This window comes from Hallerella succinigenes (assembly GCF_002797675.1).
Classification (GTDB): Bacteria; Fibrobacterota; Fibrobacteria; order Fibrobacterales; family Fibrobacteraceae; genus Hallerella; species Hallerella succinigenes.
Genome location: NZ_PGEX01000001.1, coordinates 2,128,532 through 2,588,843 on the forward strand (window position 1 = coordinate 2,128,532; position 460,312 = coordinate 2,588,843).

Here is a 460,312-nt window from a genome sequence, read left to right on the forward strand (position 1 = left end):
ATGATCGGACGCATTCTTGGATTGGGTTTGGCGGTATGCGCTCTTGCGTGGGCTAGCGATATGACGGCGACGACTTCGAACGGTTCTGTGGTGATTCTCCACGATAACGGCCGTTGGGAGTATTACAACAACAATTCCAGGGTTCGGGACATTCGCGAATCGGCGATCCCGAAGGATATGCAGACGACGGTCTCCATTGAATATGAATCCGCAGACAAACTGCGAAAAGATATGCGGATGAGAATGGAGGCGGATTTTGCAACGGAAGAAAACATCAAGGATAGTCTGAGAACGCTTCCGGCAGGAGGCATTGTGCATTTCTGTGTTCCGGAAGCCCAGGTGCATTATGGAAATCCGCGGACCTTTACGTACACGGTTTGGGTAGGTAAGAAACAGGTTTATAAGGCCCCGGTTTCGGAAGCGAAGGCGGTGCCTTCGGAAACGGCCGGTGTCACGTATTTGCTTTCTGTGCCGCTGTATATGAAGCTCAATGGCAAGCCTATCAAGGCGCGTGTGGAAGATTCCCACAGTTCGATCGATTTTGATGTGCGCTGATGAATTCCGCTCCTCATTTTGCTGTTGTTGACGTCGAAACGACCGGTGGAAAGCCGGAGTACGCCCGAATTATCGAAATCGGAATGGTTCTCGTCGACGATTGGAAAATCACCCAGAAGTTTGATTCGCTGGTGAAGGTCCCTGTGGAGCTTTCTCCGTTTATTCAGAACCTGACAGGCATTACACCGAAAATGCTGTGCAATGCTCCGGAGTTCGATGAAATCGCCCCCCAGATCGATGCGATGCTCGAAGGTCGCATTTTTGTAGCGCACAATGTGGCGTCGGACTATGGAGCGGTCAGGGCGGAAATGAAACGTTCCGGTTTGGATTTTTCACCGGAAAAGCTTTGTACGGTGAAGCTTTCCCGCCGCGTATTTCCTGGACTTCCCAAGTACAGTTTACATGAACTGACGATGGAACTTGGACTTCCGGATTTTGGACAGCATCGAGCGTTGAACGATGCCGTAGCGGCGGCGAACCTTTTGATTTTTGCGAAGGAAAGGGGTGGGCTTTCGCAAATTGAAGAACTTTTGCGTGGCGGAAAGCGTCCGGTCTTTTATCCGAAGGGCTGGAACGATGCGATGATCATGAAACTTCCGCGGACGCCGGGCATCGTTTATTTCGTCGGCAAGGACGGTATTTTGTATGCGACGGCGGCGAGAAATGCGCGCACGCGTGTTTTGGAACTCCTTTCCAATACACGCCGCAGTCCGCTTAAAGGCTTGACGGACGGCATTTATGATATTCGCGTAAAAGAGCTCGGTTCGGAGCTTTTGGCAAAGCTCTGCTTAGAATCGGAACTTGCGAAGAAACGTTTTCCGTGTAACGCCGTGGTGCAGAAAAAATCCGATGTCGGAGCGCCTTTACCCGATATGGCTGCTTTTTTGCCGGGGCGTTTTATGGGGGACCGTGGCGTCGTGATTGTGCAGAATGCCAAGGTGCAGGGCTATGCCTTTTTGCAAGAAGATAACGGCTATCGGCTTTCGGATATTTTGGAAAGGATGGTCCCGTTTACGCAGACGGACAATTTGGTGCCGATATTAAGGCCCGCGCTACAGCGAAGCGGTATCCGTGTGCAATTTTTGCCCAAGCGTGCTGAACTCTAAAAGAAAACGCTCCTGCTGAACGGGAGCGCTTTTCGATTTACTCTTCCGCTTTCTTTTTGGCGAACCGGTGACCCTTGCCCGGAATGCGCGGCGGGAATTCGAACTTGATCTTTCCCGTTTTGGCGTCGAGCAAAAGGTACGCATCAAAGAGGCGGTGCGTCTTTGTAGAGCGGAACCCTTGGATGAGGTCCGTCTTTTCGCCTGCAAGCATTTTCTTTATGTTGTCGATGGAAATTTCCTTGCCGAGGATTATCTTGTTCAGACGGAGACCTGTTTTGGCCTTGTCCACAAAGCTCTGCGAAACATAAGCGGTGAGCGTATCAAAGACCGGGCTTCCATCAATCGGAGATTTGCCGAGCTCTTCGCCGAGTTCGATTTCTTCGGAGTCCGCGTTGTCAAAGGCGAATTTGATTTTTCCGTTTTCGAGAATAAGCCCTGCGGAAAATTCCATGCCGCGCTTGGAGCGGAATCCGGTCAGAGGACCGATCTTTTTATTTGTCAAAAGTTCGACGATTTCTTCGTTCGCCATTTTACGGCCACCGAGAATCTTGCGAATCTGAATGCCGTCTTCGGTTTCAAAACGGGAGACGCTTTCGTAAACCTTGCAACCGTTGACCGGGCTGAAGGAGGCTTCTTTCTTTGTGTCTTCTTCTTTGAAACCGCGGATGTTCGCGACCATTTTGGTGGTGAGGTCTTCGATGCCCTTCATGAATTCGACGCGGGTTTCTTTGCCCTTTTCAATCTGGGAAAGCTGATATTCCCATTCACCGGTGAGTTCCGGAGAAGTTAAGTTTTCAATTTTCATTGCGCGGGCGACTTGGATGAGGCCAAAGGCTTTGCTCGTCGGAATGAGTTCTTTTCCGTCGCGGACCATGTACTTGTCGGAGATGAGTTTTTCGATGATCGCTGCGCGGGTTGCCGGAGTGCCCATGCCGCGGTCCTTCATCGCATCGGCGAGTTCGTCATCCTTGACGAGCTTCCCCGCATTTTCCATCATGGAAAGAAGCGTGCTTTCGGTGTAGCGCGGCGGCGGATTCGTCTTTTCATCGGAGATGATGAATTCGATCGCTTTTGCCTTACCGCTCCTGTCGATCGGGGCAACGTTGGATTCGTCGTCCGAGGTCTTGCCGTAGACTTCCTTGAAGCCCGGCGTTTTCAAAATCTTGCCTTCGGTCAGGAACTTTTCGCCTTCGATTTCCGTGATGCGGGTCGTGTTCAAATATTCCGCTGCCGGGTAGAAGACCGCGATGAAGCGCTGGCAGATCATCGTATAGACTTTGAGTTCCGCTTCGGAAAGCGACTTCATCTTGTTGCCGGTCGGGATGATGGCGAAGTGGTCCGAGATTTTTGCGTTGTTAAAGATGCGCGGATCCTTTTTGACCCAGTTGTTTTCAAGAGCCTTTTCGGCGAACTTCGCAAGGTTTCCTTCCATGGTGCCGAGCGTCTTTTTGACGGTGCCGACGTAATCTTCGGGGAGGGCGCGGCTATCGGTACGCGGGTAGGAGGTTAATTTGTGCTTTTCGTAGAGTGCCTGGGCAATCGAGAGTGTCGTTTTTGCGCTGAAGCCAAAGCGGTTGTTCGCTTCTCGCTGCAGGGTCGTCAGGTCGTAAAGCGGTCCGCATTTTTGTGTGCTCGGCTTGGTCGTTTCGGTGACGGTACCGGTTTTGCCTTTGCACTTTTTGACAATTTCTTCTGCCTGGCCTTCTTCCCAGATGTGATCCTTGTCGGTCTTGAGGTCCGGGTTGAACCACTTGCCTTCGTATTCGGATTTTCCCGAACCGAAGTTGCCTTGGATTGTCCAGTAAGGCTTGGAAACAAAGGCGTTGCGTTCTTCTTCGCGGTTCACGATTATGGCGAGCGTCGGCGTTTGAACGCGTCCGCATGGGGTGAGTTGAAATCCGCCGAAGCGGCTGTTGTAGGCGGTTAGGCCTCTCGAACCGTTGATGCCCACGAGCCAGTCCGCTTCGGAACGGGACAGTGCGGCGTCAAGAAGGTTCTGCATTTCTTCATGGGTACGCAGATTTTCGAAGGCTTCGCGAATGGAAGCCAAGGTCATGCTCTGCATCCAGAGACGTTTTAAGGTTTTTCCCTTGAGACCGGTCTTGCCTTTTTCAAATTCAAGAATGTAATGGAAAATCAGTTCGCCTTCGCGACCGGCATCGCACGCGTTCACAATCGTGCCAACGTCTTTTCGACGGATGAGTTTACCGAGGGCGGTGAGCTGAGCCTTGGACGTCGGAATCGCCTTCAGCTGAAATTCTTTCGGGAGAATCGGAAGCGTTTCCATTTCCCAACTTTTGTACTTGTCGCTGATTTCTTTGGGATCGCAGAGCGTTACCAAGTGGCCGAGAGCCCAAGAAACGATGTACGCTCCGTTTTCGTAATAGGTCTTTTCTTTTTTGAACTTTCCTCCGGTCGTGATAGCGCGGGTAAGGTCCGCGGCGACGCTCGGTTTTTCGGCGATGACGAGAGTTAATTTTTCTGCAGCGGTATCAGTTTTTTTGACCATTTGAAATTAACCTTTCCACTTAAAATGACCGGCTATTCCGAAGAGCACGGCAAATACGGTAAACGGGGCATGAATGATTTCTACGGGGAGGAACCATTTGAAAAGTTGCTTTTGCTGGAAAATGCGAAGACCGCGAAGTTCCACCAATGAATCGCCGACGAGTTTGACGAGAACACCAAAGAGCGTCGCGAGGAAAATGTTGAAGCTGAAGAAGGATAGCACGTAGCCGAGTGAGATGAGGCAGAAGAAGATGAAGACCGCGACGAGGAGCGCAACGATTTTCGGAGCGTAGTAGGTGGTCTTCGATGCCCAGCGTTTACGCTGTTCCCAAAGTTCGGGCAGGGTCTCTTTGCCTTGAGTGGTGACGAAAGCTTCCGGATCAATCGAATAATGAGCCTTCCAAGGCGCTTCCCGGGCGAGCTTTTGCAAAAGCAGATCGTCGTCACCGCTTTGGATTTTAGAGACGCCTTCAAAGCCGTGGACTTCTTCGAAGAAGCTGCGGCGGTAGGCGAGGTTGTTCCCGGTGCTTGTAATCGGCGTTCCCATGGCGAGAGCCCCGGTGCCTGCGATGCGGTAAGCCATGGTTTCCACGGCTTGCATGTTCAAAAGCCAGTTGGTGCGGTCTGTGGGAAGTTCGATGTAGGAATGTCCTGCGACAAAGTCGATGCCCGGTTCGAATTCGCGGATCATGGCGCGGATCCAGGTCGGTTGCACGATGCAGTCGGCGTCGGTGAGAAGGAGGATTTCCCCTTCGGAGGCGGCGACGAGTTTTGCGATGGCGTTCTTTTTGGCGCTTTCACCCGGAGCGAGTTCCGAGATCGTGACTACGTGAATGCGGTCTGGATACTTTTCGGCGTATTCGGCAAGAATCTGCGGGGTGCGGTCGGTGGAACGGTCGTCTGCAATCCAGATGTCCCAACGGCCTTTGTAAAGCTGCTTCATCAGGGAGTCCAAGGTCTTGGAAATTCCCGCTTCTTCGTTCCTTGCGGATACGAGAATACTGACCGATGGCAGCGGATTTCGAATGGAATTGCCCAAGTGGACTTTTCCGAGTGCACAGAAAAGACGCATTTCAAATACCGCATAGAAAAGGGCGGTGATAACCATCAAAATGGCAAAGGCGTATTCAAGAACAATCCAAAACATGCATGCTAAATGTAATTCAAGAAAGTTTTCGGGGTTGGATGTCCCGACTTAAAAGCCACTCCATTTGGCCCCCAAAAAAATCGTGGAGAATCTTCCCGGTTTGATTTCGTCGGGAATTTTCTCCCCGCAAAGCAAGAATTGAAAATTCGCTTTTACATGGTTTTTGAAAAAGGGGTGTCTACTTTTAGGAAAAAGGAATAGCCTATGAAATACTTTTCTAAGAAATTATCTCTCGCTGCGTCTACCGCATTTGGCTGTGTAGCCCTTTTTGGTTGTAGCAGTTCGGATTCGAATAACGCAGCTTCTACAACGGGTATGACTTCGGTAGAATCCGCTGTCGACGTCTGTGGCGACTATACCGCTTATGAAGACGGCCTCGGCAATACGTACTGCATAGATAAGACGACGGGCGCCGTGATCTATTCTGTACTTGTGGATGGTTCGATCGTTTATACAACGTTGGAGGAATCTTCAGCGGCTTCATCTGACGCATCTTCGACGGATGTCGGCACAAGTTCTGCATCGACGGCTTCGAATGCCGTTTGCGGTGAAACGACGAATCCGACTTCGATCGTGGGCGATCTCTACTTCTACAGCGATGCTTCTGGTTCTTACTATTACAACATTACCGATGCGAGCTGCACCAAGGTCTATTTGACGGTCGCTTCTTCTTCGAGCGCTGCTGAAGTGACTTCGAGTGAAACGCTGGCCACATCTTCGGCAACCGCAACTTCGAGCACAACAGGGGTGACAACTTCTTCGTCTTCGATCGCTTCAACGGGTTCGACCCCGGTGGTGACCTTCTCCACTTCGGGCGTAAGTGTTGAAAATAACAACAACTGCGTGGAAATCGATGGCTCTGTGGTGAAGATTCTTTGCGCGGGCATCTATTACTTCTCTGGAACTTCGAATGACGGCCAGATTATGGTGACGGCTTCAACAGAAGATAAGGTGTATCTCTACTTAAACGGCCTTACTCTTACGAGTAGCGATGCCCCGATTTATTCTCAGTCTTCGGACAAGACGTTCATTGTGGCGGTGAGCGGAACGATCAACACCTTGAAAGATGGCAACTCTCGCACGAATGTCTATAGCTACACGAAGGACGGAGAAACGAAAACAGATACGACCGGCGCTGTGATCTACGCCAAGGATGACTTGACCATCAAAGGTTCCGGTACGTTGAACGTGACGGGTAACTATAACAACGGTATTCATACAACGAAGGATTTGAAGATCAAGTATGACGACGAATTCGGCGGTGCTCCGACGATTACTGTGACGACCAAGAATCACGCTCTCAAGGGCAAAAACTCGGTCGCAATCGACGGTGGTACTTTGACTTTGACGACTTCGGAAGGTGACGGCATCAAGTCCGATGAAGACGATGCAACGGAACTTGCGGAAGGCAAGGGCTACATCGAAATCACGGGCGGTAAGATTACAGTGAATTCTGGGGACAAAGGCATCAAGGCTTCGAACTACATCCTGATTGATGACAGCGTCAGTGTTCCGACTTTGACGGTGGTTGCCTCGGGAGACTCGGCAAAGGCTTTGAAGGCAGATAGCTCGATCTATATCTACGCAGGTACTTTGAATCTGACTTCGAAGAAGGATGACGGTATTCATGCGAATGCGAACGTCTACCTCGAAGGCGGTACGGTGACGGTTAGCGCTCTCGATGACGGCGTTCATGCGGACAACAATCTTTACTTGAACGGCGCGACTGTCAATGTGACAACTTCCACGGAAGCTTTCGAAGGCGTGTACATTTATGCGAATGCGGGTATTACGGCTGTTTACGGCACGGATGACGGTTGGAATGCTGCAGGTGGTTCAAAGAATGAAGGCGCAAGCGCTTCGACTGGCAACAGTTGGGGCGGTAATATGGGCGGTGGCGCAATCTCTACGAGCGTGGGTTACATCGTGATCACCGGCGGTTATCACTATATCAGTGTTTCGGGCAATGATGTGGACGTCTTGGATGCAAACGGTACGGCTACACAGACCGGTGGAGTGTTGATTCTTGAAATACTGTCTCGCTCTGGAAGTTCTAGCGGCAATTTGGGCGGTAGCGGTTGGGGCGGTGGCACGGGTTCGGGTTCCTGCTCGACAAATCAGGCTGGTGGACTCATCGATACGGATAACGGCTACACCATTACGGGTGGCGTGCTGCTCGGATTCGGTAGCCAGACAGAAGAATATCCGTCTTGCACGGCAACGTCCTATACGAATTCGAACTACTACGGTTCTAGCAGCGCAGCTTTTAAGCCGCAGGGATCTGGAAGCATGATCATCTACGGTGGAAGTGTGACTTCTGTCTCCGTGGTGGACGTCTCTTCGATGACCGCAGTAAACTTCCCGAATGGCCTGACTTACTACTACAAGTAGTTTTGCATCATACCCATAACCACAAAAAGATCCTTTGTATGAGGGTCTTTTTGTTTTCATCGGGGAAGGAAATCGTCCGAAAATTCTCTCGGAATGAAATGCTTTTGTGGGGTAAAGTTACACCCATCTGCGTAAAAAATACGACATACTCTTGTTTTGGGGAAATATTTTCCCACTTTGCGGATATATTAAGAGAGCGAGGTTTTTATGAATCAAAAAATGTCATCTCTCAAATGGATTTGCGCCGCATCGGCTTTTGCCTTCCTCGCGGCTTGTTCCTCTTCTGACTCGGGTTCAAATGCGAATTCGGAAGAGTCTTCCAGCAGTACAGAATCCTCTGTAGATGTGTCCTCTGCGGATAATGCGGCGGAATCTTCTTCTGCAGACGGTGCGACATCAAGCGCGGCGCTCACTTCTTCGACCTCTTCGGCTTCAGATTCCGATGCATCCACTGCGACGGATACAGATACGCTCAGCACGAGCACCTGGCTCGCCTGGGATACTCCGACTTCTCCGACGGCGGCTTCTTATTCTGCACCGGATTCCGCTGTGATTGTGACACTTGCAGAAAGCGGCTTTACGGTAACGAATGCGGGAACGAAATCCGTTTCGGTGGTAGATAATAAGCTGGTCGTTGGAAGCGCTGGTCTTTATGTGTTCAGCGGCACGATGAGCGATGGCCAGATCTTGGTGACCGTCGATGAAAATTCCACAGTGGAATTTGTTTTCAACGGAGTGATGCTCGGCAACTCCGAAAATGCTCCGGTCTTCCTTGTCAGCGGAGACAAGTTGAAAATTGAACTGGCCGAAGGTTCGACGAATATCCTGTCTGATGCTCGTAACTATCGTTACATGGCGGTCGGCACTTATACGGAAGCCGATTCGGTTCCGAAGGCTTGTCTCTATGGTCGTGAAGACTTGACCCTCAAGGGAAACGGTACTTTGTATGTGACCGGTAATTACAACAACGGTATTCATACGAAGGCGGACTTGATTATTAACGACAGCCCGACGATTTATGTGAATACGGTAAACAACGCAATCAAGGGTAATCGCTCTGTCCGCATCAACGAAGGCGGTTCCTACTACTTGCGCACCGGTGATGGTTCGGGCATTTCTTCGGACAAGGAAACGGATTCGACAAAGGGTCGCGTCTGCATCAAGGCGGGAACCTATACGATGGACGTGGGAAATAACGGTATCAAGGCGTTCTACATGGACTCGATTGCTGGCGGCTCTTACACGATCCACTCCGCAGATGATGCTGTCCAGGGTTCTACGGTGATGATTTTTGACGGCACTTTTCATGTGGAATCGGGCGACGAAGGCTTTAATGCCAAGTCTGCGATGTACCTGCGTGGCGGTTCTGCAACGGTCACCAAGAGTTCAAAACCGTTTATTTCGACTTCTGAGATGGTTGTCTCTGGCGGTAGCTGGTTCGGCCTCGGTGGCGGTTACATGAAAACGATGATTCCGTCAGAAGCGACTGCCTATACGGTGGCAGCCCAGCTTCCGGCGGACATCACAAGCGGAGCAACGGTGACAATCGAAAACGCTTCCGGTACGACGGTTTACTCCGCAACGGCTGGCAAGAATATTTCCTCGATTTACGCTTCTTCCGCAGACTTTGCCGCAGGAACGTATACCGTCTATGCGGATGGTGCAGCGGTCTGCTCCTTCACCTTCACAGCGGATTCTTACGTCGCATCGACCTGCACGGCTGACTAAAAATTGAATTCACAAGGATGGCTTCGGCTGTGCCTTGCAATGACAGCGGATGACTACGGATTATTCGTTTTCTTCGTCTTCCTTTTCCTTGAGAATTTCGGAAGGGAAGATGCGGAAGTATTCGCGTTTTTTATCTTCAAAGAGCTGCAACATACGTTCCTGCTCGAACTGTTCGCGGTCGATGTTCTGCATAAAGTATTCGTTATTGCGGAACTCGTGCTTTGTCAAAAGCTTTTTGACTTCTTCGGAAAGGTCCACGTTATCCCAAAGAACGTACATGGAGCCAATAGCGCCTTCGCCAAAGATGCTCACGTCAAATCGGATGGAGTTCGACTGAGTGGAATCCACGTTGGAAATTTGAGAAGCTTTCTTCGGCTGAAAGATCACCGGATCGTCCGCCGCCAAAGCAACGGAACCGGTTAGAGCCATAGTCAAAAGAACACTTCTCCATCCCATAGGCGAATCCTTATATGGCGAGCGGAAGCCACGGCTTGACTTCCGTCGAAGTTTCAGGGAGCATTCCTGCTCGGGCACGGCGAATCGCGGCTGCGGCGATCATCGCGCCGTTATCGGTGCTGTTGTAAAGAGTTGGGAAGGCGAGGCGAATGCCGTGGCTTTCACAGTATTTGCCAAGGCGTTCACGGAGAAGTCCGTTTGCAGAAACGCCTCCGCCCACGATCAAAGTCTTGAAACCGGTCTTTTTCAAAGCCCAGATTGTCTTTGCCACGAGGCTGTCGATAATCGCATCTTCGAGGGAAGCGGCGATGTCGCCCAAGTTCTCCTGGATAAATTCCGGCGAATTCGATTCCACGTAACGGCGGACAGCGGTCTTGAGTCCGCTGAAGGAAAATTCTCCGTTGTCCTCGTTTTTGAGGGCGCGGGGAAAGTTGTGGAACTTGCGGTTTTTGCCCTTGGCGAGCTTACTGATGGTGGAACCTGCCGGGTATTGAAGACCGATGAGTATGCCGCTCTTGTCAAAGGCTTCGCCTGCGGCGTCGTCGCGGGTTCTGCCGAGAAGCGTGTACTTAAAGCCCGGTTCTTCCACGACGAGTTCTGTGTGACCACCAGAAACGGTGAGCGTCAAATAAGGAGGCTCCAAATCCTGTTCCGTGAGCCATGCCGCAGAAAGGTGGCCTTCCAAATGGTTAATGCCGTAAGCTGGAATGTTCAGATCGCGGGCGAGTCCGCGGGCAAAGCTTGCCCCGACAAGCAGCGGCCCCATCAGGCCCGGACCACGGGTAAAGGCAATCGCGTCGATATCCTTCAAAGAAATTTTGGCTTCGTCGATCGCTTTTTGGCAAATCGTCGTAATCTTTTCCAAGTGGGCGCGGGCTGCGACTTCAGGAACGACTCCGCCGTATTTTGCATGTTCTTGAATCTGGCTGTAAAGCGGATTCGATAAAATTTCAAGCGGATCGTCACGCAGAATTGCGCAGGCGGTTTCGTCGCAGCTGGATTCAATTCCGAGCCAAATCATTTTGCATTCTCCGTCAGCACCGTTTTTTGCGAATCAGCCGGTGCACTTGGGCTTGCCTTTGTCGAATCGTTTGCCGGATCGGCTTCTGGAACGACAGGGACCTTCTTTTTGAGATAGAATTTTTCCGGGCGAACCTGGAAGCTCTTCACGTCGCTGCTGATGCGGACGGTTGGTTCGAGACTGTCGGCATCTTCGATTGCGAAGCGGTTGAATTCGATGAAGAGCAGAATGTCTTTCTTTTTGATGTCGGAAAGAACGCCTTGTCCGCCGGAAACTTCGACGGTGGCGATCGACGGTTCAAGTAAATATTGGCTGCGGTCGTAAAGACCGATCAGCTGTACCGGAACGCTTGTAAAGGATTTGCGGACCAAAGGTTGTACGGAAACCGGAACCTTGGCAAAGCTGTCGCTTGGGAAAACATAGGGCGGAAGCTTGGAGAAGTCAAGAGGAACATTAAAGGTCTCATCCGCTTCAAGATTCTGCTTTTTGATTTCTTCCGTCTGGATTTCAAAGATGCGGGTCAATGCTTCACGGGCGCCAGAAATGCTGATCGTGTCTGGATCCGGTGTTGGAACGCCGATGATCGTGTAACCGTCCTTCGCGTCGAAGGCGCCTTTTAGGTGGACCGGAATCGTCCTCGAAATGCGGGTATCGATTTCGACTTCCAAGGCGGCGATCTGGTTTGCGCTCTGGTAATGGATGTTTGGAAAGTCCGGAGCGATAAAGTTGTCTTCGGAAAGGATAATCCGTTCAAGGCCGAGTTCTGCATCGTGCAAGTCGACGAGAATTTTTGCGGCAGATTCGCTAGATCTTTTGAGACGGATCAGGTCGATCGCTGTTCCCTTGACGGTAATCGTGATTTTTTGAGCCGGGCGGGAGGCAATGGCGAGGGTTTCAGGTAAACGGGTGAAAACCAGCGGAACCTGGATGTCGATTTCCGTGACTCTCGCGGAGACAACATAAAACCACAGGGCAATGCCGAAAATACAAGCGATGATTTTAAGACCGATGTGTTTCATCTCATTTCAAAAATAGATATAAAAAGTTATATTCGTCTGCGTGTTCAGTCAGATCCGTTATCTAATTTCCGAATCGTTTCGTGGTTGGAAAGAACATCATACGGTTGTCTTTCCGTCCTTGGTTACGATTTTCCTTTGCGCCGTGCTTTTGGGGCTCTCGGGCGCGTTTTTGCTGGGAGCCTATCGCCTTTCAAGCGTAGAGGAGCGTCTTTACCGCGTCGAGGCTTTTTTGAAGAATCCGGTTTCGATGGATTCCGTTCAAAAATTGCAAAATGAGTTGCTCCAGATCAAACAATTGGACTCGGTTATTTACAAGAGCCCGGATTCGGCGATGCAGGATTTTAAGAAGCGCTTTTCGGGCGAGATGCTCGCCCTTGTAAACGGCAATCCTCTCCCGGCTTCTTTTGTGATGAATTTAGCCCCGCGTTACCGCCAACCGTCGCTTTTGCACGAAGTGGTTTTGCTTGTGAAAAAGAATCCCGCATTTGATGCCGTGGAATCGCCGACTTCTTTTGTGGACAGGATTACGGAATGGAAGTTTTCGATGATCTTTTGGCCCATTGCGACGACCGTGCTGATTTTTGTGACGCTCTTTTTGATCATTGGCAATGCGGTGCGTCTATCTCTCTTTTCGAGAAAGCTCTTGGTGGAAAACATCCAGTATGCGGGAGGTTCTGCGTTCTTCATCGAATTCCCGTTTTTGATGGAAGGCATTATGCAGGGCGTTTTTGCAAGCGGCATTGCCGCCTTGCTGCTCGGCTTTGCGGAGCGCTCCTTGATACAAGAAATCCCGGTTTTGGAATATTACCTTTCGGGGTATAGCGTACTGCTCGTTTTGGTAGTCGTTGCGGTAACTCTCGTTTCTGTCTATTCGAGCTATCGCAGCGTGCGCAGATTCTTGAAACGGGATGTTTCTGAAAATTAGGCGAAGATCTGGATGTTGATGCGTCGCCTGTTTGTTCTGTTCGTTTTGCTTTCGCTTGTTGCGGCTCCGTCGTTTGCAACAAGAAAATCTACCAGTTCGCAACTGGCCAAGCAACGTGCGGAATTAAAAAAGCTCGAATCGAACCTCGCCAAACAGCGTCAAAAGGTCAAACTTCTCGAATCCGAAGAAAAGGGTGTGCTCAACACGATTGCGATTCTCGACGAAAACTTAAACCGCACCAAGGAATATGTCCAACTGCTCGCCAAAAACGAGTCTACCGTTAAAACGTCCCTCTCGGAAATCAACCGCACCCTGGATTCTCTCGACCGTGAAATCGCTCTTCGCAACGAAGCGATGCGCTTGCGCATCCGCGAACTTTACATCCACGGCGACATGGGAACTGTAGAAGAAATTCTCGCCGCCCTTCGAGGCGAAACTTCTCCAGACGGCCAAATCTATTATGTGAACCGTCTGCTTTCGGAAGACAGGGAAAAGGTGGAAAAGCTCTCCTGGCTGTTGCGGGAACGCTCCTTGAAAAAGCGCGAAGCTTCGAACCGCCTTTCGGAACTGCATACCCTGCAGAGCAAAAAGGCGGCGGAAGAAGAAGGTTTGAAAACACAGATTCAGACGCAGGGAAGCGTCCTTGCGACTGTGCAAAAAAGCAAGAATTTGCAACGCCGGGCCATTCAGGAAATCGAACGCAACCAGAAGACCATACTCTCGCTCATTCGACAGCTCGAAAAGAAGCGAGCTAGCGAAATTGCCCAGGCAAAAAAAGCGAAACAGAAAAAGAAAAAACTCGACAAGTCTTCGAAACCGCTCGTCAAGCTTCCGAAGGAACCGGTGAAACCGATCGGTCCCAAGTGCATGCCTTTGGACGGTTCTGTGATTAGCGAATACGGAATGCATGAACATCCGGTGCTGCATATCATGACGCGCAATTTGGGCGTTGAAATCCGTGGCAAGAAGGGGGCTAAGATCAAATCGGCAGCCGCCGGAACGGTGGCGATGGTGACGGAAATCGATGGCCGAGGACCTTCTGTTATCGTGGAACATGAAGGCGGTGTTTACTCTGTATATGGTCACATGAGCGCCATTCGTGTGAAAGAAGGCGACAAAGTCAAAAATTGCCAAGATCTTGGAACGGTCGGCGATATCGGTTCGCTAAATGGAATTAAATTGTACTTCCAAGTGAGCGAGGGCACCGAAACGGTGGATCCTTTGCGATGGTTGAGAACAAAATGACGAAGTATTGCTTGCAAGGTCCGGAATCCCAAAAAGGCGCTCGACAGCTCCTTGTGAATGCGCTTGTGGAAAATCGATTCCCGCAGGCAGTCCTTATCGAAGGCGAACGCGGAATCGGTAAAAAGGCGCTCGCGATTGAACTCGCCAAAACGCTTTGCTGCACCGAAGAGAATGCTCCCTGCGGGCATTGCTTCGGCTGTAAGCTTGCCATGGATCCGGGAAACGTTCAAAGCTGGGTCTTGCCGTTAGAAACCTCCGAAGCGAATGCGAAGTCTGCAAGCTCTGTCAGCGAAAATTCCAAAGCGAAGACCGTGGAAGATTTTAAAGCAGGCTACGTCTCCGAAATTTTTAAGAATCCTTATTCGACGACTATCGTTTCGAACGTCGCCCAGATCTCGGTCGATCAGATCCGCAATATGACGTCGCAGTTTTCCCGTGCAAGCGATGGCGTGCGCGTGGTGATCATTGCCGAAGCGGACCGCATGAACGATGCCGCGGCGAATGCGCTTTTGAAAACGCTTGAAGAAGTCCCGACGAATACGTACTTCATTCTCACGTCTTCGCTTGCAGGACGCCTGTTGCAGACGATTCGCAGTCGTTGCCTGAGCCTGCGTCTTCCTCCGCTTTCGACTACGGAAGTGAAAGAAATAGTGAAGAATACGACCGGAGAAACAATTTCTCCAGATGCGCTTGGCATGGCTCTGGGTTCTCCGGGCATGGCGATGTATTATAATGAGAATATTGCCGAAAATGAAACGATCGCGTTTGACTTTTTAAAGGATAGCGTCGAAGGGAATTATTCCGATCTGTTTTTTGAACTGGATAAGACTTTTCCACGGGGTGCGGAAGGCGTTGATGCCGCCGTGATGATGCTTGATGTTTTGAATTTTATGCTGAGCGATGCGCTTCGCCTGTATGCGGGTGAACCGGTCCGTTTAGCGGATCGCCGGGAAAGTTTGGAACAGCTGAATCTGGGCCGCTTGGGTACTGAAGCTTTAGAAAAGGCGATCCTCGACGTCAATGAGACGTCAGCTAAAATCGCCGGACGAAAAAATTCTGTGACGGTCGCTTTGCAGACGCTCGCCATCGGTTTGTTCGAAGGGTATAAACGATGAATGCGGAATTGCTAGCCACATCCATTGCGCACCAGTTGGACGTTCCGCATTTGCTCGCTCGAATTCTTGTGGCACGTGGCTGCATGTCGGTTGCGCAGGCTTACGAACGTTTGCACAGTTCTCCTTCCCATGTGTTGAATCCGCTGTCGGAAGAATTCCCGATGCACGGAATGAAGGAAGCTTTGGAATGGATCGACCAGGCTAAAAAGTCCGGGGAAAAGCTTTGCATTTTTGGCGACTATGACATGGACGGTCTTACGGGCACAGCGCTTTTAAAGCGTGGACTTTCCGAAATCGGAATCGATGCTTCTTGGCATTTGCCGTGCCGCTTTGGCACAGGTTCGGGCTACGGACTTTCCAAGGATATCGTGGACCAGATGCTTTCGGAAGGCGTCAAGTACCTTTTGACTGTCGATACGGGCATCACTGCGAATGCAGAAATTGAATATGCCAAGTCTCAAGGCATGCTTGTGATGGTCATCGACCACCACGAACCTTCGGGCGACGGCCTTCCTCCGAGCGATGTGCTATTGGACCCGTGCCAGGAAGAATGCCGCTATCCGAATAAGTCGCTTTGCGGTGCGGGAGTTTCGTACAAATTCATCGATGCCTTGCTGAAAAAAGAAGGCAAGGGCTCTGCGGAAAAATATCTAGACTTGGTCGCCTTGGGAACGCTTGCGGACCTCGTCGAAATGACGCCTGAAAATCGCTATTTGACGCGCCGCGGTCTTTCGATGCTTTTGAACAGCAAGTGGCCGGGCGTCAGGGAACTTTGCCGTCGTCAGTTGGAAAGTTCTCCCTGTGTCGGCGGTCAGGATGTGCTTTTCCGCATCGCTCCGATCATGAACGCTCCGGGCCGAATGGATAAACCGGATGCGGCGCTTGAACTTCTTTTGTGCGATAAGGTTTCGGATGCTTCGGCAATCCTTTCCCGTCTTTCGAAGTACAACGATCTGCGTAAAAAAACGGAAGCGGAAATTTCGATGGCAGCCATCGCTTGGGTCAAGGAACGTTATGGGGAAGAGATTCCTCGAGTCTTGGTCGTCGATGGAAAGTCCTGGCATCCGGGTGTCATCGGAATTGTTTCGGCTAAGGTTGCCCAAACCTTTAATCGACCTGCCGCCGTTCTCACGGTGGAAAATGGAATCGCCCAAGCTTCGGCTCGTGCGGTTCCGGGATTCAACTGGCATAAGGCTCTCTTTGAAGTGCGCGATCTTTTCTTGCGCTGGGGTGGACACGCCAACGCGGCGGGTTTCAGCTTGAAGGAAGACGACATTCCGGAACTGCGGGAACGTTTGCAAAAGCTCGCCGACGATCAGAATTACCAGGCAGATGGTGAAGCAAAGGAAGAAGAATCGGAACGCATTCCTGCGGCGCTGAATGAAATCACCCCGAATTTTATGGCGGCTGTGCAAGAACTGGAACCGTTCGGCGGAAAGAATCCTTACCCGATTCTCTTTGCCGAAAATGTGCAGGTGGAAAAGCTTCGCGAACTCCGCGGCGGCCATCTGCAGCTAAAGCTGTCCCAGAGTGGAAGTCCGGTGTTCCCGGCGATCGCCTTTGGAATGGCCGATGCGAAAAAGCTGATCGATCGCGAGCGCAAAAAAGTCTCGGTTGCCTTCGAACCGATCTGGAACGTTTACAACGGCAGCAAGAGCATTCAGCTTTTAATCAAGGCCATTTGCGAAAATCCGGCGCACTGATATTTGAATCGTTTGCCAAAGAAAAAGGTTCCTCCGAGAGGAACCTTTTCATATTCAAACGGCAAGCCTTAGTCTTCGGACTTCGGAGCTGGAGAACGGAGAATCTTGACGAGCTTGTCCTTGCACTTGTCGATCAAAACGAAGGATTCGAACATGCGGGCCTGACGCCACTTCTTTTCGAACTTTTCTTCCCAGTTGATTGCAACTTCCTGCGGGTTTTCCCTGCCCTTCTGTTCTTCGTTGCGGTACCAGACTTCCTTGTTGATCTCCTGGATCAGGTCGGCCATGTCGGCTGCCGGCTGCAGAGAGCCTCGGACGAGCAGATACGCACGAAGATTGTCGAGGAGGACTTCATCGCTCGGCGTAGCGCTGTCTTCTTTGGAGATTGCCCAGACACGGTTTTTATGACGTTCCGCAAAACCGAGCAGACGCTGTTCGATCTTGTCCAGTTCGCCTTTTGCGTACTTGGCTTCAACCGCTTCACGCGGGTAGTAGATAGAGTCTGGATAGTATTCAATCATAGGCTTTTTTCTTTTAATGCCCGGGGCGGGACTTGAACCCGCACGACCTGAACGGCCAAGGGATTTTAAGTCCCCAGTGTCTACCATTCCACCACCTGGGCAGGAGTGAACAATCCAAATATAAATAAAACTTGAAAGAATACGGCTAAACAAGCTTAAACACGGCCCGCAAGTTCGCGTCCTTGCGCGATTCGCTTTGCCATGCCGATGCCATCGATCCCGTTCCCGCCCATCAAAATGCCCGGATACGCCTTTTCGATGCCCTTGTAAGCTTCTTCGCGAACAGGGGTCTTCAAGTCGTATTGCGGAATCGCTTCTTCATGGTGGGTGACTTCAAAGAGGTCCGGTTTCATGTTTGGAATCTTCATGATGTCTGCGACTTCCTTGCAAACCATTTCCTTGAACTTGTCTTCGGGGAGGTCGATAAAGTCCGGGTGACGGAGTCCGCCGACAAAGACAGAGAGAAGGACGCCACCCTTGGGTGCGCGATTCTTGAAAAGTGTCGACATGTAGAGGATGCCGAGAATGTTGCGTTTTTCCTTGGACGGCATGAGTGCGCCGAAACCGTTCAGCGGCACGCCTTCCCACTTGTTGAAGCCGATGGCGACTTCCGAAACCTTGGCGTAGAGCACCTGGTTTGCACCGGGGAATTTTTCCTGTGCAAAGGGAAGCGCTTCAAAGATGTGGCTTGCGCCTGCGGTATAGATTACGTTGTCGAAGGGGCCAAAGGAATTTTCGCCGGCGACGATTTTAAACTTTCCATTTTCCTGAACGACGACGGGAGAAAGCCCGAGTACGAAGTTTTCTTTTCCGATGGCTTTTTCCAAATGTTCGGCGAGGACCGAAAGACCGCCTTGAGTGGAGAAGACCTTTTTGGTCGCCTTCTTGTTGCGTTCTGGCTTCGGTTCTTTCATTTTGGCGATAGTGCCACGGATAAAGCTGCCGTGATTGTGTTCTAGATTGTAAAGTTTCGGCAGGGCGTATTTGGGTATCATCACGTCCGGATTGCCTGCATAGACACCCGAAACAAACGGGTCTACGGCATAGTCGAGAATCGACTGTCCCAGGCGTCGGCGGACCATTTCCGAAAGGCTTTCATTCGGATCGGTTCCGCGCTTGCGGAACGGTTCAAACGGCATTCCGAACTTGTCCTTCCAAGAGAAGAGCGGAGTCGTGAGACCGCTGATAAGTCCCGATGGCAGTGCGCAAAGCTTGCCTTTTTTCAAAATAAAGCGATTCCCGGCAATGCTTGAAGCCTGTTCGAGAAGGTCCTGAATTCCCAAGTCTTCGTAAAGTTCGACGACCTCCGGGAGGCTGACGGAACCTGTGCTCGGACCGGTTTCGTAAGTAAAGCCGTTCTTTTGGAGGGTGTGCATGACACCGCCGACACGGCTCATTTTTTCAAAGACTTTAACGGAATTTCCGGCTTTTTTCGCGTAAAAAGCAGCAGAGAGGCCGGTGATGCCGGCGCCGATAATCGCAATGTTTTTCATAGCGTTTCAATAATACAAAAATGGAGGGCTGTTGTCCTCGGACAACGGAATGTTTTTCCAATGCTCCGTTTGGCGGGTGCCTGTTTTAGTTTAAAACGAAAAAGGAGATAGGATGAAAGGGTTTGGTGTTGCGGTTGTTTCTGCGTTTTTACTCGTGGGTGGAGCAAATGCGTCTCGTCAAATGGAAAATTTGGATCGAGGACTGGTTGCGGTAAAGGTAAGCGGGGGAGTTTACTTAAGCTGGCGCTTGTTTGGCACGGACTTGTCTTCGACCGTAGCGTTCAACCTTTATCGGGATGGAAAATTGGTGAACGCGAGCCCGATTACCGGGGCGACGAATTACACGGATGCGGCGGGAACGTCGAGTTCAAAGTATGAAGTTCGACCCGTGATCGCTGGCGTGGAAAAGAGCGCAGACAAAACCGTTTCCGTCTGGTCTTCTCAAAAGCTTGTCATCAACTTGGACCGTCCGGCAGGCGGTTCGAATTCAAGTGGTAGTTACACCTATTCTCCAAATGATATCGCTGTCGGCGATTTGGACGGAGACGGTGAATATGAATTGGTTCTCAAATGGGACCCGAGCAATTCCCAGGATAATTCCAAGGCGGGCTATACGGGAAATGTCTTTATCGACGCGTACAAGTTGAACGGCAAAAAACTCTGGCGAATTGACTTGGGCATGAACATTCGCGCCGGTGCGCATTACACGCAAATGCTCGTCGGCGACTATGACTCCGACGGGTATGCGGAAGTCGCCTTGAAAACGGCGCCTGGAACTAAAGATGGTCTTGGAAAATATATCAGCAAGGGCGCTGCCGCAGGCGAAACCGGACACAAGACCGATTACCGCAATTCCAAAGGATATGTTTTAAGCGGAAATGAATACCTGACGATTTTCAACGGACAGACCGGTGCCGAAATGGCGACTGTCGCCTACAATCCGAGCCGTGGAAAGGTGAGCGACTGGGGAGACTCTTACGGCAATCGTGTGGATCGTTTCCTCGCCACGAACGCTTATCTTGATGGCGTAAAACCGAGCATGGTCTTTCAGCGCGGCTATTATACGCGCATGGCTTTGTCCGCTTACGACTGGGACGGAACGAATCTGACTCAACGCTGGTATTACAATGCCGCCAGTAAGGGCCAAGAATGCTACGGTCAGGGAAACCACAACCTTTCGGCTGGCGACGTGGACGGCGATGGCTTTGATGAAATCATCGAAGGCAACTGCGCCATCGATCACAATGGAAAGTTTATGTACCGCGTCGGCTACGGTCACGGGGATGCCATTCATTTCGGTGATCTCGTTCCGGATCGCCCGGGGCTTGAAGTTTGGGAAGTCCATGAAGAAAAGCCTTATGGCTACAACCTGCATGACGCTAAAACGGGTAAAGTCATTTTCTACGAAACCAGTTCAAGTGACAACGGCCGTGGTCTTTCTGCAGATGTGGATAATACGAGCCGCGGACATGAATTCTGGTCCGCGGCGAACTGGAACACCTACAATTCAAACGGAACGGCGATTGCTTCTTCCCGACCGGCTTACAACTTCCGCATCTACTGGGACGGAGATCCTTATGACGAACTTCTCGACAATACCACGATCAGCAAGTGGAACAGCTCTACGAAAAAGAGCTCGAACCTGATTACGTTCGAAGGTAATTCTTGCAATTCTACCAAGGCGACTCCGAATATTTCCGCAGACATCCTTGGCGACTGGCGTGAAGAAGTGATTCTGCACAACGGTTCGAATCAGCTTTACCTTTACACGACGACGATTCCGACGGAAAAGCGCATGTACACGCTGATGCACGACCCGATTTACCGTTTGGGAATTTCTTGGCAGAATACCGCTTACAACCAGCCTCCGCATTTGGGCTTCTGGCTAGCAAACGACAAGGATTCAATTCCAGTACCGGACATTGAACTCGTCGGCAGCGTCACGGTCCCGACTTTGATCAAGCAGGGCGCAGGATCTTCGAATCAGCTGGTTCTTTGGACAGAGGCGATAGAAGCTTTCTCTTATGCATACAAGGGTTGCTCTGGAGCCAAGGTGGAAGGTTTGCCGGAAGGCATTACCGCAAAGATTGCGGACGGAACCGTGGCGATTTCCGGAACTCCGACGGAAACAGGAACATTCCCATTTACAGTGACGACTTACGGTGGGGAAGGTGATGCGGCTGTCAAAACGGGCTCCATTACCGTGATTCCCAAGGCGATGACTTCGACGACGGGCGAAATTCTCTCTTGGGTGAATGCCGCTTATCCGACGGATGGCTATGGAGGTTATGAAGAATCGAATGCGGGATGGATCGACAGCGGCTATTACAACTTCGTCAATGACCTTACGGGATTTGGGGAATGGAAGCTCCTTTCTGAGAAAACCGCTGGCAATGCGAATTTGACGATCCGTTTTGCAAATGGCGGTTCGGCAGATCGCATGATGAATCTCGTCTTTAACGATTCGACGATTGGCGCGGTTTCGTTCCCGTCCACAGGAAACTGGACCACCTACGATTCTGTTGTGATTCCGGTGGTTTTGCAAAAGGGTCTGAATACGATTGCGTTGTATTCGATGATGTCGGATGGCGGTCCGAACGTCGATGAATTTGAATTTGATGCAGAAGGGGTACGCCAGTGGACGATCGAAGATACCTCCTGGGTGAATCAGAACCTCAAAGGCGAGGAAGAATCCGAAGAGGAAAAGAAAGAGGATTCGGAAGGCGAAGCTTTGATGATTCAGGGGATGAGTTCTGTGCAGGCTGCCGCTCTCAGCGCCTCTCGAAACGGTATCTCTTACCGCATCCCGGTCGCTCGTGCCTCGCTCGCTGTCTTTGACGCAAACGGAAATGTGGTGCTCAAACAGATCGTTGGGCGTCAGGGCGTTATCGTTCAGGAATGGGACGCTCTCCCGGCTGGAAACTACATAATCGGAATTCGTGCGAACGGAAAGTTCTTAACGAAAATTTCGACGACGAAGAAATAAGCATCACACATCCATCAGCCGCACCCAAAAACGTGTCCGGTTTTCTCGGGTGCGTTTTTTTGTTTTTCTGCCTGTTTAATTTTGAATTTTGGAAGCGGCCTTATCCGCCGCTTTTTTAGCGGTTTCCTTGGCGGATTCCGCGGCTTGATTCACCGCTTCTTCTGCCGCTTCTTCGACTTTGCTTTCGAGCGTTTTGCGAATCGTATTTTGCGTATCGATGATTTTCTGTTCAGCACCCGACTGACGAAGCACATAAGAGTAAACGCCATAAGCAAAGGAAGTGTCCCTTTGCGTTTTCAAAGTTCCGGACAGCGGTAAAAGATACAGCGTCGAAAGGAGAATGACACAGGGAATGACACCCTTGATGAATCCTAAAAAACCTCCGCCTAGCGCATTCACCAATGAAAAATGCCGCTTCATGAACTTGTTCACAAAGTGTCCTAGAATGCGGAGCAAAATAAATGGCAAAAGGAATCCGAGGACGCGCGTCAAAATGATGAGCGTTGTTTCCGAAAAGCTAAAGTTTTCGGAGAGGAAGGGGCCTAACAATTCCGGTGCATAAATCACGCCGATTGCACCGCCGATCCAAGCGATCAAATGGACAATCGTCTTGGCGAGGCCGCAAAAAATGCCAATGCCGACGAGGATCAAAAGAATCGATCCGCAGAAGATATCTATCCAGTTTGCTTCCATTTTGAACGGGCTTTAGCTGCAGATGAGGGCGGTGATAAAGGTCGCAAGAAGGGCGCCTGCGGCAGCTCCTGCAATCAGCCCGAACTTGAACATCTGCATTTTAGAGTTTTTGGGCAGTTCCGGCAAAGGCTCGTTGCGCATAGTCGCTTTGAGCCATTCGCGACAAGGAATGTCGAGCTGTCGCGGGTAACCGTCCATGATGCTTGCCAAGGCGTCCGCCGCTTCCTTTGTCGAATGGAAACGGTCCTGAGGCTTCTTTTCCAAACATTTTAAGATCCAACGGCGAAGATTGTACGGGACTTCCGGTGGAAAGTTCTTGATTTTCAAATGCAGATTCAGAATGTACTGGGACGTCAGTTCCATGGACTCGCCGCGGAACGGATTTTTACCCATCACCATTTCGCAGGCGATAATTCCGAGGCTAAAAATGTCCGAAGCATAGGTAACCGTAAAGCCTTTGACCTGTTCCGGACTCATATAGGCTGCGGTGCCGAGAACGCTTCCCGGAAGGGTCATGTCCTGGCCCGGATTTGCATCGCGGGCAATGCCGAAGTCGAGCAGGCGCACGCGACCGTTCTTTTCGACCATCATGTTCGACGGTTTCAAGTCGCGGTGAATAATCTGGTTTGCGTGTACGCAGATGAGCGTCTGCAAAATTTCGTGAATCAGATAGAGCGTGACCCAAATCGGCGGACGGCTGTTTACGTCCAAAATCTGGCGGAAAGTCGCTCCGTCCACGTATTCCATCGCGAGGGCGAGCTTGCCTGTGCGTTCTTGCCAAAGAGCAAAGGGATGCACAATGTTTGGGTGGTGCAAGGCGGCGAGAATCACGCATTCCCGCTTAAAACGGGCGATCAGGTCTTCGTAGCCGCGTAAACTCGGGAGCATCTGCTTGACGACCACGCGACGGCATAGCGAAGGATCTTCGCAAAGCCAAATATCGCCCATGGCACCCTGCCCAATTTTTTTGACTGCGGTGTAACCGCCGATTTTTGTCGGCGCTCTACGCTTGCGGGGCGTTTTTGTCCCATCTTTTGTTCCATCTTGTGAGTGAGTGATGTCGTCGATGATAGATGCCATAGTCGGTTCGAAATATAGAAAATCACCTTTGCTAATCTTTGTCATTTTGGGTGTTTAACCCATTCTGTGCAGTGCTTTTTTGTAAAACAATTTTTCAATTTTAAATATAGGGAACTCTTTATATACATTTGGGGCGGAAGTGTGTGGTAAGTTAAAAGGAGATCCGCGGAATGCGCAGATACGGATGTTTTTTCATAGCCCTTTGCTTGTCCATTTTATGGGGATGCTCAACTTCTTCTACAGTTGCAGAAGAGTCTTCGCCCGACGTTCAGCTCGATTCTTCGGCAAGCATGGAAACCTCATCCGCATCGGTTGAATCCTCTTCTTCTGTTTACGTCTATGTTCCGGGATTTAACCCATGCCGTTTTAACTTCGGTGCGGGCTGGCAATCCTCGCATGAGGATTCCGCTTTTTACGCCGGGCTCGATTACATCTCGGTATGGCTCGGCGATAACGATTTCTTCAACAGCTTTGAAAGCCGCATGTTGGATGTAGCGGTGCAGGTCCAGGCGACACCGATGATTTACGCCTACGTGATTGCGGAATTCGGTAAAGATCACGGACTCGAAGATTGCGATATCATCGGCGAAGACGGTAATTTTGTCACTCCGAACCTTTGCACGGATGGCGCAAACATTATCCGAACCTACTTCCAGGATTCCATCCTTTACCGCTATCGGCAATATGCGCAGGGGTTCCGCGAATATTTGGAATTCCATTACCCGGTGGGGACGGGAAACGCATCCATTCACGCGATCGATCCGGATACGCTCAAGTTTATTTGGCTGATCGAACCGGACTTTTACCAGTACTCGGAATCCGGCTCGAATCAAAAGGCGCTTTACGACAATACGGCTCAAAACGGCGGCGGCATTCCGGATGCAACGATGGCCGCCCTGTTCAACATGATTGTCGATACGATCCAGGCTTACCTCCCGGCATCCCAAATCGCAATCGACATTTCGCCTTGGGCAGATGACCAGGCGGCTTGGTACGCAAACTTTGACCTGAGCCGTGTGACTTATGCCAGTACATCTGGCGGTAGAACAGCCGCCACTTTGGAAAAAATCCGTGCCGGAAACAAGGTCACTTGGTCCGAAATCGCGACGCTTCTCGAAAAGCCGATTCTCGCGGATGCAGGCTATGACGCCGGCGGTGCCGGAACCGGTTACAGTGCCATTTGGGGCGTCCCCGAAAATCTGAATGCTCGAATTGCAAATGGGGTCATCGGCGTCACGCAGATGGATGCGGATGACTTCTATGCTGCACGTGTGGACTCGATCCGTCCGTATCTGAATTCGACGATCTGGTGTAACGAATAAAAGAAAGGAAGTTAGGTTTCGCCGAGTGTGATGATGTACTGCGAAATCGTACGGTCCCACTCGTAGCGGAACTGGTAAGCGTTGCGCACCAGGTAATTCCAGCTTTCCATATTGGTGCTGTACAGCTGGACCGCATTCTTCAACTTGCGAATCATCTGGTCTGGGGCTGCCGAATCATCGACGAGCATCGCGTTTGCCGTTGCAAAGTCTCCGACGTAATTGGAAAGCAGGTTTGCACAGCCCACATCGTGCCCGGTCAGCGGAATGGTTCCGCAGGCTAGGGATTTTAAGATCATGCTTGCGGAAGGTTCCGTCGGGTTCGCAGCAAAGAGAATGTCCGAACCGGCGAGAGCCATGCGCACAATCGAATTGCTGCCTTGGACTGTATTCAAGATCGCCATGTGGGAATGTTCCTGGCTTGCGACAGGCGTGTAGAAATCCCAGTCAGCGGTTCCTGGAGTTGTACCGACGACGACAAAAATATTCAACTTGTTGATGTCGCCAAGGAGGGTGGCGAGGGTTTCCGACGTGCGACCGGATTCCTGCCCCAAAGGGCAGAACATCACCATGCGGTGTTCAAAATCTTTTCCGAGGGCTTGCGAAAGGTCCGAACGGGCCGCTTTTTTTGCCTGTTCAATCGGTTGGTTCGCCTTGGCGTTAAAGTCCCAGAACGGGTAATTGACGCCAAATTGGATGCCTTTGAGCTTGTCCTGATTGCGGAGTAAGAAGCCCGAAAGTCCACCGCCGAGGTGGTTGTTGATAATGCCGTCGCAATATCCCGGGGAGGGGAGCAGTACCTTTTTGGCGTAGAAAATGCCCGCTTTGAGAAGGCTGACCTTACCCCAGAATTCATAGCCGTTCATGTTGAAATCTTTTCGCGGAAGTCCAATGCGTTCGATTTCGCTTTCGGTCACATGGAAATCGTAGGTGATGTTATGAACGGTAAAGAAAAAGGCTATATTGTCGAAAATGCCTGCGTAAGCCGTTTGGGCAATCGGAGCGAGCAGGGCTCCACCCCAGTCATGGCCGCAGAACATCGTCGGCTGAAAATGGATTGCGTCTGCATAGGCGAGTGCTGCCGAAGCGAGGAACGAAAACCGTAGGTGGTTGTCGCTGTAAGGGATTCCGTTTTCGCCGTAAATCGCTTCACGGTCGAAGTAGCTGTCGTAGCGGATATAGGCGTGGAGGGGATTTTCTCCGGTCCAGACTTCAAAAGGCATGTTTCGGAGTTTTTCAAAACCTTTGAAAACGCACTTAAATTGGACAGAATCGTCGAGAAGTCGGGAATAAAAGGGGGAAATCGCTAAAGATTCGGTTCCGGTCCGGATACACGCTTGGGTAAGCTGATTGACAGCTCCAGCCAGCTGGCTCGGCTTTTTCCATTCCCCGGCTTCGGGGCTTACGGCCAAAAACTTCAACGCGTACTCCAAAAAAATTATTTACGAACGCTAAGTATCAGTATACAAAATATTTAATTAAATTACAGAGGGTATTACTTCAAACTTATTTTTTTCCGGATAAAGGGTTAAAAATGAAAACTAAGCAACTGATCGTTCTTATGGCAGCTTCTGCACTTCTTTTGGCTGGCTGCAAGGGCGCTAACGAAAAACGCGGTGATTCCTACCTCGAAGAAGGTCGTTATCAGAACGCCATCAATTCTTACCTGACCGCCAAGGAAAAGGGCAAGATGTCCGATGAATTCTACGACAACTTCACCCTCGCCCTCGCCAAGCGCGCTGAAATGGAAAGTAAGAAGGATCCGCAGAGCGACCTCATTCACGGTCTCTTTGAACAGGCTCTTCAGAACATCGGTAAGGTGCAGAACGTGGAAACGGCTGCCCAGATCGGTGAAGCCCTTTCCGCTGTCGGTTTGAACCAGGCTTCTGCGGAAGGTGCTGATTTGGGCACTATTATCGACGGTTTTGCCAAGATCGACTCCTCCATTTCCCTTTTGACTCGCCTCGGCGGCGACGTTTCGAAGGTCAAGGCTTTCCGTACTCAGGCTGAAAACGTCTACGTTTCCAAGGCTCTCCCGGAAGCTCTCGAAGAGGATGATCCGGTCGTGAAGGAATATAACCTCCTCGCTATCGAACTTATCGCCCCGAACAATGCGGATTTGAAGGCTGCTCATAACAAGAGCCGTATCGTTACCCGTCCGTACTTCCTCATCTTCGGTGAAAACATTCCGAACAAGTCCCCGCTCGTCGACAAGTGGGGCTATATCATGGCTTTCCCGTCCATCAGCATTTCTGCAACGTCCCTTACGGGCGAACTCCAGTTCTGGGCTTCGACCGGCAACAACACCGAACTCGATCCGTCTAAGATCAAGCTCGTCTCTACCACGGGTGAAGAAGTCTTCGCTAAGATGGTGGGCAAGGGTTGGTGCGAAGCGGAAGTCATCGTCGGCAAGAAGGGCCAGGAAAAAATCGAAAAGAAGCAGAAGCCTTTCACCGGCAAGGGCAAGCTCATGAACGAATTCCAGTGCTCTGTGAATGTCATGTTCAATTATGCGAATGGCTTTGTTCCGGATTACGTTGAATATAAGGATGAATTCGGCGTTGGCCGTAAGTATCTCGGTCAGTAATCCTTATTCAAGGCGGATTCTAAAAACGCTCGCTTTCCGCGAGCGTTTTTTTGTATTTTTGGGAACGATTTTACCCCTATTTAAAAAGGTGCCACCCTCTTGTTCTTTCGTGTTCTTACCTTTCTTTTCGTTTTGACCGCTTTCTCGATGGCGCAGCTGTTGGATGTGCCAGAAGAATATACGACGCCGACGACTGTGCGTCATGTGCGAGCGGAAGGCCTTATTAATATGGATGAGCGCTCGGTGCTCAGCCGTGTGAGCGTCCGTGATGGCCAAGTGCTTCCTCCTTCTGCTTTTACAGAAAAGGTGCAGAAGAGCGTTTCGGATTTGTTTGAAACCGGATATTTCGACGATGTAACCGCTTGGGTGGACTATCAGCCGGGTAACGAAAATAAGGTGGACCTCGTCTTCCGCGTTGTGGAACTTCCGGCTTTGGATACCATTTTCATCGAAGGTTGCGACGAAATCTCCGAAGAAGACGTCCGTTTGAAGATCAACCTTTTGCAGGGCCGCGTTTACAGCAAGAGCGGTCTTGAACGCGATCGCCAGAACATTTTGAACTATTACCGTGGAGAAGGCTATCTGCTTGCGGAAGTCGGCTTCCGTGAAACGCCGGTTTCCGACCATGAAAACGATGTGACTTTTATTATCCGTGAAGGTCCTAAGGTTCAGGTGGATTCCATTGTGATTACGGGTAACGATCATGTTCCGGCGACAGACATTACCGATCACATGGTCACCAAGCGCACCCACTGGTGGGGCGATGGGGAATTCAAGGAAGCGATTTTTGAAGCGGACCGCGATTCGGTTTTGAATGCAATCCGTCACTTCGGTTATTTGGATGCGGAACTCAAGGAATACCGTGCGGAATATCTGCCGGATTCGAGCTGTAACTTCTACTTAGGGCGAGCGGTTCCGAAGGGGCGAAAGCTCACGCTCCTCTATGGCCAGTTGAACCAGGCGATTGCGGATACAGCGAATATCATGAACCGTCTTGCAGGCCGAGTTCAGGAAAAGTCCGCGCACTACTACCGCGAACACCGTTCGAACTTCCACCCGTACTCCCAGGCAGTGCCGGTGTACAATGTGCAAGATGAAGAAACCGCTGTTAAGATTTTGAACGGCATCATTACATACGAAGAACTCCGCAAGGAATGGATCAAGAACCTTCCGAAGGACCACAACTGGAAGAACCGGAAAATCGATTCGTTGATGAAAAAGCACAAGCGTAACCGTTACGACGAAAAGCTTTTGACCCGCTATACGATGGAAGAAACCTTTGGCGCTCTCACTCCGTATGACAGCGTGATCACTTCCAAGTATGTGCGCATTTACATCGACATTAACGAAGGCCGTCGTTATTACACGGGTGCAGTGCACTTCACCGGAAATGAAATCTTGACCGATAAGATGCTTTCCCACTATGTTTACCTCGACAGCGGCGAAGTCTTTGACTATTACGCTTATGAAGCGACTCGCAGCGGTATTATTTCGGCTTACCGCGAAGAGGGTTACCTTTTTGCACAGTACGACGAAACGCGTGAATTTGTGAACGACAGCATTGTGAACCTGGAATACAAGGTGCGCGAAGGTTTGCCGGCTCAGATCCACCGCGTGAACATTATTGGAAATACGAAGACCCGTGATAAGGTGATTCGCCGTGAAGTGCGCCTGTTCCCGGGCGACACGTACCGCCAGTCTTCGATGGAACGTAGCTTCCGTGAAATCATGCAGCTGAACTACTTTGACATGGTCTATCCGGATATCCAGGTCGTCGGCGATCAGGATGTGGACTTGATCTTTAAGGTTGCAGAAAAGGAGGCGGGTACGGGTCAGTTCAGTGCGGGCCTTGCCTACAGCCAGAGTGATGGTCTTACCGCAACTCTCGGCGTTTCGATTCCGAACTGCTGTATGGGTGATGGCCAGAGCGCGTCTTTCAACGTGGAATACGGTGAAGACAAGAAGAGTGCCTCGATTAGCTTTATGGAACCTTGGTTCCTCGATTATCCGATTACTCTTGGTACAAGCTTGAGCTATGCCTGGTGGAATCAGGATGACGATCCGGATATTACGCGTTACGGTGGTACGATCTATGTCGGTAAACGTTTGAAGTGGCCGGACGACTACTTCTACGGTCAGATTGGTTACAGCTGGATGATGAATAAGCAGGGCGATAACGTGGACGGCAGCCTTATCCGCTACTCCGGTATCGAATCCGCTTTGAATTTCAAGTTGATCCGCGACGACAAGAATTTGCCACAGTTCCCGACGGACGGTTCCCGCTATGTGCTGTCTGTGCAGTGGGCTGACGAAGTGATTGGCAGTCATTTCAACTTTGTGAAGACGGACTTGACGGTGAAGTGGTGGTTCCCGCTCATCGGCGATCGCGTGGCTCTCGCTTTGACAAACGAATACGGTATTATGGTGGGCGATCCGCTGCAGTACAGAACCTTGTACCAGATGGGTGGTGTCCTCGGTTACGATGGTATGATGCGCGGTTATAGTTCGGGCTCGATTGGCTATCGTCGCTTGGGACGTAGCTACCAGTACATCGGTGCAGAAATCCAGTGGGGTATTGTCCCGAATACGTTCTACCTGCTTCCGCTCTTCTTCGATGCGGGTAACGTTTTCGGTAAGCGCTATGACCCGGACACGAAGGTTTCCAAGAATCAGCCGAATCCGCTGACGGAATGGGATCCTTCGAGCCTCAAGCGAGACTTCGGCTTCGGCTTCCGAGTGGTGGTTCCGATGCTCGGTATTATCGGCTTCGACTTCGCATGGCCGCTGGATCCTGGTGAAACTTACTCCGGTTTGCAGCGTACAAGCGTCGGCGATATGGAATTCAATTTCGTTATCGGTCAGGGATTCTAATGCACGTCAAGAAACTTTTCCTCATTCTTTTTGCCGCGCTTCTTGTGTGCGGCACCGCTTCCGCGGAAGACGGCCTGCGCGTGGCGCACGTCGATTCCAAGCTGATTTTTGAAGGGTACAAGGGCACGAAAAAGGCTCAGGAAGAATACGATCGCCAAGTGGCAAAATGGGAACAGCAAGCGAACCTTTTGCAAAAGGAACTCGCTGCGATCAAGGAAAAGCTCGATAAGCAGGCTTTGATGCTTTCGGACGAAAAACGCAATGAACTCGAAGCCGATTATGCCAAAAAGAACACGGAATTGAAGGAATTCATCGACCGCGTTTACGGCAGAACGGGCGAACTCATCACCGAAAATGAAAAGGTGAGCGCTCCGATTATCGCGCTCATTAAAAAGGCAGTGACTGAAATCGCCCTTCAAGAAGGTTACGATATGGTGGTGGATCGTGCCACGGGAGCGGTGCTTTTCTGGAAGGATGAGAACGATTTGACGAAAAAGGTCTTGGATTACCTGAACGCCCGATAAAAGTGTGCAAGTGAAAATTCAGTAGGGATTCCCAAACGGGAATCCCTATTTTCATTTATATTTATTGATGTGAAAAAGATTGATGGACGTACTCAATTGCTCGCCATCTTCGGAAACCCTGTCGGTCATAGCAAGTCCCCTTGTATGCACAATGCGGTTTTTGAAAAGCTGGGCATGAATGCGGCGTATGTGCCGCTATCCCCAGAGCCTGCCGATTTAGGCAAGGCGATTCAAGGCTTCCGCGCGATGAAATTTGTCGGCGCGAATGTTACCATTCCCTTCAAAGAAAAAGTCGGCGAATTCCTGGACGGCCTCTCGGACATTTCGAAGTTTACCGGTAGCGTGAACACGCTTTACTGGGAAAACGGCGAAGTGGGCGGTAAGCTGCTCGGAACGACGACGGATCCGTATGGAGCTCTTTGTGACTTGGAAGAACACGGTGTAACGGTGAAAGGTTCTCGCGTGGCGATCCTTGGCAACGGAGGTGCCGCTCGCGCGATTGCGTATGCGATGCTTGTCGAAGGCGCTTCCAAACTGACGATCGTTTCGCGGAATGCGGAACGTGGAGTGGAACTTGCGGATGCACTTTCGAAGGCTTTTCCGGACAAACCTGCGGTTGGCTGTGTGCTGTTTGCAGAATTTGCAAAGATCCGCGATAATCTCGACTTGGTGCTGAACGCGACGAGCGTAGGTATGACTCCGAATGTGGACGCGTCTCCGCTTTCGAAAGAAATGCTTTCGTCGAAGTTTGCCGTTTGCGACATCGTTTACAACCCGAAAGAAACGAAGCTTTTGCGCGAAGCGAAAGAAGCGGGTTGCAAGGTGGTCAGCGGTAGCGCTATGCTCGTGCATCAGGGTGCAAAAAGTTTTGAATTTTGGTTCCCCGGTAAAAAGTCCGATGTGAACGAAATGAAGACCGCGATGGGCCTTTCGGAGGGAGAGTGATGACGACGTTGAAGAAAACGGTTTACTTTACCGGATTTATGGCAAGCGGCAAAAGCCGTATTGGCCGTGCGATTGCGGAACGCTTGCATGCGCCGCTGATCGATACGGACGCTTTGATTGTAGAACGTCAAGGCAAGAGTATTTCCGAAATTTTTGAAACTCAAGGCGAAGTCGCTTTCCGTAAAATGGAACTCGACGTAATCCGGGAAATCGCAGCGGATCCAAAGCCGAAGGTCGTCGCCCTGGGCGGTGGAACTTTGACCCAGGCTTCGGTCGTTTCGTTAATCCGTAAAACGGGCTTGATCGTTCGCTTGTGGGCGACTCCGGAAGTTCTTTCGGAACGCATCGGCCGCAAGGATACGCGTCCGCTGATGGCGGGCCTTTCTCCGGAAGAACGCTTGGCGAAGATCAAGACGATGCTCGCCGAACGCGAACCGCGCTATGCGCTGGCAGACTTTAGCGTCGAAAGCACGAACGATTCCGAAGAAAAGGTGATTTCTGCAGTGCTCCGCGGACTTCAGTTCTGGGAAAATCGTGCAGTCTATGTGGAACCGTCCGGCGGTTCGCATTATCCGATTTTTATCGGCCATAAGCTTATCCCGCATTTTTCGACGCTTTTGAACGGTCTCCGTTTGATGCCAAAGGATTCCTTCCTTGTGGTGACGGATACGACGATTGCGAAGGCGCAGTCCCGTAGCTTGGGAATGCTCAAGCATGAAGCGGGAGATTGCCCTGCTTTTAAGTTCCGCGCCGGTGAAATCTTTAAGAACTTGAACAGCTTGAATCAGCTGTTCACGTTTATGCTGCGCCGCCGCTATAGCCGCAAGTCCTGCTTACTTCAGCTTTCGGGCGGTGTCGTCGGTGATATGGCGGGTTTTGCCGCTGCGACGTATCAGCGTGGTATTGATTTTATTCAGATACCGACAACGCTTCTTTCGATGGTCGACAGCTCGGTCGGCGGAAAGGTGGCGGTGAACCATCCGGAAGGCAAGAATATGATCGGCGCCTTCTATCAGCCGAAGGCGGTCGTTTGCGATTTGGATACGCTTTCGACCCTTCCCGATACGGAATACTTGGCAGGCCTTGCCGAAGTCATCAAGTACGGCGTAATCTATGATGCCGAATTTTTCAAGTACTTGGAAGAAAACGTGCAGAAGATTCTCGCCCGCGATTCCGAAGCGATGAAGCACATTGTGCGTCGCAGCTGCGAAATCAAGGCGGAAGTCGTCGGTATCGATGAAAAGGAAATGGGCTTGCGTGCGATTTTGAATTACGGTCACACGTTCGGTCATGCGATTGAAAACCTGCATCATTACGAATTCTCGCATGGAATCGGTGTGAGCCTCGGTATGCGTGTGGCTGGTCGTCTCGCCTGCATGCTCGGCATGATTTCGAAGGAAGAAGAAAACCGCCAGACGGCGCTTCTCGATGCTTATGGATTCCCGAAAACGGTGGATGGCGTGAATGTGAATGCCGCCTGGGATTCGATGGGCGTCGATAAGAAGGTCGAAAAGAACAAGCGCGTTTACATTCTCCCGACAAAGATCGGTGAAGTCAAGAAAGTCGCAAATGTGGAAGAAGCTTTGGTGAAGGAAGCTTGGAAAGCGATCCTTCCGGAGGTGAATGCATGAGTATCTTGGTAACGGGCGGAACGGGAGCGCTTGGCTTCCATATCCTTGCAACAGTCACGCGAAACGGCGAAAAACTTTACAGTTTTAGCGATGAACAGCCGCAACCTTGGCAAAAGGTTGCCGACGTCACCTACTGTACGGGCGACTTGTTGAACTTTAAGGACGTTCTAGCCGTTATGAAGGAAGTGCAGCCACGTGCAATCTTCCATTTGGCAAGCCAGTCGAGCGTGGGACTCTCGTACAAGAAGCCCTATGAAACGCTCTCTACGAATTTGCTCGGAACGCAGACGCTTCTCGAAGCAGCGCGCCAGGTTGTACCAGAAGCGAAAATATTGCTTTTAAGCTCCAGTGAAGTTTATGGCCGTACCATGGGCACGCTTTTGACGACTCTTCGCAAGGAATCGGATCTGCCGAATCCGCTGACTCCGTATGCGACTTCCAAGGCTTGCATGGAGCTTCTCGGGAACCAGTTTACGAATGCTTATGGCATGCACATTGTGACGATTCGCCCGTTCTACTTTACAGGTCCGCACCACAGCCGTCGCTTCCTGATTCCGGCGATCGCAAGCCAGCTTGTCAAAATTCAAAAGTACGGTGCAGAACCGATCATTTATTCGGGAAGCCTGGACGTGAGCCGCGACGTTTTGGACGTGCGCGATGTGGCGCGTGGCTTGATTCAGGTGCTGCAGGCGGGGAACCCGGGCGATGTTTACAATATATGCTCCGGTAAATCTTATACCTTCCGCGAACTCACGGAAATGCTCGTCGATATTTCGGGTGCGGATGTGGAATTCCGCTTCGATCCTTCGAAAGAACGTACTTTGGACATACCTCTTTTGATCGGCGATCCGGAAAAGATCATGGAACTCGGATGGAAACCGATGATCACGATTGAAGATTGCCTGGTAGATCTTTACAACGAAATGATCGTTCGCTTGAAGATGGAGAAAGATTTGAAGATGGGTTAATTCGCCCGTAAAATTTAGTTGCTATATTTCCATCCACTATGATGTTTTCGCAACTGACCGAATCTCTTGAATCGACTCTTAAAAACCTGCGTGGACAGGGGACGCTGACGGAAGAAAACGTCGCGGATTCCCTCCGTGAAGTACGCCGCGCATTCCTCGAAGCGGACGTAAGCTTCAATGTGACCCGCGACTTTGTGAAGGCCGTGAAGGAAAAGGCGATGGGATCCGAAGTTTTGACTTCGGTGACGCCGGGCCAACAGATCGTGAAAATCATCCACGACGAACTGGTGCAGGTGATGGGCGGTGAGACCAAGGAAATCGCTCTGTCGGGCAAGCCTCCTGTCGGCATCATGATGGTAGGTCTTCAGGGTTCTGGCAAGACGACTTTTGCCGCGAAGATTTCTCTCTATTTAAGAAGCAAACGCAAGAAGAAGCCTCTTCTCGTCGCTGCAGACGTTTATCGCCCGGCCGCTATCAAGCAGTTGCAGGTCCTCGGTAAGTCTATCGGTATTCCGGTGTATGACGAAGGCGAAGGCAACCCGGTTGAAATCATCCAGCACGGTTACGAATATGCGGAAAAGAACGGCTTTGATGTCGTGATCTACGATACCGCAGGCCGTTTGCAAATCGATGAAAAGTTGATGCAGGAATTGGAGCAGGCGCGTGAAGCGGTGCATCCGGAAGAAATCCTTTTTGTTGCCGATGCGATGATCGGTCAGGAAGCGGTGAACGTTGCGCAGACGTTCTTTGAACGCTTGAACTTTACGGGCGTCTGCCTTTCCAAAATGGACGGCGATGCGCGTGGCGGTGCCGCTCTTTCGATCAAGAAGATCACGGGCGTGCCAATCTGCTTTATCGGTGTCGGTGAAAAACCGAACGAAATCGACCTGTTCCATCCGGACCGTATGGCAAGCCGTATCCTCGGTATGGGTGACGTCGTTTCTCTCGTGGAAAAGGCGCAGTCCGTGATCGATGAACGTGACGCCAAGGATCTAAAGAAAAAAATTCTGAACAATACGTTCGACCTGGATGACTTCCTCCGTCAGCTTCGCACAATCAAGAAGCTCGGCCGTTTGAAGGATATCCTCGGTCTTATTCCGGGCTTGAACAAGCTTCCGCTCGACCAGATCAACGAAAAGGAAATGGTCTACGTTGAAGCGATTTTGAGTTCGATGACCGAAAAGGAACGCAAACATCCGGAAATCATCAACGGTAGCCGCAAGAACCGTATCGCCAAGGGTTCTGGCACGGAAATCAACCGTGTGAATCAGGTGCTTCGCCAGTTCGAAGATATGAAAGCGATGTTCAAGAAAATCGGTTCGTTTGCCAAAAAGCAGAATGGCGGTGCCCCGATCGGTTCGAACTACACCCCTCCGAAAAAGAAAAAAAAGAAACGTTAGGATTTAGCCGAAGGGCAAAAAATTGCAAGGGGACGAAAGCCACAGAAGTTGAAATGCGTCACACTGCAAAAAACAGTGGCTTTACGGTTTGTTCGTAAGAAATTAATTTTGAGGATACTATGAAAAAAATCAAACTCTTGGCTGCAGCCATCACTCTCTGTGCCTCTGCTTCTTTTGCTGCAGACGGCATGTTCTCCGACGCTCTTCCGAAGAACTGGAATGCAGACGTTCTCGCTTCTGCTCAGTTCACGCGTCATCACTACAGCAACTGGAAGAATGGAGCTGATGGTGTCAACACGAACGTTTGGATTCTGAAGTACGACGCTGATGTGATCGGTCACTTCTCCCACTTTGACTGGCGTACCCTTGTCAATCTCGAATGGGGCCAGACCTATATGAAGGGCACGGGTACCCGTAAGACGAACGATAAGATTTTCATTGAAACGACCGTTGCTGAAAACGATCTTAAGCCGTTTGAACCGTATGCAGGCCTCCGCTTCGAATCCCAGTTCACCAAGAGCTATACCTATGATGACGACGATGTGAAAACGGCTGTGTCTTGCTTCATGGACCCGGCTTACTTCACCCAGATGCTCGGTGTCGCTTACGTCCCGAACGACAACTTTAGACAGAGCCTCGCCTTTGCAAACCGCTTGACCATTTCTGAAGGTTACGGCTATGCAGATGACAAGGACACGAAAAAGTTCGAAAAGTACAAGGACGAACCGGGTCTTGAAAGCGTGACCGAATACAAGGCTGCACTTTCTTCCCTCGCTTCCTTCAGAACCCGTCTCTGGGCCTTCGTGAACTTCCACGGAGTGGATGAAATCGACGGCAAGTGGGAAAACTACCTCGATGTGACGATTGCTCCGCTGATCGTCTTGAGCGTTGGTGTCGAAGTCGCTTACGACAAGGATATCGATGAAGATTCCCAGTACCATGATTCCGTGAATCTCGGCATCACTTGGCGCTGGTTCTAATATATTTATAACATTTCCTGAACAAAGAAAAAGCTATCTTTTGCGAGGTCACAAACCTTTAGCACAAGGTAGCTTTTATGATTATTCTTCGCGGTTCGCCTGCGCTCTCTTCTTTCAGAGTTCAAAAACTGCTCTCTGATTTTCAACAGGAATCCCTTCCGGTGAAGGGAATTTATGCGGAGTTCGTTCACGTCGTTGATCTTGAATCCGACCTCACTTCTGAAAAAAAGTCCACTCTCGAAAAACTTTTGACCTACGGTCCGTCGCTTGAAGCGAAGGATCCGGAAGGTTCTCTTTTTGTTGTCGCTCCGCGTCCGGGAACCATCAGCCCGTGGAGCTCCAAGGCTACGGATATCGCTCACATCTGCGGTCTCTCTGAAATCAAGCGCATTGAACGCGCTGTCGCTTATTACGTGGACTTCAACGGCGGCGTCACCGAAGAAGTTTCGAAAAAGGTCAAGGCTAAGATCCACGATCGCATGACCCAGAAGGTTTTCCAGGCTTTCCATCAGCTCGACGTACTCTTCCTCCATGAAGAACCGAAGAAGCTCGTGGAAGTTCCAATCCTCACGGAAGGCCATCTCGCTCTTGAACGTGCCGACAAGGAAATGGGCCTCGCTCTTGCTTCGGCAGAAATCGATTATCTCGTGGAAAGCTTTACCGCTCTCAAGCGCAATCCGACGGACGTGGAACTCTATATGTTCGCAGAAATGAACTCCGAACATTGCCGTCACAAGGTCTTCGGTGCCGCTTGGACGATCGACGGGGAACAGAAGGATCTTTCCCTGTTCCAGATGATCAAGAATACTTACAAGATGCATTCGACGAATATCCTTTCCGCTTATAAGGATAATGCTGCTGTGATGAACGGTGCCGCCAAGGCGGGCCGCTACTACGCCGATCCGAAGACGAACAAGTACGGTTGGCACGAAGAACCGATTCCGATTTTGATGAAGGTTGAAACGCACAACCACCCGACGGCAATTTCTCCGTTCCCGGGTGCCGCTACCGGTAGTGGTGGTGAAATCCGCGATGAAGGTGCTACGGGTCGCGGATCAAAGCCGAAGGCCGGTCTCACGGGTTACAGCGTCTCGAACTTGAAAATTCCGGGATATGAACAGCCGTGGGAAAAGGATTTTGGAAATCCAGCCCGTCTCGCTTCTCCGCTGGATATTATGATTGAAGGCCCGCTCGGCGGCGCTGCTTTCAACAATGAATTCGGACGCCCGAACATTCTCGGTTACTTCCGTACTTTCGAAGAAGAAGTTCCTTCGACGAAGGGCAAGGAAGTCCGCGGTTACCACAAGCCGATTATGCTCGCTGGCGGTCTTGGTAACATCAAGGAAGAATTTATTTCCAAGGGTCACATCAATCCGGGGGACGCTTTGATCGCTCTTGGCGGCCCGGCAATGCTGATCGGTCTCGGTGGCGGTGCTGCAAGCTCGGTGACGAGCGGTAGCGGTAACGAAGACCTCGACTTTGCAAGCGTGCAGCGCGGGAACCCGGAAATGCAACGTCGTTGTCAGGAAGTGATCGACCGTTGCTGGGCTCTCGAAAAGGAAAATCCGATTTCCTTCATTCACGACGTGGGTGCTGGTGGGCTTTCGAATGCTTTCCCGGAACTCGTGAACGATGGCGGTCTCGGCGGTAAATTCGAACTCCGCAAGGTGCCGAACGATGAACCGGGAATGAGCCCGTACGAAATCTGGAGTAACGAATCCCAGGAACGTTATGTGATTGCTGTCCCGCAGGACAAGCTTCAGGTGTTCGACGCAATCTGTAAGCGCGAACGTTGCCCGTATTCCGTTGTCGGTACGGCTGTGGAACAGAAGCAACTCACCCTCACGGACTCCCACTTTAACAATACGCCGGTGGATATGCCGTTGAACGTGCTTCTCGGCAAGCCGCCTCGCATGATCCGCGACAATCATTCCGCCAAGCGTCCGCTTTCTGCAACGCCGACTCTCGACAAGCAGACCGTGGGGGACGTTGCAAAGCGTGTCCTCGCAAACCCGAGCGTTGCCGATAAGACGTTCCTCATTACAATCGGTGACCGTTCTGTGACGGGTATGATCGCTCGCGATCAGATGGTTGGTCCGTGGCAGGTTCCGGTGGCTGATGTCGCCGTGACGACTGCAACTCTCGATTCGAATGAAGGTGAAGCGATGAGTATTGGTGAACGTGCTCCGGTCGCTTTGATTTCTCCGGCTGCAAGCGCTCGTATGGCTGTGGCAGAAGCTTTGACGAACATGGCTGCGGCAAGCATCGACGACATGGGTCGAATCAATCTTTCCGCAAACTGGATGGCTTCGCCGAATTACGAAGGCGACGGCGCCGATCTTTACGAAGCAGTGCAGTCCATCGGTATGGAACTTTGTCCGGAACTCGGCATTACGATTCCGGTCGGTAAAGACTCCATGAGCATGAGCACTGTCTGGGAAGACGAAAAGGGCAAGCACAATGTGACGGCTCCGATTTCTGTCGTCATTAGTGCATTCGCTCCGGTTGCCGATGCTCGCATCACTCTTACTCCGGTGCTTCAGAAGAAGGCTTCCCGCCTGCTTCTCGTTGACCTCGCTCGCGGCAAGAACCGTATGGGTGCATCGATTGCGGCACAGGTCTTCTGCGAACTCGGCAATACCGCTCCGGACGTTGACAATGCGAAGGAACTCCGCACATTCTTCGAAACGGTGCAGAAACTCAACAAGGCTCAGAAGATTCTCGCTTACCACGACAAGTCCGATGGAGGTCTCTTCGTCACGGCCCTTGAAATGGCCTTCGCCGGTCACACGGGCGTGACCCTCGACGTTTCCGCTTTGAAGGGCTCTCTGATTGAAATTCTCTTCAACGAAGAACTCGGCGCGGTCCTCCAGGTCGCAGACGAAAATGTTTCTGCGGTGAAGGATGCCTTTGCTGCAGCAGGTCTCGGCGACTGCGTCACGGACGTCGGTACGCTGAACGATTCTTATGAATTTATCGTCGGCGATTACAAGGCCGGTATTTCGGAACTCCGCTCCATTTGGAGCGACACGACCCGCCGTATCGCTGCTCTCCGCGATAATCCGGAATGCGCAGAAAGCGAATATCAGTTGAAGCTCGAACAGGACGATCCCGGTATTTCTCCGAAGGTCACGTTCGATGTGTCTGTAAAGAAGGATTACGAAAGCCGTCCGAAGATGGCGATCCTCCGTGAACAGGGCGTGAATGGTGAAGTCGAAATGGCCGCCGCTTTTGACCGCGCGGGCTTTGAATCCATTGACGTTCACATGACGGACATTCTTTCGGGCAAGATTTCCCTGAAGGACTTCCAGGGTCTTGTCGCTTGTGGCGGCTTCAGCTACGGAGACGTGCTGGGTGCAGGTGAAGGCTGGGCTAAGAGCATTCTCTTCCATGCAAAAGCCCGTCAGGAATTCGAAGAATTCTTCCGCCGTGAAAATACGTTCACGCTCGGCGTCTGCAACGGTTGCCAGATGGTTTCGAACCTCAAGGATTTGATCCCGGGAGCAGAACACTGGCCGCGCTTTGTGCAGAACCTCTCTGAACGCTTTGAAGCTCGCTTCAGCAGTTTGAAGATCGAAGAAACGCCGTCTGTGCTCTTGAAGGGCATGGCGGGTTCCGTTCTCCCGATCGCTGTGGCGCACGGAGAAGGTCGCGCGGAGTTCGCTAGCCGTGAAGCTGCCGAAGCCTGTCTCAAGACGGGTCTCGTGAGCCTCCGTTACGTGGATGGCAAGCATCAGTACACCGAACGTTATCCGCTGAACCCGAACGGCTCTCCGTTCGGTATCACGGGCCTCACAAGCAAGGATGGCCGAGCGCTCATCATGATGCCGCATCCGGAACGTGTGTTCCGCACCGTTCAGAACAGCTGGCATCCGGCAGACTGGGGCGAATACGCTCCGTGGATGAAGCTCTTCCTGAATGCACGTGCGTTCGTCGGTTAATCTGCGTTTTACGCCTAAAAAGGTCCGCCCACTCGGCGGGCCTTTTTATATTTTGAACTTGTATGGATAAGACTCAGATACCGCAGATTCTTTCGCTTCCCAAGATCCTCGACGATCGGGGAAATTTGAGTTTTATCGAATCGGAAAATCATATTCCGTTCAAGATTCGCCGTTGCTACTGGATTTACGATGTCCCCGGTGGACAGCGCCGCGGTAGCCACGCCTTTAAGAAACAGCAAGAGCTGATCATTGCGCTTTCGGGTAGCTTTGACGTGGTGCTGCACAACGGTAAAGAAGAAGTGCGCCACTCCTTGCGACGCTCTTACTACGGACTTTATATTCCGCCGATGCATTACCGCACCTTGGATAATTTTTCGACGAATTCCGTGGCGCTCGTGCTCAGTTCGGAACCTTATGATCCCGATGATTACATCTGGGAATTTGAAGATTTTAATAAGGCGGCGCAATGAAAGAACTTTTAGGCGGATGCCGCTACATCGAATTTCCGCGGACCACGGAACGCTCCGGGTCTTTGACGCCTGTGGAAAGTTTTAAGGATGTCCCGTTTGAAATCAACCGGGTCTTTTACCTGTACGATATTCCGGGCGGAGAAAACCGCGGCGGTCATGCGCATCAGGAATGTCACCAGTTGCTGATTGCCGCTTCGGGCGCTTTTGATGCCAAAATCGATGACGGTCAAAATTCACAGATCATCCATTTGGACAGACCTTACTATGGCGTGTATGTGCCACCTGGAGTCTGGGCGGAAGAATTGAATTTCTCTTCGGGATCAATCTGCCTTGTTTTAGCTTCGCATCCGTATGAGGAAGCGGATTACATCCGTGATTACAAACGCTTCCTTTCTTATGCAGAAAATCTTCGGGAGGGAAAATGATTCCCTATCTGGATTTGAAACGGGTGACGGATTCTTTTGAACCGGGACTTTCCAAGGCTTTGGAAAATGCGGTCAAGAGCGGTTGGTATATTCGTGGCAAGGAATGCGAACGATTTGAAAAGGCGTTTGCCAAATACTGCGGAACGGAATACTGCATTGGCGTTGCAAACGGTCTTGAAGCTTTAACTCTGATTTTCAAAGCGTATATTCAAATGGGCCGTTTAAATCGCGGGGACTTTGTGGTTGTCCCGGCGAATACTTATATCGCATCGGTCCTTTCGATTAGTGAAGCGGGCCTTGTTCCTCTGCTTACCGATCCGGATACGCAAACGCTCAATCTTTCAGTTGAAGGCGTCAAGCGTGTATGGAATCCGCAGGTGAAAGCGATTCTTGCGGTCGATTTATACGGAAGAGCGATTCCGGGCAAGGAACTTTCGGAATTTGCAAAGATCCACGATTTGATTTTAGTAGAAGATGCCGCTCAAGGGCACGGTGCTGTAGAAAATCACAAGCGTGCAGGATCTTTTGGCGATGCGGCCGGTTTTAGTTTTTACCCGGGTAAAAATTTGGGAGCGCTTGGCGATGCCGGTGCTGTCACGACTTCGGATGCGGAACTTGCGAAGACGATCCGCGCTCTTGCCAATTACGGTAGCGAACAAAAGTATGTGAATTTGTTCAAAGGAATGAATTCCCGCTTGGATGAATTGCAGGCGGCAATCCTTTCTTTGAAGCTTCCTCGCTTGGATTCGGATAACGCGAAACGCTCGCAGATCGCTAAACGTTACATGAAGTACATTTCGAATCCGCTGGTGACGCTTCCAAGTCCAGGAAAACCCGGCGAACATGTTTGGCATATCTTCGCCATTCGGACTTCTTACCGCAAGGCGCTCCAAGAGTATTTGACGCATTCGGGCGTGGGTACGCTCATCCATTATCCGATTCCGCCGCATCGCCAAAGTGCTTACGGGGAACTCGGGGAACTCTACTTTCCGATCGCGGAAGAAATCGCGGATACGGAACTCAGTCTTCCGCTGTATCCGCAAATGACCGAAGACGAAATTTCGAAAGTCATCGAGGCTGTGAATGCGTTTCATCTGTAGAATTGTCCGCAAAGCGGCTGCGCTTTCGCGCAAGGCTTTTTACCGCGTCCTTTCCGATGCAAAAGTGGAAGGTTCTCCTCGGCTTGCGTCTCCGCTGCTCGCTCAAGGTGCGGGAACGGTTCGCTTTGAAAAGAATGTTCACGTGGGACTCGCTTTCGATACGGACTTCTGGACTTCGTATGTCTTTGTGAATCCGCGGACAAAAGAAGCTCTCATTCAAATCGGGGAAGATTCCTGGGTGGGCAATCATTTTGTAGCGATTGCCGAAGGTCCGGGCATTTCGATTGGGAAGAAGGTCTTAATCGGTACGCGAGTTGAAATCTACGATTCGGATTTTCATACAGTCTTGCCGAATGTGCGCCTATCGGCGACTCCAAAACGGGCTGCGGTCAAAATCGCCGATGATGTTTGGATCGGTAACAATGTGACGATTCTCAAGGGAACTGAAATCGGGGAACATTCCGTGGTTGCGGCAGGAGCCGTTGTCTCGGGAAAATTCCCATCGAATGTCGTTCTCGGAGGCGTTCCGGCAAAAGTGATTCGCAAGATAGATCCGTTAGAAATTTTGGACGAGGTCGCTTCCCATGGCTGAGATTACCGTCCGACGTTACACAGCCGCTGATGCTAAAAAGTGGAACGATTTCATTGCGAAAAAATCCCGCAATGGCAACTTCCTTTTTGACCGGAACTACATGGATTACCATGCGGACCGTTTTCCGGACTGTTCGTTTCTCTTTTATAAAAAAAATGACATCTGTGCCGTGATTCCGGGCACTCTCGATGCAGATGGCGTTTTCAGTTCCCATGCAGGGCTTACTTTTGGCGGATTCGTTGTAGGCGCTTCGGTAAAGACAATGGATGTCAAATGCCTTTTTGATTTGCTCGATGCGGAGCTTCAAAAGCTCGGGGCGAAGAAGGTGATTTACAAAGCGCTCCCGTGGATTTATGCGGAACGCCCTTCGCAAGAAGATCTGTACTGGCTCTTTCGCAAAAATGCGAGGATCCGCGCCCGTTTGATTTCAAGCACGATCGAGCCGAAGGTTACACAGCCTTCCTCTAAAAAGAAGTATTACCTGAACAAGGGAAATCGCTTAGGACTCCTATTCGCGGAATCGAAGGATTTTAGCGGATTCTGGGACCTGCTCGACAGCTGCCTGCAAGAAGGGCACGGAGCGCATCCGGTCCATTCCAAGGCGGAACTCGAACTTCTTTCGAGCCGTTTTCCAAAGAATATCAAGCTTTACACGGTGACGCTCAACGGTGAACTTCTTTCGGGAAGCGTCGTGTACATTTCAAGCCAGGTTGCCCATGCGCAGTATTTGGCGAGTTCTGCAAAAGGACGCTCTTTGAATGCGATGGATTTTTTGATGATGAACGAAACGAATGCCTTTCCCGAAGTCCGCTGGCTTGACTGGGGAACTTCGAATGAAGAACAGGGTCGCGTTTTGAACGAAGGCTTGGTGCATCAAAAAGAAATCTGTGCGGCCCGTGGTGTCGCTTACGATATTTACGAGTACGATCTATGAAATCTTCGGGATTCTGGAAACAGTCTGCGGGTTCTGCGGTTGCGACGGCGATTCGCATTCTTTGCGCTTTTATCACGAATAAGTTTTTGGCTTCGATCATGGGGCCAGTCGGTTTTGCGGCTGTGGGGCAGTTGCAGAACCTGATCACCTTTGGACAAGGAACTTCTTCCCTTGCGCTGCAGAACGGTTGGGTGAGCCTCACCGCCCGTTACAAGGATAAGGAAAAGGAACTGGGCCCGATTTGGCGTGGCGGATTTCGAATTAGCGTGTACGCGTCGATTGCGACGGCGATTTTCTTTGCGTTGTTCGCTTTTTTTTCTCCGTTGCAGACCCTTTTCCCAGGCGTGCCGAAGCGTCTTTTGCAGGCGGCGATTCTCTTTGCGATTCCGGGGATGATCGCCCTTTCGATAACGACGATTTGCCAGGCGGTGATGAATGGCCTTTCGGATTATAAGCGCTGGGCTTCGATCACGATTATTTCTTCGGTCTTGAATTGTGTTTGGGTGATTGTCATGGTGCAGACGCGATCCTTGTCGGTGTTGAGCGCCGTGGCGACGCAGTCGTTGCTTTCTTGCGCTTTTGCGATTTGGAACGCCAAAAAAGGCGGTTTCCGTTACAAGCGTTTTAGTGCGATGCTCCAGAGCAATACCCAGATTTGGCGAGGTTATGCGTGGATGGGCCTTGTGCCGATGGTGCTGACTCCTGTGCTCTATATGTTTGTGCGTTCCTATTTGGCAAAGCAGTTTGGTTGGGATGCGGCGGGTCTTTGGCAGGGCGCAGTGCGTATTTCGGATTTTTTCAATGTCGGTTTTTCTTCGATTTTAGGGGTTGTATTGCTTCCGCGTCTTTCGGCGGCGATTTCTTCTGAAGAATTCTACAGAACGCTTCGCGGACTTTTGTTGCGCGTCATGGCGCTTGCCGGTTTGGTTGTGGGCATTCTCTTTTGGTTCCGTGAATATGTGGTGGTGATTGCGCTATCGCAAACCTTCCTTCCGTTAAAGGAACTGATCCCGTTGCAGTTTGTGGGAGACTTCTTTAAGGCGGGCTGCTGGTGCCTTGGCCTTGCGCTCGTTGCGCGGAAAGAAACGGTGGCATTCCTTTCTGTGGAAGTGGCTGCCGATGTTTTGTTCGCCGTTTTGACGGTTTTGGGTTCGGCTTCTTTGGGCTACCATGCGCCTTTTGCTGCTTACGCCGTTGAAAATGGGATTTGCTTTGTAGCCCTGTTGATTCTGTTGCGGAGACTTTCATGGAAGAACCTTTAGTTTCCGTGCTGCTTTCAAGCTACAATCACGCGCCGTACGTCGAAGCGTCCGTGCGTTCCGTGATGGCGCAAAAAGGCGTTCCATTCGAACTCATCGTCATTGATGACGGAAGCACAGACGAAAGTCCGCAAATTTTGGAAAGGCTCTCTAAAGAATTCGGATTCTTTTACAAGCACCGCGAAAACAAAGGTCTCGTCAAAACCCTGAACGAACTGATTTCCTTTTCGCACGGAAAGTACTTTTGCACATTCGCCTCGGACGACATCATGGCTCCGGGGCGCTTAGAAGCAGAGAGCCGCTTCTTGGAATCGCACCCTCAAGTGCCTGCCTGCGCCGGGCAAATTGTGAATATGCTTCCCGATGGAACGCTCGAAGGTTCACCCGATTCCCGTTTTGACCGTGCCACGGAAGCTTCTTTTGAAGACATTCTGCTTGGACGCGTCGAATTGAACGGCTCCACAGAAATGATTGTCAAAAGCAAGTTCGCCGAAGTCGGCTTCTACGATGAAAGTTTTCGCTTTGAAGATTTTCCGGCGTGGCTTGCCCTTTCGAACCGCTTTGGAAACATTCCCATTTTGAAAACGGTCTGCAGTCATTACCGAGTTCTTCCGAATTCGATGCACAAGAATCTAAACTTTATCTATGCACAGATTCTTGCGGTGGTTGAAAAGTACAAGACCCATGCCGCTTACCGCAAAGCGGTGAACCTTTGGAAAACCCGCTGGTTCTCATCGCTCGCTTACGATCAAAAGGGAGAAGCTCTGCGCATGCTTCCGAAGCTTTCGAACGCATCGCTCGCTTTCTGGATCCACCTTCCCAAACTTTTGATTCCTCGAAAGTTCTTGAAGTATTAGGCGGAAAATATGATTTCAGTCTGCATGGCGACATACAACGGGGAAGCCTTTATTCGGGAACAGCTTTTGAGCATTCTTTCGCAGCTCTCGCTCAAAGATGAAGTGCTGATAGCCGATGACGGCTCTTCCGATGCGACGCTTGAAATCATCCAGGGTTTGAACGATTCCCGCATCAAGGTTCTTGCGCCTGAACAAAAAAACTTGGGCCCGACCTATAACCTGGAAAGGGCTCTTGCTTCGGCAAGGGGAGAATTCATTTTTCTTGCGGACCAGGACGATTTATGGCTCGAAAATAAAGTTTCCAAGGTTCTTGCGGAATTTGAAAATTTAACGGTTAGCTGCGTTTTGCATGATGCCTACTTTTATGCGCAGAATGCAACGGGAAAGTGGGAACAGGGAAAGCGCCTCTTTGAAGTGCGCCCACCGTGGCATGGAATCTGGGCAAATGTGCTCAAAAACAGCTTTACAGGCTGCTGCATGGCGTTTCGCAGGGAACTCCTCGATTTAGCACTTCCATTCCCTCAGGGTCTTCCGATGCACGATCAGTGGATTGGAATTTGTGCGGAAAAAACAAAAAAGGCACGTTTCTTGAACGAGCCTCTCTTGGAATATCGCCAACATGCGCACAATTCGACCGCCCTTTTAGAACAGAACAAGGCGAGCCTTGCGCAAAAGATTTTATGGCGTCTGAGTCTTCTCCGAATTCTGCTTGGTCGCCATTAAGGATCCCCAGGCGACTTGCACAAAGGCGCCTGCACGCACAAGGTCCGATTGGGCATTCTGGTAATCCGTCAAAAGCTTGTTGAAACCGAAAACGTCGCGTCTTTGCGTTTTTTCAAGGATATTCTGCTTAAAACGGGCAATGACGGCGAGCTTATCGCAAGAAACCGCCAAGGCGTCGATATATGCGGGAACTGCATTCAAAAAGTCTTTTTCGTTGGGGAAGGCTTGCCCTAAATTGTTTTCGATGAACTTCTTTTGGGCAAGGGCCTGATCCTTGACTTCGCCCATAAAGCGTTCGATACGGATAAAGTCTACCTGCGGAAAGATCAGGCTGAACGGCCAGAGTTTTTTCCAATGGAATTTGAACATGGACTCGTGGGCGGCGTTTTTCGCCTTGATCAGCTCTTTTAAGTTTTCGAAAACGGCTTCGGAAAGACTTTTTTGCATTTTTTTCCCTTTTCTTCTTTAGGCGAAAATATACATTATACTTATCAATTCTATTTGAGGAGAATTATAGCGTATGGATTCGAAAAAGATGAAACTCATCTTGGCGGTCTCTGTTGCGGTTAACGTGGCATTGCTCGTCATCATGTTCGCTCTCAAGAGCGGTTATGCAGAACAGGCCCAGGCATCTTACAAGGTGGCTACTAAGGCTTACACGGATCAGGTTGCGAAGACGGTGAAAGCCCAGAACGATTTCATCCAGAAGGGAAATCTGATCTGGCAGCTCACTTTCGAAACGACTGCGCAGAATCTTTCCAAGTCGGCTTTTGACGCTCGCGTCGCAGCTCTCGACGAAGGCAAGCTTTTAAATCCGCAGACATCTGGTGAAGTGACGACCCTTTCTTGTGGTGAAAACTGCAAGGTTTCGTTCACGTTCAAGGGTGGCAAGTTTGTTTCTGTCGACAACCAGGAACTCGTCGCCCTCTCTCCGTCTGCAACATTCAAGGTCGAAGCTCCGGCTCCGTTCTCTTTTAAGGAAAAGTAGGAGGAATTATGGCGTCTAAAGTGAAAGTGTTTACGATTGCATCCTTGGCCTTGAACGTCGCAGTGGCAGGCCTTCTCGTGATGCAGAAGGGTAACTACGTTTCCCAGGCTGAAGAAGCTTACCAGAAAAAGACCAATGCTTATTACAAGCAGGCGACGAACATTGTCGAAGGCCAGAACTCGGTCATTGAAAACAATGCGGTCCTTTGGAATCTTGCTTGCTCAGCCAATATGCAGGTGAAAAACTCCAAGGAATTTGCCATTCTCGAAAAGCGCCTCGCAAACCCGTCGATTTTCTCGAGCAAGGTTCAGGGATCTCCGGACGGTAAGGGCAAACTCCGCACGGTTTCCTGGAACAGCGATTATTACATCGTCGCAAGCTTCGACAAGTCGAACAAGCTCATCGGTGTGAATGTGGATGCTCTTCTCGGCAACGCAGACGCTCCGGCTCTTTCCGATGAACCGGAAGAAGTCGTTGAAACCGATTCCGAACCGGCAGAAGCTGCGGAATAGTTCTTCTTCAAATTTCAAAGCAAAAGGCGGTGCATTGCACCGCCTTTTCTTTGCTTGTGAAATTTTACGCGTCTTTTTCTTTGCTCGAAGAATCCTGCTCGCCTGTGGGAGGCGACTGATTTTCGCTGTTGAACTGACCCTTGGCGTATTTCAATTCGTCTTTGGCTGCCTTCAAATCGTCTTCGCTGATGTCTTCCGGGTTGAAGAGGACGATCTTGTTTCGACCGGTTTGCTTGCCTTCGTAGAGGGCGCGGTCCGCGAGGTTGATACTGTAATCCATGCCCAAGCGTTCGTCGTATTCGGCGACGCCCACGGTAACGGTCACGTGCAAGCTTTGATTGGCAAAGCTGATTTTGGTTTCTTCAATCTTTTTGCGCAGGCGTTCTGCGACAAGTTTTGCACCGCCGAGAGGTGTTTCCGGTAAGAGCGTGAGGAATTCTTCACCGCCCCAGCGAGATACGATGTCTTGCTTGCGCAGGCTTTTCTTCATCGTTTCGGCAACGGTTTTCAGCACCAAGTCGCCGCAGATGTGCCCGTAGTGGTCGTTGATGTCCTTGAACTTGTCAATGTCCACAAAGAGGAACGAGAACTTGCGCTTGGATCTGTCGAAACGGGAAATTTCATAGCTGATCTTTTCGCGGATGTCTCGGCGGTTCGGGAGCTGTGTCAGTTCATCCGTGCGGGAAATCATTTTTAGAAGTTCATTTGCCTTGGCGAGTTCTTCTGTGCGCTTGTAAACTTCCTGTTCCAAGTTAGCCTGGTGCTCGGCGAGTGCGGACATTTTTTCGCGGATAGTCAAGCGCATTTTGTCGAACACGCAAGCGAGTACGTGAATTTCATTGTTCTTGGTGCTCGTGATACCGCTCGATTCTTCGTAATTTCCGTCTGCGATTACAAGCATCTTGTTGATGAGCGCTTGTATCGGGGTTTCGATGCGGTAAAAGATCCAAACTGTTATGATGAGAATTGCGATCAAGGAAATAATGCCGATGTACAAGAAAATCTTGCTGAAGGTTTTTGCGGAGGCTTCCACTTCGATCATCGGCTGAATGGCGAGAACGCCGAGCTTGATTCGCGGATTGTATTCGTAATTGACCAGGTATTCCTCGCCGTCTATCAAAGTGAAGTTCGGTTGGGATGGGGTAAAGTTCTTCGCGTTGAACGATTCCAGTCCCAGATCCTGAGCTCTGGCCTGTCCGTTTACCCATTGGCGAATGTTCGGGTGGTAAACGATCACATCGCTTTCATCGACGATGACAAAGAAACCTTTATTGCCCAACTTATAAGATTCAAAGATTTCCCATAGGCGGCGGAACGAGAACGAGGCCGCGAGAAAGCCGTTGGCTTTTGCTCGGTTTTCGACGAGAACAGCGACAATCTTTTTCGGAGTGTGCTGTTCCCAGAAGAGTGGAGAAATGTAAGGATGCTGCGGTTCTACGGCGTTGAAGTCCTTGAGTTCATGATAAGCGGTATTGACGCGCGCAATTCCGACCATGGAGTTGTCGCTGACCTTTTCATGCTTGGAATTGTAAAGAACAACGTGTTCGCCTGGAATAAAGAGCGGAGCCACATTGTAACCTTTTAAGAATCCGCCGGATTCTGTTGGGTCCTGGTTTTCAATATAGGGAGTTGTTGCCAAAAGGGTAAGGCGTCCCAAGAACAAGTCGTATTGCCCTTCGATGACGGTCATCACCTGATGCAGAGAAAGCTTATTCTGTTCCTGGGCTTCTTTTTTAACAAGATTCAATTGATTGGAAATCATAAAGATAGCGCCGCCGAAAAGTACGACAAAGAACGCAAGCGCAAACGCCATCAAGCTTCGGAAAGCGATGGTGTTTACTAGTGGGATATTACTCTTTATGTTGCCTGTACCTTTTGACATTAGACTAAACCTTTATTTTTTCCGTTTACGTATGATCGTTACAATGAAGCCGGAGAATACGGCGAGAAGGAAAATGATAGCGGTAAAGCCGATTTGCTTATTGGAACCATCTTTTGCTTCTGCTGAATCTATAGTTTTACTCACAGAATCTACAGCGTTGACTTGATGTGTGGTGACTTTTTTCCAAAGCGCGAGGAACTCGTCTAACCGCATGGGAGGAGTCGTATTGGCCGGAGCGTGCAAGATATCGTTGATCTTTTGGTTGTGAGTTAAAAGCGTGCTGTACATTGCTTCTTCGGAATAGAGACCTCCGATGTCGAGATAGCCCCAAATGTCGCTAAAGAGATTGATCAATGCGCCTTCCACAAGCGTCCATTCCGGAATGTTCGGGTAGTTGCGACCGTCTTCTAAGTGATCGATCAAAACCTTATAAGAAGAATCCTTTGCCCACGTATTCAAAACGTCGGTAACAGGCGGAAGGAATCCGATTTGCTTTGTATAAGCGTGCAGGTTGTCGTCGCGAATGAGGAATTTCAAAAGCTTGACTGCATTGGCGTTCTTCGCTTTGGAAGCCGGGATGGCAAGGTTACTTCCACCGATGAAGCAGACGCTGCCCGCCTTGCCAGCCGGAACCGGCATGATGTCGATGCCATCGGCACTGATTGTCGAAGCGGCAAGACCGCCGATGGCGGCTTCATAACGGATTTGCATCACGAGTTCGGCCGTGTTCAGAATGAAACCGAGTTCGCCATTGTTAAAAAGTTGAACGATTTGTGCGGTATTGTGTCGCAAATTCGCCTTATCCACCAGGGAATCCATCACGAAGTTAAGGTAAGCGGCGATGCCTTCAATCGTGTTCGGGTCCAGGAGGTTAGAATGCCAAGCTCCATGATCATCTTTTTTGACAAAGGATCCGCCTGCGGACCAAACCCACGGAGCGAAGTTATGCGGAATGTTCCAGTCGCTCTTGCCCGGGAATGCGAAGGCTCGAATCTTGAATCCGTCTTTGCTCTGCAGGTTAAGATTATTGATCTTCTTTAAGGATTGGTAGAAACCTTCATAGGTTGCCACATCTTTGGCGGTTATGCCGGCTTTTGCCAAAATGGACTTATTCACCATGAGAGCGCGGGCGTCAATGAACCAAGGAATCGAATAGGTCGCAGAATCACCATCCGTACCGGTGGTCTTCCAGCTGACTTTCATAAAACGCTCTGGTTTGATTTCGGGGAGATAGGCATCGAGTTTTGCCAGCTGGCCGCGAGAGGCGAAATAGGAAATCCAGGTAGTGCCGAGCTGCAAAACATCCGGCGCGTTTTGCTTGCCTTCCAAGACGGAGGTGATCAAACTCCAGGCTTCGCCCCAGTCAAGAACTTTCACCTTGGTTTTTAAGCCAGTCTCTTGTTCAAAAAGCGCAAGACGCTGTTCGAGCATTCCCTGCGGGTTTGCTCCGTTTGGCATAATCCAAACTTCAAGTGGTTGGGCTGCAACCAATCCTGCGATAAGCAGTAGCACAGCTAAAAAACGCAAAAAAACTCTTTGAGGCATAGCCATCTCCTGATAATACAAAACGCAAGCAATGTATGATACAAATCTATATGTAATTGCTTGCGTGCGATGCACAAATTCTTGAAATTTAATAAAAAACGGCAACTTCGTCACAAAAAAGTAAGCTTCCAATGTGATGAAACTCTCTTGCGCAATGGGCAAAAAATTATAAAGAATTCTTTGGAAAAGGTGCGAAAAACGATTCCTGCAGCGTTTGAATTTCTCAAAAATCTTTCTACATTGCTCGACAAAAACAACGCGCTGTTTGTAACGAACGTAAGTCCAGTTGCAAAAGGAAATCGTTGTTTTTTTTGTTTTAAAGAGGTAAAAATGACAGCCACACAAAAGAAATATCCGAACGGTTACGTCTATTTGTCGATTATGCTTGGCATGTTGACCGCGTTTACACCGTTCGTTACGGACTTCTACTTGCCGGCGCTTCCGTCTCTTACGGATTACTTTAGCGCGAGCGCTTCGTCGGTCCAGATGAGCCTTACCATGAGCATGCTCGGCCTTGCTTGTGGACAGCTTTTGGTGGGGCCGATCAGCGATAAGTTTGGGCGGAAAAAACTGCTGATCGCTTCGCTTGTCGTTTTTTTGGTGACGACTCTTCTTTGCCTTTTTGCACCGAATATCTGGAGCTTTAATCTGTACCGTCTGTTTCAAGGTATGGCGGGTTCTGGCGGTCTTGTGATTTCTCGTTCGGTGACGACGGACTCTTTTCGCGGAAAACTGCTTTCAAAATTCCTTGCACTTGTGAGTGCGATTAACGGGATTGCCCCTGTGACGGCGCCTGTATTTGGCGGAATCCTTTTGAAGTTTACGAGCTGGAAGGGAACTTTTGTCGCCCTACTTGTGATTGGTGTTGTGCTTCTTGGACTTGCTCTTCGCTTTACAGAAACGCTTGCGGAGCGCCGCCGCTCTCAAAAGTCCTTGCTCTCGACTTTTGCACTTTATGGTAAGGTTTTGAAAAATGGGGAATACGTGCGGAACTTGATGATCTTTGTGACGTCGAGCTTTGTTTTGTTCGCCTATATTTCGGCATCGCCTTTTATTTTTCAGGTAGGATATGGCTTTTCGCCGATGATGTTCAGCTTTGTTTTTGCGCTGAATGCGGTCGGGATTGGTGTTGGCTGTGCGCTTTCGAGTCAGTTTAGCGAGGATTTGAAGGCTCTTCGTTTTGGTGCTGTTTTGCTGGTCATCGCTTCGATTGTTGCGTTCTCGCTCTTGTTTGTCAAGGCGGGACCGATTTGGGTTGAGGCTTCGTTCTTTGTGCTGCTCTTTTCTTTTGGCCTTTTGCAGCCTCCGGCGACGGCGCAGACCTTGCGCACGGAACGCGCGAATGGTGGAACGGCGAGTGCTTTGATGGGAGCGCTTGGCTTTATGATGGGAAGCATCGCGTCGCCGCTTGTGGGCGTTGGGGATACGTTCCAAACGCTTGGAATCGCTTTGCTTGTGGGGAGCGTCGCCGTGCTTTTTTCGACTCTTGTGGCGACTTCTTCGCGGTATAAAAAAGTGACAGCCCCGGTCGTTGCTTAAATCGGTGTTTTTTTGGATACAATCCATTCCTTTCGAATAAAAAAAGTACATTGTAAGGTATGGAAAAAATGCATATCAAATGCCCACATTGTGGAAACGAGATGGATGTTTCGCTTCATGGGAAAAAGAGTTCTCTGGTCGTCTGTGTCTGCGGTCGTTGCAAATCGCCGTTGATTACGATGGAAGGGGAAGTTTTTGAACTCGATCGTGAAGAATTTCACACGCTTCGCAAAAAGTTGACGCGCGTCGTCGATGCATTGCGTGAAAGCGCCGAGATGCATCATGACATTTTCCCGCTGCTGAATAAGGTGCGTGAAGCGGCAGCAGCAAGCGAGCTGGAAGCGCTTCAATCCGCTCCGCATCCCGAACCGCCTTCCGCAGAAAAGAATACGAAAACGGACAAGATTTCGCAGGAAGATTTGGACAATCTCCGCATCGACCTCGAAACCTGTAAAGACGTTTCTGACTTTATCGATCGCCTGTGACCGCGGATTATGCACAGCTGAAAATCGAATATCCGGATCTTCCCGTTGTCAAAAAACGGGCAGAGTTTTTGGAGCTTTTAAAAAAACATCAGGTCGTAATCGTCAAGGCGGACACGGGTTCCGGTAAGTCGACTCAGGTTCCCAAGTTTTTGCTCGAAAGCGGTCTTGCGGCTGGTGGCAGAATCGGTGTGACGGAACCCCGCAGACTTGCGGCGATGTCTATCGCAGACCGTTTGCGTGAAGAATTGAAAGATGAAAATCTTGTTTCGACGCGAATCCGTTTTTTGGAAGAAGGTCCTAAAGACGCTCCGATTAAAGTGATGACGGACGGTATCCTTTTGCAGGAATTCCGCCAGGATCGCCTGTTCAAAATGTATTCCGCAATCATGGTCGACGAAGCGCATGAACGCTCGCTCAACATCGATATTTTGCTCGGCATTTTTAAGGGCGTATTAAAAGAACGCCCGGAGTTTCGATTGGTGATTGCGAGTGCGACCCTTGACGCCAAACTTTTTGAAAAGTTTTATGAAAATTCGGCGGTTCTCGAAGCGGAAGGGCGCATGTACCCGGTCCAAATCATCTTTGCCGATCCGCAAGAGAATTCCTCTAAGAGCAAAGGCGATTCGGGCCTTGTCGAAGAAGCTCGTGATGCGATTCTTGCTTTGGAAGAAGAAGGGAAAGATCACCTGCTCTGTTTTCTTCCCACAGAACGCGACATTCAGGATTTGAGCGCCGAACTGATTCAAAAGCTCGACGATAAAAAGTTTGACGTGCTTTCGCTCTTTGGACGCATGAGTCCTCGGGAACAGAAAAAGGTCTTTCAAAATTCCGGAAAGACGCGCATTGTGCTCGCGACGAATATCGCGGAAACATCTTTGACGATTCCGGGAATTGCGTATGTGGTCGATACGGGAATGGCGCGTGTTTCGCGATACAATCCGCAGACGCGTATCCAAGGACTTCCGGTGGAAAAAATTTCACAGGCGAGCGCCCGTCAACGTACAGGACGTGCGGGTCGCGTCAAACCGGGCGTTTGCGTTCGCCTGTACACAGAAGAAGATTTTAACGACCGCGAAGAATTTACCGAACCGGAAATTCGCCGTTCAAACCTTTCGAATGTGGTGCTGCAACTCCGCAGCCTGAACCTTTCCGTGGAAGATTTCCCGTTCATTCAGCCGCCTCCGAGATCCGCTTTCCGTGGCGCGTACAAGTCGCTGTTTGAACTCGGTGCACTCTCGAGCGTGGAACGCGGTGCGCGAGTGACGCCTTTTGGCGCAGAAATGGCGCACCTGCCGATGGATGTCGCACTTTCTGCCGTCTTGTTAAGGGCGCGGAACGCGGGCGTTTTGCAACCGGCGATTATCGTCTGCTCGGCGCTTTCCATTCAGGATCCAAGGCTTTTCCCGTCGGAAGAACCGATGAAGGAAAAAGCCCGTCGAATGCACAAGGGCATGGGCGGTCACAAGAGCGACTTTTTGACCTTCCTTGCGGAATGGAACGGTTTTTGTAGGGAATGGAACGGTACCACTTGGAATGCGCTTCGCAAGTACTGCGAAAAGCATTTTATGCATTTTTTGCGCTGTCGCGAATGGATCGATCTTTATGAACAATTCTCTCGCATTCTCAAGGTCAAGTTCGGCTCTTATGTTTGTCCGTTTGATTCCTTTCACCGCGATAATTTGCACATTGCCCTTTTGACGGGATTCCTCGGTGGTGTTGCACGCAGGGATCGCGATAATGGTTGCTACCGTCTTGTCGGCGGTCGTGATGCTTACCTTTTCCCGGGAAGCGATCTCGCTGGAAAGTTCCCGGAGTTTGTGCTTTCGGCAGAAGTCCGTGAAACGAGCCGCGTCTTTTTGACGAAAGCTTCGGAGATCATGCCGGAGTGGATCATCAAGGTCGCCAAGGACTTTTGTACTTACCGCTGGTTTGAACCGCGCTGGAATCCGGAACGTGGCTTTGTGGAAGCGGTCGAAGAGGTTTCTTTCCGCGGCATGGTCCTTTCCCGTTCGCACCGCGTTGATTATGGACGCGTGAATCCAGAAGAAGCGGCGCGGATTTTCTTTCTCGAAGCGATCGTCGAAGGGGATATGCCAAGGCCTTTTCCCTTTATGCAGCACAATGAACGCGTTTTGGAAGCGCTGCGTGCGAGCGAAGTGCGTTTGCGACGTTGGGGAATTTGTCCGTCGGATGATCTGCAGGTGGATTATTTGATGGAACGCGCTCCGGGCGTGTTCTCCCTGCAGACGTTAAAAGAATTTATGGCGAAGAATACGGACAAGGCGCTCCGTTATACAGAAGAGGATTGGTTCCACGCTTCGGAAACGGGGATGGAACATTTTGAATCCTTCAAGAACAATCCGGTCATTGCGGCGGCGTACCGTCAAAAGCTTGCCAAGGCGCAAGAAGAGCGCAAGGCGGCGCAACATGGCGGCGTTGTCGAATTTCAGAAAATTCTCGACCGTCAAATTCGATCGGAACTCGTCTTTGATTCAAGTAAAACCTGGGACGGTCTTTCTCTTGAAATCCCGGCGGACTTTTTGCCAAAACTTTCCCCAGCGATTCTTGCCCATGAGCTTTCGAAATGGCGAGCCTGGATGGTGGAAGCGTTCATTCGTGAACTGCCCAAGGGTGACCGTAAAAAGCTCGAACAGAAGAAGGATGACCTGGACGACCGCTTCGTGGATTTTCTCGAAAGGAATCCGCAAAAGTCTCCGCTCATTTCGTTGTACGAAGCCTTTGAAAGCTTTGGAAGTTCCGAAGCTGCGCTTCCGGTTTTGAATCCGCAAAACGAGCATCATCTGATGCTTCATTTGTCTATCACCTCTTCGGAATTTTCCGAAAAATTCCCGTTAGAACTTTCTCCGGAATGGGGCGCCTGCATTTTCTTTGATGCGGTTCGTCCGCTGGTGCAGAAAGCGGCTTTGGCGATGCCTGTGCTTGGCGTTTCTTACGGTTGGAAGCCGCAAGGCGCATTGGCGATGCAGACGGAAGAAGCGGATTTTTGGCAAAGGTTCTATCGCAGAACGCGCTTGGTGAGTCTAGAAGATTCGGCTCTCAAGTCTTTGTTTGAAGCCCGCTTTGCGTTCCTCAATCGCAGGGATGAATCGGGCTGGGCTTTGCGTTCTTTGCTTGCGATGACGGATGCGGAAAAGGAAAAGTTTACCGTCGATTACTTGGACGAAGTGCTTGCGCGGTTCTCCGGAATTGAATTTGCGCGATCACGCAAGGTGCGCTCTTTTGCCGATATTTCGTCCCGGGAAACGACCGCGGAAACGAATTCCCGCGAAGGGCTTTTCCGCTTGGTCTTTGACGCTTCGTATCTCGGCGTGACCGCTTTTGTTCGGGCGTGGGACGCTTTCCGCGAAGCGTTCGTCGGGTTCCGTCGAGGAACAAAGGTCTCGGAAAAACTTCTCCAGTTGGCGTCTCGCCTAGCTGCAGAAGAAAACCTTTACGCTCGTCTGCGGCTAATTTCCGCTTTTGTCTTGCCCGAAAAGGCTTCGGAATGGGGCGAATGGAAAGAGGGGCTTTCGCTTCCGACCGTCAAGAATCTGCGCGAAAAATTTTCCTCGTATTTTGCTGGCCGCTTTTTGAAGGATCATGAGTTGAAAAATGCTCGGGACACGCTCTCGCTCGCCGAAAAGGTGCGCTCGGATGCGGATTCCTTTGATGCGATCGTTTCGCTCCAGATTCTGCTTGAAAACTTTGAACTTTTGCGTTATAAACGCTCCTTCCTTGCCCAGGCTCCCGAAGAAAAGGTCGAAAGGGACGATCTCTTGAAACTTCGGGCACGATTCAAGAGTCGCTGAGATCCAAATTTTCTAATTTGGAAACGATGCGCTTTTTACTCTTACCGACCCTTTTGTTGACGATGGGCCTTGTCGCGTGCAAGGTTTCAGGTTCGGCTTCGGACCCGACTCTTGCCCGTGTGGAAAATTCGGAATTGAAATTGTCCGAAATGCAGGCAGAAGGAGTCTGGGACTCCCTTTCGATCGAAGAGCGGACTAGCCGAGTGGATCATTGGATTTCCCGTGAATCGGTTTATGAACGTGCTTTGGAAGACCGGGTGGACGAACGTCCTGAAATCAAGCGCCTGATTGAAGATGCCAAGAAGAAGATCATTCTGGGAGCTTACTTTGCTCAGGTGACGGATACGATTTCGGTTTCGGAAATGGAAGTCGCCGCTTATTACGATGCGCATCCTGAAAATTTTGCTTTGGAATCGGATGTTTACGACCTTGCCGTGGTGACGTACATGAGCGGAACGACGGCCTGGCAGTACTACGGTCCGGCGACGCGCAAGGTGATTACGCAAGCACCTTCCAAGAGCTGGCTTGTGCGCGAAGTGGAAACCTTTGATTCGGTGACGGTTGCACCGTTTGACTGCCCGAGTGTAGAACTCGGAACGCTTGCGGTCGGGAAAATTTCTCCGCCGAAGACCTGTGGAAAGCATTTGAAGAGCGTGATCGTGCTTGCTAAGCAGGATTCCGGCTCAGTGCGACCTTTTACGGATGTGGCGGAGCTTGCACAGGTTCTTGCCGCAAACAGCAAGCGCAAGGAATTTATCGCGAACTTTAAGGATGATATCAAGAAGCGTCAGGCGATTTTCGTCTACCCGGAAGAAATTGCCAAATCCGCGACCCATTGAGAATGCTTATGAAGAAATCAAATTTAATCGCTCTCGTTTTGTGGACTGCAAGTTCTCTCTTCGCAGCTCCGGAACTTTTTGAATCCATCGCCGCGATTGTCGATGGCAAGCCGATCATGCGTTCCGAAGTGATGGAAAACCTCTATCAGTTCCAGAATACGGCAGAAGCCTCGGAAAAATCGGAAAAGGAACAGATTGCGTTTGTGCTCGACCGCCTGATTGACGACAAGGTTCTGCTTTCGCGCGTGGACCGCGACTCGATTCGGATTACCGACGACGAAGTCGATCTGCGTGTGACGCAACATTTGCAGAATCTCGCGGCGCGTCAGAATATTAGCATGGAAATCCTCGAACGCGCGATCCGTGCACAGCTCGGCATGAGCATGGTGCAGTACCGGGAAAACCTCGCAAAACAGGTTCGGGAACAGATGACGATTGGCCGTATCCGCCAGCGTTACGTCGGTGGAATCAAACCGACCCGCAAGGAAGTCGCTGAATTCTACGAACATTACAAGGATTCCATTCCTCGTCAGTACAACTGCATGCGCCTTGCGCATATCGCTTTGAAAATCGAACCGAGCCCGATGATTGTGGACTCGGTCAAGAAGATCGCTGAATCGCTAATCGATTCCTTGGATCACGGCATGAGCTGGGAAATTCTCGCCAAGAATCATTCGCAGGATTCTACAGCGGCCAAGGGCGGTGATATCGGCTACTTCCAAAAAGGTCTTTTGGATCCGGTTTACGAACGTGCCATCAAGACGGTTGATAACGGTGCCTATACGCCGAAGCCTGTAAAGACAGAGGGCGGTTGGACGATTATCCGCGTCATCGGTCGCAAGGAAGATGGCGTTCGCACGGCGAAGATTTTTTTGCAGACCATTCCTACGGCAGAAGATACCGCTCGCGTGATGAAGCTTGCGGACTCTCTACGTACCTCTTTGACGACGGATACGCTCTTTGCGGAAGCGGCGAAAAAGTTCAGTTCCGATAAGGAAACGAACTTTAACGGAGGTCGCCTCGGTTGGCTTGAAAAGACGGACGTGGACTCGACGTTCGCTCCGATCGTTTCGAATCTTTCGGTCGGTGAAATTTCGGAACCGTTCCCGGCTGGGGATGCTTTGCACCTGATCCGTATGGATGATATGAAGCAGGTCCGCGATTACAATCTCGACGAAGATTACATGAAAGTGGAAATGTTTGCGATTAACTACATGGAAGATCAAAAACTGCGCGAATTCGTCAAGAAGTGGCGTGAAGAAGTGCATATCGAAATTCGCATGAAGGAATAATTCCGCATGATCCAATTCTTGCATGTGACGAAGACTTACGAGGACAACTGGAAAGCCCTTTGCGATGTCACGCTTCGCATCAACCAAGGTGAATTCGTCTTTTTGACGGGTCACAGCGGTGCAGGAAAATCGACGCTTCTCAAGTTAATTTATATGGACGAACGCCCTGATGAATTCCATGGTGGCGAAGTCATGGTGCAGTTCAATAAAGACCTTGTTTTCGATACGAAAACCGCTACGGAAAAACAGGTCCAGGAACTTCGCCGTCACATGGGAATCGTCTTTCAAGACTTTAAGCTTTTGCCGGACCGCAACGTTTTTGAAAATGTAGCGCTTGCTCTCCGCATTACGGGAACTCCTGAAAAACAGTTGAATTCAAGAGTCTTTGACGCGCTCGCTCTCGTGGGAATTTCCCAAAAGAGGCTCGCTATGCCGTACACGCTTTCGGGCGGTGAACAGCAACGCGTGGCAATCGCTCGCGCCATGGTGCACAATCCGTACCTGATTCTTGCGGACGAACCGACGGGTAATCTCGATCCGGAAAATGCAAATGAAGTCTTCAGGATTTTCAAGGAAATCAACGCTCGCGGTACAACGGTTTTGATGGCGACGCACAACCCGGACTTTTACATGAACAGTCCGTTTCGGCGCTTGACGCTTTCGCATGGCGTTCTTCAGAATCGAGACATCCTTTAATGCTTTCATGAATCTAGCTGGTATAGAATATCTGCATTCCCTAGCGCCTCTTGGAATGACAGGTGATTTAAAAAACATGGAGCGCCTGCTCGAGTTTTTGGAACATCCCGAAAAAAAGTTCCGCACGATTCATGTGGTGGGAACGGATGGAAAAGGCTCGACCTCTTTTTACTTGGCAAATATTTTGACAGCCCACGGCGTTTCTGCGGGGCTTTATACAAGTCCGCATTTGGTGAACGTTCGGGAACGTATCCGCATGGATAATCTTCCGATTGCGGAAGAGGATTTTGACCGTTTGCTGTTGCAGGTAAAGTCTGCGGCAGAAAAAAACGATACGCATGTGTCTTTTTTTGAAGCGGTGACGCTTGTCTGTTTTCTGTATTTTGCAGAAAAGCGTGTCGGCGCGGCGGTTGTGGAAGCGGGTCTCGGCGGTCGCTTGGATTCGACGCGAACGGCTTGCGGTGAACTGGCCGTGCTGACGAGCATCGGTTTAGAGCATACGGAATGGCTCGGCTGTACGGAATCTGCGATTCTCCATGAAAAGCTCGGTGTACTTTCTCCTCGGGCGAAAATGTTTATCGGAGGCATCAGCGATGTATTGGTGCAGGATGCGGAAGAATTTGTGAAGGGCATACCGGCAACGGTCGAAAAGCCGAGCGTACTTAAAGATTTGCAGGTGCCGAATCCAGGTCGCCATTACATAGAAAACGCATCTCTTTCCCTCGCTGCAGCCAGAAGTTTTTTGGGCGAAAAGTTTTCAGAGAAAACGGCTCGGGAAGCGCTCCAAAAGTCCCTATGGATCGGGCGTATGCATAAGCTTTTGGATGCGAACGGAAAGTTCTGTTGGCTACTCGATGGCGCTCACAATCCGCATGCGGTCAAACGCCTTGCAGAAGCCTTGGATGCCTATTACCCAAATCAAAAGTTTCCCTGCATTTTCGGCGCTTTAAAGGATAAGGCGATTGACGAAATGATTCCGATGCTGGTTCCCCATGTTTCGACGTGGCACGTGACGCGGACCCCTTACGAACGCTTCCGCGAAATCGAGGATGTGGCTCTGGAACTCAAGTCCTTGGGCTGCTCCGTAGGAACTTCTGCACCAATGTCCAAGGCTTTTTTGGAAAAGGTCCAGGCAGAATCGAATGCGCCTGTGCTTGTGACCGGTTCCTTGTATATGATCGGCGAAACGATCGATCTTTTGAAAAACGATTTTGAAGATTTGAAGTTCTTTCGTGGCTTCTCGAAGTCCGAAAGTGAAAAACATTAAGGAAATGCTGTATGTATTTGATCGTCGGACTTGGAAATCCCGGAAACCAGTATGAAAATACGCATCACAATGCGGGCTTTATGGCTGTAGAAATGCTTGCCGATCCGGGCAAAAGCTGGAAGTCGGAATACAAGGCTTTGACGCAAAAAGTGACGGTTGGCGGGGAAGAAGTTCTGCTTGCGAAACCGCAGACGTATATGAACCTCTCCGGCGAAGCGGTTCAGGCCTTGATGACCTGGTACAAGGTAAAGCCGTCTCAGCTGCTTGTGTTTTCGGACGATATCAATTTGGATGTGGGCCGTATCCGTGTACGTGCAAACGGGAGCCACGGCGGTCAGAACGGGCTTCGTAATATTATTGAGCATGTGGGCGACCAGTTCGCACGTGTGCGCTTTGGCGTAGGAAAATGCCCTCCCAAGTGGGATCTTTCGAACTGGGTGCTTGCCAAGTTCCCGCCGGAAGACCGTCCTGTCTTTGACGAGGCGATTGGAAAAGTTCCTGCTTTGGTGGAATGTTATTTCAAGAACGGAATCGCCAAGTGCATGGAACGTTATAACGGCAAATAAGGCCTGATATTCCAACTTAAAACAACATTTTTTTTCTCGGTCGAGGTCCTTTTCCGGTAAAAGGATGTATCTCTTTATATAGAGGGAATCATACAATCTTTTGAGGAGGTTCTTCGATGGAAATTTACAAGTTGATCGACGATGTAAACGGTTATTTCGTCTTTGAAAAAGGACAGAACATGGTCCTTGTCGATACAGGTTCGCCGTTCTCTTTTCACTGTGGCTCGGAACCTCTTTCGATCTGTTACACAACCTGTGTGACGGGAAACGATGGCGATATTTCCGAAATGTCGCAGCGTTTGCACAACGTGATTGAAAAGGATGCGAAACTCGCGCCGCTTCGCACGCTCATCGAAGGCTTTAGCTTGGAAAATTTGAACGGACTTTTCCGCTCGCGTCACGGTCAGGCCTTGGCAAAAACGCTCGGGCTGAATATTGAAGCGCTTAAGGCGGCGCATGACGGTGATGCGAAAATGACCGCCAAGGTTTTGGGCATCGATTTCGATGCGATTTCAAAACACGTCGGCGTTCCGATTACCACGATTCTCGGCACGGATTGCCTTTCTAAATTCAAAATCGTGATTGACAAAATCCGGAACCAGATTATGTTCGACACGGAAGAAATTCCGTTTGAAGGATCTTCGATTGCAACAGTAAAGCTTGGCGACTGTATGGGCATTGAAGTCAAGTTGAACGGGGTGCCGCGCAAAGTTTTGCTCGATACGGGCATCACATCCTCTTATGCGGATAAGGTTTGGCTTGATGGCTGTGCGGATAAGGGACGCCGTATCGATTATCATCCTTTGGCGGATTATTACACGGTTCCTGTGTTCCGCGCGTTGACAGAATTCGGTGGACGGAATTACCAGGTGAAATACGGGGTGATGCCCGATATTTTGAAGACGAAGATCATGGAAGTGACGGGGCTTCCCAAAGAGGCTGTGCTGGGTGTACTCGGAGCGTCGATTTTAGAAGATCGCCGTTTTTACATCGATTTCAGCACGGATACCTTCTGCGTGGGACCTTTCTAAAATAGCGTCTTTTTCTATATTTGGGGTGCTGAACCGGCGGACAGTTCGAAAACCTCCTGTCATAAAACAAAACTAGGTACCCTATGTATAGAATTTCTAAGCGCTTTGAAATTTCCGGCGCGCACCGACTACAGCTTTCATACGAAAGCAAGTGCCAAGAGCTCCACGGTCATAATTGGATTATCACCGTTTTTTGCCAATCAAAAACGTTGAATGCCGAAGGCATGGTCGTGGATTTTTCGCATGTGAAAAATGCGATCCAGGAAAAGCTCGATCACAAGTATTTGAATGAAGTGGTGGATTTTAATCCGACCGCGGAAAATATGGCCAAATGGATCTGTGATCAGATTCCGAAATGCTATAAGGTTTCCGTTCAGGAAAGCGAAGGCAATGTGGCAGAATACGCTGTCGACGGTTAGCGATGAAAGTCTCTGAAATTTTCTTGAGCATCGAAGGCGAGGGCATTCGAACGGGTGCGCCTGCCGTTTTTGTACGCCTTTTCGGTTGCAATCTCCATTGTGCCTATTGTGATTCCCTGTATGCGATAGAAGGCTCGGATTTTGTGGAAATGTCGCCTGTCGAAATCTTTGAAAAGGTGCAGTCATTTCGTACAAAGTATGTAACGCTCACCGGTGGGGAACCGCTGATCCATGCGGATGTTCAAACGCTTTTGAAACTGTTGGACGACGCCGGTTTTGAAGTCAATATTGAAACGAACGGAACGCGCCCAAGTCCTGTCGGATACAAGAACGCTTTTTGCACCATGGATTGGAAAATTTCAAGCAGCGGCATGCGGAATGAAAAAAATTTGCAAAACCTTTTGACTCTTGAGGCTCGGGATGTGCTCAAGTTTGTCGTCGGAACGCCTGAGGATTTAGAGGATGCAGTGCATATTGTGGAAATTTTGGAAAAGGAATTCGCTAAGGAAAAACGCCCGCTTCCGGTGCTTTACGTTTCCCCGATTTTTGGATCGATGCCGTACGAGGAAATGGTGAACTGGATTCTTGCAAACGAGGTCTTGCGGCGAAATTCTACCCGCTTTCAGGTCCAGTTGCATAAAATCATCTGGGATCCCCTGGCCCGAGGCGTTTGAAATATGAAAAAAGCCTTTAGGAAGTAAAAATCCCAGTTGGCTGAACACACAAAATTTTCTATCTTTTTTACGCAAAAAGAGGTACTTATGAAACTTTTGCCTGAAGCTCTGACGTTTGATGACGTTCTGCTTGTCCCTGCTGAATCCTCCGTTTTGCCGGCTGAGACCGACGTGAGCACCCAGCTTGCTCCGAATATTAAACTTAATATTCCTATTATCAGCGCCGCCATGGACACGGTGACTACCGCGCCGCTCGCGATTTCTCTTGCATTGCAGGGCGGTCTTGGTATCATTCACAAGAACATGTCCGTTGAAGCCCAGGCCGAAGAAGTCCGCAAGGTCAAGCGGTGGCAGTCCGGTATTGTGACGAACCCGGTGACCCTCGATGCAGACCAGCCTGTTTCCGCAGCTTTTGAACTCCGCGCCCGTAACAAGGTGAGCGGATTCCCGATCCTTTCCAAGGGTAAGCTCGTGGGTATGCTCACCAGCCGTGACCTCCGCACGGTGAGCGACATGAATGTGAAGATTCGTACGATCATGACCAAGAATCCGGTGACGGCAAGCCCCAAGGTGAGCCTTGCCAAAGCGAAGGAAATCCTCGCTGAAAAGCGTATCGAAAAGCTCCCACTGGTGGATGCTTCCGGTGCCTTGAAGGGCTTGATTACCATGACGGACATCTTGAAGCGCGAAAACAACCCGAATGCGAGCCTCGACAAAAACGGCCAGTTGCTGGTGGGTGCCGCTGTCAGTACTTCTGCAAATACCCTTGAACGCGTGGCAGCCCTTGTTGAAGCGGGCGTCGACTTGTTAATTATTGATACGGCTCACGGCCACCACATCGGAGTGCGCAACATGGTGAAGACCGTTCGCAAGAAGTACCCGAAGCTCACCATTTGCGCCGGTAACGTCTGCACGCCTGAAGCGGTTGCGGAACTTGCCAAGTGCGGTGCCAATATCGTCAAAGTGGGTATCGGTCCTGGCTCTATCTGCACCACCCGTATCGTGGCCGGTGTGGGTTATCCGCAGTTCTCCGCTGTGATGGAATGCGGCAAGATGGCTCGCAAGGTGGGCGTGAAGATTATCGCCGACGGTGGCCTCAAGTTCTCTGGCGACATTGTGAAGGCTCTCGCTGCCGGTGGTCACGCCGTGATGGTGGGCTCGCTTTTTGCTGGTACCGAAGAAGCTCCGGGTGAAGTAATCTTGGCTGATGGCCGTAGTTACAAGAGCTATCGCGGTATGGGTTCTCTCGCTGCCATGAAGGCCGGCTCTGCAGACCGTTACTTCCAGGGTGGTGTTCAGGAACCGCGCAAGTTCGTTCCGGAAGGCATCGAAGGCCGTGTTCCGTATAAGGGACCTCTCCGCGACACCGTTTACCAGCTTATCGGAGGTATTCACTCCGCAATGGGTTATGCGGGTGCTGCAAACCTCGAAGAACTTTACAAAAAGGCAACGTTTGTGCGCATTACGGGCGCAGGCCTTCGCGAATCGCATCCGCATGATGTAACGATTACGAAGGAAGCTCCGAACTACCGCACGGGCGACTAATCTTTCTTAAAAAAACTGAAAACGGCAAGCGATCTGCTTGCTGTTTTTATATGCATTCAAAATTGTCGGCTAAGTCGGTGGGAGTCTTTCGTAATTTCCGGTTTGGATTGAATGATCTACATTGTTGATAGACATTTTTTAAGCTTTGGCTCTTGTTCTCCGCTCTGAAATATGACCAAAATTTTCAATCGGGAGAATGAAACAGACGCTCACGCAGATATGCTTTGGTGCGCTATACCCTGTCTTAAATCACTTTGCCCATGAACCAATATTTTAGAAGTGCAATGTTTACAAAGAGTCTTTCACGCTCGTGGATGCGTCTTCTTGAACGCTTCCTTTAAGCGTTCCGCCGAGACGTGCGTATAGACCTGTGTTGTCGCAAGGCTTGAATGCCCAAGCATTTCTTTGACGCTCATCAGGTCTGCACCGTTTTCGAGCAGGTGCGTGGCAAAGCTATGGCGCAGAACGTGCGGACTTGCCTTGCCTTCCCAGCCGATGCTTCGAAGTAAATCGTGGATGTCCCGGCGGAGTGTTCGCACGTCGTAAGCTTGACCGTGTTCGTTCAAAAAGACAGGCGCATGTGGCGACACGAATCTGCCTTCATCGGCGAGTTTTAATTTGTATGTATTCAGCCAACGGATCAAGTCTTGCGTCAGCGGAACAATGCGTTCCTTGGAGCCCTTACCCAAGGCGCGCACGGATTTGGCAGAAAGATCAATGCGGGACCAGGTCAGGCTCTGGCATTCGGAAATGCGCAGTCCCGAGCCGTAAATGAGTTCAAGCAATACACGGGCGCGGACCATGGGAAGCGTCGGATTTTCGATTTCCGGAAAATTTTCTTCGCCGAGATCCTTTTGGGAAAGAAACGAGACGAGCCTTCTGGGACGCTTGGGCATGGGCACAGCTTCTGCAGGATTGCTGTCGAGCAGATGGCTGCGCACAAGGTAGCTGCCAAAACTTTTGAGGCAAGCGATATGCAAATCGATACTCGCAATCGCCAGGTCTTCTTTTTGGCGCATCTGCCAGACGTAGGTTCGGATGTTTTCGATCGTAAAATCTTTCAGCTCGGCTTCGGGGCGCAAGGTCTGCAAAAATTTGGCGAGCGATTTTTGGTATGTGCTCACCGTTTGCATGGAAAATCGGCGTTCCAAGGCGATGTATTTGCAAAAGTTTTCTGTGTGTTCCGAAAGAAGAGCCATTATCCTTAAATCTACAAGTTTTTGTGGGCTCTGTTCTTTGGAAAATTTTATCTTGTGGAAAATGTTCCGCCGAATTTATACAGCAGCGACTTTGTTCCTTTTCGCGTTTGCCTCGCAAACGTGGGCTCTGGAACGTGTCGTGGGCGCAAACGCTTCTCTTGACATTCATGCCGGCGCGCGTTCCTCTGCTTTAGGCGGTGCATCGATTGCGGTCGATCACGATCTTTTGGAACTTACTTCGAATCCGCAACAGCTTTCGAGTGCGGAAAATTCTTGGGTCGCCTTTAGCCACGTTGTTTATTATGAAGACACCCAGTACGATTATGGTGCAGTGCAGTTCCCGCTTGGCGATATGGGAGGCTTGGGCTTTGCTTTTTCGCGCTTTGGCGCTAATGACATTCCTTGGATTGCGGAAGGGGATCCTTTGCCGGAAGGCGATGATTACAAGACACTTTCGATTGCGGATTACGTCTTTACGCTTGCATGGGGTCGTCGCTTCTTAAACGATCGCTTGGACTTGGGCATTTCGTTCCATGGTCTTTACCGTGAACTGGACCAGAGCGGTTGGGGGTTCCGTGGAGACATCGGTGCAAATTACCATGTGCATGAACAGGTGACGGTGTCTTCGTTCCTCAAAGGCTGGACTTCGTCTGCAACGACGTGGGAAGAAGGAACCTTTGAATACAGCTCCCCGGAATGGTACTTGGGCTTGAACGTGCACCAGCCGATTTCTTACTTCTACGGAACGGCGAGTGCCTATTGGCAGAGCGCAGGAATTTTTCACCGTGAAAACCGTGACCTGGACTGGGACGGTGAAGAACGCGGTGGCCGTTTTTGGGAACATCCACTGGATTGGCTGGGCGGTGGTCGTGCGGGTGTAGAATTCGCTTTTGATTTTGGGCTGTCTTTGCGTGCTGGTTTGGCGAGCCTTTCGGAACTCGAAAGCTGGACCGCTGGCGCTGGATTTGCTCTTTCGAATTGGTTAAGGGTTGATTACGCCTTTGAATCGCATCCGACACTTTCTGCTGTGCACCGTGTAAGCCTCGAAGTCAGCCCGGGTCTCTTCCTTTTCCCGAAGAAGAAATCGGCGTCTTCGCCTGCCTACGTGGTGGAAGCGAAGAAGGCGGAAGAAGTCAAAAAGGCTGCTATTTCTGAAATGGAGCCTGTAGAAACAGAAGAACTTGTGGAAGAAGAATCCGCAGGTGGTACTTATTGGGAAGAATGAGAGGTATATTAAACCTATGAGCGAATTAAGTAATTGTCGTGCAGTCGGTTTATTTGATTTGGTTTCTGCCCCCGTCACTCCGATCGGGTCTTTTGATGCGGAACAGTTTAAGCAAGACGTGAAGCCTTTGCTTGAAAAGGGTTCTTCTTTTATCGGTGTCGATACGACGGGTCTTGATTTTCTTTATAGCGATGCCTGCAGTGCATTTTGCCAGGTGCAGCAACAGCTTTCTGAAAAGCACGGCGCTTTTGCCGTCTTGACCGATCACGATGATGTTGTCACGTGCCTGAAAAAGGCGAATCTCGACAAGAGCATTCACATCTTCCGCAAGGAAGCGGATATGGTCGCTTTCTCGATGAAGGAAGACGAGGCGATGCATAGTCCGAAGTCAGACGCAGAAGAAGTTGTCGAAGTCCCGACCGCAAAGAGCAATAATCGCCGTGAAACGGCTTCGATGAATTCTCTTCGCCGCCGTGTGACAGGTCGCTTTACCCAGAGTTTTAATGCGATTCGCAAAGATACCCAGAAGATGGAAGGCAGCCTCGAAAATCCGTTCAAGGAAGAAAAGAGCAGCGGCGCAAAGTGGCTGTGGCTCGGACTTGGATTGGTGGCTGTTGCCGCTGTGGCTGTTGTCTTTGTGATGAATTTGCATTCATGAGCTCCTTTCGCGAATTCAAAGATTTTAAGTCAGACTGGAAACCGAAAAAGCGGATTCCGGTTGTGCGGACATTGATCGTTCTCGCGTTGATCTATGCGGTCTATGCGAGCGGTGCCGCTCAGAAGGCTTACCGGTTTATCGAAGACCAAAGAAAGATTACTGTCGAAGAACCGGCGTATGCGGATTTGCCGTGGCGGGAAGGTTGTGCGAAAACTCAAGGGACGAGTTTCGATTCAAAGAAAGGTTCCCTGGGACAGTGCGGCTGGATTGTGAAATCCGAAAAAGAGGTCTCCGAACTTCCGGACATTCCGTTTTTGCATTATGCGGCTTCTGTTCCGGGAATGCAGTATCCGTTGCAAGTGCATTGGATTGCGGACTCGTCGGATTTTTGGAATCCAAAGGTTTTGATTTTACGCTCCAAGAAGACGACGACTTCTTTTTACCATTTGATGCTTGCGGATTCTTCGTTTGCTTGGGTGCGTGCGGATGGTTGCCGTTATCCGGGGGCCTGTCCGAGAAATCCGTTGCAGGGCGGCGCGCTTCCGATTGAAGCGGACTTTGACTTTGGCGGTCGCGAAGAATTGCTTTTGAAGGATTTGTTCATGGGCATCGGCGAAGCTCCGGTTTATCCGATTTTGCCCGGCTACGTGATTTCTGTTTCGAAGGATTCTCTCGGTTACAAGCTTTATCTGGATCACGGAGGAAATCTCTTTTCCCGCGTTTCGGGTCTTTCGCAGATCGCTGCTGATATCGAAGCGGGGAAGCGTTTGGAACAGGACGATGCCTTGGGACGTCTTGCGCCGAACGATAGCGCTGTCCTTTTTTTGGAAGTGCTCCGCAATGGACGTTTTGTCCGCTGGGATGATTTCTACAAGAAGACCCATGTTGCCGATGCGGCGGATGTGAAGCTCTTCCTTTCGGAGATTGAATTCTAAGATGAATCGTTGGATTCTTGCACTGCTCGCTTCGCTTTTGATTCTTGCCTGTGCGGAATCGGATGATGGTCCAATCCGCATTTATCCGAATGATTTTGCCGTGGGCGGTTACGGCTATATGCTTTATGCGGAACTCGATTCCGGTTATCGCTTCCACATTCAGGGCGATACGCTTGCCCTTGCGATGGACAGCATGTGGACTTTCGGCAACTGCTTTTTGAAAGACATCGAACTGTACGGCTCTTATTCTAACGACACCATCCTGACGATTACGGTAAAGCTCTTGCTCGGTAACACCGGAACGACGGATTGCCCGCAGCCGATTTTTAGACCGGATACGGTTCTGTACTTGGCGTTTAACGAAGAATGGAAACAGAAGGGCGTGCGTGAAATTCGTGTGGAAGGCAACGCCCACAATGAATTCTATCCCGAAGATATCGATACGGCGGCCACCGCGTATGCGACTTTCAAGGATTCGATTTTGGTTAGACAGGGAAGCTTCCGCGCGGAAAGCATTTCCGTTTATCTCGATTCCTCTTTTGCAGATCCTTACACGTATCCGCGTCGCACGTCGAGCGATACGGCGGGTGTTCTCTTTATAACGGATTCTTTGGATATCGATACGTTCCTTTACCGCTTCATGGAATCGAACTGTGTCGAAATTCACGATTCCTGCGAAACGGTGCCGGATACAGCTTGGCGTTCTTCCTGGAGCGCACAGGATACGAATCTTGTCCCGATCCGTGCGGTCTGTGCCGAAGATACCACAGCCGATTCCTTGGTCTACTGCTTGACGGCCAACTGGAAAAACGATTCGACGTCGCTCAGCGATTCCGTTTACGAATATCTGGATACGACGTGGTACTATTCCAAATTTTTTATGGAACAGATTCCGAAATGTGCCAGTGTGGATCATGGAGACTTTACGGGAAGTGCTTTGCATGGACGTTATTTTACGACGCAGCACATTCTCTTTATTCCGTCTTTCGAAGAATCGAGCTGCGGTCCTGCCGCCCTTTCGAATTGGGCCATTTACAACCTGAGCGCTCAAAAAGAAGTTTTGGATTCGGCGTTGGCGGATACGTTGCTATCGGCGTGGAAAAAAGCTTCGGTAGGCGCAAGCGAGGAAGAAGATGTCGAATAAACCGGTGGAATACACCTTTTCGGATGAAGTCCTAGTCGAAGACCGCGATGCGGTTTTGAACAGCTTCTTGTTTCAGAATTGGCTTGCACATGCGCAAAAAAATTTCATCATTTCGAAGATCCACTTTTCTTCGGTCGATTACCGCTTTAAGAATCATTCTCCGCTGTTCATCAAGCTGACTGCGACTGCAACGCTTCCGGATGGAAAGCCTGTGCACGGGATTGTGCTTGTGCGCGGCAATGCGGTCGGCGTTCTCGTGGTGCTGCGCTGTGAAGGCAAGCCGTATTTGCTGCTTGTGCGTCAGCCGCGCTTTGCCATTTCGGAACCGGAATCTTTGGAAATGCCGGCGGGAATTCTCGACTGGTCCAAGGACTATCGCAAGGTCGCCCTTTCGGAATTGAAAGAAGAGGCGATGATCGATGCGACGGATGATGAACTGATTGACCTCACCGGGTTTTACACCGATGGAAAGCTCGACGGCCACGCCGGAAGTTGCGGACTTTTAGACGAACGCATTCGCCTGTATGCGATCGAAAGAGATGTAACGCCGGAAGAGCTCAAACGTTTGGATGGAAGAAATCAGGAATATACGGATGAAAATGAATGGATCAAGACCGTCGTTTTGCCGTATGAAGAAGCGGGCAAGCAGTTCATCGATCACAAGAATCTGCTCGCGATGTTTATGTACGAGCGCTATCTTTCAGCGCAGGGCAGGCACTTGTAAGCGCAAAGCGCTTGAAGTCGGTTTCCGCTTCGGCGCGGACATAGTTCTTGCCTGAAAGAGAAACCTTTGCTACAGCTTCAAAATCGGAAATCTTTTCAAGAGGTGCTGCAATCGGCGCCTCTTTTTTTGTACCCAAAGTTTCTTGCGCAAAAACAGTCAGGGTTTGCAGGGCGCCGAAGTCTTCGGTGCTTTGGAAATGGAATGTAACGGTTTCTCCTTCGACTGTCCACCAAAGGGCTGGTCCGTCGGTGATGTAAAGGTTCGTGCCGCGGAAAGCGGAAATCGGGTCAGAACCTTGGACGACCGTTCTCACGTATCCAAAAACGTGGGCGTGGGACTGCTTGAGTTTGAAAAGCGGAATCTTCACGCCGGTATATTCGTTCAAATCGCCATGGGCATCGTTTCCGCCGAGCGGCAAAATGAAATTCCCTTTTTCGAGCTCTGAAATCCAGAATTCACGGCCGAGTTCAAAGCCTTTGTCTCGGGAACCGTTCCAAAATTCGAGCGCGGCAATCGGATTTTGGGATCCTTTCAAAAGATCTTCTGCGTGCCAGTCTCCACGGCGAAAAATAAAACGTTCGAGCTTTCCCATCTGTTCTTTGGGATGTGCGGCAAAACAGGGAAGTTTTGTCTGCGAAACGATTTGCGCAATGGGAAGGGTCGGTTTGTTGTCGAGCCATCTGCGTCCGCAGTCGCCTTCGCCGGGAACGTAGAAGGGGTTTCCTGGGAAGAGCAAATGGACGTTTTGACCTTGGGAGTTCCCGGCCGAAACCTCTTCGCCGGCGATCATCTTCGGAAAAGCGGGGAGCGCGGCGATTTCTTTTCGCAGCTCGTTGTAGCGAACGCTTGCGTCGGTACGGATCATGTAATTATCGTCGCGGAAGGCGAAGTCGTAAGAATGGTCCGTGCAAAAGACAAAGTCCAACCCGACGGATTGGGCCGCTTGCTGTAAAACGGCGGGCGAAGCTCCGAATTCCACGGGGTCCGCGGAAATATACGTATGCGAGTGGGTTTCGCCTGCGATATAACCTTCTGGCTTTGGAATCGGATTTCGAAGGACCGCAATCTGGAGCGGGTTTTGCTTTAATCCGGTCAAATTAAAACGACGAATGCGCTTGCGCTTTCCGTTGAGGAGAACTGTAAGCGACGTTTCGACGGTGTAGTTTCCGGAAGGGAGTTTTCCGCAAGAAATGGGAATAAAGCGGAACGGCGTGCGAACTTCTTCTCGAATCGGCTGCGCCTTGGTGATACGGGTCGTGCCGCAGGTGAAGACCGCTTCGAAGGTTTCCAGGGTGACGGGAAAACGGTTCGCTTCACGGACGACGATAAAAAGCCTGGTATCTTCGCCGGGAACGACTTGGAAGGGGGCGTCGATCAAAATTTCGGGTTCATTTTTGTACAGCAAGGACCAAGGGAGCTTGAACTTGTAATGCATCTCCGCATAGTCAGGATCGAACCACATTACTTTTCCCGGTTCAGTACCCCGAAGCTGAACCTAAATTGCAGCATCAAGCCGCCTAAGTCCCACTTCGCCTTGTCTGTATCTTTGTCTGGAACGACACTCGAAAACGGTTCGTCCGATTCCACGATGATTCTCGAATATCCGATGTCACCGTAAATGTAAATGTTCTTCCACGTCGTCACGAGGTAGCCAAGGCTCACCCCGAAGCCGTTACCGAGGAGGGGCGTTTCGGCAGAAATATGGCCCCAGCTTGAATAGATTTCGGTACCCGGAAGCATCCAGTACCAGCGTAAAGAAACGCTAAAGAGACTTGCGTTTGAAAGGGAAATCAAATGGGTCGGGATAGCGACGCGGTATTCGAGATACAGCGGAAAACCTTGGAGCGTATAGCTGTAATTATGAATCTTGTCTTTGCGGTCGGTGACGACCACGGATTCGTTATCGTAAATATATCCGAAGCCCGCACTGACGAAATGCCCTTCTCGCCATTGGAATTGCAGACCTGCTGTAATCGGAAAACAGAAGTTCACCTTTTGGAAGTCTTGCTTGGCGACGTAGCTGCTTTCCGCTTTCGTCAAGGCTTGGGCTTTGTAATGGTTGTAAACCGTATCGACTTGAGCCTGGAATTTATCACGGTTGTCAAATCCGATAAAAGAGATAGAAGGCTGGATAAAGAACGAAAGAATGCTTCTGTCGTCTGTCGATTCGCTCACACCTAGGCGATTCTCTTCACTCGGTAAAGCCCAAAGCGCGGAGCAGAGGCTCGTGCAAAAAACGGCGATGGAGACAAAGGGGAATCTCAATATTCGTCCTCTTCATCTTCTTCGTCAACATCGCGCTGCGCTTCGGCTTCTTCCTTCGCTTCCTGCTTTTCGATCAGCTTCTGCTTTTTTTCTTTTTCGATGCGTTGCAGGAACTTCTTTTCGAGCTTTGCGATGTAGGCTTCTGTGGCTTCGACGGTTTCGATGCGCTTTTGGATGCTATCGGGAACGGTCAAACGGTAGTTTTCCAGGTAGTAGCGGGCCGTTTCGAACTGGTCGAGTTCCGCGTAGCTTTCGATGAGAAGGTTCAAGGCTTCCGGGCGGCGCTTGCTTTTCGGATAGAGGTCTAGGAATTCCTTCATGTAAATGACCGTCGACTGCGGATGGTCGAGTTTGTGGTAAAGACGGGCGGTGCGGTAATCGCGCTCTGCGCGGCGTTCGATCAAAAGGTTTATGTAGTAGTTCACGGAGTCCATCAGCGGAGATTCCGGGTAATTGGACTGGAACTTTTCAAAGTCACGCATGGCGAGGGTCGTATTGGTTTCGTCGCGGTCGATATCGTATTCGATATTGAAGGCGGCAACGGCCTTGCGGTATTCTGCGGTTTCGATAAACGGGGAACTCGGGAAGTTGTTGATAAAGCTGCCGTATTCGCCACGGGCTTCGAGCCATTCTTCCAGATTGAAGTAGCTTTCGGCGATCAGGAACTGGGCCTGTTCCATATAGCCTGTGCCGATACAGATATTCAGGATTTCTTCTAATGGCTCCTTGGCTCGGCCGTAATTGCCTTCCTTAAAGTCTTTATCTGCCGCATCAAAGCGGTTCTTGCACATGAGTGTGCGGTCACCACCGCCGTCACGCGGGACGCAAGCAATCAGAGAGTAGGCTGTTGCAGCAAGAAGAACAAAAATCGAGAAGTGTTTGTTTATGCGCATTGGTCCGTCTAAAAAAGGATGGAACGGTTTTTCAAGTTGCTAAATTAGCAAAAACGAGTTGAAAAAACGCCTATGATTCTTGTTCGGTATGTGTTGAAGGAACATCTAGCGCCCTTTTTGCTGGCGTTGTTTGTCATCACATTCCTATTTGTCGTGGATTTTTTGGTGACGATCCTCGATAATGTGCTTTCCAAAGGCTTGCCGCTTTCGACCGTTCTTGAAATTTTTGCCCTCAATATTGTCTGGATGCTCTCGCTTTCGATTCCGATGGCGGTGCTTGTCGCCTGTCTGATGGCTTTTGGCCGCCTTTCGGGAGACCAGGAAATCACGGCGATGAAGGCGGCTGGAATTTCGCCGCTGGCGATGATGCGACCGGTTTTGCTGGTCGGCATTTTGGTCTCGGAATTGTTGATTCTTTTTAATAACTGGCTTTTGCCCGAAGCGAACCACCGTTCCGTGGAGCTGATGAGTGCCGTTTCGCGTAAAAAACCGCACGCTTTTATCGATGCAGGAAAGCTCACGACGCAGTTCCCCGGGGTGCAGCTTTGGGTTGATCGCATTGATCCTTCGACGGGTATGCTCTACGGCATCCAGATTTTTGAAACAGAGGGCAAAGGTCCTCCCCGAGTCGTTTTGGCGGACAGCGCCTCGATGGATTACGCCGATCATGGGGCAACGCTCATGCTGCGCCTCAAAAGCGGTGAAAATCACATGGCGGACAAGGACGATCCTTCGGGATATTTCCGGATCCGTTTCTCATCGGAAGATTTCGCCATTAAGAATGTAAACGACCGCTTGGAGCGTCGAGACCGCAAACATCGCAGCGACCGCGAAATGCCTGTAGACATGATGCTTGACGTTATCGAAGAGGCGAAAAAAAACGAAGCGCGAATCGTCAAGGAATCGCATCAAACGCTCTTCCCAGATCTAGTCCATCTGCGGGAGTTCGCCTTGGGAGATTCGATTGTGCCGAAAAACGGCAAATGGGATATTCAGGCGGATTCTCTCCGCCATATCCGCGCCTTGCGCGACGTCGCCATTGCCGAACGCACTCGTTTACGCCTTGTGCATCGCACATCGGAACGCGTCACTTCTGAAAGGAAGCGCCAGGCTCAGTACTGGGTGGAAGTCCATAAAAAGTTTAGCACGAGCGTCGCTTGCCTCATTTTCGTTCTGATCGGTGCGCCGCTCGGCATTATGGCTCGCAAGGGCGGTATCGGCACGGGCGTCATCTACAGCATCGCGTTCTTCGTCTTGTACTGGGTCTGCTTGATCGGGGGCGAAAACCTCGCCGACCGCTTAATCGTATCGCCGACCCTCGCCATGTGGATTTCGAATGCGATTATCGGAACGATCGGCATCCTTCTCACGTGGAAGATGGTCCGCGACCGCTATTCGGGCACGACTCCGCTTGGACATGTGAAAAATTTCTTCGGAAATATTTGGAAAAAGATTCACCGTAAAAAGACATCTTTGCCGGAGGAAAATAGCTGATGAAGTTTTCCCGGTATCTCGTCTGGAATTTTGTGAAGATGTTCCTGCTCGTGCTCTTGGGCTCGGTCTTCATGTTTATCGTGATAGACTTCGTGGGCAACATCAAAACATGGCTTGCTCGGGATCTTTCCGATGCGAAGGATTATTATATCGCCTACATGCCGTACATCGTTTACCTGGTGTCGCCTGTAGCGCTGTTTATCGGGATTGTCGCCTCGGTAGGAAACATGTCTCGTCACCTTGAATTTACGGCGATTCAGCAGTCGGGAAGAAGCCCGTTTCGCGCCTTGGTTCCGATCCTTTTTGTCGGTGCGGCCGTGACGGCGATTTCGTTCTATCTCGATGCCAAGATCCTTCCGGATGCAAACCATCGCCGTTATAAAATCATGGAACCGATGGCGCAACAGCGCAGGGATCCGCGAGTCAAGGACAAACGCGACTTTGTGTACATTTCGGGCGATAAAACGAGCTGGTTCATGCGCATGTACGGCGGCGCAAACAAGATTGGTCGCGACGTCGTTCTGTTGATCCATCGGGACGGAGATCTCGCTGAACGTTACGACGCAAAGCGTCTGCGATGGATGATGCCGGATACGGTGCGTGTGGCGCATGCTGTGGAAGAGCCTGCTAAAACCGTTGCTCCGCGGAAAAAGGCCGAAAAAAAAGAGAAGGTTTCCCAAGATTCCGTGGTGAAAAGCATTCGGCAGAAGATGGATTCCATTCGAATGGAAAAGTCTTCGGCATCGGCGGAAAAGGTGAAGGATTCCATTTTGGAAATCAAACCAGGCTATTGGCGTTTGGAAGAAGGTTACCAACGCGTCTTCCTCAAGGATGGCTCGGTGCAAATTCGCCATTTTATCCGTGAGAGCTTAAAAGGGAAAACGAGCCTTCTCCCAGAAGATTTTTTGGACGAACGCCAACGTGGCGACGAAATGGATGCTCAGACGATTCTTCGCAAGATCGAAGTGCAGAAGCGTTCTGGCGAAAATACGAACAAGCTCGAAACCGCCTACTTCTTTAAATATTCGGGATCCATGATGAATTTCATCGTGCTTTTGATTGGGGCTGCTCTTGCGCATCGTTTTAACCGAAATGGAGGCCTTTCTCAAAAGTTTGGCATCGGCATCCTGCTCGTTTTTAGTTATTATGTCATTATACGAATCGGTCTCAAGATGGGGGAAAATGGTGCGCTCTCTCCGATGCTCGGCGCTTGGATAGGACACATTGTTTTTGCGGTCGTGGCTGTTTGGATGCTTCGTCGGTCTTTCCGCTTGTGATCTTTTGAAATTGATGGTTGGTGGTTAGAATGTCTGATATTTTATATGTCGCTTCCGGTTTGCTTATCGGCCTTGCTTTCAAAGGCGGACTGTTTCTTTTTGCGATTCCTGGTGCGCTGATCGCGCTGGTGCTTGCTTGGTTGAATCGTCCGAGCTTGCCGACGTCCAAGGCGCATACGGCGACCGTGCCTGTGCTGCGTGCAACGCGTACAACGGATGCAACAGCCATCGGTCGTATTCTGCGCCCGGCGGTGACCCAGACGAGTCAGACTCTTTCTGCCCGCGACACCTTTACCGCTTTTCCGGGTGACGGGGAATCTTCGCTCGACAAGCTCAAAGGCAATGAAATTTGGAATAAGCTTGAACGCGATCTGGATCCGATTTACCGCTCTGTCTTGCGTTCCATTCAAACCTTGATTCCGAAGACACACTCGGTTCTTTTGTTGCTGAAGACGTTGGACGGAAAATCTTTTGCCATTCGTCAATTCTCGTCGACTGCGGAAAATGAAATCAACATGAATGCCCGCATTTTGGATGGCGTGGGCATTGTGGGGCAGCTGGCTAGTCGCGACGTGAACCGTATTCTCGAAGGGGATTTGTTAAACGGAAAGAGTTTAGGCTATTATTTGACGATTCCCGCCATTCATTCGGTGGCAGGCGTTCCGATGTTCAATAACAAGAATCAGCGAGTGGGCGCTCTCGTCATTGACTCTCTGGAACAGAACGCATTCAATGCGAACTTGATTCCGATTCTCGACAGTTTCGCTTCGATGTTCCACATGCTCACGTATAAGAGCTTCACTTCGGCTTCGAACTACCGGGAAAAGAAGAAGTTCTACGAACTTTCCGCGTATCAGCAGAAGTTCTTCAAAACGACGCTTTTGAAGGATACCTACAAGGAAATCTTTGAATACGTCAGCCAGAACTTTAGCGCCGACCGTATTATGATTCTTGTCTTTGACAACATGGATCAGGAACAGGGTACGGTGGCATTTTGCCGTGGTGAAGACGAACGTCTTTTTGAAGGTCGTCACTTCTCGCTTTCGGACAAGGGCATTTTGCCACTTGCCATGATGCAGCATACAGCAACGGAACGCGTTTTCACGGGCCGTGATTACGTGCTGCGTTTAAACGATGCGGAACCGCGCAATAATTCGCTCCGCTATCTCTTTGTGCAGCCGAGCTCCATGACCATGCGCAATGCATCGTTAAACCGCCCTTCGGAAATCGCCATCTGTATTGAACGTCGCCAGGCGCTTAAGTTCGAACAGTTCGAAAAGGATTTGCTCCGCTTTATGGTGAACATCGCCTACTTTGCTTATCAGCGCGGTATGCAGTTTGAACATGAACAGTTCGAAATTTACCACGATGCTCTGACCGGCCTTTTGAACCGTCGAACGATTGATTCGAAGCTAGCTGAACTCAACCGAGTTCATCAGGAAAAGGACGTCGGTGTCATGATGATGGATATCGACCACTTTAAGCATATCAACGACACCTACGGTCACCAGGCAGGCGATACGATTCTCAAGGGAATTGCGGCTCGTATTTCGTCGGTGGCAAACAAGGGCGAAAATCTGCTTGCTCGCTACGGGGGTGAAGAATTCTTTGTCGCCATTCCGGGGGCGACTCAAGAAATTCTGAAGGATACAGCAGAAGCGATTCGCGTTGCCGTCAATTCTTCTCCATTTGACATTCAGCAGGGATCTCCGATTCCAGTGACGGTCAGCATTGGATGTTACCTTGCGACAAGAAGTTTCCAGGGAGAAATGACCCGCGCTGTGCATTACGCTGATGACGCTCTTTACAGCGCCAAGGAAGGCGGAAGAAACCGTGTGGTTGAATATCAGGAACGTGATTTTGAACCGGAAGATGCGCAGACGGAGAACGCATAAATGTTCACCGTCCTCGATTGGATCGTTCTTGTTGCCTATATTCTTTTGACTGTTGGTATTGGTCTTTGGGCTTCGCGTGGAAGCAACAAAGGCTTTAGCGAATACATGCGCGGCGGCGGTGCGATGCCGTGGTTTGCGGTGGGCATTAGCTTAATAGCCACTTCGGTGAGCGCAACTACATTCCTCGGAAATCCGGCAGAAGCTTATGCGGCGGACATGAGCTATCTCATGAATAACATCGGCGCTTTGATTGCGATTGTTGTGGTGGGACTTGTGTTTATCCCGCGCATTCGCCGTTCCAAGATTTCGAGCGCATACGAACTTTTTGAAGTGAAGTTTTCTCCGTCTGTCCGTCGTTTGGCGGCTTTTTTTTACAGCCTGCATTTGCTGTTGCGCATGGGTATTTTGCTATATGCGCCGTCTCTTGTGCTCGCTCCGATTTTGGAAATTGACATCCATTGGGCAATTCTCGTGACGGCCATAGTGGCTACGCTTTATACGTGGTACGGAGGATTCAAAGCGGTTATTTGGACAGATGTTTTGCAGTTCATGGTGCTTTTTGGCGGTGGAATTATTACCATTTGCATCTTGGCGAAGGGCATAGGTGGTTTTCAGGAAATGTTCGACTTGGCTTCGGCGGCGGGTAAAACGAAGTTCTTTGATGCAATCAACTGGGATCCGTCCAATTCGCGGAATCTGCTTTCGGCGGGCCTCGCCTATGCGGTTATTGAAATTTCGATTCGCGGTTGCGACCAGCAGTTCGTGCAGCGTTATTTGAGTTGCGATTCGATCAAGTCGGCGAATGCTTCGAGTATTTTGAGCATGGTGCTCGGCGTATTTGTTTCGGTCGTGTTCTTTTGGGTGGGAGCGGGCTTGTTCGTTTATTACCAGGTGAAGGGGGTTGCGATCCTTCCGGAAGCGGTCAAGCTGAATGAAGTTTTTCCGTATTTTATTGTGAATGTGCTTCCGCCGGGGGCGACTGGCCTTGTGATTGCTGCAATTTATGCGGCTGCGATGAGCAGTCTTTCGAGTGCAATCAATTCTTTAGGCAACACGTCGGTCAAGGATATTTTGCTCATCCGTTCCGAAAATGTGGCGGCGCTTTCCAAAGCGAAAAAGTGGACAATCCTTTGGGCGATTCTCAGCACGCTTTGCGCCTTTATTGCGGCGGATATGCAGAGTTCCTTGCTCTCGAATGCGCTCTTCTTTACAGGTCTTTTTACAGGACCTCTCCTGGCTCTGTTCCTGTTGGCGTTCTTTACAGATAAATTAAGTGCGCGTGCCGTTGTGCTGGGCGTGATTTGCGGCATGGCGTCTATTTTGCTCTTTAACAAGATACCGGTGTTTCCGTCTTATGTTCCGCCGTTTGGTGGAGTCTTTAACTTCTTCTGGAACCCGTTGATTTCTTGCGTTGCAACGCTTGTAATGGCGAACTTGCTTCGCTTTGTATTCCCCCAACGTGCAGAAGTTTCTGCGGAGGAAAAAGTTTGACCGATCAAGAAGATATCCGTTGGATGGAAGCGGCTCTCCGTGAAGCCGAACGTGCTTATGACCTGGGCGAAGTGCCTATAGGATGCGTAATTGTGAAAGACGGACGTTGCATTGCTCGAGGTTACAATCAGGTGGAAACCTTAAAAGATGCGACGGCGCATGCGGAAGTTTTGGCAATCGGAGCCGCTTCTTCGGCTCTTGAAAACTGGCGTCTTTCCGGTGCGACTCTTTATGTGACGCTTGAACCTTGCCCCATGTGCGCGGGCGCAATTTTGAACAGCCGAATTTCCCGAATCGTGTACGGTTCTCCCGATACGCGCTTCGGTGGCTGCGGCACGACCATTGACGTTATCACGAACAATGCGCTTGGCCAAAAAGTCCAGGTGACAGGTGGCGTGAAGGCGGAAGAATGTTTGGGCATCCTCAAGGCGTTTTTTATGGAAATGCGCTTAAAGAAGGGTGATTCCGGCGCAAAGCCTCCAAAAGAATCCATTTCTTAATTTATTTTTGAGACATGAACCGTATTGCGCTCCTGTCTCTTTTGTTTTCGCTCTTGACCGTGTTTGTCGCTTGCGAAGATAAGTCTATTTCTCTCGGTTTCAATACCCAGAATCCGACGCCAGAAAATTATGAACTGAAAAGTTCATTGCACGTGCTGTTGGATGTGCCGAAAAACGTGCCGGTCGAAATGCAACAGTCGATGTCAGCAAAAGTCGAGGTTCTGGTGCATTCGGAACTGCTCGCCGCTTATGATGATGGCACAGGTCGCTTTATGCTGCGAGTGGATTCTGCGAACTATTCGTCGGACAATCGCTCGGTGGAAGAAACGGATCACATTCAGCGTTATTTGAAGACTCAGCTGGTGCAATACAAGATGGGAAGCGACGGGGAAATGAGCTCGGTCCGTTTCGACGAAATGGTCGCGCTGCCGGATGTCGGCGATATCGATATCCGTCGCATCTTTCTCAAGGTTCAACCTGTTTTGCCGTCCAGTCCGCTTGCGGTGGGCGATACCTGGGAACGCCAGCAGATGCTGACGGACGACAACAACAAGCAGAGCGTGGTTTACAAATGGTTCAAGCTGGAAGAGGTTTTTGACCGGGACGGCGTAAAAATTGCAAAGCTTCGCATGAATGTGCGTTACAAGCAGAACAGTGAAGACGACGCGCAGATCATGGAAAGCCCGGACTTTGTCTTGGGCTCGGGCACGATTCTCTTTGATATTGCCGCAGGTAAGGTTGTAGAAGGGGAACTCGATATTGAAGGAAAGGTCCGCGTCATCGAAAAGAAGGATGGTGATACCATTCCGGATCTGCGTGTGCGTCAAAAGATCACGCTGAGGAGCGTTCGCGAATGAAACGATTCCTTCTTGCATTCCTTTGCCTTTTCGGTGCAACGTTCGCGGTGACTCCGTTCCCGGCGATCAAGCATCACAAGGTGGTTTTGACCGAGGTTTCGTCTCCGTATGTGTTGGAAACGAGCTTTGTGCTTGGTATGGATGATACACTTCAGATTGAGCCGGGCGTGGAAGTTTTTTTTAGCGGTTACGCCAAGCTTTATTTGCGCGGAACGGTGCGTATAGAAGGAACGGTGCAAAAGCCGGTCGCCTTTATGAATGCGGATTCCTCGGAATCGTGGAACGGCTTGTATTTTTCGACGGGTGAAAATTATTTCTATGTCAAAAATCTGCGGGTGGAAAATTCCTTCCGCAACACGGTCATCCGTTCGCAGGGTCTTTTTGAAAACGTGAAGTTTGTGAATAACTATTACGGACTTTGGGTGGAAAATTCCCCGAATTTCGATTTGGTCGGCTGTGAATTCAAACGCAACCGTTTCGCTCTTTCGGTGGGCGTCGGCTCGGTGCGTTTTAGAAATACGAAAATACACGAAAACGTTTTTGGACTTTATCTTTACAAGGGAACCTCGTTCGACGGTGAAGCAAAGTCCATATCGAACAACCTGGAAGCGGACGTCCGCAAGGAATCCGACGATCTTGCTGGCAAGGGTCGCAAGGTTTCCAGAAGCGTTTGGCAGAGAATCGAATCGGGATTTTAAGGGGATAACGACTCGTGGAAGAAAAATTTCGTAGAGCGATTCGAAAGATGACAGGGACGAGTTTGCTCGGTCTAGGCTTCCGCTTGGACCGTGCATCGGAACTGGCAAACCTTTCTCAGGCGATGGATATCCGCTGGTCCATTGCGCTTTACGAACATTTGGACGCTGCCGAAGCGAATCCGGAAGAAATGATGTCGGGCAGCGAAATGATTTCAAACGGCAAGATCGCTTGGAAAATCGCAGCCGAAGACTTTCCGATCATTCTCGACGAATATCGCCAAAAATTTGAAGAATTCCGTGCCAAGTGGATCCAGCGCTTTGCAACGGAAGAAATCACCCGTATGCTTTCGCAGAACCAGTACATTCTGCGCGACGACAATGGCTGGTACTATACGGCGACGGCGGAAAAACTTCGCAACCTGTATTTCTCAACGATTCACTTGATGGTGGGGGATGCAGAAAAATTGCTCGTGAACCTTTCGGGCCGTGTAGAACATATGCAGGATAAGCTTTCTCGCTTGTGGTACAAGGAAAGCGCGGTAGATGCGTCTTCCAAGATTTTGCCCGCTCTGGAAGCGGCTCTGCGTTCAAGTGAATACGCTTTGACATCTCGCTTGCGTGCGTCTTTGGCGGGCGTTTCCCGTAACCGATTTATGGTGGAATTCAAACCGCCCCGTGACAAACGTCACTTTCACACGGCTCGTTCCTGTGCAAAGAATGTGGGCGCAAACAATGCGAACATCGCATACGAAAATGCGTTCCTCGCTTTTACCGATGACTTCTGTGATTACGCCCAGGGCTTAACGCTCTTTATCGGTAAGTGGTACCTTGAAAAATGGCTTTTATATCTGCGCGGATTCTCGCGTGGTCAGTTGGATCTTTTTACTCATAAAACCGTGGGATAACAATGACAAAATCTTCTCGGACTCTCATCATTTCCCTGATCGGTGCAGTCGTTCTTGCGATTGGCGCTGTCTATTTTGGAGCCCCGCTTTTTGGCTGGCTCATCATGATTGCGATTTTTGCAATTTACCTTCTGACGTCGTGGAATATTTTCCGCGAAATCCGTGCGACAGATGTAGAACGGGGACAGGTGAAAAAACTTGTTGAAGTTTATAACGCAGGCAATGTTCCTGCGGATTCCGATGTGGAAGGCGAAGGCATTTTGAATTCTCGTGTGCGCTTCTTCAAGACCCTTTCGCAGAAACAGGTCGTGGTGACGGTGCAGGACCTTCCGTTTCTCAAGTCGACGTGGGCTTCGAAGGAAGAAGAAACCGTGCACAGCCATAGCGGCGTCGTGGTGCTTCTCGGTTTGATGGGTACATTCTTCGGCTTGATGCTTTCGATCAATGCGGCGGGTTCTGCAATCGATACGAATGCGACTTCCGAAACGACGCTCGGAATTATTCAGAACATCTTTGCGAGTATGAAGGGCATCTTCGGATCTTCCCTTTGCGGTCTGTTTGCTTCCTTGATCTTGAGCTCTATCCACTCTTCCTATGAATCGGATCATGAAAAGCTGATTGCGGAACTCGATGAATTTACGCTCTTCTATTTGATCCCGAAGACCGCTTCGGCTGAAAATGTGGCGGCAAACGAAATCCGTCGTTTGATCGATACGGTAAAGTCTTCGGATACGGCCCGTGCAGCGGATTTCCAGAGCATGGTCGAAGCTTCGAAGGCTGCGGAAGCGTCTCGTTCCGAGTCTTTGTCGGCAAGTCTCGCTTCGATGGAACAGGCTCAGAAACAGAATCTTGCCGAGCTGCAGCAGTCCTTTACGGATAGCGTTTCGAAGTTCGGTGAAAAGGCGATGCAGGATCTGGCGATTGCTCAGAAGGCGGCTCTCGAAGGCATGCAGGCTGCGGTCCAAAAGCTTTCGGAAGAATTCTCTGCGGTGCAGAAGGCCGCTGCGGAAGGCATTGTCGCTTCGGGCAAGTCGGCGTCGGCAGAACTCCGCGATTCCCTTTCTCAGGTGACTTCGGGCCTTTCCGAAGAAATGCAGAAACTTTCGACGAGCGTCAAGTCAATTGAATCGGGCGTTGTCGATGGTCTTGAAAAAGAAATTTCGAATCTCTCTTCGAGCGTTGCCAATTCCATTTCCACGCATCTCGATTCGCAGATGGCAAATTCCGGCGAACAGTGGAACGCCTTCATGGATTCTCTCAAGGCTTCGACCGAAAAAGTCGCGGAAGCCGAACAGAAGGGTCTCGAAGTGCTCCGCTCTGTGGCAGAAGAGGTGGCTTCCAAGGCGAACGATTCCACGGTGGGACTTTCGAATACGGTCACTTCCGAAATCGAAAACCTTTCGCAGAAGGTGCAGACCTCTTTCGCAGAGCTCGCCAAGTCTTCTGCATCTCTTGTCGCTTCTCAGCAGGCACTTATCACCGGTATCGACAACCGCGTGGTGAAGGAAAACGAATCGACGGAAGCGCTCGGTTCGAACATTGCGGAAGCGGCAACGCTCATGCGTGTGAATCAGTCCGAATTTGCGGCAAACCTCGAAATGTTCGGCAAGGGCATCGAAGCGGTGCTTTCGAAGCTTTCGGGCGACGTGCCGGAACGCGAAAACGAACAGAACTTTATCGAACAGCTGAACACCGCGTTACAGTCCTTCCAGGAACGCTCTGGCGAAGTGCTGCTTGAAAACGCGTTGAAGACCCAGGAAATTCTCCTGGAAATCTTGGATCAGGTTCAGAAGGCTCCTAAGAAGGTGGACTAATCTATGGCGAAGCGTCGCGAAGATAGCCACTGGCTGATTTTTACGGACTTGACGGCAGGCCTTCTCGCCCTCTTCATTCTTGCCTTTGTCGCCATGACGACGATGAAAGAAAAGAAGGCGGAAGCTCTGACACGTACCGAACAAGAAGTCGTGAGCTGTCAAGAAGAAATGCGCCGTGTTGCCAAGGAACGCAACGCGCTGCTTTCTCAGAGCTTGAAGGCTCCTCTCGAAAAGGGAATTATCGCACTCGAAAATGGAAACATCCAGATTCAGGCGTCCTTCCTTTTTCCGCGTAACGGAGCTGATTTGACTGCCGAAGGCGTGGGTATCATTAAATCGATTGGCCAAGGTTTGCTAGACGTACTCGATACCGGTGACGCCATCATGGTCTCCGGCTTTACCGACGACACGCCGACGAATTCTCCGACTTACACGAACTGGAACCTTTCCACAGAACGCGCTGTGAATGTGGTCAAGACTTTGATCAACCAAGGCTTTCCGGGTGAACGTATTTTTGCCGCGGGCTTTGGACCTTTCCATCCGCGCGTGCCGAATACGAGTGAAGAAAATCGCCGTTTGAACCGCCGCGTGGAAATCGGCATTACGCCGATCCGTAAGGCAGAAGCGGCTGAGGTTGTGCAGAAATGAGCGAAGCGTTAGACGCTGAATATATTGCCTTAAAAGGCAAAGTAGACGAGCTCCGTAAAAAGGATCGCTTGCCGTATTGGCGTCTGGCTTATGCGGAGTTTTCGCTGTCACGCATTGGCGATTACATTGCAGTCGGTGGAAAGGATGAAGCGCATGAAATGATTGTGCGTTTGAACCGTTGGGTCGATGAGCACGAAAAGGAACTCTCCCGAACGGCAAAGCCCGCGCCGGCAAAGGTTTCGCTTTGGAATGTTTCTGCCATCGAAAAGGAAATTTCTCGTTTGCAGGCTTCTCTTGCGGCTAAGAATTACCTGATTCCGGTGGCGGAACGCATTTCGTTTTCGCACAACATGGAACGTGCCAAGGAACTTCTTTCGCAAGGTAAGTTTGACAAGGCGTATTCGGAACTCTTTTCGCTTCGTTCGCAGTTGGTTTCCCGTTTGCATCGTTCTTACCGTGCGCGCGCCGCGATGATTCTTTACAGCCAACATGCTTCGGGTTTTGGACATTCTCCGACGGGTGCTGTGGTGGGACTGTATAATGCAGAACACACGCTTGAAAATGCGCTGTCCTTAGTCGGCGAACGCGATGCCATTTGGGTGGAAGACTTCCTTGAACTCTACGACAGCCTTGCCAAGATCACGGAACGCCTCGCTCCGCAGGATCGTAAACGCCGTTAAATTCCGTTTCGAGCTTAAAGACTTCGATTGGACGAGAATCGCTCCCGCATTCGGGAGTTTTTTTGTGCCCCTTGCAATATACCCCTTGGGGGTATTATATTGTAGGTATGAAAAAGACAAAACATCGAGATCCTGAAGAAGTCAAGCAGCTGATGGCCCGCTTGAACCGAATCGAAGGTCAGGTTAAGGGCATCAAGGGCATGATCGAAAAGGACGCCTATTGTACACACGTTTTGACCCAGGTCGCTGCGGTCAATGCTGCTCTCAATTCGTTTAATAAGGTGTTGCTTTCAAATCATCTTCGCACTTGTGTTGCAAAACATGTGCGTGAAGGCGACGACACCGTTATCGATGAGCTTTTAAAAACACTTCAAAAAATGATGAAATAATTTTCCAAGGAAATCACCATGATCAACATTATCATTATCACCATCATTGTACTTGCCATCTTCTTTGCCGTACGCACCTCCATTCGCCATTTTATGGGCCAAGGCTCTTGCTGCGGCGGTAACAGCGGGGGATCCTGCGCCCTCGAAAAGAAGCTCGACGGTACGGTCGTTTTCAAAAAGAACATCAAAATTCAGGGCATGATTTGCGAAAAATGCGAGGCTCGGGTGCAGAACGCTTTGAATGAAATCAACGGGGCATCTGCCAAGGTAAATCTGAAAAAGGCCGAGGCGAAGCTCGACGCGATCCGTGAAGTTTCGGAAGAAGAAATCCGTTCCGCTGTTCAAAATGCGGGCAATTTTAACGTCGTTTCGATCGAAGATCGCTAACCTTGAACGCTAGAGGTTAGAATGGGCAAGTACTCTGTGACAGGAATGAGCTGCGCTGCGTGCGTCGCTCGTGTGGAAAAAGCAGTCAAGGCGCTCCCCGGCGTAGATTCCTGCGCGGTGAGCCTTTTGACGCACTCCATGCAGGTAGACGGATCCGTTTCTTCATCGGATGTGATTTCTGCGGTGGAAAAGGTGGGTTACGGCGCAACGCCTGCAGGGGATTTTGTCCAGGGGAAGGGAACGACTCCCGTGCTTTCTGCGGCATCGCTTGAAAATAAAGAGATTCCCCTTCTCAAAAGGCGCGTGATCGCCTCTCTTATCTTCCTTGTTCCGCTGTTGTATTTTAGCATGGGACACATGATGTTCGACCTTCCGCTGCCGCGCTGGTTTATGGAGCCTTTGCCGAATACCGTCGCGATTGCGCTTGTGCAGATGACGCTTGCGGGTATTATTCTGGTGATTCACCAGAAGTTCTTTGTGAACGGTTTTAAGGGTATTTTGCACCGGGCTCCGAATATGGATTCGCTGGTCGCTCTTGGCGCGGGCGTTTCTTATTTGTACAGCCTGGCTGTTTTGTTCCAGATGACACGTGGCGGGGAAGGCGCATACTTTTTTGAAGGTGCGGCAACGATCGTCACTTTAATTGCGGTGGGCAAACTTTTAGAGGCCATTTCCAAAGGCCGCACGACAAATGCGCTCAAAGGTTTGATGGATCTTGCTCCGAAGACGGCACGCCTCGTGGTGACGCAAAACGGTCGGGAAGTGGAAAGGATTGTCGCTGTGGAACAGCTGAAGGTGGGCGACGTTTTCGCGGTCCGTCCGGGGGACAGCATTCCAGTGGACGGTTTTGTGCTGGAAGGCTGTTCTGCGGTCAATGAATCCGCTTTGACGGGCGAAAGCATTCCGGTCGATAAAACGGTCGATGACCGCGTTTCGGCGGCGACGATCAACCGCTCCGGTTTTTTGAAGTGCAAGGCGACCCGTGTGGGTGAAGACACGACCCTTTCGAAAATCATTCAGATGGTTTCGGCGTCGGCGGCGACCAAGGCCCCGATTTCAAAGATTGCGGATCAGGTCGCAGGATTTTTTGTGCCGGTCGTGATTTTAATTGCGGTTGTGACGATTGGCGTTTGGATTTTGGTGGGTGCCGATGTCGGTTTTGCACTTGCTCGCGGTATTGCGGTGCTTGTCATCAGTTGCCCATGTGCGCTTGGTCTTGCAACGCCTGTGGCGATTATGGTCGGTAACGGCGTCGGAGCAAAGCATGGAATCCTTTTTAAAACTTCCGCTGCGTTAGAAACAGCAGGCCGCTCCGAAATCGTGGTGCTCGACAAGACGGGAACGATTACCCGTGGCGAACCGGAAGTTACAAAGATTCTTCCGGCGGAAGGTGTATTGGAAGAAGAACTTTTGAAGCTTGCGGCGAGTCTTGAATCGAGAAGCGAACATCCCTTGGCGAAGGCGATTATGGCGAAGGCCGTAAACGTGGATCTTTGCGAAGTTTCCGAATTTACGGCGCTTCCGGGGAACGGCCTTTCGGCAAAGATTTCTGTGGATGGGAAAAAAGAACTTTTGATCGGCGGATCCCACAAGTTTATAGGATCGCAGGTTGCACTTTCAAAGGATGTGGACTTGCAGGTGGAATCTCTTTCGAACGCTGGAGCGACGCCGCTTTTGTTTGTGCAGGGAAAACGTTTTTTGGGAATCATTGCGGTGGCGGATCAGGTGAAGCCGGATTCTGCTACGGCGGTTTCGGAGCTTCGGCAGATGGGCCTTCGTGTGGTGATGCTCACCGGCGATAATCTGCGGACGGCGCAGACGATTGCGAAGACAGCGGGCATTGACGAGGTGATTGCCGATGTTCTTTCGAATGAAAAGGAGGCGGTCATTCAGCGGCTCCAGGCAGAACTTGCGGAAAGCGGTAAAAAGAATGCGAAGGTCGCGATGGTGGGCGACGGTATCAATGATGCGCCTGCGCTGACCCGTGCTGATGTGGGAATTGCGATTGGAGCGGGGACGGACGTGGCGATGGACGCAGCGGATGTGGTGCTTGTAAAGAGCTCTCTTTGTGACGTGGTGACCGCGATTCGTTTGAGCCGTAAAACGATTCGGAACATCCACGAAAACCTTTTCTGGGCGTTTATTTACAACGTGATCGGCATTCCGCTTGCGGCGGGCTGCTACTACCATTTTTTCGGTTGGACTTTGAATGCGACTTTTGCCGCTCTCGCGATGAGCCTTTCGAGTTTCTGCGTGGTGACGAATGCGCTACGCTTGAATTTTTTCAAGAATCCGGAAGCGAAAAGGGCGAATTTTCGAACCTTCAAAGTCGAAGGCATGATGTGCTCGCATTGCGAAGCCCATGTCAAACAGGCTCTAGAAACTTTGCCCGGAATCCTGTTGGCGACGGCGAATCACAAAAAGAAATCCGTCGAAATCGAATTTTCGGAAATGCCTTCGGACGCAGATATCGAAGCCGCTATCACAAAGGCGGGCTACGTATTCAAAGGCTAAACTAAATCTGCAAAACAAAAGCCCGGCAGCTATTCTGTGACGGGCTTTTTGTTGAATCTGAAAAATTACTTCTTCAATTCTTTCTTGAGAATGGCTTCGGCCTTTTTGAACTGGTTTTTTACAGAGTTCGCACCGGTACCGCCTTCGATGTTACGACGGGAGACGGAATAGGCAAAGGTCAAACGTTTTTTCACGTCCTTTGGATTCGGCACGCCCTTGGCAGCCCACGCTTCATCGGAAAGGTCCGTGAACTGTTCACCGAGCTTCGCGGCTTCGCCGACAAGGCTTCCCACGATACGGTGTGCATCGCGGAACGGAACGCCGTCTTCCACCAAGATGTCTGCAAGGTCCGTGGCGAGAAGGGCCGGGAGCATGCGATCTTCCATCCTGTCGAAATTCCAGCGGGCGCTTGCGATCGCTTCGCTCATAACGCGGAGAAGAACCTTGGCGGTGTGCGTGCTGTCAAAGACCGGCTGCTTGTCTTCCTGGAGGTCGCGGCTGTAAGAAAGCGGTGCGCCCTTCACCAGAGTGAACATCGCCGTGTAATTGCCGAGCATACGACCGGACTTACCGCGGATTAATTCCATCGAATCCGGATTCTTCTTCTGCGGCATCATGGAAGAACCGCTCGAGAAAGCGTCGGAAAGGGTGAGGTAACCGAATTCAGAAGAGCTCCAAATCACAAAGTCTTCTGCATAGCGGCTGAGCGTATTCGCGATGATTGCGAGATCGTTCAAAAATTCGAGAGCCATATCGCGGTGCGAAACAGCATCGATGCTGTTTGCGCTCGGACGTTCAAAGCCGAGTTCTTCTGCGACGAGCTGACGGTGGTATGGGAATGCAGAACCTGCAATCGCACCGCTTCCGAGCGGAAGTTCCACGTGCAAATCGAGGAAGTTGTCAAGGCGCTTCACGTCGCGGGAAAGCGCAAAGAAGAGACTCATCATGTAATGGCTGAAGAGAATCGGCTGGGCCTGTTGCAAGTGTGTGTAGCCCGGCATAATCTTGCCGAAGTTCTTCTTGGCAACGTCCAAAACGTTCTTCTGCAGTTCAACTACGAGAGCGCGGATTTCAACAGCGCGGTGACGCATGTAAAGTTTGAAGTCCGTGGAAACCTGGTCGTTGCGGCTTCTGCCTGTGTGAATTTTTTTGCCGAGATCGCCGATGCGGTCCGTCAAAACGCGTTCCACGGCCATGTGGACGTCTTCGTCCGTCGGGAGCCAAAGATTTTTGCCCGCATGAACATCGTCGAGAATTCCCAAAAGGCCTTTGCGAATCTTGGCATAATCTGTTTTGGTGAGAACGCCGGATTCCACAAGGCCCTTTCCATGGCCGAGAGAACCCTGAATGTCTTCTTCCAAAAGCTCCTTGTCAAAATCCAAGCTGAAGCTGAGATCGATCATGCTTTGGGCCATTCCGCAGTCAAAGCGGCCGTCCCACATCATTTTTTTGCCTTTCTTTTCGGCCATTTGGAACCTCTTCACAAGTGAATTTTTTGATTCGCCTTAAAGATAAAAAATCGGCCTCCCTCTGTGGTTCTTGAGGGAGGCCGATTTCTTACGAGAAGGGAGTTTTCTAGCAGTAAAAATTAAAGGGCGACGATTTGCGGAGCTTCATAAAGGGGGTCTTCCACCATGAACGTTTCTTCGTTATCCGTTTCCGTGATATCCGAGAGCTTTTGGAAGGTATTTTGGTAAACTGTCTTTCCGTTCAATTCGGAGGCTTCGCGGGAAATGCTCGCGAGGAAGCTGCGTCCTTTGCGGTTCTTGAGGCGCACAATGAAGTGCGACGCCTTTGTCGTCGCGTTCTGGATGAACGAAGTCCAATCTTGGTCGTAGCGGAAAACATCGCGGATATAGTGCCATTCGACCTGTTCTTCCTTGTATCCGAACAGACGGCAGAAACGCTTGTTTGCCGTCAGCAGGCGACCGTGATCATTGATTTCGCAGTATGCGGATTCGTTGTTCTTCATACGGTACCTCCTATTCTTGATAGCGATAAAGAGCGTCAATTTCTTCAATTGCGGTTGTAGAAAGTCGAACTTCGTCAATTAAAAGGTTTAAGTTTTCCTTGCCGAAGTAAAGCGGAATGCCGTTTTCTCCGACGAGAACTTCAAAATCCGTCGCCACGGTAGCTTCGAACTTGCCGTTCACGTAAAGCTTTGCCGAGTCGCCGCTCCACGAGGCCGCGAGATAAGTCCAGGAGCCGATTTCAACGGCGGCCCTGCTAATCGCTGCGCTTTCGCAACGGAGAGAATCTCCGGAACCTTGGGCGATAAAGAATCCAAAAGCGGAACCTTCGATGCCGCAGGTATCCTTTAGAACGGAAAGGCTAAAGACCGCGCTATCACTAAATCCGAGCTTTCCGACGATATTCTTCACAAAGGCGGAATCGCTTTGCAGATTTTGAATGTTCACCCACGCTTCGACGGTAAAAGCCTTCGCGCTGTCAAGAACGCCCTTGTCGTTTTCGACGACTGCAAAATCGCTAGCGCTTTCAAAATGGAGCGCCTTGCCCGCATCACGACCCGCTTCCAAAGAGGCTTCGCCGTAAAGCACTGCATTCCCCGAAACGCCACGGACATCGGCCGCAGTATTACCGTTGAAAGATTCAAACGTCCAGTATCCTGCCATCGCGTAATCCGTCGACAGCGGCAAAATCCAGTGAGCCGGAACGGTTGCTACCGAGTAAGTTTGATTCAGTACGTAATTCGACTGTGGCGAAAGAACCTGAATCGAATGTTGTCCCTGCGGCACGTTCACGAGCGTAAAGGAACCTTCTTCATCGGTAATCGCTTTCCACGGAGAGCCGGCGAGAGAAACGACTGCACCGACTGCGGCTTCGTTGGTGCGCAAGTAAACGTTTCCAGAAAGGGTTTCGGTCTTTGTCAGTTCGGCATCGCGGGAAACCGTTTTGCCGTAGACAGAAATCGTGTCGTAGTAGGCGAAATCTTCAGAGATGGCGCTTAAACCGTAAACGCCTTTTGCCTTAGGCGAAATCGAAAATTCGCCCTGGGAGTTCGTCGTGTCGTTGTAGACTGTCGAATCCGAACCGCTGACTGCCTGAGCTTGCACAACGACGCGGGCTGCGGCTTCTCCGCTTGGAAGCGTTAGCGTACCGGCAATCGTATTCGTCTCTTCGGAACTTCCGCCGGCCACATGTGTGGAACAGGCGAAGAAAATACCTGCGCCTAAAATCGGAAGGGCTGCAAAAAGAGCTTTCATCGGCTTCATGCGGCACCTCCTTCGACAGAGGAAGAAATTTTTTTCGTCAGCGGAAAGAACTGCACATTCAAACGGTAAACGCGATCGGTTTCCGGGGATTCTGTGACGATATTTGAAATGCGACGGCGGAATTCCGCGATCTCGGCGCGGATTCTCGGTAGAATATTTTCAGGGACGCCGAGCGTTAAACCGGAAATGTCGCGCTCTTCTACGGGAACCGTGGCCAAAGCTTGAACGGCGAGCTCTCCCATTTGACGGTGCATGTCGCGCACGGCGAGCGAGGGCATTTCCAGATTGCCCGTCGAAATTTTTTGATTCGTTTGCGTTAAGGTTCCGTCCGCATTTTTAGAGAGAAGACCTGCGTTCAAAAGAACCTGGATTGATTTGCGAATCTCTGCCGCGGAACTTTTGAATATCAGCTTATCGGCGACTTCGGAAACCTTGGATTTTGCCATGTGAGGCAAAGCTTCGCGTAGCACCGGGGAAACCCAGGATTCGTAATAATCGTACTGGTCTTCGCCGACAATTTTCACTTTGTTCGATTTTGCAATCGATCGGAGTTCTTTGAACAAAAGTTTCTTTTCTTCCGCATTTTTGCTCTGGTTCATTGCCACGAGAATGCGGAAATATTCCACATCGGCGCCGACAAGGCCCGTTGCGTTTGCCACGCGTTCTGTTCCTCGTTCGGAAAGGTTCGCCTTGCCTTCGATCACGAGCTTCAAAAAAACGGGGGAGCTGTAACCGGCGAGCTTTGAAAATTCTCGGAACGAGAATCCATAGGGCTTTCTTTCTTGATAGAAGTCCCTGAGAAATTCTCGGAAGTCCGAATATTGCATCACCGGTTTCATACCTTTAGAATATATACTCTCAAAAACGAAAATGCAATAAAATAATGATACAAAATTAACGAAAAATCATTAAAAATACCAAAAATAGAACAAAATATGAAAATTCTTTAAAAATCTATGATACGAAAAGGCGCGCTGTCCATTTTTTTTAATTTTAGGTAAACCTTCCACGGAGATTTTATGATTGAAGAACGTTCTTCCCTCGTCTATGTAACGGGAAAAGGCAAAATTGAACAGCCGAAGCCTGTGACGGAACGCCCCAAAACGGATGGCGTGGTGCGCATCCTTTTGAAGCGTCTCGGTGGAAATAAAATGGTCAGCGTCGTCACGGGCGTCGACTTAGATGCAAACGCTTTGGCGGACCTTGGGCGCGATCTTAAGCGTAAATGCGGAACCGGTGGAACGGTCAAGGATTTCCAGATCGAAATTCAGGGCGACAAAAGGAACGTCCTCAAGGCGGAACTCGAAAAGCGGGGCTATACGGTCAAGCTCGCTGGCGGTTAGTTCAGAGGTAAGAACTTGGAGTGTGAAGTGATGCCTGACCCATAAAAAAAGACCCCGATTTCTCGGGGCCTTTAAGCTGCCTCAACTGGACTCGAACCAGTGACAACCTGATTAACAGTCAGGGGCTCTACCAACTGAGCTATGAGGCATCGTGGTGACCCAAATATAAAAAACGAGAATTTCTTGTCAAGGGGGTTGTATGAAGTATTTTCACTTTTTTCAATTTTTTTGATTCTCCTGACGCTTCTTCGCTTTTTCACGGGCGGTTTCCCCGATCAGATTCAGGTTCTTCCACTTCAAAAGCTGAATCTTGTTGCCGTTTTCGTCATACATGGCGATGCCCTTGGTGTTAATCGCCTGGATTAGCTTTTTCATTTGGGCGACGAGCTGGTTAACCTTATCCACAGTTTCTTTCGTATTCAAGAGGTTCTGCGTCAGTGTATCGGTTTCAACGGCTTGGGTAATCGCTTCGATCTTTTCGATGCCTTCAGAAAGGCCCTGCAGGGCTCCGTGCGCCTTGGCGATCGAAGAATCGGCTTGGGCTGTGATCGTACGGATGGTAGAGTCGGCGGCGTCCGCTGTTTTATGGATGGTCGCAGAGGCGTTTTCAGCCTGGGCGAGGACTTCCTGGATTTTTTTGCCGGTCGTATTTGTAGTCTTTTCAAGCCCGTTGAGCAGACTTTCGACCGTCTTCATGGCTTCTTGGTATTTTTGGGTGACGCTTGACAATGTGTCGTTTCCCGAAAGGATGGTGAGGACGGCGTCTCGGGCGACCATCGCCTGGTCGTGCAATTCAGTGATAAAGCGAAGCGATTCGGTAATGCCCGGAACGAATTCGCCTTTAAATATATGATCCTTGGGAAGGACCTCGCCTTCGTGGGTGCGAATGAGTTCAATACGGCGCTGCCCCATCAGGGCGAATGCGGCGTTGCGAAATCGGGTGCCTTCGTGCAGGGTAATCGGTTCGTCAAAGACGACGGTCACACGGGAACGGTCGCCGAGCCACTGTACATCGCCGACGTGTCCAATCGGGTAGCCGTTTTCGGTCATCGGATCTTCGGGAGAAAGGGATCCGAGTTCCTGGAAGTCGATCGTTGCCTGGGTGGAACTTTCTTGATGCGCATGCCACATTCCGAATGAAACTCCCACGATAATCAGAAGGAGAATAGCAAAAGAAATGTAGCCTAAGGCTTTGTCCGAGATTTTCATATGGGTAGAATATAATTTTTTGAACGCCTTAAAAGACGGTTTCGGTCAAAAGGATGCCCCTATCGGACGCTGCAACGGTTTCTACCGTTTTTTGGCATCGTAAAGGTTGCTCTCCATGTGCTAAGGCAAAGTCCGCCGGCTAAATCGCGCCTAGGGTGCCCGCAAAAAAGTCTTGACAATTACCTAAAATAGTGTACATTTGTGCATATAACAAAAAGGAGAAACTATGGAGACGCAATTTTGTCAGAGCTGCGGAATGCCGCTCACAAACGAAATCCTCGGTACGAATGCCGATGGCAGCAAGAACGAAGAGTATTGCATCTACTGCTACAAGGACGGCGCCTTCACCGGCGACTTCAACATGGAACAGATGGTTGAATTCTGCTCGCAGTTCGTCGATGAGTTAAACAAAAATACCGGCAAGAACCTCACCCGCGAAGAATACAAGGAGGAACTCCACAAGTATTTTCCGACGCTCAAGCGCTGGCGCTTCCCCGCAGATCAACTGCCGCAAGCTACTTCGCCCATGAAGCAAACATTCATCGAGGAAGTCAACGCCCTCGGCGTCAAGGACATGCCGAAAATCGACAACCTCTTTGTGTTGCAGGGCGCGTTCATCAATCAGGAATACAAAATTAACGGCAACAGCGTCAAGTTCCTGGACGATAACGCCAGCTACTGGGGCAATCAGGTCGAAAAGAAGGGTGCCGAAGGACGCTGCTTTGGAATTGCATGCGACGAACGCTACATTCTCGTGAGCGAATATGGCAAGAACGGCGCTGACGCCGAAATCGTCGTCATCAAAAAGCGGTAAAGGGTATGATTAAAGCTTCTTTTCCGAATAGGGGACGGACGGGGCAACAGTCCTAAATCTAGGTCGTGATGATTGCAAAGTGCTAAATCGCGTCTGGGCTGCCCGCAAAAAGCTTTTTTCCGTCGAAAACGGCGCGTATTTAACACATGGTGTTTAGGTTCGTACTTTTTTTTACCGGGCAGCCATATTTTTGAAAAGGGTTCTTCTGATGGGAGAACCTTTTTTTTCAAAAATCGTTCGGTTAAAAAGTTCTACATTGCAAGGTGATGAATCGAGAAGAATTACATGCCAAATATCATAAACCGAAAGTGCCGCATCAGTGGCGCTGCACCGATAAAATTTCGGCTTTGATCTGCACCTTCTTTGGAACGGGAATGCTCCCGAAAATGCCGGGATCCTATGGCAGCCTTGCCGCGGCGCTTGTCGCTTATCCGCTTGCTATTTTCAGTTCTGAATTTTGGCCGCTCCGTTATGAATCTTGGACGGAAGAGGGCGTAACTCTCGACTCTTACGGATTCTTTTTGTTTGCGGCGCTTGTCGTCTTTTTTGCGGCGATCCCGTTTGTGAAAAAGGCGATGCGCGATACGGAGACAGAAGATCCGGGTTGGATTGTAATTGATGAAGTCTGTGGCGTCTTTATGGCGCTCGCGTTTATTTCGGCGGAGTCGATACTTTCTAACCCATGGCTTTTGCTTGTCGCTTTTGGCGTTTTCCGCTTTTTTGATATTCTAAAACCGCTCGGCATTCACAAGTTCGAAAGTTTCCCGGGCGCTTGGGGAGTGATGGCGGACGATTTACTCGGCGGCGTTTATTCGGGCATTGTCCTGTTTGGGGTCGTGCGTGTTTTTGGACTTTAAATGTGGCATTTTTTAGGGCATTTTATCACGATTACCAAGCATCGAAACGAAGTCATACGACTTTGTTTTAAGGCGGGCATCGGACTTCAAGGCCTGTTTCACGACCTTTCTAAGTATTCTCCGACAGAGTTTTTGCCGGGCGTCAAGTTTTACACAGGAAAAGAATCTCCGAATAATGGGGAGCGACGCTTTTATGGTTACAGCCGTGCCTGGATGCATCATAAGGGCCGTAATAAGCACCATTTTGAGTATTGGTACGATTATGACCTGGTGACAAAACAACTCGTTCCAGTCGATATGCCGGACCGCTATATCAAGGAAATGTTCTGTGACCGCGTTGCAGCATCCAAAATCTACAATGGGAAGAGCTATTCCCAGAAAGATCCGTTCCTTTACCTAACAAAAAGTTCAGCTCGGGAAAAGATGACTGATTCCACATATCGGAAATTATTCTTCCTTTTAAATATGTTGGGAGAAAAAGGAGAACGGGAGACCCTAGCTTTTATCCGAAAGGCGAAGAGGCTTCCATTGGAGTAAGTGTCGGTACATGTACGAAATTAATTTGCCTGAGATTTATATTGCGGATGCGTTGGGCATTTTTTTTGATGCTCAATGTCTTGTTTAGCGGTTCGTGGAAATTACAGAAAAAACGGAAAGAAGATAAAATCCTGCTCGGCATGATTATCACGATTTTTATTTCGTGTATTGCCGACGTGGTCACTTTTACGGTGGACGGGCTTCCGGGAACTATATTCCGAAATGTCGCTTACGCTTCAAATTTTGTGCTTTTCCTTGGAAACCTGTTCATTGGGCCTTTGTGGCTGATGATGATATTAAAGCATATTGGGGGTCGAATTCCGAAGGGGCAGCAGATTTTTACGGCGGTTGTGTCGGGATTCGGCTTTCTGTTGTTGCTATTGAATTTTGTTTATCCGATTCTTTTCTGCTTGGACGATGCGAACCGCTATTCTCGGGGTTCTTTATTCTGGATCAACAATTTGATTGAAGCTCTCTTTATGCTGGATAGCATCGCTTATTATTTGCTCATGCGCTTCCAGAATGGCGGTCTTAAATTCTTCCCTGTGATGCAGTTCTTTTTGCCCGTTTTTGTTTGCGTAGCGGTACAGAATGCGTGGTATGGAATTTCAACGATTTGGGTCGGTATTGCAGTCGGTGTGACGGGCATGAACCTTGCCCTGCAAAATGAAAATATTTTCATCGATAAATTGACGGGTCTTTTTAACCGTTACTATTTGGATAAGGTTGTGGAAGAAATGGGCAAGCGTCGTGGCTTTGTCATGATGATGCTCGATTTGAACGACTTTAAGCTGATCAATGATACTTACGGACATTCTCGTGGGGATGAAGCGCTTGCGGCGATGGCGGAAATTTTGCGAGATTCCATGGGCACTTGTGGAACGGCTATCCGCTATGCGGGCGACGAATTCGTGATTCTTGTGAACTCCGATCTACCGGGGATTGCGGAACGCTATGAAAAGCGCATTCGCAAAAATGTGGATTTGTACAATGAACGAAGCTTAAAAAAGTACGCTCTCTCGGTTTCCATCGGAAGCGGCTACTTTAATCTGAAGGACAACAGCGTCGACGATATTTTGGAAATCATCGATAAGCGTATGTACGACGATAAACGCAGCTTTTATGAATCGGGCCATCTTCCCGATCGTAGACGTCAGGGATAATATTTCCCATTGACATAGCCCCGTCCCGAATGGTTCGGAGCGACCGGAATTTTGAGATTGTAGAAACATCTTCGGCTCTTATTCCTAAAATTTCCCTTAGTTCGTCATTCTCGGTTTGACCGGGAATCTTTTCTTTACTATCATTCTCCGCAGACATAGCCCTTTGCCGCAAGGCGAGGGGCGACAGAGATTAACGTAGAGTTAGCTCTTATTCTCGCAACTGAAATCTGGTAAATTTCAAATCTATCGAGAATAAGGCGAGCACTCACGTCCAGCAATGGGCGTGGGTCGTTTGTGCTTATTGATAGATAGGTTTACCAGAGCCTCAGTTGCGGTAAGTACATTCGACGCCACGCTTTTTTATTTGAAATCGTGACGCGAACAGCACTAAATAAGGGCCGCACACCCTTAGCTGTGAGGTTCACGTGGCAGAAACATTGGATGCTCTCAAGGTTCGTATTCACGAACTGGAAAAAGAAGTCGAACGCTGGAAGTCTCAAGTCAAAAGTGTTCGTTATGGGCTTAACTGGATGGATGTTCCAGAAGCCTTTGACAAGGATTCCGAAGACAAAATCCCAATCCTCGAAGAAGTCGCCGAAAAGGCGGTCGATGCAAAAGGCCCTTTGGCTGGCAGACCTCCCCATGTGATTATCGAAGGCGACAACTACCATGCACTCACTTGCTTGAATTACACCCACCGCGGTAAAATTGATGTCATCTATATTGATCCGCCGTACAACACGGGCTCGGATGGATTTACTTACAAGGACAAACGTTTCTTGACAGAATTTCCCGATGGGCAAAAAGTTCCTAAGGAACATCCGCTTCGCCATAGCTATTGGCTTTCGTTTATGGAAAAGCGTTTGAAGTTGGCGAAGAATTTACTGAGTGATAAGGGTGTGATTTTCATCAGTATTGATGATAATGAACAAGCGAATTTAAAGTTGTTGTGTGATAAAGTGTTTGGGGAAGGAAATTTACTAACGACTTTCCCACGAAAGGGAATTGGTGGACGTCAGGATAGCAAATACTATGCAATAGTTCACGAATATATTCAAGGATATGCAAAGAGGTTAGATAAGTTTGAATCAGGAAGAATGATTAAAGGAAAAAATTTCCCTTTATTTGACGAATCTAAAAAGCTCCATTATAAAACTCAATTACTCCGGAAATGGGGTGATAATAGTAAAAGAGAAAATCGTCCAAATTTATTTTATCCAATTTATTACAACAATTCTACCAATGAGTTTAGCCTATCTAAATCGAAGAATTCTTTGGAAATATATCCAATGCTTGATTCGGATAATGAAGGACGCTGGCGATGGGGCAAAAGTACAATGGAAGATGCTTTTCATAAAGGACTTGTCGAAATACAAAAAAACAGAAAAGGTGAATGGATTCCATATGAAAGGATCTATGATAATCCAAATGAAGAAAGTACAAAGCCCTATTCAAGTTGGATAGATGATATTGATAATTCTACAGGAGCTTCATTGCTAAAAGAAATTCTTCAAAACGATGATTTTAGCTATCCCAAACCTGTAGACTTGATAGACAGAATTATTCGCATGAGCTCGATTCGGAAAAATATAACCATTCTCGACTTCTTCGCTGGCTCAGGTACGACTCTACATGCCACACTCAATCTTAACAAAGAAGATGATGGTAATCGCCAATGTATTCTTGTTCAGCAATCCGAAGACGACAACAACATCTGTGAAAATGTTACCTATGAGCGCAACCGTCGTGTAATGTGCGGTTACACAAATGCAAAAGGCGAAAGTGTCGATGGTTTAGGTGGTTCGCTTAAATATTACAAGACCGGTTTCGTTGGCAAGCATCAGAGTAAAAACGCCAATGATGCAGACAAGGTGGAACTTGCCGAAAAAGCGGGTTGCCTTATCGCACTAGCGGAAAATACCTTGGATACAATCAAGGTTCCCGAAGCGGCAAAGGGATTCTGGCAAATCTATTCCGATAATGCGGAAAAGAAAAAACGCTACACATGCATTTATCATAATGGCGATTACGGCAAAGTTTCTGATTTTGTTGCAAAAATCGATGAATTGCGCGCTACTGATAAAAAATCGAAATTCACGGTTTATGTGTTCAGTTGGAATTCTCCCGACTTCTTTGAAAACGAATTCGATGATTTAAAAAACATCGAAATCAAGGCAATTCCCAAACCGATTCTCGAAATCTACAAGGCTTTGAACGGGTAATAATATGCAGATGCTTCCTTTCCAAGAAAATGCGGTCCTCGGCACGAACGGTCTCGTAGAAACGTTCAAGAAACTTTGGCAAACGGGCGGTCATAATCTCGATATCACTTTCAAGTCTCCGACAGGTTCCGGCAAGACTTTCATGGTGTCAAATTTTGTTCGCGAATTGCAAAATGATCCTGCCTTTAACGACGATGTAGCATTCGTTTGGATTACTTTCTCGGATGACCTTGCGATGCAAAGTCGCGACAAGTTTTATGATTACTTTTTCCCAAATATCGGGCGAAGTCTCTTGACCATCGCAGATTTTTCCGAAGGCATTCTGCACAAAGACGATATTCTGTTCTTGAATTGGCAAAAGTTAGTGGCAAAGGATGCCAAAAAGCGTTTGCTGCGTCGCCCCGACGAAGTTGAGCTGCAAAAGGAACAAGGCTTTTATTTTGAAGATGTTGCGGAAAACACAAAGAAAGAAGGTCGCGAAATTGTAATGATTATCGATGAAAGCCACAAGAATGTGACTGCATCGGCTTATCGTGATGTTATTACGCCACTTAATCCGCGAATCATTTTGAATGTTTCTGCCACGCCGGAAAAAATTCCCACCATCAGCGATGTGCAAAATCTGCGTGCAGGCTATGTTGAAGTTAAACGCTCCGATGTCGTTGCCGCAGGTCTTATCAAGGAACAGATTATTTCGCAAACAGAAGAAGATTTGAAAAACATTGAAGGTGAAGATTTGGATTTTGCCTTGCTGCGACTCGCCAAGGAAAAACGGGAATCTTTGGCGGAACAATGGACTCGCCTCGGTCAAAATATCAACCCGCTTGTTTTAATTCAGTTGCCTAATGATGATTCTAAACTCAAGGATCAAGGTGTTGAAACAAAGGAAGAACTCGTCACAAGATTTTTGACTGAAAATTGCGAAGTTCCTGCAAATAAAATTGCCAAATGGTTTGACAACAAGAAAGAAAATCTTGAGCACATTACAGATGTAGATAGTCCTATAGATTTTATGCTCTTCAAATATGCAGCAGGAACGGGGTGGGATTGTCCTCGCGCACATGTTATCGTGATGTTCCGCGAAATTGAATCGCCAACATTCAAAACACAGACTCTCGGAAGAATTTTGCGCAACCCTGTTCCGAAAGTTGACTTGACGGCGTTCCCTGAACTCCGCGAAGGATTCCTTTACACGAACTACCGCAAAAATGAAATCTCCGACATTCCCGACACTGTTGAAAACAAGCCAAAAACTGAAGTGACGAATCTTGCTCCGCATCTTTTCGGAGGGTTTGCCACGCAAGAAGCAACACACAATGTCATACAAGAACTGAAAACTTCTATGCTTGACGAATTGGTCGCGAATAGTTCGGACAAGCCTATTTCAGATATTGCTCCCAAAATCGAAGCTGCGTTGCAAGAAGCGGTTAAACAGATTGCTCCAGAAATATTCCCTGTACAAGGCAACACCGTCGCATCGCCACAAACGGAATATAATCTTTTTGGCGAAGCTGATTCTCAAGCAACAAAAAATCAAAAGACAGAACAAATTGTTGAGACAGCTACTCGAAATGTCAAGGCCATATTGAAGGAGCATTTCGGAGAGGGTGTTGCAAACAAGGCTACGGAGATTGTTGCTGAAGCCACCCGCGATTTTGCTGAAACGCTCGTTCAAAAACAGCCGTCTTCGTTCATCGTTGATCCGCTTTTGAAAAGTGATTTCATCAGCCGTGCAGACTATGGTGATATTGGTAAGGCTAGCAGTTTCCAGAGTTCGTTTGTTAAGTCAATGAACAATTATTTTGGAATTACCGAAAATGCCTATAACAATCCTTTTGCACAAGAAGGCGTTCTTGAAAAATTTGGCATAGATATGTCTCAGAGACTTTCAACCGAAGTCTTGGCGAATGCAACCTTTGCAGGAACCAACGATTTAGGCAAGAATGTAGAGCATGAGATGAGCGACAACGAAGTCGAAAAGAACTTCATGAATGCTTGCTACAACATTTTGGAAGAACAGACTGAACCCGATGCTAAATACGGCAACATTGCCCGTTCTTGGGGACCCTTCAAGGAAGCTCTTCGTCAATGGTTTGAACGCTATTCGATGACGAATATCGATAATGTCGGTCGTTACAAGATTTTCTTGAAGGATTTGTTTAAGAACTCTGCAAGTATATTCCGCAAAGCCATTACACAAGCTCTCAAGGAATACAGACCTATTCGCGATGCCTTTGTTGCCGATCGTCGTAAGCAGGAAATGCAGGAGGCGTTGCCATTCAAAGTCAAGACATCTTATGCGTATTCAAGCGACTTTGTCGATTATAAGCCAATTATGAAGAGTATGCTTCAACCGTTCAAGCTCAAAGCAGAATATCCAGGACGCGATAATGAAATCGCCTTTATTGAGTTTCTTGAAAAATTGCCCACGGTTGAATGGTGGTTTAAGCAGAATGATGACGGCAAGGATTTTTACGCTCTCAAGTATTTCAATACCACTGAAAATCGAGAACGACTTTTCTATCCCGACTGGATTGTGAAATTTGTAGATGGTCGCATCGGCATTTTTGATACCAAGAGTGGATTTACAGCAGCAAATCCTGAAGGTCGTGCGGAAGCCCTTTCGAAAAAGTTGCGTGATTTGAACGAAGAGGCGGTCAAACGCGATGGTCGCGAAAAATTCGTCGGCGGTTTGTGCGTTCGTGAAAATAAACTGTGGTATTGCAACAGTGCCGAAAAATACCGTTACAAGGATGAAAAGGGCAACCTTGCTGAAGGTTGGAAATTGATGCAAGGGTAATGGCTATACAAATGCTGAAATAACTTAAGGAGACTTCTTTCAACACTTTAGATAATTGTATTTGACATAGACTGAAAAGATTCTTGTTTCCCTATCCTGAAACTACCACCTTCAGGGAATTTACACAAGAAATCAACGGATCTTACGCACCATTATCGGGGCGTGGGTCGTTTGTGCTTATTGTGTAAAAGGGTGTGGTAGCCCTCAGGATAGGTAAGTGCATTCGACACCACGCCTTTTTTATTCATAAAAAAGCGTTGGCATAGTGAAGTTACGACAATATGAATATGAATCAATGGAGGTTGTTATAAAACTATAGAGTAGATGACATCGTGTTTTTAATCAGGTTTGCCGGGCAAACTGCCCGGCAGGTTATGGATTGTTGTCTCATGACAACGTGTTGTGAAAAATCTTCCGCCGCAAGGCAAGGAGAAGTATCATGGGCCTTAAAGCCTCAACCCAGCCGGGGGTTGTTTACAAACTACCGGAATTGCCAAAGGAGTATCAGCATTTGCTGAATGAACTCCCGCAAAAGTATATCCAAACAACGCTTGTTTCTGAAGAGGAACTCGCAAAGCAGAATCGTCCAGAACTTTATCAGACCGAGGTCCCGAATAATTCACCATTAAAATACTTCAAGGGTGATTTAGAAGGGCTGGAGCAGACGGAACACTTTGAATCTGGCCTAATAAAACATATATTTAATGGGGAGGTCAAACTCGCTTCTGCGGGCAAAGGGAAGAAACGATTGGAGGCGACGGGTTACCATACCGAGGTAATCAAGAATGCTGAAGGACAAATTATTCCTGGGACAAAATCATCCCCAGATACCAAAGGAGTATATCAAGGTAAAGTCAAGGTCAACGGCATCCGAAAGCGCACAATGGGCGGAATGTCTACATTCTTCCCCGAACACTGGTCGCCGCAACATATCGTGAATGCGATAAACGAGGCATACAAAGGTAAAAGCGCAATAGATCCTTCTGGTAAGGTATTTTATGGATATTCAAAGGAAGGTGTGAAAATAAAAATGCGAATGAGTCCAAATGGAAAAATCTCGAGTGCATTTCCGATTATGGAGGAAAACTAATGAATTACAATTACGCAATTAAATACCTTGAATTTGAAGGGAAAAAGGACTTTCTATACTTTGCCTTTGAAGAAGAAACAGGAATACTCACGAACTTCTTCACTGGAGAAGTTGTTAATTTCCACAAAACTATCCTAGAGCAAATTGAACAGGTCCTTTCCAAGAAGAAAAGACATGTTGAATGCTCTGGTAACGAGTGTTATTGGAATATCGGCCTCAAGGAAACCCTAATTGTTGATAATTTCGCAAATGAGGGGGAGCCTTCGGAAATCACCGTCGAAACATCTGAACTCAAACGATTGATTGACGAATGGATTGCGGCCCGCGACAAGTTTAAGGAACAGAAAGCCAAGGGCGAAATTTAGGCCAAATTAATATTGCTCTGCACATTGCGGTAACCCCGTTTAGGTTCCGCAGTTTGCGCCTATATTCCAAGAGGTAAAAATGAACGAACAATATTCAAGCCCATACGAAATTTTGTATAGGGGCAAGGACTTCGATGAAAAGGAAATTCCTAAACGCGTACAGTCCTTTTCAATGTCGCTTGCGTATCCGGATTATGGTGCATGGCTCCATTATTACGAAAAAGAGAAACTCTGTAAAGCTTATACAGACGGTCTCTCGCCATATCTTGGATATATCAAAAAATTTCCTGGAAGTCTCACACTTGATAGAAGCATCGGATGGTGCGACCATATAGACGTTCAAAAGGATTCTGACAATTTGAATAAGCATAGTCGAGAATTATTCGAGGCTAACGGTATTCCGAACATAATCAATGTGCGCTTTGGAGACAAAAAGTCATATCCTTTTTGTTTTCGGAATGTCCCGCAAAATGCAGTGCTGTTTATCGGAAACCAGGGAACGCAACGGTATGCTGATTGCAAAATGGTTCAATTTGCAGGAACGATGGAATTAATAAAAAGGCAAAATCCTCGTGTTTTACTTGTTTACGGAAGCGTGGATAAGAGGATATTGGACGAGTGCAAAAAACGAGACATTTCTCTAGTCCGCTATCCTAGCCAATGCGAATTGGCGCATGCTAAAAAGTTTTTCACTCCAGAAACATAGCCATGTAGTACGGCAGTGTAACCATCTTGCCAGCAACACCGATGTTGTTTTCGGAAAGTTTGTAGCAAACCTTGGCTGCGTAGTTGTCGTTATTCAAAACGGTCTTTGTCGACTTGGAGCGTCCCGTTGTCGCCTTGACTTCAATAATGGCGAGTTCGCCGCCGACATTTTCTACAAAGTCAATTTCTAGCCCAGATTCTTTGCGGAAGTAGAATAGTTTGCGACCTTGTTTAGAGAAACAGTCTGCAATGATGTTCTCGTAGATGGCGTCTTTATAGAATCCCAAATCGCCGCATAGAATCTTGGCCGCGGTGCCGCGTTCCAGCATGGCGACAAACAGGCCGGAATCCTGCACATAAATCTTAAACGTATTCTCGATTTTGTAGCCTTCAAGGGGTTCTGCGATGTTGGTCAGGTTGTGGCAAATGTTGATGATGCCGCAGTCGTAGAGCCATTGGATTGCGGTTTGGTAATTTTCGGAACGGCCCTTCTTTTCTAGTTGCGAATAGACAAACTTGTTGTTTTCCTTCGCAAGTTGAGCGGGAATCGAATCAAAAACGCGATTGATGCGGCCAAGAAGCGTGCGGTCGATTTCCTCGTTTTCGTTCTCGTCAAGGTGCTTGCCAAAGTCGTCCTTGTATTCTTCGAGAATGTCCTGCTGTTCCTGCCAAACGACATTCATGTCGTTCGTCTCGACAAATCGAGAAACGACATAAGGGAACCCGCCTACACAAAGGTATTCCTTGAAGTAGCGGAGCATGGCGTTGTGCGTCGCCTCGCTTACGGGTTCCTTTTTCGCGAAGCATTCCTTCAGGTAACTGATGACATTTTCGTCGATTCCCTTTGCCCACAGAAATTCCTCGAAATCCATGGGTTTCATATAAATTATTCTTTCAAAACCGGTCGGGACGCCTTTTCCCTTTTTACGGTTGTACCCCTTAATACCAAGCAGGGATCCAGTACAGATGACATCGTAGCGACCGTCTTCCATAAAAGGCTTGATGCTGGCGCGGGCGTTTGCACATTCCTGAATTTCATCGAAGACGATGACGGTCTTGTTCTCGACAAAATGCACATTAGGAAAAAGCGCGGAAAGGTCTATGGTAATCCGACTCACGTTCAGGTCTCCCTCGAAGACCTTCTTCGCATTTTTATTTTCCTTAAAGTTGATATAGACGACGCTCTCGTAGTTGCTGCGGGCGAATTCCAGGACGCTGGACGTTTTGCCGATTTGACGCATTCCCTTGACAACCAGGGCCTTCTTTTTGCCCCCCGAGATCTTCCAATTTTCAAATTCTTTAAGGATTTTTCTCTTGAACATATCCCAAAACTACACTTTTCCAACCGAATTAGTGCATTAAAAGCGCACTTTCCCAACCGAAAAAGTGTAAAATTGTCGTTTTTACGCAAATTTCATCAATTTTTAGTCAAATCTTCGGCTCCATCAAGAAATCAATGACATTCATGGTCAAAATTCCATTTTCGTCATAGAAGGTCGGCACAAAATACCGTTCACATCCTTCTAGGAATTATTTTTGCATATTTTGCAGTTTTTCTTTAAAACTCGTAAATTTTAGCCTATCCCCACTTTTCTAGCAGTCCATCCAGTCTATCTGCCATAAAGAGCGGGATGTTCAGCATCTTTCCGTCGCGGGAGAGGTTGCGCATCGAGAATCGCACCATCAGGGGTGCGTCGTACTGTTTGTCGTAATACTTGATGCTGGCTGCTTTGATGTTTGTGCCCGCCTTGGCTTCAATGGGGATAATCGTGTTTTCTTTTTGGATAATGAAATCGACTTCGTGGAAGTTGTCGCTCCAGTAACGCGGTGCGACATCAAACATCCCCGACAAATTCTGCAATACAAAATTTTCGGTGAGAGCGCCCTTGAATTCCGTAAACAGGCGGTTCTGTTCGGCAAATGCCGAAGTCGCAAGCCCCGCTTTTTTTCGCAATAGCCCGACGTCGCCCATGTATATTTTGAAAGATGTCAAGTCATCGTAGGCGGATATCGGGAGGCCCGGTTTCGTGGAACGGAAAACTTTCTTCACGAGATTCGCGTTGTTGAGCCAATTCAGGGCGTTCTCGTATTCCCTGGCGCGCGCACCGGGCTTTACGGCCGAATACAGGAACTTCTTGTTTTCGCGGGAAAGTTGCGACGGTAGCGAATCCCAAATGTATTGAATTTTCGGCACGTCGGTTTTGTCCGCATGCTTTGCAAAATCCGCTTCGTAAGCTGTTAGAATATCAGAAAGAACCTTGTCGACAGCGGCGACGTCTTGATCTTCGACCCAGTTAAGTACAGATTCCGGCATGCCGCCTGTCACAAAGTACGTTTTCAATTTTTCTTCTAGCGGTCCCATGAATGCCTGCGGAATGTTCTCCGGTGTTTCGATGGTGTCGAGGTATTCAACAAGGTTCTTGTCTCCACTCGCAAGCAAGAACTCGGTGAATGTCATGGGATACATATCCAAAAATTCAACCTTGCCCACGGGGAATCCGGATGCAAGCTTCAATCCTAAAAGGGAGCCGGCGCCGACAACGCTATATCGCGGAGCGTCTTCGCAAAAATACTTCAATGAGTTTAAAGCGCTTTCGCAAGCCTGGATTTCGTCAAAGATTATCAGAGTGTTCTCGGTTATCTTTTTTCCGCTCGCCATTGCGAGGTTCGCAAGGATGCGCTTTACGTCTTTGGTCTGCTCGAAAAACTGCCTGTATTCGATTTGCTTGTCAAAATCGATGTGGAGAAAACCGTCCGGGAAAGATTTGCCAAACTCCTTCAACACCCAAGTCTTGCCCACTTGACGGGCGCCGCGCAAAAGCAGGGGCTTGCGCCTTTTAGATGTTTTCCACTTATTCAGTTTTTCAAGGATGATGCGTTTCATGCCTTAAATATAGGATGCTTTTATCCAGAAATCACATAAAATTATAAAAAAGTGTGATTTTTTCCACGAAAAACATTAAAAAAGTGTGATTTTCGAAATAAACGCACTTTTCCTACCGAATTATTGACACTTGACTGCACTTTTTCCACTGAAAAAGTGCATCCTTCTGTGCTTAGTGTTTTTTGAATGAGAAAGCCTAAACCGTTTCCCGCTTGAATTCTTCGGCGGTGGCGTCAGGGCCATCCCACCAAAGTTTATTCGAATCGTCGTAAAGCATTTTCGCTGTATTCGATTCCATAAAATCTACAAGGACATCCTCGGGAGACCTCTGGGTTTCCTTTGCGATTTTCTCAACCGCCATAAGCGCCGTCAAGTCCATGGAAAACAAAATTTTGTCGTTTGCCATAGACTACCTCAAAACCACCCGCTCGGATTTCACAAACCGGAGTTTAGAAAGGGCTGCCATCTCGTTACGAAGGTCAACGAATACGCCACTCCTGCGGTGAGCGACAATGCAGTGAAGCCAGGCGACATCAGCGGTATCGAAATAAAAGCAATTCAGTCCGGTCGCATCCGTCACCGAAAAAGACGAAACAAAACCAAAGCGTTCATTCTCAGAAATCAGCCCGCGGTTTTTGGCTTTGGCCGTAGAAATCTTTGCGAAGTCTTCCGCCTGAGCTTTTGAAGATGTGAGGTAGAATCCTCTACCAAAATCCTTGAATTTCGCACACCTGTCCAAATCCGGTTCTTCCACGGCGCAATAGCTTCCGTGATAGAGAATCAATCCTGTTTCCAGCTGCTTCATAGATCAGCCCCCTTCGCCTTGAGGTAGGCCTTGACATCTTCAAAAACAGCCTCGTCGCCTTCTACATGGAAAATGCCAAAACATTCGCGGATATACCTGAGGACATCGAACTTCTTGAAAAGCTCCGCAGTAGCCTTCAACGTCAGGCAAAACCGTTCCGAGGCCATCCTCAGAATCCGAATCTGCATAAAGAGTATCTGCTGCTGTTCCGGCATACCCACAATTTATAAAAAAGAGGACAGCGTATCATATTTTTTCTAAAATCGCTCTTTTGTCGCATTTTCACCCATCATTTCAAGTCCAGGACTGGGCTGAGGGCAGCGCCCCAATAGTACACGGCCCGCATAAAGCTCCCCAGCCGCTTCGGAACACTCGCGTTTATAGGGAAATACTCCATCTCGTTCAGGGCTTCTACGCTGTAGTATTTATCCTTGTCGTAGCAGAGCACTTCGTTGCAAAGGTTTTCTGCAATCGAGGGGCAGCACTCCTCCGGCGACATCTGGATTTTTACGGCGTACCCCAGATGGTTCATGCAGAGTTCAAAACGGGTAAGGTTGAACATGGGGGTAAGCTTCTTTTCCGAGGCCATTGTGCATATAGTACGCCCGCTTCCGGAATTTCTGGAATTCATCCACGTTCTCTTCAGAAAGCATCTTCCGCGTTTTTTCGTCCAGCCCATCCACAAGCGCATCGATCTGCGCGATAGCGTCGAATACCGCCGACGGTTCCTGAAGCGGAAGGCTCGAATTCACCTGGACCAGATAGTAATAGCCGGTGTCATCCGTCGTCTTGGAATACTGCGAGAATTCAGGCGCACGGGCGGCCGCGCGCTCCATGAAGATGTAGCTGTCCACCTCCAATTTCGCAGCCAACGCCTTGGCGATTTCTGCCGAGGCGACAACGCAAACAAGGCAATCGCCGCGTTCACCTTCGACAAGCCTGCACGGGAAGAAATTCTCCTGCATTTCAATCTCTTGCGGGAACTTTCCTTTCTTGACGGTAAACACCGCCATGTTCAGGCCGCTACCCGAAATGGGCGCTCCGCCCACCTGGCCATAGTCGGGTAAGGTCATCTTGCGCGATTCGCAGAGCAGGTGCGTCATGACATCCAGCTCATGGTGCATCTCCCTCCGATCCCTGCGTTTCCCGGCACCCTGCAACTGGTCGATTGCGAAGTGCAGCTTGCGGATATTCCACGGTTTGATTTTGCATTGTTCCATTTTATCCTCCTTATATTTCATCATCGTGAAGCAAGCTGGAATTCCTTCAGCTTCAGTTCGTTGATCATAGTTTCAAGGTTGCAGGGTTCGCCGTCGTCATGCAATTCGCGACCCGCTTTTCGCCATTTCGCATCTTTTCCTTCGGCAGCATTCTTTTCGTATGCGACCTCGGCAAGGGTCCACTTGGCGATAATACTCTTCACGACCTTTTCGATATCCCTGTCGTGCCCTATATGCATAAGGCTGCAGTAACCGCCAAAGCGACGGTTCTTGACGTGGATTTCCCTTTTGCACTTGGGGCAAACCGCAGTCGCTTGCGAACCGCCCGAAAGGGGCGAACCCGAAAACGAGCGGATGACCGCCGTGTCGCCGCACTTGCATTCCACCTTGAACTGTTCGTTGTCCCAGATTTCGAGAAGCGAGGAAAGCTTGAGGCCGATGCTGACGAGAGTGCCGGCGAAGTTAAAATGCCTTACAGCGGACAGGCGCCCCACATAAAGCCCGCCACCCTTGATTGCGTATTGTACATCGATATTCGCGTACCGCGGGGTCGCGATAATTTCGTCCCTATGCCGCAGAATCAGGTCCAGGTTATTGTAAAGCAATGCGCACTTGCGTTCAGAACGTCTTTTCTGGAGGGCATTCAGTTCCTCCTGCTCCCTGTTTTCCTGGTACATCTCGTCGCTCTCGAGCTTGAGCCCGGCCGCCTCCCGCTTGCAAAAATCGGCAAAGGATTCACGCCGGTTATCCGGCTCGATCGGAAAGTTCGGGAAAGGATTCGAGTCGTCGATATGTATTGTCGCCATAAATGACCTCCTGTCAAAGGCACTGAGTTTGCGCAGCAACAGTACCGTGCCTTCTGCATTATATTATCGCTTATTTGTGCATAAATGTAAATATATGCATGAATCTAAAGCGTAATATACAAACCCCATGCGACAAATACTGTCTCGATTTTGTCGTTTTCAGGTAATTTTTAGGGGATTTTGGGCTCTTTTAGTAAAACGCGGCCAAACATTTTACTTTTTCGGAAAATTTTTGGTCCTACCGGCTGGGATCTTCTTCCAGCGTCATTGCGAAATCTCTGTAAACGCCCTTCGATTCGTCCTCGTCGATGTCGCTGTATAACGAATATTCAGCGAAGCATTTTATAAAGAAATGGACGAAGAATGGTTTGCACGCCCTAAACCGCTGAAAAAGAAGCTGCGAAAAGAGCCTTGCAACAAATTGAAGAAACGCAAATGGGGACTGAAAGCGAGTTGATAAGTCCTTTCATGATATTCAAAGGGCGATTTGAGAATGTAGAGGAATTGTAGATGCGATGTTAAACAAAGTAAACCGCGAGAACTTCAAGCAAATAAAAGGAATGCTATATTTTTTCGGAAGTCTAAATCAACCGAAGAAATATGGAGGAATCATGAATCGACTATGCATAACCGTCTTAGCGGCAGGATTGTCCGTTGGTTTGACCGCTAACGCTTTTGCGGGTGAACGCTATCAAGATCGACAGTTTACGGTGGATGTAAAAAGGGATGTCGTTTACGCATCCGATGTTCCCGCTTTAAGTTCGCATCACTTCATTACACAGGCTCTGTTCGCCTATAAAATGACGAATCAGGATGCGACGGTCGCATACTTTTATTCCGATGAAAAAACGACGACTCCGACCGATATGAAGATGGATATCTACATGCCGGAAAAGGATTCGAAAACGGATCGAGCAGCTGTGCTCGTGGTACATGGCGGAGCTATGGTGGCGGGTTCCAAGGGTGACTTTGCACAGCACACAGTGAACTATTGTGATTCCTTGGCGGCTCGTGGTTATGTCGCAGCTTCGATGGATTATCGTTTGGGCGTGACTCTCACCAGTCGTGATGCCCAGTTGCATATCGATAGTACACATTTTGCAAGAGCGGTTTACCGTGGCGTTCAGGATGTACGCGCCGCCGTGCGCTATTTGCGTGCGAATGCAGAAGATTTGGGCATTAACCCGAACCGCATTTATCTTGTCGGTAACAGCGCCGGTGCAATTCTTTCGCTTGAAAATATCTATTCGACGACGGAAGAGGATTTTCCGGATTACATGGATTCGGAACCTTTGCTCGGTGCCTTGGACCTTTACGGCGAACAGGGCTATGATTCTAAGGCAAATGGTGTGGCTGCCTTGTGGGGCGCTATTCACAACTTGGAAATGGTCGGTGACAACGAACGTCCGGTTCTGCTGATTCACGGTACGGCAGACGAAACTGTTCTTTTCAAAACAGGACGCCCGCTCAGCAATTTGCCGGGAGTTCTCAAGAACATTATCCCATCGGAAATGGGAGCTCTCGCTGCATCTTATACGCTCGATCTGCAAACTCCGACGCTCTACGGCAGCTATGTGATCGACTCCCTTTTGACGGAAAAAGAAATTGAACATGAAACGTATTTTGTGGAAGGCGTCGCTCACGAATTCTACGATGAAGCGCCTTACACGGAGAGCGTCCAGAACCGAGTCTTTAACTTCCTTTACAGCTTGACCCAGGCGACGGAATCGATTGAAACGAAACCGATTTTCGCGACTGCACAAAATGCGGTACAGATGGGAAAAATGAATCAGAGCTTTACCGTATTGCGCGGTCAAAATCTCAAGTTCCGCGTATATGATTTGCGCGGTCGTGCAGTGATGCCGACGGGTAGAGTTTCTGCCGGCGAATCGGTGAACTTGAACGCCCTCGATGCAGGCGTGTACGTGCTGATGGTGCAGGGCTATCGCCCGGTGCGTTTTGGCTTAAGAAAGTAAGGCTTGCGTGATCGCAGGAACGATGTCGACTTTGCGATTTAAGCGATGGTCTACGTAAATAATTCCCGCGTCTTTTGAAGCTCCGTAAACGGATTCTGCAATTTTCTTTGCGAGATCTGTGAAGTACAGAATGTAGCTGTGCTTGTGGCAGCTGACGTTGCAGAAAATCATTTCGTTTGCGGAATCTTTTAAAATTTTTGGCATCACACCGAGCATGCGGTGGAGAAATGATTCAATGTTTTTTTTGTCGTCGAAACTCAAGCTTCCCAAGCGGAACTTATGACCGTTTATGACGTAATCCTTGGCGTCGGAATTGAAAATTTCTTCGTCGGTCATACCGTCGAAATTTTTCGCCGCCTTTTTCATTTCGGCATAAATCATTTCCAGGTTTTCACTGGAAATGTTTAACCGTTCAGCGAGAATTTTGCAAACGACACGGTCCATTTCCGTTGTCGTTTTCTTCTTTAAATTCTGGGTGTCGGAGACGATGCCTGCGAGTAGAATCTGAGCGATTTTCTTTGTGACTTCAACTCCGAATTCCTGGTAGCAGGTAAAGATGATGGTACAGGTCGATCCGACGGGGAAAATCTTTGCGAAAATCCGTTTGGATTCCATGACATCGCCGAGGCCGTGATGGTCGATAATTTGCAGAATGCGAGCCTCTTTGGCTCCGGCTACCGCTTGGCAGGTTTCGCTGTGGTCCACTAGGATGAGTGTTTTGCCACGAGCGTCTTCTAAAATCGGGGGAAGTGGAAAGCCGAAGAGCGCAGCGGCGTATTTCGTTTCGTTGTTCGCTTTGCCTGCGATGCGCGCTTCGACGGGGTAGCCGAGCTTTTGCATGAGGTCTGCGTAGGCGATCGCTGCGGTGACCGTGTCGGTATCTGGCGCTTTGTGACCGATGGCGTAAATGGTTTCCGTTCCCCAGTCCAGAGCTTTTAACGCTTCGCGGTAGCAAATTTCGTTCAGCATGAACTTTAGAGAGCCTCGTAGCAGTCGAAGGCCGCCTTGGAAAATGCTTCGAGATATTCCTTTTCAGACTCGCGTTCCACGTCAAAAAGGCGCGTGGTCAGCGGAAGACGTTTGCCCTTTTCGTAAACGTATGCGTGCTCGTCGCCGTTCACGTCGGTGAAGGTGAGCGTTGCCTTGGAATCGAAAGTCGAGGAGACATAGCGGATCAAATCTTCGGCATCGTTTTGGGTAAAACCTTTGAGCGACTTGCCGTCTTTGGTGCGAATAATCAACGCACCGATGTCGCTGAAGGTTTTGTACGGCTTCATCACGAATTCAAAATCGATCTGCATGCGTTTGAACTGGAAGAAGTACTGCTTGAATCCGTTTATGTTGTACTTCTTGATCTTGAGCTTTTCTGACTTTAGCTGCGAAACGAGACGTTTAAAATTCTCGAGATACAGCATGCCGATGATTTCCATGGAGACCTCTTCGTTTTAAGCGAAAAATAGAATATCATACGGAAAAAACTGTGTAGCAGGTTCGAGTGTTCGAAAATCCATGCGATGCCATTGTAAATTCTGCAAATCCGCATCCGATATGCGGAGGAGGTGCAGAATGCCCTATTTTCAGTCAGCTGGTAGAAAATGCACCAACCGAAAAACTAAGAGTTCGCTAGAACTTTTGAAAAAATCCCTGGCCATGGAAACCCTGGCTGGGGATTTTTTTACCCATTTAAAATGTGCACTGCACAAGAAAACGCAAATTTCGCAGAACTTAAAATTTTCTGTCAAAAAATCTTGGGAATCTTGGGGTGATTTTTTGAAATGGTGGGAGAAAGTGGCTATATTTGTATTGTTGTGGAATAAAGTGGGTCACTTTTAAATGGAATTAAACGCTTTCATAGGAAACGCCAAGACGGCGATCGACGAAAAGGGAAGATCTTCCTTCCCTAGGGAGTTTCGTCGTTTGCTCTCTGAAGAAGAGAGCTCGTCGCTCATTTTGGCCTATGGTAGCCGCGATTCGCTCATCCTCTTTACGTTAGAGGAATATCGCAAGTTCATTGCGAAGATTGAAAGTCGACCGCAAACCTCGAAGAATGTTCGTTTCAACCGCATGTTCAAGGCAAATTCGCATTACGTGTCCTTGGACGGCCAGAACCGTATTTTGCTCTCGAAGAATGATATTGCATACGCCAAATTGGATGGCGAAGTTCTTTATGTAGCGCGCTCTGGAAAGTCGGCTGAACTCTGGAATCCTTCCATCTACAACGAAAAGTTTGGCTTCAATACCGAAGAAGACTTTAATGAGTTTGATGCAGGGTTCTTTGATGACGAACCTTCGGGGGATGTAGATGAAAATCGCTGAATATCATTCCCCAGTCCTTTTTGATGAATGCATGCAGGCGTTGATCCTCGATCCGAAGGGGACGTATGCAGACTGCACCCTCGGTGGTGGTGGACACTCCGAAGGCATTCTGACGCACCTTGCGCCGGAAGGCCGTTTGCACTCTTTTGACCGCGACCCGGAAGCCATCGCTTATGCAACCAAGCGCCTCGAAGGCTTTAAGGATCAAGTGACCTTCCATCCGGTTCCGTTCGCCGAACTGGGACACGAGGTCGGACCGGCATCGCTGGACGGCGTTCTGTATGACCTGGGTATTAGCAGCCATCAGGTCGATGATGACGCTAGAGGCTTTACGTTCCAAGGCTCGAACCCGGTGGACCTGCGCATGGACTCCCGCTCGGACTTCAGCGCCCAGGAATGGTTGCGTACAAATTCTCTAGATGACATGGCCCGTGCCTTTAAGGAAAATGCGGATCTTGATCGTGCGTACAAATTAAGTGCCAATATCCAGAGTGTGATTTCGGATTTGAAGACTCCGATCCTTCCGGTGCATTTACGTGCGGCTACGGAAAAGACTTATCCGGATCGCATACGCGATTTGAACAGTATTCTCGCGAGAATCTTCCAGGCGATTCGCATGGAAGTGAACGGTGAAATGGAACAGATCCGTGTAAGCATGCGTTCTGCCGTGGAAGCTTTGAAGAAGGGCGGTCGTCTGGTGGTGATCTCTTACCACTCGGTGGAAGATCGCACGGTGAAGCTTGTCTGCAGTGAATTTGAAAGAACTTGCCTTTGCCCGCCGCAGTCTCCGGTCTGCATGTGTGGCGGCCATCATCAAAAGTTGAAAAAGGTCCTTCGCAAGCCGGGGCTTCCGACTGCGGAAGAAATCGCTCGCAATCCGCGTGCGCGTTCTGCAAAACTGAGGGTGTACGAAAGAGTATGATTCGGGTTTTGACGGCGCATAAGGTTTTGTGGAGCTTCTTGATGGTGATTGTCCTTGCGACATTGCTTTGCTGTTATCTGGCTTTGCAGTACCGTTTTGACGGTCTTGCGGTGAAGAAGGCGGGACTCGTTCGCGAAGTTTCGGCGCTCCGTGGTGAAGTTGTGCTTCGGGAATTGGAAAATAGAGAGCTTTCTTCTCTCGATCGAATTACGCAGATCGCGGAACAGATGGGAATGGGTTATGCCCAGGTGCCTCATAAAGTCAAACAGACGGGGAGTAAGTAGAAATGCATTTGGATCGTATTTCTTGGCTTTTTGTCGTGTTTGGCGCTTTGTGGGTGGTGCTTTGCGCCCGCACGTTCCAGATTCAGATTGTTGAAGGGGAAAAGTACAGCGAAATTGCGAACTTGAAGGCGCGTGACCGTGTGATTCGCAAGGCTCCGCGTGGACGGATTCTTGACCGTAACGGTCAGGTGCTCGCTCAGAGTATCCAGGAAAAGGATAAAGAAGGAAAGCTCGAAACTAAGCGTATTTATCCGCAGGGTGTTTTGGCGTCTCAGCTCGTGGGCCAGGTCGGCAAGGATGGTCAGGGCATTTACGGTTTGGAAGTGCAGTTCGATGAACGCTTCCGTGGAACGGACGGCTGGCAGACCCGCGTTTTGAATGTGGCGCGTCAGATCCAGGCAGGGCGTAAAATGGAAGGCCGCGAACCGATTCCGGGCGACGATCTGGTTTTGACGATTGATCGCAATATGCAGGAAGTGGTGGAAAAGGCTTTGAAGGATGGCGTGAAAACCTACCTCGCCGAAAGCGGAAGCGCCGTGGTGATGGATCCGTACACGGGTGAAATCCTCGCGATGGCGAGCTATCCGACTTTCGACCCGAATGCACCGGTGAGTGCCGCAACGCGGGCGAAGCGCAATGATATTGTTTCTCTCGCTTACGAACCGGGTTCCACCTTTAAGCTTGTGACGGCTGCGACAGCGATTGAAACGAAGGCCGTGGATCCGAAAACCGTGTTCAGCGGCGAAAAGGGTCGCTGGGTTTTGGAAAACAAAGACGTTATCAGCGATACGAAGGATCACGGGGACATGGACATGACGGCAGCCATGGCGATGTCTTCCAACATTGTGTTTGCAAAGATTGCAGATCTCGTCGGAGAAAAGCGTTTTTATCGCTACGTGCGTTCTTTTGGATTTGGTTCGAAGACTTCGGTGGAACTTCCGGGTGAAGAAAGCGGATATTTGAAGCCTACGCATGAATGGAGCGGCCGTACGTTAAAGACGATGGGTTTTGGCCATGAACTTCTGGTGACTCCGCTGCAGATGGTGATGGCTTTTTGTGCAATTGCAAATGGCGGCAAGCTGATGCAGCCGACAATCGTTCGCGAATGGCGTTCGGCGGATGGGGAAGTTTTGGAAAAGAAGGAACCGGAAGAAGTGCGCCGCGTCGTTTCGGAAAAGACCGCAGCACGTATTCGTTCCATGCTTCGCGAAGTGGTGGAAGTCGGTACGGCAAAACAGGTGAATTCGGAAAAGCTCCCGGGCATTGTCTTTGGCGGAAAGACGGGTACGGCAGAAAAGTACAACCAGAAACTGAAGCGCTACGATAAAACGAAGCAGGTGGCTTCTTTCATCGGCCTTGCTCCAGCAGACAATCCGCGTTACGTTTGCATGGTTCTTGTGGATGATCCGAAAACGCGTACGGTGGGCGGCTTGACCGCAGGACCGATCTTTCGGAATATCATGGAAGGCATTTACTATCTGCAGTCGACGTCTCCGGTGCCGTATAATTTGACCCTTACGTCTGCATCGAAAAAGTGCGATGCGGAATTTGTGGGACTTTCCCGTGCCGACGCAAAGATTCTTGCCAATGATCGTCACTGTGAAGTTTCGTTCGAAGGCGAAGGCTCCACGGTCGTGGCGACGGAATATGATTTTGAAACGAACGGTCGAAAGCTCCGTATGGGAACTCCGAACGCTCAGAAGATGCCGGATTTGAAGGGTCTGACCTTGCGTGATGCGCTGGATCAGATCGGTGAATTGCCCGGCTCTATAGAATATGAAGGTGTGGGCCGAGTCAAGAAGCAATTCCCGGCTCCGAACGCAACGCTCAAGCGTGGCGAAAAGTTCAAACTCGTTCTTTCCGAGAAAGGTTAAGCATTATGTTGTCTGAAACCGTTTTGAAGAATTTGGGCATTCAGGGACTTTGCGATGATTCTCGCAAGGTGGCTCCGGGCGATTTGTTCTTTGCAATGCCTGGTGAACAGGCGGAAGAATTTGCCCGTACCGCTCTTTCAAAGGGCGCAGTAGCTGTTGTCGGTGAAACGGAAGCGCCGAAGGATCTCGCAAGCAAGTGGATTCTTGTGCCGAGCGTCAAGGAAGAACGCGCTTCTGTCGCTAAGTTTTTTTACCACGATCCGTTCTCGAAGATGCGCGTTCATGCGATTACCGGAACGAACGGCAAAACGACCAGTGCCTTCCTCATGGAATCGATGCTTTCTAGCGATGGTCGCAAAACGGCTCTCGTCGGCACGATTTGCAAAAAGATAGGCGACAAGGTAATCGCTTCGAATTTGACGACACCGGGTATTTTGGAACTTTACGCTTTTGCCGCAGAAGCGGTGGAAGCGGGCTGCACGGATTTTGTGATGGAAGCTTCTTCGCATTCCCTTTATCAGGGACGTGTGCAGGGAATCGCATACAAGAGCGCTCTCTTCTCGAATTTGACGGAAGATCATTTGGATTATCACAAGACGATGGAAAATTATTTCCAAGCAAAGAAGCTTTTGTTCACGCGGTATCTCGCTGCGGACGGCGTTGCCGTGATCAATGTGGATGACGCATACGGCCAACGTCTAATGGATGAAATCGTCGTGGCGAACAAGGTTTCCGTTTCGCGCCTTGGCTTGGACGGGGCAAATGTGGTTCCGAATTCCATTCAGAGCTTGGAAGATGGCCTTGTGCTCGATGTTCCGGCGATTTCGAAGACACCGATTGAAACGCGTCTTGTGGGCGAATTTAATGCGGATAACGTTTTGCTTGTGATGAGCTGGGCCAAGTCCATTGGAATTTCGGAAGAATCTATTCGCAAGGCTTTGGCAACGGTGAAGGTTCCGGGACGCTTCGAAATGACTTTTAACGATGGTTCTCGCCGTGTAATCGTCGATTACGCGCATACGCCGGACGCTTTGGAACGCGTGTTGCGTGTGGCACGTTCCCTTTGCAAGGGAAAGCTCTCCGTGGTATTTGGCTGCGGTGGCGATCGCGACCGCAACAAGCGTCATATTATGGGTGCGATTGCCGAACAGGGCGCAGACTTTGCTTGGGTCACTTCGGATAATCCGCGTACGGAAAACCCGGAAGACATCATCGCGGATATCGTGAGCGGTATGCATTCGGAACATTTCAAGGTGATCGTTTCGCGTGAAGAAGCAATCCGTGAAGCTTGCCAGGCGATGCAGGCGGGAGATTTTCTCGTCGTCGCCGGAAAGGGGCATGAAAATTACCAGATCATCGGAAAGACGAAGCATCATTTCGACGATCATGAAGTCATCCTTCGGGAGATGAAGTAATGCATAACTTGGATTTAACAGTCGCAGAACTTTGCGACATCTTGGAAAGCAATCCGGTTGGACTTACCGCCCGGGCTGCAAAACGCAAGGTGAAACTTTGCCTGGATAGCCGTGAAGCGGGGCCGGGAGTGGTGTTTTGGCCGTTGAAAGGCGCGCGCTTTGATGCGCATAGTTTTATTCCTGAAGTGATGAAGAAAGGAGCTTTGATGAGTGTGATGGACGCAGGTCGTGCAGAGGAATCTTTGGCAGACGTTTATGTCCCAGTGGATGATTCCAATCAAGCTTTGTTGAAGCTCGCCAGAGGCTATCAGCGCCTTTTCAAGGTGAAGAAAGTCGCTGTGACGGGCTCGAATGGCAAGACGACCACGAAAGAAATGCTGAAGGCCGTGCTTTCGACTCAGTTCAAGACCATGGCTACCGAAGGAAATTTGAACAATCAGATCGGTGTGCCGAGAACGCTTTTCCACTTGAAACATTCCGATGAAGTCGCTGTGGTGGAAATGGGTACGAACGCTCCTGGTGAAATCCATCCGCTTTCGATGGCTGTGGAACCGGATATCGCTGTGATCACGAACGTCGGAGCAAGCCACTTGGAGCGGCTCCAGGATCTCGATCACGTCTTTAAGGAAAAGGTGACGATTGCCGATGGCCTTCGCAAGGGTGGCTTGCTTGTGGTGAACGCAGACGATCCGCGTCTCGCCAAGCTCCGCACGAATACCAGGTATCGTGTGCTGACTTTCGGTATTAAGCGTGGCGTGATTAGGCCGGAAAATCTGAAGTGGGATTCCAACGCTTGTGCAAGCTTTAAGATTGGCCGCACGGAATTCCATTTGAGCGTTCCGGGCATTCATAATGTCTATAACGCCTTGGCAACAATCGCTGTCGCTACATCTTTGCGTATGTCGAAAACGGCGGTTGCAAAAGCTTTGGAAAAGTTCCGTGCCGCGAGTATGCGCATGGAAATCCGCAAAGGTGTCGGCATCAAAGTCGTTTCGGACTGCTACAACGCAAATCCGTCTTCGATGCGTATGGCTTTGCAGACGATTGGCGCAATTGAAAATGCGACCCGTAAAGTAGCGATTCTCGGCGATATGCTCGAACTCGGTTCTTCGGCAGAAGATCTACACCGTGAAATCGGTGAACTTGTTCCGCAGATGAAGTTCGATATGCTTGTTGCTGTCGGTAAACTGAGCCTGAACATACAGAAGGGTGCAATTGCAGCCGGCATGGATAAAAAGAATGCGCTGCATTTTGACACCGTGGACGAAGCGATGGATTTCCTTTCGGAAAATGTCCATTTTGGCGATGTTCTGCTTGTGAAGGCTTCGCGTGGGATGAAGTTGGAACAGGTCGTGGATAAGCTTCTTCGCTTGGAACCGGCTATGGCTAACAAGTAAGGATTTTGATTGAGATGAATAGTCGTTTGAATTCCATCTTGGCATTTGATAAGCTACTGTTGCTGGCAGTCGTTGTTCTGCTTGCGATGGGTCTGTTTGTCATTTATACGGGAAGTAATTTCCATGCGATGGAATTGGGCCGTCCGTCTTATTTCTATGTCCTGAAGCATTTGCGCGTGATTCTGTTCGGTTTTGTAATCCTCGCATTTTTGACTGTGTTGGATCATAAGATCTTCCACAAGCTTAGCCATGCAATGTTCTTGGTTTGCTTGGTAGCGCTGGTTGCTGTCGTGGTGACGGGCGCGGTGACGAAAGGCGCTGCACGCTGGCTTTCGATTGGCGGTATGTCGCTTCAGCCTTCGGAACTGATGAAAATCGCGATGTTTGCCTATATGTCTCGTCGCTTGACGGAATTGGGCGATGAAATCAAGGATTTTAAGCGAGGGTATATTCAGCCGCTGGTGACTCTTGGCATTGTGTGCGGATTGATTCTTTTGCAACCGAACTTCTCGATGGCTTTGCTTGTCGGCGCAACGACTTATGTGCTTTTCTTTACGGCGGGAGTCAAGGTTCGCTATTTGCTACTCTCGTTTGTACCGATTGGTTTAGGTGCACTGGCGATTGGTCTTGCGGCTCCGTACCGTTTAAAACGTCTTCAGGCATGGCTTCATCCGGAAGAACATATTAAGGAGGGAGGCTATCAGCTGTACAATGCGTTGATCAGTCTCGGTCATGGCGGATGGCTTGGAACGGGCATCGGTAAGGGTACGCAGAAGCTGGGCTTTTTGCCGGAATCTTATAAGGATGTGGCGTACAGCTTGATGGGTGAAGAACTCGGATTTTTTGGAACGATGATTGTACTTGTTTTGTTTGGCTTTATTGTCTATCGCGGTTTTATGATTGCCCGGAATGCGAATTCGCGCTTTGCGAAATACTTTGCGGTTTGCTTGACGTCTTCGCTTGCATTTAACGTGATTTTCCATGTGTTTGTTTGCACGGGACTGATGCCGACGACAGGTCAGCCGATGCCGTTTATCAGTTATGGCGGTACGAACTTGGTCGTTTCGATGGCGTCGATTGGAATTTTGTTAAACATTTCTCGACCAGGCACAGGGATGAATATTGTTGAACCTGTGTTCCACGAACAGGGATGAGGTTATGATGAAACAGAAAACGTTTTTGTTTGCTTGCGGTGGTACCGGTGGACATGTTTTCCCGGCGGTTGCAATTGCTGAAAGTTTGAAGAAGTTTGGCGTGGAACAAATCTCGTTCGCGGGTCGTAAGGATTCTATGGAATCCCGCCTGGTGAAGCCTCGCTTTGAATTCGACGAGATTTCGGCGGTTCCGCTGCACCGTGGATCCTTTATGCAGAATCTTTCGTTGCCGTACAAGCTTTTTAAGGCAGTGCAGAGCGCAAAGGATGTCATTAAAAAGCGCAAGCCGGATGTTGTTGTGGCGACGGGCGGCTACGTTTCTCTCCCGGTTGTGATGGCGGCTGGCCGCATGGGCATTCCGGTTTACATCCAGGAACAGAATGCGGTAGCAGGCGTTGCAAACAAGGTCGGTTCCCGTTATGCCAAGAAAATTTTTGTGACATCGGCAGAAGCTCAAAAGTTCTTCCCGAATACCGAAACTCAGGTCTTCGGTAACCCAGTCCGCGAACTTCCGAAGATAGAAACTCTTCCGCGTCCGAAAGAATTCCGTGAAGGGACCAAGTCCGTTCTGATTGTGGGAGGCTCTCAGGGAGCCCGCGGGATTAACGTCAAAATGGAAGAATCGCTCTCTGCGATCGCCGGCAGAACGGATATTTCTGTGGTTTGGCAGGCCGGCGCAAAGAACGTCGAGAACATCCGGGAACGCGTTTCGCACATTCCGGAAAACGTAACGCTGACCGCCTTCCTCGATAACATTTACGCTTACATAGGTCACGCCGACTTGATCGTGAGCCGTGCAGGCGCTTCGACCTTGGCCGAAATCCTCGCCTTCGGTAAGCCTTCGATTCTTTTCCCGTTCCCGTTTGCGACGGCAAACCATCAGGAATTCAACGCACGCGTGGTGGAAAAGGCGGGTGCCGCTCTCGTGGAACTCGACAGCGATCCGAATGACCTTTGGAACAAGGTTCAAACCCTGCTTTTGAACGAAGAAAAATTGAACAAGATGGCTCAGGCCGCAAAGTCCATCGGTATGCCCGATGCAGCAGACCAGATCGCAAAAACCATTTTGGATGCGGAGTGCTAAGATGAATTTGATTCCGAGCAATCGAGTGAAGAGACTGCATTTTGTGGGCATCGGCGGCGCCGGTATGTCGGGTATTGCCGAAGTGCTCCATGAAAACGGTTTTGTGGTGACGGGTAGTGATACCGGTGACGGTCCGGCGATCCAGTATTTGAAGGATCTCGGTCTTGAAATTTTCCCCACGCATGATGCGAAGAACGTGGAAAACGCCGACCTTCTCGTTTACTCTTCTGCTGTGAAGATGGACAATCCGGAAATTGTGGAAGCGAAGGCGCGTCGCATTCCGGTGATCCGTCGTGCAGAAATGCTCGGTGAACTGATGCGTTTGAAGTACACGCTGGCTGTGAGCGGAACTCATGGTAAGACGACGACGACTTCGATGCTCGGCGCCATTTGGGAAGCCGCCGGTGAAGACCCGACGGTGATCGTGGGTGGCGTGGTAAAGGGCAAGGGTAGCGGTGCCAAGGTGGGCCGTGGACGTTACCTGATTGCGGAAAGCGATGAATTTGACCGCAGCTTCCTTTCGATGATGCCGTCTTCTGCCATCATCACGAATATAGATCGTGAACACTTGGATACCTACGGCACTCTCGATGCCATCAAGGATGCTTTTGTCGCTTTTGCGAACAAGGTTCCTTTCTACGGTCAGGTGGTGGTCTGCATCGACAATCCGAATATCCAGTCGGTACTGACGCGTTTTACAAAGCCGGTGGTCACTTACGGCTTTAGCCGCCAGGCGATGTACCGTGCCGACAATGTGCGTTCCGAGAACGGAATCTCGTACTTTGAAGTCTTTAAGAATAACGAATCGATTGGCGAATTTTCGCTCCGCATTCCGGGCAAGCATAACGTTTTGAATGCGACTGCGACGATTGCCCTTTCGAATGAAGAACATATTCCGCTGGATGTCGTGCGCAAGGCTCTTGGCCAGTTTACGGGCGTCAAACGTCGCTTTGAACTGGTCGGCGAAGAGAACGGCGTGATGGTCTATGACGATTACGCTCACCATCCGACGGAAACCGCTGCCACGTTGCAGGGTGCCCGCGATACGTTCCCGGAAAAGCGTGTGATTGTGGTATTCCAGCCGCATCTGTACACGCGTACCCGTGACCAGTATGAAGCTTTTGCCGAAGTGTTCGCCAACTGCGATGAACTCTTGGTCCTTGAAATTTACAAGGCGCGCGAACAGCCGATTCCCGGAATTTCGGGCAAGCTGATTTCGGATACCGCAGTCGCACGCGGTCACCAGAACGCCCGCTTTGTCGGTACGAAGGAAGAAGCTTTGGAAGTGTTGAAGAAAGATGCGAAGCCGGGTGACCTTGTGCTCTTTATGGGCGCCGGTGACGTTTGGAAGGCAGAACGTCCGTTCTTGGAGGCCTTGAAGAAGTAAGATGGCTCGAGTCGGTTACAACGAAATCAAGCGAATGAACGCTCATCGTGAGAAGCGCAAGCAGAATCTCGCGAAGATCGGAAATTGGCTTGCGAAGAAAGGTTGGAAGATCTTTCTCGTTATCGCTGTGCTCGCAGTCGCCGTGTGGCAGGGTTGGTTTTGGATTCGCAAGTTCAATCCGGCAGAACTTCGCAAGCTGAAAACGATCGATATCACCGGAAACAGGATGCTCACCTGGGAAGAAATCTTGCAAACGGCAGGTCTTGAAACGGGCATGCCGATGTCTTCGATCCAGGCAGACAGTGTTCGTGCCCGCTTGCTTTCGCTCCCGCTTTTGCAGGATGTGACGATTGACGTGGGACTGTTCTGGAAGGTAACGATTGAGGTAAAGGAAACCTCTCCGATTATGGCGACGCTCGATAAGGGCATTTGGAAAGCCTATTCGGAACGTGGAATGGTGCTTCCGATAGCCGGATCCGCAGGACTTGAACTTCCTGTAGCGACAATCGGAAGGAACCGCGAAATCAAGCAACTTGCCGCTTTCCTTCAGAAGATGCGTGTTGCAGACGAATCTTTGTATTCGGAGGTTTCGCAGGTGCGGGTGAACGAAAAGGATCGCGCGATTGAAGTTTACTTCACGAACGTGCGATTCAAAGTCTTGTTCCCGCTGGAAAATGCGACGGAAAAATCCTTTGCCCATTACCGTTTGTTGGTGGATGGACTGTCGCAGAAAATGAGTTTGGTTAAGTCTTTGGATTTGCGTTTTGAAGGTTTCGCTTACGCTTATCCGTCTGTACAAGAGGGCAAATGATGGCAACTGATGAACAAAATATAGCTGGCATCGATCCGAACCGAATCATCGTCGGTCTCGATATCGGTAGTTCCAAAATCGGCGTCTTTATCGGAGAGCTGGATGATAACAACAAGGTCTGCATTCGCGGCTTGGGTATCAATCAGCTGAAGAAAGGTGACGCAAATGAATTGGAGGCGACGATCACCGCTTTGACGAAAGCTGTGGACGACGCTGAAAAGTTGAGCGGTGTGGATGTAAAGGAAGTTTACGTCGGTATTGCGGGCAGCAACATTCGTTCTGTTGCGAGTCAGGCGACAATCCCTCTCCGCGAATACGGTGGAGTCGTGACGAAGGACGTGATGAAACGCGTTGTGGAACAGGCGAGCCAGCTCGTTCAGAGACCTGTAGACATGGACATTATCCACGTTTTGCCGGGTGATTACATTCTTGATGAACGTGAAGGCATCAAGAATCCGCAGGGTATGGAAGGCAATAGCTTGAGCGTGGAAGTTCAGCTGGTGCTCGCTCAGAAGGGCATTGTCCGCAATATTCAGAAGGCAGTCGAAGGCGCTGGTCTTACGGTTAAGTGCTTGGTCCTTGAACCGCTTGCAGACGCTTGCTGTGTTTTGGAAAATGAAGAAAAGGAACTGGGCGTGGCAATCATTGACATCGGAGCGACCTCTACCGATGTGGCTGTCTTCAAGGACGATAAAGTGGCCTATACCGTTTCGTTTGACATCGCTGGCAATGCCATCACTAGCGATATCGCATTCGGCCTCACCACTCCGATTGACCGTGCAGAAGAAATCAAGAAGGAACACGGCACTTGCCGTCGCTCTAACCTCTTGGAAGATATGACCGTTCTTGTTCCGGGTATCGGTGGACGCCCGGGAAAGAACTGTGAAAGAAAGCATTTGGCATACATCATCTATTGCCGTATGGAAGAAATCCTGAAAAAGGTCCACGACGACCTGGAACAGAAGGGCTTCAAAGGCAATCTGGGTGCAGGCATTGTCATCACGGGCGGAACTTCGCAGCTCGAAGGCACGCAGGAACTCGCCGAAAAGGTCTTTGACAATACACCGGTTCGTTTGGGCGCGCCGCAAAAGCCGGACGCTGGTATCAGCGACATGGTTCGTTTGCCAACGCATTCGACGGGCGTCGGACTTTTGTACTACGCAGCTCTGAATGACCAGCCAAAGGAACGTCGCGAAACGAGAACGACCAAGGTGGTCGACTCCGTCAGCAGCAAACTCAGCCGCCTCTGGAGTGCGCTGAAAAATTACATCTAAGAATTAAAACTTGTGGAAGACAAAAAGTTTAAAACACAAACCAGGGAGAACACTATGAACGAACAACTCGACAACATGGCTGATTACGAAGCCAAACATATCATCGCCAGCAACGCAGATCACAAGGCGAAGATTAAGATCGTGGGTGTCGGTGGAGCCGGCGGAAACGCCGTGAACCGTATGGTCAGCATGAACATCAAGGATGCCGAATTTATCGCCATCAACACAGATGCTCTTGCTCTTGACAACAATCTTGCCGATGAAAAGATCGCCATTGGCCAGAAGACTACCAAGAAGCTCGGCGCTGGCGCAAAGCCGGAAGTCGGTCGTCAGGCTTTGATGGAAGACAAGGAAACGGTGGAACACAAGCTCGAAGGCGCGGACATGGTATTCATCTCTGCTGGTATGGGTGGTGGTACCGGTACGGGCGCAGCTCCTGTTGTTGCGGAAATCGCTCATAAGCTCGGTATTTTGACTGTCGCTGTGGTGACGATGCCGTTCAAGTGGGAAGGTCCGATCCGTCGTCGTAATGCGGAAAAGGGTCTTGCCGCTTTGCGTCAGGCTGTGGATTCGATCATCGTGATCAACAACCAGCGTATCATGGAAGTGATCGAAAAGAACACCCCGATGAAGGACGCATTCCTCAAGGTGGACGAAGTTCTTGGCAATGCTGTCCGCAGCATTTGCGATATTATGTTTATCCACGGTACGATCAACGTCGACTTTAACGATGCTCGCACGATTATGCAGAACGGCGGTTCCGCTCTCATGGGTACGGGTGTCGCTTCGGGCGAAGGTCGTACTTTGAAGGCTGCTCAGGAAGCTATCGCTTGCCCGCTCCTCGACAACGTCAAGGTCTGCGGTGCATCGGGCGCTCTCATCAATGTCGCTCATGGTGAAAACTTCTCCATGTTCGAATACAACGAAGCCTTGGAATTCCTTTACGAACAGATCGGTGAAGAAAACGTTCCGAACATCGTCGCTGGTGACGTGACGATTCCGGAACTCGGTGACCGCGTAAGCATTACCGTGATTGCAACCGGTTTTGAAAAGAACAACGAAGAAGACGCTCCGTTCGAAGCTCCGGCAGCAAAGGCTACCGCTCCGAAGGCAAGCGCTCCGCACGTGGAACAGTCGATTGAACGTCCGACCATCGACTGGGCAAAGGCGGCTCAGATGCCTGTGGAAGAATCCGCTCCGGCTGCTCCGGCGCCAGTCGCACAGGCTCCGGTCGCAGAAGCTCCGGTTGCACAGGCCCCGGCTGCAAAGTCTGTCGAAAGCGCTCCGCTCCAGCAGACAATGCAGTTTGAAGCTTCGCCGACGCAGCGCACCCGCGTGATTCGCCCGGTCGAAGCTCTAATCGCTGAAGAACGTCCGCGCCAGACCGCTCCGATGTTTGCTGATTCCTTCCTCAACCCGGAATTCAATGTCCGCCGTCAGGTCGTCGAAGAAGACGTTCCGACGATGGTGATGCCGAAGGTAAATGCAAATCCGCTCCGCACGATGTCGGCTCCGGCTGTGGCAAAGCAGATGGAAGAACCGATGGCTTCTGCGGAAGAAAATCAGTACGGCATGCCGGCATTCCTCAAGCCGAGCATCTCGGAAGATGAATTCTAATTCGTAAAAAGTCTCCACAACAACAAAGGCTGACGTGGTATCCCTGCTGCGTCAGTCTTTTTTATGCTCTTTTCATGACATAAAAAAGCCCGTTCTCAAAGAACGGGCGAATCCTGCAAAAGACTGAAATTTATTCGATGTTCATCGTTTGTTCTCGGATCGTTTCCACACTGTCCTTTAAGCGGATAGCGTGAGCGGCGATCTTTGCACTTTGACATTTGGTGGCGAGGGTATTTGCTTCGCGGCTCATTTCTTGCAAAATGAAGGTGAGCTTTTTACCCTGGTTTGCACCTTGTTCGAGCGTCGAAAGGAACAGCTTGTTGTGACTCTTGAATCGGGTGATTTCTTCGTTGATGTCCAAGCGATCGGCGATGATGCTTGCTTCCTGCGTCACACGGATCGGGTCGAGACCCGCTTCACCGACGAGCTTGTGCAAACGTTCTTCGAACTTCTGCTTCCATTCCACGATGCGTTCTGGGTCGAGCACCTTGATTTCGTCGAGAATCTTGTCCATTTCCTGAACGCGGGCTTCGAGATCTTTTTTCAGATTCAAGCCTTCTTTTTCACGCATTTGGACAAGAGCCTTCAAAGCGCGGTCGAGAGAAGCTTTGATTTTGCCTTCCGTTTCCTTCTGGTTTTCTTCACTTTCGTAAACGAGGACGTTCGGAAGGGAAAGCACCTGTTCCAAAGTCGGTTCGCCGTTCAAGCCGTACGTCGTCTTGATGTCTTTCGCAATTTTCAGGTAGGATTCGACAGCTTCGGTCGAATACCCCGTCGGGATCGAGCCTTCTTCGCCGTCGCCGAGGGTTACGGTTAAATTGACGGAACCGCGGGCAAGGAATTTTTTGACTTCTTCCTTCAGGGTGAATTCCAAATAAGAGAATGTTTTGGGGAGATGGCAGGAAATTTCAAGGAAGCGGTTGTTCACAGAACGCACTTCGACAGTGCACTGCGTTCCGCGTAGCTTGAATTCATCCTTACCGTATCCGGTCATCGATATAATAGCCATACGGCAAATATATCTTAATCAAGCCTTTTTGACCATTGCCACGACGCGTTCTGTACCCAAGTTGACGAGCCCGAGCTTTGTCAGGACTTTGCTTAGGCCGTGTTCGTTCAAGGAAATGATCTTTTCGATTTCCAAATGTTCCGCTTCGGTAAGGCGCACAAAGTCCCGGTAGGTGAAACAGTGGATGTTCGGAGTCTCGTACCATTCGTACGGGAATTCCGGAGACTTCGGCATGCGACCGTGATAGCAGAGTGCCCAGCGCATTTCCCAGGAACCGAAGTTCGGGAATGTAATGATCGCATGCTTTGCAATGCGCATAATTTCGCGGAGCATAAGTCTCTGGTTGCGCACTTCCGGCAGGGTACGGTTGAACACCGCGTAATCGAAGCTGTTGTCCGCAAAGGATTCGAGAGTCTTTAAGCTCAGCTTCTTTTCGATTACAGGCACATCGCGTTCGATGCAACCGAGAATGTTCGTAAAGTTCTTTTCAACGCCGACGCCTGTTACCTTCTTCTTGTTCCAGAGCGTGTCGATCAAAAGGCCGTCGCCTGCACCAAGGTCCAAAATCCGAGCGCCTGCAGGGATCATCGAGTCGATGATCGAAATGTCCTTGTGGCTGTGGAACGCCGGAGTTCCGGTCGTTTTCACTTCGCCCAAATGACCGCCGAGGAATCTGGAAACCGCCATGCCGAGCGCGCCGCATTCAATCAGGAATCCGTCGTGTCCGAATTGGGTATCGAGTTCAAGGCTTGTCACGACCTTGCCGTCGTTCAAAAGAGCTTCGGTAATCTGACGGGACTGATCGGGAGGGAACAGCCAGTCGGTCGAAAGGTTTACGTTGAGGAAGGTTGCCTTCACATTTTTAAAGGCATTTTCAAGCGAGCCGTATTCCGTCGCCAGATCAAAGGTGTCCGTCGCATGGGCAATGTGCAAATAGCTGTTTGCATCAAAGCGTTCCACGAACTTGGTGCCCTGATGATCCAGATAGGTTTCAAGAGAAGATCCCGAATAGAATTTTTCCGGATGTTCAATGCGAATGTCGTTACGCGTAAAGCGGGCTTCCATGCCCTTAGCGGAAAGGTACGTGATGTGGGCGAGCTTACGTGCGTTGGCGAGGCCTGCGGCTGGAATTTGCTTGTCGTAGTAGTCGCCGTTGTTGTAATTCGGATCCTGCGTAATCGCATCGCGTCCGACGATTTCAAAGCCGAGAGCCTGGGCCGAAAATCCTGGAGACGTCGCAATTAAAATAACGCGGTCAATCAGTTCCGGATAGAAAATCGCCCATTTCATTGCCTGGAAGCCGCCCATGGAGCCGCCGATGACGCAATAGAAGTGACGAATGCCGAGTTCGTCCGCGAGCTGTTTTTGCGCGTGGACCATGTCGCCGATTGTGATCGTCGGGAATGTGGAACCGTAAGGCATACCGGTGCGCGGATCGATGCTCGCCGGGCCAGTCGTTCCTTTGCATCCGCCGAGAACATTCGAGCAGACGACGAAATATTTATCCGTGTCTACCGCCTTTCCGCTTCCAATCAGGGAATCCCACCAACCGACGTGCTTGTCGTCGGGCTTATACCAGCCTGCGACATGCGCATCGGCCGTCAGCGGGGAACAGACCCAAATCGCATTGGACTTGTCCTCGTTGAGGGTTCCGTAAGTTTCATAACGGACAGAAACCTCAGGGAGGGATTTTCCGCTTTCCAGAACAAAGCCGTCCTTGCCCAAGGTCAGCTTTTTGTCGTAGAAGGATACGGGTCCGATACTATCTTTATGCAAACATTCGCTCATATGCATAAATATAGGAAAAGGGCATTTTTTTTAAAGAATGAAACCCAAAATAGAGATGAAAAACCTATCAAAACACTTTTGTTAAAGATTTCTTACGCGAATGAAAACTTTTATTTAAAAAGTTTTTGTGATTTTTTGACTGTATTTTGGAAAAAGTTTATATTAAAGTTACAGAGTTGTTAGGGTTACAGAGGAAGGGAGCAGTCTCGCACAATCGTGCGAGTTTTTTTTCTTTTAGGGGCATTTTTGAAACTAGCGAACGACGAGTGCGGCAAGGGAAAGTTCCAGTCCCATGCGGCTGTCGCAGATACCGTTCTTGATATCGCTGTCGAGTTCGCCCAAGCGTTTAATGACACGGCAAAGCAATTGCGGAGACCAGTTCAACGCTTTGCGCGGTTCGTTCAATTTTTTTTCGAAGAGCCACGGGTTTGCGCCAAGCGCCGCGGCGATATCCTTTGCGGCCATCTTACGACCGAGCATGGTGCGAATGTGCAGCAAGCGTACTGCGTAGGCTTCCAATGCGGAAATGATTTGAATGCCTTCTACGCCCGCATCCAAAAGTTCGCGAAGTTTTTTCGTGTAGGCGATAGGATTTCGATCCCCGAAGGACTCGCGAATTTCAAAAGCGGCGATTTCACGCTGTGGCGCAATCATTAATTTCGCTTGGTCAAGCGAGATGACTTGGCCTTCCGGATCAAGAAGCAGAATTTTTTTGAGCTCGGCATCGATTAGAGCCTGGTCCGTTCCCAGTGCGTCGGCAACGTATTCCGCAGCGAGTGCATCTATGCGGCGACCCAGGTCGATTTCGCAGTGCGAAGTAATCCACTTCGCTATTTCATAGTCGCGCGGGGACTTGCATTCCTTGAAGGTCGCGAAGTCGGCGAGCGATTTGTATAGCTTGCTCGTTTTGAGAAGCTTTTCAAAATCTAAAAGGAGGTTCGCGTCTGGTTTGGTCTTGAACCAGGACTCGAGGGCTGCGGTATCGTCCGCTTTTAAGCTTTCTGCTTTGCGGACGACGACCGTCTGTTCGCTCGCAAAGAGCGAACAGGAATCGCAGGCTTCGATGACGGCGTCTGCCACGGAAGGCAGGTTCGAATCGTTTGCAAAGAGAATCTTGCGGGCGAGAGGGTCGTCCTTGCGGTCTCCCAAAGTTTTTTCGAGGAACTGCCCGATGAGGCGTTCCTTTTCAAAATCACTGTCACCGATCAGGACGACGATCATGGTTACTGCACGTCCAGAACTTCGAAGACGTTCTTGCCCTTCGGGGTGATGACTTCAACGGTGTCGCCCTTCTTCTTGCCAAGGAGAGCCTTGCCGATCGGGCTTGTAAAGCTGATCTTGCCGTTGATGGCGTCCACGCCTTCCGGCGAGACGATCGTGTAGGTGATTTCGCGGTTGTTCTTCTTATTGTGAAGTTTGACCGTGGCGCCGAACTTGATTTCGCCGCCCTGGCTTGCGTCATACTTGATAATCACGGCGCGAGCGACGCGGTCTTCCAAGTAGTTGATGCGGGATTCGATTTCGCCCTGACGGTCCTTGGCCGCATGGTATGCGAAGTTTTCGCTCAAATCGCCCTGTGCACGCGCCTCAGCGATTTCATCGATGATCTTTGGGCGTTCTACTTTTTTTAAATTTTCCAATTCTTGTTTGAGTTGGTCGTAAGTTTCTTGAGTAACAGGTATATTATCCATGCTCGGAAAGTTATAAATTTTCAGTGCCTGCGACAAACGGGCAAAGGAAGTAAGATATATGTTGACGATGCTGAAAGATGGCGGTGTCTGTTCTCCGAAAGGATTTACCGCTTCTGCTTACACGGCAGGAATTAAGGCGAGTGGAAAGCCGGATATGGCCCTTCTCAAAAGTGAAAAGGCTGCTCGCTGCTTTGCCGTTTTCACAACGAACAAGGTGAAGGCCGCTCCGGTCCTTTATGACAAGTCTGTCCTGGAACACGCGCACTTTGCTTCGGCAGTTGTCGTCAATAGCGGTAACGCAAACGCTTGCACGGGTCCTCAAGGGCTTGCCGACAGCGAACGCACGGCCACACTCGTCGAAGAACAGCTCGGCCTTGCACCGCGCAGCGTGCTCGTTTGCAGCACGGGAGTTATCGGTCATCTGATGCCGATGGATAAGGTGGAAGCTGCGATTCCGCATTTGGTAAAGGGCCTGCACGCAGGCGCTTCCGATGAATTCGGAACGGCTATCCTCACGACCGACCGCGTCAAGAAGTCCCTTGCCGTCGAGATCGAAACATCGATGGGTAAGGTCACGGTGGGCGGTTGCTGCAAGGGCAGTGGCATGATCCATCCGAACATGGCGACGATGCTCGCCTTTATCACCACGGACCTTGGGCTTCCGCTTGACTTCTTCGCTGAATTCCGCGCAGACATTTCCGACTCTTTCAACGCGATTACCGTCGATGGTGACACAAGCACGAACGACACCTGCATCTTGCTTGCAAACGGCGTTTCGGGCATCAAGTATGAAGATCTTTCCATTAGCGAAAAGAGCGAATTCCGCGCCGCCTTGATGACGGTGATGAAGGAACTCGCAAAGGACATCGCTCGGGATGGTGAAGGTGCAACGAAGTTCATCGAAATTCGGATTGAAAAAGCCGAAAGCCATGCGGAAGCTTTAAAGATGGCTCGATTTATCGGTACGAGTAACCTTGCTAAGTGCGCCATGTTCGGCGAAGACCCGAACTGGGGACGTATCCTTTCGAGCGCCGGTTCGAGTGGCGTGAATATGGTCGCTGAACAGACGGATCTTTATTTTGGGGACGTGAAGGTTCTTGAAGCGGGCCGTCCGATCGCCTGCGATCAGAAAAAGCTCGAAGAAGTCGTGAAGCAGAAGGAATACGCAGTGACCGTCGTGCTGAACATCGGTGAAGCAAGCGCCTCTGCATATACCTGCGATTTAAGCTACGAATACGTGAAGATTAACGCCGAATACACGACCTAATCTTTTGTGAATTTCAAAAAGGAAATCGTCGGCGCCGGTCGGCGATTTTTCTTTTTAAACGAGAACTTCCGCTAGGAGTGCGAATGTTTCCGCGTCGCGAATTTTTACGTCCAAGGTTTGCCCGATGGGGAAGTTCCCTTGCAACGCCACGGGTCTGTAAGCGTCGTCTCGGGCGATGGTCGTCCCCGCCCGCATCCCGACCTTTTCGACTGTCACCCGTTCTACTTTTCCGATGCACGAACGGTTGTTCTCTAAAGCGATCTGCTGAAAAACTTGGGCGAGTTCCGCGGAGCGCGCATAGCGCTCCTCTTTCAGAACTCCGTTCTTCAAGGCGAAGGCAGGTGTGCCTTCGCGCGGAACGAACCGTGTGATGTTACAAATGGACGGTCGCGTTTCCTTCACCAGTCGAACGCTTTCTTCAAAGTCTTCGCGAGTTTCTCCGGGGAAGGCGACGATGATGTCTGTGCCAAGAGTCATTTCGGGGAATCGTGTCCTAAATGCTTTGGCGATTTGCAGATATTCCTTGTGCGTGTGTCTGCGGTTCATCGCTTTAAGAATGCGGTCGCTGCCGCTTTGTACGGGAATGTGGACGAACTTATACAGGTGCTCGTCTTCGAAGGATTCGAGGAGCGCTTCTAAATAGCGCAGCACGTGCCGCGGATTTCCCATGCCCAGGCGAATCTTGTAATCGCCTGGAACGTGAACGATAATTTGTTGCAAAAGTGCGGCGAGATTGGTATGCAGGTCAAAGCCGTAGCAGCTTGTATCTTGGCCTGTCAAAAAGATTTCTTTTGCACCCGCTTCCACTTTGCGTTGCACACGGCGCACAATCGAATCGGGGGCAGCGCTTTTCAAAACGCCTTTGACAAGTCGTGTGGAGCAGTAAGAGCAGGCATCAAGACAGCCTTCTTCAATATTCACAAGCCCGATTCCCGCATGGCTTTGCAAGTCAGGGATTTCTTGTACCTTTGAATTTGTGGCACTTAATTTGTGCGCGAATTCTTGGAAGGCTGCTTCGTTTTTGTGCGCATCTTTAGGCCCAAAACAAAAATCCGGAAACAGCTGGACCAAGGCGCGTTTTAAATCATCCGTTGCGCATCCCGTTACCCACACAGGCACATTTTCAAATTGCGAACGAATCTTTTTGGCAAGCTTTGTCGCACTTGTAATCCCTTTGACTGTACAAGCGTTTAAGACAATTGCATCCGGAGTCTCGGAAGGCATTTCGAATTGAACGGCAAAGCCTTCGCGGGCAAATCGTTCACCGATTTCTTCGCCGTCTCCAAAATTTGCGGCGCAACCTTCACTTAAGACGGCTACTTTCCGCTGGAGATGCATTGAAGCGTAGCTCCGGGGTAGTAAGCTTCGAGAATTTCCTTGAAGCTTTGACCGGCCTTTGCACGGGCGCGGGCGCCCATTTGGCACATACCGATGCCGTGGCCAAAGCCCGAACCATCGATCACCCAGACCTTGCCGTTCTTTTCAATTTTGAATTTGGCGGACGGAAGGATTTTGGAACCTTCCTGGAAGAGCCAACGGGTTCTGTCGCCTTTGACGGTAAAGACTCCCTTGTTGGTCAGAACTTCAAGTTCGTTTACACGGCCACCCGGAAACGTGGACTTGATTTCAATCTGTTGAATTCCGCTAAAGTTCGACTTGCCTACGGCGCGGGATTCCTTCAAGTTCTTTTTGAATATCGAAACTAATTCTTTTTCACTGTAGACCTTTTTCCAGGTGCTGTAGGAACTGGATTCGCACCACGCCGAATCGGCGTTCTTCATATCGTTTTGGCTTTGCAGATACGGAACGGGAGAAAGTCCCCACACTTCGACTCCTTCGGTATGGCCTCCGCAAGTGGAATGGTAATAGGCTTCGATAAAGTTTCCGTTATAGGTCAGCACAATGCCAACGGTCGAATCAATGGCTGCACTCGGAAGCGGAGCTTCTCCTGCGCTGCCGTTGTAAACCTGATCCTGCACGGTCGCGTAGACGTCAAATCCCAAAGAAGCGCGAGAATTGAAATGGTGGTAAGCGTAAGTGCGAGCCGCCACCGCCTGAACCTTGAGCGCTTCGAACATCGAAGCATCGAGCTTGCCGATTTCATGCGGCACAACGCCCTTCAAATAATCTTCGACCGGGAGAACGTTGATCACGTTTAGCTTTTTCGCATTCTTCACAACGAGTATTTTGCCGCGGTACTCCTTGCCGTTTACAGAAAGGCGCGAGCCTTCACCCGGGAACACCCACAGCGAATCGGACTTCGACGGCGAAACCTTCATCGAACCGGACTTCTTTTTGCCCTGCGTCGAATCGGCGGTCGTCGAAACGATGTAATCGTTGCCGGAAATTTCTGCTTTGGAAACGCTCACCAGAATGCCCACGCGGAAGTCGCGCTGTAAAGCTTCTGGAAGCTGCATCACGGACAGGTCTTTTAAAAGGCTCGCAGACGACGCCCCTGGTTCGGCGGCGGTCGTATCTGCAGCAGGAGCAATCGGAGCAAAGGCTGCGGTCGTTGTCGAATCTGGAATGGAATCTTCGGCGTTTTCCGGAGCCATCGCCACAAAAGGCTTTTGCACCGTGGAATCCGCTTCTGCGGTCACGCTCGAAGAACTTTCCGCAAGGAAACTGGATGAGGATTCCGCTGTCTGAGCATCTTCAGGCGGATCGGTCACGAGAGGAGGCAGGGGTGCGCAACTGACGAGACCGGCTGCGAGGAACAACAGCGGAAAACGCTTCATCTTTTTTTTGCTCCAGACTTTTTCTTTTCTTTCTTGGCCATGTCGCGGAGCTTTGAACGGTTGAGTTCGCGATCCGCAGTCGAAATCACGTCCACGAAGAGTTTTCCTTCCAAGTGGTCTGTTTCGTGCTGGAAACAGCGGCAAAGAAGGCCTTCGACATTGTGTTCTTCGACGGTTTCGCCGTTTTCGTTCATGTACTTGATCCAGATCTTGCCCGGACGGTAAACGTTGCAGAAAACGTCGGGAACGGAAAGACAGCCTTCGTCGTAAGGTTCATTTTTCGAATCGGGTTCAGGACCCCATTCCGGGTTAAAGATAATGCGCGGAGCAGGCTGTTCGTCTTCGTCAGGGCGAGCAGGGTCGATCACCACAAGGCGCATGTCCTTGCCGACCTGCGGGGCTGCGAGACCGACACCACCTGCGTCGTACATGGTATCGAGCATATCGTGAGCAAGAGCGACGAGCTCCGGCGTCACCTTTTCCACCGGCTTGCACTTAACGCGCAAAACGGGATTTCCGTAAATCGTGATATCTAAAACGGCCATTGTTTACTTCTTGTCCGCAGCCTTGTCTTCTGCGTTCAAGACGCGAGCGATAGCGGCCTGTTCGAAATCGAGAATGGTGCTGTTGCCTGTCTTCACGGTCACCGTGGTACCTTCCACGTTCGTCACCGTGCCGATGATGCCGGCAGCGGTCAAAACCTGGTCGCCCTTCTTCAAAGCCTTACGCATCGCGTCGAGCTTCTTCATTTCCTTCTGCTTCGGCATGATGAAGAACAAGTACATCACGACGAACATGAGAATGAACGGGAGAAGGCCCATGAACATGGAACCCTGTGGCTGTTCTGCACCGGCTTCCTGTGCAAAGGCGGATGCGGCGAAAACGAGGGCGAGGAGAGCGGAATATTTCATAACAATCCTTTGATTAAAATGGAATGTTCCCAATTTAGAAAAAACTGTAGGGTGTAGGTCGGAATTAGGCGTGATTCATCGCTTCTAAAAGCCGTTTGTCGAGCAACGGATAGACGCGGTTCAGTTCCACCAGATCCTTGACGGCTTCGAGTTCAGCGTAGAAGAATTCGATCTTTGAAAAATCGACCGTGGTAAAGCTGGGCGATGTGTACAGGTACCCGCAGTGGATTAGGTTTTCAAATCCGCGACGTCTGAATCCCAGGGCGGGGAAAAGGCGCTTGTAAGCGGCTTCAAAATTCTTCGCCGTCACAAAGGTGCTGCCTTGCTTTTCAAAGCCTTTCGTCTTGGCCGCAGAAATAAAGGCGGTCAGGAGCGTCTGCTCGTTTGCCGACAGCAGAGACTGTGGAAGATTCTTGTTCGTCATCCGCAAAAACAGGGTGCGGTAAAGCAACGCCGGAAGGTTCTTGCGGTAAAAGTGAATTTGTGTGTTTTCACCGGGAAGGAGCTCGGCAATGCCAAGGCCGCACAGACCGCGGAGAAGTTCAAAGGTTTCGTTGTAGCCGAGACCGTTGACTACGCGCAAATCATCGATCATCGGTTCCAAATCGAAGGTGTCTTTTTTGACGTGGCGAATGTAGCGTGCGCAAAGGAAAAAGAGCGTCGGCAGAGCGTGAATTTTGTCGAGCTTCGCCTTGTTTTCTTTTAAAACTTGTTTGCGCTTGGCGAGAATGCTTAAAATCTGCGGAAACCAAACAGGAAGCTTTTCCGTTGCCGCCTGCAGGTCTTCTTTGGAAACTTCTTCCACGTCCACGGATTCCATGGCGCGGAGGGTGTACGGGTATGGTTGCTTGTGAAAAAGCGCTTCAATGCCGACGACGGAACGCGGGCCCACAGTGCCTTCGTTGCGAAGCTTGGAACCTTCCTTCTTTTGAATCAAAAGCTCGCCCTTGTGAACGACAAAGAGCTTCTGGATTTCACTGCCTTCCTTGAACAGGATGTCGCGGGAATGGAGCTTTTTCATGAGAGCCCCCGAATGTTGTGTTCCGCGTGGAGTGCGCTCAGGTAGCGGTCGAGCATTTCCGTTTCGAGGAAGAGCTTTTCCGAGTCTTCGGAAAGTTCGCTAAAGATGCCGAGTTCCACAAAGCGAATGATCACAATTATATCTGCCTTGGGAGTGGCGAGCTGCAAGTACTTAAGCCAATCTTTGCGGGAACGGGTGAAGAGCGAATCTTCAAGACCCAAGAATTCAAGGCAGGAACGTTCACGTGGCGAAAGTCCAAATGGGGGATAGGTTTCCCCGTGGCGCTCCGAGCGTAGATAGTCCACAAGGATGTGGAAAAGCTTTGGCTTTACAAGCAACATTTGGGCGTTCGGCTTTCCGTCTGCGCCCGGTTTGAGTTTGACAAACTGGCGACGGATCAGCTCCTTGAGGGCCTTTGCCGTTTCGTCCTTGCTTGCGCGGCTTTGCCACATGTATTCCTTGACCACCGTGGCTGTATCCAAAGGCTTGTTTTCGGCGCGGAGGGCGAGGAACTTGGCAAAGCTTTCAAGAGAATTCTTGTAATTCGGTTTGACCGCAGCCTGCTTTAGCTGCTGCATATCCTTGACGATCGAGTTGATCGTGGCGAGCATCCACGCAGGGGCCGCTTTGAGGACGGCTCCGAGGCATTTCTGATCGATCTTTACCAGAGTCGAATCTTTGCCTGCGCGTATATGATATGCGAAAGGCGTCCCATCCATCACGGAGGTGACGCCAATCAGAGATCCTTGCGGAATGGACTTCAGAATTTGATTATCGTCAAAGGCTTCAAGTAAGCCTTCTTCGACAAAGAGCATTTCGGAAGTCTTTTGACCTTTTTTAAAAACAACAAAACCCGCTTGAACGGTAAAACGCTCAAACGGGAAATTCAAGTCGCTTGTAACGGGATTGCCCGAAATCAACGGGAACCGCCGGTCAAATTAGTCTTCGCGCTTTTCGATACGAGCAGCCTTGCCCTGGAGCTTACGCATGTAGTAAATACGAGCTTGGTGGACCTTACCTGCGCGGTTGATTTCGAAAGAAGCGATACGCGGGCTGTGAACCGGGAAGATACGTTCGATGGCAACGCCGTCGGTCGTCTTGCGAACGGTAACGGTTGCGCCAAGGCCTGTATTCTTCTTCATCTGAATGACAACACCCTTGAACGGCTGGATGCGTTCCTTGCTGCCTTCGAGAACCTTCACGTTAACCGTGATGGTGTCGCCGGTACGAATTGCCGGAATATCCGTTTTCTTGTTTTCGTTCTGAATTGCTTCGATGTTAAGGGACATATTCTGTGACCTCTGTTATTGTGTGCCAAATTTAGTATCTATTTGCAATTTTTCGTAGATGTCCGGGCGTCTTTCTTTAGTTCTTTTTAAAGATTCTGCCGTTCTCCACTCGGAAATTCGCTTATGATGCCCCGAAAGGAGCACCTCAGGGACGGATTTTCCTTCAAAAACCTCTGGTCTGGTATAGACGGGCCAGCCGAGAGGTCCCTGAGCAAAAGAGTCTGTGTCTCCGGATTCCTTGTGACCGAGAGCTCCCGGTAGGAGCCTGACCACTGCATCGGTCAAAAGCATGGCCGGAAGTTCGCCACCGCTTACGACAAAGTCGCCGATGGAAATTTCCATGTCCACGTAATCTTCACGGATACGTTCGTCGATTCCCTTGTAATGACCACAGACGAGTACCAGGTGGCTTTCTTTCGAAAGGTCCGATACGATCTTGTGGGTCAAAGGGACGCCGTCCGCCGTGAGATAGATGACCTTGCCCCCATCTTCCTTGACGTGCGTGCTTTGGATGGCACGAGCCAGGGGTTCCGGTCGGAGCACCATGCCCGGTTCGCCACCGTAGGGCGAATCGTCTACCTGACCGTATTCGTTCACGGCGAAGTTGCGGAGATAGATCGTGTTGAACGAAAAAAGCTCGTTCTTCTGGGCTCTGCCGATAATGGAATGTTCTAACGGTGCGAACATTTCGGGGAAGATGGTGATGCATTCGATCTTCATCATCCAACCCTCATGTCGAAAAGCTTGGCGAGGAACGCTTCCGAAATTTGTACGGTGCGTTTTTCGCTGTCGATTTCACCGACGCATTCCTTGATCCACGGGGCGAGGATCTCGCTTCCTTTGTATGTAAAACGGAATGCGTTTACACTGGGAAGCTGCTCTACCGAAAGGACGCTCCCGATAACCGATCCGGAGTCTCCGATAATGGAGAAACCTTCGAGGTCCGAGAAGTAATATTTGCCTTCGGGTGCGGGAATCCGTTCTTCCATGGGAACGCCGATGTCCGCATTCACCAAGTTCTGCACGGCTTCCGACGAATCGTAACCCTTGAACTTGAGAATCCAGATATCGTTTGCAACGCGAGCGCTTTCCACTTCGAGAGCGAGAGTCGAAGCTTTTATAAGCGCAAAGACCGTCGTGAACTTTTTACAACGGTTCAAATCGTGCGTCTGGGGTGCACACTTGATTTCGCCCTTGAATCCGTGGGTTCTCATCAAATGGCCAACGACGACCAGGTCTTTTGCGTGAACGTTTTCCATGTTTCAAAAGAAAACCCCGTGCATTTTATGCGGCACAGGGTTCTGCATTCATAGACTTTGGATTAAGCCTGAGCGTCAGCGGCCGGAGCTTCCTTCGCAGCCTTTTCAGCTTCGAGACGTGCCTTAGCCTTCGGACCGAGCTTAGCCTTCTTTTCCTTAGCAGCACGCGGAGTAGCGTTCTTGCCTTCGATGGAACGGCCAGCCTTGAGTTCGTGGAAGAGGTCCATGATGCCGACCTTCTTGAGGAGGGAAGCGACGGTATCAGACGGCTGAGCACCAGTCTTGAGCCACTTGAGAACCTTTTCCTGATCGAAAGCGATCACCGGCTGCTTGTGGTTCGGATCGTAGAAACCGACCTGTTCGATGAAACTATCGTTACGAGCCTTACGGTTGTCGATGACGACTGCACGATAGACGGAGTGGTGACGCTTGCCAAAACGGGCGAGACGGATAACTGTAGACATTAAAAGTACCTCTTGTTGAGTTCGGGACCAAATATAGAAAGAAATTCAAAAAAATCCGTCATTTGATAACAAATTAATTTAAAAAAGTTTAAAATTGGCGTTTTTTGACGAATTTTTAAGCTTTTTTACGGTCCTTCCAAACTTCGGTATGGAAAAGTTGACCCTGGGAAACGCCGTATTTCTCTTCGGCGCCAATCAGTTTGGCCGCGGTCGCAAGCGAAAGCTTGCCACGGATCGCTTGTGCGTAAAGGCGGGTCTTGTCGGCGACTTCGTTTGCGCTTTCTTCGAGCATTTCAAGGCGGAACTTGCGCACGCCGAGCTTTTTGAAGGCCGGGACAAGGTTCAGCGCGGACTGCGGGCGCTCCAGGTATAGCGTGTTGCGGCATTCCGCATCGGGAACGAGCGAGTGCAAGGCTCCTTTGTGATCGAGAATGTCGATATGATGCTTGGAACAAATCTGTTTGCAGTAGGGGAACCTTTCGGCGCTAGTCAGGTTTGCCGCGTATAGGCAATGCTCCATGTAGAAGGCGGGCAAATGCTCAAAGACCGAGACTTCAAAGTGAGCGCCGCCGAAGTTTTCCAAAAGCTTTTCTGTGCCGATCGCATTTAGGTCAAGCGACGGATGCAAGGAGCGCAGGCCCTGTGAAAGGAACCATTCCGCAGAAAGGATGTTCGAAACGTTCAGGCTGTAATCGCCTTCGAGCGGAATTCCGGAATCTTGCAAATAAACGAGGGCGCCTGGATTTCGCACCAGAATAAAGTCCGGCTTGAGATCGACGAGCTTTTTCAAGTTCTGCGTTTCGCCCTCTTTTAAAACGCGAATCGTGGCGACGCCCGCCTGAAACCCGAGTTCGCGAACGCGTTCCATCGGCTTCTTGTAATCCACGCCCCAGTCAAGGTCCAAGATTACACGGTCGATGTCCAAGCCTTGGAGCATTTCAAGCTGCTTCGGGTTGCGGACGAGAACCGTAATCTGCTCCGATTCTTCTGCAGAATTTTGATATGCGGAACGGGCGTTTGCGATCAGAGCCCTGCCGCGTTCTGCCGAGGCTTCGGACGGGTGGCTTTCAAAACGTGCGTTGTCGAGAGCTTCGACTGCCGCCTTGCGTAAATTGCGCACTTCCTTGTCGATTACAAAAGCGTCGCTTGGAATGTCTTCGCGTATTTCGTTTGCAAAGTAAGCGGTGCCGGTAAGAGCCGAAAGTTCTTTTTGGATGCGTGCCGAATTGTCGCGCGGAGTCTTGGCGCGTTCTAGAGTCTTTTCGGATTGGACTTGGACTTTGTGCCCGTCCGAGTCTTGGATTTCCAAAGAAAGCGGTTCGCCATAGTTTGCGAACAGGCGCATTTTCACGGGGAACTTGAGTTCGTTTTTTCGTTCGGCAAAAGTCCTGTGTAAACGTTTTTCCATCGCCGGGGAATCGTTGCGGAAGGCGCTCATGCCCGGATGTACACGGCGAAAATCAAAGATGTTCCCGAATTCGAGAAGGGTCTTGTCGCCGTTAAACTTGTAACTGAAAAGACGGCTGCCTGCAGAGTTTTCTTCGCCCGGATCTTCAAAAAGAATTCCGTCGCCCGCTTCCAAAGGATGGCGGCCTTCCACGAGGACGCTCTTGCGGTCTACACGGATGACCTTTCCCAAGTACATGCCGTGGTGATTTGAAAAGGTACCGTTGACTAGGGTCTGCTGATTCACGCCGCGGAGCCAGCCCGCATGCAAGCCTCTCGAAAAGAGCACTTCCAAAGGCTCGCGATTCTTTTCGCTCACGGAACCCTTGTCGAGTTTTTCTCGGAAAGCGATGGTCGTTGCCGCCACGTATTCCGGACTCTTCAAGCGGCCTTCGATTTTAAACGATTTGACTCCGATCTTTTTTAATTCATCGAGTTCATCGATTGCGGAAAGGTCGCGCGGGCTGAACAGATAGCGCTTGCCGTGCAAATCGAAAGGCTTTCCGTCCACAAGCATCTTGTACGGAAGGCGACAGCTCTGGGCGCACTGCCCACGGTTCGCGGAACGCCCACCGATATTTTCACTGGTGAGGCATTGCCCGCTGAACGAAACGCAAAGCGCTCCATGTACAAAAACTTCGAGTTCAAGCGGAGTCCGGCTCGCCACGTTCTGAATGTCTTCAAGCGACATTTCGCGGGCGAGAACGGCTCTTGTACAGCCAAGACGTTCCGCCATTTGGACGCCTTCCGCTGAAGCGATCGTCATCTGCGTCGAAGCGTGAATTTCGACTCCCGGCGCGACCGCCTTAAAAAGGCGCATCAGGCCCACATCCTGAATAATCATAGCATCCGGTTCAAGGGCCGCGATATTTTCAATAAATTCCGGCAGGGAATCAATTTCGTCTTCAAAAACCAGAATATTCATTGCGAGAAAGGTGCGCACATGGCGGATTCTCGCATAGCGGATCATCTCCCGAACGTCTTCGAAGGAAAAGTCCAGGGATCTTCCGCGGGCATTCCAGTGCGGAACGCCAAAATAAACGGCGTTAGCGCCGTTTTCCACGGCGGCGAAGAACATTTCCTTGTTGCCCACGGGGAGCATGAGTTCGAATTTTTGGGAGGCATCCATTGGTTAATAATTTAGAAAATGTTCTTAAGTATTACCATTCATCGGAAAATAGTGTTTTTTGATTTTAAATAATTTTAAATTAATCCAATCAAATTCGTCTACAAGGTGTTTTGTGTCTGTTTGGTTCCGTGGTTTGGCTAAAGTTTTCCCCATTTGCGCGATTTTCGCGTCCGTTGTGCTTGCGAATACGGATCCTTCGGCCATGGAAGCGTCTGCACCCGATACCTCGTTTCGAGTCAAAATGGAACATTCCCTGATGTTCATTGGGACGATCTTGCCGCACCGTTCGCTCCGAAATTCGGAATCGTTGCATGATTGGCCGTTTTTTGCCTTTGCGTCTCCGCTCGGGTGGAATTCGAGCCTGAAAATGGAAAAGGATGTAGGAAGCCTTGTAACAGTAAAAGGGATGACCGGATTGGGATTGACTCTGTTCGGTGTAGGGCTCCGTGCCGATGCGACGGTCGCCCTTTTGCGCCTGCTTGAACTCGGCGTGGAGGGAAGCGTCGGTTCTGCGGTCAATTTTGGATCCTACGCGACCTTTATGGGGGTATATGACCCGGATAAACAGGAGTTTTCTCCGGATCTGTTTTTAACGGAATTTTCGTATGGAGTCAAGTATCATGCCGGAATGACGCTCCCGCTCATGCTTGTGCTCCCGAAATCGGAATGGACGAGAATTTTACTCCGCCCGACTGCAGAACTCACGTATTCTGCCTATACGGGTGCAGAAGATGGGGAAGTCTGGAAAGCGGGGAGCGGGAACTATGTGAACGGCTACCATTACCGTTGGGGTGGAACCTTGATGTATATGCTTCCGTTTAAGCATGTGCCGATGGCGATGTTTGCCGCAAACGTCAGCGGATTTTTGCACGAATCGGATTTTGATGCGGTATACAAGCCTTATGATCCCACGTTCAAAACCATAACGTTGACCCCGATGTTATCGATCAAATTCGACGATAAGTGGGGCGGCATGCTCATGGGGAATTTTTCTAGGGACCGCAAGTATCGGCATTACCACTTTGAAACCGGAACGGAACTTTCGCAGGAACGCATCGGTACGGAATGGGGCCTTAAGGCGGTCATGATGACTTTAAGTCGCAAATTTTAACGAAAATCGCGTGTAACCATAAATTTGGTTTAAGAATCGGGTGCAAAAAACTAGTTTATACGCGGTTCATTATAGTTTAAGAGGATTTTATGCGCAAAGCCCTTTTCGCTCTTTCTGCCCTGTCGCTTGCCGCCGCTTTGGTTAGTTGTGGTGAATCTTCGACTTCTGCTTCGGAAGACCCGATTTCAAGTTCTAGCGAAGCAATCGGAACGGTTTCGAGCGGATCGGAAGTTTTGCTTTCGAGCGCGGCAACCGAGATTACTTCCAGTGCTTCGACCGAAGTTTCGAGCGCATCGGTGGAATCCTCCGCTTCGACTTCGACGCCTCTTGCAGTTAGCCCGGATGAAGACGGCTTTTACGCAATCGCGGATATTTACAAGGCGGCTCCTGCAACGAGCAAGATAGCCTTTATCATTCGCCATGCGGAACGTGAAGATAGCCTGGGACAGCTTTCCAATTTGACGGAAGTCGGCGTAGAACAGGCGAAGGCTTTGGGCGCAACGCTTGCAAGCGAAGAAACCTTCTATTACGGATCCACGGACTATGTGCGCACCCGTGCAACGGCTGAGTACATCGCAGAAGGCCGTGGGGAAGTCGCGACGGTCGATACCCTCGATGAAATTTTGGACGGAAACTACTTTATCGCGGTTCCGTCGGATTCTTTTGATGCGTATACGAGCACCCATGGCGGCAGCTGGACTTTCATTTCGAGATGGGCGTACAACGATACCGTTGCGAACCCGACGGTGAACGCGAATTTGAAACAGGCTTATGCGACCTATTTCTACGATCTTTTTGAACGCAAGGACCAGTTCGTTTCGGAAAATATTGTAGCAAACATTCCGAACTGGAAGCGAGTCAGCTTCCTCATTACGCACGACGTTCTGGTGGCCTCGCTGATTATTGCCGTTTCGAACCGCACGATCGATTTGCAGTTTTTCGCTTCTCGCCGCTGGGCAAATTACCTTTCGGGAATTGCCGTTGTGGTGGATGAAGAAGGCGGCGTGTTGGTTTACCCGGTACGCGGTGCCGACGTCGGTTACATGTATCCGTAGAATGTTATATGGATGGGCATGAAAACGATTGCCCATTTTTTAGCCGCTTTAGACTTTTTCTTTGGGGAAAATCTTTGGACTCGAAGCGGGACTTTTGGCCGGTGTGATTCTTGTGGGGACATGCCCGGGAGGAACTTCGAGCAATGTCATCACCTACATGAGTTGTAAATGCTATTACAAAACTAAAAAATCTGAAAGCAATTCACAACTCTTTTCTCTTAAGCTAACGACATTTCCTCCAAGTTATTGTATATTCCTAATAGTTATCGCAGTTAATCCCGCTGACAGCGTATTCGATTCGGGCGGGAAGTTGAACTATCTGCTTGAAGTCGTCACCCTTTGCGAACTTGACACGTCGCAAATCGAGACAGTTGCCCTGTGGGGAACCGGCCCCGTGGCTATCAACGTAGAGCACCGTCTGCAAACGCAGACGTAAAACCTTGTCGCAACAGGTTTGCAAACGACCAATATCCATTGTGGAAAAAGGTTGTTGGTGCTCTGCCAATGCTTATGGTGATTTGCAAACTATAACTATAACCTCAGCACAGGAGATTTCCGCGTAGTCGGAAAGCAACTTTATATGAATCGTACACAACACGAAGCATTGCTTGAAGCGATGAAAATGGATGCCAAAAACCTTGTAAAATATCGAAAGATTTACAAGTATGCCTATCTTCTCTGTGACAGTGTTTTTAAAATCGTCTTTGCAGAAGAAAAAGGTCATTCCCTTTTGATTTCTCTTGTCAATGCGATGCTTGATTTGCACGGAGATTCGGCGATTAAGAGTATATCTCTTGAAATGCAGGAATACCCAGGAATTTTCAACAAGAAAAATTGCATCCTGGACATCATTGGCACGACCAATGCCGGGGAGAAGGTTTTGGTCGAAGTTCAGCAGCAAGGCGATAAATATTTTCGCGATCGCGTTGAGTATTATATTTCACGGGTGATCGAAAATCAGGTCCACAAGAATGAAAAGTATGAACTTCCGCAAATTTACTTCATCGGCCTTTTGGATTTTGAAATGTTCCCCGAAGAGCCCGCGGAATACATTCATCATGTAGATGAAATGTGCCATGGCAAGAAATTTTTCCCGAAAATTCAAAAAGTTTTCGTCGAAATCGAAAAATTCTTTGAACTTGAAAATGCGGGAACCTCCAAGGATGATGATTCCGAAGCGGCCCAGTGGCTTCGCGCTATCAAGGCGATAGTCAAGGAAGAACCGGTACCCCAAAAGATTCTGTCCAACGAAACTTTTCAACAGTTGATTAGTTCTGTAGAATTGAGTAATTTTGAAGAAGAACTTTTCAACCTTGAGGTAAAGAACATGACGGATCTGAAGGCTCAGCACGAAATCGGCTTCGCAGAAGGCAAAGAACAAGGCTTTGCGGAGGGCATGACGGAAGGCTTTGCAGAAGGTAAGACAGAAGGCTTTGCAGAAGGTAAGACGGAAGGCTTTGCGGAAGGTGAAAAGGCTGAAAGGGCTAGAGCCGAAAAAGAAAAACGTGAGTTGGCTAAAGGCTTGCGAGAGGATGGCGTCCCGATGGAGATTATTGCTCGCAGGACAGGTCTTCCGATGGATGAAATCGAAAAGCTCTAATTGCGGGAAAGCCTTACATTGCCATCATCATAGCGCCTGCGGTGATAATGGCGATGTTTGCGAGCAGCAGATCCCATTCGGCAATCAATTTTTTGAACATAAAGAATCTCCTTTGTTTGCAATGACAAGTTAGATTCTTTGTTTGTCAAAATTTGTCGTTTTGTGCGGTCGGTGAACGTAAAAAAGCCACTCTTGCGAGAGACCTTTTTGGAAAGGGTTGCGGAATATGCCCGAAATGGGGAAGTCGCGACTATTCCTCACGTTTTTTTGCGATTTTGTTTTATATTCGTTTGAAAATAAAGGATATATGATGCGTAAGGTTCTTCTTGCAGTTTGTGCCGTCGGCTTTTTGTTTGCATGCTCCGATCCGGAAGCGGAAATGGCGATTTTCCAAAAGCAACAGGAAGTGGCAGGGCTTGAGTCCCAGATTGAAAAGACAAAGTCCATGCTGGACAGCTTAAAGGCGAAAGACGCTAAGCTTCGGCAGGAACTGGATACTTTGGACATGGTCCGCTAATGAAAGTCCTTTGCACCTTTGTCGGTGCGCCGTTGCTTTTGCTTTTGGCGTTCGCTTTTGGAGATTCTCTTTGGCAAGGCTATGGCGCGTTTGTAGAAAACTGGAAGATTTTCCAGTTTGAATTCTACGGCGTGGTTGCGTATTTTGCTTTGCGCGTGGTTCTCTTTGCTTTTCGGCGCAATCTGGAGTTTGCCGAGACCTTTTGCCACGAGCTGAACCATACGGTTTTTGCCGTTCTTTCGTTTCATAAGGTGGAATCCTTTTTTGCGCATGCGGATGAGGGCGGGCAGGTGACTTTTTACGGGAACACGAATCCGGTGATTTCGCTTGCGCCGTACACGTTTCCGCTCTTTGCCTTTGTGATGGCGTGGATTTCCTTGATTCTGATTCCCGAGGCGCGGATCGTGGCGCAGGGACTTGTCGGTTTCTTTTTGATGTTCCACCTGGTGAGCGTGTTTCATGAGGCGCGTCCGCGGCAGACGGATTTGAAGGAATTCGGTTACGCGTTTTCGTATGCGGCGATCCTGTTTGCGAATCTGTTTTGGGTGCCGGTCGTTGCTTGGCTTTCGGCGGGCGGCGTTTCTTTGGCTTGGGCGTGGGCAAAGTCGGGTTTTGAAGTCGCCTGGAACTGGGGAACTTATCTTTGGAGTTTTGTATGAGTCAGTTGTTGCTGAAATCGGTGTGGTTGGAAAATGAACGTCGGGATATCCGGATTGCGGATGGTGTTTTTAAAACGATCGCTCCTGCAGGAACTTTGACTGCGGATGTTCCGAATGTTTATGAATTGGACTGCCGTCACATGGCGATTGTTCCGGCGTTTTACAATACGCATACGCATGCGGCGATGACTTTTATTCGGGGCCTCGCAGACGATGTACCGTTAAAGGTGTGGCTCGAAAAGCATATTTGGCCACGCGAGGCGAAGCTTTCTGCCGATGACGTTTATGTGGCTTCGAAGTATGCGATTCTTGAAATGATCCGTTCGGGGACCGTCTTTTTTGCGGACATGTACTGGCACAGGACGCAGACGATTCGGGCCGCGGAAGAGATGGGCGTTCGCGCTTCGATCGGCGTTACCTTTGCCGATGTGCTGAAGCCCGATACGAGCGAAAATGTGCAGTTCCTTGCCGAGAATGTTTCGAAGTATCAGAACCGCATTCGTTTGGCGGTGGCGCCGCACGCGATTTACACGAATACGGCTCGGAGCTTGAAGATGTGCGCGGAATGTTCCGAAAAATATCGGATCCCGTTGCACGTGCATTTGGCGGAAACGCGCGGCGAAGAAAAGGGAAGCGTTGATTCAACGGAAGGAAGATCTCCCGTGGAATATCTGGATTCCTTGGGGCTGCTTTCGAACCGCACGGTGGCCGCTCACGTGGTGTACGTTTCCGAAAAGGATTTGGATATTTTGACAGAACGCGGCGTGACCGTAGCGCACAATCCCTGTTCGAACATGAAGCTTGCAAGCGGAACGTTCAATGCAAAGCCTTTTGTGGACCGTGGCATTCGACTTTCGCTCGGCACGGACGGCGCATCTTCGAACAACAATCTCGACATGCGTGAAGAAATGAAGTTCGCATCGCTGCTCGCGAAAATGACTTCGGGCGATTCGACGCTCCTTTCTGCAAAAGAAACGCTAAAGATTGCGACACAGAACGGTGCCGAAGCTTTTGGATTCCACGCTGGGAAAATCGAAGAAGGCTGGCTTGCCGATGCTTTACTGCTCAATTTAAAGGCTCCGTGCTTTGCCGTGGGCGACGTGATTTCGAACTGGGTGTATGCGGCGAATTCCTCGGTGATCGATACGGTCATTTGTGACGGAAACATTTTGATGCAGCACCGCGTAATTCCTTTTGCAGACGATATCGAAAAGGAATTTAGGGAGCGATTTAACGAGTCCCGCTGGAGGCTATAAGCGATGTGGAACTTTATCAAGTACAATCTGATCGGTGTGGTGAATACGCTCATCACGCTCATGGTGGTTTGGGTTTTGTACGAGCTTTTGCACTGGAATCTGGAGCTTTCGAACTTTTTAGGCTTTGTCGCGGGCGGCGTGAATTCTTACATCATGAATCGCCGTTTGAATTTTAAGAGCCATAACAAGAAACGTTCGGAAGTGATGCGCTTTGTAATCGTGTTCCTTTGCGCTTACCTGGTGAACCTGTTCGTGCTGGAGTCTTTGAAAGACGCTCTTCCGTCGGCAGGGGATTTTTTAAGCGCGGGCTATTTGGCGAACATTCTTGCGAACGTCGCCTATGTAGTCGTGAGCTTTGCCCTGTATCGTTACTTTGTTTTTCGAAAAAGGAATTAGGAATTAAAGGGCGAAGATGCGGTTTACGCGCAAGAGCCCTTCGACGAGCCTGTCGATTTCCCACTTTTGCGTGTAGGCGCCAAAGCTTGCGCGGATTGTTGCCGGAACGTTAAAACGTTTCATTACCGGTTGAGCGCAGTGATGCCCGCTGCGAACGGCGATGCCGTCTTCGTCTAAAAGCGTCGCTGCATCGTGCGGGTGGGCGGAATCCAGGGTGAAACTGAGCAGGGAACCGCGGTGCTTGGGTGCGCCTAAAATGTGCAATCCCGGAACTTCGCGAAGTTTTTCTTCCGCATATTTCAAAATTTCTTGTTCGTGCTGGTATATCGCTTCAATTCCGACCTGGTTTAACCAGTCGATGGCGGCTCCAAGGCCAATGACTTCGGCGATAGGAGGCGTTCCTGCCTCGAAACGGTCTGGCGGAAGGGCGAAGGTTGTTTTTTCGAACGTGACTTGGTCGATCATTTCGCCACCACCTTCGAGAGGCGGCATGCTTTCTAAAATTTCATATTTGCCGTAAAGAACGCCGATGCCCGTGGGACCGTACATTTTGTGGCCAGAAAAGGCTAAGAAATCGCAGTCCAGGTCCTGAACATCGATCTTGACATGAGGAGCGCTTTGGGCTGCGTCGACGAGAACCTTGATCGACGGGTCAATCTGACGGATGGTCCGGATGATTTCCTTGACCGGATTTTCCGTTCCGATGGTGTTGCTGATGTGCGCAAAGGCGACGATTTTTGTCTTGCCCGGAATGACAAGCTCGGGGATCTTTTCAAGGATCAAGTCTCCATTGTCGGCAACGGGGATTACCTTGATTTTGGCTCCGCGTTCTTCGGCAATGAGCTGCCACGATACGATGTTTGCGTGATGTTCCAGGGCGCTGATGACGATTTCGTCATCGGCTTTTAAGTACTTCCGTCCATAACTCCAAGCGGCTAGGTTGATGCTCGCCGTTGTGCCGCGGGTGAAAACGATTTCGCTTTCGCGTTTGGCGTTAATGAACTGGGCGGCTTTTTTCCGAGCGGATTCGTAGGCGTCCGTCGTTTGGGCGGCCATCGAGTAGACTCCGCGTTTGATCGAACTGTAATGCTTGCGATAGAAATTGTCCATCGCGTTGATGACGAATTCGGGCTTTTGGGTCGTCGCAGTGCTGTCGAGGAACGCGAAAGGCTTCGGATCCTTATCGTGGAGTGCGAGAACTGGGAATTGATTGCGGATTTTTTCTACATCGTAGTTCATTGCCGTAGAAAATAAAAAAATAACAAGTGAAATAATAGGGATTTTTTTAATTTTTCGCGCATGAATTTTCTAGAAGCAAAGATCCTTGCCGATGGCGTTGTCAAGCCCGGCAACGTTTTGAAAGTTGACAGTTTCTTGAATCATCAAATCGATATTCGACTGATGAAAAAAATCGGTGAAGAAATCAAGCGCCGGTTTTCGGATGTGGAATTCAATAAGGTTTTGACGATCGAATCGAGCGGAATCGCAATTGCCTCCGCTGTCGCCTATGTGAACGAAATCCCGGTGGTCTTTGCAAAAAAAGGTCAGACGGTGAACAGCACCGATGACAAGTATGTGGCAAAGGCTTATTCCTTTACGCATAAAAAGTATAACGAAATCTTTGTTTCGAAGCCTTATGTAAAGCCCACGGATAAGATTTTGATCGTGGACGATTTTTTGGCGGATGGCGAAGCGAGTGCCGCCTTGATCGATCTTGTCAAGCAGGCTCATGCTGAACTGGTGGGCGTGGGAATTGCCATCGAAAAGGGAATGCAGCCGGGCGGTGCAAAGCTCCGGGCGGCAGGCGTTCGACTCGAATCCTTGGCCATTGTCGAAAGTATGGATGCGGAAAGCGGCTTTATCCAGTTCCGTGAACAGGAATCTTAATTTCTAAAAAATGACGACGAAATCTTCTGAAAATCTTTATACGCTAGACGGCAGAGTTCCATTGTTCAAGGCCCTTCCTTTTGGGCTTCAGCACGTGCTTGCCATGTTTGTGAGCAACATTACGCCAATTATCATTTTGGCGAATGTGGTGGGAATCGAAAAAGGCGTGACGGCGTCCTTGATTCAAAACTGCATGATCATTGCGAGTATCGGTACGCTGATTCAGCTGTATCCGATTTGGAAAATCGGTTCTCGTTTGCCGATTGTGATGGGCTTAAGTTTTACATTCCTTTCGGTGGCGATTTCCATTGGAACGACGCAGGGAATGGGAACTTTGATGGGCGCTGTCATTGTGGGCGGTATCGTTGAAGGTTTGCTCGGACTTTGTGCGAAGTATTGGCTAAAGCTGATTCCGCATGTTGTGGCGGCTACAGTGGTGACGTCGATTGGCTTTTCGCTGCTCCCGATTGGGGCGAATTCCTTTGCCGGTGGTGTTGGGGCTTCGAACTTCGGCGCTGCAGAAAACTGGATCGTCGGTAGTGTGACGCTTCTTGTGTGCCTTTTAACGCAAATTTTTGCAAAAGGCTTTTTGCGTTCGCTATCGGTTTTGGTCGGTTTGGTCGTCGGCTATATTCTTGCGCTCTGCATGGGAATGGTCGATTTTTCGGGCGTGATGGATTGCAGCATCATCTCCCTGCCGACGTTCCTTCCTTTTAAGCCGGAATTCCATGTGGGGCCGATCCTTTCGATCATTGCGATTTACCTTGTGTCGGCGACGGAAACCGTAGGCGATACGAGTGCCTTGGTGAATGGCGCGTTGAAGCGCCAGATTCATAAGGTCGAAATGGGCGGAGCGATTAGTTGCGATGGCTTTGTCAGTTCTATTTCGGGACTTTTTGGCTGTACGCCGATTACGTCTTTTAGCCAGAACGTGGGACTTGCTTCGCTTTCGGGCGTGGTGAACCGTTTTGCGATTGGAACGAGTGCCGTGGTGATGCTCCTTGGGGGAATTTTCCCGCCGTTTGGTCGCTTGCTTTCGACGATTCCGCAGGCGGTGCTCGGGGGCTGTACCATTATGATGTTCGGCTCGATTTTGTTTGCCGGCTTCGGGATGATGGCCAAAAGCGGTTTCTCTCAGCGGAACATGATCATTACGAGTCTTTCGCTTAGCGTGGGGCTCGGGTTTACATCGGCATCTAAAATGTTCGAAATTTTTCCGCAGATCGTGCAGATGATTTTTGCGGAGAACTGCGTGGCAGTCGTGTTCCTGCTCGCTGTCATTTTGAATCTGGTCCTTCCGAAAGAAAATTCATTTTCCAAATAAATCGGAGTGGGGCCAGTCGTAAAGCCAATGATATCAGAATGTCAAAACCAGTGGAATTTTTATGCAGAAAGAATTTGACGAAGCTCTGGAAAACCTGAAGAACATCGAAGTCGTGGACGAACCGTCTGCGGCTTGTTACAACGAACAGTTCAAGACTCTCATCGGCAAAACGATGCAGATTGTGAGCGAAACGGATTACGACGCTTTGGTGCAGGCGAAAACCGAAGACATCGAAAAGAAGTATTCCGCCAAGGTCGAATTCAGCGACGCGGCTACGGATGCCTATAAAAAGCTCCGTGAACTCGTGCGTTTTGAAATGCTCCACGAAACGCTTTTCGCCGGCAAGGAATTCGAAGTCTGCTGCACCGAAAGCAACTTTGCTCAGGCGATGAACAAGCTCCGCCCGGAAATTTCGAAGCTCTTGCCAGAAGATACAAAGGAAGCCGTCGAATCAATCGGATACTCCCTCTATTCCGACTTTACCAAGTATCTCGTCTGCAGCGCATTCGACATGGTTGCCGACATGAAAATTTTTGAAATGCCGGAATTCCGTCCGTTGCAGCTGAATGCTCTCGGCAAGGAAGTACGCACGAATGTGAACGTGATTCGCCAGCAGAAAAACAAGCCTCAAAAGTCCCAGGTTTTGACGGACTGGTTCCTTACCGTGATGGTTCTCCCAGGCCTGCTTTTGCGCAAGCTTTATTCGGTGAGCCTTGTCGAAATGTTCGAAGTGGAACAGAAACAGACGGACAATGCCGCGCACCTATTCAATATTTTCCAGAAGCGTATGGCTGCTTTTTCTGCAGGCGTTGAATATCAGATTTTGCAGGAGTTCCTTGTACCTCTTGGAATGGCTGACTGCTTTACGGTGCGTCCAAAGTTGAAAGACAAGCCGAAGGGTGGTTACATCCATTAACCAAAACTGAATTTTCTATATTCTTTTGTATGAAAAAAATCTTTTTGATGTCGGTTCTTTTTATGGCGAGCTTTGCGATGGCCGCCGCTCCAAAAATTTCTAAGGCTTGCTCCAAGGCAAAAGGCGAACAGGCTTGTTCTGAATCTCTGATCGCTCTTGCGGAACAGGGTAAGGCTGGGGATACCACTGCGATTGAACTTTACGGTAAAACCCTTGAAGTCATCCGCAAAAACAAAAAGTTCATGAAACCGGTGATGGTCCAGGTAGATACCCTCATCTGGGAAAAATGCAAAAAGAAAGAAAAACAGGCTTGCCTTGATGCCTGCATCGCTCGCACCGATTCTTCTTTTACCCGTGAAGACGCTCCGGATTCTGCAACGTGTGCCGCTACGCCGCAAAAGCTCGTGGCCAAAAAGGTGAGTGTTCCGACTCCTTCGCCGATGGCGCTCTTGATCGATTCGCTTTCGATCGATGCATTCTGGGAGGCTCCGTTTTATGTGGCGAACAACTGGCTTGCCGCAGTCGGGGATTCTGTGATTCCGTCGATAGATTCTGCGGTCACGTTCCTTACGGGTAACGATCCTGCGGACTTTATTTACGCTCGAAGAAAGTTCCACCTTTGCGATGCTTACGGGGATTCTTTGAATGTGCGCTTGGATTCTTTGGAAGCTCCGGTTCGCTGCCCGGTCATCGGTAGCGTCGTCGATCCGCGTGATAACAAGATGTATCGTGTGGAACGGTTTGGCGAAAAAATCTGGATGATTGACAATATCTCTTTTGAAATCCCGGATTCTTCCGCTTGCTATGACGGTGATTCCTTGAACTGCGAAAAGTACGGTCGCCTTTATACTTTTGGATCGGCGCAACTCGCTTGCCCAGAAGGTTTCCACGTGGCGACGGATGAAGAATTTGATGCCCTTTCTGCGGTGGATGTGGCGGACTTCTCGGTGACGGTGCAGTTCGGCGGTTACTTTAACCAGAACGGCATTTGCACTCTCGCTGACGAAGGCACTTACTTCTGGACTTCGACTGAAGAAGACGCTTCTCGCGGATTCGTGCGAAATCTTTTTTCGGATGCAATCAATTTGGATAAGGCTTCCGTCGATAAGCGCTTTGGACTTTCCGTGCGCTGCGTGCAGGAATAATTTTTCATGAAGACATTTGAACCGAGCTGCGATCTTGCGACATGGAAGGCGCGTTATGCGCTGACCGAAAAAATCCGCGATTTTTTTAAGGCGCGAAATGTGCAGGAAGTCGAAACGCCTGTGCTTTCCCGTGCAAGCGGAACCGATGTGCATTTGGATTATTTTGCAACGCTCGGAAAGCCTACCCGTTATCTGATGACGAGTCCGGAATTTCACCTGAAGCGACTGCTTGCCGCTGGCTTCGGGGATATTTTTGAAATAGCGCACGCTTTTCGTTTGGACGAAGTCGGCTGTAAGCACAATTCCGAATTTCAGTTGGTCGAATGGTACCGCGTCGGTATGCATTACGAAGATTTGATGACGGAAGTCGAAGATCTGGCGTCCACGATTCTTGGCAAAAAGATCCAGGCGGAACGTTTGACTTTCCGTGATGCGTTTCTGCGTTATGCAAAAGTGGACCCGTTCCAGGCGACTGCGGACGATTACCGCAAAGCCTTAAAAGAAAACGACGTCCCGGACGTGGAAGGCTCGGAAACCTTTTCGACCGAAGACTGGTGGGACTACCTGATGGTGACGGTCGTGGAAGGGCATCTTGGAAAGGACGCGCCGCAGTTCTTGATGGACTATCCGGAAAGCTGCGCCGCTCTTGCCCAAACGTATGTGAATGCGAACGGCGATACGGTCGCAAAACGCTTTGAACTTTACATCGAAAATATGGAACTCTGCAACGGCTACGAAGAACTGACGGACCCTGCAGAACAAAGACGCCGATTTGAAGCGGATATCGCCTGGAGAAAGGCGAATCATAGACCCGTTCCGGCGATCGATGAAAAGTTCCTCGCCGCGCTCGAACATGGAATGCCTGCGGCATCTGGAGTCGCCGTGGGACTCGATCGCCTTTACATGCTTGCTCTCGGCAAAAAGAATATTGAAGACGTCATCCTGTTTATGGACGACAATGCGTAACGTCCAAAGCCTTTTCGATCTGTGTCCGGAGAATTTTTTCGTTCAGCAGACCGATCTGCCGCATTTGAATATTTCCGGTACTGTCGATTAAAAAGTGCGTCGGAATCGAACGCGGATGCCCGAACTTTTTCATGAGTTTAAAGTCCCAGTATACGACCGGGTAGGGGATTTCCCTTGCTTTCACGAATTCGAGCATCGTCTTTTCGTCGTCATCCTCGTTGACTCCGATCACGTGCAGTCCGCAGGGGGAATATTCCGCATAGATCTTTTTGAGCGTGGGAAGCTCTGCGTTGCAGTAGCCACACCAGGATGTGTGAAAGACAAAAAGGTTCACCCCTTCATAGCCTTCGACCTTTTCGGGAATTCGGTCGTATTGGGCGTCACTGCAAGCGCTTAATCCGAGCGCAAGGGCGACTCCAAAAAGTAGAATCTGCGGTCTAAAAAACTTCATTTTTGCTCAATTTAGAAATTTTGAGAGATTTTCTGCCTCAAAGGTTTAGAACGATCGGCATGGGTTGTTATTTTCCCAAATCAGCAAATACTAGTCGAAAAATTTAATGTTATATTCAAAGCATGTATAATATTCAAGATCTTCTTGCAGAAATGGTGAAGCGTGGCGCTTCCGACTTGCATATCACCGCGGGTATCCCGCCCATGCTTCGCTTGGCGGGTAAACTCACTCCGATGGGCACAGAAAAGCTCAAACCGGATGAGACCATGCGCATGACGTACAGTTTGATGAATGAACTCCAGAAGAAGTCCTTTGAACAGAACAAGGAATGTGATTTCTCCTTCGGTATTACGAACTTGGCACGTTTCCGTGCGAATGCTTATTTGCAGCGTGGCTGCGTCGCCCTCGCTTTGCGTATCATTCCTCTTGAAATCAAGACCTTTAAGGATTTGGATCTTCCGCCGATTGTCGCTGAATTTACGACTCGTCCGTCGGGACTTGTGCTTGTGACCGGTTCTACTGGTTCTGGCAAGTCTACGACCTTGGCCGCCATGATCGACAAGATCAATAAGGAACGCCACGAACATATTCTGACGATTGAAGACCCGATTGAATTCTTGCACAAGCACCAGAACTGCATGGTGAATCAGCGTGAAGTCGGCAACGATACGAAGAGCTTCTCCCAGGCTTTGAAAATGGCTCTCCGTCAGGACCCGGACATCGTGCTCATCGGTGAAATGCGAGACTTGGAAACGATTCGTGCCGCCTTGACGATTGCGGAAACAGGTCACTTGACTCTCGCGACGCTTCATACGAACTCCGCTGTGCAGACGATCAACCGTATTGTCGACGCGTTCCCGCAGGGTGAACAGCAGACGGTGAGAACCCAGCTGTCCTTTGTGCTTCAGGGCGTTGTCTGTCAGATGCTTCTTCCGAAGATCGGCGGCGGTCGAGTGATGTGTTACGAAGTGATGAACGTGACACCGGCTATCCGGGCTTTGATCCGCGATAATAAGTCGCACCAAATCGGTTCCATGATTGAAATCGGTCAGAAGTTCGGTATGAACACGATGAATATGCGACTCGCGGAACTCGTGCGTCAGGGCAAGCTCGAACATTTCGAAGCGGTCGCCAAGTCTCCGGATCCGACTCAGCTTGAAAAAGAACTCGAACAAATGGGAGTTTAATCCATGCCGGTTTTCCTTTATAAGGCGCAAAATACTCAAGGAAACCAGTTTAGCGGGGAAATTGAGGCGAAGGATAAGAATGAAGCGGAATCCCTGCTTCGCCGTAAACACTTGGTCGTTGAAAGCCTTAAACGCAAACCGATTGAAATCCGGATCAATATCGGCTCGGGCATCAAAACCAAGGACGTTTCCCGCTTTACGCGCATGTTCAGCTCGATGACTTCCGCAGGTCTTCCGATGCTCCAGTGCTTGACCATTTTGGAAGAGCAGATGGAAAACCTGGCGATGCGCGAAGTGGTTCACAAGCTTACGATGTCGATCAGCGGTGGTTCAAGCCTTGCCGATGCTTTGACTCAGCATCCGAAGGTCTTTGACAAGCTCTACTGTAACATGGTTGCGGCAGGTGAAGCGGGCGGTATCTTGGACGGAATTCTTTCTCGTCTTGCCGACTACCTGGAATCGAACGAACGCTTGGTCCGTAAAGTGAAGAAGGCTTTGACTTACCCGGTGATGGTCGCTGTCGTGGCTGTTCTTGTGGTGGTCTTGATGCTTTCCTTCGTGGTGCCGACCTTTGCGGCTTCGTTTATGGAACTCGGTGGCGAACTTCCGTGGCCGACGCAGTTCGTGATGGATCTTTCGGATATGATCCGCGATTATGCGGCGTTCTGGATTTTGAGCGTCGTCGCGATTATCGTCGCGTTCAAGGTCGTGATGAAGGTCCCGAAATTGCACTTTGCCTTTGATAAGTTCTTGCTTAAAGTTCCGAAGGTGGGCGACTTGCAAATCAAGAGTGCCGTGGCGCGTTTTAGCCGTACTCTCGGTACGCTTTTGAATGCCGGTGTTTCGGTGACGGAAGCGTTGCAGGTAACGGCAAAAACCTCGGGTAACTCTGTGGTCGAAGCGTCAATTATGAAGATCGCGGTCGGCCTTGCTGGCGGTAAGAGTATTGTAGATCCGATGAAGGATGCGAAGATCTTCCCGGCGATGGTCATCCAAATGGTCGGTGTCGGTGAAAAGACGGGTCAGCTTGGCGCGATGCTTTTGAAGGTCGCAGACTTTTACGACGAAGAAGTGGACGCCGCGATCGACGCTTTGACGTCGATGATGGAACCGCTTATCATGGTGGTGCTCGGCGGTGCGGTCGGCTTCCTCATGATTGCAATGTACATGCCGATGTTCAGTATGTCGGATGCGATTAAGGGGTAAAATGAAAAGCTCGTCTACCTCAGTTTCTTCCTCATCTTTTAGTTCCGAGGTAGACCTTTCCTCGTCAGAAGAATCTTCGGATGCAAATTCGTCCAGTTCTGGTGTAAACGTCGTTTCATCTTCTTCCTATTCTGTTTTGGAATCTGGAAAATATTACAACCCGAATATTTCATATGGGGAACTTGTCGACGAAAGAGATGGGCAAGTCTATAGAACGGTTGCAATCGGAAGCGAGGATTCGGCTCAAATCTGGATGGCGGAAAACCTGAATTTTGATTATGACGTGCAAACGGCATCGGGAAAACCGACCAGTTTCTGCTATCAAGATTCCGTTGAGTATTGTGCAAAGCTCGGACGTTATTATACGTGGGCGGCCGCCATGGATTCTGCGGCTCTTTTTAGCGAAGACGGCAAGGAGTGCGGACTAGAATCAAAGGAATGCGCCCCAAAGGATACGGTCCGAGGCGTTTGCCCCAAAGGGTGGCATTTGCCGAGCAGTCAAGAATTTCACAGACTTACGGCGTATGCTTATTCTAACGGGAGGTATGTGGAATCCTGGCAGACCGGACGCCTTTTAAAATCCAAGGTTGGCTGGAAATCGACTTATTATCAGGCTTATGATAAAACGATTGAGCGTAATGGATACGATCCTTTCGGTTTTGGAGCCATTCCTGCGGGGGGGGGTGTGTTCCCGAATGCCAAAACATCGGATTCTCCGCTTTTTTCTGGACGTCGACAAAAGGAACTTTGACCCCCGAGCGTAACGCGTTCAGGGTGGCTCTTTATAATTATCATGACTGGTTTGATGAAGCGTGGGTTTTTGATTACTTCGCAGATAATTATGCGCATAGCGTTCGTTGCGTCCAAGACGCTGATTAATCGATTGTAATCACTGATTAATCACTTTTGAAAAATAAAAAACGGCGATTTCCTTAAGAAATCGCCGTTTTTGCTTTGGCACGCATTTTGCCTTAATAGCAGTGTCTCGATGTTGAGACGCTAACTTATTAGGAGGGCGCAATGCCAAAGGTCAAAGCAGAAACAGCAGAAGTCAAGCAGGAAAAGCCGGCGAAGGTTTCGGAATTCGATTGCCTCGTCGTCACCAATGTCCGTGTGTATCCGTTCAAGGAAGGCATTAACATGGGCCACATCAAGGCGCTTGCCCGTGTGGTTCTGAACGACCAGTTTGAACTCACGCAGCTCCGTGTGATGGACGGTGAAAACGGTCTGTTTGTAGGCTATCCGAACGACCCGTTCTACAAGGGCGAGGAATACCGCAGCATCTTCTATCCGATTACCCGCGCATGCCGTGAGCACATCGAAAACTGCGTGCTGGAAAAGTACCAGGAAGTCACGGCTGCATAAGAGGTTTCGACGTGTTCCAAAGAATTCGCACAAGCTGCCTGCTCGGAATCAAGGCGATTCCTGTCCATGTGGAAGTTGATTCTTCGCCGGGACTTCCCGGTTTTACACTGGTCGGTCTCCCGGACAATGCGGTTCGCGAATCTCGGGAACGCGTCGTTTCGAGTATTCGAAGTTCCGGTTATGCGGCATCCGGAAGTCGCATAATCGTGAATCTTTCCCCTGCGGATTTGCGCAAGGAGGGAACTTCTTTGGACCTTCCGCTTGCGATTGGAATGCTCGTGGCGAGCGAAGAAATCCAGGCGGAGCGTCCAGAAAGGTTTGTCTTTTTGGGGGAGCTTTCTTTAGATGGAAAGGTGAAGGCTGTACATGGTGTGCTTTCCGTGGCGATGAGCCTTTCTAAAAAAGAAGACATTTTGGTGGTGCCGAGGGAGAACGTTGCGGAGGCGAGCCTTGTGGAAGGGCTTTCTGTGATTGGCGTCTCCACCCTTGCGGAATGCATCGATGCGATTGCGCCGGGTTCTGTAAAGCTCCCGGTGCGGTCTTGCGGTATTTCGCGTAGGGCTTTGGCTGCAGATCCCTCGGTACCGGATTTTCGTTCTGTGGTAGGAATGGAAGGGGTGAAGAGAGCCTTGGAAATTGCGGCGGCGGGCGCTCATAACTTTTTGCTAGTCGGTTCTCCTGGATCGGGCAAGACTTTTTCCGCCCGCTGCCTTCCGGGCATTTTGCCTCCGATGACCGATGAAGAAATTCTCGAATGTACACGCATCTATTCTTCGCTACATGTTCTTGGTGAAGATAAGGCGAAAAGCTTTTTTGCACGCCGCCCGTTCCGTTCACCGCATCATTCTTCGTCGATGGTTTCGCTCGTCGGGGGCGGAGTGCATCTGCGCCCCGGAGAGGCGAGCCTGGCTCACAATGGAGTGCTCTTTTTAGATGAGCTTCCCGAGTTCAACCGGAACGTTCTAGAGGCTCTTCGCGAGCCGATGGAAGAAGGTGTAATCCACATCAGCCGCGCCTGTGGAACGGTCTCCTGGCCTGCGCGCTTTATGATGGGTGCGGCGATGAATCCTTGCCCATGCGGATATTCGATGGACTCGAAAAGGGAATGTTCCTGCTTGCCGGATTCCGTTCGACGGTATCGGCAACGCCTTTCTGGCCCGTTGCTCGACCGGATTGACATCCAAATGGCGGTCCCGTCCACCGATCCGCAACAGCTGATGCAGATGCCGCCCGGGGAATCTTCCGCTGAAATCCGTGCCCGTGTGACCGCAGCCCGGGACTTGCAACAGCAAAGGTTTAGGCGCTCGCGCTGCCGCACGAACTCCGAAATGACAAGCGACGAAGCAAAAAACTTTTGCGGAATGAGTGTCGAAACGGAACGCTTTGCTGTTTCCGCCGCCGACAAAATGCAGCTAAGCGCTAGAGGCTATTACCGCATGCTTAAGGTTGCCCGCACCATTGCGGACTTGCGAGCTTCACAGTTCGGCTCTAAAGCGGAAGATGCAAAAAAGGCTTCCGTTGAATGTTCAGACATCGCGGAAGCTTTAAGGTATCGAGCCTTTTCAGGCTTAAACAGTTGATGCTTGGAACGGTTAGGAACGTTCGAGCTGGATCTCTGCCACAGAGCCTTTGGCTCCCGGGATCGCTTCCGTCTTCTGGATACGGACCCAGGCGGCAGAAACCTTCGGGGACTTTTCAAAGATCTTTTCGGCAGTACGCAGAACTAAAGTTTCGACCAGCTGAAATTTGGAATCTTGAATAAATTTCACCAGTTCGTTGGACAAATCGGCATAGTTGACCGTGTCGTTTAAATCGTCAGATGCCGCAATCGGTTCGAAGTCCAACCAAAGGGAAAAGCTGAGCGTCACCGGTTGCGGTGTTTCGCGCTCAAAAGAAAGGGCCCCGAGAATCGTCTCAAAGCCCAAATCTTGAACCGTAATTTTACCGGTCTTCATTACCAGGTGAAGAGGACGATAGCGCCAGCGATCGAGGCTGCTGCAACACCGAACCAGATGTTACGAGCCATCGAGTAGGAATCCATCGCGTCCTTGTTCTTCTTGTTGCGGGATTCGAGCTGGCTGATTGCCGAGGTCTTATCCTGCTTTTCGTACCAGAGAAGAGCTTCGTAGCAAGAATTCTTGCCGCCGCAAGCGTTTTTGATATTTTCCTTGTGGGAATCGATCACGTCGTTTACGTCGTCGTAAGCGGACTTTGCGTCGCTATACTGCATCTGGTCGTAGATGCCGATGCCGATACCGGCTGCGGCCACGCCGACAAGACCCCAAGCGCTCCACTTACGAACTTCGTCGGCGATACCGAAGCGGTTCGTCACATCGTTTGCCGCGTCGCTAGAAGCGTAATCTTCGTCGTTTGCACGGCTTGCTGTTTCACCCACGTCGCCTTGGACGTCGTAGTTGTAATCATCTTCGCTTTCGCAATCCGGATCGTTATCATCGCAGTATTCGTATTCGTCTTCTGCGGAGGAGGAACTTTCTTCTGCCGGGGCTGCTGCGTAGGTGTCTTCGCTGCTGGAGGAAGATTCGGCGGAAGCAGAAACGAGGGCAATCGTCTTGACTCCGCGGTGGACGTACATTTCGGTCACGCCTTCTGCGAAGACGGACTTGCCGTCGAAGTAAACCTTTTCAATATCGCTGTTTGCATCGGCATCTTTGCTTGAATAAGCTTTCGCTTTGACGACGAAACCGTAGGCGATGCCGTCCGGAAGGCTGAATTCAGCAAGGCTAGCCTTGTCGGAACCTTCGCGGCCTTCATAAAGCTGGTAGGTAGTCGGGGCTTCGCCAAACGGATCTTCAAACTTCTGACGTACATAGAAGCGTCCGTCTTGAACATTTTCGACCGAGCCGGATGCAGAAATTTTCAAAGAGCCGCCAAATTCTGCGTCAATATATTGGTCAGGGGTACCGACTTCTTCGCCGGAAAAACTTTGAATGGTATAGTCATCGGCGAAAGTGGTGGCCGCAAGCATACCGATGATAGCGAATAACTTAGACTTCATTCGTTGACTCCAATAAATATTCTGCCACAAATATATATAATCCTTTTTTTGAGAGGTAACTTCCCAAAATTTTTCTAGCTTACATATTTGAAAAAAGTGATGAACAATAAAGAAAATACGCATTGTGTCGTTCTCGGCGCAAGTCATAAGACGTGCCCGGTTGCTTTACGTGACCGGCTTGGTTTTTCTGGTAACCTGCTCGATAAGGGCCTTTCGAGCCTGGGAATGCTTCCCGGACTTTCGGAAGTGGTCATCCTTTCTACCTGCAATCGTACAGAAATCTATGCCGCGACCCTGTATCCGGACGCATTAAGGGATACATTGATCAACTGGTGGGCGGAATTTGCGCACATGGATGCCGCAGAACTCGTCCCGCATTGCTTCTATTTGACCCATATCGAGGCGATTTCGCACCTTTATACGGTGGTTTCCTCTCTCGACAGCCTGGTGTTGGGCGAAACCCAGATCATGGGACAGGTCAAGGAGGCGTTTCAGCTTTCGCAGAAGGCGGGAAAAGTGGGATTCTTCCTCAGTCACCTGTTCCAGTCGGCTTTGACCCTCGGTAAGAAGGTCCGAGAGGATACGGCGATCGGGGAAGGTACCGTTTCGATTCCGTTTGCGGCGGTTCAGCTTGCTTTGCGCGAATTTGACGACCTTTCGCCGCTTTGTGTGGGAATACTTGGACTCGGCGACATGGGAAACATCGCTTCTGTGGAGCTTTCCACAGAACGGGTGACCAAATTCCGGTTCTTTAACCGCACTCTTGCCAAGGCTCAGAATTTTGCGGCGCGTTTTGGGGGTGAGGCTTATGACCTCTACGAAATGCCCGAAAAACTGAAAGACGTGGACTTGCTGATCGCCGCAGCCTCTTCGCCCGAATATCTCGTTACCGATGATATGGTGAAAAAGGCGAAGCGCAGCGTCAAGACTGTATATATAGATATCGGCGCTCCGAGAATCATCGATCCGGCAATTGCAAAGCTTCCTAACATTTCGCTCTTTAGCATCGACGAGCTGAGCCGCGTGGTGGAAGATAACCGCAACAAGAGACGGCATTCCGCAGAACGCGCTCGCGAAATCATCAGCGATGCGGTGGACGAATTCGCCGAATGGTATGCGACTCTCGGTGTGATTCCGCTGATACTTTCGCTTCGCAAACACCACGAAACGATCGGACAGGAATTGCTTCAAAAGTGGGAACATCGTGTGTCTCCAGTAGAAATGGAACACCTGCGCCGTTACAACGACGAACTGATCGCGAAACTTTTGCACCGTCCGTCTTCGGCACTCAAACGTCTGGGCGCTGCGGGTATGGGCCTTGAAAGCCAGTTGATTCTCGAAAAACTCTTCGACTTGAAAAGCGAAGATTAAGAGGTTTTGCACATGGGAACGATTAAGATCGGTACACGCGGAAGCGCTCTCGCTCTTGCCCAAGCCTATTTGACCCGGGACTTGATCCAAAAAGCTTTCCCGGATTTAACCGCAGAAATCTGCATCATAAAAACGAGCGGTGATAAGGACCATGTGCGTTCCCTTGTTTCGTTCGGTGGTCAGGGCGTTTTTGTAAAAGAAATCGAAGAAGCCCTGATGGAAAAGAAGATAGATCTCGCGGTGCATTCCCTGAAAGATGTGCCGGATTCGATGGACGATCGCTTGGTACTTTCGGGATTTTTAAAACGCGAGAATCCGTGTGACGTTTTGGTTTCGGGCGGTAAAAAGTTTGCCGATTTAAGGCCTGGTGCAACGATCGGAACCGGTTCGCCGCGCCGCGTTTTGCAGTTGAAAAAAATGCGTCCGGACGTGCATTGCGTGAACTTGCGCGGCAATTTGCCGTCTCGTATTGAAAAGGTCAGGAACGGGGAATTCGACGCAATTCTCTTAGGGGCTGCGGGCTTGAACCGTTTGGAAATGCCTTCGGAAATTTCGGAAGTCTTTACGGTCGACCAGGTGACGCCGGCGATCGGTCAGGGCATTATCGCCTTACAGAGCCTCAAGGAAAATTCCATGGCGCGGGAAATCGCCGAAAAGATTTCTCATCGTGAAACGGTCATTGCGGCTCGTGTGGAACGTCATTGGATGAATTTGCTCGGCGGTGGCTGTCGCGTTCCGATGGGCGCAATCCTAGAAGTGGATGGAAGCGCCTTCCGCTTTACCGCGTATCTCGCCGATCCGCAGAACGGACAGTCTCTGCGCATGGTCCAGCGTTTTGAAGAAAATGCACTTTCGGAACAGGCGCACGCATGCAAGGCCTTGGACGCGTTTGCAAAGACCTTCATGGACGCTTGCCATCAAAAAGGAATCATGCTTCCTTCGGAAGCTCCGGGAACGGAAGCGATTGCCGCATTCTGGAATACGGAACACTAATGCTTGTCATCGATACGAAAATGACACCACCGAATGCGGAAGCCTTTTCTCGCGAAGCCTTGGCCGGAAACGAGCTTTGGCACGTGCCGGCGTTGCAGTATCGTCCGACAGGAATTCCGCTGGAACTTTCGGATTTTGATGCCGCTTTTCTCGGAAGTCCACGGGCGGTGAATCTTTCAAAAGAGGTCCTGAAAAACTTCAGCGGTGTGATTTTTGCCGCAGGCGTTCAGACGGCGCAGTGCCTTTTGCAATCTGGAATTTCGGTGTCGGTAGCCGGATCGGAAAATGGCGCCGGCAAAGATTTTCCGGGCTTCTTAAAAAAGCATCCTGTAAAAAAAGTCGCCTGGATTTCCGCCTCGCAGACGGCTGCGGATTTGCGCGCGATTTCCGAAGAAAATCAGATTGAAATTTGCCACTTCCCGGTTTACGAAACTTCGCCTGCGCCTGTGGATGAAGAAAAGTTCAAAGCCTTGACGCATCCTGTCGCATGGCATTTTTATTCGGGCAAGGCAGTGCTTGCGTTAGAACGCTTTATTCAAAAATCGGACGTGGTGCACTTGCATGGCGCTAGCGCCGAAAAAGCTTTTAAAAGCGTAAAAGCTTCCCTTTGATTTGACTTTTGGAAATGTAGCCGAAGCTGCGGGAATCTTCGCAACGGACGCCTTTTTGACAGATGACGTAATACGCGTCTTGGGGAGCCTTGAAATATTGAACTTCGGAAGAATCCTGGGTGCGGTAAAGTTTGCGTTCAAAGTGGACGGGCTTTGCTCCCGGATCTTCACGGTCGATTTGCAGACCGAGTAGAATGTATTCTTGCCAGTGAAAACCGTTGATTTCACGGATTGAAACGGGGCGTCCAAAAATATGGGTGCTGCCGACGCGGCTGATCGGAAGCGTGTCCGTGCCGCGGTACAGCTTGGCTTCGGTATAAAAGTTGCGGAAACCGAATTTGCGATGCGCCCATTCCGAAGTGTAGTCGAATGAGATGTCGTTCAAGTTTTTAAATACGATGGAATCGTTTTTTCGCGGGACGTAAAAACTGCGAGGCGCGAGAATTTCGGATTCTTCTTCCCAGCTGTACAGATCTTGTTCTACACGGATTTTCCCGGCGGGTGAAAGGTGCACTGTGTCTCCGGGAAGTCCAAAGACTGTACGGAGCGCTTCGGAATGATCGGGAAACGAAACGAGTACAATGTCACCGCGAATTAATTTGTCTGTACACGTTGGAAGTTTGCAGACCCAGACGAGCTCCCCCGAAGGTAGTTCGGGCTCCATCGAGTTCCCGACGATGCGGAAAGGTTCAATCGCATAGAATCTAGCCGCAAAGCTTGCCACGAAAACAATCGCAAGGATCGTTCCCAAAAGAACGTTCCAGCTCGGAGACGTGGAATGCAAGAGTCTGCGGCTAGTCGACTGAACAGACATGATTAGTTTTCGGAGCCCTTGCCTGCGTCGGAAAGGGAAAGAACGGCGAGGAATGCCTTTTGAGGAACTTCGACCGTGCCGATGCTCTTCATACGCTTCTTACCTTCCTTCTGCTTTTCGAGAAGCTTTCTTTTGCGGGTGATGTCACCGCCATAGCACTTGGCAAGAACGTCCTTGCGAACGGCTTTGACCGTGCTGCGGCTGATGATCTTTCCGCCGATGGCTCCTTGGATCGCGACGTCGAACTGCTGGCGAGGGATCAGGTCTTTTAAGCGGACGCAGATTGCGTTTGCATAGGATGCGGACTTGTCACGGTGAATGATCACCGAGAACGCATCTACCGGATCACCGTTCAACAAGATGTCGAGCTTCACCAGGTTGTTTGCTCGGTAGCCGTTCGGGGCGTAGTCAAGTCCGCCGTAACCGCGGCTAATGGACTTGAGCTTGTCGTAGAAGTCGAACATGATTTCGGCAAGCGGAAGATCGTACTTGAGGATGACCTTCGTTTCGTCGATGTATTCCATGTTTTCGAATTCACCGCGCTTTTCTTCGCAAAGCTTCATGAGACCACCGACGTATTCCTTAGGCGTAAAGATCTGAGCTTTCACATAAGGTTCTTCGATACGTTCGTAACGCGAAGCATCAGGAAGTCTGGACGGGCTCGAAACCTTGATCATTTCACCGCCCGTCAGATAGACGTGGTATTCCACGTTCGGGACGGTCGTGATGATGTTCACGTTGAATTCACGGTCCAAGCGTTCCTGCACGATTTCCATGTGCAGGAGTCCGAGGAAGCCCGTGCGGAAACCGAAGCCGAGTGCGTCAGAAGTTTCCGGTTCCCATTGCAATGCGGAATCGTTCAGTTTGAGCTTTTCCAAGGCTTCGCGCAAATTCTTGTAGTCTTCCGGATCGATCGGGTAAATGCCCGAGTAGATCATCGGCTGAATATCTTTGTAACCGGGCAGCGGATTTTCGGCAGGATCGTTGGCATCGGTGATTGTGTCGCCGATCTTCACGTCGCTGATCGTTTTCACGTTGGCGAGGACGTAGCCGACCATGCCTGCGGTGAGTTCCTTGCGCGGATTGCGCTTCATGGTGAAGGTTCCGACTTCGGTCACCGTATAGGTGGCGCCGCTTGCCATCAGCTGAATTTCCATGCCAGGACGGAGTGTGCCGTTCATGATGCGGATGTCGTTGATCACCCCGCGGTAGGTGTCGTACATGGAATCGAAAATGAGCGCCTGGAGTTTTGCGCTGGCGTCACCCTTCGGGGCCGGAATTTCGTCGACGATACGGTCGAGAACTTCGGGAATGTTGATGCCTGTCTTAGCCGAAATGCGAGGAATCTTATCCGGATCATATCCGAGAAGATCGCCGACGAGCTGTGCCACATGGTCCGGGTTAGCACTTGGCAGGTCCACCTTGTTCAGGACTGGGATGATTGTTAGATCGTTTTCAATCGCGAGGTACAGGTTCGAAAGGGTCTGCGCCTGAATGCCTTGAGTGGCATCGACGACGAGAATAGCACCTTCGCATGCGGCGAGGGAGCGGCTAACTTCATAGCTGAAGTCGACGTGCCCCGGGGTATCGATCATATTCAGAATGTACTGCTCGCCGTTGCGTTCATAGAGCAAACGGATTGCATGGGCTTTAATGGTAATGCCACGTTCCCTTTCCAGATCCATGTCATCCAGGAGCTGGTTCTGCATATCTTTTTCGGCAACCGTTTTGGTCAGTTCGATCAAACGGTCGGCGAGAGTGGATTTGCCGTGGTCAATGTGGGCGATAATCGAGAAATTGCGGATATTGTCTTCTATTTTGGCCATCGGGCACAAATATAGTTTGTTATATTTTAGTGATATGAGCTCAAAAAAACAATTGACTAAGAAAAAATCAATTCCTGAAAAGAAGACAGTGAAGAAAGCCGCACCTGCAAAAAAGGTGCAGTCGGTGAAAAAAGGTTCTCCGAAGAAGGCAGCTCCTGTTAAAAAAGGAGCATCTGTCAAGAAGTCGGCTCCGGCGAAGACCGTTCCGGTAAAAAAGGCAGCCCCTGTGAAAAAGTCTACTGCAAAGGCTGCTCCGAAGAAAGCTCCTGTAGCGAAGAAAACGGCTGCGGTCAAAAAAGCGGTTACTGTGAAAAAGGCCGCTCCGACTAAAAAGGTTGCTCCGCAGACGAAGAAAACAGCAAAGACCGCTGTCGAAAAAAAGAAATCTGTAACGCAGGGATCCTCCACCTCGAAGAAGAATTCCGTAAAGGAATCATCGACGAACCCACAGCGATCTGCAAAGTCGGCTAATCCAAAAAGCTCGATAAAAAACACTACGAAAAAGGCGCTAACCAAGGACAAATCGGTAAAACCGGCTGTCACGCCAGTGACAAAGCCTGCAAAGCCGGGGAAACCAGCTAAGCCGACGAAGCCAGCTCCGGTGGTCAAGCCGGAACCGGAAGTCGTGGAAGATGATGCGATTCTTCTTCGCGGCGGCGTTAAGATCACGAAGGTTGCATTCTTTTTCGAAGAAGCCGAACAGGATTCTGCAACAAAGAAAAAGGTCTCAGGCGCAGAGGCGGTTGAAAAGCCGACTGCCAGTATGCGTCACCGCGCATCTCTTGCGGAAGAAACTCCGGAAGAGCTTTACGCACGTGTGATAGCAGAACTCCAGGAAGAAAACCTGCGCTTTGCAAAGGAATGCTCTCGTCAGCTTTGCACCAAGTGCTGCCGCAACCCGGTGGCTCCGGAATTTCGCGTAGATAAGGATCTCGGCTACTGCGAAGAATGTGCAGAAATTCTCGGCCTTGGAAGTTCGAAGGAAGCGCGCCACTTGAACTATCAGGCGAAGCTCCTTGGAACGGATTCTTTGGATGAAGCTCGTGACGATGACGACTTTGAAGGTGCACCGACTCAGCAGGAAATTGAAGAAGTGGATGAAGATTTGAACTTGGATGACGATTCCGGTATCCGCTAACCTCGAATTCTTCAAGATTCTAAAAAAAAAGCCCGCGTGAAAATCACGCGAGCTTTTTTTGTTCGGATAAATTAATTGATCTTGCGAAGAACGCCGATGACGCGGCCTGCGATCGAGAACTTGCGGTCTGGATTGACGATGATCGGCTGGTACTTCGGGTTTGCGGCGCGGAGTTCGATGTGATCCGGCTGCGGCTGATAGTATTTCACAGTCGCTTCGTCATCGACTTGGGCGATGATGATTTCTCCGCGTTCTGCAACGGTCTGGGAACGTGCAAAGACGAGATCGCCGTCAAAGATGCCTGCGTTGATCATGGAGTCGCCTTTTACATGGAGTGCGAAAACATTCGGCTGGCTCGCGAGAAAGTCGCGGTCGACGGTCACGGTGCCTTCTATGTTCTGCACGGCGAGAATTGGGGTGCCGGCAGCCACGCGTCCAATAATCGGAACTTCAACTGTATTTTCGGAATTCTGAGCTTCTGCTGGGGCGTTTTGAACCTGGGCTGATGCGTTCAGGATTTCGATGCCACGGCTGAGTCTCGCAGCTCTGCGGATGTAACCTTTTTTGATCAGGGCAGACAGAATGGAGCGGACTCCGTTTGTCGAAGAAATTCCGAATTTGTCTCCGATTTCGCGGACGGTCGGCGGCATCTTTTCCTTTTCGGTGCAGGAGCGGATGTAGTCGTAGATTTCCTTCTGGCGATCGGTTAGCGGTTTTTGCGGCGTACCCATATAAGACCTCGTTCTTTTTAGTATAAAAATAGTGCACATCTGTTTAATTGTCAATAGAGGCACTGCACAAATTTTTTTTTGCAGGTTTTGCAACGATTTTGTGCGCTTTTTCGACCGATTCTTTCCGTAATTATCTAAATTAGGCGTCGAAGTCGCTTTTTTTTTTCGCCAGTTGGCGATTTTGCCCGTTTTTTGGGCCTTTTCACATGGCCGTTGAGCTCCCAGGAGCGCTAGTAAATGGCCCCGTCTCGCGACTTCCGCGGAAATTACGGTCCTTCCAGCCGCTTTCTGTGTCACCCTTTGACTGAGGTACTCTAAATGGAACACATCACTCTCGCACTCGCCGTTATCACGGTGATCCTTGGAATCGTTATTCTTTCCAAGGTGAATAAGCTCATCACGATGCTTCATACTCCGATTGTCAAGCGTGTCTCGGACACCAATCTGAAGCCGAACCGTCATACGGTTAGCGCTCAGGATATGGCTGCTCGTAACAATGACCGTCGCGATAATAATCGTAACAACGATCGTCGTGATCGCAACAATTCGAATAACAATGGCAATCGCCAGGAACGCAATAACAACCGCGATCGCAACAATGATCGCATCGACCGCAATGAACGTCGTAATGACCGTCGCAATGGCCGTAACGAACGTCGTCGTGAATTCGCCGCAGAAAAGGTTGCTGAAGCAGAGTCTCCGGTGGTTGAAGCTTCGGCAGCTCCGGTTGCACCAGCTCCTGTCGCAGCTGCTCCGGCTCCGGTTGCAGCTCCGGTGGTTGAAACTCCGGTTGCAGAAGCTCCGCGTACTGAAGGTCGTCGTCCGCTTCCTCCGCGTGTTCAGGCAACGCTCCCGGAAACTCCGGCAGCTGTTCCGTCCGCTCCTGCTGCTTCGGCTGCAGAACCGGAATCCGTCGGTGCTGAATTCGATCCGACGAAGGTCCGTTATGGCCGTCGCAACGTGATGAAGAAGCTCCCGGTGGAAGAAGATTCTGCTGAAGAAGCAAAGGCTTAATCGCCAGCGGATTCAAAACGCAATTTGCAAAAAAGGTTCGCAGAAATGCGGGCCTTTTTTTTGGACAGAAAGAGCTATCGAAAAGAAAAGGCAACCAAGCGGTTGCCTTTTCTTGTTTGCCGTTTTGACTTTTTCTTTGGATTAGGATTGGTCGCTTAAACGAACAACCATTCCGCCGAGCTTTGCCATCTTGGCTTCGAAGTTTTCATAACCGCGGTCTAGATGGTAAATGCGGCTGACGCGCGTTTCACCGTCTGCGACAAGGCCCGCGATGACGAGGGCTGCAGCAGCGCGTAGATCCGACGCCATGACCGGTGCGCCTTGGAGCTTTTCGACGCCCTTGATCGTTGCCGTGTTGCCTTCGAGAGAAATGTTTGCACCAAGGCGGTTCAATTCGGCGACGTGTTTAAAGCGGTCGATATAAACAGTATCGCGGATCTTACTTTCGCCAGGGACGGTTGCAAGGACGGCCATCAGTGGCGCCTGCAGGTCGGTGGGGAAGCCCGGGTAGGGAACCGCTTCCACGTGGACCGGTTTCAGGTCGCGGCTCGAAGCATCGACTTCTGCCCAGTCCTTACCGGTGTGAACGATACAGCCCATTTCTTCAAAGATGTCAAGAAGCGATTTGATATGGATCGGGTCGCACTTGGTCGTCTTGACTTTACCGCGGCTAATGACCGCGCCGCAGAGGAAGGAACCCGCTTCGATTCGGTCTGGAATCGTTTCGCTAAAGCCCGGATGCATTTCTTCGACACCGTGGACAACGAGGGATCGCGTTCCCCGGCCTTCGATCTTTACGCCCATACTCAGGAGTAAATCGACGAGGGAATCGATTTCCGGTTCAATCGCTGCGTTTTCAAGAACGCTTGTACCTTTGGCTAGAGTCGCTGCCATGAGAACGTTCACCGTAGCGCCAACGGAAGAAATCGGAAATCGGAAGTTGCCACCCGGAAGGCGTCCGTTCGAAGTCGCTTCCACATAGCCGTGGGTTACTTCGATATTTGCACCGAGAGCTTCAAGGCCTTTCAAGTGCAAGTCTACAGGACGCGGCCCCCAAGCGCATCCGCCCGGAAGCGATACGCGGCAACGGCCAAAGCGAGAAACCAGAGGGCCGAGAACGTAAAAGCTTGCACGCATCGTGCTCACGAGCTCATACGGAGCTTCCAAATGGTTTGCGCCATGCGTGTCCACCTTGAATTCATGCGGACCTCCGTCGATACGGCAACCGATGACGCGGAGCACGTTCGACATCGTCTTTGTGTCGCGCAAATAGGGAACGTTCGTAATCGTGGTCACGCCGTCTGCGAGCATGGCTGCTGTCATTGTCGCAAGAACTGCATTCTTTGCCCCAGAGATTTCAACTTCGCCGCTAAGCGGTTTGCCGGTGGGAACTATCGAAAAGGAATCCATATAAATTAATCCTTATTTAAATCTTTGTTCTCGTCGGAATCCGCGTTCTTCTTGCGAATGTGAATCACCTGGGTGCGGGCGAAAAAGTCATGCAGGGCACGCTTTTTCGGATCGATCACTGCGATGACGTAACCGATTCCGTAGAAGACAAGAGTTGCCTGGGTGAGCAGGCTAAAAATGTAGCGGACAATCGCGCCGGAAAGTTTCAGCTTAGAACCATCAGCGCGTTCGATTTTCAAATGCAACAGGAACTTTCCCGGCGTCGCCGAAAGGAACCCGTTGAATCCGACAAAGTAAAGGGTCTGGATGATGAACCAGATGCCGAGGAGATCCGTCATTCCCGGAATCGACATGAACTCATTGCTGAGATTGGCCGCCATCGGGTCTGCGGAATACTTGTCGATAAAAGCGTTGGACGCTTCGACGACCGTGTTGAAGTCGATCAGGTTTGTCCAGTCGAGGATGTGAACTCCCAGTTTCCAGAGCATCGCAATGATGAACCAGTCGATGATGATGGCGCCTGCGCGAACAAAGAAGCCTGCGAAGGTCTTCTTCTGGAATTCTTCGATGCGTTCTTTCAAGATCGCTTCGACGGTTTCGCGGAGCATACGCTCGTCTTCTTCGGAATGGCTTGCGACTTCCGCGTCGAGCGCTTCTTTCCAAGTAATCCAATTGTCGAGCCCTTTGTGCCAGACAAGGGAGTTTTCGTGAATCTGCTGCTTGCTGTGCAGCATCTGTAAATCTTCGAAACTGACCGGGCCTTGACGGCGGTCGCCTTCTAGTATGCTTTCATCAATGTAAAACCAATTCATAAGTCGTTTCTAAATCTACAAAAATGCTAACTTGCGCATTATGAGTACATTCCAAATCGGTCAGCGTTATATCAGTGAACAAGAACCTGAACTGGGTGTGGGTCGAGTTCAGAAAATTGAGTTCAAGAACATCACGATCGAATTCCCTGCTGTGAAGCAGTCTCGAATCTATCGCACGACTGCAGCTCCCATTAAGCGTTACCTTTTGTCAGTCGGCGAAAATGCCAAGAACGAAAAGGGAATGAGCTTTACCGTTGAAAATATCTGCATGGATAATGGCCTTGCCATTTACTTGGGCCGTGGCGGACGTGAAATGAAGGAGTCGGATTTAAGCCCGAAGGCGGCTCCGCGAGTCTCCGATATCTTTTCTCAGCTGATCCGTGGTAATTGCGCCGACAATAAGGAGTTTGTGCGTCGTGAAACGGCGAATGAACTTTCTTGCGAATGGCAACGTTCCTCGGTACGTGGCATGATCGGTCCGCGTGTGAACCTGATTCCGCACCAGTATTACCTTTGCAGACGTGCCTGCACTTCCAGTGCGATTCCGCGTTTGATGCTTTCCGATGAAGTCGGTCTAGGTAAAACGATCGAAGCCGGCATGATCTGGCATTCCTTGCGCAGCACGGGCCGCATTACGCGAACACTCATCCTTGTGCCGGAATCGCTGAAGCACCAGTGGATGACGGAAATGTACCGTCGCTTTAACCATGTATTCACCTTGGTGGATGAAGGCTATATTCGCAGCTTCCTTGAAAGCGGTATGCATGAAAGCGACAATCCGAATCCGTTCAATCAGGCAAACGATGTGATTTGCACGATTGAATTCGTGATGAGCCAGCCGGCTGTGACGCAAGATTTTCTGAGCGCGGAATGGGATCTGACGATTGTCGATGAAGCTCATCATTTGGTCTGCGAAGACGACTTTACGAGTAAGGAATATCTGCTCGTGAATTCGATTACGACTCGAACCAAGGGCCTTTTGCTTTTGACGGGTACGCCTCTCCAGTTGCAACCGGAATCGCACTTTAACCGTTTGAAGATGCTCGATCCGGCGCGCTTTACCGCTTACCAGGAATTCTTGAAGGACGAAGAATCCTACCGCAAGATTGTGCGCGATCTTTCGAAGCTCCCGGTGGAATCGGAAGAACCGATGACCTGGGACGACTTGAACGAAGTGCTCCCGAAAAATTCTCCGATTCGCGAATGGCTCTCCAAGGAAAATTCCCGTGAGATGACCGCTGCAGAATGGGTGCGTCGCATTGTCGATGCTCTCGGTACAGGCTCTGTCGTCTTCCGCAACACGCGTCGCAGCGTAGGCGGATTCCCCAAACGCGAACTGTACGAAGTGGAACTGAAACCGGTTCCGCAGTACAGAACGCTCGTCGAAAAGGCAAGCGAAGCGGATCCGGATCATTCGTTCGATATTCTCGTGGACGGTCTCTTGATTACCAAGTACAAGTCCACGTGGAACATGGATGAACGCATTCCTTGGCTGCTCGGATTTTTGAAGGAACATTTGAAGGACAAGGTTCTTCTCATTTGCGAACACCCAGATGTAGTGAACGCTCTCGCGAGCGTTCTCGCAGAAGAAATCGGTGAAAATGCGTATGTGACCTTTACCGAAGATATGTCGATCCTCGCACGCGACCGTGCCGCGGCAAGCTTTGCCGATGAACGCGGGCCGATGCTTATGATCGCTTCGGAAATCGGTTCGGAAGGTCGTAATTTCCAGTTCAGCCACGATTTGATTTTGTTCGATCTTCCGCTCGATGCAGCTCTCGTGGAACAGCGTATTGGACGTTTGGACCGTATCGGTCAGACGCAGACGATTCGTGTGCACGTGCCGTATGTGAAGGGCAGTGCGCAAGAAGTGATCTTCCGCTGGTACAATGAAGGCCTTGGAGCATTCGGTGCGCCTCTCATGAGCGGTGGAGAACTTTTCCTCAAGTACACGGAAACTTTGATTGCGGCGATGGCCGATCCGAAGCACAAGCTTTCGAAGTTTATGAAGGAAACGATTCCGCTGGTGCAGAAGGACAGCGAAATGCTCCGCAAGAACATTGAAAAGGGCCGCGATAAACTTTTGGAATTCAACTCGCGCGATCCGCAGGTTTCGAAGCAGATTACGGATGAAATCCGGAATATCGACGCCGATGAACGTTTGCAGAATTTGATGATCGATACGCTCATGGCCGCAGGCGTGGAAGTGGAAAAGGGTTATGTTCCAACGAGCATGATCTTCCGCGCTGGCTCTCAGGTCGAAGGCGGTACGATTCCGGGACTTCCGACTCGCACGATGCTCGACAAGACTCTTGCCGCAGGCCCGAAGGACGGCTCGGAAAAGTCGGACGATGGTGCTGGCGAACTCACCGGTACGTTTGACCGTACCGTGGCGATGCAACACGATGAAATTTCTTTTTTGAGCTTTGAACATCCGCTTGCTCAGGGCGTAATCGATATGGCGACGGCTTCGGGCAAGGGGCTTACCGCTTGCGTCATTTGGGACGATGCCGGTTCAAAGGATATGCTCATGCAGTATAACTTTGTCGTGGAACCGTCCGTACCTGCCGCATGGGGACTTTCGAGTCTCGCCGGTCCTGCATTCATTCGCGTGCTGGTCGATTCCCAGGGCAAGGATTGCTCGGATCGTTTGGATGCAATGGACAAGGGCAAAATGCGCAATGCAAATGTGCCGCAGAAGGTACCTGTGGTCACCGAAAAACTTCGCTATTTCGCAAGTACGGGTCACGCTCTCGCCAAGCGTATCGCCACGCAAAAGATGGAAGCGATTGCCGCGGAATCCGCGAAGAAGGTGGAAGAACGCGCCGAACAGGAATATCAGCGTATGAACCATTTGCTGACTTTGCGCGGCAAGGCTCAGAACAGTGCCCTTCTCGATCATCTTCGTAAAAACGTGGCTCTTCACAAGAAGGCCGCGTTAAACCCGCAGCTCCGTCTGGATTCTATCCGTCTTCTCGTCTGCCGCTAAAATTACTTTGTAAGGTATTCCAATGAGTGAATTACGTCGAAACATTTTAGGAGAAGCCAAGCGTATCGTCATCAAGATCGGTTCTCGTATTTTGGTGGATTCGGTCCGCGGTGGAGTCCGCACATCTTTTATTCAGAAGTTTGCTCACTCTGTGGCAAAGCTTGTGGAAGATGGCAAGGAAGTCATCGTGGTGACGAGCGGTGCCGTGGGAACGGGCATGGCAATTCTCGGTTATGATGAAAAGCCGAAGGTCCTTGCGGAAAAGCAGGCTTGCGCCGCTGTCGGACAGATCGATTTGATGTACGTCTACCGAGAAATGTTCCTCGGTAACGGATTTGCCGTGGGACAGATTCTGCTTTCGGCAGATGACTTCCGCGACCGCGTGCGTTACAAGAATTTGCAGAATACGTTGAAGACGATGATTTCAAAAAAAATCATTCCGCTCATCAACGAAAACGATTCTTTGGTGGTGAAGGAACTGAACGGCATTGGCGATAACGACAAGCTTTCAAGCGACGTCGCTCTCTTCTTTGACGCGGATCTTTTGGTCGTCTTTACCGATGAAGACGGACTCTTTGACGACAATCCGAAGAAGAATCCGAAGGCGCGCCTTTTGCGCTTTGTTCCGGAAATCACGCCGGACATCATCGCACTTACGGGCAAGCCGGGTGAAAATGGTTCCGCAGTCAGCACGGGCGGTATGCGTTCCAAGGTGGAATCCATTCGCGCGGTGGTGAAAAGCGGCTGTAACGCGTTCCTCGCAAATGGAATGAAGGTTCTCCCGCATGAAATTATCTATGGGGATGCTGTCGGTACTCTGTTCATCGGCAGCCACAAAAAGCTCGGCAGCCGTAAGCGTTGGCTCTCTTTTGTGAGCACGCCGAGTGGAAGCGTTGTCGTGGACGATGGTTGCGCAGAAGCTTTGCGTAAGAAACATTCGAGCTTGCTCCCGGTGGGCGTCGTCGCGGTCCAAAAACAGTTTAAAGCGGGGGATTTAATCGAAGTTCTTTCGCAGCAGGGTGAACGCCTTGCCCGCGGTATCGCTCAGCTGGACAGTGCAAACGTGCAGCTCGTGTTGCAAAAGAAAACGGCTCTGGTCCGTTCGATATTGGGCGAAGACTCTCCGGAAGAAGTCATCCACAAGAACGATCTCGTCGTTTTTTAACGTCAAATTCCAAAAAAGAAAAGCGGACCGAAAGGCCCGCTTTTTCGTATGCTTAATGAGCGTCTTGAATACAACGGATAGAAAAATATGTGTCTTTATATTCCAACTCAAGTTCGACGGGACTCATGTCGGGCCATTCGTAACCGATAATTTTAAAGGCATAGTCCAGTGCGCTGCCGTGGCTTGTCGGGTCGCTGGAAGATTGGCTGAAAGTCCAGAAAATTGCCGCATAGCGACTGCCGGGGGCATAGGTCGGCAGAGCTCCGAATCCATAGTTGTCGGTGCCATAAGTGTGGACATAGGTTCCGTAGATCGTCTTGACGTCTTGCCAATCGTCCGTTTCTGCTTTTAATTTTTGGCCCGAATACGGACCGAGGGTTACGGTGATGTTTTGCAATGTTTTAAATTCGTCGGTGTTAGGAAGATGGTAGCCCTTGGGGCAGATGCCGTGGACGGTGTCCGCCATTTCGCAGGTAGCCGCATAACCGCAACCCTTTGGCGTCATGGTTGTAAATGCCCGCGGAGTCAATCGCGGCGCTCCAAGTGTAAAGACGCCCATATTTTTTGCAGACGTCTGCCGTGTCGCTATGGCAGTAGTTGTTTGGTTCTGGGGAAGACGGGTCTGTCGGATATTCGAAATTCAGATTCTCGGCCATCCACGTTTGGGATCTAGTACTGTCGGCGATGACGATGGTCTTGTAAATCTGGCCATCGCGTTCGTCAACGAGAGTTCCAAACGAAAATCGTTCGGAACTACTGGAAGAGGATATGGCGAGAGGGTTTAGCGAAGAGGATGACTCTAGATTGTTTCGCAACCGAGCAGGGCTCCCACAATCAGGTAAAACACAACAGTGAAATTTGAAATTCGAGTCAAAGATGTTTTCATTCGGATAACCCTTGCTAAATTTAAAACAAGGCTCTGTTAGTCATTATGGTTGTTGACATCTAGCGTGAATATAGATTTTATTCTGAAAAAGAGGAAATACGCCTTCAAATAAACATGGACATACGCCGGAAATACGTAGGAATCGCCCGCAGAGTACGCACGTCTTCTCGTCCGAGAGACCCCGCGGAGGGAGTCCAGAATCTTGTGGCGCCAGAAGAAGGAGGTCTTCAGCCCGATGCCGCATTTTTCCGCGGCAAGACGAGGACATCCTTTTCCTTCATGTCCTCCACGTACTTCCTTATGATATCGAGCCCGGTTTTTGCATGGTAGAACACGGTGAATCTGAAAAACATGCAGAGGTATTCCTAACGGAGCACCTCTTTTTTATTTCTAAAATCAATTTTCAGAACGAGTCTTTTCTGTATATTCAGCCCAGATTTCTGTAGCTAAGTATTTGTCACTGCGACAATGGAGATCAGCAACTCCATCATCTATCAAATCAGCTGTTTCAGACTCATAGTAAATGTCCGTCGCTTCCTGCAAAGATACATGGAACATATCGCTAATACAAGCAATAACTCTAGCGCATTTTGCACTTTTCAAAATTTGCTTGCTTGCATCGGTCATAATCGCTCACTTTTGATATAGGTCAAGCAACGACGAAGCATTTCTTTAGAACGAATGCAATACTGAATATTCGGAGTCACAAACTCCAATAAACCTAAAGTTTCCTGCAATGAAATTTCGCCAGTCAGATATCGATCTAAAGTTAAAATGACCCTATCATTGGCGATACCGCCAACAACTAAATCATATTTGCATTCATCTTCTCCTGCCCGACATTTGGATATAAAGTCAAGCCAAGTCTTATCGTAAGCCTCAAATCGAAAAATATTCCATTCAGTTTCATCGCAGGAAAATTCATAGATATTCAGCCACGCATCTTTTCCCCTACGTTTAAAACGCTCTCCATACCTTTGAGCCTGTTCCAAAATAGATGTAAGGTAAAAACCTCGCCCAAAATCAAGATATTTACGAGAATGATCCAAATCGGGCCTTTCAACAACAACCGACGAGGAATGATACAGTCTCATTAAGTCAGTACCCCTTTTTCCTTCATATATTCCGTAAGGTCTTCCATAAGGTAGCGGGAACCAAACGTATGCAGGACATCGTAAGAAGGGACAATATAACCGTATAAAATACCCGATTTTTTCAAACGCTTATAAATCTCTCGCTGAGGAAGTTTCAGCAAGAGCGAGAGTTGTCCAATGCAATAGGTCACAAACTCAAGCGTTTTATTATCCATACCCTAAATATACATAAAAATACCCCCCTATATTCAAAAAGGCAAAGCTCAAAAAAATCATTGCTGTCCGGTAAAATTTCTACATTCCATAGTGCTTTTGAATTTGTTTTATGTGCAAAAGAAACTATAGTCAAAAGCGGCGGCTCCCGGAAACGGAAGTCGCCTTTTTTGTTAGATTTCAGGTTGAATTAAAAAGTTTTACCGGACACTAATAATTTCTAATCAAAACCTTTCTCAATCGAAATTTCTGCCTTTTAAATCAAAAGATTTCCCTGCTTTAAAATAACATGGAGAAAAGGGATCCTTGCAATGTTTGGAATCTAAAATATTCGAACGAAACACCTTTTTTGAAATGGATAGACTTGGTTTTTCGTCATTATTTCCCTCATTAGAATTTTCTTCTTGATACAACATAAGAATTTCATGTTCTGTTAATGCTCTACCGTAAATGCGCAAATCATCAATTTTTCCTTGAAAGAAACTCCACTTAGAACGAGTTCCTAACCGTAACGGCGCTGTTCCATTTTGAACTTGAACACCATAGGTAACATCAAATAAATCATCTTGATCTTTTTGAACTCCATTTTTGAATAAAGTAATTTTATTCGTTGTAATATCATACCTAGCCACAAAATGAATCCACTCATTAGCTTCTAAAGATTCTTGCACATAACTTCCGGCCCCTAAACCACCGGCTAAATTAAACGCATACGCAGACATTCGATTTGGCCTATTTTCTTGTGATTCGGAAAGATTTTTGTTATACATTCTAAAAGTCCATTCGTGTTGATTTGGTTCTCCCTTACCCATCCAATGCACATAACCACCACTTTCTGCATTTTCAAAATTCAAAACTTCTGGACTTACCCAAACAGAAATAGTCAAAGCACCCTGTGTAATAATGCTAAAAGCGTCGTGGTCAGAAATTTCAAGATAACTTTCTTTCCCGTCAAAATAAGCCGCTGAATTTTCATTACCAAAACGATCTACACCAAATGAAGTTCCATAATTTTTAACCGAAAAACTTTCAAGAGAATCTGAATTAGGAAGTGCATTTTCAAAACTTTCACTAAAAGGAAAATAAGCCACTAAATTATCACTTGGAATATTCTCCGAACTTGCAGCAGAAATGCTCATAGCAAAAGAAAAAATACAAAAGAAAATAATACTGAAAAAGGAACGATTCATAGTAATGAATATAAACTTTGGCTCTGTTAGCCATTATGGTTGTTGACATCTAGCGTGAATATAGATTTTATTCTGAAAAAGTGGAAATACGCCTTCAAACAACATGGATATACGCCGGAAATCAACCGTTTCGGACTTGCAATCGGGACACGCGATATGGCAGCCGAGGAACGCCTTGCGGGACTTCTTGTCCAGTCCGATGTACATCTGCCTGAGCAGGGCTATCTGCGGCGCAATCCCGTCCATCGCCACAAATGTTCATTCCGGCGATGACAAATTATGTCATTTTAAGCTTGTCAACAACCATTTGAAGGAACAGAGCCTATCGATTAAATTTTATGATGTACTTGCTGTTGGCGGGGCGGCCGAGGAGGTCGAAATGTTTTGCTTTTTCGGGGATGAATGTCGGGCGGTTTTTGCGGAGAATCGAGGTGGTAGAATTGGGGTTGACCATAATATAGAACATCTTTTCCTCGCTATTTTTGTTTGACACAACGAATCCGTTTTCGGTATTTGTTATCATTTGCTGGGTTGTGCTGGAAGGGGAATCGTAGGAGGTTATGACGCAGGTGTTTTCGTCATTGGGGTCTGGGGTTATGAAGGAGCTTTGTTCCTTTTGGAGTGTGTTTTCGGGTAAGTCCCATGCTTCCCTATAAAGGGTGTCGTTTCGCAAGTATACAATTCTTATATAGTCAACCTTCGGTTCATCGGAGATCGCGGGACTATAGACATAGGTCAGGGAAGAATCCATTCCTATGAAATAGGTTTCTTCCTGGATGATTTGGTCGTTGTAATAGGTAGTTGTCCTGATGTTTTCTTCGGATGTTTCCTGAATCGTCTTTTGATGAATTGTTGAACAATTGTCCTCTAGCTCTACGCACCGGACGATGCTGTCCAGGTTGCTCCCTGTATAGTGGTATTTCATGGAGGCGTAGTAAGTAAAATCGTGACCGTAGTTTTCGATGTAGGCACTGTCTACCAAATATGTATTTGTGGTGCTGGATGTAAAAGATGTCTGGAACATGTCGCGGCAGTTGATTGCGAAAACATTCAATGCCAGGATGGAGAGAATGAGGATTAGTTTTTTCATGTGAGAAAATATAGTAAATGGCTCTGTTAACCATTATGGTTGTTGATATCTAGTCGTCCCTTAAAATCCCGCCCAGCCCGCATAACTATTGGGAAAAACTGATTTCTACCCTGTGAAAATATTGCAAGGTTTTCTAAAATATGATTGAAAACCTTGCAATTTTTTATGTACAGACCGCCAAAATCCCACGCACAGACAAGCCTTTTCTGTTCCCTTGAGGAGCAATTGAACCACAAGCATCCCCTTTACGTTCTCGCGAACAAGATTGACTGGAACAAGTTCGAGACCGAGTTTTCGAAACGGTTTGACGACAAAATGGGAGCCCCGAACAAGCCGATCCGTCTCATGACCGGGCTCATCATCCTGAAGCACATCCGCAACGTATCGGACGAGTCCGTCGTGGAGCAGTTTCAGGAAAACGCCTATTACCAGTATTTTTGCGGAGAACGGTTCTTCTCGACGGAGCAACCCTGCGACCCGAGCGAACTTGTTCACTTCCGGCACATGATTGGCGAAGCGGGCATGGACATGATCCTCAAGGAAAGTATCCTCGTCAACGATGACCACGATAAACAAGGACCGACAGGATGCGGCACGGTCTTTCTTGACACGACCGTGCAGGAAAAGAACATCACGTTCCCTACAGACGCCAAACTTGCGAACAAGATAATAGAACAGGTACAGAGGATCGTGGAAGAGCATGATCTTCCGCAAAGACAGTCCTACAAGAGAACCTTGAAGAAGGTCCATCGTGACCAGCGTTTCCGCAATCACCCGAAGAACGGCAAGAAGGCTCACAAGGCAGATCGCAGGCTGAAGACAATCGCGGGACGGCTCGTCCGTGAATTAGAGCGAAATCTCGCCAGCAAGAACTTGTTGAACACGTACAAAGAAAAAATCGAGCTTTTCAAAAAAGTTCTGGCACAGAAGAAATGCGACAAGGACAAGGTCTATTCGCTTCACGAACCCGAAGTAAAATGCATCGGCAAGGGCAAGGAACACAAGAAATACGAGTTCGGCAACAAGGTGTCAATCGCCCGGAGCTACAGCGGCATCATTGTCGGCGCGGTCTCGTTCCGGGACGAGTATGACGGACATACGATAGACGATACGCTTGACCATGTTGAACAAATGCTTGGATTCAGGCCGAGCCAGGCCGCATGCGACCGAGGCTACCGCGGACAAAAGGAATCCGGAACGACAAAGATCGTGATACCGGACGTCCCGAAGAAAAACGCGACTTACTACCAGAAGGAAAAGGCTCACAAGCTTTTTTGCAAGAGGGCAGGCATCGAGCCTATCAACGGCCACCTGAAAAGCGACCACCGTATGGGTAGAAATTTCTACAAGGGAATCTTTGGCGACATGCTCAATGCAAAGCTTGCAGCAGCGGCGTTCAACTTCAAGAGGGCCATGAGGCGCTTTTTTGTCCTGTTGGAATGGCTATACTGTTGCTTCCTTTGCCGGGAAGGGGTGAATAAAAACGGCGAACCTCCTTATCCTGCGCTCGCGAAGTGACTTTTTAAGGGTCAACTATCTAGCGTGAAAAAAATTATCTGCATCATTCTCTAATTCTTCTTCGTTTTGATTATTATTGTGTTTGCATCTAGATTTCCATTTAGCATCAAATAGTCTTCTAAATGACTTTAGCATTCTTACCTGTTGTGGGTTGTAACTAATTTTGATTGACATATATCAATATTTTTAGGTGTTATTTACCCTGCTCTTACTGCATTCAGCAAATCCTGGTAGCTCGCTACGTGCGCGTAGTGAACATTCCCGGTCGAGGCTTCATTGAATAGCTTCTTGGCGCATTCGATTTTTGCCTTTTCGACAGGGCGTAGCATCATCGAATCCATTGAGCCCTTTGTTTCGGCGACAAAGAATACGTGCTTCACTTTATCTTTTTCAAAAGCGATTGCCCAGTCAGGGGCGTAGTTGCCTACAGGGGTCGGAATCTGGAAGCTTCTCGGTAGTTTGGCGTACACGCACACTTCGGTTGCCTTTTCAAGAGCTTGGGCGAAATCTTTTTCGCCGTCACTGTCGGGGAACACGTATTCCATGATGCTCTTGTTGGCTGGGATTGCACGTTCGTATGTCGAAGAATGCTTTTCGTTAGTGAAAATGGTACTGTCGTAAGTGTCGTCGATTGTGTTGTAGCGGATGCACTCCACAATCATAGTCGCTTTCTGTTCCTTGATGGTCTTGATAACCTTGCTGATAAATTCTTCAGGATTGCTCTTGAATAACGCAAACTTGCTTGCATCAATCCGCTTCAATATGGCGACGACGGTTTTGCGTGTAAGTGTCGCACCCTTGGCGATTTCGCCAACCAAATCATACTTGGTTTGTGACATGGCGGCGATATCGACTACTTCCGAGGCTGTTTTCTGGTTGTCATCAAAATCGTTTACGTCTTTCTGTTCGCCAGAATGGACTGTATAAGACAATTTCTTCACAATCAAGTTTGCGTTGATATCATTCACGACTTTCTTGATGAGTTCGTCGCTGTCGTAGTGGACGGTATAGGCATACTTGTGGTTGATTTGATTCCACAGTTCCTGGAATTCCTTCTTTTCGAAGTTCGCCTTGTTGAGCCCGTTATCCTTGATTTCGGTCTGGTTGCCGTCTTCGACCATTCCGTCAAGTGCGACCGATTCGTCGAAGATAGATTGCACAAGCTTGTGGATATCTGCTTCCATAGGGGCGATGGATGCCTTCTTGATTGGCTCCAGCGTTCCGTTCTTGGCGGCATCCTTATATACGTCGGTGACATTGCCCTTTTCGTCGATGTAATCGTTAATGAGCAAGTAGGCGTGAATGGCATCCGCTTCGGCCTTTGTAATCGGGCGCTTGACTCCATCGACAGTGACATTCTTGCCGATAAAGAATTCCTCATCTGCCTTTGTCGGGCGAGTGCGCAGGACTTCCTTGGTTTCGGCTTGAAGGCCCGAGACAAAATCCTTGTAGCTTTCGTTTGCGATAACGGTCAGCTTGTTGACTTCGTGAATATTTTCGCCGAGGGTATCAAGATCCATACGATTTCCGTTGACATCTACGCACAAGCGGAGTCCGCGGCCTACTTCTTGACGTTTTGCTGTAGCAGAACTTGCGTGGCGCAAGGTGCAGATTTGGAACACGTTTGGGTTGTCCCAACCTTCGCGGAGAGCCGAATGCGAGAAGATGAATCGCGTCGGTTCATCAAAACTGAGCAGCTGTTCCTTGTTTTTGAGGATCAAGTCGTATGCAGAAATATCGTCCGCGATGTCGGAGCCACGCTTAAGGGCGCTGTTGACGGCATGGCCCTTCTTGTCGATGGAAAAATATCCGTTATGGACTTGTGCTGCGTCAAAGCGATCTAGGTATTCCTGATATTTCCCGTTGAACAGGTTGCTGTTTTCGTTACGGTAGTAATCGTATTCTTCTTCGAATATCTTCTGGTATTCGCCCTTGACTTCGTTGCCTTCGTCATCGTATGACTTGTACTTGGAAACTTCGTCAATGAAGAAAAGTGAAAGCGTCTTGATGCCGCGTTCGAAATTGAATTTTTCCTTTTCGAAGTGCGACTTGATGGTTTCGCGGATTTGGGCGCGCTTCATGGCGTCTTCGGAAATGTCGCCGACAACCTGACCCTTGCTTAAAACAACGTCATTGACAAAAGTGACCGAACTGCGTTCAGGGTCGATATTCAGGACTTCGAGCCCCTTATAGACCTGGAGGCCTGTTGCGGTTTCAAGCTTGTCGCCCGCCACGAAACTCAAAATTTTACGGGTAATAACGCCGCTTTTCAACTTGACATTGACTTCTATCTTTGCGATAGGGGCCTTGTTCTTGCTCTTGACGATGTCGTCAAGATACATGTAGTCCTTGATGCCAGGAATATTGCTGATTTCAAAACCCTTGACCTGGATTTTCTTGACCAATTTTTTGTTGTATGCATCCAGTGCGTCCAAGGCGTAAATCAGGTTGTGGTCGGTCTTGTGTGTTGCCGAGAAATACAGGGTAAACAACGGATTGAACCGTTTGAGGCCTGCCTGCGTAGCGGCACCTTCCATCTTTTGCGGTTCATCCATAATGATAATCGGGCGGTTTGCTGCAAGAACATCAATAGGTTTACGGCTTGCAAATTCGTCACGTTCGGAATAGATAATCTTGCTTTCTTTATTGTTCGCCCCCTCTTTCATGGAACTGGCGAACGCCTGCGTGTTAATAATCATTACGTTGATTCCGGCATCGCTTGAATAGGAATCAATCTTTTGCAGGTTTGAGCTGTCATAGACGAACCATTTGGCTTTTTTGCCGTAGTGTTCAAAGAAATGCGTTTCAAGCATCTCGAAACTTTTGGCGACGCCTTCGCGGATGGCGATACTCGGCACGACGACAACAAACTTGCTCCAACCATATCGCTTGTTCAGCTCGAACATCGACTTGATATAGACATACGTCTTGCCGGTGCCGGTTTCCATTTCAATGTCAAGGTTCACAAGTCCAAGATTTTTGTTCAGCTTTTCAGACTTCTTGATGTCGTTTTCGAGCTGGAGCTGGCGGATATTTTCAAGAAGATTGCCTTCGGATTGCACTAGTTCGTGGTTACTGAAGCCTTCCTCGTTTTCGAGCCTGAGCATAGGCGAATCGACCTTGCCGATATCGCGACGGTACAAGGTCTTGTCAATACAGGGTTCGCCATCGAACACGCGGGCGATGCATTCCACCGCGTCGGTCTGGTACTGTTGAATCTTGAACTTGAATTTCATTACAGCACCTTCCTGATGGTGTCTTTGCTGTAGGCGTTCCAGAGTTGTTCGAAGTTGTCGGCGACGTTGTCGGTGGCGAGGGAGCTGTCGCGCATGACGAAGTAGTAAGGCTTGAGTTTTGCGATTTCGGTGATGGTGGCTTCGTCGATGTTTTCGTCGAAGCAGGCGACGAGTTCCTTGTCGTTTACGAAGAAGACTTTCTTGCCGTTGATTTCACGTTCCTCGATTTTGCTGGAGAGTTCAAGGTCGCATTCGAGCATGACCTGGAACAGCAAATCCATCGGGGTGCGGTCGCGTTTGATGTTGGTGTCGAGTTTGTCGAGGAAGCCCTGGTCGATGTCGGCGGGCTTGTAATACACGTCGTTCATATTACTTTCGGCAAGTTTCAATACGCGGAAGCCGATGTCGAGGTCTTTTGCCTTTTCACCGGATTCTTCCTTGATTTTCTTGCCTGCTCGGCGGATACGCTCCTTGCCGATTTCACAGATGTTGGAAAAACCTTGATATTTCTTTGTTTCGCTCACTAATTCTGGTAGCTGAACTAGGATGAATTTGCAGCGAGTATTTTTTTCAGCATTTTGCTGTAACAAGGCGTGTGCGGTAGATGCTGAGCCAGAGAAAAAATCTACAACAATTGAGTCTTCCTTGAGATTAGCCAAAGTCAGCAAACGCCTTAAAAGACGAACTGGTTTTGGCCCATCAAAAACTCCTTTGTCTCCAAACAGAGCGACAACTTCCTTTGCTCCCTCTTGGCTGTGTCCCACTTCTTTATAAAAAAGAATGGATGTCGGAGCCATGCCATCAAATTTCAACTCGCTTAAAAAACGCTTTATGCAAGGAACACTGTTCCCATCTGACCCAAAATAAATTCTATTATCTTGGAGTCTCTCCAAAAAAGCTTTTTTGGAGAGCCTCCAGCAGCGACCTGCTGGAGGCTCTACCACCCGCCCAGAGGGCGTGGTAATAGGGTAGTCACAATCGGCGTTGTATGTTTTGACAGACATATCACTGGGTTTCCAAACGCCACGGGGATCATTGTCGGGATTTAAATAGCGAGCATTGGCTTCTTCTGTGCGCGGCAGTCTTCCTATTGTAAATTTCTCAATATCACGACCATACATCAAAACATAATCATGGCTATTAGAAATAAATCTTGCGTCATTTTTTGGGGAGTATGCGCGTTCCCAAATTAATTCAGCAACAAAATTTTGTTGACCAAACACTTCATCACATATCTTCTTCAAGTTTTCCTGTTCATTATCATCAATGGAAATAAATATCACGCCGTCTTCGCTAAGCAAATTCCTTGCGACTTTCAGGCGCGGGTACATCATGTTGAGCCAATCGGTATGGAAACGGCCGTTGCTTTCGCTGTTCTTCTCGAAATTCTGCAAGGTCATGTTTCCGTCTTCGTCGAACATGCCGCTCGTTTCGAGGAATGTTTCGGAATCCTGCTTGAAGTTGTCGTTATAGACAAAGTCGTTGCCCGTGTTGTAGGGCGGGTCGATGTAAATCATCTTGACCTTGCCCAGGTAGTTGTTCTGGAGCAACTTGAGCACTTCGAGGTTGTCGCCTTCGATGTAGAGGTTCTGCGTGTTGTCAAAATCGACGGATTCATCTTTGCAGGGGCGGAGCGTCATCGTGGTTGGGGCGTTCGCCTTGCGGATGGCGTCGCGCTTGCCGGGCCAATTGAACTGGTAGCGTTCCTTTTGCCCTTCGACCACTTCGCTGTTGATTTCCTGCATGAGCAGGTCCTTGTCGATGGCACGGACCGGGTTTCCGTCCTTGTCGAGCGATTCCGTGACGCAGTTCGGGAACAGCGCCTTGAGCTTCTCAAAGTTCTCGCTTGCCATATCCGCAGTCTTCATCTTCAAGTGTTCCATTGTAAATCCTTTTTTAGTCGTTTTCAGCCGCAATAATTCGCCAGTGTCCAGCCCTGTCGCTGCCAATTCGTTCAATAAGGCCTGCTGCCTTGAGCTCCTTAATATGCTTTCTAACTGCTCTATCCGAAATTTTCAGTTCTTCGCTAAGCTTCTTACTTGTCACTTGCGGATTTTGAGCAATCGCAATATAGGTTTTTTGGGCTTTTTCCGGGCAATTTCTAGGAACTTTCAGGGAACTTTCTAGGAACTTTCTAGGAACTTTCTCGGAATGCCTTCCTAGTAATTCAAGGTAAGCGTCGGATGCAAAGCACCTTGCCGTAACTCCACCCAAGGAGAGGTCTATTTCTGGTAGCTTGGCCTTTTCTTCGGCGCAGTATGCCGCGATTTTTTCAAATCCACGCCCCCAGGATTCAACCATGCCGCACTTGAAAAAAATATTGGCCAAGTTGGGGTTTGTCGGTTTGGATACGTGTTCCTTGTAAAGGTTTTCAAGCGGGACTTCCTTGGGCAGGTTACCGTCGTTCCATAGCCTGATTTTGTCTTTGTAAATACGAATCTGGATAGGCGTCGTAGAGAGATAATCCTTATGGATTACCGCATTGAGCAAAAGTTCCCTGAAGGCAGCCCTTGGGAAAAAGAAGGTTTCTTTTCTGTAGATATCGTCGTAAGAGATCAGGGCCTTCATGTATTTCGTGTAGATTAGCTCCATGGTCTTTTCGACTTGCAGTAAAAGCGGACCGTGAATTTCATCTTGATATAGGATATCGGCTTCGTTTTCAAAAAAGGCCACTTTTATGTAAGCCCCAGTCACCCATTGTTCCGGATCAGGGTGAAACGCGAGAACGGCGGCACGGTTTAACATCTCGTTTTCTGTCAGATGGAGATTCTTTATCAAGGTGCCGTTTGTGACACTTAGAGATTCTTTGTCAAGTCTGCCGGAATCAGCCGCCTTCGTCCGGAATAATCGGAATGCGTCATTTTCAAGGTCTTCTATTTGAACATTGGGAACAGGTATCGAATCCCATGTTCGCCCCTGAACAGAAAGAATCATTTTGTCGAGCTCAATTCCGGATAGTTCCTGCAGTGTGGAACCTGAGCGTTTATAGTATTTGCCGTGGTAGCTTACGGGAAACGGATACTTTTCAACGGATATTTTGAAATAATCCTTGTTTCCTTCATTCAAAAGTTTTATGTCGCAGACAAGTCCCATTGTGTGCTTGATTTTGTTCGGGATATCTTCAGATAGTCTGTGGCTGTCGGCCACCCCGCAGACTTCACCGATGTCGTTCACGCCAATATAGAGGATTCCGCCTTCTGTATTTGCAAAGGCACAAATCCATTTGAGATATTCGTCTCGCCAAGATTGCTTGAACTCGACATCCTGATTTTCACGTTTCTGAATGATCACGTCTAGTCCTCTTTTTTGGGTGTGGCGTTTTGCAATTCTTTTTCAAGTTCCTTGACTTGGTTTATAAGCTCCCTTTTGCGTCGGGGCTGTTTTTCCTTGTAGGCTTTCGCTTTCAGGTTCTCGATTTTCTTTTGCAGGGCATCGCGGGCATCGTCTGCCGCAATTTGTTCTACGAGGGTGTTTTCGCCTTCGATGGCAATGTTTCCGATACTCTTGATTAGTCCTTCCCAGACTTCGTCAAGGTCCGTCCCCTGCAATTCCAGTTTTGCGTTTTCTGCTTTTACCGGCTTTGTTGCATACAGGTTCTCGTAATATACTGCAAATTGCGCCGTTCCGTCAAGGACCAGCGCAAATACCATGTTTTGCGGTATTGCCTTGGCGAGCAGTTCCAGATTTTTCTTGTCGCAGCCGGGGTGTTTGAGGTTCAGCGTCAGCACGTAGATGCCCTGCACTTTTTTCCCGGGTTTTAATCCGGGCACGGTCGCTTCTGAAATATGGTTCGAGATGAACATCGTCGAGATGTCCGCATTGAACGCATCTTGTGCGGTTCGGTTCACCTTGAACTGGGTAAACACTCGTTCTTTGGAGAGTTGCCGCGAAAGTTCCGTATTTGCAGGCAGGCCGTACATTATTTCACCACGAAGAAGCTGATGAGTTCAAAGTCGTCAAGGCCGGCGGGCACCTTGTCAAAAAGTTCACCTTGGTCGCCACCGAGAAAACTGTCGATGGCGCTTTCTTTGCGGACATCAACGATGGATTCTACGGCTTTGTCAAGCAGCTTGGAGTAGCGATCCATTCGCTTGCCGTCGGCGGTCTCTTTGTTGAACGCTTTGCACAGGTCTTTCAAAGGTTCCACTTTGCCTTTGCTCAGTGCGCGTACATTATCCAGCAAATCTTTTGGGGCAAGGTGGTTTGTAATCACGTTGCCGTTGTTGTCCAAATAAACCATGTAGAACGGATGCAGACGATTCTTTTTGCCGATGTTGATTTCACCCGTTTTGTTCTTGAGAACGAAAATGACCCCCTCGGGGAGTGTGCCCGTTTTCGCCACAACGGCATGGAGTCCGTGCGGGGTATGGTCAATATCCGGGTTCGTCTTCATGTATTCAATCAGGTCTTGACGGAATTCGTTCAAGCCCAAATCCATGATGGAGACGCCCTTGTTCATCTCTTCAAGGTCAACAACTTCATCGTGCAATCGTTTCAGCTGGTCGCGTCGATAATCAAGGTCACCGGGTTCTTCGGGAGCTATCGGGTTGTCGTCGCCAGTAGAGGTCATCACGACGGCCTTCATCTTTGATTCTACACGTCCTTTCAAGTTGATGTACTCATCCAGTTCAATATCTGGCCAGAAATTTACCAACTGGATGCTCTTGTTTTTGGAGCCAATACGGTCAATACGGCCAAATCGTTGGATAATGCGAACGGGGTTCCAGTGAATATCGTAATTTACGAGGTAGTCGCAATCTTGCAAGTTCTGACCTTCAGAAATGCAGTCCGTTGCAATTAGGATGTCAATGTTTTCCTTGATTTCCGGGTAAATAGCTTGCTTTTCTTTGGAGATGGGAGAAAACAATGTCAAGGCCATATTGAAATCCATTTTTCTCTTGGTCTTGAGTGTTGTGCGACCGTTTACATCTCCTGTGACGAGTGCTGAATGCAGGCCATATTTCTTGAGCACATGTTCAGCGACATTATTGTAGAGGTATTCCGCAGTATCACTGAAAGCGGAGAATACGATGACTTTACGGTTGTCGTTGTTGAATGGATGTTCGATTTTGTTGTCAATATCGGCAAGCAACTGCTGCAATTTTGAATCGTGCTCCGGCGTCACGATGGAAATCATCTCGATAAGTTTCGTAATGGTTTCGCAATCGGCATTGAGATCACGTTCCCAGGACTTGTAGTCCAAATCGTCTAGGTGGATGCGGTTGTTTTCGCGACCGACGGTGATTTCGTCTTCGTCAAGACCGAGTCCATCGATATCATTGATTTCTAGATCGGCAACATGGTTGCGAAGCTTGACAAGGGTGTTCCCCATCAAGGTCTTTATGTGACCAAGCGATGTATTGAAAGAATAGATAGAACTTTCAAGCCGCTTCAAAAGTTGCACTTGCATGAGAACGCGGATACCACGTTCTCGGTTAATTAGAGAAAGTCCTTTTCCTCCAGCTTTTGTTGGGGCGTCGTCCTCGTACTTATAGAGTCTGCTCGGTAGAATGTACGCCGAAGGTGAATAAACTACAAGTTTCAGCTGTTGCAATAGGTCAAATATGGCTCGGAATGTTACCGCTGAATCAATGTCGGTAATTTGGGGGCGGCGAGCGATGGGCTTGAGGCGCTCTGGAAATGCGCCGATTTTGCTCGTGTCGTAGAACTTCTCGATGTGCTTACGGCTGCGTGCGATGGTAACAGAATCAAGAATCTTGAAAAAGTCAAAATTCAACATTCCGAGCAGTCGTTGCGTAGTGCGTTCGCTTTCATCCAGTTCTGACCACTTGCTATAAGCGGATTGTGCCTGCTTGAAAATATCGGCGATTGTCCTGTCTCCCGTTCCGATTGCCTGTTCTAATTGGCTCGAATCGCCTTCATAGGCGAGTTCCAGCTGGTTCTTGAGATCGTTAAAGCGGTTGTTTACCGGGGTTGCCGAAAGCATCAGGACTTTGGTTCGAACGCCTTGGCGAATAACCTTGTTCATCAACTGCAAGTAGCGATTTTCTTTCGGGTCTTCGTCGTTGCCCATGTCGGTGGTCTTGCCACCGTTGCGGAAGTTGTGGCTTTCGTCGATGACAATAAGCTCGTAGTTACTCCAGTTGAATCGCGCAATATCGATATCGCCTGAATAGCCCGAAGTGCGGGAAAGATCGGAATGGTTCATGACCCTGTAGGCAAAACGGTCGCTTGCAACAGGATTGTTCTTGTAGTTCTCGCGATAAGTGATCCAGTTGTCGCGCAACTTTTTGGGGCAAAGCACAAGCACGTTGCGGTTCTTGTTCTCGTAATACTTGATGACCGAAAGGGCCGTAAATGTTTTACCGAGACCGACGCTATCGGCGAGAATGCATCCGTTGAACTTTTCCAATTTGTTGATGATGGCAAGGCTTGCTTCTTTCTGGAAATCGTAAAGCTTATTCCAGATGGCGCTGTTCTTGAAACCTGTTGCCTCGTTTGCCAAATCATCTTCGGAAATGTTATTGAGGAACTCGTGGAAAATGTTATAGAGCGTAACGAAGTAAATGTAGTCCGGTGAATTTTCGCGATAGACGTTCTCGATGTTTTCAAGAATAGTATCGGTGATGTCTTGCAACTTTTCGTTGTCGTTCCAAATTCTGTTGAATGATGCGAGGAAATTGTTCGATATGGGCGCTTCGATTTTATTTATACCAAAACCCATATAGTTGCCTTTTTCAAGGCCGAGTTCCGTCTTGCTAAAATCGTTAATCGGTGTGAATGCCGTTTTTTCACCGGCAGGGTCAGATACGACTATGGAACCTGCGTGGACCACCTGGTCGGAAACATTTGTCTTGAATTTGACCTTGCGGCGAATCCAGTCTGCACATTCTTTTGCAATTGCTTTTTGCGAAAGCTGGTTGCGTAACTTGATTTCGAATTCCGTGCCGTATAAAGAACGTTCGCGGTTCAACTTGGGTATGTAGAATTCGCGTTGTTCCTTACCATTCTTGACAGCATCTGTTTTAGTGAAAGTCGGCTTTGTAAAGATAAACCGAAGCTCTTCAACCTGTTCTAACTCTTTCTTTAGTGCTTCAAAAGCGTAAATAGAAAAACTTGCCGCCGCAATGGAAACCTTGCTTCCGGGTTTGACGGAGACCTTCAATTCTTCGTGAAGAGTTGTGCTGATGTTATCTATGAAATTTGGCATGATAACATGCAATATATCTTTTTGGAAATAATCTGTGATGCGTTTTTTGTTGTAAATAGTAACAGAATTTTGTTATAATAGGGTTTGAAAAACCGAATGGGGAATTTTTAGATGGAAACCATTTTTGATATTGCAGTGTAAGCTTCCCCATAATTGTAAGCTTCCCCATAATCACATCACCAATGGACCAAATCCTCACAAGAAAAAAGGTTATCGACATTTCATTTGGGATAAATGCTCATAACGAAGTAGAAAAGAATGTCCCCCAAAATTTCACTCTTGACGAATTGTATTATGCAAGCATTTTTGAGTTATTCTCCACACACAATTTCACTCCAAAAGGACAAACGTTCATCCCCAAAGCCCATTTAGATTCTCTATATTTCATTCATCAATGTTATAACAAGAAAATTGAGAATTTAAAGAAGACCCAAAAAAAGCGTGAGAGATACAAGGATTGATCTAAAAAGATACGCAATCTTTATCATGGACCATGCAGGAGTTTAATAAGAGGGCAGCTACAACTCCGAGACAAGGGAACAAGTCATCCAGCCGGTCCTGAAAGGCGAAAAGTCAACAAGCCGAGTATCGCGACCGACACAAGCTTGCTTGTGGTCGGGCATGATCGAGGCGTAGGACTTTCTGCAAAAGTCCGCAAATCAGATTGTAAGCTTCCCCATAACACGGTGTTCCTCGCGAGTACGAACGTGCGTCCGCAGGCCTTGCACTTGTATCGCCTGGTTCCGTCCTTGCGGGACTTCTTGTCCAGTCCATGTACATCTGCCTGAGCAGGGCTATCTGCGGCGCAATCTCGTTCATCGCCACAAATGTTCATTCTAATGATGACAAATTATGTCATTTTGAACTTGTCAACAACCATTTGTGGGAACAGAGCCTAAAACAAAGAAAACGGAATTAGTTTTCCTTGTTCTTTTTTTTGCACTTGCATTCGTGATTCGGGTCGTCATGGTGACCACCGCAGCAGTGATGTTCACCGTCTTCGTCGTCATGTCCTTCGCCGTGGCAGCAGCAGTGATCGCCTTCTTCACCGTTTTCATGACCTTCGCCATGGCAGCAGCAGTGGTGCGGTTCCATCATTTCCTTGATCTCTGCTTCGGTCATGGTTTCTGCCTGCATCACTTCGATGTCAAAGTGCAGAGTTTTACCGGCGAGTTCGTGGTTCATGTCGATCATCACGTTGTCGCCTTCGACCTTCGAAACGGTGAGCGGCATCGGACCTGCCGGAGTATTGGCGTAAAAGACCATACCCGGTTCAATCTTGTCGGCCTGGAATGCGTTCTTCGGAATGGCGCGGACGAGTTCCGAATTGTATTCGCCGTAGCCTTCTTTCGGAGCGACGTCCACGGAGAACTTGTCGCCCACATTCCTACCGGTCAAAGCCTTTTCGAGACCCTGGACAATCATGCCTTGGCCGTGGATGTAGTTCAGTGGATCTTTGCCGACGGAAGAATCGATCACTTTGCCTTCGTCATCCTTGAGCGTGTAATGGATGGCGACTTTTGTGTTTTCAGCAATGGGCATGTGTATGTTCCTTTGGGGTTGTATGTGTAAAACTTTTTATTTGCGTGTCGGATTTTTCGGAGCGGATTTCTTGCGCAGATTGCGCAGTTCCTTGATGACACACTTGAGTTCCAGCGGAAGGGCGGAATCGATGCCGATCTTTTCGCCATGCCATTCAAAGTCAAGACGTGCGCTGTGCAAAAAGAGGCGCTTCAGACCAAAGTTCTTTTTGAATTCACGGTTCAACGAGAAGTCGCCGTAACGGCTGTCTCCGATCAACGGATGACCGATGCTTTCGAAGTGGGCGCGGATCTGGTGCATGCGTCCGGTTTCGAGGTCGATCTTCACGAGGTCGTAACCGTCAAAGCGTTCCTTGACCGCATAATGCGTGACCGCGTTGATACCTTCCTTGGTTCCGGTCTTCATTTTGGCACCGGCCTTGGAATCGGTGCGTTCGAGTGTCGTGTTGATCGTACCGCGTTCCTTATCAAGGTTTCCTTTGACGAGGGCGAGATAGTTTTTTTTGATCTGGTGCTCGCGGAGCATCTTGGTGAGTTCGCGGAGAGTGTCGCCGTGCAAGGCGGCCACGAGAAGCCCCGAGGTTTCTTCGTCTAAGCGGTGTGCAATCGTCGGCTTAAAATCGAGTTGCTGATCGTTGCCCCACTGCCAGAGCATTTCCACCAGGCTTTCGCCTTTGCGCGTGCCTGTTCCCGGCTGACTTGGAATTCCCGACGGCTTGTCGATAATCACAAAGTCTTCTTTTTCGAGCGCAATGTTCAGGTTCTGCTCCACAAAGTAACGTTCGGAGAACTGTGGCGCGGTACCCCAGGCCTTTTTCACCGGAGCTGCATTTTCATTTTCGTTTGCAATGCTCTTAAAGTTTTCGTAAATGTCGACCGTATCGCCTTCGTGTAGCGTCTGCGGAGCCTTGGCGTGAACTCCGTTCACACGGACTTTCTTTTTGCGCAGAATGGCGAAGAAAGTGGAAAGAGGTTCGTTTGGAAATGCCTTGCGCAAAAAACGGTCAAGGCGCATGTTTGCAAAATCACGATCGATAACTCGAGTAATCATAATCTGATGTCCTAATCTTTCGCCAGACGAACACGGTTCGAAAGTTTAATGCCGTCCGCCGCACTCGTCACGATGCCGCCCGTATAACCGGCACCTTCGCCGAGAACAAAAAGCCCCTTTGTCGAAACGCTTTCGAGCGTATCCGTATTTCGCACAATGCGCACCGGGGAACTGGTACGGGTTTCCGGTGCAACGATCAAGCCTTCCGAAATGAAGCCTGGAATCTTGCGTTCGAACTGTTCAAAACCGTCGGCGAGCGAATCGCAAATCGCATCGTCTAAAATGTCGCGGATCGAGCAGGGGACAACGCCCGTGAGGAATGTGCTCTTCGGCAGGGCAGAATCTTTTTTTTCGCTGAGGAAAGCCTTGATTGTCTGAGCGGGAGCGGTGTAATCCTTGCCGCCGATTTCAAAAGCTCTCTTTTCAAAACGGCGCTGCATTTCGATGCCGCCAAAAAGGCTTTCGCTTTTTTCAACCGGGACGACGATAGCTCCGTTGGCAAGCTTCCCGTTGCGCTTGCTGTAGCTCATGCCGTTTGTGGCCAGAGTTCCGTTTTCGGAGACGCATGGGACAAGAACTCCACCCGGGCACATGCAAAAACTGTAGGCTGCGGAAGTCTGGTTCAAAGTCTTTGCGGTCAAGGCGTATTCCGCACTGCCGGTCAGGTTTGTGTTGACGTTTGCCCCGTACTGTCTCAAGTTGATGAGCGACTGCGGATGTTCGACTCGAACACCCAGTGCAAACGCCTTGCTTTCTTCTTCAACGCCGCGTTCGTGCAAAAGCTCGTAAAGGAAACGCGCCGAATGTCCCGGCGCGAGCACCAGGTTATCGACGTTCTGCCAAGCCCCGTTGAACTTCGCCTTGGAAATGTTTCCGTTCGAAAGTTCAAAATCTTCGAGGGCGGTATGAAAATGCACTTCGCCACCGAGCGATAAAAATTCTTTTCGCAGAGAGCGCAGCAAAGGAACCAAGCGGTCTGTTCCGATATGCGGTTTTGCAAAGGTCAGCACATCGCTAGAAATTCCGAAATGCACCATGTCCGCAAGGACGGCGCTTGAAAATACGTTGCGAGAACGCGTGTTCAGTTTTCCGTCGGAGTAAGCTCCTGCGCCGCCTTCGCCAAACAGAACGTTTGAATGCGGATTGAACTTCCGGTCAACTGTAAAGCGGTGAATGTCGCCAAAACGCTCTTCTACTGGGCTTCCTTGTTCGTAAAGATGTACGCTAAAACCTTTGCGCTGCAGGGAAAGCGCGGCCCAAAGCCCGGCGGGGCCTGCGCCGACAACCGTGACATGCTTGGACAGCAAAACGGAATCTTTCAAAGGATCGCTGTCTAAAGTCTCTGCCTTTTCCGTCGCCGGAACGAGCCAGTGCGTCGGGTGCAAACGCTTTGCCGTTTCAAAACGGACGTTGTAACTCCAGTGCGGTGCACCGCGTTTGCGGGAGTCAAGCGCAAAACGTTCCACTTCCAAGTTCAGAATGGCGTCTTCATGGAGGCCTGTCGCATGGGCAAGCGCCGGTAAAATTTCGCCTTTCTTTTCGAGCGGAATGGAAAGTTCTCTAAAATGGTAAGCGTTTAATGACATGAGCCCTTAATTTAGAAAATGAGGGGAGAGGGAAGTTCTTTGTAAGTAAAAAGGACATTCATTGCCGCGAGAATTGTGAGTGAGGCCTATCGGAAAAAAGTACCCAAGGGTGATCACTTGGATACACCAAAGAAAAATGCCTGAGCCAAATAAGGAATTGGTGATTTTTAACCAATCCCTTAAAGATTGCAGAGGAACGAATCGGAAATTTCGGAACGATTCCCGGCCTCGTCTTCCACAAGAATTCTGTACTTGCGGTTGCCGCTGAGCATTGGAAGGCTTGCGCTTGGAATGTCCTGATTGTGTTCAGTCTTGAATGCCGGCATGCCATCGACGAATTCTTCGATGACGACCTTGCTGTTGTGCGTTCCGACAAGGCTATAACGGATTTCACACTTGTCCGCATTCGCCCCGATAATGCTGAGCTTCGGCGGGAAGGAAACCGGGATGGAATCCCGAAGGGTCTTCTTTTTGCTTTGGAGCGTCACGTAAATGAACTTTTCGGTCCAGCTGACGTTTGGATCGCGCGGTCTAAAGGTGTAGCTCACATGACCGCCTGCTTTCGGCGTGTTCAGGTTCGGGGAGGTAACGCTTCCGAGCGAAACGGTGACCTGGGCGTTCGGATCTTCGCTGAAGAAGTCCGCATTCACCGTGATTCCTTCGACCGTGTTCATCGAAAGTTTGCCCTGTTTCTGAATCCGGATAAAGGCGCTGTCGTCGTTGCTCGTCTGCTTCACGTATTCCACGTTTGCTTCCTTGCAAAGAACTTCGGCTTCTCCTTGGGCGCATTTTACGCGAATACGCTTGGTACCATAGGACTCCTTGTCCCAAATCACAGGAACGTCAAAGGTTCCTTCCTTCGACATGACCGCATCGATTCCGTTGACTCGGACGAGAACCGAGTCGGCGCACTTGCCTGAAACGTGGACTTCCGTTGCGGTGACGATGCTCGGCAGGGGATCGAAAGTGCAAGGATTTTGAAGGCTCGCATTCTTTGCGGCGAGATCCTTCGCTTTCTTTTCGAGATTGTCGGCTGTAAAGGTATTGTTCTTGCGTTCCTGGGTGATTTCCTTGGCGAGTCCCTTGGTGCCTGCATTCGGCGTTTTGAACTTGCGCATCGGCTTGCCCTTTTCTTGCACCAGGGTTTCGCCTCCGCTCAATTCCATTTCCTGTCCGGTCGTATCGGTAATGAGCATTTTACCCGTTTCGAGCGAAACGACGGTTCCTGCGGCAGAACCTTCGATAAAGCCGTTCGTGCCGCGGATTGCAGCGGTAGCGGTGCCGGTCTTGAATTGGAACTTCTCGTTGGATTTCTGTTTTTGCACGTCAAAGAAGACGCGTCCCGTGCGGATTTCCACCGTTTTGGTCGTCTCGTTCTTCTGATTGACCGCGTTTTCAAAGAGGATGGTCGTGTTTTCTTCGATGGTAATCGAACTGCCGTCAGAAAGAGCGATCCCCGCTTCGCTTTCGACAAGGGTTCGAATCAGGTCTTTTTCATGGACCTTGAGCCCGATTCGAAGGGGATTCCAGTTACTTTTGGCCTTTTTCTGGACGGTGACTTCTCCCAGAATGTAGCAGACTTTACCGACTGAGCCTGAATTGCCCGCGGCAAAAGTCGGAAGAATGAAAAGACTGCCGGCCAGAAGCGTTCTTGCGAAAAGACGGCTAAATGGAGAATGGAATTCGTTCAAAATCTCCCTCCTTGGGGCGTTGCCTTACTATTTTGGCAATATAGATTTTTATCTTTACAGGTAGTTTGTCAATTTTTTGAAGAGGTGATTATGGATACAGAAAATCTTGAACCGACCGTCGAATATACCGACGAAGAAACCGGTGAACTCGTTATCAAGGAACTTGCGAAGGAATATTTGAGCAAGGGCGCTTGGTCCACGATGATGTTCCTGTATCAGGATCGCAATGCGAAAACAGGCGAATTTGGGGAGCCGAAGGTCTCGATCCGCCGTTACCAGAAGCAACAGGGCGTCTTCAAGCAGAGAAGCAAGTTCAACATTTCGAACAAGGAACAGGCGAAGGCGATTATCACTGTTTTAAAGAAGTGGTACGAACTCTAATATGAAAAAGGAATCTCGATTACCGAATTTCCAGGTCAATCTTCTCGCAGAAAAAGAAGGCGAAGAGTTCCCGTGGAAGGCTCGTCTAGAACCGCTGGCCCGCAAGGTCTTGATTGAAGAAGGCCACCCGGAAAACGTCAATATCGTGATGTGCTCTGACCAGATGGTGCGCGAATTGAACCATCAATATCGCAAACTCGACAAGGTGACGGATGTCTTGAGCTTTGAATGGCACGAAGACTATCTTCTAGGTGAAATCTATATCGCCCACGATCAGGTCAAGCGCCAGGCGCCGAAGTTCGGCAACACGTTCTACATGGAACTCAAGCGCATGATTGTCCACGGTCTTTTGCACCTTTCGGGCTATGACCATCACACGGTCCCGGAACGCGTTGTGATGCGCCGTCGTGAACGGGAAATTCTCGGAATCGATCCTTATCGTCACGGAAAGAAAAAAACGGAAAAGACGGCGAAAGCCGCCCAAAAGAAGGGGAAGAACTGATGCCCTTTCTGACGTGGGTAGATAGTGTTACCCCTTGTATTGTTTTCGCGATTCTCTTTTTGTTCCTCTCGGGACTTTTCTCGCTGATTAAAATCGTATTCCTCGCTCTTTCGGTAACGACAGAAAGCGAAGAAGATGAAAAGCTCGTGAAAAAGGTGAATGCCTTTGTCGATGCTCCGGGCTTTAACGAAACCGTTTCGATCGCCCGCACCGTTTTGAATGTAGCAGCTGGCGTTCTCGGTTTTGTCGCAGCCTACGTTCTCACGGAAGGTTTTTACGGAAAGCCGATTCTCGGCGTTGCGCTCTATACGGTGCTCGCCGGTTTCATCACGTACTTCTTTGTGATTCTCGTCCCGAACATGTTCGGAGCGGTCAAGCCGGAAACCTTCTCGCATATTCTGCTTCCGATTTACAAGTATCTTCGCTTGCCGTTTATGCTGGAAGCAAAGCTTGCCAATATGCTGTATTTGAAGGTGCACAAGGCTTTGGGTTACGATTCCAAGTTGAGCTTCCTTTCCGAAGACAAGCGTGACGCTCTGCAGTCGGATCTTGATTCGGACATGTCTGATGAAGACGAAGACGCTCTCGATGAAGACGAGCGTCAGATGGTGCTGAACATATTTGACTTTGTGGAAACTCCGGTGCGTGAAATCATGACGCCGCGCGTAGACATGGTCGCCATCGACATTACGTCGAGCCTTGAAGAAACGATTCAGGTCTTGAACGAAGAACGCCATTCCCGTGTCCCGGTTTACCGCGAATCGGTCGACAACGTCATCGGCGTTCTTTCGGCACGCGACTTCCTCGAATGGTACACGGAACACGGTTCTGAAAAATTCGATTTGCAGTCGCTTTTGAATCCGGTCGTCTTCGTGTCTCAGCAAAAGAAGATCGACGATCTTTTACGCGAACTCCGCGAAAACGGCAATCAGCTTGCAATCGTTGTCGATGAATACGGTGGAGTCGCAGGTCTTGTGACTGTCGAAGATATCGTTGAAGAAATCGTCGGTGAAATCAAGGATGAAGACGACCTCGAAGAGGATGCGATGATCCAGAAGTTGAAAGATGGCCGCTACATTTTCAATCCGCTGATTACTCTTTCCGATTTTGAAGATGCGACGGAAATCGAGTTGAAAGAACCGGAAGGCATTCATGTCGAGACCGTTTCCGGTCTTATACTCGCAAAGCTCGGCACGATCCCGTCCGCCGGCGCCGAGGTGGATATAAGCGGTTACAGGTTCCGAGTCTTGCGCATGGAAGGCACCCGAATGACCAAAGCAATGCTCATTCCGCCCGACAAATTGACGCGCAAAGTACAGGCGATTTCCAAATAGTCAAGCCTTTTAGTCACAAAAAAGCGCCTAAGTGGATTACTGCGAGGGATTCTACATTTTTGTAGGATTCCTTCCGTTTTTTAAAGAGAAAACGGCAACGGAAGACGAAAATAAGTTCCCTTAAATGGCCTAATTTCCTATATTATTGTCGCTGTTAAAATCGATTAAAAACAAAAAAAAAGGAGAATCGTTATGATTCAGAATGAAGCTTGGGAAGGCTTTGAAGGTCGCATTTGGAAGGAAGAAATCAATGTCCGCGACTTTATCCAGAAAAATTATAAGCCGTACGATGGCGATGAAGAATTCCTCACCGGTCCTACGGACGCCACGAACCAGCTCTGGGGAGCTCTCCAGAAGCTTCAGAAAGAAGAACGTGCCAAGGGTGGCGTGCTCGACATGGATACAGACATCGTTTCCTCGATCACTTCCCACGCACCGGGCTACCTCAACAAGGATTTGGAACAGATTGTCGGTCTCCAGACCGATAAGCCGCTGAAACGCGCATTCATGCCGTTCGGTGGTATCCGCATGGCTGAAGAAGCTTGCGCGAACTACGGTTATACTCCGTCTCCGAAGCTCCACGAAATCTTCACGAAGTATCACAAGACTCACAACGACGGCGTCTTTGATGTCTATACTTCGGAAATGAAGCTCGCTCGTCACAGCCACATCGTGACCGGTCTTCCGGACACTTATGGCCGTGGTCGTATCGTCGGTGACTATCGTCGTGTCGCTCTTTATGGCATTGACTTCCTTATTGCAAAGAAACAGGAAGACAAGGATAACTGCGGCGATGGCACGATGACCGATGACGTCATTCGTCTCCGCGAAGAAATCTCTATGCAGATCAAGGCCCTCAAGGAATTGAAGGTCATGGCCGCTTCTTACGGCTTCGACATTTCTCAGCCGGCTAAGAACGCGAAGGAAGCCGTGCAATGGCTCTACTTTGGCTACCTCGGCGCTATCAAAACCCAGAACGGTGCAGCCATGTCCGTCGGTCGCGTCTCTACCTTCCTCGACATTTACATGGAACGTGACCTTGCTAAGGGTCTCATCACCGAGCAGCAGGCTCAGGAACTCATCGACCACTTGGTCATGAAGTGCCGCATGGTCAAGTTCGCTCGCATCCCGTCCTACAATGCGCTCTTCTCGGGTGACCCGGTGTGGGCGACTCTCGAAGTTGGCGGTACGGGTGTGGATGGCCGTCACATGGTCACCAAGAACGACTTCCGCTTCCTCCACACTCTTGAAAACATGGGCCCGTCTCCGGAACCGAACCTCACGGTTCTCTACACGAGCAAGCTCCCGGCAAACTTCAAGAAGTATGCTGCTAAGATTTCCGTGATTACAAGCTCGATCCAGTATGAAAACGACGATGTGATGAAGCCGGTTTGGGGTGATGACTACTCCATCTGCTGCTGCGTCTCTGCAACTCAGACTGGTAAGGAAATGCAGTTCTTCGGCGCTCGCGCTAACCTCGCTAAGGCATTGCTTTATGCGATCAACGGCGGTGTCGATGAAAAGAGCGGCGAACAGGTTGGTCCGTCCCTCTGCCCGATTACTTCTGAATACCTCGACTATGATGAAGTCGTGAAGAAGTATGACGCTATGCTCGAATGGCTCGCGAAGCTCTATGTGAATACTTTGAACGCCATCCAGTACATGCACGACAAGTACTACTATGAAGCCGAAGAAATGGCTCTCATCGATACGAACGTGCGTCGTACCTTCGCAACCGGTATCGCTGGCTTCTCTCATGTGATCGACTCCCTCTCTGCTATCAAGTATGCAAAGGTGAAGGTCATCCGTAACGAACAGGGCCTCGCTATCGATTACAAGACAGAAGGTGACTTCCCGAAGTATGGTAACGATGATGACCGCGCCGACAATATCGGTGTGGAACTCCTCCACAACTTCGTGAATAAGATCAAGAAGCATCACACCTACCGTAACTCTGAACCGACCACCTCGATTTTGACGATTACGTCTAACGTCGTTTACGGTAAGGCTACGGGTGCTATGCCGGACGGCCGTAAGGCTGGTGAACCGCTCTCTCCGGGCGCGAACCCGAGCTACGGTGCAGAACAGAACGGTCTCCTCGCTTCTCTCAACTCTGTTGCGAAGATTCCGTACCACTGGTCTCTCGACGGTATCAGCAATACCCAGACGATCAACCCGAGTGCACTCGGTCATAGTGATGAAGAACGTACGAACAACCTCGTTCAGGTTCTCGACGGTTACTTCGATCAGGGCTCTCACCACGTGAACGTGAACGTTTTCGGTCGTGAAAAGCTCATTGACGCTATGGAACACCCGGAAAAGGAAGAATACCAGAACTTCACCATTCGCGTGTCTGGCTACGCTGTTAAGTTCATCAACCTCACGAAGGAACAACAGATGGACGTTATCTCTCGTACCTGCCACGAAAGAATGTAATTGTTACAATGACGACTGGGCGCATTCATAAACTGGAAACTTTTGGTCTTGTGGATGGCCCTGGCGTGCGGTGTGTTGTGTTTACGCAAGGTTGCCGCATGCGTTGTCGTTATTGTCACAATCCGGAAACTTGGAATGGCTCCGAAGGCGGTACCCTGTACACGCCTCAGCAGCTTTTTTCTTTGGTTTATCGCTACAAATCTTACTGGAAAAATAATGGCGGTGTGACCGTGAGCGGTGGCGAGCCACTTCTCCAGTTGGATTTTTTAACAGAATTTTTTGAAATTTGCAGCGAGCATCATGTCCATACGGCTTTGGATACGAGCGGAAATCCGTTTGAAAATACTCCAGAGTATTTGGCTAAGTTCGACCGTCTTTTGGCGGCAACATCGATTGTTCTTTTGGATTTGAAAATGTTCGACAGCGAGGGTCATAAAAAATTGACTCGCCAGCCGAATGAGAACATTTTGGAGATGGCTCGTTATATTTCGGACAAGAACATCCCGATTTGGGTACGGCGCGTTCTTGTTCCTGGACTCACTGACAGCGATGAAGATTTGACGAACACCTACGAGTTTATTAAGACGCTTCCGTCTGTGCGTCGCGTTGAAGTGCTGCCGTATCACGCTTTTGCCATTCCCAAGTGGCAGGAACTCGGCATTCCGTATTCGCTGACGGATGTCCTGACCCCGACGCAAAAGCAGATCAAGCATGCGGAAGATATTTTGCATGTGAAAGATTTTCCGGACTATTCGTAATTGATGGAAAAATGAAAAAAGAAAGGCTTCGCGTTTGCGAGGCCTTTTTGAGTTAGAATTATTTGGCGATTGCCTGGACATTGCCGTCGGCGAAGTGCATTAAAAGTGCGTCGCCGGGTTTGACGTCGCTCGCGTTTTTGATGAGACCGTTTTTGCCCGTGGTGTACGAGTATCCGCGGGAAAGGATTCGCTTGGGATCGTTTGCTTTGACCTTTTCTTCGACGAGTTCAAACTTGGCCTTTTGCAGGGCGATGATCTTTTGCACGCCAAAGCTTAAACCTTCGATGTCGCGGCGGAGTTTTTCGCGTTCGCGTTCGAGCGTTCGCGCCGGGGCGCGCGCAATGTCGCGAGCGATCGCGGAAAGCTTTTGCCTTTCACTTGCGAGACGCTTTCCGAAGAGTGTGGAAATGTTCGTTTCGGTGCGGTGCAGGCGATCCTTGGATTCCGAGAGCTTCCGCTGGGAAGCGGTAGCGATTTGCAGCAGAACTTCGCGCAGGGAACGCTTGGCCTCTTCGGCGCGGGCGACAAGGAATTTGGCACAGTCCGTTGGAGTAATGCAGCTGCGGTAAGAAACCTGGTCGACAAGACTTTCGTCAATCTGGTGACCGATTCCTGTCAAAACGGGAACGGGGAAGAGTGCAATCGCGCGGCAGAGCGCTTCACTGTCGAAGTAGTTCAGGTCCGTTTTGGAGCCTCCTCCGCGCACAATGCAGACCGCGTCAAGGTCTGGAATGTTTTGAAGCTTGGCGAGGGCGGCAAGAACGGTCGCCTCTGTTTCGTTGCCTTGCATTTTGGCGTAGCCCGGAATGACTTCAAAGGAAAATCCCGAGTGGGCGAGAGTTGTTGTAAAGTCTTTGAAGGCGGCGGTCGTTTCGCCCGTAATCAGCCCGACCTTTAACGGCAAGGCTGCAAAGGGAAGCATTTTGTTGCGGTTCAGCAGTCCTTCTTTTTCAAGACGCTGTAGAATGGCCTGCTTTGTTTTGGCGAGTTCTCCGATGGTAAAGTTCGGGTCGATGTTTTTGATGTGGCATTGGAATTTTCCGCTGCCGATGTAGAAGTCCGCTTCGATGAATAAATTGACCTTGAGCTGCTCTTTGAGAACGAAGGGCATCGGGAGTTCTGCAAGGCGGGCTCGCATTTGGGCGTATTCTCCGGCGTACATATAAAGGTCGATTTTTGCAACCGGTTTAACGTCGTTTTCGGGGAATTCGGCGAGACTCATGTAGACCATTCGCCCGCGTTCCGTAATCTGTGTAATGACGCCGTTAACCCAAATCGGGGGGATTTGTGACGTTATCATTTTTTTTACAGCAGAAAGGTACTTGCTGACGGCAAAGGTTTTTTCCATAACCTTCACAATATGTATTTTTTAAGAAGGTTTGTCTACGAAGCCTAAAGGAGTATGACGGTGAAAGCAAAATTTTTAATCTGCGGGCTATTTGTGATGCTTGCCGCCGGCTGTGCCGGAAACAAGGAAATGCTCACGACTTCCATCAACGAAGCGGAAGGCATGCATCGTGCCGCTCAGGCAGAAGGGATTCAGTCCGCTGCGACAGTTCAGGGTGAAAAGGATTTGGCGAGCGCAAAGCAGCTTTCGGAAGAAGGCAAAGACAACGAAGCTTTGGACGCAGCAGAACATAGCCGCTTACTGTATCGCTTGGCTTTTGCCGAAAAGGATGCGAAGGACGCCGCGCTTGCGGACTCGACCGCTTCCAAGGAACTCCAGGGCGACCAAGAATCACAAAAGCTTTACCAGACGATTCTCGATAATGAAACCCAGGACAAGGAGGCTGCACAATGAAATGGATGAAAATCTTAGCCTTGGCTCTTGCCCTTTCGACATTCGCTATCGCACAGGACAATTGCTCGCAAAAACTCGATGTGCTTGAAAAATCTTTGCCACAAGGCTCTGCTCAGATCCGTTTGACGATTGCCGAAGCGAGAGCCTCTGCCGCTGCGGTTCAGGCGTTGAAGGAAAAGGATCCAAAGGATCCGCGCATCGCTTCGAAGGAAGAATCCTGCCAGATTTACACGCAGATTATCGAAGCCCAGATCGCCGCTCAGAAGTCTCGCAATTCCCTTGCGGAAAACCGCAAAAAACAGCTCGCCGTCCGCGACTCTATTCGCCGTATTCAGGAAAAGATCGGCGAAGTGCGCAGCGGTCGTGCTTCAAACTTGGAAGAAGACCTGCAGGCGGAACGTGCAAAGCTCGCCCAGACGAATTCCGCCATGGATTCTGCGATGACGGCTGCCGCAGAACGCGAAGCGCTTCAGGCGGAACTCGCCAAGGCTCGCGAAGATTCCCTGAACAAGCTTTTGCAAGAAGAACGTGCCAAGGCGGAAGCGCGCCAGAACGAGGCGAAGAACAAGCTGAACGAGTTGCAGTCCAAGCTGATTCAGGTGACGGAAGACGCTCGTGGCATTATTCTTTCGATGTCGGATATCCTTTTTGACGTGGACAAGGCATCTCTCAAAGCGGATCTGAAAACGAGCCTTGCCCGTGTCGCAGGGATTTTGACCGTGTACCAGGAACTGAATGTATCCGTGGAAGGCCATACGGATAATACGGGCTCGGAAGAACATAACCTGAAGCTTTCGGAACAGCGTGCCAAGAATGTCTTGGACTTTTTGGTGGAACAGGGTATTGATGCGGGCCGTTTGACCTCCAAAGGCTTTGGCATGAGCAAGCCGGTGGCAGACAATGCGACCAAGGAAGGTCGCCAAAAGAACCGCCGCGTGGATCTGGTAATCAAGGACAAGGTTCTCTAATGGCGAAGATCGTTTCGGCGATGGAAGCGCGCAAAGGATTTGGCGATTTGCTGAACCAGGTCGCGCTGAAAGGGGAGGATGTCGTGATTGAAAGAGCGGGGAAACCCCTTGCAAAACTCACATCCGTTTCGGATTCAGGGCCACAAAAACTCGATTTTCGCGATATTTCGCGGTTACCTGGAGAAATTTGGGAATAAACTTGCAAAAAACATACAAATTCCTAAATTTGTATGTAAGATTGTAATCGAAGGAGATCGTTATGAAATTATCGACAGTTGGATTTGCTGTTTTGGCCAGTGTCGGTTTGACTTTTGCTGCCACGGATACTGTGTGGACGGCAGCGGAAGGGGACGGCGCTATGGCTCCGGCCTATTGGTATGGATACACGTATGGCACGGGAGCTTCGCTCGATACGAATATCGTGAACTCTTACCGGGTGATTGATTACACGGTGTCGACATCAAGCATTAATGGCGCTGGTTACAGCCTCACGTGGAAGCAGAATGCGGCTTATAAAGATACGGAGATTTCCCTTGCAAGCTACAAGGGTGTCTGCTTGACTTACAAGGCCGATTATCCTGTACGTCTGGACTTTAGACAGTCGACGATTACCGATGACAATTACTACGGAACGCTCCTTGCCGCTTCGGCAAATTTCAAAAAGTATTTTGTCGCATTTGCTGATCTTGTCCAGGATTGGAAGTCGACGACAACGATTAAATGGGATATAGATAAGCAACTCGGCATGCAGTTTTCTTACAAGAACACCCATGCTAAAACCTATGGATCAAAGACCAATACTCTGACTCTTTCTTCGATCATCTTGAGCGATTCCTGTGTTTCCTATGCCCCGGTCCTTTTGGAACCATATGCAAGCAACACGAATCCGTACACTCTCCTTGAAGTGGATACTCTTTCCCTTCCGCTTTCTAAGATCTTCTACGATGAAGACGGCGATGATTTGAAAATCAGCGAAACGGTTACGAATGGTTCTTTCATCTCTTTGTTGGAAAAGGGAGAGAGCTTCTCCTTAAATGATACCCTGCATTTCATCGCAGCGGCAAATAAGACTGGCGAAGCGATCGTAACGCTGAAGGCGAGCGATGGAAAGAATTCGGTCTCCTATTCCTTTACCGTCGACGTGCAGGATCAGAACAATGCTCCGACGGCTGTGAATGATACTTACTCGGTGAATGAAGACGACACACTGAAGGTAACTTACAAGAACGGTGTTTTGGTGAATGACTACGATGTGGATAAAAACGGATATACCATGACCTTTGTGGATTCCACTTCTCATGGAGTGTTGACTTTGGACGTGTCGGATGGATCCTTCACTTATGTCCCGGTATCCAACTACTGCGGTACAGATTCTTGGACTTATAAGCTCACAGATGAAACGGACTTGCAAAGCTCCAAGGCGACGGTGAAAATCCAGGTGAAGTGCGTGAACGACGCTCCGACGGTACAGGTCCTCGATGAAGATTTTCTCAAGAATCTAGTCTTTAAAGAAGATTTCGCGGACACGGCGATTGCTTTTAGCAGTGCACAGATCCTTTTTAAGGATGTGGACGGCGATGACATTACGATTGGCGCTTATGGCGATGATTTAATCCATGCTGGAGTGACGACTGTGGGTTCCTCCAAGCATTACATTGAATTCAGTCCAGTGGATGATGCCTACGGGACTGCTACGGTAACGCTCTATGGAACCGATGGCGTGGATACGGCGAAGGTGAACTTCCATGTGACCATTGAATCTGTCGCAGATGTACCGAAGGCTCATGAAGATGAATACGAGATGTATGAAGACAGCGTCGTGACGATTGCTGCGAAGAAAGGTGTTCTTGCAAACGATGTGAATCCGGACGATTCGACGGATGTGCTGCTGGCTTACCTTGTGACCGATGCCGCTAATGGTAAGGTTAATCTGAAAGAGGACGGTTCCTTCACCTATACGCCGGATGCGGATTTTGTAGGTGCGGATTCCTTCTCTTATGTGGTCGTGAACTCTTTGGGCGATTCTTCGAATGTCGCTACGGTTCGCATGAATGTTGTGGACAGAAACGATGCTCCGGTCGTTGCAATCGATACGGCTGCATACGATACGCTTGTCCGTGCAGAAGACTTTACATCGCCGATTACCTTCACGGCAACGGAAACAAAGACTTGGTTTACGGATCCGGACGGCGATAAGATTTACCTGAGCGTCGAAAGTGATGACGGCAAGCTGAATCCGTCGATTTCGGCGGCTGGTGTTGTGACGCTCAAGTCGGTAAGAGATGCGTTCGGGGATGCCTATGTAACGGTAACTGGAGCGGATGGCATTTCGGGATCTTCGAGCTTCAAGATCCACGTGTACTTGACTCCGGTGAATGACAAACCGAGAACGACGATCGATACTCTCGTTCTCATGGAAACTCATGATTTCGTTATTGAATTGGATTTGGACACGCTTATTTCGGATCCGGATGAAGAACCTCTTACGTACAAGGTCACGAATGCTTCGGGAGTCTTTAGCACGGATCTGGATGGCTCTATCTTGACCATTACTCCGGCAGTGGTAAACGATACGATTCTTGAAGCCCTGTATGTGGTACGTGTCCAGGCAACGGACTCTTCGGAAGAATCTTCCATTTCGGCAATCTTTATCGACGTCGGTGGTAAGCTCGGTATTGCCTCGAAGATGACCTTGGCAAAGAATTTGTCTTGGCAGCAGGCGATTGCCAAGACTCAGGGTTTTGCAAAGCTCTATGACATGAAGGGTCATGTGCTGTGGCAGGGACGTCTTCCGGCTTCGGAATCCGAAGTCCGTGAAGCGGCAACGCGTGCTGCGGGTAAGACTGTTCTGCGAGTCAATCGTTCTCAATGGATGTTGAATTCGGAAATTCTCCGTTAAGTTTCTAAATGAAAATTCACGAAGTGCCTTAGTGCAATCGACTGAGGCACCTTCTTTTTTAAAAGAGGATTTATGATTCAGTTTTCGACACTCCTAAAAATGGTTTGTTTCTGGATGCTTGCATGGATGACATCCTGTTCTAGCTACAACAAGCATCAGGATGAAGCCGATAAAAACGGTCCGGTAGATTGCGTGGACCTTCACGTTAGAAATGCAGAATGGCATTTCATAGACCGTGGCGTGCGTTTCGATGTGTTCGGGACCTGCAAAAAAGGCATGCGCCATGGAAACTTCCGCTTCTTTGCCGACGGTCATGAAGTTGCAGTCGTGAAGTATTCCAAGGATTCCGAAGTCAAGGTGAAGTGTGCTATCGCGAAAAATTCGATGCCTGTTTCTTTCCAGGAATGCCTTTCCAATATTCATCCGCGGGAAAGTTCTTCGACGGGTTCTGTTGGAGGCTCTGTCTGGGATCAGCCAATATACTAATCCATGTTTTGTATTGCGTATAAATGAAAAGAGAAACCGAGCGGTTTCTCTTTTTTGAAAATGCAAGTTTTCATTGCCAAACAATAAAAAAGAGAAGTCTTGCGACTTCTCCTTTTAATTCTAAAAAGAATTGTGTGAAGATCTTACTTGACCTTTGCGCCGCGTTCGAGACGGATCGTGAACGTGGTCTGGTCAGCGACTTCGCTCGGACCCCAATACTGGATAGGACCCGGGTAGGTGTAAGATTCAGTCTTAGCCCAGACGTCGCGGTTCTTAGCGAGGTACTTGAACGGAGCCGCATCGAGCTTCACGAGAGCCTTCTGGATAACCGGCTTGTCTTCACCGTGACGACGTTCCATGTTCATCATCATGGTGATAGGAATGCCACCAGCGACCCACTTGTCAACGCCCTTCGTGAGGTCGCGGACAGAGCTCATATAACCGTTGAGCTTGTGGTAAGCGAGAACGGAAGCGGTGTAACCGAGGCTGTAGCAGTAGTCCGCATCGAAGTTCGACGGAGCTGCGCAACGGCCTTCGTAGCCAAAGAAGTGGTTCAAGGCAGAGAACTTGCCCTTGAAGTTCTTGCGGCTCTTGAGTTCCTTCTTGACCATTTCAATGATGAGCTTTTCGGTTTCGATGAGGGAAACCTGAACGTTACCATGGCTGTCGCGTTCAAGCATGAGCTGAGCCTGAATGCCAGCCGGGAGGCTCTTGAGAACTTCAGCAGAAGACTTAGAGACCCACTGGGAGAGCTTTTCAACCTTAGCAGCGGTGTCGAGGTCTTCGACTTCCTTTTCATGGTGAGCGAGAGCTTCGGAGAGTTCGGAAATGAGAACGCCAACATCCGGGATGAATTCGAGGAGGCCTTCCGGAATGAGGGCCACGCCGAAGTTCTTGCCGTCGGCAGCACGGGCAGCGACGATGTCTGCAACGTACTTGATGACCTGCTTCAGCTTCATCTTCTTTTCCTTCACTTCTTCGGAAATGAGGGTGATGTTCGGATGAGTCTGGAGAGCCGCTTCGAGAGCGATATGGGAAGCAGAACGACCCATGAGCTTGATGAAGTGCCAGTACTTCTGAGCGGAGTTCGCATCGCGCATGATGTTGCCGATGAGTTCCGAGTAGGTCTTCACAGCGGTATCAAAACCGAAAGAGGTTTCGATGTATTCGTTCTTCAAGTCGCCGTCGATTGTCTTCGGGCAACCGCAGACAACGCAGGATGCGCCCTGAGCCTGGAAGTATTCGCCGAGAACTGCAGCGTTCGTGTTGGAGTCGTCGCCACCGATAATCACGATTGCGTCGAGCTTCTGAGCCTTAGCCACAGCGAGGCACTTCTGCCACTGTTCTTCAGTTTCGAGCTTGGTACGACCGGACTGGATGATATCGAAACCACCCGTATTGCGGTATGCGTCCATGAGCTTTGCGTCGATCACCTTGAACTTGCCGTTTTCGAGACCAGACGGACCGCCGAGGAAGCCGAGAAGCTTGCTCTTCGGGCTGATGCTCTTGATACCGTCGAAGATACCAGCGATCACGTTGTGGCCACCCGGAGCCTGACCACCGGAAAGAACGACACCGACGTTCACCGGACGAGCGGCAACAGCCTTGGTCGCCTTCTTGAGGGAGATGTACGGAGCACCGTAGGTGTTCGGGAAGAGAGCCTTGATTTTCTTCTGGTCGCTGACGGATTCAGTTGCTTTACCCTTGTTGAGGGCAACCTTGAGAGCGCCGTTACGAAGAGAGGCTGGGAGCTTCGGCTGGTAGGCCTTGCGAGCCTTGCCGAGAACGGACAGATTGTCGGACATAATGTACCTCTAGGTTTGATTATAAATCCGCGGAAAATATAGAATTTTGTATTTTCATCGATATGAAAAAATTCCAATTATTCCTTCTTTCTTTATTTACTTTTTCCGCTCTCACATTTGCCGATGACGTCATTCAGTTTGCGACTGATCCGTATGAACTCGGAGAAATTCCGCAGGGCGAATCTCGCCATGTGAAAATCGGTGGCGCAAATGTTTCGAAGGAAACGGTGAAGATCGAAACAGTGCTCTGCCAAGGTGTGGGATGTTCAAACTTCAAGTTTCCTAAAACCGTGAACCCGCGTGACCCGGTGAATATCGAATTTGATTATTCGACAGCAACGCTCGAAGGCCAGATTGCAAACGTCATTGTAATTGTGGAAACGAATGGCAAAACGCATCCGCTCTCGATGCAGGGATTGGTGAAGGCTCCGTTTGTCTTTAGCGAAAAGATGTTTGACGCGGGCTATTATAAAGCGGGCGAAAAACGCGAATGGACTTTCTACGTCTGGAGCGAAGACAAAAAGACGCGCCCGGATTTGGAACTTCCCCAAGAATTCTCCAAGGAATTCTCGGTACAGATGAAGAACGTTTCGTTGAACGTGGAAAAATTCGACGCGATTCAGGAAGGCGGCAAGGTACCTGGCCAAAAGATTACGCTCAAGACCAAAGGCCTTGTGAAGGATCCGAAGCTTAAACAGAAGAGCCTTTCGAAGATCGTTTCGTTCAAGAGCCAAAAACATCCGAAGGCAACTCCGGAAGTTCTGATTATCGGATATTGGAACTAAAGCCTTGTTCGCAAGACGAAAACGACTTGCAAAAAGGAGCCGTTTAAGTTAAATTTGGGGCACCTTGCAACGCAAGTTGCGGGCTGTAGCTCAGTCTGGTAGAGCGCTTGAATGGGGTTCAAGAGGTCGTTGGTTCGAATCCAATCAGCCCGATTAACAAAAAAGTTCCTCTCTTTCGAGAGGAACTTTTTTGTTTTAAACCGGAATGCTTAGACGAGCTTTTCGCCTGCAGCAGCGATCGAGAGCAAGTCCGCTTCTGCATACGGCTTGCCGATCCACTGGATGTTCACGGGCAGATCTTCGGACTTGCCGCACGGAACGGAAATGCCCGGAAGGCCAGCCAGATTGAGGCTTACCGTGTAGATGTCGGAAAGGTACATTGCCATCGGATCGCTTTCGTTTGTTCCGCGCTTTAACGGAAGGCCCGGCATCACCGGGGAAGCGATCACGTCGCAGGATTCGAAAGCCTTGGTGAAGTCGTCCGAGATCAGACGACGGACCTTCTGCGCCTGAACGTAGTAGGCGTCGAAGAAGCCGGAGCTCAGCACATAGGAGCCGAGCATGATGCGGCGCTGCACTTCCTTGCCGAACGCTTCGCTGCGGGACATGGCGTACAGGTCGTAAAGGTTCTTCGCTTCCTTGCTGCGGTAGGTGTAACGTACACCGTCGAAGCGGGAAAGGTTGCTCGAAGCTTCAGCAGTTGCGATGATGTAGTAGCTCGCAACGGCATAGCTGATGTTCGGCATGGAGATTTCTTTCAGAACGGCGCCTTCGGCTTCCGCTTTTTTCAGAACATTTTCGATCGCGGACTTGCAGCCTGCGTCGAGACCTTCGGCGAAGTATTCTTTCGGAACGCCGATGACCTTGCCCTTCAGGCTTTCACCGATCTTGCGCCCGAAATCTTCTGTCGGACGCTGACTCGTGGTGTTGTCATGGATGTCCTGACCGCAGATGGCGGAAAGAACTGTAGCTGCGTCCTGGACGTTCGTCGACAGAGGTCCGATTTGATCCAAGCTCGAAGCGTAAGCGATGAGGCCGTAACGGGAAACGCGACCGTAGGTCGGCTTGAGACCGACGATGCCGGTGCAAGCTGCCGGCTGGCGAATCGATCCACCGGTATCGCTACCGAGGGCGACAGGAACCGTGCCCGTAGCGACGGCGACGGCAGAACCGCCTGAGGAACCGCCTGGAACGCGGTCCTTGGCAACCGGATTTTCAACAGCGCCAAAGTAAGAGGATTCATTCGAAGAACCCATGGCGAATTCGTCCATATTCGTTTTGCCGACGATGACTGCACCCTGCGCTTCAAACTTTTCGACAGCAGTTGCGGTGTACGGGGCGACGAAGTTTTCGAGGATCTTCGAAGCGGCCGTGGTACGGGATCCTTCGAGGCAGAGGTTGTCCTTGATGGCAACCGGAATACCGTCGAGAGCGCCGAGAGTCTTGCCCTGTGCGCGGCGTTCGTCGCTTTCCTTCGCCTTCTGCATAGCGCGTTCAGTGAGGACAGAAATATAGGCGTTCAAACCTTTATTCTTTTCAATCGATGCAAGCGATTCTTCTGCGAGCTTGACGGCGGTAGTTGCACCGCTTTCAAGATCCTTCTTCAATTCCTGGATGTTTTTCATTAGCGTTCTCCGGACCATTTCATAATATAGAGGCCGACGACGAGGCCGACTAGGCTCATCACGTTCAACTTGAGCGCAAGGCCAAAGGAAATCTTGATCATGTACAGATTCAGCACAAACGGTTCCATATCCGATCCGTCGCCCGTGTTGAACGCCCAGAACGGTTTCACGAAGAAGTTGTGCACGATATTGTTGTAGCCGCCAGCGTTCATCAGCTCACCGAGCTTTCCGAAAACAAAGCCGAGGCATTCGCCAAGGACTCCGCCGATGATGAGGCCGAGGACAACAAAGAGAAAAAGTCTTCCAAAGCTATTGTTGCGCGACATGTCGTGTGTCCATTTTTTTGTCAAAATATAAAAAAGATGGGCACTCTTCCGTGAAAGGAGTGGCCTTGAAACTGCAGGAAATAGAAACTCCAGATGGGATTTGCTATATTACGGTCGGTACAAATAGGGGTGCTGGCGAGTGCTGGCTGAGATTATACCCTAAGAACTTGGTTCGTAATCGAGCAAAAGGAATCTGTATGACAGAATCTTCGAAGTTTTTTAAGCCCTTCCCACAGTCTCACCGTATCTATGTTCCGGGAAAGCTTTTTCCCGATATCCGCGTATCCATGCGTGAAGTCGAAATTTCGGATCCTCTGACCCCGAAGCTCGGCATTTACGATACGAGTGGACCTTATGGCGATCCGCAGAAAAAGATCGATGTGAATCAGGGAATTGAAAAGATTCGAAAGCCGTGGATCGATGCGCGTAAAAAGAATGGCGAACCTCTGACGCAGATGCAATATGCGAAGAAGGGAATCATCACGCCCGAAATGGAATACGTCGCTATCCGTGAAAATCAAAAGATGGACGTTCTTTTGGGTGAAAACGGCTCGTCGATAACGCCGGAATTTGTGCGCAGCGAAGTCGCCGCAGGTCGTGCCGTCATCCCGTGTAACCCGAATCATCCGGAATGCGAACCGATGATTATTGGGCGCAACTTCTTGACGAAAATCAATTCGAACATCGGAAACTCCGCGGTGGCCTCTTCGATTGAAGAAGAAGTGGAAAAGATGGTTTGGTCGGTGCACTGGGGCGCGGACACGGTCATGGATCTTTCGACAGGCAAGAACATTCACGAAACGCGTGAATGGATTTTGCGCAATAGCCCGGTTCCTATTGGAACGGTTCCGATGTATCAGGCGTTAGAAAAGGTGAACGGCATTGCCGATCACCTCACGTGGGAAGTTTTCCGCGATACGCTTATCGAACAGGCGGAACAGGGCGTTGACTATTTTACGATTCACGCAGGACTTTTGCTTTCGTATGTGCCACTCGCGTTGAAGCGCACCACGGGCATTGTGAGCCGAGGCGGTTCGATTATCGCCCGCTGGTGCATGGTGCACAATCAGGAAAACTTCCTTTATACGCATTTTGACGAAATCTGCGATATTCTTGCGAAGTATGATGTTTGCGTTTCTTTGGGCGATGGGTTGCGTCCGGGTTCGACTGCGGATGCCAATGATGAAGCCCAGTTCTCGGAACTCGACACGCTCGGAGAACTCACGAAGGTCGCTTGGGCAAAGGGCGTTCAGGTTTTGATCGAAGGTCCGGGCCACGTGCCGATGCACAAGATCCGTGAAAATATGGAACGTCAGGAACAGATGTGCCACAATGCGCCGTTCTATACGCTTGGACCTCTCACGACGGATGTCGCTCCGGGCTATGATCACATTACGTCTGCAATCGGTGCCGCGATGATCGGCTGGTTCGGAACGGCGATGCTCTGCTATGTGACTCCGAAGGAACATTTGGGCCTCCCGGATAGAGACGACGTCCGCGAAGGCGTGGTTACGTATAAACTAGCAGCCCATGCGGCAGACCTCGCCAAGGGGCATCCGGCGGCTCACTTCCGCGACGACGCGCTTTCTCGCGCCCGCTTTGATTTTCGCTGGAACGACCAGTTTGCGCTTTCGCTCGACCCGGACCGCGCAGTGGATTTCCACGATGAAACGCTCCCGGGCAATGGTGCCAAGGAATCGCATTTCTGCTCGATGTGCGGACCGAAATTCTGCTCCATGCGTATTTCCAAAGACATCCTGCAATTTGTAAAAACAGGAAAATTAGATATGGAGAAGTAAAATGCAGTATATTCTCTTCACTAGTGCAGAGAGTTTTGTCGACGAAGTCGATTTAATTGAAAAAATCTTCGCTAATGATGTAGACTATCTGTATGTGCAGAAACCATATATGAACGACCGTCAGCTGGAACGGTTCCTTCTTTCGATTCCAGAAGAAATCCGAATGAAGACGTTTCTTTGCGGCTCACCGAGTATGGCTCAGGAATTCAGCCTCGCCGGATTCCATCAGCCGATGGAATGGTTCGTTCAGAATGGTGGAGCCGCGCTGAGAGCTTCGGGACTTTTAAGTGTCGAAGTGGAATATTTGCGGGATTTGGAAAAGCTTTCCCCGGAATTGCGTTCCAAAATTTTCCAGGTGGTAGTGAAGAATAAACCGGAAAAGGTTCCGGAAAATGTCTTTGTCGCTTGCGATGCCACAGAGCTATCGGATGATGAACCTAACAGGGCGATTGTCTCGGGAATCTGGGAATTCGCCGACTCGGTTTCCGCTTGGAGGCGCTTATGTCTAAAATGACCTATGCCATGACAATCGCAGGTTTCGATGGAAGTGGCGGCGCAGGGATCTTGGCCGATATCAAAACGATGAGGGATTTTGGAGTGTACGGCTGTTCTGTTTGTACCGCTTTGACGGTGCAAAACGAACTGTCTTTTGCGGACCCGGGATTTCTCCCATGGGAACGCATCCGTGTGCAACTCGATAAGCTTCGGGAAGTGCGCGAATACAAGTTCATCAAAATCGGACTTGTGCAAGATGCGGAAATGCTCCAGAAAATTGTTGAATGGATACGCCAGAATAATTCCGATGCGTTTGTCATTTGGGATCCGATCATGGGAGCGACGACCGGTTTCCGCTTTTTCGCCGATGATGATGCGGACAGGTTCTTTCCGGTATTTTCACAGATCGATTTGATTACGCCGAACCAGTATGAGTACGCCTATCTGGGTTTAGGTGTCGCTGACAGCCGCAAGGAACTTCTGGTTGGAAAAAAGACCTCCATTCTGCTGAAGGGAGGTCATGCGGAAGGGGAAGATTCCACCGATACGCTTTGGCACGAAGGAAAAATTTTCAAATTCACTTCGAAGCGTTTTGTCGGAGTCGATAAGCACGGCTCGGGCTGTACGCTTTCGTCGGCGATCCTCGCCAATGTGGCGCTTGGAAAGTCCTTGCCGGAATCTTGCCAGGCTGCCAAACTTTATATCGAAAAGTTTTTGGCAGGCGGGGAAGGCCGAGTCGGCTGGGTCGACTAAAGCCTAGTTGTTATCGTCTTCAAGTTGATCCTTGATCGAGTTGAAGATCGGATCCCAGAGAGACGGACCGCCTTGCTTCGGATACACATAGGTGAGTTCCTGGGTGTTCATCCAGGCTTTGAGCTTGGTCACCTTGATCACGCATGAAGATTCGTCTCCCGAAACGCTTACCCAGAATTTGATGTACTGGTTGTTTTCCATGTTGCGCTTCTGGTCATCGCGTTGGGTGTAACTTGCGACCGTGTACTTTTCGGTGACCATCTTTCCGTTTTCCGGATCATCTTTGGCAAGGGCAACCTTGTTGTCGGCGAAGGTCTTCTTGGTGGCTTCGTAGCAGGCTGTGGAAGAATATTCGAACGAACGGGTCATGTATTCGTCGTAGAGAGTCGGATCGTCGAGCATTTTCTTGGGCTGCATCATGGCACAACCGCTGAAGAAGGTTGCCGTCGCGAGAGCGAATCCGAGTAAGGCTTTCTTTTTCATTTTTGTCTCCGGGGATTGGGTGTTTTTTTTGAAAATGTACGAAAAAAAACGGCTTTGTCAACAAAAAACTTATGATAAGTGCCGCTTTTCGAAGAAAAACAAAAATCCCGTGGAATTTTCCACGGGAATCTTTTTTTCCGTCGTTGCGGACGTTTTGCCCGCTGCGAGGATTTTTTGATTTTTTGAATTACAGGTCTACGACTTCAGTCCAGCCGAACGGATCCGGCGCTTCACCGAACTGGATTGCGGTGTACTTCGTAAAGAGTTCCGTACAGACCGGACCCGGGTTTACGCCGTCACCGTAGGTGAACTCCTTGCCAGCCACCGGGTCCACGATCTTTTTGATCGGGGTGATCACGGCTGCCGTACCGCATTCTGCGGTTTCCGAGAATTCTGCGAGTTCTTCGAATGGAACTTGGCGGCGTTCCACCTTGTAACCCAGATGTTCCGCGAGCTGCTGCAAGCTCTTGTTCGTAATGGACGGGAGAATGGATTCGGACTTCGGGGTCACGAAGGTCTTGCCCTTGATACCGAAGAAGTTTGCCGGACCGCATTCGTCGATGTACTTCTTTTCCTTTGCATCGAGATAGATCGTGCTCGAGTAACCGAGCTTCTTTGCTTCAGCGAGAGAAAGAAGGGACGCCGCGTAGTTACCGCCGACCTTGACCGTGCCCGTACCCTGCGGAGCGGCGCGGTCGTAGTTACGGCTGATCATCATGTCGACCGGTTTGAAGCCGTCCTTGAAGTACGGACCGACCGGGGTCACGAACATGAGGAGCAAATATTCATCTGACGGCTTCACACCGACTTCTGGACTCATACCGATGAGGAGCGGACGGATGTAAAGAGTTGCACCGTAGCCATACGGTGGAACGAAACGCTTGTTCGCCTTCACGACCGTGTGAACCATTTCACGGAAGAGTTCTACCGGCGGAACAGCCATAAGAACGCGGTTTGCAGTGTTCTGAATGCGCTTGGCATTTTCTTCAACGCGGAAGATGCGGACCTTGCCGTCCTTGCCCGTGTAAGCCTTGAGGCCTTCGAAGCCTTCCTGACCATAATGCAAGCAAGTTGCGGCCATGTGAATGCTAATGTCTTTGGAGGAGGTGACTTCAATTTTGCCCCACTGACCATTGCGGTAGTAGCAGCGAACGTTGTAATCGGTATCGTAGTAACCGAAGGGAAGAGTCTTCCAATCAACAGTATTCAAATCGACTTGCATAATTGAACCTTTCTATTTTGGCGTCACCTGACGTCAATGCAAAAATACACATTTTGAAGCGAAATGGCTTTAAGGGGAGCAAAAAAGATATATTCTGAAGAAAAGCGAGGTTTGGATGCATTTCAAAACGATGATTGTCGGGGCGATATTTCTTGGGAAAATGGTCTTTGCGGAATCTCCGGTGGACGATTTCGGCTTTCAAAAATTTTACACCACTCTAACAGGCAGTCTATCGTGGACTTCGGCGCATTGGAACAATGGAAATGACCGAACCTTTTCGGACTGGTCCACGGACCCCGATGATCCGACGGGCTGGACAAGCGACCAAAGCGGTTCCGCGCAAGGCTTTCATGTGGATGGTTCGGGCGTGATGCAGATGCTTGGAAATGCTCCGCGTTTTCACATTAATTCGAATAACGATGAAGACCCGACTCCGACGAGCCAGTTTTTTTTGAATGTCGAGTACACGGCTTACTTTATGCGGAATGCGCTCGGCGGTGAAAATTGGGGCGGCATGATAGTCGGCTTGCGCAGCGGCTCGCATCATCACGGAAGTTCGGGCAGGGACAATTGCCTTGCGAATACTTATTATGCGCGTTTTCGAAACGATGGAACCTGGGATTTTGAAAAGGAATGGAAGCATCCGGGAAGCTATTATCGCAGTACATCGGGCATAGGCAAGCAGGATCCGCTTTGGGGCGGGGGAGTCCTTCCGGTGAAAAAGTGGATTGGGATGAAGTTCATCGTTTACAATCCAAACGCCTCCACGGTACGCCTAGAACTTTACATCGATTCGACGTCGAACGCGACGGCTCCCGGAAACTGGGAACTGGTCGGTATCGCAGAGGATGCTGGTTTGGATTGGTCGGGCGCAAGTTATGGAGCGTCGACGATCGAAGGCTGTGCCTACAGCGACGCTCTGGCTCCGATTCTCCAAGGGGGCGGAACCGCTTTGATGCGTTCCGATAATGATAATCCTTATTATAAGTATGTGAGCATTCGCGAAATAGATCCGACGGGGAGCTTTGACGATACGGGTATCCGTCCGCGGGCGAAGCCTTTGTTGAAGAGTGTCCCTGTGCGGCATTTTGATTTGCTCGGACGCAGTCAAGTTTTGGAAAAATTCTAGATTATGCGCGTAAAAGCAAGAAAGGATTTTGCAAATGAAAGTTTCTTTGAATTGGCTCCGCCGTCATGTGGATCTTCCGGAAAGTGCTGAAGAAGTTTCGAAGGCTTTGACCTCCATCGGTCTTGAAGTCGAAGGCATGGAAGAACCGGCGAAGCAGTATGAAAAGCTCGTCGTGGCAAAGGTTCTCACCTGTGAAGCTCACCCGGATAGTGATCACCTGCATGTCACGACGGTGGACGATGGCAAGGAAACCATTCAGGTTGTCTGTGGCGCTCCGAACGTGGCTGCAGGCCAGACCGTCGTTCTCGCTCCGATCGGTGCAGAGCTTCCGCTTCCGGACGGCAAATCTTTGAAGATGAAAAAATCCAAAATCCGCGGTGTGGAAAGCTTTGGCATGATCTGTGCCGAAGATGAAATCGGCCTTTCCGATGACCACGGTGGAATCCTGGTTCTCGACGATAAGATTCCGGCGGGTACCCAGTTTATTTCCCTCGGTTTTTACGACGCCACTTATGAATTGAACGTGACCCCGAACCGTCCGGATGCTCTTTCGCACCGTGGTGTCGCCCGCGAACTCGCAGCCAAGTTCGACCGTCCGCTGAAGCCGCTCGCTTACACGCTCACCGAAGACGCTTCGAAGGAAGCTGCTTCCGAAATCAAGCTCACCGTGGAACCGGGTTCCGGCTGTTCCCGCTATGTGGGCCGTGTTATCGAAAATGTGAAGGTCGCACCGTCCCCGGCGTGGCTTTCCCGGCTTCTCAAGTCCGTCGGTATGAACAGTGTGAATAACGTTGTGGACGTGACGAACTTCATTTTGATGGATGTCGGTCAGCCACTCCACAGCTTCGACATGGCCAAGTTGAACGGCGCAGAAGTTGTCGTTCGCAAGGCTAAGCCGGGCGAAAAGATTGAAACCTTGGACCACAAGGAACACGAACTCACGACGAATGATCTCGTCATCTGCGATGGCGATCGTCCGTCCTGCGTTGCCGGTGTGATGGGCGGCGTAGAAAGTGAAATCACGGATACGACGACGCAGGTGTTCCTGGAAAGCGCTTGGTTCAACCCGACTGTCGTGCGTAAGCAGGCTCACCGCCTTTGCACGTCGACCGATTCGAGCTATCGCTTTGAACGCGGAATCGATTACACAATGCAGCGTGAAGCAGACGATTACGCTTGCGCCTTGATCCAGGAAGTCGCCGGAGGCAACGTTCTCAAGGGCACAGTTGAATATACAGGCGAAGATCACCAGAAGGAACCGTTCGTGGTGACGCTCCGCGCATCCCGCGTGACGAAGGTTTTGGGCATCACCCTTTCCGAAGACGAAATCACCAAGTACTTGACGGGCATTGGCCTCAAACACTTGGGCAATATGACTTTTGAAATTCCGCCGTACCGTCCGGACCTTGAACGCGAAGTGGACTTGATCGAAGAAGTGGCTCGTCTCGTTGGCTTTGACAATATCCCGTACGACGTCCCGTCGTTCAAGATCAAGCCGAACGATCTTCCGGCAGAAGAAGTCCTCGGACGCCGCATCCGTTACACGCTCTCTTCGATGGGCCTCCACGAATGTATTTCGCTCCGTTTTACGAGTGCTGCAAATACGCAGGCTGTGTTCGGTGAACCGAACGATGCCGATCCGCGCTCGAAGCCGGCTAAGCTTTTGAATCCGCTGTCCGAAGACCTCGGCTGCGTCCCGACCTCCTTGATTCCGATTCTCCTCAAGTCCGTTGCCGACAACGAAAAGAACCGTCCGGGTTCTGTCCGCTTGTTCGAAAACAGCAAGGCGCAGTTCCAGAATGCGGAGCGCAAGGACGATCGCGATCCGGGCTTTACCGAAAAGCCAATCCTTTGTGCGGTCATCGCCGGCCATTGGAAAATGGAAGCTTTGGACGATAAACCGCGTGATGTCGAATTCGGCGACATCAAGGGTCTTGCGATTTCCTTCTTCAAACGTCTTGGCCTTCCGGTAGAAGTGCGCTCCGCGGAACAGAAGGAAAAATTCCTCCACCCGGGCAAGCAGGCTGTGATCATGAGCGGGAGTACGGTCTTCGGTTCCATCGGCATGGTGCATCCGGCTGTGTTGAAGGCTTTTGACATCAGCTATGCGACGGCTCTTTTTGAAGTCGATCTGGAAAAGGTTTTGAAGGCTCAGGAAAAGAAGGTTGTCTTTAAGCCGTTCAGCCGTCAGGTGTTCACGACCCGCGACATTTCTATGATCGTGGCGGAACGCATGACGAACGAAGCAATCCTTGAAAAGCTCAATTCCTTCAAGGTGAAGAACCTGGTGAAGGTGGAACTCAAGAGCGTTTATCAGGGTGTCGGAATCCTTCCGGGCCAGAAGAACATGGTTTACTCGTTCACGTACCAGTCCATGACGGAAACTCTGACGGATGAAGTGGTGAACAAGGCTCACGATAAGCTTCGCGAAAAACTTTCTGCCGACAGCGAAATCACTCTCCGTTAAAGGGTAAGTCGAGTATGGCTTATATTGCAATGGCGCGCAAATGGCGACCGGAGTCGTTCAACGATCTGGTCGGCCAGGAGCATATCGCAAAGACGATTGAAAATGCAATCGTCGGTGGTCGTCTGCATCATGCGTTCCTTTTTACGGGAACCCGTGGTGTCGGTAAAACGACTTCTGCACGTATCTTGGCGAAAACGTTGAACTGCACGGGTGGTGATCCGCTGATCCCGTGTGGAAAGTGCAAGAGCTGTCTCGATATCGCGAGCGGTCATCCGATGGACGTGATTGAAATTGATGCGGCTTCGAATACGGGTGTCGACAATATCCGCGATCTTTTGGAACAAACCCAGTATACGCCGATGATCGGCAAGTACAAGGTGTTTGTGATCGACGAAGTCCACATGCTTTCGAAAGGCGCTTTCAACGCGCTTCTCAAAACCTTGGAAGAACCGCCTCCGCATGTGATTTTCATTTTTGCGACGACCGAAGTCAATAAGGTTCCGCAGACGATTCTTTCGCGAGTACAGCGCTTTGACTTTAAGCGTCTTACGACAAAGCAAATCACGAGCCGTCTCAAATACATCTGTGATCAGGAATCGATTTCGACCGATGCGGAAGCACTCGGCATGATTGCAGAAAAGGCGGATGGCTCGATGCGTGACGCTCTCACGTTCTTCGATCAGGCTTACGCTTTTACCGGCAACGATATGAATGCGGACTCCGTCCGTTCCGTTCTCGGTGTCCCTCCGAACGATCTTTATTTTAGCCTTCTTGAATCCATTGAAAAGCACGATCTCAAGGGTACGTTTGCCGTTGTTGATAAGGCTTCGGAAACGGGTGTGGAATTTGCACCGCTTCTCGAAGGCTTTGCCAAGTTTGTCCGCAACCGCCTGTATGTGAAGGTGGGCGGAATTTCTGCCGAAGAATTGAACATTTCGGAAGGTCTTTTTAGCAAGCTCAATTCTTGCGCGCCATCTCTTGGCAACGGTGACCTCTTGCGCATTGCGCGTATCCTCACGGACTTGCAGGGGAACATTCGCCGCAGCACGAATCCGCGTTTGCTCGTGGAATCCGCTTTCGCTCGAATGGCTTATCTCGACAGGGTCGTAGACTTGAAACGTGCCTTGGCCGCGATTAATGACCCTGCTTCCCAGGGTTCAAAAAAAAAATTAACTGAACCGCAGGCTCAGGTGTCGATGGCAGCGTTGACTGCTCCGGCGCCTTCCGATTCGCCTTTTACAATTGACTTCGACGGCTTTGACGCTCCGAAGTCTTCTCCTGCCACTTCTTCTGCAAACGATTCGTTTGCGATTCCGACGGCGCCTGAAGCGCCTCCGTCTATCGATAGGGGAACTCCCGAAATGGATCCTTCCATGATAATCGATTTTGGCGGTGCGCCTGCTTTTGACGATGACCACGGTTTTGACGAAGGGCCAAGCTTTGCCGAAGCCGGAGATGATTTGGGCGATGTGCAGGCGATTACGCGCTACGACATTTGCAACGCCTGGCAGAATTTGATCCGCAGCAGTTTCTCTCAGGAAATGGGATTCTTTGCGACAAGCCTGAACGGTTCGACTCTTGAACACGGAGACTTCCAGGAAAATCCGTTCCGCTTGAAAGTCGTTTATCCGGCCGCATTTAAGTGGGGCTTCGATCAGATGATGATGCGTGACGATTACCGCGATCGCTTGTTGAATATTCTGGAAGACCGCTTGCAGACAAAAGTCGCTGTGACCTATGAACTGTTGGAGCCGAAACCCGGCGAAGATGTTTCCGGAGTGCCGCTCAGCCCTTGGGAAACGGACTTGCAACATGAACCGGGGCTTGCGGAATTCACCCAGAGATTTATGGCGGAACTCATTGCGACAAGATCCGTGCCGAAAATGGTCGACGAAGAAAATTCGGACGGCGAACAATGTGCAGTGACTCCGGAACAGGAATAAAATTGTATTTTAATCCCCAAAAAAAAGAGGAAAGCCCTATGAATATGCAGAAAATGTTGAAGGATTTGCAGAAGATGCAGTCCAAGATGGTCAAGGCCCAGAACGATCTTCAGGCTCAGAGCTTTGAAGCGGAAGCGGGCGGTGGCATGGTGAAGGTTGTGCTCAACGGTCAGGGCATCATGACTTCGATCAAGATCCACCCGGATGCTGTCGACAAGGATGATGTCGAAGCTCTTGAAGATTTGATCATGGCTGCCGTGAATTCGGCAACGAAGAAGAAGGATGACACTTCCAAGGCTAGCATGGAAGAACTCACCGCCGGTATGCGCATCCCGGGACTCATGTAAGCCTTTTTCAAAGAAATGAAAATAGACCGCTGGATTCAGCGGTCCTTTTTTTCAAAAAGGAAACTTTAGTAAGCTCCGTTGCTCTTGAACACCGCCTTGAAGGTCTTTGCCACGAGCTGCAGGTCAATGCCAAAGTTCGAATGACGCACGTACTTGTTGTCAAGGCGCATCTGACCTTCGAACGGAATGTCGCTTCGACCGCTGACCTGCCAGAAACAGGTGAGACCCGGTGTCACGGAAAGGCGCATTTTATGCCACGGCAAGTATTCTGCAACTTCCGACGGAAGCGGTGGGCGCGGTCCGACGACCGACATGTCTCCGGCAAGAATGTTGAACAGCTGGGGAAGTTCGTCTAGGCTGAACTTGCGAAGGATATGGCCCATCGGATAAATGCGCGGATCGTTCTTCATTTTGAAGGTCGGACCGCTGGATTCGTTGAACTTTTGAAGTTCCTTTTTGCGGGATTCCGCATCGATGTACATACTGCGGAATTTGTACATCGTAAAGAGCTTGCCGTTTTTGCCGACGCGGATTTGCTTAAAGATAACGGGTCCCTTCGGGTCGCTGAACTTGACGATCAAGGCGCAGGCGATGAGAACCGGGGAAAGCAAAACGATGCCGCAGAAGGACGATACCACGTCGAAGGACCGCTTGATGAATTCCTTGGCGTAAACGGAAAATTTGTTCGTTTGGGTGAGAATGTCACCGTAGAACAGGCGCTTGAGCGAGAAAAAACCGTTGTTGCGCATATTGAACTTTTCAATCGCTTCGTCGAATTCCTGATCCCGCTTTTCTTGAAGACCGGTGTAAACGCAGACCTGGAAAATCGGCTGCTTGGTCTTTTTACGCAGAATGTCGACGAGACCCGCCTTTTTAATATTGACGAGCATTTTGCGACGCAGGCGTTCCAAAACGCGCAGGTCAGAATCGATCAAGATGACGCCTAAACCGTCAGGATTGTCTAGATAACCAACGACATCGGTAAATTTGGTTTCGGTCAAGACGGTGAGGACCGCAATTTTCCATGCCCGGACATAAGATGAATCGAACTTGCTGAATCCGACGATGTCGAACTGGCGGGTAATAATCTTAAAGTAGAGGAATGGATGCTGATTGCGGTTTGTACGCAAAAACTCTTCACGCAGGCGAGCCTTGAAGAAGTTTGCCGGATAAACCGTATTCCCAATATTTTGCGGGGAAAGAAAATCTCCCAGCGTGGATTGTGTAAAATTGTCGTGCACGTCCCAAATATAATTCTGATTTTCTAATTTAAAGGCGAAAAATTTCATCCATTGGAGATAATTATGCGCATTGGACTTATTGGTACCGGCACGATCGGTGGCGGTGTCGTGGAAATCCTCGAAACCAAGGCTGCTCAGTATCGTGAAAAGTTGGGTATTAACCTTGAACTCGCTTGTATCTGCGCCAAGAGTGACGAAGAAGTCGCTCCGTACAAGGCAAAGGGCTACAAGACGACTACCGATGCGATGACGATGATTGCCGATCCGACGATCGACGTGGTCGTGGAACTCGCTGGCGGCTATGAAATGCCGCGCAAGTGGATTACTACCGCTCTCGAAAATAAGAAGCATATTGTGACTGCAAACAAGGCGATGCTTGCCAAGTATGGTCACGAAGTGTTCCCGCTTGCCGAAAAGAACAATTGCCACGTTCTGTTCGAAGCCGCCGTGGGCGGTGGCATTCCTATCATCCGTAGCATGCAGGAAGGCTTTGTCGGTAGCGAAGTAGAACAGCTCAGCTGCATTATCAACGGTACTTGCAACTACATCCTTTCCCGTATGGGCGAAAGCGGCATGTCTTTTGAAGACGCTTTGAAGGAAGCCCAGCTAAACGGTTTTGCAGAACGAAACCCGACGTTCGACATCGAAGGTGTTGACTCCGCTCACAAGACGGCCATTCTTTCGAGCCTCTGCAGCGGTAAGTATGTGGACTTTGAAAAGATCCACGTCACCGGTGTTGCGAAGATTACCGCCGAAGACATTTCGAATGCGAAGGAACTCGGCTACAAGATCAAGCTTCTCGGCATCTATCGCCGTGGCGAAGATGGCGCTGTGGACGCTCGCGTCCATCCGTGCCTCGTTCCGAACGACCATCTGCTCGCTAGCGTGGACGGTGTGATCAACGCCGTGTACCTCCACTGCGACAACCTCGGCCAGACCCTCCAGACGGGTGCAGGTGCAGGTCGCCTTCCGACGGCAAGCGCTGTGGTCGCTGACCTCGTTTCCCTTGCCCGTTCCACGGATACCGGCTCTCGCAAGCCGCTCCCGATGGGCTGGTTCAACAAGGAAAATGCAGCAAAGCTTGTCCCGATTTCGGAAACCTCTTCCCGTTACTATCTGCGCTTTACGACGAAGGATTCCTTCGGCGTCCTCGCAAGCATCACGGGCATTTTCAGCCAGAACGAAATCTCGATCGAATCCATCATCCAAAAGGATGTGAAGGATCCGGGCAAGGTCAGCATTGTCGTCATTTCCGAATGCACAAAGGAAAGCAAGATGCTCACGGCACTCGAAGCGATAGACTCTCTCTCTTCTGTTTCAGAAAAGAGCCAGATGATCCGCTTCCTCAAGTAAGGCGTCACCCATGCTACGAGGAAATAAGCTCGAACTCCTCTTGCATTTGATCGGCGACTATTTGGCGGTGATGATTTGTTTTGTCATCGCCTTCTGGGTCCAATTCCATAGCGGTTGGATCTTGGATAAGTTCGATCCGTCCAAAATGATTTCGGAATATACCCGCGCAAGCTTTTTCCTGGGTGCGGGCTGGGTCTTTTTGTTTGCCGTGACGGGACTTTACCGTTCATGGCTTCTGCTCTCTCGAACACTCCAGGTTCTGCATGTGGCGCGTGCGGTTATTCTTGGGATTGTGGCGATTCTCCTTGGCCTTTTCGGCTCTGAATTTATCGGGCGTTTGGTCGCAGGTCAGCCGCTTCTCGGGGATTACGTTTACGGCTCGCGCTTCAAGTGGATTCTCCTTTACGGCGCTGGGGTCTTTTTCCTTGTCGCTTCTGTTCGTATGACGATTGCTGGATTTTTGCGCGCTCTGCTTCGCAAGGGCTATGGGGCAAACAACTTGCTCGTGCTCGGTGCGACGGAAGCGGGTAAAAAGATCGCTTTGGCTTTTGCCAAGTCTCCGGAACGTGGGCAGAAGGTCGTCGGATTTTTGGACGAACATTATCAGGTCATGGATCATGAATTCAATGGTTTCCCGGTTCTTGGAAAGTATTCCGACTTGGCGAACTTGGTGAAGAAGTACAAAGTCTCGGGCATCGTGATTTCGCACGACAGCTCCTCCTTGCAAGAAATCACCCGCGTACTCACTTGGGTTTGTGACCTGCCACTTCACATTTATGTGATTCCAGGACTTTACAACGTCATCAGCGGACATTACAAGACGAACCTCGTGCACGGCTTTGATCTGCAGGAACTTTTTGCGTTTAACATGCCGCGTTGGGAAGTCCGCGTGAAGCGCTTGATGGATGTGGTTGTCGCTGCAATCCTTTTGCTTTGCACGTTTCCGATTTCCTTGCTTGCTGCTCTTGCGATTAAGCTCGATTCAAAGGGCCCGATCTTTTATTCTCAAGAACGTGTGGGCCTTTATGGCAAACGTTTTATGGTGCATAAGTTCCGCACGATGCGGACGGATGCGGAAAAGAACGGTGCGCAGTGGGCGACGAAGAACGACCCGCGTATTACGCGTGTGGGGCACTTCCTTCGTAAGACCCGTATCGATGAACTGCCGCAGCTTTTGTGCGTGTTGCGTGGCGACATGAGCATGGTCGGTCCGCGTCCGGAACGTGCCGTGTTCATTGAAAAGTTGCGCGAACAGATTCCGTTCTACATTGGACGTTTGAAAATGAAACCGGGACTTACCGGTTGGGCTCAGGTGCGTCATCATTACGACACGAGCCTCGAAGATGTGCAGAAGAAACTCGAATACGACATGTACTACTATGAAAACATGTCTCTGCTTCTCGATTTCCAAATTTTATTCAGAACGATTTACGTGGTACTCACGGGGAAGGGGGCACAGTAGAGATGAGCGAAAAGAAGTCATTTCTGGAAGGAAAAAAGCCATCCCCTTTCTGGACTTGTTTGCAGGGGCCGGTGGAATTATTTCTAGCCCACAACTCTTAACTCGGAATAAAACTTATGTACGGTGATAATTCGAAACCTGTATTTCCGGTAGAAGACGCTTTGACCATGATTCGCCTCGCTCTCGCAGAAGATGTGCGCACGGGCGATGTAACGAGTGCATGGACAATTCCGGCGGATCAAAAGCAGCATGCGCGTTTGATTGCAAAAGAAGACGGTGTGTTGGCGGGTCTTCCGATTATTGAACTCGTGTTCAAAGAACTCAAGGCGAAAGCCAAGGTGACGCTCCACAAGCAAGATGGCGACGTGGTGAAGAAGGGCGATTTGATCGCTGAACTCGACGGCACGACTCATGAACTTTTGACCGGTGAACGCACCCTTTTGAACTTTATTCAGCAGCTTTCGGGCGTTGCCACGGTGGCGCATACCTTCCAGGAAGCTTTGAAGGGTGGAAAGACCAAGGTCCTCGATACCCGCAAGACCGTTCCGGGATTCCGTACTTTGCAGAAGTATGCCGTGCGCGTCGGCGGCGGTTCGAACCATCGTATGGGTCTTTTTGACATGGTCCTTGTCAAGGACAATCATATTGCCGCAGCCGGTGGCGTTCTCGAAGCCCTCGCCGTTGTCAAAAAGCACAATACCCAGAACCTGATGGTCGAAATGGAAGTGGAAAATTTCGACCAGCTCCGTGCACTTTTGAACAAGGGCGTGGACGTCATCATGCTCGACAACATGAGCAACGAAACGATGGCAGAAGCTTTAAGGATTATCAAGGAAAGCGGAGACAAGTGCCTTGTGGAAGGTTCGGGCAATATGACGCTTGAACGTGCGAAGGAAATTGCGACGCTTGGACTCGACTTCATTTCGGTAGGCGCTTTGACGCATAGCGTAAAGGCTCTCGATATTTCCATGAGAATTTAAGGCTCCATGAAGAACGCGAAGAAGAAGCCTTCGATCCGTAAAAAAGCACCTTATACCTTTGTCGTGGACGTGGGCAATACGCATACCGTCCTCGGTATTTACAAAGGCGAAAAAATTGAAGACCATTGGCGCCTGACGACTCGCAAGGAAACGACGAGCGATGAAGTTTTGAACCGTGTTGGCGGCCTGATTCGCTTTTCCAAAATCAAGCTGGAAGAAATCTCCTTTGTGGGACTTTCGACAGTGGTGCCGGTTTTGGAACGCCCTTGGGTAAAGGCCCTTCAAAAGCTTTTGAAGAAACCTGTCCAGGTGGTGAATTCGAACAACTGCCTTGATTGCCCGATTGCGTATTTGAATCCGGCTTCCTTGGGCGCGGATCGTCTTTGCAACATTATTTCGCTGCGTGATCGCGGCTATACCGATGCGATTGTCATCGATATGGGGACGGCGACGACATTTGACGTGATGAAGGATGGCGGTTTTGAAGGAGGCTTGATCATTCCGGGCATCAGCGCTAGCATGGATGTTTTGACGGAAAAGGCGGCTCGTTTGAAGCCGGTGAGTATTGAATGGGCTGATCGCATAGTGGCGAACAATACCGACGATGCGATTCGTGCGGGTCTTCTTTACGGCTTTATTGCGGAACTCGAATCCTTGGTGCAAAAAATCAAGAATGAACTCGGTAAAAAGAACGTTCCTGTTTTTGCCACGGGAGGCTGGGGCCGTATGGTTCTCGGTCACAGCGATGTGATTGATACGTATGATCCGTATTTGACAGTCAATGGGGTGCGCCTCGTTGCGATGTATGGAAATAAGGCCGTCGAAATCGATCGTGACGGCGATGAAGAGTAGCCTTTTATTTATATATATTCTTCAAAGACATTTCTGGAGTTTATATGCGTTGTTTAGTGACCGGCGGTGCTGGATTTTTAGGTTCGCATCTTTGTGAACGTTTGTTGGATGATGGTCATGAAGTGATCTGTCTCGACAATTACTTTACAGGCAGAATGAGCAATGTGGACCACTTGCGTGACAATCGCCGATTTGAACTTATTCGTCACGATGTGACCGAACCGATTCTGTTGGAAGTTGACCGCATTTTTAATTTGGCTTGCCCGGCAAGCCCGATCCATTACCAGTATAATCCGGTCAAGACGATTAAAACAAGCGTGATGGGCGCCATCAACATGCTCGGTATGGCAAAGCGCGTCCACGCTCGAATTCTCCAGGCTTCGACAAGTGAAGTCTACGGCGACCCGGATGTGCATCCGCAGACCGAAGATTACTGGGGAAATGTGAACCCCATCGGTATCCGCAGCTGCTATGATGAAGGCAAGCGCGTCGCAGAAACGCTCTTCATGGATTATCATCGTCAGAACCGTGTGGACATTCGCATCGTGCGAATCTTCAACACGTACGGTCCGCGCATGCTCGCCAATGACGGTCGCGTCGTCAGCAACTTTATCGTGCAGGCTTTGAAGGGTGAAGACATTACCATTTACGGTTCGGGCGAACAGACCCGCAGCTTCTGTTACGTTTCGGATCTGATCGAAGCGATCGTTCGAATGATGGATCAGAACGATGCGATTGGACCTGTGAATATTGGAAACCCGCATGAATTTACGATGCTCGAACTTGCCCAGAAGGTGATTGACCTGACGGGAAGCAAAAGCAAGATTGTTTACCTGAGCCTTCCAGGAGATGATCCGAAGAAGCGTAAACCGGATATTTCTCGTGCAAAGAAAGTGCTTTCGAATTGGGAACCGGTCGTGCAGCTGGAGGAAGGCTTAAGAAAGACGATTTCCTATTTCGAATGGACTTTGAAATAGTTTTTGTTGTATATTGTTGATTAGAAATTTCTTTTAACCGTTCGAGGGTATTATGAGTATGATTGCCGCTATTGCGCTGTTCATTGCCGCAATTGTCGCTTTGGTCCTGTTGGCTTTCGTTGCCAATTTCTTTAGTCTTTGGCTCCAGGCTTTGTTCTCTAGGGCAAGCGTGAGCATGTTCCAGTTGATAGGAATGCGCTTACGCAAGGTTCCGCCAAAGGTAATTGTGGAATCTCGCATTTTAAGCTGCAAGGCAGGCATGCCGGTCGATACGAACCTCCTCGAAGCTCATTATATGTCGGGTGGTGACGTAATCCGCGTGGTTCAGGCTTTGATCGCGGCGAACAAGGCGAACATCAAGCTCGACTTTAAGCAGGCTGCGGCGATTGACCTTGCCGGTCGTAACGTTCTGGAAGCGGTTCAGATGTCGGTGAACCCGAAGGTGATTGAAACGCCGCGTGTGAGCGCTGTGGCTTTGGACGGTATTCAGCTGCATGCGGTGACCCGTATTACAGTGCGCGCAAGCATTCAGAAGCTCGTCGGCGGTGCTGGCGAAGAAACGGTTGTGGCTCGTGTAGGTGAAGGCATAGTGTCTTCGATCGGCGGTGCCGCAAGTCATAAGGATGTGCTTGAAAATCCGAACATGATTTCTCGTAAGGTTTTGGAATCGGGTCTGGATGCAGGAACCGCTTTTGAAATTCTATCGATCGATATTGCAGATGTGGATGTCGGTCAGAACATCGGTGCACGCCTTGAAACGGACCGTGCTGAAGCCGATAAGAAGATTGCCCAGGCGAAGGCAGAAGAACGTCGTGCCATGGCTTACGCTGCCGAACAGGAAATGAAGGCGAAGGTCATGGAAATGCGTGCGAAGCTCGTCGAAAGCGAAGCCCAGGTTCCGATGGCCATGTCGGACGCTCTTCGCAATGGACGCCTTGGCGTGATGGACTATTACAACATGAAGAACATCCAGGCCGATACGCAAATGCGTTCCCAGCTCGGCGGTGTTGATGCCCAGCCGAATCAGCCGAATGCCTAATTCAAACTCTTTGGAATTCTCATGGAAAATCTGGTTGGAATTTTGATTACCTTTGCGATTATCGCTTATTCTGCGCATCGCAAGGCGAAACAGCAACGGCAGAATCAGCTGCCGACTGAATCGTCGCGCAAAGCGTCTTGGGAATCAGAAGATACAGGTGAAGAATGGGAAGAAGATTCCGAAGAGAATTTGGAAGAACCAGAAGAATTTTCTCCGCAAACGCCGGATCCCTTGCAGGATCTGATTCGCAAGTTCAAAGAAGAACAGGCGAAGGCGATGCGTGGGGAAGTTTCTTCGGCTCCGGTTCCTCAAAAGAAAATCATCGAAGCGGAACAGAAAACGCTTTCGAACGAGATTCCTTCCGGACATCGGGAATTTGAACACAGGGCGAAGCACTTTGAGTCGACTCCGACTCCGAAGGCGCCTGCACATTCCTATGCTCCGAAAAAGGATTTTACCCAGGTTCCTGCTCACGAATTTGTAGAGGCAGAACCTGTCTTTACCGCAAAACCGAAATTTGTGGTTTCGCAGGATCCGAGTGCAGACGTTTCTTTCCACGAGATTTCTTTGGAACAGAAGGCTTCAAAGCGTGCACCGAACCTTAATCTGAATATAAAAGAAGCCCGCAAGGGATTCTTGTGGGCGAAGGTTTTGGACGATCCGCGTTTTAAGCGCCGTTCACCGTATCCGTTTACTCTGGATCGTTGGGCATAACCGCCCAGCAAATCAAGTAAGCGAGCAATGCCGTTCCAAACGAAATGAGCGTTGCTAAAATCCAACCGATTCGAACAATCGTCGCGTCTATGCCGAAGTATTCTGCAATACCGCCGCATACGCCGACGATTTTTTTATTGCTTTCGGAAAGAGTCAGTTTCTTCATCGTGAAATCTCCCAGCATTCGGGTTAATAAATCTTTTCAAAAATAATGTAGAAATTTAGCGCCGAAAAGCGTCTAGTATATGGAGCTTCTCTCATTCAACCATAGGAGTCAAAAATGAGAGTTACCCATTTAAAGCGAATTTTCCCCATTGTTACGTTGTCGATGCTTTCGGCTTTTGAATTTTGGGGCTGCACCCAGGGCGAAAACCCGGAGGTCTCTTCGGGGGAACTTTCCTCGGTGCATTTGGATGTTGCTGCAAAAAGCGTTCCGCTCTCGGATAGTATCGTGGTAGACTTTGTTGGCCCGGATACGATTCACACGGTTCTTTCGGAGGGAGAAAAAACTTTGGATCAGAGGCTTGATCCGGGTGACTGGAATTTTTATGCCAAGCATTATGCAAATGGAATGCTCGTGCAACAGGGCGAAGTTTCGGCGAACCTCGTGGCGGGGGAAAATGTTTCCCTTTCGATTGCGATGCATGCGGTTGCGGGATTCTTTTACGTGCGCATCCCGCTCGGTCTTGAAAATTCGATGGGGATTTCTTCGGGAACGTTGCAGGTTCGTGGTGAAGATTTTTCCAAGGATTACGCTTTTTTGGTAGGGGAAATCGAAGCGACTGCGGCGACGGAGATGCTTGTTCTTGGACAGGAATATGATGCGAAGATTCTTCTTTTTTCGGCGGAAGGGGATACTTTGTTTGAAATCGATTCCCAGGTGACGATCGACGGAGAAAACTTTGTGCTCGACTGGCAGTTGAACTCGTTGCACGCGAACGTTTCTCTTTCGATTTCAAACGATTCTATTCGTACGTTAACAGCGGTTGCGCATTTGCCATCCAAGCTTCGGGCTCCGCAAAAGGGAGACTTGCTGGTTACGGAATTCATGACGGAAGGCAAGGAAGAATTCGTGGAGTATTACAATGCAAGTCTTGATACGTTGAATCTGGAAGGCTGTTCCCTTTGGGCAACGAGCACCTCCTCGCTCAAGCAGATGACCGATTCCGCTTTTACGGCAAAGATCGCTCCGAACGCTTATCTGGTCTTTGGAAAGGATTCTCTGGAAGGCCGTGATGTAACGGTTCCGCTTGCGATGCCCGGAACTAAAGGTTCGATTGTTTTCCGCTGCGCTTCGGGAACGGTGGATTCTCTCTTTTATGCGAGCGCTAAAAATGTGGCAAGCGATTCGCTCCTGATTTCGGAGTTCCCGATTGATTCCAAGATGAGTGTGCAGTTGCCGCTTTTCAATTACAAGACGCGCGCCGAGGGAAGTTCTTGGTGCAATGGGGAATTCTCATTGCATGCGGCGGCAAATTGTGAAGGAATTTAGGACGGTTTGACGTTTACCGTTTGCGCCTTGGCGGTGGAGGTTCTGGGTAGTCATCCGGGCGACCGCGGTGACGCCTTCTGTAGTAAACTGGGGGCGGTGGAGCCGTGTAAACGTGAATGCTCCATTCTGCTCGCGGGTAAGGTCCACAGGCTGTGTTCCCTGCACTGCAAAGGTTGCACAGGGCTTGTGGACTGCAAACGGAAAGGCGTGGATCTCCGTAGAGGTCTGCGAAATCGCTGAAGCGGCTTTCATAGCAGGCGTGGCAAGCACGCTCCCATGTTCCGAACGAGCATAGATCGTATGCGGAAATATTGCAGGTGCATTCGCTGCCGTAACAGGTCGAGCAACGGTAAATCCCGTTGAAGTCGTAATAGCACCATCTTTCCGAATAGACGGTTTCGGCGGAGTCATCGCGAATCGTGACGCAGGACGACAAAAAAAGCGCCCACAAAAGGATTAGACTTTTGATGAGCGCTTTTTTCATGCGAACTTGACTTGTGAATGTTTTACAATGGGAATTAATACTCCGCTTCCGGCTTCAGATCGCGGTTCATCAATTCCTGGATGACTTCAGCCGGCTTCTTGTCGTTGAAGAGTACTTCATAGACCGCATTGACGATCGGAAGTTCCACGTGAACAGAATCCGCGAGAGCCTTGGCGCTCTTGCAGGTCGGAACGCCTTCGGCGATCATCTTCATGTGGCTCATCACCTGGGAAAGGGTTTCTCCCTTGCCGATGCATTCGCCCACATAGCGGTTCCGGCTGTGCTGAGAAAGGCAGGTGACGATCAAGTCGCCCATGCCAGCGAGGCCCGCAAAGGTGCTCGGGTTTGCGCCGAGAGCGCGACCGAGGCGGCAGATTTCTGCCTGACCGCGGGTAATGAGAGCGGCACGGGTGTTGTCGCCAGCACCGATGCCGTACAGAATGCCACTTGCAATCGCGATGACGTTCTTCACAGAGCCACAGAGTTCCGTACCGATCTGGTCGGTAGAGGTGTAAATGCGGATGTAGTCGTTGCTGAAAATTTTCTGCACCTGCTTTGCCGATTCTTCGTTCGGGCACGCGGCGATAATCGCCGTGTAAACGCGGCGGGAAACTTCTTCTGCGTGGGTCGGACCGCTCAGAGTCACCACGTGATCGCTGTCAAGCCAAGGAACGTTTTCGAGGATGACTTCGCTCATGCGCTGGTCGGTACCTTCGAGAATGCCCTTCGTGGCACAGACGACGGTCGGAATTTTGCCCTGTGGATTCCACTTGGCAAAGGTCTTGCAGACGTTGCCCATCACCTGGGACGGGACGACGATTAAAACGAGTTCAGCCCCTTCGAGAGCTTTGTTCATGTCGGTCGTGTAAGTAAACGAATCCGGAAAAATAACGCCAGGAAGCTTGTCCTTGTACTGGTGTTCCGTAGAAAGCAGATTCACTTCTGCCTGTGAGAAAGTCCAGAAAGAAACCTTGTGTCCATTGTCATTCAAAACTTGGCCGAGGGTAAGTCCCCATCCGCCGGTGCCGAGTACTGTAACGTTCATAGTTCTAGTTAGCCTTTATATTGATACAATTTTGTTTCCTAATAAGGAAATTACACTTTTTTCTTCTTTTTGCCAAAGCCGTTTTCAGTTCCGTTCATCAAACGCTTGATATTTGCCTTGTGTTTGTAAATGACGAACACGGCGACGATCCAAGCGATGGAGAGGATGCCTTCGTTAATGTGGTCATGCGGATAGATATTCGGGGCGACATAACCGAAGGTGGCAAGGCCTGTCAACGTGATGCAGGCGAAGATGCTGCCCACGGAGACATACTTTGTTATGAAGGTCAAGAGGCACCAGACGGCAAATGCGCCAAGAGCGGTGACCGGAGCGAGGGCAAGGAAAACACCGAAAGCGGTCAAAACGCCTTTACCGCCGCGGAAGCCCGCAAAGCAAGTAAAGCTGTGGCCGAGAATCGCGAGCAAACCGCAGACAAGCGGAAGCCAGAAGTAATCCGGACCGCCCGAAGCCTTGGAAGCTTCGTTCATCCATAAAGCGATCGTCGGAGCGAAGAAACCCTTCAAAAGATCCACGAGAACAACAGGCAGAGCCGGCTTAACGCCGAGGACGCGGATTGTGTTCGTGAGACCGGAATTCTTCGAACCGTAATTGCGGATGTCGTAGTCTTTACCGTTGACGATCTTTGCGACCCATACGGCGGTTGGAATTGACCCGAGGAGATATGCTATCGGAAGCGAGAGTAAACTGTTCAAGGTCTTCGTCCTTTCTAAGAATGAGTTTGGTATCGAAGTTTAAACGGAGCGGTGCGCCATTTAAATGGAACGCTTCGAAGAAGGTCTTCAGAAGATAACGCTTGTAAGATTCGTCGACGGCGTCCGGGGTCTTGGTTTCGATGTCGATGACCGGAGGTTCGACCATGATTTGGCAGGCTCGGGTGAGCTTGACCAAGCGTCCCTGGTGAGCCGGATGCGGATTCTTTTGGCAGGCTTCTGCGAAGACTTCTGCAATGCGTTCACGGCCGATGACTCGGCGACAGTTCGCATAGACGGTCTTGATTTCCTGCAGAATGCGGTGCACGCGCAAACCTTCCTTGGCGCTGATCGAGAGGATTGGGGTGAATTCGAACAACGGTTCACGTTCACGCATCGCCTTCACCATGTGGTCAAAGGATTTTTCTGTCTTGTCCGGGAGAATGTCCCATTTGTTCAAGAGAATGATCAGTCCTTTGCCCGCTTGACGGATGCTCTGGATGATGCGGAAGTCCTGTTCCGATATGCCGAGAGTTGCGTCGATCATGAGAATGGAAAGATCCGAGCGGCGGATGCTTTCTTCGGTACGCATGTTGCTGAAGATTTCGACTTCGTCTTCGACTTTCGCCTTTTTGCGAAGGCCTGCGGTATCGGTCACGACGAACTTTTCACCATCGACGGTGAAGGTGCAGTCGATCGAGTCGCGGGTCGTGCCCGGAATGTCGGAAACCACGACGCGTTCTTCGCCCATAAGACGGTTGAGGAGCGTAGACTTGCCTGCATTCGGACGTCCGAGGATCGCAAAGCGGATAGGACGCTTTTCTTCCTTGTCGGACTGACCCTTTTTGGGGAGAAGCGAAATGACTTCATCCAAGAGCGAAAGACAGGCGTAGCCGGTGAGCGCACTGATGGTGCGGGGTTGGCCCATGCCGAGCGAGAAAAATTCCCAGCTTTCGGCGCGGTCTTCCGGGACTTCGCTCTTGTTTGCTATCAAAAGGCATTGTTTGTCGAGCTTGCGGATCATTCTTGCGAACTGGTCGTCGAGCTTGGTGATGCCGACACGAGCGTCAACCATGAACAGCACGAGGTCTGCTTCTTGGATTGCTGTGAAAATCTGGTCGCGCACATTGGCGGCGAGGACGTCAATCGTGTCATCCGGAAGGAATCCGCCAGTGTCGACGACGGTGAATTCACGGCCCTTGTAAGTTGCCGTTTGATAATGACGGTCGCGGGTCACGCCTTCACGGTCAGAAACGACAGCAGCTCTGCGTCCGAGGATGCGATTGAAAAGAGAGGACTTGCCCACGTTCGGGCGTCCTACGATACATACGATAGGTAATTTAGCCACGGTATAAATATAGTTATATGATTTGTAAAAAAATCGTTGATTAAACACCGTTTACACGAATAGTGGCCAGAAGTGAGAATGAATTGATTATTTTGAGCTTAGTTTACAGAGACAAGGCTGTAGGAGGCTTAAAATGAAATGGAACTTGAAAAAGTACTTTTTGCTTGCAAACGCGTCGCTATTTTCTGCTGGCCTTTGGGCGTTTCCTGCAAATCCGACTCCCTACTCGATAGATAACGCGGGCGATTCGCTCACCCTTCGGAACGGAGGCGATGAACATTATCGCTATACGCAAACCGTAGATGGTTATCTTGTCATTTCCGATTCCGACGGCGTCTATTACTATGTGGATGAAGAGGGGGAGGCCAGTTCTGTCAAAGCGAAGAATGCAGATCTGCGAGATACTTTCGACAAGTCTTTTTTGCAAAAACTCGATAAGTTCAAAGTGCGAAAGTCGCATCAAAAGAAAAATCCGAATAAGCTTGAACGCCCCGACCAAAATCGGGAAGAAAAGAAATCGGATTGGGTGCCGTCTGCGGAAAATACAATTCCTTTGCTTCGGCTTCCGAGTGCAAATTCCCATGCGACGGGTACCAACCGTTTCCCGGTCTTGTTGGTGGCGTCTCCAAGTGCCTCCAATGCGGATTCCGCAAAATATTGGAATCAGCTGAATCAAGTCGGCTATACGGAGAATAACCATTTGGGCTCTGTCAAGGATTATTTCAGAGATCAGTCCAATGGAATTTTTGTTCCGACCTTTGACATCTATCTGGTTTCCGTTTCGGATTCTCTTTCAAGCTATACCAATTCGGTTCATACATTAATCGAAGAAGCGATAGCAACCCTGAAGGTCAACTATCCGAATTTTGATCCGAGCTTGTATGATTCGGATGGGGATGGCGATATCGATGCGACTGTGGTTCTTTATGCGGGGACGGAATCCGCGGCCAATAATTTAGGGGGCTATCAGTACGAATTGCAGTGGGATGGGGGAAAAATCAGTGCAGGAAGTTCGAAAAACTTCAATTCGTATTTTATCATCAGCCAGATGTCCAGCGCGACGCAACTTTTGCCGATTGCAACTTTTGTGCATGAATTCAGCCATACGATGGGTTTGAAAGATCATTACTGCGTCGCTGCTTCGGATTGCTATGACGATTTTTCTAACAATGCTTATCAGGCTCCGGGGGCGCATGCTTGGGATGTGATGTCGACAGGGATGTACAATAACGGTGGCGGTAAACCGGTCGGTTACAGTGCGTTTGAAAAGGAATTTATGGGCTGGATGTCTTATACGACTCTGAGTTCCTCTTCCGGAGTAACGGTTCTCGAAAGCTTGAATTCTTCGAATCAGGCGTACAAGGTTCCGGTAAGCGGGAAAGCCGATGAATGGTACGTGATCGAAAACCGCCAGCAGAGCGGATGGGATGCATCTCTCCCGAATCATGGCCTTTTGATTTGGCATATTGATTACGATCAGACCGCTTGGAATCAAGATGTTTTGAATGATGTGGTCAGCCATCAGAGAATCGATGTCGTCGAAGCGGGAAATTTAAAAGTGACGGGGTATCACGATGGTTTTGACTTTACCCACTTGGTCGATGACGTTTTTCCTGGCTCTCAAAATGTGAATTCTTTTACGGCGATGAATTCCTGGGCTGGAGTGAACCTGGGAGTGAATTTGTACAACATTTTGGAAGAGGATGAAAAAGTCTGCTTTGCAACGCAGGACGGAATTTCGGTGGAAACTTGTGTCGTGGAAAGTTCGAGTTCTAGCGTGGAACTTTCGAGTTCGAGCGAAATGGATGTTTCGAGTTCTAGCGTGGAACTTTCGAGTTCGAGCGAAATGGATGTTTCGAGTTCTAGCGTGGAACTTTCGAGTTCGAGCGAAATGGATGTTTCGAGTTCTAGCGTGGAACTATTGACGGAATCGTTTACCTATGCTGTCACGTTGCAAAAGGATTCCCTGTATACGTCGGTGTCTGTAGATGTGAACGAAGCTTTGGAATCGCTCGGGGTTGTCGGTTCTGCAAGCTCCCTCTTTGCTTCGGGAGATCTTCTCTATTATGCAGTGGAATCCGATGGCTCGCTTAATCCGACATCGACCGCATCGGCTTCTGGTCATTGGTTCGATGCTTCCGGAAATGTTTGCAATTGGGATTCGGAAGGATCCGTCGCTCGGGTTTTCTCGGAACTGGATCTTTCGGAAGGGGTTGCAAAAATCGCCCAGTTTCCTTTCAAAACGGAAATCGGAGAATCTTACACGATTAGGCAGGCTCTTGTTTATGGACAAAAACGAGTCGATCTTGAATTTAAAATTACGATTGTATCGGATTCTTCGGACGCGCCATCTGAAAATTCTTCAGCGATCGCTTTGTTAAATCCGCAAAATGCGGTTTCTTCGCTTCAGGTTCACGGGAATCTTCTTCAGGCGAATACTTCGCTTGTGGGCAAAAAGGATTTAACTGTGTACGATCTTTCGGGAAAGATCCTTTACCGGGATTCGTTCTATGGATTTTCGAAGACGCTTGAACTGGAAAATATTTCGGTGAAGGGCGTTTTCTTGGTCAGGCTTTCTCAAAACGGGCGGATTTTGTCGTTAAAGCGCATGGCGGTGCATTAACCCTGTTTTTCGATCAACCAGAAAGGGCCGGATTTTTTTTCCGGTCCTTTTTTTGTTAACTTTGCCGCCGGATAAATCCAAAGGTAAACTTATGGCAGAAACGATGACTTCCGCGCAGGTGCGCGAATCCTTTATCAAGTTTTTCGAATCCAAAGGACACTTGTTTGTCCGCAGCTCGCCGGTTGTTCCGCATGACGACCCGACGCTGATGTTCACCAACGCCGGCATGAACCAGTTCAAGGCGATTTTCCTCGGAGATAATCCGAAGGGCTGGAAGCGTGTTTGCAACAGTCAGAAGTGCCTTCGCGTTTCGGGGAAGCATAACGACTTGGATGTGGTCGGTCGCGATAATTATCATCACACTTTCTTTGAAATGCTCGGCAACTGGTCCTTTGGCGACTATTACAAGAAAGAAGCGATCGCTTGGGCTTGGGAACTTTTGACCGAAGTCTGGAAGCTCCCGAAGGAACGTCTCTTTGCAACCGTGTACGAAGATGACGACGAAGCTTGGCAAATCTGGAAGGATGTTTCGGGTCTTCCGGATGATCGCATTATGCGCTTTGGCGCTCACTCGAACTTCTGGGAAATGGGTGACACCGGCCCTTGCGGTCCTTGCTCCGAAATTCACTATGACCGTGGTGACATCGCCACGCAGACGGAAACGTTCAAGGACCCGATCAAAGGTGTGAACGGTGAAAATGACCGTTATATCGAAATCTGGAACAACGTGTTCATGCAGTATGAACGCCTGTCCGACGGATCTCTCGTTCCGCTCAAGGCGAAGAACGTGGATACCGGCATGGGCTTTGAACGTATTTGCGCCATTTTGCAAGGCAAAACCAGCAACTACGATACGGACGTGTTCACTCCGATCATCAGCAAGGTCGCTGAACTTTCCGGCGTCCCGTACAATGACGGTGTTGAAGGTACTCCGCACCGCGTGATCGCGGACCACCTCCGCGCACTTTCTTTTGCTATCGCTGACGGTGCACTTCCGTCGAATGAAGGCCGTGGCTATGTGCTTCGCCGCATTCTCCGCCGCGCAAGCCGTTTTGCGCGTCTCCTCGGACAGAAGGAAGCCTTTATTTACAAGCTTGTCCAGGTCCTCGCCGATACGATGGGAGACGCCTTCCCGGAAATCCGCGAACGCAAGGATTTTGTGGCAAACGTCATCAAGAGCGAAGAAGAAAGCTTTATTCGCACTCTCGATGCAGGCCTTGAACGCTTCGAAACCATTTCCGCTGACTTGAAGAAGGGCGAAAAAATTCCGGGCGACAAGGTGTTCCTCCTTTACGATACCTATGGATTCCCGCCAGACCTCACCGGAATTCTCGCTGAAGAAAAAGGTCTTTTGATCGATGAAGAAGGCTACGAAAAGTGCATGCAGGAACAGAAGGACCGCGCACGTGCCAACATGAAGAAGGGCATCAACACGATGGGCTCTGAAGGTTGGACGGAATACGCTGTGGGTTCGACGCAGTTCGTCGGTTACGAAGCGGACACCGCGAAAGTCAAGGTTCTCCGTTTCCGTGAAGATAAGGGTATTCTTTCGATCGTCCTCGACACGACTCCGTTCTATGCAGAAATGGGCGGTCAGGTCGGCGACAAGGGCCTTCTCCAGGCAGAAGGCTTGGACATCGCCATTTTCGACACGATCCGCGTGAATGATACGATTGTGCACCGCGGTAAGGTGACCAAGGGCGAAGCGAACAAGGACACGATGTCCGTGGAATTTGTCGCCAAGGTCGATATGCGTCTCCGCGACGATATCCGTGCAAACCACTCCGCAACGCATTTGCTCCAGGCAGCTCTCCGTCAGGTCTTGGGCTCGCACGTTGCCCAGCAGGGTAGCCGTGTGGAACCGGGATTTCTCCGCTTTGACTTTAGCCACTTCCAGGCGATGACCAAGGAAGAAATCCAGCAGGTCGAAGACATTGTGAACGACAAGATCCGTGCAACGCTTCCGGTGAACACCGACGTGATGGACGTGGACGCAGCGAAGGCAAGCGGTGCTATGGCTCTCTTCGGCGAAAAGTACGGCGAAGAAGTTCGTGTGGTCAAGATGGGTGCCTGTGGCGAAGAATTCTCGAAGGAACTTTGCGGCGGTCTCCATGTGAAGAACACCGGTGCCATCGGTATGTTCAAGATCGTTTCGGAAGCGAGCGTGAGCTCGGGCGTGCGCCGTATTGAAGCTCTTACGGGCCGTGGCGCAATGGCTCTCTTCCGCCTGGAAGACTCCGTTCTCACCGTTTTACGTGACAAGCTCCGCGCCAAGAACGATGCGATTGTCGAACGCTTTGAACTCACTCTTGAAAACGCTCGCAAGCTCGAAAAGGAACTCGCTGACGCAAAGCTCGAAATCGCGGCTTCCGCCGCTGCAGAACTTTTGAAGAATCCGGAACAGGTCGGTGAAGCGAAGCTCTATATCCGCGACACGAAGGCTCCGGATGACGGCTTCAAGACGCTCCTTGACGGCATTGCCCAGAAGATTGCAGACGACGAAGTCGTTGTGCTCGGCAATGTCTGTGGCAAGGCGGGCAGCATCGCTGTTCTCGTCGGCAAGGCTCTTCAGAAGAAGGGCGTTAAGGCTGGAGACTTGGTGAAGGAACTCGCCGCCTATGCAAACGGCCGTGGCGGTGGACGTCCGGACCGTGCACAGGCCGGTACCCGTGAAGTGGAAAAGGTTTCTGGTGCCATCCAGCACGCAACCGAAATCGTGAAAACGAAGCTCGGTGTATAACCCAAGGGAAAAATCCATGAAGGTCATTCATACAGCAGAAGCTCCGGCGGCAATCGGCCCGTATTCGCAGGCGATTGTGTCCGGTAATTTCATCTTTACTTCGGGCCAGATTCCTATCAATCCGGCTTCGGGTAACGTAGAAGGATCGACGATCGAAGAACAGGCCGAACAGGCTTGCAAGAACGTCGAAGCGATTCTCAAGGCGGCAGGTTCCGACATCTCGAAAGTGGTGAAGACAACTTGCTTCCTCAAGAACCTTGGCGATTTTAACGCGTTCAACGCGGTTTACGAAAAACATTTCGTAAGCAAGCCGGCGCGTAGTTGCTTCGAAGTTTCTGGACTTCCGAAGGGCTCCCTTGTTGAAATCGAAACGGTGGCAGAACTCTAATCGGAGTTTTTAAAACTAAAAAAGCCCGTCTTTTGGACGGGCTTTTTAAAATTGAAAATAGAATTACTTGTTGATGGCCGCGAGGAACGCGTCCTTCTTTTCTTGCAAGAATTCACGGCTGTTGTACTTGCGAATACGGCGAAGAGCCTGGTCGCGCAACTGACGAACACGTTCGTGAGAAATGTTCATCGATTCGCCGACTTCACGCAAGGTCTGCGGAGCTTCCTGGTTAATGCCGAAGATGCCTTCGATTACCTTCGCTTCACGTTCTGGAAGCTGTTCCATGAGTTCCTTGGAAAGATTTTCCACGCTCTGAATTTCCGAATCGGATTCCGGGTTCGAAGCACTGCCGTCGGCGAGAACTTCTGCGTAGGTAGCCTTGGAATCTGCCTTGAGCGGGCTGTCGAACGAAACGCCGCGCTGACCGATCTGGATCAATTCACGAATGTCTTCGCTGATCTCCTTACCGCGGGACTGTTCGTGCAAAGCTTTACGCACGCGCAAGTGCTGGTTTGCCGGAAGACGTATTAGGTTGCCCTGTTCGTTGATGGCGCGTGTAATGTAAGCCTTAATCCACCATACGCCGTAACTGATGAACTTTAAACCACGGGTGTGTTCAAAACTTTCGATAGCACGAACGAGGCCCATAGCGCCTTCGCTCACAAGATCCGGAAGAGGAATCGGACAGCCGCGGTACTGGATCGCGACTTTCAAAACGAATCGCATGTTCGCAGAAATCAATTTCTGACGAGCGATTTTGTCACCTTCCTTCGCTTTTTGGAACAGAATCTGTTCTTCTTCACGAGTCAGCGGAGCTGTCTTACGGATGTCGTCCAAGTAGCGTTTCAGAGTGACGTCTGTTGAATCAATATGCATTTATTGTCCTTTTTCCTATAATATCGCTTTTTTCTAGAGCAAGGAGCGTGCCAAGAGTGTAAAATTTCAAGAGCATAATTTTCGAATCGTTGTTTTTTAAAAAATTAAGGCATGATTGAAATATTTGTGTGTTTTTTGCAAGATTAAGAAAACAATTTTGCGTGTTGTTAATCCATGTTTCAACAGTAATGTAGTAAATTTAAAATGACTAGTAAAATCAAAATGTCATAAAATAATGACATTCAAGAGAGTGCCTTCTTTTGGAGCCTTTTTTTTCGGTTTTTTGCGCAAAATCCTATATTTCCGAAGCTATGTCTATTAAAGAACCTGATCAATCTGTTTGGGACCGTTTCTGGGCTCGTAAGCAGGACCTTTCCAAGGTGTATCCTGCGTCCCCGGCGATCCGTAAGACGATTCATAAATATTTCCCCAATGTACAGGGATTGAAAATCCTTGAAGTCGGACCTGGTACGGGTCGAGACAGTGCGGAACTTGCAAGGCAAGGCGCGGACGTTTACGTTCTTGATTTTTCGGCAGAAAGCTTGAAGACTGTCGAGAATTTGCGCATCCGTGAACGTCTCGAAGGAAATCTGCACTGTGTCCGTGGCGATGCTTTCCATTCGCCGTTCCCGGATAACACTTTCGATTTGATTTTCCATCAGGGTCTCGCAGAACACTTTGTGAATCCGAATCCGCTGATTCAGGAAAATTTCCGCATCATCAAGGAAGGCGGTTATATTCTTTGTGACGTGCCGCAGACCTTCCACATCTACACGGTGATCAAGCACGTCTTGATTGCGATGGGAAAATGGTTTGCCGGTTGGGAAACGCAGTTCTCGATCAAGGGTCTTCGCTCTTTGATCAAGCTTGCCGGTTTCCACATCACGTATGAATACGGTGATTGGATGCGACCGAACCTTTTTTATCGCATTCTGCGCGAAGCCTGTTTCAAAATCAATGTGGAACTGCCGAAGTATCCGCTGCACGGCACTCTATATCAAAAGGCGAAGGATGCTTTCCTGGATGCCTTTGACCGTGTACCGCTTGCCCGTTATACGCAGCTTTCCATTGGTATTCTCGCACAGAAACCGAAGAAAAAGTAATGAAGCTTCTTGTTCTCCAACGCAGGGATTCTAAGCATCCGGATTCGGGTGACTTTGAATACTATTCCCAGCGCATCTTTGAGAACATCGCCTCGCAAGGAAACGAGGTTGTGATGCTCGTGTCGCCTATTCACGGAGCGCCTCCGCGGGAGGTGTTGAATGGTGTGACTGTGGTGCGTTCGGGGGAAAATCCAATTCCGCAGCTGAATAAAGAATTTCATTTTGACGTAGCTCTAGAAAATCTGGCCGGACGTCCGCTGAGAATTGAAAAGAAGACGGATCTGCCAACGGTCGTGTTGGTGCATCGGCTATGGCGTACGGCGATTTTTAGGCAGAGCATTTCGCTAGCTTCCTTGCTCACGTGGATTTGGGAAATCGCTTTGCCGAGCCTTTACACCAGGTCGTCTTTTATTTCCGTATCTCCAACGCTTGTGCAGGGCTTGATCGATTTGGGAATTTCCCGCAATCGCATTGCGCTTGTGTACTGTGGCTCGGATCTCATTCCTGAAGATTTACCTCCTGTTTCGCAAAAGGAACGCTTCTTTTTGTGGAGTTCTTCGCAGGGTCACGGCAATGGTTTGGTTGCGGCGTTGGATGCGTTTGAAGTCTTTAGCCGTCGCCATCCCGATGCGGGATTTTTGTTGCGCATGACTCTTTCCGGTTCAAAACTATCGCAGTTGCCGAACGAGATTCGACGCCGAGGCTTAGGCGACCGCGTTCTTGTGGAATCCAATGCGACTCGGGAACGCAAGGCCGATTTGATGCGCCGCGCGTTTTGCTTGTTGCAGACCGATTACCAGGAAGGCTGGGGCTTTTCGGTAATCTGTGCGGGTAAGTATGGAACGACTACAATCGCTCCGGATTTTTCGGGATACAAGGATTGTATCCGAGACGGCGTGACGGGCTTGTTGTATCCCAGGTCCAAGGGCGTGGAAGGCTGTTGTCAGCAGATGGAACGCCTTTATGAAGATGAAAAACTCCGTGAAAATTTGCAGGCCAATGCCAAGCGCTATGCCGATTGTTTCCACTGGAGTCGTACAGCGAATGAAATTTTAGCGGTCTTGCAAAAGACGATTGAGAATCCATGAACACTCGCGTGAAGTCTTTTTTGATTTTTTGTCTGAAACTTTTGGTAACGCTGGTTCCTTGTTACTTTGTGTACAGGGAAATTGTGACCGCTCCGGGCTGGGACACGGGTGACCTATGGAATCTTTTTTCGATATCTTCGTTATTGCCGCTGTTTGTTGCCATGTTTTGCCTTGCCCTTTCCAATTTTACCGGTTGCCTGCAGTGGAAGCTGTTGCTGGATAAGCAAGAAGTTCACATGGGCTATTGGCACCTGGTGAAGCTTTATTTTGTCGGGCTTTTCTTTAACAACTTTATGCCGGGAAACGTGGGTGGAGACGTCAAAAAGGTCTACGACATCCGTATGCAGGGAAATCAGCGGACGGTGGGTGGTGGCTTGACCGCGACTTTTTTTGACCGTCTTTTTGGACTCTTCTTTTTGAACGTGCTCGCGCTCGCGGTCGGCTTGTTGTTCTTTATTCGCGATCCGAATCAGCGCTTGTTCCTGTTGCCTTCGCTGTGGGTGTTTCTCGGTTTTTGCGTTTTGTTTGCCGGACTTTTCAGCAAGCGGATCGGGCGTGTTCTCGCCTGGTTTTCAAATAAGATTTTTCCTGAGTCGGTACAGACCCGTATTTTGCATTTTCAGAAACGTTTTCAGCATTATCGCGATTGGAAGATGTGGGTACATATCGTTGTGCTTTCAGCTCTGACGCAGGGTCTGCGCGTGGTCGTACATTATTTTTGTGGAATTGCGATTGGTCTCGATATTGATGTCTCGTGGTACTTCTTCTTTATTCCGATGGTTTCGGTGATCAGTGCGCTTCCGATTTCGATTGGCGGTTTTGGCCCGCGTGAACTTTTGGCGCAGTCTCTCTTTGACCGTATCGGCGTGCCGGGCTTGCAGTCTGTGGTGGTGCAGCTCCTCGCTTACATGGTAAGCCTGGTGGTGAGCCTTGCCGGTGCTGTGTTCTTTATGACCGAAAAGAAAAAACAGGAGTCGTCCACGTTTTCCGAAGTGGAATCGTTGGATCATGTGAATTCCGAAAATCATTAAAAAACCTTTCTTTTTCTCTGTTTTGATGTTTCGAGCGTCTTCTTATGCAGAAGACGTTTTTTTTGTTCACTAACGAGACGGATAAACCGTGAAAAGGGAGAATTCGCATGGCGACAAAAGAAGAAATGGAAACGGAAATTTTGAAGGGCTTGAACAGCGATCAAAAAAGGGCCGTTCTTTATGATCATCAAAAGGATGGACCTCTTTTGATTTTGGCGGCGGCAGGATCGGGCAAGACATCCGTTTTGACGAGGCGTATCCAGTGGCGCGTTCTGCAGGGCGTAAAACCGGAATCGATTCTCGCTCTGACATTTACCGCTAAGGCGGCTGCCGAAATGCGCGAACGTGTACAAAAGCTTTTTCCCGATGCGGATATTCGACTGAGCACTTTCCATTCGCTCGCGTATTCCATTTTACGAGAAAAGTTCAACGGGAAATTCGGCTGGGAACTCGCCGGATTTTTGAAGGCTCCAAAGCCTGGGGAAGGGGAAAGTGAACGGTTCGCCTGCGCCTTGGTCGATCATCGGATTTCGCCGGATGCGATTTCACGCGATGATCTTTTTAAGCCGAACCTTCCCGGTAATCTTTTGAAAAAACTCGAGGTCATTCGCCAAGGCGTTTTAAAAACAGGGAACATCGTCTTTGAAGATCTAATTTACCTCGCCACGGAACTACTTGAAAAAAAATCCGCCGTGCAAAAGGAAATCCGCAACCGCTTTAGGGAAGTTCTTGTTGATGAATATCAGGATATCAATCCTTCGCAGTATTTGCTTGTTCGAGCAATCCTCGGACAGAACGAAAACCTTTTTGCCGTGGGCGATGACGACCAGGCTATCTACGGGTTTCGCGGCGCAGATATTGGGAACGTTTTTCGCTTCTGCAAGGACTTTCCCCATTCCAAACTGTTGCGCCTTGAATGGAATTACCGCTCCGTTCCCAAGGTGCTGTATTTGGCGAACAATATCTTTGAAGATAAACCGTTGCTTCTTCGCAAAACGCTGCGAGCGGGGAACAGCTCAAAGAAACCGATCTTTTTGGAAAATCGCGCTCCGGAATTTTGGGTCAGTGAAGATCCGCAAACGGAGCTTTTGCGCATCGTTTCTAAAATCAAGGAACTCCGTGAAGCGTATGATCTTGAATTTAAGAACTTTGCCATTCTGGTGCGTTATAATCGACAGCGCCTGTATTACGAAGAGGCGCTTCAAAATTTTCGCATTCCCGTTTACCGTGAAGAGGATTCGGAATCTCCCGAAGTTCCCGGTGTGCATGTAGAAACGGTCCACGGTTCCAAAGGTTTACAGTATACGGTCGTCTTTTATGCGGGTCTATCTGAACGCTTGACTCCGGGCGAATGCGAAGGTTCGCGAAAACAGAAAAAAATGCAATTAGAAGAAGAAAAACGTCTCTTTTACGTCGGCGTCACCCGTGCAGAGGCGGTGCTGATTTTGCTATATTGTAAAAAACGTTTTTGGAAGGGCCGTCTTTCTGAATTTAAACCTTCCCGGTTTTTACGCTATTTAGAAAGACCGCTCTCGGAGAAATCACATATGCCACTGATCCTTTTTAAGATCCGCGTCATCATTTTGGTTTTGGGATATATGATGGTCGTGATGCCGCCGTTCCTGTTCCGCTGTGTATTCATGCGGAAGTCGGTGCCGGCATGGGTAGAATACCGCGTACAGACGTTTACGAAGTACTGCTTTAAGGTGCTCCGTGTTCACATCGACATTGAAAATCAGTCGGCGCTTTCCCGTGTCGATTGGAACCGTCCGGTTTTTGTGGTGGGCAATCACCAGTCCTATTTCGATATTCCGATCGTCTTTTTGACGCTCGGACGTTCGATTGGCTTTTTTGCAAAGAAGGAACTGACCTATATCCCGTTCCTGAATTTTTGGATGAAGGCTTTGCACTGCGTGATCGTGGACCGTAAGGATTCCCGTGCATGCGTTGCCATCAAGGACCGCCTCGAATCTTCGAAGGAAACGGTGCGAGCCTTTATCTTCCCGGAAGGAACGCGTAGCAAGGATGGAACCGTTAAACCGTTCAAGAGCGGGGCTTTCCGCCTCGCAACGGATTTGAACGCCATCATTCTCCCAATCTACATCGAAGGTTCCCGCACGACATGGGAAACCCGCAAAAGTTCGGACACGGTCGTCGTCCGCTCCACGGTCATGGAACCGATCGACATCAAAGAACTTTCTGCGGAAAAGCCGATCAATCCGAAAACGGAACTGGTTCCGATGGTTTACGAAAAGTACAAGCAGATCTCTGAACGTACTTTGTAAAGCCCCAAAGAAGCGGATGTATTCCTCGCAATAACATTCCAACCTCCTACTCCTGAATCTCTCAGCAATAGGCTCTAAAATCTGGCAAGGGATTCTTCCGAAAATATCGGTGGATAAATTGTGACCTTAATTGGGGATATTTTAGGGTTGTATTGCAGACTTAAAAGATGATATTTTGAACAAAAACTGAAATGTTTGAAATTGGCTAAATTTCGGCGATTTTTAAGATTTTTTGAAAAAAAGTCCCCAAGTTGCAAGTTTTTGTTAAATTACGAAACCGTAAAAAATGGGTATGTAAAACCTTTACCGTTTTCTTTTGGTTGAATGTTGATAGATAATGTAATTCGGTTGGCAGATGCCTCACAGGGCCTGTGGGATTCTGTCCTTTCTTCTTTGCGGAGCTCGCTTTCGGCGAACTCTTACGATATGTGGTTCGGCAAGAAGAACTTGACCTTGGATTGCATTGAAAACGGTTGTGCAAAGCTCATCGCTGCAAACGAACTTGTCGCCTCTTGGATCAACGGTCAGTTTAGAAGCGCCCTTTTAGAAGCGTTTAAGCAGGCAGACCCGGAAATCAACGATTATTTGATTTCTGTTTCTGCAAGTAGCAAGGCGTCCCAGGTGATGATCATGTCCACGGACGCCGCAAGCGAAGCCGCTGTGGAAAAGCCTGTTGTCCGTAAACCGCTGATCAGCCGTGAAGAAAAGACTCTCCTTGCGGAAAACGCTAAGACTCTCGCTTTGTTCTATTCGAACTATTCCTTCGACACCTTTGTGGAAGGCGACTCGAACCGCATTGCTCTTGCCATGTGCCGCACGATCGCCGAAAATCCGATGGAATGTTCTATGAATCCGTTCTTCCTTTTCGGAGGCCCGGGCGTCGGCAAAACGCATTTGTTGCAGTCGATTGGCCGCTATGCGATCATGTACAGCACGGCTTCACGCGTTGTCTTCCGCACGGCAGAACAGTTCTTGAAAGATTTCATGCTCACTCAGGACATGAGCGTTTCCCGTGCAGAACGTGCGGACGCGCTTGCGAAATTGCGCAGTACTTACGAAGATCCGCAACTTTTGCTGATCGACGATATTCAGGTAATCGCTGGCATTGGACATGGAGCGACAGAAAAGGCTCTGTTCCAGGTCCTGCAGAAACGTGTGGCCGCAAAGCGCCAGACCGTATTCTGCGCAGACCGCCGCCCGACCGAAATTCCGAACCTTTACGATGGATTTACGCATTTTGACGGCAACAGCATTGCCGTGGATGTTCCGGATTTTTTAACCCGTTTGAACATTCTTCGCAAAAAGGCGAATGCTTTGCAGATTCCGGTAGAAGAACGCGACCGTATTTTCCGCTGGGTGGCTCAGCATCAGCGTGGCAATGTGCGTGAAATCGAAGGGGTCGTGACCAAGCTTTTTGCTTACCACGATCTTCTCGGAGTCAATTTGACTCTCGATACCTTCAAGGAACTTTGTGAATCTTGCAATGTGATTGATCCGGCAAATGTGGCCGACAAGCCGATTCCGACGATCTCTTCGATCAAGGAAATGGTGGCGAATGCCTACCACGTTTCCGTGGAATCTTTGCGAGCCAATACCCGAGTAAAATCGGTTTCGGTTCCGCGTAAGGTGGCGATGTACTTCTGCCGTGAGCTGACCAAGGAATCCTTGTTAAGCATTGGTTTCCAGTTCGGACGTGATTATACGACGGTAATCGCCAGCATCAAGGCCGTCGAACGTGATATGCGTCACGATCCGGAGTTTGCTTCGAATATTGAAAATTTGAGAGCATCCTTCGCCATTTAATGTGGCAAAAAAAATTGCATCGCTATTTTGCCCCGTTTTGGGCAGCCCTTTGTATTGTTTTGTTTACGCGATTGCCGTAAATTGTATAGATTTATAATGTGGAAAAGAGTATTCTGACAAAGAAGGGTTTTACCCTCATTGAAGTGTTGGTCGTCGTTGCCATCATTGGCATCTTATCTGCGGCCGGTTATTCGAATTTGCGCCAGGCGATTGCCAACAATCGCGTGAAAGACGCTGCTTTTAATGTGGCCGCTTTTGCAGAAACGGTAGCGAACAAGGCAAAACAGATCAGTGATACGGTCTGTGTCAAGGCGGATAACAATGTGCTTGTGGCTTATAAATCTGCCTGTACGGAAACGGGTACGGCGACGGTGCTCGATCGGCTGGAAATGCCGACCGGTGTGAATCTGGTAGCGATGACGGAATCTTCGTTTGATGGAAGCAACTGGCTGACAAATGGCACGGGTGCGCAATTTGTGCCTCGTTTTGGAATTTCTGCCGCTCCGTATGAAGGTTATTTCTTGGTGCGGTATTTGGAAACGGATTTGTTCGGTGCAGCCGTTAAGGTGGAAACCCGGAACAGCTTCGTTTCAAAAATCAGTTACGATGGAAGAGAATCTTGGGCGGATCTGTAAGGAGCTGGTGGAATGGTGTGGTCTCGTGAAAAAATAGCCAAGGTGGCCAAGAAGGGCTTCGGGATTATTGAAGTCCTGATTGCGATTGCTGTGCTTGGCTTTTTGTATGTGGCGCTGAACCATTTGCAGACGGGAAACCGGGATACGCTTCTCCGTATTCGCGGCCGTGATGGCGCGATAGAGGTCGCGCAACAGGTGGTGGATTCTTTGAGCAGTCTCGGCATTTCAAGTTTGACTTCGGGTTCGACGATTACGATTGATACGATCACCCGCACTTGGAAGGGGAAACCCGGCAGTAACCAGTATGAGATGCAGGTGAAATATTCGACAAAGGTTGAGGTCGGTCCGGACTCTTTTTTTACCCGCAGGGATACGACCGCTTACGATACGACTTCGCATGTATATGCCAAGCGTTTAGAAGTGACCGTCTCTTGGAAGTATAAGAATACCGTCCCATTCATCAGCATTTCGAGGATTATTCAATGAAGAAGAGTGGCTTTACATTGATGGAACTCGTGGTGTATATGGCGATGATTGGCATCGTCGTATTGGTGGCTGGTCAGGCTTTTTCGGACAGCACCAAGTTCCGCGTGAGAACGCAGAATATGCTGCGCGCTTCGGAAGAAGCGGAAAACGTGGCAAATCTCTTTAAGGATGACGTGGCGCAGATGGGGGCGAAGGCTTCTCTGGAATACAAGGCTTCTTCGGAAACGGACTCTTTCTACATGGCAAATCTGTCGAGCATTTATATGAATCCGACAGCTGTGAGTCCGGATTCTTCGTCTTTCAGGATTGGTTCGGCTTCGACGAATGAGAATACGGATACATTGACGCTTCGCCGTATGCGTTTTGATAACAATGGCCATTATGTTTCGATTGAGGAAATCGAGTGGTTTGTGGTAGACAGTACGCTTTACAGAACCTGTAAGGTGATTGAACAACGGGCGGGTGTAAGTTTTGAAGATAAAGACCCATGTTCGAATACATCGAACCCGACTCCGGTGCAGATTGCGTCAAACGTGGCTCAGTTCTATGTGGAACCGGCAAAGCCTGGAGTTTCTGGCTTGGAAACGACTCAGCTTTTGCCCTCTACGGATACTTCGGTGCACAATTTCCGTTTGATTTCCCGCGGTGGCACGGAATACTGGAAAACGGTGACGGTTTCGGATCCGTCAGCCTCGGTTTCTATTTCGGGCTTTACCGCGAACTATGACTTTGATGAAAATCTGGTCGTGGAAGATGGAAAGTTGGCAAGCCAGGTCTTTGTTGGAGCTCCGAATTCGACGACGGGTGACTGGCAGAGCCTTTGCCAGCAGGTGACGCTGGAGCCCAATGTGGACTATGAAATTTCGTTCGATATGCCGTATTCCGAAGATGCAACCCGAATGTTTGTGCCAGGACGTGATCACATGGCGGTGGGTTTCCGCAATGTTTCGACGGGGGATCGCCCGGTTGTGCTGAAGGATTTCCTCTTTTACCCGCCGGTTTCCTCTTTGTCTGCAGGGGCTCGCCACATGCGTTTTACGGTTCCTACCACGATTGAAAATGTGTGCATGGCGTTTACCTTTGCGAGCTATTCTCCGACGGCAGCAACCGGCTACGTTTATATCCGTAATTTGAGATTGGACAAGGTGGCGGCTTCCAACTATACGTTTGAAAATTATTTCCCCAGCACGAATAGAGACAAGCAGAATGTGAAGGCGTTCCGTTTGCATTTGACGATTAACCGCAGAGGTGAAACGGGACATACGATGCTTGTTATCCCGACACCGAGCAATGGACCACGGAGCTAATGCGGAGGTTGATTATGCAGAATAGCAAGAAAGGCGTTTCGTTAGTTGTCGTTTTGCTTTTTATGCTCGTTGCGACCATCGCTGCGACGGCGACTTATCGTTGGTTAACGGCTCAAAGTAAAGCCTCTGCTTCGCGAATGGTTCAGAGTGAAGCCTACCAGTCTGCTGTGGCTGGGATTGAAGCGGCTCGTTCTTGGATGACCTACCACGGCAATGACCTGGGCGGCATTATTAAGCAGTATTTTGATGATGCTAAAAAGCCGATCCTTTTGGATTCTGTGCTTCAAAATATTAATCGTCGCGGGCAAAGATATGACGTTTGGCTTGTGGGCGTCGATGTGACGTCGACCGAGTACAAATTGAAAATCGTTTCGCAAGGAGTGGCGCGCAACGGTTCAAAGCATAGCGAAGTGGCTGTGCTGAATGTGAGCGGCTTGTACCGAGTGCGAGTGCCGAGCGATAATTCGGGCCTTTTGAATTTTGAAGAATCGTTCTTTGGCAGTGTGAGCGGAACTCAGGCGTATGATGTGAACTCGGGCATTATTAATGGTGACGTGACGATTGGCGGTGGTTACGCAACTTCTGCGGATCACTTGATTGTGACGGGAAACTTGACCGTGAATTCGAATACGAATTTGGGTGATGTTTACGTTCAGGGTGATCTTTCTAGCTGTACCAATTTCCAGGTTTCTGGAAATGCGTTTGTGAAGAATGTGTTGTATGTTGGCGGTGGTCAGAATGGCGTTCGGATTGGCGGGGATTTGTATAATATTGCTTCGATTAATTTGAACCCTTCTGGAACTTGCGGTCCTGGTGCATTGACTGTGGGTGGCAACGTGACCACGGAAGGCAACTTGGTGATGCCGCATTACTCTAGTGCTGATACAAATACCATTGCTGGAAATTTGGTGGTTTTGGGACAGATGGATTTCCCGGAACATTCCGAATGTAATCCGTCGCTGGGTTGTAATGTCGCTTATTTGCAGTGGGTCTTTAACGCCTACGGAAATATTTATGTAAAAAATGGCATGGATGACGGTTCTCACTTCTTGTATCAGACCGCATCGAATTTAGTGTTAGGCAACGCATCTTCTGATGAAGTTTATTTGGGATCCTCGCCCATGTACCAGGTCTCGGATGCAAACTTGAATCTGTTATATACGCATTGGCTGGATCACCATCTGACGGGGTCAAATGGAACTTTGACATACACGACGACGGATGAGTGGAATAATGTCCATTCGTCGGACATTACTTATAAGTATTCTAGAAATACATATTGCAATAGCTCTAATTGTGCACCTTCGTATAATGGGTCCTCTGCCGAGTGGTCGTTCTATCAAGATCGTACGGATTTTTATGGTTCGGAATTAGATTATTATCGAGACGATATTTTCTTCCAGGTCAACGGAAATTTGACGACGACGGTTCCGGATACGAATGGCTGGGGAGCGGACCGCATGACGAAATATGCAGAAGCGATCACAGAAGAATCGGATGGCAATTGCTCGGGTGCGCATATCAAGGATCCGATTCAGTTCAATGCGAATTTACTTCAAGAGTCTACTCTGATTAATTCTAGCAATCCTGGCGTTTGCACGAATGCAAATGTGCTCTTGACGGCTAGTGGCAATGCTTCGGAATTTTGGGGATCTGAAAATAACGGCTCTCGTTGGGGTGAATTGAATAAATGTTACGATCTTGCGAACGCGGCGAATACGCTGTATGAAAATTCTTGGCTGTTGATTGAATTTGGTACGACGACATTTGCAAACATCAATGGTGAAACCATTTCCCATAATATGATTGTCATTTTTGATGAATACACGAATGTGATTTTGCCTCCGACGACCTCCTCGGCTTATGTCATCATGTATTTTAGGAATGGTGGCTCCATTCAGATCAATGATCTGGGTAGCTATCATAACTACTTTATTTACAGCGATGGCGATCTTGCATACAATGACGGTTCTTCGGATGGTATTTCGGGCTCGATTTTCCTTTCGGATTGCCATTCCATTAAGTCTAATAATAAGGTGACTGCAGAATACAATTCGAGCCTGACCAAAGCTCTTGTGGAAGCGGGGGTGATTTGCGATAATGACGGAACGGGCGTTTGCAGTACGGACTCGGAAGAATCCGAGGAAGAAGAGGATGAATCCGTATCCAACGGCTCCTATGACAGCTACTATGTTTCGATTGCTCCGCAGCTCGGGATCAGTTTGCTTTCTCAGTATCGCAATAATGAAACTGATGTGGAAGAACTGGAAGAGGGCGACTATACCGAGATAGATCCTTCCATTCTTATTTTGCCTCGTATCGTTTATTTGACGCAAGACCCGGTTGGTAAATTGCCGGACTATTATAACGTCATCAATTTGAACGGTGCGTCGGAAACGAAGACGGCGAGCCGCGTGACCTGTTCCCCGACTCTTCCGACGACAGGGGCTCTTTACGATGGAACTAATGCGTTGGATGAAGGCATTTACAACTGTACTTACGCAAGTAATGTGAATGGAAATGCGACCTTCTATGTTGTTGTTTCGGGAACGAGTTCTTCGAATCCGAAGGTGCATTTGGAAAGTGGCTATGCGGAAGTTACCGCTGGTGGTTCTGCCGATGTGAACTTGGTTATTCCGGCTTCCACACGATCGGAGGAAATCAGTGTCGATGTCCAGGTTCCGGATATGCCTACAGGTTGGTCTGTCACTCCGTCGTCTTATGTGACATTGAAGAGCGGAAGTGTTTACACGGCTACGGTAACTCCGTCTTCGACGGAATCGGTTGTGACTCTCTTCACGGTGACGCTAGAGTCCAGTACGACTCAGGGAACGGCAACATTCCAGTTGCTGACGCCTTGCGACGGTTGCACCATTACGTCTCCGGATATGGAAACCGTTTACATTTCCGGCGTGGCGACGGTAATCCGGTCTGGCCTTGAAGAATATTGTTCTAATCACGAAGAAAATTGCCCGGCAAATAGCGAATATGATCGGGTAAAGAGTCGCCCGAATTGCGATGCTTTGGTCAATAGCAGCGATGTCTGGGTGAAGGCGTCGGGAATGAACTGCCGCACGACGGCTGTGAATCATCAGTGGGTTTGCGGATTGAGCAACGCTATTTCGCTCAAATCGGCTTCGGGATATCCGGATGAATATTGCGACCTTTATTTGCCGGCAGAAGATAACTCGATTGCGGCTCCGCAAAATGATGAAACCTATACCCTGTATGCAGAATTAAAGCGCAAGCCTTATACGTTGCATGTGAATTTGGGCGGAACGAATCCGACTTCGGTCAATGTCTATACGTCAACGATCAGCGGGGAATTCAAATCGACAGCGGATTATGAATGCTCGGATGAAACAAACGGTTGCGATATTACGGTCTATGCCGGTTATTACGTAAAGCTCGAAGTGGACGATGACCATGACGAGGAATTCTCCTATTGGAGATGTGCAGGCGATGATTGCACGAATCCGACGGAATCGGGCAACCCGCTTTACATGCTGATTACTTCAAATAATTCGGTCACCGCTTACTTTGGTGAAAATGATAAGCATTGCTTCTATGATTCTTTCGATACAACGGGAACGTCTTGTTCGAGCGGTCAGTATTACTGCGTGGATAATTGCCTAAAGAACGGGTCCAACTGTTCTGTTACGGATGGTGGCCATGCGGCTACGGCCAAGTGGCTCTTGATGAACCAGGAAGCTTCGGGACACATTGAAGTTGCGGACAGCCGGATTTCTTTGATCGGTGGTTCGGATGTGGATTCCGCAGCGTTCATTATGAGCACGAATCAGGCCGGTGCAACGGGCTCGTTAAAAACGATGTTCCAGACCCAGGTAATCGGTGAAAATGAAGATTCCAAATCGGGATTGAATTCCGGCTTTGTAATCCGCTCCAACGACAATGCCACGAACTACTTTATGCTGAATGTCTTTGGATCTGGAAGCGATGGAATTTTGCATGCCCGCCTTTGCAAATCGACTTCTCGCCAATTGACTTCCTTAGGAAATTGCGTAGATCGCGTGATGAAGGATGCAGACAGCAATACGGTTTCGATTTCGACTCAGACGATGATTTTGATGACGGTCGAGTTAGCTCAGGCTGCTTCGAAAACAAGCCTGACTTCGACACCGACAAGCTCTGCGCTCAATGTATCCATGGAAGTCGGCTTTGGCGGGTATGAAAGTTCGAATACTAAACAGGTGGCGACGAGTTTTGATTTGAGCGATCTCTTCGGCACGACTTGGAACGATCTGGATCATGAATATTTAGGTTTTAAGCTTGGCGATGAAGCGTTCAAAATCTATGACATCGGTTGGAAGAGCGCGGCCTATGCGGATTCCTGCTGGGAAACATACCCGACGGCGAGTTGTTCCTTTAAGGCGAACTATCTGGGTGGTATTGTGCCGAAGGATACGGATGTGAAGCCTTGGGTGACGCTTTCTTCTTGGTTTGATAAGCAAAATTGCGAGCCGCTGTACTTGTATAACGAATACGTTTCTGTTTATGGTGGACGAAATTCTGCTTCGCTTACAAAGAATGAAGTTTATGGTGCATATTATTATCAGCCTACGAATAATCGGTATGAATATTACTGGATATATGATGGGTATAATTTTAATACGGAGGGCATGTACGGTTATGAGGCTACAACGGTATATACCTATTATAATTACTGGACTGGTAAGTTTGAAACGGTGACTTATACAGGAAAGCATTACGATGCTGCAGTCAAGATCTACTGTCCGAATCAGACGCTTCGTTATCATTCGGAATCGAAATATGCATCGTATACAGCGGGAAGAACCAGTTGTGGCTCCTTCTACGTGGGCAAAATGCATGCGTGCTCGGAGAACGCTTTGTTTGATGTAGAAAGTCAGCAAATCTTTGCCGGCTCGGAAACGACGATTTCTACGAAAAATTCCGCGGTGGTCAACGTTCGCGATGCAAGCCTTTATTTATCGCTCGATAATTCTTACGGCGCAACGATTACTGTCCGTTTTATAGATGAAAATGGCAACAGGAGCTTGCCTATTTCGACAAGCAAAACGGGCACGGCTACGTTCTCTGCCAATACGATGCTTGCGACCAATGCGAGTTCTTCGCAAACACAAGAAACCTATCTTGCTGAATCTTTCGATCCACAGAAGGTTGTAGGCATTGTTATTTCGACAACCAATACGTTTACCCTCGTCAGCGCGGGAACGACTTGCCCGAACGCGATGAATATTTCAAATTGTTCCGTTTCTTATAACGGTTCGTCTTGGCTCTTTAATGCTTTGATTACAAACGCTTCGTCTGCCAAAACGAATGGTTGCTCGATCACGGGTGATTTTGGGTCTGGGAATGCGCCTGCAGCGATGGATTGCCCGACGACGAGTCCGGCGGAATTTGCTGTAGAAGATGCAGGCGTTTATGAAAGTTTGAATACGGAAAAAACTTATTCGTTTGATATCGTCGTGGAAAGTGACAATGACAAGATTTCTTGTACGGCAGAAACGACGCTTTACCCAGCGGAACTAACCTGCGATATTTCGACGGGTACAGTGACGGCGGGCTCTGGAACCGTTCCAACTTTAAATTATCAGTTTACAAATTGCCCGAACGGTGGCTGTACTTATACCGTTTCGTTGACAGGTCCTGGCGTGAGCGAGAAAACTTCGGGAACGTTCTCGGAATCTGCGGCTCAGTCTTGGTCTCCGACGAATTTGAACAATTCAGCGTCTAGTCCGTTGCAGCAGGGAACTTATACCTATACGTTGAATTCGATGAATCCTTCGAATCGTTTTTGCTCGCAAACTTTTGAAGTGACGGAATCCGTAAATCCGGAAGTAACTAGTTGCAGCGTGACAAGTACGGGCGCGTTTACAGCTGCCGTTTCGAATGTATCGGATTTGACATATTCCTATACGCTTCAGGTTGCAGATAACTTGGGTAATGTGATTTCGGGAAAAACTTTGAGCGGTTCTTCGAATACGAAAAACTTCTCGGGAACGATTACGCCGCCGACAGCTGCGGGGGATTATAACTACGTGTTGAATGTCACCTATGGAGGCGCTTCGAGTACTTGCCAGGCTACGTTAGAAGTACAAGCGGAAAGTTCAAGTTCTGCGTTCGTATCGAGTTCGAGTGGGGCTGTGACTGCAACTTGTAAGCTGTACAATAACAGCAACGAAGAAATTGTATCTGCGTTTACGGGGACGAGTAACTTGTATTTAAGCGTGACTCATGATGCATCTTCGAATACGCAGGCCTATTTCTCGGGGACTGTTGCTGAATGGAATGGTTCTGCAAATGCAGATGTGGAAAAGACTAGCGAAAGCTTGTGGCTGAACGCTAATCAGAATGCGACTAGACGTTTTACAGCTCCTGTGACAGCGGGTATATATACTTATTCTGTAAGTTTGAATGGTAGTCAGTTGTGTGCTGCCACGTTAGAACTTACAGACGCCTTGACCTGTGCTGCACCAACAACAGTTAATGCAGGGGAATCTTTCGCTCTTACGGGAACTTATTCGGGTACATCTTGTGCAAAAGGTTGGACACATAATCTTTCTGGTACTGGAACTGAGTGGCCTGGTGAATTGAACTGCACAAGTTTATCTCAGAATTTCACAGCACCTTCGACTCCAGGGAGTTATCAGTATGTAATGTATGTGGAGGGCTCTCCTAATGCTAACTGTACAAAGACGGTTACGGTGGAACAAGTGCCTCCGACATTTGCATGTCCGTCGAATGCCAAGGCTTCGATTGGGGCCTCGGATAATGTGAAGCTTGCGTTAACCGGTGTAACCGGATGTGATGAAGGTGGAGATTATTGCAATTATAGCGTCACCGGCGATGGGAATATCAGCGTCTCGGGAAATAGCTATACCGGTGGAACTCTCCCGGTGTTTACGGATAATACGGTTACATCGGAAGATTCAAAGTCGTATACCGTCCGTTTGACAAATTCTGCGGGTTCTGTGGAACACGATTGCAGTGTAGAGTTTACGGAAGGTTCTAGCACGAATTATACAATTTGTTTAGATAAAGCCGATAATGACGGATGGCCACAAATAACTTCGGGAATATCGAATACTGGTACATACGAGGTGCTTCATGATTGTCAAGGAACAAATTCTAATAGTTTCTTCTACACCTGCTCGAATGGTGCCGATATTTCATGGAATGGGTCTTCTCTGACATGCAATGGAGTTGAACAACAATCTTCAACGGCATCAATGCCTGCATCCGGCACTATTCTAACAATTAATTCTGGTACATTAACTAAGATAGGTTGTGAATATTCATCAGGAACGAGTCCCTGTTCTGGAACTGGGGTTACAAGCAATTAGCAAAACATTTCTATGATACTTGTGATAATGAAAAAATCCCTTTTCTTTAGGGACTTTTTCATTATCTCCATTCTTACCAATCTGTGGAACAGGTTAGATCGGATGGGGCGGATTACAGCTAAAAAAGGCTACGGAATATCTGCCCAACAACTTGACCCTGTTAGTTCAATGTAGTATTCCGAAGCATCAGCATAGTCTTTTACAAGGCCGAGTGAAATCGCTACTCCATTGACCTTTATTACGCATGAACCCGAAGAATTGATGTAACTTGGTTTTGATGTTCGATAGAAACAATAAGAAGGGCTGCTTTCCCACTTATTATATGTAGCTGTGTTCAAGTTATCACAATTTGCATCGCAAGTACAAGTTGAGCTAGAACCTTCCGTAGGTTCTAGATCCCCGAATGCTTAAAATTGATGACAGATTATCTATTTGGATTTCTTACTAGGGAAAAGAAAGCCTCCCGAAAGGGAGGCTTTTCTACGGTGATTTTTTCGATTAGGGCTGTTTGGCTTCCAGTTTGGCCTTAAAAATGGAGATTTGCTCTGGGGTCAAATTCATGCCTTGTAGAATGTCGAGGGCTTCGCTAAGGCTTTGTGCGCGTCCTTCCGCAAGCCCTTCTGCGCGTCCTTCCGCAAGTCCCTGTGCTTTGGCGCGAATCATTCCACCGGCAAGCCGTGTATCGATTTCATCTTGCGTAATCATGTCTTTAGCCTGCCTTGTTAAAAGTTCATCGTTTGCGTTTTCAATTCTTATCCGTTCTAGGGCGCTCCCAAGGACTTTATTGCCGAATCGAGGTAGTTCTTTGCCATCACCGGCATGATTTAGCAAATATAGCCAGGCGTCCATGGTCCCATTGACTTCGCCAATAGATTTTTTGAAGTTGGGGAGACTAATCATAATATACCTATTTTTATTAAAGATAGGTGTCAGGATGCCTGATTTCAAAGAGTTGCGATTATAGAGAGCCCATTCGTCTATGTACTCTCCTTTGGAAGCCGGAAGGTCGAAGTCGCAGATCCATATGGATATAGTCTCGGGAAGCTCGTAGCGCTTGCTTTTGCGAGCATCTTTGGGAAGTGCTAAAAATTCTTCGGAACGGTCCATTTCCTGTTTTCCTTTGATGATGAGAAATGCCTTGTATAAAACGGCTCTATCAATCAAATAATCGTGTTCCGCTTTCTGCATTTCGATGTCTAGAAAGCGCCCGCTTCCTGTTGTTGCAAAAATGTCTAGGATAACTTTTTTGCTTTGGGCGGAATACATGGATATGGTCTTGTCGAAAGAAAAGGAGAGATTCTTGATTTTCTCGTCGCCTTCTAATTCGAGAACTCCGTCCAAAAAATCTTTGAGAGCCTCTTTGCTATCGAAGAGTTCCTTGAAAGCGGTGTCATATTTAGGGTCCATGTAGATTTGACCCTGTAACTGTTCCGGAATCGGATTCTTGCGTTTCTGTTTTATTGGCTTTTCTTGTTTCATACACTTTATAAGACGAAGATAGCGGGGAAAATGAGATGAAAAATTTTGGATACAATTGCGAGCGGTCTTTTTGTCTACTCTTTCCGGAATCTTTTGGATGGTGAATTGGATGCCTATCTGGAAGTACGTTGAGTGTTGTACTTTTTATATTTGCGTGCATGAAACGGGTTTGGCTTTTTGGGCAAGTGATTGCTTTGGGGTTTTGTGGATGCAGTTTGCTTTCGGGACTCAAAAAATCGTCAGTTTACGAAAGCCTTGAAAATCAAACCTTGTTCCAGACGTCTTCTGGTGATAGCGAAAAAATGGCGGCGGAAAAAGGTCGCAACGAAAAGACTTAGAACATGATGAAAATGGACGCCGGCGATGTGGATACTTATGATTCCACCCTTTTCGATTCCATTCCCTAACAGAATTGCTCCGCTTTTCTAAATTTGCGGATATGAAAAAGATTTCTCTTACCGGCATTAAGCCTACTGGAACGCCGCATCTCGGCAATTATTTGGGTGCAATCCGCCCGGCCCTTGAACTCGCTAAAGATTACGATACAGTCTACTTCATTGCAGACTATCATGCTTTGACCACTGTGCATGACGGAAAGGAAATGGCCGAAAACATTCACAAGGTCGCAGCAACATGGCTTGCCTGCGGTCTCGATCCGGAAAAGGGCCTTTTCTACAAGCAGAGCGATATTCCAGAAATCTTTGAATTGAGCTGGGCTTTGAGTTGCTTCACTCCGAAGGGATTCATGAATCGCGCCCACGCTTACAAGGCAAAGGTCGAAGCGAACCGCGCAAACGGCGAAGATCTCGATACGAACGTGAACATGGGACTTTATTGCTATCCGTGCCTGATGGACGCCGATATCTTGATGTTCAACGCAGATGTGGTTCCTGTCGGTAAAGATCAAAAGCAGCACGTGGAATTCGCCCGTGACGTCGCCATCCGTTTCAACAAGCAGATGGGCAAGGACGTTTTCGTGGTCCCGGAACCTCTTATTCAGGAAACGACGGATGTGATTCCTGGCCTCGACGGACGCAAAATGAGCAAATCTTACGATAACACGATTGAACTTTTCCTCGATGAAAAGGCTCGCAAGAAAAAGGTGAACAAGATCGTGACGAACAGCCTACCGCTGGAAGCTGCAAAGGATCCGGACACTTGCAACGTGTTTAATTTGTTCAAGCTTTTTGCAACACCGGAAGAAACGGCAGCTCTCGCTGAAACCTACCGTGCTGGCGGCATGGGTTGGGGCTATGCAAAGGGCGAACTGCAGCGTGTTCTTGAACGTACGTTCGGCGAAGCCCGTGAAAAGTACAACGATTTGATGGCCCATCCGGACCGTATTGACGAGATCCTTCACGCGGGTGCGGAAAAGGCTCGCCCGATCGCCCGAGAACACATGGACAAGGTCCGCGAAGTCTTAGGATACGGAAAGTCTTTCTGATTTTTCGACCCAAATTCTTCCATCGATGATTTCGGTAACGCAGACGGTTTCGCCTGCGTTTATCATTTCTCCCTTGGTCTGTACATCAAAGGACTTGTTCTTGAAACGTGCGTGGCCGACCGGACGGAGAGGCGTTTCTGCCTTGCCGATTTCGCCAACTTCGATGGCGACGATGTCTTCGGTCGGGGACTTCGCTTCTTCCAGATCCGTTTTGAGCATCGGCGTCCAGCCTTCCGGTAAAAGCGGAATCAAATATTTGGAGGCAGCGATGGGGAAGATGGCCGCAATCAAAGCGCACCCGGTGACGTACAAAATAATCGGCATGAGCGACGGCTCGGCTTCTTCTACTCCCGGCATGAACGACGGCAGTTGGCTAAAGTCGAACGTAAACGCAATCGCAAGTCCCATGCACACGATACCCGAAATGCCGAAAATAAAGGTTCCCGGTAAAATCAAGATTTCGACAACAAACAGAAGAATGCCTACCACAAGCAGGATCAGCGGCAGATATTCGCCGATGTGGTTGGCGTACTGCCCTAGGAATACGGTTGCGAGTAGCACAATGCCAATGATGCCGAAAATGCCGAATCCCGGAGTTTTGAATTCAATGTACAGGGCTCCGAATCCGAGAATCAATAGGATGCCGGAAATGCCCGCGATGAAGCGCACAAAACGTTCACCCCAGGTGATTTCTACTTCGTGGACTTGTTCAATCGCAAGCATCTTTTCGAACTCGGCGCGGTTTTGCGGAGTGCCTTTGGAAAAGTGCAGAGCGACGGCTTCTTCATCGGTCATGGTCAAAAGCTCGCCGGAGTCTACGAGAACCTTGGGCGTTCCCCAGAAGTCTTTGTCTTCTTTGCTCCATTTGGCGTATTTGGCCGCGTCCACGGCGATGGTCGAATCTTTGTGCGTAAGTTCGTATACGGAAAGATCGGGCGAAACCATGGCGGTCGAAAGCAGCTCCGGGTAGCCGTTCTTTTGGGCGAGGTTCCGGAACTTAGCGCGGAGTGGTGACTGTATTTTTTCGCCGATGATTTGCGGAGTGCCGTCGCTGTTCTGCACGATAGGGGCGCAGTCACCGATGGTCGTGCCGGGGAGCATGTAAAGCTCTTTGCTTGAAAGGGCTATGAGGGCGCCTGCGCTAATCGCTTTTTTGGAGACGAAGGCGACCGTTTTGGCTTCGCGGATTCCCATGATCGTGTCGACGATATCGAAGGCTGCGTCGAGGCGTCCGCCGAACGTGTTGATGTCGAAGATGATGTAATCGGGATTCTTTTGCACAGCTTCGCCGATCGCGCGGGCGGTGTAATCGTACATACCGGGGTCGACGTCACCTTCGAGGGTAATCCAGGCGGCGGTTTTGGCGCTTGCAAAAACGGTGCAGGCAAAAATGGTCAAAAGGAGAATTTGTATGTAATGCTTGAACTTCATTTTATCTGTCCTTAAAATGCGGCTATCTTCTTAAATCCGGCTTTCCTCCGGCGCGACGCAGTTCCTGGATCTTGGCGAGAATCGCTTTGTCGGCATGGAGAATTTTGGTGAGTGCTGAGGGCGTAAGGTCAAAGGCTCTAGCCGCTTCCTTGGTGTCGCCTCCGTTGGCGGCGACAAAGTCCAAAACGTCCGCAATAAACTGCGGATAGGCGGCGTTAGACGGCTGAATGTGTCCCATGCTGCCGGGAAACTTGAGAACGCTCGGGTCTTTGGGGGCTTCTCGCACGTTCAGAGCGATGGCGAGCCTCAATCGGTGCAGCGCATGCACCTTGTTCTCGTTTGCGCTCCGGCTTTCACAGGATTTGATTGCTAAATTAAAGACGGATAGCCGAAGATCGACTCCGGAATTCGTCTTGTTGCGGAATTGTCCGCCTGGGCCGCCTCCTTGGAAACCCGAAACTTTGCAGGCTCGGAGGAGTTCGTTTAACGGCATTTGTAAATAGGTATCGCGATGCATCACAAGAAAAATATAACATTCGGCGCAAAGAAGCTCGTTTTTGTTCTTTGCACGCTCTCTCTTGCCCTGCTTTCCGCATGTGTTGGCCATACAGCCGCTCAGACGTCCGACGCTGTGACTTACGAGCAGACGACGGAACAGAAGCAGCTCATGCTGGAACAGACCTATGCGGACTTTATCGCAAAGGTGGAAGCGAATGTTCCCCCGGAATCGCTTCTCGTGTTTTTAACGGATACGTCTGTGTTCTTTGCCGATACGCTTCAGCGCTATGCAAAGGAAATGCCTGCGGAACAGGTGGAACAGTTGCCGCTCGGTGAAATGCTCGCCGTTTTGGTTTACCGCATTTATGACCGGGAACGTGCCTGGGATCCGAATATGAACAAAGATTACCGCATGCTCTCGCTTTTGGCGGGTAAGCAAGGCGTGATCCGCCGTATGACGAATTTGAAGCTTGGACCGTTCGAAATCAAAAAGGACCGCGGCAGTGTAGGCCTTGCGACGAGCCCGAAGGTTCCGGTCATCATTTTTGCGTGGGACGATATCAGCTGGAAGCTCAATGTGAAGGCGACGCTTCCGCTTGTGACAAAGGGCCTTGAAAGTATCGGGATGAAGAAGGAATGGTCGACGAAGGAACTTGCCCTGTACCTTCTTGAAAAGGAATTCCATTATACATACACAAATATCCGCTTTGATGATTCGCTTTTCGATCCGTATTCCACGTTCTAACCGGTTGAAGTTGGATGCCTAAAAATTTGAAGTCTTGGAAAACGATTTCTTCAAAGTCGCTGCTTGATACGCGCTTTTTGAAAGTCGAAGAGGAAGTCTGTGAACTTCCGAATGGAAAAGTCATCCCGGATTTTTATACGCTCTGGCAACCGGACTGGGTGCTGATCCTTGCGCAGACGAAAAATGGCGAATGGATTATGGAACATCAGTACCGCCACGGCACAGGAAAGATAGCGTTAGAATTCCCGGCAGGAATTGTGGATGCGGGAGAGTCTCCGCTTGAAGCGGCCAAGCGTGAATTGCAAGAAGAATGTGCTTATGCAGGCGGGAAGTTTGAATATCTTGCAGAACTTCCGATGAATCCGGACCGTCACCGAGGACGTTTTTTTGTGGTGCGTGCGACGGGTGTCGAACCGCAGGGCAATACGCATTTTGATATGGGCGAAGAAATAGAAACGCTCTTGTATTCGACGGAAACGGTCGTCGAAAAAATGCGTTCCGGGGAAATTCACCATCCGCATCAGATTGCGGCCTTTATGCTCTACGGAATCGATCCGTTGCAGGGGACTTTGCACAAATGAAAAAGACAATCTTTGAAACGGAAGTGCAGGGACCTTCCTTGTCGAGTGAATGTGCCGCTGTAAAAATCCTGTGCGACCGTGCACGCCATCCGAAAATGGAATGGTTTGCCAGTTCGGGCGAAAGCCTTTGGACGACGGTGGATTTGGATTCGTTCAAACGTTTGGAATTCTTTTCGGAACGTTCGACCGGTCTCCGTAAAAATGCGGATTCTTCGCTTGCGACTTTTGAACATTTGACGCCAGTCCTTTTGATGTATCCGCAGTCGTACTTTGAAATTCGGGCGCTGTCAAAGGAACTTCCGATTTTGGATGGAAGTGCGTATCCGTGGTATGAAGCGGTTCGAAAGATTGCTGGGCTTCCGCAGGATCTTGTATTTTATGACGCTCCGATCCGCGAACGTTTTGACTGGGGCTACGGCTTTATGGAAGTGAGCCCGGCGGATTCCTTGGAAATAGAATATTCGATTTCACATGGTTCCTATGCGGATGATGCCTATGTGGAAATCTACGAAGCGGAAGACCTGGTGAAACTTTTCCCGGCGCGCACTTTTATTTTTGAAGACGATTTTGAAAAGGCTCGTGCCGAAGGGCTTCTTGCCGGTGTCGATGGCAGTTGTGGACTTTTGCTTCGCGAAGAAAACGGCAAGGCTTCAGTGGTGGCTGGAGAAAAGTTCCGGATGCCGAATGAACCGGTAATGCATAAAATCCTCGATTTGATTGGGGATATCGCCCTTCCAGCGCCTTTTTTACCTAGATTACGAATTAGGATTCACAATGGTGGGCATCTTGCCCACCGCAAAATGCTAGAGAGGATTCTAGAATATGCTTACAGATACACTCCCCAAGTCGACTAAGCCGGGCGTTCTTTACGATTATGCGGCGATTCTTCAGATCTTGCCGCACCGCTATCCGTTCCTGTATATTGACCAGGTCCTTTCGATGGATCTTGAAGCGGAAGTGCCGACGATTGTGGCTCAGAAGAATGTGTCTTTTAACGAACCGTTCTTTCAGGGACATTTCCCGGGAGAACCGGTGATGCCTGGCGTGATCCAGATTGAGACGATGGCTCAGGCGGGTGCGATTCTTGCCGGTCTTCGCTACGAGACGGAATGCGCGGGGAAGCGCCCGGCGTTTATGGGCGTGGATGCTTGCCGTTTCCGTCGTCCGGTGCGTCCAGGTGATACTCTCGATGTGCGTGTCTCTCTCGATAAGATGCGTCGCGGTATTTTGTTCTTTACGGGCGAAATTCGCTGTGGTGATCAGGTCGTTTGCAATGCGACCTTCAGTGCGACGATGATCTAAAGTTCTAGTTCAAAGCGGGACTCTACCGCGCAGGTCGCGCAAGGCATCCGCCTTTCCACTTGGCTCGCGGCGGCTTTCGTTTGCGAAGCGTGCCGTTTACTGTAAAAGCAAAAGGCTCCCGTGGGGGAGCCTTTTTTGTGTAACGCTTGGACGTTCGGATTAGCGGATGAGAATCTTTTGAGTAGCGCTAAAGTTTGCACCGTTTACGCGGACAATGTAAACGCCTTGCGGAATTTTAGAAAGCTGGACTGTGTGCGTTCCGGCAGAAAGGTTCGTGCCGATGTTCTGCACGAGCTTTCCTTGCAACGAGAAGAGGCTTGCGTTCGAACGGGACGGGACTGTGAGCTGTAAGGAACGTCCTTGCTGCGAAAGCGTGACTGCAGAACTGCGGACTTTGCTTGCCGGGGAAATGCTGACGTCATAATCTGCCCAACCTGGCATGTCGTCAAGCGCGATAATGCGTTCGTCGTCCAAATTCTTTTTCCACATGTCGGTAGGCGTCTTGTCGAGGAAGTTTCCGCTCCAGGTCTGGCTCCAGGTCATCCAATAGCTCCAATAAGCCTTATCTTCAGCAATGCTATCGATATCTGGAATTGCACCGTTTTCACTCAACGCGATTAATTTGTTTGTTCCGACTTCGCTAATGATCTTGTTGTAATAATTGGCACCAGAGTTGTGGTTGAGCAGGGGATCGTAAATATCGACTGCGACAATGTCGACATATTCGTCGCCGGGATACCATGCCCCGTTGAGAGCGCTGTAATCGTAACCATAAGTCGGATCCGTGTTGATGTTCCAGACCCAGAGCAAATTTTTTACGCCATTCGTATTCACCATGCGGTCAAAGACCAAGCGGTAAAGCTGGACGTAGCATTCTGCGCTGGCGACGCCCCACCAGAACCATCCGCCGCTTGCTTCGTGGAGCGGACGCCATACAACGGCGATGTCTTTTTCTTGCAGTTGCAGGAAATAGTTAGAAACGATATCCACGTCGCTGACGATATTCTGGTAGACTTCGGAAGAAGTGTTGATTTCTTTACAGGTGCTGTCGGTGAATGCAAGCGTGTAATTGAAACAAGTGTTGTTGTCGGCTGTCTTTGTGACGCCTTCCGTGCAACCTGCATTCTTGTAACCGTTTGCCTGGGTGTAGAAGATGGTGTCTTCGCCGACCTTCCAGTGCCATGTGAATGTCGGGATGCCGCCCTTGTTCCACAGTTCTTCGGTCATGACGAGGTTGTTTTCGGTGTAGCCTTTAAACCAGCCTTCTTCATGGCGACCGCCTGCTGCAAAGAGCATGTCGAAACCGCCGATGGCGGGGTAATGGCCGCTACGGTTGTAAAATTCGGCAATATCCGTTTGGCCTGTCCAAGCGACTTCTGCATCGCTGTATTTGCAGGAATCTGCCGGAGTGCATTCGCCGGCTTTCAACAGCTTCATATTGCCGTAGTCATAATTGAAAACTTGATCGCTGATCATCATGCCGCTGATGGTCTTGGTTCCAAAGTTGTCCTTCAGAAAATCCAGGACTTTGTATGCGGCTTCTGTGGCGCCTGGGGTGACTGGCGTAGATGAAATATTGAATACGGGGTCTGGGTGACGTTCGACGGAAAGATAGTCGACGCCGATGGCTCCGTTGCCGACTGTAATCGTATTTTCACCGGCCTTCATTTTTGCAGATGCGGTGATGGTATATACGGAGTCGCAGGTGCGCGGGGTGGTAAGCATGGAACCTGCTTCAACGCCATTCACGAGAATGACGGAAGTTGTCCAATCATACTGGTGAATGAGTACCTGGGTGGCGATGTCGTACATGGCCGTTTCGTCTACTTTGACAGTAAATGTCATGGCTTTGCTGACTTGGACGTATTTTCCACCAGAATAAGAATAGGTGGCGTCTGAAGTAATGGCGGATGCGTCTACACCAGATTGTTCTTCGGCTTCGTAAACGGTAGGGGTTGCATGGGCTGAGGTAATCCAGGCAGCCGCAGCAAAAACGGTTAGGGGTAAAGTTTTGAGTTTCATGAACACACTCCTTTAGGTTTATACAATATAAGTTTATGAAGAGTTTTTTCAAAAGGTTGAAAAACTTATGTATGCGATAATCCAGGCGGATGCCATTGCGAGCGGAGCGAAGCAATCTTTAGCCCGCATTTTATATATTTGAAAACGACATAGCCTGTGGTGTGAAAATCATAGGCGCTGAGTTTAACGCTGAGTTAGCTCTTATTCTCGTTATCGAAATCTGGTAAATTTTGAAAATTCCCGAGAATAAGGTGAACACTCACGTCCCGTATGGGGCGTGGGTCGTTTGTACTTGTTGGGAATAGGTTTACCAGAGCCTCGATAACATAAGTGCATCCGACTCCACGCCTTTTTTGTTTTTCCGACATCTTGGGCCAAGGTCTCCGTGCACAAGGGATGACTCGTTCATTTTTACATGGAGCATGCCCCGATTATGGCAAAGAAAAAAGCGGTCGAGACCACACTGAACCTCGAAAACATTCTCTTTAACTGTCGCGATATTTTGCGGGCTGCCCGAAATTCGGGTTCGTTCTTCGAAAAACGCGACATGATGCTCACGCTCGTGTTTTTGCGCTTTATTGGCGAAAAATTTGACGACGGTGTCGCCAAGTTGCGCAATGTGCTGATAGAACATGGACTCGATCCTGACGATGAAGGTGTCCGCTCTGCATTTTTTGAAGATATCTCTTTTACAGACGGAACATACTATTTGCCTCCTGAAGCCCGATGGTCGAATATCATTGACACTCCTGCTCCAAAACTGAATTCCGCGCTTGATGGTGCCTTGCACAGTATTGCTACCGACTCGAAAGACCTCAAGGGCTGCTTTGTCGAAGGCACGTTCATGACGCGAAACCTTGCCCCCAACGACATCAAGAAACTGGTGGACGAGGTGAACAAGATAAGCCATAAAAAGTTCGGCGAAGAAAAGGACTTGATCGGCCGCGTCTATGAATATTTCTTGAAAGAATTTGCCGTAAACGCCACGAAGGAAGAAGGAGAATTCTATACGCCACACGATGTGGTGCAGCTGATAGCCTCGATGATTGAGCCTTACGATGGAACGCTCTACGACCCGTGTTGCGGGTCGGGCGGCATGTTCATCCAGAGTGCGGAACTGGTCAAATCTAAGCAGGGTGACGTCAACCGCATCAACATTTACGGTCAAGAAAAAGAGGCCGCTACTTACCGCCTTGCAAAAATGAACCTCGCCTTGCGCGGACTCAGTCACCATTTGGGCGAGACGAACGATTCCACATTTAGGAACGACTTGCACAGGGGACTCTATTTCGATTACATCATGGCGAATCCGCCGTTCAATCTCAAGGGTTGGTATGATAGCGATTTGAAAGATGATGCACGTTGGGCCGATTACGAAACCCCGCCAGATAGTAACGCAAATTATGCATGGATTTTGCACATGCTTTCGCACCTAAAGCCGTTTGATGGTGTAGCGGGTTTCTTACTTGCAAACGGTGCGTTAAACGATGATGACACGATTAATATTCGAAAGAAACTTATCCAAAATGACAAGGTCGAAGCGATTGTCGTACTGCCGCGGGAACTATTCATTACTACCGATATCAGCGTGACGCTTTGGATACTGAACCAGAACAAAAAAGGCGGAAAATACAATGGTCGTAAACTCCGCAACCGCACGCACGAAATTCTCTTTATGGATTTGCGTCAATGGACGGAGAACCCCGTGAAGAACGAACAGAAGAAAAAGGTGTGTCTTGTCACGGAGCAGATTGAGCGGGCTGCAAGCATTTATCACACTTGGCAGAACGAAGGAACCGACGGCACGAATTATGCAGTGCCGGAACTTTACCGCAGTGTAGGAATCAAGGAAATCGAAGAAAAGGGTTGGGCGCTTACGCCGAGCAAGTATATCGAATTCATTGACCACGACTTGGATATCGATTACAAGAAAGAAATGAAACGTATTCAGGACGAGATGAAGGCCTTGCTAGCGACAGAAAAACAAAGTCAGGAAATGTTGGTAAAAGCCTTCAAGGGCATTGGCTTTGATATCGAATAGCGGGGATGGATTATGGCTTTGAAAACGTATAAATTAGGTGAGTTGATATCTGTTGTTGATGAGAGAAATTTGGAAAGAATAAAAAAATTTTATGGCATTAATATAAATAAAGAATTTATGCCAACAGTTGCTAATACAAATGAGCTAGACGAATCAAAATATAAAGTTGTTAGAAAGAATAGATTTGTATTTAGCGGCATGCAAACGGGTCGAGATGAATGCATTAGAATCAGCATGTATTTAAATGAGAATCCTATCATCGTTTCGCCTGCATATGTGACTTTTGAAATTTCTAGGACAGATATTGTTTTACCAATGTTTTTCTTTATGCTATTCTTATCAAAAGAAAAGGATCGATTAGGTTGGTTTTATAGTGATGGCAGCATTCGCTCTAATTTAGATTGGCCCGTTTTTTGTGATATTTCTATCACACTTCCTGATATAACAATCCAACAGAAGTATGTGGATATTTACGAGTCAATGGTCGCTAACCAAAAAGCTTACGAAAAAGGCCTTGACGACCTAAAGCTTACCTGCGATGCCTTTTTAGACAAATTGAAAAAAGAATGTCCTAAAAAAGAAATTGGAAAATTACTCACCGAAGTTGATAGAAGAAATTTAGATGGCCAGATTACTTCTGTAAAGGGAATCAACATAGATAAAAAATTTATTGATTCTGTAGCAGACACGAATGGTGTTGATTTAAAGAAATACAAATTGGTATTAAAAAATGAGCTTGCATATAGTGGAATGCAAACTGGACGAGACAGGTGTGTTAGAATAGCGCTCCAAGATACAAATAAATCAATTATTATTTCTCCCGCTTACTCGGTATTTCAAGTTGAGGAATCGAAGATATTACCTGAATATGTAATGATGTGGTTTTCTAGAACCGAAATCGATCGTTTGGGATGGTTCTATAGCGATGCTAGCATTCGGGCCAATTTAGATAATGACAGATTGTTTGAGATGCAAATTCCCATTCCCAATATTTCCGTACAACGTTCAATCGCAGATATCTATAAAGTCTATACAGAACGCAAACGCATCAACGAACAGCTAAAGCAACAGATAAAGGATATCTGTCCCATTCTCATCAAGGGTTCGCTGGAGGAGTAAACCATGGCGAAATTGATAAACTTCAACGGTCGCTTCTGCGAATCGGATTACGAATTTGCCTTTATCTCATATCTTGAAACGGAAGGCTGGCAGTATTTGCCGGGCAACAAACTTGCCCGAGAAGAAATCAAGGAAGTCCTTCACTCCGATGACATCAAGGAATATCTGACCACAAATAATCCAGACCTGTCGAAGGACGATGTCGAAAAACTGTTCGACACCATTCGCCTCGTGGGTGCCGAAAGCGATTTTGCAACACTTCACAAGTTCTACAACTGGCTTATAGACGGCATCAAGTTCACTCCGCAAGACGGGAAACCAAGAACAATTCAACTGATAGATTTTGAACGCCCTGAAAATAATATTTTCCGCGTCGTGAACCAGTTGACGGTTGAATATGTCAACAACGGCAAAAAAGAAAACCGCCGTCCCGATGTGATGCTGTATGTAAATGGGTTCCCGCTTTGCGTTATAGAATTGAAGAACCCCGCCGATGCAAACGCCACTATTTATGACGCTTGGGAGCAAATCAATATTCGCTACTGGCGCGATATTCCGCATCTTTTGCATTATTGCCCATTGGCCTGTATTTCCGACGGCGTAAAGACCCGTCTTGGAACAGTCCGCACGCCTTACGAACATTTCTATGCATGGCGACGAATCAATGAAGGCGACAAAATTTCAACGATGCCGTTTGCCGAAACCGAGGCGATGATAAAAGGCGTCTATAATCCTGTCCGTTTCCTAGAAATTTTCCGCGACTATGTTTATTTTCAGGACAGCGAATACGACCACGATGAAAAAGAAATCGTCTGCCGTTATCCGCAGTTTTTTGCCTCCCGCTTGCTCAAACAGAGCATTGTCAAGTCCGTCATTGAAAAAAGCGGCAAGGGCGGCACCTACTTTGGTGCGACAGGCTGTGGTAAAACTTACACGATGGCGTTTCTTGCCCGTCAATTGGCACTTCGCTGTTCCGATATTCCCGAAATCGGGTCTCCTACAATTGTAATGATTGTGGACCGCGAAGAATTGCAAAAGCAGGGGGCAAAACTTTTCAAGAAAAGCACGGAGTTCCTGAATCTTGGGAGCGTCGAAGTCGTAAAGAACCGTAAGCAACTTCGCGAAGAACTTGGTGCGCGTGAAAGCGGAGGGTTCTACATTTGCACCATTCAAAAATTCTGCGACCGCGAAGACGATAAAATCGGCCTAATCAACAACCGTGCAAATATCATCTGCTTTTCGGACGAGGCACACCGCACGCAACTGGAACATTCCAAGAAAATCCAGTTCAGCAAAGATGTGGACGAAAACATGAAGGCGATGATTTCGAAGCCTTATGCGAAAGTTCTGCGCGAAGCGTTCCCCCATGCGACTTTCGTCGGTTTTACGGGCACGCCAATTGCAGAAACATACCAGACCTTCGGTGACGAAATCGACCGCTATACCATGGACCAAGCGGTTGCCGATGGCTTGACGGTTCCTATCAAGTATCATCCGCGTATTGCAAAGGTATTGCTTGACAAAGAAAAAGTCAAGGAAATTGAAGATTACTACAAGAAGTGCGCCGAAGATGGTGCAACAGTTGACGATATTCAGGCCAGCAAAAAAGCGATGAGCTCCATGGAGGTGATTCTTGGGGACCCCGCCCGCTTGGAACGTCTTGCAGTCGATATTCACGACCATTATGTTTCCAGTTGCGCAGGCGAACCGGACCGCGTGCAAAAAGCGATGATCGTGTGCTCTTCTCGCCCAATTGCATACGACCTGCTGAAGAAATTCCAGGAGAAATATCCTGAATGGTTTGTCGAAAAGAAAACACCTGATGGTGTTATAGCAACTGAAGAAGAATTGAAGAAAATGCAGCCCGTGCCTTTTATGGCGATGGTCGCAAGCGTTGGGAGTAACGCCCGCAAGGAAATGTACGATTATCTTGGTGGAGTCAAAAACGATTCCCGTTCCGAAGAATTAGATATTGCCTTCAAGAACGAAAAGTCAAATTTCCGAATCGTCATTGTCGTGGATATGTGGATTACAGGTTTTGATGTTCCTTGCCTTACATACATGTATAACGACAAACCCCTAAAAAAGCACATGCTGATTCAGACAATAAGCCGAGTCAACCGTAAAGATACGGGCAAGGAATATGGCTTGATTGTGGATTACATCGGCATTCGCGATAACATGCGCGAAGCGATGAAACTTTATGGCGGCGATACATCCGTTGCCCCGACGGTAGATGATGTGGAGCAGGCAACAGCCGTATTCAGGGGCGAATTGGAAATTCTAAAACGCCTATTTGCCGGGTATGATATCGCTCCGTTCCTGGATCCGGAATGCGAACCAGGAAGGCGGTACATGCTGCTTGCAAAAGCCGCTGAATACGTGTTTACCTCAACGCAAGAACTCAATTCGGAAAAAAAGAACGGAGCAAAGGCGCCGCAAAAGGTTTCCTTCAAGAATTACTTCTTGCAAGTCGTGAAGCGAATGCGCGTGGCGTTTGATATCTGCTCGCCTTCGGGAAACTTGACCGAAGAAGAATCGGCTTTAGCCCAGTGTTTTATGGCGATTGCGGGCTTTGTGCGTAAAATGAGTGGTACAAGCGATATTGATACCGATACGATGAATCGCAATGTCGCTAAAATGGTAGAAGAAGCGCTCAAGTATAGTAAAGTAGAAAGCGTTCTTGAAAGCGGCGATGAAGAGAATATTTTCAGCCCGGAATTCTACGAGAAACTTTCCGATGTGAAGATGCCCGCAACTAAGCTTGAACTTCTGGTGAAAATGCTCCGCAAGCAAATCAAGGAATTCGGAAAGATTAACCAAATTGCTGCAAAATCGTTCTTGGAAATGCTCGAAAGGACAATCGAGGAATATCACGAACGCCGCAAGGCTTTGACCGCTGAAGAAGCGGGTGAAACACAGGAACATGCGACGGACGAAATCATCAAGAGCGCGACAGAACAAGCTCTTGAGATTTTGCGCCAGATGAACGAAAATCGTGAAAGTTTCCGCAAAATGGGCTTAACCTTCGAAGAAAAGGCTTTCTACGATATTCTGCTTGCTCTCCGCGATCAATACAACTTTGAATATGGCGAAGACAAGAACGTTGACGGCGTAGTCATTAACGAAAAATGCAAGGCCTTGGCGAAGAAGGTGAAGGAAATCATCGATACGAAATCTTCATTTGCCGACTGGCTCAACAATCAGAATGTGCGCAACGCCCTCAAAGTGGACATCAAAATCTGCCTTGTAAAAAACGGATACCCGCCGCAGTACAGCCCCGAAGTATTCAGCAAGGTTATGGAACAAGTTGAAAACTTTGAGGAAAATCAATAAACGCTCTTGACAGTCGCCTTCTAGTAATTTATATTTAGTGCACAAGAGTGCAGAATTGTGCTTTTCGCGCACGGTGTAAAATAATCAAAGCCCCGCCTTTTTATGCATGTAGGCGGAGGGAGGAAAGATGAAAACTAGCCCAACAAGGCCTGAAAATGTTATATTGCCATCAAGCAATATGATGTACCCCTTCATGACACTTGACGATAACGCGGAAATTGTCCATTCCGAAATGGGCAAGGACGGCCGCGTTAAGGTGTACATCGAAAAGCCCGACGCAAAAGACGGCTTCCATCGGGCGACATGCTATCTACCCTCCTATACATGGGAAGATATATTCGGTTTTTCAGATGAGGAAATCAATCGCTATAAGAAGGTGATTGAATCTACGGCTCATTTGATAATGGAATTTTCTCAGAAAGGTGGGTTCAGCAATGCCGCAAATCTTTAAGATAGGATCTTTCTGGGTTTATTTCTGGTCCAATGAGGGTGTTCCTCTGGAACCGGTACATGTTCATGTATCGGAAGGTGTACCTGCTGCCAATGCCACTAAAATCTGGATAACTCGGGCTAGAAAATGTTTCTTGGCAAATAACAATTCGCGTATTAATCCGCATGTCTTGCAAAATATTCTTCGGATTATTGAAGCACGTCATGAGGATGTTGTTGCGAAATGGATTGCTCATTTCAACGAAATATCGTATTTCTGCTAAGAAAAATTAAAATGATATTGTAAGCTTCCCCACGCGTCAAATACTTCCTGTAGCGTTCTCCGCCAGATTCCGTGCTGATCCTAAGGACTTCGTCCCTGTCGAGGTACTTGCAGAGTTCGCGAAGACCGGCTGTCCGGTAAAAAATGTACTTTTGGCCATAGCGTTTTGTTTGGCTATAATTTTACCGGACACGAATAATAGAAAATCTCCTTTTCCGCATCATCACAGTCAGTCTTGAAACCATAAAAATGGGAAAGCATTAGTTTCGTCAATTTCTTTGCATGGTTCGCTCTTGAATGCATTGGTGTAATTGAAGCAGGTGTTGCTTTCGCTGGTGACCTTGACGCCTTTTATAAAAAAAGTTATATTGAAATATAGAAAAATTTCTATGAGTAAGATGAGACGAAAGGAACAGATTTACATGAGTACGGCGAAGATGCTCAAAGCGATTTCCGATCCGAAACGTCTTCGGATTGTGGATATGCTTTCGTGTGGAGAGCTGTGCGCCTGTGAGATATTGGAAGAATTTCATATTACACAGCCTACGCTGTCTCACGATATGAGGGTGTTGGTAGAGGCCGGTCTCGTAATAGACAGGAGAGAGGGCAAGAACATATACTATAAGTTGGATAAGGAAGCTCTTGACCGAATGCTTCAGACTCTTGGAAGGGTATTTGAGGATAAGCCCGACTGCATCTGCCATAAATGGAAGAGATAAAGATGCAAAATATCTATAAGAAAGAAGGGCGTAAAAATGTGGACATTCATACAGAATCAGATAATTGGAATGAAGTGGCTGAATGGACTGATAGGCCAGCTTCTGTCTGCCTCCGGCTTGGATACCGGCGATAGAATCGGTGGAAGTGTACAGTTTTTTCTCTATGATGTAATCAAGATTACGATGCTGCTGTGTATGCTGATATTCCTGATTTCATTTATCCAGAGTTTTTTTCCACCAGAGCGTAGCAGAAAGATTATGGGCAAATTTCAGGGTGTGGGGGCGAATATCGTTGGTGCTCTGCTTGGTACAGTAACGCCTTTTTGCTCTTGTTCTTCTATACCGATATTCATGGGGTTTACCAGTGCGGGAATTCCTATTGGGGTGTCATTTTCATTCTTGATATCATCCCCAATGGTAGATCTGGGGAGCTTGGTAATTCTGATGAGTATCTTTGGTGCAAAGATTGCAATCGTCTATGTGGTGTTGGGACTGGTGATTGCCGTCATCGGCGGAATAGTGATTGAAAAATTGCATCTGGAAAATCAGATAGCTGACTTTATCAGGAACAGCAAGAGCAGCGTGGATATAGAAGCTTCGGGACTGACCGTAAAAGAAAGGATTGTTTATTCCAAAGACCAAGTGTTTGCGACATTGAAGAAAGTGTTCCCGTACATTCTGATCGGTGTTGGTATAGGCGCTATGATCCACAATTGGATTCCGGAGAGTTGGATACAGATAGTGCTGGGGAGCGATAATCCATTTGGCGTGATTATCGCAACGATTGTAGGGGTTCCGATGTACGCAGATATTTTTGGGATGATTCCTGTAGCGGAAGCACTCCTTGCAAAAGGCGCGCTTCTGGGAACGATTCTCAGCTTGATGATGGCGGTTACGACACTTAGCCTGCCGTCGCTCATCATGCTGAAAAAAGTGATCAAACCAAAACTCCTAGGAACATTTATAGCTATCTGTTCAGTGGGGATCATCATTGTCGGATACGTCTTCAATGCCATTGCTTATTTATTGGTATGAAAGAGGAGATTCGATGTATAAACCGAAAGTCGCATTTATCTGTGTTCATAACTCATGCCGCAGCCAAATTGCCGAAGCATTAGGCAAACACCTTGCATCTGATGTATTTGAAAGTTATTCTGCCGGAACGGAAACAAAGCCTCAAATAAATCAGGACGCCGTGCGCTTGATGAAGCGGATCTGTCAAATGCCCATTTCTTCCCTGTAATGAAAGATTTGATTGGGGGTTAGAAGATCCAACGGGAGCCTGTGATGACGTGTTTATCGAGACAATCCGTGAAATTCACAAAAAGATTGTAGAGCTTTCGCATCACCTGGCAGGGACATAAAAATTCACTTAAGGAGTATAGCAATATGAACATTAAGGTATTAGGAGCAGGATGCAAGAGATGTGAAGCTCTTTTGAATGCGACAAAAGAGGCTGTGTCATCCGAGGGAGTTGATGCAGAGGTGGAGTACATTACAGACTTGGAAAAGGTCGCAAGCTACGGTGTAATGAGCATGCCTGCGCTGGTGATTGAAGGCAAGGTGGTTTCTGCCGGAAAGGTTCTGAAAGCGAAAGAGGTGGAAAAATTCCTCCACTAGAACCACTTGCCGCTGGCTTCGTGCAGCGTGCGCCAAAGAATCGCGACGCCTGCTTTTTGCACGTGAACATGAAAAAGTCCCGCTTTTGCGCGGGACTCTTGAAGCGTTTTTACTTCACAATCACGGGTCGCGTTGTTGTTATTCCAGCATCCTTCATACGAACGATGTACTGACCCTTCGGCATGTCGGCAAGGCTGAATTCGTAATTGCCTACACCAAGCATTCCGTTAAAGAGCGTGGCGACGAGTCTTCCGTTCATGCCGAATACGTCGATGCGGACCTTCCCTTTTGCTTTTGTGTTGAGCATAATTTTGTTGCCGTAGATGGAGAACTTCGAAGTGGCCATCTTGCTCATTGTCAAAGATGAGGATTGGCCGTAAACATAGTTCTCGTCGAACACAATCTTGATTTCAGGAATCATTTCTTCGGTGTTCTCGTAACCGCGCTTGAAGGCGTCGTACTTGTCCGTGTTGAAATCGAAAAGCATCAAGTCGCCGGCCTGGATGTCATCGTAGATGACCGTGCCGGTGTAACCTGCGGCGTAGTTTGCCAACGTGATGCTGAGTGTCTTGTTGCGATCGGCCAAGCTAGAAATGTTGATGGAGCAAGTGACCTTTGTGCCTGCCGGAACTTTACAACTGCCGTCGGTTTCAGTCCACATCCAAGAATCCGTGAGCTTGAAGATAAGGTAAATGTCTGCGTCAGATGTTCCGTTGTTCTTTGCCGTCCAGGTGAACGTGGTTGCCTTGGACAAGTCCCAGCCGCCTTTGTTCTGGTATTCCACCTGTCCATTGTCGGCGCCATAAGTCACAGCCATCATGCCGTTTCCTCCGTCGCCACCTTCAATGTTCACATCCTTGATTTTGATGCTCGCTTCTTCTTTTGCGGCGAGTGCCGTCATTGCCTTGAGCGCCGGATCAATCGTGTAGCTGTAACCACCGAATTTCGGGTCGGTCTTGTCACCGATGTACTGCCAAGCGAGAGCGCCTGCGTAGCCACCATCAAAGGCCTTGCGGTAGCATTCTTCCGTTGTAATTTCCGTCTTTGCGGCCATGTTTGCGTTATAGGTGTCGCCTGCCCAACCGCTAGCCGGGAATTCTCCAATAATCATCGGCTTGCTGTCGTAACCATACGTGCTCGCCATTTGGGCCGCTGTATTTATGAACGGAGATACCGCATCGTTCTGGTAATACGGATAGTAATGCGTCTGGAAAAAGTCGAGCGTGCCGTTTGCTTCGCCACCGGCAGCGATGAGGGCCTCATCGTTCCAGTATTTCTGATACTGGATGTTCACGCTACCTGTAGAAACGAGAAGTTCCGGGTTCTCGGTGTGGATGGCTGCCGCTACCTTGTTTGTAAACGCCTGAATCTTGGAAAGCGCCATCTTCCTAGTGGTCCAGCCGCTGCATTCGCTCGTCATGCCTTCGGGTTCGTTAAAGACTTCCCAAGTCATGAGCGCATTATGGTTTCCGATTGCCTTTACCACCGGAATGAGGACGTTGTCAATAAAAGCCTTGGTGCCTGCTTCTTCAAAAAGCAATTCGTTTGCCGTGATGTCGAGCTTTTCGTTGTAAATGCCCCACTGGTCCGGTTCCATCAAGTTGTGGCTAAAAAGGCACATCGAAACCATCACGCCGTATTCCTCGGCAATGTCCAGGGCCTTCTTCATGTTGTTGATGGTGTTTTCCTTGAGGCCCGATACCAGGTGTGTCGTCTGGTCGATTTCGGGGCTCTGGCTCATGTTGTTGAAAAGCCACCAGCGAATTGCATTGCCGCCCGCAGCGCGCGTGCCTTCGACTGCCTTGCGCCATGCGTTTTCGTCAAGCGGACTTGCGCCCACGTCGGAGTTGTAGTCGCTCCAGGCGAGGTTCGTGCCCGAAAAGAAAATCTTCTTACCGTTATAGAGCAGGTCGGTGCCGCTCACCGTAAGGCCCGGGGCCGCAAAAGCTGTTCCTCCAAGCAAAAAGGCTCCGCAAAGAGCTGCAAAACTCAATTTTTTCATAAGACTCCTTGAAATGCCCATCAGGGGCGTTTATTGAAAAAATAAACAAATAGACGCAAAAGCGACGCATTTTATTTAAGGGTGCTGACATAAATCCCTTTTTTTTGCCTACACCAATTTAAGCCTCGTTGGCGCCGGTTTAGCGAACAACGCTAGCTGGGCGGATAGGCAGATATCGTACGCGTTTTGTACTGTAAAGTTCCGCCCTGAACAAAGAACCTTTTATGCAAAAAAAGAGCCTCTCCACTCGGAGAAGCTCTTTTCGAAAGTCTTGCAATCAAACTTACTGGATGCGAATCGACTTAGTCGAAGAGAAGCCTACGCCCTTCACCTGAAGAATGTAGTTGCCCTGCGGAATACCGGAAAGGTTGAACTGATGTTCGCCAGCAGAGAGAGAACCTTGGTTGAAGCTCTTCACCTGATGTCCCGTCACGTCGAAGAGAGCGATGTTTGCCTTGCCAGACTTTGGAACGGAAATCGAAAGCGTACGGTTCTGTACGCTCATTTTCACTGCGTTAGCGACGGATGCAACCTTTTCAATTGCCAAACCCTTGCCTAAACCGATGATTTGTGCAGACAGATTCTGTGCCTGTTCCACTTCGATTTTTTCAGCGGTATTGTCAAAGTCGTTGATGGTAACGCCTGTATTCGTCTTCACTGCGTCATAGTACACATCACCATTGAAGCCTACTGCGAAGATTTCAATGTAGACCTTGGAAATGTGGCTCATGAAGCTCGTGTAATCCGTACCGGTCAAGACAACCTGATCCTTGGCGGTCGTCGAAAGATCGATCGTGCAAGTCGTCGAGTCGCCCGCATCGATCCAGCAACCGTCCGGCTGTGCCCATGCCCAGCTGGTGCTTGCGTTGCCGAGGAATGCGATGGTGAACCAAATGCCGGAAAGCTTGTTCGTGTTGTAAACGTTGAAGGTAATCGTGCTGGCAGTCGAAAGATCGATAGCGCTTCCGCTCTGGATAATCACGTTACCCTTGGCGGTATCGCTTGTGGCAGAAGTCGAAATCGAAGCGCGGAGCCAGCCGTTCGTTGCGGTATCGCCCGGAACGACGACTTCAACAGCGCGAGCGGTATCCAGATCGCCGAGAGCATAACCGGCTTCGCAGGCAGCCACTTTAGAAGTGCTGAGCGTATAGCTATTCCAACCCGGCATGTTTTCGAGGCTGATCGTGCAAGCGCTTTCGAGGTTTGCCTTCCAAACGGCGTCCACCGTCTGGTCGAGGAATTTACCGTCCCAGGTCTGGTACCACGGCATCCACCAAGACCATGCGATGTTGTTTGCCTTCATCACGGAAATATCCGGAATGGAACCGTTTTCGGAAACGGCAAGGATTTTGTCCGAACCGAAATTGGTCAAGAGTTCCGAATAGGCCTTGGTGTACTTGGTCGAATAGTCCCAAGCTTCATAGATGTCAAGGCTAATGACGTCGTACTTCGAAGCTCCTGGATTCCAACCGATATCATTTGAATATTCCGGGTTCCAAACCCAGACCAGGTTGTTCACGCCCTTGACGGAGACCATTTCGTCATAGACGAGATTGTAAAGAGCCTGAAAAGCGGCTCCGCCTTTGGAGCCCCACCAGAACCACTTGCCGCTTGCTTCGTGAAGCGGACGGAAAATCGCGGCGACGCCGGCTTCTTGCAAGCCGAGGAACATATCGGCGATTTCGTCGATGTCGTTTACGAGCTGCTGATAAGTTTCAGAGCTTGTATTCCAAGTGCAATTTACGGTGCAGGAAGGATCGGTAAAGCCTTGGGTGAAATCAAATTCCGTATATTCGTTTGCATTGCCGGATTTGGTATAGAAAGCGTCAATTTGATCGCTCGGGTCTTTCCAGTGCCAAGTGAAGGCCGGAATACCGCCCTGGTTCCACAGGTCCTTGGCGGCTTCGAGAGCCATCTGCGTGTAGCTCTGGTACCAGTCATCGCTTGCCTTCACGCCGGTAGCGAACAGGAAGTCGAATCCCACGAGAGCCGGATATTTGCCGGTCTTTTTGTAGAATTCGGTCACATCGGGAAGTTCTTTCAGCGTCGAGCTAGAAACGTCGCCAGTCATCATACCGGAAACGGTTTTGACTCCGTAGTTTGTGGCGAGGAAGTTGTAAAGTTTCTGGGCTCCTTCGGTCGCGTTGGCGTTGACCGGGGTGTAGCTCACGTCTGCCTGTGCAGTCAAGGCGCAGAAGCCGGCTGCCAGGAGGGATTTTTTCAAAAGGTTCATTTCACACTCCTAAAGAATTATTTTGAAAGAAAAATAAACTTTTATCCTGATATGCGGAAATGAAAAATCCCTGCATTGGATGTTTTACAAAAGTTGTGTAACTCGTGTTTTTCGATAGTGAGTTTTGAACCCAACTGGGTAAAAAAGTTACACGTTGAAGAGGTAGTACATGATGTCGCCATCCTTCACCACGTATTCCTTACCTTCGGTACGGACGACGCCTGCTTCTTTCGCCGCATTCCAGGAACCGTACTTGCGGAAGTCTTCAAAGGCAAGAGTTTCTGCACGGATGAAGCCTTTTTCGAAGTCGGAGTGGATAACGCCAGCACACCGCGGAGCCTTGGAACCTTTTTCGAATGTCCAAGCGCGGCATTCCTTTTCGCCTGCGGTAAAGAACGTCTGCAGGCCGAGAATGCGGTAGCCTTCGCGGACGACAGAGTCGAGACCGGATTCTTCCATGCCGTAGTCCTTCAAAAGTTCAGCCTTGTCTTCCGGTTCCATCGTGGAAAGTTCTTCTTCGATTTTGCCGCTGATGACGACAACGGAAGTTCCTTGCTTGGCGGCGAATTCCTTCAACTGGTCCACATAGGCGTTGCCCTTCTTTTCGAGGTCGTCTTCGCGGATATTGGCGCAGTAGAAGAGAGGCTTTGCGGTGAGCAGGGCGAGGTCCTGAACGATCGCATCGAGAGCGTCTCCGTTCTTGCCGATGTATTCGCGGGCGCTGTGGCCTTCTTCAAGGCCTTTTTTCAAAAGTTCGCAAGCTTCGAGGTTTTCTTTTGCCTTGGCATTGCCCGTGCGAGCGGCCTTGGCTTCGGTATTCAAACGTTTTTCGACGGAGTCGAGATCTTTGAGGATGAGTTCCGTTTCGATGATGTCGATGTCGCGGACCGGATCAACGGAACCGAGAACGTGCGTGATATCGTCATCTTCAAAGCAGCGGACGACTTCCATGATCGCATTGCATTCGCGGATGTGGGTCAGGAACTGGTTGCCGAGACCTTCACCCTTGCTCGCGCCTTTCACAAGGCCAGCGATGTCGACGAATTCCGTCACAGCCGGCACAATGGACTTCGGATTGTAAACCTTGACGAGTTCGTCGAGACGGCTGTCGGGGACGCTCACCATGCCTACATTCGGTTCAATGGTGCAGAACGGATAGTTGGCCGCTTCTGCGCCAGCGTTCGTGATGGCGTTGAAAATGGTGCTTTTGCCGACGTTCGGAAGACCGACGATACCGCATTTAAGACTCATGATGAACTCCTTGCTAATCGCGGTCAAATTTAGCATTTTTTTAGTATGAAGTTTGCGAAAGTTCTCAAATATTCCGCTTGGTTCCTGACCTTTTTTCTCGCAGGTTGTGCGGGAAACCGTACAACTGAAAATCCGATGGGAGATTCGGGCTGTGCCGAATGTGGCGAACAGGGGGAAATCGAACTGGAAATATTTGACGAAAAGGGCTTTGTAGAAATCAACCCGAAACTTTTGAAAATGCTGGATTCCAAGGCGATACTTGGCAGTTTCCCTACGCAAAAAATGGTCGCTGACTGTCCGGAAGACGAAAAGATCTGCCACAGTTTTAGCGAAGACGCGGTAGATTTTGACCTCGCGCATTTTGAAGATTCTTTGCTCGAGAAACGCTTTCCGCAGATGGTCCATGAGCAGATGCTTGAAGGGCTTCGCATTCCGGAATCGGATTCGGCAAAAATCAAAGCGGAAATGGAAAACCTGCTGAAACTTTCCTTTGCAGATGGGGAACCTTTGAATTCGCTTGCGCCTTGGGAATCCCGCTCGGATTTTTCGATTGCCTATTCCGCATTCGACAGAGCCGTTCCTGCAAAGCTGCAAAATGCGCTTTCTCAAATCGGCAAAAAATACAATGTCCGTTACCTGTCGATTCCTGTGACGGCACAGGTTCAGATTCTTCCGGACTTGGGACGCAGCGGAGGCTTTACATGGAAGTCCTTGTGGACGCTCTGGGACGCTCGCCAGGGAAAACTTTTGATTTTGAGCTATAACCGCTTTACGGCAAAAACGACAAGCCGAATTGCGCCGGAACGCGGTTGGGCAAAACCGTTCGCCGACCGCTTGGACAGTGCCTTAAATCGCGACCCGTCCACGATTGAAAATCATTAAAATTGGGAAAGCTTAATCGACTAAAGCGAGATACCCTAAAAGGTACAGAAGCCCATCATAATACCGCCACGTTCCCATGGGAACCGGGGTGTTCCAAAGGGTCGAAAGGAAGGGCCTTGCTAGCGCAATATCGTCTGCTTTGGAAAGATCCAGAGCGCTTGTCGCCGCGGCATTCATCGCAATCAGACCGGTCGTCTGTGTACGGGCTTCTTTTGGAAAATCCGAACCGTCTACGGCGTAGTCGGCAAGGTAGGGCTGATGCGAGGTAAAGAAGTTCAACAGTCGGCGGATGGCGGTGCGCTCAAAGTTTTTGGCGTCTTCACGAATGTCTTCGCAAATGCCTGGAATTTTCCAGTTGTAATCCAGGGCAAGGTTTAAGGCAACGCGCCAAGCGTCACCGCTAAAGTATCCGCTCATCGGGTTGAAATCGGTGAATTTGGGCGTTCCATCGAATTCGGAATAGTCGGCAGCAAGACCTGTCTCTGGGTGAACCGCTTTTTTCAAATAAGCGAGACTATTCTTGTAAACGCGTTCCCAAAAAACATCGCCGGTCGCTTTCGCATAAAGTCGGTAAAAGGCGAGCGTGTGATAGCTCGGATCGGTGAAGTCGTTCCCTTCCATAGGGGAAAATCTCACCAGGGCGCGTTCCTTGTCGAACATGGAACGGACTTTGCCCTGCGTATTCTTGTAAAGCATCTGCTTTAAAAGTGCGAGCGCTTCTTCTTTGTATTCGGGCTCGTTGAATTTTTTTGCCGCAATCAAAAGGGCAGCGGCAATGTATTCTTCGCCATCGGGAGCGGCTCCGCTATCTATTTTGTAAAAATCCGCATGGGTGTTGTCAGGAATGCCGACTTGCCATGCGAAATAGGGCGCGTAATCGCCAGAATGATTTCTCAAATATTTTTTGGTAAATCGCCAAAGAGCATCAAAGTCGTCTTTGCGTCCAAGTCTCGCCGAAATGTACATGCCATAGCTCATGCCTTCGCTACGCACGTCGGAGTGTCCGATGTCGACAATGTACTTGAGAGTCTGATAGTTAAAGCAAATACGCTCTTTTTCCTTGTCGCCGGAAAAAAGTTGATGGTAAGCTTTTTCAATTTGAGTGCGAACGCACGGATCTGTTTTTCCGATGAGCTTAAAAGGACTGTTCATTTTTAGCCGTTTTTAAAGATGTCAAAAAGAGAGGAACCGTTTTGGAACAGGTAAGTCTGCATGTCGACGGAGGTTGCTCCACGAATGTCGCGTTCCGGATCGTCCCCCACAAAAAGCGTTTCTTCAGCTTTTGTTCCTAAACGTTCGAGTGCAATTTTGAAAATCTCGGGATCGGGCTTGCGAACATGGACTTCACCCGAGATGATGACGGCGTCGAGGATTTTTAAGAGACCGTGCTTGCGCAAAACTTTGCGCACATGTGGAGCGTGCTGAAAATTGGAAATGACACCGATTTTAAGCCCCTGTTTCTTGAGCTTTTTCAGGAGCGGGATTGTTTGCGGATGGATGGGCACGAGTCTTTGCCAACGGTTCATTGAAATGGCGGCGGTGTGCTTGATCCAGTTGTAATCGGGGGTTGCACCGAAAAACTCGGCAAGTCTTTTGAGACGGAGTTCGTATTGGGTGTACTGGTCCGTGTCAGGTACAGGTTCCGTAAAAAAGTGCTTGCACTGTTTTGAAACCTGCGAAACGGATGCGGAAATGCCGAGCTCTTTTAACGCGCGAGTTACATCCTCGTGCCAAAGCCCAAACGCCTTGGACATGTTGCCATAGGTGTAGAGGGTTCCGTAAAGATCGAAAAGAACACCGGCGATTTCCATTGCGAAGTATTAGACCTCGTAATCAATGACGCAACGGTCAGAAGCGACCTTTGCCATGAAGTGCTTGATTTCAACGTGAGCCGGGAAGTCCTGGTAGAAGTCGAGGTCGGCCTTGGTGTTGAAAGAAGTCAAGAGACCGACGTCCCAAGCGGCAGCGCTTCGGTTAAAGTCCACACCGGATTCGATCGAAACGAGACCCGGAACCTTGCCTTCGAGTGCCTTGAACTTTTCCACAATCTTCTTGCCGTTTTCGGCTGCGGTTGCACCTTCAGCTTCTGCCTTCAACTTCCAGAGAACGATATGCTTGATCATAGTTTACCTTTGTACGAGTTTTTGATACATGGCGAATTGCCGCTCAAAGCAACTTTGCCAACTGAATTTTTTCGCATATTCTACAGATTTCTGCTTCAACTGCGCCATATCCATTTTAGAAATTTTCACAATGGCCTGTGCCAGAGCTTGCGGAGTGCGTTCTTCCAGAAGCACTCCGGCGCCCGATTCGCGCAGATGTTCAAGAGCGGCGCCGGTCGATGCGGCGACAAGCGCATCGCCGCAAGCGAGACTTTCTAAGATGGAAAGTCCAAAGGTTTCCCATCCCGAAAGCGCAAGTCCCATGTCGACGCTCGCATAATGGCGAGCCATTTCAGCGGTACTTTTGATAAAGCCTTCGTATCGAATATGCTTGTACTTTTTAGCTGCTTCTTCGACGAGCGGAAGGTCTGGGCCTGTGCCTGCGAAAAGAACGGCCGGTTCACTTTCGAGTTCCTTGCAAAGAATCGGGTACGCTTCGAGGAAAAGACGCAGACCTTTTTCGTCGCAAAAACGGTGCGGGAAGAAAATCGTCAAGCGGTTTGGATCGCCGTCCTTCAGTTCTTGCACGAGGGTTTCGTCCCGGGCTTCGGGATGGAAGGTTTCAAGGTCCACACCGAGCGGAATCCATTCGAGCTGTTCCGGCTTAAAACCGTTTGCTTGGATACGGTCCATCACTTCGTGAGAACTCGCTTCGATCTTCGCATATTTTTTGAAACTCGAACGGGCATAGGCAAAAGCAAGGGACTCAGCCTTCTTTGCAAAGCGGGGAAATCCCCATTTCTCAAAAAAGCGGCGCACATACGTCACCGGAAAATCGGCATGCCAGAATGCGGTGAGGATCGGCTTTTTCGGACAACCCTCACAAGCCTTTTCGATGGCTTTTGGCAAAATGTACGGAGAACCGACTTCAATAATATCGGGCTTGTACTTGGCGATTGCCGGCTTCAAATCGATTTGCCTCCACAGAAAACGGTATTCCCAGTTTCCGGGAAAGCGGAACGCCTTGGTATGTTCAATAATCAGCGAGTCCGAAACCTTTTCGGTATAGGTCTTCCCGTCGTTCTGCACAAAGACGAGCAAAGCGTCGGGATGGTTTTTGTAATACTTCATCCTTTCCAGATGGTAGCGGCGGACACCGCCTCCGGAAGGGCTCCAAAAGTTGTTGTAATCGACAATAACGAGTTGGCTCATGGTTCCTTTTCTTTCATGCGGTAAGACTTGTCCGAGAATAAAAGATTTGCTTCGTACAAAGTCGAACCGGAATTTTTAAGGTTCACGGTAAGCCAAAGGGCTCCATCTTCCTTGCGTTCAATCCAGAACGTTGCGTCGGCATCGCGCAGGTACGGACGAGGACCGATCAGCTTGTCGCCGTCTTTCGTTACCGATCCGCTGATGAATACCGGGATATCAAGTTCCTTGTAAAGGTCGATGGCGGCGGAAGACCTGCGTTCGTTCAAATCCGGAATGTCTCCGCGATCCGAAATTCTCAAGTGGTCCATGCCGTCGATGATCAAAATCAGCTTTTGCTTTTCGGAAAGCTCGGTCTGGAGTTCCTTTAGCAGAAGGTTGAACTTGAAGGTGTCCGTGTCTTCCCAAATTTCCAAACGATCCGACTTCACAAAACCGATGAGTTCCTGCGTTGCCGCGTGAATCTTTTCGTTGATGGAGTCGTCCTTGTTCTGCTTTCTCACGTCGGCTTCCGAAACGCCAGCGATCATGGCGACCAGCCGGTCAAAGGCTTGGCGACGCGGACTGTCGAGCGCTACGTAGATTACCTTTGCATCGGGATTTCCTTCGACAAGGTCCAGTGCAAAAGAAGAAAGCGCATAGCTCTTAAAGCCAAAAGGATCCGAAGAAAGGAAGTAGTAGCCCGGCTGAATGCCGTCGAGGGCATGAGTCAAAGCGGGGAAGTTCGAAAGCTGGAATCCGACGTCGGAATCGGCGTCACGGCTCATCGCCGTGTTGAAATTTTCACGGATGTCCTGCAACAGCACGGACTTGCGGTGCGTGCGCATCGTATCTTCTTCCGTATTGCGGATCATGTTCAAAAGGAAGTCGCCGCCTTCGGCACGCACGATCGTGTCGACCGTTTCGCCGGCAGGCAAAATAATGGACTTGAACTTGAGAGCTTCCGATTCGGCAAGTTCCAAGCACTTGCGCACGTGAAGTTCCTGATTGCGGCGGTTTGTTTCCTTGCGCAGGACAAGCGTAATGCCTTCTGCACCGCAGGATTTTAACTTGTAAAGGTGGCTGCGGCTAAACGGCTGGTACATGGTCGATACAACGCCCGGAATGCCAGCGAGGTCTGCGGTCAAGGCGTCGAAAAAGCCTTCGACCACGATCGGATTGTCAATATCCTGCTGAATGTTGAATGGAATGTCAAGAGGTCCCGATGCGTAAGAAATATAGGGTTCTTCACCGGAGTTCGGCGTACCAGCGTTGTCCAAAAGGCGCCCGTAAACGGAATGGACAATGCCCTTGGAATTGCGCGCCGGAATCGTAAGACGCGGTTCATGGGAAATGTCCAGATTGTCCAGGTAGAAGCTGACTTCGTGACGTTCTAGCCCCGAAAGCAGGCAGTAGCTGTAGAACGGTTCAGGATCACCGCTGTAATAGCCCAAACCGTAAATCTGTGCCTGCGCAAGGTCCCAACCGCGAGCCTTTAAAAATTCGGCTGTGCTTTCGCTTTTGCTCGCTGCCCAGTGGCAGTAGCGGACAAAACATTCAAGGACGCGAGCCTTTGCCCCGCCGATTTCCTTTTCGTGCAGGTTTTCTTCTTCGCTCTTTAAATCCGCTTCGGATGCACCCCAAAAATCCAGGGCTTCTTTCCGTGCAGTCTTTTCGTCAAGCCCATTAAAGCGGCTACGCATCAAAAATTCAACCAGATCCCCGTCGTTGCCGCATTGCAGACAACGATAGCGCCAATATCCCAGCGAATCATAGAAGAAAAGCGAAGATTCTTCCGGAGCATGGAATGGACATTGGGAAATGAGATTACGTCCCCAACGTCTTAAAGGTATCCCCAATCTTTTTGGATGGGTCTTGATGCGGGATAAACCTATTTTGTCTTCTTCGATGAGCATAGTGACCACCTCTCTCTTTAACATAGAAAATTTGGAAACTAAGGGGTTCTTTATTAGTTTTTGGTTATGATTATTTTAGGAGTTGACCCCGGTTCCCGAACTACAGGCTATGCGTTCTTAGAGAAGCGCGATGACGATTCGATTCGCGTATTGGAGTATGGGACTGTTTCGGCGAAGGCAAGGGATGATTTTCCCGACCGATTGGTGAAAATCGTTTCGGGCTTAGAAGAACTCGTGGATCATTACAAACCGCAGGCGCTGAGCATGGAAGGCGTTTTTTCTGCAAAGAATGTTCACAGCTCGCTTGTGCTCGGTCACATCCGAGGCGCAATCCTTGTGATGTGTCGTCGCCGTGGCATGGAATTTTTTGAATACAGTCCGCGCTCGGTCAAGCTAGCCGTTACAGGTGACGGCGGAGCCTCAAAAGAGAAAGTCGCCCTGCTTGTCCGCTCTAGGCTCGGCATGAAGCAAGCGGACGATGTAAAGCTTGACGCGACAGACGCTTTGGCGATTGCCTGTACACACCTCTTTCCGCAGAATGAATTGATGCGTAAAACGCCTTCCCGCAAAACGTCCAAGAAGAAAGCGGACCAGTGGAAAGATCTGATTTTGAAGATGGGAGGGAAATTGCCGGAATGACAACCTTTGCCGCTTTTGGACTTGAAGAAGATGGACTTGTTTTGATTCCCGGAACGGAATACCGTGTACGGCAAGGTGCACTTGCCCCGTTCCTTGAACTTTCAGAAAAAGCCAAGTCCGCAGGCTATGAACTTCGCGTTGAAAGCGCTTACCGATCATTTGACCGCCAACTTTCCATTTGGAATCGTAAGGCGACGGGAAAGCTAAAACTTCTCGATGCAAACGGAGCGCCATTTAAGGAACTCCCGAAAGATGAAGAAGTGCTCATGCGGTCGATTCTTTTGTGGTCGGCACTCCCCGGAGGCTCTAGGCACCACTTTGGCACGGAACTCGATGTCGTTGACGGCAAGAGCGTTCCCGAAGGCTATGAAGTAGAGCTGACGGAACAGGAATGCGACGGAATGTTCGCTCCTTTTCACAAGTGGCTTTCGGAGCAAATCGAAACACAGAATTCCTGCGGCTTTGAACGGGTCTTTGTGTCGGGGCGTGGAAAAATCCAGCCTGAACGTTGGCACATTTCGCACCGTCCTTCTGCATTCGAACTTGAAAAACTCTTTGATCCGAAGGCGTTGCGCAAAGTCTACGAAAAAGCGGATCTGGAACTCAAAAGTGCGATTCTCGACAATTTCGATGAATTGATGCACGATTACGTTTATCCGTATTTTGTAGAAAAGTAAACTTGTATGACGACGGATTTCGCATTTCGTTCTGGAGCGGAACAGGGAATTTTCCCGTTTGAACTCGTCGAATACGGACACTCTGTTGAAGGAGTTCCGCTTCGCTATTTGCCTGCAAAAAAAGAGGCGCGCCTGCTTGTGTTTGCCGCAATCCACGGGGAAGAATCGGAGACGACTTTTTTGCTTTCCCGTGCTTTGCGAAAGCTCTTTTCGGCACCCGATTACGTCGCCTGTATTTTAACGGCAAACCCCGACGGCATGCTCCGAGGAACGCGCTGTAACGCAAACGGCGTGGACCTGAACCGCAATTTTCCGACGTCGAACTGGAAAGCGGAAAAGACGCTTGTGAGGCTTGTGCTAGAAGCTCCTCGTGAAACGGAACTTTCGACGGGAAGCTCTGCGGGAAGTGAACCTGAAACCCAGGCGCTGATCGCTTTGATTCAAAAGCTCGGCGTAAAAAAAGTCGTGTCGTTGCATGCTCCCTTAGGACTTGTCGATTCTGATTTCCACACGGAACTCGCCGTGCAAATGGAAAACGTTTTTGCGCTACCGTGGCAGTCAGGCGTCGGATATCCGACGCCGGGAAGCTTTGGCACTTATGCCGCGGAAAAGAACCTCGAATGTGTAACGGTAGAGCTTCCTCGAGAAGCGCCCGAAATCTTGGCAATCCGGCACGCAGAAAAGCTCGCTGACTTTTTGCAGAATTACCGCTGATCTTTGAAATGAAATCAAAAAAGCGCCGCAATTGTGACGCTTTTTTTGAAATTTGGAAGTTTTGATTTGGCTTTGGGGGAACCTTAGAACCTTAAGCCGCATCTTTCTGCATCTTTTCGGCTTCCGCTTCGGCGATAATCTTGGAACGCTGAATGAATCCGAGAGTAAAGCCGATCATGACATAGCAGCCGCAGAGGATCATCAAGTAGGTGAGGATGATGTTCTGCAAAACCTCATTGGAAGTGATGAAGAAGAATCCGCTCAGATAAGTGATGACCACAATCACAATTTGGAATGCTGCAAGAAATTTGTTCTTGCGTGGCTGGAGCTTCGGGAGGAAGCACGGCGCAACCATCATCAGACCGGTCACGAGCAATACGAGAATCGGGAGGAATAGAAAGTTTTCGTTTCCTGGATTGAAGATTCCGTGCAAGGTCATGTAACTGAGGAAGATCATGTTGATCGCACCGGCGAATGTACTCGGCAAACCGGAGAAGTGATGGTGGTAAGTGTCTCCGTCCATCGCATTGTATTTCGCAAGGCGCATAGCGGCGCAAAGCACGTAGATTGCAAAGACGATTACCACGAGCACCAAGTTCTGGCCGAGCCATTCCGTGGCATTTGCCTTATAACTGAAGAAAACGCAGAATGCAGGGGCAAGACCGAAACCGACGAGATCTCCAAGACTGTCGAATTGAGCTCCGAAATCAGAACTGGCGTCCACTAAACGGGCAGCAAAACCATCCAGCTTGTCACAGAGCACGGAAAGAAGGACAAAGTAGGCGCCCATGCGGAATGGGTCGAGAGTCGAATAACCGGTGAACATTCCGGCGGACCAGCAGATCGAAAATGCTCCCAGCAAAAAGTTCAAGCTGGTAAAGGCATTCGGCAAAATAAAACGAGCTCTTTTCATCGTAAGATCTCCAAATCGTGGTAACAATCTAATAAAAAAAGCCCATTCAAGAACGGGCTTTTTACGGAAATGTTATCCGTTCAGATTACTGAACCGGTTTGATTTCCCAGAGCGCCTTGATTCCCGCTCCGACGATCAAACCCTGAGGCGGAGCATACGGATTTTCTTCGGTCGGGAAGTTCGTCCAATGCTTGGTCGAGAACTGATAATACTGCGTCGGACGGTACATCAGCGGCAAAACCGGGATCTTTTCCATGAAGATGCGGTTCAAGGCTCTGTATGCGTTCTTGAGTGCTGTAGAATCGGTGAGCGACGGGATGAGTTCAAGAAGGCTATCCGCCTTAGGATCGCTAAAGCGTCCGAGGTTTGCGAAGGCTTCTTCGCCCACAGGCTTTGTGCTCTTGCTGTTCATCACCTGGTCAAAACGGGTCCACGGCGTGGCGGCGGAAAGGTCTGCAGTCTGCGTTTTCATGGCGAGATCGAACTTGCCGTAGCGCAAATCCTTATCCCATTCTGCGTATTCGACAAAACGCTGGTTCGTGGAAATGCCGATTTGCTTAAAGGATTCTGCGACCACCTTGATGACGTCTTCCCAGTCGGTCCAGCCGTTCGGGCATTCGATGCTCAGCGGGCGAACCGGCAAGCCTTCCTTGTTCAAAAGAAGACCGTTGTTATCCCAAGAATAGCCTGCATCGTTCAGAATCTTTTTTGCCTTTTCGATGTCGTAGGAATACCCATACTTTTCGGCATCCTCTTCGTTAAAGTATTTGGACTCCTGACCGAACGGAAGGATGAAGCCCGGACGTACGGGATCCGTGTAGTTGGAGACGGCAACGGCCTTGATTTTTTCAAAGTTGATGGCATGGGCCAAGGCTCTGCGGAAGGCGACGTCGTTGAACGGGGTCGTGGTCGTCGCGATGAAGAGCGTCGGGATTGATCCCGGATAATGGTACGGTTCTTTGAGACTCCAGGAGCGGATATCGTCACGCTTCTTTTCCCAAATGCGAGGCATGAAAATCGAGGAAACGTCGAGGTTTCCCTTATTCATCGCATTGTTGAAGTGGTTGTTGCCCGGGTAAAGCGTGTGAATCACATAGAGCGGAGCCGGAGCCTTGCCGCCGTGTTTCACGTTGCCCCAGTAATTTTCGACGCGTTTTAAAACAATCTTGTCCGGATAGTAGGAATCCAGATTGTACGGACCGGAAACGACCGGCGTGGAATCGTTCTTAAAGGTCAGCACATTTGCATAGTTGTAACGACCGCCTTTTTTGGAAGCTTCGACAATTGGCTTGAAAACGCTCTTCGGGAGAATGGAGGTTTCCGAAAGCAGGTTCAGAAGAACGAGCGGATTCTTTTCCGACTTGTTCATCAAAAATTCAATCTGGTTCCCGTTCGCAGAAACTTTGTCTAAATACTGCCAAACGGCATGACGCGGAGTCGGGAAAATCGAATCGAGGTAGAAGGTGTAAAGAACGTCGTCAACGGTAACCTTTTCGCCATTGCTCCAGTGGGCGCGTTCATCGAGTTCCACGGTAATCGAGGAATCCGTTTGTACGTAGCTCTTGGCAAGCATTGGCTCGGTTGTACCGTCTAAAAGGTTGTATGCGAAAAGCGATTCATACATCAAGCGGATATTGCCGTCGATGGGGAAGTTCGGGTCTCCGTCGAGAGGGTTGAAAGACGAGGGAGGAGCCCAGTCGTAACCGCCGATATAAAGGGTCTGAGCTCTCGGATAGAGAGATTCTTCTACGGAAGGTTGAGTCTCTTCCGTTTTATCATCGCACGCAGTAAACGCTGCACAGACAAACATGCCTGTGAGAAGGATGCTTGCGACTCGACCAAACTGCAAACATTTTCTGAGCAAAGAACTATCCGCCTTTTGAATAGCTGTTCAATGAAATGAATATACCCTTTTAAATCTACAGAATCTTTTTTCTAAGGGGAGGTTTATTTGCGTAAAAAAAAGGTAAATATAAGTTTTTGTTTTAGACAAAAAACGGGGAATTTCTCTCTATTTCGTCAAAGGGAAGGCATATAGGAGTCTTTTGGGCGAAGTGCAGAAAAGAGTATTGTCTAAAATGAAAGGTGTTCCGGCACCCCCTGGTGTTGGATAACGCTTTTCCAAAGTCCCCTTGGAGAGCGATACCTGCGCAATGTAGGATTTTTGATCAATAAACAGGCTGTTTCCGCGGACGACCGGATTGGTGTAAATGGAACTTTGTCCGTCAAAAGTCCAAAGAGGATCCTGCGAAGTCAGAGCGTAAAGGCAAATCTTTTGATCCGCAAGACCTGCGAGAAGATACTTGGTTTTTCCCAAGGTAACCCATTTGAGGGAAACGATTCCAGCGCTTGTCGGAAGCGTGTATTTGGGATTTCTAGAAGTTTGATCGTAAATGTGAATTTCGGAACGGTCCGTGGCGACTGCGAGAAGGCTGTCGGAAACTTCCATCCCGGAAATGTTCGTTCCAATCGATTTCATCGGTTGTGCACTTTGACCGGTCGCTTCTTGGACAAAGCCAATGGACCCTTCGAGGCTCGCCACGGCGATCGAGGTCTTGGATATGTCAAAGTAGAACGGCAGATTAAAGAGCTTTCGCGCCCAAGCGATGCGGAAGTTCGGTGCGAGCAGTTTAATGAAGTAACCGTTCCAGGTCGAAACGAAAATGGCATCGTTCGAAAATTCAATCTGGAATGGCTTGCCCGGAAGATCGGTGGAACGGCTCTTGCCGTTTTGGGTCAAGTCCAAAATGTCTACGCGGAATCCGCTTGCGATTGCGAGATGCTCCGCATCGTTTGAAAGTGCGGGGCTGGTTTCAAGAGAGCCGAGCTTTGTGCTCCAGCGAATGTCGCCAGTTGTCGGATCCAAAGAAAGGAGCGTTTGGGCGGCTGGGTCCACGGTAAAGAGCTTGTTCCCGGCGTTAAACAGATTCGGGTAAAGAGTGCGCGGGGAGAGCGGTAAAAATTGCACATAAGAAGCACCGATGATTTTTGCGTAATGCGAAAGAATACTTGATGAAGCTTTTTTATCGCCAAAGGAAAAGCGGACTGCGTTTGCCCAGGCGGCGGCGCGTTTCTTTTCGTCGGCTCCGGTCAGCTCCAAGTGAACGGCTCGGAGGTAGCTTGCCGTAGGATTTCCCGGTTCAAGAATGGTAGCGGAATCTACGAGGGGCAGAATGGAATTCCAGTCGGCGGAAGGCAACTTGGAGGCTGCACGGTATGCGTACTGCTGCGAAAGAATCGGTTTTTTTCCGTAGTGCAGGGCGGTAATCGTCATCATCTCGTTGTTTTCAAATGGCAAAAAGATTTGACCTTGGCTCTTGAGAGGCCTAGCGGTCAAAGGCGATCCAAAGTGGTAATGCCAAAGAGGACGTAGCAGTGTATCGACAACGGTCAAAGCGCCTTCTTGAGAAAAGATTCCGAGAGCGCCCTTCGCTATTTCAAAAAGGACTTCGCCGTCGACCGAAGCGGTGGCGGTTTCTCGCCCCGTTTCGGGATTGAGCAACTTGATATTTCCGCCGCTTTCAAGAACGGCGAGATGTTTGCCAAAGAAGGTTGCGTCTTCGATCGGATTCCCGGAATTTTCCCAGCGGTAAGAAAGTTTTGTCTGCGGCCGATAGAACCAGAAGGCGTTCGAAGAAGAAGCGTAGATGCCGTCATCGGTCAAAATCGCCTGGCGAATCGGATCGATGAGCGAAATCGTTTGCTGCTCGTTCCCGTTTTCGGCGTTGAGCAAATGCAGGGCGTTATCTTGGCAATTCAAAACCAGTTCGTTCCGCGGCGTGTAATGTCCGACCGGGGTACAGCCACGGTAACGGTTTTCGATGGTAAAGCGAATACCTTCGTTCCCAGCTAAAGCAAAGTCTTTAGACGTCATCACCATAGCTCCGAGACTTGGAATCGGCATGACTTCTTCAACCGGCGAATCAAAGCGGTACGTGTGAATCGGTTGCTTGGAATCCTTGGGCTGGAAGTTCAAAGAACTGCCTTGGTCGGTGCTGTACCAAACGCCTTGGCTGGTAATGGCGAAAATCTTGGATTCCGAAGGAATCACCATGGGAACGGAGATGAATTTTTCTCCGTGCAGGGTGTAAATCTGATTGTTGGCAAGAAGAATGGATGGAGAATTTCCGGGAAAGGTTTTGCGAATCGGAGCGGGGAATCGGGTGCGGCTTAAAACGATCCGTTCTGGGGTCGAATCGAATTCTGCGATACGGCTTGCAAGGAAGTAGGCTTCAGGAATGTTAAGCGGATTTGCAAGCGCCTGGCGGTAATAGAAAGCGGCTGTTTGCGGATTTTCGGAAACTTCCTGAATCTTACCGAGCAAAAAGAACGCCTTGCTCTTGTCTTCTTCATCGCCTTCGAGCGAAACACGAGAAAGAAGGTCCAGGGCATCGGTAAAGTTCCCCTTGATTTCAAACTGGTATACAGCTTCGTAAAGTTCTTTGTCCATGCGCGAACAGAACGCCGCTGTCGAAAGCGCGCCTACGCAAAAACAAAGAATGGAAAGCCGCAACCGTTTCATCTTTACACGTCGAATTTGTAACCGGCGCCACGGATCGAAAGAATTATCTTCGGATTCGCCTGGTCGTCTTCCAATTTTTTACGCAGGTTTACAATGTGATTGTCAATCGTGCGCGTGGACGGCATGTTTTCCGGAGTATAGCCCCAGATTTCCTGCAATAGGTCTTCACGCAGAACGACTTCGCCACGCTTGCTCCAGAAATATTTGAGAATCTGGAATTCGCGGGCAGACATTTCGAGCGCAACGCCATTCTTGCTCGCTTCGTACTTTTTGAAGTCGAGATGGATACCCTTGAAGTCCACAATGTCTTGCTTGACAGGTTCTGCCGAAGCCGCATTCGAAGATACGCCTGTACGCGGACCGCGACGAAGGAATGCCTTGACGCGGGCGAGGAGTTCCAAAATGGAGAATGGTTTTGTTACATAGTCGTCAGCACCCATTTCAAGGCCTGTTACCTTGGAGGTTTCTTCGGTCTTTGCGGTCAGCATGATGATGAACGTGTCCGGGTGCTTTTTGCGAATATACCGGCAAACTTCAAAGCCACTCTTCTTTGGAATCATCAAGTCGAGAATGACGAGGTCCGGAATGAACGAGTCCGCTTTTTCAATGGCTTCGTCCCCGTCACCTGCGGTTTCCACGATATAGTTTTCAAGCTCAAAGTTGTCCTTGAGCCCGAGCCGGATGATCTCTTCATCTTCGACAATCAAAATCTTGTTGTTTTCCATGATCTATTCCGCCTTTTTGAGTTTCACCGTAAAAGTCGAACCCTTGCCAGGATGACTTTGCACAGAAATACTCGCTTTGTGAGCTTCTGCCACGCGTTTGACAATCGCAAGTCCAAGGCCGGAACCTTTGGTGCTGCGCGTCATTTCGTCGCCGACGCGGTAGAAGTCGTTAAAGATATTCTTTTGCTCGGAAGGTTTGATTCCAATGCCTGTATCTGTTACCGAAAATACGATTTTTTCATTTTCTTCGGCAACTCGGACGGTCACTTTTCCTGGTGGATTCGTGTACTTGATCGCATTTTCGATTAAACCCTGAGCGAGACTGTAAAGGGCCGTGTTGTCGCCCATGATGTAAGAACCCGGTGCGAGTTCCTTGATCATGGTAATGCCGCGATTGTCTGCAATATCCATGGTCGCTTCAAAAACGCGATTCACACATTGCGACAGGTCGAGTTTTTCCCAATGGAAAACCTGCTTTCCGGTTTCCATGCGGGTGTAGTCCAAAATCGCAGCAATCAGATTCTCTAAACGGGTCGATTCTTTACCGATGAGTTTGGAATATTCTTGACATTTTTCAATCTTTTGAACACGGCCGTTGGAAATCATTTCGGCGAACATTTTGATCGAAGTCAGCGGTGTTTTGAGCTCATGCGACACTGACGAAAGGAAGTTCGTCTTCATCATAATGAGCTTGCGTTCCTGCGAAATGGATTTTAAGATAAAGAAGGATCCGAGCAAAACAGTGAGAAGCGAGAATGCGACAAGGCCGGAAAGCAAGAACATCTTGTGGCGCGCTTCGCTGTATAGTTCTTCCGTATCACGTTGATATAAAGTCATCGACCAGCCGAGTCCTTCGCCTAAGTCCATCTGTTTGGAAATCACCGCATTCTTTCCCGGAGCATTGCTCAGAATCACCGAATTGCGGCTGTCTGTAATGGAAAAAAGAACGTTCTTCCATTCGCGGGAAACATCGGCAAGCTGATTGCGCAGACGATTTTGGTAAGGCTCCGCATCGACCATTCCAATCAGGACCTGATCGCCGGAAAGCCAAGGGTAGGCCATGCGGAAGAAAAGGGTCGAACCGTCTTTCTTGTAATGGATTCCGCTTTTTGCTTGGATTTCTTCGTTGGCAAAACGCTGCAAAAATTCTTGGTGCGTCGCAAAGGCTTCGGCGTGTTCCAGCTGACGGTTCAGGTTTTCACGCAAGTTCCAAAAGGCGTCGCGTTTTTGCTGGGAAAGATCTTCAAAGGAAAGAATCTGACTTAGAGCGTTGTCAAAAAAGAACTTGGCGCTGCCGATGTCCTGCATCGAATGGCCTTCCAAAAAATCCGAGAAGAGCTTTAAGCAGTAATCTTCGGCAAGGGCGTGCTTTTTCTGCTCCACGAAAATTTCAAACTTGAGATAGCGCAACGATTCGGTTAAGTTATTTGAAAGATAACCGTGGACATTCGGAATTCGTTCTAGGACGTCGATGATGCGAATCGCTTCGTCATAGTGCTTGTGCCGGTAATGCAGACGCAATAGACCGAGCAGATTCAAGATCTGGTCTTGCGGCATAAAACGGGCCGGCTGCATTAGAATCTTGTTGCGGATTTCTTCGATTCCCTTCTCGTTCGCTCCGGTCAATTCGAAATGGAGCATGTCTCTTTCGAGGGATCCTGGAATGGTGGTCGGCGGATCGAGCTTGGACGGTTCCCGGTGAATGGAAATGCTCGGGAAGACGAGAGCGTTCTCGTTAAAAACGAAAGTGGCAGCAATGCCTTTTACTTGTCTAAAGGAAGGCGCTTTGTCGAATTCGAGGAGTTTTTGAGGCTGTTCGTAAAGGTAGATCGACGCCGCTTTCGTTTCGCTCAGAATGGCGAGCTGTTCTTTTTGAACGGCTTGAATTGCCTGCTTTGAAAAAGAGGCTTGGGCGTTTTCAAAGCTTTTTTCTGCAAGAAGGCGCTCGTTTTGAACGTTTCGGAAACTGAGAAAAGCAAGGATAGCCGTCGGAATGATAATTCCGCAGAAAAAAAGCGCAATAAAGATGCGATTGTTCTTCGGAAGTTTCACGGTATCCTTTTTGAGTTAGTATAGTTGACCCTTAAAAAGTCACTTCGCGAGCGCAGGATAAGGAGGTTCGCCGTTTTTATTCACCCCTTCCCGGCAAAGGAAGCAACAGTATAGCCATTCCAACAGGACAAAAAAGCGCCTCATGGCCCTCTTGAAGTTGAACGCCGCTGCTGCAAGCTTTGCATTGAGCATGTCGCCAAAGATTCCCTTGTAGAAATTTCTACCCATACGGTGGTCGCTTTTCAGGTGGCCGTTGATAGGCTCGATGCCTGCCCTCTTGCAAAAAAGCTTGTGAGCCTTTTCCTTCTGGTAGTAAGTCGCGTTTTTCTTCGGGACGTCCGGTATCACGATCTTTGTCGTTCCGGATTCCTTTTGTCCGCGGTAGCCTCGGTCGCATGCGGCCTGGCTCGGCCTGAATCCAAGCATTTGTTCAACATGGTCAAGCGTATCGTCTATCGTATGTCCGTCATACTCGTCCCGGAACGAGACCGCGCCGACAATGATGCCGCTGTAGCTCCGGGCGATTGACACCTTGTTGCCGAACTCGTATTTCTTGTGTTCCTTGCCCTTGCCGATGCATTTTACTTCGGGTTCGTGAAGCGAATAGACCTTGTCCTTGTCGCATTTCTTCTGTGCCAGAACTTTTTTGAAAAGCTCGATTTTTTCTTTGTACGTGTTCAACAAGTTCTTGCTGGCGAGATTTCGCTCTAATTCACGGACGAGCCGTCCCGCGATTGTCTTCAGCCTGCGATCTGCCTTGTGAGCCTTCTTGCCGTTCTTCGGGTGATTGCGGAAACGCTGGTCACGATGGACCTTCTTCAAGGTTCTCTTGTAGGACTGTCTTTGCGGAAGATCATGCTCTTCCACGATCCTCTGTACCTGTTCTATTATCTTGTTCGCAAGTTTGGCGTCTGTAGGGAACGTGATGTTCTTTTCCTGCACGGTCGTGTCAAGAAAGACCGTGCCGCATCCTGTCGGTCCTTGTTTATCGTGGTCATCGTTGACGAGGATACTTTCCTTGAGGATCATGTCCATGCCCGCTTCGCCAATCATGTGCCGGAAGTGAACAAGTTCGCTCGGGTCGCAGGGTTGCTCCGTCGAGAAGAACCGTTCTCCGCAAAAATACTGGTAATAGGCGTTTTCCTGAAACTGCTCCACGACGGACTCGTCCGATACGTTGCGGATGTGCTTCAGGATGATGAGCCCGGTCATGAGACGGATCGGCTTGTTCGGCGCACCCATTTTGTCGTCAAACCGTTTCGAAAACTCGGTCTCGAACTTGTTCCAGTCAATCTTGTTCGCGAGAACGTAGAGGGAATGCTTGTGGTTCAACTGCTCCTCAAGGGAACAGAAAAGGCTTGTCTGTGCGTGGGATTTTGGCGGTCTGTACATAAAAAATTGCAAGGTTTTCAATCATATTTTAGAAAACCTTGCAATATTTTCACAGGGTAGAAATCAGTTTTTCCCAATAGTTATGCGGGCTGGGCGGGATTTTAAGGGACGACTAGTATAAGATTCGAACAAGCGAGGAAAGCTTGACCGGACCCAAGGCTTCCGCAATCTGATCGGCAAGAGATGGGTTTAGTACCAAAACGATTGCAAAAGCGAGAAGCACTGCGACGAGGATAGCGAACACCCAGGCGCAGTACATCCATATCCGAAACTTCATTTGACGAGGCTAGCCTTGTGCGTAATGGAAACGAGACTGCCGAAGTCGATTCGACGATCGCCGTAGTAAGATTCACGCACGAGAATCACGGCATGTTTTTTGCTCAAGGTCGTCACAATACCGCGGGCGAGAAGGCGCGGCGGAATCAGTGCATCGGAACGGTCCTTTTCCCAAATGGCAACGCCATCGCCGAGGGCGTAACCGTTTTCAGAACCCTGATCGATCATCACATAACCGTACGGTCCAACGACCTGGCTCTTTTCCAAGGAGTAGCGGACAATCGCCATTTCATCGACCTTAGCGGTTTTAACCGTGTCATAACCAACGACGTTGATCGGTTCAAACGGCTTTTGAATACGGGCCTTGGCCGTTTCCATCTTGATTTCGTACATAGTCTGCAAAATGACTGCACGGGAAAGCGTATCGCCCACATCCGTGATGCGGGCAAGACCCGTATAGCGGAGAATGGCCGCCTTTTCGTCCTTGCGGATCTTGGTTGCAGGCAAGTTGGCACGATGAGCGTCCCAGATTTCGACCATGTCGCCGACGTGGGCCTTCTGTTCGGTATTCATACCGATGCCGATGACCACTTCCTTTTCGGCGGTGTGTACAAGTGGTTCACGCTTTTCGCCGGAACGGATTGAAAGCCAGTTCTTGTCGTTCTTGATTTCCTTCGGGGGCATGACGATCGGTGCAAGCACCTGATAGAAGCCGTTGAAGGTCTTTGGCTGTGCACGCTGGGAGTAGTAGTAAGACGTTCCCTTTGGTTTGCTCGGCTTTTTCTTCTGATGTGCGGTGTCGTTCGCGAGCTTCCCGAGCATCTTTTCGAAGTTTGTGTTTTCGTTTCCGGCACAGCCGCTAGGAACGGTCACGCCCTTCGGAAGCGTCGAATCCGGTTTTGCGGTCGCGCATGGAGCGGACTGTTTCGGAGCCGGCTTTTCCGAGGTGTCTTGCGCTTCGCCCAAATAGATGGAGTCACCCGGATAAATCCAGTGCGGATCCTGGATGTGCTGGTTGTTTTCCCAAAGGTCGGGCCAAGCAAACGGATCCTGCAGGTATTCATCGGAAATATCCCAAAGGGTATCTCCTTCCTTGACGAAATAGGCACTTGCGGCAAGGGCTGCAAGGCCAAGAGCAATAGAAATGCTTTTAATGTGCCTCATATTCATCAATTTAACCTTTTTATGAGCAATCGGTAATTTTAACGACGGCGCTTTTGGGTAAAATGCACTATTTCTGAGGGCTCTTCTGCGTGGAAACTTTGATTTTCACGGCGCTTGATGACCTTCGTTGAACGCTCTTCGTGGCGTCCCAATAAACCTGCGCGGTCCGGAACGAATAGGAAGAGCACCTGGAAAAAGTCTTTGCCCGGTTCGATGTCGAGAGGAATGATCTTGCGCAGCATATAGCCTTCGCGGCGGAAACGTTTGATTTCCATGGCGGCGACGGTCAGGTTCGAAGAATTCAAAAGAATGCGTTCCGGACCTTGGGCGGCGAGTACCGGAATCACGTTCCCGGCAAGAGCCTTGCCGTCTGGTGGATCGAGGTAGACCGTCCATTTTCCTTCCTTGAATTTTCCGCTAAAGAACTTGGGGAAAAATTCTTTGTCGACCGTGGATTGAATGTAGCGTACGTTCGGTGTCTGACGGGAAACCTTGCGAGCGTCCACAGCGAAGGTCGCTGCAAAATGCGGAGCGAGCGATTCTGCGATGTAACCCGTGCCAGCATAGCATTCGAGGAACTTGTCGTCTTTGGCCGGATGGATCGCTTCGCGGATACGCTTGGGAAGTCCGATCCAAGGTTCCTTGGCAAGCGGAGTCCAATCGATGATGTTGAACGTTTTACCGGTTCCGGCAATCGGAAGGTAATCGCTGCCGAATCCCTTGTGCAAAGTGATGTGCGAGCCGGGAGCCGGATGCGCAGGGTCAAAAACTTGAACCGGGCGAACCTGCATCTGGTGGCAGCAGAGAATTTCTTTGGAATGTTCATGCTGCAGATAGTTGAGGAACGTTTTGAATTCGCGGGTTGCTTCTGCGGTATGGAGAATGTTCTGGACCGCAATGCCGTAACGGCCGTCGCCTGTAGCGCGGAACCAGATTTGCAGAATGGACTTGCGGAATTTTTGCAAGTGCGGCTTGCGGATCTGGGCGTCGATGTCGAGGACAATCTTCGGCGGCTTTGCGCCTTTATACGGCCCCTCCAAGGAAAGGACTCGGTTCGTCTTTGTCAGATTCTGGGTGCGGATTCGCCAGTCGCTTGTTTCGGACTTGGACGGTACGCTGTACCAGCTTTGGATTTTTCCTGGGATACGATTGTCGAGAGCCCACTGTTCGAGGTAAGCTTTTTTCGCTTCGAGGTCAGAAGGGACTGGACCCAGAGATTTCTTCTCGGGTTCTTCTTGGACCTTTGCCGGTTTGCGGCTCCAAGTGCCGCGGTTATCCAATTTTTTTCTTTGCATAAATGATGGGGTTAGACGATAAATCGCGGATAGCGCCAGGTGCAATCCCTGGAGGGAAGCGTGGGGAATTCGCGGAATGAGCCTTTGAGGTTGTACATGTTCGGGCAACCGTCGACAGGCGAAAGGGAAATCAAAGAGTCTGCGTGATTGGCGAGTTCCGTATATTCATCCGGGTTCATCGCCGTGATGACAGCGGAACCGGTGAGAGCGATGATCGTATCGATCATAAGCAAGAGTGACTGCTGCGGAGGCATGCTGTTGCGGACCGCTTTCGGGTTATGCAGAATCGCGGAAATCGGATCGATGATGATGGCACCGTAATCGTGATCTTCGAGCTTTTTTGCACCTTTGACGCGCTTGGCGATATACTGCGCCATTTCGAGCGGAGACTGCGCAAGTCCGCGGAGGTTCAAAAAGCCAAAGCCCGGAATCGAAGGGTTCAACCCGCGGGAAGCCGCCACGGTAAAGAGACGGTTCAAAAATGCAGAACGGGTGCTTTCAAAATTCACAAAGAGAACGTCGGTCTTGTGCGTCACAAGACCCATCCAGTCTTCGCCATGGGAAAGCGAAAGGGCTAGGTCCATCAAGGCAAAAGATTTGCCCGCCTTGGAAGGCGCTGTAAAGAGCATCATTTCACCGGCTTGCAGAACATCGTCGATCAGGAGGCGGTCCTTTTTCGGAGCGTCGTCGCTGTCGCTTGCAAGTTCAATCAAAGGCTTGCCGTCCAAGCAGAATTCGACCCAGGTCTGCCAATCTTCAAAAGTTTTGGCGCCTTGTTCAAGGCCGATCAGGTACTGTTGCTTTCCGTTGCGGAGAACGCCCGGAAGGCGCACCATCTGCGTCGGATTTGGACCGTTCGAATTGACGTGGAAACCCTGTTCTTCCAAAGTTTTGAAAAGGTATTCGACGCGTTCGTCGTATTCTTTGCGTGATTGCGCATTGACCTTGATCCAAGCTTGCACGGAGTTTGCACCAGTGCTGACGAGGGCTGCGCACGGCAGGTTCAGAGCCTTGTAATAGGCGAGCTGCTTTGCGAGGCTGATCTCTGGATTGTCGATGACCGCATAACGGTAGCGGAAGGCTTCATCTTCGCCTTCAGGCCCGTTTGTCGCATTGATTGAAACGAGAGCCCCGTCCGGTCCGTCCAAGGCCTTCATGATCTTTTTGATGCCGTCCGCCTGGGCGAGAAAGTCCGAAATCAGGACCTGCGTCGCTTCCGGGGTGTTGGACATCTTGTAGTCGATGGATTCTTCCGGCTTAAAAAGCGCATTCAAAAGCTTGGCAAAGTCTAAGCGCCAGTCTGGAGTCGGCCATGGAATGTTCAGGGCTTCCGGATCGATGCGGTGATTTTGCAAAAGTTCAAGAGCCTGGGCGTCAAGACCCATGGCGAGAACCTGTTCGAGGGAAATCGCACCTGCGATAATCGGCTGTGTGGCAATGCCTTGTGCAGGGATTGCAGGCATAGCTTGGGTCGCTTGTTGCTGCGGAACGGCAGGAGCCGGTTCTGTCGAGACTTCCCGTTCGCGAGCGCGCTTGTCGGCAGCATAGGCACGGCGGATAGTCGCATCGGATTCATCTTCCGCAAGGCCTTCTTCCTTGGCGTGTTCGCCAAGCTGGAAGGTTGCTTCCATGTAGGTCATGCCGACTTGTTCGGCCGCTTCAGCCGCTCGGAAAAGTGCACTCTTGAGCTCTTCCGGTTTGTGCTTGCTGCTTAAAAACAAATTGATTATCTGACGGGGATTTTCCATACGGATGAAATATAATTTTATTCGACTTTGCGGAATTCTGCGGAGATTTTTAGCGCGTCACATTCCGAATCCAGCTTTTTTTCTCGACTCGCCAGACCAAAATGGGGAATTTGACGATCTCATCCAGCCGAAGCATCAGGAAAATCATCGCATAGGAGAGCCCCCATTCAAAGCCGGCGAGGTAGCCGAATGGAATGGAAAAGATCCAGAGCGTTCCGATGTCAAGGATCGATGTGAACGTAGTATCGCCTCCGGCTCGAAGAATTCCGACAATCGCGGGCGATGTGTAAGATTGCAGTAAAATCATAATGCACTGGATGCCGATGAAAGTCTTGGCGAGCTCGATCGTTCCGTGGGGAATCGCATAGAGCGTAAGAATTGGATCCTTGAAAATAAAGAGGCTTCCTGCCATGAAAGCTCCCACAAAGAATCCGGCGAGAATCAGTGTGTTCGCATAACGCTTGGCGTCTTGCAGGTTCTTGCCCGAACCGAGAAGGTTCCCGATAATCGGGGCAGAGGCTCCAGCGACGCCGAAGATAGAGACAAGGGCCATTTGCTGCAAGGTTCCGACGATGCTTGCCGCAGCGACGATCGTCGAATTTAAATGCCCAAGAATTACAGACTGCATGGCGACACCGATGGACCAGCCAGTTTCGTTGATGACGACCGGGATACTGTAGTGCAAAAAGTCCTTGAAGAGAACGGCGTCAAAGTGGAACATCTTTTTGAAGCGAAAATGCAGATGGCACTCCATAAAACGCACATACACAAGGAGTGCAAAACATTCCGCGGCACGGGCAATCACCGTTCCCATGGCAGCACCTTGCACACCCAAAGCGGGAATTCCAAAATGCCCAAAAATCAAAGTCCAGTTCAGGAATATGTTTAGCACAAAGGCGCTCAGGTTCACAATCAAGCCCGCCTTGACTTCGCGCGTGCTGCGCATCAGCATAATCATCGTATTGCTGAAGCCGTAGAAGAAATACGCAAAACCCTGGATCCGTAAATATTCCGCTCCGATATCGATCAGTTCCGGCACGTTCGTAAAGAGCTGCATGACCAGCCGCGGAAAGAGTGTTGTCCCAAGCCCAAAAAGAAATGAAAAAAGGACACCGATACAGATGGTAATCGAAACGATTTTCTGAATGCTTTCGGCATCGTGCTTTCCGTAGTACTGCGCCACGAGAACGCCGCCACCGCTTGCAATGCCAAACGAAAGCATCGAGAAGATAAAGAACGGCTGACTTGCGAGCGTTACCGCACCAAGGGCCGCTTCCGAAAGACTGCCGACCATCATGTTGTCAGCGAGCGAAAGAGAAAACTTGATGAGGTCCTGCAGGGCAATCGGCAAGGCGAGTCCGGCGAGGACTGCAAAAAAGTGAGGCTCTAAAATGAATTTTTTAGAGAGCTTCAACAGTTATACTCGAGCAGCGACAATGTCTTCGCCAGAATAGTGCATGATTTTGTACGCGTAACCCTGTTCGGTCAGGAACAGCTGACGGTTCATGGCGAATTCCTGCTCCTTCGAATCCTTGGTGACGAGCGAGAAGAAGTGCGCCGGACGACCGTCTTCCTTGGGGCGAAGAACGCGGCCAAGACGCTGGGCTTCTTCCTGACGGCTACCGAACGTACCCGATATCTGAATTAGGATGCTTGCGTCCGGAAGGTCGATGGCGAAGTTACCGACTTTCGAAACCATCAGGTTGCGAAGTTCACCGCGGCGGAAAGCGAGGTAAAGTTTATCGCGTTCCTTGTTCGGCGTCTTACCGGTGATTAGCGGAATGTTCAGCTTTTCGGAAAGTTTCGTGAGCTGTTCAATGTACTGGCCGATGATCAGGATACGGTCTTCCGGTTCGTTGTACTGAGCGATCAGTTTTTCGACGACGTCGTCCTTTTGCTCGTTTGTACTTGCGATGTTGATTTTGTCGCGGTTTTGGGCGAGCGCATACTTCATCTTGAGTTCCGGATTCATCGTGACGCGGATTTCGCTACAGTCGGCGGTCGCAATCCAACCTTGGGATTCAAGGACCTTCCATGGAAGATCGAACTTTTTGGGTCCGATGAGGGAGAACACTTCGGTTTCCTTGCCGTCTTCACGCACGAGGGTTGCCGTAAGACCGAGACGTCTTGTCGCCTGCATTTCGGCGCTGAAACGGAAAACGGGAGCCGGGAGCAAGTGAACTTCATCGTAAATCATGAGGCCCCACTTGTGTTCGCTGAAGAGCGGGAAGTTGACGAGCGGCTTATTGATATCGCTCTTATTTTCTTCGGCTTCTTCCATTTCTTCGTCGGTCTTTTTCAAACGCTTGCGCTGTGTCAAGATTTGGTATGTGGCGACTGTCACCGGACCGATTTCCTTGACATCGCCCGAGTATTCCTTCACCTGGTCTGCGGTGAGGGTCGTCTTGTCGAGAATTTCGCGAATCCACTGACGGGCTGCGGAAATGTTCGGGGTGAGGATGAGCGTGCGGGTCTTCATGAGGACCATCGTCGCCATGCCGATCACGGTCTTACCCGAACCGCAAGGGAGAACGATCACGCCCGAACCGCCCTTTTCAGAACCGGAGGCGTAGAATATTTCGGAAGCTTCCTTCTGGTAGCTGCGGAGAGTGAGCTTTTTACCGGCCAAGGTTTCCTTTCGGAAATCGACTTCGAGCGGATCGCCGGCGACGTAGCCTGCGATGTCTTCGACCGGGAAGCCGTTTAGCGTGAGAGACATCTTGAGAATGCCACGCTTGTTCGGGTCCACGTAAGCCTTGTCTTCACCTTCAAATTCGATAAGGCAATCGGCCACGTTCGGAAGCTTGGTGATTTCTTTGAAAAGAGCTACATCGGTCGATTCCAGGCAAAGGCCTTTGTCGTTCTTCACGAGCTTGAGCATACCGTAACGGCCCATATAGTCTTGGACTTCCGTGACGACAGTTTCTGGGATCGGATATTTGCTCTGGGATTCAAGACGGGCTAGCACATCTTCGGCGGTAAGACCCGTCGATGCGGCATTCCACAAAGAAAGATGGGAAATTCGATATGTATGTAAATGTTCCGGACTCTTCACGAGTTCGGTAAATGGAGCAATGGCATCTCTGGCTTCAATGTAGTGCGGATTGTGCACTTCAACGAGAATTTCCAAGTTGCTCTGAACAATAATAGCGCCTTCGGGATTCATAGGCGCCAATTTTAGAAAAATATGGCGAAATTGGCGAAGTAGAGAAGTTACGTACTGAAAAAAATAGTTCTTCCGGGAAAAAACTATCTTATTTGCGTATGCAGCCTTTACGTATAATTTCTTTTTCTTTCTTAGCCCTCGTCACCTTGTTGACGACGGGATGTATTACGACGACGATTCGCAACTTCAGCATGACCGCATCCGAAGCGCCAGAAGTCCACGGGGCAAATACCGAGCAGGAACCATTTTCCGCATTGTGGCGTTTTACCGGAAAGGTCCGTTATAACTTTCAAGAGGATGTGGATATTACCGATGACACATATAAGGATGGTTCTCTCGACGATCTGTTCAGTGATGATGTGATAATGGTGAAGAAGTCGACATATAGGATGGGCGGGGTTGACTTCAGCGGGAAAATCGATTTCTTGTACAAAGTCGGCTGGTTTATGTGTGGGGGCGGACTCGGTTATAAAGATGGAGCGTTTTTCCACACCACGCTAGGTGCCAATTTTTCACATTTTGAATTAGGCGCGTTCCTTGGAGTGTACAACCAATATAGCGAGATGAGTTACGAGATCGAAAAGGATGATGAAACCGATTGGGGATATGATTCTGATTTTAATGCCTCTCTCTTTGGAGGCGGCTATGCCGGATTTTATTTGGAAAAGCTCTTTTTCAATCTCAGTGTCAGTGCTTACGAGCCGAATCCTAAAATCGAAGACATTCGGCTGGGTGTCCCTACTATTACGACAGGATATCTGACGGCTGGGTACCGAATCAATCGCTGGGTAGAATTCAGCGTCGGGGGAATTGTGACTTATACCTCCGAGGAATTCAATGGGGGCGTCACCAGCGGGATAAGCCTTTATCTGTAGTCGGGGCGTCACCCGGGATTGCCACGCCCCTTTGGGCCTCGCAATGACATGATGGATTGTCACTCGCGAAAGGCGAAGCCTTGAAGCATTCCACAAAAAAAGAACCGGATTCTTTCGAACCCGGTTCTTTAAGAGCCACCCAGCAGATTTGAACTGCCGACCTGCTGATTACGAATCAGCTGCTCTACCAGCTGAGCTAGAGTGGCATAACGCGCACAAATGTAGCAAACTTTTTGAAAAAATGCTATATTTATTTCAAAATTTTTTTAAGGACCTAAAACATGGCCAACAATATGCCGAATAATATGCCGAATGCGGGAACTTCCGCCTCCGGTTCTGATATGAAGGAATTTTTTATCCAGCACGGGGTGAAGGTCGGGGCTATTCTCCTCGTCGTCATTTTGGTTGTGATAGCCATTATTCATTTCCAGGGTTCCAAGAACAAGGCTGACGCTGCTCAGGCAGAACTTCTTGGTCCGGCTCTTGCCTATGAATATACGGGGAAGAAGGATAGCGCTCTTGCCGCATACGAAGAACTGATCGTTTCGAAGCAGTTGAAGGGGGAAACCCTCGCCAAGGCCGCACTTCTCGCTGGCAATATCCGCTTCCAGAACGGCGAATTTGATAATGCTGCCATCCTTTACCAGAAGGCTTTGGACAATGCGGGCTCGCTTCCGCTGATTCGTGGCGGAGCTCTTCACGGTCAGGCCGCTGTTGCAATTGAAAAGAAGGATTACGCTGCAGCAGTGAACCTGCTTGAAAAGTTTATCGCTGAATTCGGTAAGCGTACGGGCGATCTTGAAGACCGCTACGAAAAGCTCGAACCGGCAGACCAGGTTCCGACTGTGGCTGACGCTTTTTGGAAGCTCGCCCTCGTTTACAACCAGATGGGTTATCCGGATAAGGCAAAGACTGCCGCTGAAAAGATTCTCAAGAATTACGGCGACAATCAGATTTATTCCGACCGCGCAAAGAAGTTAATTGCGACGCTCTAATTTTTAAAAGAAATCATGCAGAAGCTCGCCGGCGAATGCTGGCGAGCTTCTTTTGTCGTGTCATTTCGATAACCACGCCTTCGCTCGTTACCATTACCCCTTCAATTCCTTTGTGACAAATATGTCGCAAAATTTCAGTTCGCCTTCCAAAAAGTCCCTGCTACGGCAAAAAAAACGGGTGCAGAAAAATCGGCAAAAAAAGGTCTACTTCTAAATTTTTCTCAAAAATTTTAACACTGGAGAAAAAGATGTCCGACTACGTTCAAAATCTGTTTGCAGATCGCATCGGTGGCAGTTCCTTTGGCAAGGGAACAGTCCTGTACAAGTTTGAAAAAATCAAGCGCGCCCGCCGTCAGGCGGAAAAGGATCACCCGGAAACGCCGATCATCGATATGGGCGTCGGGGAACCGGACTGGATGGCGGACAAGGTTGTTGTCGAACGCCTTTACGCCGAAGCGCAAAAGCGTGAAAATCGCGGTTACTCGGACAACGGCATTTTGCCGTTCCAGGAAGCGGCTGCACATTACATGGATCAGGTCTTTGGTGTCAAGGACCTCGACCCGCAGAGCGAAATTTGCCACTGCATCGGTTCGAAGCCGGCTCTCGCCATGATTCCGCAGGCGTTCATCAATCCGGGCGACGTCGCGATTGTGACCGTTCCTGGGTACGGAGTCCTCGCTACGATGACGCGCTTCCTCGGCGGTGAAGTCTATAACCTTCCGCTTCTTAAGGAAAACGACTTCCTTCCGGACTTGGATTCGATTCCGGCGGATATCGCAAAGCGAGCCAAGCTTCTTTACATCAACTACCCGAACAATCCGACGGGTGCGGTCGCCTCTGTGGATTTTTTCAAGAAGGTGATTGACTTTGCAAAGAAGAATGAAATCATCGTGATTTCTGACGCGGCCTATGCGGCTCTCACCTTCGACGGTTATGCTCCGCTAAGCTTCCTCTCCGTTCCGGGAGCAAAGGAAGTCGGAGTGGAAATTCAATCGCTTTCGAAGGCTTTCAACATGACCGGTTGGCGCCTCGGCTTTGTCGCCGGCAATGAAAAGGTGGTGAAGGGATTCGCTTGCGTGAAGGACAACAATGACTCCGGTCAGTTCAAGGCGATTCAGCTCGCTGGCGTAGAAGCGCTTTCGAACCCGTCGATCACGGAAAAGACGGTCGTAAAATATTCCCGTCGCCACGGCCTGCTAGTGAAAGCTCTTTCCGAAGTCGGCTTTAAGGTCTCGAAGCCGAAGGGAAGCTTTTACCTGTACACACAGGCTCCGAAGGGAATCGAAGGGGGTGAAACCTTCAATACCGCAGAAGACTTCTCGCAGTGGCTCATTCGCGAAAAGCAGATTTCGACCGTGCCTTGGGACGATGCAGGTCACTTCATCCGTTTCAGCGTAACGTTCATGGCTGATACGGAAGCGGAAGAAGTCGCTTTGATGGAAGAAATCAAGCGTCGCCTTTCCGGCTCGAAGTTCATTTGGTAAATGCTTTGCTAAAACGAAGAAGCGCGACTTTTGCAAGCCGCGCTTTCTTTTTAAAGGAGAAAAATTTTACGGGAGCATCTTGTTCAAGATTTCTTGAAGCTGCTCAAGACTCTTTTTGGACGAGTCGCTGAAACGGTAGAACGTGCCATCCTTGTTCACGAGGAAGATGACCGGGACGTAGCCCGTTCCGTAACGCGGACCGAACTTTGCGTTCACATCCTGGAAAATTGGAAGCGAAGCGTTGAACTGGTCGATGAACAGGCGCACATCGTTCTTCTTGATGCCGCTGCCGACAGAAATGCCGATGCCGTTCAAACCTTTTTCTTCGTACTGCTTGATCAACGTTTGCATGTGCGGGAAGTTTGCCTGGCAATGCGGGCACTTCGGGCTAAAGTAGAAGATCATGAGCGGTTTGTTCGAAAAATGGGAAAACAGCATTCCCGGGTCGCTGATCCCTGCGAGAGGAATCGTAAAATCAATCTTCATCGTGGTGCCGGAAGAATCCTTCATCAGTTCCGGCGCGTTCTGCTTGGCTTCTACCTGTGCGAATACGGTTGCTGCAAAAAGAGCAATCAAGGAAAAAGCTTTTCCCATAAATCTCATTCAAAAACTCCTGTGATGACAGGGAGTAAAATACAAAAGAAATTGCGAAAAAAAAGAGTTTTCTTCAGGTTTTAAATTTTCCTACATTTTAAATCACATGGCACGACTTCTCAAAATTTGGACGGTCCTTCTTTTTACGCTCTGCGCAGTGCTGCTTGCGGACGAGGGAAATTCCGTGCAAACGACTGGAAGGAAGCTCGCTGACGGAGGCATTCTTCTTCCGCGTGAATCCAGTTACCAGGGCAAAGGCTTTGGCGTGGGAATTGGCGGTGGGGCACTTTTCCCCAGTGGAAAAAAATGTAAGGCACTTGCTCAGTGGCAGGGGACCGGGGAATACGCGTATTCGCAGTATGTGAGCGCAGGCGTCTCTGTGCGCATGTATGGCGGCAATATCGATGACGAAATTTCGATCATCTATCAGCGTTATCACAGCCACGTGCGCTTGCATTACCTGGTGAATCCGAACTGGGTGCTTTTTGCTGAACCCGCGTTTGGTTTTGAATCGACTTCTTTGGACGAAATCCGCGGCAAAAACTCGCCGGGAACGTCTTTTGCGACAGAGGAAGAGGTGAACAAGGCTGTCGGCTGTGATAATGAATATTCTTTGGATGGCGCTTCGGGCGCGTTGACCCTGGGTTCTGGCTTTGCGCTTAGCGAAAGTTGGTCTGTAAACGGGGCGGCGGGCTACGAACAAAGCTGGTCGGGCGTCGGTCAGCTGTCGATCAGTCTTGGATTTGGGTTTAACCTGCGCAATAACGTGGATTACCTCAAAAGGAACGTCCTCGGTGCGTGGATTGCCTTTGAAATGGTCGCTCGCCGCTATTTTTCGAACGAAACGGGTGACTGGGGCGTGGCCAATATGATTGCGCTGATTTTAAACATTTGACGATTTTTTAGCCTTTTGCTATATTTGGGTTCCCCATGTACAGTGGGGCCCTCCTGTATCTATGGTGGATATGGGCTGAAGTCCAAAGGGATTTTATGAAACAGTACGAAACAATGGTGCTTCTCGACGCCATGCTCTCTGACGACGTGATTGCGTCTGAAGTTCAGAGCTTCGCCGACAAGATTACCGCAGCAGGCGAAATCCTTCGCCGCGACGATTGGGGCAAGCGCAAGCTCGCTTACGAAATCAAGCACAAGACTCACGGCTACTATGTGATCTTCTACTACAAGGCAGAAGCTTCCGTGGTTGCAGAACTTGAAAACATCTTCAAGCTCGACGAAAACGTTCTCCGTTGGATCACCCTCGTGGATTATCCGATGTCTGAAGTCGTCTATGACAAGAACTTGAGCCAGACCGAAGATGTGACTCCGATCGACGCTGAAGAAGGAGATGCTGAATAATGGCTTTCGAAGATAAGAAGAACAATTCTCGCGTTCGTCGCAAGAAGACCTGCTGGTTCACCGAAAATAAGGTCCAGTACATCGATTATAAGGACGAAAAGGTCCTCCGTCGCTTCATCTCTGAACGTGGCAAGATCATTCCTCGTCGTATTTCCGGCACGAGTGCCAAGTATCAGCGCATGCTCGTCGAAGCTATCAAGCGCGCACGTCACATGGCTATTTTGCCGTTCGTCGCAGACACTCTGCGCTAAGGAGCAAAAATGGAAGTTATTCTTAAAGCCAATGTGCCGAACCTCGGCAACATGATGGACGTGGTGAAGGTAAAGAACGGCTATGCCATGAACTACCTCATCCCGAACAAGCTCGCTATCCGTGCTACGGAAGAAGCTAAGAAGAAGATTGCTGAAAACCGCGAAGCGATGGAAGCTCTCTTCAACAAGGAACTCGGCGCTGCACGCGAAGTCGCTGCTAAGCTCGCCGAAGTGACCGTCAACCTCTCTCGTCGCGTTGTCGAAGGCGAACGCCTTTATGGTTCCGTGACGGCTGCAGATATCGCTGACGAAATCACGAAGCAGGGTATCAAGATCACCCGTGCTCAGGTGGCTCTCGCAGAACCGATCAAGCAGCTCGGTGTCTATCCGGTGACCATCAAGGTCTTCGGTGAAGTCTCCGCTGAAGTGAAGGTTTGGGTCGTCAAGGCTGACTAAGCTGAAACGTTCCTTTTCAAGCTTTGAAAACAAAAAACCGTCCCTTTGGGACGGTTTTTTGTTTGCAGTCCTATTTTTTGCTATTTTACAAGCAAATGCATAAGTTTGCTCTTTTACCATTGTTTGCGGCTCTGTTGTTCGCTTCTTCGGCGAATGCGCAGGTCCGTGATTTGTTTGCCGAATTTGAAGAAGAAACCAAGACGGCGGATTCTGCCGCTACGGTCGCACCCACTTCGTCAAGCTCGGACAGTTCGAGTGTCCTAGCGAGCGAAGTGCCGCAATCCAGTTCAAGTGAGGCGGCATCCTCCTCTTCGAGTCTTCGCAATGACGGTTCTTCTTCGAGTGTCCTTGCGAGCGAAGTGCCGCAATCCAGTTCAAGTGCGGCGTCTTCCTCCTCTTCGAGTCTTCGCAATGACGGTTCTTCTTCGAGTGTCCTTGCGAGCGAAGTGCCGCAATCCAGTTCAAGTGAGGCGTCTTCCTCCTCTTCGAGTCTTCGCAATGACGGTTCTTCTTCGAGTGTCCTTGTGAGCGAAGTGCCGCAATCCAGTTCAAGTGAGGCGGCATCCTCCTCTTCGAGTCTTCGCAATGACACTTCATCTTCGAGTGTAGCCGTGTCTTCGTCTTCGATTTCCCGTCGAGATATCTTGGGACCGACCAAGGTTTCGAAGGTTTACAGTATCGACGAAATGAAAGGGCAGTACAAGAGCCCGCGTAAGGCTTTGTTCTTCTCTCTTGTGATTCCTGGCTCGGGGCAGCTTTATGTGGGCGGTTCCACTTTCAACTACGTCCGTGGCGCGGCCTATCTTGCGATTGAAGGCGCTCTGTGGGGCGGTTGGTACTACTATTCCGTTCACAAGTACAACAAGCAGGTGAAGCGTTACAAGAAGTTTGCCAAGAATCATTACAGCGCTTATACGTATGAATCCAAGATTCACGATCTGTACAACAGCTTGGATGATTCGGACGAAGAAGCGGAATTCATCGAAAGATATCTGTCAAACCGTGAAACGTACTGCAAGTCTATTTACGGAAACGCTTCGACCAACGGTTGCTATGTCGAAGGCAAGGAACTCACGAACGACAAGAATCACACGAATCATGTGAACGGATCGTTCAGCCTGTACAATTCAGGTTCGTATTATTCCACCATTGCCGGTTCTGCCTATGTGCTCGGCTGGGATGACGTAGAGGATGAAGCGGCCGCATCCGCGCTTAACCTTTCGGATAATGATGCAGAAACCGTCGCTTTGGGAACTTCGACAAATTGGAAGACTTACCGCAGCATGCGCAACAAGGCGAACGATTATGCCGACATGCAGGCGTGGTTCTTTGGCGGCTTGATTTTGAATCATATCGTGTCGGCTCTCGATGCAGCCTGGTCGGCGCATTCCCACAACAAGGTTCTTTACGAAGAAGAACTTTCCTGGTATGACAAGCTCCATTTTGAAGGCGGTTTCATTCCGATGAATTCGCAGTCGATGGTGAACGTTTACTTTAACTTCTAGACCGCATGAAAAAACTGCTCGTAGTCTTTTTGATGGTGCTCCTCTGTTCTGCGGAAGCCTTTGCGCAGCCGATGGTGATTACTGTCGACGAATCGATCAGCCGGAACTCGTCAAAAAGTTTGGCGCTTGCAATCGGAGCTTCTGTTTTGCTTCCGGGACTTGGCCAGCATTACTTGGGCGAACAATCCTATGCGAAGGCGTTCATTTGGACGGATGTGGCTCTTTGGGTAGCGACTTTTGGCAGCTACTATTTTGGAGAACGTCAAATTGCGAGCGCGCGATCCTATGCCTCCCGTTATGCGGGAATTTCGAATCCGCCTTCGAGCGAAAGCTTTTTGAATTTGATGGCGGATTACCGCAGCCGTGGCGGTGTCGATGGCGAAAACGCCAATCCGGATTCGGATGAAGATTACAACCAGGCGATGCTTCGCAGCGGAAAAGCGATTGATGAAGATTATCCTTACGACGAAGAGCATACTTGGAATTGGGGATCGAGCGATAATCCGGAAACCTCTAGGCACATGGATCATTACAGCGACATTTTGCGCAATTACCGTATCTCTCGCATCGCCTTTCAGATTTCGATTGGAGCCTTAATTTTGAATCGCGTCATTTCTGTTCTTGACGTAATGCGAATATATCGTTCGACTTCGAGCAATCTTGCCACGGTAGAACCTCGCCGTTGGAATGTGTTCCCGGAATTTCGTCCGGAAGGCCCTGGCGCTACGTTCCTGATTTCTTTCTAAGACAAACAACTTTTTATATGTAAAAAGTGTTGTAAAAAACAAAACGGTAAATTTCCAATTTCTGACACACTTTTCGGAGCCTTTTGTTCTATTGGGGGAGTCGCCTTCGGCTTGGGGCGTCTTTTTTGTTCCAGCTCTGAAACTTTGGAATGCTAAAAAAGAAAAAACCACTCAAGAAGAGTGGTTTTTGAGAGAGCGGGAAAAGGGACTCGGACCCTCGACCCCGACCTTGGCAAGGTCGTGCTCTACCAACTGAGCTATTCCCGCAGGGGTGTCCCAAGTATAGAAATAAAATGAATCTCCTCAAAGGGGTTCCCTAAAAAAATTCACTTTTTTAAAGAAATTTTCGACGTTAAAAAAGAAAAAACCACTCAAGAAGAGTGGTTTTTAAGAGAGCGGGAAAAGGGACTCGGACCCTCGACCCCGACCTTGGCAAGGTCGTGCTCTACCAACTGAGCTATTCCCGCGAGGACACGCCAATAATAACTATAAAAAATCGGAGTGTCAAGGGCAGAAAAGAGGGAAAATGAAAAAAAATGAATTTTTATTCCTCGTCCGACCTGTTTTCTTCGTGAACGTCGGGATGCATGAACTTTAAGGCGTACACGACCGTTTCATGGCTCTTGCCTTTGAGTTCAAAAGTTCCCTTGGGCAGCGGATGGTAACGGCCCACGTTCGGCAAGGCTTCTAAAAGTTCTTTGGAAATCAGGAATTCTTCACCGAGCATTCTGCAAAGATCCTGCAGGCGGGATGTCGTGTTGATGGCGTCGCCGTGGTAAGCCATTTCACTGCGGAAGTTGCCGACTTCGGTCATGGTGACCTTTCCCCAGTGGGCTGCGGCCTTGAAAGTGGGGTAGGCACCGAATTCCGCGCGGAAGCGGCGACGTGTGCGGAAGAAACAACGCTTTAAGTCGCCAAAGCAAAGTATAGGACGGGGATTTTTACGGCAGGCGGAAAGCGGCCAGGTCAGGTAGACGCCATCGCCTGCGATCTGGTAAATGTCGCCGCCGTTTTCTTCGCAGCAGTTCGACAGCAGTCGGTAGTATTCTTTGAGGAATCGGCTGTATTTGATGTGTCCCATCTGTTCGGCGAGGTGTGTCGATTGGCTAAGATCCACGAACATAAAGACGAGTTCGACTTCGGTCGGGTTCTGGGTCTTGCCGAGGACCGCGTTGAGAAATACGTTGAGACCGAACTTCTTGTTCACGGAACGGATGAACGTGATAAAGAATCCGCAGAGCACGCCGTAGATGGCGAAGGACTGGACAAATGGCAGTTGGAAAGCGTCGCGGATCGATTCTATTCCCTGCTCATCGATCAAAAATCCATCCTTGTACCAGTTCTGTACCAGAATGCAAAGCGTGATATCGATAAAGACGACGGCGATAAAATACCAGAGACGAATGAGGAAGGCTCCGATAATCGGACGGGGGTCCTGATCGTCGTGAAGAACGATCACGTCGTAAACACCGTGCGAAAGCCCCGTCAGAATCGAGAACTGGAGCGCGTTCATGAAAAGGATCGGATCAAGCGCCTGGGGCGTGCCGTAAAAATGGAAATAGCAAAACAGCAAACTGAAAAAAGTCCAACAGCCTATGTAAAAGGCGATGGATTTGATTTTTCTCTTTTGAAGTCTTGTACTGATGATTGCCATAAGAGCCTTTAGTGCAAAAATAAGGGGAGGCTCCACAGCATCAAGGCAAGGAAAATTTCCTTATAGGAAGGCCCAAATAGAAGAGCGGAAACAAGAGCGAGAACGACCGACGACAGCAGAAAAAACAGGATGGAAGGCATCCTTTTTTTTAACAAGGCTTTGAATTTTGATGGAACACTCACGTGGTTAATATATATTCGCTTTGGATGAACGGACTTTATATTCACGTCCCTTTTTGTGCAAAAATTTGTGGCTATTGCGATTTTGCAACGGTCGCGAGTTCTGCACGCCTCTTTCGCGAGTATGTGGATTTGCTGTTGCGGGAAGCGGCAATTCGTTTGGACGAAAATGCGAATTTTGCGAAAGAAATTTCGACTGTCTATTTGGGTGGAGGAACTCCGTCCGCGCTTCCGGTCGAAGAATTGTCGCGTTTGGTGCAAGGTCTTGAAAACCTTGGAATTCATTTGAAGGAAATGCGCGAAGTCGATATCGAATGTAACCCGGAATCCTCTTCAGATGCCTTTTTGGAAGAGGCTTATCGGATCGGGGTGACGCGTTTTAGCCTTGGAATCCAGACCTTTGACGATGCGCTTTTACAGGCGATTGGGCGCAAGGGCTCAGCGGCGGAGAGCCGAGATGCGCTTTCGAGAATTTTGCGTTTTACGCAAAAAAACGGGCTTCATGCGACTGCGGACCTTATGTTTTGGCTTCCGGGCCAGACGCTCGAACGTTTTGAAAAAGATGTGACGGAACTTGCGGAATCGGGCATTGGACATGTGAGCTTTTACGGTCTCACGCTGAATTCGCATACGGTTCTTGGCAGGCGCTTTGAAAAGGGGGAAATCGCCCTCGACGAAGATCTTTACCCGGCGATGTACCAAAGCGGCGTAAACATTCTCAAAGAACATGGGATTGAGCGCTACGAAGTCTCGAATTTTGCGAGAAAAGGCGAAGAAAGCTTGCATAATCGCAATTATTGGCTGCGGGGCGAATATTTGGGCCTTGGACCGGGCGCTCATGGATTTATCGGCGATAAACGCATGGCGACACCGGGAAGATATCTCGCTTGGAAGCGCTGGGTGGAAGCGGGCTGTCCCGAAGCTCAAATGGAAGTCGATTTGCTCGGAAAAAAGGAACGCGTGGACGAAAAAATTTGGCTTTCGTTGCGCACCCGAGAAGGTCTGGATTTGCAATCCCTTGAAAGAGAAGAACTTACGAAAATTCCTGACGAAAAAATCCAGCGTTTTGTGGACCAGGGATACCTCAAAAAGAGCGGCTCTCGCGTATTTCTCGTCGGAGATGGCTGGCTTTTGATGGATTCCATCGTGGAGAATCTTTTGCCGGAATGAGATTTTTGGCGGTTGCAAAAATCTTACATTGTAAATATCTGAGTACATTCCTAAATATTTGGTTTATCTTTATAATAAGAAAGAAACCTTTCGGGCGTTGCTTTGTGAGAATCTAATATGTTTCGTTGGTTCTTGAATTTTGTATCCGTAAGGATTTTTTGTGTCGTTGCTTTTTCGGCTGCGATGGTTTTTTCTGCTGTAGAATGCCCGGTTAAAGGCGCTTGCCGTTATTATTCCATTTATACGTCTCCGATTTCCTATTTGTGGACCGTTCCGGACGGTGTGGACACCTGGAATTCGGAGAGTGCGATTAAAGGCGCAAGCTTTTTGGTTTATGCGCCGAACGACACGCTCCTTTTGAATCCTTGTACAAAGGATTATTCGACGGGAAAAACGACCTGTTCGACAACGGATTCCCTTTCGCATCCGACGGCTTCGGTGACCGCCGATACGGTCAAGGGATTTGTCTATGTGAAGGCTTCTTCGCAGTTCCCGGCGACGCATATTCCGCTTGGAATGGCGGTCGATCCCAATGCGGAACCGGTGATTTTCCGCTATTACACGTTCTACGTGCCATATCTTGAATTTTCCTATATGAATGCGAAGGGCGATACGGTTGTGGTCGATGAAAAATCGGTTTTCAATCTGCCGGTGGATTCGTCTTTGACGGTCTTTGTGCGTTCGGTGATTCCAGTCGGTCCGGATTCCGGTTTGACGGATACGACGATCCACAAGCGTTCTTTTGCGCTGAATCCCAAGCGTGGCTCCGAAAATCTCGTGTTTACGACCTTGGCGGGGGATACGACGGATCAGGTCATTTTGCAAAAGGGCGTTGGCGCTTTCCAGATTCATGCGGTCTCTGCGGTTTCGGGTGGGGAATTTACGGCGAGCGGTTTGGTGAACCCGTCGGATTCCTCGTATTTTGTGAACGAAACCTTCCCCGGTTCGCTCGCCTTTGAGTATTCGGATTTGCCGTCCCTCGACAGCGCCTTTATTTACGATGCAAACGGTGACGGTGTGGGCGATAGTATCATCGCTTATCTTTCTGGTAAAACGCAGACGGTTTCTCTCGACAGCTTCTTTACCACCTGGCCGAACGGCAGCAAGCGCACACAGTATTCGGGCGATTACAATGTGAATGCCGAAGGGACGGTGCTCGAACTTTTAGACGTGAAGACATCCCTTGCCAAGGATTCCGCGACGGGTGAATTGATCGTGTATGTGACGTCGGAAGAGAGCGGTTCTGCGGCAGAACTCAGCACGGTTCTTCAGGACCGTATCGGTCCTGCCATTCAGGGAGTGACTCTCATCAAGGGTCAGGGCGAAGCTCAGGACACCCTCGTCATCGACTTCAACAAGGATTTGGACACGTCGTTTACAGAAGGCTCTGTTCTGCAACTTGCGAACGGCGAAAAAGTGACCGTGAAGGCGATTTCGAAGGACGGCTCCCGTTGGATCTTTACAACGGATCCGGGCACTGTAGAAGTCGGGGATTCGCTTTCGGTGGTCGTCGGACTTGGCGACTTGGGCCTTGTGGCTGCAGACGGTAATGTAGCGACTTACAACTTGCCTGCGGAAGTAACGAATGCGGGCCATGTGTATCTGTCTAATGAAAACAACGGTTTCTTTGATTCGGACGGCGACGGCAAAATGGATTCCGTGACGATCGGCGTAGACAGCCCGATTACGCAAGAAGAACTCGCCAATTTGAACTTCCAATTTTTCTGGCTCGATTCCGCAAAAAATGAAATGATCATCACTCCGGATCCGGAAGATTTGACCCTTTCCGAAGACGGCAAAATTATTTCATACAAGCTTTCGAAAAAGGAACAGGCGATGGTAATGCCGAACCTCACATCGATTGACGATCCGAATGCGTACGGCTATTCCGCAATGGAAAACATTACCGTCGTCAATGGAGATTCCAGCTCGACGATCCAGTATCTGAATATGAATGATCGTATGGCTCCGGTAATCACCTCCACTTTCCTCAATCCGGAATCGAGTAACGAAAAACGTCCGGACCGCTTGGTCATAACCTTCTCGGAATCAATCGATGTGAACGCGATCCGCAATCCGAACTTTATCGGCTTTGTCGTGGACGGTGATTCCGTGTACTTCGACTTCTCTTATGCAATCTGGAACGAAGACAGCTCGGAAGTTTCGCTGTTGCTCGGCGAAAATGACGATCTCTTGAACCGTGCAAATCCGAACGACTCCCTCTTCATCCATCCGTCCGCATCCTTTTCGGATAAGAGCGGTAATGCGGTCAGCGAAACTTCGAAGACCGTGACGATTGAAGGCGATCCGCGCGTGGTGATGGAAACGGCTTCGATGGTGGGTCTTGACCGTGTCGCTTTGGCAGATGACGGCCCAGAATTTACCGAACGTTTCTTCCCGGAAGGAACTTCGACTAAATCGGAAATGGGCAAGTCTTTGGGCGTGATGCTTGACGTCGCGTTCTCGACGATCTTTGCCGATTCTTCGGAAGGTGAACTGGATTTGGACAAGATCGGTTTGCACTGGTCGATGGAAATTTATACGAACACCGGATCCTTTGTGGCAAGTGCGAATAATAAGATTCTTTGCAGCGACGAGGATTTTGGCGGAAACTGCTTTGAAAATGCGAAAAGACTTTACTTGCGCTGGAATTTACGTGCGAATTCAGGACGTAAAGCGGGCGTGGGCGTTTATCTGGCTCAGTTCCATTTGAAGGTGTACGGAAGCAAAAATTCCTACACTTATGATAAAATTTTCAAATGGGGTGTCCATGGTGGAAAGAATGGGCTTGCTTTGGATGATTGATAGGAGGAATTGTTTATGTTGATCGGGAAAAAATTCATTGCCTTAGGGTGGCTTTTAGTCGCAACGGCGATCGCATTTGCCGACAGTTCGGATTCCGTGACTGTCAATACTCCATATAATCCGGCAACGGGTATTTGGATTCAGCAGGTGGGTGACCTGTATCCGTCGGCAAGTACAACGGAAACGGTTTATTACACCCGTTACAGCGCACAGCTGAGTGCAAAGTCGCTCGACTATTACTATGATGGTAACGGCTACTTGAAGCTTTCGAACAAGAAGCTCCTTTGCCGCACTCCGGGTGCCGACGGGATTGTACACCATCCGGATGGAGACTTGCTTGTGGCGGGTCAGGGCAACAATGCGGTCTATAAAGTGGACATGGATGCTTCGGATACGCTTACATCCGTTTGCGTGACAAAGACGGTCAAATCGGGCGTCGGTGCTTCGACTTATCACTTGATGGTGAATCCGGATAATTCCGTCCTTTGGTCTGCGGGTATTCCGGGTAACCTGGTGACGTATGCAATTGATTCGGCGACAAACGGTCGTTTGGAAAAGATTCGCCAGGTGAAGGTTTCTGGGGATATTTCGAATATCACGACGATCCTGTGGGATCAGACCGGTCAGGCGTTCTATACGCGTTCGAGTAACCTCGGTACCATTTCCAAGTATTCTTCTAATAACGCTCAGTTCGGTATGATCGTGGATACGGTTTGCGCTATCAATGCGAATCCATGCCCGGCTAAGTACATTACAGGATTAAAAACCAAGACTTTGATCGACTCGTTGAAGGGTGCTCATGGTGCAAGCTTTGACGAATATTCGAATACGATTCTTTTGTTCGGCGACTCCCATATTGTGCAGATCGATCCGACGACGAAAAAAGTCATTGCGGATGTGGACCTGCGTAAATATGTGTTCCCCGATAGTTTGATGACGGGTAGCTATTCGACGAACAGCGCTGAAACGAGCGGTTATGCAATTCGCGGTTCGAATGAAATCCGTTGGCTTTTGGACCAGGGCACGGCAGACCACAAGGGACATATCTTTGTGGCTTCCAACTCGGGTCATTTGATTTTTCTCGACTACACGTCCAATCCGAATAAACTGATCAATAACAACATTTTGATTCACGTGCAGTGGATCGACAACTACTTGGATGATCTTGCTCCGATTGCAGGTGCAGGTTCAAACCGTACTTCCGCAAATACGAGCGGCGGAACGATTCTTTCTTCGAATTCTCACTCCTCTTCGAGTGCGCCGGTTTATCACGAGTCTTCGAGCTCTGCGGTTTCTTCGAGTTCGAAGGAAAATTCTAGCAGTTCTTCGGGCGGCTCTAATACGCATTCCAGTTCAAGTGGTACATCGTATTCATCGAGCAGCGGCACTGGCACAGGCGACGATCCGAATTCATCGAGCAGCGGTACTGGCACGGGCGACAATCCGAATTCATCGAGCAGCGGCACTGGCACGGGCGACGATCCGAATTCATCGAGCAGCGGTACTGGCACGGGCGACGATCCAAAGTCTTCGAGCAGTGGCACTGGCACGGGCGACGATCCAAAGTCTTCGAGCAGTGGCACTGGCACGGGCGATGACGATGTGCCGGGCAGTTCGAGTTCGAGTGCCTCGGGCACTGGGGACGATTGGGTTCCGCCTTGGGTGAACGATTCGACTTTCTATGAGGGCTTTGATGATGAAAATACGGAAACGCAGGACGGTTCCGACGTCTATCCGACCAACGATAAGCGCGATAAGGGCGATACCTTGGTGACGGAAGGCTCGAAGCTCATTCCGACTTCTTCGGATTCTTCTTCGGGATTGAATACGGTCGTCATCAACGGCAATACCTATGTGACGGATTCGACGGCCTCTTCGACTCTGCTTCCGAGCTACGGTTCCGATACGACTTCGGCAACGGGCCGTGAAAATGTGAACGTGGGTGACGTTATCCAGATTACGCTTGATGCAGGCAAGATCAAGGAATATTTCGAAGATGCGGATTCGATTTTCGTGTCCGGCTCGGATGGCCTACTCTTTGTGGATCCGACGAATCCGAGCAATCCGAATGCGAATATCGCAGTCTCGGTCTCCGATTCGGACATTATGATTTGGGTGACGGCAGATACGGTCGTTTCTGTCGGCAGCATCTACTTTACGGATAAAGACGGTCACTTGATCATCTTTGACGGCATTAACTTCTACGATCCGATTCCGAAGGCGGAAACCGCATATATCCAGGATTCGGACGATGACGGTTTCTTGGATTCGCTCGAAGTGATTCTTGCAGATACGATTCCTGATGGCATGTCGGTCACGGGGCTTGCAATCGTCGTGGATGGGGACACCCTTGAAGTCAGCAGTGCGATTACGGTTTCGGGATCGAGAATCTACGCAAGCGCTGAAGGCCTTTCTCTGGAATCGGAAAAGTTCCCGGAAGATGCGCGGGTCATTGTAACCTATACGAGCGAAACGGGTTCCAATTACCGCCGTGATTCTGAACTTTTGCAGCTCGGCTCTCACGTGATCAAGCAGGCTTATGCAATCCGCAACCAGAATGGCCGAGACTCGCTTTTCGTCGAATTCAACATCGACATCATTCCGGCGGATTTGAACAATCCGGAGATGATCGTCTGGTTGAACGGCTTGGGCTTTGATCTCGACGAAGTCAGCGTTTACCTGCCGACGAAGAACATGATCATTCTCGTGGGAGATTCGCTTGGACTGAACGGTAGCACAGACTATGTGACTCTGGCTCCGGCGGCGACTTTCCACAATCTTTCGTTTATTGCAACAGCGGAATACGACCGTCAGGTTCCGGTGACGGTGACGAATCGTTATCCAGCAGCTACTTCGGTGCAGTACTACGATACGGATGGAGACGGCGCTCTCGATTCGATCTCGGTCCAGTTCTCTTCGAAGGTGACCGCGGAAGATCTCGAAAGCTTCTACTTCTCGTTCCCGTGGTACAGCTCTCGTGGGCTTTTGATTGAACTCCAGGCTCAGCCGAGAGATTTGATCTTGAGCGCGGACGGCAAGAGTGTCGGCTGGATTGTGAAGAGCAATGTGAACGTGGCTTCGAACCTTACGAGCATTAGCTCGGAAATTCCGGCTGCAACGCTTTACACGTACTATGACATTTTCGGCAATTCCTTTGTGAATTCCCAGACGATTTCGATCGAAGACAAAATGGCGCCTGTCATTGCATCGGCCACTCTCCATTACGGCGAAGAGTCGAAGCGCGATACGTTGACGGTGACCTTCTCGGAAGAGGTGGACTATTCTTCTCTGACGGGTAAGGACTTCTTTGCTTACATCCATGGCAAGGATACGATTGACCTGAATCCGGTGACGATTCTTTGGGCTTCGGATGGCAAGAGCGTTCGCTTGGTCCTTCGCGAATCCACGGATGGCATTGTGCCGGGAGACTCTTTGATGATCGTCGCTGGCGAAAAGTCGAAGATCTCGGATATCTACGGTAACGAATCGGTGGAAAATGCTTCGCCGGTCGTCATCGGAGGCTTGCTCGGCAAGATCGTGGAATCGGTGAACATGGGCTTCTTCGATCCGGAAAAGTATGTGGAGAACACGCTGAATTCGGTGTCGATCTCGTACGTTTCGAATCAGACGCGTACTTCCGATTTGCGTGACGAAGGGACGCTAGGACATTTGATTTCCCTCGGCGAACGCTTTGTTCCGCAGCTGATTGACGGCGCAAAGATCGATGCAGACGGCAATTACGACTCTTCGGTCCTCGACAGTATCGATCCGGCTGACGTGTTTGTGAACTTCAGCGTAAGCTACTTCGACAATCAGGGTCAGTATGTGACGGACACAACGTTCAACATTCCGTGTAACAGCCCTGCATTCGGAACGAATCAGAACTGCTTGACGACGGATAAGAAGGTGTTTGTCAACTGGAATTATAAGGATCACACCGGTCGTTTGGTCGGCGCAGGGGTCTATATTGTCCAGTTCAAGCTCGTTGTCCGCTACAAACAAAAGAAAATTCAGGAAGAAATGCGTGACAAGTGGGGCGTTCGTCGGAAAAAGAAGAAATAAAAATTCCCCTCTTTCCTATATTTCGGACATGCTTCAAATTGGAAAAACGGAATCAGCCTTGAATGCGGCAATCGAAAAACGCGGCGCTTTGTTCGCCGTGTTGCTCGACCCGGATACTTCGGACGATACAGCTCTCTTGAAAGCGGGCTCCATGGCTGCGGAAAACGGCGCAGACCTTTTGCTTGTGGGCGGCTCGTTCATGGGAAATTTCAAGTTGCCGGACCAGGTGGCGGCTCTCAAGAAAGAAGTTTCGCTTCCGGTGGTACTTTTCCCGGGAGGCGCTTCTCAGGTTGTGCCGGGCTTTGATGCCGTCCTTTTCATTACGCTTGTTTCTGGACGGAATCCGAATTACCTGATCGATGAACAGGTGCGCGGTGGCGTCCTCATCCGTTCTCTTGGCATGGAAGCGATTCCGACCGCTTACGAGCTAATCAATAGCGGAAAACCGACTGCGGTGGAATACATCAGCAATACTTCTCCGATTCCGGCGGATAAACCAAAGCTTTCGATGGTGCATTCGATTGCGGCGGAACTCATGGGCATGCGCTACGTGTATTTAGAGGCGGGTTCTGGCGCAGAATTGCCGGTGCCGGTGGAACATATCGCCTACACGCGAAAAGCGACGCAGATGAAGATTATTACAGGCGGTGGCATCCGTGAACCGGAAACCGCTCATGCTCGCGTTGCTGCGGGAGCGCAGATCATTGTGACGGGCACCCTTTGGGAAAAGGTGAAGGACCCGGTTCTGCTTCAGGAATTCGCGGCGTCAATCCACGTAAAGGGTTAACATTTTTTCTGTTAAAAGAGTATTTTTTCTCCGAAGGAACTTCCCCTCGGAGATTTTTTATGGATAAGAAAATTGTTTTGACGTATGGGCTACGTTTACTCGGTGTCGTTTTGGTTTTGATGTATTTCTTTGGACATCCTTTGCTGAATCGCATCTTCCCGGGTTTTCCGATCTCTTCGCTCAATTATTTCTTCTATGCGGGACTGCTCTGTTATTTGATTGGCGCAGTGCTTTATTACGTATTCAACCGAAAGACGTTGAAGAAGATGGCGAAGGGGAATGAGGACGAATTATGATTGAAGTGGAGAATCTCCAAAAGACGTATCACTCGGGATTTTTCATGCGTCCCAAAAAGGCGCTTACCGATGTGACCTTCCATGTGCCGAAGGGTGTCATCTACGGTTTTATCGGCCCGAACGGCGCCGGAAAATCGACGACGATCAAACTGCTCACAGGGCTTCTCCGTAAGGATTCGGGAAAGATTCTCGTCGCAGGCTTTGAACCTTCGAAGGTCGAAAGTCGCAAGCACTTAGGATATTCCCCTGAACAGCCGTACTTTTACGATTACCTCACCGGTCGCGAACTGATGCGTTTTTACGGACGCTTGTGCGGCCTTGATGGTAAGCCTCTCGAAGACCGCATCACGTGGGCGCTTTCGCTTTTGAATGCGGACAAGGATTGGATCGACCGCAGGCTGCGCACCTATTCGAAAGGGATGATGCAGCGCGTAGGCATTGCCCAGGCGATTCTTTCTAAGCCGGAACTCCTGATTCTCGATGAACCGATGAGCGGACTTGACCCGGTGGGTCGTAAGGATGTCCGTGAAGCGATCCTTTCCTTGAACAAGGAAGGCGTGACCGTATTCTATTCAAGCCACTTGCTTTCGGATGTGGAAACGATCAGTCATCGTGTGGCGATGGTCGTGGGCGGTAAGATCGTTCGCGAAGGTACAGTGGATGACATTACGTTGAATACTTCTGCGGAATATCACGTTCACGTGGCTGCTGACATTCCAGATGCGGATCTTCCGCAAGATGTGAAACCGCAGGGAACGACTCCGCGCGAATGGGTCTGCAAGAATGCAGAAGCCCGCGACCGCTTCATTGATTTTTGTCTCAAGTCTGGACTTCCGATTGAACGCATGGAACATCAGCGTCCGAGCCTGGAAGACGTTTTGACCGAGGAGATTGCTCGTGCAGAACATTAAGAATATTGGAATTATCGCGTTGAACACCTTCCGCGAATCCGTTCGAAACAAGGTGCTCTATAACATCGTGTTCTTGGCGATTGCGCTTGCCTTTTTTAGCATCTTGCTCGGCGAATGGTCTGTCTTTGACCGTGCGCATGTGATCAAGTCTACGACTCTCAGCATCATGTCGATTTCGGGCCTTTTGATTTCCGTCTTTGTGGGCATTAGCCTTGTACAGAAGGAAATCCAGGGACGAACCGTTTTGACCTTGCTTTCGAAGCCGATTAGCCGTGCGGTGTTTATCGTCGGCAAGTATCTTGGCCTTTTGGGAGTGATTGCGGTACACCTTGCCTTGCTGACCGTGGTCTATTACGTGATCCTTGCACTGACCGGTTCGAATCCGACGCTTTCCCTTTTGAACGCGGTGTATTTGATTTTCTGGGAAATGGCGATTGTCGTTGCCGTGGCGCTTCTCTTCTCGACCTTTTCGAGTCCGGTGCTTTCAGCTCTTTTCACAATCGGCATTTACATGGCTGGACGTCTTTCCAATGAACTCATGGAACAGGTGAACTTTGTGCGCCGCGTGGGTGAAATCGAAGGCGGTCAGGGTGTGGTTTTGGAAAAGGTGGCGAGCTTGATTCACGCGGTGTTCCCGGGTCTTTACCGTTTTGATATTTCTGCCTATGTGGTGCATAACGTTGCGCTTCCGACTCATTACATCTTCTGGAATAGCTTGTATGCTCTGGGCTATATCGGAGTGTTCCTTGCGATTGCCAGCTGGTGGTTTAGCCGTAGGGATTTCGTATGATGACAAAAAACCAAATCATGGCCAAGGTCCTGTTCTCGAACAATTTGGTTTCGGAACGGCAGATTCAAGAGTATTGGGGTAAAATCGATGCGTCGCACGACCTCGGCGAACTCTTGCTCGAAGCTGGGATTCTCGATCAGCAGACCTATGCTGCGGTTTCGCAGTATGTCCAGGATTTGGAAGTCAAGCTGAAGGCGGCGGAAGAAGCCAAGGCTGCACAGACAAAACAGGAACAGGCAAATCCTGCATCTTCTGCATTTGAACGCCCGAAGGCGGCCGCTCCGAAGCCCGCGCAGAAACCTGCTCCAACGTCGAAACCCGCTCCAGTTGCAGAAGCTCCGAAGACGGATGCAGAAAAGCCTCTGGCTTTGGAAGGCAATAATCCGTATGGGGAATCCACTGCGACAAGCGTTCAGATTGAAAAGGTCGAAGGCTTGGAACAGACGCGCATTGCCCCGGTCGCCATCGCCTCTGCAGAAGAAGAACTGATGGCAGACGACAAGCCTGTGGAAGAGGCTTTGCCGGACCGCTTTGAAATCGAAAGCGGGGAAGGGTCGATTGCTGTTCCGAGTCAGCTAACGAATGAAAATTCTCTCGCCGAAATCTTGGCGTTTGCCAGAAATTATAAAGCGACGGACGTTTATCTTTCGGCAACCGCTCCGATCGCGATGCGAGTCTGCGGCTCGGTCCATTACGTGAACGAGAATCCGTTTGATGCTTCGCAACTTTCGAAACTGCTTTCCGAAGCCAAGCTGGGCTTTGCGGATGGATACGAACCGGTTGTCGGGGTGGATTTTAGCAAGTCCTTTGCTCTTGCCGGTGCAGGCCGTAACCGTTTGACGGTCACGTGGAACGATACGATTCCTTCGCTTGCCATCCGTGTGATTTCGGCGGAATCAATCCCGCTCGATAAGCTTTACCTGCCGCCGTTCTGTGCCGATTTTTTGGATTTGCCGCACGGCCTTGTGTTGATTGCAGGCCCTTCGGGAAGTGGGCGTTCGACGACGATTGGCGCCTTTGGCGAAGCTCTTTCTCAAAAGCGCTTTGTCCTTTTGGAATCCATAGAAAAGCCGGTGGAACGTTTGCTTTCAAATGGGAATGGCATGACGGTGCAGAAGGAAGTCGGCTTGCATGCAAAATCCGGTGTTTCGGCTTTGCACGATGCTGTGCAGGCTGGGGCGGGCGTGATTCTTTTTGACCATCTCGAAACGGTCGATGAACTTTGGGCTGCTTTGCAGGCCTCTTCGGCAGGCGCGCTCGTGTTTGCTGTGGCTGCCGGCAATGATGTTTACGGTTTGCTTTCTCGCTTGCTCAGTGCGGCTGCGGATCGTGAAGATGAGCTCGCCGCAGCTCTTTCCGATGAACTGAAGGGAGTCATTGTTCAACACTTGATTCCGGTGATCGATAATCAGGATCAGGTGCTCGCTGTAGAAGCGTTGAAGGTGACTTTTTCGATTGCGAATTTGATCCGTCGCAGGGAACTGATTCAGCTTCCGTCTGCGATTGCGGCTGCCAAGAATTTGGGACTCAGCTTGGATGATTCCTTGCAGAACCTGGTGGAATCCGGTTATATTCGCGGGGAAGACGCCTGGCAGCGTTCTTTGAACCGTCGCCGTTTTGCGGCATACCGTCCTAAGAAGTAAAGGAGATGTGAGCATGGCGAATTCTCTGGATACGTTTTTGAATTATGCGTTGCAGATTGGCGCTTCGGATTTGATTTTGGCGGAAGGACTTGTGCCTGCTGTGCGTATTGCAGGACAGGTGCGCATGATTCCGGATGCTCCCAAATTAGAGTTCGGCGATTTGGAAAACTTTTTAGGTCCGCTAGACGGAGAAAGCGGCGCTTTTCGCGGTGGCCCGTGGGAAAATATCGAATGGCGCGTGCGCTATTCACGTGAAGCTTTCGGTAAGATGGCGACATTGCATCCGATTGGCTTGGACGCTCCGATGCTCGCTTCGCTAGAGGTTCCGGATTCGGTGACGAGCCTGCTTGGCGCCTGTTCGGGAATTGTTCTGTTTGCAGGTCCGATGGCGTGCGGTAAGACGACGACGGCTTCGGCTTATGTTTCGGAACTTTGCACAAAGAAGGTTCTCCGCGCGAGCTTCCTCGATCCTCTGCCGGAATACAAAATGCAGACCGGTCAGAGCCTTGTCAAAAAGAACCGCGCACATGTATCGCTTGTCGATGAAATCGCCCAGAACGTTCTTTCTGGAACCGACCTTTTCTGGCTCGGAGATCTGCAAGCGGAATCCTGCGTCCCCATGCTCAAAGCCGCAGAATCGGGCGCGCTGGTCGTCGCCACGGTCAATGCAGGCAGTGTCAAGGACGTTTTGACGTATCTGCTTTCCGCAGAAACCGCGGAAAATAAAAAGCTCGCCCAGACGCTTCTCGCCGCAAACTTGAAGGCGATTGTCACGCAAAGGCTTATCCTTTCTGCAGACCAGACATCTCTTGTTTCGGCGTGGGAAGTGCTTTACAACGACACGAACATTGCACCGCTCATTCACGCAGGCGAATATTACAAGGTTCCTCAGGCGATGCGTTCCGCTATTTCGGAAGGAATGCTCCCGCTCGACGATTCCTTGCTCGCACTGGTGAAGGATAACCGCATTACGAAGGATGCGGCTCGCCTTTACGCGGTCGATGAATCGCACTTTCTGTAGTCGGTAAAAGGAGAACGGCTCATGAGCATTTTCCAAAGCGGATGTGCCGCAATCCTTTTTGCAAGTGCATTGATTTTTGCACAAGGCGAAACAGTCGTTTCAACGCAAGATTCTGCCGTTTCAAATGAACAGCTCGTTTCACATGAACAGCTCGTTTCAAACGAACGGTCTGTTTCAAATGAACAACCCGTTCCACAAAAAACGGTCCTTTATCTCGGCGGGGGAGCATATTCTCCATGGTATTCGCTCGGCGTCTTGTATGCGGTGCGTGATTACCGCATTCCGGTGGATTCTGTCGTAGGAACCTCTTGGGGCGCATTCATCGGAGCCCTTTGGAGTCAAGGCTTTGAACTGGACAACATCCAAAGATTGATCACAGACTCGCTTTTTGTTTCTCAGCTTCTTTCTAAAAATGCAGCGGAAAAGCCTTTGGTGAATCTTCCGATTTCCAAATCGGGAACACCGTCGCTTGCCTTCCGTTATGCGTTCTTTGGGGATTCTGATGGTTATGCGCATTTTCGTGCAAAAGATCTGGATCCGGATTCCGCCGCTTATAGCCGGGCCCTTTTTCGCTTTCAAATTCAAGAGGCTTTAACGCGAGCGGATTCCAGTGTGGTACCGTTTACCGCACTCGCCTGCAAAGAGGGAACTCTTGTTTCGTCAACGGCCTTGGCTTCGCTTCCGTTCCGCGAAACTTCGGGGGAAAACTGCCCGACTTTTGTGCCACAGGATTCCGCTTTTGCCCTTTACGTGAGCGCGTATCCGCTGCGAAAGAGCCTTTCTCACGACGGTGTGATGACAATTGCCGGCTTTGAAAACGCTCTTGAACAGGTGCGCCTGCAAAAAGAAGATTCCTCTCGGCATTTGGTCGTCATCCGTCCGCATGTCGTTTCGGAAGATTCGCCGCTTGCCTTGATGCAGTTGGGTTACTCGGATGTTGAAAAGAAAATGGGGGAGCTTGCTCCGATTGCCAAATTTGCCAAGGATCGCCCGCCTCCACAAGATTCCATTCTTCCGCGCTTTACCATTGAACCGTCTTTTGAAAGTTTGCCGTCCGCTTCCTATTCGCATGTATCTGCGTATTGGAACGAAGCGGATACAGGTCTTCAGGCACCGGCCAAGTTCTTGAAGCGGATTTCTGAATCGCCTTTCTATGATTCTGTACAAATTAATATGGACTCCGTGGGCATCGCCAAAGTCTCGGCAAAGACGACTCCGATTCTAGAATTCCGAGTGGGCGGTTTCGGGTCCAATCTTTTTGGGCCTCTTGCTTATGCGGGCATGGATTTTCGCTATGTGAATCAGTTTGAATATGCGTTTACCGTGGACGGCTATGTGGGGGAATATTCTTACGCGGTCCGTCCGATTCTTGGAATTCACGGTATGTTCGGCGGTCGTGGAAGCGTTTCCGTCCAAGGAAATATTTCCAAGCGGGAACCGCTCAAAGGATATTTTTCGGATTTCGACGAGGAACTTCGCATTCTGGAAGTCCGCGAAAACGATTTGACTTTAGCCTTGGATTACAAGGATTCTGCATTGGACATCGTCGTGAGCGTTCTCCTTGGAGAATCGGAATTTAAAACGTCTCTTTCGGAAGATTTCGGAACGTTACATGTGAATTCCTGGATTCCGCAGGTTTCTCTTGTTCGCAGTCGGGGAGGCTTTGAAGAATGGTTTGGCAGTCGCGGTTACCGCTTGCAGGGAAACTTAGGGCTGCGGTCGGTGAACCTTACCTCCGATGGCTCGGGAAGCGCTCCGCTGTATTTTTCGTCGACGCTCGATGCGCAAAAGGCTTTTGCTCCAACGGATTTTCTAGCTCTTGGGATCGGAGCGTCGGGGGCTGTAAATGTGCGTCGGAAATCGGGCTACGGTTATGAATATCCCGAAGATCTGGAAGTCTTTCCAGAGGTGACGGATCCTGCAATCAGCAACTGGTTTCGCTTGCACGCGGCACTTTCCCCTTGGAGTGAAGCCTGGAATTATGCAGAACAAAGCTCGCATCATTACGGAGCGATCCGTGCAAATGCGGGCTTGCACAATGGAATCTTTGGCGCCTGGATTTTTGGCGCGTATATGCGCGACTTTGAAGAAAATCCGACCGTGGAACTCGATGCTGACAGGCTTCTCTTGGAATCGATGCTCCGGGTTGCATACCGCAGCGTGGACGTACGCGTCGGTATGAGCCGTCTAGTTTCCTTAAAAGATTTTAGCGACTTCACCCATGTGAAGCAGTATCACTACTTCTTCCAGGTCGGAGCGAATTGGTAAGGCTTATTCGCCGCGGTTCCGAGCGGCTGTCGACTTGAACTTGTTGTGCTGTGAAAGCGTCCTTGCAAAGAAATGCGTTCCCGAACCGTCGTCTTTGGCGACAAAGAAAAGCGCATCCGTGTTTGCTGGGTGGAGAGTCGCTTCGATTGCCTTGCGTCCTGGATTAGAGATCGGGCCCGGCATCAGCCCGCGGAAGCGTCTTGTGTTGTAAGGGCTATCGCTTTGCAACTGGCTTCGGTAGATCGGGCCTGTCAGGTTGCGGTAGATAAAGCGGACAGTCGGGTCCGCTCCGAGCGAAATTCCTTGGCGCAAGCGATTCACAAAAACGCCTGCAATCATTGCGCGTTCGTCGGTCTTGCCCGTTTCTTCTTCGACAACGCTTGCAAGGGTCAGTACCTGGTGCCATCCGCCGAGCTCGTTCCAGAGGGGGCTGTTCAAAGCTTCCATCTCGGACTTGAGCTTCAGGTTGGCTCTTACCATCTGCCGGGCGATGTCCTTTTCGGTTGCGCCGTATTCTATTGGGTATGTATCCGGGAGCAGATAGCCTTCCAAGCTGTGGGCGTTTATCCCGAGTTCCTTGGCGAACTCCGCATCGTGGACGAGGTTTTCCCATTGGGTAGAATCAAAGTCCGGGATGGCTTCTCGGAAGTAGGCGGGCATTTCCCAAGAGGCTCGGCCTTCCGGAATCGTGACTTTACGCGTGGCGGTCTTTCCCGAGGAAAGAATTTCGGCAAGACTTGCGATGCTGGTCTTGGGCGGAATATCGTACCAGCCTGCTTTCAACTGGATTTTTTCGAGTCTGCACCACCAGGAAAACAGTTTGCCGTTTGAAATCAGGCCGTTTGCTTCTAAAATTTTGCCAATTTTGACCGCAGAGGAGCCGTTTTCCACCTGGAAAGTGGTCCAATTTTCGGTTTCAGAAGGGGCGAAAATACGCTGTTTGGCAAAATAAAGCGATCCTGCGGCGAGGAAAGCCAATATGAGGAGTGCGAAAAAAAATTTTTTCATATGAACCGAATATAAAAAGAAAAAATCCTTGCCATTTTGCAAAAATAAAGGATATATTTGGGATAAAGATTTAGGAAAAGGGTATCCCCTATTTATCGAGGATGTGAAATGACTAAAAAGATTTTGTTCTGCCTTCTTGCTGTGATGGTTGTTGCTGCTATGGCTGCTCCGAAGACGGTGAAGTCCAAGCGCGGTGATATTGACCTGACTAAGACCAAGGGTGGTTCCGATGTGGTTTGTACCGCTGCTTTCACGGATGAACTTCGCATTGTGAAGGATGACGGCGATGCCGTTCTCGTGAAGGGTGCCTGTGGTCAAGGCTGGGTTGGCAAGAGCGCTGTGGAATATGTCGCTAAGGCTGAAGGCGATAAGTCTTTATCTCTTGAAGGCGTCGACGTTGTTGGTTGGTTGGATAACCCGAGCGCCGTGTTCGTGTTGGATGCAGACGCTGCTGAATTTGACGGTGTGAACATCGATCGTGACTTTAAGGAATACCTTCAGCACACGATGGACCGTGAAACGATGGAAATGCAGAACAACGAAAACTAATTCGTTTATCTGTTACAAAGGTGCTCTCGCAATTCTGCGGGAGCGTTTTTGTTTTCAATGACCAAGATGTTTTGCTGAAGCGGATGGAACAGGCTTTGACGGCTGTCGTTTTGAGATATTGGAACGCAAAAGAAAAAGGCCCGCAGAGTTGCGGACCTTTTCGTGGAGATAAGGGGAGTCGAACCCCTGACCTATAGATTGCGAACCTATCGCTCTACCAACTGAGCTATATCCCCATAGATTGCGGGCTAAATATATCTTAAGAAAAATCCCTTGTCAAGGTGTCCAATCAATTTCCGCAATTCCCTTGCTCTTCAAAAAAGCGTTTGCCAGGCTAAAGTGTTTACAACCAAAGAAGCCCCTATAAGCAGAAAGCGGGCTCGGGTGCGGGGCTTCCAAAATCAGATGGCCGCGGTTCTTGGCGACGAGCATTTTTTTGCGAATGGCAAAGCTTCCCCACAGCAAAAAGACCAGGTTTTCCTTGCGTTCGGAAAGGCGCTGGATAATCGTATCGGTAAACTGTTGCCAGCCGATCTGAGAGTGGGAGGCAGCCTGGTGCGCGCGGACGGTCAGGCTTGCGTTCAACAGAAGAACACCCTGGTGTGCCCAGTTTTCGAGGTTACCGCTCTGTGGAAAGGGGATGCCCACGTCGTCGTGGAGTTCCTTGAAAATGTTCACAAGGGACGGTGGCGGCTGGACGCCGTCGGCTACGGAAAAGCAGAGCCCGTTTGCCTGCCCCGGATTGTGGTAAGGATCCTGGCCGATGATGACCGCTTTGACCTTGTCCACCGGGCATTCGTCGAGGGCTGCAAAAATCTGCGGTCCCGGCGGGTACACGGTGTACTTCTTTTTTTCTTCTGTAAGGACTTCTTTCAAGTGCAAAAAGTACGGCTGCTCAAATTGGTCTTTGAGCATTTCCAGCCATGTCGGATCTAACTTCACCATGTTTTAAAAATAAGAAATTGCGGACGCGTTAAAGAGCTTCGGCTAGAATCGCTGTCTTTTCGCCTGCAACGCGCGTATAAAAGAGAATCGCTTCGCGTCCCCCCTTGGGGGCGAGACGCTTGATTTCGGCTTCTGGGACAATCTCTACGCCACGTTTTTTAAGGGTGAGCTTGCCGACGTCGAATTCCTTCAAAAGCTTTTTGACTTTGCCGGTTGAAATCGGGGCGCTGCCGAGGACGCGGAAGTTGTGGAATGCTTCGCTATCGAGTGGGCAATCGCTTGCCGCATAGGCGATGCCTGCAGAAATCAGATGCGCATCCGGTGCGGATTTTAAGGCGGCTTCGGCAAAGAGATGGCTGCGGACAAGAACAGGAATCGGTTCTGAGATATAGGCGCTGAGTTCTCCGAGGGGAAGTTCTTTGGCTGTCGATGAGGCGCTTTCAGAAATCCAACTGTGAGCGCTTCCTTGGTTGTCAATGGCTATGGCGCGGGTCTTGCCCGGGTTTTCGGCGAGGGCGCCAAAGAGAACAAGGCATTCGCGGCAATCGTTTTTCGCGCCTAAATAAATGATTTCGGCGTCTGCGGGAAATTCTTCTGTCGGGTATCCCGGGGGAAGCTTTGCCATACCGCCCTTGTAGAGCCTAGAAAGTTCAAGGACTTCGGCAAAGGTCGGGGTGAGCTCTGAAAAGTTTCGCTGGTTATCGCCTTCCTTGGCACGCCGGGCGGGATCGACGGTAAAGTAATCGCTCCGCTTTTCAAGGGTGCGGATATCGGCGAGGATCGCTTCACGGGGAGCGCCTAAAGCTTTGGTGTTAAAGCGATACATGGCGACGCGTTCTTCTGAAAGGTCTACGCCGCGGACCGGAATCCCTTTGTTCAAAAAAAAGCTGTCGCCGCCCATACCGCAGCAAAGATCGTCGATCGAAGTCGCCTTTTCAAAAAGGCGTGCTTTAAAAATTCCGATGTCGGCGGCGGTGGACTGCTCCAGGGCAAGCTTATCGCAGGCGAGGAGCGCATCTGTTCCAAACTTTTTACGGTACTTGGGAACGAGCGCAATGTAGTCGAGAATCGGTCCGCGCAAGTCGGCGAACGGGCCTTTCGAGATTTTTTCGGCGAGTTTTAGAACATCCGTCTTCTTTTGGACAGCTTCGTTCACAAAGCGCGCAAATTCAGCGTTTTCCCAAGGAATGCTCTGCATGGCGGCGGTTATTTCGGCATGCGTGTGCGCGCGATTTCGTAAAGGCCAAGAGACAGAGCCACGGATGCGTTATAAGACTGGGCTTCCGGATTCATTGGAATGCGAAGAATGTCGGTGCACTGCTTGCCGATAAACGGCGGAAGGCCGACGTCTTCACCGCCCACGGCGAGAACGATCTGGTCGCCGAACTTGTAATCGACGAGAGAAATTTCTGTGGCCGCATCCAGTCCAAGAACCTGGTAACCGGCCTGCTTGAGTTCGCCGATGGTCGCTTCGAGATTGTCCGGACGGCAGATGCGGAGCTTGTCCACAGCGCCGGTAGAAGCTCGGGTGACAGTCGGAGTCAGGCCGCACATTCCCTTCGACGGCATCAAGAAAATGTCGGCGCCGAGTCCGAGGGAAGAACGGATGCATGCGCCGAGGTTTCTCGGGTCTTCGATGTTTGTTGCGACGACGACGAGCTTGCGTTCGCCTTTTTCCTTGGCGTCGAAGAATTCGGACTTGACCTCCTCCCACTTGAGAAGTTCCTTTTCGTTGCAGAGGGCGACAACGCCCTGATTTGGAACGGCATAGGAATCCAGAATGCGGGCTTCCACCTGCTGCACGTGAATGCGATTCTTCTTCGCCATCTTCTGCAAGTTGTAAAGCTTCGGATTTCCGGAATTGTGACGGAAGAGTACGCGGTGTACCTTCATCGGGGAATTCGTCAAAAGTTCAGTGACTTCGCGGATGCCGCCGACAGCTGTCTGCGGAGCGCTTTCGGCATCGCCCAAGGCAACGTTCACCTGGTTTGGACGCGGACGGGCATCTTCGCCTAGAAAACGGCGCGGTGCGCGGTCACGGCGAAAATCGCGGTCTCCACGGCTCAAGTCACGATCGCGGTTGTAGCGCGGAGAACGTCTCTGCGAAAAGGCCGGCCTTTCCGAGAAAGACGGTTCTTCTTCGTTGTTTTCGCGGCCTGCGTTAAACGGTTGCTTCTTCCACATGGGGGTTCTCCTTTTCCGGATCGTTTTTCGGGGCTACAATATAGTTCATTGGAACGTCATGTGGCTTGAGGGTTAAAGGCTTTTCGGATACTTGAGTGCTAAATGCGACGCCACATTTGATTGCCTGCGGATTCTTTTCGAGAAAACGGTCGTAATAGCCTTTGCCGTGACCGTGGCGACCTCCGTCCCAAGAAAATTGAACGCCTGGGGTCAGCACGAACGGAATTTCGCCGCGGTAAATCGGCAGTTCTTTTTTAGGCTCGTGAACGTGAAAGCGTCCTTCGACAAGGTCCTTTTCCAAATCGTGAATTTCGACAAAGTCCATGAGACCGCCGTCGTATGTAATCGGAAGCAGCAAGCGGCCTTCCTTGGCGAGTTCCTGAAGGATCGGGCGAATGTCAGGCTCATCCGGGAGAGGATAAAAGGCGGCGACTTTGGCGGCGGCTTTGTAAGGCTCAAAACGGCGAATCGCTTGAACGATCCAGGCGCTTTCTTTTTCTTTGCGGGACGGATTTTTTTGCGTTTCCAAGAGCTCATCCTCCAGGTCAAACTTCAAGCGGTAAAGGCGACCCTTCCAATATTTGAAAGTCGCAACGGCTTTTCCCAAATCCTTGGGCTTAAACAGGAGCAGTGCGAGCAAGAATAAAAGCCCGAATTCCGAAAATCCGATTTCTGCGTTCATCGCGCTCTCCAGGCCATCCGGTAAGTGATTAGACTGATCCCGTATAAAATAATCATCGGAATCGCAACCCAAAAAAGTGACATCAGATCGGGTGGCGTTACAATCGCAGAAAACAGCGCAGAAAGAAAAATCACCAAGCGAAAATGCTTCAGTAGAAAATCCTTGCCCGCGATGCCCGTTCTGCCGAGGAATGCCGCCGCTACGGGCATCTGGAAAATCAGCGCGAACAGCACTTCAAACCGGAACAGAAACGAGACATAAGAAGTCTGTGACCACATCTGCATTGCGGAATTCGAATAGCCGGCGAGAAAGGAAAAAAGAAATGGAATTGCAAAAAAATAGGCAAAGGCGGCGCCTGCAAAAAAGAGGAGGCTCGCCGTGAAAACCGAAAACAGAAAAGTCTTTTTCCGCTCAGTCGGAACGGCTGGGGCGCAAAAGGCGTAAATGTGGTAAAGAAAAATCGGCGATGTCGCAAGAGCCGCGATCATACAGGCGACGAGCAGGTTCACCGAAACGCCTTCCGCGGGAGAAAGGTTCACCAGCGTCACCAGGTTTGTACCGAATAACGGAAGCTCTACAAATCGCCAAAAGAAAGGAAATTGGTAAAAGGCGATACCTGCGACAACAGCAAAGCAAGCGAGACAGGTCAAAAGTCTCGAACGGAGTTCCTGAAAATGCTCAGAGAGCTCCATCGGCAAAAGCCTTAAGCGTTACTGTTGGAATCATTCTTGGAGTCTTCCGAAGACTTTTCGTCTTCGATATCTTTTTTCGCCTTGCGGAATTCGCGAAGTGCCTTGCCCAAAGAGGCTCCGAGTTCCGGAATGCGGCGGGCTCCTAAAAGGAGAATTGCCAAGAAAACCAACAACAAAAGTTCTGGAATTCCAATGTTCATGAGAACCTCAATGGATTAATTTGTTGTGCAAAATGCCATTCCAAATGGTGCGCTGCCAGTTCAAGAAATGCGCCGCGTCATAACGGTCATCCCAGGTCAAACCGATAGGGGAGGCTAGGGCGATCAACTGCGCCCGATTAGCGAGCATAGCCCCGTCCAAATGGAGCTCTGCGGCGCGTTCGTTTCGCCATTCCTTCAAAGTGTCGATGAGCTCGCCGTCCGGACTGATCAGCGGAGGAGGAACCTTCTGATTTTCTTCGGGCCATTCGGATTCGGGAACCTGCATGGCGTTTTGCAGCATCGTCAAAAAGTCGGTGCGACGTTCCCCAAAAAAGTTTCGGGGGAGTTTTGGCAGGTAATCTTCTCGAAGTTCCGGGAAGGAATAGGTAGCGGATCGGACTATGGCGAGCATCAGTTCGTTGCCAAAAACCTTATACGGCGGACGGTCCAGCTTTTCGGCTTCCTTTTCGCGCCATTCCCAAATGTGCTTCAGGATGTTCAAAGACTTGGATTGCAAACGGAACGAACCCGAAATGCGCCAACGTTCCGGATCTTCTTCCTTTTTTTGACGCGCTTTTTCAATCAGTTCGTTGCAGGTCTCGATCATCCAGGTGAATTTTCCTTGGGCTTTGAGCTGTTCGCCAAGCTTTGCACAGAGTTCATGCAAATAGAAGGTATCGTGAATCGCGTATTCGCACATGTCAGGCGGTAACGGACGTGTTGTCCAGTCGGACTTCTGATTGTCCTTGGGAAGATCGATGCCAAAATATTTGCGGACAAGACTTGCGTAACCCAGACCTTCTTCGCCGAGGAATTTTGCGGCGATCATCGTATCGAAAACGTGCTTGGGAGAGAACCGGTAATGATGCCAGAGCATGCGCAAGTCGTAATCGGCGCCGTGCAGAATCAAACTGTTCATGGCGCGTGTTTTAAAGATCGGGGTAATGTCAATCGGAGCAAACGGATCGACAATGTAATGATGCTCACCGATGGTAATCTGTATTAAGCAGAGACGTACCGTATAATGGTACATCGAATCGGCTTCCGTGTCGACCGCTGCGATTTCGTAGAGAGACAAGTCCTCGATAAGCTTATCGAGAGACTCTTGGTCTGCTACGAGAATGTACGGATCGTTTACCATATGAATTGTAATATAAATACTTATTCCGCTTTCGATGCGGAAGGCACTTTGATTTGGAAGGTTTTGGCGTTGCCCGCTTCATCGCGAATCCGGACCTGGAATTTTTGACCGGCAGGCGGCAAATCGCTCAGGATAAAGACAAGTTCCTTCGGCTCGGAATCGTATTCCGCATAAATATAAGGCATACCTTTTGCCGAAGCCTTGATAGCGTTTCCGTTTTCGATGCCGGATTCTTTTTCGATGACCGGAATGCGAAGAACCGGAGACATCTTTCCCGCGATAACAGCGGAATCCAAACGGACATCGCCGAGTTCCGGCGCGGTCCTGTCTTCGATAAAGCCGATGTCGCGGAGTTCATTCATGCTCGTGAAACGCGTTTGCTTCGTCTTCTTTTGCTTGCTAAAGTAAAACCAAAGGCGCGTTGTTTCGCCGAGGTAATACAGCGGAGCGTTGGCGAGCTTTGCATCGAATGAAACCGTCCAAGCTCCCCAAAAGTGCAGTCCCTTCGGATGAAATTCGTAAGCGGGAACACTGTCATTTGCAAACTTGCGGACGGCAAAGGTTCTTGTCCACGGCACATCGGCAAGCTTTGTCACGGATTGAGAGATCTTTTTACTGCTGAAGGTTGTTTCCCAAGAAAAATCCTTGGCATCTGCCGGAATTTCTGTAACGCGGATCGTATCCGCTTTTCCATTCTGTTCCAAACGGATTTCGTCTAAGTTGGGGTAGAGCGCAAGAATTTTTCCCAAAGGTTGGGGTTCTATAGGGAAGGCTTCGCAGGGATTCAGCTCTTTTCCTTCGCTGTCAAGGACCGGCATTCCCTTTCCGAAAAAGCGGAAGTTCGTCTTCAAAGAATCGGATTTGCAAAGATCCAAACCGATCCAGGTTCGGCTGAGGAACGAGAACATTTCCGGATTTTGGAAGTTTCCGCGCATCCTAGGCTTTGGACCGTTGCATTTTTCGGCAAGAATGAGTTTGCGTTTGGAAATGCGATAGTTCATGTCTTCGGTTTCAAAGGTCAGCGTATCGCCGGGATTTAATTTGTACGGATTCGGGATGTAATGCCAGTCGCCTGCGGTGTCCGCTTCTTCTGCCCAGAGAAGTTCCTCGCGGATCTGAAGCATCGAGGAGAAATGCAGGGTGTCCTTGATGATTTCTCCGATGGTTTCGTTGCCTTTTTTGAGCGTCACGCGGCGCACGGACATCGGGTTGTCTAAAGGTTCGCGACTGTAATCCGCAATTTTAAAGGTAAAGCGGAGGGAGTCTTCGCGGTTGCGAATGTCGGGAACTTCAATGCAACCGTTTTTCAAATCTTCTTCGCCGGTCAGCGCTACGTCTTCCCCTTGGAAAACGGCTGCTCCGAGAATCAGCGGATCCAGTGTGTCACCGCAAAGCACGTTGTGATGGCAAGCGTTTACAAGGTGTTCCCCGAAGCGCAGTTCCAGGTGCAAATGGGGATTTCCGATGCCTGAACTTCCCGTGTACGAAATGGTATCGCCTTTGTGGAAGGCGGGAATTTTCGGATTCACCAAAGAAACGTCGTTCTTTTTCGTTTTTTTCTGCGTATAGCGGATTAAAGAATCCAAGTGCTTGGAAAACCCGCTTTGATGGGCAAAGACCCATGTGCGGCCGAGCTTGTCTTCAAAATAGACGACCTTGCCATAGGCGTAAGGCGAAACCTTGACCTGTACAATTTTACCGTCTTCCGGTGCGATGGAAGGGAAGCCTTCCTTCATTTCTGTCGAATAGTCAATGCCCGCATGGTAACGTGTTCCGCGGTTTTCGCCAAAAGAACTGCTCAAATAGCCTAGTTTTCCAAAGGGAACATAAATTGAGTCTGCGGCAAAAAGGACCCCTGCAGAAATCGCAAGAGTCCCGAGAAAAATCCCCTTCCATTTTTTCATCATCCTATCCTTTTTTCTTAGATCAGTTTTTTGAAAAAACGCGGTTGGTGAAAGTCCGGCTTTTCGGTATTTACCGGGAAATGCACCAAGTGATGCGGACGGCGCGTCTTGTCGCCGCACTTGTAAATATTTCCGTAGATTTCTGCGATCGAAAGATTGCGGCAGCCTATCAAGAATCCCGGAATGGAAACGCGAAGTTCCCAGGTCACCTTGCCGTTTTCAAAAACCGGTTCGGTTTTGGAACGCAGAATCTGCGAATACTGGGTTTGCAAAAATTCCTTGCGGTGCTCGCGGTTCAAACCTCTTGCCGCGTAGCAAAAACCTTTGCTTGTGAATTCAAAGTTGATGTATTCGTTCGCGGAATCGAGGGCTTTCACGAAAATTTCCACGCAACTGTCTTCCCAGGCGTGCCCACCGTCATGGTCAACTGTTGCGGCGTAGCATTCGTCGGGCTCTGTCACTTGGAAGCGCACGTGCAAAAAATGGTGGTCCTTCAAAATGTGGACAATCACTTGGGGAAGCGTATTTTCATCGCCGTTATCCCAACGGCCGTTCGGAATAAGTTTCATATTTTGAAATCTAACAACATTTTTGTCAAAGCAAATTTGCTAGATTGTTTTTGGACTTTTTAGGGAGGTTCCATGCTCGATTTGCCTGTCATTCAGATGGTGCGCGACTCCGATGTCGCAACGATGGTTATTCTTTGTGTTTTGGCCGTGATGTCGCTTATGTGTTGGGGAATCATCATTGTCAAAATGATTTTCTTTAAGAAGAACCAGCATGCGAACGCAGTCTTCTACCGCCAGTTTGAAAAAATCGAACGTTTTGTGGACTTGAAGGATCTTTGCGATAACAGCGGAGCTAGTGCGCTGAAGAGCTTGACGGAAGAAGTCCTGATTGAAGCGTCCAAGTTCAGTAATTTTGTGAGTTACGATTCCATTCAGCACCGAGCATCCCTTTTGGAAGATACGATCCAGCGCTCGATTGAAGGTATCCGCTTGAATGAAAACCGTCATGTGAACTTCCTCGGTATGTGTGCAAACCTCGCCCCGTTCTTCGGCCTTCTCGGTACGGTTTGGGGCATTATGACGGCTTTCTTTGAAATCGGTCAGCACGGCTCTGCGGATTTGGCAGTCGTCGCTCCGGGTATTGCAATGGCTTTGATCACGACGGTGGCGGGCCTTGTGGTCGCTATTCCGGCTTCGGGCTCTTACAACTATTTTGTCTCCCGTACGGGTGAAAATGAAATCGCTTATTACAACTTTGGCAGCCGCATGCTCAGTCTCTTCAAACGCGGTGACCTTCTCGCTCTTGAAGAAGTCGCAGGCTAAGGAGTTCTTGTGAAGCGCAGTCGCGGTAAACCGATTAACCAAGAGATGAATCTCACGAACATGATCGACGTCGTGTTCGCGATTCTCATCGTGTTCCTCATTTCCGCTCCGTTGATGAGTCAGGGGATCAAGGTGGAACTTCCGAAGGCGGAAGCCCCGACGATGGAACAGGAAAAGATGTTGAAGGTTTCCATCAATAAGCAGAGTGATATCTACGTCGCCGATATGAAGGTGAAGTTGAAGGATTTCAACAGCATTTTCAAATCGCTGTGGGATGGAAACATGCCGGTCGTTATCAATGCCGACGCATCGGTGGATTACGGCCATGTGATGAAGGTCGTGTCGCTCGTGCAGAATGCGGGAGTCACCAAACTCGGATTCTTGACTCTCCCGGACGAAAAGTAAAACGCGTATAGGTCATGGCAGCAAAGAAGCAAAAAGAGAATACTCCATTCTTTCAGAGTGGATGGAACGGCAAGCTCCCGAAGATTGTCGCGATTTCTTTGTGCTTTCATTTGATGATAGTGATTGGCATCGTCGTTTTGAACAAGTTGAATTTTGAAAGGGAACCGGAACCGGTCAAAATTTTTGAATTGGTGCAACTCCAGCAACCGCAGAAGGTAGCCCCTCCCAAGGCTCGCCCTAAAAAGCAACCGCCGAAGCCCGAGCCACCGAAAGAAGTAAAAAAGGAACAGCCTAAGCCGAAGCCGGAAGTGAAAAAAGAACTTCCGCCCGAACCGAAAATCGCAAAGGAAGAACCGAAGCCGGAACCAGAACCGCAGCCCGAACCGGAAGAACCGCAGGAAGAACCGGTAGAAGAAACGATGGATTTGCCCGAGGACATGGATCTTCCCGACGAAATCGCTGAAGAATCCGGTTTGAATCCTGTCGGCTACGTGGATATGGACCCGCTGATGCAGGTGTACCTGGAACGCTTAAAGCAAATCATTATGCAGCACTTCAATCCGCCTTCAGGTTTGAATGTGACAAAGAGTACGAAGACTTCGGTACAGTTTACGGTGGACCGCTTTGGCAACATCACGGATATTTCGTTAAGACGATCTTCGGGAAATAAGACATGGGATAATCTTTCGGTGCGAGCCATCAAGATTTCCAAACTCCCGGAACTTCCGCCGAACTATCGTGCACCTGCGCTGTCGCTCAACTTCAACTTTACGCCGAATTGAGCTGGCACACGGCTGGGGGATTAAAAACTTTGTATTATTGAAATGATGCTATCAAAATTGAAACTTTTTGCTTTTGCTCTTTTTGTCGCCTGTACAAGCTCTTTTGCTTTGGTCGATACGATTTCTGTCGATGTTGGAATCGCGGTGTCGAATACGATGCCGATAGGTCTTGTACCATTTGATCAAGAAGCGGATTTTGAAGCGATTTCCTCGAAACCGGATCAAGTTTTAAAACGGGACTTTGAACTTTCGGGCCGTTTTTCGGTCGTGGAAAGCCCGACTTTCAAAATGGTGACTTTTGTTCGCGCCGGTGCAAAGTTCTATGTGACGGGAAAACTGCAAAAGGCGGAAGGTTCCAAGGTGAAGCTTTCTTGCTATCTGTATGCGACACAGACCAAGGATTTGATCCTCGGGGAAGCTTACAAGGTGGCGCAGAAGGATGTGCGCGCAGCTCTCCATGATTTTGTGGACAAGGTCGTGAAACAGCTCTGGGGTGAATTCGGCATCGCTTCGACGGAGCTCGCCTGGGTTTCTAAAGTCGATGGCGTGAAGCAGATTGTGGTCGCAGACTACGATGGTTATAACCGTCGTCAGTTGACTCATGATACGACAATCAGCATGATGCCAACCTGGACGAAGGACAACAATTCGATTATCTACGTGAGCTTCCGCAATGGAAAAGCTCAGCTTTTTGAACGGGAACTTTATACGAGCAAGGAACGTCGCCTGTTCCCGGATAAGTCGCAGACCTTTAGTCCGGCGGTCAATCCGAAAACAGGTGAAGTTTTGTTTGCGGCCATTCACGGCAATACGACCACGGTTTATTTGGGCGATCCGAAGACCGGTGCCAATCATAAGGTGATGTACGGACGCGCTTCGCAGGTGAGCCCTTCTTGGAGCCCGTTTGGAACGGAAATCCTTTATACGAGTGACCGTGGCGGCAGTCCGCAAATCTTTGTCATGGGCAGGGACGGTAGTGATGCGCGCCGTGTGACTTTCATGGGCAATTATAATGAACGCGCTTCCTGGTCTCCGCAGGGGGATCGTATCGTCTACACTTCGATGGACGGCGGAAAGATGAATATCTACACCTGCGCCATCGACGGTTCGGACATTGTGCAGCTCACGAGCAATGCGGGCAACAACGAACATCCGACCTGGTCTCCGGACGGCATGCTGATTGCCTTCTCCAGCGATCGCTCGGGCTCGCATCAGATTTATATCATGCGCAAGGACGGCACAAATGTCACGCGCATTACGAACAGCGGCGACAATACCGCACCGACGTGGTCCTGGTATTCGCCGGAACGTCAGAAACAAATTTCAATTCAAAATGAAGGATGGTAGAACAATGAAAAAGATTCTTTTGCTGACTATTTCTGCAGCTACGGCATTTGCTATTGTCGCATGCTCCAAGAATAAGCCACCTGTAAATCCGGTGGTGAAGGAAGAACCGGCGGCTGTTTCCGCTGAAGATACCGCTGCCGCCGTTCAGGCGAAGGCGGATTCCTTGGAAAAGGCTCGCTTGGAAGCGGAACGCCTTGAATCAGAACGCTTGGAAGCGGAACGCGCTCGCGTAGAAAAGCTCATTAACGAACTCATGTCGGACGATGTTTACTTTGACTTTGACAAGTCCGAACTCACCGAAAAGGCGAAGGAAATCTTGACCCAGGTCGGCGACATCCTGTTGAAGGAACCGCGCTTTGTGATTGTCGTGGAAGGCCATACGGATGCTCGTGGTACCGAAGATTACAACATGACTCTCGGCAGCAAGCGCGCGATGAAGGTGAAGGAATTCCTCTCCGCTTACGGTGTGGGCAATGAACGTATGGAAACGGTGAGCTACGGCAAGGAAAAGCCGAAGGCTGCTGGCGAAAGCGAAGAAGCTTATGCCCAGAACCGCCGTGCGAATTTCAAGGTCAACATCAAGAAGTAAGCGACTTTAGATTCCCAGCTCTCGTCGCTGGGAGAACCTTTTGATTTTGAGGTCTTCATGAAACGTTTGATTCTCGGATCTTTGATTTGTGCTTTTGCACTCACGTCTTGCTCAAGCGTGACACTTCTCCGTACAAAGGAGATGAAAGCGGTCGGCGATGATGTGAAGAAAGATGTGCAAGAAGTAAAAGAGGAAGTGAAAGCTTCGACGGAAGCATCCAAGGCGCGTATTGATTCCTTAGAACAGGTAATCGACTCGCTCGCTTTGGTGCAAAAACGGATGAAAGTGGAACTTTCCATGCTCTCTTCCAAGATTGCAGAAATCAGTGATCGTAACGACAGCCACCACGAAGAGTTGCTCTACCGTTTGGACTTGCTTCTCGGCAAATCCGACAAAATCCTTTCGAAAAAAGTGGTGGTGAATGGTCAAACGGCTGTGGCTCCGGCAGACAGCGATGCGATTTCTGCAGAAAAGATGCAGACTCTTGATTCGCTGTTCAATACGGCTCGTGCAGACTATCACAAGGGTGAAGTCAAGCTCGCTTATTCGGAATTCAAGCAGATCTATGAAGAATCCAAGAAGGGTCAAATCGCAAGTGATGCTCTTTATTGGATGGGCGTCTGCCTTGCGGATGCAAATCAGATGGATAAGGCAAAGGTTGTCTTTGGACGCGTCGTCAAGGCTTTCCCGGACGCTCCGAAGACCTGCGCTTCGCTCTTGAAACTTTCGAATATCGCCGCCTCGGAAGGGGATTTGAAAACACAGAAACAGTATCTGCAGACGATTCTCGGTACGAAGAGCTGCTCCGATTCGAATGAATTCTTGCAAGCTGCGGAAATTCTCGAAACGATTCTGAACAGCGAAACGGCAACGGAACCTGCTCCTGTGGATTCGACGCAGAAGTAACAGTTATCAGAGACGTTGAAAAAAGGCTTTACTGCGAAGTAGAGCCTTTTTTTGTCAATTATCTTTTAGAGTGCTGGATCTTTAACGCCGTTTTCGGCAAAAGCCTTGGCGCGGTCGATGCACGTGCCGCAGGTTCCGCAGGGCTTTTCCCCGCCTTCGTAGCAGCTCCAGGTAAATTCAAACGGGACCTTCAAATCGAGACCTTTTTTCACCACGTCCGCTTTGGACATTCCTGCGAAGGGGGCTTTGACTTTCACGAGTCCATAGGTTCCAATAGAAATCGCCTTTCCCATGGTATTCACAAAGTCCGTGCTGCAGTCCGCATAGGCGTTGCCTGCGGCGTCGTCTCCGTGAGCGCCTAAGTAGAGCGTGACTTCGTCTTTTTCAAAGAGGCTCTGGGCAAGGCTTGCGCACACGCTCAGCATGAGTCCGTTGCGGAAAGGTACATACGTGGAAACTTTTCCGTTTCCGTCAGGACCTTGTTCCGCGATCTGCTCGGCGTAGCTCTTGTGCGAAATTTTTTCTGTGGAACCGGAAAGGAGCGAGCAGTTCGAATACTGCATGACCGAGGAAAGGTCGAACTCGTAATGGGGAAGCTTGTAGAAGTTTGCGATTGCTTTCGCTGCTTTGAGTTCCTTGTCGTGCTTTTGACCGTAAAAGATCGAGGCCGTTGCCACGTTTTCACTGCCGAATTTTTCAACCGCCATGGCTACACACACGGAGGAATCCACACCGCCCGAAGAAAGGACAATCGCTTTTTTCATTTTGGACTTCCTAAAGTTACTTATGAGAACGTCTGTCGATTGAGGCGAAAAGACGGTCCGTTGCACGGGTTTCGTAAACGGTTCCCGGTTTGCCGTAGCAGGCGAACGGGTATATCGAAATTCCGCCACGCGGCATGAACACTCCTTCCACTTCAATGTATTTCGGATCCATGAGCGCAATCAGATCCTTCATGATGATGTTCACACAGTCTTCATGAAAGTCGCCGTGATTGCGGAAGCTGAACAGATACAGCTTCAGCGATTTGGATTCCACAATGGATTGATCCGGAATGTAGTTGATGTGGATGTCGGCAAAGTCCGGCTGACCGGTCTTCGGGCAAAGCGAAGTGAATTCCGGGCAGTTCAGCATCACCATGTAGTCATTTTCGGGATGCTTGTTCGGAAACTTTTCAAGCAACTTCGGATTGTAATCGTAAGTGTACTTGGTGTTTTGATTGCCAAGCAACGTGACGCCTTCGAGTTCATTTTCGGAACGGCTCATCCAAGTCTCCTTTTATCCAAAGAGATCCGGGGACTCGGAATCCGAATGGACGCTGCTTTCTTCTTCATGGGCGGCGCCCTTGATTCGGGTGAATCTCTTGACCTTCTTGGCTGTGAACTTACTGCCCAAAGCCTTGTATGTCTTGATTTCGGCGAGTTCCGTCAGATCGAGTTCTTCCTGTTCCACCTTGTGACCGGACTGATAATCCATTGTCACGCGGGCGTCTTCCGTTGAGAAGAATTCAATCATCTTGGTATCCGGATGATCGGAAAGGATGTTGAATTCGGTCGTCGTCGGGCAGGTTTCGAGCGTAAAGCGCTTGACCATGTAATTGAAGTTTTCGCCTTCAAAGTACAAAACGGTGAAGACGCGCTTCGGATCGTACTTGCCAAGATAGAGAATATCCGTGCCGACAAGAATCGGATCCTTCATTTCGTGGAGCTTTGCCATACCGTTGTTGCGGATGGAAATCAGCTTTTCTTCGTCTTCGAAGGCTCCGATGCGGTCGCCCTTCTTTTGGGTACTGACGATGCCGGAAATGGCGTCGAAGTAGAAGATCTTGGCGCCGAGCGTGCTTTCGCCGTCGCTTACCTTTTTAATCGAACGGACCGGGTACTTGGTCACAATGTTACCGACTGCGTTACGGCCCTTGATTTCGACTTCGGAGAAGTCCACTTCGAAGTTGAGCTTGACGCGTGGACGTGGCTTGAGAACGACCTTGACCGTTCCCGCTTCGCCGTTGGCATTCGAAGAAATGTAAAGAATCTTTGTGCCCGGCTTGCCCTTGCCCATCGGGTAATCTTTGTTACGGGTAATGCCGCCGACGTTAAAGCGCTTGATAAGAGCCGGACCGTCTTTACCGTCTTGGTAAATGACGTTGTAAATGCGGCGTTCGTCGTCCTTGTTGAATTTTTCGACAAGAACGATGTCTTTGCCGACGAAGTCCTTTGCAGAAACTTTTACGATTTTGTAGGAACCGTCGTTCTTGAACACGATGATGTCGTCGTATTCGGAAACGTCGAACAGGTATTCTTCCTTTTTAAGATCGGTTCCGATAAAGCCTTCCTTGCGGTTCACGTAGAACTTTTGGTTGGCCATGGCGACGTGCACTGCATCGACCTTGCCGAATTCCGCGATCTGCGTTTTGCGTTCGCGGCCTGCTCCGTACTTCTTTTGGATGTTTTTGAAGTGGGCGACGGTATAATCGATGATGTTTTCCAAATTGGCATGGATTTCCGCAATGTGGTCGTCCAAGCTTTTCAAAAGTTCATCGGCCTTTTTGCGGTTAAAGCGTGCGATTTTCGACATCGGGAGAGCGACGAGCTTTTCGATGTCTTCGGTCGTGACTTCGCGACGGAGCTTTTTCGTGAACGGCTTTAAGCCTTCATCGATCAGCTGGATCATTTCGTCGTGGTCTTTCGCCTTTTTCATGACTTCGTAGACTTCTTTTTCGATGAAGATTTTTTCGAGGCTGGTCGCGTGCCACTTTTCCTGCGAGTGTTTCAGGTCATTTTCGAGTTCCCACTTGAGCAAATGCTTTGTGTGGTCGACGCTCAACTTTAAAAGTTCAGAGGTCGTGGTAAAGCAAGGCTTTTTGTCGATGATGACGCAGGTACATGGAGAAAGCGACTTTTCGCAGTCCGTGAAGGCGTAAAGCGCTTCGATCATCTTCTGCGGTTCGGAACCCGGCAAAAGGTGAATCACGATTTCAACGTTTTGAGCGGTGTCGTCGTCCACGCGCTTGATTTTGATTTTGCCCTTGTCGTTGGCGGCGACAATCGATTCGATGAGGGAGCCGGTCGTTGTGCCGTAAGGAATTTCGCTGATGACGAGGGTCTTTGCGTCTTGGACTTCGATTTTCGCACGAACTTTGATCTTTCCGCCACGGGCACCGTCGTCATAATGGGAAACGTCGATTGTACCGCCGGTAAAGAAGTCCGGGTACAACGTGAACTTTTTGCCCTTGAGATAGGCGACGCTTGCTTCGCATAGTTCGTTAAAGTTGTGTGGCAGGATGTAGGTCGAAAGACCGACTGCAATACCGTCCACGCCCTGGGCGAGGAGCAGTGGGAACTTGGCCGGGAGAGTGACCGGTTCCTTGCGGGTACCGTCGTAGTTTGGAATCCATTCGGTGGTTTCCGGATTAAAAAGGATTTCTTGCGCAAACTGCGAAAGACGGCCTTCGATATAACGGCCTGCGGCGGCACCGTCGCCTGTTAGCGGGTTTCCCCAGTTTCCTTGCGTATCGATCAGCAAGTCCTTTTGACCGAGACCGACAAGGGCTGTATAGATGGATGAGTCTCCGTGTGGATGGTAGCGCATTGTCGCGCCGACCACGTTCGCCACCTTGATCAGGTGACCGTTGTTCATTTCGGAGAGCGTGTGCAGAATACGGCGTTGCACCGGTTTCAAACCGTCTTCAAAATACGGAACGGCACGGTCGAGAATCACATAGCTCGCATAGTCGAGGAACCAGCCGTCGTAAAGCTTTTCCAAATGGTTCGCGTTCGAAAGTCCGAGAATCGCGGTATCGCTCTTGACGTCGGCTTCGGGAGCGTTTGCGTACTTATCTTCGATATCACTCATTACAGTTCCTCCACCGCGTTAGCGCGTAGGTTTTGCACAATGCGGTTCTGACGTTCCGGTGTGTTCTTGCCCATATAGTAGCCGAGCATTTTGCCAAGAGAAGCGTCTGGAGGTGAAACAACGCTTTCGAGGCGCATCGTTTCACCGATGAACTGGCGGAATTCATCCGGGTTGATTTCACCAAGACCTTTGAATCGGCTGATTTCCAAATCCTTGCCGGCGAGAACTTGGGCGGCTTCGTCACGTTCCGTTTCGTCGTAGCAGTAAAGAACTTTGTTCTTCTTGGAATTGCGAACGCGGAAAAGCGGGGTCTGCAAAATGTAAAGGTGGCGCTGCTCCACGAGTTCCGGGAAGAACTGCAGGAAGAACGTCATCAAAAGGAGTCGAATATGCATGCCGTCGACATCGGCATCGGTCGCGATAATGACCTTATCGTAACGGAGAGAATCCAAACCGTTCTCGATGTCGAGCGCGTGCTGCAACAAATTGAATTCTTCGTTTTCGTAAACGACTTTTTTGGTAAGGCCGAAGCTGTTGAGCGGCTTACCGCGAAGGCTAAAGACAGCCTGGTTTTGCACGTTGCGCGCCTTGGTCAGTGTACCCGATGCAGAGTCACCTTCGGTCAGGAAGATCATGGTTTCCTTGTGAACCGGATTCTTGGCATCTGTTAAATGCACCTTGCAGTCGCGAAGCTTTTTGTTGTTCAGGTTCGCCTTGCGGGCGCGTTCGTTGGCGAGTTTACGGATGCCTGCGATATCCTTGCGTTCGCGTTCGCTTTGCTGGATGCGGGTAAGGAGAGCCTTTTCCGCTTCCGGATACTTGTGCAGGTAATTGTCCACTTCGGTCGAAACGAAGTCGACAATCCAGGTGCGGAGAGATGGACCGCCCGGAGCCGTCGTGGTGCTGCCGAGCTTTGTTTTGGTCTGGGATTCAAAAACCGGTTCCTGGATGCGGACGGCGATAGCAGCGATGATGCAGTTGCGGATATCCGACGGATCGAGGTCCTTTTTAAAGTGGTCGCGGACGCCTTTCACAAAGCCTTCGCGGAAAGCCTGCTGGTGGGTACCGCCCTGGGTAGTGTGCTGACCGTTCACAAAGCTGAAGTAGTGTTCGCCGTACTGGTTGCCGTGCGTGAAGGCGATTTCGATATCTTTCGTCTTTAGGTGGGCAATCGGATAGCGGAGGGTGTCGTCGACACGGCCCTTGAGCAAATCGAGAAGGCCATCTTCGCTCGTGTAAACCTTGCCGTTCATCACCAGGGTAAGGCCTGTGTTCAGATAGGCGTAGTTCCAGATCTTTTCTTCCATGTAAGCTGGAAGATAACGGTAATTCTTGTTGAAAATCGTCGCATCCGGCGTAAAGATGATCTCTGTACCGGTCTTTTCGTCCGATTTGCATTCCCCGTATTCTTTGATGAGGACGCCCTTGCTGAATTCCGCCTTTTTGCACTTGCCGTCACGGAAACTCTGGACGATAAACTTGTCGGAAAGGGCGTTCACAGCCTTGGTACCGACGCCGTTTAAACCGACAGACTTCTGGAACGCTTCGGAATCGTATTTGCCACCGGTATTCATCTTGGAAACGCAGTCCACGACTTTACCGAGAGGAATTCCTCGCCCATAGTCACGGACGCGGACTTCACGGTCTTCAATCGTAATTTCAATTTTTTTGCCGGCGCCCATCACGAATTCATCGATTGAGTTATCGATGATTTCCTTTGCGAGCACATAAATACCGTCGTCAGGGCTCTGGCCGTCCCCGAGTTTGCCGATGTACATACCCGGACGCATCCGAATATGTTCATGCCATTCCAACGATTTAATATTGTCTTCTGTATATCTTACTGCCATAAATTTTTGAACCTAAATCGTCTAATTGAATTCAAAGCGTGCAAAAATGAGTAAAATTCGGGAACGAACTTGCGGGTTCGGTCCAAAATACAGACCAAATATAATAAAAATTCAAAATAGTGCACTCGTGTGCAGTGAAAATTTGATTCTATAAATGAGTTCTATGCATGTTGTTGAATAACTACTACTTAATCGTAAATGCATATGAATTACGCCTTCGGTGGTGGATTCTTCACGATTCTAAAAAGATTTAGGACGGATGTGGACTCGAAAGCCGGTACCGCCCTCAAGTCCACCAGCGGCTGGGGAAGCCTCAAAGGCGTGAGCGGCAACGGCACGGATGCTTTCGGTTTCTCGGCGTTGCCTGCCGGCTACAGGAGATACAATGGGGATTTCAAATACGAGGGCGACTACGCGTTCTTCTGGAGTTCTACGGAGGACAAGTCCCTAAACGCGTACTGCATGTACTTGGGCTACGACGTCGACTTCGCGAGCCTGGACGGCACCGGCGATAATTACACCGGGTTCTCTGTCCGTTGCCTCAAGGACTAGGTTGCCAACCGCCAACGGCGGGTAAGTGGCCGTCGCAGGTTGGGCAAGTCCACCTTGTTGAAACCCGGTACGAGGGCTTTGATTCAGTCACCTACCCCGACTGGGAGTCGCTTTTTAGGGCTTTCAACTACAGGTGCGCGAAGGGCTCTACGCTCTGCCTGGACGAGTTCCCGTATCTTGTGAAATCCTGCGAGATGTTGCCCTCTACGAAAAATCGCCATTGTATGGGTGAAATGGTTGACGGTTCAGAAAAACAATCGGATAACGATAAAATAGAACGCTACTGTTATGACAACGATACGACGAATTGCGACCGATACGGGGGGGCTTTATCAATGGGCTGAAATGATGGGCTTCAATGATAGTTGTAATACCAAAAGTTGCGCTCATTTGATTGATGAAAATTTCTACAGGAGATAATGGTATGAAGTGTGTCAAGGGTCTTGGTTTCCACATTGCTTCTGCCTGTTGATTCTGGGTAAAAAAATTATATTGACGGTATGGCGCAGCCTTTGTCGAAAATCAGCATCCTGAAACCCCTTTGCTGGGATTCAAGCGTGAGTGCCGAGACGCTCCTTCCCTTGGTGGACGGGACGGTGTCTTCGGTTGGGGGCTTCTCCCGTGAAGCCCTGTTCCTGCGTTCGCTGGAGCGGGTGCCGTGGCACAACCTGGTAGTGCTGTGGGGCGGGGCGGAAAACTGTGCAAAACTTTATACGGAAAAGGTCCGAAGGGGGCTTCGCAATGGCGACTTCAGGCAAAAATACGATTTCGCTTTCGGAATTCTACGAGGAGAACCTGTACAGGCTCCAAGATGGGGTTCTGAATATTGTGAAAAACTGCGGCACACCTTTGTATCTGACCGGTGGAACCGCGCTTAGCAGGGCGTATTACCGCCACCGCTATTCAGACGACCTGGATTTCTTTGTCAACAACGACAATTCCTTCAATCAGTATGTCGACGCCGTTCTAGATGGTCTTCGAAAGGCCGGCTATGACTGGAGTGTCGAAACGGGATTTGTCAAGTCTCCCGATTTCAGGACCCTTGTCTTAAGACATCCCGATTTCCAGATGGGGCTGAAACTCGATTTCGTAAACGATGTCGCCGCGCACTATGGCGAGATAACCGAAACGGACCTGTTCTACAGGACGGATTCTGTCAGGAATATTCTTTCGAATAAGGTGACCGCGATTTTCAGGATGTCGGCAAAGGACATTGTGGATATCCATCGGATATGCCTGAACGAAAAATTCGAATGGCGGGAAGTCTTTGAAGAAGTCAGGGAAAAGGAACTGGGCGTAGAACCATTAGATGTTTCCCAGGTCATGCAGGGAATAACGCAGGCTGCGTTTGAGAGTATCAAGTGGAAATGCGGATTGCCCTTTGCCGAGTTCAAGCGGGACATCGATATGATTACCGCCGACATGCTTTGCCTGAAGGACAACGGCTTGAACGACAGGAGTATGAAATGAAAACGATAAAGAAGATTGGCTTGGTGAGTGCGGTTGTGCTTGCAATGCTTGCGTTCTCGGCTTGCGACGATGACAGCTCTAGTCCTGTAAAGCCTGAACCGGAAGTTTCTAGCGAAGCGGACGATGTCGAATCATCTTCGAGCGTCGAAGGCAAAAGCGAAGAAAAGGGATCCAGTGCGAAGGATGCTGAGTCCTCATCCAGTGCGAAGTCCGGTAGCAACTCTGCGAAGTCTTCTTCATCGAGCGTGAAATCAAGCAGTTCTTTTACCTCGTCATCCTCGACGAAACCAGAGAATCCAGCGTCCTCCTCCAGCGCAAAGTCCAGCAGTTCCTCGATACCCGTGTCTAGTAGCGAATATATTCCCTATAATCATGCAGGGCCTCTTTTGGCAGATAGTTTGAATAGCAACGCTTATCAGAAGTTTTCTGATTCGCGTAATGGACGTAGTTACTACTATTTGACGATTAACGGCAAGGATGGCGCATCTGTTACGGTGATGGCCGAAAATTTGAATATAGGTGAAATGGTAAATGGTGATAAGGACCAGACCAACGACACCAAGATTGAACGCTATTGCTACGATAATGATACCACCAAGTGCGATAAGTATGGAGGCCTTTACCAGTGGGCGGAGATGATGAACCTTCCGTTCGAATGCAATAGTAAGAGCTGTGCCGACTCCATTAAGCCGAATCATCAGGGAATTTGCCCCGACGGCTGGCGTCTGCTCACTTACGACGACCTCGTTGTCATTCTCAAAGCTGATGGAAATGAACATGGAATAGAAGGGGCTCGTGCCCAGGGCTTCGGCGGTTACAACACCACTGGGTATAGCCTTGTGGGTGCGGGGTATAACTGGAATTATGGATTTAAGAATATAGGAGAAGCGGTGTATTGGTTCTATCCAGAAGAAGATGCAGATTCTCCAGCAACAAAGGCTTCGGACTCCTTTACGGGGCAGTCCTTAAATAGTTTTGCGAAATATTCAACGAAAAAGATACATGGTTTTTCCGTCCGTTGTGTTAAGTCAAAATAAAATTTATAAGTAAGATTACAAAATGAACATGAAAAAAATAAAGAAATCTGTCAAGCAGTCCACCAAGAACAACTACCGTATTGAGGCTCTTGAACCTCGCCTGATGATGGATGCAGTCGAATAATCATTCCACACCCCACACTACACACTTCACATTGCGTCTGCGTAGGGGCCGGGGAGCGCCCAAGGAAGGGCCAAACTTGTTGGTTACCCTTCCACAACCTTCCATTCGCCGATGGTGCGCTTCTCCTGGTCGAACGTAACACCAATCTTGAATAACTTTTTCGGCGAGCCGTCCTTGGCCATCGTGACGGAATATGGAATCAGGTAGCCCTTGTCGTCGATTTGTTTTAACGCATCATCCACAGTCGCGGAAGAGTCAAGCTTGAACTCGAAAACGTAAACAGCATCGGCAGTTTCCACGACGGCATCGGCGCGGCCCGCGGCACTGCATTCCTCGGTACGCACGACGTATGGCGTACACAGCTTGAAAATCAGGAACAGCACCGTCTTGTAGTGGTTTTCGTCCTTGCGTTCCGCATTGTACGGGATGCCGCTCATGAACACGCGGATGTGAGTCATCGCGTCATCAATTTTACCTTTCCGCAGCGCCTTCGTGAAACGGAGCATGAACATGTCGTTGTCAACAACGTCGTCCATCGCGTAATAAGGCATCAGCGCCTTCAGAAAGCCGAGACGCACTTCTTCGTTCGGGAAGCCAATCGTGTAAGCGAAACCATCAAAATTCTTGATTGTCAAGTACCCGCTCTGGTAAAGCATCGGGATGGGGTTCTTGGCAGTCTCCGTCGGGGCGTCGAACATGTCAAGAGTCGCCTCGAAACCGGTATCGAAAGGCGTCGGGTCCACCTTGTACTTGCGCATGAGCCTGGTCAGAATCGTCGGCGTTCCCGTGGAAAACCAGTAGTTGGCAAGTTCTCCATCACTTAGCGAATTGATAAGGCTGAACGGATTGAACACGTCCGGCGAATTCTTGCTGAAGTGGTAGCCGTCATACTGGCGCGTTAGCGCCTCGCAGGCACCGTCGTAAGTCATGCCGTTCTTGTCGGCGAGGGCCTGGATCTCGGGCTGCATCTGGGTCAGCACTTCTTCCTTCGTGATACCGCAGATGGCCGCATAGTCATCGTTCATCGTGATGACCTTCAAATTGTTGAGCTCGCTGAAAATCGAGAGCTGGCTGAACTTGCTGATGCCCGTGAGGAACACGAAGCGGAGGATGCCGCCCAAATCCTTGAGCGGGCTGAAAAGCTTGCGCATCTCGTTCTTGAGCGTGAGCTGGAGTTCCGGATTTTCCATGGAATCCAGCAGCGGGGCGTCGTATTCATCGACAAGCACCACAGGGGGAGTATTCGTAGCATTGTAGGCCGCCTGGAGAATATTGCCGAATCGGACACCCCATTCAAACTTCGCCATATTCTTGATGCCCAGCAGTTCTTCGAATGCGGCCATCATATTGTCGAGGGAAATTTGCAGGGATTCCAATGTATCAAACTTGTTCCCCGCGAAACTCAGCTTGAACACCGGGTACTTTTTCCACTCGGTCTCGAGTGTCTCCATCGCGAGGCCAGTGAACAAGTCCTTGCGGCCTTCAAAATAGTATTGCAGCGTGCTGACCAGCAGCGATTTCCCGAAACGGCGCGGACGGGACAAAAAGAAATACCTGTCCGCTTTGACCAATTTATAGATCAAGTCGGTTTTGTCAACGTAATACTTGTCGTCTTCGCGAATCACCGCGAAATCCTGCACGCCGATGGGGAATCTTTTTAACGCCATGGCAACAATATACATTTTTTCGGCAGGGCGGGCATTACTCCCCGATGGGGGTGCCGTAGGCAGGCTGGGATTGTGCTATATTTCGGGGATAGCGAGGTACCGCCGGTGAGTTTCTTGTTCTTGATTCGCAGTTTTGCCTGCGCCCTGATGATGGATGGCGCAGCGGGCTACATCGTGTTGCCGGACGGCATTGAACAACCCGAAGCCGTTGTTGAGGCCCCGGCGGTGATTGGTGTGTGGGTGGCAAGGGCAACACAAAAGTTTAATAACAGGAGAATGGATAATGAAAACGATAAAGAAACTCGGCTTGGTGAGCGCTGTTGCTTTTGCAATGCTTGCGTTCTCGGCATGTGATGACTCGTCATCAGCAAGTTCCGACGAAACCGGTACTTCCAGTTCATCGGTAGAAACTTCTGATTTGGATGAGTCATCCTCTTCGATTGACAAGAAGTCTTCGGGTAACGAAACCAAAGACAAGTCATCTAGTAGTGACACTAAGTCGAGTAGTTCCACAAAAGAAACAAAAGTCTCTTCTGATTCCAAGAGTTCCAGTTCTGTGAAGTCCGATGACTCATCCAGCAGCAACAAGGACAAGTCCAGTTCGTCGGTTAGTTCGTCTTCGAGTGAAAAGCAAAGCAACAGTTCTGAAGGGTCATCTAGTTCTTCCGTGAAACAATCTTCGTCGTCAGTTGCTTCGAGTAGTAGCGAATATGTGCCGTTTGATAGGACAGAGCCTTTTGATGGAACACATTGGCGTAATGGTGATTATGTGAAGTTTGTCGATGGACGAAATAATCGAGAGTATTACTATATACAGATAAGCGGAAAAGATACTGCCGGTCGAAAAGCTACGATTAAAGTTATGGCAGAAAACTTGAATATTGGCGAAATGGTCCGTGGAAGGAAAAATCAGGAAGATAATGATAAGATAGAGCGGTATTGCTATAATAATGATACGACAAATTGTGACCGCTATGGTGGACTTTACCAATGGGCAGAGATGATGCAATTGCCTAGCGATTGTAACCAAAAAGATTGTCGGGATCAATATGATACTATAACATATCATCACAAGGGAATATGTCCCGACGGATGGCGCCTGCTTACATACAATGACTTTTATATTGTTGTTCATGCCGATGGAAATACCCATGGTGTTGAGGGAACCCGTTCTGCATATGGCTTTGGTGGCTACAATACCACAGGGTATAGCCTTGTCGGGGCTGGTTACAATTGGGACAATACTTTCGTAAATTTAAATGAGGGAACTTATTGGCATTATCCTGAGGAAAATCCTGAAAATTTTGCATTATGGTCAAAGGGCTCGTGGCAAGATCGAACTTCAAAATCAAATCCTATATCAAATACTCCTAAAAAACAAGGCTTTTCTGTTAGATGTGTGATGGATGAGTAAATTGTAATTCACAGGAAATGCGGAAAAAGAGCTTATTAAAAAAAGAGGATAATATGTCCAAGGAAAAGCTAAACAAAAAAAATCAGAATTATACAATTGAATCTTTAGAACCTCGCTATATGATGAGTGCTGATGCCCCGATTGATCTTTCTGTTCGTTGCCTCAAGGACTCCGACTAACCCGCCGACGGATTATCAAATCCGAATGGCAATACTGCCTTAAAAACCGCGTTATCTTGCCAAATCTATCATAAAAAAGATACTTTTGGTGAATTATGTCGTATAATTTGCCAAATCCATGTGCTTTTATATATATTTGGTAAAGTATAGGGAGATCCTATGTCCGAAAAACTGATTGTTGGCAGAAAACGCGAAATATCCCTGTTGAACAGGTTCATCGATAGCGACGAAGCTGAATTTGTCGCTGTCTATGGTCGTAGGCGAGTCGGCAAGACTTATCTCGTGAAGGGCCTTTTCCAAAAAAACTTTTCTTTTTACATGACGGGGTTGGCCAATTCCGATCTCAAAAAGCAATTGCAGAATTTTACGGACGCCTTTTCGCAATATTTTTCAAAGAAGGCAACCGTCAAAAATTGGTTTGACGCGTTCAATCTCTTGCGCGACGAACTCTCAAAATTGCGTAAAACCAAGAAAATCATTTTCATTGATGAACTGCCGTGGTTCGATACCGCACGGTCTGACTTTGTAAGCGCCCTGGAACATTTCTGGAATTCGTGGGCCTCCGATGACCCGACCATAAAGTTGATTGTCTGTGGTTCTGCCACGTCGTGGATGATGAACAAGCTCATCAACAACAAGGGTGGTCTGCATAACCGCGTAACGCACCAGATAAAACTTTCTCCGTTCACCCTTGGCGAATGCGAAGAATTTTTGAAGGCAAAAAATTTCACCATGGACCGTTTTGAAATCGCTCAGTTCTACATGGTTTTTGGGGGGATTCCGTATTACTTGAAACTCCTGGACAAAGGCGAAAGCCTTGCACAGAATGTGGACAGACTTTTGTTCGGCGAAGATGGCGAACTCCGCAACGAATTTCACAACTTGTATCACGCGTTGTTCCGCAATTCCGAAAAATACATTGCCATCGTAGAAGTTCTTGCTCAAAAGAAAAAGGGGATAACCAGGAATACGTTAATCAAGGAACTTTCGGTCGAGAGTAGCGGGGGCGTGTCCAAGGCCTTGGACGATCTTGAAAATTGCGGATTCATCAGACGTTATAGTCCCTTTGGCAAGAAGACCAAAGACGAACTGATTCAACTCGTCGATTTCTACACGCTTTTCTATTTCAGGTTCCTCGCGAAACGGGCGAAGGGTCGCCGCAACCAATGGCTGCAAATCCAGGGTAAGCCTGAATACAACAGTTGGTGCGGCTACGCATTCGAAATGCTGTGCCTTCAGCATTATCCGCAAATCCTGAACGCACTCGGAATCTCTGGAATAGAAAGTGCCCCTTGTAGCTGGATATATACGGGGAAAGACGGCGCACAATTCGACCTTCTGATCGACCGCATCGACAACGTCATCAACATCTGTGAAATGAAGTTTTCGACCAGCCCCTACGAAGTCACGCAGCATTACTTGACGGAACTCCTTGAAAAAGTCAAGCTGTTCAAGGAATCCTCTAAGACCCGCAAGTCACCGATGCTTACCTTCGTGACATCGCTCGGTCTAAAACCCAATTCCTGCGCCAGGCAGATTCCAAAATCAATCACTTTGGATGTCTTGTATAATTCGCCAAATCTACCATAAAATGCCTACATTTGGCAAGTTATAACTCCTATATGTCTCAATTTGAGTCATATAGGAAATTTCTGATAGAAAATCTTGAAAAAAGTTGTTTTTCTGCGTTATTCTGGACTTTTGTCTTGTTTTCTAAATTTTATAATGGGGGGGTATGGACTTTGGCAGTGGCATTGCCTATATTTAACAAAATAAACTATAGACGGGGATGTTTTATGAAAAAGTCTTTCCAGCGTGTCATTGCGACCCTGAACTTGTTTCAGGGGAAGCAATCTCTAACCATCTTTATGTTGGCGGCATTCTTCGCCCTTTGGGGCTGTGACGACTCGTCGTCGGCAAGTGGTGATAACAATGAAACATCCGCTGTTGAATCGTCTTCAAGCGTAAGGGACTCTGATTCCACCGAAGAGTCCTCCTCTTCGATTGATAAGAAGTCGTCGGGAAACGAAACCAAAGACAAGTCATCTAGTAGTGAAAATAAGTCTAGTAGTTCAATAAAAGAAACAAAGAACTCGTCCGACTCCAAGAGTTCCAGCTCTGTAAAGTCGGATGATTCTAGTTCATCTTTATCGATATGTCCTCCCGAAAAAGAAGGGAAGACCAAAATGGTGGCGTTTACTGGTGTTACGTATATTTGCACGGATGGCTATTGGATTGAAGTTTCGTCCAGTTCTGCGGCTTCTAGCAGTAGTTATTTCGATATGACAAATCAGTTTAACTCTGATATAAAGTATGGAACTCATACGGACTCTCGTGATGGGGTAACCTACAAGACGATTACGATAAAATATGGATACTATGGTGTAGACTCCCTTACTTTTTTTGCAGAAAATCTAAACTTTGGCAAGATGGTTCAGTCTAGTGAGCAACAGGGTGATTCGACAAAGTATTGCTATGATAATGACCCTTGGTATTGCGAACACGGTTTTGGTGGCTTGTACTCATGGAATACGGTAATGAAGTTCCCCGCCGCTTGCAATAACGCTTCCATTGGTTCTGACGATTGCCCTTCCAATTATGACTACCCGAAGGGATCTTTATCGAAGCATGATGTTTTTCATAAGGGTATATGTGATGAAGGTTGGCATGTTATGCATGAAGGTGAATGGGCTCTTCTTTGGGAAAGAGCTGGCATATCGAGCGTCGCTAGTGCCCATGGTTCCTATGTCTTTGTTTTGAAACCGACTTATTTTGGTTTAAACAAGTCTGGTTTTTCCATCTTGCCTGCGGGTCGATTTGTCCCGTCTGAAGGTGGTTTTTCCGATTTGGGTGAAGGGGCCCGATTCTGGAGGCCAGAGCAAGATGAAGAAAATAGTCAAAAAGCTTCTTTTATATATGTTCCTCGTTTAGGTGATGATTTTTCTTTACAACGAGTTGCTGTCAAAGAAAATGCTTATTCTGTTCGTTGTGTAAAAGATTACAAACCGGAAAATTAACTGAAGTATAGAATTTATCATGTCAATTTCAGAGAAAGGAAACCGTATGTCCAAACTCAACAAGAAGAATGGCAAAAATAATAACCAAAACAACTACCGTGTTGAACCCCTTGAACCTCGTTTGATGATGGATTTTGCGGTATAAATTCCACATTCCATATTTCACATTGCTTGGTTTGTGGGTGGTGAAAATTTTTACAGGAGATAATGGTATGAAGCGTGTCAAGGGTCTTGGTTTCTTGTGGGTGGCGGTGCTCGCGGCATCCTTCGCCCTTTCCGCCTGTGACGACTCGTCGTCGGCTAGTTCCGATGAAACAGGTGTTTCCAGTTCATCTGTAGAGTCTTCTGATTCTGAATCGTCGTCGGCGGTTGATAAAAAGTCATCAGGCGAAGAAGCCAACGAAAAGGACAAGTCATCGAGTAGTGAGAATAAGTCTAGCAGTTCCGCAAAAGAAACAAAAGTTTCTTCTGATTCCAAGAGTTCCAGTTCTGTGAAGTCAGATGATTCTTCTAGCAGCAAGAAGGATACGTCTAGTTCATCGGAGAACTCGTCTTCAAGCAAGAACCAAAGTAGTAGTTCTTCTGTGAAACAGTCTTCTTCATCGGTTGCTTCTAGTAGCAGTGAGTATAAGCCTTATAATCATATGAAGGCTTTTAATTCGGATAGTGTACTTACAGGGGCTTATAAGCAGTTTACATACGAAGGAAGGTCCTACTATTATCTAACAATCAATGGTACAAATCAAAATGATGAAGCCGCGTCTGTCACAGTTATGGCTGAAAACCTGAATGTTGGCGAAATGGTTGATGGCGATAAGGACCAAAATAACGATTCCAAGATAGAACGGTATTGTTATGACAATGATACGACGAATTGCCAGAAATATGGCGGACTCTACCAGTGGGCAGAAGCGATGAAGTTGTCGAGCGAATGCAACACCAAGAGTTGTGCTGACTCTATTAAGCCAAACCATCAGGGAATTTGCCCAGATGGATGGAGACTTTTAACTTATGATGATATATATGTGATTGTGCATGCTGATGGTAATAAAAATGATGTTGAGGATATTAGAAGTACGAATTTTGGTGGCATGAATTTTAGTGGATACAGTTTGATGGGGGCAGGGTATCTTTGGAATTATGGGTTTAGAAATTTGAAAGAAATTACATATTGGCATTATCCAGAAGAGGCTATAAGAGGTGGTGACATCAATGTGAAATCGTTCTCTGGTCGGCAAAATAAAACATCTACTGCTATAGCATCTCAAGATGCAAATAAGACACATGGTTTTTCTGTTCGTTGTGCAAAAATAAACAAATGAAAAAGTAAGAGAACTCTTTAATCTCAACATGTCAAAGGGCTTGAAATATGACTAAAAACAACTATAAAAAGAGAATCGGTGAATTTAACTACAAGATTGAATCTTTAGAACCTCGCATGATGATGAATGCGGATGTTGTTTTAGATGACTTTGGGGACAATATATCCAATGTTTCAACTACAGTTGAAAGTGCCTTGAATGAAGTTGATGATTTGCGGTTGTCTGGACTTGGCTTGAATGAGTCTCTTGATTCTGCTTCTGCATATTTTTCTGGTGTCGGCTCAAATATACGGTCTTTGGTATCTACGGCATTCGAGAACTATAGAGATGCATTGCCCGATGGGACAACATCTGTCCCCTTGGCGGTACTAGTTTCTGGATTGAACACGAATCTTCCTGGTCAGTTGCCGTCAAATATTGAAAATCCCGTTTTTAGCGCATCAGATAATGATACACTCAAGCTGAATTTTAATACCCTTGCCGCCTAGTGGGATAATTCCACACCCCACACCCCCACACTACACACTTCACTCTGAAATCGCGTTAGGCCTCCAGCCACTTGCAGTTCTACTGCTTAGTGGCTATGGTCCCCTTTAGGGGAGGGCGTCGCACCTTTGTGGCGAGACGCGTAGCGGCTCGATGAGCCGAGCGTGCTCGGCGAGCAGCACCCGACCCGGCCCTTCGGCAGGTTCAGGGACCTGGCCGGGGAACGCCCTGTTTTTTACATTAGGCAGACTACAGGTTGTCCAGAATTCTCAGCATTTCCGCAGGGGTGACGACTTTCGGGTGTTGCGAAAAATGCTTCTGGTTGCCCGTGACCAGAAAAGTTTCATCGGTCTTGTTCTTCTCCATGGCGACCTCGAAAAACACCGCATCTTTCGGATCGGGAAAATCGCCAACGAGAGTTTCAACGGCAGCAAGGTTCACGCCGATGGATTTCAGGCGAGAAATCAAGAAATCGACGGTTTCTGTTGGAAAATGAAACTTCTTGCGCGATAGGACTTCATTTGCCTGCCCGCGCCTGTGCGATTTCGGCGTTGATTTCTTCAAGGGACATGTCGGCGACTCCTGCATTGGCGGCGGACTGCGAAGCCTGCTTCATGGCTTCAAGGACATCGTCGGGTGCGGGCGGGCGGAGTTTCATGCTGAAAGGAATGCCGTTTTCGAGAATGGTGCGGGCAAGGAACATTCGGACGGCTGTCGGCATGTCTATGCCGAGTTTTTCGAAAATACTCCCTGCTGCGGAACGGGTCTTTTCGTCCACCCTGACTTGTAGCAATGTGCTCTGCATGGCATACCTCCGTATTTACAAAATATACAAATGTATTCTTTGTAAATGCAAGTGACTTTAATGTTAATATATAATTTGTAAGGCTTTATAGGTTAATTTTCTCAAAAAATACGGAGAAATTAGCCCATTTCAGTTTTGTGAAAATTTCAAATACGTTTGAAATTTTTGATAAAATTATATATATTTTAAGATGTGATTGAAATTATTGATTCTATATCCAAATACAACTTATGGGGTGGAAATAGCCCGTTTTTGGGCTTTAATCGGCATATTTATCAGGAAAAAGTCATGAAAAGTGTCGGAAACAACCTGGTCAAGGTTGTTGTCGGGCAGCGTCGTGTCGGAAAGAGTTTCGTTTTGCGGCAGGTCTTGTCGCAAATCGTTGCAGGCGGAGTTCCCGCCGAGAACACCCTATACATCAACAAGGAATTTCTTGAATTCTCCGCCATAAAATCCGCAGAGGACTTGCAGTCTCTTTACGCTGCTTACAAGAACCGTTTTTCGCCCCAAGGCAGGACCTATCTTTTCATTGACGAAATCCAGTATATCGATGGATGGGAAAGATTTGTGAACGCCCGTTCGCAGGATTTTGCCGAGCCTTGCGAAGTATTCATAAGCGGGTCCAATTCGGATATTCTCTCCGGGGAACTTTCAACCATGCTTTCGGGCCGATATGTCCGGTTTGAAGTGTTTCCATACAGTTTTGGCGAGTTTTGCGAGTTGACCGGCAAGCCGCAGGATGCGTCGTCTTTTACGGATTATGTCCAGCATGGGGCCCTGCCCGAACTGTTCAACCTTGATTCGGAGGAAATGCGACGGAATTATGTCGAGAGTCTGAAGGATTCCGTGATGCTTCGCGATGTCGTGCAGCGTTACAGAATCAAGGACGCTACCTTGCTGAACGATCTTTTTGTCTTTCTTTCGAATAATGCCTCGAACTTGATTTCTTTCACGAATGTGGTCAAGAGCCTTAAGGGGCAAGGGCGGAAAACAAATTACGAGACTGTCTCGACTTATGCGGGGTATTTGGAAAACGCCTTCTTGATACATTCCTGTCCGCGCTTCAACATTCGTGGCAAGGATTCGCTGTCCGGTCCTGCCAAATACTACATGAACGATTTTTCGTTCCACAATTACCTGTATGCGGGTTTTGGGTATGGAATGGGTTATCTTTTTGAAAATGCCATTTATCTGGAACTTCGCAGGCGTGGCTACGATGTGTATGTCGGGGAATTGGATGGGAGCGAGGTCGATTTTGTCGCAATCAGGAACGACGCGCGCATTTACATCCAGGCTGCCTATAAGATGGAGGGCGAGTCGACCATTGCCCGAGAATACGCTCCGCTGGAAAAAATCAGGGACAGTTATCCAAAATTTGTTGTGTCGTTGGATGAGTTCCGGCTGCCATCGAATAACGGAATTTTGCATGTCCGCCCTTGGGAAATACCTTGATTCCCTTGTTCTGTTTTGTTAGGTGAAAACGTCTATATGTCCCAAACCGCGCCTACTTATGGCTGCCGTCAAATAATCATCCCACATCCCACACCCCACACTACACACTGAAATCGCGTTAGGGGGCGTCGCACCATTGTGGCGAGACGCGTAGCGGCTCGATGAGCCGAGCGTGCTCGGCGAGCAGCACCCGACCCGGCCCTTGGCCGGGGAACGCCCATAAGAAAACAGATTTAGGTTATTGTCCTTATATATTCCCGAATATATGAAATGGGGTGTTTGCTTCTTTGTGCAAAGAAAGGTATATTTTGGAGGAGGATTAAAAAAATATATATTGATGACGGAGGCCCCTATGGAAATGACAACGGTCCAGCTTAAGGTTCCCGTGGCTATGAAACCGTATATAGCGACGAAGCCAGATGGCGAACTTGTCCAGTTGGCCCTGTTGTTGCATCCGTTCGTGAAGAACGAGACCATTTCGCATGGTCGTGCCGCGGAAATCCTCGGCATCACAAAGTGGCAACTTATTGAACTTTACGCCAACGAGGGGTTCGCTTATTTTGACATGGACTGGAGCGAGGTAGAAGAAGACGTTGCAACCTATGAACGCCTGAAAGCCAAAGAGGCCGCACAGGTATGATTGTCGTCTCCGATACCACGCCACTTATTTCCCTCCTTAAAATTCGTCGCCTTGATTTGCTGGAACGTCTTTTTGGGGCTGTCCATATTCCTCAAGGAGTCTTCGACGAACTGACGGCAAACCCCGATTTTGCTGAAGAGGCGTCCGAAATTCAGGAATGCGAATTCATCAAAATTCAGGATGTCAACCCACAAGAAGTGTCCCTTTTTAGGCGGACTACGGGGCTTGACCTTGGCGAGAGCGAGGCTCTGGTTCTTACCGACAGGTTGAAAGCCGACTTGTTGCTTGTTGACGAGATTCGCGCGAGGCATGTCGCAAAATCTATCGGTTTCAATATAATGGGGACAATAGGCGTTTTCAGTGCCGCCTATAAAGAGGGTTTCATTTCTGCCGATGAAATTCGCGAGGCTGTGGAAATCCTGCGTTCCAGCGGGCGGCATATCGGTGAGCGACTTTTCAAGAAGTTGATTGAAACCTTGTAAAATTGATTGACGGTCTGCGGGGATGAGGCGTTGGCCGGCTCGATGAGCCGAGCGTGCTCGGCGAGCAGCACCCGACCCGGCCCCAGGCCGGGAAACGCCCAAGATGTTAGGATTGCAAAAATGGAATCCAGTAAACGGGAATGCAGTCTGTTTTCCCGTCAACCATAAAATCTTTTGTGTAAGCGAGAATGCGGCGACCGATGCGGCGTGAATATTTCTTGCAGAATTCATCAAGGGATGCATGCGACTTGTAGCCCGACGACTTGACTTCGATGGGGCAGATTTTACTTTTCTCCGATATGATAAAATCTACCTCGTAATTGCTGTTCGTGTTCTCCTTGGGCCATGCGTAGTAATAGAGTTCGTGGCCTGCGGAACGCAGCATTTGTGCGACGGCGTTTTCGTAAATGTATCCCAGATTGGCACTGGTCTTGTCCGACAGGAGTTTCTCGTAGATGATGTTGTTCGTAAAGTCCTTGTCCTTGAAGGCGAGCGTTACGAAAAGCCCCGTGTCGGCGGTGAACATCTTGTAAAAGTTGATGTTCTTGTTCATGGCGAGGCCTGTATTCGGGTCGTTTGCATGGTAGGCGAGTGCGATGGTAGAAGAATCACTCATGTTCGCAACGATTTCTTCAATGCGGTCCGCCTTGGTGCCGGGTAGCACCGAACTGACCTGATAGCGCTTGGCGTTGCCGGTAAGCTGTGCGGGGATTGCGTCGAACAGGCTTGCGGCTCGGCCGCTTGGATCGATCTTGGAAAAGTCGTCTTCGTAAAGTTCTATGATTTCGCGCTTGACCGAATCGACCATCTTGAAACTGTTCGACCGGATACATTCGTGAACCGCCTGCGGCATGCCGCCCACAAGCATATACAGCCGGAAGTCCCGCATCAGTTTCCGGTGCACCCCGTTACCGAGAGGGATTCTTTTGGCGACGGCCTCCCTGAGCAGGTTAGCGGTGGCCCTGTCGCCTAGAGCCCAACGGAACACCTCGTAATCTAGCGGGAAAAGTTCCATTCGGGTTTCTTCACTTGGAATGACTATTTTTTCTACGTTCTTCCTGATGGATATGAGCGAGCCTGTTTCGATGTAGTCGTAGCGGTGGTCCTTGACAAGGTGCTTGATGGCCTGCCTTGCCTTGGGGCACAACTGGATCTCGTCGAAAACGATGCAGGACTTGCGTTCTTCCAGTTCAACCTGGTAGGCAATTTTGAGCCGCAGAAAAATGTAGTCCAGGTTCGAAAGGTCGTCGAACAGCGCCATAATTTCCGAAGAAGCCTTCGAAAAGTCAATGAGAATGTATTTACCTCTCTGAGCCAAATATAGCCTATTTTGCCCAAAATCACAAGTTTTATTTTCGTAAAAATGCCTAAATCCACTAATTTTTAGACGGCGTATTTGCCGGAATTCACCTTTTTTATAAGGAGACAAAATGTTCTCCCCAAAGAGGATAACTCTACTATGGCAACAAGTTGCCAAGTATCGTATAGCGGGGATGACAAGTTGGGGCCGGGGAACGCCCAAGGAAGGGCCAAACTTGTTGGTTACCCTTCCACAACCTTCCATTCGCCGATGGTGCGCTTTTCCTGGTCGAACGTAACACCAATCTTGAATAACTTCTTCGGGTTGCCGTCTTTGGCCATCGTGACGGAATATGGAATCAGGTAGCCCTTGTCGTCGATTTGCTTCAGCGCGTCGTCGACGGTGGCCGACTTGTCCAGCTTGAACTCGAATACATAAACGGCGCCGGCGGTTTCCACTACGGCGTCGGCACGGCCTGCGGCACTGCGTTCCTCGGTACGCACGACGTATGGCGTACACAGTTTGAACGTAAGGAAGAAGATTGTCTTGTAATGGGCTTCGTCCTGGCGCTCCGTGTCGTAGGGGATGCCGCTCATGAACGCCTTCATGAGGGTGAGAGCCTGTTCGATGTCGCAGTCATCAAGCGCATCGACAAAACGTAACAGGAACGAGTCGTTTTGAACAACATCGTCCATTGCATAATAGGGCATCAGGGCCTTCAAAAACCCGAGGCGGACTTCGTCGTTCGGGAATCCCAGCACAAAACGACTTCCCGGTTTGGAAGATTTTATCGTCAGGTAACCGCTCTGGTACAGCATCGGGATAGGGTTCTTGGCAGTCTCCGTCGGTGCGTCGAACATGTCAAGAGTTGCCTCGAAACCGGTATCGAAAGGCGTCGGGTCCACCTTGTACTTGCGCATGAGCCTGGTCAGAATCGTCGGCGTTCCCGTGGAAAACCAGTAGTTGGCAAGTTCTCCATCACTTAGCGAATTGATAAGGCTGAACGGATTGAACACGTCCGGCGAGTTCTTGCTGAAGTGGTAGCCGTCGTACTGGCGCGTTAGCGCCTCGCATGCACCGTCATAGGTCAAGCCGTTCTTGTCTGCGAGGGCCTGGATCTCGGGCTGCATCTGGGTCAGCACTTCTTCCTTCGTAATTCCGCAGATGGCCGCGTAGTCATCGTTCATCGTGATGACCTTCAAATTGTTGAGCTCGCTGAAAATCGAGAGCTGGCTGAACTTGCTGATGCCCGTGAGGAACACGAAGCGGAGGATGCCGCCCAAATCCTTGAGCGGGCTGAACAGCTTGCGCATCTCGTTCTTGAGCGTGAGCTGGAGTTCCGGATTTTCCATGGAATCCAGCAGCGGGGCGTCGTATTCGTCGACAAGCACTACAGGGGGCATGCCTGTGCTTGCATGAGCAGCCTTGATAAGCAACTCGAAACGCACACCCCAAGCCGACTTGTCGGACGGTACAAGCCCATACTGGCGTTCCCATTCGCCAAGCTTCAAATTGAGCGTATCTGCCAGGTCCTCTTCGGTAATGAACTTGTTCCCCGCGAAACTCAACTTGAACACCGGGTACTTTTTCCACTCGGTCTCGAGTTTCTCCATCGCGAGGCCAGTGAACAAGTCCTTGCGCCCTTCAAAATAGTATTGCAGCGTGCTGACCAGCAGCGATTTCCCGAAACGGCGCGGACGGGACAAAAAGAAATACCTGTCCGCTTTGACCAATTTATAGATCAAGTCGGTTTTGTCAACGTAATACTTGCCGTCTTCGCGAATCACCGCGAAATCCTGCACACCGATGGGAAATCTCTTTAACGCCATGGTAACAAAATACAATTTTTTCGGCGGGCATTACTCCCCGATGGGGGTGCCGTAGGCTGGTTGGGATTGTGCTATATTTCGGAGATAGCGAGGTACCGCCAGTGAGTTTCTTGTTCTTGATTCGCAGTTTTGCCTGCGCCCTGATGATGGATGGCGCACCGGGCGACATCGTGCTGCCGGGTGGCGTTGAACAGCCCGAAGCGGTTATCGAGGCCCCGGCGGTGATTGGCGAGATAGAACGGCCAGTCAATGTGACCCCGAACGACGCTGACTTCTTGACCAGGGCGAGCATCAAGCAGCTTGCCAACACGGAGTTTGTCCGTAACCCCGAGACGGGGCTATATGTGGCAGATGATTCCGGCGAAACAGTCAAGTCTGTAAACAAGGACTTGATAATAAACCCACAGAAAAATTTTGAAATACAACAGTCTGCACCGCTGAGCGCTGCGGATATTCAAGCCCTGCTCTCTATTGACCCGGACAACATGGGCGACAAGGGCGAAACGAAAGTTTAATAACAGGAGTACCAAAAGATGAACAAGTTCAAGACACTACTTTTCTTAGCCGTGTTTGGCGGAATAGGCCTTTGGGGCTGTGATGATTCGTCGTCAGCCTCTAGCAATGGACCGGATGAAAATGCCGCTGTTGATTCTTCATCCTCTATTTGTAAAGATTGTGATGACGAATTGAGTAGTTCTGATAAAAAGATTGAATCCTCTGCTGAGAAGGGTGATGAATCATCGGATGATGCTAAAACAGGCAAGTCTTCTTCAAGTAAGGAAAATAGAACAAGTAGTTCTTCGAGCCAGAAAAATGTGAACATAAGTTTGGGTGGTGAAATTCGAATTTGTGAGGAAAATGAGCAGAAGGTTGTAATATCCGAAATTGATACAGGATATGTTACATGTCGAAATAACCAATGGGTTGTTGATTCTATTGTAGAAATTATTAACCCCAAGGTTTACCCTAACATGGATAGTGTTTTTGGTTCTGAATATGTTCATGGAACTTTTACGGACGATCGTGACAAAAAGGTTTATAAGACCGCCAACATTTATTATGACTATGACGGAGTCTCCACCATTACCGTGATGGCTCAGAATTTGAACTACGCAGAAATAACGATTGACAGCACCAGAAAGGTTTTTGATGATAGTAAGGTAGAGAAACGCTGCTACAAGGATGACCCCTGGTACTGCGACAACTACTTTGGTGCACTTTACACCTGGAGCGAAGCGATGGGACTCCCCAAGGTGTGTGACAGCGTGGGCGTTGCGGAAAACCCCAAGTGTAATATTGACCTTAGCAAAAAAGTTCAGGGGGTATGCCCGACGGGTTGGCATGTGATGGACGAGACTGAGTGGAAACATATTGCGTACTATAACGGAATCGATATGAGTTATACACTCCTTTCGCATGCCGTGTGGCCGCAGAAAAAGGGGCACAATTCGTATGGGTTGAGCATCTTGCCTTATGGAGATGAAGGATACGAAGACCATCAAGCTTTTTTTTGGCTTCCGCAAGAGTACAAATCTAATAATAAGAGAGGAAATTATATTGCAATCGCTATGGTCGACAATACTGTTCGATTTGAAATATCATCAGGTGAAAAAGATGCATTTATGTATATACGATGCGTCCTTGATTATGATAAAACAATCTTGAAATAACTTTTAAACCTTAGAACTTACCGAGAAATAGCATGAGCAAGAACGTAAAAAACAATCCGTACAAGATGGAATCTCTTGAACGCCGTTACATGATGGACGGAAATCAGTGGAATGATGAAATACATACCGCCGCTTCTGCATTGTTTAATGGTGTTATTTCTGATGCAGTGCATAAATTTAATACCCTGCAAAATCAAATTGCCTCGCAGTTGAATGATCCTGATGCCGGTTTGTCTGGCAATGTAAGGCAGGATGGAGAAATCGTCAGTGTTGATAAGGTAACATTGTTGTCGGTCCTAGCCGCCTAGTGGGATAATTCCACACTCACACCCCACACTTCACACTCCACACTGAAATCGCGTTAAGGGCCGGGGAACGCTCAAGGAAGTCGTGTTTTTAAAAACCTGTCCGCTTCCTTTAATACCGGAAATTGTATATATTTAGATTAGATGAATAAGGAGGTGCAGTATGTCTGATGTCGCTTTTGCCGATTTTACCGAGCAGGTGCTGTCTCTTTCCTATGAGCAGACTCTTACGCTGATGAGCAAGATGTTGGAATCGTTGAAGACCAAACGGCGCGAAGAAAATTTCGCCGAATTGGAAAAAGACGTCGCGCGCAGTTCCATGAATTCCATGTGGGATGAATTGAAGAATGACACATGGTGAAGTCTGGCTAATCGATTTTGGCGACCCAGTTGGCGGCCTTCCGTCCAAGATTCGCCCTGCGGTCGTGATGCAAAATGATCTGCTCGGCATAAAGAATCTGAACACTGTCGTTGCGATTCCTTTTACTTCGAATCTCGAAAGGGCGGGCCACGAGCCGAACATTCTGTTCCGAAAGGAAGAAACGGGTCTTCCGAAGGATTCAGTTGCGGTTATTCACCTTATCGGTGCGGTCAACAAGTTCTGTTTTGACAGAGGAAAAGCCTTATTCGTCAGATAAGTCTGGCTAATCAGAACATCTTCGAATAATCACCCCACACTTCACACCCCACACTGAAATCGCGTTAGGGGGCGTCGCACCATTGTGGCGAGACGCGTAGCGGCTCGATGAGCCGAGCGTGCTCGGCGAGCAGCACCCGACCCGGCCCCAGGCCGGGGAACGCCCAAAAGAGGGGGATTCTGGAAAATTATTTAGTAGGAAAATTATTTTTCTGCTAAATAATTTGTTATGTTAGGGGTATGGAATTCCTAGATCGTGAAGAAGAATCGAAAAGGCTGAAGGCGGAACTCTCCCGGAAGGGGGCGTCTTTTGTCGTTGTCTATGGCCGTCGCAGGTTGGGCAAGTCCACCTTGTTAAAGCGCGTCTTGAAGGAAAACGATGTCTATTTTATGGCGGACCGTTCGGAAGAATCCGCCCAGCGGCGTTGCCTGGCCATGACGATTGCAGTCCGGTATGAGGGTTTCGATTCCGTTGCTTACCCCGACTGGGAGTCGCTTTTTAGGGCTTTCAACTACAGGTGCGCGAAGGGCTCTACGCTCTGCCTGGACGAGTTCCCGTATCTTGTGAAATCCTGCGAGATGTTGCCCTCTACGCTGCAGAAGTTGCTGGACGAAAAGTCCTTGAACTTCAACCTGGTGATTTGCGGCTCGTCGCGACAGATGATGTTCGATGTCGCCCTCGATGAAAAATCTCCATTGTATGGGCGTGCCCATGGAATTCTCCGGTTGAAGCCTATTCCGATTTCTTACTTGCCTTCTGCGTTGAAAATTTCGGCAAAGGAGGCCGTTTCTGAATATGCCGTTTGGGGCGGGGTGCCCCGCTATTGGGAACTGCGTGAACGGTATCGGAATTTCAAGTCGGCCTTGCGGGAATTGGCCCTTTCTCCCATGGGCGTCCTTCATGACGAGCCTGTGCACATTTTGCGCGACGACATGCGCGACCTGGTGCAGGCCTCCACGCTTCTTGGAATCATCGGGAACGGTGCGAACCGAATTTCGCAGATTGCGGCATGTGCCGAAAAGAATGCGGCGACTTTGAGCGCCCCTTTAAAAAGGCTCGTGACCATGCAGCTTGTGGATCGGGAGATTCCCTTCGGAGAAAATCCGAAAAATAGCAAGCACGGCATTTACCACTTGTCCGACCCGTTTATCAGTTTCTATTACCGATTCATAAGTCCGTATCGCTCGCTGCTAGAACTGGGCCGTATCGATTACGTGGAAGAAATCGTAAAACAGCATTTCTCTGAATTTGAAGGTTTTTGCTGGGAACGCCTTTGCCGGCAGGCGGTTAGCGGGCAGGTTGTCGGTGGCGAGATGTTCAATGTAGCTTCCAGGTGGTGGGGCAATGTCGGCAAGTCAGAACGGATCGAAATCGATGTCGTTGCCGAAAGCATGGACAAGAAAACGCTACTTGTCGGGGAATGCAAATGGACGAATAGCGAAAATGCAGGGCGCCTGTTTGCTCATCTGAATGAGCAGGTCCAGAAATTGCCGTTCGTCCAGAAGTATAAAAAAATCATTCCGGTTCTTTTTTTGAAAGAAAAACCTCGCGACAAGACGGATGGAATAGTCTTTTTGCCGGAAGACATCCTTAAAATTATTTAATCGAAAAATACAAATCCACTTACGAATCTCCGCCTTCAGTCAGACCGAATTTCTGGCGGGCCCAAGGTTCCATATAGGGCAGAATTTCCTTGTAAGGCACCACGATCATCACGCTGCCGTGGGAATGCCAGCCGATTTCGAAAGAGTACCCGTCAAAACCGATACCTTCCTTCCAAAAAGAAGGCTTCAGCTCGAAATCCATGTCGATGGCATCGGCATTGACTTCGTATTTTGTCGCATATTTACGAAGAAGCGATACAATCTTTTCCTTTTCTTCTGGATTGAATATTGTGGAATCAACCAGCGAGCCGTCTTTCTTCGAGAAGGTCCGATGATACTCGTATTTGGATCCTGCGGCGGCACCGGCAGTGTACTCGGCTTTCGAAATATAATAAGTCGTCCACAGCAGTGAATCGAACGCGAAATCTATGCTGTCCTGGCGTTCGTATCTGAGAGTGGCGGCGACTTCCGTCCGGGCGCTGTCATAGTACCAGTCATCGGGATAATTCCTGAGTTCGGACTCAATGGACCGCTTGTATGCCTCCACCTGACGGTAAAGGGCCCTTTTATGAATTTTTCCTAACTGTCTAGAATCAAGGACCGTGTCGGCATCGGTCAAGTCATCGCCCAGCAACCCCTTGATGATTTTCCGGTAGACCCATTTAGGATAAACTTGGAACCTCGGCAACTCCCAGTGCAAGGATACCATGTAAAACCTGCTGCTGTCGCGTTCCGTTCCATAATTGGAGAATTCCATACAGCCCTTCTCTTTTGTGGGGTCGCACTCAATCAATTCGTCGTCATGTATGGCAATCTCCGCCTTGACCCGCTCCAGATCGCTTTTCCCAATCAGGCTGTATTCCATTTTCATGTCGGCAAGCATGGAATAGACTTTATCCACCTTCTCTTCCAGAACGGACAAGTCCTTGTCATTTTGAACCTGCAATGCAACTGTCGGTTCCTTTTTGGGGGCATCTGACCGTTCTTTGGAACCGCTTTGGAAAAAAGCAAGCGAGCAGGCAAGTACCGCGATCACTACCGCGGCAAGGTATGCCGCCGACAAAATCGAACTCACGATTTTCTTTGCCCTGGAGCCCGTTGTTCTCGGCCTGTTCATCATGGCGAGCACGAACGCCGCCACGGCAAGCGGAAGCAAGAACAGGGACATTCCTCCCCGCGACACAAGGCCAACGAAAAAACCGGCCAAGATAAAAAGGATTTCAAAGAGTGCCATATTCTACTCCATAGTGCATGTCGTCAGCAAATGTCTTTGCGACGAAAGATAGAATGATTCCAAGTCGTTGTATCATGATATTGGCGTTTCAGACTTCTATTTATTATTGGCGATATTGTAAGTGGAGATGTTCAGTTTGAATGCCTTGGTTTTCCCAACGGATAGTAAAGTAATCGGGCATGGTAGCTTTGAGGAACTTGACGATTCGTCTTTTCTCTTTTAGAGGCAGGTCAGCGAGACCTATATCGACAGCACGCCCCCAACGATGAGGAGACCATTTGTCATGCGTATTGAAAGAATCGTGAGCCGAAGTGATTGTAGGAGAGAAGTCCTGTCCGAAGACTGTTTTGAAAGCTTTTATGACAAATACGAGACCTTTTTCAAGTTCGGGGTCAAGTTCCATTCGGACGAATTGTTTTTGGAAGGTGTTAGCCATTATGTAGTCATGAGTTTGGCCTGTTTGCATCGGGACATCGTAACTGATGTTGTCGATTGAAGGTTCATTCTGTTTGGAATCCAGTTCTGCCGACTTATGAGACCAACAGCTGTTAGGGGATTCGGGGCGATATGGGTCGAACACGAGTTTGTAGCCCACAACAAGCATGATGAGAATCAAGAAGATTCCGAGGACGATTTTGAACATGTTAACTAGGCATCCCATGGTGACAACTCCGTTGTTGTTTGTTTATTTTCCATATTGTTCGTCATAGAGGCGTTGCAGAGCCTCCCTGTATTTTGCCTCTCGTTCGGTCTCGATTTTTTGTTTCTGAATATCTTGCGAATGGTCCACATAGGGGTTATTGTTGTGCCTATGCGCTGCAAGTAAAAGCAAGACGACTGCAAACACGATGATGATAAGCAAGATGATCTGAACAAAGAAATTAGTAATCCTTTCAAAAATGTTACCGATGAAATCAAACATGGTTATATTATTTGCCCCATTTTAATTGAGCAGACTTAAAATCCTCAAAGGAGTTCAAGATGCTGATTGCACATTTTTCGACATTCTTGGTATTTGGATATTCTGCTACACCATTCCTTCTAAGCATGCGAACCACTTCCGTAGACTTCACCAGATTGCTAGTATTCTCTTCCATTAGCGATACAGATTTGTTCATTCCGCCAATTCGCCCATTCATGGTAAAATTAGGTCCGCCCGACATCCCAAACTCTATGATTCCGCTTGTGCGATAATAGCTGTAATTGCCATCATAACGATACTGCATACGAATTCGCATAGGCACAACCGTCAAATTAGGGTTAATGAAAGGCTGAGTGTAGCCATACGAAGTCAGTTTTTCCCCATTTGGCAATTCATTGTGTTCGAGACTGCATACCATAGGCATTGCAACAGGCTCTTCATCAAGTTTCAAAAGAGCGAGGTCTGACTCCAAATCGTAATCAACCATATGAGTCTTGTAGCACGTGTCATTCTTGATATCGTAATAACACTTATGTTCAAAGGTTTCTACCACATGGTATGCAGTGATGATGTAATCGCTGTTAACGAAGAACCCGTTTCCGTTACGCATGTCATCTTCGGCAAATGCCACGAAGAAGGAGAGAAGGATGATTCCGATAAGCTGTTTCATGATTATTCTACGGTGACATAGCTTCGGACTTGATACGTGCATTTTGATACATCTGTCGTCGTGTGCTTGTTTTGGTTTCGTATATATTCTGACAGGAGCATACCGTCATAGAAGAATGATATGTCGGATTTGCGGGTGCTGTTTCCGAAGCTCATTCCGATTACCTTGCCGTGGCTTGAAATTGCCGCACCGCTGAATCCACCAGGAGTCCTAACGTTCAGGGCCCGTGCTACATATTCGGGGAATGTCGAGTCCGCAACGACTTTAGCTGGGAAAGACTTTATTTGAAGTTTGGAATCTTCCTGTAGAAATCCTGTTACGGTGACGGGTTCGCCTGTTGTGACCAATCTGTCTTCGATTTTGCATGCGTTGAGCAAGACCTTGTTATCGACCTGGATGATGGCCATGTTCATGTACTCGTTTTTAGCCCTGTCAAGCACCGTGTCCGCAGAGTGCTCTAATCTGGCGATAATTGGGAGCCCGTTAACCATCACAACAATGGAATCCAACTTTTCGGAATGGCGGGCCACATTGCCTGTGGTGACGATATAGTGCTCGTTGAATGCGATGCCTGTGCCGTATACTTTTGTGATTTTATGCTTTCCTGTTTCGGCGAACAGGAATGTCGCCAAGATGCCGATTATGAGAATGATTGTGTGTTTCATGATGACATCCCGTTGGATTTAGTGTTTGAATTGGAAGTATGCGTGGGGGAAGTATTTTTATTCGTCTTTTATGCAACGGACATAACGAGCTTCAGCCCTATGGCAATCTTCATCAAGATCCACAGAACTAAACTCGGCTTTTCCAAAATAGTCGAATATATAAACATATCCGTCCGCATGCCAGAAAGCGGCTCTTTTTCCAAAACCATTAAAAGTTGGATCCACGGTCGCCCAATAGTCAGCTTCTGCGTATCTCATATCCATAAATAATTCGCAAGCCTCCATTTCACCACCGGGAAACATTCCGAAACCATATTCGTCCGTCCCATTTTTGTTTTCCTTCCATCCTTTTTTTGTCTTTAGTTTTTCTATCCCTATTTTAGGGCCACCAAGAGCATAGACCAATTTATTCCAGTCTTCGTCAGTCGGAAGCCGCCATTTTGCAGGACAAGCATATTTCGCAGCAGAGTGCTTGTAAAGCCTTCCATATTTTTTGCAATTTTCTTCTTTATTATCATAGCAGTACGAATCATCCGTTTTTAGTTTGAGATTCTCCGCCATCCAGGTCTGTTCACCTATGCTTACCACTCTATACGAGTTTCCATCTGCATCTTTGACGGTTTCTTCACATCCAAGCAAGATGGATGCAAAAAGAACAAGAAGCGCCAAACTTCTGTTTTTTTGTTTCATTTTGTTTTTCCCTTTAATTTGTAAAAAAATCTCTCAGAGCAAATCGGCGAACGGGTCACCCCCCACTGTATCTTCATCTGTAAACAAATTATCTAAATCCAAATCACCGAGCGGGTCATCAGCGGTTGATTGTTTTGAAGCAGTCTGTGGTGCACCCCCATTTTCGTAAAGACGATCCAGATTTTTTTGTGCATCCTGATATCCCTGCGCCGCGGCTTTTTTATACCATTCAATGGCCTTGTTGTAATCTTGCTTCATCTGTTCATAGGCTCGACCCAATTCATTCTGAGCCTGAGCGAAACCTTGCTCGGCGGATTTTTCCGTCCATTCAAAAGCCTTTTCTAAGTCCTGCTCAGTCCCCTCGCCCCTTAAATACATGTATGCAAGATAGAGCTGGGCGTCCGCACCACCAGCATAAGCAGCATCTGAATAATAATGGAACGCCGTGTTGAAATCTTTATGTATTCCATAATCTTCAACCCCACTATAATACATATTTCCCAAAGAAACCATTGCGTCTATGTAGCCTTGATTCGCTGCCATCCTGTACCAATGTTCCGATATTTTAGAATCTTGGGTAACGCCCAAGCCTTCTGCGTACATATATCCAAGTCGGCTTTGAGCGGGCGCAAGTCCCTTTTCGGCGGCGGACACCATGACATCGTAGGCTTCGCCATATTCCTTCTTTTCCATCAAGCAAACGCCTTTATTGAATTCAGCCGCCCGGTTTCCAAGCGCAGCGGCAATGCTGCTAATGAAGGAACTGTTGTGCGAATAATTGCATTCATAGTCGATGCTGACAATTTTATCGGATGTTCTCAAGACAACCGCTGAAACAACTGCAGTGGCAAAAAACAGAACCGCTGCAAGCCCCAAGACCAGGGGCACAATAAATCTGTTCTTTTTATTCATTTGTTAATTATCTCCATTTTCTTTAATTTGAAAAAAACACATCACCAGAATTTCACTTTCTTCCCGTTTACGAAAAGTCCGTTTCCATTATTTTGTCTGCTATTATCGTAATTCTTGCCTCCAGCATTCCTTTCAGACTGCGTACAATTGTCATGGCATCCCACGGCACCGGGCGGGCAGCAGCGTCCTGCCGGCCGGTTCGCCTTTTGTCGCGCAAAACTGTTATCTTGTTGCCTCGGGCAACCTCGTTCGCCGCCAAATTTCGTGGGGCATTCGTCAAGATAGTCCTGGTTGCAGCCGTTGCCCATGGCTCTCCAAAGTCCCTTCTCTCCAACCCACTTGTCACAGAATCCATCGTGGTCCGGATCATAATCGCCATAAGTCTTCTTAACATATTCCCTAAGATGTCGGTCGGCGCATCCCATGGTATTCCCCCTACTGTCAGGACACGCGTCGACATAGCCTTCCGTACAAACCATTCCCTTCGCTTCGGCAATAGCGGCCTTTGTCTCGGCTTTAGAGAGGAACGGATTAAAATACGTGTAATTCTTGAAAGAGACATTTTCTTTTATTCCAGAGGCTGCTGCATACTCGGCACACCCACCCCATTTATCAAACTCCTCCGAACAGAACCCGTCCGCATCGCAGTCAAATAACTGCCGTATTTGCAGTTCGATGGTCTCCTTGGCGTCCTTTTTCATCATTGCACGGACTTCTTCCGTGCAGCCGTCGGGACTTTCGCCTTTAAGGTCTGGACAGAGGTCAAGACCTTCAAAAAGTTCCGAATGTTTCTGGTACATTTCATCATCGTCACAGAAGCCGTCCCGATCGGTATCGTTATCCATTCTGATTTTCTGTTCCAATGTGCAGCCGTCGTACTTGCCTGGCGTTTTGGGACAAAGATCGTCACCATCGCAAAGGTTACTCATTAGTTGCATCTCGTAATCTCCTGTGCAGAATCCATCCCCATCGGAATCGTATTGTTTCAGAAATGCAGCCTTTTTCTGGTTATATTCCTTTTCTTTTCGGGCTTCTTCAGCGACCCGTTCTTTCTCCCATTTTTCATGTTGAATTTTTCTCTTTTCGACCGCTTTTTGATTTTCTTTTGCTAAAAAATCACGGCAGTCTTCGTCCCCGGAGCATACTTGCATACCCGAGGAAATTATTCTTGTTATTGAGCAGTTGTTTCCCTTGCAGCTTAAATAACTTGTATAACCGTTCGTCTTTTGTATTACTTCACAGTTGCCGTTGCTCTTGCATTTTTTTTCATATCCTGAACTTTTTTCATAGATAAGATGCCCATTATCGTCATATCGCTTCTCCCATCCAGGTCCGGTTTTGGATATGATTTTTCCCCGCTCATTGTACTGTGTGGTGACCATATCCTCTTCTATGTTAACAAATGAGCTACCAAAATCCGGCCAATATTTACAATCGCCTCCGGCCTCAGAAATTGAAAAAAATCGGTCATTTTTGTATGTCTTCTTGACTATATGACACGGCTGTCCTGTTTTTTCCATATATTGGGTATGATTTTCATAACGATACTGACCTGAGGCAGTAACGGTTTCCACGATTTTTGGTTTTCCGTCTGGAAATCTTTCTATGACCTTTGCATTTGCTACCACAGACATGACCAAAACATGGAAGGCCAGCAACAAAAACAAATGGGCTGTCTTTATTGTTCTTTGCGTGATTTGTTCCATTTATCTAATCCTGCACACAACGAACCGACTGCAGCCCATTTTCTGGGAAATCTGTCCAATCCATTACCGTTTGTCCATTAAGACTAAACATTATCGAGCCTTTGGTATCATCGCCTGCATTTCCCGCATCCGAAGTCCAATAATATGAAAAGCTACCTAGACCATTCCATTCCCCCTTATAGTTTCTTCCTCTCGTCATCATACTCGGCTCTATAGCACTCCAGTCAATAACAAGATTATCCAGTAGATTTTTCCATTCTTTCTTATTTGGCAAATGCCAGCCTCTAGGATAAGACACCATAGCCATGGCCCAGGTGTAATAGCGGCCATATTTGTCACAATTGGCCTGTTGGTTTTTATAGCAAGCCGAGCCACTGGGTGTTTTCAGATTCTGCAAAGTCCAAACATAATCCCCTATTTTCCGCGTCTTGTACGCGTTTCCATGAGCGTCGTAGACGACCCCAGTACCGGAATGTTCGTTAGCGTTTGCAATCGCCGTCGTGCAGAGAATAAAAAAGACGAGCAAAATTTTCTTAATTTCTGTCAGAATATTCTTCATAAGATCCCCTAGATCGTTGATATTGTTCTTCCTGCCTCCTTCTAGACTTTATTGCTACATATTCTCTCTTGAATTGATCTAAATTTTTCTGAAAGTTCGGATCGCATTGGGATAAGCGCTTCCAATAAACAAACAACAAATCATAATATTCTTCTTGAGAGAGACCAAAAATTTGGGCAATTTCCCTAATTACAAGCTCAGCCCCGTTATACACCTTTTTATAGCGAGGTATTTGCAAAAGGGACTCAACGAAGACGATGGCAAATTGGGAATCTTCACTCGTAATACGATGAAGTATTTGAGCGGCTTCTATAATAGGCATTCCGTCTTCAAGCGCGGCAATACATCTATCCTGCATGGCGGATTCTTGAAAGCCGTTACGCACATAGTAACTGCGAATCACTCTGTAAGCCTCGCAATATTTCCCAGACTTTACAAATTGCGGTTCATTCAAAAATAAAAGCTTTGTGTAAATCTTAAAAATCAAGCCCTCTTTTTTTCTATCGAAGCCGTCTTCAACAAAAGTCTCGTTGCCGTATTTAATCCTTCCAATCAACGAGCAGATGCCAATGGATATGATGTTTACTATGGGGACAGGTAAGATGATTGCGCCTAGCCTGGTTAGCGTCGGGTATTTCGACATATAGCAATGGCTATATGTATATACCCACAAGAGATATACAATCCATGCGCCAATACCAAACGCAAAGAGTCCTGCAATGAATTCTAACACACAAAAGACGGAAAAAATGATATGGATAGCTAAATCGCCACCGCTACAAAAACTTGAATTGTCATGAACAAGCGGACCAGATAAAGGTTCTTGTCTAGACGGCTGAACCTGACGTTGCCTTGAAGAAGTTCTCGCGGAATTACCATTGGCAGAAGCTTGTGCATTTGAAGCGAGAGTCTTTGCAAAATCGGCAAAAACGTCCTCGGTCTTGGTCGCATAACGCTCTGTAATATTGATAAAGGAACTCAATTCCACGGCAATCGGTTTTCCCGATAGCCTAGTATTTCGACCTCGTAAAATCTTCAACTGCTTCTTTGTGTTTTCCGCATCAAACATTCCCTTTTTAAAAACGGAGGCCGCTTCATCAAAAAATTTTTTGATGTTACCGGAAGAACCATTCAGCACGGTCCCATCAGGATCCAACTCGCGAATCCTCGAAACATTGCTTTTCCATTTGGCGGCATCAGATTCTATTGACATTTTTAATTCACCTCCGCTTCAGCAAGAATCTTCTTACACTTTTCCATTTCCTTATCGTCCTTGACACCAGTGATTTTCAAGCAATACTCCTTAATATCATTGCCCAATTTTCCCCACACATACATTAGACCTTCGGAATCTATCTTGAACACAACTTCCACCCTAGTACCGGCGGGCCATTTTTTTGTTAACGGAAGTAGCCCGTCGTCAAGACACTCTGCGCAATCTTGATCGATTATTTTTTCGGTTTCGTTGGACTCCCATACATCAACCCTTACAGCAGGTTGATTATCGTATACCGTACAAAAAACGCCCCTTCCCTCTGTTGGCAAAGGCGTATTAGCCATAATAAGGTTTTCTACATTATGGGGAATAATACCTACCCCATAAGACTTACTGGTAACGTTGACAATGGTCGTACTGCACTTGACCATATCGGGACAATCGTCCGTCTCGCCATTTTCGAAAGCCTCGATGGCATCTTCGTAGCTCTTGTTCATGGCGAATATGGCCGCACCTTTGGCGACACATTCATCGGGGTCCGTCAAGCGGGCATCGCAGTTCAAGCGCTTGTCAACAGCGGCCTTCACCTGCGGCATTCGAGACGAACCTCCAACAAGGAGGACCTGATCAAAAGTTTCAACCCCCTTTTTCTTGGAATCCTCTATGGTACTTTCGACATAGCTTAACGTCTGTTCCAACAGACCTTCCGTCAGTTCATCGAACTTTTCACGGGTCAACGCTATTCGGGCGGACTTTCCTTCATATTGGAAATTGACCATCGCCCGTTCCTTGGCGCTCAAACTCTTCTTAGCTTTTTCCGCCTGCAAAAAAAGAGTATTCTTCAAGTGAACATCCGAATCAAGGCTATATTCAGTCCCGTTAGCTTTATTGAATTCATCCAGCAAGAATTGAGATACCGCCAAGTCCCAATCAGCACCGCCCAAGTGGTGGTCGCCGCCGGTCACCACGACTTGAATTTTTCCACGGGTTATCTTAATGACAGATACATCGAACGTTCCGCCACCGAGATCGTACACAAGCACCGTCTGCGTCTTGTCGGTCTTGACTCCGTACGAAATCGCCGCAGCGACAGGCTCGTTGATAATGGCAAGGACATTCAAGCCGGCGGCAATGCCCGCCTGTTTCGTCTGCATGCGTTCCTTGGTTCCAAAATATGCGGGGCAGGTGATGACAACGTCATTTATGGGTTCAAGCCCTTCGCTTTCGCGGACGCAGTTGGCGTCCTTGACGACCTTCTTGAGGATAAAGGCTGAAATTTCCGTTGGGTCGTAATGATACGGGAATCGATTATTCAACTTGTCATAACTAGCATCAACGCCAATTTCACGTTTGACAAAGCAGACCGTCTTCTCGGGTTCCACTTCCAACTGATTCTTTGCCTCTTCCCCAACGATAGCCGTTTTCTCGTCTTCAAAATACACAACTGAAGGCGTCGTTGCCGCGCCCTCAAAATTGCGCAAAACAACAGCCTGCTCCTGCCCGTCAATCTGGGCCACGCAAGAATAGGTAGTTCCGAGATCTATCCCGAATACATTTTTTACATTCATGTATTATTCCTAATTTACTTCCGCTTCAGCAAGAATCTTCTTACTCGTTTCCATTTCCTTATCGTCCTTGACACCCGTGATTTTCAAATTATATTCCTTGACATCATCACCAATCTTGCCCCACACGGACATCAAACCTTCATCGTCAATTCGGACAATCATTTCAATAGGGGTTCCCTTGGGCCAATTCCTATTAATCGTCAGCATACCGTCATCAAGGCATTCCGCAAGAGCACGTTTAATTCTCTTTTCTGTTTCATTAGATTCCCACACATCAATAGGAACAGCAGGTTGGTTGTCCACAGCTGTTACATAATGCCCCCGGCCTTCCGTCGGCAAGGTCGTATTCGCCATAATCAGGTTATCTACTTCATCCTCATTGACACTAGTTCCATAAGTCTTGCTGGTAACGTTGACAATGGTCGTACTGCACTTGACCATATCGGGACAATCGTCCGTCTCGCCATTTTCAAAGGCCTCGATAGCATCTTCGTAGCTCTTGTTCATGGCGAATATGGCAGCCCCCTTGGCGACACATTCATCGGGGTCCGTCAAACGAGCATCGCAGTTCAAACGCTTGTCAACAGCGGCCTTCACCTGCGGCATTCGAGACGAACCTCCAACAAGGAGGACCTGATCAAAAGTTTCAACCCCCTTTTTCTTGGAATCCTCTATGGTACTTTCGACATAGCTTAACGTCTGTTCCAACAGACCTTCCGTCAGTTCATCGAACTTTTCACGGGTCAACGCTATTCGGGCGGACTTTCCTTCATATTGGAAATTGACCATCGCACGTTCCTTGGCGCTCAAACTCTTCTTGGCCTTTTCCGCCTGCAAGAGAAGAGTATTCTTCAAGTGAACGTCAGAATCAAGGCTATATTCAGTTCCGTTTACATTGTTAAACTCATCAAGTAAAAATTGAGATACCGCCAAGTCCCAATCAGCACCGCCCAAGTGGTGGTCGCCGCCGGTCACCACGACTTGAATTTTTCCACGGGTTATCTTAATGACAGATACATCGAACGTTCCGCCACCGAGATCGTACACAAGCACCGTCTGCGTCTTGTCGGTCTTGACTCCGTACGAAATCGCCGCAGCGACAGGCTCGTTGATAATGGCAAGGACATTCAAGCCGGCGGCAATGCCCGCCTGTTTCGTCTGCATGCGTTCCTTGGTTCCAAAATATGCGGGGCAGGTGATGACAACGTCATTTATGGGTTCAAGCCCTTCGCTTTCGCGGACGCAGTTGGCGTCCTTGACGACCTTCTTGAGGATAAAGGCTGAAATTTCCGTTGGGTCGTAATGATACGGGAATCGATTATTCAACTTGTCATAACTAGCATCAACGCCAATTTCACGTTTGACAAAGCAGACCGTCTTCTCGGGTTCCACTTCCAACTGATTCTTTGCCTCTTCCCCAACGATAGCCGTTTTCTCGTCTTCAAAATACACAACTGAAGGCGTCGTTGCCGCGCCCTCAAAGTTGCGCATGACAACAGCCTGTTCCTGTCTGTCAATCTGGGCAACGCATGAATAGGTGGTTCCGAGATCTATTCCGAATACATTTTTAGAATCCATTTTTAGTCCTGTTTTTTATAAACTTCTACGCTGCCGACCCTCAGCATGCGAGAGTTGGATACATTGACAAATCCGATTTGCCGGACAGAAGATATCGTTCTGTCCTTGGTCGCTTTATCGGTCATGATTGTTTTAATGGCCTTGTGTTCTTTTGGATTAAACACGTCGCCGATTTTGGGCTCGACTGGTTCAACATCAAATTCATAAAGCAAGTCCAAGCTATTCAATTTGATGTCGTTTACGGTTTTCAGAATTTTCGTTGCGGAGATTTCTGATTCCGGCAAGTTTGAATTAACCTTGACAAGGTCTTCAAGCCTATCATAAATCTGAATAAGACCCATCAAAAGAGGTTTCTTTATCGAATCCGCAAGTCCGTTGCGCAATCCAACCAACTCTTCATGCATTTCGGAATTTATCTGCAAAAGCTTTTCTTTTTCTTGAGCAGCCTTTTTCAGTTCCTGCAAGGAAGCATTCATTTTTTGCAGTTCGTCCGAAATGTTCAGTTCTGATTTATTTGGTTCAGATTCTCCCGCAGATTCCACAGGCGGCTCCTGTTCTGTCGGAGGTTCGGCAACCTTTACGATGGCACGGCGCCGTGACCGCCACACCCCTATAATCAGCAGACACACAAAAACAAAGCCCCCCACCGCCAAGGGCATTGGGTTAAAGGAGGACTCTTCATGCACATCCACGCTAGTAGGAGCCGCGACGGGGGCGGCTTCGGCAGGAGCGGCTGCGGGAGCAGGGATAGTAGCCGCGGTCTTTGCGGGGGCGGCTGCTGGGGTCTTGGCGGCATCGGCTGCGAAAGCGATTGCTGTAGCAAACATGATTGCCATCAGAATCTTCTTCATCATAGAACACGTTCCTTTGGGTTAAAGAGGGTATTAACCCCTCAAGCCTGAGAATCCGCGGATGATCAAACTGAAGGGCTTATCTAACTAGAGATGGGATGTTAAATAGGCTTGATGCCGAATAATGATTTCTCTTGAAAACTGGGAGCAGTGCTACAAGACCCCACCCCTAGAATCGAGGATATCTCCTCGATTTTCCTGAATTAAAGGCTCCGCTGATAAGAGCCTGTATCTGCATCGTAAATTTCTGTACGGCCATCTTTTTTGTTTACAGCGACAACATTCCCCTGAACCGTTGCAGAAATTGCGTTGCAACAGACACTGCGTTGATAGCTACCAGTTTGGGCATCATAGAGTTCAACACGGTCTCCATTCATTTTAACTGCATATATCATATTATACCTCTAGAGTATATCTCCCTTTGTCTAACCTAGTCAAGGCCGGGACCGCCCCAACCAGAAGTCACAGACGTCTGTAACTTTTTAAAAATATAGATAACATTCATTCTAAAATCATAGAGATATGTGACTTTTTTTTGCGATTAAGGCCAAAACAACTCTACCACATTATTTCAGCACCGAGTCTGTCCTTCCTTACACCATCACAATTCTCTGTAAAATAGTAACAGACATCTGTATACTTCAAATATCGTCCAAAAACTAACATTTTAACATGTCACACATGCCTAAGATAGACCTGCAAAACTTGCAGAAAATGGAGGACGACCGCTTCGCTGAAGCCCTCGCAAAGGTTCTTAGGCGGCACCGCAAGGCTCGTGGCATTACCCGCGACGGGCTCGCATTCCAGCTTGGTCTCCACAAGAACACCCTTTACGGTGTGGAAGTAGGCATCAAGCGCAAGAGTGGGCACTTTAGCCACACCCAGCTCACCATGACAAACTTCATCCGGCTGGCCGCGTTTTTCGGCTATCAGCCCGGCGAATTCCTGCAAGATGTCCTCATCGAGGCAATCGATTGTTAGTTTTCTCAAAAAATCGCATAACGAAAAAACAGTTTTTTAGATTTTTTGAATTATTATAATCTAGAGCTTCCTTTTTAAATTTGCGCCTATGCAGAAAACGGAAACCTGGTACAAAGCGGAAGGCGATTGTCCTGCGGAAGATTTTGAACTTGCGAGCTATTTGCTTTTTGAAGCGGGTGTTGCTTCGCTCGAAGAATTAGACCCGACCGATGACGGGCTTTCGCATTTTTGTTTTTACACGAGCGATCGCTTGGAACGGGACCGCCTTGTACAGCAGTTTCCGCAGTACCATTTTCGGGTGACGGAAGAACCGGATACGGACTGGGTGCAGGTTTTTCGGGACAGCGCAAAACCGGTGCAGGTAAGCCCTCACCTGTGGGTGCGTCCGCCTTGGGTCAAATTCACCCCCGAAGATCCGGACGCGGTCGTCCTTGAACTCGAAGCGAAGACCGCTTTTGGAACCGGTGAACACGATACCACATGCGGCGTTGCGAATCTGATGGAATTTATCGATTTACAGGGAAAATCGGTTTTGGATATAGGCACAGGCACCGGAATCCTTTCCATGTTCGCCCGTCGCCGTGGCGCAAAACTCGCTGTCGGAACGGAAATCGACCCGGTAACGCTCCCTTGCATTTCTGAAAATTTTGAACGCAACGGCTTTGAAAAAAGCGACTGCGTTCTCGGTTATTTGAATGTGTTCCGCCCAGGCGTTCAATTTGACGTGATCGTCTGTAACATGTTTTTGCGCGAATTTTTACCGATGCGCGAACAGGTGGTACAGCTTTTGGCTCGGGGCGGTAAGCTCGTTCTTGCTGGACTTCTTTTGACCGAAAAGGAATTTGTCCTTCAATGGTTCAAAGATGTCGGTTTGAGGATGGAACGGGAATATTCAAGTCGTGAATGGTGGAGCGTTTTAGGCGCTATTCGCACTTAAAGCCTTGGAGCTCAAGACCCGCTTTCATTTCGCTGTAGTTGGAAGTTCTCTTCATGTCCATGGCGCGCATAAAGCGACTGTTGTTCGCAGTGTGCAACTTGAAGCCCGTTTTGGTTTCTGTGACTTCCGACTTTCCGCTGGCTTTGAACTTTTCCATGATCTGCGGTTTGGGCTCTTCGAGTTCCGGCGGAATCAGCACGTCGGTCACAATGTCTACATCGTCGATCTGCGTTTTGCCGAAGACAAAAGAAATCGTGATGTGATTCTTGAGCCCGCTGAACTCTCCATCGATGGAGCAGGAAAGGTTCTTCTTTTTCGGAGGCTTGTACTGGGTCACTTTTTTGACGTTCTTCGCCGGAGTGTATTCCAAGGCTTTTAACAGTTCGTCTTCTTTCATCGCGCCCATCTTCATGTTGATAATCTTGCCATCTCTTAAGAAGTAGAAGGTGGGGAAAGCTTGAATGCGGAAGGTATTCTTGATCTTTTCAATATTCGGTTCGTCGAAACCGATCGATGCGACTTTAATGTCGGTATAGTTCTTTGCAATATCGATGAGCGTCGGAATCATGATGAGGCACGGAGGGCAGCTCGTCGAAGAGATTTCGAGAATGATCGGCTGCTTCGAATTCATGATTTCCTTTTCAAAGTTATCGTCGTTGATTTTGACGATGCGGATGTCTTCGTCGTTAGAGGCTTTTGCGAGGGCGGTGGTGAAGGAGCCGAGGATCAGAGTCAGCAAAAGTACAGAAACAAACGAAAATTTTCTTTCAAATTTCATTTGGAATCTCCTTTGTGCTACAAATTACAAAATTGAATTCCAACGAGGGAGCTATATTTACGCTGAAAAGTAAAACGAAGCATTGAGGAGTTTCGGCATGGCACAAGAAAGAGCTATCATCACGGTTGTCGGCAAGGATACGGTGGGAATTATCGCCACGGTCTGCACATACCTCGCAGAAAATAACATCAATATCTTGGACATCTCCCAGACGATTGTCCAGGGCTACTTCAACATGATGATGATCGTCGACATTTCGGCAATCCAAAAGGCGTTCGGCGATATTCAGAACGAACTGACCAAGCTCGGCGAAGAAAAAATCGGCGTCCAAATCAAAACGCAAAAAGAAGCCATCTTCGACGCAATGCACCGTCTTTAATTCTGGACTGTCCACAAGAGGTTTATATGATCAATCTTCACGAGGTTGAAGAAACCAACGCCATGATCGAAAAGGAAAACTTGGATGTCCGCACCATCACGATGGGACTCTGCCTTCTCGACTGCATCGATTCGAACGTGGATAAGCTTTGCCAAAATATCCACGATAAAATTTACCGTTCTGCCAAGGACCTTGTGAAAACCGGAAATGAAATCGCGAAGGACTTTGGCATTCCGGTGGTGAACAAGAGAATCTCCGTGACGCCGATTTCCCTCGTCGGTGCATCCGCTTGCAAATCTTCCGCAGACTTTGTGAAAATTGCGAAGATGTTGGACTCCGTTGCAAAAGAGGTCGGAGTGAATTTTCTGGGCGGTTACACGGCCCTCGTCAGCAAGGGAATGACCCCTGCCGATGAACTCTTGATCCGCTCCATTCCAGAAGCCTTGACCGAAACCGATGTGCTCTGTTCCTCGGTCAACTTAGGCTCGACCAAAACAGGTATCGACATGGATGCTGTCCGTTTGATGGGAACGATCATCAAGGATACCGCAGAACTTTCCGAAAAGAAGGGCGTTTTGAACGGCGACTCGAAACTCGTCGTCTTTTGCAACGCGCCGGACGATAACCCGTTTATGGCCGGCGCCTTCCACGGTGTCACGGAAGGCGATGTCGTTTTGAACGTGGGCGTTTCCGGTCCGGGCGTCGTCAAAAAGGCCTTGGAATCGGTCCGCGGCACGGACTTTGAAACCCTTTCCGAAACAATCAAAAAGACCGCATTCAAGGTGACCCGGGTCGGTCAGCTTGTGGCGAAAGAAGCTTCGAAACGCCTTGGCTATCCGTTTGGCATTGTGGACCTTTCGCTTGCGCCGACTCCGGCGATTGGCGATTCCGTTGCCGACATCCTTTGCGAAATGGGCCTTGAATATGCTGGCGCTCCGGGAACGACTGCCGCCCTCGCCATGCTGAACGACCAGGTGAAGAAGGGCGGCCTCATGGCTTCTTCTTACGTGGGAGGCCTTTCGGGCGCGTTCATTCCGGTTTCGGAAGACCAGGGAATGATCCACGCCGCAGAAGCGGGCGCGCTGACACTCGAAAAACTCGAAGCGATGACCTGTGTTTGCTCCGTGGGCCTTGACATGATCGCCATTCCGGGCGATACCAAGGACACGACCATTGCAGGCATTATCGCAGATGAAATGGCGATCGGGATGATCAACCAAAAAACGACCGCCTGCCGCTTGATTCCATGCCCGGGGAAAAAGGTGGGTGACAAGGTGGAATTCGGTGGCCTTCTGGGCTTTGCTCCGGTGATGGCGGTGAATGCTTATTCCTGTGATGCCTTTGTGAATCGAGGCGGAAGAATTCCGGCTCCGGTCCACTCTTTTAAGAACTAAAGCGCAGTAAGAAGTAGGGCGAAAAGCAAAGCATGAAATGGACGACTCCGGTAGAAATCCCGAAATCCGATATCCGCATTGACTGGAAGTCGAACGTCGCCTTTATCGGATCTTGCTTTGCAGAAAATATTTCGCATAAATTCACCGATCTCTGCTTCCGTACAGCGGTCAATCCCTTTGGAATCGTTTACAATCCGCTTTCGGTGGCGAACATGCTGGAACGGATTGCCAACAAAAAGCTCTATACCGCGGACGAAATTTTCTTTGACGGCGAAAACTACCACTGCTGGGATTTTCACGGAAGCTTCTCTTCCAAAGATTCGAACCTGTGCCTACAACAAATGAATGGCGCCGTGGAGTCTGCACACGCTTTTCTGCAAAAGGCAGACGTCGTCTTCATGACGCTCGGCTCGGCTTTCTGCTACTTCCTTCAGGAATCCGGAACGGTCGTTTCAAATTGCCATCGTCAAAATGCAAACCTGTTTCGCCGGGAACTCGTTTCGGTAGAACGCATCGTGTTTGCGTTAGAAAGTGCCGTTCAAAGCTTGCAAACATTGAATCCGCAGGTGCGCATCGTTTTGACCGTTTCACCGCTGCGCCATTTCAAGGACGGGGCTCATGGAAATCAGCTTTCCAAGGCGACCCTCTTGCTCGGCGCCAATTCTGTCGCAAACACTTTCAAAAATGTGGAATATTTCCCGAGCTATGAAATTGCCATGGACGAGCTTCGGGATTACAGGTTTTACGCTGCTGACATGATTCATCTGTCTTCGACCGCGGAAGATTACATCTTTGAAAAATGCGGAGAGTCTTATTTCAGCGAGGAAACGCGGCGAAATCTTTCCCGAGTAGAAAGCTTTTTAAAGCTTTCGAACCATCGAATTTTCGATGCGGATTCTTTCAAGGTCAAAACCTTTGCTCAAAACGCTCTCTTGCAGGCAAAAGATTTGCAGGCGCAGATCCCTGGCTTGGACTTAAGTGCAGAAATCCGCCGTTTTGAATCTTTTATTTAGGATTTAGCTTTCTGGATCCGTTTTTCTTTGGAAAATGAAAAATCCTCTCTGTAAAGAGAGGACTTGAGGAGGGAAGCTGTAACGAATACGGCTTAAAGAAGAGATACTTGGGTGACCGCAGCAACGCCAAGGACTTCTTCGCCAGAAATTTCATCAATAATAATCGGGCAAAGGTTTTCATCTGCCACAATGGTTCCATCGGTGCAGTTGAAGGTTTCAGTCGACATCGCCGGTGCAGCAACGACAGGAGCCTGATCAGGCATTGCTGCGACATTCGGAGTGTGAGTGCCTGCGCAAGCGGTGAAGAAGGTGGCGCCAAAGAGAAGAGCTGCAAGAGAAATTTTTTTCATGGATTACGGTTCCTTTTTCCTTTCTTTCTTAAAATCAATTCCGTTTTTCAGAAATCCAAGAAAAAAATGTGAAACGGACTTCAATTTATAGTACAACTTGGAATATACCCATCAAAAATAGGGGCTTTTTGCCTCGAAATCGTGCATAAAATAGCGTATGGAAAAAGAAATGATTTCTATATTGTCCGCCCGTCATGAGGCTTTGGTGGAAAATTGTTGGACTTCTGTGTTCAGTCGCTTCGTTTGCGTCTGCAGATGCGCTGGATAATTTGCAGGGCGTGCCGCTTGTGGACACGCTTCTTGTGGATTCGTCAAAGATTGTTGCCCGCCAAAAAGCGGATGACTTCCAACGTTTTTCTCTAGTCCCGGTTTTAGGCTATACCGAAGAGACGGAAGTCCTGTACGGAGCCATGGTTCTTTTTTTTATCAAACCCGATGAAAAAGGCGGCAAGGTTCCGGAAATCGGCTTGACCGCTTACGGATCTTCCCGTGGACAATGGCAGTTTGTGCTCGAACCTTTTTTTTACTTGTATCATGACCTGATCAGCGGCTGGTTCGCGCTCAAGTATCAGGATTGGATCACCAGTTATTATGGTTCGGGGAACGATCCGGATATCAACACGTTCACGAATTACGACAAGGAAAAGTTCTCTCTCTGCTCTAAATTTGAATCGAAGGCTTTTGTTCCCGATTGGTTCAAGTACGGGATGGAAGTCCACATAGAGCATGCCAAGATCCAGTTCCGCGAATCCGATATGGACTTTCCCGATCCGCAGTCGGGATGGCGAAATGGACTTGGATACCTGTTCGGCATCGATACACGCGACAATACGAACTGGACTGCCCATGGCTTTTTGGCGGAGTGGAAACAGATTTTTTATGCGGAAGCCTTTGGCGATTACTCCTTTGACATAGAAAGCCTGGATTTAAGGGGTTACACTCCGATTCCTTTACAGGCGACTGCCGCTTTCGGTCTATTGTGGCAACGCGCCGAAGGAAATGTCCCGTTTGATATGCTCGCAGGGCCCGATGGCGTTCAGAGGTTCCGCGGAGTGGAAAGCCTTTACTTTAACGACAATCAGTCATTGATTTTGCAGTCGGAAATCCGTAAATATTTCGGTTGGAGACTCGGGGGCCATGTGTTTTTTGAAGGTGGAAAGGTCGGCGGTTACTTTAGCGAATTGATGCGCAACGACTGGCATAGGGCTGTGGGTTTTGGCGCTTTGCTCGGATTGAACTTGAAGGAGCGCTTGTTCGCCCGCGCCGATGTCTCCTGGGTAGATTTTGACCACGTCGGGCTTTCTTTTTATGTAAGACAGGCGTTTTAAAGGGAAAATCTGTTATGGAAGTGTGTAAGATTCAGTATACAAGCCATATTGATGTCCGGTATGCGGAAACCGATCAGATGGGAGTGGTCCACCATTCCGTGTATGCAGTTTGGTTTGAACAGGCTCGAACGGAATTCTTTAAAACGGTCGGATCGACCTATGCGGATGTGGAAAAACAGGGCTTTCTTTGCCCTGTCTTGGAACTGAACGTGCGTTACCGTTACCCGACTCATTACGGCGATACGGTGGATGTGAAAACGACCCTGATGCGCAAGGGCAAGCTTCATTTTAAGTTCCATTACTGCGCTTATGTCAAGGGAACGCTCTGTGCGGAAGGGTATTCTTTGCACTGTTTTTTGAAGGATGGCAAACCGACTGCGGAATTGCCTCCGCAGGTGGATCTCTTCTTTCCTCCGGAAAAGAGCTGATTTGACTAGTTTTTATCGTTAAATTCTCGCTTCCTATCGTTTAAAAGTCGGTTTGGATGTGAAAACGATGTAATTTTTTTCTATTCTTTCAAAAATTCTAAAATGAGGTAAAAATGAACAACGAAGAAGTGAAAAGTAAGCTCAAGGCATTCTTTATGTCGGATCTCGGCGTCGATGGCGACGTTCTGAACTACGACACCCCGCTTTTTGGTGAAGAAATTGGGCTTGATTCCGTTGACTCTTTGGAAATCATTTCCTTTGTCGACAGCAACTTTGGCGTTTCGATGACCGGTGCTGGAAAGGAACCGTTCCAGAGCATTGATACGATCGCTGATTTCATCGAAAAGCACCAAGCTTAATCGCTTTGTGCTTTTTTTACTGGTTTTTGGATAGGATATCATGATTTCGAACGATAGTCGCTGTGTCGTTACCGGCCTTGGCGTGATTTGCGCTGTCGGTAACAATGTTGAAGAAACTTGGAAGAACGCTCTGAACTCCGTTTCGGGCATTCATCAGACCACTTCTGTGGATACAGACAAGTGTTACGCGAACCTCGCTGCTGAAGTCCATTGCGATACTTTGGACGCGATCGACGCTCCGGAAGAGAAGGATCGTGTTTCAAAACTTTGCATCAAGGCAGCAAATGAAGCCTTGCAGGATGCAGGTCTTGGCAACTTTGCCGACGACCAGCGTGTGAGCGTGATTATCGGAAGTTGTGTTGGCGGCGTGATCAGCGTGGAACATTACCACCAGAACGGCAAAAACGCAAATGATATCCCCAAAATGCCGATTGCGGCCATTGCGTCCCAGGTGGCGGAAACCTGTGGCGCAGGTGGCATTGTAACGAACGTGGCAAATGCTTGTGCAGCCGGTACGATTTCCATCGCTCTCGCTTGCGACTTGATTCGCGCGGGCAAGGCAGATGTCGTCGTGGCTGGCGGTGCGGATTCTTTTGCCGCAGTTCCATATTCCGGATTCCTTTCCTTGCACGCTTTGGATGAAAACGGATGTTCTCCGTTCAATCATTGCAATGGCATTACGCTCGGCGAAGGTGCGGGCATTGTAATCGTGGAATCTTATGCACACGCTCAAAAGCGCGGTGCAAAAACCTATTGCGAAATTCTCGGTTCGGGTATCACGAGTGACGCTCACCATATCACGGCTCCGCGTGAAGATGCTCTTTGCTTGACGGAAGCGATGAATCGCGCTGTTAAGAATTCCGGTATTCAGAAGTCCGATATCGGCTATGTGAATGCACATGGAACGGGTACGGGCAAGAACGACAATGCGGAAATTACGGCTTTCACCAAGTTCTTTGGTGAAGAAAACCCGACGGTCAGCGTGAGCTCGACCAAGGTGATGACGGGCCACTGCCTCGGTGCAGCGGGTGCGATCGAAGCCGTGTTCAGCATCAAGGCCTTGACGACCGATACCGTGCTTCCGACTCTGCATTATTCCGCAGAAGATTCCGAAGCGTTGAAGGCAAAGGTCGGCAAAATGGACTTTGTACAGAACGTGCCGCATGCGAAGGCTTTGAAGTGCGTGATGAGCAATAACGTCGCGTTCGGCGGTACGAATGCGAGCATCGTGTTCTCCAAGGAAGCGGCGAATGTCTCTTACCAGACGGCGAAGGATCAGAAAATCGCGGTGACGGGTCTTGGCATTGTATGTCCTCTCGGCAACAGCAAGGCCGCTTTCGTTTCGGCAATCGAAAAGGATGTGAAGCCGGAAAGCGCTTCGATCCATTCGACCATTTCCTTGGAAGATTACAAGGAACTCGGCATCAAGATGGCGTTCTACCGCAAGCTTGACAATTTGGGTCAACTGCAGACGGTTTCGGGCATGCGTGCCCTCCAGGACGCAAACTTTAAGGTTTCCGAAGAAAATGCGAAGGAAATCGGCATTATCGTCGGAACCTCGGAAGGTGGGCTCGGTGCCACTTATGATTTTGAAGAACTGATCACGAATCTCGGCAATGCTCAGGGCAGTGCCTTCAAGTTCCCGCACACGGTTTACAATGCCGCTGGCGGTTACCTGTCGATTTGTTCGGGTATCAAAGGCTACGGCGTAACGATTACGACAGGCCCTGTTTCTGGCCTCGACAGCATCGGTTACTCGATGAACGTGATCCACGATGGTCAGGAAAAGGCGATGATGGCAACGGGTACGGATGAAAACCTCCCGATTATCACGGAATTCGCCCAGAAGTTGAATTTTGCCGCCGACCAGGTCGTTGCACCGTATTCGGATTCCGAAGGCTGCGTCTTGGGCGATGGCAGCGTGTCCATTCTTTTAGAAACCGAAGAACAGGCAAAGGCTCGCGATGCCAAGATCTACTGCTACGCTCTCGGCTACGGCAACGGCCGTAAGAACGTGAAGTTCGGCAAGATCGAAGGCTCGGGAGAAGCTTTGGACAATGCAATCCAGGAAGCCTTGAAGGACTCGGGCCTTTCGATCGATGATATCGATGCCGTCTGTGGCTTTGCGGATGGCTTTAAGAAGGTGGATAACATCGAAAAGGCATCTTTGATCCGCGTATTTGGTGACAAGATTGCTTCGAAGCCGGTCTTTGAAGTGAAGGAACGCGTCGGTGAAGGCCGTGCTGCTTCGGCAACGCTCGCCGCTGCGGAAGCGGCTCTTCTCCTCAGTTCGGAACTGAAGAGTGAAAAAGCTTACTTCATTGCCCAGGACGGTTCCGTGTCGACGAAGATGGTGGAATCCAAGGACTTGAAGAAGATTCTTGTGATTTCGTTTGCTGCGGGTGGCTCTTACAGCGCAGTCGTTTTTGGTAAGTAAGGTTTAGAGGAGACAGGATGAAGGTTGCACTGGTTACAGGCGCTTCGAAGGGGATCGGCAAGGCTTGCGCCCTTCGCTTGGCTAAAGACGGCTACACGGTCGTTGTAAACTATTCGAGTTCTGACGCAGCTGCAAAGGAAACCCTTTCGCAGATTCAGGCGGCTGGCAGCGAAGGCATGATTTACAAGGCCGACGTTTCGAAGCTCGACCAGGTGAAGCTCATGATTCGTGAAGTCATAAAGGCTTACGGTCGTATTGATGTTCTGGTGAACAATGCTGGCATTGTCCGCGACGAATATCTTCTGATGATTAGTCCGGATACTCTTGACAAGTGCTTTGAATTGAACGTGAAGGGTTACATCTACTGTGCTCAGCAGGTCGCCCTAAAAATGTTTAAGCAGAAGTCAGGCGTGATCATCAATATGAGCTCTGTGAGTTCGAAGTTTGCTCTCGCCGGTCAAAGCGTTTACAGCGCTACCAAGGGTGCGGTGAATTCTTTGACCCAGACTCTCGCCAAGGAACTTGGCGCTTATGGCATTCGCGTGAATGCGGTGGCTCCGGGCTTTATCGCAACCGAAATGATTGAAGCGATTCCGGAAGAAAAGCGCAAGGCTTATGTGGAGCAGATTCCGCTCAAGCGTTTCGGTACGGCAGATGAAGTGGCGAACATGGTTTCCGCTCTTGTTTCGGATCAGTTTGCTTATGTAACGGGTCAGGTGTTCGTTCTCGACGGAGGCCTTTCCCTGTGAGCATGAACATTTACGAAATCAGCCAGAAGATCGCTCAGCGCCCGCCGTTCCAGATGGTGGAAAAGGTAACGGAACTCGTTTTGAACGAATCCGCGACCGGCATCAAGAATGTGAGCGTGAATGAACCGTATTTTATGGGCCACTTTCCGGGAACCCCGATTATGCCGGGCGTTCTGATTGTGGAAAGCTGTGCTCAGCTATGCTCGCTCGTGATCGAAAAGAAGCCGGAAGACTTGGATGACAAGCTTTATGTGCTTTTGAAGATCGACGGCTTTAAGTTTGTAAAGCCTGTGATTCCGGGCGATCAGCTGGAAATGACCGTGACGAAGACGAAGGGCGGTGGAGTTCTTGTGGGCTTTAACTGTGTCGTCAAGGTGAACGGTGTGGTACATGCGAAGGGCGATTTGACCTTTACGACGATTCCGAAAGATTCCTTGGGCAAGTAAGGCTTTTAAACTGTGTAATGGCTGTGAAATCGATTGTTGAATTCTTTTTGAAGACTGTCGTCCGCTTCATTGAACGGGCGGGCTGGGCGTATTTTCATATCGCTTACCGTCCGCAGCTTGTTTTTACCGATCCGTCGGTGCAGTCGACAAACTTGAAAACGCCGTCCCTGATTATTGCAAACCATACTTCGACGAACGATCCGATTCTTTTGCTCGCTCTGTTCTTTCATAAGAGAAGCATTGTCGTGGCAAAGGATTGGTATGAAATGCCGAAGTTCCACTGGATTTTAAAACGTGCGAATGTGGTGCCGTGCGACCGCTTTAACTTGGACACGGAATGGGCATTGAAGGCGAAGAAACAGCTTGAAGCGGGCAATTCGGTAATTATCTTCCCAGAAGGCAAGTGCCGTGAAGACGGCCTTTTGAACGAATTTAAAACGGGCTTTGCGTTCCTCGCCCGCAGCACGGGCGCTCCGGTGATTTCCATTGGACTCGACGGTATTTACAAACGCGGACACAAGACGCGCGTCATCATCGGTAACGCCGAAAAGATTGAACGAGTCAAAGGGATTCCTTCGTCGGTGCACCTTGCGGAACGCAGCGAATACTTTAGACAAAAGGTTTGGGCATTAAAGCTGCAAGCGCTGAACAAACCGTTCACAGAACTTCCGACTGCAGAAAATACACCTGCAGAAAAGGTGGCGAATTGAAAATCGGCCTGGTACTAGAAGGCGGTTCCCGCCAGACGATCTTTTCGGCAGGTGTCCTCGATACGATGCTTGATGAGAATATCGAGTTTCCGTATATCGGAGGCGTTTCGGCTGGCGGTCATGCGGCGATGAACTATGTGACGAAGCAGAAAGGACGCTTGCGCTACATTATTATGCCGACCAAACTTCAACGCGGCGAAAAAAAGGCACATCGCATTTTAGATGGAATCCGCAAGGAATCCCGAGCGTTGCATTACGGAGCCGCTTACGGTCATATTCCGTTTGACTTTGATACTTTCTTTGCTTCTCCGGTGAAATGCGAATTTACACTGACCTGCTGTGAAACGGGCCGTCCCGTTTACATGTCGGAACCTAGCGATCCAAAGCGTTTACTCGACATTGTGAACGCGAGCTGTTCGGTGCCGATGCTTTTTCCGGTGGCGCAGATCGGCGCTAAGCATTATGTGGACGGTTGTGTGACCGATCCGATTCCGTACCGCCGGGCATTTGAAATGGGCTGTGACAAGGTCGTCGCCATTTCTACACATTATCCGGGGGAAGCGGTTTCGGATTTTCGCAAGTACAGCGCTGTTTTGAATCCGATGTTCAAACACAAGTATTTGGATCTTTTCCGCGCTTTGATGGTACGTTATCGCCGTTACCAGCGGATGTTCGAAGACCTGGAACGCTTGGAAAAAGAAGGCAAGGTCTTTTTGATGCGTCCGGAGGTCGATCTTTGCGATCTCTTTGAAACGGATCTCGATAAATTGAATGCTTCTTACTTCCACGGTTGCGATTATGCGCGCCGGAAGATGAACGCTTTGAAGGCTTTTTTGAAAGCGGAATAATGAATGAAATTTTTGATTCAGCGTGTGACAAGTGCCAAGGTGGAAATCGACGGAGAAACGGTCGGTCAAATCGGTAAAGGCTACATGGTGCTGATAGGTGTCGGGGAAACGGATACGAAGGAAATCGCCGACCGTTTAGTCCGTAAAATGCTTTCTCTGCGCATCTTTGCCGATGATCATGGCAAGACGAATCTTTCGATCCAGGATGTGAAGGGGGAACTTTTGCTCGTTTCGCAATTCACGCTGTATGCAGACTGCCACAAGGGAAATCGCCCGACTTTTAACGGGGCAGGAAACCCGACGCTTGCGAACGAACTTTACGAGTATATCGTTTGCGAATGCAAAAAGTCTGTTTCGGTGGTGCAAACCGGTCGTTTTGGCGCCGATATGCAGGTAAGTCTTGTAAATGATGGACCATTTACCATTTTACTCGACTAAAAAACAAACTTTTTTGAAAATTTCGTAAAAATCTAGCGTTTCGGGCATATATTTTTGAAGTGGAGCTTCAAATTTTAAGAGTTCTCGAAAACGGATGTTCTATGGAAGAACTTCGAAGTATTTTAGGGATTCTTATTATTTTGAAAATGTCAAATCTTTAGCGGGAAATTGGTCATGGGGAAGCAAAATACATTCGCAAAATTATGGGGATGCCTGTGGGTGATTCTTTGCTTTGCCGTACTTGGTTATGCAAAAGATGCGCGCGTCGTTAAAGTCGGTTGGTTTGAAAAGGAAAACTTTCAAGAAGGCAGAGCTGATGGCCCTAAATCGGGCTATGCTTATGAAGTTTTGCAGAGTGTAGCTCGCTATGCGAACTGGGAATTGGAATATGTCCCGGGAACCCTGGAAGAGCACCTGGAAAGCTTGCGCCGTATGGATGGAAAGATTGATATTTTGGCGGGGGTACCGTCAGATTCTGCTCTTTTCCGGTTTCTGCGTGTCCCGCATGTTCCGATGCTTGTAGAGTCGCATTTTGTTTACTGCCGTACGCAAGAAATGAATGACTATGTAGATTACACGTCTCTCATCGGAAAGAAGATTGGCGTGACTGCGGGTTCTTTGGCGGAACAGTCTGTGCGGAAGTGGAAAGCGATGACCGGCTTTGATTATACGGTCGTCCCGTTTTATGATGATACTGTAGCAAATATTTCGGCGGACACGTTGCGTGTACGAGCGTTTCATGAAGGGAAGATAGACTTGGTCGGGGACTTGGAGAACCAGGTCTTTAAGGACGATGGAATGCAGCCTGTGGTGCAGGTATCTTCGGTTAATAAGTACATCGGTATTTCTCTTAGAAGCATTTACTTGATGCCGGAGCTCAGCCGTGCGATTGGGATTATTTATTCGTCTTCTCCGCATTTCTTCATGGATTTGGAAGACAAGTATTATAGCGAAATAGCGACGCGAAATATTTTGCCGGTGGAAGAAAAAATTTGGATCAACAATCACGAACAGCTGCGCGTCGGTTATTTTGAAGGCTATGCACCGTTTAGCGAATCGGGAAGTGACGGCCGAGCCAAGGGGCTTTTTCAGGACGTCTTGGAATTTACCTTAAAATCTTATGGCATTCAGGCGACGCTGACGTATCACGGGTACAAGAGCTATCGTCAGATGATTTCGGACCTTGTCTTTGGTAAAATCGATTTGGCGATACCGATCTATGCCAATGATTACCGCTCTGAAAGATATGGCTTTTTCCAGAGTATGAGGGTTTCTTCTTCGCCAATGGTCTGGGCCTATCGCGAGGACTCCAAGGCGAACTTGCTGGATAATATGGAAAGCCTGACGGATGAGCAGTGCTCGAAAATTCGAATTGCGATTTCGGAAGACACGCCGTTGCAGGAAGCGGTATTTTCGGATCATTATTCCAAGGCGACCGCTGTCCGTTTCAAGAACTGGCTCGAATGCGTTAAGGCGGTGGAAAACGGCGAAGCGGATGGAACTCTGCTGAATGTTTACCGTTCGATGGTCAATTTGCACCAGAATTATACTTTGAAGCGCAAAGAACTGAAGACGATGAGTAGCTGGTCCTTTGGTGTGAGCCATGAAAATCCAGAACTGCTCAGGATCTTGGACCGCGGTATTACGTTATTTGGCGCAGATAATATGGCGGAATCCCTGGTGCGCCATACGGAAGCTTCCTATGCGTTTACCTTCTGGGATTATGTGCAGTCGCATATCCAGGCTTCTCTTGGTGTGCTCGTCTTTTTGGTGTGCTTAATCCTTTCGTTCTTGCTTTATGTGATTTGCCAGAAGAGATTGCAGAAGGATTTGAATCAGAAGGCTCGTTTTGATGCGGTAACGGATTTGCCGAACCGTAGAGCGTTTAATGAAGATTTCCAGAAACTTTTGGAAAAGCGCTTGAGTCTCGATTTAGTTGTCGGCGTGATGGACTTGGATGCGTTGAAGGATACGAACGATTCCTTGGGACATGCTGCTGGCGACGAATTGATTCAGGGTGCTGGTGAATGTCTGGATCTGTTTATTGCACCTTATGGAAAGGTGTACAAGGTGGGTGGGGATGAATTCTTCGCGATTTTCTGGTGCTCGGAAGAGGCTCTGCAGGAGCTGCGACAGAAATTGAAAAAGAGCTTTGCCTCCTGGAAGGGTAAAAAGGTGGAAAGTCTTTCTGTTTCGTGTGGCTTTGCATCCCGTCGAGAATTCCAGGGTTCCTCTTTAGGGGAATTGATGCGTGTTGCAGATGACCGCATGTATAAGGAAAAATTCTCGCACCGTGCAAGCATTCGTGTGAAGACGAAGTCCGGCGTTTTCAAGAATGTGGCGGGCTACGGAAAGCTCTTTAAAAACAACGAAGAAAAGACGATGCTAGACTCCTTTATCGCAGCCTATGAAACGCAGTACGATACGTTGACGAGTCTTCCGACGATGTCTTACTTCCTTGAAATGATCGAAGCTCCACAACATCCGATTCACAAATCTGGTAAGACTCCGGTCATGATTTCCTTCAACCTGAATGGCATGAAGGGCTATAATACACGCTTCGGTTTGCAGGAAGGCAATGAACTTTTGATCGCTTTTGCCGATATTTTGAAAAAGGTTTACGGCAAGGATAGCTGCTCTCGCTTTGGCGAAGACCGTTTTTATGTGGTGACGACGAATACGGCTGTTGAAGAAAACGTGAATCGCGTATTTGATATGATGGCGCAGTGCAATAACGGCACGTCGTTGAAGGTTCGCGCCGGTATCTACGTGGACGACTCCGACAATCCGAGCTTTGCAAGCCTTGCGGCAGACCGTGCAAGAACGGCTTGTGACCATAACCGTGATTATGCCTCTCACTTCACCTATTTCGATGAAAAGATGAAGAAGAGCCTTGAAACTCGTGACTTTGTCATTTTCAACATTGACAATGCGATGGCCTTGGGACATATCCATGCCTATTACCAGCCGAAGATCAGTACGGCAACGGGCAAGCTGGTAGGTTTTGAAGTTCTCGCACGCTGGATTGATCCGGTTCTCGGATTTATTTCGCCGGCGGACTTCATTCCTGTTCTTGAAGAATTCGGCTTGACTTACAAGCTCGATATGTTCATTGTGGAAGAACTGGCGAGAGATTACAAGAGAACGTTCAACATGGGCTTCAAGGAAATTCCGATATCCTTTAATCTGTCGCGTATGGACTTTATTGTGGGTAATCCGCGTGAAGAAATTAAGAAACTCCTGGAAGAACACAAGATTTCGATGAAGTATTTCCAGGTGGAAATTACGGAATCCTGCGTGATGACGGACCCGAAGAAGATGAAAAAAGAAATCGAGCTCTTCCGTTCGTCGGGTTTTGAAGTGCTGATGGATGACTTCGGCAGTGGCTACTCTTCGCTGGGTACGCTCCGCGAATTTGAATTCGATGAAATCAAGATTGACATGAGCTTTATGCGCAATTTTGGAGAAAAGTCCAAGGCGATTATTTCTTCGATTGTGGCGATGGCGAAAGAACTTGGCGTTCGCACGCTTTGCGAAGGTGTAGAAACTCAGGAGCAGGTGGATTTCTTGAAGGAAATCGGCTGTGAATGTATCCAGGGATGGTTCTACGGCAAGGCGGAACCGCTGAATATTGTCATCGAAAAATGGCTGAAGAATCCGGACGCTATTTTGTAAAATTATTTTAGAAAATCGTGTGTTCCAAAGACGTTTGTGCTAATTTGAAAAGAGCGACGCGTCTTTAAATGCCATTTAAAGATAGACCTGGAAAAGGAGTTTTTGATATGGGTAATAAGGTATCTATTGCGGCATTCATCATTCTTGCATTCGTCTGTGCAATGCTAGTATTTAACCGTGGAGACTCGAAAAAAGGAATCAAGCCGACCGCTTCGGGAAATGCGGAGAAAACTCCGTCGATCCATGTTTCTGTTTCGGAAGAAAAGAACTTTGTAGCGAACGAATACAGACTTGTTTTTAACGTGGAACTCTACGGTAAAAACAAGGAAAAGCTTTTTAAGGATATGGATGTTCGTCGAAGCCAGATTTTTGAATATGCGAAGTCGATGGGCATTTCCGAAGAAAACGTGGAACAGAACAGCTTGCAAGTTGAAAAGCCCTGGAACTATCTCAAGACGCAAAAATTTGTTGCCCGTCAGAACTTTAAAATTTCGGTGTCGAGCAAGGAGTCTGCGGATTCTTTGAGCGAACTGCTTTCGGTAATTCCGGACGTAGAAATTTTGCAGACAAACGCCTTGCTAAAGGATGAAGATTCTTTGCAGGCGGCGATCGTGAAAAAAGCCTGTGAAAAAGCGCTGCTTCAGGCGGACCATTATGCGGAAGGCGTCGGGGAAAAAACGGGAAAGGTCCTGTTTGTGCGTGGGGATGTGGAATCGTCCAAGTTTAATATGGCGGATTCGGTTTCCCTGGGCGTTGACATGGATCTTTCGATGTCGATTGCAAACTCGGATGATGGCAATGCCAAGTCTTTCTTGGCGGTGGAGGCAACGGTGGAACGCAGGTATCCGGCAGATGAATTCCTAGGCAGCTTCTCTTTGGAATGCGTTGAAAAAGATAAGCAGGCTTTGTATCGGAAAATGGATGAAAAGAGCCAAAGCGTGATAGCTCAGATCAAGACGCTGGGAATTCCGGAATCCAATATTTCGGTGCAGCGGATGTCGCTTAAAAAGAAGTGGGAATATGAAGATGGCGGTAGGCGGTTTATGGGCTATGAGGCGATACAAGAAATCCATGTGAAAACGGATTCGAAGGAACTCGCAACAGCCTTGATCGATTTGCTTGCCCCGAATGCGGATTTGCAGTGCAATGGAACGTTTCCCTTGTTGAAAAAACGTCAGCTGTTAGAAGCTCAGGTGATTTTGAAGTCGGGCGAAAAGGCTTTGGCGAAGGCAAAGCTTTTTGCGGACGGCTTGGACATGAAGCTCGGTAAAACGCAACAGGTGAGCGATGGTTCAAGTATGTATGAGGGCATTACCGTGCTGGGCGATGCGCGTGCCAAATCCTACGACACGATGTTGCTTGGCGGAGGTTCTTCGCGAAATGTTATCGCGGATTCCGTCGAAGTCAAGGCTTCGACAAATCTTGTAGTCGAATTGAATTAGATGGGTGAATTCCCTGCAAACTGATCTCAGGGAAGTCCAACCGAGAAGCTGGCAAAGGTTCAGAATGGCAAAGAGCATGGCGCTGCCGAGCAAGTGCCCAAGCTCGGCGATTTATTGAGCGGCGAATCTTATTCGTGGTAGAGTTTGGAAGACTGATACTTCGGTTCCATCGTGAGGTTTACGCGGAGACGGCGGAAGACGTCCACGTCAACCTGCGCAAGAATGACGCTTGCATGGACTTCGCAATGTTCGAGCTCGGAGAGCTTTTCGAGAGCGATTTTCGCATTGTAATCCGTCAGAGCGCAAACGGAGAGCGCAATCAGGACTTCGTCCATGTGCAGGCGAGGATTCTTGTGCCGCAGCTGGGTCGTCTTCAAGTTCTGAATCGGTTCAATGACCATCGGGGAAAGCAAGCGGACTTCGTCCGGGATGCCTGCCAAATGCTTGAGTGCGTTCAGGAGCGCGCTTGCGCAAGCGCCGAGTAGGGACGTGGTTTTGCCGGTCACGATTGCGCCGTCCTGGAGTTCAATGGCAACCGCCGGGCCGTTCGTTTCTTCGGCTTCCTTCAGCGCGGCGACAGCGACTTTGCGGTCTTCCGGCTTGATGTGAGCCTGTTCCATCACCAACTTGAGCTTGTAAACCTGTTCCTGGTCTGCTTGGCCCTTGCGAACCTGGCAAAGCGTGTTGTAGTAACGGCGGATGATTTCTTCATTTGAAGCGGCGCAGGTCGCGGCATCGTCGATGATGCAGTTGCCCGCCATGTTCACGCCCATGTCCGTCGGAGACTTGTACGGGGATTCGCCGAGGATCTGTTCGAAGGTCGTGTTCAGAACCGGGAAAATTTCCACGTCACGGTTGTAATTGACAGTCGTTTTGCCGTAGGCTTCGAGATGGAACGGGTCAATCATGTTGACGTCGTTCAAGTCGGCGGTGGCGGCTTCGTAGGCAAGGTTCACCGGGTGCTTCAAGGGAATGTTCCAGATCGGGAACGTTTCAAACTTGGCGTAGCCCGCCTTTACATTGTGCTTATTTTCATGGTAAAGCTGGGAAAGGCAAACAGCCATTTTTCCACTTCCCGGACCCGGAGCGGTCACCACGACGAGTTCGCGAGTCGTTTCTACGAATTCGTTTTTACCGTAGCCGTCGTCGCTCACGATCAGCGGAATGTTCGCCGGGTAGCCTTCGATTGGATAATGGCGGTAAACTTTGAGACCGAGGCCTTCGAGTTTCTTTTGGTAAGCGACTGCGCTAGGCTGGTTTTCAAAACGGGTCAGCACCACACTGCTTACGTAAAGACCGTAACCGCGGAAGGCGTCGATCAAACGGAGAACGTCCATGTCGTAAGTGATGCCAAGGTCGCCGCGGACCTTGTTTTTTTCAATGTCGCTTGCGTTGATCGCGATGATGACCTCCGCCTTGTCCTTCATCTTCGTCAGCATACGAATCTTGCTGTCCGGAGCGAAACCCGGAAGAACGCGGGATGCATGGAAGTCGTCGAAAAGCTTTCCGCCGAATTCGAGATAGAGTTTTCCGCCAAATTTTGCAATGCGTTCTGCAATCTTTTGCGATTGAGTTTTCAGATAAGCGTCGTTATCAAATCCAATCTTGTACATATACCACAGAGCCTTATTTTCGATAATATTTTGCCCAAAAATAATAATTCTGCCTTTTTCTCTGAAGGAAATTTTTGTTGTTTTTCAAAAAAGGCTTTTCCTCTGTTTTCAGGGGGAATTCTAGACAACGGCATGGTCGTTTAGGATACAGAAAAATTTCTGTAACTACTGTAAAATCAAGATGTTTTTTTATGTTTGATACGTTTTTTGAGAATTCTTATTGAATCATTTGGACAACGCAAAAATGTAAGTATCACTTTGAAAATACTTACATTTTTACTAATATAAATATGTCGGAACTCAAGTTCCGCAGTAGGGAAGCAGTGGTTTGTTTGGGATATATGGGAAAAAGCCACTTTCGTGAGAAAGTGACTTTTTTGTTTTAAAGCAAAAAGATTTGCAGCACAAGATTCGGGTACAGTTTTTTTAATTCCGCTTCGATCGTGCTGCGCGCCTCTCGATATTTTTCCAGGTTCATTTGGGCGTCATTCTGCGGAGTGATGGTGATATCGACTTCGTAGCTGGAACCGACGTGGAAGAGCAGAACCTTGACAAGTTTAAAGCTCGGGTCGAGAGCCGCCTTGATGACGGCTTCGGTGCGGTTTCGCAAGGCGGCGTTTTGCGTGGTCCTTCCAATCAGCGAGAAGAAGGAATGCGAAACGACGCGGATCGGAGGCGGCAGCAAAAAGAGCGAGATTCCGATGACGATGATCGAGTCGCCGATGTAATTCAGGAAGGCGAAGGGGGAATCTTGCGGGACGATTGCCATGAGGATGAGGGCAAGGCCCGTGCCGACGGTGACGAACGTATCGACATAAGCGGCGACGGTTTCGGATTTGAGAATGGGGCTTTCGCCCGCTGTTTTCTCGAGTTGTCTGCGGTAGTACAGCCAAACGCCTGCACAGGCAAATACCATGCCGATCGTGTAGATAAGAAGCGGGGTGAGCTTTAAGGGCTCAAGTATTGTCGGGCCGCTTTTGATGTAGCTTATGATGCTGCCTATACTTTCAAAAATCGAGAACACGGTAATCGCTATCAGGAGAATGCCTTGGAGCATTGCGTAAACGTTTTCTACGCTGTAAATGCCGAAGGGGTATTCTTCGCTTTTGACGTCGCGCTTGCGGGTGATGCGCAGGGCTACGATAAAGCTGACCGCGGAGATTGTGCAAAGGCTTCCGTCCAGGGCGAGCGCGTAGGAACTTGCAAAGTAGTAGCCGACCCAGCCACAGAGTCCCATTAAAATGTTGATCCAGATGCCGACCTTGAGGGTTTGCATCTCGATTTGCTTGTATTTTGCTGTTTCCTGTTTCTGAATAACCAGACGCGAAAAATGGCGTTTTTGCTTGTTGAACATTCCCATAGGGATAATATATACACGTTCCTCAAAATGCCGATAATGCCGATGCTAGCATTATTCAAGTCCTTTTATCTTTTTAAAGGCTTTTTCTAGAGCATCCGCTTCACTTTTTCCGGCTCCGGTTAAATTTTTACAGAATGAAAAATTTTCGTTGTTCAGGCAAAGGGAAAAATCATAGGTAATAATATCCACGCCAGCGCTTTTTAGGGTTCTTTGGATGCTTTTGCCGTAGGAAAAATGGATTTTCTTTAAAGAACTGTCGCTTTCGAGGGAAATGCCGTGTTTCCTTAAAAAATTTGAAGTCGTCTTGCAAACGTCATCATGATAGGGACAAATCAAAAAGAAGGAGTCCTCGTTTTTAGTAGCGACTTCGGATCGGTTCTCCTTCTTTTTGTATTCATACGTTAATCGGATCCCTTGATTTAAACCGGATTTTTTCAACAATCCTTCTGGCAAATCTACCAGGCATAAAAGGGAAAGAGTATTTCCTTTTTTGGAAAATTTGTTCAATTCAAAATGGGCGACACCGTCTTGTTGTGTTTGCCGGTTCATTAAAATTTTAGATCCTTGTAAAATTTTTATGGGCAATCCGCTTAGGGGACCCAAATCGTCAAATGCATTGACATCAAAAGAAAAGGAGCTTTCGCTATATTTTAGAGAATTGCTGTCTATCCCTATTCTGACGAAATTTAATTTTGAAATTAGCTGTTCTTCAAGTTCATGAAGCTGATGGTTTAGTTTGATGGAACTTTTCAGAGGTTTTAATTTGGAAAGCACATCCAGCATTTCATTGTACATGAACACCTTCGGGATGGCGGTCATCAGTTCGTCGGAAGATTTTTTGTAATTCCTGATTTTTAAAGCCTCCATTCCCTTGGTTTCGTGAATTGAAATTTCCTTTTGTAATTCCCGCATCCGCAAAAGCATAGCGCTTTCTACTTCATCCATATTGAGAATCGCCCGCGCTTTAAATTCCGAACCGCTTTTAGGAAGAACTTCTAGCCTGATCCATTTGAGACTCAATTCGCTTTGGATATTTTGAATTGCGGAGTATTTTTCTTGCGATTCGCTTTTGTTTCCCCGGGTAATATCTTCTGCAATCATTTGTTCGGAAGTGGAAACATTGGCGACGATTTGTTTTGCGATTCCTGCAATGGCGATATTGTTTGCTTCTTCTTGCGAAATAGTGGAAGAACCTACGTATTTTATCATGTTGGATGCAAGCGCTAAATTACTAAGGCTAAAAAGAGCAAAAATATAAACAATAAATTTCATTTATTTCAAGTCCATAAAAATCAATTTTTTCGTGATGTTGGTTTTCTTGACGCCAACGACTGATTTTAATTTTGCGCGAATAGCGCTGTAGATAGCTTGGGAGTCGGAATATTCGGCAGGATTGGCGTAAACGGTCATGTCCACCGTTTTTTCGGTCATCACGTTGAAAATGACTTTTTGGAACAATTCGGGGATATTCATCGTGATTTGCTCGTGAATATCCTCGATGAAATCTTCGGCGAAATCGCCGACAAGATTCATCATGACTTTGTATTGTGTACTCTTTTTTTGCGCTTGGCAATAATCCTGCAACTTCGTGTCGAGCTGGCGTGCAGCATCGGTTGCGGCAATTTGAATGAATTTTTGGGTTTCTTTGGTATTTGAAATTTTTTGCTTCGAAGCACTGCTTCCTATTGTTTGACCGGTTGTGGACTCATAAGCATTCAGTTGAACATTTATTTCTTTCGAAGACAAGTCGCCCGTAAATTTTACATAGATATCGGCTCCGATATATAAACTTGCCAAATAGGCGAGGTCTTCTTCCTTTCCGGAAATGGCATTCTGTGTCAGGATAAAATTTTCCAGTTCTTTTTCTTTTTCGAGAGATTTTAATTCGTAATTCTTTTTTGCAAAAAAGGAGTTGAGGCTTTCCATCAATGCCCGAGAATAGGGATTTTTATTGACGATTTCCAACTCGGATAAATTTTTGGCATTTTTAGCGGGCAAAACGAGAATGGAAATGGGAACTTGAATTTCTTCGGAAGATGTACGAGGGGAAGAAAATGTTGGTGTAGACGCTCCGCTTTCTTGTGAACCGGTTTTGCCATTATACGCATCAAAGGTCTTTTCTGCGGCTTGATAGCGGGAATCGAACTTTGAATTTTGCGCAAAGGCTGACGAAACCAGTAATAAAAAAACGGATAAAATCTTTACCAACATTTTCCATCCCTATCGTTTGCTATTTGTTTTTGTCGTATGCTTCGAAACGGTCCTCTGCTTCTGCGTAACCGCGTTCCACCCGGGCGCGGACCTTGTTTGCGACTTCGTCAGAAGCGTTGAGGGCTTTCATCATTTTTTCAAAGACATTGGCGTTAACGACCATCAGGACGGTAACTTTATAGGAGCCGTCTTTGGTCATTTCCGTCAAAGATTTGACGACAGTCGCGCCGCTTATCATTTCACTGGTAACCTGCTCCATTACCTGTTCATTATGCGACGTCTCTTGTTCACCGACTTCTTCATAGAAATTTTTATGAAGTTCCTGGGTTTTCTGCTTCATCGTACGAGCCACTGCTGCACGGGCTTGCATATCGGCCTTGTTCAATGCGATTTGCTCCCGACTGGCGATTCCTTCGCCCACTTCGACGATAGCATATTTGTCCTGGGCTAACATTTCGCTCTTTTCCTGCGTGAGGATATTCAGGTTGGTTTGCACGGCAGTTGTTCCGGGAACCGACCCGCTTCCTGCGCAGCCGATAAGCAACGAGGCGAGGAGGGATAAGGGTAAAAGAATCTTTTTCATAAAAGCCTCGATTATGTTGGTTATTCCCTTTTCAAACTGGAAGCTTCTTTTTCGATTTCTTCCTGACTAGGAACGGGAATGCCGTGGGCGTTCGCATAAGCTTTCAATGTGGAAAAATTCGTTTTCAGCAAAGCCAGCTGATCCGGCGCGATATTGGCAATCCAAGAAGCGTTAGTGATAATGTTCGCGATACTTCCTGCCTGCATGGCGTCAGCAGCGGACAGGTTTTGCTGAATATCCTTTGCATCTGTCACAACAGCAGGAACTTCCGTTGCTACGATTCCATCGTAGAAAATGGCAATGCCCAAATGCAAGATGGCCGCGCCGATTTGCGCCTTGCCTTCCGCGCTCAATTCGCCGGCCTGTTCTAGTTCCTTGCTCAAATCGACTTCGTTGAGCATCCCGATGGAGGATTCCAGTTTATCCTTATCGTCGTCTTCGCGAAGGTTTCCTGCTTCCGATTTGATGCGTTCGGCTTCGGTCTTGTTGCCGACTGCCAATAAAGCACTTTCGTAAGCCACAACGCTTTCTCCCAATGCAAGGAAGAATTGCGCGGTGATATTGGTGCTGGTCGCTTCTAGACTTTTGATTTTAGGATTTCCGCCTCCCATAATACCGGCACAACCGGAAAGGATAAGAAATGCAGAAAATAATGCGATGAGTTTTTTCATGATGATGACTCCTGATTGGATTGTTGAATGTGAAATTTTTGAAACCTATTTTGTGAAAGTGAAAACGATTTTGCCGTTTTCGTCATTGGGACCGTCAAATTCGTCTTCGCTGAACCCCTTGGCATCTCCGATTGCCATAATGATGGCTTCGCCAAGATCGCTCTTGTTCCCCTTGTAAAGTAGCGTATAAGTTTGTACGCCTTTTGCTGGAGATGTTTGGGAGGAAATGGATGCGATGGATTTTAGGGCTTTCTCGAGAGGAAGTTTCTGCGAACGGGCTTTGGTCATATTGCGAATTTCAACCGTATATTGGCGGCCTTTTTCGGCGCGTTCCTGCCAAGTTTGCAAAGTCTGACTCGCCAAGGTTCTTGCTGCGACAACAGACGCTTTTTTAATCAGTTGAGCTTTCGCTTTGTCCACATTGGAATTGGAAACGGTGACGGTATTGGAATAGGAGGCGACCACATCTCCGGAGTTCACGTCGATGATTTCCGTTCCGATTTTTCCGGTCACTTCGATTTGACCGGTTGCTGCAGAACGCCCTTGTCCAAGAAGCATCACTTCGCCGCGCGCGACAAAGTTCGCCCCTTCATTTGCGGCCAAATCACGCACAGCGGATCGGTCATTGATATTGATGCCTGTTTGCAGAGCGCTGGGGGCGACGGCGATTTCTCGTGCCCTGTCTGCGGCTTTCAAATCGAAGCCTTTTTCCTTGAACTCTTGCTGGAATCCGTCGATGATGCTCATATCGGCAAATTTGGCGTATAGATTTTCGTCAATCTTGCCGGTCGTTACCGAGAGGGATGCCTGGGCATTGACTTCACTGGAACCGCTGACTTTGCTTGCGCGGTCGCTTTGCCTGGTCGATCTGCCCTGAGCCGAGTAGGACGCGTTCATTCGGTCATTGGAATCATAGCCGCCGCTTCGATTTTCATTGTAATCGGCGCTTGCTTGTGCGGAATAGTCGGCGTTCGCTCTTTGATGATGCTTTCCCCGATAAGAAACGGAACTCTCGTCGCCCTCCACATGGGCGGAACCATCTACAGCTCCGGAGTAGCTGCCGCTTGCGGAACCGGAATACCGTCCGTTGGCAGATACGGAAGAATTACGGCTAGAATTTCCGGCTCTGGAACTTTGACCGCGAACAGAAGCATCTACAGAGGCTTCATCGTTGGCATAAGTCGAAGATGCAGCGTTTCCAGAATAAGAGTTCTTAGAAGAAAGGCTTGCGTTGGATGTAACAGTAGTAAACACGCCCTTCTTTTCCCAGCTAGTCAATACAAACGCAATGGAAGGATTGTCCATTTTAGACTTCAGCTCTCCTACATATTTCCGCAATTCTCCGGAAAGTCGATCTGTAGACACCACCGCTTCGATAGTCACTTCATAGAGCCCCTTGGATGAAAGGCCCCGTTTCAGAACTTTGTAATTTACGATGAAGTCATTTGCTTTAGATAAAATTTCGAACTTCGCTTGATTGAGACTATTGGCATCAGAAAAATTAACGGAAGAGGATTGGCTTTTTATCCAAGTTCCCAAATTTTTTTCGACAGCATTGCTCAGCGCGCTTTGTAACGCATCTTCATAAGCTTCTTTCGTAGGCTTCTTTTCTGTAGCAAAACCGGTAACGGTAACTTTTTGATCCTTTGCGGCAAAGCAAAAACCTAAAAGGCAAAGCAATAAAATAATCGATATTTTTTTCATACTATTCTCCTTTTGTTGCAAGTTTTTTCACGCTGACATGAAGCAAATCCCTAAACACATCAATCTCTCGATGTTCCTGAGATTGGACGGTGACTTTTTTGCTTGTTGTGAATTCCTCTTCTTTGGCTTTTTGGTTATTAGTCTTGTTCGTTAGCCAAATTTTATAAGCCCAAATTTCTTCAATGGTGTTTTTCTTCACAACGCCGTTGGCGACTCCGCTAAAGCCCAAAGTTACCTTGTAACGCGCAGGAGCCATGACAAATTTTTCCATATCGCCGTCGGCACTGGCCAGAATCATTTCGGTATATCCCATGGAATTTTGCGTCCATTTAAGACCGCTGATGGGAGGGAGAACCGCTTTACCGCTTTCACTCAGAAAATCGGAATACCACTGGGCGATTTGCGCTTGGGTCGGTTCGTTTTGAAAAAGTTTGGCGGCTTTTTTGGATGTTATTTCCACATTGACCACTTGCCAGGTTTCCTCGCTGTATCCCTTCAGGTTTGACGCTTTTCCCTTGGCTTCACCGACCGACGAAATCAATTCCTTGGCTCCGTTTTCTTCAAATTCCAAAGAGCCTTTTGCGTCAACGATGTATGCTTCAAAGTCTCCTTGCTCCGTGTTCAGGGTGACGCTTTGACCGATTTCCAGCCCTTTCTTCTTGAAATCCTTTACGCGGCACTCGCCCTCCGAACATTCTGTCGCTATTTCAATCTCGTCGATGCCGAGTTTCCGTACTCTTTTTGCGAAGCGATTCCGAATCAGCTCGTCTGCGATCTTTTTCGTCATCACCGCGCGATCGGGATCTTTTTCGCTGGTCGAAAGAGGCTTTTCGTTGGACATGTAGGAATTTAGCGGCAAGGCTGCCAAAATGGTATTGACAGTGCCGTTCTCCGTCTTTCTGCTTTGATAAAAGAGTACGCTGAATCCCAGATTTTGCGTCGTCTTGGTTACCCCAAGCCGCTTAAAATGCTCTATTTGGAGGTCGTCCCGGGTTACAAGAATCGCCATGGAAAGAGGGTCTGCTGCCAGGTGTTTTGTCTCTTCGGCGTCGGTTTCCAATATCAGGTCGAATGGAAGGGAGTTAGATTCTTGCCACTTGGAAAAAATTTCAAAAAACATGGGCGCAAATAGCTTAATATTGCCAAGGCTTTTGTCTTCACTGACGGAATAAACTCCGGTATAGACAACCAAAGGCTTCGCAAAGGAGATTGCCGCGAAAAGCAGCAAGGGAAGCAAAAATTTCATAAGCATTGATTTCCTTTAAAATGGCTAGCGCTTAATGTAAGAAAAAAAAAAGATTTTCAAGAGTTTTTTTTAACATTCAAAAAAAAAGGCTTTTGGAATCCTTTTTTGGATTTGAACGGATTTTTTTGGGGCTCGTAATGAGGGAGACGACTACTTTTTGAATGGAATAGAAAGAAAAAGGCGAATGCCTAGGGCATCCGCCTTGAAAACGAAAAGGGGAAGAATGCTACTTCGTGCTCTCTTTGTGAATGTTCAGCAAATTTTGGAAGTACTGGATAAAGCTCAATGCGCCCACAGCGAGGAAGCCGATTGCGTAGAGGGCGAGGAACGGACCGATGATGAACTTGCGGGCACCGATGTAAGCGAGAACACCCACGATGCAGTAAACGCCGACTGCGATTTCGAGGATCGCGAGATACGGGAATTTTTGACGGAAGAAGGAGTGCTTCTTGCCACCGGTCTTCGGGGTGCGGACGAAAGAGCCTTTACGACCGAGAACCGCAGAGAACCATGCGCGGGTGTTGCTGACTGCGATACCGACGCCCATGGCCATCAGAGCTGGAAGAGAAAGCATGCGGGTTTTCCAACCGGTGTAGCCGGAGCAACGCTGAGCGACGAAGTAGAGGGTCGAAGGAGCGATGGCCGCGAGGAAGATGAATGCAAAACCGAGAGTGAAGAGCCAAGCCGGAATGTTCGTTACCGGGTCGTACCAGGCGAGGAGCGGATAAGCGGCGAGAGCGGTAAAGAGCATGCACGGGTGAATCGAGTAGTGCGTCGTGTGCAGGAAGGCTCCGAGCTTTTTGCGGAACGGAACGCCCTTTGCCTTGAAGACGAGCGGAAGATCTTTAATGGCGGTTTGAATGGAACCCTTTGCCCAGCGGAATTGCTGAGCCTTGAATGCGTTGATGTCGTCCGGAAGTTCGGCCGGAACGATCACATCGAATACGAACTTCATCTTCCAACCGGCGAGCTGGCTACGGTAAGAAAGGTCCATGTCTTCGGTCAGCGTATCGCCTTCCCAACCACCAGCGTCCACGATGGCCTGTTTACGCCAGACGCCTGCGGTACCGTTGAAGTTCATGAAAAGATCGCCCCAACTACGGGCGGACTGTTCCACAACGAAGTGACCGTCGATACCGATCGACTGGGCAAGGGTAAGACCGGATTCGGAACGGTTCAAGTGTCCCCAGCGGCCCTGGACGAGACCGACGTTTTCATTCATGATCAGGTGCGGAATCGTCTTGAGGAGGAAGTCTTTCTGCGGGACGAAGTCGGCGTCGAAGATGGCGAGGTATTCGCCTTTGGCCACTTCCATACCGGCGGCAAGAGCGCCTGCCTTGAAGTCCTTACGGTTAGTACGGTGAATGAGCTTAATATCGAATCCTTCGGCCTGCTTTTCGGCAACCTTGCGCTTGGTGACTTCGTAACATTCATCGGTGGAGTCGTCCAAGACTTGAATTTCGTGTCGATCCTTCGGATAGTCGATTGCGCAGACAGCGTCGATCAAACGTTCCACGCAGTTCGCTTCGTTGAAGACCGGAAGCTGGGTGGTGACCTGCGGCAAGTCTGCCATTTTATGATCGCGGTAGAACTGAAGAAGGCTCTTGCGGTCCGCGAGACGAACGCGGCGGCTGTTCTTCAAAAAAGATAAATGCTCCAATAGCAGTTGAATCCGTAGACGACAAGGCCAACACCGGCAATGACGTAGATGACAAAGAGGATATCAAGGATATATTGAGCCATAGTTTTAAAACCTTATGCATTTTTGGATGCTTGGCGCCAAATATAGAAATGCAAAAACAATATTGCTATATTCCATCGAGGATTTTGTGGCAAATATGGCGCAAGGTAAGCAAGAAATTTCTCCACTTGAAAAATGGTACGAAGCGGGTAAAAACGACCCGAAAATCGGGGCGTCCCTAAGGCTTTTGCTCGGGCACGCCCTAGTGGCGGTTTTTCGGAATAATCGCCCGGTTCTTTCCATTTTTTCGCCAGAAAAAGCCATTTCTTTGGCTCAGAGGCTACCTAAAGGAATACTTCCGGAAGCAATCGGAACCTGGCTTGCGCATCCCGAAAAGTATGCAAAAGAAATTTTGCATTTTTGTGAAAAATCCAGGGAGTTGGAATTCCCGACGGAAATCGACCTTTCTGCCTTTTCGACGGGGGCGGTGGATATGCGCGGGGTACGTTGTCCGACGGGATCGGTGCGGGCGAGACTTGTGCTTGCCGGAATGGAACCAGGGGACTTGGTGACGTTCTGGATCGATGACGGGGAACCGATTGAAAATGTGCCTCGCGCGATGGTCGAAGACGGAAATCACATCGTTTTTCGCGAAAAAAGAGAAAATTATTGGGAATTACGGGTGCAAAAACGGGAAATAAAGTAGTTTATTAACGTGACGCACAGAATTCAAATAATCGGTGACGAATTGATGGGTGTGAACGGTGAAGCCGCATCCCTGTTTTCGGAGCTTCTTTTGTGCGAATACCCGACTCGTCCGATGCAATTTGCTATCGCCGGTTCGATTCGGTACCCGATTTCGACGGTCATCGCTCGAGCTCCTGGGGATATTTTTGGAAAGCACGCAGAACGCATTGTGTTGGGCCTTGGGTTGCACGAACTTCGTGCTGTTGCGGATGCGGACCAGGTTTTTACCCAGTATAAAATCCTTTTAGAAGAAATTCTTTCGAAAACGTCTTCGGTTCTGTACCTGTTGACCATTCCGCGCCAAGCGCTTCCAGAATGTGTGGCGGCGCTTGAAGCGTTTAACGAAAAAGTGTGTGCGATGGAAAACGGTGACCGCGTTCATGTTCTGGATTTTGCCTCGCATTTGGAAGATTTTGAAAAAGACCAACTGCAACGCGGAAAGTTTGCTCGCAGTCTTTACGATTCCAATCATCTCCCGACATCCCTTTGCCATGTATTGTTGGGACTTTTCATTGCACGACGAATTTATAATACACAGAAGGAGACCGAAAATGGATTTTAGCGATAAATTCTATGCGAAAAATGCTGCTTCTGCTCGTGCTTGGGCAGAAACCGACCCCCGAAAGAAAGCGCCTCGTCGTGAAGCTCGTAAACCTGCAGAACCGAAGATGGGTATCTGTGAAAAGTGCAAAAAGGAAGCTTTGGTGCGCGCCCACCGTTCCCGCGAAACCGATATGAAGGACGGAGCCGCGAGCTACGGAGTCGTGGTGCATTATTACTGCGAAGATTGCTACCCGAAGAGCCGTCGTGATACGCCGACCGAACCGCCTCTCTCTTCGAAGCAGGTGAAGAACCTTCTTCGCGGTGCAAAAAAGAATCTCCGCTAAGGCCAAATTCAGTTTCGTTTTGAAAAAGGAAAGGCTCGCGAATTTTGCGCGGGCCTTTTTCTTTGGAACTTTTGAAAAGTCAAATGCTTACTTAGCAAGGACTTCGGACAGGACCTTGAACAGACGTTGTTTGCCCGGTTCAAAGGGATGTTCCGCAATCAGATCCTTTGCAAAGGCACCGATGAGAAGCTCTTCGGCGTGCTTGCGGTCGATGCCGCGGCTTTGCAGGTAGTAAAGCGGTTCTTCTTCCAAGGTGCCGACCGTGTTGCCGTGAGAGCAGGCGACATCATCGTGAAAAATTTTGAGGGTCGGTTTGACGTGAACGCTCGCATCATCGGAAAGCAGCATCGTGTTGATGAGTTCCGAGGAATCGGTTCCTGAGCAGCCTTCGCCCGCGACAACGCCGCCGTCGTAATGGATTGCGGTTTCGTCGAATAAAAGGTTGCGAATGAACTGACGGCTTGAGCACTGTGCGGCATGGTGGAAAACACGAACGAAGTCGTGCTCGGCGGAGGTGCCGTGGAGAATGTTCAGTGCGCGGAAACCGAAGTCAGCGGCTTCGCCTTCGAGATAATCTTCGACGCTTGTGCGGCGCAGGGCGTCGCTGCGGTTCAAGTCGAGAATGTGAACCTTGGAGCCTTTTTTCTGGTGAATGCGGATCGTGCGGAACTTGAGTTCCTGCTTGTGACCGACTTCGGTCGAGAACAGTTCGAGTTCTGCATCTTCGTCGACGAAAAGGTCGATGCGCTCCGCGGAAAGTTCCCGTTCGATTTTATTTTCGAGAATTTCGAGGGAAACCTTGGCGCCTTTACCGATGCGGAAAACGGTGTGCGAATATTCGTCGTGCGCTTTGAGAATACCGTTCTCGGAAGCTCCGTCAGCGATGACTTTTACAAAGGACTTTGCACCGAGGGCAAGCGGGAGCAGTGCCGAGAAATCGGTTTCTTTTTCGATGCCAAAGTCGGCCGTGTGCAGGTTGTTTTCGGAAAGGCGCTCCACGTTGGATGCGTTGTCGATTTCGACGGGGAGTTCCTTGTTCGAGATGAATTCGAGGCTCTTGTAAGCGGCAAGATTCGAAGTGGGGAACTTGTACCAGTCTTCGACCTTGCGGCCCGGAAGACCGAGTTCCCGAATTCTTTCTAAGGCTTCTTTTTGCATTAGGCGCCCTCGATCCAATCGTAACCGTCTTTTTCGAGTTTGAGTGCGAGTTCCGGACCGCCGCTCATCAAGATTTTGCCGTGCATCAGCACATGGATAAAGTCCGGCTTCACGAGATCGAGAATGCGTTCGTAGTGGGTCACGAGAATGACGGCGCGGTTTTGGTTGTGCAGATGGTTGATGCCGTTTGACACAATGCGGAGCGCGTCGATGTCAAGGCCCGAGTCCGTTTCGTCAAGGAAGGAGTACTTCGGCAGGAGCATTGCCATCTGGAGAATTTCGTTGCGTTTTTTTTCGCCACCGGAGAAGCCGTCGTTCAAACCACGTGTGCGGTAGCGGTCGTCCATTTCGAGAAGTGCCATCGCTTCGTTCAAGCGCTTCGAAAATTCTTCTTCGGAAATCGGACCTTCTTTTAAGTAAGTGCGTTTGGAATCGACTGCCATGCGGAGGAATTCCACATTGGGAACGCCAGGAATTTCGATCGGGTACTGGGTGCTAGCGAAGAAACCTTCGTTGGCACGTTCGTTCGGTTCGAGTTCCAAAAGATTCTTGCCGTCGAGTTCGACAGAGCCTTCATCGACCTGATAAGCCGGGTGACCGCTGATCACTTTTGCAAGGGTACTTTTACCGGAACCGTTGATGCCCATGATGGCGTGGACTTCGCCGGGTTTGACATCGAGGTTAATTCCCTTGAGAATCTGAGTGCCGTCGAGCAGGCTTGCTTTAAGGTTTTTGATAGAAAGCATAGTGACTCCAATTTAAATCTTTTCGCTGTACTCCACGAGTTTGGTGCGATAATCGAGTAGATTTTTGAAGAAAGTGGGATCTCGGGTTACTTCGGCGTCGGAACGGAGCCTTGCACGGATTGTTTTGGAGGCAAACTGGTGCAGCTCCAGGCGAAGGCTCATGGTTTCGGAGGTAATCGGTTTGGACTTCAGCGCGTCGCGGAAACGCTCCGCGGTTCGGATTTCCAGTTCCGCAAGCGATTCTAAAAATTCTTTTTGCGCCGCTTCACCATCCCAGGTTTCTTCGCCAAAGGATTCAAGGACTTGAGCGGGAATCGGGGAAAGCGAATCGTGCAAACGCATTAAATTAATTTGTCTGTGTTCCGTGTATTCGGCAAGAGCTGAGCTCAAAAGTTCGTCGAGAATTTCAGAAGCAAAAAGGCTTACGCCGGAGCTTGCAAAATCCAGGTCGAAGAAGACGCTTGCCGGTTCCCAGAGAGATGGCGATGCGATAATCAAATTCACAAAGCGCAGTTCCATCGGCGGTAATGCGCTCCAAGGAACCTGTTCATCTTCGGATATGGGTTCGGGCATATCCATTTCGGGTTCGGAATGAAATTTGCGTTTTTCTTCCTTGGGACGGATGCCTACAAAGTTCGCTTCGGTGCCGTAGCGTTCGGCGAGCAGACGCAGATACTGGTGCTGCAGTTCGCGGTCGCGCATGTGGATCAGAATGGATTTCAGATGCGTGACGAACTTGGCGCGGTCTTCGATCGTTTCGGTCGGTGTGACGCGGGTCAGGTAATCGAACCAGTCTTCGGCCTTGGTGAGTTCTCGGTTAAAGTCTTCCGCGGCGGAAGCGCCGTGCTCGTTCACAAAGTTATCCGGGTCGATCTTTTCTCCGTTCGGGCGGGAAAGGGCGACGATTTTTGGAACGATGCCTTCGGGAAGGACAATTTCGATGGTGCGCAGGGCTGCTTTGCGGCCCGCTTCGTCACCGTCAAAAACAAGGTAGGCACTCTTGGTGTAACGCGAAAGGATTTCTGCGTGCTTTTCCGTGAGAGCTGTTCCCGAAACGGCGACGACGTTTTTAACGCCCGCCTGGTAGAGGCTAATCATGTCGAAGTAGCCTTCGACGAGGACGACAGAACCTGCCTTGGGAATTTCGTTTTTTGCCTTGGAAAGTCCGTAAAGGATTTCGCCTTTTTTGTACAGGGCGGTTTCCGGGCTGTTCAAATACTTGGGCTTCTTTTGCTTTTCGAGAACGCGACCGCCGAAGGCGACGACTTTTCCGGAGAGGTTTTCGATGGCGAACATGAGGCGGTCGCGGAACTTGTCGGCGATGCCTCCGTTTTCACGTTCGACGGCGAGGCCTGCTTCGACGAGCTGACGTGGCGAAAAACCGTTTTTCGCGGCGTAGCTTAAAAAGCCTTCGCGCCCTTCGGGCGCATAGCCGACCTTAAAGAAATGCCGCGTTTCTTCGGAAAGATGTCTCGTGCGGATGTAATTCAGAGCCTTTTCGCTTTTCGGGAGCTGTTCGACGAACCAGTCTGCGGCGAGCTCGTTCAGTTCGCGGACGAGAGTGCGTTCTTCTGCGATTTCTGGGGCTACGGGAGCTCCGAGTTCCGGCAATTGAAAGCCTGTGGCGCTTGCGACCCATTCCACGGCAGCCTTGAAGTCCATCTTTTCGTGCTCCATGACGAACTTGAAGACGTCGCCTCCCGCTCCGCAGGCAAAGCACTTGTAGATGCCCATCTGCGGGTTTACGTTCATAGAGGGGGAGTGGTCGTTGTGGAACGGGCATCTGCAGACGAAGCGCCCTGCTCCAGAACGTTTGAGCGGTACGAACTGCTGGATGATATCCGCGATATTCGTTTGCTGTTTGAGTTCTTGAATGACTTCGTCTGAGTAAAATGCCATTGTGCACGCAAAAATAGAATTTTGCAGAAAAATTTTATTATTTTTGGGAAACCATGGAGGGACTTTAGCTCAATTGGTTAGAGCCGCGGACTCATAACCCGCTGGTTCCGGGTTCAAGTCCCGGAGGTCCCACGAAACAAGGCTCTCCTTCGCGGAGGGCCTTGTTTTATTTGGATTGACGGCGATTCGGTTGTTTGTATATTTATTGTATGGAACTACATCAAACACCGAGCAATAACATCAAAAAGCGGTCAGTATGTGTGCCTTTTGTGTGCCTTTTGTGTGCCATTCGTGTGCCGACGGAATAAGGGGTGACGGATGAAATCCTACAGCATTTCGCAGCGCAAGAAGTCGAGAGGCAACAGGACATGGTACGGCAGGGAGTTCGAGGACGGCCTGCTGGTCAGGGAGATTTCCCTCAAGACCAAGAACAGGCAGGAGGCGATGGACTGGCTCAACATGATGAACGCGGCCAGGTTCATGCCGGAAGAGGTCCGGTCGAGGCTCGCCCCGAAGGATCACCCGCTCCGGGACGCTGTCGTCTCTTTTTTTCGATCGGTCGACGCCGCGCACGGAAATTCAGGCACTCCGATGGCGTACCGGTACCGGATCAGGGCCATGGAGGAATGGGCTGCGGGACGTGGCGTCGTGTCTATCCGTGATTTCACGGTCGCGCTGGGCGTGGAATTCGCCGCCTTCGTGTCGGACAGGTACGCGCCGAAGACGGCGAGGGAGGTCTTGAGATGCTGCGACCAGCTTTTTACCTTCGCGGACAGGACTTTCGGTCTTGGAGGGTACAACCCTCTCTCTGGCGTAACCCTGCCCAAGGTCCCGAAGAGGGACAAGCCTTTCTGGACTCCGGAACAGGTCGACCGAATCCTCGACGCGACGGCGGATCCTGGCTATAGGCTTTTCTTCGCGCTGATGGCGTTCGCCGGGTTGCGTCACGCCGAGGCGTGCAGGTTCGGCCCGTCGTCATTGCGTGACGGAAGGATGGAGGTGATCGGGAAGGGCGACAAGCAGCGTTTCGTGCCCGTTTCCGCGCGTCTGGAAGCCGAATTCGAACGGTTCGGGGAACTTTGCGACGGGATGTTCCGGACGGCGAAATACAACCATCCGGACCGTAGCAACGGGGCTCTCCGCGTTTCGGTGGAAGCGGCTGGTGTCGTGGATTCGTCGACGGCCGTATGCCATCGGTTCCGTCACTCGTTCGTGAGCAATCTGCTTCGTGGAGGCGCCCCTGTGAAGGCGGTGCAGCAACTTGCCGGGCACGCGAGCGCGAAGATGACTCTCGACACCTATTCGCACGTGCTGGAGCAGGACCTCGGCGGTGTAGTCGACCTGCTGAAATAGTAATGTGGATGGATGACGGACAAAAAAGACGACCCGCATCATTGCGAGCCGTCTTTTGTGTTTGGAGAACGAAAGATTATGAGGATGGCAGGTTTCGAACCTGCATTCTTATTCCTCCGGCGGTGTCGGATTTTCGCACCACTGGATGACTCGGCAATGGTTTGTGAGCTGTGGCCAGTCGCACGCGTCCTCGTCGAACTCGAGCGAATCGCAGTAGCTCTTGGTCACTCCATCGGCCCACGTGGTCTCGTACTGGGCGAAGTAGCATCCGCTTTCGGGCGGAAGGTCGACGAAACCGTCATCGTCCGGCTCGTCGCATCTGTGCCACTTCGGCAGTTTCGCGCGTAGCGATTCGAGCTCCTGCTTGAGTCGAGCGAATTCGGAGCAGGTCGGAATCCTGGACAAGTCTGCTATATTTCTTGTTTCATGCTTCATTTTTTTCTCCAATTAAAAAAGCGACAGTTGTTCGGCCATTGCCGTTACTTTCGTCGACGTCCTTCTTGCCGTAGCACTGGATAGGTTGATCGCCAGAGATTCCCATTACTTCCGGGTAGGCATTGAACCAACGTTCCTTCAAGTCTTCAATCGTTATAATTAATCAATCCTCCCAAGTGATTACAAAGTATTGCTTGCCGGGTTCAGCGCCCCATTCGGGGCGACCCGTGCCGATTCGGATGCGGGGGTTCTTGAACACGAGCCTGCGTTCTTTGTCGCCTGCATTCGGGTAGCCGAGAGTAAAGACGAGACGGTCGAAGTTCTTGAACTCGGCATCATTGGCATCCATCGAGCGATATAGTCTGCGTTGCCAATATTCGGAGTTCTCCCTGTACTCTTCTTTCTTTTCGCCCGACTTGATCTTGTCGAACCACTGCTTCTTCAGCGAGAGCGTGAGCGTCTTCATTTATCCTCCGTCAGTTTGCGACCGCACATAGGGCAGAATTTGATTTTGACAAAATGCATGCACTCGAAGTTTTTCCAATACTCAACTTCAAAGCCTTCTTTAGTCTTCACAATGCAGCAAACGTCTCCTAGATCAACGAGGTCGCCACACAGCGGCTTCCCTTCGTCAATTTCCATGTTGCAGAATTTGCATGGGTCATTGGTGAGTTTCAGTTCATCCATCACTTAGCATCCTTTTTACTGAATCTGTAGATGTCTTCCTGTTTCGGCACTTCGATTTTCGGCTTTTCTGCCCAGGCATACGGGGTTCCGCCTTGGCCGTGAGTCCACAACCTGCGCCCGAATGACCGTACGTTGACCTCGTAGCGTACAAGCGTTTGACCGTCCTTGAATCCGCAATTGGCTTCCGCAACGAGGTAGCGGTCAAATCGTGGCGGACGCTCGTTCATCGGGTGCCACACGATTTCGATTGTCTGCTTTATCGGCATTTTGCCTCCTTGAATTGTTCTGCAAGTTCAAGCCAACGCTTACGCCATTTCTTGTAAAAATCACCTCTCTTGCAAAAGTATTCTGCATCGTGTCCAAATTCAAGATTCCAATAGTCATCAGTAACCTCGTATGTTCTCATCAATCTCAGCGACTCTTTGCACTGCTCTGCCATTGCGATGCACCGCTTGTACTTTTGGTGGCGAACGATTTTCAGTAGTCTTTCAATTTGATTGTTCGCAATTTCAAAATCTTTGTCGCCGTCGTAAATGCGCAAATTAAGTTCCGCAATAACATTGGCTTGTTCTTCAAGTTTGGCGAGCACATCCTTGCACATTTCACGGACATTGCAATGGAATGTGAAATACTGCTCGTTTTCCATTTTCTTGATTTCGGCACGAAGGCCACGTTTGATTTCATCCAAGTCCATTTTCATACTCCTTTACGATTTCAGTTGATGTCTTCATTTAAGTAATGTCATTTGTCCAGACGCCAGCGTTCGCAGTTCCTGCTTTCGGACATCGAGCAGTCTGTGAAGTTGCTGCATCTCCAGCAGTGGTCCGGTGCGGTCGCCTTGCGGCGATTGCGCTCGTAGATGGCGTGGCGCTGCTCCTTTGTCTTGAGCTTCTCGGCGGTGAGCTCGCCAGGACGGACGAAGTCACGGCGGTAAACGATTGTAGACGGCTCGTTGCTCATCCTTTTTCCTCTTCATTGAGTTCCTCGCCTTCCGACATGGCGATGAAGATGTGGATGTCTTCGGCGCGGTTGCTTACGCAGTCGGAGCAGACTTCGTAAACGTGGCCGTTTTCCATGACGAGTCCAAGTCCGTTCGGGATTCCTGTTTCCGGGTCGTTGCCGGGCTCGAATTCGTTTCCGCAGAGGCAGCACTTTATTTTCATAGCTTCTCCAGGTGCTTGCGGACGTAGTCCGCGAAAACCTTGTAGTAGTGGTGGTTGTCATGTTCCTTGGCGAGTCCCGTGCACCGGTCGAGTTCGGCGATTACCCCTGCGACGAAGTGCCTGTACAGATTCACCTCGGCGTTGAGGTATCCAGGAACCTTCGAAATCCGGAAGAGGTTCTGGTACTGACGGCACAGAATTTCTTCCCAGTCGGTCTTGAACGCCTTCGTGCGGATGCGGTCGTCGACGCTCGCGATGAACTCGGCCGGTTCCTGCGACGAGAGCCTGTCGATTCTCGCGCGGCGGTTCTCCTCGTCGATTTCCTTCTGCGTCTTCTTCGGCTCTTCGGGCATCTTCCCGGCGATCTCGTCGAAGATGCGGTCGAGCCTTTCGCGTTCCGCTTGAGTGTCAATCTTCGGCATTCTTCATGCCCCCTTTAGACTTTCGCTTGGCGAGGATTTTATCCCTGTTCTTCAGGTACCATTCGCGCTGGTACGCCTTCATGTCTTCCTTGTGCTCCTCGCGGTAGGCCTTCATCTTCTCCGCAATCTTTTCCTTGTGCGTCTCTCGGTACTTGCGCCAGTACGCATTTATCTTTTCGGTGTTGGCCTCTCGCCACTTGCCTTGCTTTTCGAGGCAGGATTCGCGGTTCTTTTCGTACCATTCCTTGAACCTTGAACGAATCTGTTCCTTGTGGGACTCCCTGTAGGCCTTCATCCTTTCGGAGATTTCCTCCTTGTGGGCCTCGCGGTACTTGCGCTGGTTTTCTCTGTTGATTTCCGGATGCGACTTGCGGAACCGTGCGTACCGCTTTCTGTTCCTGGACAGCTCGGATTCGCGGATAAACTTTTTCGAATCCTTGAACCTCTTTACGTCCACGCCGCCGTGGGACTGCATTCGCTCCCGGAGAAGGCGGTCGAAGTCGTTGTGGAACAGGGCGGACATCAGCGGCCCTCCTTCTTGAATAAGAGCTTCCCTTCGGGCGTCTGCCAGAGTTCGAGGACATCGCCTTCCGCGAGCTCGAATGCGTGCTCGTGGCAGAGCTTCAGCCATTCGGCGGTCTTCTTCGCGGTGATTTTCATTTTCTTGAGCTGGTTACCTGGCGCGTCCACAGCCTCGATGAGGTGCCGGAGCGCCGCACGGTAGCCGAGCAGGTATTCGCAAGTGGCCATCGTCAGTCCTTCCCGAATTTGCGCCCGCACATCGGGCAGTTGTGGATTTCGGTATAGGCGGTCTCTCCGTTCTCCGCGTCGCAGAGGCTTAGAAACACCTTTCCGTCCTGCCGGTAGACGTACACTCCGTACTCGCAGATGTTTCCGTTTCCGATTTCCATCTCGTGCGTGAGCAACGCCTTTTCGTCAGTCCCGATATCCTTGCAGAAGTCGCACATCACTTCGCCTCCTCTTCTTCGTCGTGTTCGCTTTCGGCATTCTTGCGGCTCAGTTCGTCCTCGACTTCGTCGTCCACGGGTTCGGCTTCCTTCGGGTCGCCGTAAGTGATGATGGAGTACATCTTCCGGAGAATGTCGATATCGTAGGTTCTCTCGAGGATGTGTTCGACGCTGCCGAGAACAGCGTCGTGGATGTCGCAAGGCCTGACCTGATCGTCGATGTCGGAAAGTACCGCGCAGCGGTCTTCGTCGTTCTTGATTCCGAGAAGGTCATGCTGCGATTCGTCGATTGTGTCGTCGAGGTCGTAGCAGCAAAAGAGCAGCAGTGCAATCACGTCATCCTTGTCGCCTTCCTGGATCTTTTTCGCGATGGCCTTGCGGAGACGGTTTTTCGTCATGTCTTGTTTTGTTTCACGGAACAGGATTTCCTTTCTTTCCTTTTCTTCTTCGGCCTCGCGTTCCTCTTCGGTCATTTCGTGGTAGTCTGGCAGGTCGCGCTTGTCGAAGTATTCGAGCGTCTTGAGAGTAGCAGCGTCGACAAGGATTCGCTTCCGGATGCCTGCTTCCTTGGCCTGTTCCTGGCCCTCGGTGTCCCAGGAGTCGATTTCGTACTTGTCGGCTTCGTCTTCGTAGCTGATGCATTTTCCGGTAAACTTGCCGAGGCGGGCATTCCTGCCTTCTTCCTGGAGCTTCTTCACCTTCGCCTCTGCGGCCTTCTTCGCCTTGCGCGTCCAGCAATTAGGATCGAGGCAGTAGGCCTTCGGTTCGTTCTCGAACAGGTCCGCCTGGCATGAGCTGCACTTGTCGCACTTGAGGCAGGCTTCGTGCTCGAACGGCGCGCGGCTCAGGTCCTTGTGGTAACGGTCCAGGACTCCGTCGATGAAATACTTGTCCGTGCGGTAGCAGCTTTCGAGCTCGCGCTTGAAGACGTTGTCCGGGAGGTCGGCAATTTTCGCGGCCGCGTCGAGGCCGATTACGCCTTCCTTGACCTTCTTCAGCACCTTGTCGCCGGCGTCGGCGAGTTTCTTGCGGACCAGCACCCAGCGCAACGTGCGGCCGAACTTGCGGGCCACCTGATGCACGGTATTCTTCTTGCTGACAAGGAATTTCACTGCCATGCACTCCTCGTATGGCGTCATGTCCATGCGGGTGACGTTCTCGGAGAGCGGGATTTCGTCGAGACCCTCGGAATCCTTGTCCACCACGTGGCAGGGAACATTCGCAAGCCCGATTCGTTTCGCGGCCGCGAGCCTTCGGTGTCCCGCGACGACGCGGTACTGCGTCGGCATCCCGAAGTCGTTTGTGACCGTGATTGGGTTGATGATACCGTGCGCCCGGATGGACGCGGCCAGGTCGTCGATGTCGCCTACCTGGCGGATGTTCCCGTTCTCATGGATGTTGTCCACGGCGATGGTGCGGAAACTGTATTTGCGTTCCTCGTCGCCGTTCATGTCGTAGTGCTTGCCTTCCACCTTTTCGTTCTTGTCATTCTTCATCATTCAGTTCCTTGAGTTTCTGGTCGAGTTTGACCGCTTTGGCGAACATTGCCTTGCTGTTTCCAGCAAGTACATTCTTGTGCTTTTCTCGGAGTCCGTCCGCGAACTTGGCCGAGTTGAGCGAGGAGTACACGCTGTACAGGGCGTCGAACATTTCCGCCTTCTCGGCTGCGAGCCGTCCGATTGTCGCCCGGTACTTCAGGCACATCCTTGCGAGTTCCGCTTCGAGCGGGGTGTAGTTACCCCCCCCCTGCGTTACTTTGTTCACAATTTCCTTTACGTCGTCAATCGAGAGTTTCATTTCGTTTTCTCCTTCATATCGCGCAGTTCGCGCAGGTTTCTGAGTTCCTTGTTTGCGAGTTCGAGCATTCGCAGGGTAGACCTGTATGCGTCGCGGTACATTGTCACTTCGCACCTGAGCTGGACGATGAATGCGTCCTTTTCGGATTCCGTCATTATACGGCCTCCTTGCTGGCTTCGTGTGCGAGCTTCCAGCGCATGGATCTGATGGCGCTGTCGGAAAGACCGCACGCATTGAGGTAGGCGGTATCTCCGTCCTGGAGCGCGTTCTTCATCTGGGCGGTCCAGCTGATGCGGCGGAACTTCGGCATTTCGCAGGCCTCTACGATGCCCTTCCTGCGGCGTTTCAGGGCGGACTGCTCCGCTGACTTGACGGCACGGTACAGTTTTTGCGCGTCGGCGTCCCAGGCGTCGTAGCCGTATCCGTCGTTCTTGCGCTTGAGGTATTCGTGCACCAGCGCCACGCAAGGCATGGCGCGCTGCCTGGCGCGCTTTTCGGCATTGCGAAGCCGTTCGTATGCCTTGAGAATTTTCCGCGCCTCCTGGGCGTCCTTTTTAGTGATTTCCATTGTTCGTTCTCCTTTTCGTTGTTGGATTTGTTAGAAAGGCAGGTCGTCTTCTTCGTCCGCCTGCGGCATCGGCGCCGTCGACGTCGCCGGAGTCCCGTTCGTCCGCGCATGGGCCTGAGTCCCGTTTGTCGTCGACTGTCTCGGGGTGAGCAGCTGGAACGTGGACATGTTGATGTCGGTGGCGTAGCGTTTCTGTCCCGTCGCCTGGTCGTCCCACGCGCGGTACTGCACCTCGCCTTCCACGTATAGCGTCGTCCCCTTCTTCACTCCGAGCTGTTCGATGATGTCCGGAAGCTTGCCCCAGCCGACGACATTGTGCCACTGGGTCTCTTCCTTCGTCTCGCCTCTGTTGTCGCGGTAGCGCTTCGACGTCGCGAGCGAGAATGTGACTCGCTTGCGTCCGCTCGGAGTGACACGGGTCTCGGGGTCCTTGCCCACGTTTCCGATGAGCATGACCTTGTTCATGTATGGCATTCGTATTCTCCTTTGAAAATGGCGCCGGAACGGTCGACTCCGGCGGGTCCCTGCATGCCCCCGAACGGTGGGCGCTTGGCACGGCGGATCCCCTGCACAAGGAACGAAATGGGTGTCCGTCGCGGATTCCGCGCGGTCCGCGCGCGGGGCGGTGCCTGATGGCAGGCTGGTTGTCGACGGTCAATTTCCGGACGAAAATCCGCACCGCCTGTTTGCATTTCTCGTCTCTACGGACTTCCGGATGCGTTCCCTTCTGGCTTCCGGGTCCGCCATTTCGTTGAGGAACGTCGAGAGTCTCCCGACGGCCGCGCCTGCCGCCGCCATCGCCCGGTTGCGTTCCGAGCGCATGGTGTGTGTGCCCTGTTCGATCTTGGTCATCGCTGCGAGGTTGTCCTTCGACAGGTTGGACGGGTCGCCGTCCAGGAACACGACCGACAGTCCTTCCGGGACGGGGCTCCCGTTGTAATGCTCCCACAGCACGCGGGCGAGGTTCCTTCGCTTGCCGGACGTCTCGCGCCAGAAACCGCCTTTCCACACCCATTTGGAACCGCCCCATTCGATGTGGTCGGAAAGCCTGGCCGTCGGGGGAGGGTCCCTGTCGATTCCCCGTTCATTGCAGATATCCGCCACGGTGGCATAGCTGACGCCGAACATGCGCGCGGTAGCCCTTACCTTGCCAGTCCTCCGCACCTGTTCCGCGATGCGGTCCTTCGTATCCGCGTCCGTACGGACAGCCGTCTTCGGATTGACGGGATGATAGCCGTCAAGTCCAAGAATGAAAGCCTTGGTATAGCAAGCTCTGGATGTACGTCCTGGTACAGGCTTGTGGGCTTTCAGGAGGGCGATCTCGTCCGCTGTCCACGAATTGGCGCGCTTCATTTCCATTCCTCTGCGGTCGGGCCGAATTCCTCGGACTTGGTCGGCTTCTTCATTGAGTCGCATCCGATGGATTCGGACGCCCTTGCAGCGAGTTCCTTGCCGTACGCATTCGCTGTTTTCGTGTCGACGGGCGGTTCGAGGTAGTCGATCCGCTTCGACCAGATGCCTCCGCTGGGCATCCCCTTGACCGCGCGGATGAAGTCCGTCTCGGCCTTGGCGGCGTCGATCACGGTCCTTCCGAGGACGGCGGACGCCGTCGCTTCCTGCGCGCTGATCTTCTTCTCGCGGAGCATCCTCATCGTCTCGAGGAGCTCGTCTGTCACCTGGCGGACGATGCCGCCGTTGCTTGCGTTATCCATTACCTTTGTCCTTTCCTTCCGTTTCGGCGAGCGGGCAGGCGTGCCACGGTTCGCGCGGTCGTCCGCCACGTTCCGCGGCCTTCCGTCCCCTGAGGCATCCCTTTTCCTTCATCGGGCATCTCAGGCAGTCGTACAGCATCGCGGTCTCCGTTCTCCAGTTCCATGGCGACGTGGCCGGAGAACATGGACCACGTCGCCGCCGGATCGTTCCGGCTTTTTCTAGACGTCCCCGCGGAGTCGGACCGCGGCGCGCGCACTCGGAAGCGCGCGGACCGTCGGACGGTGGCTTTTCCCGAGCCTCAGTATTCGCGCACGAGCGTGTCCGCCTTCTTCTTCTTCTCGACGTAGTCTCCGTATTCGGCCTCGAATCGATCCTCGGAGAGCCCGAGCCACTTGGCGGCGTCCTTCGGGGAGATCTTCACGTACTTCCAGATCTCTTCCATGTTCGCCCCGTCGCGTTCGGCCTCGAAGACGAAGGCGGCGACGTCGTTGATGGACGACGAGTAGCCCGTGTTCTTGACCTTGAATCCCTTGCTGACCTCGCCGAACTCGGCGTAGAGCCGTCCTTCGGCGTCCTTGATGCGGTCGGATATTCCCTTCCCCGCGTCCGTGAACTGGTCCGCGAGCACCTGCAGGTCGTGGACGTCCTGCGCCATCGCCATGAGGGCGTCGGCCGGGGCCTTGCCCGTGTTTACGTCGTTCACGACGCGGCAAGCCTCCTTGAGGCGGTCCTCCACGATGGTGTCGAGGATGGTCTCGTCGTTGAGTGCCACGAGTGTCTTTGCCATTTTACGTTCTCCTTTATGTGGTTCAAAAAGTGTGCCCGGATGACCCGCCGGGCGCGGGGTTGTGGAATTTCCTTACCCTTTCGCTTCCGTGGCGTCCGGGAGCGCGGCGACGGCGTCGCTCACCTTCTTGAGGTCTGCCGCCTTCACTTCCTTCTCGGACTCGAACCCGAGTCGTCCGAGGCAGTCGGCGACAGCGTCCGCGCCCTTGACGGCCTTCTGGCGCCCGATCCATGCGATGAAGTTCGCGATTCTCGCCTGGCTGGACGGCGCGGCGGGCTTTCTCGTTTTCGGGAGTTCCGTCGCCTCGGGGAGCGGGATTTCCGCCTGTTCGTGGACGGCGTCCTGCGCCTGCGCCTGTGCCGCTGCGTCATCGTACGCGGCTTCGGCGTATTCCGGCTGGGCGGAGTACCCGTCTTCTTCGTACGCGGGCGCCCATTCCTGTTCCTGCGGATGCGCGTTCCGTCCCTGCTGCCTTCCGTACGCCTGCCGGTCGCCTTCGCCGAGGTCGTAGCCTCCGGCGGCAGCGTTGCCCTTCATGTCCTCGAGGTCCTGCGTGAATGCGCACGAGCCTCCAGTCGCCTTGAGCACCGCGTCGACGAGAGAGCGCTTGGCCGCCATCTTGAGCACCGTGTTGTATGTGTCCGCGATGTCCGGGTTCTCGAGCCTCGTCGATCCCTTGCGGAAGATCGTCCAGTTTCCGTTCTCGTCCTTGGCCGCCACGTAGCCCGGACCGCCGAGGATGCCCTGAGCCGTCGGGGAGCCCGCCTTCTTCGCGCTCCAGTATTCCTTGGGGACTGGCCTTCCCGTGTTCTCGCGCTCCGTGCCGCGGTAGCGGTACTTGGACTCCTTGGTGGAGCAGGAGCCGATGCCCGTTGCGATGATCTCGCCCGTGGCCTGCGAGCTGATGGTGGTCGTCACCATGTACTCGCGGTGCCCTTCGCCGAGGTCCGTGATCTCCGCCTTCGTGTCGGGCGCGAGCCTGAACGCCATGCAGAGGAGCTCCGCTCCGTTCTTGAGGAGCGTGGGCTTGTCGCCGCATCCGGGGATTTTCCCCATGTGGACGCCGTCGACCATGATCTCCTGCTTGAGGCGCTGCACCATGCCGGCGCGGGTCTTGAGGTCGGCGATGCTCATCATCGGGATTCCCGAGGACGTCGCCGCCTGGAGTGCGCGGCCCTGAGCCGCCGCGATTTCGTTTCCGTTTGCCATTTTTCCGTTCTCCTTCGAGTTAGAGTTGTTGATTCAGGGTGTTACGTGTCCCAGTGTTCCGGATGGTTGTCGAACCATTCCCGTACCTTCTTCTTCGCCATCTTGCGGCGCCTGCGGTCGATGACCGCGTCCACGACGCACCACATGACGGATAGCGCCGCGAGGGCCGAGATGACGATCAATGCCTTGTCCATGGATGCCTCCTTATCCGTTCGCGACCGCGTACGCGACGAACTCGCCCCAGAGCAGGGCGCCCGCTGCCACCGCGGCAACCATTTCCTTCCAGTCCGACTTGATTTCCTGCAAGATCCTTTTCATGAGCGATTCTCCTTTTTCCTTTTCCTATGCATCGACGCGCTCGCCGCGCGCCATCCTCGATATCCTGTCGTCCCCGGTCATCCGCACGTACTCTGCGTATGTCATCGTCCCCTTCGCCGGGAGCTGTACGCGTCGGATCCGTTCCTCGCGGACCCGGACGAGTGCGTCCGACAGGTCCTTCCGCGTCGGGATTCCCCGCGCGGCCTTCGCCTTCCGGAACGCGGCCCGCACCTCGTATACAGACTCGAAGCGGACGGACTCCAGGAGCGAACGCGCCACGACGGCCGCGTTGTCGGCTGGGAGGTGTCTCCCCGACCGGACGTACGCGATCGACAGCTCGTCCTCCACGGCATTGCAGATGCATTCGTTCATTCCTTGTCCTCCGTCATTGTCGTTGTCATCAGTACGCGCCCCCGTTGTCGGCGACGTCCTCGACCCACTTCTCGAGCCACGGCCTCGGGAACCACACGGGCGCAGAGCGGCGCAGCTGGAAGAATCGGAGCGGTACCTTCATCCGTCCGGCGCGGCTCTTGCGTATCATCACGTCGAGCGTGGACACGGATAGCCCGAGCTCCTCCGCGGCCTTCTTCCGTCCGAGGCATTCCATTCCCATGATGGTCGCGGATTCAGGCGTCCCAGTGTTCATCCTTCCTTCTCCTTCCCGCGCCTGCGGGCCTTTGCGTCGCAGAACCTCTTCAGCGCGCCCTTCCAGTTCCCGATCGGGTTCCCGTACCGGTCCTTCCATCCCCTGTCGCTGCACATCTCGAACCACTGCCTGGCGTCGAACTCGTCGAGCCCCTCGGCGGCCACGTGCTCGTACAGGTCCTCGCTGTCCGGGACCTCCGGCACGCGCGCACCGCGGGACTTGGATTGTGTCCCGGGAGCGCGCGGCTTGGTCAGGCCGTCGAGAGCGTAAATGGTGGCAGACGTGCCAGATTCCGACGTTGCGCCCTCGCGGGCTTGGTACATGTCCTGGGAGTCCTCGCGGATGTCCCCGTCTGCCGTTAATTGGTCGCAGGATGGTGGTGTTTTCGCAGCGGCGCCGTTTCCGGCGTCTGGCATATCATCCCCGGCGTTGCCGTGCGGGGCATCCTGCGGTGATTTCTTCGGGCGTCCGCCCTTCTTGCCGTTCTCTACTGTACGCTTATACTCTTCAGCCGCGGTGTCGAAAGCAACCTTTGCGCGTTCTGAATTCTTGAAATTGCGAAAGAAAAGAGCCTTCCGAAACTGGAATTCTTCTTTCCCAAGTGCTTCGTAATCGATCGCACCAGTATCGAAGTCCACGAAGTTCTCGTTCGTGAAACGCCACATGGCTTCAATCCAGTTTCTGGTCCAGTAAGGACCTTTAAGGACCTTTTCATTAGCCATTAGCCTTTTCCTTTTTGGCGAACTCTTCAACAGCCATGCGGACAATCTTTCCTTTTGTCTCATCGAGCTTTTCGGCAAGTTCCTTGACCTTTTCAGCCGTTTCCGCCGGCACTGCTATGTGTACCCTATCTGCCATTGTTCTTTTTACTCCAGTTGATTTCCTTGAACACTTCTTTCATCCAGTCGTTCAGAACCGCGTCAAAAATCTTTACCTTGTCTTCGTTGGTAATGTTGGAACCGTTACGCAGAGTGTTGAGAATGAACGAAACCCCGACATCTTCGATGAGATAGCCCTTAGAATTCCAAACGGTCTCGAAAAGTCCGTCAGCGAGAAATTCTTCATTGGTCATTTGCTCTGAACCGAAATATTCCTTGTTGCGTTCGATTATCCTTTTCAAGTCTAAAGCAGCCATGTTTTTACTCCTTATTAAACGAAGCGTTTAATCTTAAACTCTACGTTGATGAATATATGAACGGAAAATTGATTTGTCAATAGTTTTTTAAAATTTTTTCATTTTTTTTTTAACTCCATCTATTTTTGTATCGACAACCATTTAAAAAGAGGTCTTATGGAAATACAGAATTTCATGAAAGAGCGTGGATATACCCAAACGGACCTCGCCAAGATGCTGAATACCAGCGTTCAGAACGTGAACAAGTGGGTAAACGGTGGCGGTGTGCCGTCCTATGAGTTCTGCCAAAGGCTGTTGCAGATTGGCATGTCTGTAGAAGACTTGTTTGGCGTTCAAGTTGAATCGTCGTCGCCGTCAAAGATAGAGCCGATAACGACGGCTGAATTTATCGACATTCTGAAAGAAACGCTGGATAACAGTCTCGATGGAATCAAGGCAAGGATAAAACCGAACAAAAACCCATAGGATAACAGCTAGGTTTTATTTTAGAAACCAGTAGGTTTACCCATAGGATAACCGAACGGATAGGCCGCAGGCTTACCCGTTGGTGTACCTATAGCGTAACCTAAGTAAGAAGTAAGAAGTAGGAAGTAATAACTCAATTTTATTCCATTTAAATATTTAAAACCCTCAACTCAACTCTTTTCTTTGGTCCTTTCTTTTCGAGCCGAGCCGAGGGGGTCGAATACAGAAAAATCCAGCCCCGAAAAGCGGGATTCCTCTTTTCCGGAAAGAGAGCCCCAGATCGAATGTACACGGAAGTACCCGGTTTATCGATGAGAAAATTTTTCGGGAAATTTCTAAAAGTATATTGACAAAATGTAATACAATTTGTATATTTATGACATGAAGTTCATCAAGCACGCGTTTGAAAAGTTCGACGAGAGGACGTTCACGCCCGAAATGGCCGCAAAGCTGATGAACGGAAAGCACATCCTGAAACAATCGAAATCGAACCCAGACCGTTACCTGGCTCTAGGTTCGGTTGACGGGAATTGCTGGGTGGTCGTGCTGGAAAAGGACCTTTACACTGTAGTCACGGCCAGGAGGGCCCACGACGACGAGGAGGAACTATGGAAAAGAAAGTGAAAATCGCAAAGGGCGCAACGATGTCCAAGGCCGAAGTCGATGAGTTCGAGGGAAGCCTTGCAGGCTTTTTCGAAGAGGGTGTCAGGGACGGCTCCGCAATCGTGTCCGAAGGCCACTGGGAGAAGACCGTGGCCGAAATCAAGGCACGAAACGCAAGGAACGAGCGGAAAATGACTTCGCTCAGGGTTCCAGTGTGGATTCTAGAGGGGCTGAAGCGAAACGCCGAAAGGGGCGGGGTCAAGTTCAGCGAGTACGCCATCGAGGCCCTGGCGAAGGCTGCCGTGTAAACCAAAATACGGGAAAAGACGCCATAAGCCCGAAAAAATCGGCATTGCCTCCGGTAAAGGTCAAGATAAGGCCCGTAATCGAGGATGTCGGCGCATGCTTTGACGACGCCGGAGAAAAGCTCCGCATGTCCATGCAGAGGCTGGAAACAAAAAACTCCTGAGAAAATGACGGCATCCTGAATGCGGAAGGCTCCGGGCGATACACGGGGCCTTTTTTCGTTCGCTCCCGGGAAAGGACCGCCGCGCTGCCGCCGGGTTTTTTGGTGTTCTTGGGTGTTTTTTGGTGTCTTTGGGTGTTTGCGGCTTTTCCAGGCAAAATGCCCTAAATTTTTTCACATGAAATTCAACGACATCGCAGTTTTCCAGCCGAACGTGCTCCACCGGACCAAGGAAGGATACCTCGAAGGGCGCATCCGCGTCACGGGCGCGGGCGTCTTCACCTACATGACAGGGAACGGGAAGGTGCGTCGTCTCCGCACGGTCGAGGAAGTCGGGAAGCCCGAAAGCTACTACACCCTGAACGGACAGCCGGTGACGAGACGCCACCCGGCGGAATCGGTCGACCCGGAGAACGCGAAGAAGCTCTCCGTCGGGTACTGCATGAACGATGCGTACTTCGACGGCCTGAACCTGTGGATCACCATCCGGGTGACGGACGCCGAAACGATCAAGGACATCGAATCCGGGGAACTCGCCGCGGTCAGCTGCGGCGGGGAATTCACCGTCTACGCCCAGTCGGGTAACTGGCAGGGGAGCGACTACGACGAGATCGCGACGGACATCAAGTACAACCACCTCGCCATCGTCACGAAGGGAAGGGCGGGGGACGGCGTCACCATCCAGGTGGGCGACTCCGCCGATATCGAATTTTTCACGAACAAAACAGGAGAATCCAAGATGGTTAAACATTTTTTGGACGGTGCGGTCTTCGAAGTGGACGAAAAGGTGCACGAAGCCTTGAACGCTGCTGAAAAGGCCAAGACTGAATACGAGGCCAAGTTCAATGACCAGGCCGACCAGATCGAAAAGCTCAAGGCGCAGGTCGACACGCAGGCAGCCGAAATCAAGAAGATGCAGGATGCCGCCGTCGACGAAGCCGCGATCAACGAACGGGTCAAGGAAAAGCTCGCCGTCGTGTCCTTCGCGAAGGAACACGGCGTGGAATTCAAGGACGAAATGACGGTCGGCGAAATCAAGGCCGCCGTCGTGGCGAAGGTTTCCGGCATTTCCCTCGAAGGCAAGTCAGAAGCGTACCGTGACGCGGCTTACGACTCCGCCGTCGCCATGGTCTCCAAGGCGCCTGCCAAGAAGGCCGCGAACCCGCTCGCCGGACAGTTCCAGGATGCCGCCGACGAAAACGACCCGGAAAAGGCGTACCAGGCAATGAAGGCGAAGACCTACAACATCAAGAAGGAGGGCTAACAGATGGCTCTGCAACTCATCAATTCCAAGGGAGAACCGGGACTGCTCTTCCCGTTCGTACCGCACTCCATCGAAACCGGCGTCATGCAGGACGACAAGGACCTTGCCGGCGGTTTCGCGCTCTGGGGCAAGAAAGGCGAAACTGGCAAGGTCTATGCGGCCAAGCCGGAAGGCGGCATCTTCCTCGGAATCGCACAGCTCACGACCATCAACGACGCCTACTTCGAAGGCGACATGGTGAACGTCGTCAAGAAGGGACGCATCCAGGTCAAGGTTTCCGCCGAAGTGCTCGCGAACCAGGCCGCATACGTCGATGACGAAGGCAACTTCTCGGCGACGGAAACGGGCACAGCCATCGCAGGCGGCGTGTTCAAGACCAACTCCGCCGCAAACGGCATCGCCGAACTCGAAATCGCATAAGGAGGATGAAAGATGTTCTTCAACGATGAACAGGTTGTAAAGATCCGTGAACTCTTCCGCCAGATCCAGACCGAAATCTACGGCCTCGACCGCGCGGACCTCACGGCAATCACGCTCGTACCTGCCGAAACCAACCTCAAGGAATGGATCCGCAGCTACGTCTACAAGTACGTTACCGAAGTCGGCTACGCCAAGTTCGTGAGCGATTACGCCGAAGACTTGCCGCCGGTCGCCCGGTTCCTGCAGGCAAAGGCCGTGGAAATCAAGACCATCGCCGACAGCTACAGCTTCTCTGAACAGGAACTGAACGAATGGCTCGCCATCGGCACCCGCATCGACACCGCGGAAGCGGAAACCGCAAAGGCCAAGATCGACGAAAAGGTGGACGAAACGATCCTCAAGGGCGACGCGGAAGCGGGCTTCCAGGGTCTCATCAACAACGCCAACGTGACCATGTACGTGCCGAACGTGGGCGCCGATTCCGGAACCGTTCTCAAGGGCCGCGACCTTGCGGGCGTGACCGCCACGATCCAGGGCATGATCGACGCCCAGAAGACGCTCGCGGCAAACGATGCCGGCAAGGCTACCGTCAAGGCGGACTCGCTCCTCCTTGCTCCGGCAGACTACGCCTACATCGCCACCACGCCGATCAACGCGAACAACTCGACGACCATGCTCGAATGGCTGAAGAAGACGTTCCCGCAGATCACCACATGGGCGGAAGTGGAAGAACTCCACAACGCGAGCGCGAGCGGCGACAAGGACCGTGCAGTCCTTTACAAGAAGGACCGCAAGTGCGTCGCATACCTGCTCCCGATCCCGTTCCGCCAGAAGCAGGCACAGGAACGCGCCCTGCACTACAAGGTGCCGTGCTACGCCCGCTGCGGCGGTACGATCTTCAAGAACCTCAAGTCCGTAATCTACGCGGACGGGGTCTAAGTTCCAACACCGGTAAACCTCTGGTGGGGCTCGCCGCCTGACATCGGCGGCGGCTCTTCCGGGGTTGCCTTTTTTCGAGAGGTTTAACGATGATTCTGATTTTTAACGAAGCCCGCGCCGTGTTTTACGGCAAGTACCGGCTCATTCCGGGAACGAACGTCGTGGACGACAAGTTCGACCTGACTCACCCGACCATCAAGGAAATGCTCGAAGACGGACGCCTGGAACAGGTGGACGAATCCAATGCGGCGGACGTCAAGAAGGCGATCGCGCACGCCTACACCAAGAATGCGCTCGACGGCGTGACGTCCGGATCGAAGGACAAAGGCGTGACTGAGGCAGCGAAGAAGCAGGCCTCGAAGATCAAGAAGATCGACAAGGAATGGTCAGACGCCGTCAAGAAGCAGGAAAAGCAGAAAACCGGCGACGAAAAGGACGAAGAAGGCGACACGGAGGAATAACCGATGGCAGGTCTGACCGAAGAGGAAATGGCGAAGGTGAAGGGGTTCATGCACCCCGACCTCGTGGCGGATTCCCGCTGCGAGACCTGGATCGCCATGGCCCAGTTCAGGGTCGGACGGTGCTATTTCGGCGCCGCGTTCCATTATGCGCTCGCTCTCATGGCCAGCCACATCGGGGCGCTCGAAGGACGCGGGGCTGACGGAGACGCCGGAAGGATCGCTTCCAAGAAGGAAGGCGACATCTCCGTTTCCTACGCTTCCGGATCGTCGGACGGTGACGGCGACCTCTCCAGCACCAGCTTTGGCCAGCAGTACCTGGCACTTTTGAAGCAGTACAGCGTGCGTCCGGGAGTGACCGGGCGCGTGAATTTCCGCCGTTTCTGCGGCGGGGCAAGGAAGGTGCTCTGATGACGACGCCGTTCAACCGCAAGTTCACGTTCTACACGGCTCCGAAGCCTGGATTCGGATCGAACGGGCGACCGCTCGATGTCGAGGCTTCAAGCAGGGTCGTGCGTGGAACGATCCAGAGCGTGACGGGAGAAGAGGCGCTCGCCCTTTCGCAGGGCAACCGGAACACCGGAGTCGTCAAGGTTTACGCCTCGGAACGCCTCATCGCTAGGGCACAGCTGAGCGACACCCAGGGATGGGTGGTCAGCGCTGCCGGGCGGGTCTACGAACTCACCGAAGAATTGCCGTTCCAGAACCTGGGACCGATCAAGCACTGGAAGTATATCGCTTCCGAAGTGCCTGCCGCACAGATTCCGGACTTCCTGAAGGGGGGATCATGACCTTGCAGGGAATCCGAGACTGCATCTGCGGATATTTCAACTCGCAGGAAGAATTCGAAGGCTGCCCGTTCATCCAGGTGCCTACGAACCAGCCCGCGCCTGTCGGCAACTACATGGCCGTCGGAGTGGAGGGCGTGGAACAGCAGGGGAACCGGATGACGCCGCCTCCGGGCGAAAACGGGGAATACGGCTTTTTCGACGTGGCGACGCTCTACTTCACCGAGGTGGAGGGCGACGGTGACAACCTGAGGCACGCATTGCAGCACCTGCAATGTCCGGAGTTCATCGCTGCGGCGAAGACGGCGGGGTTCACCGTATGGGACCCGTCGGCGATCATCCGGCTCGACAGCTATGACGGCGACTTTTTCATCAGGCAGTTGCGCGCCTCGTTCCGGGTGAACTTCGGGGAATCCAGGAAGGCGGCGCTACCGAAGATCGATAACGTGGATTTTACTTTAACAGGAGAATAAGATCATGGCCCAGATTATCGACCAGATTGTGAACATTTCCATCCATGATGCGGTGAGCGCGGTCGAAACGACCGACGTGAACACCATGGCCATCGTCGGCACGGCTGGCGACGGATCCAGCGCTTCCGCGGGAGTCTATGCCGATCTCGACAGCATCGGCGACGATTTCGGGACTGGCAGCCAGCTCTACGGCATGGCCAAAAACATCTATGCACAGGAGTCGATGCCCGACAAGCTGGTTGTCATCCCTTGCGCTTCTTTCGCCGGATTGCAGGACGCCATCGTGGGCGCCGCACAGGCGGGGCTCGACTTTTACCACATCGTCACGTTCCAGGACAAGGCGACGTCCGCCGGACTTTTGAGCCTTCAGGCATGGCTCTCCGACAACCACAAGATCCTGCACGTCCAGGTCCCGGACGCATCCGGACTCATGGCGGCGCTCAAAGACATGGACGTCGACCGTGTCGCCATCTACCAGCACGTCGAAGAAGTGGACGACAATCCGGAATATTTGGCGGCCGCCCTTGTCGCACTCCGTTGCGCTGCGGATTCCGCCCGCGGGACATTTGCGCACAAGAAGGTGAAGGGCATGACTGCGGACAGCTACACACCGACCACTTACGCGGCTGCGATCGCTGCAGGCATCAACATCTACACAAAGGTGGCGGGCGAAAAGCGCGTCTTCATGGGCACCTGCGCGAACGGACCGAAGACCTTCATCGACAACGTCATCAAGGACGACTGGATCCGTTTCAACGTCCAGTCCAAGATTTTCGCGCTTCTCGGCGAAGCGAACGACGGAGCGGGCGTCACCTATGACGATACGGGCATCCAGAGCGTGGCGGCAGCCATCGGCAACGTATTCACGCAGGCGGCAGGCTCCGACAGACAGTACATCATGGAAGGCTTCGAGGTCGAATACAAGACCTACGACTACCTGAAGGAGAACAACGAGGAAGACGTGCGCAAGCGCAACCTGCCGCTCATCTCGGGCAGATACAGCCGCATGAACTCGATCCACACCGTGAACACGGTCAAGCTGAACGTCACCCTTTAACGGGAGGAAAGAAAAATGGCAGTAAGAACATACGACCACACCAAAGTGAACATCGCCCTGAACGGCGTTGCCATTACCGACTTCAACGGCGACCCGACGGTCACGAAGCAGGGGAACGATTTCGAAGTCGTGGAAGGCTCGAACGGCGCCGTGGAACGCGCACGCATGGTGCGCAAGCTCTACACGGTCACGCTCCCGATGATGCAGACGAGCCCGCAGATCGACGCCATCGAAGCGCTGCGCATCGCCGACGAACGCACGGGTGCAGGACCGTACCCGTTCGCCATCACCGATCTCAACGGCGCATACGTGCTGATGGGACAGGCATGGATCAATTCCATGGGCGACGCCACGAAGGGACGCGCCACCACGGCACGCACCATCACGCTCGACGTTTACGCGGACTTCGCGTTCGAAGGCGCATAACCGGAAAAACACCAGAGGTAAACCATGTTGAAACCTATCGATTTTGAAGTCAACGGCGAAAAATACCAGTCGTTGCCGCACACTGGATTCGAGGCGCTGAACCTCGACCGCAAGGTGACCGCCCTGTTCTCTAGAGTTTCCCGCAAGGGGAGCAAGAACGAGACCGATTTTTACGAAGCGGTCACCGAAGAACTCGCGGATTATTCCGACGACGAATACAGATGGCTTGTCGAGACGACCTTCAACCGCACCACGGTGGTGACGGATGGCAAACCGCACGTCCGACTTGCTGACATGGACGCCATCGCGGAACAATTCCGGGGAAAAGGCTCCGAACTTTACGGGATCCTCATCCGGATCTGGAGCGAGGAACGTCTCACCCCTTTCGTTACAGCCCAGGAACCGGAAAACGGCTCGGCTGGAACCTGAACGGGTCGAACCCGTACGTTGCGGCCTTCATTGCCGAAGACGCCGCTGACGGCGGGGAACTGGGCGAAATCGGGACGCTCGAAGGGAGCGCCTCCGATGATTTCGTCATTTGGGCGATCGTAGTCGAGTCGAAAGTCCCGCTTTCCGACATCGAGGAGAACTGGACGTTCGACAGGATGCAGGCCTTCATGGCGGTTCGACAGATGCGGCAGGATTACAGGTCCGCATGGCGCAAGCTTTACGAGAAGAAGAACGAGGCTGAACGTGGCTGAAGATTATGTTTTCAAGATCAAGGCGGTCCCGGACCTTTCCGGATTCGATGCTGCCTTAAAGTCCGAACTCAAGAAGCTAAAGCTTGGATTCGGCGTCCAGGCGGCATTCAACGGGACGGGATCCATGTCGAAGGGCGGGAACACCGCCCTTTCTTCCATGGTGCATGCAGAACGGAACGCCACCAAGTCGCTCCTCAATTTTTCATCGGCAGTAACGCAGGCGACCCGCGGAATTTCCGGACTCGGGACAAGAGTCGCATCCGTACAGAAAACGGCTCCAAAGGTTGCCCAGACGCAGGTAACGGCACAGAAAGGCGCGAACTGGGCCCAGGCATTGATGGCCCTGCCGGGCATGCAGTCTGTAGCCGGTCTCGTTACGGCATTTCCGAGAAAGGCGTTCTCTTCGGGGCTCACCAACTTCAAGGAAACGGAAACGCTCCGGACGAACCTGGGCACGCTCCTCGGTTCCGACGAAAGGGGCGCCGCATTCACGAAGAGGCTCGAGGAGTATGCCAAGTACACGCCGTACGCGATGAACGACATCGCATCGCTGGCGAAAGGGCTAATCCAGTACAACGTGAGCGAAGGGGACACGGAAAAGCTCATGAAGCAGGTGGGCGACATCGCCATGGGCAGCAAGAGCCAGATGTCGAGCCTCGGGCTTGTCCTCGGGCAGGTAGCCAGCGCCGGGAAATTGCAGGGGCAGGACCTGCTCCAGTTCATCAATGCGGGCTTCAATCCGCTCGCCATCCTGAGCGAGGCATGGGGTAGACCCATGGCGGAACTCAAGGACGCGATGAGCGAAGGAAAGATTTCGTTCGAGATGGTCCGCGAGGCGTTAAACCTTGCGACGCAGGAAGGCGGAAAGTTCTACAAGGGAGCAGAACGCGGGAGCAAGACGCTCGAAGGCCTTCTCAGCACTGCGGTCGACAATTTCAGCATCGCCATGGGCGACGCCTTCAGGAACAACGAGGACGTCATCAAGGGTATCGCCACGACGATGGCGAGCATCGACTGGACCGGGGTCTCGAAGATGCTCGGAGATATCGTGAACGTTGTCGGGAGATTCGGAGGAGGATTGGCGACACTCATCAAGGCCATCGCTCCGTTTCCGGATCTCGTATATTTGACAACAGGCGCTCTCGGTGGATTGGTGGCGTATGTATCGGGCAACGTTATGAGGTCCGTTTTAGGATTAACATCGGCCATGAAGTCGATGGCGACCCAGGCAAACGCGACGGCTGCGGCTGTCGGAACGAATGGGGCGACAGGACAGGTCGGCAAATTTACGGAGGCTCTTGGCGGACCGATGCTCAAGGGAGGCCTCTATGCTGCTACAGGTTGGGCTGTCGGGCAGATCGTACGGTTCGGATCTACGCTGTTAGATTATCTTGACGAGAAGAAAAAAGCGAAAGAGACGGTCAATGCGATAGAAGAGGACGGAAAAATCAGAAGTGGAATAATCAAAACGTACAAAAAATTCAATGCGGACGGTGAATGGACCGAAAGCGAGAAAATAGCTTATCGTGAAACCTTGGAGACGGCCAAGAGGCTCGGTGTGGATGTTGCCGGATCGTACTTGGACATTTTCAAACAGGAAGCCAGACAGGAAGGCAAGAAGGAAGGCGAGGGAATGAAACCGCCGAAACTCCCCAAGCCGGTCGTCAACATCAGCGCGGACTTCAACAGCGTTTCGAGGCTTGTCAAGGAAAACCTCACGGAAATCCTTAGAAGCCAGCTCAGGGTCATGAACAGATACCAGGCGGTGAACGAATGATAGGGTACATCCAGCGGGCGACACGGAAACGGCCCATTCCGCGAGCCATCCCGGCGTCGCTCTTCACGCAGTCCGAGGATTTCGGTCTTGACGAGCTCCCGTTCGACCTGCTCATCGACGAATCGCACGAGCTCGGATTCGACATCACCGATCACGCCGTGGAGAACGGGGAGGTCATTTCAGACAGCATCCAGCGCAGGCTCCGCTCGGTGACGGTGCGCGGCATGTTCACGAACCATCCGGTCCGGAAAAGCTCCGGGTTTACCGTCGACAAGGACGGGAAGGTGACGAAGCCGGAGAACGTGACCATCGAGGACGGGGACGGGAACGAGGCGATCAAGAACACGGCTCGGGATGACAAATGGAAAATGCTCAACGAGATCGCAGAGCGGAAGGGGACGGTCCGGCTCGTCACTGCGCTCGAAATCTATGACGAGATGGCGATCGAGAGCATCCAGGCGGATCGCGGAGCCGAAGACGGGGAAGCGATCCAGTTCACGCTGACGCTCCGCGAGATCCGCTCCGTCGCCTTCGTGAGCACGAGCGAGGGCGGGACGTTTACTCCGGCAAAGCAGACGACATGGAAGGAACGTGTGGCGGCAAGGAAGAAGCAGAACGGCAAGGTCAGCGCAGAGGAAATCGAGGCGGAAAAGAAAATCGACGAACTCGCACGGATGAAGGGCGGCAAGACCGTCGCAAACGGAGGATATCAGGATGCTGAGAGTACCGACGGACATGAAGGGTAATGCCTACATGGTGGAATCCGTCAACGTAGGCGGGCAGAGCGTCGCCATCCGGATGCTCTGGAACAACAGGGCCGGCGAATGGTTCGCCGATTTCGAGAGCGCGAACGGGAAAAACCTGGGCGTGGCTCTGGTACCATGGAGTGCGCTCCTTTCGGCAGGCAAAAAGGCGCTTCAGTCCGGGGATTTTGCAGTCCTGAAGGACGAAAAGACGGGCGACGACGAGATCACGTTCGACAATTTCGGAACGACGTGGGGGCTCTATTACCTGACGGACGACGAAATCGCGAAGATGCGTGAAAAGGGGGTGCTCTGATGGCGTTCGGAAGGGTTGTCCGGCTTTTTGTCGGTAATTTTGCGCTCGGGAACATGGATACGAAAGACGCGAAGCGAATCGACGGGCTCGACATCGAGTTCTCGGTGACGCGGTCGATCGAGTTCTGGGACAACGCCGCCACGATCACGCTCTACAACCCGAGCCCGGACACGTTGCGATACGTCATGCGTACGGGAGCATCGGTGATCCTCCAGGCGGGACACGAGGACGAGACGGTCGGGAACATTTTCGTCGGGCAGATTGCCCGCGTGGAGACCCACAGGGAAGGACCCGACATCGTGACGGCAATGACGTGCAAGAGCGCAAGGGGCGCCTATTACCAGCTCGTGAAGCTTTCCTGCGACGTGCGCTTCCGGAAGGGGGCGACATTCAGGGAATGCCTCCAGTACATGGCGGATTATGCCGGGGTCGCTTTGCGGGCCGGGGCTGACCTCGATGCGCTCGACGGGGCTCTTTCCCGCAACTTTCAGGCTTCTGGATCCTTCCCGGGCGTTTTCGAGAACTTTGTCCGGACGGTACTCAAGCCAGAGGCGAAACTCGGCGCGTTCTACGACAACAACGAGATCCTGATTCTCGGGGAGAACAAGCACGTGGAGATCGAGCATATCGCCCTTTATTACGACACGGGGCTTCTTTCCGCATCCGAAATCCGCGACGAGGGCGACAACGACATCAACGGGGGCGGTGACGCATACCACATGATGGCTGGAATCCCGGAGCTAGAGAAGAAATACAGGCTTGACGAGCACGCGCCGAAAGTCCAGGAAGTGGACAGAAAGCGCAGGGTCAGGTTCCGGGCTATCCTCAGCCCGAAATTCTGCCCGAACGCACGCGTGGAACTCGACAGCACGACTGGCGACTCCTACGACAGCGTGCTGGCTGTCCAGGGACTTTTTTCGATCGACAGCGTGGAATTCAACGGAGGGACGACCGGATCCGACTTCACGGTCGAATGCGAGGCGGTGGAGGTGACTGAATGAGCGGAACGGCGACAATCCGGAAAGTGATCGATTCCTACATGGAGACGTTCGAGACGGGATTCCCGGGTACGGTTTCGGCGGTCAATTCGGACGGGACAATCGACGCGCTCCCAAGCGTGCGGAACTGCCTGACGAACCTGCAGCAGGAAGCCGGGGGCGGCACGGTCCAACCGATGCGCTCCATTCCAGTCCTTTGGCCTGGGACGGCGAACGCGCTCGTAAAATTCTCGCTTTCCGCAGGCGACCCGGTGTGGCTCGTTTCCGGAAGCAGGGACCAGTCCGAATGGGCGGACGGGGACTGGGCGGACGCCGCATCGGATCCTTTCAGGGCGCCTTCGTTCGGCGGTAACGACCTGAACAGTCTCGTGGCTATCCCGGTACGCAGGGAGACCCACGGCAGCGGAAAACCCAAGGTCACCGTCACGATCGGCGACGACGGGAAGGTGACCATCGAAGGCGACAGCGTGACCGTGAGCGCGGACAGCGTGATGCTAGATGCGGACAGCGTCAAGGTGACGGGGAATCTTGCCGTCGAAGGCGACATCGAGAGCGACGGGACGGTGACGGGGAAAACCGACGTAAAGGGCGGATTGTCCGGCATCTCGCTCAGCACACATCTCCACTCGGGAGGAACCATCAATGGAATGACGGGAACGCCTCAATAAGGCGACAATTTGCCATGGAACAAGAAAGGCGGCCCTTCGTGGCCGTCTTTTGAATATTCAGGGGAATTTATAGAGGGATTCCGCCTTTTTCTTTTCTTCCCATTTCGAAAGCTTCGGTGGCGGTTGCTGCCGTTGCCTTGCAATTTCTGCCGTATCCCTGAGCGCTTTGCGATAGCCCCAGATGAAGAGGTACGTAAAACCGACAGGAAGGAACAAAATCAGATATTCAATGTCCCCTGTTATGAAAAAGAACAAAGGAAATAAAGCTCCAAAAAGGAGGATCAAAACAAACGGCCAAAAGAGATAAGTAATGTACACGATTGCACAGACCCAATCACTTTCAGTCCAACCACTTTCAGTGAACTGATTATTTTCGTTTCCCATGGCGTCACCTCCTCGTCATCAATCTAAACAAAAATCCCCGCTTACGGTCTAGTTTTTTGGTGTTTTTTGGTGTCTTTGGGTGTTTGCGGAAATAATCCTCGGGCTGGTCTATATTTCGGGGAATGAACGAACTGGCGCTCAATCCATCGCACGACATCGAGCTGAACGCTTCCGGGACGGGCATCGCCCGCATCCTCGGGGACGGATTCCGCCCGCAGGCTAAGCGGGTGAAGCAGGCCGTCCTTTGCCTCTTACGGACCAACGAGGGCGAAGCCTTCACCGACGGAAGCCACGGGGTGCCATGGTTCGAAAAGATTCTCACATTGTCGGAAACGCACCTGGACCTTGCGCAGAGGATCCTCGAAGAGAAAATCCGGGCACTTGAAGGCGTCCGGAGAATAAAGACGATGGAACTCAAGACGGACGGGCGCAACCTTTCCGGATCCATCGCCGTCGA

Annotated in this window: 438 protein-coding genes, 8 tRNA genes and 5 pseudogenes (1 of these 451 only partly in view); 254 read left to right on the plus strand and 197 right to left on the minus strand. The window is 49.7% G+C overall.

The genetic code is table 11. The features are described from left to right. Positions 1–555, plus strand: coding sequence for a hypothetical protein (locus BGX16_RS09780; RefSeq protein ID WP_100425858.1), 555 nt, complete (start codon positions 1–3; stop codon positions 553–555). Next, entirely contained in the window at positions 555–1,661 is a 1,107-nt protein-coding gene (locus tag BGX16_RS09785; RefSeq protein ID WP_100425859.1) for an exonuclease domain-containing protein, read from the plus strand. Before BGX16_RS09780 ends, BGX16_RS09785 begins: the two co-directional genes overlap by 1 nt. 37 nt (positions 1,662–1,698) lie before the next feature. Here the strand turns inward: BGX16_RS09785 and BGX16_RS09790 are convergent, their stop codons facing one another. Beyond that, complete coding sequence (locus tag BGX16_RS09790) at positions 1,699–4,170, minus strand: DNA topoisomerase III (protein WP_100425860.1); 2,472 nt, start codon at positions 4,168–4,170, stop codon at positions 1,699–1,701. Between the two features lie 6 nt (positions 4,171–4,176). After that, positions 4,177–5,316, minus strand: a complete 1,140-nt coding sequence (locus tag BGX16_RS09795) for a glycosyltransferase (protein WP_100425861.1) — start codon at positions 5,314–5,316, stop codon at positions 4,177–4,179. Positions 5,317–5,520: 204 nt separating this feature from the next. On the opposite strand from BGX16_RS09795, the gene BGX16_RS09800 reads away from it, so the two are divergent. Then, positions 5,521–7,707, plus strand: coding sequence for a carbohydrate-binding domain-containing protein (locus BGX16_RS09800; RefSeq protein WP_100425862.1), 2,187 nt, complete (start codon positions 5,521–5,523; stop codon positions 7,705–7,707). A gap of 207 nt (positions 7,708–7,914) precedes the next feature. Beyond that, positions 7,915–9,435 (plus strand): carbohydrate-binding domain-containing protein, encoded by a 1,521-nt coding sequence (locus BGX16_RS09805; RefSeq protein WP_100425863.1) that lies wholly within the window; start codon positions 7,915–7,917, stop codon positions 9,433–9,435. A gap of 60 nt (positions 9,436–9,495) precedes the next feature. On the opposite strand, the gene BGX16_RS09810 is transcribed toward BGX16_RS09805, so the two are convergent. The 3 genes from BGX16_RS09810 to BGX16_RS09820 are packed head-to-tail and all read right to left on the minus strand — an operon-like array spanning position 9,496 to position 11,931. Beyond that, positions 9,496–9,891, minus strand: coding sequence for a hypothetical protein (locus BGX16_RS09810; RefSeq protein ID WP_146139568.1), 396 nt, complete (start codon positions 9,889–9,891; stop codon positions 9,496–9,498). Between the two features lie 10 nt (positions 9,892–9,901). Further along, complete coding sequence (gene tsaD, locus BGX16_RS09815) at positions 9,902–10,912, minus strand: tRNA (adenosine(37)-N6)-threonylcarbamoyltransferase complex transferase subunit TsaD (protein ID WP_100425865.1); 1,011 nt, start codon at positions 10,910–10,912, stop codon at positions 9,902–9,904. Further along, entirely contained in the window at positions 10,909–11,931 is a 1,023-nt protein-coding gene (locus tag BGX16_RS09820) for a CdaR family protein (RefSeq protein ID WP_100425866.1), read from the minus strand. The genes tsaD and BGX16_RS09820 overlap by 4 nt, the downstream gene beginning before the upstream one ends. A 40-nt stretch (positions 11,932–11,971) precedes the next feature. On the opposite strand from BGX16_RS09820, the gene BGX16_RS09825 reads away from it, so the two are divergent. From BGX16_RS09825 to recJ, 4 genes are read left to right on the plus strand one after another with little or no spacing between them, the layout of a single operon-like run. Next, the gene (locus tag BGX16_RS09825) at positions 11,972–12,856 is read left to right on the plus strand and encodes a cell division protein FtsX (protein ID WP_100425867.1); all 885 of its coding nucleotides are present in this window, start codon (positions 11,972–11,974) and stop codon (positions 12,854–12,856) included. A gap of 12 nt (positions 12,857–12,868) precedes the next feature. Beyond that, positions 12,869–14,101 carry a murein hydrolase activator EnvC family protein gene (locus tag BGX16_RS09830; RefSeq protein WP_100425868.1) on the plus strand — a complete coding sequence of 411 codons (1,233 nt, stop codon included), beginning with the start codon at positions 12,869–12,871 and terminating at the stop codon, positions 14,099–14,101. Beyond that, a complete protein-coding gene (locus BGX16_RS09835) occupies positions 14,098–15,216 on the plus strand; it encodes a DNA polymerase III subunit delta' (RefSeq protein ID WP_100426825.1) in 1,119 nt (372 codons plus the stop codon). The genes BGX16_RS09830 and BGX16_RS09835 overlap by 4 nt, the downstream gene beginning before the upstream one ends. Beyond that, positions 15,213–16,919 carry a single-stranded-DNA-specific exonuclease RecJ gene (recJ, locus tag BGX16_RS09840; RefSeq protein WP_100425869.1) on the plus strand — a complete coding sequence of 569 codons (1,707 nt, stop codon included), beginning with the start codon at positions 15,213–15,215 and terminating at the stop codon, positions 16,917–16,919. The genes BGX16_RS09835 and recJ overlap by 4 nt, the downstream gene beginning before the upstream one ends. A 68-nt stretch (positions 16,920–16,987) precedes the next feature. On the opposite strand, the gene BGX16_RS09845 is transcribed toward recJ, so the two are convergent. The 3 genes from BGX16_RS09845 to hemG form a co-directional block, all read right to left on the minus strand. Continuing rightward, positions 16,988–17,440, minus strand: a complete 453-nt coding sequence (locus BGX16_RS09845; RefSeq protein WP_100425870.1) for a hypothetical protein — start codon at positions 17,438–17,440, stop codon at positions 16,988–16,990. 17 nt (positions 17,441–17,457) lie between these two features. Further along, positions 17,458–17,541 (minus strand) — tRNA-Leu (locus tag BGX16_RS09850). Between the two features lie 54 nt (positions 17,542–17,595). Beyond that, entirely contained in the window at positions 17,596–18,933 is a 1,338-nt protein-coding gene (hemG, locus tag BGX16_RS09855) for a protoporphyrinogen oxidase (protein WP_100425871.1), read from the minus strand. 112 nt (positions 18,934–19,045) lie between these two features. Between hemG and BGX16_RS14670 the strand changes: the two genes are divergently transcribed. Then, positions 19,046–21,919 (plus strand): rhamnogalacturonan lyase family protein, encoded by a 2,874-nt coding sequence (locus BGX16_RS14670; protein ID WP_157797977.1) that lies wholly within the window; start codon positions 19,046–19,048, stop codon positions 21,917–21,919. A gap of 75 nt (positions 21,920–21,994) precedes the next feature. Here BGX16_RS14670 and BGX16_RS09865 read toward each other — a convergent pair whose 3' ends face one another. Continuing rightward, complete coding sequence (locus tag BGX16_RS09865) at positions 21,995–22,612, minus strand: CvpA family protein (protein WP_100425872.1); 618 nt, start codon at positions 22,610–22,612, stop codon at positions 21,995–21,997. Between the two features lie 12 nt (positions 22,613–22,624). Then, on the minus strand, positions 22,625–23,692 hold the full coding sequence (locus tag BGX16_RS09870; RefSeq protein WP_157797978.1) for a serine/threonine protein kinase: 1,068 nt from the start codon (positions 23,690–23,692) through the stop codon (positions 22,625–22,627). A 170-nt stretch (positions 23,693–23,862) separates the two neighbouring features. Here BGX16_RS09870 and BGX16_RS09875 point away from each other — a divergent pair, with 170 nt between their 5' ends. Further along, the gene (locus BGX16_RS09875; protein WP_100425874.1) at positions 23,863–25,014 is read left to right on the plus strand and encodes a hypothetical protein; all 1,152 of its coding nucleotides are present in this window, start codon (positions 23,863–23,865) and stop codon (positions 25,012–25,014) included. A gap of 11 nt (positions 25,015–25,025) precedes the next feature. Here the strand turns inward: BGX16_RS09875 and BGX16_RS09880 are convergent, their stop codons facing one another. Further along, positions 25,026–26,432, minus strand: coding sequence for a glycogen/starch synthase (locus BGX16_RS09880; protein WP_100425875.1), 1,407 nt, complete (start codon positions 26,430–26,432; stop codon positions 25,026–25,028). 113 nt (positions 26,433–26,545) lie between these two features. Here BGX16_RS09880 and BGX16_RS09885 point away from each other — a divergent pair, with 113 nt between their 5' ends. From BGX16_RS09885 to BGX16_RS09965, 17 genes are all read left to right on the plus strand, one after another. After that, entirely contained in the window at positions 26,546–27,598 is a 1,053-nt protein-coding gene (locus BGX16_RS09885) for a hypothetical protein (RefSeq protein ID WP_100425876.1), read from the plus strand. Between the two features lie 147 nt (positions 27,599–27,745). Next, entirely contained in the window at positions 27,746–30,469 is a 2,724-nt protein-coding gene (locus BGX16_RS09890) for a BamA/OMP85 family outer membrane protein (RefSeq protein WP_100426826.1), read from the plus strand. Beyond that, on the plus strand, positions 30,469–30,993 hold the full coding sequence (locus BGX16_RS09895) for an OmpH/Skp family outer membrane protein (RefSeq protein ID WP_100425877.1): 525 nt from the start codon (positions 30,469–30,471) through the stop codon (positions 30,991–30,993). Before BGX16_RS09890 ends, BGX16_RS09895 begins: the two co-directional genes overlap by 1 nt. Positions 30,994–31,062: 69 nt before the next feature. Next, complete coding sequence (gene aroE / locus BGX16_RS09900; protein WP_100425878.1) at positions 31,063–31,938, plus strand: shikimate dehydrogenase; 876 nt, start codon at positions 31,063–31,065, stop codon at positions 31,936–31,938. After that, on the plus strand, positions 31,938–33,569 hold the full coding sequence (gene aroB / locus BGX16_RS09905; protein WP_241899525.1) for a 3-dehydroquinate synthase: 1,632 nt from the start codon (positions 31,938–31,940) through the stop codon (positions 33,567–33,569). Before aroE ends, aroB begins: the two co-directional genes overlap by 1 nt. After that, on the plus strand, positions 33,566–34,537 hold the full coding sequence (locus BGX16_RS09910) for a GDP-mannose 4,6-dehydratase (protein ID WP_100425879.1): 972 nt from the start codon (positions 33,566–33,568) through the stop codon (positions 34,535–34,537). The genes aroB and BGX16_RS09910 overlap by 4 nt, the downstream gene beginning before the upstream one ends. A gap of 41 nt (positions 34,538–34,578) precedes the next feature. Then, entirely contained in the window at positions 34,579–35,937 is a 1,359-nt protein-coding gene (ffh, locus tag BGX16_RS09915) for a signal recognition particle protein (RefSeq protein WP_100425880.1), read from the plus strand. Between the two features lie 119 nt (positions 35,938–36,056). Then, on the plus strand, positions 36,057–36,917 hold the full coding sequence (locus BGX16_RS09920) for a DUF3078 domain-containing protein (RefSeq protein WP_100425881.1): 861 nt from the start codon (positions 36,057–36,059) through the stop codon (positions 36,915–36,917). A gap of 77 nt (positions 36,918–36,994) precedes the next feature. Further along, a complete protein-coding gene (gene purL / locus BGX16_RS09925; protein WP_100425882.1) occupies positions 36,995–40,858 on the plus strand; it encodes a phosphoribosylformylglycinamidine synthase in 3,864 nt (1,287 codons plus the stop codon). Positions 40,859–40,920: 62 nt separating this feature from the next. Beyond that, a complete protein-coding gene (locus BGX16_RS09930) occupies positions 40,921–41,328 on the plus strand; it encodes a sugar 3,4-ketoisomerase (protein WP_100425883.1) in 408 nt (135 codons plus the stop codon). Further along, on the plus strand, positions 41,325–41,753 hold the full coding sequence (locus BGX16_RS09935; RefSeq protein ID WP_100425884.1) for a sugar 3,4-ketoisomerase: 429 nt from the start codon (positions 41,325–41,327) through the stop codon (positions 41,751–41,753). Before BGX16_RS09930 ends, BGX16_RS09935 begins: the two co-directional genes overlap by 4 nt. Further along, entirely contained in the window at positions 41,750–42,853 is a 1,104-nt protein-coding gene (locus BGX16_RS09940; protein WP_100425885.1) for a DegT/DnrJ/EryC1/StrS family aminotransferase, read from the plus strand. The genes BGX16_RS09935 and BGX16_RS09940 overlap by 4 nt, the downstream gene beginning before the upstream one ends. Continuing rightward, a complete protein-coding gene (locus BGX16_RS09945; RefSeq protein WP_100425886.1) occupies positions 42,837–43,445 on the plus strand; it encodes an acyltransferase in 609 nt (202 codons plus the stop codon). The genes BGX16_RS09940 and BGX16_RS09945 overlap by 17 nt, the downstream gene beginning before the upstream one ends. Further along, positions 43,438–44,379 carry a GNAT family N-acetyltransferase gene (locus BGX16_RS09950; protein WP_100425887.1) on the plus strand — a complete coding sequence of 314 codons (942 nt, stop codon included), beginning with the start codon at positions 43,438–43,440 and terminating at the stop codon, positions 44,377–44,379. Before BGX16_RS09945 ends, BGX16_RS09950 begins: the two co-directional genes overlap by 8 nt. Beyond that, positions 44,376–45,641 carry an O-antigen translocase gene (locus BGX16_RS09955; protein WP_100425888.1) on the plus strand — a complete coding sequence of 422 codons (1,266 nt, stop codon included), beginning with the start codon at positions 44,376–44,378 and terminating at the stop codon, positions 45,639–45,641. Before BGX16_RS09950 ends, BGX16_RS09955 begins: the two co-directional genes overlap by 4 nt. Then, positions 45,626–46,495 (plus strand): glycosyltransferase family 2 protein, encoded by an 870-nt coding sequence (locus tag BGX16_RS09960; RefSeq protein ID WP_100425889.1) that lies wholly within the window; start codon positions 45,626–45,628, stop codon positions 46,493–46,495. Before BGX16_RS09955 ends, BGX16_RS09960 begins: the two co-directional genes overlap by 16 nt. Positions 46,496–46,504: 9 nt before the next feature. Continuing rightward, positions 46,505–47,218, plus strand: coding sequence for a glycosyltransferase (locus BGX16_RS09965; protein WP_100425890.1), 714 nt, complete (start codon positions 46,505–46,507; stop codon positions 47,216–47,218). On the opposite strand, the gene BGX16_RS09970 is transcribed toward BGX16_RS09965, so the two are convergent. After that, positions 47,174–47,665 carry a hypothetical protein gene (locus BGX16_RS09970; RefSeq protein ID WP_100425891.1) on the minus strand — a complete coding sequence of 164 codons (492 nt, stop codon included), beginning with the start codon at positions 47,663–47,665 and terminating at the stop codon, positions 47,174–47,176. The two genes, BGX16_RS09965 and BGX16_RS09970, sit on opposite strands and share 45 nt — an antisense overlap. 73 nt (positions 47,666–47,738) lie before the next feature. Here BGX16_RS09970 and BGX16_RS09975 point away from each other — a divergent pair, with 73 nt between their 5' ends. Together BGX16_RS09975 and BGX16_RS09980 are read left to right on the plus strand one after the other, a co-directional pair. Beyond that, complete coding sequence (locus tag BGX16_RS09975) at positions 47,739–48,206, plus strand: hypothetical protein (RefSeq protein WP_100425892.1); 468 nt, start codon at positions 47,739–47,741, stop codon at positions 48,204–48,206. Between the two features lie 8 nt (positions 48,207–48,214). Beyond that, positions 48,215–48,718 (plus strand): hypothetical protein, encoded by a 504-nt coding sequence (locus tag BGX16_RS09980; protein ID WP_100425893.1) that lies wholly within the window; start codon positions 48,215–48,217, stop codon positions 48,716–48,718. Positions 48,719–48,782: 64 nt separating this feature from the next. On the opposite strand, the gene BGX16_RS09985 is transcribed toward BGX16_RS09980, so the two are convergent. Continuing rightward, positions 48,783–50,531 carry a sensor domain-containing diguanylate cyclase gene (locus BGX16_RS09985; RefSeq protein ID WP_157797979.1) on the minus strand — a complete coding sequence of 583 codons (1,749 nt, stop codon included), beginning with the start codon at positions 50,529–50,531 and terminating at the stop codon, positions 48,783–48,785. Positions 50,532–50,612: 81 nt separating this feature from the next. Beyond that, entirely contained in the window at positions 50,613–52,145 is a 1,533-nt protein-coding gene (locus tag BGX16_RS09990; RefSeq protein WP_157797980.1) for an extracellular solute-binding protein, read from the minus strand. 330 nt (positions 52,146–52,475) lie between these two features. Here BGX16_RS09990 and BGX16_RS09995 point away from each other — a divergent pair, with 330 nt between their 5' ends. The 12 genes from BGX16_RS09995 to guaB all read left to right on the plus strand — a co-directional run bounded on the left by BGX16_RS09995 (position 52,476) and on the right by guaB (position 66,307). Then, positions 52,476–53,684 (plus strand): multidrug effflux MFS transporter, encoded by a 1,209-nt coding sequence (locus BGX16_RS09995; protein ID WP_157797981.1) that lies wholly within the window; start codon positions 52,476–52,478, stop codon positions 53,682–53,684. Between the two features lie 101 nt (positions 53,685–53,785). Continuing rightward, the gene (locus tag BGX16_RS10000; RefSeq protein ID WP_100425897.1) at positions 53,786–54,169 is read left to right on the plus strand and encodes a hypothetical protein; all 384 of its coding nucleotides are present in this window, start codon (positions 53,786–53,788) and stop codon (positions 54,167–54,169) included. Next, complete coding sequence (gene hrpA, locus BGX16_RS10005) at positions 54,166–57,978, plus strand: ATP-dependent RNA helicase HrpA (RefSeq protein ID WP_241899527.1); 3,813 nt, start codon at positions 54,166–54,168, stop codon at positions 57,976–57,978. Before BGX16_RS10000 ends, hrpA begins: the two co-directional genes overlap by 4 nt. Before the next feature lie 26 nt (positions 57,979–58,004). Further along, positions 58,005–58,817 (plus strand): hypothetical protein, encoded by an 813-nt coding sequence (locus tag BGX16_RS10010; protein ID WP_100425898.1) that lies wholly within the window; start codon positions 58,005–58,007, stop codon positions 58,815–58,817. An 8-nt stretch (positions 58,818–58,825) separates the two neighbouring features. Continuing rightward, on the plus strand, positions 58,826–60,109 hold the full coding sequence (locus BGX16_RS10015) for a peptidylprolyl isomerase (RefSeq protein WP_100426829.1): 1,284 nt from the start codon (positions 58,826–58,828) through the stop codon (positions 60,107–60,109). Positions 60,110–60,115: 6 nt separating this feature from the next. Continuing rightward, on the plus strand, positions 60,116–60,805 hold the full coding sequence (gene ftsE / locus BGX16_RS10020) for a cell division ATP-binding protein FtsE (protein WP_100425899.1): 690 nt from the start codon (positions 60,116–60,118) through the stop codon (positions 60,803–60,805). Positions 60,806–60,860: 55 nt separating this feature from the next. Next, complete coding sequence (locus BGX16_RS10025) at positions 60,861–62,072, plus strand: bifunctional folylpolyglutamate synthase/dihydrofolate synthase (protein ID WP_241899528.1); 1,212 nt, start codon at positions 60,861–60,863, stop codon at positions 62,070–62,072. Between the two features lie 11 nt (positions 62,073–62,083). Next, positions 62,084–62,638, plus strand: coding sequence for an aminoacyl-tRNA hydrolase (gene pth, locus BGX16_RS10030; RefSeq protein ID WP_100425901.1), 555 nt, complete (start codon positions 62,084–62,086; stop codon positions 62,636–62,638). Positions 62,639–62,754: 116 nt separating this feature from the next. Next, positions 62,755–63,669, plus strand: coding sequence for a hypothetical protein (locus BGX16_RS10035; RefSeq protein WP_100425902.1), 915 nt, complete (start codon positions 62,755–62,757; stop codon positions 63,667–63,669). 83 nt (positions 63,670–63,752) lie between these two features. Then, entirely contained in the window at positions 63,753–64,088 is a 336-nt protein-coding gene (gene queD / locus BGX16_RS10040; protein ID WP_100425903.1) for a 6-carboxytetrahydropterin synthase QueD, read from the plus strand. A gap of 2 nt (positions 64,089–64,090) precedes the next feature. Next, positions 64,091–64,762, plus strand: a complete 672-nt coding sequence (locus BGX16_RS10045; protein ID WP_100425904.1) for a 7-carboxy-7-deazaguanine synthase QueE — start codon at positions 64,091–64,093, stop codon at positions 64,760–64,762. 87 nt (positions 64,763–64,849) lie between these two features. Further along, positions 64,850–66,307, plus strand: a complete 1,458-nt coding sequence (guaB, locus tag BGX16_RS10050; protein WP_100425905.1) for an IMP dehydrogenase — start codon at positions 64,850–64,852, stop codon at positions 66,305–66,307. Positions 66,308–66,609: 302 nt separating this feature from the next. Here guaB and BGX16_RS10055 read toward each other — a convergent pair whose 3' ends face one another. Then, positions 66,610–67,506 (minus strand): tyrosine-type recombinase/integrase, encoded by an 897-nt coding sequence (locus BGX16_RS10055; RefSeq protein WP_100425906.1) that lies wholly within the window; start codon positions 67,504–67,506, stop codon positions 66,610–66,612. Between the two features lie 61 nt (positions 67,507–67,567). Between BGX16_RS10055 and BGX16_RS10060 the strand changes: the two genes are divergently transcribed. The 5 genes from BGX16_RS10060 to BGX16_RS10080 are packed head-to-tail and all read left to right on the plus strand — an operon-like array spanning position 67,568 to position 72,192. Then, positions 67,568–68,731, plus strand: a complete 1,164-nt coding sequence (locus tag BGX16_RS10060; RefSeq protein ID WP_100425907.1) for a PorV/PorQ family protein — start codon at positions 67,568–67,570, stop codon at positions 68,729–68,731. A gap of 16 nt (positions 68,732–68,747) precedes the next feature. Further along, entirely contained in the window at positions 68,748–69,389 is a 642-nt protein-coding gene (locus BGX16_RS10065) for an STAS domain-containing protein (RefSeq protein WP_100425908.1), read from the plus strand. Continuing rightward, positions 69,386–70,324: a M23 family metallopeptidase gene (locus tag BGX16_RS10070; RefSeq protein WP_100425909.1), complete on the plus strand. Its 939-nt coding sequence runs from the start codon at positions 69,386–69,388 to the stop codon at positions 70,322–70,324. The genes BGX16_RS10065 and BGX16_RS10070 overlap by 4 nt, the downstream gene beginning before the upstream one ends. A 1-nt stretch (position 70,325) precedes the next feature. Further along, positions 70,326–71,468, plus strand: coding sequence for a hypothetical protein (locus tag BGX16_RS10075; RefSeq protein WP_100425910.1), 1,143 nt, complete (start codon positions 70,326–70,328; stop codon positions 71,466–71,468). Further along, the gene (locus BGX16_RS10080) at positions 71,458–72,192 is read left to right on the plus strand and encodes an NUDIX domain-containing protein (RefSeq protein ID WP_100425911.1); all 735 of its coding nucleotides are present in this window, start codon (positions 71,458–71,460) and stop codon (positions 72,190–72,192) included. The genes BGX16_RS10075 and BGX16_RS10080 overlap by 11 nt, the downstream gene beginning before the upstream one ends. On the opposite strand, the gene BGX16_RS10085 is transcribed toward BGX16_RS10080, so the two are convergent. From BGX16_RS10085 to BGX16_RS10095, 3 genes are all read right to left on the minus strand, one after another. Beyond that, positions 72,149–73,654: a CehA/McbA family metallohydrolase domain-containing protein gene (locus BGX16_RS10085; protein WP_100425912.1), complete on the minus strand. Its 1,506-nt coding sequence runs from the start codon at positions 73,652–73,654 to the stop codon at positions 72,149–72,151. The genes BGX16_RS10080 and BGX16_RS10085 overlap by 44 nt on opposite strands. Beyond that, positions 73,654–74,367 (minus strand): hypothetical protein, encoded by a 714-nt coding sequence (locus BGX16_RS10090; protein WP_100425913.1) that lies wholly within the window; start codon positions 74,365–74,367, stop codon positions 73,654–73,656. Before BGX16_RS10090 ends, BGX16_RS10085 begins: the two co-directional genes overlap by 1 nt. Positions 74,368–74,453: 86 nt before the next feature. Beyond that, entirely contained in the window at positions 74,454–75,350 is an 897-nt protein-coding gene (locus BGX16_RS10095; RefSeq protein ID WP_100425914.1) for an outer membrane protein assembly factor BamD, read from the minus strand. 72 nt (positions 75,351–75,422) lie between these two features. Between BGX16_RS10095 and BGX16_RS10100 the strand changes: the two genes are divergently transcribed. From BGX16_RS10100 to BGX16_RS10165, 14 genes are all read left to right on the plus strand, one after another. Next, positions 75,423–76,844 carry an LptF/LptG family permease gene (locus BGX16_RS10100; protein ID WP_100425915.1) on the plus strand — a complete coding sequence of 474 codons (1,422 nt, stop codon included), beginning with the start codon at positions 75,423–75,425 and terminating at the stop codon, positions 76,842–76,844. Next, a complete protein-coding gene (locus BGX16_RS10105) occupies positions 76,844–78,121 on the plus strand; it encodes an LptF/LptG family permease (protein WP_100425916.1) in 1,278 nt (425 codons plus the stop codon). The genes BGX16_RS10100 and BGX16_RS10105 overlap by 1 nt, the downstream gene beginning before the upstream one ends. A gap of 29 nt (positions 78,122–78,150) precedes the next feature. Further along, positions 78,151–80,016 carry a sensor domain-containing diguanylate cyclase gene (locus BGX16_RS10110; protein ID WP_100425917.1) on the plus strand — a complete coding sequence of 622 codons (1,866 nt, stop codon included), beginning with the start codon at positions 78,151–78,153 and terminating at the stop codon, positions 80,014–80,016. Further along, positions 80,017–81,507, plus strand: coding sequence for a sodium:solute symporter family transporter (locus tag BGX16_RS10115; RefSeq protein WP_100425918.1), 1,491 nt, complete (start codon positions 80,017–80,019; stop codon positions 81,505–81,507). It begins immediately after the preceding gene. A gap of 23 nt (positions 81,508–81,530) precedes the next feature. Next, positions 81,531–82,007 carry a tRNA adenosine(34) deaminase TadA gene (gene tadA, locus BGX16_RS10120; protein ID WP_100426830.1) on the plus strand — a complete coding sequence of 159 codons (477 nt, stop codon included), beginning with the start codon at positions 81,531–81,533 and terminating at the stop codon, positions 82,005–82,007. A 14-nt stretch (positions 82,008–82,021) separates the two neighbouring features. Beyond that, on the plus strand, positions 82,022–82,864 hold the full coding sequence (locus tag BGX16_RS10125; RefSeq protein WP_100425919.1) for a hypothetical protein: 843 nt from the start codon (positions 82,022–82,024) through the stop codon (positions 82,862–82,864). Beyond that, entirely contained in the window at positions 82,861–83,562 is a 702-nt protein-coding gene (locus BGX16_RS10130) for a right-handed parallel beta-helix repeat-containing protein (RefSeq protein ID WP_100425920.1), read from the plus strand. The genes BGX16_RS10125 and BGX16_RS10130 overlap by 4 nt, the downstream gene beginning before the upstream one ends. Positions 83,563–83,609: 47 nt before the next feature. Beyond that, entirely contained in the window at positions 83,610–84,467 is an 858-nt protein-coding gene (locus tag BGX16_RS10135) for a hypothetical protein (protein WP_241899530.1), read from the plus strand. A 2-nt stretch (positions 84,468–84,469) separates the two neighbouring features. After that, the gene (locus BGX16_RS10140) at positions 84,470–86,281 is read left to right on the plus strand and encodes a hypothetical protein (protein WP_100425922.1); all 1,812 of its coding nucleotides are present in this window, start codon (positions 84,470–84,472) and stop codon (positions 86,279–86,281) included. A 3-nt stretch (positions 86,282–86,284) separates the two neighbouring features. Continuing rightward, positions 86,285–86,929 (plus strand): OmpA family protein, encoded by a 645-nt coding sequence (locus tag BGX16_RS10145; RefSeq protein ID WP_100425923.1) that lies wholly within the window; start codon positions 86,285–86,287, stop codon positions 86,927–86,929. Then, positions 86,926–87,609 carry a hypothetical protein gene (locus tag BGX16_RS10150; protein ID WP_100425924.1) on the plus strand — a complete coding sequence of 228 codons (684 nt, stop codon included), beginning with the start codon at positions 86,926–86,928 and terminating at the stop codon, positions 87,607–87,609. Before BGX16_RS10145 ends, BGX16_RS10150 begins: the two co-directional genes overlap by 4 nt. Before the next feature lie 107 nt (positions 87,610–87,716). Continuing rightward, the gene (locus BGX16_RS10155) at positions 87,717–87,998 is read left to right on the plus strand and encodes a metal-sensing transcriptional repressor (protein WP_100425925.1); all 282 of its coding nucleotides are present in this window, start codon (positions 87,717–87,719) and stop codon (positions 87,996–87,998) included. 18 nt (positions 87,999–88,016) lie between these two features. After that, positions 88,017–88,385 carry a heavy-metal-associated domain-containing protein gene (locus BGX16_RS10160; protein WP_100425926.1) on the plus strand — a complete coding sequence of 123 codons (369 nt, stop codon included), beginning with the start codon at positions 88,017–88,019 and terminating at the stop codon, positions 88,383–88,385. A 21-nt stretch (positions 88,386–88,406) separates the two neighbouring features. After that, on the plus strand, positions 88,407–90,899 hold the full coding sequence (locus BGX16_RS10165; RefSeq protein WP_100425927.1) for a heavy metal translocating P-type ATPase: 2,493 nt from the start codon (positions 88,407–88,409) through the stop codon (positions 90,897–90,899). Positions 90,900–90,964: 65 nt separating this feature from the next. Here the strand turns inward: BGX16_RS10165 and argH are convergent, their stop codons facing one another. The 4 genes from argH to BGX16_RS10185 form a co-directional block, all read right to left on the minus strand. Further along, a complete protein-coding gene (argH, locus tag BGX16_RS10170) occupies positions 90,965–92,368 on the minus strand; it encodes an argininosuccinate lyase (RefSeq protein ID WP_100425928.1) in 1,404 nt (467 codons plus the stop codon). A gap of 119 nt (positions 92,369–92,487) precedes the next feature. Then, positions 92,488–92,871 carry a PAS domain-containing protein gene (locus tag BGX16_RS10175; RefSeq protein ID WP_100425929.1) on the minus strand — a complete coding sequence of 128 codons (384 nt, stop codon included), beginning with the start codon at positions 92,869–92,871 and terminating at the stop codon, positions 92,488–92,490. 10 nt (positions 92,872–92,881) lie between these two features. After that, on the minus strand, positions 92,882–94,132 hold the full coding sequence (locus BGX16_RS10180) for a LamG-like jellyroll fold domain-containing protein (RefSeq protein WP_100425930.1): 1,251 nt from the start codon (positions 94,130–94,132) through the stop codon (positions 92,882–92,884). After that, positions 94,129–94,971 carry a TIGR02147 family protein gene (locus BGX16_RS10185; protein WP_100425931.1) on the minus strand — a complete coding sequence of 281 codons (843 nt, stop codon included), beginning with the start codon at positions 94,969–94,971 and terminating at the stop codon, positions 94,129–94,131. Before BGX16_RS10185 ends, BGX16_RS10180 begins: the two co-directional genes overlap by 4 nt. Positions 94,972–95,151: 180 nt before the next feature. Between BGX16_RS10185 and BGX16_RS10190 the strand changes: the two genes are divergently transcribed. Continuing rightward, positions 95,152–95,475, plus strand: a complete 324-nt coding sequence (locus BGX16_RS10190) for an SUI1 family translation initiation factor (RefSeq protein WP_100425932.1) — start codon at positions 95,152–95,154, stop codon at positions 95,473–95,475. Between the two features lie 76 nt (positions 95,476–95,551). On the opposite strand, the gene BGX16_RS10195 is transcribed toward BGX16_RS10190, so the two are convergent. Together BGX16_RS10195 and BGX16_RS10200 are read right to left on the minus strand one after the other, a co-directional pair. Beyond that, positions 95,552–95,624, minus strand: a tRNA-Asn gene (locus BGX16_RS10195). Between the two features lie 70 nt (positions 95,625–95,694). Continuing rightward, positions 95,695–96,606, minus strand: a complete 912-nt coding sequence (locus BGX16_RS10200) for an Mce/MlaD family protein (protein ID WP_157797983.1) — start codon at positions 96,604–96,606, stop codon at positions 95,695–95,697. A 304-nt stretch (positions 96,607–96,910) separates the two neighbouring features. On the opposite strand from BGX16_RS10200, the gene BGX16_RS10205 reads away from it, so the two are divergent. The 9 genes from BGX16_RS10205 to BGX16_RS10245 all read left to right on the plus strand — a co-directional run bounded on the left by BGX16_RS10205 (position 96,911) and on the right by BGX16_RS10245 (position 107,238). Next, the gene (locus BGX16_RS10205; RefSeq protein WP_100425934.1) at positions 96,911–97,498 is read left to right on the plus strand and encodes a zinc ribbon domain-containing protein; all 588 of its coding nucleotides are present in this window, start codon (positions 96,911–96,913) and stop codon (positions 97,496–97,498) included. A 266-nt stretch (positions 97,499–97,764) separates the two neighbouring features. Continuing rightward, the gene (locus BGX16_RS10210) at positions 97,765–98,355 is read left to right on the plus strand and encodes a phosphatidylglycerophosphatase A family protein (protein WP_100425935.1); all 591 of its coding nucleotides are present in this window, start codon (positions 97,765–97,767) and stop codon (positions 98,353–98,355) included. After that, positions 98,356–98,892, plus strand: a complete 537-nt coding sequence (locus BGX16_RS10215; RefSeq protein ID WP_100425936.1) for a DUF5662 family protein — start codon at positions 98,356–98,358, stop codon at positions 98,890–98,892. A gap of 68 nt (positions 98,893–98,960) precedes the next feature. Then, positions 98,961–100,055, plus strand: coding sequence for a GGDEF domain-containing protein (locus tag BGX16_RS10220; RefSeq protein WP_241899531.1), 1,095 nt, complete (start codon positions 98,961–98,963; stop codon positions 100,053–100,055). A 425-nt stretch (positions 100,056–100,480) separates the two neighbouring features. Further along, entirely contained in the window at positions 100,481–102,277 is a 1,797-nt protein-coding gene (locus tag BGX16_RS10225; protein WP_157797984.1) for a site-specific DNA-methyltransferase, read from the plus strand. Positions 102,278–102,287: 10 nt separating this feature from the next. Beyond that, positions 102,288–105,077, plus strand: coding sequence for a DEAD/DEAH box helicase (locus BGX16_RS10230; protein WP_241899587.1), 2,790 nt, complete (start codon positions 102,288–102,290; stop codon positions 105,075–105,077). A gap of 439 nt (positions 105,078–105,516) precedes the next feature. After that, entirely contained in the window at positions 105,517–106,167 is a 651-nt protein-coding gene (locus tag BGX16_RS10235) for an EndoU domain-containing protein (protein WP_100425938.1), read from the plus strand. Next, on the plus strand, positions 106,167–106,532 hold the full coding sequence (locus BGX16_RS10240; protein WP_100425939.1) for a hypothetical protein: 366 nt from the start codon (positions 106,167–106,169) through the stop codon (positions 106,530–106,532). Before BGX16_RS10235 ends, BGX16_RS10240 begins: the two co-directional genes overlap by 1 nt. Before the next feature lie 79 nt (positions 106,533–106,611). Beyond that, positions 106,612–107,238 carry a DUF4417 domain-containing protein gene (locus BGX16_RS10245; protein WP_100425940.1) on the plus strand — a complete coding sequence of 209 codons (627 nt, stop codon included), beginning with the start codon at positions 106,612–106,614 and terminating at the stop codon, positions 107,236–107,238. Here the strand turns inward: BGX16_RS10245 and BGX16_RS10250 are convergent. The 8 genes from BGX16_RS10250 to BGX16_RS10285 all read right to left on the minus strand — a co-directional run bounded on the left by BGX16_RS10250 (position 107,222) and on the right by BGX16_RS10285 (position 112,952). Then, on the minus strand, positions 107,222–108,559 hold the full coding sequence (locus BGX16_RS10250; protein WP_100425941.1) for an ATP-binding protein: 1,338 nt from the start codon (positions 108,557–108,559) through the stop codon (positions 107,222–107,224). The two genes, BGX16_RS10245 and BGX16_RS10250, sit on opposite strands and share 17 nt — an antisense overlap. A gap of 257 nt (positions 108,560–108,816) precedes the next feature. Further along, positions 108,817–110,121, minus strand: coding sequence for an ATP-binding protein (locus tag BGX16_RS10255; protein WP_100425942.1), 1,305 nt, complete (start codon positions 110,119–110,121; stop codon positions 108,817–108,819). Positions 110,122–110,317: 196 nt separating this feature from the next. Then, positions 110,318–110,527, minus strand: a complete 210-nt coding sequence (locus BGX16_RS10260; RefSeq protein WP_100425943.1) for a hypothetical protein — start codon at positions 110,525–110,527, stop codon at positions 110,318–110,320. Between the two features lie 3 nt (positions 110,528–110,530). After that, positions 110,531–110,926, minus strand: a complete 396-nt coding sequence (locus BGX16_RS10265) for a DUF3990 domain-containing protein (RefSeq protein WP_100425944.1) — start codon at positions 110,924–110,926, stop codon at positions 110,531–110,533. Further along, positions 110,923–111,114, minus strand: coding sequence for a DUF3791 domain-containing protein (locus BGX16_RS10270; protein WP_198514904.1), 192 nt, complete (start codon positions 111,112–111,114; stop codon positions 110,923–110,925). The genes BGX16_RS10265 and BGX16_RS10270 overlap by 4 nt, the downstream gene beginning before the upstream one ends. A 101-nt stretch (positions 111,115–111,215) precedes the next feature. Then, the gene (locus BGX16_RS10275; RefSeq protein WP_100425945.1) at positions 111,216–111,488 is read right to left on the minus strand and encodes a hypothetical protein; all 273 of its coding nucleotides are present in this window, start codon (positions 111,486–111,488) and stop codon (positions 111,216–111,218) included. Then, complete coding sequence (locus BGX16_RS10280) at positions 111,466–112,146, minus strand: hypothetical protein (RefSeq protein ID WP_157797985.1); 681 nt, start codon at positions 112,144–112,146, stop codon at positions 111,466–111,468. The genes BGX16_RS10275 and BGX16_RS10280 overlap by 23 nt, the downstream gene beginning before the upstream one ends. 20 nt (positions 112,147–112,166) lie before the next feature. Further along, complete coding sequence (locus BGX16_RS10285; RefSeq protein ID WP_100425947.1) at positions 112,167–112,952, minus strand: hypothetical protein; 786 nt, start codon at positions 112,950–112,952, stop codon at positions 112,167–112,169. A gap of 611 nt (positions 112,953–113,563) precedes the next feature. On the opposite strand from BGX16_RS10285, the gene BGX16_RS10290 reads away from it, so the two are divergent. Next, positions 113,564–114,928 carry a carboxylesterase family protein gene (locus tag BGX16_RS10290; RefSeq protein WP_198514905.1) on the plus strand — a complete coding sequence of 455 codons (1,365 nt, stop codon included), beginning with the start codon at positions 113,564–113,566 and terminating at the stop codon, positions 114,926–114,928. Here BGX16_RS10290 and BGX16_RS10295 read toward each other — a convergent pair. Together BGX16_RS10295 and BGX16_RS10300 are read right to left on the minus strand one after the other, a co-directional pair. Further along, positions 114,917–115,897: a DHH family phosphoesterase gene (locus BGX16_RS10295; protein ID WP_100425949.1), complete on the minus strand. Its 981-nt coding sequence runs from the start codon at positions 115,895–115,897 to the stop codon at positions 114,917–114,919. The genes BGX16_RS10290 and BGX16_RS10295 overlap by 12 nt on opposite strands. A 5-nt stretch (positions 115,898–115,902) precedes the next feature. Beyond that, positions 115,903–116,358 (minus strand): hypothetical protein, encoded by a 456-nt coding sequence (locus BGX16_RS10300; protein ID WP_100425950.1) that lies wholly within the window; start codon positions 116,356–116,358, stop codon positions 115,903–115,905. Between the two features lie 136 nt (positions 116,359–116,494). On the opposite strand from BGX16_RS10300, the gene BGX16_RS10305 reads away from it, so the two are divergent. The 13 genes from BGX16_RS10305 to ftsZ are packed head-to-tail and all read left to right on the plus strand — an operon-like array spanning position 116,495 to position 130,463. Then, positions 116,495–116,761 (plus strand): hypothetical protein, encoded by a 267-nt coding sequence (locus BGX16_RS10305; protein ID WP_157797986.1) that lies wholly within the window; start codon positions 116,495–116,497, stop codon positions 116,759–116,761. Beyond that, positions 116,762–117,244 carry a division/cell wall cluster transcriptional repressor MraZ gene (locus tag BGX16_RS10310; RefSeq protein WP_100425952.1) on the plus strand — a complete coding sequence of 161 codons (483 nt, stop codon included), beginning with the start codon at positions 116,762–116,764 and terminating at the stop codon, positions 117,242–117,244. Then, the gene (gene rsmH / locus BGX16_RS10315; protein ID WP_100425953.1) at positions 117,231–118,166 is read left to right on the plus strand and encodes a 16S rRNA (cytosine(1402)-N(4))-methyltransferase RsmH; all 936 of its coding nucleotides are present in this window, start codon (positions 117,231–117,233) and stop codon (positions 118,164–118,166) included. The genes BGX16_RS10310 and rsmH overlap by 14 nt, the downstream gene beginning before the upstream one ends. Beyond that, the gene (locus BGX16_RS10320; RefSeq protein ID WP_100425954.1) at positions 118,163–118,450 is read left to right on the plus strand and encodes a cell division protein FtsL; all 288 of its coding nucleotides are present in this window, start codon (positions 118,163–118,165) and stop codon (positions 118,448–118,450) included. Before rsmH ends, BGX16_RS10320 begins: the two co-directional genes overlap by 4 nt. A 2-nt stretch (positions 118,451–118,452) precedes the next feature. Next, entirely contained in the window at positions 118,453–120,324 is a 1,872-nt protein-coding gene (locus BGX16_RS10325; RefSeq protein ID WP_100425955.1) for a penicillin-binding protein, read from the plus strand. Positions 120,325–120,329: 5 nt separating this feature from the next. Then, entirely contained in the window at positions 120,330–121,739 is a 1,410-nt protein-coding gene (locus BGX16_RS10330; RefSeq protein WP_100425956.1) for a UDP-N-acetylmuramoyl-L-alanyl-D-glutamate--2,6-diaminopimelate ligase, read from the plus strand. After that, the gene (locus BGX16_RS10335; protein WP_100425957.1) at positions 121,739–123,136 is read left to right on the plus strand and encodes a UDP-N-acetylmuramoyl-tripeptide--D-alanyl-D-alanine ligase; all 1,398 of its coding nucleotides are present in this window, start codon (positions 121,739–121,741) and stop codon (positions 123,134–123,136) included. The genes BGX16_RS10330 and BGX16_RS10335 overlap by 1 nt, the downstream gene beginning before the upstream one ends. A 26-nt stretch (positions 123,137–123,162) precedes the next feature. Beyond that, positions 123,163–124,290 carry a putative lipid II flippase FtsW gene (gene ftsW / locus BGX16_RS10340; protein ID WP_157797987.1) on the plus strand — a complete coding sequence of 376 codons (1,128 nt, stop codon included), beginning with the start codon at positions 123,163–123,165 and terminating at the stop codon, positions 124,288–124,290. Positions 124,291–124,294: 4 nt separating this feature from the next. Continuing rightward, positions 124,295–125,374, plus strand: coding sequence for an undecaprenyldiphospho-muramoylpentapeptide beta-N-acetylglucosaminyltransferase (gene murG, locus BGX16_RS10345; RefSeq protein WP_241899532.1), 1,080 nt, complete (start codon positions 124,295–124,297; stop codon positions 125,372–125,374). Position 125,375: 1 nt separating this feature from the next. Beyond that, complete coding sequence (gene murC / locus BGX16_RS10350; RefSeq protein WP_100425959.1) at positions 125,376–126,761, plus strand: UDP-N-acetylmuramate--L-alanine ligase; 1,386 nt, start codon at positions 125,376–125,378, stop codon at positions 126,759–126,761. A gap of 1 nt (position 126,762) precedes the next feature. Next, on the plus strand, positions 126,763–127,572 hold the full coding sequence (locus BGX16_RS10355) for a cell division protein FtsQ/DivIB (RefSeq protein WP_100425960.1): 810 nt from the start codon (positions 126,763–126,765) through the stop codon (positions 127,570–127,572). After that, positions 127,569–128,846, plus strand: coding sequence for a cell division protein FtsA (ftsA, locus tag BGX16_RS10360; RefSeq protein WP_100425961.1), 1,278 nt, complete (start codon positions 127,569–127,571; stop codon positions 128,844–128,846). Before BGX16_RS10355 ends, ftsA begins: the two co-directional genes overlap by 4 nt. 54 nt (positions 128,847–128,900) lie before the next feature. Continuing rightward, the gene (gene ftsZ / locus BGX16_RS10365; RefSeq protein WP_100425962.1) at positions 128,901–130,463 is read left to right on the plus strand and encodes a cell division protein FtsZ; all 1,563 of its coding nucleotides are present in this window, start codon (positions 128,901–128,903) and stop codon (positions 130,461–130,463) included. A 130-nt stretch (positions 130,464–130,593) separates the two neighbouring features. Here the strand turns inward: ftsZ and BGX16_RS10370 are convergent, their stop codons facing one another. The 4 genes from BGX16_RS10370 to greA all read right to left on the minus strand — a co-directional run bounded on the left by BGX16_RS10370 (position 130,594) and on the right by greA (position 134,951). Further along, the gene (locus BGX16_RS10370; protein WP_100425963.1) at positions 130,594–131,472 is read right to left on the minus strand and encodes a YicC/YloC family endoribonuclease; all 879 of its coding nucleotides are present in this window, start codon (positions 131,470–131,472) and stop codon (positions 130,594–130,596) included. Positions 131,473–131,490: 18 nt separating this feature from the next. Continuing rightward, positions 131,491–133,248, minus strand: coding sequence for a homoserine O-acetyltransferase MetX (gene metX, locus BGX16_RS10375; RefSeq protein ID WP_241899533.1), 1,758 nt, complete (start codon positions 133,246–133,248; stop codon positions 131,491–131,493). Between the two features lie 264 nt (positions 133,249–133,512). Continuing rightward, positions 133,513–134,481, minus strand: coding sequence for a DNA polymerase III subunit delta (gene holA / locus BGX16_RS10385; RefSeq protein WP_100425966.1), 969 nt, complete (start codon positions 134,479–134,481; stop codon positions 133,513–133,515). A 2-nt stretch (positions 134,482–134,483) separates the two neighbouring features. Next, positions 134,484–134,951 (minus strand): transcription elongation factor GreA, encoded by a 468-nt coding sequence (greA, locus tag BGX16_RS10390; protein ID WP_100425967.1) that lies wholly within the window; start codon positions 134,949–134,951, stop codon positions 134,484–134,486. Between the two features lie 58 nt (positions 134,952–135,009). Here greA and argJ point away from each other — a divergent pair, with 58 nt between their 5' ends. Further along, on the plus strand, positions 135,010–136,218 hold the full coding sequence (gene argJ / locus BGX16_RS10395) for a bifunctional glutamate N-acetyltransferase/amino-acid acetyltransferase ArgJ (RefSeq protein ID WP_100425968.1): 1,209 nt from the start codon (positions 135,010–135,012) through the stop codon (positions 136,216–136,218). A gap of 54 nt (positions 136,219–136,272) precedes the next feature. Here argJ and BGX16_RS10400 read toward each other — a convergent pair whose 3' ends face one another. The 11 genes from BGX16_RS10400 to BGX16_RS10450 form a co-directional block, all read right to left on the minus strand. Then, positions 136,273–137,556 (minus strand): tRNA (N(6)-L-threonylcarbamoyladenosine(37)-C(2))-methylthiotransferase, encoded by a 1,284-nt coding sequence (locus BGX16_RS10400; RefSeq protein WP_100425969.1) that lies wholly within the window; start codon positions 137,554–137,556, stop codon positions 136,273–136,275. Further along, a complete protein-coding gene (locus tag BGX16_RS10405) occupies positions 137,535–138,956 on the minus strand; it encodes a SpoIID/LytB domain-containing protein (protein ID WP_100425970.1) in 1,422 nt (473 codons plus the stop codon). Before BGX16_RS10405 ends, BGX16_RS10400 begins: the two co-directional genes overlap by 22 nt. Next, a complete protein-coding gene (gene def / locus BGX16_RS10410) occupies positions 138,953–139,501 on the minus strand; it encodes a peptide deformylase (RefSeq protein WP_100425971.1) in 549 nt (182 codons plus the stop codon). The genes BGX16_RS10405 and def overlap by 4 nt, the downstream gene beginning before the upstream one ends. A 3-nt stretch (positions 139,502–139,504) precedes the next feature. Beyond that, the gene (gene yajC, locus BGX16_RS10415) at positions 139,505–139,867 is read right to left on the minus strand and encodes a preprotein translocase subunit YajC (RefSeq protein ID WP_100425972.1); all 363 of its coding nucleotides are present in this window, start codon (positions 139,865–139,867) and stop codon (positions 139,505–139,507) included. Between the two features lie 64 nt (positions 139,868–139,931). Beyond that, on the minus strand, positions 139,932–140,888 hold the full coding sequence (locus tag BGX16_RS10420; protein ID WP_100425973.1) for a cyclic nucleotide-binding domain-containing protein: 957 nt from the start codon (positions 140,886–140,888) through the stop codon (positions 139,932–139,934). Beyond that, a complete protein-coding gene (locus BGX16_RS10425; protein WP_100425974.1) occupies positions 140,885–141,808 on the minus strand; it encodes a Crp/Fnr family transcriptional regulator in 924 nt (307 codons plus the stop codon). The genes BGX16_RS10420 and BGX16_RS10425 overlap by 4 nt, the downstream gene beginning before the upstream one ends. A gap of 18 nt (positions 141,809–141,826) precedes the next feature. Beyond that, on the minus strand, positions 141,827–142,177 hold the full coding sequence (rplS, locus tag BGX16_RS10430) for a 50S ribosomal protein L19 (protein WP_100425975.1): 351 nt from the start codon (positions 142,175–142,177) through the stop codon (positions 141,827–141,829). 15 nt (positions 142,178–142,192) lie between these two features. Next, positions 142,193–142,900 (minus strand): tRNA (guanosine(37)-N1)-methyltransferase TrmD, encoded by a 708-nt coding sequence (gene trmD / locus BGX16_RS10435; RefSeq protein ID WP_241899534.1) that lies wholly within the window; start codon positions 142,898–142,900, stop codon positions 142,193–142,195. Continuing rightward, positions 142,897–143,436, minus strand: coding sequence for a ribosome maturation factor RimM (gene rimM / locus BGX16_RS10440; protein ID WP_100425976.1), 540 nt, complete (start codon positions 143,434–143,436; stop codon positions 142,897–142,899). Before rimM ends, trmD begins: the two co-directional genes overlap by 4 nt. Before the next feature lie 62 nt (positions 143,437–143,498). Continuing rightward, positions 143,499–143,900 (minus strand): 30S ribosomal protein S16, encoded by a 402-nt coding sequence (rpsP, locus tag BGX16_RS10445; protein WP_100425977.1) that lies wholly within the window; start codon positions 143,898–143,900, stop codon positions 143,499–143,501. 115 nt (positions 143,901–144,015) lie between these two features. Further along, positions 144,016–146,475, minus strand: a complete 2,460-nt coding sequence (locus BGX16_RS10450; RefSeq protein ID WP_100425978.1) for a U32 family peptidase — start codon at positions 146,473–146,475, stop codon at positions 144,016–144,018. 133 nt (positions 146,476–146,608) lie between these two features. Between BGX16_RS10450 and BGX16_RS10460 the strand changes: the two genes are divergently transcribed. The 3 genes and pseudogenes from BGX16_RS10460 to BGX16_RS15100 all read left to right on the plus strand — a co-directional run. After that, entirely contained in the window at positions 146,609–147,586 is a 978-nt protein-coding gene (locus tag BGX16_RS10460; RefSeq protein WP_157797988.1) for a hypothetical protein, read from the plus strand. Positions 147,587–147,675: 89 nt separating this feature from the next. Further along, complete coding sequence (locus BGX16_RS10465; RefSeq protein WP_100425981.1) at positions 147,676–148,641, plus strand: histidine phosphatase family protein; 966 nt, start codon at positions 147,676–147,678, stop codon at positions 148,639–148,641. Positions 148,642–148,696: 55 nt separating this feature from the next. After that, a pseudogene (locus BGX16_RS15100) lies at positions 148,697–148,804 on the plus strand (bile acid:sodium symporter family protein); the annotation flags it as partial. Between the two features lie 93 nt (positions 148,805–148,897). Here the strand turns inward: BGX16_RS15100 and BGX16_RS15030 are convergent. Next, positions 148,898–149,116: a hypothetical protein gene (locus BGX16_RS15030; RefSeq protein ID WP_241899592.1), complete on the minus strand. Its 219-nt coding sequence runs from the start codon at positions 149,114–149,116 to the stop codon at positions 148,898–148,900. 105 nt (positions 149,117–149,221) lie between these two features. Between BGX16_RS15030 and BGX16_RS10475 the strand changes: the two genes are divergently transcribed. The 5 genes from BGX16_RS10475 to BGX16_RS10495 all read left to right on the plus strand — a co-directional run bounded on the left by BGX16_RS10475 (position 149,222) and on the right by BGX16_RS10495 (position 153,069). Next, a complete protein-coding gene (locus BGX16_RS10475; RefSeq protein WP_100425983.1) occupies positions 149,222–150,241 on the plus strand; it encodes an Rpn family recombination-promoting nuclease/putative transposase in 1,020 nt (339 codons plus the stop codon). Between the two features lie 307 nt (positions 150,242–150,548). Beyond that, a complete protein-coding gene (locus tag BGX16_RS10480) occupies positions 150,549–150,758 on the plus strand; it encodes a hypothetical protein (protein ID WP_100425984.1) in 210 nt (69 codons plus the stop codon). Beyond that, positions 150,758–151,417, plus strand: a complete 660-nt coding sequence (locus BGX16_RS10485) for a M50 family metallopeptidase (protein WP_100425985.1) — start codon at positions 150,758–150,760, stop codon at positions 151,415–151,417. Before BGX16_RS10480 ends, BGX16_RS10485 begins: the two co-directional genes overlap by 1 nt. Continuing rightward, positions 151,414–152,673 (plus strand): amidohydrolase, encoded by a 1,260-nt coding sequence (locus BGX16_RS10490; RefSeq protein WP_100425986.1) that lies wholly within the window; start codon positions 151,414–151,416, stop codon positions 152,671–152,673. The genes BGX16_RS10485 and BGX16_RS10490 overlap by 4 nt, the downstream gene beginning before the upstream one ends. Before the next feature lie 3 nt (positions 152,674–152,676). Then, the gene (locus BGX16_RS10495) at positions 152,677–153,069 is read left to right on the plus strand and encodes a GtrA family protein (RefSeq protein ID WP_100425987.1); all 393 of its coding nucleotides are present in this window, start codon (positions 152,677–152,679) and stop codon (positions 153,067–153,069) included. Between the two features lie 3 nt (positions 153,070–153,072). Here BGX16_RS10495 and BGX16_RS10500 read toward each other — a convergent pair whose 3' ends face one another. Further along, positions 153,073–154,308, minus strand: a complete 1,236-nt coding sequence (locus BGX16_RS10500; RefSeq protein WP_100425988.1) for an aminotransferase class V-fold PLP-dependent enzyme — start codon at positions 154,306–154,308, stop codon at positions 153,073–153,075. Between the two features lie 60 nt (positions 154,309–154,368). Between BGX16_RS10500 and BGX16_RS10505 the strand changes: the two genes are divergently transcribed. The 5 genes from BGX16_RS10505 to epmA all read left to right on the plus strand — a co-directional run bounded on the left by BGX16_RS10505 (position 154,369) and on the right by epmA (position 159,307). Then, entirely contained in the window at positions 154,369–154,956 is a 588-nt protein-coding gene (locus tag BGX16_RS10505) for a xanthine phosphoribosyltransferase (protein ID WP_100425989.1), read from the plus strand. Between the two features lie 10 nt (positions 154,957–154,966). Further along, positions 154,967–156,280: a nucleobase:cation symporter-2 family protein gene (locus BGX16_RS10510; RefSeq protein WP_100425990.1), complete on the plus strand. Its 1,314-nt coding sequence runs from the start codon at positions 154,967–154,969 to the stop codon at positions 156,278–156,280. 61 nt (positions 156,281–156,341) lie between these two features. After that, complete coding sequence (locus BGX16_RS10515) at positions 156,342–157,196, plus strand: hypothetical protein (protein ID WP_100425991.1); 855 nt, start codon at positions 156,342–156,344, stop codon at positions 157,194–157,196. A 47-nt stretch (positions 157,197–157,243) separates the two neighbouring features. Then, the gene (locus BGX16_RS10520) at positions 157,244–158,341 is read left to right on the plus strand and encodes an FISUMP domain-containing protein (RefSeq protein WP_198514906.1); all 1,098 of its coding nucleotides are present in this window, start codon (positions 157,244–157,246) and stop codon (positions 158,339–158,341) included. A 6-nt stretch (positions 158,342–158,347) separates the two neighbouring features. Beyond that, positions 158,348–159,307, plus strand: coding sequence for an EF-P lysine aminoacylase EpmA (gene epmA, locus BGX16_RS10525; protein WP_100425993.1), 960 nt, complete (start codon positions 158,348–158,350; stop codon positions 159,305–159,307). Here the strand turns inward: epmA and BGX16_RS10530 are convergent. After that, positions 159,288–159,758, minus strand: coding sequence for a TlpA family protein disulfide reductase (locus BGX16_RS10530; RefSeq protein WP_100425994.1), 471 nt, complete (start codon positions 159,756–159,758; stop codon positions 159,288–159,290). The two genes, epmA and BGX16_RS10530, sit on opposite strands and share 20 nt — an antisense overlap. A 122-nt stretch (positions 159,759–159,880) precedes the next feature. Here BGX16_RS10530 and BGX16_RS10535 point away from each other — a divergent pair, with 122 nt between their 5' ends. From BGX16_RS10535 to BGX16_RS10555, 5 genes are all read left to right on the plus strand, one after another. Next, positions 159,881–160,945: a type IV pilus twitching motility protein PilT gene (locus tag BGX16_RS10535; RefSeq protein ID WP_100425995.1), complete on the plus strand. Its 1,065-nt coding sequence runs from the start codon at positions 159,881–159,883 to the stop codon at positions 160,943–160,945. Between the two features lie 3 nt (positions 160,946–160,948). Next, positions 160,949–162,151, plus strand: a complete 1,203-nt coding sequence (locus BGX16_RS10540) for a type II secretion system F family protein (RefSeq protein WP_100425996.1) — start codon at positions 160,949–160,951, stop codon at positions 162,149–162,151. A gap of 1 nt (position 162,152) precedes the next feature. After that, positions 162,153–162,902 (plus strand): FISUMP domain-containing protein, encoded by a 750-nt coding sequence (locus BGX16_RS10545; protein ID WP_157797989.1) that lies wholly within the window; start codon positions 162,153–162,155, stop codon positions 162,900–162,902. A gap of 269 nt (positions 162,903–163,171) precedes the next feature. Then, complete coding sequence (locus BGX16_RS10550; protein ID WP_100425998.1) at positions 163,172–163,516, plus strand: SpoVG family protein; 345 nt, start codon at positions 163,172–163,174, stop codon at positions 163,514–163,516. Positions 163,517–163,527: 11 nt separating this feature from the next. Then, positions 163,528–165,096 carry a YifB family Mg chelatase-like AAA ATPase gene (locus tag BGX16_RS10555; protein ID WP_100425999.1) on the plus strand — a complete coding sequence of 523 codons (1,569 nt, stop codon included), beginning with the start codon at positions 163,528–163,530 and terminating at the stop codon, positions 165,094–165,096. Between the two features lie 12 nt (positions 165,097–165,108). On the opposite strand, the gene BGX16_RS10560 is transcribed toward BGX16_RS10555, so the two are convergent. Beyond that, complete coding sequence (locus tag BGX16_RS10560) at positions 165,109–165,471, minus strand: dihydroneopterin aldolase (protein WP_100426000.1); 363 nt, start codon at positions 165,469–165,471, stop codon at positions 165,109–165,111. After that, on the minus strand, positions 165,471–166,532 hold the full coding sequence (locus tag BGX16_RS10565; protein ID WP_100426001.1) for a hypothetical protein: 1,062 nt from the start codon (positions 166,530–166,532) through the stop codon (positions 165,471–165,473). The genes BGX16_RS10560 and BGX16_RS10565 overlap by 1 nt, the downstream gene beginning before the upstream one ends. Positions 166,533–166,631: 99 nt before the next feature. Between BGX16_RS10565 and hemA the strand changes: the two genes are divergently transcribed. Genes hemA through BGX16_RS10580 form a run of 3 tightly spaced genes read left to right on the plus strand, consistent with a single transcriptional unit; the run spans position 166,632 to position 169,507 of the window. Further along, positions 166,632–167,903 (plus strand): glutamyl-tRNA reductase, encoded by a 1,272-nt coding sequence (hemA, locus tag BGX16_RS10570; RefSeq protein ID WP_100426002.1) that lies wholly within the window; start codon positions 166,632–166,634, stop codon positions 167,901–167,903. Between the two features lie 12 nt (positions 167,904–167,915). Beyond that, positions 167,916–168,896, plus strand: a complete 981-nt coding sequence (gene hemC / locus BGX16_RS10575; RefSeq protein ID WP_100426003.1) for a hydroxymethylbilane synthase — start codon at positions 167,916–167,918, stop codon at positions 168,894–168,896. Next, the gene (locus tag BGX16_RS10580) at positions 168,896–169,507 is read left to right on the plus strand and encodes a uroporphyrinogen-III synthase (RefSeq protein ID WP_157797990.1); all 612 of its coding nucleotides are present in this window, start codon (positions 168,896–168,898) and stop codon (positions 169,505–169,507) included. Before hemC ends, BGX16_RS10580 begins: the two co-directional genes overlap by 1 nt. On the opposite strand, the gene lepB is transcribed toward BGX16_RS10580, so the two are convergent. Together lepB and lepA are read right to left on the minus strand one after the other, a co-directional pair. Continuing rightward, positions 169,482–170,321: a signal peptidase I gene (gene lepB, locus BGX16_RS10585; RefSeq protein WP_100426005.1), complete on the minus strand. Its 840-nt coding sequence runs from the start codon at positions 170,319–170,321 to the stop codon at positions 169,482–169,484. The two genes, BGX16_RS10580 and lepB, sit on opposite strands and share 26 nt — an antisense overlap. A gap of 2 nt (positions 170,322–170,323) precedes the next feature. Beyond that, positions 170,324–172,147 carry a translation elongation factor 4 gene (gene lepA, locus BGX16_RS10590; RefSeq protein ID WP_100426006.1) on the minus strand — a complete coding sequence of 608 codons (1,824 nt, stop codon included), beginning with the start codon at positions 172,145–172,147 and terminating at the stop codon, positions 170,324–170,326. Positions 172,148–172,235: 88 nt separating this feature from the next. On the opposite strand from lepA, the gene BGX16_RS10595 reads away from it, so the two are divergent. After that, complete coding sequence (locus BGX16_RS10595; RefSeq protein ID WP_157797991.1) at positions 172,236–173,285, plus strand: hypothetical protein; 1,050 nt, start codon at positions 172,236–172,238, stop codon at positions 173,283–173,285. A 71-nt stretch (positions 173,286–173,356) separates the two neighbouring features. Here the strand turns inward: BGX16_RS10595 and lexA are convergent, their stop codons facing one another. After that, the gene (gene lexA / locus BGX16_RS14680; RefSeq protein ID WP_157797992.1) at positions 173,357–174,016 is read right to left on the minus strand and encodes a transcriptional repressor LexA; all 660 of its coding nucleotides are present in this window, start codon (positions 174,014–174,016) and stop codon (positions 173,357–173,359) included. Between the two features lie 318 nt (positions 174,017–174,334). On the opposite strand from lexA, the gene BGX16_RS10605 reads away from it, so the two are divergent. Further along, entirely contained in the window at positions 174,335–175,030 is a 696-nt protein-coding gene (locus tag BGX16_RS10605) for a hypothetical protein (protein WP_100426008.1), read from the plus strand. A 141-nt stretch (positions 175,031–175,171) separates the two neighbouring features. Here BGX16_RS10605 and murA read toward each other — a convergent pair whose 3' ends face one another. Together murA and BGX16_RS10615 are read right to left on the minus strand one after the other, a co-directional pair. Continuing rightward, complete coding sequence (murA, locus tag BGX16_RS10610; RefSeq protein ID WP_100426009.1) at positions 175,172–176,440, minus strand: UDP-N-acetylglucosamine 1-carboxyvinyltransferase; 1,269 nt, start codon at positions 176,438–176,440, stop codon at positions 175,172–175,174. Positions 176,441–176,445: 5 nt separating this feature from the next. After that, a complete protein-coding gene (locus tag BGX16_RS10615) occupies positions 176,446–177,252 on the minus strand; it encodes an RDD family protein (RefSeq protein WP_100426010.1) in 807 nt (268 codons plus the stop codon). Between the two features lie 40 nt (positions 177,253–177,292). Between BGX16_RS10615 and rapA the strand changes: the two genes are divergently transcribed. Together rapA and proB are read left to right on the plus strand one after the other, a co-directional pair. Beyond that, a complete protein-coding gene (rapA, locus tag BGX16_RS10620) occupies positions 177,293–180,241 on the plus strand; it encodes an RNA polymerase-associated protein RapA (RefSeq protein ID WP_100426011.1) in 2,949 nt (982 codons plus the stop codon). Between the two features lie 22 nt (positions 180,242–180,263). Next, entirely contained in the window at positions 180,264–181,406 is a 1,143-nt protein-coding gene (gene proB, locus BGX16_RS10625) for a glutamate 5-kinase (RefSeq protein WP_100426012.1), read from the plus strand. A 52-nt stretch (positions 181,407–181,458) separates the two neighbouring features. On the opposite strand, the gene BGX16_RS10630 is transcribed toward proB, so the two are convergent. The 8 genes and pseudogenes from BGX16_RS10630 to BGX16_RS10665 all read right to left on the minus strand — a co-directional run bounded on the left by BGX16_RS10630 (position 181,459) and on the right by BGX16_RS10665 (position 185,879). Further along, a complete protein-coding gene (locus tag BGX16_RS10630) occupies positions 181,459–181,965 on the minus strand; it encodes an FISUMP domain-containing protein (RefSeq protein WP_100426013.1) in 507 nt (168 codons plus the stop codon). A gap of 19 nt (positions 181,966–181,984) precedes the next feature. Then, positions 181,985–182,221, minus strand: a pseudogene (locus tag BGX16_RS15275) (FISUMP domain-containing protein); the annotation flags it as partial. Between the two features lie 298 nt (positions 182,222–182,519). Continuing rightward, positions 182,520–182,645: a hypothetical protein gene (locus BGX16_RS15105; RefSeq protein ID WP_277352370.1), complete on the minus strand. Its 126-nt coding sequence runs from the start codon at positions 182,643–182,645 to the stop codon at positions 182,520–182,522. Positions 182,646–182,688: 43 nt separating this feature from the next. Further along, the gene (locus BGX16_RS10640; protein ID WP_100426015.1) at positions 182,689–182,919 is read right to left on the minus strand and encodes a DUF3791 domain-containing protein; all 231 of its coding nucleotides are present in this window, start codon (positions 182,917–182,919) and stop codon (positions 182,689–182,691) included. Continuing rightward, a complete protein-coding gene (locus BGX16_RS10645) occupies positions 182,916–183,386 on the minus strand; it encodes a DUF3990 domain-containing protein (RefSeq protein WP_100426016.1) in 471 nt (156 codons plus the stop codon). Before BGX16_RS10645 ends, BGX16_RS10640 begins: the two co-directional genes overlap by 4 nt. After that, the gene (locus BGX16_RS10650; protein ID WP_100426017.1) at positions 183,386–183,601 is read right to left on the minus strand and encodes a DUF3791 domain-containing protein; all 216 of its coding nucleotides are present in this window, start codon (positions 183,599–183,601) and stop codon (positions 183,386–183,388) included. Before BGX16_RS10650 ends, BGX16_RS10645 begins: the two co-directional genes overlap by 1 nt. Positions 183,602–183,835: 234 nt before the next feature. Continuing rightward, positions 183,836–184,789, minus strand: coding sequence for a LamG domain-containing protein (locus BGX16_RS10655; protein WP_100426018.1), 954 nt, complete (start codon positions 184,787–184,789; stop codon positions 183,836–183,838). A 322-nt stretch (positions 184,790–185,111) separates the two neighbouring features. Beyond that, positions 185,112–185,879: a hypothetical protein gene (locus tag BGX16_RS10665; RefSeq protein WP_157797995.1), complete on the minus strand. Its 768-nt coding sequence runs from the start codon at positions 185,877–185,879 to the stop codon at positions 185,112–185,114. A 165-nt stretch (positions 185,880–186,044) separates the two neighbouring features. Between BGX16_RS10665 and BGX16_RS10670 the strand changes: the two genes are divergently transcribed. Next, positions 186,045–187,397, plus strand: coding sequence for an IS5 family transposase (locus BGX16_RS10670; protein WP_198514908.1), 1,353 nt, complete (start codon positions 186,045–186,047; stop codon positions 187,395–187,397). Between the two features lie 197 nt (positions 187,398–187,594). Here BGX16_RS10670 and BGX16_RS10675 read toward each other — a convergent pair whose 3' ends face one another. From BGX16_RS10675 to BGX16_RS10720, 9 genes are all read right to left on the minus strand, one after another. Further along, the gene (locus BGX16_RS10675) at positions 187,595–190,633 is read right to left on the minus strand and encodes a type III restriction-modification system endonuclease (protein WP_100426021.1); all 3,039 of its coding nucleotides are present in this window, start codon (positions 190,631–190,633) and stop codon (positions 187,595–187,597) included. Further along, the gene (locus BGX16_RS10680; protein WP_198514909.1) at positions 190,633–192,516 is read right to left on the minus strand and encodes a site-specific DNA-methyltransferase; all 1,884 of its coding nucleotides are present in this window, start codon (positions 192,514–192,516) and stop codon (positions 190,633–190,635) included. Before BGX16_RS10680 ends, BGX16_RS10675 begins: the two co-directional genes overlap by 1 nt. 13 nt (positions 192,517–192,529) lie before the next feature. After that, positions 192,530–193,924 (minus strand): ATP-binding protein, encoded by a 1,395-nt coding sequence (locus BGX16_RS10685; RefSeq protein ID WP_198514910.1) that lies wholly within the window; start codon positions 193,922–193,924, stop codon positions 192,530–192,532. 2 nt (positions 193,925–193,926) lie between these two features. Next, positions 193,927–194,553 carry a DUF4391 domain-containing protein gene (locus BGX16_RS10690; protein WP_100426022.1) on the minus strand — a complete coding sequence of 209 codons (627 nt, stop codon included), beginning with the start codon at positions 194,551–194,553 and terminating at the stop codon, positions 193,927–193,929. Next, positions 194,553–197,804, minus strand: coding sequence for a helicase-related protein (locus tag BGX16_RS10695; protein ID WP_100426023.1), 3,252 nt, complete (start codon positions 197,802–197,804; stop codon positions 194,553–194,555). The genes BGX16_RS10690 and BGX16_RS10695 overlap by 1 nt, the downstream gene beginning before the upstream one ends. 915 nt (positions 197,805–198,719) lie before the next feature. Beyond that, positions 198,720–199,346 (minus strand): FKBP-type peptidyl-prolyl cis-trans isomerase, encoded by a 627-nt coding sequence (locus tag BGX16_RS10705; RefSeq protein ID WP_100426025.1) that lies wholly within the window; start codon positions 199,344–199,346, stop codon positions 198,720–198,722. A gap of 36 nt (positions 199,347–199,382) precedes the next feature. Further along, on the minus strand, positions 199,383–200,396 hold the full coding sequence (locus BGX16_RS10710) for an RluA family pseudouridine synthase (protein ID WP_100426026.1): 1,014 nt from the start codon (positions 200,394–200,396) through the stop codon (positions 199,383–199,385). An 11-nt stretch (positions 200,397–200,407) separates the two neighbouring features. Next, entirely contained in the window at positions 200,408–201,982 is a 1,575-nt protein-coding gene (locus tag BGX16_RS10715; protein WP_100426027.1) for an NAD(P)/FAD-dependent oxidoreductase, read from the minus strand. Between the two features lie 179 nt (positions 201,983–202,161). Then, positions 202,162–203,673 carry a FecR family protein gene (locus BGX16_RS10720; protein WP_157797996.1) on the minus strand — a complete coding sequence of 504 codons (1,512 nt, stop codon included), beginning with the start codon at positions 203,671–203,673 and terminating at the stop codon, positions 202,162–202,164. Positions 203,674–203,763: 90 nt separating this feature from the next. Here BGX16_RS10720 and BGX16_RS10725 point away from each other — a divergent pair, with 90 nt between their 5' ends. The 5 genes from BGX16_RS10725 to pflA all read left to right on the plus strand — a co-directional run bounded on the left by BGX16_RS10725 (position 203,764) and on the right by pflA (position 209,084). Next, positions 203,764–204,054 (plus strand): hypothetical protein, encoded by a 291-nt coding sequence (locus tag BGX16_RS10725; RefSeq protein WP_100426029.1) that lies wholly within the window; start codon positions 203,764–203,766, stop codon positions 204,052–204,054. 1 nt (position 204,055) lies between these two features. Then, on the plus strand, positions 204,056–204,556 hold the full coding sequence (ybeY, locus tag BGX16_RS10730) for an rRNA maturation RNase YbeY (RefSeq protein ID WP_100426030.1): 501 nt from the start codon (positions 204,056–204,058) through the stop codon (positions 204,554–204,556). Continuing rightward, entirely contained in the window at positions 204,556–205,890 is a 1,335-nt protein-coding gene (locus BGX16_RS10735) for a hemolysin family protein (protein WP_100426031.1), read from the plus strand. Before ybeY ends, BGX16_RS10735 begins: the two co-directional genes overlap by 1 nt. A 192-nt stretch (positions 205,891–206,082) precedes the next feature. Then, positions 206,083–208,326 (plus strand): formate C-acetyltransferase, encoded by a 2,244-nt coding sequence (pflB, locus tag BGX16_RS10740; RefSeq protein WP_100426032.1) that lies wholly within the window; start codon positions 206,083–206,085, stop codon positions 208,324–208,326. An 8-nt stretch (positions 208,327–208,334) separates the two neighbouring features. Further along, positions 208,335–209,084 carry a pyruvate formate-lyase-activating protein gene (pflA, locus tag BGX16_RS10745; protein WP_100426033.1) on the plus strand — a complete coding sequence of 250 codons (750 nt, stop codon included), beginning with the start codon at positions 208,335–208,337 and terminating at the stop codon, positions 209,082–209,084. A gap of 58 nt (positions 209,085–209,142) precedes the next feature. Here the strand turns inward: pflA and xseA are convergent, their stop codons facing one another. Further along, positions 209,143–210,432: an exodeoxyribonuclease VII large subunit gene (xseA, locus tag BGX16_RS10750; protein ID WP_100426034.1), complete on the minus strand. Its 1,290-nt coding sequence runs from the start codon at positions 210,430–210,432 to the stop codon at positions 209,143–209,145. Between the two features lie 54 nt (positions 210,433–210,486). On the opposite strand from xseA, the gene BGX16_RS10755 reads away from it, so the two are divergent. The 5 genes from BGX16_RS10755 to BGX16_RS10775 all read left to right on the plus strand — a co-directional run bounded on the left by BGX16_RS10755 (position 210,487) and on the right by BGX16_RS10775 (position 215,238). Beyond that, positions 210,487–210,885, plus strand: a complete 399-nt coding sequence (locus tag BGX16_RS10755; RefSeq protein ID WP_146139424.1) for a hypothetical protein — start codon at positions 210,487–210,489, stop codon at positions 210,883–210,885. Beyond that, positions 210,882–211,853 carry an OmpA family protein gene (locus BGX16_RS10760; RefSeq protein WP_198514912.1) on the plus strand — a complete coding sequence of 324 codons (972 nt, stop codon included), beginning with the start codon at positions 210,882–210,884 and terminating at the stop codon, positions 211,851–211,853. The genes BGX16_RS10755 and BGX16_RS10760 overlap by 4 nt, the downstream gene beginning before the upstream one ends. Continuing rightward, entirely contained in the window at positions 211,853–212,050 is a 198-nt protein-coding gene (locus BGX16_RS10765; RefSeq protein WP_100426036.1) for a type II toxin-antitoxin system Phd/YefM family antitoxin, read from the plus strand. The genes BGX16_RS10760 and BGX16_RS10765 overlap by 1 nt, the downstream gene beginning before the upstream one ends. Before the next feature lie 62 nt (positions 212,051–212,112). Further along, on the plus strand, positions 212,113–214,752 hold the full coding sequence (locus tag BGX16_RS10770; RefSeq protein WP_100426037.1) for a tandem-95 repeat protein: 2,640 nt from the start codon (positions 212,113–212,115) through the stop codon (positions 214,750–214,752). 72 nt (positions 214,753–214,824) lie between these two features. After that, positions 214,825–215,238, plus strand: coding sequence for a hypothetical protein (locus tag BGX16_RS10775; RefSeq protein WP_100426038.1), 414 nt, complete (start codon positions 214,825–214,827; stop codon positions 215,236–215,238). A gap of 143 nt (positions 215,239–215,381) precedes the next feature. On the opposite strand, the gene BGX16_RS10780 is transcribed toward BGX16_RS10775, so the two are convergent. Next, positions 215,382–217,043, minus strand: coding sequence for a diphosphate--fructose-6-phosphate 1-phosphotransferase (locus BGX16_RS10780; protein ID WP_100426039.1), 1,662 nt, complete (start codon positions 217,041–217,043; stop codon positions 215,382–215,384). A 62-nt stretch (positions 217,044–217,105) separates the two neighbouring features. Between BGX16_RS10780 and BGX16_RS10785 the strand changes: the two genes are divergently transcribed. Beyond that, positions 217,106–217,828 (plus strand): DUF1573 domain-containing protein, encoded by a 723-nt coding sequence (locus BGX16_RS10785; RefSeq protein WP_100426040.1) that lies wholly within the window; start codon positions 217,106–217,108, stop codon positions 217,826–217,828. A gap of 79 nt (positions 217,829–217,907) precedes the next feature. Next, a tRNA-Pro gene (locus tag BGX16_RS10790) sits at positions 217,908–217,981 on the plus strand. A 56-nt stretch (positions 217,982–218,037) separates the two neighbouring features. Here BGX16_RS10790 and gatA read toward each other — a convergent pair. Both gatA and BGX16_RS10800 read right to left on the minus strand, forming a co-directional pair. Continuing rightward, entirely contained in the window at positions 218,038–219,453 is a 1,416-nt protein-coding gene (gene gatA / locus BGX16_RS10795; protein WP_100426041.1) for an Asp-tRNA(Asn)/Glu-tRNA(Gln) amidotransferase subunit GatA, read from the minus strand. Further along, positions 219,453–219,779 carry a DUF4321 domain-containing protein gene (locus BGX16_RS10800; protein WP_100426042.1) on the minus strand — a complete coding sequence of 109 codons (327 nt, stop codon included), beginning with the start codon at positions 219,777–219,779 and terminating at the stop codon, positions 219,453–219,455. Before BGX16_RS10800 ends, gatA begins: the two co-directional genes overlap by 1 nt. A gap of 197 nt (positions 219,780–219,976) precedes the next feature. Here BGX16_RS10800 and thiC point away from each other — a divergent pair, with 197 nt between their 5' ends. Genes thiC through BGX16_RS10815 form a run of 3 tightly spaced genes read left to right on the plus strand, consistent with a single transcriptional unit; the run spans position 219,977 to position 222,826 of the window. Continuing rightward, complete coding sequence (gene thiC, locus BGX16_RS10805; RefSeq protein WP_100426043.1) at positions 219,977–221,578, plus strand: phosphomethylpyrimidine synthase ThiC; 1,602 nt, start codon at positions 219,977–219,979, stop codon at positions 221,576–221,578. Position 221,579: 1 nt separating this feature from the next. Continuing rightward, complete coding sequence (locus BGX16_RS10810) at positions 221,580–222,092, plus strand: hypothetical protein (protein ID WP_100426044.1); 513 nt, start codon at positions 221,580–221,582, stop codon at positions 222,090–222,092. Then, positions 222,080–222,826 carry a hydroxymethylpyrimidine/phosphomethylpyrimidine kinase gene (locus tag BGX16_RS10815; RefSeq protein ID WP_241899536.1) on the plus strand — a complete coding sequence of 249 codons (747 nt, stop codon included), beginning with the start codon at positions 222,080–222,082 and terminating at the stop codon, positions 222,824–222,826. The genes BGX16_RS10810 and BGX16_RS10815 overlap by 13 nt, the downstream gene beginning before the upstream one ends. 3 nt (positions 222,827–222,829) lie before the next feature. On the opposite strand, the gene BGX16_RS10820 is transcribed toward BGX16_RS10815, so the two are convergent. Together BGX16_RS10820 and BGX16_RS10825 are read right to left on the minus strand one after the other, a co-directional pair. After that, positions 222,830–223,309 carry a hypothetical protein gene (locus BGX16_RS10820; RefSeq protein WP_100426046.1) on the minus strand — a complete coding sequence of 160 codons (480 nt, stop codon included), beginning with the start codon at positions 223,307–223,309 and terminating at the stop codon, positions 222,830–222,832. Positions 223,310–223,496: 187 nt separating this feature from the next. Then, entirely contained in the window at positions 223,497–224,519 is a 1,023-nt protein-coding gene (locus BGX16_RS10825) for a branched-chain amino acid aminotransferase (RefSeq protein WP_100426838.1), read from the minus strand. Between the two features lie 127 nt (positions 224,520–224,646). Between BGX16_RS10825 and BGX16_RS10830 the strand changes: the two genes are divergently transcribed. The 4 genes from BGX16_RS10830 to BGX16_RS10845 are packed head-to-tail and all read left to right on the plus strand — an operon-like array spanning position 224,647 to position 230,417. Further along, positions 224,647–225,660 carry a hypothetical protein gene (locus tag BGX16_RS10830; protein WP_100426047.1) on the plus strand — a complete coding sequence of 338 codons (1,014 nt, stop codon included), beginning with the start codon at positions 224,647–224,649 and terminating at the stop codon, positions 225,658–225,660. 34 nt (positions 225,661–225,694) lie between these two features. Continuing rightward, entirely contained in the window at positions 225,695–228,127 is a 2,433-nt protein-coding gene (gene pheT, locus BGX16_RS10835; protein ID WP_100426048.1) for a phenylalanine--tRNA ligase subunit beta, read from the plus strand. A 14-nt stretch (positions 228,128–228,141) separates the two neighbouring features. Further along, positions 228,142–230,070, plus strand: a complete 1,929-nt coding sequence (gene dnaX / locus BGX16_RS10840) for a DNA polymerase III subunit gamma/tau (RefSeq protein ID WP_100426049.1) — start codon at positions 228,142–228,144, stop codon at positions 230,068–230,070. A gap of 38 nt (positions 230,071–230,108) precedes the next feature. After that, the gene (locus BGX16_RS10845) at positions 230,109–230,417 is read left to right on the plus strand and encodes a YbaB/EbfC family nucleoid-associated protein (protein ID WP_100426050.1); all 309 of its coding nucleotides are present in this window, start codon (positions 230,109–230,111) and stop codon (positions 230,415–230,417) included. A gap of 65 nt (positions 230,418–230,482) precedes the next feature. Here BGX16_RS10845 and BGX16_RS10850 read toward each other — a convergent pair whose 3' ends face one another. Next, positions 230,483–231,658 (minus strand): sugar transferase, encoded by a 1,176-nt coding sequence (locus BGX16_RS10850; protein ID WP_241899538.1) that lies wholly within the window; start codon positions 231,656–231,658, stop codon positions 230,483–230,485. A gap of 63 nt (positions 231,659–231,721) precedes the next feature. Here BGX16_RS10850 and BGX16_RS10855 point away from each other — a divergent pair, with 63 nt between their 5' ends. From BGX16_RS10855 to BGX16_RS10885, 7 genes are all read left to right on the plus strand, one after another. After that, positions 231,722–233,011, plus strand: coding sequence for a homoserine dehydrogenase (locus tag BGX16_RS10855; protein WP_241899539.1), 1,290 nt, complete (start codon positions 231,722–231,724; stop codon positions 233,009–233,011). Between the two features lie 10 nt (positions 233,012–233,021). Beyond that, positions 233,022–234,473 carry a sugar transferase gene (locus BGX16_RS10860; protein ID WP_100426052.1) on the plus strand — a complete coding sequence of 484 codons (1,452 nt, stop codon included), beginning with the start codon at positions 233,022–233,024 and terminating at the stop codon, positions 234,471–234,473. Between the two features lie 116 nt (positions 234,474–234,589). Continuing rightward, on the plus strand, positions 234,590–235,453 hold the full coding sequence (gene nadC, locus BGX16_RS10865; protein WP_100426053.1) for a carboxylating nicotinate-nucleotide diphosphorylase: 864 nt from the start codon (positions 234,590–234,592) through the stop codon (positions 235,451–235,453). Between the two features lie 6 nt (positions 235,454–235,459). Then, entirely contained in the window at positions 235,460–236,305 is an 846-nt protein-coding gene (locus BGX16_RS10870) for a type III pantothenate kinase (RefSeq protein ID WP_100426054.1), read from the plus strand. A gap of 44 nt (positions 236,306–236,349) precedes the next feature. Then, on the plus strand, positions 236,350–237,282 hold the full coding sequence (locus tag BGX16_RS10875) for a UDP-glucuronic acid decarboxylase family protein (protein WP_100426055.1): 933 nt from the start codon (positions 236,350–236,352) through the stop codon (positions 237,280–237,282). 52 nt (positions 237,283–237,334) lie between these two features. Further along, the gene (floA, locus tag BGX16_RS10880; protein WP_100426056.1) at positions 237,335–238,321 is read left to right on the plus strand and encodes a flotillin-like protein FloA; all 987 of its coding nucleotides are present in this window, start codon (positions 237,335–237,337) and stop codon (positions 238,319–238,321) included. A 21-nt stretch (positions 238,322–238,342) separates the two neighbouring features. Beyond that, complete coding sequence (locus tag BGX16_RS10885) at positions 238,343–239,035, plus strand: hypothetical protein (RefSeq protein WP_100426057.1); 693 nt, start codon at positions 238,343–238,345, stop codon at positions 239,033–239,035. Here the strand turns inward: BGX16_RS10885 and BGX16_RS10890 are convergent. Beyond that, positions 239,013–239,201: a PspC domain-containing protein gene (locus tag BGX16_RS10890; RefSeq protein WP_100426840.1), complete on the minus strand. Its 189-nt coding sequence runs from the start codon at positions 239,199–239,201 to the stop codon at positions 239,013–239,015. The two genes, BGX16_RS10885 and BGX16_RS10890, sit on opposite strands and share 23 nt — an antisense overlap. Positions 239,202–239,315: 114 nt before the next feature. On the opposite strand from BGX16_RS10890, the gene BGX16_RS10895 reads away from it, so the two are divergent. Beyond that, entirely contained in the window at positions 239,316–240,527 is a 1,212-nt protein-coding gene (locus BGX16_RS10895) for a hypothetical protein (RefSeq protein ID WP_157797997.1), read from the plus strand. A 13-nt stretch (positions 240,528–240,540) separates the two neighbouring features. Here BGX16_RS10895 and BGX16_RS14685 read toward each other — a convergent pair whose 3' ends face one another. Genes BGX16_RS14685 through der form a run of 4 tightly spaced genes read right to left on the minus strand, consistent with a single transcriptional unit; the run spans position 240,541 to position 244,162 of the window. Beyond that, positions 240,541–241,011, minus strand: a complete 471-nt coding sequence (locus tag BGX16_RS14685; RefSeq protein ID WP_157797998.1) for a hypothetical protein — start codon at positions 241,009–241,011, stop codon at positions 240,541–240,543. A 34-nt stretch (positions 241,012–241,045) separates the two neighbouring features. Beyond that, positions 241,046–242,056: an NAD(P)H-dependent glycerol-3-phosphate dehydrogenase gene (locus tag BGX16_RS10900; RefSeq protein WP_100426059.1), complete on the minus strand. Its 1,011-nt coding sequence runs from the start codon at positions 242,054–242,056 to the stop codon at positions 241,046–241,048. Between the two features lie 50 nt (positions 242,057–242,106). After that, on the minus strand, positions 242,107–242,769 hold the full coding sequence (gene plsY, locus BGX16_RS10905; RefSeq protein WP_100426060.1) for a glycerol-3-phosphate 1-O-acyltransferase PlsY: 663 nt from the start codon (positions 242,767–242,769) through the stop codon (positions 242,107–242,109). Beyond that, the gene (gene der / locus BGX16_RS10910; RefSeq protein ID WP_338072464.1) at positions 242,684–244,162 is read right to left on the minus strand and encodes a ribosome biogenesis GTPase Der; all 1,479 of its coding nucleotides are present in this window, start codon (positions 244,160–244,162) and stop codon (positions 242,684–242,686) included. Before der ends, plsY begins: the two co-directional genes overlap by 86 nt. A gap of 85 nt (positions 244,163–244,247) precedes the next feature. Between der and BGX16_RS10915 the strand changes: the two genes are divergently transcribed. The 3 genes from BGX16_RS10915 (at position 244,248) to BGX16_RS10925 (ending at position 249,865) form a co-directional block, all read left to right on the plus strand. Further along, positions 244,248–246,737 (plus strand): M6 family metalloprotease domain-containing protein, encoded by a 2,490-nt coding sequence (locus BGX16_RS10915; RefSeq protein ID WP_100426062.1) that lies wholly within the window; start codon positions 244,248–244,250, stop codon positions 246,735–246,737. A gap of 91 nt (positions 246,738–246,828) precedes the next feature. Further along, positions 246,829–249,477, plus strand: coding sequence for an alanine--tRNA ligase (gene alaS / locus BGX16_RS10920; protein WP_100426063.1), 2,649 nt, complete (start codon positions 246,829–246,831; stop codon positions 249,475–249,477). A gap of 16 nt (positions 249,478–249,493) precedes the next feature. Further along, entirely contained in the window at positions 249,494–249,865 is a 372-nt protein-coding gene (locus tag BGX16_RS10925; RefSeq protein WP_100426064.1) for a RidA family protein, read from the plus strand. A 63-nt stretch (positions 249,866–249,928) separates the two neighbouring features. Here BGX16_RS10925 and BGX16_RS10930 read toward each other — a convergent pair whose 3' ends face one another. Continuing rightward, positions 249,929–250,741, minus strand: a complete 813-nt coding sequence (locus BGX16_RS10930) for a sigma-70 family RNA polymerase sigma factor (protein ID WP_100426065.1) — start codon at positions 250,739–250,741, stop codon at positions 249,929–249,931. Positions 250,742–251,052: 311 nt separating this feature from the next. On the opposite strand from BGX16_RS10930, the gene BGX16_RS10935 reads away from it, so the two are divergent. From BGX16_RS10935 to BGX16_RS10975, 9 genes are all read left to right on the plus strand, one after another. After that, positions 251,053–251,844 (plus strand): class I SAM-dependent methyltransferase, encoded by a 792-nt coding sequence (locus tag BGX16_RS10935; RefSeq protein ID WP_100426841.1) that lies wholly within the window; start codon positions 251,053–251,055, stop codon positions 251,842–251,844. Continuing rightward, positions 251,844–252,932 (plus strand): glycosyltransferase family 4 protein, encoded by a 1,089-nt coding sequence (locus BGX16_RS10940; RefSeq protein WP_100426066.1) that lies wholly within the window; start codon positions 251,844–251,846, stop codon positions 252,930–252,932. Before BGX16_RS10935 ends, BGX16_RS10940 begins: the two co-directional genes overlap by 1 nt. Further along, positions 252,929–253,963, plus strand: coding sequence for a lysylphosphatidylglycerol synthase transmembrane domain-containing protein (locus BGX16_RS10945; RefSeq protein ID WP_100426067.1), 1,035 nt, complete (start codon positions 252,929–252,931; stop codon positions 253,961–253,963). The genes BGX16_RS10940 and BGX16_RS10945 overlap by 4 nt, the downstream gene beginning before the upstream one ends. Before the next feature lie 107 nt (positions 253,964–254,070). Then, the gene (locus tag BGX16_RS10950; protein ID WP_241899541.1) at positions 254,071–256,248 is read left to right on the plus strand and encodes a UvrD-helicase domain-containing protein; all 2,178 of its coding nucleotides are present in this window, start codon (positions 254,071–254,073) and stop codon (positions 256,246–256,248) included. A gap of 348 nt (positions 256,249–256,596) precedes the next feature. Continuing rightward, positions 256,597–258,051 (plus strand): DnaA ATPase domain-containing protein, encoded by a 1,455-nt coding sequence (locus BGX16_RS10955; RefSeq protein ID WP_198514913.1) that lies wholly within the window; start codon positions 256,597–256,599, stop codon positions 258,049–258,051. Between the two features lie 98 nt (positions 258,052–258,149). Beyond that, positions 258,150–258,686: a pilus assembly FimT family protein gene (locus tag BGX16_RS10960; protein WP_198514914.1), complete on the plus strand. Its 537-nt coding sequence runs from the start codon at positions 258,150–258,152 to the stop codon at positions 258,684–258,686. Between the two features lie 12 nt (positions 258,687–258,698). Beyond that, positions 258,699–259,172: a type IV pilus modification PilV family protein gene (locus BGX16_RS10965; RefSeq protein WP_100426069.1), complete on the plus strand. Its 474-nt coding sequence runs from the start codon at positions 258,699–258,701 to the stop codon at positions 259,170–259,172. Beyond that, entirely contained in the window at positions 259,169–260,479 is a 1,311-nt protein-coding gene (locus tag BGX16_RS10970) for a PulJ/GspJ family protein (protein ID WP_157797999.1), read from the plus strand. Before BGX16_RS10965 ends, BGX16_RS10970 begins: the two co-directional genes overlap by 4 nt. A 14-nt stretch (positions 260,480–260,493) precedes the next feature. Continuing rightward, positions 260,494–267,825: a hypothetical protein gene (locus BGX16_RS10975; RefSeq protein ID WP_100426071.1), complete on the plus strand. Its 7,332-nt coding sequence runs from the start codon at positions 260,494–260,496 to the stop codon at positions 267,823–267,825. A 498-nt stretch (positions 267,826–268,323) separates the two neighbouring features. On the opposite strand, the gene BGX16_RS10980 is transcribed toward BGX16_RS10975, so the two are convergent. Further along, positions 268,324–269,304 (minus strand): Rpn family recombination-promoting nuclease/putative transposase, encoded by a 981-nt coding sequence (locus BGX16_RS10980; RefSeq protein ID WP_100426072.1) that lies wholly within the window; start codon positions 269,302–269,304, stop codon positions 268,324–268,326. Between the two features lie 439 nt (positions 269,305–269,743). On the opposite strand from BGX16_RS10980, the gene trpS reads away from it, so the two are divergent. Beyond that, on the plus strand, positions 269,744–270,748 hold the full coding sequence (gene trpS, locus BGX16_RS10990; protein ID WP_100426074.1) for a tryptophan--tRNA ligase: 1,005 nt from the start codon (positions 269,744–269,746) through the stop codon (positions 270,746–270,748). Here trpS and BGX16_RS10995 read toward each other — a convergent pair. After that, positions 270,725–272,179 carry an NfeD family protein gene (locus BGX16_RS10995; protein ID WP_100426075.1) on the minus strand — a complete coding sequence of 485 codons (1,455 nt, stop codon included), beginning with the start codon at positions 272,177–272,179 and terminating at the stop codon, positions 270,725–270,727. The two genes, trpS and BGX16_RS10995, sit on opposite strands and share 24 nt — an antisense overlap. Positions 272,180–272,201: 22 nt before the next feature. After that, the gene (locus BGX16_RS11000; protein WP_241899543.1) at positions 272,202–272,672 is read right to left on the minus strand and encodes a peptide chain release factor; all 471 of its coding nucleotides are present in this window, start codon (positions 272,670–272,672) and stop codon (positions 272,202–272,204) included. 18 nt (positions 272,673–272,690) lie between these two features. Between BGX16_RS11000 and BGX16_RS11005 the strand changes: the two genes are divergently transcribed. The 4 genes from BGX16_RS11005 to fabZ (BGX16_RS11020) are packed head-to-tail and all read left to right on the plus strand — an operon-like array spanning position 272,691 to position 275,305. Further along, positions 272,691–273,422 carry a hypothetical protein gene (locus tag BGX16_RS11005; protein WP_100426076.1) on the plus strand — a complete coding sequence of 244 codons (732 nt, stop codon included), beginning with the start codon at positions 272,691–272,693 and terminating at the stop codon, positions 273,420–273,422. Positions 273,423–273,436: 14 nt separating this feature from the next. After that, the gene (locus BGX16_RS11010; protein ID WP_241899544.1) at positions 273,437–274,003 is read left to right on the plus strand and encodes an NUDIX hydrolase; all 567 of its coding nucleotides are present in this window, start codon (positions 273,437–273,439) and stop codon (positions 274,001–274,003) included. Continuing rightward, positions 274,000–274,857: a UDP-3-O-acyl-N-acetylglucosamine deacetylase gene (locus tag BGX16_RS11015; RefSeq protein WP_100426078.1), complete on the plus strand. Its 858-nt coding sequence runs from the start codon at positions 274,000–274,002 to the stop codon at positions 274,855–274,857. The genes BGX16_RS11010 and BGX16_RS11015 overlap by 4 nt, the downstream gene beginning before the upstream one ends. After that, positions 274,826–275,305: a 3-hydroxyacyl-ACP dehydratase FabZ gene (gene fabZ, locus BGX16_RS11020; protein ID WP_100426079.1), complete on the plus strand. Its 480-nt coding sequence runs from the start codon at positions 274,826–274,828 to the stop codon at positions 275,303–275,305. The genes BGX16_RS11015 and fabZ (BGX16_RS11020) overlap by 32 nt, the downstream gene beginning before the upstream one ends. Before the next feature lie 159 nt (positions 275,306–275,464). On the opposite strand, the gene BGX16_RS11025 is transcribed toward fabZ (BGX16_RS11020), so the two are convergent. After that, entirely contained in the window at positions 275,465–277,327 is a 1,863-nt protein-coding gene (locus tag BGX16_RS11025) for a glycosyl hydrolase (RefSeq protein ID WP_100426080.1), read from the minus strand. 433 nt (positions 277,328–277,760) lie between these two features. Between BGX16_RS11025 and BGX16_RS11030 the strand changes: the two genes are divergently transcribed. The 9 genes and pseudogenes from BGX16_RS11030 to BGX16_RS11070 form a co-directional block, all read left to right on the plus strand. Continuing rightward, on the plus strand, positions 277,761–279,368 hold the full coding sequence (locus tag BGX16_RS11030) for a class I SAM-dependent DNA methyltransferase (protein WP_100426845.1): 1,608 nt from the start codon (positions 277,761–277,763) through the stop codon (positions 279,366–279,368). Between the two features lie 12 nt (positions 279,369–279,380). Further along, entirely contained in the window at positions 279,381–280,487 is a 1,107-nt protein-coding gene (locus BGX16_RS11035; protein WP_100426081.1) for a restriction endonuclease subunit S, read from the plus strand. A 3-nt stretch (positions 280,488–280,490) separates the two neighbouring features. After that, positions 280,491–283,823, plus strand: a complete 3,333-nt coding sequence (locus tag BGX16_RS11040) for a type I restriction endonuclease subunit R (RefSeq protein WP_100426082.1) — start codon at positions 280,491–280,493, stop codon at positions 283,821–283,823. Between the two features lie 178 nt (positions 283,824–284,001). Beyond that, the gene (locus BGX16_RS11045; RefSeq protein ID WP_073055544.1) at positions 284,002–284,274 is read left to right on the plus strand and encodes a hypothetical protein; all 273 of its coding nucleotides are present in this window, start codon (positions 284,002–284,004) and stop codon (positions 284,272–284,274) included. Continuing rightward, entirely contained in the window at positions 284,258–284,536 is a 279-nt protein-coding gene (locus BGX16_RS15280; RefSeq protein ID WP_100426083.1) for a DUF4160 domain-containing protein, read from the plus strand. The genes BGX16_RS11045 and BGX16_RS15280 overlap by 17 nt, the downstream gene beginning before the upstream one ends. 388 nt (positions 284,537–284,924) lie before the next feature. Continuing rightward, entirely contained in the window at positions 284,925–285,254 is a 330-nt protein-coding gene (locus BGX16_RS15110) for an ArsR/SmtB family transcription factor (RefSeq protein ID WP_277352371.1), read from the plus strand. Between the two features lie 36 nt (positions 285,255–285,290). Then, positions 285,291–286,289, plus strand: coding sequence for a permease (locus tag BGX16_RS11060; protein WP_100426084.1), 999 nt, complete (start codon positions 285,291–285,293; stop codon positions 286,287–286,289). 13 nt (positions 286,290–286,302) lie between these two features. After that, positions 286,303–286,618, plus strand: a pseudogene (locus tag BGX16_RS15285) (arsenate reductase/protein-tyrosine-phosphatase family protein). Positions 286,619–286,649: 31 nt separating this feature from the next. Beyond that, positions 286,650–286,874 (plus strand): annotated as a pseudogene (locus BGX16_RS11070) (thioredoxin family protein); the annotation flags it as partial. A gap of 109 nt (positions 286,875–286,983) precedes the next feature. On the opposite strand, the gene BGX16_RS11075 reads toward BGX16_RS11070, so the two are convergent. The 3 genes from BGX16_RS11075 to ychF all read right to left on the minus strand — a co-directional run bounded on the left by BGX16_RS11075 (position 286,984) and on the right by ychF (position 292,360). Next, complete coding sequence (locus BGX16_RS11075) at positions 286,984–288,876, minus strand: T9SS type A sorting domain-containing protein (RefSeq protein WP_100426086.1); 1,893 nt, start codon at positions 288,874–288,876, stop codon at positions 286,984–286,986. A 283-nt stretch (positions 288,877–289,159) separates the two neighbouring features. After that, complete coding sequence (locus BGX16_RS11080; protein ID WP_100426087.1) at positions 289,160–291,109, minus strand: glycosyl hydrolase; 1,950 nt, start codon at positions 291,107–291,109, stop codon at positions 289,160–289,162. Positions 291,110–291,256: 147 nt separating this feature from the next. After that, positions 291,257–292,360, minus strand: a complete 1,104-nt coding sequence (gene ychF / locus BGX16_RS11085; protein ID WP_100426847.1) for a redox-regulated ATPase YchF — start codon at positions 292,358–292,360, stop codon at positions 291,257–291,259. A gap of 45 nt (positions 292,361–292,405) precedes the next feature. On the opposite strand from ychF, the gene BGX16_RS11090 reads away from it, so the two are divergent. After that, positions 292,406–293,242: a hypothetical protein gene (locus BGX16_RS11090; RefSeq protein WP_100426088.1), complete on the plus strand. Its 837-nt coding sequence runs from the start codon at positions 292,406–292,408 to the stop codon at positions 293,240–293,242. 12 nt (positions 293,243–293,254) lie between these two features. On the opposite strand, the gene BGX16_RS11095 is transcribed toward BGX16_RS11090, so the two are convergent. From BGX16_RS11095 to BGX16_RS11115, 5 genes are read right to left on the minus strand one after another with little or no spacing between them, the layout of a single operon-like run. Next, the gene (locus tag BGX16_RS11095; RefSeq protein WP_100426089.1) at positions 293,255–294,394 is read right to left on the minus strand and encodes a family 8 glycosyl hydrolase; all 1,140 of its coding nucleotides are present in this window, start codon (positions 294,392–294,394) and stop codon (positions 293,255–293,257) included. Positions 294,395–294,396: 2 nt separating this feature from the next. Beyond that, complete coding sequence (locus tag BGX16_RS11100; RefSeq protein ID WP_100426090.1) at positions 294,397–295,053, minus strand: HAD family hydrolase; 657 nt, start codon at positions 295,051–295,053, stop codon at positions 294,397–294,399. A gap of 9 nt (positions 295,054–295,062) precedes the next feature. Continuing rightward, on the minus strand, positions 295,063–295,365 hold the full coding sequence (locus tag BGX16_RS11105; protein ID WP_100426091.1) for a Dabb family protein: 303 nt from the start codon (positions 295,363–295,365) through the stop codon (positions 295,063–295,065). 3 nt (positions 295,366–295,368) lie between these two features. Next, positions 295,369–296,556 (minus strand): glycosyltransferase, encoded by a 1,188-nt coding sequence (locus BGX16_RS11110; protein WP_100426092.1) that lies wholly within the window; start codon positions 296,554–296,556, stop codon positions 295,369–295,371. Further along, on the minus strand, positions 296,553–298,448 hold the full coding sequence (locus tag BGX16_RS11115; protein ID WP_100426093.1) for a CHC2 zinc finger domain-containing protein: 1,896 nt from the start codon (positions 298,446–298,448) through the stop codon (positions 296,553–296,555). The genes BGX16_RS11110 and BGX16_RS11115 overlap by 4 nt, the downstream gene beginning before the upstream one ends. Positions 298,449–298,514: 66 nt before the next feature. On the opposite strand from BGX16_RS11115, the gene ruvC reads away from it, so the two are divergent. The 3 genes from ruvC to mpaA are packed head-to-tail and all read left to right on the plus strand — an operon-like array spanning position 298,515 to position 300,478. Continuing rightward, positions 298,515–299,087: a crossover junction endodeoxyribonuclease RuvC gene (ruvC, locus tag BGX16_RS11120; RefSeq protein ID WP_100426094.1), complete on the plus strand. Its 573-nt coding sequence runs from the start codon at positions 298,515–298,517 to the stop codon at positions 299,085–299,087. Beyond that, positions 299,084–299,764 carry a M15 family metallopeptidase gene (locus tag BGX16_RS11125; protein WP_100426095.1) on the plus strand — a complete coding sequence of 227 codons (681 nt, stop codon included), beginning with the start codon at positions 299,084–299,086 and terminating at the stop codon, positions 299,762–299,764. Before ruvC ends, BGX16_RS11125 begins: the two co-directional genes overlap by 4 nt. Positions 299,765–299,770: 6 nt before the next feature. After that, entirely contained in the window at positions 299,771–300,478 is a 708-nt protein-coding gene (mpaA, locus tag BGX16_RS11130; protein WP_100426096.1) for a murein tripeptide amidase MpaA, read from the plus strand. Positions 300,479–300,569: 91 nt separating this feature from the next. Here the strand turns inward: mpaA and BGX16_RS11135 are convergent, their stop codons facing one another. The 12 genes from BGX16_RS11135 to BGX16_RS11185 all read right to left on the minus strand — a co-directional run bounded on the left by BGX16_RS11135 (position 300,570) and on the right by BGX16_RS11185 (position 317,731). Continuing rightward, positions 300,570–301,391 (minus strand): CDP-alcohol phosphatidyltransferase family protein, encoded by an 822-nt coding sequence (locus BGX16_RS11135; protein ID WP_100426097.1) that lies wholly within the window; start codon positions 301,389–301,391, stop codon positions 300,570–300,572. Between the two features lie 85 nt (positions 301,392–301,476). Continuing rightward, positions 301,477–303,255 (minus strand): ABC transporter substrate-binding protein, encoded by a 1,779-nt coding sequence (locus BGX16_RS11140; RefSeq protein ID WP_241899546.1) that lies wholly within the window; start codon positions 303,253–303,255, stop codon positions 301,477–301,479. 147 nt (positions 303,256–303,402) lie between these two features. Continuing rightward, positions 303,403–305,913 (minus strand): PQQ-binding-like beta-propeller repeat protein, encoded by a 2,511-nt coding sequence (locus BGX16_RS11145; RefSeq protein WP_100426098.1) that lies wholly within the window; start codon positions 305,911–305,913, stop codon positions 303,403–303,405. A gap of 2 nt (positions 305,914–305,915) precedes the next feature. Then, positions 305,916–306,638 (minus strand): response regulator transcription factor, encoded by a 723-nt coding sequence (locus BGX16_RS11150; RefSeq protein WP_100426099.1) that lies wholly within the window; start codon positions 306,636–306,638, stop codon positions 305,916–305,918. Positions 306,639–306,641: 3 nt separating this feature from the next. After that, positions 306,642–308,690, minus strand: a complete 2,049-nt coding sequence (locus BGX16_RS11155; protein WP_100426100.1) for a sensor histidine kinase — start codon at positions 308,688–308,690, stop codon at positions 306,642–306,644. A gap of 39 nt (positions 308,691–308,729) precedes the next feature. Continuing rightward, on the minus strand, positions 308,730–310,082 hold the full coding sequence (locus BGX16_RS11160; protein WP_198514820.1) for an IS5 family transposase: 1,353 nt from the start codon (positions 310,080–310,082) through the stop codon (positions 308,730–308,732). Between the two features lie 112 nt (positions 310,083–310,194). Continuing rightward, complete coding sequence (locus BGX16_RS14695) at positions 310,195–310,359, minus strand: hypothetical protein (protein WP_157798001.1); 165 nt, start codon at positions 310,357–310,359, stop codon at positions 310,195–310,197. After that, entirely contained in the window at positions 310,356–311,522 is a 1,167-nt protein-coding gene (locus tag BGX16_RS11165; protein ID WP_100426849.1) for a LysM peptidoglycan-binding domain-containing protein, read from the minus strand. The genes BGX16_RS14695 and BGX16_RS11165 overlap by 4 nt, the downstream gene beginning before the upstream one ends. Before the next feature lie 38 nt (positions 311,523–311,560). Continuing rightward, complete coding sequence (locus BGX16_RS11170) at positions 311,561–312,817, minus strand: class I SAM-dependent RNA methyltransferase family protein (protein WP_157798002.1); 1,257 nt, start codon at positions 312,815–312,817, stop codon at positions 311,561–311,563. A gap of 11 nt (positions 312,818–312,828) precedes the next feature. Beyond that, complete coding sequence (locus BGX16_RS11175; protein WP_100426102.1) at positions 312,829–314,565, minus strand: AAA family ATPase; 1,737 nt, start codon at positions 314,563–314,565, stop codon at positions 312,829–312,831. A 49-nt stretch (positions 314,566–314,614) separates the two neighbouring features. Beyond that, positions 314,615–315,979 (minus strand): MATE family efflux transporter, encoded by a 1,365-nt coding sequence (locus BGX16_RS11180; protein ID WP_157798003.1) that lies wholly within the window; start codon positions 315,977–315,979, stop codon positions 314,615–314,617. A gap of 3 nt (positions 315,980–315,982) precedes the next feature. Next, positions 315,983–317,731 (minus strand): DNA repair helicase XPB, encoded by a 1,749-nt coding sequence (locus BGX16_RS11185; protein WP_100426104.1) that lies wholly within the window; start codon positions 317,729–317,731, stop codon positions 315,983–315,985. 98 nt (positions 317,732–317,829) lie between these two features. On the opposite strand from BGX16_RS11185, the gene BGX16_RS11190 reads away from it, so the two are divergent. Then, positions 317,830–318,606 (plus strand): hypothetical protein, encoded by a 777-nt coding sequence (locus tag BGX16_RS11190; protein WP_100426105.1) that lies wholly within the window; start codon positions 317,830–317,832, stop codon positions 318,604–318,606. Positions 318,607–318,739: 133 nt separating this feature from the next. Here BGX16_RS11190 and BGX16_RS11195 read toward each other — a convergent pair. After that, positions 318,740–318,812: transfer RNA gene (locus BGX16_RS11195), tRNA-Thr, on the minus strand. A gap of 75 nt (positions 318,813–318,887) precedes the next feature. Here BGX16_RS11195 and BGX16_RS11200 point away from each other — a divergent pair. Then, complete coding sequence (locus BGX16_RS11200; RefSeq protein WP_241899547.1) at positions 318,888–319,601, plus strand: tetratricopeptide repeat protein; 714 nt, start codon at positions 318,888–318,890, stop codon at positions 319,599–319,601. A gap of 248 nt (positions 319,602–319,849) precedes the next feature. After that, the gene (locus BGX16_RS11205; RefSeq protein ID WP_100426106.1) at positions 319,850–321,085 is read left to right on the plus strand and encodes an LL-diaminopimelate aminotransferase; all 1,236 of its coding nucleotides are present in this window, start codon (positions 319,850–319,852) and stop codon (positions 321,083–321,085) included. Between the two features lie 66 nt (positions 321,086–321,151). Here BGX16_RS11205 and BGX16_RS11210 read toward each other — a convergent pair whose 3' ends face one another. Beyond that, positions 321,152–321,679 carry a TlpA disulfide reductase family protein gene (locus BGX16_RS11210; RefSeq protein ID WP_241899548.1) on the minus strand — a complete coding sequence of 176 codons (528 nt, stop codon included), beginning with the start codon at positions 321,677–321,679 and terminating at the stop codon, positions 321,152–321,154. 106 nt (positions 321,680–321,785) lie between these two features. Between BGX16_RS11210 and BGX16_RS11215 the strand changes: the two genes are divergently transcribed. The 6 genes from BGX16_RS11215 to BGX16_RS11240 all read left to right on the plus strand — a co-directional run bounded on the left by BGX16_RS11215 (position 321,786) and on the right by BGX16_RS11240 (position 325,993). After that, positions 321,786–322,574, plus strand: a complete 789-nt coding sequence (locus tag BGX16_RS11215; RefSeq protein ID WP_100426108.1) for a hypothetical protein — start codon at positions 321,786–321,788, stop codon at positions 322,572–322,574. Between the two features lie 95 nt (positions 322,575–322,669). Continuing rightward, a complete protein-coding gene (gene rpsF / locus BGX16_RS11220) occupies positions 322,670–323,035 on the plus strand; it encodes a 30S ribosomal protein S6 (RefSeq protein WP_100426109.1) in 366 nt (121 codons plus the stop codon). Next, entirely contained in the window at positions 323,035–323,286 is a 252-nt protein-coding gene (rpsR, locus tag BGX16_RS11225) for a 30S ribosomal protein S18 (RefSeq protein ID WP_100426110.1), read from the plus strand. Before rpsF ends, rpsR begins: the two co-directional genes overlap by 1 nt. A 9-nt stretch (positions 323,287–323,295) precedes the next feature. Continuing rightward, complete coding sequence (gene rplI / locus BGX16_RS11230; RefSeq protein ID WP_100426111.1) at positions 323,296–323,742, plus strand: 50S ribosomal protein L9; 447 nt, start codon at positions 323,296–323,298, stop codon at positions 323,740–323,742. Between the two features lie 95 nt (positions 323,743–323,837). Then, positions 323,838–325,247 carry a DUF5683 domain-containing protein gene (locus BGX16_RS11235; protein WP_100426851.1) on the plus strand — a complete coding sequence of 470 codons (1,410 nt, stop codon included), beginning with the start codon at positions 323,838–323,840 and terminating at the stop codon, positions 325,245–325,247. Positions 325,248–325,252: 5 nt separating this feature from the next. Continuing rightward, the gene (locus BGX16_RS11240; protein ID WP_146139420.1) at positions 325,253–325,993 is read left to right on the plus strand and encodes a hypothetical protein; all 741 of its coding nucleotides are present in this window, start codon (positions 325,253–325,255) and stop codon (positions 325,991–325,993) included. 194 nt (positions 325,994–326,187) lie between these two features. Here BGX16_RS11240 and BGX16_RS11245 read toward each other — a convergent pair. The 3 genes from BGX16_RS11245 to BGX16_RS11255 all read right to left on the minus strand — a co-directional run bounded on the left by BGX16_RS11245 (position 326,188) and on the right by BGX16_RS11255 (position 327,647). Continuing rightward, positions 326,188–326,260 (minus strand) — tRNA-Gly (locus tag BGX16_RS11245). A gap of 127 nt (positions 326,261–326,387) precedes the next feature. Further along, positions 326,388–326,460, minus strand: a tRNA-Gly gene (locus BGX16_RS11250). Between the two features lie 77 nt (positions 326,461–326,537). Further along, on the minus strand, positions 326,538–327,647 hold the full coding sequence (locus BGX16_RS11255) for an adenylate/guanylate cyclase domain-containing protein (protein WP_100426113.1): 1,110 nt from the start codon (positions 327,645–327,647) through the stop codon (positions 326,538–326,540). A gap of 182 nt (positions 327,648–327,829) precedes the next feature. Between BGX16_RS11255 and hemW the strand changes: the two genes are divergently transcribed. The 10 genes from hemW to BGX16_RS11305 all read left to right on the plus strand — a co-directional run bounded on the left by hemW (position 327,830) and on the right by BGX16_RS11305 (position 343,579). Further along, the gene (gene hemW, locus BGX16_RS11260; RefSeq protein WP_157798004.1) at positions 327,830–328,996 is read left to right on the plus strand and encodes a radical SAM family heme chaperone HemW; all 1,167 of its coding nucleotides are present in this window, start codon (positions 327,830–327,832) and stop codon (positions 328,994–328,996) included. A gap of 183 nt (positions 328,997–329,179) precedes the next feature. Beyond that, positions 329,180–331,801 carry a hypothetical protein gene (locus BGX16_RS11265; protein WP_157798005.1) on the plus strand — a complete coding sequence of 874 codons (2,622 nt, stop codon included), beginning with the start codon at positions 329,180–329,182 and terminating at the stop codon, positions 331,799–331,801. Positions 331,802–331,816: 15 nt separating this feature from the next. Next, the gene (locus BGX16_RS11270) at positions 331,817–335,863 is read left to right on the plus strand and encodes a hypothetical protein (RefSeq protein WP_157798006.1); all 4,047 of its coding nucleotides are present in this window, start codon (positions 331,817–331,819) and stop codon (positions 335,861–335,863) included. Positions 335,864–335,891: 28 nt separating this feature from the next. Continuing rightward, positions 335,892–336,650, plus strand: coding sequence for a phosphoglycerol geranylgeranyltransferase (locus BGX16_RS11275; protein ID WP_100426117.1), 759 nt, complete (start codon positions 335,892–335,894; stop codon positions 336,648–336,650). Positions 336,651–336,709: 59 nt separating this feature from the next. Continuing rightward, positions 336,710–336,946, plus strand: a complete 237-nt coding sequence (locus tag BGX16_RS11280) for a hypothetical protein (RefSeq protein WP_100426118.1) — start codon at positions 336,710–336,712, stop codon at positions 336,944–336,946. A gap of 44 nt (positions 336,947–336,990) precedes the next feature. Further along, complete coding sequence (locus BGX16_RS11285; RefSeq protein WP_241899549.1) at positions 336,991–337,857, plus strand: ABC transporter ATP-binding protein; 867 nt, start codon at positions 336,991–336,993, stop codon at positions 337,855–337,857. After that, positions 337,844–338,647, plus strand: a complete 804-nt coding sequence (locus BGX16_RS11290) for an ABC transporter permease (RefSeq protein ID WP_100426852.1) — start codon at positions 337,844–337,846, stop codon at positions 338,645–338,647. The genes BGX16_RS11285 and BGX16_RS11290 overlap by 14 nt, the downstream gene beginning before the upstream one ends. Beyond that, on the plus strand, positions 338,644–340,290 hold the full coding sequence (locus BGX16_RS11295) for an ATPase, T2SS/T4P/T4SS family (protein WP_157798007.1): 1,647 nt from the start codon (positions 338,644–338,646) through the stop codon (positions 340,288–340,290). Before BGX16_RS11290 ends, BGX16_RS11295 begins: the two co-directional genes overlap by 4 nt. Positions 340,291–340,303: 13 nt before the next feature. Next, on the plus strand, positions 340,304–341,311 hold the full coding sequence (locus tag BGX16_RS11300) for an ATPase, T2SS/T4P/T4SS family (RefSeq protein WP_100426121.1): 1,008 nt from the start codon (positions 340,304–340,306) through the stop codon (positions 341,309–341,311). 21 nt (positions 341,312–341,332) lie between these two features. Continuing rightward, positions 341,333–343,579 carry a patatin-like phospholipase family protein gene (locus tag BGX16_RS11305; protein WP_100426122.1) on the plus strand — a complete coding sequence of 749 codons (2,247 nt, stop codon included), beginning with the start codon at positions 341,333–341,335 and terminating at the stop codon, positions 343,577–343,579. A gap of 3 nt (positions 343,580–343,582) precedes the next feature. On the opposite strand, the gene mltG is transcribed toward BGX16_RS11305, so the two are convergent. Continuing rightward, positions 343,583–344,587: an endolytic transglycosylase MltG gene (gene mltG, locus BGX16_RS11310; RefSeq protein ID WP_100426123.1), complete on the minus strand. Its 1,005-nt coding sequence runs from the start codon at positions 344,585–344,587 to the stop codon at positions 343,583–343,585. A 108-nt stretch (positions 344,588–344,695) separates the two neighbouring features. Here mltG and BGX16_RS11315 point away from each other — a divergent pair, with 108 nt between their 5' ends. Then, positions 344,696–345,136 carry a hypothetical protein gene (locus BGX16_RS11315; protein ID WP_100426124.1) on the plus strand — a complete coding sequence of 147 codons (441 nt, stop codon included), beginning with the start codon at positions 344,696–344,698 and terminating at the stop codon, positions 345,134–345,136. 163 nt (positions 345,137–345,299) lie between these two features. On the opposite strand, the gene BGX16_RS11320 is transcribed toward BGX16_RS11315, so the two are convergent. The 10 genes from BGX16_RS11320 to BGX16_RS11365 form a co-directional block, all read right to left on the minus strand. Beyond that, positions 345,300–345,372, minus strand: a tRNA-Ala gene (locus tag BGX16_RS11320). A 40-nt stretch (positions 345,373–345,412) separates the two neighbouring features. Beyond that, positions 345,413–346,081, minus strand: a complete 669-nt coding sequence (gene ung, locus BGX16_RS11325; RefSeq protein ID WP_100426125.1) for a uracil-DNA glycosylase — start codon at positions 346,079–346,081, stop codon at positions 345,413–345,415. 28 nt (positions 346,082–346,109) lie between these two features. Then, a complete protein-coding gene (locus BGX16_RS11330; RefSeq protein WP_100426126.1) occupies positions 346,110–347,279 on the minus strand; it encodes a class I SAM-dependent methyltransferase in 1,170 nt (389 codons plus the stop codon). Positions 347,280–347,287: 8 nt separating this feature from the next. Beyond that, a complete protein-coding gene (locus BGX16_RS11335) occupies positions 347,288–348,265 on the minus strand; it encodes a TrmH family RNA methyltransferase (RefSeq protein ID WP_100426127.1) in 978 nt (325 codons plus the stop codon). Next, positions 348,243–348,947: a 5-formyltetrahydrofolate cyclo-ligase gene (locus tag BGX16_RS11340; protein WP_100426128.1), complete on the minus strand. Its 705-nt coding sequence runs from the start codon at positions 348,945–348,947 to the stop codon at positions 348,243–348,245. Before BGX16_RS11340 ends, BGX16_RS11335 begins: the two co-directional genes overlap by 23 nt. Then, positions 348,944–349,639, minus strand: coding sequence for a twin-arginine translocase subunit TatC (gene tatC, locus BGX16_RS11345; RefSeq protein WP_100426129.1), 696 nt, complete (start codon positions 349,637–349,639; stop codon positions 348,944–348,946). Before tatC ends, BGX16_RS11340 begins: the two co-directional genes overlap by 4 nt. An 11-nt stretch (positions 349,640–349,650) precedes the next feature. Beyond that, positions 349,651–349,839, minus strand: coding sequence for a twin-arginine translocase TatA/TatE family subunit (locus tag BGX16_RS11350; RefSeq protein ID WP_100426130.1), 189 nt, complete (start codon positions 349,837–349,839; stop codon positions 349,651–349,653). 7 nt (positions 349,840–349,846) lie between these two features. Next, the gene (locus BGX16_RS11355; RefSeq protein ID WP_100426131.1) at positions 349,847–350,980 is read right to left on the minus strand and encodes a ribonuclease D; all 1,134 of its coding nucleotides are present in this window, start codon (positions 350,978–350,980) and stop codon (positions 349,847–349,849) included. A 20-nt stretch (positions 350,981–351,000) separates the two neighbouring features. Further along, positions 351,001–352,887 carry a M23 family metallopeptidase gene (locus BGX16_RS11360; protein WP_100426132.1) on the minus strand — a complete coding sequence of 629 codons (1,887 nt, stop codon included), beginning with the start codon at positions 352,885–352,887 and terminating at the stop codon, positions 351,001–351,003. A gap of 14 nt (positions 352,888–352,901) precedes the next feature. Then, entirely contained in the window at positions 352,902–353,489 is a 588-nt protein-coding gene (locus tag BGX16_RS11365) for a carbohydrate-binding family 9-like protein (protein ID WP_277352385.1), read from the minus strand. Between the two features lie 36 nt (positions 353,490–353,525). On the opposite strand from BGX16_RS11365, the gene BGX16_RS11370 reads away from it, so the two are divergent. The 6 genes from BGX16_RS11370 to BGX16_RS11395 are packed head-to-tail and all read left to right on the plus strand — an operon-like array spanning position 353,526 to position 358,244. Further along, entirely contained in the window at positions 353,526–354,215 is a 690-nt protein-coding gene (locus BGX16_RS11370; RefSeq protein WP_100426134.1) for a MotA/TolQ/ExbB proton channel family protein, read from the plus strand. Positions 354,216–354,224: 9 nt separating this feature from the next. Further along, positions 354,225–354,620: an ExbD/TolR family protein gene (locus tag BGX16_RS11375; protein ID WP_100426135.1), complete on the plus strand. Its 396-nt coding sequence runs from the start codon at positions 354,225–354,227 to the stop codon at positions 354,618–354,620. A 14-nt stretch (positions 354,621–354,634) separates the two neighbouring features. Further along, positions 354,635–355,402, plus strand: a complete 768-nt coding sequence (locus tag BGX16_RS11380; protein ID WP_100426136.1) for an energy transducer TonB — start codon at positions 354,635–354,637, stop codon at positions 355,400–355,402. Between the two features lie 57 nt (positions 355,403–355,459). Continuing rightward, on the plus strand, positions 355,460–356,749 hold the full coding sequence (locus BGX16_RS11385; RefSeq protein ID WP_241899550.1) for a translocation protein TolB: 1,290 nt from the start codon (positions 355,460–355,462) through the stop codon (positions 356,747–356,749). A 4-nt stretch (positions 356,750–356,753) separates the two neighbouring features. Next, positions 356,754–357,338 carry an OmpA family protein gene (locus tag BGX16_RS11390; RefSeq protein ID WP_100426137.1) on the plus strand — a complete coding sequence of 195 codons (585 nt, stop codon included), beginning with the start codon at positions 356,754–356,756 and terminating at the stop codon, positions 357,336–357,338. A 57-nt stretch (positions 357,339–357,395) separates the two neighbouring features. Next, positions 357,396–358,244: a tetratricopeptide repeat protein gene (locus BGX16_RS11395; protein WP_100426138.1), complete on the plus strand. Its 849-nt coding sequence runs from the start codon at positions 357,396–357,398 to the stop codon at positions 358,242–358,244. A 65-nt stretch (positions 358,245–358,309) separates the two neighbouring features. On the opposite strand, the gene queC is transcribed toward BGX16_RS11395, so the two are convergent. From queC to BGX16_RS11415, 4 genes are read right to left on the minus strand one after another with little or no spacing between them, the layout of a single operon-like run. After that, positions 358,310–359,008: a 7-cyano-7-deazaguanine synthase QueC gene (gene queC / locus BGX16_RS11400; protein ID WP_100426139.1), complete on the minus strand. Its 699-nt coding sequence runs from the start codon at positions 359,006–359,008 to the stop codon at positions 358,310–358,312. A 16-nt stretch (positions 359,009–359,024) separates the two neighbouring features. Next, the gene (gene queF / locus BGX16_RS11405; RefSeq protein WP_100426140.1) at positions 359,025–359,510 is read right to left on the minus strand and encodes a preQ(1) synthase; all 486 of its coding nucleotides are present in this window, start codon (positions 359,508–359,510) and stop codon (positions 359,025–359,027) included. A 12-nt stretch (positions 359,511–359,522) separates the two neighbouring features. Beyond that, complete coding sequence (locus BGX16_RS11410) at positions 359,523–362,096, minus strand: DNA gyrase/topoisomerase IV subunit A (protein ID WP_100426141.1); 2,574 nt, start codon at positions 362,094–362,096, stop codon at positions 359,523–359,525. Next, positions 362,096–363,946: a DNA topoisomerase IV subunit B gene (locus tag BGX16_RS11415; protein ID WP_100426142.1), complete on the minus strand. Its 1,851-nt coding sequence runs from the start codon at positions 363,944–363,946 to the stop codon at positions 362,096–362,098. The genes BGX16_RS11410 and BGX16_RS11415 overlap by 1 nt, the downstream gene beginning before the upstream one ends. Positions 363,947–364,150: 204 nt before the next feature. Here BGX16_RS11415 and BGX16_RS11420 point away from each other — a divergent pair, with 204 nt between their 5' ends. The 5 genes and pseudogenes from BGX16_RS11420 (at position 364,151) to BGX16_RS11440 (ending at position 367,129) form a co-directional block, all read left to right on the plus strand. Beyond that, entirely contained in the window at positions 364,151–364,498 is a 348-nt protein-coding gene (locus BGX16_RS11420) for an FISUMP domain-containing protein (protein ID WP_241899551.1), read from the plus strand. 68 nt (positions 364,499–364,566) lie between these two features. Next, positions 364,567–364,704 (plus strand): annotated as a pseudogene (locus tag BGX16_RS15290) (ATP-binding protein); the annotation flags it as partial. Positions 364,705–365,239: 535 nt separating this feature from the next. Further along, on the plus strand, positions 365,240–365,968 hold the full coding sequence (locus BGX16_RS11430; RefSeq protein ID WP_100426144.1) for a nucleotidyl transferase AbiEii/AbiGii toxin family protein: 729 nt from the start codon (positions 365,240–365,242) through the stop codon (positions 365,966–365,968). Then, positions 365,965–367,005, plus strand: coding sequence for an FISUMP domain-containing protein (locus BGX16_RS11435; protein WP_157798008.1), 1,041 nt, complete (start codon positions 365,965–365,967; stop codon positions 367,003–367,005). Before BGX16_RS11430 ends, BGX16_RS11435 begins: the two co-directional genes overlap by 4 nt. 28 nt (positions 367,006–367,033) lie before the next feature. Then, complete coding sequence (locus BGX16_RS11440; RefSeq protein ID WP_157798009.1) at positions 367,034–367,129, plus strand: LEPR-XLL domain-containing protein; 96 nt, start codon at positions 367,034–367,036, stop codon at positions 367,127–367,129. Between the two features lie 83 nt (positions 367,130–367,212). Here the strand turns inward: BGX16_RS11440 and BGX16_RS11445 are convergent, their stop codons facing one another. Together BGX16_RS11445 and BGX16_RS14700 are read right to left on the minus strand one after the other, a co-directional pair. Then, entirely contained in the window at positions 367,213–368,811 is a 1,599-nt protein-coding gene (locus BGX16_RS11445; protein WP_100426147.1) for an ATP-binding protein, read from the minus strand. 60 nt (positions 368,812–368,871) lie between these two features. Further along, positions 368,872–369,384 carry a hypothetical protein gene (locus tag BGX16_RS14700; protein WP_157798010.1) on the minus strand — a complete coding sequence of 171 codons (513 nt, stop codon included), beginning with the start codon at positions 369,382–369,384 and terminating at the stop codon, positions 368,872–368,874. Between the two features lie 79 nt (positions 369,385–369,463). Between BGX16_RS14700 and BGX16_RS11450 the strand changes: the two genes are divergently transcribed. From BGX16_RS11450 to BGX16_RS11465, 4 genes are all read left to right on the plus strand, one after another. Next, positions 369,464–370,210 (plus strand): FISUMP domain-containing protein, encoded by a 747-nt coding sequence (locus BGX16_RS11450; RefSeq protein WP_157798011.1) that lies wholly within the window; start codon positions 369,464–369,466, stop codon positions 370,208–370,210. A gap of 53 nt (positions 370,211–370,263) precedes the next feature. After that, positions 370,264–370,389 (plus strand): LEPR-XLL domain-containing protein, encoded by a 126-nt coding sequence (locus BGX16_RS15295; RefSeq protein ID WP_157798012.1) that lies wholly within the window; start codon positions 370,264–370,266, stop codon positions 370,387–370,389. 159 nt (positions 370,390–370,548) lie between these two features. Then, the gene (locus BGX16_RS11460; RefSeq protein WP_100426149.1) at positions 370,549–371,979 is read left to right on the plus strand and encodes an AAA family ATPase; all 1,431 of its coding nucleotides are present in this window, start codon (positions 370,549–370,551) and stop codon (positions 371,977–371,979) included. A 206-nt stretch (positions 371,980–372,185) separates the two neighbouring features. After that, positions 372,186–373,406 carry an FISUMP domain-containing protein gene (locus tag BGX16_RS11465; RefSeq protein ID WP_157798013.1) on the plus strand — a complete coding sequence of 407 codons (1,221 nt, stop codon included), beginning with the start codon at positions 372,186–372,188 and terminating at the stop codon, positions 373,404–373,406. 28 nt (positions 373,407–373,434) lie between these two features. Here BGX16_RS11465 and BGX16_RS14705 read toward each other — a convergent pair whose 3' ends face one another. Beyond that, the gene (locus tag BGX16_RS14705) at positions 373,435–373,968 is read right to left on the minus strand and encodes a hypothetical protein (RefSeq protein ID WP_157798014.1); all 534 of its coding nucleotides are present in this window, start codon (positions 373,966–373,968) and stop codon (positions 373,435–373,437) included. Positions 373,969–373,990: 22 nt separating this feature from the next. Here BGX16_RS14705 and BGX16_RS11470 point away from each other — a divergent pair, with 22 nt between their 5' ends. Then, positions 373,991–374,728, plus strand: a complete 738-nt coding sequence (locus tag BGX16_RS11470; RefSeq protein ID WP_157798015.1) for an FISUMP domain-containing protein — start codon at positions 373,991–373,993, stop codon at positions 374,726–374,728. 47 nt (positions 374,729–374,775) lie between these two features. Then, positions 374,776–375,216, plus strand: coding sequence for an LEPR-XLL domain-containing protein (locus BGX16_RS11475; RefSeq protein ID WP_100426152.1), 441 nt, complete (start codon positions 374,776–374,778; stop codon positions 375,214–375,216). 247 nt (positions 375,217–375,463) lie between these two features. Here the strand turns inward: BGX16_RS11475 and BGX16_RS11480 are convergent, their stop codons facing one another. Both BGX16_RS11480 and BGX16_RS11485 read right to left on the minus strand, forming a co-directional pair. Beyond that, positions 375,464–375,778 carry a PIN domain-containing protein gene (locus BGX16_RS11480; protein ID WP_157798016.1) on the minus strand — a complete coding sequence of 105 codons (315 nt, stop codon included), beginning with the start codon at positions 375,776–375,778 and terminating at the stop codon, positions 375,464–375,466. Next, the gene (locus BGX16_RS11485) at positions 375,732–376,019 is read right to left on the minus strand and encodes a type II toxin-antitoxin system RelB/DinJ family antitoxin (protein WP_100426154.1); all 288 of its coding nucleotides are present in this window, start codon (positions 376,017–376,019) and stop codon (positions 375,732–375,734) included. Before BGX16_RS11485 ends, BGX16_RS11480 begins: the two co-directional genes overlap by 47 nt. Before the next feature lie 288 nt (positions 376,020–376,307). On the opposite strand from BGX16_RS11485, the gene BGX16_RS11490 reads away from it, so the two are divergent. The 3 genes from BGX16_RS11490 to BGX16_RS11500 all read left to right on the plus strand — a co-directional run bounded on the left by BGX16_RS11490 (position 376,308) and on the right by BGX16_RS11500 (position 378,593). Beyond that, positions 376,308–377,471, plus strand: coding sequence for an ATP-binding protein (locus tag BGX16_RS11490; RefSeq protein ID WP_100426155.1), 1,164 nt, complete (start codon positions 376,308–376,310; stop codon positions 377,469–377,471). Positions 377,472–377,823: 352 nt separating this feature from the next. Further along, positions 377,824–378,111 (plus strand): UPF0175 family protein, encoded by a 288-nt coding sequence (locus tag BGX16_RS11495; protein ID WP_100426854.1) that lies wholly within the window; start codon positions 377,824–377,826, stop codon positions 378,109–378,111. Next, a complete protein-coding gene (locus BGX16_RS11500) occupies positions 378,108–378,593 on the plus strand; it encodes a PIN domain-containing protein (protein ID WP_100426156.1) in 486 nt (161 codons plus the stop codon). Before BGX16_RS11495 ends, BGX16_RS11500 begins: the two co-directional genes overlap by 4 nt. Before the next feature lie 106 nt (positions 378,594–378,699). Here BGX16_RS11500 and BGX16_RS11505 read toward each other — a convergent pair whose 3' ends face one another. Both BGX16_RS11505 and BGX16_RS11510 read right to left on the minus strand, forming a co-directional pair. Beyond that, the gene (locus BGX16_RS11505; protein ID WP_198514917.1) at positions 378,700–379,911 is read right to left on the minus strand and encodes an ATP-binding protein; all 1,212 of its coding nucleotides are present in this window, start codon (positions 379,909–379,911) and stop codon (positions 378,700–378,702) included. A gap of 224 nt (positions 379,912–380,135) precedes the next feature. Then, a complete protein-coding gene (locus BGX16_RS11510; RefSeq protein WP_100426158.1) occupies positions 380,136–381,722 on the minus strand; it encodes an ATP-binding protein in 1,587 nt (528 codons plus the stop codon). A 101-nt stretch (positions 381,723–381,823) separates the two neighbouring features. Here BGX16_RS11510 and BGX16_RS11515 point away from each other — a divergent pair, with 101 nt between their 5' ends. The 6 genes from BGX16_RS11515 (at position 381,824) to BGX16_RS11540 (ending at position 385,939) form a co-directional block, all read left to right on the plus strand. After that, entirely contained in the window at positions 381,824–382,237 is a 414-nt protein-coding gene (locus tag BGX16_RS11515) for a hypothetical protein (RefSeq protein ID WP_157798017.1), read from the plus strand. A gap of 18 nt (positions 382,238–382,255) precedes the next feature. Continuing rightward, positions 382,256–383,392 (plus strand): FISUMP domain-containing protein, encoded by a 1,137-nt coding sequence (locus tag BGX16_RS11520; RefSeq protein WP_100426160.1) that lies wholly within the window; start codon positions 382,256–382,258, stop codon positions 383,390–383,392. Between the two features lie 32 nt (positions 383,393–383,424). After that, positions 383,425–383,700 (plus strand): hypothetical protein, encoded by a 276-nt coding sequence (locus tag BGX16_RS11525; RefSeq protein WP_100426161.1) that lies wholly within the window; start codon positions 383,425–383,427, stop codon positions 383,698–383,700. Between the two features lie 160 nt (positions 383,701–383,860). Next, positions 383,861–384,058 (plus strand): hypothetical protein, encoded by a 198-nt coding sequence (locus BGX16_RS11530; RefSeq protein ID WP_100426162.1) that lies wholly within the window; start codon positions 383,861–383,863, stop codon positions 384,056–384,058. Beyond that, entirely contained in the window at positions 384,045–384,335 is a 291-nt protein-coding gene (locus BGX16_RS11535) for a type II toxin-antitoxin system PemK/MazF family toxin (RefSeq protein ID WP_100426163.1), read from the plus strand. Before BGX16_RS11530 ends, BGX16_RS11535 begins: the two co-directional genes overlap by 14 nt. Positions 384,336–384,574: 239 nt before the next feature. Then, entirely contained in the window at positions 384,575–385,939 is a 1,365-nt protein-coding gene (locus BGX16_RS11540) for an ATP-binding protein (protein WP_100426164.1), read from the plus strand. Between the two features lie 19 nt (positions 385,940–385,958). Here the strand turns inward: BGX16_RS11540 and BGX16_RS11545 are convergent, their stop codons facing one another. From BGX16_RS11545 to BGX16_RS14710, 14 genes are all read right to left on the minus strand, one after another. Further along, entirely contained in the window at positions 385,959–387,173 is a 1,215-nt protein-coding gene (locus tag BGX16_RS11545) for a hypothetical protein (RefSeq protein ID WP_100426165.1), read from the minus strand. Positions 387,174–387,276: 103 nt separating this feature from the next. After that, positions 387,277–387,789 (minus strand): hypothetical protein, encoded by a 513-nt coding sequence (locus tag BGX16_RS11550; protein ID WP_241899552.1) that lies wholly within the window; start codon positions 387,787–387,789, stop codon positions 387,277–387,279. Between the two features lie 69 nt (positions 387,790–387,858). Continuing rightward, on the minus strand, positions 387,859–388,095 hold the full coding sequence (locus BGX16_RS11555; RefSeq protein WP_233126407.1) for a hypothetical protein: 237 nt from the start codon (positions 388,093–388,095) through the stop codon (positions 387,859–387,861). Between the two features lie 7 nt (positions 388,096–388,102). After that, positions 388,103–388,765 (minus strand): S1 family peptidase, encoded by a 663-nt coding sequence (locus tag BGX16_RS11560; RefSeq protein WP_157798018.1) that lies wholly within the window; start codon positions 388,763–388,765, stop codon positions 388,103–388,105. A 2-nt stretch (positions 388,766–388,767) separates the two neighbouring features. Next, positions 388,768–389,430: a trypsin-like peptidase domain-containing protein gene (locus BGX16_RS11565; RefSeq protein ID WP_100426168.1), complete on the minus strand. Its 663-nt coding sequence runs from the start codon at positions 389,428–389,430 to the stop codon at positions 388,768–388,770. A gap of 57 nt (positions 389,431–389,487) precedes the next feature. Next, positions 389,488–390,120, minus strand: a complete 633-nt coding sequence (locus tag BGX16_RS11570) for an FISUMP domain-containing protein (RefSeq protein WP_100426169.1) — start codon at positions 390,118–390,120, stop codon at positions 389,488–389,490. A gap of 33 nt (positions 390,121–390,153) precedes the next feature. Next, positions 390,154–391,032 (minus strand): tetratricopeptide repeat protein, encoded by an 879-nt coding sequence (locus tag BGX16_RS11575; protein ID WP_100426170.1) that lies wholly within the window; start codon positions 391,030–391,032, stop codon positions 390,154–390,156. Between the two features lie 41 nt (positions 391,033–391,073). Next, complete coding sequence (locus tag BGX16_RS11580; RefSeq protein WP_100426171.1) at positions 391,074–392,738, minus strand: hypothetical protein; 1,665 nt, start codon at positions 392,736–392,738, stop codon at positions 391,074–391,076. 4 nt (positions 392,739–392,742) lie between these two features. Further along, entirely contained in the window at positions 392,743–393,297 is a 555-nt protein-coding gene (locus tag BGX16_RS11585; protein ID WP_100426172.1) for an FISUMP domain-containing protein, read from the minus strand. Next, the gene (locus tag BGX16_RS11590; protein WP_100426173.1) at positions 393,272–394,510 is read right to left on the minus strand and encodes a hypothetical protein; all 1,239 of its coding nucleotides are present in this window, start codon (positions 394,508–394,510) and stop codon (positions 393,272–393,274) included. The genes BGX16_RS11585 and BGX16_RS11590 overlap by 26 nt, the downstream gene beginning before the upstream one ends. Positions 394,511–394,512: 2 nt before the next feature. Then, a complete protein-coding gene (locus BGX16_RS11595) occupies positions 394,513–396,081 on the minus strand; it encodes an Hsp70 family protein (RefSeq protein ID WP_100426174.1) in 1,569 nt (522 codons plus the stop codon). A 9-nt stretch (positions 396,082–396,090) separates the two neighbouring features. Continuing rightward, positions 396,091–397,659, minus strand: coding sequence for an Hsp70 family protein (locus tag BGX16_RS11600; protein ID WP_100426175.1), 1,569 nt, complete (start codon positions 397,657–397,659; stop codon positions 396,091–396,093). Positions 397,660–397,661: 2 nt separating this feature from the next. Then, entirely contained in the window at positions 397,662–398,513 is an 852-nt protein-coding gene (grpE, locus tag BGX16_RS11605; protein ID WP_100426176.1) for a nucleotide exchange factor GrpE, read from the minus strand. 200 nt (positions 398,514–398,713) lie between these two features. Further along, complete coding sequence (locus tag BGX16_RS14710; protein ID WP_157798019.1) at positions 398,714–398,887, minus strand: hypothetical protein; 174 nt, start codon at positions 398,885–398,887, stop codon at positions 398,714–398,716. A gap of 295 nt (positions 398,888–399,182) precedes the next feature. Here BGX16_RS14710 and BGX16_RS11610 point away from each other — a divergent pair, with 295 nt between their 5' ends. Both BGX16_RS11610 and BGX16_RS11615 read left to right on the plus strand, forming a co-directional pair. After that, positions 399,183–399,491, plus strand: a complete 309-nt coding sequence (locus BGX16_RS11610; protein WP_106520111.1) for a helix-turn-helix domain-containing protein — start codon at positions 399,183–399,185, stop codon at positions 399,489–399,491. Positions 399,492–399,579: 88 nt separating this feature from the next. Continuing rightward, positions 399,580–400,428 (plus strand): 50S ribosomal protein L11 methyltransferase, encoded by an 849-nt coding sequence (locus BGX16_RS11615; protein ID WP_100426177.1) that lies wholly within the window; start codon positions 399,580–399,582, stop codon positions 400,426–400,428. On the opposite strand, the gene BGX16_RS11620 is transcribed toward BGX16_RS11615, so the two are convergent. Next, the gene (locus BGX16_RS11620) at positions 400,415–401,206 is read right to left on the minus strand and encodes a thioredoxin family protein (protein WP_100426178.1); all 792 of its coding nucleotides are present in this window, start codon (positions 401,204–401,206) and stop codon (positions 400,415–400,417) included. The genes BGX16_RS11615 and BGX16_RS11620 overlap by 14 nt on opposite strands. 97 nt (positions 401,207–401,303) lie before the next feature. Here BGX16_RS11620 and BGX16_RS11625 point away from each other — a divergent pair, with 97 nt between their 5' ends. Genes BGX16_RS11625 through BGX16_RS11635 form a run of 3 tightly spaced genes read left to right on the plus strand, consistent with a single transcriptional unit; the run spans position 401,304 to position 403,992 of the window. Beyond that, on the plus strand, positions 401,304–401,585 hold the full coding sequence (locus BGX16_RS11625) for an ACT domain-containing protein (RefSeq protein WP_100426179.1): 282 nt from the start codon (positions 401,304–401,306) through the stop codon (positions 401,583–401,585). Between the two features lie 26 nt (positions 401,586–401,611). Continuing rightward, positions 401,612–402,979, plus strand: a complete 1,368-nt coding sequence (locus BGX16_RS11630; protein WP_100426180.1) for a PFL family protein — start codon at positions 401,612–401,614, stop codon at positions 402,977–402,979. Between the two features lie 32 nt (positions 402,980–403,011). Further along, positions 403,012–403,992 carry a GSCFA domain-containing protein gene (locus tag BGX16_RS11635; RefSeq protein WP_100426181.1) on the plus strand — a complete coding sequence of 327 codons (981 nt, stop codon included), beginning with the start codon at positions 403,012–403,014 and terminating at the stop codon, positions 403,990–403,992. A 92-nt stretch (positions 403,993–404,084) separates the two neighbouring features. Here the strand turns inward: BGX16_RS11635 and BGX16_RS11640 are convergent, their stop codons facing one another. Further along, positions 404,085–404,342, minus strand: a complete 258-nt coding sequence (locus BGX16_RS11640) for a hypothetical protein (protein ID WP_100426182.1) — start codon at positions 404,340–404,342, stop codon at positions 404,085–404,087. A 194-nt stretch (positions 404,343–404,536) separates the two neighbouring features. Here BGX16_RS11640 and BGX16_RS11645 point away from each other — a divergent pair, with 194 nt between their 5' ends. The 11 genes from BGX16_RS11645 (at position 404,537) to BGX16_RS11695 (ending at position 417,202) form a co-directional block, all read left to right on the plus strand. Next, positions 404,537–405,670: a BamA/TamA family outer membrane protein gene (locus BGX16_RS11645; protein ID WP_100426183.1), complete on the plus strand. Its 1,134-nt coding sequence runs from the start codon at positions 404,537–404,539 to the stop codon at positions 405,668–405,670. Positions 405,671–405,684: 14 nt separating this feature from the next. Beyond that, complete coding sequence (locus tag BGX16_RS11650) at positions 405,685–406,098, plus strand: acyl-CoA thioesterase (protein WP_100426184.1); 414 nt, start codon at positions 405,685–405,687, stop codon at positions 406,096–406,098. Between the two features lie 113 nt (positions 406,099–406,211). Continuing rightward, a complete protein-coding gene (locus tag BGX16_RS11655; RefSeq protein ID WP_100426185.1) occupies positions 406,212–406,457 on the plus strand; it encodes an acyl carrier protein in 246 nt (81 codons plus the stop codon). Positions 406,458–406,497: 40 nt separating this feature from the next. Then, complete coding sequence (locus BGX16_RS11660) at positions 406,498–408,894, plus strand: beta-ketoacyl-[acyl-carrier-protein] synthase family protein (protein ID WP_100426186.1); 2,397 nt, start codon at positions 406,498–406,500, stop codon at positions 408,892–408,894. Positions 408,895–408,911: 17 nt separating this feature from the next. Further along, complete coding sequence (locus BGX16_RS11665) at positions 408,912–409,643, plus strand: SDR family NAD(P)-dependent oxidoreductase (RefSeq protein WP_100426187.1); 732 nt, start codon at positions 408,912–408,914, stop codon at positions 409,641–409,643. A gap of 2 nt (positions 409,644–409,645) precedes the next feature. Next, the gene (fabZ, locus tag BGX16_RS11670; RefSeq protein WP_100426188.1) at positions 409,646–410,089 is read left to right on the plus strand and encodes a 3-hydroxyacyl-ACP dehydratase FabZ; all 444 of its coding nucleotides are present in this window, start codon (positions 409,646–409,648) and stop codon (positions 410,087–410,089) included. A gap of 23 nt (positions 410,090–410,112) precedes the next feature. Then, positions 410,113–410,799, plus strand: coding sequence for a lysophospholipid acyltransferase family protein (locus tag BGX16_RS11675; RefSeq protein ID WP_241899553.1), 687 nt, complete (start codon positions 410,113–410,115; stop codon positions 410,797–410,799). Then, a complete protein-coding gene (locus tag BGX16_RS11680; RefSeq protein ID WP_100426190.1) occupies positions 410,796–411,647 on the plus strand; it encodes a patatin-like phospholipase family protein in 852 nt (283 codons plus the stop codon). The genes BGX16_RS11675 and BGX16_RS11680 overlap by 4 nt, the downstream gene beginning before the upstream one ends. Before the next feature lie 3 nt (positions 411,648–411,650). After that, positions 411,651–412,085, plus strand: a complete 435-nt coding sequence (gene dtd, locus BGX16_RS11685) for a D-aminoacyl-tRNA deacylase (RefSeq protein ID WP_100426191.1) — start codon at positions 411,651–411,653, stop codon at positions 412,083–412,085. Positions 412,086–412,259: 174 nt separating this feature from the next. Then, complete coding sequence (locus tag BGX16_RS11690; RefSeq protein ID WP_100426192.1) at positions 412,260–415,760, plus strand: EAL domain-containing protein; 3,501 nt, start codon at positions 412,260–412,262, stop codon at positions 415,758–415,760. Positions 415,761–415,867: 107 nt separating this feature from the next. Further along, a complete protein-coding gene (locus BGX16_RS11695) occupies positions 415,868–417,202 on the plus strand; it encodes an SIMPL domain-containing protein (protein ID WP_198514918.1) in 1,335 nt (444 codons plus the stop codon). Between the two features lie 128 nt (positions 417,203–417,330). Here the strand turns inward: BGX16_RS11695 and BGX16_RS11700 are convergent, their stop codons facing one another. The 9 genes from BGX16_RS11700 to BGX16_RS11740 all read right to left on the minus strand — a co-directional run bounded on the left by BGX16_RS11700 (position 417,331) and on the right by BGX16_RS11740 (position 428,232). Continuing rightward, positions 417,331–418,815 carry a DUF1846 domain-containing protein gene (locus BGX16_RS11700; protein WP_100426194.1) on the minus strand — a complete coding sequence of 495 codons (1,485 nt, stop codon included), beginning with the start codon at positions 418,813–418,815 and terminating at the stop codon, positions 417,331–417,333. A 382-nt stretch (positions 418,816–419,197) separates the two neighbouring features. After that, positions 419,198–420,169, minus strand: coding sequence for a cation transporter (locus BGX16_RS11705; RefSeq protein ID WP_157798020.1), 972 nt, complete (start codon positions 420,167–420,169; stop codon positions 419,198–419,200). A gap of 57 nt (positions 420,170–420,226) precedes the next feature. Next, complete coding sequence (locus tag BGX16_RS11710; RefSeq protein ID WP_100426196.1) at positions 420,227–421,447, minus strand: hypothetical protein; 1,221 nt, start codon at positions 421,445–421,447, stop codon at positions 420,227–420,229. Then, on the minus strand, positions 421,448–422,386 hold the full coding sequence (locus tag BGX16_RS11715; RefSeq protein WP_100426197.1) for a DUF6175 family protein: 939 nt from the start codon (positions 422,384–422,386) through the stop codon (positions 421,448–421,450). Between the two features lie 19 nt (positions 422,387–422,405). After that, the gene (locus tag BGX16_RS11720) at positions 422,406–422,969 is read right to left on the minus strand and encodes a hypothetical protein (protein ID WP_100426198.1); all 564 of its coding nucleotides are present in this window, start codon (positions 422,967–422,969) and stop codon (positions 422,406–422,408) included. Positions 422,970–422,989: 20 nt separating this feature from the next. Beyond that, a complete protein-coding gene (locus BGX16_RS11725) occupies positions 422,990–423,640 on the minus strand; it encodes a hypothetical protein (RefSeq protein ID WP_095880120.1) in 651 nt (216 codons plus the stop codon). A 45-nt stretch (positions 423,641–423,685) separates the two neighbouring features. Then, positions 423,686–425,344, minus strand: a complete 1,659-nt coding sequence (locus BGX16_RS11730) for a hypothetical protein (protein ID WP_100426199.1) — start codon at positions 425,342–425,344, stop codon at positions 423,686–423,688. A gap of 1 nt (position 425,345) precedes the next feature. Beyond that, positions 425,346–426,590 carry a hypothetical protein gene (locus tag BGX16_RS11735; RefSeq protein WP_100426200.1) on the minus strand — a complete coding sequence of 415 codons (1,245 nt, stop codon included), beginning with the start codon at positions 426,588–426,590 and terminating at the stop codon, positions 425,346–425,348. Positions 426,591–426,816: 226 nt separating this feature from the next. Beyond that, positions 426,817–428,232, minus strand: coding sequence for a glycosyltransferase (locus tag BGX16_RS11740; RefSeq protein ID WP_241899554.1), 1,416 nt, complete (start codon positions 428,230–428,232; stop codon positions 426,817–426,819). A 196-nt stretch (positions 428,233–428,428) separates the two neighbouring features. Here BGX16_RS11740 and BGX16_RS11745 point away from each other — a divergent pair, with 196 nt between their 5' ends. From BGX16_RS11745 to BGX16_RS11755, 3 genes are read left to right on the plus strand one after another with little or no spacing between them, the layout of a single operon-like run. Beyond that, entirely contained in the window at positions 428,429–428,977 is a 549-nt protein-coding gene (locus tag BGX16_RS11745; RefSeq protein WP_157798022.1) for a sulfurtransferase TusA family protein, read from the plus strand. 9 nt (positions 428,978–428,986) lie between these two features. Further along, a complete protein-coding gene (locus tag BGX16_RS11750) occupies positions 428,987–429,580 on the plus strand; it encodes a hypothetical protein (protein WP_100426202.1) in 594 nt (197 codons plus the stop codon). Further along, positions 429,570–429,905 carry a hypothetical protein gene (locus BGX16_RS11755; RefSeq protein WP_100426203.1) on the plus strand — a complete coding sequence of 112 codons (336 nt, stop codon included), beginning with the start codon at positions 429,570–429,572 and terminating at the stop codon, positions 429,903–429,905. Before BGX16_RS11750 ends, BGX16_RS11755 begins: the two co-directional genes overlap by 11 nt. Positions 429,906–429,992: 87 nt before the next feature. Here the strand turns inward: BGX16_RS11755 and BGX16_RS11760 are convergent, their stop codons facing one another. Genes BGX16_RS11760 through dnaG form a run of 3 tightly spaced genes read right to left on the minus strand, consistent with a single transcriptional unit; the run spans position 429,993 to position 433,708 of the window. Then, a complete protein-coding gene (locus tag BGX16_RS11760; RefSeq protein ID WP_100426204.1) occupies positions 429,993–431,063 on the minus strand; it encodes a SufD family Fe-S cluster assembly protein in 1,071 nt (356 codons plus the stop codon). After that, a complete protein-coding gene (gene sufC, locus BGX16_RS11765; RefSeq protein WP_100426205.1) occupies positions 431,063–431,809 on the minus strand; it encodes a Fe-S cluster assembly ATPase SufC in 747 nt (248 codons plus the stop codon). Before sufC ends, BGX16_RS11760 begins: the two co-directional genes overlap by 1 nt. Before the next feature lie 12 nt (positions 431,810–431,821). Beyond that, entirely contained in the window at positions 431,822–433,708 is a 1,887-nt protein-coding gene (dnaG, locus tag BGX16_RS11770; protein WP_100426206.1) for a DNA primase, read from the minus strand. Positions 433,709–433,766: 58 nt separating this feature from the next. Between dnaG and BGX16_RS11775 the strand changes: the two genes are divergently transcribed. Then, a tRNA-Ile gene (locus BGX16_RS11775) sits at positions 433,767–433,840 on the plus strand. 186 nt (positions 433,841–434,026) lie between these two features. After that, on the plus strand, positions 434,027–435,061 hold the full coding sequence (locus BGX16_RS11780) for a tyrosine-type recombinase/integrase (protein ID WP_100426207.1): 1,035 nt from the start codon (positions 434,027–434,029) through the stop codon (positions 435,059–435,061). 108 nt (positions 435,062–435,169) lie between these two features. Here the strand turns inward: BGX16_RS11780 and BGX16_RS11785 are convergent, their stop codons facing one another. The 27 genes from BGX16_RS11785 to BGX16_RS11900 form a co-directional block, all read right to left on the minus strand. Beyond that, positions 435,170–435,496 (minus strand): hypothetical protein, encoded by a 327-nt coding sequence (locus BGX16_RS11785; protein ID WP_100426208.1) that lies wholly within the window; start codon positions 435,494–435,496, stop codon positions 435,170–435,172. A gap of 163 nt (positions 435,497–435,659) precedes the next feature. Next, positions 435,660–435,962 carry a hypothetical protein gene (locus BGX16_RS11790; RefSeq protein WP_100426209.1) on the minus strand — a complete coding sequence of 101 codons (303 nt, stop codon included), beginning with the start codon at positions 435,960–435,962 and terminating at the stop codon, positions 435,660–435,662. Beyond that, complete coding sequence (locus BGX16_RS11795; protein ID WP_100426210.1) at positions 435,959–436,183, minus strand: hypothetical protein; 225 nt, start codon at positions 436,181–436,183, stop codon at positions 435,959–435,961. Before BGX16_RS11795 ends, BGX16_RS11790 begins: the two co-directional genes overlap by 4 nt. Next, positions 436,183–436,449 (minus strand): hypothetical protein, encoded by a 267-nt coding sequence (locus BGX16_RS11800; RefSeq protein ID WP_100426211.1) that lies wholly within the window; start codon positions 436,447–436,449, stop codon positions 436,183–436,185. The genes BGX16_RS11795 and BGX16_RS11800 overlap by 1 nt, the downstream gene beginning before the upstream one ends. Further along, complete coding sequence (locus tag BGX16_RS11805) at positions 436,440–436,883, minus strand: hypothetical protein (RefSeq protein WP_100426212.1); 444 nt, start codon at positions 436,881–436,883, stop codon at positions 436,440–436,442. The genes BGX16_RS11800 and BGX16_RS11805 overlap by 10 nt, the downstream gene beginning before the upstream one ends. Before the next feature lie 41 nt (positions 436,884–436,924). Further along, positions 436,925–437,143, minus strand: coding sequence for a hypothetical protein (locus BGX16_RS11810; protein WP_100426213.1), 219 nt, complete (start codon positions 437,141–437,143; stop codon positions 436,925–436,927). Beyond that, complete coding sequence (locus tag BGX16_RS11815; protein ID WP_100426214.1) at positions 437,140–437,346, minus strand: hypothetical protein; 207 nt, start codon at positions 437,344–437,346, stop codon at positions 437,140–437,142. The genes BGX16_RS11810 and BGX16_RS11815 overlap by 4 nt, the downstream gene beginning before the upstream one ends. Next, positions 437,343–437,768 (minus strand): hypothetical protein, encoded by a 426-nt coding sequence (locus BGX16_RS11820; RefSeq protein WP_100426215.1) that lies wholly within the window; start codon positions 437,766–437,768, stop codon positions 437,343–437,345. Before BGX16_RS11820 ends, BGX16_RS11815 begins: the two co-directional genes overlap by 4 nt. Then, positions 437,755–438,291, minus strand: a complete 537-nt coding sequence (locus BGX16_RS11825) for a hypothetical protein (protein WP_100426216.1) — start codon at positions 438,289–438,291, stop codon at positions 437,755–437,757. Before BGX16_RS11825 ends, BGX16_RS11820 begins: the two co-directional genes overlap by 14 nt. After that, the gene (locus BGX16_RS11830) at positions 438,291–438,518 is read right to left on the minus strand and encodes a hypothetical protein (RefSeq protein ID WP_100426217.1); all 228 of its coding nucleotides are present in this window, start codon (positions 438,516–438,518) and stop codon (positions 438,291–438,293) included. Before BGX16_RS11830 ends, BGX16_RS11825 begins: the two co-directional genes overlap by 1 nt. A gap of 2 nt (positions 438,519–438,520) precedes the next feature. After that, a complete protein-coding gene (locus tag BGX16_RS11835) occupies positions 438,521–438,736 on the minus strand; it encodes a hypothetical protein (protein ID WP_100426218.1) in 216 nt (71 codons plus the stop codon). Further along, positions 438,736–440,235 (minus strand): ParB/RepB/Spo0J family partition protein, encoded by a 1,500-nt coding sequence (locus tag BGX16_RS11840; protein WP_100426219.1) that lies wholly within the window; start codon positions 440,233–440,235, stop codon positions 438,736–438,738. Before BGX16_RS11840 ends, BGX16_RS11835 begins: the two co-directional genes overlap by 1 nt. After that, the gene (locus BGX16_RS11845) at positions 440,222–440,533 is read right to left on the minus strand and encodes a hypothetical protein (protein ID WP_100426220.1); all 312 of its coding nucleotides are present in this window, start codon (positions 440,531–440,533) and stop codon (positions 440,222–440,224) included. The genes BGX16_RS11840 and BGX16_RS11845 overlap by 14 nt, the downstream gene beginning before the upstream one ends. Next, complete coding sequence (locus BGX16_RS14715) at positions 440,530–440,688, minus strand: hypothetical protein (protein WP_157798023.1); 159 nt, start codon at positions 440,686–440,688, stop codon at positions 440,530–440,532. The genes BGX16_RS11845 and BGX16_RS14715 overlap by 4 nt, the downstream gene beginning before the upstream one ends. Continuing rightward, complete coding sequence (locus tag BGX16_RS11850) at positions 440,688–441,101, minus strand: hypothetical protein (protein WP_100426221.1); 414 nt, start codon at positions 441,099–441,101, stop codon at positions 440,688–440,690. Before BGX16_RS11850 ends, BGX16_RS14715 begins: the two co-directional genes overlap by 1 nt. Positions 441,102–441,131: 30 nt before the next feature. Continuing rightward, positions 441,132–441,575 (minus strand): single-stranded DNA-binding protein, encoded by a 444-nt coding sequence (locus BGX16_RS11855; RefSeq protein WP_100426222.1) that lies wholly within the window; start codon positions 441,573–441,575, stop codon positions 441,132–441,134. A 180-nt stretch (positions 441,576–441,755) separates the two neighbouring features. After that, entirely contained in the window at positions 441,756–442,454 is a 699-nt protein-coding gene (locus BGX16_RS11860; RefSeq protein ID WP_157798024.1) for an HNH endonuclease signature motif containing protein, read from the minus strand. Then, a complete protein-coding gene (locus BGX16_RS11865; RefSeq protein ID WP_157798025.1) occupies positions 442,451–442,813 on the minus strand; it encodes a hypothetical protein in 363 nt (120 codons plus the stop codon). The genes BGX16_RS11860 and BGX16_RS11865 overlap by 4 nt, the downstream gene beginning before the upstream one ends. Next, on the minus strand, positions 442,806–442,952 hold the full coding sequence (locus tag BGX16_RS14720; protein ID WP_157798026.1) for a hypothetical protein: 147 nt from the start codon (positions 442,950–442,952) through the stop codon (positions 442,806–442,808). The genes BGX16_RS11865 and BGX16_RS14720 overlap by 8 nt, the downstream gene beginning before the upstream one ends. 160 nt (positions 442,953–443,112) lie before the next feature. Then, positions 443,113–443,601, minus strand: coding sequence for a hypothetical protein (locus BGX16_RS11870; RefSeq protein ID WP_100426225.1), 489 nt, complete (start codon positions 443,599–443,601; stop codon positions 443,113–443,115). A 72-nt stretch (positions 443,602–443,673) separates the two neighbouring features. Beyond that, on the minus strand, positions 443,674–444,810 hold the full coding sequence (locus BGX16_RS11875; RefSeq protein WP_100426226.1) for a hypothetical protein: 1,137 nt from the start codon (positions 444,808–444,810) through the stop codon (positions 443,674–443,676). Positions 444,811–444,851: 41 nt separating this feature from the next. After that, positions 444,852–445,004: a hypothetical protein gene (locus tag BGX16_RS14725; protein ID WP_157798027.1), complete on the minus strand. Its 153-nt coding sequence runs from the start codon at positions 445,002–445,004 to the stop codon at positions 444,852–444,854. Positions 445,005–445,152: 148 nt separating this feature from the next. After that, the gene (locus tag BGX16_RS11880) at positions 445,153–445,500 is read right to left on the minus strand and encodes a hypothetical protein (protein ID WP_100426227.1); all 348 of its coding nucleotides are present in this window, start codon (positions 445,498–445,500) and stop codon (positions 445,153–445,155) included. Positions 445,501–445,528: 28 nt separating this feature from the next. Further along, positions 445,529–445,774 carry a hypothetical protein gene (locus BGX16_RS11885; protein WP_100426228.1) on the minus strand — a complete coding sequence of 82 codons (246 nt, stop codon included), beginning with the start codon at positions 445,772–445,774 and terminating at the stop codon, positions 445,529–445,531. Further along, positions 445,771–446,496: a hypothetical protein gene (locus BGX16_RS11890; RefSeq protein WP_100426229.1), complete on the minus strand. Its 726-nt coding sequence runs from the start codon at positions 446,494–446,496 to the stop codon at positions 445,771–445,773. Before BGX16_RS11890 ends, BGX16_RS11885 begins: the two co-directional genes overlap by 4 nt. Then, positions 446,489–446,632, minus strand: a complete 144-nt coding sequence (locus BGX16_RS11895; RefSeq protein ID WP_100426230.1) for a ribbon-helix-helix protein, CopG family — start codon at positions 446,630–446,632, stop codon at positions 446,489–446,491. Before BGX16_RS11895 ends, BGX16_RS11890 begins: the two co-directional genes overlap by 8 nt. Then, positions 446,622–446,909 carry a hypothetical protein gene (locus BGX16_RS11900; protein WP_100426231.1) on the minus strand — a complete coding sequence of 96 codons (288 nt, stop codon included), beginning with the start codon at positions 446,907–446,909 and terminating at the stop codon, positions 446,622–446,624. Before BGX16_RS11900 ends, BGX16_RS11895 begins: the two co-directional genes overlap by 11 nt. Before the next feature lie 156 nt (positions 446,910–447,065). On the opposite strand from BGX16_RS11900, the gene BGX16_RS11905 reads away from it, so the two are divergent. The 13 genes from BGX16_RS11905 to BGX16_RS11965 all read left to right on the plus strand — a co-directional run bounded on the left by BGX16_RS11905 (position 447,066) and on the right by BGX16_RS11965 (position 454,697). Then, positions 447,066–447,374 (plus strand): helix-turn-helix transcriptional regulator, encoded by a 309-nt coding sequence (locus BGX16_RS11905; protein ID WP_100426232.1) that lies wholly within the window; start codon positions 447,066–447,068, stop codon positions 447,372–447,374. 381 nt (positions 447,375–447,755) lie between these two features. Then, a complete protein-coding gene (locus BGX16_RS11910; RefSeq protein ID WP_100426233.1) occupies positions 447,756–447,998 on the plus strand; it encodes a BrnT family toxin in 243 nt (80 codons plus the stop codon). Then, positions 447,983–448,285 (plus strand): hypothetical protein, encoded by a 303-nt coding sequence (locus BGX16_RS11915; RefSeq protein ID WP_157798028.1) that lies wholly within the window; start codon positions 447,983–447,985, stop codon positions 448,283–448,285. The genes BGX16_RS11910 and BGX16_RS11915 overlap by 16 nt, the downstream gene beginning before the upstream one ends. A 336-nt stretch (positions 448,286–448,621) precedes the next feature. Then, positions 448,622–449,707, plus strand: a complete 1,086-nt coding sequence (locus BGX16_RS11920) for a DUF2213 domain-containing protein (protein ID WP_157798029.1) — start codon at positions 448,622–448,624, stop codon at positions 449,705–449,707. 3 nt (positions 449,708–449,710) lie between these two features. Continuing rightward, on the plus strand, positions 449,711–450,127 hold the full coding sequence (locus BGX16_RS11925; RefSeq protein WP_100426236.1) for a structural cement protein Gp24: 417 nt from the start codon (positions 449,711–449,713) through the stop codon (positions 450,125–450,127). Between the two features lie 12 nt (positions 450,128–450,139). Then, positions 450,140–451,066 (plus strand): major capsid family protein, encoded by a 927-nt coding sequence (locus tag BGX16_RS11930; RefSeq protein WP_100426237.1) that lies wholly within the window; start codon positions 450,140–450,142, stop codon positions 451,064–451,066. A gap of 89 nt (positions 451,067–451,155) precedes the next feature. After that, positions 451,156–451,527, plus strand: a complete 372-nt coding sequence (locus BGX16_RS11935) for a hypothetical protein (RefSeq protein ID WP_100426238.1) — start codon at positions 451,156–451,158, stop codon at positions 451,525–451,527. Positions 451,528–451,530: 3 nt separating this feature from the next. Further along, positions 451,531–451,935: a DUF4054 domain-containing protein gene (locus tag BGX16_RS11940; RefSeq protein WP_100426239.1), complete on the plus strand. Its 405-nt coding sequence runs from the start codon at positions 451,531–451,533 to the stop codon at positions 451,933–451,935. A 101-nt stretch (positions 451,936–452,036) separates the two neighbouring features. Beyond that, positions 452,037–452,315: a hypothetical protein gene (locus BGX16_RS11945; RefSeq protein WP_157798030.1), complete on the plus strand. Its 279-nt coding sequence runs from the start codon at positions 452,037–452,039 to the stop codon at positions 452,313–452,315. Further along, on the plus strand, positions 452,312–452,785 hold the full coding sequence (locus BGX16_RS11950; protein ID WP_100426241.1) for a hypothetical protein: 474 nt from the start codon (positions 452,312–452,314) through the stop codon (positions 452,783–452,785). The genes BGX16_RS11945 and BGX16_RS11950 overlap by 4 nt, the downstream gene beginning before the upstream one ends. A gap of 193 nt (positions 452,786–452,978) precedes the next feature. Next, entirely contained in the window at positions 452,979–453,842 is an 864-nt protein-coding gene (locus BGX16_RS11955) for a DUF3383 family protein (RefSeq protein ID WP_157798031.1), read from the plus strand. A gap of 15 nt (positions 453,843–453,857) precedes the next feature. Next, positions 453,858–454,268: a hypothetical protein gene (locus tag BGX16_RS11960; RefSeq protein WP_100426243.1), complete on the plus strand. Its 411-nt coding sequence runs from the start codon at positions 453,858–453,860 to the stop codon at positions 454,266–454,268. Positions 454,269–454,292: 24 nt separating this feature from the next. Continuing rightward, positions 454,293–454,697: a hypothetical protein gene (locus BGX16_RS11965; protein ID WP_100426244.1), complete on the plus strand. Its 405-nt coding sequence runs from the start codon at positions 454,293–454,295 to the stop codon at positions 454,695–454,697. Here the strand turns inward: BGX16_RS11965 and BGX16_RS14730 are convergent. Beyond that, complete coding sequence (locus BGX16_RS14730; protein WP_157798032.1) at positions 454,657–454,887, minus strand: hypothetical protein; 231 nt, start codon at positions 454,885–454,887, stop codon at positions 454,657–454,659. The genes BGX16_RS11965 and BGX16_RS14730 overlap by 41 nt on opposite strands. A gap of 74 nt (positions 454,888–454,961) precedes the next feature. On the opposite strand from BGX16_RS14730, the gene BGX16_RS11970 reads away from it, so the two are divergent. From BGX16_RS11970 to BGX16_RS11990, 5 genes are read left to right on the plus strand one after another with little or no spacing between them, the layout of a single operon-like run. Continuing rightward, the gene (locus BGX16_RS11970; protein WP_100426245.1) at positions 454,962–456,746 is read left to right on the plus strand and encodes a tape measure protein; all 1,785 of its coding nucleotides are present in this window, start codon (positions 454,962–454,964) and stop codon (positions 456,744–456,746) included. Next, entirely contained in the window at positions 456,743–457,492 is a 750-nt protein-coding gene (locus tag BGX16_RS11975) for a phage baseplate protein (protein ID WP_100426246.1), read from the plus strand. The genes BGX16_RS11970 and BGX16_RS11975 overlap by 4 nt, the downstream gene beginning before the upstream one ends. After that, a complete protein-coding gene (locus BGX16_RS11980; RefSeq protein ID WP_157798033.1) occupies positions 457,461–457,805 on the plus strand; it encodes a phage baseplate plug family protein in 345 nt (114 codons plus the stop codon). The genes BGX16_RS11975 and BGX16_RS11980 overlap by 32 nt, the downstream gene beginning before the upstream one ends. Further along, the gene (locus tag BGX16_RS11985; protein WP_100426248.1) at positions 457,805–458,806 is read left to right on the plus strand and encodes a baseplate hub protein; all 1,002 of its coding nucleotides are present in this window, start codon (positions 457,805–457,807) and stop codon (positions 458,804–458,806) included. The genes BGX16_RS11980 and BGX16_RS11985 overlap by 1 nt, the downstream gene beginning before the upstream one ends. 38 nt (positions 458,807–458,844) lie before the next feature. After that, positions 458,845–459,471 (plus strand): hypothetical protein, encoded by a 627-nt coding sequence (locus tag BGX16_RS11990; RefSeq protein WP_157798034.1) that lies wholly within the window; start codon positions 458,845–458,847, stop codon positions 459,469–459,471. A 57-nt stretch (positions 459,472–459,528) separates the two neighbouring features. On the opposite strand, the gene BGX16_RS11995 is transcribed toward BGX16_RS11990, so the two are convergent. Then, positions 459,529–459,855, minus strand: coding sequence for a hypothetical protein (locus BGX16_RS11995; RefSeq protein WP_100426250.1), 327 nt, complete (start codon positions 459,853–459,855; stop codon positions 459,529–459,531). 122 nt (positions 459,856–459,977) lie between these two features. Here BGX16_RS11995 and BGX16_RS12000 point away from each other — a divergent pair, with 122 nt between their 5' ends. After that, a protein-coding gene (locus BGX16_RS12000) for a contractile injection system sheath initiator (RefSeq protein ID WP_100426251.1) crosses the window boundary here: on the plus strand, positions 459,978–460,312 show its 5' portion. 37 nt of this gene lie beyond the right edge of the window; the window shows 335 of its 372 coding nt (coding positions 1–335); the start codon lies at positions 459,978–459,980; its stop codon lies beyond the right edge, outside the window.

Bases quoted from the DNA above. Each gene is read 5' to 3' on its own strand.
- BGX16_RS10725 (WP_100426029.1), top strand. From the start codon at position 203,764: ATGGATACAGAAAATCTTGAACCGACCGTCGAATATACCGACGAAGAA.
- BGX16_RS11830 (WP_100426217.1), bottom strand. From the start codon at position 438,518: ATGGCCACTTGCGAATACCTGCTCGGCTACCGTGCGGCGCTCCGGCAC.
- tsaD (WP_100425865.1), bottom strand. From the start codon at position 10,912: ATGATTTGGCTCGGAATTGAATCCAGCTGCGACGAAACCGCCTGCGCA.
- BGX16_RS10550 (WP_100425998.1), top strand. From the start codon at position 163,172: ATGCCAAAGGTCAAAGCAGAAACAGCAGAAGTCAAGCAGGAAAAGCCG.
- BGX16_RS10010 (WP_100425898.1), top strand. From the start codon at position 58,005: ATGCGCTTTTTACTCTTACCGACCCTTTTGTTGACGATGGGCCTTGTC.
- BGX16_RS11475 (WP_100426152.1), top strand. From the start codon at position 374,776: ATGACTAAAAACAACTATAAAAAGAGAATCGGTGAATTTAACTACAAG.
- BGX16_RS10950 (WP_241899541.1), top strand. From the start codon at position 254,071: ATGGCGACAAAAGAAGAAATGGAAACGGAAATTTTGAAGGGCTTGAAC.
- BGX16_RS10965 (WP_100426069.1), top strand. From the start codon at position 258,699: ATGGTGTGGTCTCGTGAAAAAATAGCCAAGGTGGCCAAGAAGGGCTTC.
- BGX16_RS10480 (WP_100425984.1), top strand. From the start codon at position 150,549: ATGATGCGTAAGGTTCTTCTTGCAGTTTGTGCCGTCGGCTTTTTGTTT.
- fabZ (WP_100426188.1), top strand. From the start codon at position 409,646: ATGAACATTTACGAAATCAGCCAGAAGATCGCTCAGCGCCCGCCGTTC.
- BGX16_RS10215 (WP_100425936.1), top strand. From the start codon at position 98,356: ATGTGGCATTTTTTAGGGCATTTTATCACGATTACCAAGCATCGAAAC.
- BGX16_RS11150 (WP_100426099.1), bottom strand. From the start codon at position 306,638: ATGGAAAACAACAAGATTTTGATTGTCGAAGATGAAGAGATCATCCGG.
- BGX16_RS10200 (WP_157797983.1), bottom strand. From the start codon at position 96,606: ATGTGGCATGCGCATCAAGAAAGTTCCACCCAGGCAACGATCGACTTC.
- BGX16_RS11095 (WP_100426089.1), bottom strand. From the start codon at position 294,394: ATGAACAGTCCTTTTAAGCTCATCGGAAAAACAGATCCGTGCGTTCGC.
- BGX16_RS11890 (WP_100426229.1), bottom strand. From the start codon at position 446,496: ATGGCTAATGAAAAGGTCCTTAAAGGTCCTTACTGGACCAGAAACTGG.
- BGX16_RS11735 (WP_100426200.1), bottom strand. From the start codon at position 426,590: ATGAAATTTTTGCTTCCCTTGCTGCTTTTCGCGGCAATCTCCTTTGCG.
- BGX16_RS14670 (WP_157797977.1), top strand. From the start codon at position 19,046: ATGAAAGGGTTTGGTGTTGCGGTTGTTTCTGCGTTTTTACTCGTGGGT.
- BGX16_RS11420 (WP_241899551.1), top strand. From the start codon at position 364,151: ATGAATTACGCCTTCGGTGGTGGATTCTTCACGATTCTAAAAAGATTT.
- BGX16_RS11415 (WP_100426142.1), bottom strand. From the start codon at position 363,946: ATGGCAGTAAGATATACAGAAGACAATATTAAATCGTTGGAATGGCAT.
- BGX16_RS11330 (WP_100426126.1), bottom strand. From the start codon at position 347,279: ATGCAGAGCATTCCTTGGGAAAACGCTGAATTTGCGCGCTTTGTGAAC.
- BGX16_RS11860 (WP_157798024.1), bottom strand. From the start codon at position 442,454: ATGAAGCGCGCCAATTCGTGGACAGCGGACGAGATCGCCCTCCTGAAA.
- BGX16_RS11600 (WP_100426175.1), bottom strand. From the start codon at position 397,659: ATGGATTCTAAAAATGTATTCGGAATAGATCTCGGAACCACCTATTCA.
- BGX16_RS11790 (WP_100426209.1), bottom strand. From the start codon at position 435,962: ATGAAGACGCTCACGCTCTCGCTGAAGAAGCAGTGGTTCGACAAGATC.
- BGX16_RS10235 (WP_100425938.1), top strand. From the start codon at position 105,517: ATGGGCCTTAAAGCCTCAACCCAGCCGGGGGTTGTTTACAAACTACCG.
- trmD (WP_241899534.1), bottom strand. From the start codon at position 142,900: ATGATGAAGATCGAATGCATCACCATCTTCCCCGAAATGTTCGCACCG.
- BGX16_RS10300 (WP_100425950.1), bottom strand. From the start codon at position 116,358: ATGGAAATCATCGGCATGCTGTATCTCGAGAATTTTAAACGTCTCGTT.
- BGX16_RS10640 (WP_100426015.1), bottom strand. From the start codon at position 182,919: ATGACCGATGCAAGCAAGCAAATTTTGAAAAGTGCAAAATGCGCTAGA.
- BGX16_RS11380 (WP_100426136.1), top strand. From the start codon at position 354,635: ATGGCAGCAAAGAAGCAAAAAGAGAATACTCCATTCTTTCAGAGTGGA.
- trpS (WP_100426074.1), top strand. From the start codon at position 269,744: ATGAAAAAGATTTCTCTTACCGGCATTAAGCCTACTGGAACGCCGCAT.
- BGX16_RS10150 (WP_100425924.1), top strand. From the start codon at position 86,926: ATGAGCGAAGCGTTAGACGCTGAATATATTGCCTTAAAAGGCAAAGTA.
- BGX16_RS10330 (WP_100425956.1), top strand. From the start codon at position 120,330: ATGTTGTCTGAAACCGTTTTGAAGAATTTGGGCATTCAGGGACTTTGC.
- BGX16_RS11255 (WP_100426113.1), bottom strand. From the start codon at position 327,647: ATGGCAATCATCAGTACAAGACTTCAAAAGAGAAAAATCAAATCCATC.
- BGX16_RS14725 (WP_157798027.1), bottom strand. From the start codon at position 445,004: ATGGACAAGGCATTGATCGTCATCTCGGCCCTCGCGGCGCTATCCGTC.
- yajC (WP_100425972.1), bottom strand. From the start codon at position 139,867: ATGAAATATTCCGCTCTCCTCGCCCTCGTTTTCGCCGCATCCGCCTTT.
- BGX16_RS11460 (WP_100426149.1), top strand. From the start codon at position 370,549: ATGTCCGAAAAACTGATTGTTGGCAGAAAACGCGAAATATCCCTGTTG.
- BGX16_RS10945 (WP_100426067.1), top strand. From the start codon at position 252,929: ATGAACACTCGCGTGAAGTCTTTTTTGATTTTTTGTCTGAAACTTTTG.
- BGX16_RS11760 (WP_100426204.1), bottom strand. From the start codon at position 431,063: ATGCAAAAAGAAGCCTTAGAAAGAATTCGGGAACTCGGTCTTCCGGGC.
- BGX16_RS11805 (WP_100426212.1), bottom strand. From the start codon at position 436,883: ATGAAAATGGACTTGGATGAAATCAAACGTGGCCTTCGTGCCGAAATC.
- mpaA (WP_100426096.1), top strand. From the start codon at position 299,771: ATGACGACGGATTTCGCATTTCGTTCTGGAGCGGAACAGGGAATTTTC.
- BGX16_RS10975 (WP_100426071.1), top strand. From the start codon at position 260,494: ATGCAGAATAGCAAGAAAGGCGTTTCGTTAGTTGTCGTTTTGCTTTTT.
- BGX16_RS11165 (WP_100426849.1), bottom strand. From the start codon at position 311,522: ATGAGGCACATTAAAAGCATTTCTATTGCTCTTGGCCTTGCAGCCCTT.
- gatA (WP_100426041.1), bottom strand. From the start codon at position 219,453: ATGAAAAACATCCAGGAATTGAAGAAGGATCTTGAAAGCGGTGCAACT.
- BGX16_RS09865 (WP_100425872.1), bottom strand. From the start codon at position 22,612: ATGGAAGCAAACTGGATAGATATCTTCTGCGGATCGATTCTTTTGATC.
- BGX16_RS10545 (WP_157797989.1), top strand. From the start codon at position 162,153: ATGAAAAGCTCGTCTACCTCAGTTTCTTCCTCATCTTTTAGTTCCGAG.
- BGX16_RS11755 (WP_100426203.1), top strand. From the start codon at position 429,570: ATGGATTTTAGCGATAAATTCTATGCGAAAAATGCTGCTTCTGCTCGT.
- BGX16_RS10940 (WP_100426066.1), top strand. From the start codon at position 251,844: ATGAAGCTTCTTGTTCTCCAACGCAGGGATTCTAAGCATCCGGATTCG.
- BGX16_RS11500 (WP_100426156.1), top strand. From the start codon at position 378,108: ATGATTGTCGTCTCCGATACCACGCCACTTATTTCCCTCCTTAAAATT.
- BGX16_RS09790 (WP_100425860.1), bottom strand. From the start codon at position 4,170: ATGGTCAAAAAAACTGATACCGCTGCAGAAAAATTAACTCTCGTCATC.
- BGX16_RS09795 (WP_100425861.1), bottom strand. From the start codon at position 5,316: ATGTTTTGGATTGTTCTTGAATACGCCTTTGCCATTTTGATGGTTATC.
- BGX16_RS11695 (WP_198514918.1), top strand. From the start codon at position 415,868: ATGGGTAATAAGGTATCTATTGCGGCATTCATCATTCTTGCATTCGTC.
- BGX16_RS11620 (WP_100426178.1), bottom strand. From the start codon at position 401,206: ATGAAATTTGAAAGAAAATTTTCGTTTGTTTCTGTACTTTTGCTGACT.
- BGX16_RS14710 (WP_157798019.1), bottom strand. From the start codon at position 398,887: ATGAATGGAGACCGTGTTGAACTCTATGATGCCCAAACTGGTAGCTAT.
- BGX16_RS10760 (WP_198514912.1), top strand. From the start codon at position 210,882: ATGAAATGGATGAAAATCTTAGCCTTGGCTCTTGCCCTTTCGACATTC.
- BGX16_RS09920 (WP_100425881.1), top strand. From the start codon at position 36,057: ATGAAAAAAATCAAACTCTTGGCTGCAGCCATCACTCTCTGTGCCTCT.
- BGX16_RS11690 (WP_100426192.1), top strand. From the start codon at position 412,260: ATGGGGAAGCAAAATACATTCGCAAAATTATGGGGATGCCTGTGGGTG.
- BGX16_RS10265 (WP_100425944.1), bottom strand. From the start codon at position 110,926: ATGAAGCAGCTGGAAACAGGATTGATTCTCTATCACGGAAGCTATTGC.
- ybeY (WP_100426030.1), top strand. From the start codon at position 204,056: ATGAAAAAGGAATCTCGATTACCGAATTTCCAGGTCAATCTTCTCGCA.
- BGX16_RS11075 (WP_100426086.1), bottom strand. From the start codon at position 288,876: ATGAAAAAATTGAGTTTTGCAGCTCTTTGCGGAGCCTTTTTGCTTGGA.
- BGX16_RS15030 (WP_241899592.1), bottom strand. From the start codon at position 149,116: ATGGATATTGGTCGTTTGCAAACCTGTTGCGACAAGGTTTTACGTCTG.
- lepB (WP_100426005.1), bottom strand. From the start codon at position 170,321: ATGTCTGTTCAGTCGACTAGCCGCAGACTCTTGCATTCCACGTCTCCG.
- BGX16_RS10515 (WP_100425991.1), top strand. From the start codon at position 156,342: ATGCAGAAAGAATTTGACGAAGCTCTGGAAAACCTGAAGAACATCGAA.
- BGX16_RS11630 (WP_100426180.1), top strand. From the start codon at position 401,612: ATGATCAATCTTCACGAGGTTGAAGAAACCAACGCCATGATCGAAAAG.
- BGX16_RS15110 (WP_277352371.1), top strand. From the start codon at position 284,925: ATGAGTAAGATGAGACGAAAGGAACAGATTTACATGAGTACGGCGAAG.
- BGX16_RS11525 (WP_100426161.1), top strand. From the start codon at position 383,425: ATGAGCAAGAACGTAAAAAACAATCCGTACAAGATGGAATCTCTTGAA.
- ftsE (WP_100425899.1), top strand. From the start codon at position 60,116: ATGATCCAATTCTTGCATGTGACGAAGACTTACGAGGACAACTGGAAA.
- BGX16_RS10205 (WP_100425934.1), top strand. From the start codon at position 96,911: ATGGAGACGCAATTTTGTCAGAGCTGCGGAATGCCGCTCACAAACGAA.
- BGX16_RS09985 (WP_157797979.1), bottom strand. From the start codon at position 50,531: ATGGCGTTTGCGCTTGCGTTCTTTGTCGTACTTTTCGGCGGCGCTATC.
- BGX16_RS09810 (WP_146139568.1), bottom strand. From the start codon at position 9,891: ATGGGATGGAGAAGTGTTCTTTTGACTATGGCTCTAACCGGTTCCGTT.
- BGX16_RS10755 (WP_146139424.1), top strand. From the start codon at position 210,487: ATGACGGTGAAAGCAAAATTTTTAATCTGCGGGCTATTTGTGATGCTT.
- argH (WP_100425928.1), bottom strand. From the start codon at position 92,368: ATGGCCGAAAAGAAAGGCAAAAAAATGATGTGGGACGGCCGCTTTGAC.
- floA (WP_100426056.1), top strand. From the start codon at position 237,335: ATGAGTATGATTGCCGCTATTGCGCTGTTCATTGCCGCAATTGTCGCT.
- BGX16_RS11060 (WP_100426084.1), top strand. From the start codon at position 285,291: ATGTGGACATTCATACAGAATCAGATAATTGGAATGAAGTGGCTGAAT.
- BGX16_RS10130 (WP_100425920.1), top strand. From the start codon at position 82,861: ATGAAACGATTCCTTCTTGCATTCCTTTGCCTTTTCGGTGCAACGTTC.
- BGX16_RS11160 (WP_198514820.1), bottom strand. From the start codon at position 310,082: ATGTACAGACCGCCAAAATCCCACGCACAGACAAGCCTTTTCTGTTCC.
- BGX16_RS10095 (WP_100425914.1), bottom strand. From the start codon at position 75,350: ATGCGCATAAACAAACACTTCTCGATTTTTGTTCTTCTTGCTGCAACA.
- BGX16_RS10175 (WP_100425929.1), bottom strand. From the start codon at position 92,871: ATGAAGAACAACGAATCCGCATACTGCGAAATCAATGATCACGGTCGC.
- alaS (WP_100426063.1), top strand. From the start codon at position 246,829: ATGGCAGAAACGATGACTTCCGCGCAGGTGCGCGAATCCTTTATCAAG.
- BGX16_RS10735 (WP_100426031.1), top strand. From the start codon at position 204,556: ATGCCCTTTCTGACGTGGGTAGATAGTGTTACCCCTTGTATTGTTTTC.
- BGX16_RS09780 (WP_100425858.1), top strand. From the start codon at position 1: ATGATCGGACGCATTCTTGGATTGGGTTTGGCGGTATGCGCTCTTGCG.
- BGX16_RS10055 (WP_100425906.1), bottom strand. From the start codon at position 67,506: ATGGCTCTTCTTTCGGAACACACAGAAAACTTTTGCAAATACATCGCC.
- BGX16_RS10870 (WP_100426054.1), top strand. From the start codon at position 235,460: ATGAAGAACGCGAAGAAGAAGCCTTCGATCCGTAAAAAAGCACCTTAT.
- BGX16_RS11295 (WP_157798007.1), top strand. From the start codon at position 338,644: ATGATGACAAAAAACCAAATCATGGCCAAGGTCCTGTTCTCGAACAAT.
- sufC (WP_100426205.1), bottom strand. From the start codon at position 431,809: ATGCTTTCTATCAAAAACCTTAAAGCAAGCCTGCTCGACGGCACTCAG.
- BGX16_RS09845 (WP_100425870.1), bottom strand. From the start codon at position 17,440: ATGATTGAATACTATCCAGACTCTATCTACTACCCGCGTGAAGCGGTT.
- BGX16_RS11045 (WP_073055544.1), top strand. From the start codon at position 284,002: ATGATGTACCCCTTCATGACACTTGACGATAACGCGGAAATTGTCCAT.
- BGX16_RS10270 (WP_198514904.1), bottom strand. From the start codon at position 111,114: ATGCAGATTCGGATTCTGAGGATGGCCTCGGAACGGTTTTGCCTGACG.
- BGX16_RS11105 (WP_100426091.1), bottom strand. From the start codon at position 295,365: ATGATCAAGCATATCGTTCTCTGGAAGTTGAAGGCAGAAGCTGAAGGT.
- BGX16_RS11435 (WP_157798008.1), top strand. From the start codon at position 365,965: ATGAAAACGATAAAGAAGATTGGCTTGGTGAGTGCGGTTGTGCTTGCA.
- ftsZ (WP_100425962.1), top strand. From the start codon at position 128,901: ATGAACGAACAACTCGACAACATGGCTGATTACGAAGCCAAACATATC.
- BGX16_RS14715 (WP_157798023.1), bottom strand. From the start codon at position 440,688: ATGACGGAATCCGAAAAGGACGCATTCATCGTCCAGCTCAGGTGCGAA.
- BGX16_RS10210 (WP_100425935.1), top strand. From the start codon at position 97,765: ATGAATCGAGAAGAATTACATGCCAAATATCATAAACCGAAAGTGCCG.
- hemA (WP_100426002.1), top strand. From the start codon at position 166,632: ATGAACAATAAAGAAAATACGCATTGTGTCGTTCTCGGCGCAAGTCAT.
- BGX16_RS10810 (WP_100426044.1), top strand. From the start codon at position 221,580: ATGCAGTATATTCTCTTCACTAGTGCAGAGAGTTTTGTCGACGAAGTC.
- BGX16_RS10250 (WP_100425941.1), bottom strand. From the start codon at position 108,559: ATGTTCAAGAGAAAAATCCTTAAAGAATTTGAAAATTGGAAGATCTCG.
- BGX16_RS09940 (WP_100425885.1), top strand. From the start codon at position 41,750: ATGATTCCCTATCTGGATTTGAAACGGGTGACGGATTCTTTTGAACCG.
- BGX16_RS10860 (WP_100426052.1), top strand. From the start codon at position 233,022: ATGCTACGAGGAAATAAGCTCGAACTCCTCTTGCATTTGATCGGCGAC.
- BGX16_RS10785 (WP_100426040.1), top strand. From the start codon at position 217,106: ATGAAAAAATTCCAATTATTCCTTCTTTCTTTATTTACTTTTTCCGCT.
- BGX16_RS11240 (WP_146139420.1), top strand. From the start codon at position 325,253: ATGAAAAAACTGCTCGTAGTCTTTTTGATGGTGCTCCTCTGTTCTGCG.
- ftsA (WP_100425961.1), top strand. From the start codon at position 127,569: ATGATGGCAACTGATGAACAAAATATAGCTGGCATCGATCCGAACCGA.
- BGX16_RS10135 (WP_241899530.1), top strand. From the start codon at position 83,610: ATGACAGGGACGAGTTTGCTCGGTCTAGGCTTCCGCTTGGACCGTGCA.
- BGX16_RS11660 (WP_100426186.1), top strand. From the start codon at position 406,498: ATGATTTCGAACGATAGTCGCTGTGTCGTTACCGGCCTTGGCGTGATT.
- xseA (WP_100426034.1), bottom strand. From the start codon at position 210,432: ATGGAAAAAACCTTTGCCGTCAGCAAGTACCTTTCTGCTGTAAAAAAA.
- BGX16_RS09945 (WP_100425886.1), top strand. From the start codon at position 42,837: ATGCGTTTCATCTGTAGAATTGTCCGCAAAGCGGCTGCGCTTTCGCGC.
- fabZ (WP_100426079.1), top strand. From the start codon at position 274,826: ATGCTTACAGATACACTCCCCAAGTCGACTAAGCCGGGCGTTCTTTAC.
- BGX16_RS10645 (WP_100426016.1), bottom strand. From the start codon at position 183,386: ATGAGACTGTATCATTCCTCGTCGGTTGTTGTTGAAAGGCCCGATTTG.
- BGX16_RS11925 (WP_100426236.1), top strand. From the start codon at position 449,711: ATGGCTCTGCAACTCATCAATTCCAAGGGAGAACCGGGACTGCTCTTC.
- BGX16_RS11535 (WP_100426163.1), top strand. From the start codon at position 384,045: ATGACACATGGTGAAGTCTGGCTAATCGATTTTGGCGACCCAGTTGGC.
- BGX16_RS11040 (WP_100426082.1), top strand. From the start codon at position 280,491: ATGGCGAAATTGATAAACTTCAACGGTCGCTTCTGCGAATCGGATTAC.
- BGX16_RS10000 (WP_100425897.1), top strand. From the start codon at position 53,786: ATGGATGTTTCGCTTCATGGGAAAAAGAGTTCTCTGGTCGTCTGTGTC.
- BGX16_RS11280 (WP_100426118.1), top strand. From the start codon at position 336,710: ATGGATAAGAAAATTGTTTTGACGTATGGGCTACGTTTACTCGGTGTC.
- BGX16_RS10775 (WP_100426038.1), top strand. From the start codon at position 214,825: ATGATTCAGTTTTCGACACTCCTAAAAATGGTTTGTTTCTGGATGCTT.
- murC (WP_100425959.1), top strand. From the start codon at position 125,376: ATGAATTTGATTCCGAGCAATCGAGTGAAGAGACTGCATTTTGTGGGC.
- purL (WP_100425882.1), top strand. From the start codon at position 36,995: ATGATTATTCTTCGCGGTTCGCCTGCGCTCTCTTCTTTCAGAGTTCAA.
- BGX16_RS10125 (WP_100425919.1), top strand. From the start codon at position 82,022: ATGAACCGTATTGCGCTCCTGTCTCTTTTGTTTTCGCTCTTGACCGTG.
- BGX16_RS10495 (WP_100425987.1), top strand. From the start codon at position 152,677: ATGTGGAACTTTATCAAGTACAATCTGATCGGTGTGGTGAATACGCTC.
- murA (WP_100426009.1), bottom strand. From the start codon at position 176,440: ATGGATTCCTTTTCGATAGTTCCCACCGGCAAACCGCTTAGCGGCGAA.
- BGX16_RS11610 (WP_106520111.1), top strand. From the start codon at position 399,183: ATGTCACACATGCCTAAGATAGACCTGCAAAACTTGCAGAAAATGGAG.
- BGX16_RS10815 (WP_241899536.1), top strand. From the start codon at position 222,080: ATGTCTAAAATGACCTATGCCATGACAATCGCAGGTTTCGATGGAAGT.
- dnaX (WP_100426049.1), top strand. From the start codon at position 228,142: ATGGCTTATATTGCAATGGCGCGCAAATGGCGACCGGAGTCGTTCAAC.
- BGX16_RS11360 (WP_100426132.1), bottom strand. From the start codon at position 352,887: ATGATGAAAAAATGGAAGGGGATTTTTCTCGGGACTCTTGCGATTTCT.
- BGX16_RS11845 (WP_100426220.1), bottom strand. From the start codon at position 440,533: ATGAAACTCTCGATTGACGACGTAAAGGAAATTGTGAACAAAGTAACG.
- BGX16_RS11510 (WP_100426158.1), bottom strand. From the start codon at position 381,722: ATGGCGTTAAAGAGATTTCCCATCGGTGTGCAGGATTTCGCGGTGATT.
- BGX16_RS11090 (WP_100426088.1), top strand. From the start codon at position 292,406: ATGAAGTTTGCGAAAGTTCTCAAATATTCCGCTTGGTTCCTGACCTTT.
- BGX16_RS09960 (WP_100425889.1), top strand. From the start codon at position 45,626: ATGGAAGAACCTTTAGTTTCCGTGCTGCTTTCAAGCTACAATCACGCG.
- hemC (WP_100426003.1), top strand. From the start codon at position 167,916: ATGGGAACGATTAAGATCGGTACACGCGGAAGCGCTCTCGCTCTTGCC.
- BGX16_RS11010 (WP_241899544.1), top strand. From the start codon at position 273,437: ATGCCTAAAAATTTGAAGTCTTGGAAAACGATTTCTTCAAAGTCGCTG.
- BGX16_RS11815 (WP_100426214.1), bottom strand. From the start codon at position 437,346: ATGAAAATAAAGTGCTGCCTCTGCGGAAACGAATTCGAGCCCGGCAAC.
- BGX16_RS11985 (WP_100426248.1), top strand. From the start codon at position 457,805: ATGGCGTTCGGAAGGGTTGTCCGGCTTTTTGTCGGTAATTTTGCGCTC.
- BGX16_RS11015 (WP_100426078.1), top strand. From the start codon at position 274,000: ATGAAAAAGACAATCTTTGAAACGGAAGTGCAGGGACCTTCCTTGTCG.
- BGX16_RS10230 (WP_241899587.1), top strand. From the start codon at position 102,288: ATGCTTCCTTTCCAAGAAAATGCGGTCCTCGGCACGAACGGTCTCGTA.
- BGX16_RS11430 (WP_100426144.1), top strand. From the start codon at position 365,240: ATGGCGACTTCAGGCAAAAATACGATTTCGCTTTCGGAATTCTACGAG.
- lexA (WP_157797992.1), bottom strand. From the start codon at position 174,016: ATGGGTACGCCGCAAAAACCGCTAACCGATCGCCAGAAGGAAATCTAC.
- BGX16_RS11700 (WP_100426194.1), bottom strand. From the start codon at position 418,815: ATGTACAAGATTGGATTTGATAACGACGCTTATCTGAAAACTCAATCG.
- BGX16_RS11975 (WP_100426246.1), top strand. From the start codon at position 456,743: ATGATAGGGTACATCCAGCGGGCGACACGGAAACGGCCCATTCCGCGA.
- BGX16_RS11540 (WP_100426164.1), top strand. From the start codon at position 384,575: ATGGAATTCCTAGATCGTGAAGAAGAATCGAAAAGGCTGAAGGCGGAA.
- BGX16_RS11335 (WP_100426127.1), bottom strand. From the start codon at position 348,265: ATGTGGAAGAAGCAACCGTTTAACGCAGGCCGCGAAAACAACGAAGAA.
- BGX16_RS10295 (WP_100425949.1), bottom strand. From the start codon at position 115,897: ATGCTGAACGAAATTTGCTACCGCGAAGCGTTAAAAGCTCTGGACTGG.
- BGX16_RS11780 (WP_100426207.1), top strand. From the start codon at position 434,027: ATGAAATCCTACAGCATTTCGCAGCGCAAGAAGTCGAGAGGCAACAGG.
- BGX16_RS10705 (WP_100426025.1), bottom strand. From the start codon at position 199,346: ATGCCCATTGCTGAAAACACAAAAGTCGCCATCCATTACACGCTCAAG.
- pflA (WP_100426033.1), top strand. From the start codon at position 208,335: ATGACGACTGGGCGCATTCATAAACTGGAAACTTTTGGTCTTGTGGAT.
- BGX16_RS11490 (WP_100426155.1), top strand. From the start codon at position 376,308: ATGAAAAGTGTCGGAAACAACCTGGTCAAGGTTGTTGTCGGGCAGCGT.
- BGX16_RS10060 (WP_100425907.1), top strand. From the start codon at position 67,568: ATGTTCCGCCGAATTTATACAGCAGCGACTTTGTTCCTTTTCGCGTTT.
- BGX16_RS10770 (WP_100426037.1), top strand. From the start codon at position 212,113: ATGAAATTATCGACAGTTGGATTTGCTGTTTTGGCCAGTGTCGGTTTG.
- rsmH (WP_100425953.1), top strand. From the start codon at position 117,231: ATGAAAATCGCTGAATATCATTCCCCAGTCCTTTTTGATGAATGCATG.
- BGX16_RS11960 (WP_100426243.1), top strand. From the start codon at position 453,858: ATGGCAGTAAGAACATACGACCACACCAAAGTGAACATCGCCCTGAAC.
- BGX16_RS10485 (WP_100425985.1), top strand. From the start codon at position 150,758: ATGAAAGTCCTTTGCACCTTTGTCGGTGCGCCGTTGCTTTTGCTTTTG.
- BGX16_RS10145 (WP_100425923.1), top strand. From the start codon at position 86,285: ATGGCGAAGCGTCGCGAAGATAGCCACTGGCTGATTTTTACGGACTTG.
- BGX16_RS11875 (WP_100426226.1), bottom strand. From the start codon at position 444,810: ATGGCAAACGGAAACGAAATCGCGGCGGCTCAGGGCCGCGCACTCCAG.
- BGX16_RS15295 (WP_157798012.1), top strand. From the start codon at position 370,264: ATGTCCAAGGAAAAGCTAAACAAAAAAAATCAGAATTATACAATTGAA.
- BGX16_RS10615 (WP_100426010.1), bottom strand. From the start codon at position 177,252: ATGAATTGGTTTTACATTGATGAAAGCATACTAGAAGGCGACCGCCGT.
- rimM (WP_100425976.1), bottom strand. From the start codon at position 143,436: ATGGAAAACGTTCACGCAAAAGACCTGGTCGTCGTTGGCCATTTGATG.
- BGX16_RS10180 (WP_100425930.1), bottom strand. From the start codon at position 94,132: ATGAAGCCGATGAAAGCTCTTTTTGCAGCCCTTCCGATTTTAGGCGCA.
- BGX16_RS11440 (WP_157798009.1), top strand. From the start codon at position 367,034: ATGAAAAAAATAAAGAAATCTGTCAAGCAGTCCACCAAGAACAACTAC.
- BGX16_RS10650 (WP_100426017.1), bottom strand. From the start codon at position 183,601: ATGGATAATAAAACGCTTGAGTTTGTGACCTATTGCATTGGACAACTC.
- BGX16_RS10190 (WP_100425932.1), top strand. From the start codon at position 95,152: ATGATTGAAGAACGTTCTTCCCTCGTCTATGTAACGGGAAAAGGCAAA.
- murG (WP_241899532.1), top strand. From the start codon at position 124,295: ATGATGAAACAGAAAACGTTTTTGTTTGCTTGCGGTGGTACCGGTGGA.
- grpE (WP_100426176.1), bottom strand. From the start codon at position 398,513: ATGATGAAGAAGATTCTGATGGCAATCATGTTTGCTACAGCAATCGCT.
- BGX16_RS11465 (WP_157798013.1), top strand. From the start codon at position 372,186: ATGAAAAAGTCTTTCCAGCGTGTCATTGCGACCCTGAACTTGTTTCAG.
- BGX16_RS11645 (WP_100426183.1), top strand. From the start codon at position 404,537: ATGAGGCTTTGGTGGAAAATTGTTGGACTTCTGTGTTCAGTCGCTTCG.
- BGX16_RS09980 (WP_100425893.1), top strand. From the start codon at position 48,215: ATGGCGTCTAAAGTGAAAGTGTTTACGATTGCATCCTTGGCCTTGAAC.
- BGX16_RS09870 (WP_157797978.1), bottom strand. From the start codon at position 23,692: ATGGCATCTATCATCGACGACATCACTCACTCACAAGATGGAACAAAA.
- tadA (WP_100426830.1), top strand. From the start codon at position 81,531: ATGGAAGCGGCTCTCCGTGAAGCCGAACGTGCTTATGACCTGGGCGAA.
- BGX16_RS11200 (WP_241899547.1), top strand. From the start codon at position 318,888: ATGGCCAACAATATGCCGAATAATATGCCGAATGCGGGAACTTCCGCC.
- BGX16_RS11635 (WP_100426181.1), top strand. From the start codon at position 403,012: ATGAAATGGACGACTCCGGTAGAAATCCCGAAATCCGATATCCGCATT.
- BGX16_RS11305 (WP_100426122.1), top strand. From the start codon at position 341,333: ATGAGCATTTTCCAAAGCGGATGTGCCGCAATCCTTTTTGCAAGTGCA.
- BGX16_RS11870 (WP_100426225.1), bottom strand. From the start codon at position 443,601: ATGGCAAAGACACTCGTGGCACTCAACGACGAGACCATCCTCGACACC.
- BGX16_RS10075 (WP_100425910.1), top strand. From the start codon at position 70,326: ATGAATCGTTGGATTCTTGCACTGCTCGCTTCGCTTTTGATTCTTGCC.
- BGX16_RS10520 (WP_198514906.1), top strand. From the start codon at position 157,244: ATGTCGGTTCTTTTTATGGCGAGCTTTGCGATGGCCGCCGCTCCAAAA.
- BGX16_RS11115 (WP_100426093.1), bottom strand. From the start codon at position 298,448: ATGCTCATCGAAGAAGACAAAATAGGTTTATCCCGCATCAAGACCCAT.
- BGX16_RS09785 (WP_100425859.1), top strand. From the start codon at position 555: ATGAATTCCGCTCCTCATTTTGCTGTTGTTGACGTCGAAACGACCGGT.
- BGX16_RS11595 (WP_100426174.1), bottom strand. From the start codon at position 396,081: ATGAATGTAAAAAATGTATTCGGGATAGATCTCGGAACTACCTATTCT.
- BGX16_RS10655 (WP_100426018.1), bottom strand. From the start codon at position 184,789: ATGAATCGTTCCTTTTTCAGTATTATTTTCTTTTGTATTTTTTCTTTT.
- BGX16_RS11910 (WP_100426233.1), top strand. From the start codon at position 447,756: ATGAAGTTCATCAAGCACGCGTTTGAAAAGTTCGACGAGAGGACGTTC.
- BGX16_RS11215 (WP_100426108.1), top strand. From the start codon at position 321,786: ATGGCACGACTTCTCAAAATTTGGACGGTCCTTCTTTTTACGCTCTGC.
- BGX16_RS10085 (WP_100425912.1), bottom strand. From the start codon at position 73,654: ATGTGGTTCGATCCTGACTATGCGGAGATGCATTACAAGTTCAAGCTC.
- BGX16_RS11840 (WP_100426219.1), bottom strand. From the start codon at position 440,235: ATGATGAAGAATGACAAGAACGAAAAGGTGGAAGGCAAGCACTACGAC.
- BGX16_RS10715 (WP_100426027.1), bottom strand. From the start codon at position 201,982: ATGTCATTAAACGCTTACCATTTTAGAGAACTTTCCATTCCGCTCGAA.
- argJ (WP_100425968.1), top strand. From the start codon at position 135,010: ATGTTGACGATGCTGAAAGATGGCGGTGTCTGTTCTCCGAAAGGATTT.
- BGX16_RS10025 (WP_241899528.1), top strand. From the start codon at position 60,861: ATGACAGGTGATTTAAAAAACATGGAGCGCCTGCTCGAGTTTTTGGAA.
- BGX16_RS10185 (WP_100425931.1), bottom strand. From the start codon at position 94,971: ATGAAACCGGTGATGCAATATTCGGACTTCCGAGAATTTCTCAGGGAC.
- BGX16_RS09805 (WP_100425863.1), top strand. From the start codon at position 7,915: ATGAATCAAAAAATGTCATCTCTCAAATGGATTTGCGCCGCATCGGCT.
- BGX16_RS10665 (WP_157797995.1), bottom strand. From the start codon at position 185,879: ATGAAAAAACTAATCCTCATTCTCTCCATCCTGGCATTGAATGTTTTC.
- BGX16_RS10245 (WP_100425940.1), top strand. From the start codon at position 106,612: ATGAACGAACAATATTCAAGCCCATACGAAATTTTGTATAGGGGCAAG.
- BGX16_RS11410 (WP_100426141.1), bottom strand. From the start codon at position 362,096: ATGAGTGATATCGAAGATAAGTACGCAAACGCTCCCGAAGCCGACGTC.
- BGX16_RS11005 (WP_100426076.1), top strand. From the start codon at position 272,691: ATGCATCACAAGAAAAATATAACATTCGGCGCAAAGAAGCTCGTTTTT.
- BGX16_RS10370 (WP_100425963.1), bottom strand. From the start codon at position 131,472: ATGGCTATTATATCGATGACCGGATACGGTAAGGATGAATTCAAGCTA.
- ruvC (WP_100426094.1), top strand. From the start codon at position 298,515: ATGATTATTTTAGGAGTTGACCCCGGTTCCCGAACTACAGGCTATGCG.
- BGX16_RS11885 (WP_100426228.1), bottom strand. From the start codon at position 445,774: ATGAACACTGGGACGCCTGAATCCGCGACCATCATGGGAATGGAATGC.
- ychF (WP_100426847.1), bottom strand. From the start codon at position 292,360: ATGAGTCTTAAATGCGGTATCGTCGGTCTTCCGAACGTCGGCAAAAGC.
- greA (WP_100425967.1), bottom strand. From the start codon at position 134,951: ATGGATAATATACCTGTTACTCAAGAAACTTACGACCAACTCAAACAA.
- BGX16_RS11955 (WP_157798031.1), top strand. From the start codon at position 452,979: ATGGCCAAAAACATCTATGCACAGGAGTCGATGCCCGACAAGCTGGTT.
- BGX16_RS11625 (WP_100426179.1), top strand. From the start codon at position 401,304: ATGGCACAAGAAAGAGCTATCATCACGGTTGTCGGCAAGGATACGGTG.
- BGX16_RS09800 (WP_100425862.1), top strand. From the start codon at position 5,521: ATGAAATACTTTTCTAAGAAATTATCTCTCGCTGCGTCTACCGCATTT.
- BGX16_RS11950 (WP_100426241.1), top strand. From the start codon at position 452,312: ATGACCTTGCAGGGAATCCGAGACTGCATCTGCGGATATTTCAACTCG.
- BGX16_RS11545 (WP_100426165.1), bottom strand. From the start codon at position 387,173: ATGGCACTCTTTGAAATCCTTTTTATCTTGGCCGGTTTTTTCGTTGGC.
- BGX16_RS11560 (WP_157798018.1), bottom strand. From the start codon at position 388,765: ATGAAACAGCTTATCGGAATCATCCTTCTCTCCTTCTTCGTGGCATTT.
- BGX16_RS09835 (WP_100426825.1), top strand. From the start codon at position 14,098: ATGACGAAGTATTGCTTGCAAGGTCCGGAATCCCAAAAAGGCGCTCGA.
- BGX16_RS11000 (WP_241899543.1), bottom strand. From the start codon at position 272,672: ATGCCGTTAAACGAACTCCTCCGAGCCTGCAAAGTTTCGGGTTTCCAA.
- BGX16_RS11575 (WP_100426170.1), bottom strand. From the start codon at position 391,032: ATGAATAAAAAGAACAGATTTATTGTGCCCCTGGTCTTGGGGCTTGCA.
- BGX16_RS11905 (WP_100426232.1), top strand. From the start codon at position 447,066: ATGGAAATACAGAATTTCATGAAAGAGCGTGGATATACCCAAACGGAC.
- BGX16_RS10895 (WP_157797997.1), top strand. From the start codon at position 239,316: ATGAGAGTTACCCATTTAAAGCGAATTTTCCCCATTGTTACGTTGTCG.
- BGX16_RS11445 (WP_100426147.1), bottom strand. From the start codon at position 368,811: ATGTATATTGTTGCCATGGCGTTAAAAAGATTCCCCATCGGCGTGCAG.
- queF (WP_100426140.1), bottom strand. From the start codon at position 359,510: ATGAGCCGTTCCGAAAATGAACTCGAAGGCGTCACGTTGCTTGGCAAT.
- pheT (WP_100426048.1), top strand. From the start codon at position 225,695: ATGAAAGTTTCTTTGAATTGGCTCCGCCGTCATGTGGATCTTCCGGAA.
- BGX16_RS10080 (WP_100425911.1), top strand. From the start codon at position 71,458: ATGTCGAATAAACCGGTGGAATACACCTTTTCGGATGAAGTCCTAGTC.
- BGX16_RS09965 (WP_100425890.1), top strand. From the start codon at position 46,505: ATGATTTCAGTCTGCATGGCGACATACAACGGGGAAGCCTTTATTCGG.
- BGX16_RS11930 (WP_100426237.1), top strand. From the start codon at position 450,140: ATGTTCTTCAACGATGAACAGGTTGTAAAGATCCGTGAACTCTTCCGC.
- BGX16_RS10070 (WP_100425909.1), top strand. From the start codon at position 69,386: ATGAGCTCCTTTCGCGAATTCAAAGATTTTAAGTCAGACTGGAAACCG.
- BGX16_RS11080 (WP_100426087.1), bottom strand. From the start codon at position 291,109: ATGAACCTTTTGAAAAAATCCCTCCTGGCAGCCGGCTTCTGCGCCTTG.
- BGX16_RS10505 (WP_100425989.1), top strand. From the start codon at position 154,369: ATGAATTTTCTAGAAGCAAAGATCCTTGCCGATGGCGTTGTCAAGCCC.
- proB (WP_100426012.1), top strand. From the start codon at position 180,264: ATGAGTGAATTACGTCGAAACATTTTAGGAGAAGCCAAGCGTATCGTC.
- queD (WP_100425903.1), top strand. From the start codon at position 63,753: ATGTATAGAATTTCTAAGCGCTTTGAAATTTCCGGCGCGCACCGACTA.
- BGX16_RS10710 (WP_100426026.1), bottom strand. From the start codon at position 200,396: ATGATTACTCGAGTTATCGATCGTGATTTTGCAAACATGCGCCTTGAC.
- holA (WP_100425966.1), bottom strand. From the start codon at position 134,481: ATGATCGTCGTCCTGATCGGTGACAGTGATTTTGAAAAGGAACGCCTC.
- BGX16_RS10670 (WP_198514908.1), top strand. From the start codon at position 186,045: ATGTACAGACCGCCAAAATCCCACGCACAGACAAGCCTTTTCTGTTCC.
- BGX16_RS11585 (WP_100426172.1), bottom strand. From the start codon at position 393,297: ATGAAGAATATTCTGACAGAAATTAAGAAAATTTTGCTCGTCTTTTTT.
- BGX16_RS11785 (WP_100426208.1), bottom strand. From the start codon at position 435,496: ATGAAGCATGAAACAAGAAATATAGCAGACTTGTCCAGGATTCCGACC.
- BGX16_RS11800 (WP_100426211.1), bottom strand. From the start codon at position 436,449: ATGCCGATAAAGCAGACAATCGAAATCGTGTGGCACCCGATGAACGAG.
- BGX16_RS11570 (WP_100426169.1), bottom strand. From the start codon at position 390,120: ATGAAACAAAAAAACAGAAGTTTGGCGCTTCTTGTTCTTTTTGCATCC.
- BGX16_RS09875 (WP_100425874.1), top strand. From the start codon at position 23,863: ATGCGCAGATACGGATGTTTTTTCATAGCCCTTTGCTTGTCCATTTTA.
- ffh (WP_100425880.1), top strand. From the start codon at position 34,579: ATGTTTTCGCAACTGACCGAATCTCTTGAATCGACTCTTAAAAACCTG.
- BGX16_RS11350 (WP_100426130.1), bottom strand. From the start codon at position 349,839: ATGAACATTGGAATTCCAGAACTTTTGTTGTTGGTTTTCTTGGCAATT.
- BGX16_RS10420 (WP_100425973.1), bottom strand. From the start codon at position 140,888: ATGAAAAAGCTCCATTCCCGCGACATCCTGTTCAAGGAAGGCAGTGAA.
- BGX16_RS10510 (WP_100425990.1), top strand. From the start codon at position 154,967: ATGACGACGAAATCTTCTGAAAATCTTTATACGCTAGACGGCAGAGTT.
- BGX16_RS11655 (WP_100426185.1), top strand. From the start codon at position 406,212: ATGAACAACGAAGAAGTGAAAAGTAAGCTCAAGGCATTCTTTATGTCG.
- BGX16_RS10820 (WP_100426046.1), bottom strand. From the start codon at position 223,309: ATGAAAAAGAAAGCCTTACTCGGATTCGCTCTCGCGACGGCAACCTTC.
- BGX16_RS10450 (WP_100425978.1), bottom strand. From the start codon at position 146,475: ATGGATGCCTCCCAAAAATTCGAACTCATGCTCCCCGTGGGCAACAAG.
- BGX16_RS11820 (WP_100426215.1), bottom strand. From the start codon at position 437,768: ATGCCGAAGATTGACACTCAAGCGGAACGCGAAAGGCTCGACCGCATC.
- BGX16_RS11495 (WP_100426854.1), top strand. From the start codon at position 377,824: ATGGAAATGACAACGGTCCAGCTTAAGGTTCCCGTGGCTATGAAACCG.
- BGX16_RS11715 (WP_100426197.1), bottom strand. From the start codon at position 422,386: ATGTTGGTAAAGATTTTATCCGTTTTTTTATTACTGGTTTCGTCAGCC.
- BGX16_RS11965 (WP_100426244.1), top strand. From the start codon at position 454,293: ATGTTGAAACCTATCGATTTTGAAGTCAACGGCGAAAAATACCAGTCG.
- rplI (WP_100426111.1), top strand. From the start codon at position 323,296: ATGGAAGTTATTCTTAAAGCCAATGTGCCGAACCTCGGCAACATGATG.
- BGX16_RS11895 (WP_100426230.1), bottom strand. From the start codon at position 446,632: ATGGCAGATAGGGTACACATAGCAGTGCCGGCGGAAACGGCTGAAAAG.
- BGX16_RS11555 (WP_233126407.1), bottom strand. From the start codon at position 388,095: ATGTTTGATTTCATCGGTAACATTTTTGAAAGGATTACTAATTTCTTT.
- BGX16_RS10275 (WP_100425945.1), bottom strand. From the start codon at position 111,488: ATGTTCAACCTTACCCGTTTTGAACTCTGCATGAACCATCTGGGGTAC.
- BGX16_RS10475 (WP_100425983.1), top strand. From the start codon at position 149,222: ATGAATCGTACACAACACGAAGCATTGCTTGAAGCGATGAAAATGGAT.
- BGX16_RS10845 (WP_100426050.1), top strand. From the start codon at position 230,109: ATGAATATGCAGAAAATGTTGAAGGATTTGCAGAAGATGCAGTCCAAG.
- BGX16_RS11850 (WP_100426221.1), bottom strand. From the start codon at position 441,101: ATGGAAATCACTAAAAAGGACGCCCAGGAGGCGCGGAAAATTCTCAAG.
- BGX16_RS10565 (WP_100426001.1), bottom strand. From the start codon at position 166,532: ATGAAGTCTAAGTTATTCGCTATCATCGGTATGCTTGCGGCCACCACT.
- BGX16_RS11980 (WP_157798033.1), top strand. From the start codon at position 457,461: ATGCTGAGAGTACCGACGGACATGAAGGGTAATGCCTACATGGTGGAA.
- BGX16_RS11145 (WP_100426098.1), bottom strand. From the start codon at position 305,913: ATGAAACGGTTGCGGCTTTCCATTCTTTGTTTTTGCGTAGGCGCGCTT.
- BGX16_RS10630 (WP_100426013.1), bottom strand. From the start codon at position 181,965: ATGGGCGTCTTTACACTTGGAGCGCCGCGATTGACTCCGCGGGCATTT.
- rplS (WP_100425975.1), bottom strand. From the start codon at position 142,177: ATGTCCCTTAACATCGAAGCAATTCAGAACGAAAACAAGAAAACGGAT.
- BGX16_RS10500 (WP_100425988.1), bottom strand. From the start codon at position 154,308: ATGAACTACGATGTAGAAAAAATCCGCAATCAATTCCCAGTTCTCGCA.
- BGX16_RS10930 (WP_100426065.1), bottom strand. From the start codon at position 250,741: ATGCATATTGATTCAACAGACGTCACTCTGAAACGCTACTTGGACGAC.
- BGX16_RS10890 (WP_100426840.1), bottom strand. From the start codon at position 239,201: ATGAAGAAACTGACTCTTTCCGAAAGCAATAAAAAAATCGTCGGCGTA.
- BGX16_RS10305 (WP_157797986.1), top strand. From the start codon at position 116,495: ATGCCCTATTTTCAGTCAGCTGGTAGAAAATGCACCAACCGAAAAACT.
- BGX16_RS10970 (WP_157797999.1), top strand. From the start codon at position 259,169: ATGAAGAAGAGTGGCTTTACATTGATGGAACTCGTGGTGTATATGGCG.
- BGX16_RS11395 (WP_100426138.1), top strand. From the start codon at position 357,396: ATGAAACGTTTGATTCTCGGATCTTTGATTTGTGCTTTTGCACTCACG.
- BGX16_RS11650 (WP_100426184.1), top strand. From the start codon at position 405,685: ATGGAAGTGTGTAAGATTCAGTATACAAGCCATATTGATGTCCGGTAT.
- rapA (WP_100426011.1), top strand. From the start codon at position 177,293: ATGAGTACATTCCAAATCGGTCAGCGTTATATCAGTGAACAAGAACCT.
- BGX16_RS09990 (WP_157797980.1), bottom strand. From the start codon at position 52,145: ATGCCTCAAAGAGTTTTTTTGCGTTTTTTAGCTGTGCTACTGCTTATC.
- BGX16_RS10540 (WP_100425996.1), top strand. From the start codon at position 160,949: ATGCCGGTTTTCCTTTATAAGGCGCAAAATACTCAAGGAAACCAGTTT.
- BGX16_RS11915 (WP_157798028.1), top strand. From the start codon at position 447,983: ATGGAAAAGAAAGTGAAAATCGCAAAGGGCGCAACGATGTCCAAGGCC.
- BGX16_RS09830 (WP_100425868.1), top strand. From the start codon at position 12,869: ATGTTGATGCGTCGCCTGTTTGTTCTGTTCGTTTTGCTTTCGCTTGTT.
- BGX16_RS11300 (WP_100426121.1), top strand. From the start codon at position 340,304: ATGGCGAATTCTCTGGATACGTTTTTGAATTATGCGTTGCAGATTGGC.
- BGX16_RS11940 (WP_100426239.1), top strand. From the start codon at position 451,531: ATGGCAGGTCTGACCGAAGAGGAAATGGCGAAGGTGAAGGGGTTCATG.
- BGX16_RS11355 (WP_100426131.1), bottom strand. From the start codon at position 350,980: ATGGTAAACGATCCGTACATTCTCGTAGCAGACCAAGAGTCTCTCGAT.
- BGX16_RS11920 (WP_157798029.1), top strand. From the start codon at position 448,622: ATGAAATTCAACGACATCGCAGTTTTCCAGCCGAACGTGCTCCACCGG.
- BGX16_RS10065 (WP_100425908.1), top strand. From the start codon at position 68,748: ATGAGCGAATTAAGTAATTGTCGTGCAGTCGGTTTATTTGATTTGGTT.
- BGX16_RS11235 (WP_100426851.1), top strand. From the start codon at position 323,838: ATGCATAAGTTTGCTCTTTTACCATTGTTTGCGGCTCTGTTGTTCGCT.
- nadC (WP_100426053.1), top strand. From the start codon at position 234,590: ATGTACGGTGATAATTCGAAACCTGTATTTCCGGTAGAAGACGCTTTG.
- ung (WP_100426125.1), bottom strand. From the start codon at position 346,081: ATGGTGAAGTTAGATCCGACATGGCTGGAAATGCTCAAAGACCAATTT.
- BGX16_RS11935 (WP_100426238.1), top strand. From the start codon at position 451,156: ATGATTCTGATTTTTAACGAAGCCCGCGCCGTGTTTTACGGCAAGTAC.
- BGX16_RS10900 (WP_100426059.1), bottom strand. From the start codon at position 242,056: ATGAACGTTACAGTACTCGGCACCGGCGGATGGGGACTTACCCTCGGC.
- hemG (WP_100425871.1), bottom strand. From the start codon at position 18,933: ATGAAAAACATTGCGATTATCGGCGCCGGCATCACCGGCCTCTCTGCT.
- BGX16_RS09970 (WP_100425891.1), bottom strand. From the start codon at position 47,665: ATGCAAAAAAGTCTTTCCGAAGCCGTTTTCGAAAACTTAAAAGAGCTG.
- BGX16_RS11185 (WP_100426104.1), bottom strand. From the start codon at position 317,731: ATGAATCCCGAAGGCGCTATTATTGTTCAGAGCAACTTGGAAATTCTC.
- dnaG (WP_100426206.1), bottom strand. From the start codon at position 433,708: ATGGCATTTTACTCAGACGAAGTCATTCAAGAACTCAAACAGCAAACG.
- BGX16_RS10155 (WP_100425925.1), top strand. From the start codon at position 87,717: ATGAAAAAGACAAAACATCGAGATCCTGAAGAAGTCAAGCAGCTGATG.
- BGX16_RS09950 (WP_100425887.1), top strand. From the start codon at position 43,438: ATGGCTGAGATTACCGTCCGACGTTACACAGCCGCTGATGCTAAAAAG.
- BGX16_RS11340 (WP_100426128.1), bottom strand. From the start codon at position 348,947: ATGAACGCAGAAATCGGATTTTCGGAATTCGGGCTTTTATTCTTGCTC.
- BGX16_RS10580 (WP_157797990.1), top strand. From the start codon at position 168,896: ATGCTTGTCATCGATACGAAAATGACACCACCGAATGCGGAAGCCTTT.
- BGX16_RS11100 (WP_100426090.1), bottom strand. From the start codon at position 295,053: ATGGAAATCGCCGGTGTTCTTTTCGATCTTTACGGAACCCTCTACACC.
- BGX16_RS10015 (WP_100426829.1), top strand. From the start codon at position 58,826: ATGAAGAAATCAAATTTAATCGCTCTCGTTTTGTGGACTGCAAGTTCT.
- BGX16_RS11835 (WP_100426218.1), bottom strand. From the start codon at position 438,736: ATGTGCGACTTCTGCAAGGATATCGGGACTGACGAAAAGGCGTTGCTC.
- BGX16_RS11125 (WP_100426095.1), top strand. From the start codon at position 299,084: ATGACAACCTTTGCCGCTTTTGGACTTGAAGAAGATGGACTTGTTTTG.
- BGX16_RS10535 (WP_100425995.1), top strand. From the start codon at position 159,881: ATGTATAATATTCAAGATCTTCTTGCAGAAATGGTGAAGCGTGGCGCT.
- BGX16_RS11270 (WP_157798006.1), top strand. From the start codon at position 331,817: ATGTTGATCGGGAAAAAATTCATTGCCTTAGGGTGGCTTTTAGTCGCA.
- BGX16_RS11720 (WP_100426198.1), bottom strand. From the start codon at position 422,969: ATGAAAAAGATTCTTTTACCCTTATCCCTCCTCGCCTCGTTGCTTATC.
- BGX16_RS11590 (WP_100426173.1), bottom strand. From the start codon at position 394,510: ATGTCAATAGAATCTGATGCCGCCAAATGGAAAAGCAATGTTTCGAGG.
- BGX16_RS11530 (WP_100426162.1), top strand. From the start codon at position 383,861: ATGTCTGATGTCGCTTTTGCCGATTTTACCGAGCAGGTGCTGTCTCTT.
- dtd (WP_100426191.1), top strand. From the start codon at position 411,651: ATGAAATTTTTGATTCAGCGTGTGACAAGTGCCAAGGTGGAAATCGAC.
- BGX16_RS10160 (WP_100425926.1), top strand. From the start codon at position 88,017: ATGATCAACATTATCATTATCACCATCATTGTACTTGCCATCTTCTTT.
- BGX16_RS09930 (WP_100425883.1), top strand. From the start codon at position 40,921: ATGGATAAGACTCAGATACCGCAGATTCTTTCGCTTCCCAAGATCCTC.
- BGX16_RS10855 (WP_241899539.1), top strand. From the start codon at position 231,722: ATGCGCATTGGACTTATTGGTACCGGCACGATCGGTGGCGGTGTCGTG.
- BGX16_RS11025 (WP_100426080.1), bottom strand. From the start codon at position 277,327: ATGAAACTCAAAACTTTACCCCTAACCGTTTTTGCTGCGGCTGCCTGG.
- queC (WP_100426139.1), bottom strand. From the start codon at position 359,008: ATGAAAAAAGCGATTGTCCTTTCTTCGGGCGGTGTGGATTCCTCCGTG.
- BGX16_RS10240 (WP_100425939.1), top strand. From the start codon at position 106,167: ATGAATTACAATTACGCAATTAAATACCTTGAATTTGAAGGGAAAAAG.
- def (WP_100425971.1), bottom strand. From the start codon at position 139,501: ATGGCCGTTTTAGATATCACGATTTACGGAAATCCCGTTTTGCGCGTT.
- BGX16_RS11175 (WP_100426102.1), bottom strand. From the start codon at position 314,565: ATGGAAAATCCCCGTCAGATAATCAATTTGTTTTTAAGCAGCAAGCAC.
- BGX16_RS10325 (WP_100425955.1), top strand. From the start codon at position 118,453: ATGCATTTGGATCGTATTTCTTGGCTTTTTGTCGTGTTTGGCGCTTTG.
- BGX16_RS14720 (WP_157798026.1), bottom strand. From the start codon at position 442,952: ATGCTGTACGACTGCCTGAGATGCCCGATGAAGGAAAAGGGATGCCTC.
- BGX16_RS09910 (WP_100425879.1), top strand. From the start codon at position 33,566: ATGAGTATCTTGGTAACGGGCGGAACGGGAGCGCTTGGCTTCCATATC.
- BGX16_RS11795 (WP_100426210.1), bottom strand. From the start codon at position 436,183: ATGGATGAACTGAAACTCACCAATGACCCATGCAAATTCTGCAACATG.
- BGX16_RS10675 (WP_100426021.1), bottom strand. From the start codon at position 190,633: ATGAAATTCAAGTTCAAGATTCAACAGTACCAGACCGACGCGGTGGAA.
- BGX16_RS11900 (WP_100426231.1), bottom strand. From the start codon at position 446,909: ATGGCTGCTTTAGACTTGAAAAGGATAATCGAACGCAACAAGGAATAT.
- BGX16_RS10105 (WP_100425916.1), top strand. From the start codon at position 76,844: ATGAAGTTTTCCCGGTATCTCGTCTGGAATTTTGTGAAGATGTTCCTG.
- BGX16_RS11705 (WP_157798020.1), bottom strand. From the start codon at position 420,169: ATGTTCAACAAGCAAAAACGCCATTTTTCGCGTCTGGTTATTCAGAAA.
- BGX16_RS14730 (WP_157798032.1), bottom strand. From the start codon at position 454,887: ATGAAGGCCTGCATCCTGTCGAACGTCCAGTTCTCCTCGATGTCGGAA.
- BGX16_RS11390 (WP_100426137.1), top strand. From the start codon at position 356,754: ATGAAAAAGATTCTTTTGCTGACTATTTCTGCAGCTACGGCATTTGCT.
- BGX16_RS09955 (WP_100425888.1), top strand. From the start codon at position 44,376: ATGAAATCTTCGGGATTCTGGAAACAGTCTGCGGGTTCTGCGGTTGCG.
- BGX16_RS14695 (WP_157798001.1), bottom strand. From the start codon at position 310,359: ATGAAGTTTCGGATATGGATGTACTGCGCCTGGGTGTTCGCTATCCTC.
- BGX16_RS11730 (WP_100426199.1), bottom strand. From the start codon at position 425,344: ATGAAAAAAATATCGATTATTTTATTGCTTTGCCTTTTAGGTTTTTGC.
- BGX16_RS10035 (WP_100425902.1), top strand. From the start codon at position 62,755: ATGGAAATTTACAAGTTGATCGACGATGTAAACGGTTATTTCGTCTTT.
- BGX16_RS11580 (WP_100426171.1), bottom strand. From the start codon at position 392,738: ATGGAACAAATCACGCAAAGAACAATAAAGACAGCCCATTTGTTTTTG.
- BGX16_RS11710 (WP_100426196.1), bottom strand. From the start codon at position 421,447: ATGAAATTTATTGTTTATATTTTTGCTCTTTTTAGCCTTAGTAATTTA.
- BGX16_RS10885 (WP_100426057.1), top strand. From the start codon at position 238,343: ATGGAAAATCTGGTTGGAATTTTGATTACCTTTGCGATTATCGCTTAT.
- BGX16_RS11030 (WP_100426845.1), top strand. From the start codon at position 277,761: ATGGCAAAGAAAAAAGCGGTCGAGACCACACTGAACCTCGAAAACATT.
- BGX16_RS10140 (WP_100425922.1), top strand. From the start codon at position 84,470: ATGACAAAATCTTCTCGGACTCTCATCATTTCCCTGATCGGTGCAGTC.
- BGX16_RS11725 (WP_095880120.1), bottom strand. From the start codon at position 423,640: ATGAAAAAACTCATCGCATTATTTTCTGCATTTCTTATCCTTTCCGGT.
- BGX16_RS10765 (WP_100426036.1), top strand. From the start codon at position 211,853: ATGGCGAAGATCGTTTCGGCGATGGAAGCGCGCAAAGGATTTGGCGAT.
- aroB (WP_241899525.1), top strand. From the start codon at position 31,938: ATGACGACGTTGAAGAAAACGGTTTACTTTACCGGATTTATGGCAAGC.
- BGX16_RS10780 (WP_100426039.1), bottom strand. From the start codon at position 217,043: ATGTCCGACAATCTGTCCGTTCTCGGCAAGGCTCGCAAGGCCTACCAG.
- BGX16_RS10280 (WP_157797985.1), bottom strand. From the start codon at position 112,146: ATGGAACAATGCAAAATCAAACCGTGGAATATCCGCAAGCTGCACTTC.
- BGX16_RS11135 (WP_100426097.1), bottom strand. From the start codon at position 301,391: ATGAAAAGAGCTCGTTTTATTTTGCCGAATGCCTTTACCAGCTTGAAC.
- BGX16_RS10335 (WP_100425957.1), top strand. From the start codon at position 121,739: ATGCATAACTTGGATTTAACAGTCGCAGAACTTTGCGACATCTTGGAA.
- BGX16_RS10115 (WP_100425918.1), top strand. From the start codon at position 80,017: ATGTTCACCGTCCTCGATTGGATCGTTCTTGTTGCCTATATTCTTTTG.
- BGX16_RS11035 (WP_100426081.1), top strand. From the start codon at position 279,381: ATGGCTTTGAAAACGTATAAATTAGGTGAGTTGATATCTGTTGTTGAT.
- epmA (WP_100425993.1), top strand. From the start codon at position 158,348: ATGAAGACATTTGAACCGAGCTGCGATCTTGCGACATGGAAGGCGCGT.
- BGX16_RS10680 (WP_198514909.1), bottom strand. From the start codon at position 192,516: ATGGAACACTTGAAGATGAAGACTGCGGATATGGCAAGCGAGAACTTT.
- BGX16_RS11855 (WP_100426222.1), bottom strand. From the start codon at position 441,575: ATGCCATACATGAACAAGGTCATGCTCATCGGAAACGTGGGCAAGGAC.
- BGX16_RS10925 (WP_100426064.1), top strand. From the start codon at position 249,494: ATGAAGGTCATTCATACAGCAGAAGCTCCGGCGGCAATCGGCCCGTAT.
- tatC (WP_100426129.1), bottom strand. From the start codon at position 349,639: ATGGAGCTCTCTGAGCATTTTCAGGAACTCCGTTCGAGACTTTTGACC.
- recJ (WP_100425869.1), top strand. From the start codon at position 15,213: ATGAATGCGGAATTGCTAGCCACATCCATTGCGCACCAGTTGGACGTT.
- BGX16_RS10310 (WP_100425952.1), top strand. From the start codon at position 116,762: ATGGAATTAAACGCTTTCATAGGAAACGCCAAGACGGCGATCGACGAA.
- rpsR (WP_100426110.1), top strand. From the start codon at position 323,035: ATGGCTTTCGAAGATAAGAAGAACAATTCTCGCGTTCGTCGCAAGAAG.
- BGX16_RS10290 (WP_198514905.1), top strand. From the start codon at position 113,564: ATGAATCGACTATGCATAACCGTCTTAGCGGCAGGATTGTCCGTTGGT.
- rpsP (WP_100425977.1), bottom strand. From the start codon at position 143,900: ATGTCTACAGTTATCCGTCTCGCCCGTTTTGGCAAGCGTCACCACTCC.
- BGX16_RS09975 (WP_100425892.1), top strand. From the start codon at position 47,739: ATGGATTCGAAAAAGATGAAACTCATCTTGGCGGTCTCTGTTGCGGTT.
- rpsF (WP_100426109.1), top strand. From the start codon at position 322,670: ATGAAACAGTACGAAACAATGGTGCTTCTCGACGCCATGCTCTCTGAC.
- BGX16_RS10045 (WP_100425904.1), top strand. From the start codon at position 64,091: ATGAAAGTCTCTGAAATTTTCTTGAGCATCGAAGGCGAGGGCATTCGA.
- pflB (WP_100426032.1), top strand. From the start codon at position 206,083: ATGATTCAGAATGAAGCTTGGGAAGGCTTTGAAGGTCGCATTTGGAAG.
- BGX16_RS10220 (WP_241899531.1), top strand. From the start codon at position 98,961: ATGCTCAATGTCTTGTTTAGCGGTTCGTGGAAATTACAGAAAAAACGG.
- BGX16_RS10405 (WP_100425970.1), bottom strand. From the start codon at position 138,956: ATGAAGCGTTTTCCGCTGTTGTTCCTCGCAGCCGGTCTCGTCAGTTGC.
- BGX16_RS11275 (WP_100426117.1), top strand. From the start codon at position 335,892: ATGCTTCAAATTGGAAAAACGGAATCAGCCTTGAATGCGGCAATCGAA.
- BGX16_RS10695 (WP_100426023.1), bottom strand. From the start codon at position 197,804: ATGCCAAATTTCATAGATAACATCAGCACAACTCTTCACGAAGAATTG.
- BGX16_RS10830 (WP_100426047.1), top strand. From the start codon at position 224,647: ATGCATTTCAAAACGATGATTGTCGGGGCGATATTTCTTGGGAAAATG.
- BGX16_RS09885 (WP_100425876.1), top strand. From the start codon at position 26,546: ATGAAAACTAAGCAACTGATCGTTCTTATGGCAGCTTCTGCACTTCTT.
- BGX16_RS11520 (WP_100426160.1), top strand. From the start codon at position 382,256: ATGAACAAGTTCAAGACACTACTTTTCTTAGCCGTGTTTGGCGGAATA.
- BGX16_RS10285 (WP_100425947.1), bottom strand. From the start codon at position 112,952: ATGGCGACAATACATATCGACGACTCGAATCCTTTCCCGAACTTTCCG.
- BGX16_RS10110 (WP_100425917.1), top strand. From the start codon at position 78,151: ATGTCTGATATTTTATATGTCGCTTCCGGTTTGCTTATCGGCCTTGCT.
- lepA (WP_100426006.1), bottom strand. From the start codon at position 172,147: ATGGCCAAAATAGAAGACAATATCCGCAATTTCTCGATTATCGCCCAC.
- BGX16_RS10875 (WP_100426055.1), top strand. From the start codon at position 236,350: ATGCGTTGTTTAGTGACCGGCGGTGCTGGATTTTTAGGTTCGCATCTT.
- guaB (WP_100425905.1), top strand. From the start codon at position 64,850: ATGAAACTTTTGCCTGAAGCTCTGACGTTTGATGACGTTCTGCTTGTC.
- BGX16_RS10560 (WP_100426000.1), bottom strand. From the start codon at position 165,471: ATGAAGACCGGTAAAATTACGGTTCAAGATTTGGGCTTTGAGACGATT.
- BGX16_RS10355 (WP_100425960.1), top strand. From the start codon at position 126,763: ATGGCTCGAGTCGGTTACAACGAAATCAAGCGAATGAACGCTCATCGT.
- BGX16_RS10915 (WP_100426062.1), top strand. From the start codon at position 244,248: ATGAAATGGAACTTGAAAAAGTACTTTTTGCTTGCAAACGCGTCGCTA.
- BGX16_RS10320 (WP_100425954.1), top strand. From the start codon at position 118,163: ATGATTCGGGTTTTGACGGCGCATAAGGTTTTGTGGAGCTTCTTGATG.
- BGX16_RS11315 (WP_100426124.1), top strand. From the start codon at position 344,696: ATGACTAAAAAGATTTTGTTCTGCCTTCTTGCTGTGATGGTTGTTGCT.
- BGX16_RS10490 (WP_100425986.1), top strand. From the start codon at position 151,414: ATGAGTCAGTTGTTGCTGAAATCGGTGTGGTTGGAAAATGAACGTCGG.
- BGX16_RS11995 (WP_100426250.1), bottom strand. From the start codon at position 459,855: ATGGGAAACGAAAATAATCAGTTCACTGAAAGTGGTTGGACTGAAAGT.
- BGX16_RS10400 (WP_100425969.1), bottom strand. From the start codon at position 137,556: ATGCATCTCCAGCGGAAAGTAGCCGTCTTAAGTGAAGGTTGCGCCGCA.
- BGX16_RS09995 (WP_157797981.1), top strand. From the start codon at position 52,476: ATGACAGCCACACAAAAGAAATATCCGAACGGTTACGTCTATTTGTCG.
- BGX16_RS11615 (WP_100426177.1), top strand. From the start codon at position 399,580: ATGCAGAAAACGGAAACCTGGTACAAAGCGGAAGGCGATTGTCCTGCG.
- BGX16_RS10530 (WP_100425994.1), bottom strand. From the start codon at position 159,758: ATGAAGTTTTTTAGACCGCAGATTCTACTTTTTGGAGTCGCCCTTGCG.
- mltG (WP_100426123.1), bottom strand. From the start codon at position 344,587: ATGAAAAAATTTTTTTTCGCACTCCTCATATTGGCTTTCCTCGCCGCA.
- BGX16_RS11205 (WP_100426106.1), top strand. From the start codon at position 319,850: ATGTCCGACTACGTTCAAAATCTGTTTGCAGATCGCATCGGTGGCAGT.
- BGX16_RS10980 (WP_100426072.1), bottom strand. From the start codon at position 269,304: ATGAAACAAGAAAAGCCAATAAAACAGAAACGCAAGAATCCGATTCCG.
- BGX16_RS11190 (WP_100426105.1), top strand. From the start codon at position 317,830: ATGCAGCCTTTACGTATAATTTCTTTTTCTTTCTTAGCCCTCGTCACC.
- BGX16_RS09895 (WP_100425877.1), top strand. From the start codon at position 30,469: ATGCACGTCAAGAAACTTTTCCTCATTCTTTTTGCCGCGCTTCTTGTG.
- BGX16_RS11265 (WP_157798005.1), top strand. From the start codon at position 329,180: ATGGTTTTTTCTGCTGTAGAATGCCCGGTTAAAGGCGCTTGCCGTTAT.
- BGX16_RS10690 (WP_100426022.1), bottom strand. From the start codon at position 194,553: ATGTACGGCCTGCCTGCAAATACGGAACTTTCGCGGCAACTCTCCAAA.
- BGX16_RS11485 (WP_100426154.1), bottom strand. From the start codon at position 376,019: ATGCAGAGCACATTGCTACAAGTCAGGGTGGACGAAAAGACCCGTTCC.
- BGX16_RS09820 (WP_100425866.1), bottom strand. From the start codon at position 11,931: ATGAAACACATCGGTCTTAAAATCATCGCTTGTATTTTCGGCATTGCC.
- BGX16_RS11810 (WP_100426213.1), bottom strand. From the start codon at position 437,143: ATGAGCAACGAGCCGTCTACAATCGTTTACCGCCGTGACTTCGTCCGT.
- BGX16_RS11370 (WP_100426134.1), top strand. From the start codon at position 353,526: ATGCTCGATTTGCCTGTCATTCAGATGGTGCGCGACTCCGATGTCGCA.
- BGX16_RS10100 (WP_100425915.1), top strand. From the start codon at position 75,423: ATGATTCTTGTTCGGTATGTGTTGAAGGAACATCTAGCGCCCTTTTTG.
- BGX16_RS11110 (WP_100426092.1), bottom strand. From the start codon at position 296,556: ATGAGCCAACTCGTTATTGTCGATTACAACAACTTTTGGAGCCCTTCC.
- BGX16_RS14685 (WP_157797998.1), bottom strand. From the start codon at position 241,011: ATGAAAAAAGCGCTCATCAAAAGTCTAATCCTTTTGTGGGCGCTTTTT.
- BGX16_RS11825 (WP_100426216.1), bottom strand. From the start codon at position 438,291: ATGTCCGCCCTGTTCCACAACGACTTCGACCGCCTTCTCCGGGAGCGA.
- BGX16_RS10605 (WP_100426008.1), top strand. From the start codon at position 174,335: ATGGAACACATCACTCTCGCACTCGCCGTTATCACGGTGATCCTTGGA.
- BGX16_RS10995 (WP_100426075.1), bottom strand. From the start codon at position 272,179: ATGAAGTTCAAGCATTACATACAAATTCTCCTTTTGACCATTTTTGCC.
- BGX16_RS11640 (WP_100426182.1), bottom strand. From the start codon at position 404,342: ATGAAAAAAATTTCTCTTGCAGCTCTTCTCTTTGGCGCCACCTTCTTC.
- BGX16_RS10255 (WP_100425942.1), bottom strand. From the start codon at position 110,121: ATGAAACGCATCATCCTTGAAAAACTGAATAAGTGGAAAACATCTAAA.
- BGX16_RS10935 (WP_100426841.1), top strand. From the start codon at position 251,053: ATGTCTATTAAAGAACCTGATCAATCTGTTTGGGACCGTTTCTGGGCT.
- BGX16_RS10260 (WP_100425943.1), bottom strand. From the start codon at position 110,527: ATGGCAAACGACAAAATTTTGTTTTCCATGGACTTGACGGCGCTTATG.
- thiC (WP_100426043.1), top strand. From the start codon at position 219,977: ATGACAGAATCTTCGAAGTTTTTTAAGCCCTTCCCACAGTCTCACCGT.
- BGX16_RS10465 (WP_100425981.1), top strand. From the start codon at position 147,676: ATGCGCAAAGCCCTTTTCGCTCTTTCTGCCCTGTCGCTTGCCGCCGCT.
- BGX16_RS11210 (WP_241899548.1), bottom strand. From the start codon at position 321,679: ATGGGAAAAGCTTTTTCCTTGATTGCTCTTTTTGCAGCAACCGTATTC.
- pth (WP_100425901.1), top strand. From the start codon at position 62,084: ATGTATTTGATCGTCGGACTTGGAAATCCCGGAAACCAGTATGAAAAT.
- BGX16_RS15105 (WP_277352370.1), bottom strand. From the start codon at position 182,645: ATGTTTTTCAGATTCACCGTGTTCTACCATGCAAAAACCGGGCTCGAT.
- BGX16_RS11990 (WP_157798034.1), top strand. From the start codon at position 458,845: ATGGAGACGTTCGAGACGGGATTCCCGGGTACGGTTTCGGCGGTCAAT.
- BGX16_RS11565 (WP_100426168.1), bottom strand. From the start codon at position 389,430: ATGAAACACACAATCATTCTCATAATCGGCATCTTGGCGACATTCCTG.
- BGX16_RS09890 (WP_100426826.1), top strand. From the start codon at position 27,746: ATGGCGCAGCTGTTGGATGTGCCAGAAGAATATACGACGCCGACGACT.
- BGX16_RS15280 (WP_100426083.1), top strand. From the start codon at position 284,258: ATGCCGCAAATCTTTAAGATAGGATCTTTCTGGGTTTATTTCTGGTCC.
- BGX16_RS11170 (WP_157798002.1), bottom strand. From the start codon at position 312,817: ATGCAAAGAAAAAAATTGGATAACCGCGGCACTTGGAGCCGCAAACCG.
- BGX16_RS11880 (WP_100426227.1), bottom strand. From the start codon at position 445,500: ATGAACGAATGCATCTGCAATGCCGTGGAGGACGAGCTGTCGATCGCG.
- BGX16_RS11285 (WP_241899549.1), top strand. From the start codon at position 336,991: ATGCGTCCCAAAAAGGCGCTTACCGATGTGACCTTCCATGTGCCGAAG.
- BGX16_RS11665 (WP_100426187.1), top strand. From the start codon at position 408,912: ATGAAGGTTGCACTGGTTACAGGCGCTTCGAAGGGGATCGGCAAGGCT.
- BGX16_RS10165 (WP_100425927.1), top strand. From the start codon at position 88,407: ATGGGCAAGTACTCTGTGACAGGAATGAGCTGCGCTGCGTGCGTCGCT.
- BGX16_RS11865 (WP_157798025.1), bottom strand. From the start codon at position 442,813: ATGGATAACGCAAGCAACGGCGGCATCGTCCGCCAGGTGACAGACGAG.
- BGX16_RS10800 (WP_100426042.1), bottom strand. From the start codon at position 219,779: ATGTCGCGCAACAATAGCTTTGGAAGACTTTTTCTCTTTGTTGTCCTC.
- BGX16_RS09935 (WP_100425884.1), top strand. From the start codon at position 41,325: ATGAAAGAACTTTTAGGCGGATGCCGCTACATCGAATTTCCGCGGACC.
- BGX16_RS11745 (WP_157798022.1), top strand. From the start codon at position 428,429: ATGGCGCAAGGTAAGCAAGAAATTTCTCCACTTGAAAAATGGTACGAA.